This window comes from Gordonia sp. (in: high G+C Gram-positive bacteria) (assembly GCF_047602025.1).
GTDB lineage: Bacteria > Actinomycetota > Actinomycetes > Mycobacteriales > Mycobacteriaceae > Gordonia.
The window spans coordinates 1640785-2096240 of the sequence record NZ_JASGII010000001.1 but is presented as its reverse complement, the minus strand read 5'-3'; the positions used below and the strand labels follow the sequence as shown (position 1 = coordinate 2096240).

The 455456-nt window shown below is 70.5% G+C and carries 452 protein-coding genes, 5 tRNA genes, 1 other RNA gene, 6 pseudogenes and 1 riboswitch (2 of these 465 only partly in view); of the genes and pseudogenes, 306 read left to right on the top strand and 158 right to left on the bottom strand.

What is annotated here, in order from left to right; genetic code table 11:
• Positions 1-210, top strand: partial view of a methylenetetrahydrofolate reductase gene (locus QM728_RS10465; protein WP_415031952.1) — the final stretch only. 699 nt of this gene lie to the left of the window's left edge; the window shows 210 of its 909 coding nt (coding positions 700-909); its start codon lies beyond the left edge, outside the window; it ends in the stop codon at positions 208-210.
• Positions 211-223: 13 nt separating this feature from the next.
• On the opposite strand, the gene QM728_RS10460 is transcribed toward QM728_RS10465, so the two are convergent.
• Positions 224-652, bottom strand: coding sequence for a hypothetical protein (locus QM728_RS10460; protein WP_415031951.1), 429 nt, complete (start codon positions 650-652; stop codon positions 224-226).
• Between the two features lie 92 nt (positions 653-744).
• Here QM728_RS10460 and ychF point away from each other — a divergent pair, with 92 nt between their 5' ends.
• Positions 745-1824, top strand: a complete 1080-nt coding sequence (ychF, locus tag QM728_RS10455; RefSeq protein WP_415031950.1) for a redox-regulated ATPase YchF — start codon at positions 745-747, stop codon at positions 1822-1824.
• 144 nt (positions 1825-1968) lie between these two features.
• Here the strand turns inward: ychF and QM728_RS10450 are convergent.
• From QM728_RS10450 to QM728_RS10440, 3 genes and pseudogenes are all read right to left on the bottom strand, one after another.
• A pseudogene (locus QM728_RS10450) lies at positions 1969-2394 on the bottom strand (GNAT family N-acetyltransferase); the annotation flags it as partial.
• Between the two features lie 116 nt (positions 2395-2510).
• On the bottom strand, positions 2511-3563 hold the full coding sequence (locus QM728_RS10445) for a DUF6670 family protein (protein WP_415032883.1): 1053 nt from the start codon (positions 3561-3563) through the stop codon (positions 2511-2513).
• Positions 3564-3747: 184 nt separating this feature from the next.
• Positions 3748-4320 (bottom strand): GNAT family N-acetyltransferase, encoded by a 573-nt coding sequence (locus QM728_RS10440; RefSeq protein ID WP_415031949.1) that lies wholly within the window; start codon positions 4318-4320, stop codon positions 3748-3750.
• Positions 4321-4401: 81 nt separating this feature from the next.
• Between QM728_RS10440 and QM728_RS10435 the strand changes: the two genes are divergently transcribed.
• Entirely contained in the window at positions 4402-4533 is a 132-nt protein-coding gene (locus QM728_RS10435; protein WP_415031948.1) for a hypothetical protein, read from the top strand.
• A gap of 3 nt (positions 4534-4536) precedes the next feature.
• Here the strand turns inward: QM728_RS10435 and QM728_RS10430 are convergent, their stop codons facing one another.
• Entirely contained in the window at positions 4537-5052 is a 516-nt protein-coding gene (locus QM728_RS10430) for a hypothetical protein (RefSeq protein WP_415031947.1), read from the bottom strand.
• Positions 5053-5139: 87 nt separating this feature from the next.
• Between QM728_RS10430 and QM728_RS10425 the strand changes: the two genes are divergently transcribed.
• From QM728_RS10425 to QM728_RS10415, 3 genes are all read left to right on the top strand, one after another.
• Complete coding sequence (locus QM728_RS10425; protein ID WP_415031946.1) at positions 5140-5367, top strand: ribbon-helix-helix domain-containing protein; 228 nt, start codon at positions 5140-5142, stop codon at positions 5365-5367.
• Positions 5364-5741, top strand: coding sequence for a PIN domain-containing protein (locus QM728_RS10420; protein ID WP_415031945.1), 378 nt, complete (start codon positions 5364-5366; stop codon positions 5739-5741). The genes QM728_RS10425 and QM728_RS10420 overlap by 4 nt, the downstream gene beginning before the upstream one ends.
• A gap of 65 nt (positions 5742-5806) precedes the next feature.
• Complete coding sequence (locus QM728_RS10415) at positions 5807-6211, top strand: VOC family protein (protein WP_415031944.1); 405 nt, start codon at positions 5807-5809, stop codon at positions 6209-6211.
• 27 nt (positions 6212-6238) lie between these two features.
• Here QM728_RS10415 and QM728_RS10410 read toward each other — a convergent pair whose 3' ends face one another.
• Together QM728_RS10410 and QM728_RS10405 are read right to left on the bottom strand one after the other, a co-directional pair.
• A complete protein-coding gene (locus QM728_RS10410; RefSeq protein ID WP_415032882.1) occupies positions 6239-6370 on the bottom strand; it encodes a CstA-like transporter-associated (seleno)protein in 132 nt (43 codons plus the stop codon).
• A gap of 29 nt (positions 6371-6399) precedes the next feature.
• Positions 6400-8652 (bottom strand): carbon starvation CstA family protein, encoded by a 2253-nt coding sequence (locus tag QM728_RS10405; protein ID WP_415031943.1) that lies wholly within the window; start codon positions 8650-8652, stop codon positions 6400-6402.
• A gap of 72 nt (positions 8653-8724) precedes the next feature.
• Here QM728_RS10405 and QM728_RS10400 point away from each other — a divergent pair, with 72 nt between their 5' ends.
• Positions 8725-9078 carry a zinc ribbon domain-containing protein YjdM gene (locus QM728_RS10400; RefSeq protein WP_415031942.1) on the top strand — a complete coding sequence of 118 codons (354 nt, stop codon included), beginning with the start codon at positions 8725-8727 and terminating at the stop codon, positions 9076-9078.
• Between the two features lie 4 nt (positions 9079-9082).
• The gene (locus tag QM728_RS10395) at positions 9083-9925 is read left to right on the top strand and encodes a hypothetical protein (protein ID WP_415031941.1); all 843 of its coding nucleotides are present in this window, start codon (positions 9083-9085) and stop codon (positions 9923-9925) included.
• Between the two features lie 3 nt (positions 9926-9928).
• On the opposite strand, the gene QM728_RS10390 is transcribed toward QM728_RS10395, so the two are convergent.
• Positions 9929-10372 (bottom strand): lipoprotein LpqH, encoded by a 444-nt coding sequence (locus QM728_RS10390; RefSeq protein ID WP_415031940.1) that lies wholly within the window; start codon positions 10370-10372, stop codon positions 9929-9931.
• A gap of 156 nt (positions 10373-10528) precedes the next feature.
• On the opposite strand from QM728_RS10390, the gene QM728_RS10385 reads away from it, so the two are divergent.
• Positions 10529-11389, top strand: coding sequence for a fructosamine kinase family protein (locus tag QM728_RS10385; RefSeq protein ID WP_415031939.1), 861 nt, complete (start codon positions 10529-10531; stop codon positions 11387-11389).
• A gap of 80 nt (positions 11390-11469) precedes the next feature.
• Here the strand turns inward: QM728_RS10385 and QM728_RS10380 are convergent, their stop codons facing one another.
• Complete coding sequence (locus tag QM728_RS10380; protein WP_415031938.1) at positions 11470-12252, bottom strand: alpha/beta fold hydrolase; 783 nt, start codon at positions 12250-12252, stop codon at positions 11470-11472.
• Between the two features lie 109 nt (positions 12253-12361).
• Here QM728_RS10380 and QM728_RS10375 point away from each other — a divergent pair, with 109 nt between their 5' ends.
• On the top strand, positions 12362-14131 hold the full coding sequence (locus QM728_RS10375) for a GNAT family N-acetyltransferase (protein WP_415031937.1): 1770 nt from the start codon (positions 12362-12364) through the stop codon (positions 14129-14131).
• Between the two features lie 12 nt (positions 14132-14143).
• Complete coding sequence (locus QM728_RS10370) at positions 14144-14602, top strand: peroxiredoxin (RefSeq protein ID WP_415031936.1); 459 nt, start codon at positions 14144-14146, stop codon at positions 14600-14602.
• A gap of 7 nt (positions 14603-14609) precedes the next feature.
• On the opposite strand, the gene QM728_RS10365 is transcribed toward QM728_RS10370, so the two are convergent.
• Positions 14610-15317: a cutinase family protein gene (locus tag QM728_RS10365; protein ID WP_415031935.1), complete on the bottom strand. Its 708-nt coding sequence runs from the start codon at positions 15315-15317 to the stop codon at positions 14610-14612.
• A 29-nt stretch (positions 15318-15346) separates the two neighbouring features.
• Between QM728_RS10365 and QM728_RS10360 the strand changes: the two genes are divergently transcribed.
• Entirely contained in the window at positions 15347-15844 is a 498-nt protein-coding gene (locus tag QM728_RS10360) for a GNAT family N-acetyltransferase (RefSeq protein ID WP_415031934.1), read from the top strand.
• Here QM728_RS10360 and QM728_RS10355 read toward each other — a convergent pair.
• The gene (locus QM728_RS10355; protein ID WP_415031933.1) at positions 15841-16122 is read right to left on the bottom strand and encodes a SelT/SelW/SelH family protein; all 282 of its coding nucleotides are present in this window, start codon (positions 16120-16122) and stop codon (positions 15841-15843) included. The genes QM728_RS10360 and QM728_RS10355 overlap by 4 nt on opposite strands.
• 37 nt (positions 16123-16159) lie before the next feature.
• Between QM728_RS10355 and QM728_RS10350 the strand changes: the two genes are divergently transcribed.
• On the top strand, positions 16160-17413 hold the full coding sequence (locus QM728_RS10350; protein ID WP_415031932.1) for a wax ester/triacylglycerol synthase domain-containing protein: 1254 nt from the start codon (positions 16160-16162) through the stop codon (positions 17411-17413).
• 3 nt (positions 17414-17416) lie between these two features.
• Here QM728_RS10350 and QM728_RS10345 read toward each other — a convergent pair whose 3' ends face one another.
• The 4 genes from QM728_RS10345 to QM728_RS10330 all read right to left on the bottom strand — a co-directional run bounded on the left by QM728_RS10345 (position 17417) and on the right by QM728_RS10330 (position 21192).
• The gene (locus QM728_RS10345) at positions 17417-18280 is read right to left on the bottom strand and encodes a hypothetical protein (RefSeq protein ID WP_415031931.1); all 864 of its coding nucleotides are present in this window, start codon (positions 18278-18280) and stop codon (positions 17417-17419) included.
• 51 nt (positions 18281-18331) lie between these two features.
• On the bottom strand, positions 18332-20017 hold the full coding sequence (locus QM728_RS10340; RefSeq protein WP_415032881.1) for an MDR family MFS transporter: 1686 nt from the start codon (positions 20015-20017) through the stop codon (positions 18332-18334).
• A gap of 108 nt (positions 20018-20125) precedes the next feature.
• Complete coding sequence (locus QM728_RS10335) at positions 20126-20608, bottom strand: MarR family winged helix-turn-helix transcriptional regulator (protein WP_415031930.1); 483 nt, start codon at positions 20606-20608, stop codon at positions 20126-20128.
• Entirely contained in the window at positions 20605-21192 is a 588-nt protein-coding gene (locus tag QM728_RS10330) for an HhH-GPD-type base excision DNA repair protein (protein ID WP_415031929.1), read from the bottom strand. Before QM728_RS10330 ends, QM728_RS10335 begins: the two co-directional genes overlap by 4 nt.
• A gap of 32 nt (positions 21193-21224) precedes the next feature.
• Between QM728_RS10330 and QM728_RS10325 the strand changes: the two genes are divergently transcribed.
• Positions 21225-21743 (top strand): hypothetical protein, encoded by a 519-nt coding sequence (locus tag QM728_RS10325; protein WP_415031928.1) that lies wholly within the window; start codon positions 21225-21227, stop codon positions 21741-21743.
• Here the strand turns inward: QM728_RS10325 and QM728_RS10320 are convergent.
• From QM728_RS10320 to QM728_RS10310, 3 genes are all read right to left on the bottom strand, one after another.
• The gene (locus QM728_RS10320; RefSeq protein ID WP_415032880.1) at positions 21740-22390 is read right to left on the bottom strand and encodes a lysoplasmalogenase family protein; all 651 of its coding nucleotides are present in this window, start codon (positions 22388-22390) and stop codon (positions 21740-21742) included. The genes QM728_RS10325 and QM728_RS10320 overlap by 4 nt on opposite strands.
• Positions 22383-23258, bottom strand: a complete 876-nt coding sequence (locus QM728_RS10315; RefSeq protein WP_415031927.1) for a hypothetical protein — start codon at positions 23256-23258, stop codon at positions 22383-22385. The genes QM728_RS10320 and QM728_RS10315 overlap by 8 nt, the downstream gene beginning before the upstream one ends.
• A gap of 159 nt (positions 23259-23417) precedes the next feature.
• Positions 23418-24305, bottom strand: coding sequence for a hypothetical protein (locus QM728_RS10310; RefSeq protein ID WP_415031926.1), 888 nt, complete (start codon positions 24303-24305; stop codon positions 23418-23420).
• 199 nt (positions 24306-24504) lie between these two features.
• Here QM728_RS10310 and QM728_RS10305 point away from each other — a divergent pair, with 199 nt between their 5' ends.
• From QM728_RS10305 to QM728_RS10290, 4 genes are read left to right on the top strand one after another with little or no spacing between them, the layout of a single operon-like run.
• A complete protein-coding gene (locus QM728_RS10305; protein ID WP_415031925.1) occupies positions 24505-25551 on the top strand; it encodes a thiamine ABC transporter substrate-binding protein in 1047 nt (348 codons plus the stop codon).
• Complete coding sequence (locus QM728_RS10300; protein ID WP_415031924.1) at positions 25548-27176, top strand: ABC transporter permease; 1629 nt, start codon at positions 25548-25550, stop codon at positions 27174-27176. The genes QM728_RS10305 and QM728_RS10300 overlap by 4 nt, the downstream gene beginning before the upstream one ends.
• A 17-nt stretch (positions 27177-27193) precedes the next feature.
• On the top strand, positions 27194-28258 hold the full coding sequence (locus QM728_RS10295; RefSeq protein ID WP_415031923.1) for an ABC transporter ATP-binding protein: 1065 nt from the start codon (positions 27194-27196) through the stop codon (positions 28256-28258).
• Positions 28255-28683 carry a (deoxy)nucleoside triphosphate pyrophosphohydrolase gene (locus tag QM728_RS10290; RefSeq protein ID WP_415031922.1) on the top strand — a complete coding sequence of 143 codons (429 nt, stop codon included), beginning with the start codon at positions 28255-28257 and terminating at the stop codon, positions 28681-28683. The genes QM728_RS10295 and QM728_RS10290 overlap by 4 nt, the downstream gene beginning before the upstream one ends.
• Here the strand turns inward: QM728_RS10290 and QM728_RS10285 are convergent.
• Positions 28661-28840 (bottom strand): hypothetical protein, encoded by a 180-nt coding sequence (locus QM728_RS10285; protein WP_415031921.1) that lies wholly within the window; start codon positions 28838-28840, stop codon positions 28661-28663. The two genes, QM728_RS10290 and QM728_RS10285, sit on opposite strands and share 23 nt — an antisense overlap.
• Positions 28841-29032: 192 nt before the next feature.
• Here QM728_RS10285 and typA point away from each other — a divergent pair, with 192 nt between their 5' ends.
• The 7 genes from typA (at position 29033) to dapC (ending at position 38296) form a co-directional block, all read left to right on the top strand.
• On the top strand, positions 29033-30943 hold the full coding sequence (gene typA, locus QM728_RS10280) for a translational GTPase TypA (protein WP_415031920.1): 1911 nt from the start codon (positions 29033-29035) through the stop codon (positions 30941-30943).
• Between the two features lie 75 nt (positions 30944-31018).
• Positions 31019-32839 (top strand): ABC transporter family substrate-binding protein, encoded by a 1821-nt coding sequence (locus QM728_RS10275; protein ID WP_415031919.1) that lies wholly within the window; start codon positions 31019-31021, stop codon positions 32837-32839.
• A 23-nt stretch (positions 32840-32862) separates the two neighbouring features.
• The gene (mshB, locus tag QM728_RS10270; RefSeq protein ID WP_415032879.1) at positions 32863-33717 is read left to right on the top strand and encodes an N-acetyl-1-D-myo-inositol-2-amino-2-deoxy-alpha-D-glucopyranoside deacetylase; all 855 of its coding nucleotides are present in this window, start codon (positions 32863-32865) and stop codon (positions 33715-33717) included.
• Positions 33714-34121 carry a facilitated glucose transporter gene (locus QM728_RS10265; RefSeq protein WP_415031918.1) on the top strand — a complete coding sequence of 136 codons (408 nt, stop codon included), beginning with the start codon at positions 33714-33716 and terminating at the stop codon, positions 34119-34121. The genes mshB and QM728_RS10265 overlap by 4 nt, the downstream gene beginning before the upstream one ends.
• Positions 34054-36720 (top strand): bifunctional FO biosynthesis protein CofGH, encoded by a 2667-nt coding sequence (locus QM728_RS10260; protein WP_415031917.1) that lies wholly within the window; start codon positions 34054-34056, stop codon positions 36718-36720. Before QM728_RS10265 ends, QM728_RS10260 begins: the two co-directional genes overlap by 68 nt.
• 114 nt (positions 36721-36834) lie before the next feature.
• Entirely contained in the window at positions 36835-37158 is a 324-nt protein-coding gene (fdxA, locus tag QM728_RS10255; RefSeq protein ID WP_415031916.1) for a ferredoxin, read from the top strand.
• Positions 37159-37165: 7 nt separating this feature from the next.
• Entirely contained in the window at positions 37166-38296 is a 1131-nt protein-coding gene (dapC, locus tag QM728_RS10250) for a succinyldiaminopimelate transaminase (RefSeq protein ID WP_415031915.1), read from the top strand.
• Here the strand turns inward: dapC and QM728_RS10245 are convergent.
• The 3 genes from QM728_RS10245 to dapD are packed head-to-tail and all read right to left on the bottom strand — an operon-like array spanning position 38293 to position 40547.
• A complete protein-coding gene (locus tag QM728_RS10245) occupies positions 38293-38940 on the bottom strand; it encodes an O-methyltransferase (RefSeq protein WP_415032878.1) in 648 nt (215 codons plus the stop codon). The genes dapC and QM728_RS10245 overlap by 4 nt on opposite strands.
• A gap of 29 nt (positions 38941-38969) precedes the next feature.
• Entirely contained in the window at positions 38970-39590 is a 621-nt protein-coding gene (locus QM728_RS10240) for a maleylpyruvate isomerase N-terminal domain-containing protein (RefSeq protein ID WP_415031914.1), read from the bottom strand.
• A gap of 3 nt (positions 39591-39593) precedes the next feature.
• The gene (dapD, locus tag QM728_RS10235) at positions 39594-40547 is read right to left on the bottom strand and encodes a 2,3,4,5-tetrahydropyridine-2,6-dicarboxylate N-succinyltransferase (RefSeq protein ID WP_415031913.1); all 954 of its coding nucleotides are present in this window, start codon (positions 40545-40547) and stop codon (positions 39594-39596) included.
• Between the two features lie 41 nt (positions 40548-40588).
• Between dapD and dapE the strand changes: the two genes are divergently transcribed.
• From dapE to QM728_RS10180, 11 genes are all read left to right on the top strand, one after another.
• Complete coding sequence (dapE, locus tag QM728_RS10230) at positions 40589-41704, top strand: succinyl-diaminopimelate desuccinylase (protein ID WP_415031912.1); 1116 nt, start codon at positions 40589-40591, stop codon at positions 41702-41704.
• A complete protein-coding gene (locus QM728_RS10225) occupies positions 41701-42468 on the top strand; it encodes a TIGR00730 family Rossman fold protein (RefSeq protein WP_415031911.1) in 768 nt (255 codons plus the stop codon). The genes dapE and QM728_RS10225 overlap by 4 nt, the downstream gene beginning before the upstream one ends.
• Complete coding sequence (locus tag QM728_RS10220) at positions 42465-43001, top strand: TIGR00730 family Rossman fold protein (RefSeq protein WP_415031910.1); 537 nt, start codon at positions 42465-42467, stop codon at positions 42999-43001. The genes QM728_RS10225 and QM728_RS10220 overlap by 4 nt, the downstream gene beginning before the upstream one ends.
• Positions 43002-43035: 34 nt before the next feature.
• A complete protein-coding gene (locus tag QM728_RS10215; protein WP_415031909.1) occupies positions 43036-44817 on the top strand; it encodes a long-chain-acyl-CoA synthetase in 1782 nt (593 codons plus the stop codon).
• A 29-nt stretch (positions 44818-44846) separates the two neighbouring features.
• Entirely contained in the window at positions 44847-45728 is an 882-nt protein-coding gene (folP, locus tag QM728_RS10210; RefSeq protein ID WP_415031908.1) for a dihydropteroate synthase, read from the top strand.
• A complete protein-coding gene (locus tag QM728_RS10205) occupies positions 45725-46663 on the top strand; it encodes a glucosyl-3-phosphoglycerate synthase (protein ID WP_415031907.1) in 939 nt (312 codons plus the stop codon). Before folP ends, QM728_RS10205 begins: the two co-directional genes overlap by 4 nt.
• Positions 46660-46992 (top strand): DivIVA domain-containing protein, encoded by a 333-nt coding sequence (locus QM728_RS10200; RefSeq protein ID WP_415031906.1) that lies wholly within the window; start codon positions 46660-46662, stop codon positions 46990-46992. The genes QM728_RS10205 and QM728_RS10200 overlap by 4 nt, the downstream gene beginning before the upstream one ends.
• 45 nt (positions 46993-47037) lie before the next feature.
• On the top strand, positions 47038-47205 hold the full coding sequence (locus QM728_RS10195; protein WP_415031905.1) for a DUF3117 domain-containing protein: 168 nt from the start codon (positions 47038-47040) through the stop codon (positions 47203-47205).
• 68 nt (positions 47206-47273) lie between these two features.
• Positions 47274-48125, top strand: coding sequence for a methyltransferase domain-containing protein (locus QM728_RS10190; RefSeq protein WP_415031904.1), 852 nt, complete (start codon positions 47274-47276; stop codon positions 48123-48125).
• A 9-nt stretch (positions 48126-48134) separates the two neighbouring features.
• Positions 48135-49352: a glucose-1-phosphate adenylyltransferase gene (gene glgC, locus QM728_RS10185; protein ID WP_415031903.1), complete on the top strand. Its 1218-nt coding sequence runs from the start codon at positions 48135-48137 to the stop codon at positions 49350-49352.
• A 94-nt stretch (positions 49353-49446) separates the two neighbouring features.
• Positions 49447-50316 (top strand): type IV toxin-antitoxin system AbiEi family antitoxin domain-containing protein, encoded by an 870-nt coding sequence (locus QM728_RS10180; protein ID WP_415031902.1) that lies wholly within the window; start codon positions 49447-49449, stop codon positions 50314-50316.
• A 36-nt stretch (positions 50317-50352) separates the two neighbouring features.
• Here QM728_RS10180 and QM728_RS10175 read toward each other — a convergent pair whose 3' ends face one another.
• Genes QM728_RS10175 through cofD form a run of 3 tightly spaced genes read right to left on the bottom strand, consistent with a single transcriptional unit; the run spans position 50353 to position 53296 of the window.
• Positions 50353-50907 carry an NUDIX hydrolase gene (locus tag QM728_RS10175; protein WP_415031901.1) on the bottom strand — a complete coding sequence of 185 codons (555 nt, stop codon included), beginning with the start codon at positions 50905-50907 and terminating at the stop codon, positions 50353-50355.
• On the bottom strand, positions 50904-52265 hold the full coding sequence (locus QM728_RS10170) for a coenzyme F420-0:L-glutamate ligase (protein WP_415031900.1): 1362 nt from the start codon (positions 52263-52265) through the stop codon (positions 50904-50906). Before QM728_RS10170 ends, QM728_RS10175 begins: the two co-directional genes overlap by 4 nt.
• A complete protein-coding gene (cofD, locus tag QM728_RS10165; RefSeq protein ID WP_415031899.1) occupies positions 52262-53296 on the bottom strand; it encodes a 2-phospho-L-lactate transferase in 1035 nt (344 codons plus the stop codon). The genes QM728_RS10170 and cofD overlap by 4 nt, the downstream gene beginning before the upstream one ends.
• A 383-nt stretch (positions 53297-53679) precedes the next feature.
• On the opposite strand from cofD, the gene QM728_RS10160 reads away from it, so the two are divergent.
• Positions 53680-54036 carry a WhiB family transcriptional regulator gene (locus QM728_RS10160; RefSeq protein ID WP_415031898.1) on the top strand — a complete coding sequence of 119 codons (357 nt, stop codon included), beginning with the start codon at positions 53680-53682 and terminating at the stop codon, positions 54034-54036.
• Positions 54037-54060: 24 nt separating this feature from the next.
• Here QM728_RS10160 and QM728_RS10155 read toward each other — a convergent pair whose 3' ends face one another.
• Positions 54061-54531, bottom strand: a complete 471-nt coding sequence (locus QM728_RS10155; RefSeq protein WP_415031897.1) for a metallopeptidase family protein — start codon at positions 54529-54531, stop codon at positions 54061-54063.
• A 98-nt stretch (positions 54532-54629) separates the two neighbouring features.
• Here QM728_RS10155 and QM728_RS10150 point away from each other — a divergent pair, with 98 nt between their 5' ends.
• The 3 genes from QM728_RS10150 to manA are packed head-to-tail and all read left to right on the top strand — an operon-like array spanning position 54630 to position 57424.
• The gene (locus tag QM728_RS10150) at positions 54630-55022 is read left to right on the top strand and encodes a DUF3499 domain-containing protein (RefSeq protein WP_415031896.1); all 393 of its coding nucleotides are present in this window, start codon (positions 54630-54632) and stop codon (positions 55020-55022) included.
• A gap of 57 nt (positions 55023-55079) precedes the next feature.
• Positions 55080-56171 carry a hypothetical protein gene (locus QM728_RS10145; protein ID WP_415031895.1) on the top strand — a complete coding sequence of 364 codons (1092 nt, stop codon included), beginning with the start codon at positions 55080-55082 and terminating at the stop codon, positions 56169-56171.
• A gap of 2 nt (positions 56172-56173) precedes the next feature.
• The gene (manA, locus tag QM728_RS10140; RefSeq protein ID WP_415031894.1) at positions 56174-57424 is read left to right on the top strand and encodes a mannose-6-phosphate isomerase, class I; all 1251 of its coding nucleotides are present in this window, start codon (positions 56174-56176) and stop codon (positions 57422-57424) included.
• On the opposite strand, the gene QM728_RS10135 is transcribed toward manA, so the two are convergent.
• Positions 57411-58904 (bottom strand): type VII secretion protein EccE, encoded by a 1494-nt coding sequence (locus tag QM728_RS10135; protein WP_415031893.1) that lies wholly within the window; start codon positions 58902-58904, stop codon positions 57411-57413. The two genes, manA and QM728_RS10135, sit on opposite strands and share 14 nt — an antisense overlap.
• Before the next feature lie 136 nt (positions 58905-59040).
• On the opposite strand from QM728_RS10135, the gene eccB reads away from it, so the two are divergent.
• Positions 59041-60450 (top strand): type VII secretion protein EccB, encoded by a 1410-nt coding sequence (eccB, locus tag QM728_RS10130; protein WP_415031892.1) that lies wholly within the window; start codon positions 59041-59043, stop codon positions 60448-60450.
• A 1-nt stretch (position 60451) separates the two neighbouring features.
• Here the strand turns inward: eccB and QM728_RS10125 are convergent, their stop codons facing one another.
• Complete coding sequence (locus QM728_RS10125) at positions 60452-61063, bottom strand: TetR/AcrR family transcriptional regulator (protein WP_415032877.1); 612 nt, start codon at positions 61061-61063, stop codon at positions 60452-60454.
• 262 nt (positions 61064-61325) lie between these two features.
• On the opposite strand from QM728_RS10125, the gene nrdH reads away from it, so the two are divergent.
• Genes nrdH through nrdE form a run of 3 tightly spaced genes read left to right on the top strand, consistent with a single transcriptional unit; the run spans position 61326 to position 64268 of the window.
• Positions 61326-61565 (top strand): glutaredoxin-like protein NrdH, encoded by a 240-nt coding sequence (nrdH, locus tag QM728_RS10120; protein WP_415031891.1) that lies wholly within the window; start codon positions 61326-61328, stop codon positions 61563-61565.
• A gap of 17 nt (positions 61566-61582) precedes the next feature.
• A complete protein-coding gene (gene nrdI / locus QM728_RS10115; RefSeq protein WP_415031890.1) occupies positions 61583-62026 on the top strand; it encodes a class Ib ribonucleoside-diphosphate reductase assembly flavoprotein NrdI in 444 nt (147 codons plus the stop codon).
• Positions 62027-62075: 49 nt separating this feature from the next.
• On the top strand, positions 62076-64268 hold the full coding sequence (nrdE, locus tag QM728_RS10110) for a class 1b ribonucleoside-diphosphate reductase subunit alpha (protein WP_415031889.1): 2193 nt from the start codon (positions 62076-62078) through the stop codon (positions 64266-64268).
• Between the two features lie 67 nt (positions 64269-64335).
• Here nrdE and QM728_RS10105 read toward each other — a convergent pair whose 3' ends face one another.
• Positions 64336-64782 carry a hypothetical protein gene (locus QM728_RS10105; RefSeq protein WP_415031888.1) on the bottom strand — a complete coding sequence of 149 codons (447 nt, stop codon included), beginning with the start codon at positions 64780-64782 and terminating at the stop codon, positions 64336-64338.
• 542 nt (positions 64783-65324) lie between these two features.
• On the opposite strand from QM728_RS10105, the gene nrdF reads away from it, so the two are divergent.
• Positions 65325-66326, top strand: coding sequence for a class 1b ribonucleoside-diphosphate reductase subunit beta (gene nrdF / locus QM728_RS10100; protein WP_415031887.1), 1002 nt, complete (start codon positions 65325-65327; stop codon positions 66324-66326).
• Here the strand turns inward: nrdF and QM728_RS10095 are convergent.
• A complete protein-coding gene (locus QM728_RS10095; protein WP_415031886.1) occupies positions 66323-67105 on the bottom strand; it encodes a hypothetical protein in 783 nt (260 codons plus the stop codon). The two genes, nrdF and QM728_RS10095, sit on opposite strands and share 4 nt — an antisense overlap.
• Positions 67105-70041 carry a DEAD/DEAH box helicase gene (locus tag QM728_RS10090; protein ID WP_415031885.1) on the bottom strand — a complete coding sequence of 979 codons (2937 nt, stop codon included), beginning with the start codon at positions 70039-70041 and terminating at the stop codon, positions 67105-67107. The genes QM728_RS10095 and QM728_RS10090 overlap by 1 nt, the downstream gene beginning before the upstream one ends.
• A gap of 85 nt (positions 70042-70126) precedes the next feature.
• Between QM728_RS10090 and QM728_RS10085 the strand changes: the two genes are divergently transcribed.
• Positions 70127-70681 (top strand): DinB family protein, encoded by a 555-nt coding sequence (locus tag QM728_RS10085; RefSeq protein WP_415031884.1) that lies wholly within the window; start codon positions 70127-70129, stop codon positions 70679-70681.
• Here the strand turns inward: QM728_RS10085 and QM728_RS10080 are convergent.
• Positions 70678-71610 carry an ABC transporter substrate-binding protein gene (locus tag QM728_RS10080; RefSeq protein WP_415032876.1) on the bottom strand — a complete coding sequence of 311 codons (933 nt, stop codon included), beginning with the start codon at positions 71608-71610 and terminating at the stop codon, positions 70678-70680. The genes QM728_RS10085 and QM728_RS10080 overlap by 4 nt on opposite strands.
• Before the next feature lie 197 nt (positions 71611-71807).
• Here QM728_RS10080 and ctaD point away from each other — a divergent pair, with 197 nt between their 5' ends.
• The 3 genes from ctaD to QM728_RS10065 are packed head-to-tail and all read left to right on the top strand — an operon-like array spanning position 71808 to position 75523.
• On the top strand, positions 71808-73508 hold the full coding sequence (gene ctaD, locus QM728_RS10075) for a cytochrome c oxidase subunit I (protein WP_415031883.1): 1701 nt from the start codon (positions 71808-71810) through the stop codon (positions 73506-73508).
• 3 nt (positions 73509-73511) lie between these two features.
• Entirely contained in the window at positions 73512-74753 is a 1242-nt protein-coding gene (gene serB / locus QM728_RS10070; protein ID WP_415031882.1) for a phosphoserine phosphatase SerB, read from the top strand.
• A 2-nt stretch (positions 74754-74755) separates the two neighbouring features.
• The gene (locus QM728_RS10065) at positions 74756-75523 is read left to right on the top strand and encodes an aminoacyl-tRNA hydrolase (RefSeq protein ID WP_415031881.1); all 768 of its coding nucleotides are present in this window, start codon (positions 74756-74758) and stop codon (positions 75521-75523) included.
• Here QM728_RS10065 and QM728_RS10060 read toward each other — a convergent pair.
• Together QM728_RS10060 and QM728_RS10055 are read right to left on the bottom strand one after the other, a co-directional pair.
• Complete coding sequence (locus QM728_RS10060; protein ID WP_415031880.1) at positions 75480-76238, bottom strand: DUF1906 domain-containing protein; 759 nt, start codon at positions 76236-76238, stop codon at positions 75480-75482. The two genes, QM728_RS10065 and QM728_RS10060, sit on opposite strands and share 44 nt — an antisense overlap.
• 98 nt (positions 76239-76336) lie before the next feature.
• Positions 76337-77350 carry an LLM class flavin-dependent oxidoreductase gene (locus QM728_RS10055; RefSeq protein WP_415031879.1) on the bottom strand — a complete coding sequence of 338 codons (1014 nt, stop codon included), beginning with the start codon at positions 77348-77350 and terminating at the stop codon, positions 76337-76339.
• 93 nt (positions 77351-77443) lie between these two features.
• On the opposite strand from QM728_RS10055, the gene QM728_RS10050 reads away from it, so the two are divergent.
• Both QM728_RS10050 and QM728_RS10045 read left to right on the top strand, forming a co-directional pair.
• Positions 77444-78256 (top strand): ABC transporter ATP-binding protein, encoded by an 813-nt coding sequence (locus tag QM728_RS10050; protein ID WP_415031878.1) that lies wholly within the window; start codon positions 77444-77446, stop codon positions 78254-78256.
• Positions 78257-78331: 75 nt separating this feature from the next.
• The gene (locus QM728_RS10045; protein ID WP_415031877.1) at positions 78332-79141 is read left to right on the top strand and encodes an NUDIX hydrolase; all 810 of its coding nucleotides are present in this window, start codon (positions 78332-78334) and stop codon (positions 79139-79141) included.
• A gap of 1 nt (position 79142) precedes the next feature.
• On the opposite strand, the gene ligD is transcribed toward QM728_RS10045, so the two are convergent.
• A complete protein-coding gene (gene ligD, locus QM728_RS10040; RefSeq protein WP_415031876.1) occupies positions 79143-80075 on the bottom strand; it encodes a non-homologous end-joining DNA ligase in 933 nt (310 codons plus the stop codon).
• Positions 80076-80101: 26 nt separating this feature from the next.
• On the opposite strand from ligD, the gene QM728_RS10035 reads away from it, so the two are divergent.
• From QM728_RS10035 to QM728_RS10025, 3 genes are read left to right on the top strand one after another with little or no spacing between them, the layout of a single operon-like run.
• Positions 80102-80890, top strand: coding sequence for an enoyl-CoA hydratase/isomerase family protein (locus tag QM728_RS10035; RefSeq protein WP_415031875.1), 789 nt, complete (start codon positions 80102-80104; stop codon positions 80888-80890).
• A gap of 36 nt (positions 80891-80926) precedes the next feature.
• Entirely contained in the window at positions 80927-81901 is a 975-nt protein-coding gene (locus tag QM728_RS10030; RefSeq protein ID WP_415031874.1) for a class I SAM-dependent methyltransferase, read from the top strand.
• A 16-nt stretch (positions 81902-81917) separates the two neighbouring features.
• Positions 81918-83108, top strand: coding sequence for a THUMP-like domain-containing protein (locus QM728_RS10025; RefSeq protein ID WP_415031873.1), 1191 nt, complete (start codon positions 81918-81920; stop codon positions 83106-83108).
• 4 nt (positions 83109-83112) lie between these two features.
• Here the strand turns inward: QM728_RS10025 and QM728_RS10020 are convergent, their stop codons facing one another.
• A complete protein-coding gene (locus QM728_RS10020) occupies positions 83113-84444 on the bottom strand; it encodes a PQQ-binding-like beta-propeller repeat protein (protein ID WP_415031872.1) in 1332 nt (443 codons plus the stop codon).
• A 101-nt stretch (positions 84445-84545) separates the two neighbouring features.
• Here QM728_RS10020 and QM728_RS10015 point away from each other — a divergent pair, with 101 nt between their 5' ends.
• Positions 84546-85283: an acyltransferase gene (locus tag QM728_RS10015; RefSeq protein WP_415031871.1), complete on the top strand. Its 738-nt coding sequence runs from the start codon at positions 84546-84548 to the stop codon at positions 85281-85283.
• Positions 85284-85466: 183 nt separating this feature from the next.
• Entirely contained in the window at positions 85467-85880 is a 414-nt protein-coding gene (locus QM728_RS10010) for a VOC family protein (protein WP_415031870.1), read from the top strand.
• Here the strand turns inward: QM728_RS10010 and QM728_RS10005 are convergent.
• The 3 genes from QM728_RS10005 to QM728_RS09995 are packed head-to-tail and all read right to left on the bottom strand — an operon-like array spanning position 85877 to position 89528.
• Positions 85877-87181, bottom strand: a complete 1305-nt coding sequence (locus QM728_RS10005) for a glycosyltransferase family 4 protein (protein WP_415031869.1) — start codon at positions 87179-87181, stop codon at positions 85877-85879. The genes QM728_RS10010 and QM728_RS10005 overlap by 4 nt on opposite strands.
• The gene (locus QM728_RS10000) at positions 87178-88728 is read right to left on the bottom strand and encodes a 1,4-alpha-glucan branching protein domain-containing protein (RefSeq protein ID WP_415031868.1); all 1551 of its coding nucleotides are present in this window, start codon (positions 88726-88728) and stop codon (positions 87178-87180) included. The genes QM728_RS10005 and QM728_RS10000 overlap by 4 nt, the downstream gene beginning before the upstream one ends.
• An 8-nt stretch (positions 88729-88736) precedes the next feature.
• Positions 88737-89528 carry a class I SAM-dependent methyltransferase gene (locus QM728_RS09995; RefSeq protein WP_415031867.1) on the bottom strand — a complete coding sequence of 264 codons (792 nt, stop codon included), beginning with the start codon at positions 89526-89528 and terminating at the stop codon, positions 88737-88739.
• Positions 89529-89611: 83 nt separating this feature from the next.
• On the opposite strand from QM728_RS09995, the gene QM728_RS09990 reads away from it, so the two are divergent.
• Both QM728_RS09990 and QM728_RS09985 read left to right on the top strand, forming a co-directional pair.
• A complete protein-coding gene (locus tag QM728_RS09990) occupies positions 89612-89995 on the top strand; it encodes a hypothetical protein (RefSeq protein ID WP_415031866.1) in 384 nt (127 codons plus the stop codon).
• Positions 89995-90480 (top strand): SRPBCC family protein, encoded by a 486-nt coding sequence (locus tag QM728_RS09985; protein ID WP_415031865.1) that lies wholly within the window; start codon positions 89995-89997, stop codon positions 90478-90480. The genes QM728_RS09990 and QM728_RS09985 overlap by 1 nt, the downstream gene beginning before the upstream one ends.
• Positions 90481-90488: 8 nt before the next feature.
• Here the strand turns inward: QM728_RS09985 and QM728_RS09980 are convergent, their stop codons facing one another.
• Positions 90489-90836, bottom strand: a complete 348-nt coding sequence (locus tag QM728_RS09980; protein WP_415031864.1) for a VOC family protein — start codon at positions 90834-90836, stop codon at positions 90489-90491.
• A gap of 158 nt (positions 90837-90994) precedes the next feature.
• Between QM728_RS09980 and QM728_RS09975 the strand changes: the two genes are divergently transcribed.
• The 4 genes from QM728_RS09975 to QM728_RS09960 all read left to right on the top strand — a co-directional run bounded on the left by QM728_RS09975 (position 90995) and on the right by QM728_RS09960 (position 94678).
• Positions 90995-91777, top strand: a complete 783-nt coding sequence (locus QM728_RS09975; protein WP_415031863.1) for an electron transfer flavoprotein subunit beta/FixA family protein — start codon at positions 90995-90997, stop codon at positions 91775-91777.
• Between the two features lie 38 nt (positions 91778-91815).
• The gene (locus QM728_RS09970) at positions 91816-92772 is read left to right on the top strand and encodes an electron transfer flavoprotein subunit alpha/FixB family protein (RefSeq protein ID WP_415031862.1); all 957 of its coding nucleotides are present in this window, start codon (positions 91816-91818) and stop codon (positions 92770-92772) included.
• Positions 92773-92913: 141 nt separating this feature from the next.
• A complete protein-coding gene (locus QM728_RS09965) occupies positions 92914-93768 on the top strand; it encodes a GNAT family N-acetyltransferase (protein ID WP_415031861.1) in 855 nt (284 codons plus the stop codon).
• A 1-nt stretch (position 93769) separates the two neighbouring features.
• Positions 93770-94678, top strand: a complete 909-nt coding sequence (locus QM728_RS09960; protein WP_415031860.1) for a lysophospholipid acyltransferase family protein — start codon at positions 93770-93772, stop codon at positions 94676-94678.
• Here QM728_RS09960 and QM728_RS09955 read toward each other — a convergent pair.
• Both QM728_RS09955 and QM728_RS09950 read right to left on the bottom strand, forming a co-directional pair.
• On the bottom strand, positions 94576-95154 hold the full coding sequence (locus QM728_RS09955) for a LemA family protein (RefSeq protein ID WP_415031859.1): 579 nt from the start codon (positions 95152-95154) through the stop codon (positions 94576-94578). The two genes, QM728_RS09960 and QM728_RS09955, sit on opposite strands and share 103 nt — an antisense overlap.
• Positions 95151-95957, bottom strand: coding sequence for a DUF3137 domain-containing protein (locus tag QM728_RS09950; protein WP_415031858.1), 807 nt, complete (start codon positions 95955-95957; stop codon positions 95151-95153). Before QM728_RS09950 ends, QM728_RS09955 begins: the two co-directional genes overlap by 4 nt.
• 102 nt (positions 95958-96059) lie before the next feature.
• On the opposite strand from QM728_RS09950, the gene QM728_RS09945 reads away from it, so the two are divergent.
• The 7 genes from QM728_RS09945 (at position 96060) to QM728_RS09915 (ending at position 106383) form a co-directional block, all read left to right on the top strand.
• On the top strand, positions 96060-96488 hold the full coding sequence (locus QM728_RS09945; RefSeq protein WP_415031857.1) for a hypothetical protein: 429 nt from the start codon (positions 96060-96062) through the stop codon (positions 96486-96488).
• Between the two features lie 87 nt (positions 96489-96575).
• Entirely contained in the window at positions 96576-98048 is a 1473-nt protein-coding gene (locus tag QM728_RS09940; protein WP_415031856.1) for an MFS transporter, read from the top strand.
• An 8-nt stretch (positions 98049-98056) separates the two neighbouring features.
• The gene (locus QM728_RS09935) at positions 98057-101503 is read left to right on the top strand and encodes a BTAD domain-containing putative transcriptional regulator (RefSeq protein WP_415031855.1); all 3447 of its coding nucleotides are present in this window, start codon (positions 98057-98059) and stop codon (positions 101501-101503) included.
• 153 nt (positions 101504-101656) lie between these two features.
• Positions 101657-103030 carry an FAD-binding oxidoreductase gene (locus tag QM728_RS09930; RefSeq protein ID WP_415031854.1) on the top strand — a complete coding sequence of 458 codons (1374 nt, stop codon included), beginning with the start codon at positions 101657-101659 and terminating at the stop codon, positions 103028-103030.
• A gap of 76 nt (positions 103031-103106) precedes the next feature.
• On the top strand, positions 103107-104309 hold the full coding sequence (locus QM728_RS09925) for a cysteine desulfurase family protein (protein ID WP_415031853.1): 1203 nt from the start codon (positions 103107-103109) through the stop codon (positions 104307-104309).
• Positions 104306-105397 carry a tRNA 2-thiouridine(34) synthase MnmA gene (mnmA, locus tag QM728_RS09920; RefSeq protein WP_415031852.1) on the top strand — a complete coding sequence of 364 codons (1092 nt, stop codon included), beginning with the start codon at positions 104306-104308 and terminating at the stop codon, positions 105395-105397. The genes QM728_RS09925 and mnmA overlap by 4 nt, the downstream gene beginning before the upstream one ends.
• Positions 105394-106383, top strand: coding sequence for a vitamin-B12 independent methionine synthase (locus tag QM728_RS09915; RefSeq protein WP_415031851.1), 990 nt, complete (start codon positions 105394-105396; stop codon positions 106381-106383). Before mnmA ends, QM728_RS09915 begins: the two co-directional genes overlap by 4 nt.
• 103 nt (positions 106384-106486) lie before the next feature.
• On the opposite strand, the gene QM728_RS09910 is transcribed toward QM728_RS09915, so the two are convergent.
• Positions 106487-106888, bottom strand: coding sequence for an MmcQ/YjbR family DNA-binding protein (locus tag QM728_RS09910; protein ID WP_415031850.1), 402 nt, complete (start codon positions 106886-106888; stop codon positions 106487-106489).
• 53 nt (positions 106889-106941) lie between these two features.
• Between QM728_RS09910 and ligA the strand changes: the two genes are divergently transcribed.
• On the top strand, positions 106942-108987 hold the full coding sequence (gene ligA / locus QM728_RS09905; protein ID WP_415031849.1) for an NAD-dependent DNA ligase LigA: 2046 nt from the start codon (positions 106942-106944) through the stop codon (positions 108985-108987).
• A 9-nt stretch (positions 108988-108996) separates the two neighbouring features.
• Here the strand turns inward: ligA and QM728_RS09900 are convergent, their stop codons facing one another.
• The gene (locus QM728_RS09900) at positions 108997-109656 is read right to left on the bottom strand and encodes an amino acid-binding protein (RefSeq protein ID WP_415031848.1); all 660 of its coding nucleotides are present in this window, start codon (positions 109654-109656) and stop codon (positions 108997-108999) included.
• Positions 109657-109781: 125 nt separating this feature from the next.
• On the opposite strand from QM728_RS09900, the gene gatC reads away from it, so the two are divergent.
• The 4 genes from gatC to gatB are packed head-to-tail and all read left to right on the top strand — an operon-like array spanning position 109782 to position 114213.
• The gene (gene gatC / locus QM728_RS09895; protein ID WP_415031847.1) at positions 109782-110081 is read left to right on the top strand and encodes an Asp-tRNA(Asn)/Glu-tRNA(Gln) amidotransferase subunit GatC; all 300 of its coding nucleotides are present in this window, start codon (positions 109782-109784) and stop codon (positions 110079-110081) included.
• Positions 110081-111577 carry an Asp-tRNA(Asn)/Glu-tRNA(Gln) amidotransferase subunit GatA gene (gatA, locus tag QM728_RS09890; RefSeq protein ID WP_415031846.1) on the top strand — a complete coding sequence of 499 codons (1497 nt, stop codon included), beginning with the start codon at positions 110081-110083 and terminating at the stop codon, positions 111575-111577. Before gatC ends, gatA begins: the two co-directional genes overlap by 1 nt.
• Positions 111578-111623: 46 nt before the next feature.
• The gene (locus tag QM728_RS09885; RefSeq protein ID WP_415031845.1) at positions 111624-112658 is read left to right on the top strand and encodes an ATP-dependent 6-phosphofructokinase; all 1035 of its coding nucleotides are present in this window, start codon (positions 111624-111626) and stop codon (positions 112656-112658) included.
• 52 nt (positions 112659-112710) lie between these two features.
• Positions 112711-114213, top strand: a complete 1503-nt coding sequence (gene gatB, locus QM728_RS09880) for an Asp-tRNA(Asn)/Glu-tRNA(Gln) amidotransferase subunit GatB (protein ID WP_415031844.1) — start codon at positions 112711-112713, stop codon at positions 114211-114213.
• A 14-nt stretch (positions 114214-114227) separates the two neighbouring features.
• Here gatB and QM728_RS09875 read toward each other — a convergent pair whose 3' ends face one another.
• Positions 114228-115415 (bottom strand): PQQ-dependent sugar dehydrogenase, encoded by a 1188-nt coding sequence (locus QM728_RS09875; RefSeq protein ID WP_415031843.1) that lies wholly within the window; start codon positions 115413-115415, stop codon positions 114228-114230.
• A gap of 145 nt (positions 115416-115560) precedes the next feature.
• Here QM728_RS09875 and QM728_RS09870 point away from each other — a divergent pair, with 145 nt between their 5' ends.
• Complete coding sequence (locus QM728_RS09870) at positions 115561-116796, top strand: DoxX family membrane protein (RefSeq protein ID WP_415031842.1); 1236 nt, start codon at positions 115561-115563, stop codon at positions 116794-116796.
• Positions 116797-116801: 5 nt separating this feature from the next.
• On the opposite strand, the gene QM728_RS09865 is transcribed toward QM728_RS09870, so the two are convergent.
• On the bottom strand, positions 116802-117275 hold the full coding sequence (locus QM728_RS09865; RefSeq protein WP_415032875.1) for a MarR family winged helix-turn-helix transcriptional regulator: 474 nt from the start codon (positions 117273-117275) through the stop codon (positions 116802-116804).
• Positions 117276-117359: 84 nt separating this feature from the next.
• Here QM728_RS09865 and QM728_RS09860 point away from each other — a divergent pair, with 84 nt between their 5' ends.
• Positions 117360-118562, top strand: coding sequence for an FAD-dependent oxidoreductase (locus tag QM728_RS09860; RefSeq protein ID WP_415031841.1), 1203 nt, complete (start codon positions 117360-117362; stop codon positions 118560-118562).
• Between the two features lie 8 nt (positions 118563-118570).
• Here QM728_RS09860 and ilvD read toward each other — a convergent pair whose 3' ends face one another.
• Complete coding sequence (ilvD, locus tag QM728_RS09855; RefSeq protein ID WP_415031840.1) at positions 118571-120415, bottom strand: dihydroxy-acid dehydratase; 1845 nt, start codon at positions 120413-120415, stop codon at positions 118571-118573.
• Positions 120416-120501: 86 nt separating this feature from the next.
• The gene (locus QM728_RS09850) at positions 120502-120939 is read right to left on the bottom strand and encodes a PH domain-containing protein (RefSeq protein WP_415031839.1); all 438 of its coding nucleotides are present in this window, start codon (positions 120937-120939) and stop codon (positions 120502-120504) included.
• A gap of 265 nt (positions 120940-121204) precedes the next feature.
• Here QM728_RS09850 and QM728_RS09845 point away from each other — a divergent pair, with 265 nt between their 5' ends.
• The 3 genes from QM728_RS09845 (at position 121205) to ilvC (ending at position 124740) form a co-directional block, all read left to right on the top strand.
• Positions 121205-123151: an acetolactate synthase large subunit gene (locus tag QM728_RS09845; RefSeq protein WP_415031838.1), complete on the top strand. Its 1947-nt coding sequence runs from the start codon at positions 121205-121207 to the stop codon at positions 123149-123151.
• Complete coding sequence (gene ilvN / locus QM728_RS09840) at positions 123148-123651, top strand: acetolactate synthase small subunit (RefSeq protein WP_415031837.1); 504 nt, start codon at positions 123148-123150, stop codon at positions 123649-123651. The genes QM728_RS09845 and ilvN overlap by 4 nt, the downstream gene beginning before the upstream one ends.
• 75 nt (positions 123652-123726) lie before the next feature.
• Positions 123727-124740: a ketol-acid reductoisomerase gene (gene ilvC, locus QM728_RS09835; protein ID WP_415031836.1), complete on the top strand. Its 1014-nt coding sequence runs from the start codon at positions 123727-123729 to the stop codon at positions 124738-124740.
• 69 nt (positions 124741-124809) lie between these two features.
• On the opposite strand, the gene QM728_RS09830 is transcribed toward ilvC, so the two are convergent.
• The gene (locus QM728_RS09830) at positions 124810-125463 is read right to left on the bottom strand and encodes a serine protease (RefSeq protein ID WP_415031835.1); all 654 of its coding nucleotides are present in this window, start codon (positions 125461-125463) and stop codon (positions 124810-124812) included.
• Positions 125464-125781: 318 nt separating this feature from the next.
• Between QM728_RS09830 and serA the strand changes: the two genes are divergently transcribed.
• Positions 125782-127377 carry a phosphoglycerate dehydrogenase gene (gene serA / locus QM728_RS09825; RefSeq protein WP_415031834.1) on the top strand — a complete coding sequence of 532 codons (1596 nt, stop codon included), beginning with the start codon at positions 125782-125784 and terminating at the stop codon, positions 127375-127377.
• Positions 127374-128384, top strand: a complete 1011-nt coding sequence (locus QM728_RS09820) for a 3-isopropylmalate dehydrogenase (protein WP_415031833.1) — start codon at positions 127374-127376, stop codon at positions 128382-128384. Before serA ends, QM728_RS09820 begins: the two co-directional genes overlap by 4 nt.
• Before the next feature lie 15 nt (positions 128385-128399).
• On the opposite strand, the gene QM728_RS09815 is transcribed toward QM728_RS09820, so the two are convergent.
• Positions 128400-129587, bottom strand: a complete 1188-nt coding sequence (locus tag QM728_RS09815) for an MFS transporter (RefSeq protein ID WP_415031832.1) — start codon at positions 129585-129587, stop codon at positions 128400-128402.
• Positions 129588-129693: 106 nt separating this feature from the next.
• Between QM728_RS09815 and QM728_RS09810 the strand changes: the two genes are divergently transcribed.
• The 5 genes from QM728_RS09810 (at position 129694) to QM728_RS09790 (ending at position 133150) form a co-directional block, all read left to right on the top strand.
• The gene (locus QM728_RS09810) at positions 129694-130479 is read left to right on the top strand and encodes a fumarylacetoacetate hydrolase family protein (protein WP_415031831.1); all 786 of its coding nucleotides are present in this window, start codon (positions 129694-129696) and stop codon (positions 130477-130479) included.
• Positions 130476-131333, top strand: coding sequence for an alpha/beta fold hydrolase (locus QM728_RS09805; protein WP_415031830.1), 858 nt, complete (start codon positions 130476-130478; stop codon positions 131331-131333). Before QM728_RS09810 ends, QM728_RS09805 begins: the two co-directional genes overlap by 4 nt.
• Before the next feature lie 35 nt (positions 131334-131368).
• Positions 131369-132844 carry a glutamate--tRNA ligase gene (gene gltX, locus QM728_RS09800; protein ID WP_415031829.1) on the top strand — a complete coding sequence of 492 codons (1476 nt, stop codon included), beginning with the start codon at positions 131369-131371 and terminating at the stop codon, positions 132842-132844.
• Positions 132845-132942: 98 nt separating this feature from the next.
• Positions 132943-133014: transfer RNA gene (locus QM728_RS09795), tRNA-Gln, on the top strand.
• Between the two features lie 63 nt (positions 133015-133077).
• Positions 133078-133150 (top strand) — tRNA-Glu (locus QM728_RS09790).
• A 59-nt stretch (positions 133151-133209) separates the two neighbouring features.
• Here QM728_RS09790 and QM728_RS09785 read toward each other — a convergent pair.
• On the bottom strand, positions 133210-133713 hold the full coding sequence (locus QM728_RS09785; RefSeq protein WP_415031828.1) for a pyridoxamine 5'-phosphate oxidase family protein: 504 nt from the start codon (positions 133711-133713) through the stop codon (positions 133210-133212).
• Positions 133714-133732: 19 nt separating this feature from the next.
• A complete protein-coding gene (locus QM728_RS09780) occupies positions 133733-134467 on the bottom strand; it encodes an IclR family transcriptional regulator (RefSeq protein ID WP_415031827.1) in 735 nt (244 codons plus the stop codon).
• Positions 134468-134545: 78 nt separating this feature from the next.
• Between QM728_RS09780 and leuC the strand changes: the two genes are divergently transcribed.
• The 3 genes and pseudogenes from leuC to QM728_RS09765 all read left to right on the top strand — a co-directional run.
• Positions 134546-135979, top strand: coding sequence for a 3-isopropylmalate dehydratase large subunit (gene leuC, locus QM728_RS09775; protein ID WP_415031826.1), 1434 nt, complete (start codon positions 134546-134548; stop codon positions 135977-135979).
• Between the two features lie 8 nt (positions 135980-135987).
• The gene (leuD, locus tag QM728_RS09770; RefSeq protein WP_415031825.1) at positions 135988-136575 is read left to right on the top strand and encodes a 3-isopropylmalate dehydratase small subunit; all 588 of its coding nucleotides are present in this window, start codon (positions 135988-135990) and stop codon (positions 136573-136575) included.
• A 109-nt stretch (positions 136576-136684) separates the two neighbouring features.
• A pseudogene (locus QM728_RS09765) lies at positions 136685-137023 on the top strand (HU family DNA-binding protein); the annotation flags it as partial.
• A gap of 10 nt (positions 137024-137033) precedes the next feature.
• Here the strand turns inward: QM728_RS09765 and QM728_RS09760 are convergent.
• The 3 genes and pseudogenes from QM728_RS09760 to cofC all read right to left on the bottom strand — a co-directional run bounded on the left by QM728_RS09760 (position 137034) and on the right by cofC (position 140856).
• Positions 137034-137949, bottom strand: a pseudogene (locus QM728_RS09760) (NUDIX hydrolase).
• Positions 137950-137960: 11 nt separating this feature from the next.
• Complete coding sequence (locus QM728_RS09755; protein ID WP_415031824.1) at positions 137961-140195, bottom strand: RNA degradosome polyphosphate kinase; 2235 nt, start codon at positions 140193-140195, stop codon at positions 137961-137963.
• Positions 140185-140856 carry a 2-phospho-L-lactate guanylyltransferase gene (cofC, locus tag QM728_RS09750; protein WP_415031823.1) on the bottom strand — a complete coding sequence of 224 codons (672 nt, stop codon included), beginning with the start codon at positions 140854-140856 and terminating at the stop codon, positions 140185-140187. Before cofC ends, QM728_RS09755 begins: the two co-directional genes overlap by 11 nt.
• A gap of 43 nt (positions 140857-140899) precedes the next feature.
• On the opposite strand from cofC, the gene QM728_RS09745 reads away from it, so the two are divergent.
• Both QM728_RS09745 and QM728_RS09740 read left to right on the top strand, forming a co-directional pair.
• Positions 140900-141424, top strand: coding sequence for a YdeI/OmpD-associated family protein (locus tag QM728_RS09745; protein ID WP_415031822.1), 525 nt, complete (start codon positions 140900-140902; stop codon positions 141422-141424).
• Positions 141425-141464: 40 nt separating this feature from the next.
• Positions 141465-142466 (top strand): NAD(P)H-dependent glycerol-3-phosphate dehydrogenase, encoded by a 1002-nt coding sequence (locus QM728_RS09740; protein WP_415031821.1) that lies wholly within the window; start codon positions 141465-141467, stop codon positions 142464-142466.
• On the opposite strand, the gene QM728_RS09735 is transcribed toward QM728_RS09740, so the two are convergent.
• The gene (locus tag QM728_RS09735; protein WP_415031820.1) at positions 142467-143027 is read right to left on the bottom strand and encodes a DUF3515 domain-containing protein; all 561 of its coding nucleotides are present in this window, start codon (positions 143025-143027) and stop codon (positions 142467-142469) included. It abuts the gene before it with no gap.
• A 34-nt stretch (positions 143028-143061) separates the two neighbouring features.
• On the opposite strand from QM728_RS09735, the gene thiL reads away from it, so the two are divergent.
• From thiL to QM728_RS09720, 3 genes are read left to right on the top strand one after another with little or no spacing between them, the layout of a single operon-like run.
• Positions 143062-144021: a thiamine-phosphate kinase gene (gene thiL / locus QM728_RS09730; RefSeq protein WP_415031819.1), complete on the top strand. Its 960-nt coding sequence runs from the start codon at positions 143062-143064 to the stop codon at positions 144019-144021.
• Positions 144022-144040: 19 nt separating this feature from the next.
• Positions 144041-144562: a gamma carbonic anhydrase family protein gene (locus QM728_RS09725; protein ID WP_415031818.1), complete on the top strand. Its 522-nt coding sequence runs from the start codon at positions 144041-144043 to the stop codon at positions 144560-144562.
• An 8-nt stretch (positions 144563-144570) separates the two neighbouring features.
• Entirely contained in the window at positions 144571-145248 is a 678-nt protein-coding gene (locus QM728_RS09720; RefSeq protein ID WP_415031817.1) for a uracil-DNA glycosylase, read from the top strand.
• Between the two features lie 72 nt (positions 145249-145320).
• On the opposite strand, the gene QM728_RS09715 is transcribed toward QM728_RS09720, so the two are convergent.
• Together QM728_RS09715 and rpmB are read right to left on the bottom strand one after the other, a co-directional pair.
• Positions 145321-146094 carry an enoyl-CoA hydratase/isomerase family protein gene (locus QM728_RS09715; RefSeq protein ID WP_415031816.1) on the bottom strand — a complete coding sequence of 258 codons (774 nt, stop codon included), beginning with the start codon at positions 146092-146094 and terminating at the stop codon, positions 145321-145323.
• A gap of 78 nt (positions 146095-146172) precedes the next feature.
• On the bottom strand, positions 146173-146361 hold the full coding sequence (gene rpmB, locus QM728_RS09710) for a 50S ribosomal protein L28 (protein WP_415031815.1): 189 nt from the start codon (positions 146359-146361) through the stop codon (positions 146173-146175).
• 150 nt (positions 146362-146511) lie between these two features.
• Between rpmB and QM728_RS09705 the strand changes: the two genes are divergently transcribed.
• The 20 genes and pseudogenes from QM728_RS09705 to holA all read left to right on the top strand — a co-directional run bounded on the left by QM728_RS09705 (position 146512) and on the right by holA (position 166329).
• Entirely contained in the window at positions 146512-148194 is a 1683-nt protein-coding gene (locus QM728_RS09705) for a DAK2 domain-containing protein (RefSeq protein ID WP_415031814.1), read from the top strand.
• Positions 148191-150437: an ATP-dependent DNA helicase RecG gene (gene recG / locus QM728_RS09700; RefSeq protein WP_415031813.1), complete on the top strand. Its 2247-nt coding sequence runs from the start codon at positions 148191-148193 to the stop codon at positions 150435-150437. The genes QM728_RS09705 and recG overlap by 4 nt, the downstream gene beginning before the upstream one ends.
• A gap of 96 nt (positions 150438-150533) precedes the next feature.
• A complete protein-coding gene (locus QM728_RS09695) occupies positions 150534-150899 on the top strand; it encodes a hypothetical protein (protein ID WP_415031812.1) in 366 nt (121 codons plus the stop codon).
• Positions 150900-150953: 54 nt separating this feature from the next.
• The gene (locus tag QM728_RS09690) at positions 150954-151652 is read left to right on the top strand and encodes an HNH endonuclease family protein (RefSeq protein ID WP_415031811.1); all 699 of its coding nucleotides are present in this window, start codon (positions 150954-150956) and stop codon (positions 151650-151652) included.
• 71 nt (positions 151653-151723) lie between these two features.
• Entirely contained in the window at positions 151724-153007 is a 1284-nt protein-coding gene (locus QM728_RS09685; protein ID WP_415031810.1) for a glutamate-5-semialdehyde dehydrogenase, read from the top strand.
• Entirely contained in the window at positions 153007-153942 is a 936-nt protein-coding gene (locus tag QM728_RS09680) for an AAA family ATPase (RefSeq protein WP_415032874.1), read from the top strand. Before QM728_RS09685 ends, QM728_RS09680 begins: the two co-directional genes overlap by 1 nt.
• A 5-nt stretch (positions 153943-153947) precedes the next feature.
• Complete coding sequence (locus QM728_RS09675) at positions 153948-155354, top strand: vWA domain-containing protein (RefSeq protein WP_415031809.1); 1407 nt, start codon at positions 153948-153950, stop codon at positions 155352-155354.
• Positions 155355-155431: 77 nt separating this feature from the next.
• Positions 155432-156094, top strand: a complete 663-nt coding sequence (nadD, locus tag QM728_RS09670; RefSeq protein ID WP_415032873.1) for a nicotinate-nucleotide adenylyltransferase — start codon at positions 155432-155434, stop codon at positions 156092-156094.
• A 32-nt stretch (positions 156095-156126) separates the two neighbouring features.
• Positions 156127-157494: pseudogene (locus QM728_RS09665) on the top strand (amino acid permease); the annotation flags it as partial.
• Between the two features lie 216 nt (positions 157495-157710).
• Positions 157711-157965, top strand: a complete 255-nt coding sequence (locus QM728_RS09660) for a CD225/dispanin family protein (protein WP_415032872.1) — start codon at positions 157711-157713, stop codon at positions 157963-157965.
• Between the two features lie 48 nt (positions 157966-158013).
• A complete protein-coding gene (gene rsfS / locus QM728_RS09655) occupies positions 158014-158406 on the top strand; it encodes a ribosome silencing factor (RefSeq protein ID WP_415031808.1) in 393 nt (130 codons plus the stop codon).
• Positions 158403-159107: a histidine phosphatase family protein gene (locus QM728_RS09650; protein WP_415031807.1), complete on the top strand. Its 705-nt coding sequence runs from the start codon at positions 158403-158405 to the stop codon at positions 159105-159107. The genes rsfS and QM728_RS09650 overlap by 4 nt, the downstream gene beginning before the upstream one ends.
• Positions 159104-159880, top strand: a complete 777-nt coding sequence (gene octT / locus QM728_RS09645) for a diglucosylglycerate octanoyltransferase (RefSeq protein WP_415031806.1) — start codon at positions 159104-159106, stop codon at positions 159878-159880. Before QM728_RS09650 ends, octT begins: the two co-directional genes overlap by 4 nt.
• Before the next feature lie 25 nt (positions 159881-159905).
• On the top strand, positions 159906-160751 hold the full coding sequence (locus tag QM728_RS09640) for a DegV family protein (RefSeq protein ID WP_415031805.1): 846 nt from the start codon (positions 159906-159908) through the stop codon (positions 160749-160751).
• A 113-nt stretch (positions 160752-160864) separates the two neighbouring features.
• On the top strand, positions 160865-161473 hold the full coding sequence (locus QM728_RS09635) for a hypothetical protein (protein WP_415031804.1): 609 nt from the start codon (positions 160865-160867) through the stop codon (positions 161471-161473).
• Complete coding sequence (locus tag QM728_RS09630; RefSeq protein WP_415031803.1) at positions 161473-162219, top strand: esterase/lipase family protein; 747 nt, start codon at positions 161473-161475, stop codon at positions 162217-162219. Before QM728_RS09635 ends, QM728_RS09630 begins: the two co-directional genes overlap by 1 nt.
• Before the next feature lie 90 nt (positions 162220-162309).
• A complete protein-coding gene (locus tag QM728_RS09625) occupies positions 162310-163308 on the top strand; it encodes a helix-hairpin-helix domain-containing protein (RefSeq protein ID WP_415031802.1) in 999 nt (332 codons plus the stop codon).
• A gap of 2 nt (positions 163309-163310) precedes the next feature.
• Complete coding sequence (locus tag QM728_RS09620; protein WP_415031801.1) at positions 163311-164954, top strand: ComEC/Rec2 family competence protein; 1644 nt, start codon at positions 163311-163313, stop codon at positions 164952-164954.
• Positions 164848-165357 carry a hypothetical protein gene (locus tag QM728_RS09615; RefSeq protein WP_415031800.1) on the top strand — a complete coding sequence of 170 codons (510 nt, stop codon included), beginning with the start codon at positions 164848-164850 and terminating at the stop codon, positions 165355-165357. The genes QM728_RS09620 and QM728_RS09615 overlap by 107 nt, the downstream gene beginning before the upstream one ends.
• Before the next feature lie 9 nt (positions 165358-165366).
• A complete protein-coding gene (gene holA / locus QM728_RS09610) occupies positions 165367-166329 on the top strand; it encodes a DNA polymerase III subunit delta (RefSeq protein WP_415031799.1) in 963 nt (320 codons plus the stop codon).
• Positions 166330-166430: 101 nt separating this feature from the next.
• On the opposite strand, the gene rpsT is transcribed toward holA, so the two are convergent.
• Positions 166431-166691 carry a 30S ribosomal protein S20 gene (gene rpsT / locus QM728_RS09605; protein ID WP_415031798.1) on the bottom strand — a complete coding sequence of 87 codons (261 nt, stop codon included), beginning with the start codon at positions 166689-166691 and terminating at the stop codon, positions 166431-166433.
• 108 nt (positions 166692-166799) lie between these two features.
• Here rpsT and QM728_RS09600 point away from each other — a divergent pair, with 108 nt between their 5' ends.
• Positions 166800-167930, top strand: a complete 1131-nt coding sequence (locus QM728_RS09600; RefSeq protein WP_415031797.1) for a sulfotransferase family protein — start codon at positions 166800-166802, stop codon at positions 167928-167930.
• A gap of 7 nt (positions 167931-167937) precedes the next feature.
• On the opposite strand, the gene QM728_RS09595 is transcribed toward QM728_RS09600, so the two are convergent.
• Genes QM728_RS09595 through QM728_RS09585 form a run of 3 tightly spaced genes read right to left on the bottom strand, consistent with a single transcriptional unit; the run spans position 167938 to position 169505 of the window.
• A complete protein-coding gene (locus QM728_RS09595; protein ID WP_415031796.1) occupies positions 167938-168372 on the bottom strand; it encodes a type II toxin-antitoxin system PemK/MazF family toxin in 435 nt (144 codons plus the stop codon).
• Positions 168373-168395: 23 nt separating this feature from the next.
• Positions 168396-168785, bottom strand: a complete 390-nt coding sequence (locus tag QM728_RS09590; protein WP_415031795.1) for a DUF4189 domain-containing protein — start codon at positions 168783-168785, stop codon at positions 168396-168398.
• A 57-nt stretch (positions 168786-168842) separates the two neighbouring features.
• Positions 168843-169505, bottom strand: a complete 663-nt coding sequence (locus QM728_RS09585) for an alpha/beta family hydrolase (RefSeq protein ID WP_415031794.1) — start codon at positions 169503-169505, stop codon at positions 168843-168845.
• A 48-nt stretch (positions 169506-169553) separates the two neighbouring features.
• On the opposite strand from QM728_RS09585, the gene lepA reads away from it, so the two are divergent.
• From lepA to QM728_RS09545, 8 genes are all read left to right on the top strand, one after another.
• Positions 169554-171437, top strand: a complete 1884-nt coding sequence (gene lepA, locus QM728_RS09580; protein WP_415032871.1) for a translation elongation factor 4 — start codon at positions 169554-169556, stop codon at positions 171435-171437.
• Positions 171437-173470, top strand: a complete 2034-nt coding sequence (locus QM728_RS09575) for a M3 family metallopeptidase (protein WP_415031793.1) — start codon at positions 171437-171439, stop codon at positions 173468-173470. Before lepA ends, QM728_RS09575 begins: the two co-directional genes overlap by 1 nt.
• Positions 173471-173545: 75 nt before the next feature.
• Complete coding sequence (locus tag QM728_RS09570) at positions 173546-173842, top strand: hypothetical protein (protein ID WP_415031792.1); 297 nt, start codon at positions 173546-173548, stop codon at positions 173840-173842.
• A gap of 167 nt (positions 173843-174009) precedes the next feature.
• On the top strand, positions 174010-175104 hold the full coding sequence (locus QM728_RS09565) for a sulfate ABC transporter substrate-binding protein (protein WP_415032870.1): 1095 nt from the start codon (positions 174010-174012) through the stop codon (positions 175102-175104).
• Positions 175101-175949: a sulfate ABC transporter permease subunit CysT gene (gene cysT, locus QM728_RS09560; protein ID WP_415031791.1), complete on the top strand. Its 849-nt coding sequence runs from the start codon at positions 175101-175103 to the stop codon at positions 175947-175949. The genes QM728_RS09565 and cysT overlap by 4 nt, the downstream gene beginning before the upstream one ends.
• Positions 175946-176839, top strand: a complete 894-nt coding sequence (cysW, locus tag QM728_RS09555; RefSeq protein WP_415031790.1) for a sulfate ABC transporter permease subunit CysW — start codon at positions 175946-175948, stop codon at positions 176837-176839. The genes cysT and cysW overlap by 4 nt, the downstream gene beginning before the upstream one ends.
• A gap of 1 nt (position 176840) precedes the next feature.
• Entirely contained in the window at positions 176841-177833 is a 993-nt protein-coding gene (locus QM728_RS09550; RefSeq protein ID WP_415031789.1) for a sulfate/molybdate ABC transporter ATP-binding protein, read from the top strand.
• Between the two features lie 29 nt (positions 177834-177862).
• Complete coding sequence (locus tag QM728_RS09545; RefSeq protein WP_415031788.1) at positions 177863-178708, top strand: hypothetical protein; 846 nt, start codon at positions 177863-177865, stop codon at positions 178706-178708.
• Here QM728_RS09545 and QM728_RS09540 read toward each other — a convergent pair.
• The 5 genes from QM728_RS09540 to QM728_RS09520 are packed head-to-tail and all read right to left on the bottom strand — an operon-like array spanning position 178691 to position 184173.
• Complete coding sequence (locus QM728_RS09540; protein ID WP_415031787.1) at positions 178691-179428, bottom strand: sirohydrochlorin chelatase; 738 nt, start codon at positions 179426-179428, stop codon at positions 178691-178693. The genes QM728_RS09545 and QM728_RS09540 overlap by 18 nt on opposite strands.
• Positions 179425-180729, bottom strand: coding sequence for a sulfate adenylyltransferase subunit 1 (locus tag QM728_RS09535; protein ID WP_415031786.1), 1305 nt, complete (start codon positions 180727-180729; stop codon positions 179425-179427). The genes QM728_RS09540 and QM728_RS09535 overlap by 4 nt, the downstream gene beginning before the upstream one ends.
• On the bottom strand, positions 180729-181664 hold the full coding sequence (gene cysD, locus QM728_RS09530) for a sulfate adenylyltransferase subunit CysD (protein ID WP_415031785.1): 936 nt from the start codon (positions 181662-181664) through the stop codon (positions 180729-180731). The genes QM728_RS09535 and cysD overlap by 1 nt, the downstream gene beginning before the upstream one ends.
• Positions 181661-182389 carry a phosphoadenylyl-sulfate reductase gene (locus tag QM728_RS09525; protein ID WP_415031784.1) on the bottom strand — a complete coding sequence of 243 codons (729 nt, stop codon included), beginning with the start codon at positions 182387-182389 and terminating at the stop codon, positions 181661-181663. The genes cysD and QM728_RS09525 overlap by 4 nt, the downstream gene beginning before the upstream one ends.
• A gap of 11 nt (positions 182390-182400) precedes the next feature.
• Positions 182401-184173 (bottom strand): nitrite/sulfite reductase, encoded by a 1773-nt coding sequence (locus QM728_RS09520; RefSeq protein WP_415031783.1) that lies wholly within the window; start codon positions 184171-184173, stop codon positions 182401-182403.
• A 327-nt stretch (positions 184174-184500) separates the two neighbouring features.
• Here QM728_RS09520 and hemW point away from each other — a divergent pair, with 327 nt between their 5' ends.
• Complete coding sequence (hemW, locus tag QM728_RS09515) at positions 184501-185724, top strand: radical SAM family heme chaperone HemW (protein WP_415031782.1); 1224 nt, start codon at positions 184501-184503, stop codon at positions 185722-185724.
• A gap of 58 nt (positions 185725-185782) precedes the next feature.
• On the opposite strand, the gene QM728_RS09510 is transcribed toward hemW, so the two are convergent.
• Complete coding sequence (locus QM728_RS09510) at positions 185783-186316, bottom strand: GNAT family N-acetyltransferase (RefSeq protein WP_415031781.1); 534 nt, start codon at positions 186314-186316, stop codon at positions 185783-185785.
• A gap of 42 nt (positions 186317-186358) precedes the next feature.
• A pseudogene (locus tag QM728_RS09505) lies at positions 186359-186691 on the bottom strand (type II toxin-antitoxin system VapB family antitoxin); the annotation flags it as partial.
• Positions 186692-186765: 74 nt separating this feature from the next.
• Between QM728_RS09505 and hrcA the strand changes: the two are divergent.
• From hrcA to QM728_RS09435, 14 genes are read left to right on the top strand one after another with little or no spacing between them, the layout of a single operon-like run.
• Positions 186766-187800: a heat-inducible transcriptional repressor HrcA gene (gene hrcA / locus QM728_RS09500; protein ID WP_415031780.1), complete on the top strand. Its 1035-nt coding sequence runs from the start codon at positions 186766-186768 to the stop codon at positions 187798-187800.
• A gap of 50 nt (positions 187801-187850) precedes the next feature.
• Complete coding sequence (gene dnaJ, locus QM728_RS09495) at positions 187851-188996, top strand: molecular chaperone DnaJ (RefSeq protein ID WP_415031779.1); 1146 nt, start codon at positions 187851-187853, stop codon at positions 188994-188996.
• A gap of 6 nt (positions 188997-189002) precedes the next feature.
• On the top strand, positions 189003-189776 hold the full coding sequence (locus QM728_RS09490) for a 16S rRNA (uracil(1498)-N(3))-methyltransferase (protein WP_415031778.1): 774 nt from the start codon (positions 189003-189005) through the stop codon (positions 189774-189776).
• A complete protein-coding gene (locus QM728_RS09485; protein WP_415032869.1) occupies positions 189773-190534 on the top strand; it encodes an alpha/beta hydrolase family protein in 762 nt (253 codons plus the stop codon). Before QM728_RS09490 ends, QM728_RS09485 begins: the two co-directional genes overlap by 4 nt.
• Positions 190535-190591: 57 nt before the next feature.
• Positions 190592-191779, top strand: a complete 1188-nt coding sequence (locus QM728_RS09480; RefSeq protein WP_415031777.1) for a PhoH family protein — start codon at positions 190592-190594, stop codon at positions 191777-191779.
• A gap of 43 nt (positions 191780-191822) precedes the next feature.
• Complete coding sequence (locus tag QM728_RS09475) at positions 191823-192692, top strand: PhoH family protein (RefSeq protein ID WP_415031776.1); 870 nt, start codon at positions 191823-191825, stop codon at positions 192690-192692.
• The gene (ybeY, locus tag QM728_RS09470) at positions 192689-193234 is read left to right on the top strand and encodes an rRNA maturation RNase YbeY (RefSeq protein WP_415031775.1); all 546 of its coding nucleotides are present in this window, start codon (positions 192689-192691) and stop codon (positions 193232-193234) included. Before QM728_RS09475 ends, ybeY begins: the two co-directional genes overlap by 4 nt.
• 3 nt (positions 193235-193237) lie before the next feature.
• A complete protein-coding gene (locus QM728_RS09465) occupies positions 193238-194566 on the top strand; it encodes a hemolysin family protein (protein WP_415031774.1) in 1329 nt (442 codons plus the stop codon).
• Positions 194553-194876 (top strand): cytidine deaminase, encoded by a 324-nt coding sequence (locus QM728_RS09460; RefSeq protein WP_415031773.1) that lies wholly within the window; start codon positions 194553-194555, stop codon positions 194874-194876. Before QM728_RS09465 ends, QM728_RS09460 begins: the two co-directional genes overlap by 14 nt.
• Positions 194869-195780, top strand: a complete 912-nt coding sequence (gene era, locus QM728_RS09455; protein WP_415031772.1) for a GTPase Era — start codon at positions 194869-194871, stop codon at positions 195778-195780. Before QM728_RS09460 ends, era begins: the two co-directional genes overlap by 8 nt.
• 23 nt (positions 195781-195803) lie before the next feature.
• A complete protein-coding gene (locus QM728_RS09450) occupies positions 195804-197282 on the top strand; it encodes a YhgE/Pip domain-containing protein (RefSeq protein WP_415031771.1) in 1479 nt (492 codons plus the stop codon).
• A 12-nt stretch (positions 197283-197294) separates the two neighbouring features.
• A complete protein-coding gene (gene recO, locus QM728_RS09445) occupies positions 197295-198047 on the top strand; it encodes a DNA repair protein RecO (RefSeq protein WP_415031770.1) in 753 nt (250 codons plus the stop codon).
• Entirely contained in the window at positions 198044-198808 is a 765-nt protein-coding gene (locus QM728_RS09440; protein WP_415031769.1) for an isoprenyl transferase, read from the top strand. The genes recO and QM728_RS09440 overlap by 4 nt, the downstream gene beginning before the upstream one ends.
• Complete coding sequence (locus tag QM728_RS09435) at positions 198805-199188, top strand: hypothetical protein (RefSeq protein ID WP_415031768.1); 384 nt, start codon at positions 198805-198807, stop codon at positions 199186-199188. The genes QM728_RS09440 and QM728_RS09435 overlap by 4 nt, the downstream gene beginning before the upstream one ends.
• On the opposite strand, the gene QM728_RS09430 is transcribed toward QM728_RS09435, so the two are convergent.
• The 3 genes from QM728_RS09430 to QM728_RS09420 are packed head-to-tail and all read right to left on the bottom strand — an operon-like array spanning position 199185 to position 200829.
• Positions 199185-199595 carry a Fur family transcriptional regulator gene (locus tag QM728_RS09430; RefSeq protein WP_415031767.1) on the bottom strand — a complete coding sequence of 137 codons (411 nt, stop codon included), beginning with the start codon at positions 199593-199595 and terminating at the stop codon, positions 199185-199187. The two genes, QM728_RS09435 and QM728_RS09430, sit on opposite strands and share 4 nt — an antisense overlap.
• Positions 199592-199993, bottom strand: coding sequence for an ArsR/SmtB family transcription factor (locus tag QM728_RS09425; protein ID WP_415031766.1), 402 nt, complete (start codon positions 199991-199993; stop codon positions 199592-199594). Before QM728_RS09425 ends, QM728_RS09430 begins: the two co-directional genes overlap by 4 nt.
• 32 nt (positions 199994-200025) lie before the next feature.
• Positions 200026-200829, bottom strand: a complete 804-nt coding sequence (locus QM728_RS09420; protein ID WP_415031765.1) for a helix-turn-helix domain-containing protein — start codon at positions 200827-200829, stop codon at positions 200026-200028.
• Between the two features lie 85 nt (positions 200830-200914).
• On the opposite strand from QM728_RS09420, the gene QM728_RS09415 reads away from it, so the two are divergent.
• Positions 200915-201418, top strand: coding sequence for a VOC family protein (locus tag QM728_RS09415; protein ID WP_415031764.1), 504 nt, complete (start codon positions 200915-200917; stop codon positions 201416-201418).
• A 92-nt stretch (positions 201419-201510) separates the two neighbouring features.
• Entirely contained in the window at positions 201511-202896 is a 1386-nt protein-coding gene (locus tag QM728_RS09410; protein ID WP_415031763.1) for a glycine--tRNA ligase, read from the top strand.
• 76 nt (positions 202897-202972) lie between these two features.
• Here the strand turns inward: QM728_RS09410 and QM728_RS09405 are convergent, their stop codons facing one another.
• Positions 202973-203392 (bottom strand): VOC family protein, encoded by a 420-nt coding sequence (locus QM728_RS09405; protein ID WP_415031762.1) that lies wholly within the window; start codon positions 203390-203392, stop codon positions 202973-202975.
• A gap of 98 nt (positions 203393-203490) precedes the next feature.
• Here QM728_RS09405 and QM728_RS09400 point away from each other — a divergent pair, with 98 nt between their 5' ends.
• The 6 genes from QM728_RS09400 to QM728_RS09375 are packed head-to-tail and all read left to right on the top strand — an operon-like array spanning position 203491 to position 209726.
• A complete protein-coding gene (locus QM728_RS09400) occupies positions 203491-204000 on the top strand; it encodes a cold-shock protein (protein WP_415031761.1) in 510 nt (169 codons plus the stop codon).
• Positions 203993-205276, top strand: coding sequence for a deoxyguanosinetriphosphate triphosphohydrolase (locus QM728_RS09395; protein ID WP_415031760.1), 1284 nt, complete (start codon positions 203993-203995; stop codon positions 205274-205276). Before QM728_RS09400 ends, QM728_RS09395 begins: the two co-directional genes overlap by 8 nt.
• A 16-nt stretch (positions 205277-205292) precedes the next feature.
• Complete coding sequence (dnaG, locus tag QM728_RS09390; protein ID WP_415031759.1) at positions 205293-207203, top strand: DNA primase; 1911 nt, start codon at positions 205293-205295, stop codon at positions 207201-207203.
• Positions 207204-207243: 40 nt separating this feature from the next.
• Positions 207244-207948: a hypothetical protein gene (locus tag QM728_RS09385; RefSeq protein ID WP_415031758.1), complete on the top strand. Its 705-nt coding sequence runs from the start codon at positions 207244-207246 to the stop codon at positions 207946-207948.
• Positions 207945-208955, top strand: a complete 1011-nt coding sequence (locus tag QM728_RS09380; protein ID WP_415031757.1) for a bile acid:sodium symporter family protein — start codon at positions 207945-207947, stop codon at positions 208953-208955. Before QM728_RS09385 ends, QM728_RS09380 begins: the two co-directional genes overlap by 4 nt.
• A 9-nt stretch (positions 208956-208964) precedes the next feature.
• On the top strand, positions 208965-209726 hold the full coding sequence (locus QM728_RS09375) for an HNH endonuclease family protein (protein WP_415031756.1): 762 nt from the start codon (positions 208965-208967) through the stop codon (positions 209724-209726).
• A gap of 1 nt (position 209727) precedes the next feature.
• Here the strand turns inward: QM728_RS09375 and QM728_RS09370 are convergent, their stop codons facing one another.
• Complete coding sequence (locus tag QM728_RS09370) at positions 209728-210171, bottom strand: hypothetical protein (RefSeq protein ID WP_415031755.1); 444 nt, start codon at positions 210169-210171, stop codon at positions 209728-209730.
• 71 nt (positions 210172-210242) lie between these two features.
• Between QM728_RS09370 and QM728_RS09365 the strand changes: the two genes are divergently transcribed.
• Positions 210243-210812, top strand: coding sequence for a TetR/AcrR family transcriptional regulator (locus QM728_RS09365; protein ID WP_415031754.1), 570 nt, complete (start codon positions 210243-210245; stop codon positions 210810-210812).
• 74 nt (positions 210813-210886) lie between these two features.
• Positions 210887-211588 (top strand): type 1 glutamine amidotransferase domain-containing protein, encoded by a 702-nt coding sequence (locus QM728_RS09360; RefSeq protein ID WP_415031753.1) that lies wholly within the window; start codon positions 210887-210889, stop codon positions 211586-211588.
• Here QM728_RS09360 and QM728_RS09355 read toward each other — a convergent pair.
• The 3 genes from QM728_RS09355 to QM728_RS09345 form a co-directional block, all read right to left on the bottom strand.
• Positions 211575-213221: an amidohydrolase gene (locus QM728_RS09355; RefSeq protein ID WP_415031752.1), complete on the bottom strand. Its 1647-nt coding sequence runs from the start codon at positions 213219-213221 to the stop codon at positions 211575-211577. The genes QM728_RS09360 and QM728_RS09355 overlap by 14 nt on opposite strands.
• 115 nt (positions 213222-213336) lie before the next feature.
• Positions 213337-214218 (bottom strand): sulfurtransferase, encoded by an 882-nt coding sequence (locus QM728_RS09350; RefSeq protein WP_415031751.1) that lies wholly within the window; start codon positions 214216-214218, stop codon positions 213337-213339.
• A 122-nt stretch (positions 214219-214340) separates the two neighbouring features.
• Positions 214341-214414 (bottom strand) — tRNA-Ile (locus tag QM728_RS09345).
• Positions 214415-214541: 127 nt separating this feature from the next.
• Here QM728_RS09345 and QM728_RS09340 point away from each other — a divergent pair.
• Entirely contained in the window at positions 214542-215210 is a 669-nt protein-coding gene (locus QM728_RS09340) for a GAP family protein (protein WP_415031750.1), read from the top strand.
• An 82-nt stretch (positions 215211-215292) separates the two neighbouring features.
• On the opposite strand, the gene QM728_RS09335 is transcribed toward QM728_RS09340, so the two are convergent.
• From QM728_RS09335 to QM728_RS09315, 5 genes are all read right to left on the bottom strand, one after another.
• On the bottom strand, positions 215293-215514 hold the full coding sequence (locus QM728_RS09335; RefSeq protein ID WP_415031749.1) for an excalibur calcium-binding domain-containing protein: 222 nt from the start codon (positions 215512-215514) through the stop codon (positions 215293-215295).
• 97 nt (positions 215515-215611) lie between these two features.
• Positions 215612-216997 (bottom strand): threonine/serine ThrE exporter family protein, encoded by a 1386-nt coding sequence (locus tag QM728_RS09330; protein WP_415031748.1) that lies wholly within the window; start codon positions 216995-216997, stop codon positions 215612-215614.
• A 75-nt stretch (positions 216998-217072) separates the two neighbouring features.
• Positions 217073-217145, bottom strand: a tRNA-Asn gene (locus QM728_RS09325).
• A 67-nt stretch (positions 217146-217212) separates the two neighbouring features.
• Entirely contained in the window at positions 217213-217902 is a 690-nt protein-coding gene (locus QM728_RS09320) for a GntR family transcriptional regulator (protein WP_415031747.1), read from the bottom strand.
• Between the two features lie 3 nt (positions 217903-217905).
• On the bottom strand, positions 217906-219039 hold the full coding sequence (locus QM728_RS09315; RefSeq protein WP_415031746.1) for an acyl-CoA dehydrogenase family protein: 1134 nt from the start codon (positions 219037-219039) through the stop codon (positions 217906-217908).
• Between the two features lie 95 nt (positions 219040-219134).
• Here QM728_RS09315 and QM728_RS09310 point away from each other — a divergent pair, with 95 nt between their 5' ends.
• From QM728_RS09310 to QM728_RS09285, 6 genes are all read left to right on the top strand, one after another.
• Complete coding sequence (locus tag QM728_RS09310) at positions 219135-219833, top strand: hypothetical protein (protein WP_415031745.1); 699 nt, start codon at positions 219135-219137, stop codon at positions 219831-219833.
• 49 nt (positions 219834-219882) lie between these two features.
• Positions 219883-220686, top strand: a complete 804-nt coding sequence (locus QM728_RS09305) for an enoyl-CoA hydratase/isomerase family protein (protein ID WP_415031744.1) — start codon at positions 219883-219885, stop codon at positions 220684-220686.
• 100 nt (positions 220687-220786) lie between these two features.
• Positions 220787-221917 carry an NDMA-dependent alcohol dehydrogenase gene (locus tag QM728_RS09300; RefSeq protein WP_415031743.1) on the top strand — a complete coding sequence of 377 codons (1131 nt, stop codon included), beginning with the start codon at positions 220787-220789 and terminating at the stop codon, positions 221915-221917.
• A 150-nt stretch (positions 221918-222067) separates the two neighbouring features.
• Positions 222068-222985 (top strand): hypothetical protein, encoded by a 918-nt coding sequence (locus tag QM728_RS09295; protein WP_415031742.1) that lies wholly within the window; start codon positions 222068-222070, stop codon positions 222983-222985.
• Positions 222986-223780, top strand: a complete 795-nt coding sequence (locus QM728_RS09290; protein ID WP_415031741.1) for a serine hydrolase domain-containing protein — start codon at positions 222986-222988, stop codon at positions 223778-223780.
• A gap of 163 nt (positions 223781-223943) precedes the next feature.
• Positions 223944-224462 (top strand): DUF3145 domain-containing protein, encoded by a 519-nt coding sequence (locus tag QM728_RS09285; RefSeq protein ID WP_415031740.1) that lies wholly within the window; start codon positions 223944-223946, stop codon positions 224460-224462.
• Between the two features lie 72 nt (positions 224463-224534).
• Here the strand turns inward: QM728_RS09285 and QM728_RS09280 are convergent, their stop codons facing one another.
• The 5 genes from QM728_RS09280 to aceE all read right to left on the bottom strand — a co-directional run bounded on the left by QM728_RS09280 (position 224535) and on the right by aceE (position 231362).
• The gene (locus QM728_RS09280) at positions 224535-225806 is read right to left on the bottom strand and encodes a KasA/KasB family beta-ketoacyl-ACP synthase (RefSeq protein WP_415031739.1); all 1272 of its coding nucleotides are present in this window, start codon (positions 225804-225806) and stop codon (positions 224535-224537) included.
• Positions 225803-226117, bottom strand: a complete 315-nt coding sequence (gene acpM, locus QM728_RS09275; RefSeq protein ID WP_415031738.1) for a meromycolate extension acyl carrier protein AcpM — start codon at positions 226115-226117, stop codon at positions 225803-225805. The genes QM728_RS09280 and acpM overlap by 4 nt, the downstream gene beginning before the upstream one ends.
• Before the next feature lie 99 nt (positions 226118-226216).
• Positions 226217-227125: an ACP S-malonyltransferase gene (locus tag QM728_RS09270; RefSeq protein ID WP_415031737.1), complete on the bottom strand. Its 909-nt coding sequence runs from the start codon at positions 227123-227125 to the stop codon at positions 226217-226219.
• A 186-nt stretch (positions 227126-227311) separates the two neighbouring features.
• On the bottom strand, positions 227312-228559 hold the full coding sequence (locus tag QM728_RS09265; RefSeq protein ID WP_415032868.1) for a PucR family transcriptional regulator: 1248 nt from the start codon (positions 228557-228559) through the stop codon (positions 227312-227314).
• Between the two features lie 40 nt (positions 228560-228599).
• On the bottom strand, positions 228600-231362 hold the full coding sequence (aceE, locus tag QM728_RS09260; RefSeq protein WP_415031736.1) for a pyruvate dehydrogenase (acetyl-transferring), homodimeric type: 2763 nt from the start codon (positions 231360-231362) through the stop codon (positions 228600-228602).
• Positions 231363-231610: 248 nt separating this feature from the next.
• Between aceE and QM728_RS09255 the strand changes: the two genes are divergently transcribed.
• The 5 genes from QM728_RS09255 to QM728_RS09235 all read left to right on the top strand — a co-directional run bounded on the left by QM728_RS09255 (position 231611) and on the right by QM728_RS09235 (position 234046).
• A complete protein-coding gene (locus QM728_RS09255; protein ID WP_415031735.1) occupies positions 231611-232066 on the top strand; it encodes a hypothetical protein in 456 nt (151 codons plus the stop codon).
• Positions 232063-232542, top strand: coding sequence for a hypothetical protein (locus QM728_RS09250; protein ID WP_415031734.1), 480 nt, complete (start codon positions 232063-232065; stop codon positions 232540-232542). The genes QM728_RS09255 and QM728_RS09250 overlap by 4 nt, the downstream gene beginning before the upstream one ends.
• A 113-nt stretch (positions 232543-232655) precedes the next feature.
• The gene (locus QM728_RS09245; protein ID WP_415031733.1) at positions 232656-233069 is read left to right on the top strand and encodes a DUF3052 domain-containing protein; all 414 of its coding nucleotides are present in this window, start codon (positions 232656-232658) and stop codon (positions 233067-233069) included.
• A gap of 2 nt (positions 233070-233071) precedes the next feature.
• On the top strand, positions 233072-233542 hold the full coding sequence (locus tag QM728_RS09240) for a peroxiredoxin (RefSeq protein WP_415031732.1): 471 nt from the start codon (positions 233072-233074) through the stop codon (positions 233540-233542).
• 9 nt (positions 233543-233551) lie between these two features.
• The gene (locus QM728_RS09235; RefSeq protein ID WP_415031731.1) at positions 233552-234046 is read left to right on the top strand and encodes a hypothetical protein; all 495 of its coding nucleotides are present in this window, start codon (positions 233552-233554) and stop codon (positions 234044-234046) included.
• 13 nt (positions 234047-234059) lie between these two features.
• Here the strand turns inward: QM728_RS09235 and map are convergent, their stop codons facing one another.
• Entirely contained in the window at positions 234060-234830 is a 771-nt protein-coding gene (gene map, locus QM728_RS09230) for a type I methionyl aminopeptidase (protein ID WP_415031730.1), read from the bottom strand.
• An 83-nt stretch (positions 234831-234913) separates the two neighbouring features.
• Between map and QM728_RS09225 the strand changes: the two genes are divergently transcribed.
• Positions 234914-235180: a helix-turn-helix transcriptional regulator gene (locus QM728_RS09225; protein ID WP_415031729.1), complete on the top strand. Its 267-nt coding sequence runs from the start codon at positions 234914-234916 to the stop codon at positions 235178-235180.
• Between the two features lie 34 nt (positions 235181-235214).
• Positions 235215-235771: pseudogene (locus QM728_RS09220) on the top strand (VOC family protein).
• A gap of 4 nt (positions 235772-235775) precedes the next feature.
• Here QM728_RS09220 and QM728_RS09215 read toward each other — a convergent pair.
• The 3 genes from QM728_RS09215 to QM728_RS09205 form a co-directional block, all read right to left on the bottom strand.
• Positions 235776-235847 (bottom strand) — tRNA-Val (locus QM728_RS09215).
• A gap of 67 nt (positions 235848-235914) precedes the next feature.
• The gene (locus QM728_RS09210) at positions 235915-236811 is read right to left on the bottom strand and encodes an alpha/beta hydrolase family esterase (RefSeq protein WP_415031728.1); all 897 of its coding nucleotides are present in this window, start codon (positions 236809-236811) and stop codon (positions 235915-235917) included.
• A 172-nt stretch (positions 236812-236983) separates the two neighbouring features.
• Positions 236984-237943, bottom strand: a complete 960-nt coding sequence (locus QM728_RS09205; RefSeq protein ID WP_415031727.1) for an alpha/beta hydrolase family esterase — start codon at positions 237941-237943, stop codon at positions 236984-236986.
• 52 nt (positions 237944-237995) lie between these two features.
• Here QM728_RS09205 and QM728_RS09200 point away from each other — a divergent pair, with 52 nt between their 5' ends.
• Together QM728_RS09200 and QM728_RS09195 are read left to right on the top strand one after the other, a co-directional pair.
• Complete coding sequence (locus QM728_RS09200; RefSeq protein WP_415031726.1) at positions 237996-239336, top strand: family 1 glycosylhydrolase; 1341 nt, start codon at positions 237996-237998, stop codon at positions 239334-239336.
• Positions 239336-240148, top strand: a complete 813-nt coding sequence (locus QM728_RS09195) for a maleylpyruvate isomerase N-terminal domain-containing protein (protein WP_415031725.1) — start codon at positions 239336-239338, stop codon at positions 240146-240148. Before QM728_RS09200 ends, QM728_RS09195 begins: the two co-directional genes overlap by 1 nt.
• A gap of 1 nt (position 240149) precedes the next feature.
• Here QM728_RS09195 and QM728_RS09190 read toward each other — a convergent pair whose 3' ends face one another.
• Genes QM728_RS09190 through QM728_RS09180 form a run of 3 tightly spaced genes read right to left on the bottom strand, consistent with a single transcriptional unit; the run spans position 240150 to position 242378 of the window.
• Positions 240150-240971 carry a spermidine synthase gene (locus tag QM728_RS09190; protein WP_415031724.1) on the bottom strand — a complete coding sequence of 274 codons (822 nt, stop codon included), beginning with the start codon at positions 240969-240971 and terminating at the stop codon, positions 240150-240152.
• A 4-nt stretch (positions 240972-240975) separates the two neighbouring features.
• Positions 240976-241890 (bottom strand): SURF1 family protein, encoded by a 915-nt coding sequence (locus QM728_RS09185; RefSeq protein ID WP_415031723.1) that lies wholly within the window; start codon positions 241888-241890, stop codon positions 240976-240978.
• A gap of 2 nt (positions 241891-241892) precedes the next feature.
• Entirely contained in the window at positions 241893-242378 is a 486-nt protein-coding gene (locus QM728_RS09180; protein ID WP_415031722.1) for a low molecular weight protein-tyrosine-phosphatase, read from the bottom strand.
• Here QM728_RS09180 and QM728_RS09175 point away from each other — a divergent pair.
• From QM728_RS09175 to QM728_RS09150, 6 genes are all read left to right on the top strand, one after another.
• On the top strand, positions 242377-243561 hold the full coding sequence (locus QM728_RS09175; protein ID WP_415031721.1) for a Nif3-like dinuclear metal center hexameric protein: 1185 nt from the start codon (positions 242377-242379) through the stop codon (positions 243559-243561). The genes QM728_RS09180 and QM728_RS09175 overlap by 2 nt on opposite strands.
• An 11-nt stretch (positions 243562-243572) precedes the next feature.
• Positions 243573-244310 carry a zinc ribbon domain-containing protein gene (locus QM728_RS09170; protein WP_415031720.1) on the top strand — a complete coding sequence of 246 codons (738 nt, stop codon included), beginning with the start codon at positions 243573-243575 and terminating at the stop codon, positions 244308-244310.
• Positions 244311-244313: 3 nt separating this feature from the next.
• Positions 244314-244943, top strand: a complete 630-nt coding sequence (locus QM728_RS09165; RefSeq protein WP_415031719.1) for a histidine phosphatase family protein — start codon at positions 244314-244316, stop codon at positions 244941-244943.
• 30 nt (positions 244944-244973) lie between these two features.
• Positions 244974-245373, top strand: an RNA gene (gene rnpB / locus QM728_RS09160) — RNase P RNA component class A.
• A 146-nt stretch (positions 245374-245519) separates the two neighbouring features.
• Positions 245520-246818, top strand: a complete 1299-nt coding sequence (locus tag QM728_RS09155; RefSeq protein ID WP_415031718.1) for a S1 family peptidase — start codon at positions 245520-245522, stop codon at positions 246816-246818.
• A 4-nt stretch (positions 246819-246822) separates the two neighbouring features.
• Complete coding sequence (locus QM728_RS09150) at positions 246823-247419, top strand: hypothetical protein (protein ID WP_415031717.1); 597 nt, start codon at positions 246823-246825, stop codon at positions 247417-247419.
• Here the strand turns inward: QM728_RS09150 and pip are convergent.
• On the bottom strand, positions 247416-248378 hold the full coding sequence (gene pip / locus QM728_RS09145) for a prolyl aminopeptidase (protein ID WP_415031716.1): 963 nt from the start codon (positions 248376-248378) through the stop codon (positions 247416-247418). The two genes, QM728_RS09150 and pip, sit on opposite strands and share 4 nt — an antisense overlap.
• A 26-nt stretch (positions 248379-248404) precedes the next feature.
• On the bottom strand, positions 248405-249241 hold the full coding sequence (panB, locus tag QM728_RS09140) for a 3-methyl-2-oxobutanoate hydroxymethyltransferase (RefSeq protein ID WP_415031715.1): 837 nt from the start codon (positions 249239-249241) through the stop codon (positions 248405-248407).
• A 187-nt stretch (positions 249242-249428) separates the two neighbouring features.
• Between panB and glnA (QM728_RS09135) the strand changes: the two genes are divergently transcribed.
• The 4 genes from glnA (QM728_RS09135) to QM728_RS09120 are packed head-to-tail and all read left to right on the top strand — an operon-like array spanning position 249429 to position 255439.
• Positions 249429-250769, top strand: a complete 1341-nt coding sequence (gene glnA, locus QM728_RS09135) for a type I glutamate--ammonia ligase (RefSeq protein ID WP_415031714.1) — start codon at positions 249429-249431, stop codon at positions 250767-250769.
• 8 nt (positions 250770-250777) lie between these two features.
• The gene (locus QM728_RS09130) at positions 250778-253771 is read left to right on the top strand and encodes a bifunctional [glutamine synthetase] adenylyltransferase/[glutamine synthetase]-adenylyl-L-tyrosine phosphorylase (protein ID WP_415031713.1); all 2994 of its coding nucleotides are present in this window, start codon (positions 250778-250780) and stop codon (positions 253769-253771) included.
• A gap of 27 nt (positions 253772-253798) precedes the next feature.
• Entirely contained in the window at positions 253799-254758 is a 960-nt protein-coding gene (locus tag QM728_RS09125; RefSeq protein WP_415031712.1) for an endonuclease/exonuclease/phosphatase family protein, read from the top strand.
• 60 nt (positions 254759-254818) lie between these two features.
• A complete protein-coding gene (locus QM728_RS09120; RefSeq protein ID WP_415031711.1) occupies positions 254819-255439 on the top strand; it encodes a heme oxygenase (biliverdin-producing) in 621 nt (206 codons plus the stop codon).
• 10 nt (positions 255440-255449) lie between these two features.
• On the opposite strand, the gene QM728_RS09115 is transcribed toward QM728_RS09120, so the two are convergent.
• Positions 255450-256010, bottom strand: a complete 561-nt coding sequence (locus QM728_RS09115; protein ID WP_415031710.1) for an FKBP-type peptidyl-prolyl cis-trans isomerase — start codon at positions 256008-256010, stop codon at positions 255450-255452.
• 38 nt (positions 256011-256048) lie between these two features.
• Positions 256049-256792, bottom strand: a complete 744-nt coding sequence (locus tag QM728_RS09110) for a TetR/AcrR family transcriptional regulator (protein ID WP_415031709.1) — start codon at positions 256790-256792, stop codon at positions 256049-256051.
• A gap of 101 nt (positions 256793-256893) precedes the next feature.
• Here QM728_RS09110 and QM728_RS09105 point away from each other — a divergent pair, with 101 nt between their 5' ends.
• Positions 256894-258423, top strand: a complete 1530-nt coding sequence (locus tag QM728_RS09105; protein WP_415031708.1) for an MFS transporter — start codon at positions 256894-256896, stop codon at positions 258421-258423.
• Here the strand turns inward: QM728_RS09105 and QM728_RS09100 are convergent.
• Both QM728_RS09100 and glnA (QM728_RS09095) read right to left on the bottom strand, forming a co-directional pair.
• Complete coding sequence (locus QM728_RS09100; RefSeq protein WP_415031707.1) at positions 258365-259834, bottom strand: DUF222 domain-containing protein; 1470 nt, start codon at positions 259832-259834, stop codon at positions 258365-258367. The genes QM728_RS09105 and QM728_RS09100 overlap by 59 nt on opposite strands.
• Before the next feature lie 169 nt (positions 259835-260003).
• On the bottom strand, positions 260004-261437 hold the full coding sequence (gene glnA, locus QM728_RS09095; RefSeq protein WP_415031706.1) for a type I glutamate--ammonia ligase: 1434 nt from the start codon (positions 261435-261437) through the stop codon (positions 260004-260006).
• 252 nt (positions 261438-261689) lie between these two features.
• Here glnA (QM728_RS09095) and QM728_RS09090 point away from each other — a divergent pair, with 252 nt between their 5' ends.
• Positions 261690-262205: an RDD family protein gene (locus QM728_RS09090; RefSeq protein WP_415031705.1), complete on the top strand. Its 516-nt coding sequence runs from the start codon at positions 261690-261692 to the stop codon at positions 262203-262205.
• 1 nt (position 262206) lies between these two features.
• Here QM728_RS09090 and eccA read toward each other — a convergent pair whose 3' ends face one another.
• Positions 262207-263979, bottom strand: coding sequence for a type VII secretion AAA-ATPase EccA (eccA, locus tag QM728_RS09085; protein ID WP_415031704.1), 1773 nt, complete (start codon positions 263977-263979; stop codon positions 262207-262209).
• A 58-nt stretch (positions 263980-264037) separates the two neighbouring features.
• Here eccA and QM728_RS09080 point away from each other — a divergent pair, with 58 nt between their 5' ends.
• On the top strand, positions 264038-264508 hold the full coding sequence (locus QM728_RS09080) for an ESX secretion-associated protein EspG (protein WP_415031703.1): 471 nt from the start codon (positions 264038-264040) through the stop codon (positions 264506-264508).
• On the opposite strand, the gene QM728_RS09075 is transcribed toward QM728_RS09080, so the two are convergent.
• The 6 genes from QM728_RS09075 to QM728_RS09050 all read right to left on the bottom strand — a co-directional run bounded on the left by QM728_RS09075 (position 264484) and on the right by QM728_RS09050 (position 271350).
• A complete protein-coding gene (locus tag QM728_RS09075; protein WP_415031702.1) occupies positions 264484-265239 on the bottom strand; it encodes a DUF4191 domain-containing protein in 756 nt (251 codons plus the stop codon). The two genes, QM728_RS09080 and QM728_RS09075, sit on opposite strands and share 25 nt — an antisense overlap.
• Positions 265240-265242: 3 nt before the next feature.
• Positions 265243-266280, bottom strand: a complete 1038-nt coding sequence (lipA, locus tag QM728_RS09070) for a lipoyl synthase (protein WP_415031701.1) — start codon at positions 266278-266280, stop codon at positions 265243-265245.
• A complete protein-coding gene (lipB, locus tag QM728_RS09065) occupies positions 266277-266969 on the bottom strand; it encodes a lipoyl(octanoyl) transferase LipB (protein WP_415031700.1) in 693 nt (230 codons plus the stop codon). Before lipB ends, lipA begins: the two co-directional genes overlap by 4 nt.
• Before the next feature lie 2 nt (positions 266970-266971).
• The gene (locus tag QM728_RS09060) at positions 266972-267850 is read right to left on the bottom strand and encodes a TIGR01777 family oxidoreductase (RefSeq protein ID WP_415031699.1); all 879 of its coding nucleotides are present in this window, start codon (positions 267848-267850) and stop codon (positions 266972-266974) included.
• A gap of 6 nt (positions 267851-267856) precedes the next feature.
• Entirely contained in the window at positions 267857-269659 is a 1803-nt protein-coding gene (sucB, locus tag QM728_RS09055) for a 2-oxoglutarate dehydrogenase, E2 component, dihydrolipoamide succinyltransferase (RefSeq protein WP_415031698.1), read from the bottom strand.
• A 119-nt stretch (positions 269660-269778) separates the two neighbouring features.
• Entirely contained in the window at positions 269779-271350 is a 1572-nt protein-coding gene (locus tag QM728_RS09050; protein ID WP_415031697.1) for a leucyl aminopeptidase, read from the bottom strand.
• 51 nt (positions 271351-271401) lie between these two features.
• Here QM728_RS09050 and gcvT point away from each other — a divergent pair, with 51 nt between their 5' ends.
• Both gcvT and QM728_RS09040 read left to right on the top strand, forming a co-directional pair.
• Complete coding sequence (gene gcvT / locus QM728_RS09045; RefSeq protein ID WP_415031696.1) at positions 271402-272556, top strand: glycine cleavage system aminomethyltransferase GcvT; 1155 nt, start codon at positions 271402-271404, stop codon at positions 272554-272556.
• Between the two features lie 60 nt (positions 272557-272616).
• Positions 272617-273744, top strand: coding sequence for a branched-chain amino acid aminotransferase (locus tag QM728_RS09040; protein WP_415031695.1), 1128 nt, complete (start codon positions 272617-272619; stop codon positions 273742-273744).
• Positions 273745-273750: 6 nt separating this feature from the next.
• On the opposite strand, the gene QM728_RS09035 is transcribed toward QM728_RS09040, so the two are convergent.
• Positions 273751-274608 carry a nicotinate-nucleotide--dimethylbenzimidazole phosphoribosyltransferase gene (locus QM728_RS09035; protein ID WP_415031694.1) on the bottom strand — a complete coding sequence of 286 codons (858 nt, stop codon included), beginning with the start codon at positions 274606-274608 and terminating at the stop codon, positions 273751-273753.
• A gap of 5 nt (positions 274609-274613) precedes the next feature.
• Positions 274614-275276 carry a DUF3043 domain-containing protein gene (locus QM728_RS09030; RefSeq protein ID WP_415031693.1) on the bottom strand — a complete coding sequence of 221 codons (663 nt, stop codon included), beginning with the start codon at positions 275274-275276 and terminating at the stop codon, positions 274614-274616.
• Positions 275277-275339: 63 nt separating this feature from the next.
• On the opposite strand from QM728_RS09030, the gene QM728_RS09025 reads away from it, so the two are divergent.
• From QM728_RS09025 to QM728_RS09015, 3 genes are all read left to right on the top strand, one after another.
• Positions 275340-276395 (top strand): glycerate kinase, encoded by a 1056-nt coding sequence (locus QM728_RS09025; RefSeq protein WP_415031692.1) that lies wholly within the window; start codon positions 275340-275342, stop codon positions 276393-276395.
• Between the two features lie 52 nt (positions 276396-276447).
• Positions 276448-276798, top strand: a complete 351-nt coding sequence (locus QM728_RS09020) for a HesB/IscA family protein (RefSeq protein WP_415031691.1) — start codon at positions 276448-276450, stop codon at positions 276796-276798.
• A gap of 74 nt (positions 276799-276872) precedes the next feature.
• Entirely contained in the window at positions 276873-277850 is a 978-nt protein-coding gene (locus tag QM728_RS09015; protein ID WP_415031690.1) for a carbohydrate kinase family protein, read from the top strand.
• Positions 277851-277879: 29 nt separating this feature from the next.
• Here QM728_RS09015 and asnB read toward each other — a convergent pair whose 3' ends face one another.
• Entirely contained in the window at positions 277880-279805 is a 1926-nt protein-coding gene (gene asnB, locus QM728_RS09010; protein ID WP_415031689.1) for an asparagine synthase (glutamine-hydrolyzing), read from the bottom strand.
• A 244-nt stretch (positions 279806-280049) separates the two neighbouring features.
• Here asnB and QM728_RS09005 point away from each other — a divergent pair, with 244 nt between their 5' ends.
• The 3 genes from QM728_RS09005 to QM728_RS08995 all read left to right on the top strand — a co-directional run bounded on the left by QM728_RS09005 (position 280050) and on the right by QM728_RS08995 (position 282245).
• Positions 280050-281186, top strand: coding sequence for a cytochrome c oxidase subunit II (locus QM728_RS09005; RefSeq protein WP_415031688.1), 1137 nt, complete (start codon positions 280050-280052; stop codon positions 281184-281186).
• Positions 281183-281599, top strand: a complete 417-nt coding sequence (locus QM728_RS09000) for a cytochrome c oxidase subunit 4 (RefSeq protein ID WP_415031687.1) — start codon at positions 281183-281185, stop codon at positions 281597-281599. The genes QM728_RS09005 and QM728_RS09000 overlap by 4 nt, the downstream gene beginning before the upstream one ends.
• A gap of 250 nt (positions 281600-281849) precedes the next feature.
• Positions 281850-282245 carry a tautomerase family protein gene (locus QM728_RS08995; RefSeq protein WP_415031686.1) on the top strand — a complete coding sequence of 132 codons (396 nt, stop codon included), beginning with the start codon at positions 281850-281852 and terminating at the stop codon, positions 282243-282245.
• Between the two features lie 231 nt (positions 282246-282476).
• Here QM728_RS08995 and QM728_RS08990 read toward each other — a convergent pair whose 3' ends face one another.
• The 4 genes from QM728_RS08990 to QM728_RS08975 are packed head-to-tail and all read right to left on the bottom strand — an operon-like array spanning position 282477 to position 286809.
• A complete protein-coding gene (locus QM728_RS08990; RefSeq protein ID WP_415031685.1) occupies positions 282477-284099 on the bottom strand; it encodes a cytochrome b in 1623 nt (540 codons plus the stop codon).
• Positions 284096-285250: a ubiquinol-cytochrome c reductase iron-sulfur subunit gene (locus QM728_RS08985; RefSeq protein ID WP_415031684.1), complete on the bottom strand. Its 1155-nt coding sequence runs from the start codon at positions 285248-285250 to the stop codon at positions 284096-284098. The genes QM728_RS08990 and QM728_RS08985 overlap by 4 nt, the downstream gene beginning before the upstream one ends.
• Entirely contained in the window at positions 285247-286152 is a 906-nt protein-coding gene (locus QM728_RS08980; RefSeq protein ID WP_415031683.1) for a c-type cytochrome, read from the bottom strand. The genes QM728_RS08985 and QM728_RS08980 overlap by 4 nt, the downstream gene beginning before the upstream one ends.
• A 42-nt stretch (positions 286153-286194) precedes the next feature.
• Positions 286195-286809 carry a cytochrome c oxidase subunit 3 gene (locus tag QM728_RS08975; RefSeq protein ID WP_415031682.1) on the bottom strand — a complete coding sequence of 205 codons (615 nt, stop codon included), beginning with the start codon at positions 286807-286809 and terminating at the stop codon, positions 286195-286197.
• 182 nt (positions 286810-286991) lie between these two features.
• Here QM728_RS08975 and trpD point away from each other — a divergent pair, with 182 nt between their 5' ends.
• On the top strand, positions 286992-288083 hold the full coding sequence (gene trpD, locus QM728_RS08970) for an anthranilate phosphoribosyltransferase (protein WP_415031681.1): 1092 nt from the start codon (positions 286992-286994) through the stop codon (positions 288081-288083).
• Positions 288084-288108: 25 nt separating this feature from the next.
• On the opposite strand, the gene QM728_RS08965 is transcribed toward trpD, so the two are convergent.
• Complete coding sequence (locus QM728_RS08965; protein WP_415031680.1) at positions 288109-288384, bottom strand: Lrp/AsnC family transcriptional regulator; 276 nt, start codon at positions 288382-288384, stop codon at positions 288109-288111.
• Between the two features lie 29 nt (positions 288385-288413).
• Positions 288414-290267 carry a DEDD exonuclease domain-containing protein gene (locus QM728_RS08960; RefSeq protein ID WP_415031679.1) on the bottom strand — a complete coding sequence of 618 codons (1854 nt, stop codon included), beginning with the start codon at positions 290265-290267 and terminating at the stop codon, positions 288414-288416.
• 172 nt (positions 290268-290439) lie between these two features.
• Between QM728_RS08960 and QM728_RS08955 the strand changes: the two genes are divergently transcribed.
• The 5 genes from QM728_RS08955 to QM728_RS08935 all read left to right on the top strand — a co-directional run bounded on the left by QM728_RS08955 (position 290440) and on the right by QM728_RS08935 (position 295412).
• Complete coding sequence (locus QM728_RS08955; protein WP_415031678.1) at positions 290440-290715, top strand: hypothetical protein; 276 nt, start codon at positions 290440-290442, stop codon at positions 290713-290715.
• Between the two features lie 119 nt (positions 290716-290834).
• Positions 290835-291005, top strand: a riboswitch (cyclic di-AMP (ydaO/yuaA leader).
• A gap of 11 nt (positions 291006-291016) precedes the next feature.
• Positions 291017-291745, top strand: a complete 729-nt coding sequence (locus tag QM728_RS08950; protein ID WP_415031677.1) for a C40 family peptidase — start codon at positions 291017-291019, stop codon at positions 291743-291745.
• Between the two features lie 97 nt (positions 291746-291842).
• On the top strand, positions 291843-292877 hold the full coding sequence (locus QM728_RS08945) for an NlpC/P60 family protein (RefSeq protein ID WP_415031676.1): 1035 nt from the start codon (positions 291843-291845) through the stop codon (positions 292875-292877).
• Positions 292878-292884: 7 nt separating this feature from the next.
• Positions 292885-294249, top strand: a complete 1365-nt coding sequence (locus QM728_RS08940) for a peptidase MA family metallohydrolase (protein WP_415031675.1) — start codon at positions 292885-292887, stop codon at positions 294247-294249.
• 20 nt (positions 294250-294269) lie between these two features.
• The gene (locus QM728_RS08935) at positions 294270-295412 is read left to right on the top strand and encodes a glycosyltransferase family 4 protein (protein WP_415032867.1); all 1143 of its coding nucleotides are present in this window, start codon (positions 294270-294272) and stop codon (positions 295410-295412) included.
• Positions 295413-295418: 6 nt separating this feature from the next.
• Here QM728_RS08935 and QM728_RS08930 read toward each other — a convergent pair whose 3' ends face one another.
• Positions 295419-297227, bottom strand: a complete 1809-nt coding sequence (locus QM728_RS08930; RefSeq protein WP_415031674.1) for an AMP-dependent synthetase/ligase — start codon at positions 297225-297227, stop codon at positions 295419-295421.
• Between the two features lie 125 nt (positions 297228-297352).
• On the opposite strand from QM728_RS08930, the gene QM728_RS08925 reads away from it, so the two are divergent.
• Genes QM728_RS08925 through QM728_RS08900 form a run of 6 tightly spaced genes read left to right on the top strand, consistent with a single transcriptional unit; the run spans position 297353 to position 301626 of the window.
• Positions 297353-297787, top strand: coding sequence for a hypothetical protein (locus QM728_RS08925; RefSeq protein ID WP_415031673.1), 435 nt, complete (start codon positions 297353-297355; stop codon positions 297785-297787).
• Positions 297780-298217: an SRPBCC family protein gene (locus QM728_RS08920; RefSeq protein WP_415031672.1), complete on the top strand. Its 438-nt coding sequence runs from the start codon at positions 297780-297782 to the stop codon at positions 298215-298217. Before QM728_RS08925 ends, QM728_RS08920 begins: the two co-directional genes overlap by 8 nt.
• A gap of 56 nt (positions 298218-298273) precedes the next feature.
• Complete coding sequence (locus tag QM728_RS08915; RefSeq protein WP_415031671.1) at positions 298274-299425, top strand: ArsA-related P-loop ATPase; 1152 nt, start codon at positions 298274-298276, stop codon at positions 299423-299425.
• 35 nt (positions 299426-299460) lie between these two features.
• Positions 299461-299820, top strand: coding sequence for a hypothetical protein (locus tag QM728_RS08910; RefSeq protein WP_415031670.1), 360 nt, complete (start codon positions 299461-299463; stop codon positions 299818-299820).
• Between the two features lie 13 nt (positions 299821-299833).
• Complete coding sequence (locus QM728_RS08905) at positions 299834-300838, top strand: ROK family protein (protein ID WP_415031669.1); 1005 nt, start codon at positions 299834-299836, stop codon at positions 300836-300838.
• 53 nt (positions 300839-300891) lie between these two features.
• Entirely contained in the window at positions 300892-301626 is a 735-nt protein-coding gene (locus tag QM728_RS08900) for a lysophospholipid acyltransferase family protein (protein WP_415031668.1), read from the top strand.
• Here QM728_RS08900 and QM728_RS08895 read toward each other — a convergent pair whose 3' ends face one another.
• Positions 301627-302850: a glycosyltransferase 87 family protein gene (locus QM728_RS08895; protein WP_415031667.1), complete on the bottom strand. Its 1224-nt coding sequence runs from the start codon at positions 302848-302850 to the stop codon at positions 301627-301629.
• Positions 302851-302907: 57 nt separating this feature from the next.
• On the opposite strand from QM728_RS08895, the gene QM728_RS08890 reads away from it, so the two are divergent.
• Together QM728_RS08890 and QM728_RS08885 are read left to right on the top strand one after the other, a co-directional pair.
• Positions 302908-303396, top strand: a complete 489-nt coding sequence (locus QM728_RS08890; RefSeq protein ID WP_415031666.1) for a polyadenylate-specific 3'-exoribonuclease AS — start codon at positions 302908-302910, stop codon at positions 303394-303396.
• 9 nt (positions 303397-303405) lie between these two features.
• Positions 303406-304800: a class II 3-deoxy-7-phosphoheptulonate synthase gene (locus QM728_RS08885; RefSeq protein WP_415031665.1), complete on the top strand. Its 1395-nt coding sequence runs from the start codon at positions 303406-303408 to the stop codon at positions 304798-304800.
• A gap of 9 nt (positions 304801-304809) precedes the next feature.
• Here the strand turns inward: QM728_RS08885 and QM728_RS08880 are convergent, their stop codons facing one another.
• Positions 304810-306045 carry a protein kinase domain-containing protein gene (locus tag QM728_RS08880; protein WP_415031664.1) on the bottom strand — a complete coding sequence of 412 codons (1236 nt, stop codon included), beginning with the start codon at positions 306043-306045 and terminating at the stop codon, positions 304810-304812.
• 73 nt (positions 306046-306118) lie between these two features.
• Here QM728_RS08880 and QM728_RS08875 point away from each other — a divergent pair, with 73 nt between their 5' ends.
• Positions 306119-306484, top strand: a complete 366-nt coding sequence (locus QM728_RS08875) for an Rv2175c family DNA-binding protein (RefSeq protein ID WP_415031663.1) — start codon at positions 306119-306121, stop codon at positions 306482-306484.
• Here QM728_RS08875 and QM728_RS08870 read toward each other — a convergent pair.
• The 5 genes from QM728_RS08870 to QM728_RS08850 form a co-directional block, all read right to left on the bottom strand.
• On the bottom strand, positions 306481-307887 hold the full coding sequence (locus QM728_RS08870) for a DUF2236 domain-containing protein (RefSeq protein ID WP_415031662.1): 1407 nt from the start codon (positions 307885-307887) through the stop codon (positions 306481-306483). The genes QM728_RS08875 and QM728_RS08870 overlap by 4 nt on opposite strands.
• A gap of 33 nt (positions 307888-307920) precedes the next feature.
• The gene (mptB, locus tag QM728_RS08865; protein WP_415032866.1) at positions 307921-309408 is read right to left on the bottom strand and encodes a polyprenol phosphomannose-dependent alpha 1,6 mannosyltransferase MptB; all 1488 of its coding nucleotides are present in this window, start codon (positions 309406-309408) and stop codon (positions 307921-307923) included.
• Between the two features lie 19 nt (positions 309409-309427).
• Complete coding sequence (locus QM728_RS08860) at positions 309428-310492, bottom strand: polyprenyl synthetase family protein (RefSeq protein ID WP_415031661.1); 1065 nt, start codon at positions 310490-310492, stop codon at positions 309428-309430.
• Complete coding sequence (locus tag QM728_RS08855) at positions 310489-311268, bottom strand: LppM family (lipo)protein (RefSeq protein ID WP_415031660.1); 780 nt, start codon at positions 311266-311268, stop codon at positions 310489-310491. Before QM728_RS08855 ends, QM728_RS08860 begins: the two co-directional genes overlap by 4 nt.
• 72 nt (positions 311269-311340) lie before the next feature.
• The gene (locus QM728_RS08850; protein WP_415031659.1) at positions 311341-312042 is read right to left on the bottom strand and encodes a GNAT family N-acetyltransferase; all 702 of its coding nucleotides are present in this window, start codon (positions 312040-312042) and stop codon (positions 311341-311343) included.
• A 146-nt stretch (positions 312043-312188) separates the two neighbouring features.
• On the opposite strand from QM728_RS08850, the gene QM728_RS08845 reads away from it, so the two are divergent.
• The 22 genes from QM728_RS08845 to QM728_RS08740 all read left to right on the top strand — a co-directional run bounded on the left by QM728_RS08845 (position 312189) and on the right by QM728_RS08740 (position 338432).
• Positions 312189-312668: an SAV_6107 family HEPN domain-containing protein gene (locus tag QM728_RS08845; RefSeq protein WP_415031658.1), complete on the top strand. Its 480-nt coding sequence runs from the start codon at positions 312189-312191 to the stop codon at positions 312666-312668.
• 106 nt (positions 312669-312774) lie between these two features.
• Complete coding sequence (locus QM728_RS08840) at positions 312775-313170, top strand: DUF3040 domain-containing protein (protein ID WP_415031657.1); 396 nt, start codon at positions 312775-312777, stop codon at positions 313168-313170.
• A 399-nt stretch (positions 313171-313569) separates the two neighbouring features.
• Positions 313570-314013: a division/cell wall cluster transcriptional repressor MraZ gene (gene mraZ / locus QM728_RS08835; protein WP_415031656.1), complete on the top strand. Its 444-nt coding sequence runs from the start codon at positions 313570-313572 to the stop codon at positions 314011-314013.
• Between the two features lie 146 nt (positions 314014-314159).
• Positions 314160-315173, top strand: a complete 1014-nt coding sequence (gene rsmH / locus QM728_RS08830) for a 16S rRNA (cytosine(1402)-N(4))-methyltransferase RsmH (protein WP_415031655.1) — start codon at positions 314160-314162, stop codon at positions 315171-315173.
• Positions 315170-316195 carry a hypothetical protein gene (locus QM728_RS08825; RefSeq protein WP_415031654.1) on the top strand — a complete coding sequence of 342 codons (1026 nt, stop codon included), beginning with the start codon at positions 315170-315172 and terminating at the stop codon, positions 316193-316195. The genes rsmH and QM728_RS08825 overlap by 4 nt, the downstream gene beginning before the upstream one ends.
• A gap of 21 nt (positions 316196-316216) precedes the next feature.
• The gene (locus tag QM728_RS08820) at positions 316217-318166 is read left to right on the top strand and encodes a peptidoglycan D,D-transpeptidase FtsI family protein (protein ID WP_415031653.1); all 1950 of its coding nucleotides are present in this window, start codon (positions 316217-316219) and stop codon (positions 318164-318166) included.
• Between the two features lie 29 nt (positions 318167-318195).
• The gene (locus QM728_RS08815) at positions 318196-319752 is read left to right on the top strand and encodes a UDP-N-acetylmuramoyl-L-alanyl-D-glutamate--2,6-diaminopimelate ligase (protein WP_415031652.1); all 1557 of its coding nucleotides are present in this window, start codon (positions 318196-318198) and stop codon (positions 319750-319752) included.
• Positions 319745-320233, top strand: coding sequence for a UDP-N-acetylmuramoyl-tripeptide--D-alanyl-D-alanine ligase (locus QM728_RS08810; protein WP_415031651.1), 489 nt, complete (start codon positions 319745-319747; stop codon positions 320231-320233). Before QM728_RS08815 ends, QM728_RS08810 begins: the two co-directional genes overlap by 8 nt.
• 79 nt (positions 320234-320312) lie before the next feature.
• Positions 320313-321416, top strand: a complete 1104-nt coding sequence (gene mraY / locus QM728_RS08805) for a phospho-N-acetylmuramoyl-pentapeptide-transferase (RefSeq protein WP_415032865.1) — start codon at positions 320313-320315, stop codon at positions 321414-321416.
• Positions 321409-322944, top strand: a complete 1536-nt coding sequence (gene murD, locus QM728_RS08800) for a UDP-N-acetylmuramoyl-L-alanine--D-glutamate ligase (RefSeq protein ID WP_415031650.1) — start codon at positions 321409-321411, stop codon at positions 322942-322944. The genes mraY and murD overlap by 8 nt, the downstream gene beginning before the upstream one ends.
• A complete protein-coding gene (gene ftsW, locus QM728_RS08795; protein ID WP_415031649.1) occupies positions 322941-324494 on the top strand; it encodes a putative lipid II flippase FtsW in 1554 nt (517 codons plus the stop codon). The genes murD and ftsW overlap by 4 nt, the downstream gene beginning before the upstream one ends.
• On the top strand, positions 324491-325624 hold the full coding sequence (murG, locus tag QM728_RS08790; RefSeq protein ID WP_415031648.1) for an undecaprenyldiphospho-muramoylpentapeptide beta-N-acetylglucosaminyltransferase: 1134 nt from the start codon (positions 324491-324493) through the stop codon (positions 325622-325624). Before ftsW ends, murG begins: the two co-directional genes overlap by 4 nt.
• Positions 325625-325672: 48 nt before the next feature.
• Entirely contained in the window at positions 325673-327319 is a 1647-nt protein-coding gene (locus tag QM728_RS08785) for a UDP-N-acetylmuramate--L-alanine ligase (protein WP_415031647.1), read from the top strand.
• Positions 327316-328008 (top strand): cell division protein FtsQ/DivIB, encoded by a 693-nt coding sequence (locus QM728_RS08780; RefSeq protein ID WP_415031646.1) that lies wholly within the window; start codon positions 327316-327318, stop codon positions 328006-328008. Before QM728_RS08785 ends, QM728_RS08780 begins: the two co-directional genes overlap by 4 nt.
• A gap of 208 nt (positions 328009-328216) precedes the next feature.
• On the top strand, positions 328217-329365 hold the full coding sequence (gene ftsZ, locus QM728_RS08775; RefSeq protein WP_415031645.1) for a cell division protein FtsZ: 1149 nt from the start codon (positions 328217-328219) through the stop codon (positions 329363-329365).
• Entirely contained in the window at positions 329365-330093 is a 729-nt protein-coding gene (pgeF, locus tag QM728_RS08770) for a peptidoglycan editing factor PgeF (protein ID WP_415031644.1), read from the top strand. The genes ftsZ and pgeF overlap by 1 nt, the downstream gene beginning before the upstream one ends.
• 175 nt (positions 330094-330268) lie before the next feature.
• Entirely contained in the window at positions 330269-330976 is a 708-nt protein-coding gene (locus QM728_RS08765; protein ID WP_415031643.1) for a cell division protein SepF, read from the top strand.
• Positions 330977-331018: 42 nt separating this feature from the next.
• Positions 331019-331306 carry a YggT family protein gene (locus tag QM728_RS08760; protein ID WP_415031642.1) on the top strand — a complete coding sequence of 96 codons (288 nt, stop codon included), beginning with the start codon at positions 331019-331021 and terminating at the stop codon, positions 331304-331306.
• A 256-nt stretch (positions 331307-331562) separates the two neighbouring features.
• The gene (locus QM728_RS08755) at positions 331563-332360 is read left to right on the top strand and encodes a DivIVA domain-containing protein (protein ID WP_415031641.1); all 798 of its coding nucleotides are present in this window, start codon (positions 331563-331565) and stop codon (positions 332358-332360) included.
• Positions 332361-332412: 52 nt separating this feature from the next.
• Positions 332413-333597 carry a hypothetical protein gene (locus QM728_RS08750; protein WP_415031640.1) on the top strand — a complete coding sequence of 395 codons (1185 nt, stop codon included), beginning with the start codon at positions 332413-332415 and terminating at the stop codon, positions 333595-333597.
• A 225-nt stretch (positions 333598-333822) separates the two neighbouring features.
• Positions 333823-336999, top strand: coding sequence for an isoleucine--tRNA ligase (gene ileS, locus QM728_RS08745; RefSeq protein WP_415031639.1), 3177 nt, complete (start codon positions 333823-333825; stop codon positions 336997-336999).
• Between the two features lie 5 nt (positions 337000-337004).
• Positions 337005-338432, top strand: coding sequence for a DNA polymerase IV (locus tag QM728_RS08740; RefSeq protein ID WP_415031638.1), 1428 nt, complete (start codon positions 337005-337007; stop codon positions 338430-338432).
• 7 nt (positions 338433-338439) lie between these two features.
• On the opposite strand, the gene QM728_RS08735 is transcribed toward QM728_RS08740, so the two are convergent.
• Positions 338440-339402: an asparaginase domain-containing protein gene (locus tag QM728_RS08735; protein ID WP_415031637.1), complete on the bottom strand. Its 963-nt coding sequence runs from the start codon at positions 339400-339402 to the stop codon at positions 338440-338442.
• 151 nt (positions 339403-339553) lie between these two features.
• On the opposite strand from QM728_RS08735, the gene QM728_RS08730 reads away from it, so the two are divergent.
• Positions 339554-340153 (top strand): hypothetical protein, encoded by a 600-nt coding sequence (locus QM728_RS08730; protein WP_415031636.1) that lies wholly within the window; start codon positions 339554-339556, stop codon positions 340151-340153.
• 24 nt (positions 340154-340177) lie between these two features.
• Here QM728_RS08730 and QM728_RS08725 read toward each other — a convergent pair whose 3' ends face one another.
• Positions 340178-341116: a hypothetical protein gene (locus QM728_RS08725; RefSeq protein WP_415031635.1), complete on the bottom strand. Its 939-nt coding sequence runs from the start codon at positions 341114-341116 to the stop codon at positions 340178-340180.
• A gap of 40 nt (positions 341117-341156) precedes the next feature.
• Here QM728_RS08725 and lspA point away from each other — a divergent pair, with 40 nt between their 5' ends.
• From lspA to QM728_RS08660, 13 genes are all read left to right on the top strand, one after another.
• Positions 341157-341699 carry a signal peptidase II gene (gene lspA, locus QM728_RS08720; protein ID WP_415032864.1) on the top strand — a complete coding sequence of 181 codons (543 nt, stop codon included), beginning with the start codon at positions 341157-341159 and terminating at the stop codon, positions 341697-341699.
• Entirely contained in the window at positions 341692-342618 is a 927-nt protein-coding gene (locus tag QM728_RS08715) for an RluA family pseudouridine synthase (protein ID WP_415031634.1), read from the top strand. The genes lspA and QM728_RS08715 overlap by 8 nt, the downstream gene beginning before the upstream one ends.
• Positions 342619-342709: 91 nt before the next feature.
• Positions 342710-346258, top strand: a complete 3549-nt coding sequence (gene dnaE / locus QM728_RS08710) for a DNA polymerase III subunit alpha (protein WP_415031633.1) — start codon at positions 342710-342712, stop codon at positions 346256-346258.
• 13 nt (positions 346259-346271) lie between these two features.
• A complete protein-coding gene (gene ilvA / locus QM728_RS08705; protein WP_415031632.1) occupies positions 346272-347669 on the top strand; it encodes a threonine ammonia-lyase IlvA in 1398 nt (465 codons plus the stop codon).
• 199 nt (positions 347670-347868) lie between these two features.
• Entirely contained in the window at positions 347869-348690 is an 822-nt protein-coding gene (locus tag QM728_RS08700; RefSeq protein ID WP_415031631.1) for an MlaE family ABC transporter permease, read from the top strand.
• Between the two features lies 1 nt (position 348691).
• A complete protein-coding gene (locus QM728_RS08695) occupies positions 348692-349558 on the top strand; it encodes an MlaE family ABC transporter permease (RefSeq protein ID WP_415031630.1) in 867 nt (288 codons plus the stop codon).
• A 4-nt stretch (positions 349559-349562) separates the two neighbouring features.
• On the top strand, positions 349563-350975 hold the full coding sequence (locus tag QM728_RS08690; protein WP_415031629.1) for an MlaD family protein: 1413 nt from the start codon (positions 349563-349565) through the stop codon (positions 350973-350975).
• Complete coding sequence (locus tag QM728_RS08685; RefSeq protein WP_415032863.1) at positions 350957-351991, top strand: MlaD family protein; 1035 nt, start codon at positions 350957-350959, stop codon at positions 351989-351991. The genes QM728_RS08690 and QM728_RS08685 overlap by 19 nt, the downstream gene beginning before the upstream one ends.
• A complete protein-coding gene (locus QM728_RS08680) occupies positions 351982-352998 on the top strand; it encodes an MCE family protein (protein WP_415031628.1) in 1017 nt (338 codons plus the stop codon). The genes QM728_RS08685 and QM728_RS08680 overlap by 10 nt, the downstream gene beginning before the upstream one ends.
• Positions 352992-354119 carry an MCE family protein gene (locus QM728_RS08675; RefSeq protein WP_415031627.1) on the top strand — a complete coding sequence of 376 codons (1128 nt, stop codon included), beginning with the start codon at positions 352992-352994 and terminating at the stop codon, positions 354117-354119. The genes QM728_RS08680 and QM728_RS08675 overlap by 7 nt, the downstream gene beginning before the upstream one ends.
• Positions 354116-355228: an MlaD family protein gene (locus tag QM728_RS08670; RefSeq protein ID WP_415031626.1), complete on the top strand. Its 1113-nt coding sequence runs from the start codon at positions 354116-354118 to the stop codon at positions 355226-355228. Before QM728_RS08675 ends, QM728_RS08670 begins: the two co-directional genes overlap by 4 nt.
• Positions 355216-356391 (top strand): MCE family protein, encoded by a 1176-nt coding sequence (locus tag QM728_RS08665; RefSeq protein ID WP_415031625.1) that lies wholly within the window; start codon positions 355216-355218, stop codon positions 356389-356391. Before QM728_RS08670 ends, QM728_RS08665 begins: the two co-directional genes overlap by 13 nt.
• A gap of 78 nt (positions 356392-356469) precedes the next feature.
• On the top strand, positions 356470-357297 hold the full coding sequence (locus tag QM728_RS08660) for a hypothetical protein (protein ID WP_415031624.1): 828 nt from the start codon (positions 356470-356472) through the stop codon (positions 357295-357297).
• Positions 357298-357311: 14 nt separating this feature from the next.
• On the opposite strand, the gene treY is transcribed toward QM728_RS08660, so the two are convergent.
• The 3 genes from treY to QM728_RS08645 are packed head-to-tail and all read right to left on the bottom strand — an operon-like array spanning position 357312 to position 362595.
• The gene (treY, locus tag QM728_RS08655) at positions 357312-359633 is read right to left on the bottom strand and encodes a malto-oligosyltrehalose synthase (RefSeq protein WP_415031623.1); all 2322 of its coding nucleotides are present in this window, start codon (positions 359631-359633) and stop codon (positions 357312-357314) included.
• A 17-nt stretch (positions 359634-359650) separates the two neighbouring features.
• Positions 359651-361987 (bottom strand): acyltransferase family protein, encoded by a 2337-nt coding sequence (locus QM728_RS08650; RefSeq protein ID WP_415031622.1) that lies wholly within the window; start codon positions 361985-361987, stop codon positions 359651-359653.
• 38 nt (positions 361988-362025) lie between these two features.
• Positions 362026-362595 (bottom strand): TetR/AcrR family transcriptional regulator, encoded by a 570-nt coding sequence (locus tag QM728_RS08645; RefSeq protein WP_415031621.1) that lies wholly within the window; start codon positions 362593-362595, stop codon positions 362026-362028.
• A 115-nt stretch (positions 362596-362710) separates the two neighbouring features.
• Here QM728_RS08645 and QM728_RS08640 point away from each other — a divergent pair, with 115 nt between their 5' ends.
• From QM728_RS08640 to QM728_RS08615, 6 genes are read left to right on the top strand one after another with little or no spacing between them, the layout of a single operon-like run.
• The gene (locus tag QM728_RS08640; protein WP_415031620.1) at positions 362711-363982 is read left to right on the top strand and encodes an adenosylmethionine--8-amino-7-oxononanoate transaminase; all 1272 of its coding nucleotides are present in this window, start codon (positions 362711-362713) and stop codon (positions 363980-363982) included.
• Complete coding sequence (locus QM728_RS08635) at positions 363979-365106, top strand: 8-amino-7-oxononanoate synthase (RefSeq protein ID WP_415031619.1); 1128 nt, start codon at positions 363979-363981, stop codon at positions 365104-365106. The genes QM728_RS08640 and QM728_RS08635 overlap by 4 nt, the downstream gene beginning before the upstream one ends.
• Positions 365103-365843: a dethiobiotin synthase gene (gene bioD, locus QM728_RS08630; protein ID WP_415031618.1), complete on the top strand. Its 741-nt coding sequence runs from the start codon at positions 365103-365105 to the stop codon at positions 365841-365843. Before QM728_RS08635 ends, bioD begins: the two co-directional genes overlap by 4 nt.
• The gene (bioB, locus tag QM728_RS08625) at positions 365840-366877 is read left to right on the top strand and encodes a biotin synthase BioB (RefSeq protein ID WP_415031617.1); all 1038 of its coding nucleotides are present in this window, start codon (positions 365840-365842) and stop codon (positions 366875-366877) included. Before bioD ends, bioB begins: the two co-directional genes overlap by 4 nt.
• Before the next feature lie 2 nt (positions 366878-366879).
• Complete coding sequence (locus tag QM728_RS08620) at positions 366880-367137, top strand: hypothetical protein (RefSeq protein ID WP_415031616.1); 258 nt, start codon at positions 366880-366882, stop codon at positions 367135-367137.
• On the top strand, positions 367134-367802 hold the full coding sequence (locus QM728_RS08615; RefSeq protein ID WP_415031615.1) for a DUF2567 domain-containing protein: 669 nt from the start codon (positions 367134-367136) through the stop codon (positions 367800-367802). Before QM728_RS08620 ends, QM728_RS08615 begins: the two co-directional genes overlap by 4 nt.
• Positions 367803-367861: 59 nt before the next feature.
• Here QM728_RS08615 and QM728_RS08610 read toward each other — a convergent pair whose 3' ends face one another.
• Entirely contained in the window at positions 367862-368536 is a 675-nt protein-coding gene (locus QM728_RS08610; protein ID WP_415031614.1) for an NUDIX hydrolase, read from the bottom strand.
• A 160-nt stretch (positions 368537-368696) separates the two neighbouring features.
• On the opposite strand from QM728_RS08610, the gene nadA reads away from it, so the two are divergent.
• Both nadA and nadC read left to right on the top strand, forming a co-directional pair.
• Positions 368697-369731 (top strand): quinolinate synthase NadA, encoded by a 1035-nt coding sequence (gene nadA / locus QM728_RS08605; RefSeq protein ID WP_415031613.1) that lies wholly within the window; start codon positions 368697-368699, stop codon positions 369729-369731.
• Positions 369728-370588 (top strand): carboxylating nicotinate-nucleotide diphosphorylase, encoded by an 861-nt coding sequence (gene nadC, locus QM728_RS08600; RefSeq protein WP_415031612.1) that lies wholly within the window; start codon positions 369728-369730, stop codon positions 370586-370588. Before nadA ends, nadC begins: the two co-directional genes overlap by 4 nt.
• Before the next feature lie 46 nt (positions 370589-370634).
• On the opposite strand, the gene QM728_RS08595 is transcribed toward nadC, so the two are convergent.
• Positions 370635-371234 carry a hypothetical protein gene (locus QM728_RS08595; RefSeq protein WP_415031611.1) on the bottom strand — a complete coding sequence of 200 codons (600 nt, stop codon included), beginning with the start codon at positions 371232-371234 and terminating at the stop codon, positions 370635-370637.
• A 103-nt stretch (positions 371235-371337) separates the two neighbouring features.
• Here QM728_RS08595 and hisD point away from each other — a divergent pair, with 103 nt between their 5' ends.
• From hisD to pyk, 17 genes are all read left to right on the top strand, one after another.
• Positions 371338-372660 (top strand): histidinol dehydrogenase, encoded by a 1323-nt coding sequence (gene hisD / locus QM728_RS08590; protein WP_415031610.1) that lies wholly within the window; start codon positions 371338-371340, stop codon positions 372658-372660.
• Positions 372657-373781, top strand: coding sequence for a histidinol-phosphate transaminase (locus QM728_RS08585; RefSeq protein WP_415031609.1), 1125 nt, complete (start codon positions 372657-372659; stop codon positions 373779-373781). The genes hisD and QM728_RS08585 overlap by 4 nt, the downstream gene beginning before the upstream one ends.
• Positions 373781-374437: an imidazoleglycerol-phosphate dehydratase HisB gene (hisB, locus tag QM728_RS08580; RefSeq protein WP_415031608.1), complete on the top strand. Its 657-nt coding sequence runs from the start codon at positions 373781-373783 to the stop codon at positions 374435-374437. The genes QM728_RS08585 and hisB overlap by 1 nt, the downstream gene beginning before the upstream one ends.
• Positions 374434-375078 carry an imidazole glycerol phosphate synthase subunit HisH gene (gene hisH / locus QM728_RS08575; RefSeq protein WP_415031607.1) on the top strand — a complete coding sequence of 215 codons (645 nt, stop codon included), beginning with the start codon at positions 374434-374436 and terminating at the stop codon, positions 375076-375078. The genes hisB and hisH overlap by 4 nt, the downstream gene beginning before the upstream one ends.
• A complete protein-coding gene (locus tag QM728_RS08570; RefSeq protein ID WP_415031606.1) occupies positions 375075-375326 on the top strand; it encodes a hypothetical protein in 252 nt (83 codons plus the stop codon). The genes hisH and QM728_RS08570 overlap by 4 nt, the downstream gene beginning before the upstream one ends.
• Before the next feature lie 14 nt (positions 375327-375340).
• Positions 375341-376084 (top strand): bifunctional 1-(5-phosphoribosyl)-5-((5-phosphoribosylamino)methylideneamino)imidazole-4-carboxamide isomerase/phosphoribosylanthranilate isomerase PriA, encoded by a 744-nt coding sequence (gene priA / locus QM728_RS08565; RefSeq protein ID WP_415031605.1) that lies wholly within the window; start codon positions 375341-375343, stop codon positions 376082-376084.
• Positions 376084-376911, top strand: a complete 828-nt coding sequence (locus QM728_RS08560; RefSeq protein ID WP_415031604.1) for an inositol monophosphatase family protein — start codon at positions 376084-376086, stop codon at positions 376909-376911. The genes priA and QM728_RS08560 overlap by 1 nt, the downstream gene beginning before the upstream one ends.
• Complete coding sequence (hisF, locus tag QM728_RS08555) at positions 376908-377705, top strand: imidazole glycerol phosphate synthase subunit HisF (RefSeq protein ID WP_415031603.1); 798 nt, start codon at positions 376908-376910, stop codon at positions 377703-377705. The genes QM728_RS08560 and hisF overlap by 4 nt, the downstream gene beginning before the upstream one ends.
• Positions 377702-378070, top strand: a complete 369-nt coding sequence (gene hisI / locus QM728_RS08550; RefSeq protein WP_415031602.1) for a phosphoribosyl-AMP cyclohydrolase — start codon at positions 377702-377704, stop codon at positions 378068-378070. The genes hisF and hisI overlap by 4 nt, the downstream gene beginning before the upstream one ends.
• 1 nt (position 378071) lies before the next feature.
• Entirely contained in the window at positions 378072-378251 is a 180-nt protein-coding gene (locus tag QM728_RS08545) for a tautomerase family protein (RefSeq protein WP_415031601.1), read from the top strand.
• Positions 378248-379795, top strand: coding sequence for an anthranilate synthase component I (locus QM728_RS08540; protein WP_415031600.1), 1548 nt, complete (start codon positions 378248-378250; stop codon positions 379793-379795). The genes QM728_RS08545 and QM728_RS08540 overlap by 4 nt, the downstream gene beginning before the upstream one ends.
• Positions 379792-380457 carry a TIGR02234 family membrane protein gene (locus QM728_RS08535; protein WP_415031599.1) on the top strand — a complete coding sequence of 222 codons (666 nt, stop codon included), beginning with the start codon at positions 379792-379794 and terminating at the stop codon, positions 380455-380457. Before QM728_RS08540 ends, QM728_RS08535 begins: the two co-directional genes overlap by 4 nt.
• 121 nt (positions 380458-380578) lie before the next feature.
• On the top strand, positions 380579-381397 hold the full coding sequence (gene trpC / locus QM728_RS08530) for an indole-3-glycerol phosphate synthase TrpC (protein WP_415031598.1): 819 nt from the start codon (positions 380579-380581) through the stop codon (positions 381395-381397).
• Positions 381398-382726: a tryptophan synthase subunit beta gene (gene trpB, locus QM728_RS08525; RefSeq protein ID WP_415031597.1), complete on the top strand. Its 1329-nt coding sequence runs from the start codon at positions 381398-381400 to the stop codon at positions 382724-382726.
• Positions 382723-383523: a tryptophan synthase subunit alpha gene (gene trpA, locus QM728_RS08520; protein ID WP_415031596.1), complete on the top strand. Its 801-nt coding sequence runs from the start codon at positions 382723-382725 to the stop codon at positions 383521-383523. Before trpB ends, trpA begins: the two co-directional genes overlap by 4 nt.
• 43 nt (positions 383524-383566) lie before the next feature.
• Positions 383567-385483 (top strand): prolipoprotein diacylglyceryl transferase, encoded by a 1917-nt coding sequence (lgt, locus tag QM728_RS08515; RefSeq protein WP_415031595.1) that lies wholly within the window; start codon positions 383567-383569, stop codon positions 385481-385483.
• 121 nt (positions 385484-385604) lie between these two features.
• Complete coding sequence (gene pyk, locus QM728_RS08510; RefSeq protein WP_415031594.1) at positions 385605-387026, top strand: pyruvate kinase; 1422 nt, start codon at positions 385605-385607, stop codon at positions 387024-387026.
• 7 nt (positions 387027-387033) lie between these two features.
• Here the strand turns inward: pyk and QM728_RS08505 are convergent, their stop codons facing one another.
• The gene (locus tag QM728_RS08505) at positions 387034-387720 is read right to left on the bottom strand and encodes a metal-dependent transcriptional regulator (RefSeq protein ID WP_415031593.1); all 687 of its coding nucleotides are present in this window, start codon (positions 387718-387720) and stop codon (positions 387034-387036) included.
• A gap of 65 nt (positions 387721-387785) precedes the next feature.
• Here QM728_RS08505 and QM728_RS08500 point away from each other — a divergent pair, with 65 nt between their 5' ends.
• A complete protein-coding gene (locus tag QM728_RS08500; RefSeq protein WP_415031592.1) occupies positions 387786-388757 on the top strand; it encodes a bifunctional riboflavin kinase/FAD synthetase in 972 nt (323 codons plus the stop codon).
• On the opposite strand, the gene QM728_RS08495 is transcribed toward QM728_RS08500, so the two are convergent.
• Complete coding sequence (locus QM728_RS08495; RefSeq protein ID WP_415031591.1) at positions 388754-389143, bottom strand: hypothetical protein; 390 nt, start codon at positions 389141-389143, stop codon at positions 388754-388756. The genes QM728_RS08500 and QM728_RS08495 overlap by 4 nt on opposite strands.
• 205 nt (positions 389144-389348) lie before the next feature.
• Here QM728_RS08495 and rpsO point away from each other — a divergent pair, with 205 nt between their 5' ends.
• Positions 389349-389618 carry a 30S ribosomal protein S15 gene (rpsO, locus tag QM728_RS08490; RefSeq protein ID WP_415031590.1) on the top strand — a complete coding sequence of 90 codons (270 nt, stop codon included), beginning with the start codon at positions 389349-389351 and terminating at the stop codon, positions 389616-389618.
• 67 nt (positions 389619-389685) lie between these two features.
• Here rpsO and QM728_RS08485 read toward each other — a convergent pair whose 3' ends face one another.
• The 3 genes from QM728_RS08485 to QM728_RS08475 are packed head-to-tail and all read right to left on the bottom strand — an operon-like array spanning position 389686 to position 392190.
• Complete coding sequence (locus QM728_RS08485) at positions 389686-390357, bottom strand: HAD family hydrolase (protein ID WP_415031589.1); 672 nt, start codon at positions 390355-390357, stop codon at positions 389686-389688.
• A gap of 17 nt (positions 390358-390374) precedes the next feature.
• Entirely contained in the window at positions 390375-391397 is a 1023-nt protein-coding gene (locus QM728_RS08480; protein WP_415031588.1) for an LLM class flavin-dependent oxidoreductase, read from the bottom strand.
• 37 nt (positions 391398-391434) lie between these two features.
• Positions 391435-392190, bottom strand: coding sequence for a sulfite exporter TauE/SafE family protein (locus QM728_RS08475; RefSeq protein WP_415031587.1), 756 nt, complete (start codon positions 392188-392190; stop codon positions 391435-391437).
• Positions 392191-392547: 357 nt separating this feature from the next.
• On the opposite strand from QM728_RS08475, the gene QM728_RS08470 reads away from it, so the two are divergent.
• Positions 392548-394803, top strand: coding sequence for a polyribonucleotide nucleotidyltransferase (locus QM728_RS08470; protein ID WP_415031586.1), 2256 nt, complete (start codon positions 392548-392550; stop codon positions 394801-394803).
• An 84-nt stretch (positions 394804-394887) separates the two neighbouring features.
• On the opposite strand, the gene QM728_RS08465 is transcribed toward QM728_RS08470, so the two are convergent.
• From QM728_RS08465 to QM728_RS08445, 5 genes are all read right to left on the bottom strand, one after another.
• Positions 394888-395619, bottom strand: coding sequence for a ferritin-like domain-containing protein (locus QM728_RS08465; RefSeq protein WP_415031585.1), 732 nt, complete (start codon positions 395617-395619; stop codon positions 394888-394890).
• 56 nt (positions 395620-395675) lie between these two features.
• Positions 395676-395990 (bottom strand): monooxygenase, encoded by a 315-nt coding sequence (locus tag QM728_RS08460; RefSeq protein ID WP_415031584.1) that lies wholly within the window; start codon positions 395988-395990, stop codon positions 395676-395678.
• Positions 395991-396078: 88 nt separating this feature from the next.
• Positions 396079-396687: a hypothetical protein gene (locus QM728_RS08455; RefSeq protein WP_415031583.1), complete on the bottom strand. Its 609-nt coding sequence runs from the start codon at positions 396685-396687 to the stop codon at positions 396079-396081.
• Between the two features lie 85 nt (positions 396688-396772).
• A complete protein-coding gene (locus tag QM728_RS08450) occupies positions 396773-397777 on the bottom strand; it encodes a GNAT family N-acetyltransferase (RefSeq protein ID WP_415031582.1) in 1005 nt (334 codons plus the stop codon).
• 56 nt (positions 397778-397833) lie between these two features.
• Entirely contained in the window at positions 397834-398349 is a 516-nt protein-coding gene (locus QM728_RS08445; protein WP_415031581.1) for a hypothetical protein, read from the bottom strand.
• Positions 398350-398440: 91 nt separating this feature from the next.
• On the opposite strand from QM728_RS08445, the gene dapB reads away from it, so the two are divergent.
• The 11 genes from dapB to QM728_RS08390 all read left to right on the top strand — a co-directional run bounded on the left by dapB (position 398441) and on the right by QM728_RS08390 (position 406888).
• The gene (gene dapB, locus QM728_RS08440) at positions 398441-399196 is read left to right on the top strand and encodes a 4-hydroxy-tetrahydrodipicolinate reductase (RefSeq protein ID WP_415031580.1); all 756 of its coding nucleotides are present in this window, start codon (positions 398441-398443) and stop codon (positions 399194-399196) included.
• A gap of 9 nt (positions 399197-399205) precedes the next feature.
• Entirely contained in the window at positions 399206-399685 is a 480-nt protein-coding gene (locus tag QM728_RS08435; RefSeq protein ID WP_415031579.1) for a hypothetical protein, read from the top strand.
• Positions 399686-399695: 10 nt separating this feature from the next.
• The gene (locus QM728_RS08430) at positions 399696-400151 is read left to right on the top strand and encodes a flavodoxin family protein (protein WP_415031578.1); all 456 of its coding nucleotides are present in this window, start codon (positions 399696-399698) and stop codon (positions 400149-400151) included.
• Positions 400152-400155: 4 nt separating this feature from the next.
• On the top strand, positions 400156-401517 hold the full coding sequence (locus QM728_RS08425; RefSeq protein WP_415031577.1) for an MFS transporter: 1362 nt from the start codon (positions 400156-400158) through the stop codon (positions 401515-401517).
• Positions 401514-402032 carry a hypothetical protein gene (locus QM728_RS08420; RefSeq protein ID WP_415031576.1) on the top strand — a complete coding sequence of 173 codons (519 nt, stop codon included), beginning with the start codon at positions 401514-401516 and terminating at the stop codon, positions 402030-402032. Before QM728_RS08425 ends, QM728_RS08420 begins: the two co-directional genes overlap by 4 nt.
• Positions 402033-402134: 102 nt before the next feature.
• Positions 402135-403229, top strand: a complete 1095-nt coding sequence (locus QM728_RS08415; protein ID WP_415031575.1) for a hypothetical protein — start codon at positions 402135-402137, stop codon at positions 403227-403229.
• Positions 403230-403289: 60 nt separating this feature from the next.
• Positions 403290-404096 carry a thymidylate synthase gene (locus tag QM728_RS08410; RefSeq protein ID WP_415031574.1) on the top strand — a complete coding sequence of 269 codons (807 nt, stop codon included), beginning with the start codon at positions 403290-403292 and terminating at the stop codon, positions 404094-404096.
• Positions 404093-404620 carry a dihydrofolate reductase gene (locus QM728_RS08405; RefSeq protein WP_415031573.1) on the top strand — a complete coding sequence of 176 codons (528 nt, stop codon included), beginning with the start codon at positions 404093-404095 and terminating at the stop codon, positions 404618-404620. The genes QM728_RS08410 and QM728_RS08405 overlap by 4 nt, the downstream gene beginning before the upstream one ends.
• A 13-nt stretch (positions 404621-404633) precedes the next feature.
• Entirely contained in the window at positions 404634-405200 is a 567-nt protein-coding gene (locus QM728_RS08400; RefSeq protein ID WP_415031572.1) for a hypothetical protein, read from the top strand.
• A 52-nt stretch (positions 405201-405252) separates the two neighbouring features.
• Positions 405253-406023 carry an HAD-IIB family hydrolase gene (locus QM728_RS08395; RefSeq protein ID WP_415031571.1) on the top strand — a complete coding sequence of 257 codons (771 nt, stop codon included), beginning with the start codon at positions 405253-405255 and terminating at the stop codon, positions 406021-406023.
• A 79-nt stretch (positions 406024-406102) separates the two neighbouring features.
• A complete protein-coding gene (locus QM728_RS08390; protein WP_415031570.1) occupies positions 406103-406888 on the top strand; it encodes a DNA polymerase beta superfamily protein in 786 nt (261 codons plus the stop codon).
• Positions 406889-406898: 10 nt separating this feature from the next.
• Here QM728_RS08390 and QM728_RS08385 read toward each other — a convergent pair whose 3' ends face one another.
• Both QM728_RS08385 and QM728_RS08380 read right to left on the bottom strand, forming a co-directional pair.
• Positions 406899-407678: a tyrosine-protein phosphatase gene (locus QM728_RS08385; RefSeq protein WP_415031569.1), complete on the bottom strand. Its 780-nt coding sequence runs from the start codon at positions 407676-407678 to the stop codon at positions 406899-406901.
• 59 nt (positions 407679-407737) lie between these two features.
• The gene (locus tag QM728_RS08380; protein ID WP_415031568.1) at positions 407738-408496 is read right to left on the bottom strand and encodes a tyrosine-protein phosphatase; all 759 of its coding nucleotides are present in this window, start codon (positions 408494-408496) and stop codon (positions 407738-407740) included.
• A gap of 53 nt (positions 408497-408549) precedes the next feature.
• On the opposite strand from QM728_RS08380, the gene thyX reads away from it, so the two are divergent.
• The 6 genes from thyX to QM728_RS08350 all read left to right on the top strand — a co-directional run bounded on the left by thyX (position 408550) and on the right by QM728_RS08350 (position 416604).
• Positions 408550-409299, top strand: coding sequence for an FAD-dependent thymidylate synthase (gene thyX / locus QM728_RS08375; RefSeq protein ID WP_415031567.1), 750 nt, complete (start codon positions 408550-408552; stop codon positions 409297-409299).
• Between the two features lie 19 nt (positions 409300-409318).
• Positions 409319-410224, top strand: coding sequence for a 4-hydroxy-tetrahydrodipicolinate synthase (gene dapA / locus QM728_RS08370; RefSeq protein WP_415031566.1), 906 nt, complete (start codon positions 409319-409321; stop codon positions 410222-410224).
• Positions 410221-412185, top strand: a complete 1965-nt coding sequence (locus QM728_RS08365) for a ribonuclease J (protein WP_415031565.1) — start codon at positions 410221-410223, stop codon at positions 412183-412185. Before dapA ends, QM728_RS08365 begins: the two co-directional genes overlap by 4 nt.
• An 85-nt stretch (positions 412186-412270) precedes the next feature.
• The gene (locus tag QM728_RS08360) at positions 412271-415012 is read left to right on the top strand and encodes a DNA translocase FtsK 4TM domain-containing protein (RefSeq protein ID WP_415031564.1); all 2742 of its coding nucleotides are present in this window, start codon (positions 412271-412273) and stop codon (positions 415010-415012) included.
• A gap of 17 nt (positions 415013-415029) precedes the next feature.
• Entirely contained in the window at positions 415030-415443 is a 414-nt protein-coding gene (locus QM728_RS08355) for a hypothetical protein (RefSeq protein WP_415031563.1), read from the top strand.
• Positions 415444-415638: 195 nt separating this feature from the next.
• A complete protein-coding gene (locus tag QM728_RS08350) occupies positions 415639-416604 on the top strand; it encodes a TerC family protein (protein WP_415031562.1) in 966 nt (321 codons plus the stop codon).
• A gap of 12 nt (positions 416605-416616) precedes the next feature.
• Here the strand turns inward: QM728_RS08350 and QM728_RS08345 are convergent, their stop codons facing one another.
• Positions 416617-417174 carry an amino-acid N-acetyltransferase gene (locus QM728_RS08345; protein WP_415031561.1) on the bottom strand — a complete coding sequence of 186 codons (558 nt, stop codon included), beginning with the start codon at positions 417172-417174 and terminating at the stop codon, positions 416617-416619.
• 91 nt (positions 417175-417265) lie between these two features.
• Here QM728_RS08345 and pgsA point away from each other — a divergent pair, with 91 nt between their 5' ends.
• From pgsA to QM728_RS08305, 8 genes are all read left to right on the top strand, one after another.
• A complete protein-coding gene (gene pgsA / locus QM728_RS08340; protein ID WP_415031560.1) occupies positions 417266-417901 on the top strand; it encodes a CDP-diacylglycerol--glycerol-3-phosphate 3-phosphatidyltransferase in 636 nt (211 codons plus the stop codon).
• Between the two features lie 11 nt (positions 417902-417912).
• Positions 417913-418428, top strand: coding sequence for a CinA family protein (locus tag QM728_RS08335; RefSeq protein WP_415032862.1), 516 nt, complete (start codon positions 417913-417915; stop codon positions 418426-418428).
• On the top strand, positions 418428-418739 hold the full coding sequence (locus QM728_RS08330; protein ID WP_415031559.1) for a helix-turn-helix domain-containing protein: 312 nt from the start codon (positions 418428-418430) through the stop codon (positions 418737-418739). Before QM728_RS08335 ends, QM728_RS08330 begins: the two co-directional genes overlap by 1 nt.
• A gap of 83 nt (positions 418740-418822) precedes the next feature.
• On the top strand, positions 418823-419614 hold the full coding sequence (locus QM728_RS08325; protein WP_415031558.1) for a PspA/IM30 family protein: 792 nt from the start codon (positions 418823-418825) through the stop codon (positions 419612-419614).
• A 9-nt stretch (positions 419615-419623) separates the two neighbouring features.
• Positions 419624-420811 (top strand): glycosyltransferase, encoded by a 1188-nt coding sequence (locus tag QM728_RS08320; protein ID WP_415031557.1) that lies wholly within the window; start codon positions 419624-419626, stop codon positions 420809-420811.
• A 10-nt stretch (positions 420812-420821) separates the two neighbouring features.
• A complete protein-coding gene (locus tag QM728_RS08315) occupies positions 420822-421016 on the top strand; it encodes a DUF3046 domain-containing protein (protein WP_415031556.1) in 195 nt (64 codons plus the stop codon).
• Between the two features lie 184 nt (positions 421017-421200).
• Positions 421201-422274, top strand: a complete 1074-nt coding sequence (recA, locus tag QM728_RS08310; RefSeq protein WP_415031555.1) for a recombinase RecA — start codon at positions 421201-421203, stop codon at positions 422272-422274.
• An 8-nt stretch (positions 422275-422282) separates the two neighbouring features.
• Entirely contained in the window at positions 422283-422822 is a 540-nt protein-coding gene (locus QM728_RS08305) for a regulatory protein RecX (RefSeq protein ID WP_415031554.1), read from the top strand.
• Here QM728_RS08305 and QM728_RS08300 read toward each other — a convergent pair whose 3' ends face one another.
• The 4 genes from QM728_RS08300 to QM728_RS08285 are packed head-to-tail and all read right to left on the bottom strand — an operon-like array spanning position 422823 to position 426053.
• A complete protein-coding gene (locus QM728_RS08300; RefSeq protein ID WP_415031553.1) occupies positions 422823-423638 on the bottom strand; it encodes an amino acid ABC transporter permease in 816 nt (271 codons plus the stop codon).
• Positions 423635-424318 (bottom strand): amino acid ABC transporter permease, encoded by a 684-nt coding sequence (locus QM728_RS08295; protein ID WP_415031552.1) that lies wholly within the window; start codon positions 424316-424318, stop codon positions 423635-423637. Before QM728_RS08295 ends, QM728_RS08300 begins: the two co-directional genes overlap by 4 nt.
• Positions 424315-425325 (bottom strand): transporter substrate-binding domain-containing protein, encoded by a 1011-nt coding sequence (locus tag QM728_RS08290; protein WP_415031551.1) that lies wholly within the window; start codon positions 425323-425325, stop codon positions 424315-424317. The genes QM728_RS08295 and QM728_RS08290 overlap by 4 nt, the downstream gene beginning before the upstream one ends.
• Positions 425325-426053 (bottom strand): amino acid ABC transporter ATP-binding protein, encoded by a 729-nt coding sequence (locus QM728_RS08285; protein ID WP_415032861.1) that lies wholly within the window; start codon positions 426051-426053, stop codon positions 425325-425327. The genes QM728_RS08290 and QM728_RS08285 overlap by 1 nt, the downstream gene beginning before the upstream one ends.
• 88 nt (positions 426054-426141) lie before the next feature.
• Here QM728_RS08285 and miaB point away from each other — a divergent pair, with 88 nt between their 5' ends.
• The 3 genes from miaB to QM728_RS08270 are packed head-to-tail and all read left to right on the top strand — an operon-like array spanning position 426142 to position 428706.
• Positions 426142-427683 (top strand): tRNA (N6-isopentenyl adenosine(37)-C2)-methylthiotransferase MiaB, encoded by a 1542-nt coding sequence (miaB, locus tag QM728_RS08280; protein ID WP_415031550.1) that lies wholly within the window; start codon positions 426142-426144, stop codon positions 427681-427683.
• An 11-nt stretch (positions 427684-427694) separates the two neighbouring features.
• Positions 427695-428363, top strand: coding sequence for a hypothetical protein (locus QM728_RS08275; RefSeq protein ID WP_415031549.1), 669 nt, complete (start codon positions 427695-427697; stop codon positions 428361-428363).
• A gap of 13 nt (positions 428364-428376) precedes the next feature.
• Entirely contained in the window at positions 428377-428706 is a 330-nt protein-coding gene (locus QM728_RS08270; RefSeq protein WP_415031548.1) for an antibiotic biosynthesis monooxygenase family protein, read from the top strand.
• Positions 428707-428709: 3 nt separating this feature from the next.
• On the opposite strand, the gene QM728_RS08265 is transcribed toward QM728_RS08270, so the two are convergent.
• Positions 428710-430023 (bottom strand): DUF349 domain-containing protein, encoded by a 1314-nt coding sequence (locus QM728_RS08265; protein ID WP_415031547.1) that lies wholly within the window; start codon positions 430021-430023, stop codon positions 428710-428712.
• A gap of 111 nt (positions 430024-430134) precedes the next feature.
• On the opposite strand from QM728_RS08265, the gene QM728_RS08260 reads away from it, so the two are divergent.
• From QM728_RS08260 to hflX, 5 genes are read left to right on the top strand one after another with little or no spacing between them, the layout of a single operon-like run.
• Positions 430135-430857 carry a hypothetical protein gene (locus QM728_RS08260; RefSeq protein WP_415031546.1) on the top strand — a complete coding sequence of 241 codons (723 nt, stop codon included), beginning with the start codon at positions 430135-430137 and terminating at the stop codon, positions 430855-430857.
• Positions 430854-431771: a tRNA (adenosine(37)-N6)-dimethylallyltransferase MiaA gene (gene miaA / locus QM728_RS08255; RefSeq protein ID WP_415031545.1), complete on the top strand. Its 918-nt coding sequence runs from the start codon at positions 430854-430856 to the stop codon at positions 431769-431771. Before QM728_RS08260 ends, miaA begins: the two co-directional genes overlap by 4 nt.
• Before the next feature lie 9 nt (positions 431772-431780).
• Positions 431781-432683, top strand: a complete 903-nt coding sequence (gene dapF / locus QM728_RS08250) for a diaminopimelate epimerase (protein ID WP_415031544.1) — start codon at positions 431781-431783, stop codon at positions 432681-432683.
• A gap of 25 nt (positions 432684-432708) precedes the next feature.
• Positions 432709-433047, top strand: coding sequence for a YdeI/OmpD-associated family protein (locus QM728_RS08245; protein ID WP_415031543.1), 339 nt, complete (start codon positions 432709-432711; stop codon positions 433045-433047).
• Between the two features lie 40 nt (positions 433048-433087).
• The gene (gene hflX / locus QM728_RS08240) at positions 433088-434503 is read left to right on the top strand and encodes a GTPase HflX (RefSeq protein WP_415031542.1); all 1416 of its coding nucleotides are present in this window, start codon (positions 433088-433090) and stop codon (positions 434501-434503) included.
• Between the two features lie 4 nt (positions 434504-434507).
• Here the strand turns inward: hflX and lexA are convergent, their stop codons facing one another.
• The gene (gene lexA / locus QM728_RS08235; RefSeq protein WP_415031541.1) at positions 434508-435200 is read right to left on the bottom strand and encodes a transcriptional repressor LexA; all 693 of its coding nucleotides are present in this window, start codon (positions 435198-435200) and stop codon (positions 434508-434510) included.
• 150 nt (positions 435201-435350) lie between these two features.
• On the opposite strand from lexA, the gene QM728_RS08230 reads away from it, so the two are divergent.
• Complete coding sequence (locus QM728_RS08230; RefSeq protein ID WP_415031540.1) at positions 435351-435842, top strand: LysM peptidoglycan-binding domain-containing protein; 492 nt, start codon at positions 435351-435353, stop codon at positions 435840-435842.
• 43 nt (positions 435843-435885) lie between these two features.
• Positions 435886-436344, top strand: a complete 459-nt coding sequence (nrdR, locus tag QM728_RS08225; protein ID WP_415031539.1) for a transcriptional regulator NrdR — start codon at positions 435886-435888, stop codon at positions 436342-436344.
• On the opposite strand, the gene hrpA is transcribed toward nrdR, so the two are convergent.
• On the bottom strand, positions 436341-440105 hold the full coding sequence (gene hrpA / locus QM728_RS08220) for an ATP-dependent RNA helicase HrpA (protein WP_415031538.1): 3765 nt from the start codon (positions 440103-440105) through the stop codon (positions 436341-436343). The genes nrdR and hrpA overlap by 4 nt on opposite strands.
• 63 nt (positions 440106-440168) lie before the next feature.
• On the opposite strand from hrpA, the gene QM728_RS08215 reads away from it, so the two are divergent.
• Positions 440169-441404: an aspartate aminotransferase family protein gene (locus tag QM728_RS08215; protein WP_415031537.1), complete on the top strand. Its 1236-nt coding sequence runs from the start codon at positions 440169-440171 to the stop codon at positions 441402-441404.
• Positions 441405-441485: 81 nt separating this feature from the next.
• Here the strand turns inward: QM728_RS08215 and QM728_RS08210 are convergent, their stop codons facing one another.
• Positions 441486-442013, bottom strand: coding sequence for a carboxymuconolactone decarboxylase family protein (locus QM728_RS08210; RefSeq protein ID WP_415031536.1), 528 nt, complete (start codon positions 442011-442013; stop codon positions 441486-441488).
• Between the two features lie 5 nt (positions 442014-442018).
• The gene (locus QM728_RS08205; RefSeq protein ID WP_415031535.1) at positions 442019-442606 is read right to left on the bottom strand and encodes a peroxiredoxin; all 588 of its coding nucleotides are present in this window, start codon (positions 442604-442606) and stop codon (positions 442019-442021) included.
• A gap of 111 nt (positions 442607-442717) precedes the next feature.
• Between QM728_RS08205 and QM728_RS08200 the strand changes: the two genes are divergently transcribed.
• Complete coding sequence (locus tag QM728_RS08200; protein ID WP_415031534.1) at positions 442718-443671, top strand: hydrogen peroxide-inducible genes activator; 954 nt, start codon at positions 442718-442720, stop codon at positions 443669-443671.
• On the opposite strand, the gene QM728_RS08195 is transcribed toward QM728_RS08200, so the two are convergent.
• Positions 443655-444113, bottom strand: coding sequence for a nitroreductase family deazaflavin-dependent oxidoreductase (locus QM728_RS08195; protein WP_415031533.1), 459 nt, complete (start codon positions 444111-444113; stop codon positions 443655-443657). The two genes, QM728_RS08200 and QM728_RS08195, sit on opposite strands and share 17 nt — an antisense overlap.
• Positions 444114-444220: 107 nt before the next feature.
• Here QM728_RS08195 and QM728_RS08190 point away from each other — a divergent pair, with 107 nt between their 5' ends.
• Complete coding sequence (locus QM728_RS08190) at positions 444221-444682, top strand: hypothetical protein (RefSeq protein WP_415031532.1); 462 nt, start codon at positions 444221-444223, stop codon at positions 444680-444682.
• Between the two features lie 18 nt (positions 444683-444700).
• On the opposite strand, the gene QM728_RS08185 is transcribed toward QM728_RS08190, so the two are convergent.
• The gene (locus QM728_RS08185; RefSeq protein ID WP_415031531.1) at positions 444701-446824 is read right to left on the bottom strand and encodes a DEAD/DEAH box helicase; all 2124 of its coding nucleotides are present in this window, start codon (positions 446822-446824) and stop codon (positions 444701-444703) included.
• Positions 446821-447810, bottom strand: coding sequence for a proteasome assembly chaperone family protein (locus QM728_RS08180; protein WP_415031530.1), 990 nt, complete (start codon positions 447808-447810; stop codon positions 446821-446823). The genes QM728_RS08185 and QM728_RS08180 overlap by 4 nt, the downstream gene beginning before the upstream one ends.
• 139 nt (positions 447811-447949) lie before the next feature.
• Between QM728_RS08180 and QM728_RS08175 the strand changes: the two genes are divergently transcribed.
• Both QM728_RS08175 and QM728_RS08170 read left to right on the top strand, forming a co-directional pair.
• A complete protein-coding gene (locus QM728_RS08175; RefSeq protein ID WP_415031529.1) occupies positions 447950-448612 on the top strand; it encodes a hypothetical protein in 663 nt (220 codons plus the stop codon).
• Between the two features lie 54 nt (positions 448613-448666).
• Positions 448667-449788 (top strand): DUF4192 domain-containing protein, encoded by a 1122-nt coding sequence (locus QM728_RS08170; protein WP_415031528.1) that lies wholly within the window; start codon positions 448667-448669, stop codon positions 449786-449788.
• Positions 449789-449794: 6 nt separating this feature from the next.
• Here QM728_RS08170 and QM728_RS08165 read toward each other — a convergent pair whose 3' ends face one another.
• Positions 449795-450478, bottom strand: a complete 684-nt coding sequence (locus QM728_RS08165; RefSeq protein WP_415031527.1) for a metal-dependent transcriptional regulator — start codon at positions 450476-450478, stop codon at positions 449795-449797.
• A gap of 91 nt (positions 450479-450569) precedes the next feature.
• Between QM728_RS08165 and QM728_RS08160 the strand changes: the two genes are divergently transcribed.
• Positions 450570-451826, top strand: a complete 1257-nt coding sequence (locus tag QM728_RS08160; protein ID WP_415031526.1) for an acetoin utilization protein AcuC — start codon at positions 450570-450572, stop codon at positions 451824-451826.
• Positions 451819-454545 (top strand): GNAT family N-acetyltransferase, encoded by a 2727-nt coding sequence (locus tag QM728_RS08155; RefSeq protein ID WP_415031525.1) that lies wholly within the window; start codon positions 451819-451821, stop codon positions 454543-454545. The genes QM728_RS08160 and QM728_RS08155 overlap by 8 nt, the downstream gene beginning before the upstream one ends.
• A gap of 6 nt (positions 454546-454551) precedes the next feature.
• On the opposite strand, the gene QM728_RS08150 is transcribed toward QM728_RS08155, so the two are convergent.
• On the bottom strand, positions 454552-455456 hold the 3' portion of the coding sequence (locus QM728_RS08150) for a sigma-70 family RNA polymerase sigma factor (protein WP_415031524.1). 64 nt of this gene lie beyond the right edge of the window; only the last 905 of its 969 coding nucleotides appear in the window; its start codon lies beyond the right edge, outside the window; its stop codon occupies positions 454552-454554.

The following is a 455456-nucleotide window of genomic DNA, read 5'->3' as shown; positions in this document are numbered from 1 at the left end:
GTCGACGTCCCGCGCTGGATGCGCAACGACCTGGCCCACGCCGACGATCCGTTGACCGTCTCGCTGAATCAGTGTTTGGCCGCGGCCGCCGAACTGGCCGCCTTCGCGCGACGACTGGGCACGCCGCACGGGTTCAACGTCGAAAGCGTGTCCAACCGACGCCGCGAGATCGAGGCGTCGGTTGAACTCGCTTCCACGCTGCGGGGCTAGCCGCCCCGGTTGGTTACTTGTCCTTGTCGGACTTGGTGGACTTCTTCTTGGCGGCCGGCTTCTCGGCCTTCTCCGACTCGGCCGTGGGCCAGTCGTCGAGCGCGTCGATCGGGATGCCGTAGGGCAGGAACCGCACGCGGCGGGTGCCGTCGTTGGTCTGCTGGTTGGCGCGCAGGGCCTCGATCTCGGTGGCGAACACCTGCTCGACCTGGGCCTTCTTGCCGACCTTGCCGATGATCGCCCAGACGCCGTTGCCGGCCTCGGCCGCGGTCTCGGGCTCGGGGTGCGGGCGCTTGCGGGTCTGGGTGAACGGCGCGCCGAACGCGGCGCCCTGGCCACCGAGCATGTCCGAGAACATGTTCCGCAGGTTCTCGCCGGCTTCGCGCGCAAAGCGATCGAAGTCGTCGGAGTTCATGCCGAAGGGGTTGTCATTGAATCCCATGGGGTTCTCCTTTAAGAATCCGGGCTGGTGAACTGCTCAACGTGCGGTCCGCCGAGTTTGTTCCGGGGGTGTGCCCGATAGACTGACGACCCGTGAGTCTCACCCTCGGAATCGTCGGACTGCCCAACGTCGGCAAGTCCACCCTGTTCAACGCGCTGACGCGCAACGACGTGCTCGCCGCGAACTACCCGTTCGCGACGATCGAGCCGAATATCGGCGTGGTCGAGCTGCCCGACAAGCGCCTCGAGCGGCTCGCCGAGATTTTCGGGAGTGAGCGGATCCTCCCCGCCACGGTGTCGTTCGTCGACATCGCCGGCATCGTCAAGGGCGCCTCCGAGGGCGAGGGCATGGGCAACCAGTTCCTCGCCAACATCCGTGAGGCCGACGCCATCTGCCAGGTTGTGCGCGTCTTCGCCGACGATGACGTCGTGCACGTCGACGGCCGCGTCGATCCCAAGTCCGACATCGAGGTCATCGAGACCGAGCTGATTCTCGCCGACCTGCAGACGCTGGAAAAGGCGATCCCGCGGCTGGAGAAGGACGCGCGCAAGAACAAGGACCTCGCCGAGACGCTGGCGGCCGCGCAGAAGGCGCAGGAGCTGTTGAACGACGGCAAGACGCTGTTCTCGGCGAAGGACTCCTTCGACCTGTCGTCGGTGCGCGAGCTGCACCTGCTGACCGCCAAGCCGTTCCTCTACGTGTTCAACTCCGACGAGGGTGTGCTCACCGACGACGCGAAGAAGCAGGAGCTGCGCGACGCCGTCGCTCCGGCGGACTGCATCTTCCTCGACGCCAAGGTCGAGAGCGAGCTGCTCGAGCTCGACGAGGAGGACGCGCAGGAGCTGCTGGACTCGATCGGACAGGACGAGCCCGGGCTGCGGTCGTTGGCGCGCGCCGGCTTCCACACGCTGGGCCTGCAGACCTATCTGACCGCGGGTCCGAAGGAGTCGCGCGCCTGGACGATCCACCAGGGCGACACCGCTCCCAAGGCCGCCGGAGTCATCCACACCGACTTCGAGAAGGGCTTCATCAAGGCCGAGGTCGTCTCCTTCGACGACCTCGACGCCGCCGGGTCGATGGCCGACGCCAAGGCCGCCGGCAAGGTCCGCATGGAGGGCAAGGACTACGTCATGGCTGACGGCGACGTCGTGGAGTTCCGGTTTAACGTGTAGCCAGCGGCTTCCGCCCCCAAAGTGAGGTTCTCGTCGACTTGCTACGGCTTGATCAGGCTGTAGACGTACATGTCTCGGCGTGCCGGACCCACCTGCTGCCAGCTCCGGAGGAGTCCTTCGCGCACGAAGCCGCCTCCACGAGGCTGCGTTGGCAGGTTCGACGTGCAACTCGAGACGTGCGACGTCGGGAAACGTGAGTGCCCAGTCGCTCAAGCACTGCAGGGCCGCGTTCGCGTACCCGTGGCCCCGCGCGCTTTCGACGATCCAGTAGCCGGTGCTGGCGCGACCCCGGTCAATGTTCTGTGTCCACAGACCGATCTGTCCCACGGCACAATCCTCCGCGGCAGTGGCGATACAGAATGAGTATCCGATTCCTTCAGCGCGGCGGTCACGCTGACGCCGCAGGTATGCAAGCGCGTCATCAGTGTCGCCGTGAGCGGTAACGGTCGTGATCAACGGGATCAAGGCATCTCTGCCGGCCTCGACTACGAGCGGTGCATCGGTGTCGCGAAACGCCCGCAGCCGGATCGGAGGGTTCTCTAAGGTAGGGAGGTCAGTGGGCAGAGCCATCTCGCAAGGGTATTCCGTGTCACGCACGTTCTGTTCGCAGAGGTTGTTCCGTGGCGGAACGGCGTCGAGTTCCGGTTCAACGTGTAGCCGCTTGTTCGACGGAACGATTCGGTCGGTCAGCGACACCAGTTCGGACGCGGCTCGTCGCGGGTGTCGATCCACTCGATGTAGCCGCTGCCGTCGACGGTATCGGAGAACACCTCTCCGGTGTACGAGTAGGCACTGACGTAGCCGCGGCCGTGTCCGGACCGCCACGGCGCATCGGGGGTTCCTTCGAGGTTGAGGATCTCCGTGCCGCCGTCGCGGACCAGCCACCGGAAGCGGGTCGGCACGCGCATGGCCCGGCCCTGCGAATCGACCAACGGATCGCCGTAGTCGAGAACCTCGAAGGAGACATCGTCGAAGACGCGGGCCGGTTCGCCAAGGGTCCGGAGATGGACCAGGAGGCACGCGATGCTGTCGCGCGCACCGACGCACGTCAGCAGCAGTTGGCGCTGCTCGTCGAGCTGAATGATCTGGTAGGTGAAAAAGTCACCTGGCAGCTTGAGCGCCGTCGGCATAGGTTGGCGCACCACGCTCTGCGGGGTCATCGCCTGCGCGTACTCGAAGGTGCCCAGTCCGCTGATCTCGGTGGTGCCCCGCTCATCGGTGAGGGTTCCGCGGAACGGTGCGAGCAGACTGAGGTGGTCGTAGACCGGGGTGCGAACAAAGTACGAGACCTCGTCGGTGATGGTCGAGGTGAAATCGACGCTGAATCCCGGATAGCTGCCGACCACGTGCGCAGTGTCCCCGGCGACGTCGATCGTCAGGTCGTCACCCCAGCGCAGATGCGAACCGTCGTCGGCGAACTCGCAGTCGACGGCCGTGTCGTAGGCCTTGAAGAAGTTCTCGCCGTTGTACGCGGTGGACGAGAACACCGTGGTGGTGTTGCGGGCGTCGGCGGCGGCGTTCTCGTCGGTGTCGAACATCTCGACGCCGGGTGCGCCGATCAGGGTCATCGTGTTCAGGTATCGATACGGCTCGGGCAGCAGCGGTAGGAACACTCCGTAGTGCACCATTGACCATCGGCGCTGGCCGTTGTGCGGCACCATCGCCGGCTTTCCCGTGTACGGCGCGACGGAGCCCGTGAGCCGGGAATCGAGCAGCGGGAGCGCTCCGCCGGTGATCATTCTGGCCAGGAGTCGCGACGGTGTCTTGCTCACTCAGTCGTCGGAGTCGTCGGGGAATCCGTCGGCGGCGATCTCGGTGGTGATGTCGTCGGTGGCGTCGGAGTTGTCGACGGCGGGATCGTCACTCGTGTGCTTGCTCTTGTCGGCCATGTGCCCTCCTCTACGTATGGGGAAAGTGTGCCAGCTATTTCAGGGATCGGCGCATCAACAGGCGCGGGAAACCGTTCAGCACCGAATCGGTGACGGCGGTTTCGACGAAGCCTGCGCGCTCGAACATCGCCCGCGTGCCCACATAGGCCATCGTCAGATCGACCCGGGCATCGCCGTTGTCGACGGGATACGACTCGACGGCGGGGGCGCCGCGCTCGGCGGCGAACGCCACCGCTCCCTCGATCAGCGCGTGCGTGATGCCCTGCTTGCGAAAGCCCGGTCGGATGCGCAGACACCACAGCGACCAGACATCCAGCTCGTCGACGTGGGGGATCTTCCGGTTGCCGGCAAAGGACGTGTCGGCGCGCGGGTGGATCGCCGCCCACCCCACCGGGTCGCCGTCGAGGTAGGCGAGCACGCCCGGCGGCGGGTCTTCTCGGCACAGCTCACGGACGCGGTCGGCGCGCGCCGATCCATGCAGCGCCTGGTTCTCGGCGTTGCCGATTCGGTAGGACAGGCAGAAGCAGACGTTCGACGTGGGCTTCTTGGGGCCGACCATTGTCGCGACGTCGTTGAAGTCAGTCGCCGGTCGGACGTCGATACTCACGTCGCGAGTATGCCGGATATCGCTCGGCAAGCGCTTCCGAAGCATCACGAGGCCATCCCCCGAACGCCTACCATCGGCAACATGCGCATCTTCGCCAAGCGTCGCCCGCAGCCGCGTCCCCGCGACCGGTGGGACCACAGCCACTGCCGCAGCCCGCAGAACCCGCGGGGCAAGACCTGTTACTACAGCCCGTTCGGCTTCTGGACCAGCTAGGTATCAGTCGTCGGAAGCGACGATCAGGTGCAGTTGCCCGGCCTGTCGGTCGATGACGACGAATTCGTGGAAGCCGGTGATCCCGACGACCCAACCGCACTCATGTTCGTCCTCGGCGTCGGGATTGCGCAGCTGGTACACGTCGCCGCGTTCGAGCAGATCATGGACGGTGTCCAATCGCGCCATGGCGTCGGCCGGCTGCCGGAAACCAGGATCGGTCCAGTCCGGCTCGTTGGCCCACCGCTGGAGCTCGGCCCACGCGGCTGCCGCCGTCGTCGGCTCATAGCTGTCGACGGTGATCGCTCGAAGATGCCACTTCCCGTGGATTGACTCGGCGGTGATCGGTCTGGGCTCGGCCGGGAGAGGGCCCATGTAGCCGTGGGCGAAAGCTGGTGTCTCGAACAGTGAAGACAGAACCGCGTCGTCGGATGCGGTGTCGTCGATGGCGAAGTGCACGATGTCGACCCACATGCGCCTACCGAGTTGGACGAAGTCGTCGCCGATCATCGCTAGTGCCATGAGTCCACGGTAGGTCACGGGAACCGTCGGATCGGCGGTCTGCGTCTAACGTGCATGAAGCTCAGAACACCAGAGTATGATTACGGTATGACCAAGAAGATCGCCATCAGTCTGCCCGACGCGCAGGTCGCGGCGATCAAGCGCGCGGTAGACGAAGGGCGCGCAACGTCGGTGTCGGGCTACATCAGCGATGCTCTGGCCCGCGTCGAACGCGAGGACAGTCTGGCAAACCTGCTGGCCGACCTCGACGTCGAGTACGGCCCCGTCGGTGCGGAAGCGCTCGAGTGGGCCGACCGACAGTTGGCCGGCGAATGAGCGGATTGACGCTCGATGCCGGCGCTCTAGTGGCTCTGGAACGCGGGGACGAGCAGGTTCGCGCGCTTCTGCGCCGCGCCGGCGAACGGTCCCTCAATGTCAGCGTTCCTGCCGGTGTGGTCGCCCAGGTATGGCGAGGTGGGGCGCGGCAGGCCGCGGTCGCGCGGCTTCTCGCACTGCCGTCGACGGAAGTCGTGCTCCTTGACGAGTTCGGCGCCCGCGCGGTCGGACTGGTGTGTGGCGCCAGCGGGCACGCAGACGTCGTCGACGTTCATGTCGCTCTGGTCGCCCGAGAGCGGGCAGCCGTGGTTGTGACTTCAGATCCCGATGACCTTGCCCGCGTCGACCCGGGTCTAAGGCTGGTTGTGGTCTGACCTTGCGCCAGCGCGGTGGGTTGAAACCACTATGTGGTCCCAAATCACCGCGCTAACGTGGGCCCATGGTCGCCGTCGTACAGGTCAACCTGATCGTCGCGGACATCGATCGGAGCCGCGAGTTCTACGAGCGGATCGGCGTCGCGTTCGTGCCGCGCCACCGCACGGGCGACGGTCCGCCCGAAGCGTGGGTCTCGGTGGACACCGGGATCACCTTCGTCTTGCACTCGACCGGATTCGCATCGTGGTGGGACGAGAGCGCCCCGCGGCCGGTCCCGGGCGGACCGCAGATGGATCTCGAGGTGGCTTCGCCCGCCGAACTCGACCGGATCGTCGGCGAGCTGGTCGCCGCCGGCGCGACGGTCGTCAAGTCGCCGGCCGACATGCCGTTCGGTCCGACGGGCATGCGGTTCGCCATCGTTCTCGACCCCGACGGCTATCGCGTCGGCCTCAAAGCGCCACTCGCGTGACCCACGCGCGTTCCGCGGAACGTCACGTCAGCAACAGCGCGCATCCGCCGACGCGGCTTCGTGCCGCGCGGCCCAGTATTCGCGTTCGGACATCACCGGCTGACCCGGATGTTTGGCCCGCCGATGCGACAGGTACCGCTCGTAGTGGTTGTCGCCCATGAGCGACGCGACATACCAGCGGACGCCCTTCACGGCGTCGGCAACGCGTCCCATTGCTCCTGGACCTTCCGTTCGGCGGGGGTGGCGATCAGCCCGTTCGGCGCGAAGCGGTGGCTCGCCTCGGACTCTTCCTCGGTCAGCGGTCGACTGTCGCCGCGCAGGGTGCGATAGACCTGCCACGCGCCGACGACGACCACCGCGAGCACCAGCACCGCGAACACGATCGACAGCGTGCCCTGGATGAAGGTATTGCGGACGACGGCGTCGATCTCGGCGGGTGTCTTGGCCGAGCCGAACGCCTGCAGCCCCTGCTCGGCGGCCGCCCGGAAGTTGGCGTGCTGCTTCCAATACCCGACGGCGGCGTCGCCGCTGAAGATCTTCTGCCATGACGCGGTCATGGTCACGACCAAGTCCCAGACGAGGGGGATCGCCGGGATCCACGCCCACTTCAGGTACCCCTTCTTGATCACGACGACGGTGACGAGCGTGAGGGCCATCGCCGCGAGCAACTGGTTGGCGATGCCGAACAACGGGAACAGCGTGTTGATGCCGCCGAGCGGATCGGTGACGCCCATAAGCAGGATCGAGCCCCACCCGGCGACGACGAACAGCGACGCCACCCAGGCGCCGACCCGCCAACTCGGATCGCGCAACCTGCGCAGCGGGCCGCCGAGGTTGCTCAACCCGTCGGAGACGAGGAACCGGGCGACGCGGGTGCCGGCGTCGATGGTGGTCATGATGAACAGCGCCTCGAACATGATCGCGAAGTGGTACCAGAACGCCTTCATCGACGAGCCACCGAACACCTGGTGCAGCACCTCCGACATGCCGAATGCGAGGGTGGGCGCACCGCCGGTCCGCGAGACGACGGACTCCTCGCCGACGTCCTTGGCCGCCTGGGCGATCTGATCAGCGGTGACCGGCGCGCCCGAGAGCCCGAGCGAATTGACGTAGGCAGCCGCAGTCTCGGCGGTACCGCCGGTCTGCGCGGCGGGCGCGTTCATCGCGAAGTAGAAGTGCTGGTTGATGATCGACGCGGTGATCAGCGCCATGATCGCGACGAAGGACTCGGTGAGCATGCCGCCGTACCCGATCAGCCGCATCTGCCCTTCCTTCTCGAGCAGTTTGGGCGTCGTCCCCGAGCCGACCAGGGCGTGGAATCCGGAGAGGGCGCCGCACGCGATGGTGATGAACAGGAACGGGAACAGCGAGCCGGCGAACACCGGGCCGTCGCCGCGGGTGGCGAAGTCGGAGACGGCGGGCGCGTGCATCACCGGGCGGGCGATGACGATGCCGACGGCGAGGAGTGCGATAGTGCCGACCTTCATGAACGTCGAGAGGTAGTCGCGCGGGGCCAGCAGCAACCACACCGGCAGCACCGACGCGGCAAAGCCGTAGATGATGATCGCCCAACTGAGCTGCGTCGGCGTCAGCGTGAACAACCTGGCGCCCCAGCCGCTCTCACCGACGTACCGCCCACCGATCACCGCCGCCAACAGCAGCACGCAGCCGAGGGCCGACACCTCCGACACCCGGCCGGGTCGCAGGTAGCGCAGGTACACGCCCATGAACAGGGCGATGGGGATGGTCGCGGCGATGGAGAACACGCCCCACGGGCTGTGGCCGAGGGCCTTGACGACGACCAGGGCGAGCACCGCGATCAGGATCGTCATGATCGCGACGATGGCGATGATCGCGGCGGCCCCGCCGACCGGTCCGAGTTCGTCGCGAATCATCTGGCCCAACGACCGTCCGCGGCGCCGGGTGGCGATCCACAGGACGAGGTAGTCCTGGACGCAACCGGCGAACACGGCGCCGACGATGATCCAGATCGTGCCCGGCAGGTAGCCCATCTGCACGGCCAGCACCGGGCCCACCAGCGGACCGGCGCCGGCGATCGCGGCGAAGTGGTGTCCGAACAGCACACGACGGTCCGTCGGCAGGTAGTCGGTGCCGTTCTCCAGCACCTCGGCCGGCGTGGCGCGCTCGTCGCGCGGGCGCACGATCTTCATCTCGATCAGCCGCGCGTAGAACCGGTAGCCGACGACATAGGTGCACACCGCGGCCAGGACGAACCACACCGCGTTGACCGTCTCACCGCGGCTCGCGGCGATGATCGCCCAGGCGATGGCGCCGATCACCGCGATGACGGCGAAGACGATCTTGTGGCGGGTGGTGATGGGGGAGCGGTCGATGATCGCGACCGGCGGCTGCTCCGGGTCGGTCCGGATGTAGCTGATGTCGCCGTCGGTATCCGTGGTCGACGGTGCGGGTGCGGACACTCGGTTCTCCTGATTCACGGCGTCGGGCCCGTAGAATTCGGGCTCCGCGAGCCTAACCGTAGGGAGATCGACGTGTCGCAGGAACTGCCCCCGTGCCCGGAGTGCGCCGAGGGGTACACGTATGAGAACGGCACCCTGCTGGTGTGCCCGATGTGTGCTCACGAGTGGGCGGTTGCGGCCGACATTGACGTGGCGCCCTCCGGCGGCATCAAAGACTCTGTCGGCAATGTCCTCGCCGACGGCGACACCGTGACGGTCGTCAAGACCGTCAAGGTCAAGGGCGGTGGCGGCGGAACCATCAAGTCCGGCACCAAGGTCAAGGGGATCCGCCTCATCTCCGACGGCGTCGGCGACCACGACATCGATGCGACCGTCCCCGGCTTCGGCCGCATGCAGCTCAAGTCGAGCGTCGTCAAGAAGGTGTAGCGACGTGCTCATCTCGGCGTTGGACCGTCGCCGGCTCGGTGTTCCCACGGACCGGGCGGTGCTGCGGTTCAACGACTTCGAACGCCTCGACGAGGTGGCGCGAACGAACTCACACGAACTTCTCCTGGAGGGGAAGGCGGCCTTCGAGCTGTCGTTCTGGTGCGGCACCTGCCCATTCCTGTTCCGCCGCAAATGGGGCTCCTACAAGACCCTCTCCGACGACGTCGCGACGCTCGCGGAGCTGGAGCAGCCGATCAGCGAGGTCGATGACAAGGTGTTCGACACCTTCGGCCAGCTCATCGCCGAGGGTGAGTACCTGCCGCTGTTGCTGGAGGTGCGGCCGACGCTGGTCACACCCGGCGACGAGCGTGACTACTTCGCGCACGAGCAGGTCGCGACGTGGGGCCTCGACCCGTTCTGGCTCCTGCCGCAGAACCCGCAGAGCTTCTACTACCGGACCTTCGAGACCAAGGTCGACGACGATGCCCACCTCTATGAGTTCGTCGTCCCGATGGTGCCGCCTGCGCTGAATGAACGCGATCGCGTGCAGCACTACGTCGAGTTGATGCGCGACGGCATCACGCCGACTGCGGTGGCGCTGTCGAACCTGGAGGTGCGGGCGCCCGCGACCAGCTGGCCAGACGATGACTCGTACTGGCACTGGTGCCTGACGCACTTCCTGCTCGACGGTCACCACAAACTGGAGGCCGCGGCCACGACGGGCGAGCCGGTCCAGATCCTCGCCTTGGTCAGCGTGGCCGATAGTCGTGGCGAGGCGAGGCGCGACCTCGATCGGCTCCCCGAACTCCTGACTCGACGCCAAGTGGCGCGGCGCCCCGGCGAGTGATGGCTAGGGGCAGGTGACCTTGATCTCGAAGGGCTTCTGCGCGGGCGCCATCGGGTTGGCCGGGTCGACGCCGGTCACGGTGCCGCTGATCGTGTAGTGCTTGTCGTGCTTGCTGACCTTCACGTCGCCGCCGGGCGCACCCTTCGTCCAGCCGAGGGCCTGCCCGTTGGTGATGCCGAGGCCGACGCTTTCAGCCTCGGGGTTGTCGCCGGTGGTGACGGTGGCGCCCACGGCACCGGCGATGCCGCCGGCCTTGTCGCCGATGGCGATCAGCACCTTCCCGGCGGACTCCGTGCAGGCGACGACCTTCGACGTCAGTTCGACGGGCTTGCCGTCGACCGTCACCGAGGCGTCGTCGCCGGTCTTCGAACTGCTGGAACACGCGCCGAGTGCGCCGATGAGGCCGATTGCGCCGGCGCTCGCGATGAGAAATCTGAACTTGCGCATGATTGCTCCTGAGGTGTGTGCCTGTGCAGTCCGGGCGGGCTGCTGACGTCAAGCTAGACCCGTGCGCCGATGCACGGTCGGAGTTCGGATACGGGCGGTGCCCATGGGTCCAGCGGTGCGGGAGAGCGGCTTCTCGGCGCATGGCATCGTGGAGTCATGCCGCGCAGCGACGTGCCCGCCGACCTGATCGACGGTCTCGGTGTGCGCGCCGTCCACCCGGTCTCCGGCGGCGATATCGCGCGCGCCTATCGGTTGGAGACCCGCGACGGCCCGTTGTTCCTCAAGTGGCGGCCCGACTCCACGCCCGATCTCTTCGCGCGCGAAGCCGTCGGACTGCGGGTGTTGCGCGAGCATCGCGGCAACCTAGCCGTCCCAGAGGTGCTGCGCGAGGGCCCGTCGGGCCTGGTGCTCGAATGGATCGAGAGTGGCGCGCCGTCGTCGACGACCGAGGAAGACCTGGGCCGCGGGCTGGCCGAACTGCACCGGACGACCAGCGACCACTTCGGTTCCCTCGACGGCGCGCTCGCCGGCTATCTCGGGTCGGCGCGGGTCGACCTGACTCCCACCGCCGACTGGCCGGAGTTCTTTGTCCAGCGGCGGGTGGTCCCGTTGATCGAGCGCGGTATCGCGCAGGGGGTCGTCGCACCGGAGGCGCGCACGTTGATCGACGAACTGCTGCCGCGGGCCGCCGAACTCTGCGGTCCGCCCGAGCCGCCCGCGCTCGTCCACGGCGACCTGTGGGCCGGCAACCGGATGGTCGGCGCAGGCGGCCAGAACTGGCTCATCGATCCCGCCGCGCACTGGGCGCACCGTGAGATCGACCTGGCCATGATGAACCTCTTCGGCGGCTTTGGCCGCGACTGCTTCGCCGCCTACGACGAGGCGTTCCCGCTCGCCGACGGGTGGCAGGGTCGCATCCGCTGGTATCAGCTCCCGCCACTGCTGGTGCACGCGATCCTGTTCGGCGGCGGTTACGGATCGTCGGCGCTCGGTGTACTGCGGCACTACGCCGGCTAGTCGTGATCTGACATTTTCTGCAGCTGACGAGGCATTCGAGGGGAATATCCCCTCGGGGGGCGTCTTTCGCGCAGAAATTGTCAGCGTGCGACGCGGGCGACGTCCCGTTGGAGCATGCCCGGCCAGCGCCCGACCTCCTCGGCGTCGCGGGCGACGACCAGCGAGGCGTGGGGGAACAGGTTGGCCAGACCCTCGGCGGTCGACAACGGGTGCGACGGGTCGTCGGCCCAGGCGAGGATGCGCGTCGGCGCGGTGATCGTCGTCAGCTGCGACGGCTCGGGCAGGTCGCTGGCCGCGGCGCCGCGGAACACGGCGGGCAGATTCGCCTCGGCGACCTCGGGGAGCGTCTCCGGATGCCCGACGGCGGCGGGCGGTCGGGGGACCTCCCGGTTCGCGGCGAGGAAGGCGCCCTCGCCCTCGGTCTCGATGAGTTCGGCGTTGCGCAGGTACTGCTCGGCTTGCGCGATCCGCGTGCCCCACGCGGTCGGCGGCAGCAGGATCGTGAGTCCGGCGAAGCGGTCGGGTTCGCGGACCGCGGCGTGCATCAGCGTGCCCGACCCCATCGAGGTGCCCACCCCGTAGACGCGCTCACCCGGGAAACGGTGGTCGAGCAGGCGCAGCAGGTCGTCGGCCAGGTTGGTCCAGACGTAGTCCTCGGGGACCGCCCGACCGGTCGACCGCCCGTGTCCGCGGGCGTCGTAGCGGAGCAGCCGCGTCCCCGACAGCCCGCGCCCCAGGTCCAGATCGAGGACCCGGTCACGGGCGCGACTCGACGTCAGGCCGTGCAGCTGCACCACCGGGTATCCGCCCTCGTCGCTGAGCTCGGTCGACAGCGCGGCGCCGGGGACCTCGAAGACCGTCATGGGCAACCTCTCGTCACCCGGCCATCGTACGAAGCCGCGCCCGGCGGCGCCGGGTGACCCGCTGCACACCGGCGCGCGCGGCGCGGGGACGACCAGTAGGGTACGGCGCATGCGGCTCACCAACGTCGCCCATCTGCGGCTCCCCTTCGGCAGGTTGATGGGTTACGACGTCACCGTCTCCGATCCCGGAGCATCGTTGCCGCTGTCCTTCGACCAGCGTCGCCACGTCGGAGAGGGGGAGCGGCCCGGCTCGTGGATGGCGCTCTCGTTCCGCCTGACCGAAGCCGTCGACCGCGACGCCCTCGCCGCGGCCTGGCTCAAGGTGATCGCCCGGCACGGCACGCTGCGCACGGTGTTCCTCCCCGGCGCCGACGGCGAGCCGGCGCTCGCCGAGGTCGAGATCGGCCCGGGGCAGTGGGTCGAGCACCCGGTTGCCGCCGGACAGGCGGTCAACGACGCACTGCAGACCGTGCTGGACCGCACTTGCACGTCGTACTCGCGCCCGGCGCATCGTCTGTGTGTGTTGGAGACCGCCGCCGGACCGACCATCGTGGTCGCCGCCGACCACTCCCACGTCGACATGTGGTCGATGCTGGTCATCCTGCGCGACTTCCTCGCCGAACTCGGCCGCGGCGGCGAGGCGCCGCTCCTGGCCGAGGCCCCCGCCTTCGTCGACCACACCCGCGCGCTGCAGCGGCGTCCCGCGGCGCCCGAGGACGTGCGCCGCCGCTGGGCCGAGATCATCGCCGACAGCGGCGGAGTCATGCCGTGCTTCCCGCTGTCCCTCGGGCCGGCGTCCCCGCAGGCCGAACGGGTCGAGGTCCGCGACGTCTTCGACGTCGACGACAGCGCCGCCTTCTCCGCGCAGGCCCGCGAGGACGGGGTGTCGACGTTGGCGCTCGCCGTCGCGGCGATGACCGCGGTCACCCACGAGCTGGCCGACGCCCCGCTGCGGGCGGTGTTCCCGGTGCACAGCCGCTATGAGGACACCTGGCATGACTCGGTCGGCTGGTTCATCACCAACTCGGTGCTCGAGAACGACATCCCCGAGCCCAAAGCGGCGGCCGCGGCGGTGCGGGAGGCGGTCCGGCTGGGCTCCTGGCCACTCGACGATGTCCTCGCGCCGTGGGGCGGCATGCCCGAGGCGCCCGGCATGTTCGCGATCTCCTGGCTCGACCTGCGCCGACTGCCGGTGCGCGTCGACACCGCCGGCCTCGACGCCCAATACGTCGGCGCCGCGATCCGCACCGACGGCGTGATGCTGTGGTTCATCCTCGACGGCTCCGGCTTGCACCTGCGCTGCCGCTACCCGGACACCCCGGAGGCGCGCCAGAACGTCGGCGGCTGGCTCGACCTGCTGGTCGCCCGACTGCAGGCCGGCGCGCGCTCGTCGGTCGGCGGCGTGCTGCGCCCCGGCGGGCCCGACGGACCCGTCTATCGCATCGACCGGGCGACGCGGGCCGACGTCCCGGCCATCGCCGCCCTGTTGCTCGACGACAAGGTCGGTGCCGCGCGGGAGGTCGAGGAGTTCGCGCCCTACGAGGCCGCCTACGACAAGGTCGCGCGCGACGAGTCGCACTACCTGGCCGTGGTCCGCGACGCCGACGGTCGGATCGTCGGCACCATGCAGCTCACCGTGCTGCCGGGCCTGGCCCGCGGTGGGGCGACGAGGCTGCAGATCGAGGGGCTGCGCGTCGCGCGGTCGGAGCGCTCGCGGGGACTGGGCGCCGCGATGGTGGAGTGGGCCCACGAGCACGGGCGCTCGCACGGCGCCACGCTGTCGCAGGTCACCACCGACGAGGTGCGCGAGCGGGCGCGCGCCTTCTACGGCCGCCAGGGCTACACGGCCAACCACGTGGGCCTCAAGCGCGACCTGTAGCAGACTGGGGGCATGAAACCTGGAGACAAAGCCCCTGACTTCGCCCTGCCGGACCAGACCGGCACCACCCGGAAGCTGAGCGAGCTGCTCGCCGACGGCCCCGTCGCGCTGTTCTTCTACCCGGCGGCCTTCACCCCGGGCTGCACCAAAGAGGCGTGCCACTTCCGCAACCTCGCCGCCGAGTTCGCCGACGCCGGCGTGCAACGCGTCGGGATCAGTCGCGACGCGGTGGAGAAGCAGCAGCGCTGGACCGACGAGCATCAGCTCGACTACCCGCTGCTCGCCGACGTCGACGGCGCGGTGGCGCAGGCATACGGGGTCAAGCGCGGACTGCTCGGCAAGGTCGGCATGCCCACCAAGCGCACGACCTTCGCCATCCGCCCCGACGGCACGATCGCCGAGGTCATCGCCTCGGAGTTCGACATGTCGGTGCACGCCGACAAGGCACTCGCCGCGCTGGGCAAGTCCTAGCGGGGTCTTAGAGGCGGCGCACCACGAAGCTCGCCGCGGCGACGGTCATGCCGTTGAACGGGTACAACCCGTGCTGGATGCTCGGCCCGCCGACCGGTGCCCCGTTGCAGATCGTGTCGCCCGGTGCACAGAAGCTCGCGGTCTTCCCTCGGAACCGGCCGCCAATGGTGATGGGCGGTGCGCCGACGTCGCGGATGAAGCGGGCCGACGGGGCGCCGAAGAAGATCGCCGCCGCGAGGTGACGGGTGACCGACGCCGGCAGCGGGGGAGCGGCCAGGTGGGCGTACTTCTCGTACTGCGGCGGGATGCGCAGCTTGTCCACGAGGGCATAACCGGCCACGACGGCGCCCTGCGAGTAGCCGCCGAGCACGATGCGGGTGCGCGGGCATTGCGCGGCAATCCGCTTCACCTCGTTCTGTGCGACCTTGACGCCGTTGTTCACCGAATGGGCGAAGTAGGCGCGGTCGCGGAACTTGTCGCTCGCTGCGTAACGCACGCCGGTGACGCGCAACGACTTGCCCGGCGTCTGGCCGCGCAGCGCCTCGACGAAGGCCTGCCCGTTGTAGCCCACCGGTGCGCCGGGCTCGGCGGTGCCGCGCGCCCAGACGACGTGGATGTCGGAGCACGGTGCGGCCGACGCGGTCGTCGGCATGAGCGCTACTCCGGTGGCGGCGAACAGGGCGGCGGCGGCAAGGGCTGACCAGCGGCGAATCATGGGTCAATCGTAGCGGCTAGGGTCGGCATATGGCCGCGTCAAACCTGACTCCACCGGGCCGTCGAGACACGTCGTCCATCGTCTTCGCCGAGTTCGCGCCCGATGATGTCGAGGTCGCCGAAGCCGTCGGCGAGTACTTCGCCGAGCTCGGCGAACGGTTTCCGGAAGGGTTCGACGCCAGCGCTCCCGACGACGGCGACGAGTTCCGACGGCCGGCCGGCTGCTTCGTCGTCGCGCTCGCCGATGCGTCCCCGGTCGCGTGCGGCGCGCTGCGGACGATCGGCCCCGGGATCGGTGAGATCAAGCGGATGTGGGTGCACCAGGATTGGCGCGGTGCGGGACTCGGCTCGCGGATGCTGCGCGAGTTGGAGTCGCGCAGCCGGCAGCTGGGGCACCGGTCGGTGCGGCTCGATACCAGTGCGGCGCTGACCGGGGCGGTCGCGATGTACGAGCGTGCGGGGTATCGGCGCGTGCACCGCTACAACGACAACCCGTACGCGGAGCTGTTCTTCGAGAAGACGTTCTAGCCGGCAGAATCGCCGTGGCCGAGGTGCCAATCGGGCAGCGCGGCGTCGCGGACCCGCCGCTTGAGGGTGGCGGCGTCGGGGAAGCCCTCGTCGACGGCCCGGTCCCACACCCGCCGACCGTCGACGTCGACGGTGAACACACCGCCCTCGCCCGGCACGAGGGTGACCGCACCGAGTTCGGCGCCGAACGTCGAGAGCAACTCGCTCGCCATCCAGGACGCGCGCAACAGCCAATTGCACTGCGCGCAGTAGGTGATCGTGACCCGGGGTGCCGCCATTTGGCCCACCCTGCCAGAACGCCACTAGATTCGAGTAATGGCCTCGACCCGCGCAGCCGTGCGCCGACTGCACCCGGTCGACGCCCGGATGCTCTGGGCCGCGCCGCGGGCCCACAGCGATCAGTTCCTGCTGTTCGCGTTTGCTGCCACCGGCGTCGACGCGGCCGCGGTCGAGCGCCAGGTGCTGGCGGCCGCCCGGGGAATCGAGCGGTTCGGCGTGGTGGCGCGCGAGGTCCCCGGCCACCTCGACTACCCGTCGTGGGCACCGCGGCCCCCGACCTCGGAACAGGTTCTCACCCACACCGTCGACGCGGGGACCTGGGCTGGCATGCTGCGGCACCTGGGCGGTCTGATCGCCGACCAACTCGACGCCCACGAGGCGGCCTGGCGGGTGCACCTGTTCCCCGGGATCGCCGACCCGCGTGACGGCTCACCGCTGCGCGTGGCGGTGCTGCAGATCTCGCACGCCCTCGCCGACGGCCGCGGCAGCAGCGCGCTGGCGCGCCGACTCTTCGCCGCTGACCCGCCGGCGCATGCCGCCACACGGGAGCCGGCTCCGCGCGCTTCCGTGGCCGCGGCGCGCGGGGTCGCCCGACTGCCGGTCCAGGTGGCGGGCATGGTCGGCGGCGGGCTGCGCGCCTACCGCCTCTCGCGCGCCGAGGCGGCGGTTCCCGGCCCGGTGCCGCCGTGCCGGGCCAACCGCCCGCCCGGAGTCCGTCGCGAGCTGCGGACGGTCACGGTGGACAAGTCCGCGGTCGGGCCGCCGGTCACACCCTGGGCAATCGGGGCGATCGGTCGGGCGATGAGCGCGGCCGGTCTCGTCGACGCGGCGCCGGTCGTCGAATTGACGGTGGCCCGCGACCCGGAGCCCGGTCTGGCCAACAACTTCTTCATGGCTGGCATCGTCGCCGGGGATGCCGATGCCGTGCACACGCAGGTGGCGGCGGCCCGTCGGCGCGACGCCGATGCCGCCCGGGTGGCGGCGCGCCGCGCGGAGGCGTGCACCCCCGCCGCGCTGATGCACTGGGCGACGACCGGGTTCCCGGCGACCGACCCGCCGGGCGCGGTCACCGGGCACACCGTCGTCTCGTCGGTGAACCGTGGCGCCGCCGATCTGGTGCTGGCGGGCGGGGCGGTCCGGCTGACGGCGGGCTTCCCGGCGCTCTCCACGGCGCACAGCCTGACCCACGGGGTGCACGGAATCGGCGACGCGATCACGCTGTCGGTGCTGGCCGACCCCGACATCATCGATGTGGACGGATACGTCGCGGCGCTGACCGCCGCGCTGTAGGGCCTACGGCTCGATGGCGTTGACCGCGCGACCGCGGGTCAGGCGCTTGGGCAGCCGGTCGGCCAGGCCGCCCAGGGGGGCGACGGAGGCGTTGAGGAGCTCGACCGTCTCCTTCAGATCGGCGACGGCCTCCTTCATCGCCAGGAGGCTCGGAGTCAGCTCGTTCATGGTCTCGGCCAGTTCGGCCACCCGGTCCAGCGGTCCGCCCGGGGCGATGGTGCGCTCGACCGCGCCCTGTTCGCCGAGCAACTGGTCGAGCAGGCCGTCCTCGTCGGCGAGGCGGTCGATGATGCCGCCCGGCTCGGCGACCTTGTCCAGGACGCCGCCCGGCGCGGTCAGCTTGTCGACGATGCCGCCCTCGGAGGTGAGCCGGTCCAACAGGCCCTCGTTCTCGGTGATCTGGTCGACGACGCCGCCGTCGCGGGTCAGCCGGTCGAGCGGGCCGCCCTTGGCGGTCAGCCGCATGAGGATGCCGTTCTCGTCGGTGGCCTGGTCGAGGAAGCCGCCGGTGGCGGTCAGCTTCTCCAGGATTCCGTGGGAGTCGGTGAGCCGGTCGACGACGCCGCCGCGCTGGAGCAACCGGTCCACCGGTCCGCCCGGGGCGAGCGCGCGCCCGATCGGACGGTCGGGGCCGAGCAACTCGGCGACGTGGCTGAGGATCTCCAGCGGCGAGCGCGTGTCGCCGATGAGGTCGTCGTTGACGCCGAGCGCGTGGTTGACCTCGCTCTGCACGCCCTCGGCGGCGACGCGGGCCACCGAGATCGCCGATTCGACCGCGCCGAGGGCGACACCGGTGACGGCGAAGCCCAGGCGGATCGGCAAGCCGACGATCATCTGGGGGCTCAGCTGCGGCGGTTTGTCAGACATGGCCCCAGCATAGGGCACCCCAACCGCCCCACCGGCGCAAATGCGCGAGGACTACTTCCGTCGGCGGGGTGCCGGCTTGTCGCGCTGGTGATCGGCTTCGGCGACGTGCACCGACTCCTCGGGGGCGAGTCCGGCCATCGCCTCGGCCGCCGCCTGCTGCTGCTCCTCGAGCGGGGTCTGGGTCTTGAGCCGGACCTCCTTGATGAAGAGGATGGCGACGAGCGCGACGACGGCCATGACCGCGGCGATCAGGAAGATCGTCGGCACCCCGTCGCCGAAGGCGGCGCGCTGCACGGCCTCGCAGTCGGCGGGCAGGTCGCCGGCGATTCCGGCCTTCAGCTTGGTGCCGCACTGCTCGACCTGCGCCAGTGCGCCGTCCTTGCCGAGCGACGGCATCAGCGTCGCAGCCAGACCGCGCAGCCCGGACAGGGTGAGGTCCTTCACGTGGGTCGCGAGAACGGCGCCGAGGATGGACACGCCCGCCGCGCCACCGAGGGAGCGGAAGAAGGTGATGGTCGACGTCGCCACGCCCAGGTTCGCGGCCGGGACGGCGTTCTGCACCGGCAGGACGAGGTTCTGCATCGTCATGCCCATGCCGGTGCCGAGCAGGAACAGGAAGATCCCGACCAGCCACATGCTGGTGTGTTCCTTGATCGTCGAGAGCAGGTAGAACCCGGCGGTCATCAGGACCGCACCGGTGACCAGGAAGATCTTCCAGCGGCCGAACTTGGTGATCAGGCTGCCCGAGACGGTCGAGAAGATCAGCGAACCGCCGACCATCGGGAGGGTCAGCAGGCCGGACACCGTCGGCGAGTAACCACGGCCGAGCTGGAAGTACTGGCCGAGGAACACCGCCGAGCCGAATAGGGCGACGCCGACCGAGATGCTGGCGATGGTGGCGAGGGTGATCGTGCGGTCGCGGAACAGGCCCAGCGGGATGATCGGGTCCTCGACTTTGAGGAATCGCGGCAAGGCGGGGTTGAGCACCTTGCCCTCGGCCAGGACGGCCAGGATCAGCAGCACGGCGCCCAACGCGGCCAGGGCGTAGGAGCGACCCGATGCCCAGGGGAAGGACTTGCCCGCCAGGGTCACCCAGATGAGGAGGACGACGACGCCGCCGGCGATCAGCAGCGCACCGAGGTAGTCGATGGCCACGCCGGGCTTGCGGATCGTCGGCACGTTCAGCGTCTTCTGGATGACGATGAGGGCGATGACGGCCAGCGGTACGCAGACGTAGAACGTCCAGCGCCAGCCGAGCCAGCTGGTGTCGGTGATCAGGCCGCCCAGCAGCGGGCCGCCGACCGTCGCGATTGACATGACCGCGGCGATCGGCCCCTGGTAGCGGCCGCGCTCGCGCGGCGAGAACATCGACGCGATGACGATGATCACCAGTGCCTGCAGGCCGCCCAGGCCGAGGCCCTGGATGGCGCGGAAGAAGATGAGCATTCCGGCCGACTGGGACAGGCCGGCCAGGATCGAGCCCAACGTGAACACGGTCAGGGCGATCTGCACCAGGAGCTTTTTGCTCATGAGGTCGGCGAACTTGCCCCAGATGGGGGTGGTCGCGGTCGACGCGAGCAAGGTCGCGGTCACGACCCAGGTGTACTGGTCGGTCGTGCCGTGCAGGCTCTTGATGATCTCCGGCAGGGCGATGGAGACGACGGTCGAGGACAGGAACGCGACGAACATGCCCAGGAGGAGGCCGACGAGGGCCTCGATCTTCTCGCGCTGGGTCATCGGCGTGGTGTCGAGCTGGTCAGGTGAAGTCACCGCGCCCACGGTAGACGCCGATCGTTGCGTCTAGCAACTAATAAGCGGTTGCGGCGGCAGTGATCTCCGTCGCTCTCACTCCGCGTCCCCGGACAGGCTCGCGTCCAGCCGCCGCATCAGGTCGATGAGGGTGCGCAGGTCGACGGGGTCCCACTGGGCCAACCGGTCGCGCCAGCGGGGCACCGCCTCGGCGAAAACTGCGGCGATGCGGCGGCGCCCGGTGTCGGTGAGCTCGACGACGCGGGCCCGCGCATCGTCGGGGTCGGGGAGGCGGGTCACCAGGCCGAGGCGCTGCAGCGAGTCCACCTGGCGGGTGACCGTCGACTTGTCCAGACTCAGGTGCTGCACCAGGTCCGACATGGGAGCGCTGCCGCGCCGGGCGACGGCCATCAGCAGCGGGTAGCAGGACGGATCCATCCGCGAATCGAGGGCGTGGGCCCGGTTGCGGCTTCGTTCGCGACCACTGCGCCAGAACTCGGTGAGCTGTTCCTCGAGTTCGGCGATCAGGGCGTCGTCGGCGGGCCCGAGTCCGTGCTCCGCGTCGGCGGGCCGGCTCACCCCTTCGCCTTGGCGGCCGCCTTCGCCGCCTTCTTGAACTCGCGGACCTGCTTCAGCGAGTCGGCGTCGACGACGTCGGCCACCGAGCGATAGCCCTTCTTGGCGTAGTCGCCGGCCGCGCTCGTCCATCCCTTCGGGGCGACGTCGAGCTGCTTGGCCAGCAGGGCGAGGAAGATCTTCGCCTTCTGCTCCCCGAAGCCGGGCAGCGCGCGCAACCGCTTGAGGAGCTCGGCGCCGTTCGGGGCGTCGGCCCAGATGGCGGTGGTGTCGCCGCCGTACTCGTCGACGACCGTCTGTGCGAGTGCCTGCACGCGCCCGGCCATCGAGCGGCCGTAGCGGTGCACGGCCGGCGGGGTGGCACACAGGTCGGCGAACTGCTCGGGGTCGGCGGCCGCGATTGCCGCGGGATCGAGGCTGCCGAAGCGCTGGGCGATCTTCAGCGGTCCGGCGAACGCGCGCTCCATCGGAAACTGCTGGTCGAGCAACATTCCGGTGAGCAGCGCGAAGGGGTCCGACGACAGCAGTTCGTCGGCGGCGGGGTCCTGCGCGATGGTCAGGTGCGCGGATTTCGGCAAGTTGGCCATGACCGAAGTCTATCGACCGTTAGGGTGGTCGCATGCAAAGCGGAGTGAAGACTGCACTCGGCCTGGCGGGGGCCGCGATGATCGCCGGTGGCGCCGTCGCTCCCGCGCAGGCCGCACCCGGCGACGATCCCTACGAGGGTCCGGCCAACCGGAGCTACGTGAAGACGATGCGGTGCCCGGTGCGCGACCCCTGGCCGGGCCCCGACCTGCAGACGCGCGTGGACGTGTTCAACAACATCGCCCACCCCTCCGACGGGCTGCCGGCACCGGCGATCGCACTGATCGCCACCACGGACCGGGTCCCGCTGACGATGACCACGATCGTCGAATACACGATGTGGACGCGCGTCCTGTGGCGCAACGTCGACACCGGCCGCAAGGGAGTGGTCAAGGTCCGCACCCGCGCCGACCGCAACACCTGGCAGGTCGTGCTGCACCCCGGTCGCGGGAACGTGCGCTTCGAGATCCGCCAGTCGGTCGAGGCGATGTTCGTCGTGCCGGGCGTGAACCCGCAGACCGCGTCGTGTCACGGGTCGGCACAGTCCGTCTAGCGGTCCAGCAGCGCGTCGACCAGTAGGTACTGCGCGGCGAAGTAGCTGCCGAGCACCCACGCCTCCGCGCCCGCGCGGACGCCGGGGGAGTGCAGCAGGTGCCGCCGGTTGATGATCGCGATGTCCGACGCCTGGAACAGCAGGCCGCCCACCTTGGCCTTCGGGCCGTCGTCGGCCGCGATGGTGGACATCCCGGCCAACAGCGCTCCGTAGGGTCCGAGGACGGGCAGCGCCGACGGCGCCTTCGCCGTGAGGATGGCGGCCGGTTCGCCCATCGCGGCCATGCGCGGGGCGAACGCCCGCAGGTCGTATCGCGCCCCGCGGCGGGCGAACCCCGCCTGGTAGCAGATCTGGGCGCCCGAGAAGAACGCGGCGCCGCGCCGCAGGTAGGGGTTCTTCGCCGATGATTCGGCGGGCTCGAACTCCTCGCGCAGCATCCAGTAGTCGCCGGCCATGGAGAGGCCGATCGCCCCGAGGGCGAGCGCGCGGTCGACCCGGCCGATCCGACGATCGGCGGCCACGCGAGCGGCCAGCAGCGCCATGGGCAGCGGCTTGGTCAGGGTCGCCCAGCGACGGTTGTGCGCCGCGCCGGCGGCAGTCGCGGCGACCGCGGCCGCTGCGGTGGCGGTGAGCCAGCCCTTACGAATTGACGACTCCGACCGAGGGCAGGAAGAAGCACTCGCGGTTGCCCGCGGCGCCGGCGGTGCCGTAGACGGCGGCCAGGACGGTGCCCTTGCCGGTGTCGACGGGGGTCAGCCGCACGCCGGAGATGCCCGGCAGGATCTTGATCATCGGGTTGTTGTCCGCGAGCGGGGTCAGCTCGTTGACGCCGCCGCGCATGGTCGCGGTGTTGAACCAGGCCACGCGCATGGTGCCGCGCTTGCCCGCGATGGTGGTCTCGGCCGGGATGAAGGCGAAGGCCGTCTGCTTGTCCTTGACGATGTTGGGGTCGGGGACCTCGATCCCGGGCAGCGGGAACGGCAGCTTCATCAGCGGGGTGAGGGGGCTGTCCTTGCGCACCGGCCACGGACCGGGGATCGCCGCGGTGCCGGCGTTGACGATGCCGAGCGGGTTGTCCGGCGTCGGTGCCGCGCAGAACGGTGCGACCGCCGGGCTCAGCGGTTGGACGCCCGCCTGGCGCAGCAGGGTCAGCGGGTCGCTGACCGCGTCGACCATCTTCACGCTGGCGACCTGTGCGCCGGCCGGCTTGGACGGGGCCAGCTGACCGGCCGAGCCGATCAGGGCCTGCACGATCTCGACGAAGAGTCGGTCGCCGCCCACGGACTTGAGGAACTTCACGACCATCGCCAGCTGGCTGTCGTAGGGGACCGGGCCGTTGCCGGCGCCGGGCAGCTGCACGTCGGGGACCGACGGCGAGCCGGGCGCGCCGGGGGCGGCCGGTGCGCGCGGCGGCAGTGGTGCGCCATGGGCGGGCGACAGGCCGGCCGTCAGGGCGGCGGCAGTCGCCAATCCGACGGCAGCAGCGGCTGCCGAGCGCGAGAACTTGCCGAACATCGTGTCACTCCCGTGTTACTTCTGAGGTTTCAGTGACAGAAAAACACGGATGTGACTAGCGGGGCAATCGTCGAGTCCGAGCTGTGATGCGCCCGCAACCGGCCGTAGACATGACTGTTCGACGCGTCCGAGGCGCGTCGAACCGCGGGTGGGGATCGGTCAGGCGTAGGCGATGCCGATGACCGGCACGATCGGGCAGGAGATGACCGGCTTGCGCTTCTTCTTGGTCGTCACGTCACCGGAGATGACGCTCAGGATGCGGCCGTGGCCCGTGCGGGCGATCGCGGTGAAGGTCCCCGGGCCGTTCTTGGCGTTGATCTTCGCGTTGCGGCGCAGGTTGATCGCGCCGGTGCGGCCGTTGTCGAGGTTGAGCCACTGGGCGACGAGCGGGCGGCCGGGGTTGTTCACCGCTGCGCCGGTGCCCATCGAGGTGTAGACGTAGCCGATCTGACCGCGCTTGGGGCCGGGGGCGGGCGCCTTCTGCGGCCCGGCGGTGACCAGGGCGCGGCCGAGCGAGTTGCCGCCGCCGAACGAGCCCATGGGGCCGTTCGCCGCATCGGGCATGCAGCCGACGCCGATGGTCGGGTAGAGGAACTCCTGGATCCGCGGGGCGGCCTGGCCGCGGGGGATCTCCGGGTCGCCGGGCTTGGCCTTCTTCTTGTCCGTGTCCTTGTCGACGTGGAAGCGGCCGCGGTGGGCGGCGAACGTGCGCTTGCCCGGCTCGCCGAGGAAGTCGACGATCTGCTGCCACACCGCGCGGACCTCGGGGGCGAGCGACTTGTTGGTGGCCAGCGTGTTCGCGTCGGCGAAGATCGCCGGATTGACCTTGCCGTCCGGGCCGGGAGTCGCCATCGAGCCGACGATGGCCGGGGCGTACGCGCCCAGCGAGTCGAGGATGCGGCGATCGATCTTGGCCGGCGCGCTCAGGGCGGCGCCCAACTCGTCGGCGGAGTCCGCGGCGGGTGCGGCGACGACGGAGGCGGCCGGGGAGATGAGTCCGGCGGTGAGGGCGATCGTGGCCGCGGTCAGCGGGAGATTCACTCGCACGGGTGGTGTCCTAACGGTCTACTTCGGTCTTCCAATCGCGCGTCAGTCTATGTGCGCGCACGGTGCTGGGTCGAACTCAAGCCTGCGGAGCACCATAACCCCAAGACGCTGTGACCTGTGTGTCTGGTGATGCAATTGTTACTAAGGGTGTTCTCAGTCGGGTCGGCGGCGGTGCCCGATCTGGTGGTTAGATCGACCCATGCGCAGTCGACACACCGCGGGCCCGTCCACCACCGCCCGGATCGCCGGGGCGGTCGTCGCCGCCGTACTGGTCGCCGGAGCGGCGGCCGGGTGCGGGCGCTCGGACGACGGCGAGTCCGTCACCATGCTCACCCACGACTCCTTCGAACTGCCGACGGCGGTCATCGACGGCTTCAAGAAGGCGACCGGGCTGACGCTCAAGATCGCCAAGTCCGGCGACGCCGGCAAGTTGGCGTCCCAGATCTCGCTGACCCCCGGCTCGCCGAAGGGCGACCTCGTCTACGGCGTCGACAACACCTTCGCCGCCCGTCCGGTCGAAGCCGGGGCCCTCGAGCCGTACACCTCGCCGGCCGCGGCCAACGGGGCCGACGAGTACGCGCTGGCCAACGCGCCGGGCCTGCTGACCGCGATCAACCGCGGCGACGTCTGCCTCAACGTCGACTCCGCCTGGTACGACGGCAAGGAGATGCCGCCGCCGACCTCACTCGACGACCTCACCAAGCCCGAGTACAAGGGCCAGGCCGCCCTGCTCGACCCGGCCACGTCGTCGCCGGGCATCTCCTTCCTGCTGACGACGATCGGCCAGAAGCGCAGCGGCTGGGAGGACTACTGGCGCAAGCTCGTCGCCAACGACGCCACGATCGTGTCCGGCTGGGCGGTCGCCTACAACCAGCTGTTCAGCGCGGGCGCCGGACACGGCTCCAAGCCGATCGTCGTCTCCTACGCCTCGTCGCCCGCCGCGACGCCGGGCACCGCGGCCCTGCTCGAGACCTGCTTCCGCCAGGTCGAATACGCGGGCGTGCTCAAGGGCGCGGCGAACGTCGTCGGCGCGCACAAGGCCATCGACTACCTGCTCAGCCCGACCGTGCAGAAGGCGCTGCCGTCCTCCATGTACGTCTACCCGGTCACGCGCGACATCCCGCTGCCCGACGGCTGGGCCACCCGCGCGCCGATCCCGGAGTGGACCGTGAACATGCCGCCGGACTACATCGCCAAGAACCGGGAGACCTGGCTGCAGCAGTGGCGGGACGCCGTCGGACGGTGACCCGCTCCCGCGTGGGCCTGCTGCTCCTCGGGGCGGTGCCGCTGGCCTTTCTCGTCGTCTTCTTCGGCTGGCCGCTCGGCGCGCTGTTCGCCCGGGCCGTCGCGTCGAACGACGGCACCGGCCTGTTCGGCCTCTGGCGGCGCGCCGGCGCCGGTCCGCTGCTGACCTTCACCCTCGCGCAGGCCGCGGCCTCGACGGTCCTGACGCTGCTGGTGGCCGCACCCATCACCTGGCTGGTTGCCCGGGTGCGCTTCACCGGGTCGCGGCTGCTGATGGTCGCCGTCACGCTGCCGTTCGTGCTCCCCAGCGTCGTGGTGGGGATGGCGTTCCGCGCGGTCTTCACCGGCCCGCTGTCCTTCCTGCCCGCCGGCCTCGGCGGCGCCCTCGACGACGCGGGGCCCGCGCTGGTGCCGGTGCTCTGCGCGCACGTCTTCCTCAACACGGCGGTGGTCGTGCGCGTCGTCGGCGCGGCGTGGTCGGGGCTCGATCCGCGCGTGGCGCAGGCGGCCCAGCTGGCCGGCGCCACTCCTGCGCGCGCGTTCGCGACCGTGACGCTGCCGCGCCTCTTCCCGGCCATCGCCGCGGCCGCCGCGCTGGTCTTCCTGTTCTGCACGACCAGCTACGGCGTGATCATGGTGCTCGGCGGCGGGCAGTTGCGGACCGTCGAGACCGCGATCTACGCCGAGGGCGTCGCGAACTTCCGGCTGCCCGAGGCGGCGGCGCTGTCGGTGTTGCAGATCGCCGTCGTCGCGCTGACCCTGGTCGTCGCCCGACTGCTCTCGCGGCGCGCGGTCGCCGACAAGCCCGGCGACGAACTCCCGCCGCGCCCGCGCGGGTGGACGCGGGTCGCGATGGCGTTGACGATCGCCTGGACCGCGGTGTGGCTCGTCTTCCCGCTGGCCGTGTTGGTGCTGTGGTCGGTTCGCCCCGCGGGGCCCGGCAGTTGGACGCTGGCCGGCTACCGCGCGCTCGGGCACGAGGTCAACGGCATCACGCCGCTGTCGTCGTGGGTGCTCTCGCTGGGCACCGCCACCGTCGCCGCGATCCTCGCCTTCCTGATCGGCCTGAACGTCGCCGTCGTGGTCACGCGGCTGCGCGGGCCGGCGCGCGCCGCGGGCGAGCTCATCACCACCATCCCGCTCGGCGTGAGCGCGGTGACCCTCGGGTTCGGCTACACCCTCGCGCTGACGCACTGGCCGCCGCGACTGGCCACCTCGTGGATCGTCATCGCGGTCGTCCAGGCGCTCGTCGTCATGCCGATCGTCATCCGCGTGGCGATACCGGCCCTGGAACAGGTGCCCGCGGGGCTGACCCGCGCGGCGCGATCGCTCGGCGCCGGCCCGCTGCGCGTGTTCGCCACCGTCGAGTTGCCGGTCGTCAGCCGCTCGCTGGGCGCCGCCGCCGGATTCGCGTTCATCCTCAGCCTCGGCGAGTTCGGTGCGACCAGCTTCCTGGTCCGCCCCAGCACGACGACGCTGCCGGTGATGATCGGCACTGCGCTGAGCCTGCCGGGCGAGGCCAACTTCGCGACCGCGATGGCGTGTTCGGTGGTCCTGGTGGTCGCCACCGCCATCGCCGTCGCCGTCGTCGAGGCGGTCCGACCCAATGCGGGGTCCCTGCTATGACGCTGGAATTGCGGAACGTGAGCATCGCCTACAACGGCAAGCGGGTCGTCCACGACGTCACGCTCACCGTCTCGGCGGGGGAGACGTCGGCGGGATCCGGTCCGGTGACCGCCATCCTCGGCCCGTCGGGCTGCGGCAAGTCGACGCTGCTGCGCGCGGTCGCCGGCATCGAGCCGCTCACCGGCGGGACCATCTCCTTCGACGGGCGCGACCTCGCCGGCGTGCCGCCGCACCGCCGCGACTTCGGCATGGTCTTCCAGGACGCCCACCTGTTCCCCGGCCGCACGGTCGCCGCGAACGTCGCCTACGGACTGCGCGCCCGGCGCTGGCCGCGCGCGCAGATCGCCGAGCGCGTCGCCGAGATGCTCGAGCTGGTCCGCCTGCCCGGGCTGGCCGACCGCCGCGTCGACGGCCTCTCGGGCGGGCAGGCCCAGCGCGTCTCCCTGGCGCGCGCGCTCGCCCCACGACCGCGCCTGTTGCTCCTCGACGAGCCGCTCGCCGCGCTCGACGCCAACCTGCGCGGCCGCCTGGCCGACGACATCGTCGAGATCGTCCACGCCACCGCCACCCCGGCCATCGTCGTCACCCACGACCACGACGAGGCGGCCACGATGGGCGACGACGTCGTCGTCATGCGCGAGGGATCGGTCGTCGCCGCAGACACCGCGGCGCGCGTGTGGCGTTATCCCCGGGACGAGTGGGCCGCGCGCTTCCTCGGCTGGGAGCACAGCCTGCCGGCGCGGCACGTCGGAGACGTCGTCCGGACCGAACTCGGCGACCTCCGCGCCGACGAACTCGGCCTCGCCGCCGACGAGCGCGTCGACGCCGTCGCGATCCGCGCCGGCTCGCTGCGTGCGCGCCGGGTCGCGTCCGACGGTTCCACCAGCCTCCCGGTGCTGCGCGTGCGCGAACTGCCCGACCGGACGCACGTGATCCTCGACGGCTCCGCGCTGTCGGCGCCGGTCGCCGAGCTCGGCGCCCTCGTCGACGATGCCGACGGACCCCTGCCGCGGCCGGGGGAGACGATGTCGGTGACCCTGGTCGGCGCCCGCACCGGCATCATCCGGAGCACATTGCCGTGACGGCGCCGCGCGTCGTCGTGGCGGGCGCGGTCATCCGCGCCGACGGGCCCGGTGCCCGCATCCTGCTCGCCCAACGCGCCTACCCGCCGGAGCTGGCCGGACTGTGGGAGTTGCCCGGCGGCAAGGTCGAGCCGGGGGAGACCGACGAGCGGGCGCTCGAGCGCGAACTGCGCGAGGAACTGGGCATCGCGGTGACCATCGGCGCCGCGGTGGGCGCCGACGTGCCGTTGCCGGGCGGTCTGGTGTTGCGCGCCTATGCGGCGCGCTGGGAGTCGGGGGAGCCGGCGGCGCTGGAGCACCGGGCCGTCGCGTGGTTCGACGAGGCACACCTGGCGCGGGCCGCGGCTGCGGGCGAGATCGTGTCCGCCGATACGGGCTGGGTGCCCGACCTGGTGGAGCTGCTCAGGCGACGCGCGCCTTCTTGATGGCCTTCTTGAGCTGTTTGGGCGGCATCGACTCGACGTCGAGCTTGCCCAGGCGGTGCACCACCACCGGGCAGCGCATGCAGCGCACGTCCTTCTGACAGCACTTCTTCTTGGGCTTGAGGGTGCGCAACTTGTCCGCGCTCTTCTTGCTGCCCATGCCTTCAAATTAGCATAGGGATACCTAATTGATGCCCCGCCGCCCATACGTGAGTGATGTCTCACCCCGCCCGTCGATTTCGGGTCGGGGCGGGGTCCGCAGCTAGGATTGCAGGGTTGGCGACGGCGCCGACCGTCCCACACCCTCGCCGCCACGCGATTCCGCCCGGCCCATCTTCAGAAAGTCCTGCTTGTGAGCGCTGCTCGAAACTTCCGCAACGTCGCGATCGTCGCACACGTCGACCACGGGAAGACCACCCTCGTCGACGCGATGCTCCGCCAGTCCGGCGCCTTCGCCGAGCGCGCCGAACTCGTCGACCGCGTCATGGACTCCGGCGACCTCGAACGCGAGAAGGGCATCACCATTCTCGCGAAGAACACCGCGGTCCACCGTCGTCAGCCCGACGGCACCGAAGTCATCATCAACGTCATCGACACCCCCGGTCACGCCGACTTCGGCGGCGAGGTCGAGCGCGGCCTGTCGATGGTCGACGGCGTCGTGCTCCTCGTCGACGCCTCCGAGGGCCCGTTGCCGCAGACCCGCTTCGTCATGCGCAAGGCGCTGGCCGCCGCGCTGCCGGTGATCCTGGTCGTCAACAAGACCGACCGCCCCGACGCCCGCATCGACGAGGTCGTGCACGAGGCGCAGGACCTGCTGCTCGACCTCGCCTCCGACCTGGAGGACGAGGAGGCCAGCCAGGCCGCCGAGCTCGCCCTCGAACTCCCGGTGCTGTACGCGTCGGGCCGCGCCGGCGTCGCGTCGATGAACAAGCCCGCCGACGGCTCGGTGCCCGACGGCGACAACCTCGACCCGTTCTTCGACGTCCTGATGGAGCACGTCCCGGCGCCCAAGGGCGACCCGGACGCGCCTCTGCAGGCGCACGTCACCAACCTCGACGCCTCCGACTTCCTCGGTCGTCTCGCCCTCGTGCGCATCCACAACGGCACGCTGCGCAAGGGCCAGCAGGTGTCGTGGTGCCGCGAGGTCGACGGCGAGCCGGTCGTCGAGAAGGCCAAGATCACCGAGCTGCTGGCCACCGTCGGCGTCGACCGCCAGCCGGCCGACGAAGCGGTCGCCGGTGACATCGTCGCCGTCGCCGGCATGCCCGAGATCATGATCGGCGACACCCTCGCCGACGCGGACGACCCGCAGCCGCTGCCGCGCATCACCGTCGACGAGCCCGCCATCTCGGTCACCATCGGCACCAACTCCTCGCCGCTGGCCGGCAAGGTGTCCGGCCACAAGCTGACCGCGCGCATGGTCAAGTCGCGCCTGGAGTCCGAGCTGATCGGCAACGTGTCGCTGCGCGTCGTCGACATCGGCCGCCCGGACGCCTGGGAGGTGCAGGGCCGCGGCGAGCTGGCGCTGGCCATCCTCGTCGAGCAGATGCGCCGCGAGGGCTTCGAGCTGACCGTCGGCAAGCCGCAGGTCGTCACGCAGCAGATCGACGGCAAGGTGCACGAGCCGTTCGAGCACCTGACCATCGACGTCCCCGAGGAGTACCTCGGCGCCGTGACGCAGCTCCTCGCAGCCCGCAAGGGCCGGATGGACCACATGGCGACCAACGCCCACGGCTGGGTCCGCATGGAGTTCATCGTGCCGAGCCGCGGGCTGATCGGCTTCCGCACCGACTTCCTCACCGAGACCCGCGGCACCGGCATCGCCAACGCCGTCTTCGACGGCTACGCGCCGTGGGCCGGCGAGATCCGCTCGCGCCACAGCGGCTCGCTGGTCAGCGACCGTCAGGGCACGGTCACGCCGTACGCGATGATCCAGCTCGCCGACCGCGGCACCTTCTTCGTCGATCCGGGCGACGACACCTACGAGGGCCACGTCGTGGGCATCAACCCGCGCCAGGAGGACCTCGACATCAACGTCACCCGCGAGAAGAAGCTGACCAACATGCGCCAGTCGTCGGCCGATGTCATGGAGACGCTCGCCAAGCCGATGCAGCTGGACCTCGAGGGTGCGATGGAGTTCTGTGCCGCCGACGAGTGCGTCGAGGTCACCCCGGAGGTCGTGCGGGTGCGTAAGGTGCATCTGGACGCGACGACGCGCGCCCGCGAGCGTTCGCGGGCCAAGGCGCGCGACGCAAACGTGTGACGACGACGGTGTGACGGGGAGGCGCAGGTGCGCAGAGCGGTGCTAGCCCGGCGTTCGGGTCGCACGTGTGCCGTTTTGCTGCCGGCCGTCGTGCTGCTCGTCGGGGGCTGCATGGCGTCGCCGCCGCCACCGGTGCAACCGAGCGCGCCACCGCCGGTCCAGGCGGAGTATCCGACCGAGAAGACCATCTACGTCGCGACCGATGCGATCGGCGCGGGGTTCAACCCGCACCTGGCCGCCGACCAGTCGCCGGTGACCACGGCCGTCGGAACCCTCACCCTGCCGAGCGCGTTCGAGCCCGTCGAGGGCGACGCCGGGCTGGAGTGGCGCCTGTCGGAATCGCTGCTCACCTCCGCCGAGGTGACGTCGACCGCGCCGTTCACCGTCACCTACAAGATCCAGACCAATGCCCAGTGGTCCGACGGCCTGCCGATCACCGGCGACGACTTCATCTACCTGTGGCAGCAGATGTCGCGGCAGCCCAACGCGGTGGCCCCCGCCGGGTACCGCCTGATCGACTCGGTGCAGACCGGCGCCGGCGGCAAGTCGGTCACCGTGGCCTTCGCCCGCGAGTACCCGCAGTGGCGCGAGCTGTTCCGCTCGCTGCTGCCCAGCCACGTGCTGCGCGCGCAGCCCAGCGGCTTCCAGACCGGGATGGACTCGGGCAAGCCCGTGTCCGGCGGTCCGTTCTCCATCGTGCGGATCGACCCGGCCCGCGACGAGTTGCGCCTGGTCCGCAACGACCGCTTCTGGCGCGAACCGGCCAAGCTCGACCAGATCGTGTTCCGCCGCCCGGGCACGCAGTCGCAGACCGTGCAGTCGATCCGCACCGGTGACTCGGCACTGGGCGTCGTCAGCGCCGGGCCCGCCCAGGAGCAGCTCTTCGAGTCGGTGCCGGCGACGGTCGCGCGCCGCAACCTCGTGGCCCGCGTCCTCGACGTCCACGTGAACACCCGCTCGGCCGCGATGCGCCAGCAGCCGGTGCGCGCCGCGATCCTGGCCATGATCAACGGCGACCTGGTGCGGGCCGCCTCCGCGGGCGACGACGACGTCGCACCGTTCTCCAACACCGTGTACTCCCCGTCGGATCCCGGCTACTTCAACCCCGGCCGGTCACGGCCGGGGCCCGGCGCGGTCGACGCGCTGCTCGAGTCGGCCGGCTACCGCCGGGGCGAACCGGTCCCGCCGCCCCCGCCGCCGACGCCGGATCCGCTCCCGACGCCGACGAAGAAGCCGAAGCCGGGCCCGTCGTCGTCCTCGGTTCCGCCGACGCCCGCGACACCGCCGCCGCCGGCTCCCGAGGCCCGCGACCGCCAGATCCCGCCCGGGGTGTCCCCGGTGCTCAAGGGCGACGAGCCGCTGCAGGTGCGCGTCGGCGCGGTGGCCACCGATCCGCGCACGGTCGCCGCGGCGTCGGCGATCACCGACCAGCTGCGCGCGTCGGGCGTCCACGCCTCGGTGGTCAAACTCTCCAACAGCGAGCTGTACGGCACGGCCGTGAACTCCTCGCGCGTCGACCTCGTCGTCGGCTGGTCCGACGGCGGGATCTCGCCGGCCACCTCGCTGGCCTCGCTCGTGGACTGTTCGCAGCCGAAGAAGGAGACCCAGGACGCCGCCCCGACCGGACCGGGCGGCAAACCCGCCGTGCTCGGCGGCAACATCTCCGGCCTGTGCGACGCCCCGCTCATCGACCTGGCCCGCCAGGCGCTCGCCGCGCCCGACCCGAGCGGGCTGTTGGCCCAGGCCGAGGGCATGCTGGCGCAGGCCGCGATCTACCTCCCGATCTACCAGGACTCGGTGCTGGTCGTCGTGACCGACGAGGTCGTCGGCGTCCCGCTGACCGGCCCGGTGCAGACGTCGATCTTCGCGGGCGCCGACCGCTGGGTGCAGCGGTGACCGACTCCCGCGCCGACCGCCGAATGGTGCTGGTCCACGCGCATCCCGACGACGAGTCGCTGATGACCGGCGGCACCATCGCGCACTACCTGGCCCGCGGCGTCGACGTGCGCGTCGTGACGTTCACGCTCGGCGAGGAGGGCGAGGTCATCGGCGAGCGGTGGGCCGGCCTCGTCGCCGACGGCGGCGCCGACCAGCTCGGCGGCTTCCGCATCGGCGAACTGACGGCCGCGCTGGCCGCCCTCACCCCGCCGGGCCGCGAGCCGCTGGCGCCGGTGTTCCTCGGCGGCGCCGGACGCTGGCGGGACTCGGGCATGGCGGGCTCGGCCGCCGCCGAGCACCCACGGGCGCTGGTACGGGGGTCGCTCGACGAGGAGGTCGCGGCGCTGCGCGCCGAGCTGACCGCCGCCGACCCGCAGGTCGTCGTCACCTACGACGCGGCGGGCACCTACGGCCACCCCGACCACCGTCGCGTCCACGAGGTGTGCGCCGCCGCGGTCGCCGCCCACGTCGCCGACACCGGGCGGCCGGTCAAGCTGTACGAGTCGGTGTCCGAGCGCTCGGCGGTCGAGCAGGGTCTGGCCGCCGCCGACGGGCGGGTGCCGGCCGGCTGGCGGATGCCCGCTCCGGGCGAGCTGCCCGGCTACGCCGACGACGAGATCACCGCGCAGGTCGACGTCAGCGCCGTATTCGACCGCAAGGTCGCCGCGCTGGCCGCGCACGCCACCCAGGTCACCGTCGCGCCGTCGGGCACCGAATACGCGCTGTCCAACAACATCCTGCAGCCGATCGGCGCCATCGAGCACTTCCGGCGCGTCGATCCGGGCGTCGACCGCCGAGCGCCGCGGGAGACCGACCTGTTCGGGGGAGTCGCATGAAGACAGACGGTGCGGACGCCGCCCTCCTGGCCCTGCTGTTCGTCGACGGGATCATCGTCGGAATCCTCTCGGTCGCCTTCCTGACGCCGTACGCGGGGACCGTGCCGGTCCCGATCGGCATCCTCATCGCCGCGCTGGGCAACGCCCTGCTCGTCGCGCTGTCCGCCCGGCTGGCGGAGCCGCCATGGAATTGGGCGCCGGTCGCGGGCTGGTTCCTGGTGATCCTCGCGGCCTTCACCGGCGTGCCCGGCGGCAACGTCGCCTTCGTCAACGACTGGCGCACCCCGCTGTTGATCGTGGCGGGTCTGGTCGCACCCCTGGCGGTCACCGGATTCGATGGTTCGCGGCGCCGCATCGAGCAGGCGCGGCAACGGGACATCGAACGCGCCGCCCGGGGGCGCTAGCATCGGGATGGTGACCGATGAACGCCCCACCGACGCTGCGATGCGCCGCGCCCTGCGCCGCGCCCGCGACGGGGCCACCCTCAACGTCGACGAGGCCGCCGTCCTGCTGGCCGCGACCGGCGACGACCTGACCGATCTCACGGCCAGCGCCGCCCGCGTGCGCGACGCCGGACTCGCCGCCGCCGGCCGCGACGGCCAGATCACGTATTCGCGCAAGGTCTTCATCCCGCTGACCCACCTGTGCCGCGACCGCTGCCACTACTGCACCTTCGTCACGGTGCCCGGCAAGCTCGCCGCCCAGGGCAAGGGCATGTTCCTGGAGATCGACGAGGTCCTCGAGATCGCCCGGGCCGGGGCCGCGCTCGGGTGCAAGGAAGCGCTCTTCACCCTCGGCGACCGCCCCGAGGACCGCTGGCCGCAGGCGGCCGAATGGCTCGACGAGCGGGGCTACGACTCGACCCTGCAGTACGTGCGGGCCGCGGCCATCCGCGTGCTCGAGGAGACCGGCCTGCTGCCGCACCTGAACCCCGGCGTCATGTCGTGGGAGGAGATCTCCCGCCTCAAGCCGGTCGCCCCGTCGATGGGCATGATGCTCGAGACCACGTCGCGCCGCCTGTTCGAGGAGAAGGGCCAGGCGCACTACGGCAGCCCGGACAAGGATCCGGCCGTCCGCCTGCAGGTGCTCACCGACGCCGGGCGGCTGTCGGTGCCGTTCACCACCGGGATCCTCGTCGGCATCGGCGAGAACCGCCGCGAACGCGCCGAGTCGATCATGGCGATCCGCCAGAGCCACAAGGCGTTCGGCCACATCCAAGAAGTCATCGTCCAGAACTTCCGGGCCAAGCCGGACACCGCGATGCGCGGGGTGCCCGATGCCGATCTCGCCGAGTACCGGGCCGCCATCGCGGTCACCCGGCTGCTGCTCGGCCCGGCGATGCGGGTGCAGGCGCCGCCGAACCTCGTCGACGCGGCGGAGTGTGCCGACCTGATCGCCGCCGGCATCGACGACTGGGGCGGGGTGTCGCCGCTGACGCCCGACCACGTCAACCCGGAGCGGCCCTGGCCGAACCTGGACACCCTCGCCGACATCACCGCGGCGAGCGGCTTCACCCTCACCGAGCGGCTCACCGCCCAACCCCCGTACGTGCTCGCCGGCTCGCCGTGGATCGACCCGCGCGTCGCGGGCCACGTTCGCGCCCTGGCCGACCCGGCGACCGGGCTGGCCCGCGCGGGTGCGCTGCCGGTCGGCATGCCGTGGCAGGAGCCCGATGAGGAATGGGTCTCCACCGGACGGGTCGACCTGAACACCGAGATCGACGGCGAGGGCCGGCGCACCGAGACCCGCAGCGACCTCGGCTCGGCCTTCGGCGACTGGGAAACCGTGCGCGGTCAGGTCGCGGCGCTCGCCGACGCCGATTCCGGCGCCCCGAGCCGACTGTCGTCGGAGGTGGCGGCCGCGCTGCGGCACGCCGAGAAGGACCCCGCCGGGTGCAGCGACGACGACTACCTGGCGCTGGCCAACGCCGACGGCGACGACCTGGAGGCGCTGGTCTCGCTCGCCGACGCGCTGCGCGCCGACGTCGTCGGGCCCGACGTCACCTACGTCGTCAACCGGAACATCAACTTCACCAACATCTGCTACACCGGCTGTCGGTTCTGCGCCTTCGCGCAGCGCAAGGGCGACGCCGACGCCTTCACGCTGTCGGCCGACGAGGTCGCCGACCGCGCCTGGGAGGCGCACGTCGCCGGGGCGACCGAGGTCTGCATGCAGGGCGGTATCGACCCCGAGCTGCCGGTCACCGGCTACGCCGACCTGGTGCGCACGATCAAGGAGCGCGTGCCGTCGATGCACGTGCACGCCTTCAGCCCGATGGAGATCGTCAACGGCGCCTCCCGCGGCGGGCAGTCGGTGCGCGACTGGCTCGTCGCCCTGCGCGAGGCCGGCCTGGACACCATCCCCGGCACCGCCGCCGAGATCCTCGACGACGAGGTCCGCTGGGTGCTGACGAAGGGCAAGCTGCCGACCGCCACCTGGATCGAGGTCATCACGACCGCGCACCAGGTGGGACTGCGCTCGAGCTCGACGATGATGTACGGCCACGTCGACGCCCCGCGGCACTGGGTCGGCCACCTGAACATCCTGCGGTCCATCCAGGACGAGACCGGTGGCTTCACCGAATTCGTGCCGCTGCCGTTCGTGCACCAGAGCTCGCCGCTCTACCTCGCCGGCGCGGCCCGGCCCGGCCCGACGCAGCGCGACAACCGCGCGGTGCACGCGCTGGCCCGCGTGATGCTGCACGGGCGCATCGACAACATCCAGACGAGCTGGGTCAAGCTGGGCGTCGAGGGCACCCGCGCGATGCTCACCGGCGGCGCCAACGACCTGGGCGGCACGCTGATGGAGGAGACCATCTCACGGATGGCCGGCTCGATGCACGGCTCGGAGAAGACGGTTGCCGAACTGCACGCGATCGCCGACGGCATCGGGCGTCCGGCGCGCCAGCGCACCACCGAGTACGGCCGCGTGGAGAGCGGAAAGGGTGATCCCCGCCATGCTGGCGGCGCCCCGATTTCGCTGGCCAGCGCCCATGACCGATAATCGGTGGTTGAAGACTTCAGCTTTCCCCGGCGCCGCGGTTCAGCCCGTAAACCGCGCCGCCCGGCGCCGATGATTTTTCCGGCGTCGTGACCCGCCAGCGTTAAGGAGACCGTGGTGACCTACATCATCGCCGAGCCCTGTGTGGACGTCATGGACCGTGCCTGCGTCGAGGAGTGTCCGGTCGACTGCATCTACGAGGGTGGTCGCCTGCTCTACATCCAGCCCGACGAGTGCGTCGACTGCGGTGCCTGCGAGCCGGTGTGCCCGGTGGAGGCCATCTTCTACGAGGACGACGTGCCCGACGAGTGGGAGCCCTACGTGGCGGCCAACGTCGACTTCTTCGACGACCTCGGCTCGCCCGGCGGCGCGAGCAAGACCGGCAAGGTCGACTATGACCCGCCGTTCATCAAGAACCTCCCGCCCATGGGCGAGGACTGACCGACACATGGCTGGCGCAGCAGATGGCGGTCGACGGCGCGTGAGCGCCGCCCTCCCGGATTTTCCCTGGGACACCATCGCCGGCGCCCGCGCGACCGCCGCCGCCCACCCCGGCGGCCTGGTCGACCTGTCGGTAGGCACCCCGGTCGACCCCGTCGACCCGCTGATCCGGGACGCGCTCGCGGCCGCCGCGGAGTTCCCCGGGTACCCGACGACCGTCGGCACCCCGGAGTTGCGGACGGCGGCCGCGCAGGCGCTGACCCGCCGCTACGGGAGCGTCGAGTTGGGCGCCGACCAGATCCTGCCGGTGATCGGCACCAAGGAGGCGATCGCCGGGATCTGCACGACCCTGGGCCTGGGCGCCGACTCGACCGTCGTCATCCCCGAGGTGGCCTACCCGACCTACGAGGTGAGTGCGCTGCTCGCCGGTGCCCGCGCGGTGCGCGCCGACACCACCGGTACGGCACCGGGCGGCGACGCCGCGCTGGTGTTCCTCAACTCGCCGTCGAATCCGACCGGCGCGGTCATGGGCGTCGACGAGCTGCGCGCCGCGGTGGCCTGGGCGCGCGAGCGGGGCGCGGTCATCGTCTCCGACGAGTGCTACCTGGGCCTGGCCTGGGACGCGCAGCCGGTGTCGATCCTCGACCCGCGCGTCTGCGACGGCGACGTCAGCGGCCTGCTCGCCGTGCACTCGCTGTCCAAGATCTCCAACCTAGCGTCCTACCGGGCGGGCTTCTTCGCCGGTGACGCCGACCTGGTCGGCGAACTCCTCGCGGTGCGCAAGCACTCGGGGCTGATGGTGCCGTTCCCCATCCAGGGGGCGATGACCGCCGCCCTGGCCGACGACCGCCACGTCGACGAGCAGGCGGCGCGCTACCGCGCGAGGCGCGAGGTCCTCAAACCGGCCGTGATCGAGGCGGGCCTGCGCGTCGACCACTCGGAGGCCGGCCTGTACCTGTGGGCCACGCGCGACGAGGACGCCCGCGTCACCCACCACTGGCTGGCCGAGCGGGGCATCCTCGCGGCGCCGGGCGATTTCTACGGGCCGTCGGGTGCGACGCACGTCCGGATCGCGCTGACCGCGACGGACGCGCAGATCGCCGAGGCGGCGCGGCGGTTGCGCTCGCCGGGCGCCTAGCGGGCGCGCCGGACGGCGACGGCGAAGCCGTCCCAGCCCTTGACCCCGACGGTCTGGATCGCGGTCGCGTCCAGCCGCGGATCGCTGCCGAGCAGCTCCAGCGCCCGGCGCGTGCCGTCGCCGTCGGGTCCGTCCTCGGTGATCCGGCGCACGACGTTGTCGACCACGATCACCGCACCCGGCTCGGTCAGCTCCAGCGCCCATTCGAGGTAGTCGGGGTTGTGTGCCTTGTCGGCATCGAGGAAGACCAGGTCGAACGGCCCGGTCACCTTCGGCAGCGTCTCCAGGGCCGGTCCGACCCGGATCTCGACGCGGTCGTCGAGCCCGGCCTTCGCCAGACTCGCGGCGGCGACGTCGGCGTGCTTTTGCTCGGACTCCAGGCTCACGACGAGGCCGTCGGCTCCGACGGCCCGCGCCAACCACGCCGTGCTGTAGCCGCCGAGGGTGCCGACCTCCAGCACGCGGCGGGCGCCGGCCATGCTCGCCATCAGGTAGAGCAGCTTGCCCTCGTTGGGGGAGACCGCGATGTCGGGCAGCCCGCCCTGCGCCTGTGCCGCGCGGATCATCTCGAGGCCCGCCGCGTCACGGGCGACGGTCGTCGTCAGGTACTCGTCGGTCTGCGTCCAGCGCTGGGCGTCGTCCATGGTGCTCACGGTACGCCCGCTCCCGGCGGCTAGGGCAGGACCGAGAAGCCCCGCGGCAGGCCGCCCCGCCCGGTCAGCGCGAGCAGGATCTCGCCGCCCGATCCGGCGCGCGTCCCGAGCTCGACGGCCAGGTCCAACGCGCGCCGGCTCACCTCGGCGGGTGCGGACGGCGGGCGGCCCGTCGCAGCGGCGATGTCGAGGCCGTGCACGGCCAACTCGAAGGTGCGGGTGGGCAGGTAGTCGTGCAGGCGCATGCCGCCGACGATCGTTGTCACGATGCCGTCGGGGGCACTGCGCAGCAGTGTCGTCACGCGCCGGGCAATCGCCGCGAACTCGCCGGCCGGATCGTCGCCGAGAGCGGCTCCCGCGTCTACGCCGCGCTGCAGCACGGCGGCGGCATCGGTGGCCGGACCCGCCCCGGTCTGCTCGTAGTAGGCCGCCGCGCTGTCGACGTCGACTTGCGCGGCCGGCTTGGCGAGATACTGCTCGACGGTCAACAGCGCCCGGCTGGTGTGCCCGACGAGCGCGCGCAGATTCCAATCGCCCAAGCCGGGGCCCGACCACGCGCCGGTGGGGATCTTGGCGACGAGGCCGCCGGCCCAGTCGGCCGCCGCGGTGAACACCGCGATTTCCGACTGCAGGCCGCCCATGACTCAGTCGTTCTGGTGCAGGGCCGCGTTGAGGGCGATGCCGTCGCCCTTCCACGGCACGACCTCGACGGCGCCGGTGGTGCTGTTGCGGCGGAACAGGATGTTGGACTGGCCGGCCAGGTCGCGGGCCTTCACCTCGGTGCCGTCCGGGCCGACGACCTTGGTGCCGGCGGTGACGTACAGGCCCGCCTCGATGACACAGTCGTCGCCGAGCGGGATGCCGCAGCCGGAGTTCGCGCCGAGCAGGCAGCGCTTGCCCAGCGAGATGATCTCCTTGCCGCCGCCGGAGAGCGTGCCCATCGTCGACGCGCCGCCGCCGATGTCCGAACCGTCGCCGACGACGACACCGGCCGAGATGCGTCCCTCGACCATCGAGGTGCCCAGCGTGCCGGCGTTGAAGTTCACGAAGCCCTCGTGCATGACCGTGGTGCCGTCGGCCAGGTGGGCGCCCAGGCGCACCCGGCTGGCGTCGCCGATGCGGACGCCCGAGGGGATCACGTAGTCGACCATGCGCGGGAACTTGTCGATCGAGTTGACCGTAACGTTGCCGCGGGCGCGCAGCTTGGCGCGGACCTGCTCGAAGCCCTCGACCGGGCAGGGGCCGAAGTTGGTCCAGACGACGTTGGCGAGCAGCCCGAACTGGCCGTCGAGGTTGACGCTGTGCGGCTCGACCAGGCGGTGCGAGAGCAGGTGCAGGCGCAGGTACACGTCGTGGGCGTCCGTCGGGGCCGACGACAGGTCGACGATCGTGGTGCGCACGGCCACCGTTTTCACGCCGCGATCGGCGTCGGCGCCGACCAGCGCGGCGAGCTCGGCCGGGACGTCGTCGCCGCTCAGTTCCTTGGTGCCCGACGACGACACGACGCCCAGTTCGGGCTCGGGGAACCAGGTGTCCAGGACGGTGCCGCCGTCCGTGATGGTGGCGATGCCGGCTGCGAATGCTCCTTGAGTGCTCACGGTCGGCAATCCTACCGGGGCGCCCCGGTACGGTTAGCACCATGGCTTTGCACAAGGCGGCGCTGGATCTGCGCGCCGACCCGGCGGTGTTGACCGCCGCACTGATCGACATCCCGAGCGAGTCGCGCGACGAGTCGGCGATCGCCGACGCCGTCGAATCCGCCCTGCGCGAGCAGACGTCGGGTTTCGAGATCATCCGCGACGGCAACCGGGTGCTCGCCCGCACCGACCTGGGCCGCGACCGCCGCGTGCTGCTGGCCGGGCACCTGGACACGGTGCCGATCGCCGACAACGTCCCGCACCGCTGGGAGAAGCGGCCGGCCGGAGACATCATCCACGGCTGCGGCAGCGTCGACATGAAGTCCGGCGACGCCGTGTTCCTGCACCTCGCCGCCACCCTGGACAACCCGCGCCACGACCTCACCCTGGTCTTCTACGACTGCGAGGAGATCGCCGCCGAGTTCAACGGGCTCGGCACGATCGAGGAGCGGTTGCCGCAGTGGCTCGACGCCGACGTCGCGATCCTGGGCGAGCCCACCGGCGGGCTCATCGAAGCCGGCTGCCAGGGGACGCTGCGCGTCCGGGTCACCACCACCGGCACGCGCGCCCACACGGCGCGCGCCTGGATGGGGGAGAACGCCATCCACCGCCTCGGCGGACTGCTCGAGACGCTGAGCGCCTACGAGCCGCGCCGCGTCGACATCGACGGCTGCGAGTACCGCGAGGGCCTGCAGGCGGTCGCGCTGGGCGGCGGAGTCGCCGGCAACGTCGTGCCCGACGCGGCCAGCGTCGACATCAACTTCCGGTTCGCCCCCGACCGCACCCCCGAACAGGCCCTCGCACATGTCCGCGAGGTCATCGCGGACGCTCCCGGGGGAGCAGGCTTGGCAGTCGAGCTCACCGACTGCGCCGCGGGCGCGCTGCCCGGGCTGTCGAACCCGGCGGCCGCCGAACTCGTCGCCGCCGCCGACGGCAAGTTCCGGGCCAAGTACGGCTGGACGGACGTATCCCGGCTCGCCGCGCGGGGGGTGCCGGCGGTCAACTTCGGCCCCGGCGACCCCAGTATCGCCCACATGCGCGACGAGCACGTCCTCGTCGAGCAGATCCACGACGTGCACCGCGTCCTGCGCGACTACCTCACCGGAGACCGGTCGTGACCGGCGCCGACCCGGGCCGCTACGTCGGGCCCACGTGGCTCAGTGGCGCCGCCGGCGACCCGGCGGTCACCTCCGATCGGCGCCTGCTCAACCGGCGTCCGCCACGCTCGGTCGACGAGCTCAACCAGCTCAAGATCGACGACTCGTGGCGGGTGCTGCGCATCCAATCCGAGTTCGTCGCCGGGTTCGACGCCCTGCTGCACCTGGAGGACACGGTCGCGGTCTTCGGGTCGGCGCGCACCAAGCTGGGCAGCCCCGAATACGACCTCGGCATCGACTTGGGCCGGGCGATCGGGGAGGCCGGCTACGCGGTCATCACCGGCGGCGGCCCGGGCAGCATGGAGTCGGTCAACCGGGGTGCGAAGCAGGCCGGCGCGCTGTCGGTCGGCCTCGGCATCGAGCTGCCGCACGAGCAGGGGCTCAACCCGTTCCTCGACATCGGCGTCAACTTCCGCTACTTCTTCGCCCGCAAGATGATGTTCGTCAAGTACAGCCAGGCCTTCGTCTGCCTGCCGGGCGGTTTCGGCACGCTCGACGAACTCTTCGAGGCGATGACCCTGGTGCAGACGGAGAAGATCACGCTGTTCCCGATCGTGCTCGTCGGCCGGGAGTTCTGGGCGGGGCTGGTCGACTGGATCCGCCTGCGCCTGGTCGACGAGGGGATGATCGACCCGACCGACGGCCAGCTGATCACCGTCGTCGACACCCCCGCCGAGGTCGTCGATGTCCTCGAGGCCGCCCGCGCGGCGCGGGAGGAACAGTGACGGCGATCTGCGTCTACTGCGCCTCGGGCCCGGTGCCGCAGCACTACCTCGACCTGGCCGCCGACCTCGGCACCGCGCTCGGGGAAGCGGGCCACACGCTGGTCAGCGGCGGCGGCAACGTCTCCATGATGGGTGCGGTCGCGGCGGCGACCCGAGCCGCCGGCGGCAAGACCGTCGGCATCATCCCGGGCCACCTGGTCGACCGGGAGGCGGCCGACCGCGACAGCGACGAACTCGTCGTCACCGAGACCATGCGCGAGCGCAAGCGCCTGATGGAGGAGCGCGCCGACGGCTTCATCACCCTGCCGGGCGGGATCGGGACGCTCGAGGAGCTGTTCGAGACCTGGACCGGGGGGTTCCTCGGCGAACACGACAAGCCGGTAGTCGTGCTCGACGCCGATGGCTTCTACCAGCCGCTGCTGCGCTGGCTGACCGATCTGCAGGGTGCGGGATTCGTCGCCGCGGAGGCGCTCGAGCGCCTGCAGATCGCCCAATCGGTGGCGGATGCCATGGCGCTGGTTACCCGGAAGTAGGATGGTCGGCGACTCAGCGACGAGGGGACGGTCAATGGCAAGCACGGCGTCGACGAAGAAGGTTCGGATCACCGACCTGGCCAAGGGCGTGGTGGACATGATCCCCACCGCACCGCTCATGGTGCGGCACGCACCCGGGCTGATCCACAACCCCGCGACGGCACAGAAGACCATCGGCGCGGTCTTCGCCCGGCACGCCGCCAAGCACCCGTCCCGGCCGTTCGTCCGGTTCGAGGGCGAGTCGACGAGCTACGGCGAGGCCAACGCGATCGTCAACCGCTATGCCGCGCAGCTCGCCGCCGACGGAGTCAAGACCGGGGACGTCGTCGCACTGCTCGGCAAGAACTCGCCGACCTTCCTGTACCTCGCGCTCGCGGCGGTGAAACTCGGCGCCACCGCCGGGATGATGAACTACAACCAGCACGGCGCCGTCGCCGACCACTCCATGAAGCTGATCGAGCCGTCGGTGCTGGTGTACGACCCCGATTGTGCCGACGCGGCGAAGTCGATCTCCGCCGACTGCCTGCCCGAGCACGTCTACGACTACACCGCCTTCGACAAAGCGGCCGCCGGCCGTCCCGCCACCAATCCGGCGGTGACGGCGACGCTGCCGGCCTCGACCAGCGCCTTCTACATCTTCACCTCCGGCACCACCGGGCTGCCGAAGGCCAGCGTCATGAGCCATCAGCGGTGGCTGGCGAACATGGCCGGAATCGGCGGCATGGCCGTGCGGCTGCGCAGCAGCGACACCCTGTACGTGCCGCTGCCGCTCTACCACAACAACGCGCTGTCGGTCTCGCTCGGCGCCGTCCTCGCCGCGGGTGCGACCATCGCCATCGGCAAGCAGTTCTCCGCGTCGCGGTTCTGGGACGAGATCACCCTCAACCGCGCCACCGCGTTCTGCTACATCGGCGAGCTGTGCCGCTACCTGCTGGCCCAGCCGCCCAAGCCCACCGACCGCAGCCACGGCGTGCGCCTGGCCGTCGGCAACGGCATGCGCCCGGAGATCTGGGACGATTTTGCGCAGCGGTTCGGCATCAAGCGGATCGTCGAGTTCTACAGCGCCAGCGAGCTCAACCTCGCCTTCGTCAACGTGTTCGGCGTCGCCAAGACCGCCGGGTTCTGCCCGCTCCCGTTCAAGGTCGTCGCGTACGACAACGAGACCGGCGAGCCCAAGCGCGACGCGAAGGGGCGGCTGACGGCGGTCCGCAAGGGCGAGCCCGGACTCCTCATCGCCGGGATCAGCGACCGCGTGCCGCTCGACGGCTACACCGATTCGGCCGCCACGGAGAAGAAAATCATCCGCGACGGCTTCGCCGACGGGGATTCGTGGTTCAACTCCGGCGACCTCGTCCGCGAGGTCGGTTGGGGCCACATCGCCTTCGTCGACCGCCTCGGCGACACGTTCCGGTGGAAGGGCGAGAACGTCGCGACCACCGAGGTCGAGGGCGCCTTCGAGGGGCTCGACGGCGTCGAGCAGGCCGTCGTCTACGGCGTCGAGGTCCCCGGCTGCGACGGCAAGGCCGGCATGGCCGCCGTCCAGCTCAAGGACGGCGCGACGCTGGACGTGCCGGGCCTGGCCGAGCACCTCTACGAAGCGCTGCCGAACTATGCGGTGCCGCTGTTCATCCGCATCATCGGCGAGGTCGAGGCCACATCCACCTTCAAGAACCGCAAGGTCGAGCTGCGCGACGAGGGTTTCACCGAGGTCGGCGGCGACCCGCTGTACGTGCTGCGCGGCCGGGCCGACGGCTACGTCGCGGCCTACGACGAGTACGCCGCCGACGTCGCCGCGGCCCGCGCACCGCGCGGCTGACCGCGGCGCGCCCCGGTAGCGTGGATGCGGTGACCACGACCACGACGCTGTGCGGCCGGCCGGTGGCCGCCGACCGCGCCCTGGTCATGGCGATCATCAACCGCACCCCGGACTCCTTCTACGACCGCGGGGCCAGCTTCGACGACGACGCCGCGCGCCGGCGCATCGAGCAGGTGGTGGTCGAGGGTGCCGACATCGTCGACATCGGCGGCGTGAAGGCCGGCCCCGGCGAGTCCGTCGACGCCGCTGCCGAGGCCGACCGGGTCGTCGGCTTCATCGCCTGGGTGCGCACCAACTTCCCCGACGTCGTCATCAGCGTCGACACCTGGCGGGCCTCGGTCGCCGAGCTGGCCTGCGACGCCGGTGCCGACCTGATCAACGACACGTGGGCCGGCGCCGATCCCGGTCTGGTCGAGGTGGCCGCGCGCCGCGGGGCCGGATTGGTGTGTTCGCACACCGGGGGCGCGGTGCCGCGCACCCGCCCGCACCGCGTGCGCTACGGCGACACTTCGACCGGCATCGTCGACGCCGTCGTCGCCGAACTCGGCGCCGCCGCCGCGCGGGCGCTCGCCGCAGGTGTGCCCGCAGACGGGATCGTCATCGATCCGACCCACGACTTCGGCAAGAACACCCATCACGGGCTGGCCCTGCTCCGCCATACCGACCGACTCGTCGCGACCGGCTACCCGGTCCTGATGGCGCTGAGCAACAAGGACTTCGTCGGCGAAACCCTCGGCGTCGAGTTGGAGGAGCGGGTGGCCGGCACCCTGGCCGCGACCGCACTGGCGGCCGAGCACGGCGCGCGGATCTTCCGGGCGCACGAGGTGGCTCCGACCCGTCGGGTCGTCGAGATGGCCGCGGCGATCACCGGTCGGCGCGCCCCGGTGCGCGCGGTCCGGGGGCTGGCATGAGCGGCGTGCCGGCGGTGCCCGGCGCGACGATTGCCACGTGGGACCGGCCGACCTGGACCGTCGACGAACTCGTCGCCGCCAAGGGCGGGCGGACCATCGCGGTCGTGCTGCCCGCGCTCAACGAGGCCGACACCGTTGCCGGCGTCGTCGATTCGATCAAGCCGCTGCTCGGCTCCCTCGTCGACGACCTCGTCGTCCTCGACTCCGGGTCCACCGACGCCACCGCCGCCCAGGCGCGCGCCGCCGGGGCGCGCGTGGTGAGCCGCGAGGAGGCGCTGCCACAGGTGCCCCCGGTCGACGGCAAGGGCGAGGTGCTGTGGCGGTCCATCGCCGCGACCACCGCCGACATCTTGGTGTTCATCGACTCCGACCTGGTGGCACCGGACCCGATGTTCGTGCCGAAACTGGTCGGTCCGATCCTCACCAAACCGGCCATCGAACTGGTCAAGGGCTACTACCGACGGCCGTGGCGCACGGCGGCCCAGCACGTCGAGGACGGCGGCGGCCGCGTCACCGAGCTCGTCGCCCGCCCGTTGCTGGCCGCGCTGCGCCCCGAGCTGTCGCACGTCGTGCAGCCGCTCGGGGGTGAGTACGCGGGAACCCGCGAGCTGTTGTCGTCGTTGCCCTTCGCGCCCGGCTACGGCGTCGAGATCGGCTTGCTCATCGACACGCTGGAGGCCCGCGGTCCACAGGCGATCGGCCAGGTGAACCTCGGCGTGCGCATGCACCGGCACCGGCCGCTCACCGAGCTGGGCGTGATGAGCCGCCAGATCGTGGGCACTCTGCTGCGCCGGTGCGGCATCGACGACTCGCAGGCCCCGCTGGTGCAGTTCGCCGCGGCCGCCGACGGCTCGTTTGCGACCCAGGTGACCGAGACGGTCCTCACCGACCGTCCGCCGATGAACTCCGTCCAGCCGAAGGGTGACCGCCGATGACCATGATCCTGGGCTATGCGCTGAGCATCCTCCTGGTGGCCGGGCTGTTGTTCGCCGTCGTGTGGTTCGTCTTCGGCCGCGGCGAGGAACTGGCCCCGCTCGACGACGATCTGACCGTCACCGAGCTGCCGCGCGCCGGGATCACCGGCGCCGACGTCCGGGCCGTGCGGTTCGGCCTCGTCTTCCGCGGCTATCGCCCGTCCGAGGTCGATTGGACGCTGGAGAAGCTGGCCCGCGAGATCGACGAATTGCGCGCCGTCACCGACGCGCTGCGCGAGCGCGCGGAGCCCCCCGCCGGGGGAGGGTCCGTCGGCGGCCCGGTCTCATGACCAGCTACAATTGACTGAATTGGAAACTCGGAGGGAGTTACAACGATGGCGGCGTTGAAGCCACGCACCGGAGACGGCCCGATGGAAGCAGCCAAGGAGGGCCGCGGGATCGTCGTGCGCATTCCTGTCGACGGTGGCGGTCGCATCGTGTTCGAGCTGACGGCCGACGAGGCCGCCGCGCTCGCGAAGGAACTCCAGGGAGTCGCCGGCTGACGCCGGTCCCCGCTGACCACCCGCCGGGTTTCGCGCTGGCGTCGGTTCTCGACGCCCTGCGCTGTCCCGTGTGCCACGACCGCCTGACGGTCGTCGGCGATTCACCGCGCCCGGCCACGATCGGGTGCGTGAATGGCCACCGCTTCGACGTGGCCCGACAGGGCTACGTCGCCCTGCTCGCCGGCCGCAGTGCCGGACTCTCCTCGGACACCGCGGACATGGTTGCCGCGCGCCGCGTCGCGCTCGACTCCGGGCCGTACCGGGTACTGCGTTCAACCCTGGCCGGGATTGTCGTCGAGCACCTGCCCGCCGACCCGCCGCTCATCGTCGACGCCGGCTGCGGCACCGGGCAATACCTCGCCTCGTGTCTCGACGCGCTGCCCGCCGCGCGCGGGCTCGGCCTGGACCTGTCCAAGTTCGCGGCTCGCGCGGCCGCCCGGTGCCATCCGCGCGCCGCGGCCGTGGTCGCCGACCTGTGGCAGCCCTGGCCGGTCGGCGACGACAGCGCGGCCGCAGTGCTGGCGGTGTTCGCCCCGCGCGGCTTCGCCGAGGCGCGTCGCGTCCTGGTCGACGACGGCGTCTTGGTCGTGGTGACCCCGTGCCCCGACCACCTCGCCGAACTGCGCGGTCCACTGGGCATGCTCGACGTCGAGGCCGACAAACACGACAAGCTCGTCGCGGCGCTGGCCGAAGCCGGATTCACGACGCCGACCGCCACGGCGGTGACGACCGTCGACGAGTGGTCGGCCGCCGACATCGCCGCAGCGGTGGCGATGGGCCCCAGCGGATTCCACACGACCCCCGCGGAGACGAACGAGCGCGCCCGGCGGCTCGTCGGCGACGGGGGTACCGTCCCGGTCACCCTGTCGGTCGACGTGACCGTCGCCCGGCGCACAGCGGCACCACCGGCGCTGGGTTAGGTTGGAGGCGTGAGAGCAGCACCGCACGTCCTGGGAATCGTCCTTGCCGGCGGTGAGGGCAAGCGCCTGTACCCGCTGACCGCCGACCGCGCCAAGCCCGCCGTCCCCTTCGGCGGCACCTACCGCCTCATCGACTTCGTGTTGTCGAACCTGGTCAACGGCGGCTATGAGCGCATTTGCGTCCTGACGCAGTACAAGTCGCACTCGCTGGACCGCCACATCGCACAGACCTGGTGGTCGAGCGGTTTCCACGGCGAATACATCACCTCCGTCCCCGCGCAGCAGCGCCTGGGCAAGCGCTGGTTCACCGGTTCGGCCGATGCGATCCTGCAGTCGCTCAACCTCGTCTACGACGAGAACCCCGAGTACCTCGTCGTGTTCGGCGCCGACCACGTGTACCGGATGGACCCGTCGCAAATGGTCGCCGCTCACATCGAATCCGGTGCCGCCGCGACCGTCGCCGGCATCCGGGTGCCCCGTGCGGAGGCGACCGCCCTCGGCTGCATCGACGCCGACGACTCCGGCCGCATCACCCGCTTCGTCGAGAAGCCCGCCGACCCGCCCGCGACGCCGGACGACCCGAACACGACGCTCGCGTCGATGGGCAACTACGTGTTCACCACCGAGGCGCTCATCGAGGCGCTGCGCGAGGACTCGGAGAACGAGGACTCCGGCCACGACATGGGCGGCGACATCATCCCGCTGTTCGTCGGCAAGGGCGAGGCCGCCGTGTACGACTTTCGCGACAACGAGGTGCCCGGCGCCACCGAGCGCGATCGCGGCTATTGGCGCGACGTCGGAACCATCGACGCCTTCTACGACGCGCAGATGGACCTGGTGCTGCCGAACCCCGCCTTCACCCTCTACAACCGGCGCTGGCCGATCCGCGGCGAGACCACCAACCTGCCGCCCGCCAAGTTCATCCTCGGTGGTTCGGTGCAGGACTCGGTGGTCGGCGCCGGCTCGATCGTCAAGGCCACCGCGGTGTCCGGCTCGGTCATCTCGACCGACGTCGTCATCGAGGCGGGCGCCGTCGTGCAGAACTGTGTTGTCATGCCGGGCGCCCGGATCAACTCAGGCGCCGTCGTCCGCAACGCGATCCTCGACAAGAACGTCGTAATCTCCCCGGAGGCCCAGCTCGGCGTCGACCTCGAGCGCGACCGCGAGCGGTATTCGGTCAGCGAGGGCGGCGTCGTGACCATCGGCAAGGGCGTCGTCGTCGACTAGGCCATCGACCCGGCGTTGTCCTCGGAAAGCGAGAACAACACCGGGTTGATCCGGCGGATGGAACCAGTGCTGGCGTCGTGCGCGTCTAACCAGCATGGATCTCGATGAGTTGATCATCCGTCACGACGGCGTGCTCACCCGTGCGCAGGCCCTGGACAGCGGCATGAGCCCGGCCGCCATCCAGCGGCGCATCGACTCGGGGCGGTGGCGTCGGATCGCGCGCGGCGTCTACCTGGTCGCCACCCATGCGCGATCGGAGCGCGCCCAGGCGCGTTTGGCGGTCCACTCGGTCGGGGCGCGTGCCGTCCTCGGTGGTACCGCCGCCGCATGGTGGCTCGGGCTGTGGGTCGACCCGCCGCGCAAGCACCTGGTGTACACCGCCGTGTCCGGCCGCCATCCCCGGCGAACGTCGACGACTGTCGTTCGTGAGCGCGCGATCGCCGTTGAAGACGTCGCGGTTCATCGCGGCCTGCGCACGACGGCGCCGGCGCTCACAGCGCTCGACGCGTCGATCGAGTCGGGGATCGCCATCCTCGACTCCATGTTGTTGCGCAGGGTCGTCACCCTGGATGCGCTGCGCGCCGCGCATGAGCGGTATCCGAAGCGGCACGGCGTCGGCGTTGTGTCCGGCTATCTGGTGCTACTCGGTTCCGGCGCGCGTTCAGAGGCCGAACGCCTGGCCGTCAGGGTTTTTCGCCGGGCCGGAATCCAGGGTTGGTGCGCCAACTATCCGTCCTGCGGCTACATTCTCGATTTCGCCTTCCCCGCACGGCGGCTGGCGATCGAGATCGACGGGCTCGCCTTCCACCGTGATGCGCGGGCCTTCCAGCACGACCGGACGCGGCGCAACGCCTTGATCGCGGCAGGTTGGGAGGTGCTGAACTTCACCTGGGCCGACCTCGTCGACCGGCCAGACGAGTTGGTCCGCCGCGTGCGACAAGTGCTAGCCAATCGAGCGGCCTGATCAACCCGGCGTTGTGCTCGGAAACCGGCGAAAACGTCAGGCTGATCGCACTGATCGCCGGGCGGCGTCGACCAGCGGCTCCAATTCGTCATTGGGGATGTCGTCGAGCGGCCACCAGCGCAGGTCCAGCGACTCGTCGCTGCGCACGATCTCGGGCAGTGCGCCGTCGGCTGTCGCCGGCGCGATCGCCACGTAGCGAACGTCGAGGTGGCGCGTCGGCACGCCGAGCGAGCAGGTGATCGGGTGGGTGTGCAGGTGCGCCGGGCCCGGCAGCAGCGTGAGCCCCGCAATGCCCGACTCCTCGGTCGCCTCGCGCAGCGCGGCCGCCTCGATGCCCGCATCCTCCGGTTCGCAGTGCCCGCCCAGCTGCACCCACTTGCCGATCCGCGGGTGCAGCGTCAGCAGCGCGTGCGTGCCGTCGGCGTCGACGACGAGCGCCGAGGCCGTGATGTGCCCCGGCTCGTTGGCGCGCAGGCAGCCCCGCGGCGAGGCGTCGAGGAAGGCCAGGTAGGTGTGCCGCAGCGTGTCCTGGGCCGCGTCGTCGGTGTGCCACGACGACAGCGCGGCGCGGGCCGACGCGTGCAGGCTCACAGTTCGACCACCAACCCGGTGGGATCGGCGGCCGGCCGGGTCGGGACGTTGGATCCGTCGTCGGGCCGCTCGGGCAGGTAGCCGATCGCCACGGCGCCCAGCGGCTGCCACCGCTCGTCGAGACCGAGCTGCTCGCGCACGATCTCGGGGGCGAAGATCGTCGAACCGATCCAGCAGCTGCCGATCTCGCGCGCCGAGAGCGCCACCAGCAGCATGCCGACCGCGGCGCCGGTGGCGACGGTGAACATCGTGTGCTCGGCGGCGTTGCGACGCTCGTCCGGGTAGGTGTGTGCCCCGTCGGGGACGAGGAAGGGGATGACGACTTCGGGGGCGTCGTAGAGGATCTGGCCGCGCCGCACGCGCTTGGTGATCGACTCGGGGGTCTTCTCATCGCCGCGCAGGTCGGCGCGCCAGGCCTCGCCCATCGCGTCGAGCAGTGCCGTGCGGCGCTGTCGGTCGCGCAGCCAGACGAAGCGCACCGGGTGCGTGTGGTGCGGGGCGGGGGCGGTGAGGGCCTCGGCCAGGGCGGCCCGCATCTCGTCGGCGTCGACCGGCCCGGGGGCGAAGGAGCGCACCGAGCGTCGCGTCAGCACCGCCTCGCGCCGACCCTGCGCGATGGCGAAATCGGTGCCGAGGCGGAACAGGTCCTCCTCGCCGGCGCGGACGAGCTTGCTCGCGCTGCTGCCGTCGTCCACGACGGGCAGGCCGCGCACGATCGCCGCGGCGACGCCGTCGAGCTTGCCCTTCGCCAGATCCGCGGCGGCGGCGATCTCGTCGGCGACGGCGATCTCGGTGACGACGAGCTCGTTGCCGTGGCTGTCCCGACTGCCCTCGTAGCTGTGGCTGACGGCCAGGCCCGCGGCACCGATCGCGACGTCGGTCTGGCCGATCCGCCAGGCGCGGCCCATCGTGTCGGTGATGACGACCGCGACGTCGACGCCCGCGTCGGCAAAGGCCGCCCGGGCCGCCGCCGCACTGGCGTCGGGATCGACGGGCAAGAGCGCCAACTGGTCCGATGCGACGTTGGACCCGTCGACGCCGGCGGCCGCCTGGATCAGGCCGTAGGAGTTCTCGGTGATCAGCGTGCGGTTCTTCTGCGCGACGATGCGCACCGACTCGTCGTCGACGAGGCGGCGGCGCAGGGCGTCGCGCTCCTCGGGGTCGGCCGGCGCGTCGACCATCCGCCCCTCGGTCTTGGAGAAGACCTTGGAGGTGATGACGACGATGTCGCCGTCGCGCAGGTCGGCGGCGTCGAGGATGGCCGCCGCGACGTCCATGCCCGGGGCGAACTCGGGGAGCCCCGGAACGGGGATGATCTCGATCGGCCCGGGGGAGCGGTGGTCGCCCGCGCGGCTCATGCGCCCTCCGCGGGGGTATCCACGCCGACGAGCGCGCACGCGGCCCGGATCATCGCCGCTGTCGCCGACGGGTCGGTCATGAGTAGCGGTGCGGTGCCGATCGCGATGCCGTCGACCTCGGCGGTGTCGCCGTCGGCGATCAGCCAGCCGTCGAGCAGTCCGGCCTTTGAACGGGCGCCGTAGTGCGCGGCGATCGCCTCGGCGGTCGTCGCGACACCGATGACGGTCAGGCACTCGTCGGCCATTCCGCGCAGCGGCTTGTTGTCGATCACCGGACTGATCCCGACGATCGGTGCCGACGCCGTCCGCAGCGCCGCGCGCACGCCGCCCACCGAGAGGATCGCGCCGACGCTGACCACGGGGTTGCTGGGCGCGAAGATGATCACGTCGGCCTCGGCGATCGCCGCCGCGGCCTCGGGGGTGAGCTGTGCCGGTTCCCCGCGACCGGAGCTACCGCCGCCGACCTGGGCGAAGCCGGTGGTCGGCACCTGGGCGCGATAGCGCACCCACCACTCCTGGAAATGGATCGCGCGCTGGGCCCCGTCGGGGGATTCGGGCGGCGTGATCACAACGTGCGTCTCGTGCCGCTCATCGGTGACCGGCAGCAGGCGCACGCCCGGATCCCAGCGGCGGCACAGCGCGGCGGTGACGTCGGTCAGCCGATAGCCCGCTTCGAGCATCTGGGTGCGGATCAGATGCGTGGCCAGATCGCGGTCGCCGAGGCCGAACCAGTCCGGATCGGCACCGTAGGCGGCGAGTTCCTCCTTGGCGTGCCAGGTCTCGTCGCGACGTCCCCACGCGCGCTCCTCGTCGATCCCGCCGCCGAGCGTGTACATGCAGGTGTCCAGGTCGGGGGTGATGCGGACCCCGTGCATCCAGGCATCGTCACCGACGTTCACGATCGCGGTGACGGTGTGCGCGCCACCGGGGTGGTCGCCGGAATCGGGGAACGGGGTCCGGCCGAAGAGTTCGCGGGCGCCGAGCAGCAGGCGCGCGCCGCCGACGCCGCCGACGAGTACAGTGACCTTCACGAGGCTCCACTGTAGTGGGCGCCCGAATCGGCGGGCATCGGCCAGAATCCCTCCAGTACGTGTCGAGACAACGGATTCGGCGTTGTCGGTGGTATACGCGAATTTTCTGGTTCCGCTTGACCTGGGCAAGGGCAGGCGTGTCTAATCACATGAGTGTCATTTGCGGTTTTGAATTGCGGCTGACCGAATGCGAATTGCCTTGGGGCACAGCGCATTCGACCGTATGTTCGAATCCGTCGGATGGTTCGCCACACCGGGGTGTTCGAGTGGCGGCGGCCGACCGGGACACGAACGGCAAGCACATTTCGGGGCGCAGCGGCCGGCGGCGTGGTGCCGCCCGACCGACGACGCTGACAGACAGACCACCTGAAGGAGACGCTGAGATGGGATTTGATACCCCGCTGGGCGACGACTCGTCTGCGTACGGCAACCCGACGCCGATTGCCGGGCCCGCGCCCTTGGGCGCCCGACCGCACCTGTCCGTGGTGCCCGACGACTTCGACGCGCTGTTCGACGACGTCGAGGAGACGTGGCAGGACCGGGCGCTGTGCGCCCAAACCGACCCGGAGGCGTTCTTCCCCGAGAAGGGCGGCTCCACCCGCGAGGCCAAGCGCATCTGCTCGGGCTGCGAGGTCAAGGCCGAGTGCCTCGACTACGCCCTGCAGAAGGATGAGCGCTTCGGCATCTGGGGCGGACTCTCCGAGCGGGAGCGCCGTCGCCTCAAGCGCGGGATCATCTAACCTCCCGCGACTTCCGCGGCCCGACTACGCCGGGCCGTTCTCGACCGTGTCCTCGTCGATGCCGAGATAGGTCGCCACCTGCTCGACGAGCACCTCCCGCACCAGCTCGGCCAGGTCGTCGCGTCCCTTGGCGCGGACCTCGAGCGGCCGCCGGAACACCACGATCTGGGCCGGTGTCGCATTGCCCGCGGTGTCGATGCCCGCCGGGATGAGCCGGGCCAGCGGGATGGCCCGGTCGGCGGACACCTCCGCCGGCCACTGCACCGAGGCCGGATCGTGCGGCAACATCCGCGGCACGTCGTCGACGGCGATGTTCAACTCCAGGAGTTGGTCGTGCCAGCGGCGATCGATCTCCGCCAAGACCTCGATCACGACCGTGTCGAACTCGTCCGACCGCGACGTCCAGGCCGGCACCGTCTGCGGCAGCAGCGGCGAGCGCAAACCGCGGGCCCGCCGGTCGCGGGCCCGACGGGTGCGCATGGTCTGCCGTCGCATGGCACCGAGTCTAGGTCCGGTCGCGGCGACGGTGCTCCGCGCCCACCCGTCGGTGTGTCTGCCGGGGTCGGCCGCCGCGGCGGGCTAACCTTTCAGTCGTGACCGATCCTCGTCAGTGCTCCCGTCCGGGGTGTTCCCGCCCGGCCGTCGCGACGCTGACCTACGACTACGCCAGCTCGACGGCCGTGGTCGGCCTTCTCGCCGCGCTGTCCGAGCCGCACTCGTGGGATCTGTGCGCCGCGCACGCCGATTCGATCACCGTGCCGCGCGGCTGGGAGATCATGCGCACTTCGAGCGGGTTCGCCCCGCCCACCGAGGAGCAGGAGTTGACCGCGCTGGCCGAGGCCGTCCGCGAGTCGGTCGCCGTCGGCTCCGAACCGCTCGACGGCTTCGACGACCTGCCCGCGCGACCCTCGGCGGGCGAGGCCGCCCCCGCGCGTCCGCGCCCGGGTCGGCGCGGCCATCTCCGGGTGCTGCCCGACGTCGATTAGGGCGTTCTCGGCCGACACCGGGCGCCACGACGCGCCGCGGATGGATAGTGTGGAGGCATGCGCACCACAGGGGTCGATCTCGACGATCCGAGCAGCTTGATCGACGCCGACGTCGACGGTCTGCTGCACGCGTCGGCGCGCGCCGGGGCCCAGGTGCGCGCGGTGGCCGAAGCGGTCCGCGAAGGCGTCATCGAGCCGCTCGCAACACTCCGGCCGCGCAGCGTCGTCATCGTCACCGGCGCCTCGGTCGCCGCCGCCCAGTCAGCGCGCTTCGTCATCGCCCACACCGCGGCGCGGCTGGACGTGCCGCTCGTCTCGGCGCCCGCGCTGCCGGGCTGGATCGGCCCGCTCGACGTCGTGGTCCTCGTCGGCGACGACGCCGGCGACCTCGCGCTCGCCGACGCGGCGTCGCGCGCGGCGCGCCGCCACGCCGAGTTCGTCGTGGTCGCGCCGATGGAGGGCCCGCTCGCCAGTGCGGTCGGCGGTCGCGGCATGGACCTGTCGCCGCGAATCGTCGTACCCGAACAATTCCGCTTCGTCGGCCACGTCGCGGCTCTCATCGCGGTCTGCCAGGGCCTGAAAGAGGTGCGCTACGTCGGCGGCGACCTCGACCTCGACCAGCTGGCCGAGGCGCTCGACGCCGAGGCGGCCCGCAACCACCCGGCGCAGGACGCCTACGGTGCGCCCGCGAAGACTCTCGCCGACCGCTTTCGGGCGGCCCCGCCGGTCTTGAGCGGCGACAGCCCGGCATCGGATGCGCTGGCCGCTCGGTCGGCGAGCACCCTGTTCGCCGTGGGCGGCGTCTCCGCGACGGCCGTCGACCTGACCGCGGCGATGACCCGGCTGCTGCGCGGCGGTACCGCCGGCGTCGACTCGATCTTCCACGACCCGGAGCTCGACGGTCCGGTGCCGACGCGCCCCCGCCTGTTCGTGCTCAGCACCCCGGCGGGGCAATGGCAGGCCCGGCGCCGCGTCGCCGCGCTGCCCGACGCCGAAGTGCTCGTCGGCGCCGAGCCGGACGATTCCGCCGCCCCCGCCGAACCGACCCCGGGCGGCGCCGAGGATGCCGGCGGATTGGTCGAACACCTGGTGCTGGCGGCGCGGTTGGAGATGGCCGCCGTCTACGCCGAACTGTTGGGAGCGCGGTAGCGGTGCGACTGCTCGAGGGGGTCGTGCGCCCCTACGCCTGGGGCTCGCGCACGGCGATCGCCAAGATTCGCGGCCTGCCCGTGCCGTCCGCGCACCCGGAGGCCGAGCTGTGGTTCGGCGCGCATCCCGGTGGTCCGGCCGAGTGCCTCGACGACAAGGGGAAGCCGGACCGCACCCTGCTCGCCGAGATCGAGGCCGACCCCGTCGCCACTCTCGGGCAGCCCGTGATCGACGAGTTCGGCGTCCGGCTGCCGTACCTGTTGAAGGTCTTGGCCGCCGAGGAGCCGTTGTCGCTGCAGGCGCACCCGACCGCGCAGCAGGCGGCCGAGGGCTTCGCCCGGGAGAATGCGGCCGGGATCCCCATCGACGCGCCGGAGCGCAATTACCGCGACCCGTGGCACAAGCCCGAGGTGATCCTGGCGATGACGCCGTTCGACGCGCTCGCCGGGTTCCGCAACCCGGCGCGGACCGTCGACCTGCTGCGCGAGCTGTCGCTCCCGGAACTCGATCCGTATCTCGGGATGATCGCCGGCCAGCCCGACCGGGACGGCCTGCGGGCGCTGTTCACCACCTGGATCACGCTCCCCGAGACGGTGCTGGCCGACCTCGTCCCCGCGGTCATCGACGCCGCCGTCGCCGTGCTCGCCGGCGGCAAGACCGAGTTCGACGCCGAGCTGCGCACCCTGCTGGAGTTGGGCGAGGCCTACCCGCGCGACCCCGGCGTCCTCGCGTCGCTGCTGCTCAACCGAATCCACCTCGAACCCGGCGAGGCGCTGTACCTCGCCGCGGGCAACCTGCACGCCTACCTGCACGGCACCGGCATCGAGGTGATGGCGAACTCGGACAACGTCCTGCGCGGCGGCCTGACCCCCAAGCACATTGACGTCCCCGAGCTCCTGCGCGTGCTGGACTTCGACCCGGCCGACCCGGCCGACCTCTCGCCTGCGGTCTCCACCCTCGGGGCCGAGCGGATCTACACGACGCCGGCGCCGGAGTTCCGCCTGTCGAAAGTCGAACTCGACGGCACCGGGCTCCGCCAGCCCTCGACCATCTCCTTCGACATGCCCGGCCCGCAGATCATCGCGGTGACCGCCGGCCGGATCGAGGTGCGCGGCGGCGGCCACACCATCACTGCCAAGTCCGGTCAGGCGGTCTGGCTGGCCGACGCCGACCCCGACGTCACCGTGGCGGCGGTGACGTCGAAGGCCGTTTGCTACCGCGCCCGCGTGCCGCTCGGGGTCACCGCGAAGTAGGTCCCGCCGGGATGCCCGCCACGAGTCGACACTCGTCGGGCCCGGCGACGTTCTGCAGATCGAGGGCCACGCCGTCGACCACGGCCCGCAACCGCCCGTCGGCCCGCCCGCGGATGTCGGCCCACGGCGCGGCGGACGTCCCAGTGCCCGCGGCGCGGGATATCCGCAGCACCCACTCGTCGCCGTCCGACTCGTCGACGAGGTCGACGTCGGCGAGCACCGTCGACGCCCCCGGAGCCGTGGCGCCCAGCGCGAGGACGCCGGCGTCGCCGACGTGCTCGAGCAGCGGTCCCCAGCGCGCCGCCGCGGCGGTGTGCACGCTGATCGCCGCGCCCGAGGCGATACAGCGGCCCAGCAGCAGTCCGACGAGTCGGGTGTCGCCGCGCACGACGGCCGGGCGGTGCGCCGCGAACAGGGGCAGGGTCACCGCGCGACCGTCGGCCAGTGCGCCGATCAGCGGTCCGTCGTCGCCGACGGGGAACGACCAGCGGTGCAGCGCCGCGGCGTCGGCGGGCAGTGGCGGCCGGTTGGCCCGGGTCGGCCCCGGCGCGGGCAGCCAGTCGAGCAGGGCGGCGGGGGAGGCGGTGCCCGCCGTGGCGGCCGCCGGAATCGCGTGGACCCGGCGCCCGGCGCCGGGGATCTCGACGACGCCGACCAGGCCGTGTAGCTCCGGCGCCGACGGCGGGCCGGACAGCTGCAGCACGGTCGTCGTCGCCACCGGCTGGTCGGCCAACAGGGCGCGCGCCGTCCCCGGGCCGGCGTCGGGCCCCAGATCGAGCGTGCGCCAACGGATCGCGCCGCCGTGGACCCCCTCCTCATCGGCGTGCACCTCGAGCCCGGCGGGGGTCTCGACCGCGTCGGGCGGAACGAGGCCGGCGCCCAGCACGTGATCGGTCTGTTCGCGCAGCCCCGCAGCCGAGAGCGGCGCGGCTCGCAGGCCCGCAGCGGACAGGTGGGCCGCCAGGCGCCGGGTGACCACCGCGGCGGTGCGCAGGGCCGCCGCGGTGGCGTCCCGTCCGGGCGCGTGGCACAGATCGGTGCCGCGGATGCGGAGTACGACGACCGTGCGCCGCGACGCCGCGATCGGCAACGGGCCCAACGTCGCGCGATAGGCGGTGGCCAGCGGGCCGGCGCCGCAGTAGCGGTACTCGGTCACCAGCAGGTCCAGGCTCACGGGCACCCGGCACGACTGCCGGAAGCGGTGGAGCTGGGCCAGACTCACGACCGAGGAGTGGGCGCCGATGGCCGTCGCGGCGCTGTTCGTGTGGACCCGCGGCACCGGTCGACACGGCTCGATCCGGACCGCGGTGACCAGCGTGTCGCCACCCCATCGGACGCCGACCGGCGATGTCGCCCCGCTCGTCGCAGCCGCGCCGGCCAGGTTCTGGTCCGACTGCGGCGGGATGTCGAAGGCGGGCGCCACGGTGAGGTCGGACCGCGCGGCACCGCCTCGGCGATGGATGACAGTCGGCAGCAGCACCACGATTCCCCCGATTCGTCGCGTTTGCCCCACGAGCCCCCCGGCTGCGTGCAACAGTGTCAGCACGCTAGCGCAATCAACGGCCGATCCGGGGGGATTTGGGCCGGGCCGGCGTAATCGGAGTTGGGGGACACCGATGGTTCGACAGTTGACCACGCGCGCCCAGGTGAGCGGCTACCGCTTTCTCCTGCAACGCGCGGAACACGCTCTGGTGCGCCGCGACGCGCGCATGCTGCACGACCCGATGCGGGCGCAGCGCCAATCCATCACCGTGGGCATCGTGCTCGCGGTACTCGTCACCGCCGGGAGCGGCGTCTACGGGCTCATCCGACCGGTCGGCTCGGTGGCGGACTCGCCGATCGTGCTCAACCGGGCCGACGGCGGGCTGTACGTCGTCGTCGACAAGACCGCGCACCCGGTGCTCAACCTGGCGTCGGCGCGGTTGATCGCGCAGTCGGCGGCGGCGCCGAAGACCGTGAGTCCCGCCGCGCTGCGGGATCTGCCCCGCGGCCCGACCCTCGGCATCGTCGGTGCGCCGAACGCCCTCGGCTCCGGCGCGGCGACGTCGTGGAGCGTGTGTGATGCGGCGGAGCGGGCGGGCGGGTCGCCGCGCACGGCCGTCGTCATCGGCCCCGCCGGCGCCGATGGGCTCCGCGGCGATCCGGCGGCCGGGCTGCTGGCCGCCGTCGACGGCGATCACCACCTCGTCTACCGCCTCGGGGAGGGCCTGTCCGCGCGAACGGTGCGCGCCCGGGTGGACACCCGCTCCGCCGCGATCCGCCGGGCGCTGCGCCTGGACGGCGCCGCGCCGCGTTCGCTCTCGGCCGGGATGTTCGACGCCCTCGAGGAGGTGCCGCCGTTGCGCGTGCCCGCGATCCCCGGCGCGGGCCGTCGGGGCGTCCTGGGACTGCCGGTCGGCACCGTGTTCGCGGTGACCGGCGTCGACGGCGGGGCCGAGCACTTCGTCGCCTTCGCCGACGGGGTGCAGCCGGTGCCGGCGACCGTCGCCGAGCTGCTGCGCGCGGCCGACGACTCCGCCGGGACCAAGGTGGTATCGGTGCCGCCGGGCAAAGTCGCGGCGGTGCCGGTGGTGCGCCGCCTCGCGGTCGACCATTTCCCGCGCCGCGTCCCGCGGCTGCTCGTCGCGGCCGATGCACCGGTGGTCTGTCAGCGGTGGGTGCGCGAGCCCGGCGCCCCGGCGGCGACGACCTCGCTGCGCGCCGGACACGCGGTGCCGGGACCGGCGGCAGTCGTGCCGGTGGGGGCCGACGGGGCCGGTCCCCGCGTCGACGAGATCCGCGTCGCGCCCGGCTCGACGCACGATGTGCGGTTGACCGGCATGGATCCGCAGAGCACACGGCGGACCGGGCGGGTCGTCATCGGGGACACCGGGATGCGCCACGGCGTGCCCGACGATGCGACGGCCCAGGTGCTCGGGCTGGGCGAACCGGGGCTAGCGCCGTGGCCGGTCGTGCGGCTGCTGCCGGCCGGACCGGAGTTGTCGCGCGCCCAAGCGATGGTCGCGCGGGGCGGATTCGACCAGTAGGTCAGCCGGCGATGGAGATGGCCAGTTGCTCCCACTGCTGGACGATCTCCGCGGTGGACAGCCCCTCGACGTCGGAGAGGAACGCCGCCGCGTCCGCGTGGAGCGGGGCCTCGAGGGCGAGGGCGGCGACTTCGGGGCGGGCGACGCCGAGTTCGATCAGCAGCATGCGGACGTGCGTGGTGGACGCCATGACGACGGGCATCGTGTAGCGCTGCATGCCGCCGGCCTCGAGCGCCTGGTTGAGGATGTCGCGGTGGGCGAGGGTGTGCTCGAGGCGGGCACGGCCGTAGGCGAGCAGGCGCTCGAGCGGCGGGGCGCCGGGGCCCAGCGGGGGAGGGCCGAACAAGAAGCCGTGCTGGAGTTTGCGCTCGTCGTGGTCGATGAGTGCGCGCATCAGGCCGGTGCGGCTGCCGAAGCGGCGGAAGACGGTGCCCTTGCCGACGCCGGCCGCCGCCGCGACCTCGTCCATGGTGACGTCGGCGGCGCCGCGCTCGGCCACCAGTCGGGCCGCGGCGTCGAGGAGGCGGGCCCGGTTTTGCGCGGCATCGGCCCGCTCGTCGCGCTGCGCCAGCAGGTCGTCGCCCACCAGGGGCGTCCCGCCGCTCTCGCCGATATCCACGTCATGCAGGGTAGCCGCCCCGGGCGATCGGCACGTTCGGGTGACCGATGGCGGTGGTGCGGGAGTGTCTGGTGGGACGGCGCCGCGCGACACGCCGGACACGCCGAGACACGCCGGGAAAATGTGGACGAGCGAGCCCCCGACCTGCGAGTTTCATAATTGTAATTCACAACTTCTAGTGTTCATCGCCAATGTCAGACACAAGGTGTAGTGTTCTGGGTACTTCAAACGACATCGATGGAATTCGGAGCTGATGATGGCAATCACCGTCTACACCAAGCCGGCGTGCGTGCAGTGCAACGCCACCTACAAGGCGCTGGACAAGGCCGGTGTCGAGTACCAGGTCATCGATATCTCCGAGGATGCCGAGGCCCGTGACTACGTCATGGCGCTGGGCTACCTGCAGGCCCCCGTCGTCGTCGCCGGGGACGAGCACTGGTCGGGCTTCCGCCCCGACCGCATCAAGGCGGTCGTCGCCGCCACCGCCTCCGCGTAGCGAACGGGCCTCCGGTCATGTCGCTGTCGGTCGTCTACTTCTCGTCGGTGTCGGAGAACACGCACCGATTCGTCGAGAAGCTGGGCCTGGCGGCGATCCGCATCCCCGTTCACGACCGCGACGAGGCACCGCTGCTCGTTGACGAGCCGTACGTGCTGATCACGCCGACCTACGGCGGCGGGCGCAGCGCGACGACCACGGCCGGCGGCGGCTACGTGCCCAAGCAGGTCATCCGCTTCCTGAACAACCCGCACAACCGTTCGTTGATCCGCGGCGTCATCGCCGCGGGCAACACCAACTTCGGGCCGGAGTACTGCCGGGCCGGCGAGATCATCGCCGCCAAGTGCCAGGTCCCGTACCTGTACCGATTCGAACTCATGGGCACCACCGACGACGTCGAGCGCGTCCGCGAGGGTCTCGGCGAGTTCGCGACCACCAGCGGCGAACTGCTCGCCACCTAGTCCCCGTCAGTCCCGATCCAGCAAGATCCCTTCCCACCAGGAGTCCATCGTGTCGTCGCCCACCTCCACTTCCGACACCGCCTCGGCCAGCCAGTCCGGCGTCCACCCGAGCCCGTCGGGGCATGAGCCGGGGGAGCTCGACTACCACGCGCTCAACGCGATGCTCAACCTGTACGACGCGGACGGGAAGATCCAGTTCGACAAGGACAAGCAGGCGGCGCGCCAGTACTTCCTGCAGCACGTCAACCAGAACACGGTCTTCTTCCACAACCTGGACGAGAAGCTCGACTACCTGGTCAAGGAGAACTACTACGAGCCCGAGGTCCTCGAGCGCTACAGCCGTGACTTCGTCACCGAGCTCTTCGACCACGCGTATGCCAAGAAGTTCCGCTTCCCGACGTTCCTCGGCGCGTTCAAGTACTACACGAGCTACACGCTCAAGACGTTCGACGGCAAGCGCTACCTGGAGCGCTTCGAGGACCGCGTCTGCATGGTCGCGCTGACCCTGGCCGACGGCGACGAGGTGCTCGCCCGAGAGCTCGTCGACGAGATCATCTCCGGCCGTTTCCAGCCGGCGACGCCGACCTTCCTCAACTCGGGCAAGAAGCAGCGCGGCGAGCCCGTCTCCTGCTTCCTGCTCCGCATCGAGGACAACATGGAGTCGATCGGCCGCTCGATCAACTCGGCGCTGCAGCTGTCCAAGCGCGGCGGCGGCGTGGCCCTGCTGCTGAGCAACATCCGCGAGCACGGCGCTCCGATCAAGAAGATCGAGAACCAGAGCTCGGGCGTCATCCCGATCATGAAGCTGCTGGAGGACTCGTTCTCCTACGCCAACCAGCTCGGTGCCCGCCAGGGCGCCGGCGCGGTGTACCTGCACGCGCACCACCCGGACATCTACCGCTTCCTGGACACCAAGCGCGAGAACGCCGACGAGAAGATCCGCATCAAGACGCTGTCGCTGGGCGTCGTCATCCCGGACATCACGTTCGAGCTGGCCAAGCGCAACGACGACATGTACCTGTTCAGCCCGTACGACGTCGAGCGCGTGTACGGCAAGCCGTTCGCCGACATCAACGTCTCGGAGAACTATCACGACATGGTCGAGGACAAGCGCATCCGCAAGACCAAGATCAAGGCGCGCGAGTTCTTCCAGACGCTGGCCGAGCTGCAGTTCGAGTCGGGTTACCCGTACATCATGTTCGAGGACACGGTGAACCGGTCGAACCCGGTCGACGGCAAGATCACCCACTCCAACCTTTGCTCGGAGATCCTGCAGGTGTCGACGCCGTCGACCTTCAACGACGACCTGTCCTACTCGCACATCGGCAAGGACATCTCCTGCAACCTGGGGTCGATGAACATCGCCAAGGCGATGGATTCGCCGGACCTCGGGCAAACCATCGAGGTTGCGATCCGCGGCTTGACCGCCGTTGCCGATCAGACGTCCATCGACTCGGTGCCGTCGATCAAGCTCGCCAACGACCGCGGCCACGCGATCGGCCTCGGCCAGATGAACCTGCACGGCTACCTGGCCCGCGAGCGCATCTTCTACGGCAGCGAAGAGGGCGTCGACTTCACGAACATCTACTTCTACACCGTCCTCTACCACGCGCTGCGGGCGTCGAACCGCATCGCGAAGGAGCGCGGTTCGGCATTCGAGGGCTTCGAGCGCAGCAAGTATGCGAGCGGCGAGTTCTTCGACAAGTACACCAATCAGGTGTGGGAGCCGCAGACGCAGAAGGTGCGCGACCTGTTCGGCGAGGCCGGCATCCACATCCCGAACCAGCAGGACTGGCGGGAGCTGAAGGAGGCCGTTCAGCGCGACGGCATCTACAACCAGAACCTGCAGGCGGTGCCGCCGACCGGTTCGATCAGCTACATCAACCACTCGACGAGCTCGATCCACCCGGTCGCGGCGAAGATCGAGATCCGCAAGGAAGGCAAGATCGGCCGCGTCTACTACCCGGCGCCGTACCTGACGAACGACAACCTGGAGTACTACCAGGATGCGTACGAGATCGGCTACGAGAAGATCATCGACACCTACGCGGCCGCGACCCAGCACGTCGACCAGGGCCTGAGCCTGACGCTGTTCTTCAAGGACACCGCCACCACCCGCGATGTGAACCGCGCGCAGATCTACGCGTGGCGCAAGGGCATCAAGACGCTGTACTACATCCGCCTGCGCCAGATGGCGCTCGAGGGGACCGAAGTCGAGGGCTGCGTCAGCTGCATGCTCTGACCTGCTGAAACGCCAACGTTGGGCCCGATCTTCGGATCGGGCCCAAGGTGGTTTCAGTCCTGTTGGCTCAGTACAGGTAGACGACCGAGTTCGAGCCGCCGCGGCAGACGACGAGCTTGCCGCGAGGGGCGCAGTTCATCGGGATGCGCACCTTCTGCTGGGGGGCCCAGCCGTTGGCGACGCGCTTGCCGCCCATCGGCCCGCCCTTCAGGTAGGCGGTGCGCACGCTGATCGCGAACCGGCAGCTGGCCAAGTGGCCGGCCGGTACCGCGACACCGGTGACCCCGGGGCAGCGCTTGGCGCCGGCGGGCAGCTTCGGCGGCGCCGGCGGTGCGACGACCGACGGGGGCGGCGCGGGCGTCGAACTTTCCGCGGCCTTGGTGTCGGACCCGTTCGATTTCACCGCAGCGACGACGCCCCCGGCGCCCAGGCCGACGAAGATCGCCGCGAGCAGTACGACCAGGCCGCGCCGACGCTTCGGTGCTGGGGCGTTGTCGGCATCGTCTGCGACCATCGCCTCGGTGTCGTTGACGTCGTCGTACTCTGGCTCGGCAGGCGGTCCGGGTTGCCAGGCCGGGGGGCCCGACTGCGGTGCCGGCCCGGGTTGCCATGGCGGCGGCCCGGACCGGGGCGGCGGGCCTGGGCGCGAAGGCGGCGGCGGACCCGGTTGTCCCGTCGGCGCCGGGCCGGGGTGACTCATCGGTGCCGGTCCCGGCTGCCACGGCGGCGGACCGCTTTGCGGCGGAGCGGACGGCGGCGGACCCGGCCGCGGCGGGGACCCGGGCGTGGGTGGGAACGGCCCGGGAGCCGGCGGACCGTCGTCCGGCGGTCCGGCGGGCCCTCGGTTCGGATCGAAGTCAGTCATTGATGCGTCCCCTCGTATGCGCGTATATATGTGATCTTAAGGCGCGAACCGCCCCGACACGCTGATTGCGACACGCCCAAAAGGGACAAGACACACCATCTTGTGGTCCTGCTTGACGCCAGGCGCAACGGGTAGTGTTGGTCGCACTCCCTCCGGGGTCTGAAAATCGTCTGCGAAACAACCGAGGTGTCATGTCTGCGACCGCCCACAGCCCCGCCGATGGCGCGCCGATCAAGCTGGTCAGCCGGGTCTCTGCCATCAACTGGAACCGCGTCCCCGATGAGAAGGACGCGGAGGTTTGGGATCGCCTGACCGGCAACTTCTGGCTGCCGGAGAAGGTGCCGGTGTCCAACGACATCCCGTCGTGGAACACCCTCACCGAGTACGAGAAGCAGCTCACCATGCGGGTCTTCACCGGCCTGACCCTGCTCGACACCATCCAGGGCACCGTTGGCGCCGTGTCACTCATCCCGGACGCCACCACCCCGCACGAAGAGGCGGTGCTGACCAACGTCGCCTTCATGGAGTCGGTCCACGCCAAGAGCTACAGCTCTATCTTCTCGACGCTGTGCTCGACGAAGGAGATCGACGAGGCGTTCCGCTGGTCGGAGGAGAACGAGAACCTCCAGCGCAAGGCGAACATCGTCATGGACTACTACCGCGGCGACGACCCGCTCAAGCGCAAGGTCGCCTCGACGCTGCTGGAGTCGTTCCTCTTCTACTCGGGCTTCTACCTCCCGATGTACTGGTCGTCGCGCGCCAAGCTGACGAACACCGCCGACCTGATCCGCCTGATCATCCGCGACGAGGCCGTGCACGGCTACTACATCGGCTACAAGTACCAGCGCGGGTTGGAGACGCAGACGCCGGAGCGCCGCCAGGAGCTCAAGGACTACACGTTTGAGCTGCTCTTCGACCTCTACGACAACGAGTCCGACTACACCGAGACCCTCTACGACGAGGTCGGTCTCACCGAGGACGTCAAGAAGTTCCTGCGCTACAACGCGAACAAGGCGCTGATGAACCTCGGCTACGAGGCGATGTTCCCCCGCGACGAGACCGACGTGAACCCGGCGATCCTCTCGGCGCTGTCGCCGAACGCCGACGAGAACCACGACTTCTTCTCGGGTTCGGGCAGTTCGTACGTCATCGGCAAGGCCGTCAACACCGAAGACGAGGACTGGGACTTCTAGGTCCCGACGCCTCGGCTCCGACCGCCGAGGTGCTCGTACATCGCGGCCAACTCGTCGGCGGCCTCCGCGACGTCCAATGCAGCGATGCCCGTCGCCCGCAGCGCTTGGCGCAGCAGCGGCGCCTCGAATTCGGTGAACGCGTGGAAGTCGGTCAACGTCGGCGCGTCGGGCAGGGCGGCCCGGTCGCCGTAGAAGTCGTCGTCGACGACCCGGCCGGCGTCGACGACGTGCCCACGATCCGGCGCGTCTGGTTCCGGTGTCCCATTGGCCAGTGCGAGCAGCTCGGCCAACGGCGCGCCCATCACCGCCAACAGCACCGAGGGATCGTGGTCGATCTGTGCCGCGACTTCGTACGCGGTGGCCAGGACGTGGATGCACCGGTCGTCGATCGGGCACGTGCAACCGGCGACGGCGTCGGCCGCCTCGGTCGGCGCGACGAACTCGAGCAGCCCGACCGGTTGGCCCCCGCGCGCCACGTCGGTGAGATCGCCCAGGCGTCCCGCCGCACGCAGCAGGCCGACGACGGTGGGCGCATCGACGGTCCGCAGTTCGATGGTGACCTCGAACGGGTCGAGCTGGCTGCCACTGACCGATGAGGTGATCCGCCCGCCGTCGACGGTTAGCCCGTGGACGTGTCGGTCGCGAAAGTAGCTGCGCGCCTTACTCATTCGGCGCGAATCGGCAGCGGCGAAGGCGCGCAGGAACGCCGCGCCCCACGGCGTGACCCCGTAGGAGCGCGACGGCGCGCGCCGACTCCGACCGCTACTCGCGCGCGCCACTACTCGCTCACCGCCTCGTCGCGCAGGGCCAGCAGATCGAAGACCTCGTCGTCGGCCAGGTCGGCGAGCCAGCTCTCGCCGGCCGAGACAGTGAGCGCCGACAGCTCGCGTTTGGCGGTGATCATCTCGTCGATCCGCTCCTCGAGCGTGCCGACGCAGACGAACTTGCGGACCTGGACGTGTTGCTCCTGGCCGATCCGGTAGGCGCGGTCGGTGGCCTGGTCCTCGACGGCCGGGTTCCACCATCGGTCCGCGTGCACCACCTGGTTGGCGGCGGTGAGATTGAGGCCGGTGCCACCGGCCTTCAACGTGGCGAGCAGCAGCGGCGGGCCGGCCTCGGATTGGAATTCGGCGACCAGCCGGTCCCGCTCGGTGCGCGCCAGGCCGCCGTGCAAGACGGGGATGTCCGCGTTGAGCACGTCGGACAGCCATGGCGCGAGCAGGTGTGCGAATTCGGCGAACTGGGTGAACACCAGCATGCGGTCGCCCTCGTCGACGGCGGTGGCGGCGAGGTCGGCGATCAACTCGACCTTGCCGGAGCGGTGCTCGCCGCCGCGATTCATCGTCGACCCGTCGGCGAGGTAGTGCGCGGGGTGGTTGCAGACCTGCTTGAGGCGGGTCAGCGCCGCGAGGACCGTGCGCCGCCGCAACGCACGCTGCCGCTTGTCGGTCAGCGCGGCCATGAGTTCGTCGACGACGGCCCGGTACAGGGCGGCCTGCTCGACGGTGAGGTTGGCGCGCACGGTCAACTCGGTCTTCGCGGGCAGGTCGGGCGCGATCTCCGGATCGGTCTTGGTCCGGCGCAGCAGGAACGGCCGGGTGATCGCGCGCAGTCGTGCCGCGGCGGCGGCGTCGCGCTCGCGCTCGATGGGTTCGGCGAAGCGGGCCTTGAAGGTCGACGCCGAGCCGAGCAGGCCCGGATTGACCAGGTCGACGACGGCTCGCAGGTCTTCCAGGCGGTTCTCGACGGGCGTACCGGTGAGCGCGACGCGGTGCCGCGCGCGAATGGTGCGCAGGGCCTTGGCGGCCGCGGTGGCGACGTTCTTGACGTGCTGTGCCTCGTCGACGACGAGGCGCTGCCACGGGCGGCCGTCGGCGGCGGGGGAGGCGAGCAGGTCGCCGTCGCGGGTCGCGATGGCGAACGTGGTCACCACGACGTCGGCGTCGACCACCGCCCGCCGGAAGGCCTCGCCGCGCAGGCGGTCGGGCCCGTGGTGGACCGTCACGCGCAGGTCCGGGGCGAAGCGCTCCAGTTCGCGCGCCCAGTTGCCGACCAACGACATCGGACACACGATCAGCGTCGGACCGGACTCGCGCACCGACGCTCGCTCGAGACACAGCAGGGCGATGACCTGGATCGTCTTGCCCAGACCCATGTCGTCGGCGAGCACGCCGCCGATCCCTTGGCCGGACAGGTGCGCCAACCAGTCGAGCCCGCGACGCTGATACGGGCGCAGTTGCGCGTGCAGCTCCGGCGGCGGCTCCACCGGTTCCGGGTGGGGCGGGCGACCGGCGGCGACGTCGTCGAGCCAGCCGAGGCCCGGCGCGGCGACGATCGGGACGGGCGCCCGCGTCTCGGCGACCCCGGTGATCAGGGCCAACAACTCGCGCGCGGTCGTGGCGGGATCGGCCGCGGCCGCCGCGCGCTGCTCGGTGATGAACCGTGCGGCCCGGGTCAGCGCCGCGTCCTCGGCCAGGACCCAGACGCCGCGGATGCGCACGAGGTCGCCCTTCTGACGGGCCAATTCGTCGATCTCGGCCTGCGACAGCTCGCGCGCGCCCGGGCCGTCGCCGAGGGCGAGGCGCCATTCGAAGTCGGCGAGGTCGTCGAGCCCGACGATCGCGGCCCGCCCGGTATTGGTGGCGACCGGGTCGGCTCGCGCGCGCAATCCCGGGCGGACCGTCGCGATGCTGCGGGGCAGGAGCACGGTGAACCCGGCCTCGCGCAGCGCTGCCGCCCCGGCGCCCAGGAACTCGTCGGCGCCCTCGGTGCCCAACAGGAAGTCGAGCGACTGCGGATCGGTGTCGGCATCGCGAAGGATCGGGCAGGCGGCGAGGACGTCCGCCAGCGCCGAGGTGATGTCCTCCAACTCGGGGCCCGACACCCGGTGCGGGGCGACGGCGACGATCGCGCCCGTCGCATCGCGGCGACACACCTCCACCCGCCACAACGGGGGCAGATCGCGATCGGTTTCGCCCGGCCCCGGCTCCGCCGGCAGGTGCAGGCGCAGCACCACCGCCGGTTCGTCGGCGCCGGCACTGGACGACCAGCGGCCCCACGCGGTGAGCGCGGTCGGACCGCGGTCGCCGGGCAACGGCCGTGGGGCGTCGACCAGGTCGTCGAGCAGGGTGGGCCGCGGCGTCGCCGCGCGCAGCCGCTCACGACAGAGCGCATCGGTCATCTCCGCGACGAAATCGGCGACCGCATCCCGACGGCTGCCGGCGTGCGGGTCGTTGCGGGTCAGGGCGTCGGGACAGCGGTCGAGCATCGCCGCCAACCACGACCGCCAGCGCGGGGTGTCGACGAGCTGCCAGCGCAGCAGGTGTTCGCCGTCGACGACGCAGACGGCGGGTGCGACGGCCCCCGCGTCGACCGCTGCGCGCACTCCGTCGAGCAGGCGCCGGTAGTAGCGGAGGTCGCCACCGGCGGCGGCGTCGGCGGGGTCGAGGTTGGCCAGTGCGGCCAGCGCGGTGGTCCGGCCGAGGACGACGCAGGGCCGCATGGTCCGCGTCCCGTCGGCGCCGACCAGGTCGAGTGTGCGGCGGGGAGCCCGGTCGACCAGGTGCTCGGCCAGTGCCGCGGGCACCTCGCCGACGGCGAGCGGTTCGTCGTCGCGGCCGGGTCCGGTCCGCCACAGCGCCAGACCCAGGCCGGGGCGCCACAGCGCGCGGAGCGCCGGACCCGTCGGCGGTGCGACGGGGGCGGCGGCTGGCATGGACGCCACTGTATCGAGCGACCCGGACAGGCGGTCCGGTCGCGCGCGGCGCCGGCACGCCGACATGCGCCACTAAGCTGGTCCCATGGCCACCGACACCAAGGACTGGAGCGTGTTCGCGGCGCAGCGCTGCGACGAGTGCGGCTTCGACGCATCCACGCTCGACCGGGACGAGCTAGCGCCGGCCGTGGTGAGCGCGACCGCGGACTGGGCGGACTATCTGCGCGACGTGGACGAGGAAACCGCGCGGCAGCGTCCCGCGCCGCAGGTCTGGTCCCCGCTGGAATACGGCGCCCACGTGCGCGACGTCGTCCGGCTGTTCACCGATCGCGTCGGCCAGATCCTCACGACCGACTCGCCCGCGTTCGCGGGATGGGACCAGGACGCCGCGGCGGTGGCCGCCCGCTACAACGACCAGGACCCCGCGATCGTCGCCGAGGAGATCTCCGCCGACGGGGAGCGGCTGGCCCGCCTCGTCGTCGGCATCGACGACGACGGATGGGAGCGCGCCGGAACGCGCGACGGGCAGGAGTTCACCGCCGAATACCTGCTGCGCTACCTGGTGCACGACGTCGTGCACCACCGCGACGACGTCGACCGGCCCACTACCGGCGCGGCAGCCGGCGACACCGGCGACTAGTACTCGGCCGAGTTCCCGGCGAGCGACTTCTTCAGGTCGGCGAGCACGAGCGTCGCCGCGGCCAGGCCCGATGCCCGGTACCAGACCTCGTCGTCGACGCCGAGGACGCGCTTCCACGTCGGGGCGCCCATGTCGAGCCAGCGGTCCGACAGCAGCACCTTCTTGCCGTGCTCAAGCCCGTCGGGTTCGAAGCTGACGTAGATCAGGTCGCCGTCGGCGACGGTGAAGTTGTCGTCGGTGACCTTCAGCGGCTCGGCTCCGCGCTGGCCCGCCGGGCGCTGCACGCCGACGAGCGAGAGGATCTGGCCGGCGAAGCTGCCGGTGCCGGCGATGGTCTCCGAGTCGGGGCCGAAGCGCACCAGCGAGACCTGCGTGTGCGGGGCGTCGCGGAGCTTGCCGACGGCGTCGGCCTCGGCGCGGAACTCGCGCAGCCGACGGTCGGCGGCGGCGGGACGGCCGAGCGCGGCGGCGACGGCCTTGAACGACTCCTCCCACCCGGCGGCATCGATGCCGACCGAGCGGACCCCCTTGAACGCCGCGCCGGCGCCGGCGGTCTTGGTCGTGGTCAGCACCAGGTCGGGCTTCGCCGCGGCGACGTCGCCGCTGTTCGGCGCGGTCCCGATCGCCGGCACGGCCGTCAGCTGCGGGCCAAGGTAGGCGGGCACCGAGCCCGGCGCGGCGGTGACCGCAACGACCTTGCCGCCCAGCCCGAGCGCGCACACGGCGTCGAGCAGGGCGGGGTCGGTCACGACGACGCGCGCGGGGTCGCGCCCCTCGGCCGGAGCGGGGGAGGAACAGGTCTTCGAGTAGTCCCGCGCCGGGTGGACGAGGTTAACCTCGGCGATGCGCGTGGTGGAGGTCGAGATGGGCTTGCCGTCGGGGGTGCGCAGGATGTCGTCGCCGTTGCCGCAGGCGGCGAGCAGGGACATCCCGGTGACCGCGGCGAGGACGGCCGCACCGGTGTGGCGAAGGATTCGAGGCACGGTCAAACGCTAGCACTGGCGGCCCGCCACCTGCGGCGACGGCGCAGCCGGAAATCAAATACGACACTTCGTAGGACCTCCGGTCCCAATACGAGTGCCCAGGGTCTAGGATTGGCCGTAACACTCGCCCTCGAGGAGGAATAGTGACCGCGGTCGACCAGCCCAGCACCCAGCAACTGGCCCCAGTGCGCCCGTACCCGGAGCGCCACCAGCCCAAGGGCTCGTTCCTCTACAAGGTGCTGACCACCACCGATCACAAGCTGATCGGGATGATGTACATCACCGTGTGTGTCGCCTTCTTCATGATCGGCGGCCTGATGGCCCTGCTGATGCGCGCCGAGCTGACCCACCCGGGCCTGCAGTTCCTCTCGAACGAGCAGTTCAACCAGCTGTTCACCATGCACGGCACGGTCATGCTGCTGATGTACGCGACGCCAATCGTCATCGGCTTCGCCAACTTCATCCTGCCGCTGCAGATCGGTGCGCCCGACGTCGCGTTCCCGCGCCTCAACGCCTTCGGTTTCTGGCTCTTCCTCTTCGGCTCGACCGTCGCGCTCGGCGGCTTCCTCACCCCGGGCGGCGCCGCTGACTTCGGCTGGACCGCCTACGTGCCGCTGACCAACGACATCCACTCGCCCGGCGTCGGTGCCGACCTGTGGATCATGGGCCTGGGCGTCGGTGGTCTCGGCACCATTCTGGGTGCGGTCAACATGGTGACCACCGTGGTGTGTCTGCGCGCCCCCGGCATGACGATGTTCCGGATGCCGATCTTCACCTGGAACGTCCTCGTCGCGAGCCTGCTCATCCTGCTGATCTTCCCGCTGCTGACCGCCGCGCTGCTGGGTGTCGAGGTGGACCGTGCCTTCGGGGCCCATCTGTTCGACCCGGCCAACGGCGGCGTGATCCTGTGGCAACACCTGTTCTGGTTCTTCGGCCATCCCGAGGTGTACGTCCTGGCGTTGCCGTTCTTCGGCATCGTGTCGGAGGTGTTCCCGGTCTTCGCGCGCAAGCCGCTGTTCGGCTACACCGGCCTGGTCTACGCGACCCTGTCGATCGCCGCCCTGTCGGTCGCGGTCTGGGCGCACCACATGTTCGTCACCGGCTCGGTGCTGCTGCCGTTCTTCTCCTTCATGACCTTCCTCATCGCGGTCCCGACGGGCCTGAAGTTCTTCAACTGGATCGGCACCATGTGGAAGGGGAAGATGACCTTCGAGACACCGATGCTGTGGGCGATGGGCTTTATCGTCACCTTCCTCTTCGGCGGCCTCACCGGCGTGCTGCTGGCCAGCCCGCCGATCGACTTCCACATCTCGGACACCTACTTCGTGGTGGCGCACTTCCACTACGTGCTGTTCGGCACGATCGTGTTCGCGACCTTCTCGGGCATCTACTTCTGGTTCCCGAAGATGACCGGCCGCATGCTCGACGAGCGCCTCGGCAAGATTCACTTCTGGCTGACCTTCATCGGCTTCCACCTGACCTTCCTGGTGCAGCACTGGCTGGGCAACCAGGGCATGCCGCGCCGCTACGCCGACTACCTGCCGTCGGACGGCTTCACGACGCTGAACATGATCTCGACCACCGGCGCCCTGGTCCTCGGCCTCTCGGCGCTGCCGTTCCTGTGGAACGTCTTCCGCAGCTACCGCTACGGCGAGGTCGTGACCGTCGACGACCCGTGGGGCTTCGGCAACTCGCTCGAGTGGGCGACGTCCTGCCCGCCGCCGCGGCACAACTTCACCGAGCTGCCCCGGATCCGTTCGGAGCGCCCGGCGTTCGAGCTGCACTATCCGCACATGATCGAGCGCATGCGCGACGAGGCCCACGCGGGCTCCGGCGGCCACTGACAGGTGGGGCAGCCGGGTACGCCCTCCGTCCTCATCACGGTCAGCGGGCCTGACCGTCCCGGAGTCACCTCCGTCCTGATGGGCGTGCTGGCCCAGGCCGGCGTCGAGCTGCTCGACGTCGAGCAGGTCGTGATCCGCGGGCGCCTCACCCTCGGGGTGCTGGTCTCCGCGGTCACCGATGTCGAGGACCTCACCGACCGGGTCGACGAGGCCATCGCCGCCGCCGGGTTGATCGCCGAGGGCTTTGCGGTCCACGTCGAGTCGGGGAACAACGCCGTTGCGCAGCCGCCGTCCACCCATGCGGTCGTCGTGCTGGGCAGCCCCGTCACGGCGCGCGCCTTCCGCTCTTTGGCCGCCGCCCTGGCCGCCAAGGACGTCAACATCGACTCGATCCGCGGCGTCGCGGATTACCCGGTCACCGGGCTCGAGCTCATGGTGAGCGTCCCCGCCGACACCGAACTCGCCGACTCCGCACTGCGCGAGACCCTCGTCGAGGTCGCCGGCGCGCACGAGATCGACATCGCCGTCGAGCGCGCCGGGTTGGCCCGGCGGGCCAAGCGGCTCATCGTCTTCGACGTCGACTCCACGCTGATCCAGGGCGAGGTCATCGAGATGCTCGCGGCCAAGGCCGGGCGGGAATCGGAGGTCGCCGCCGTGACCGCCGCGGCGATGGCCGGCGAGATCGACTTCGAGGAGTCGCTGCACCGCCGGGTCGCCGCTCTGGCGGGCCTGGACGCCGGCGTCGTCGACGAGGTGGCGGCCACGCTGGAGCTGACCCCCGGCGCGCGGACGACCATCCGCACGCTGCGCCGCCTCGGCTACCGCTGCGGCGTCGTGTCCGGCGGATTCGAGCAGGTCATCAAACCGCTCGCGAAGGAGTTGAACCTCGACTTCATGCGCGCCAACACCCTGGAGATCATGGGCGGCAAGCTGACCGGCAGGGTCGTCGGGGAGGTCGTCGACCGGCCGGGGAAGGCACGCGCACTGCGCGCCTTCGCCGACGAGGCCGGGGTGCCGCTGGAGCAGACCGTCGCGGTCGGCGACGGGGCCAACGACATCGACATGCTGGGCGCCGCCGGATTGGGCATCGCGTTCAACGCCAAACCCGCGCTGCGCGACGTCGCCGACACCGCGCTGAGCCACCCGTTCCTCGACGCGGTGTTGTTCGTCCTCGGAGTGACCCGCGACGAGATCGAGGCCGCCGACGCGGTCGACGGCACGTTGCGCCGCGTCCCCCTGGATTAACCGTGCCCTCCCGGGAAGCCGTCGCCGCGAACCACGCGCGCTTGGCCCGCTATCTCGACGCACCCGATCACGGCGACCCCGACGATCCGGCGCAGATCTGGGCCATGCAGCTGGCGCTGCGGGTGGAGAAGGCCGATCCGCCCGAGCGCCACGGACTCCTCGTCGCCGCGGCGCGCGCCGTCGCCGCGCTCTGCCTCGACGAGCGCAGCGCGCCGGGCGGACCGTGGGCGGAGCCGATGGACGCTTGGTGCGACGCGCGGATACGCAAGATCGCGCGGCGCGCCCGCGGGGCACAGTGGACCGCGGCGCAGCAGGTGTGGGGCCTGACCGTCGACGACGGGGAGTCGGCGCGCGCCTTCGTCCCGACGCGGGTCGGCGAGGTCGACCAACGGATCCGCAAACTGCAGATCGAGGGCACCGACGTTCCGGGGGACCTGCCGGGCGAGCCCGACGACGATGCCGGCGGGCTGGTGCTGTGGGTCAACCCGGGGCTGGCCATGACCGTCGGCAAGACCGCGGCGCAGGTCGGGCACGCGGCGATGCTGGGGGTGTCGCTGCTGACCGTCGACGAGACGTATCAGTGGTTGCTCGACCGCTGCCCGCTGTCGGTGTGCGAGCCGTCGCCGCGGCGGTGGGCCGAGCTGCTCGCCGAGGAGGCGCGGGGGAGTGCGGTCGCCGTGCGCGATGCCGGGTTCACCGAGATCGCGCCGGGTTCGGTGACGGTGATCAGCTCCCGGCCACCGTCGACCACTGGCCGTAGTTCGGCTTGAGGATGGTGTTGACGTCCACCTCGCAGCCGCCGACGTACTTCTGGCCGGGGATCTGGTGGATGTGTGCGGAGGGGTGCAGGTAGCCCTTCGGCGTGCCCCAGTCGTGCTGCCAGAACCAACTCGCCAGTCCGGCGTTGACCGCCCACTGGATCGTCGGCGCGTTGGCGTAGATGCCGGTGCGGGCGTGCCCGATGACCGACTCCCACCCCTTGATGTACGGGGCGATCTTGCTGGTGAACTGGCTCTGCGACGGGTTGTCGTCGATGGAGGCGTAGATCGGCGCATCAGCGGGACCGCCGGCCGCGTTGTGGATCTCCAGCCCGCGCTTGGCGTGCTTCACGCCGGCGTCGTAGCCGCCGAGCCAGTCGGCGGTCTTGGCCTTGCCGAACTGGTAGTTGGAGACGACGGTCAGTCCGGCGGCGCGCATCGACACCGCTTCGGGGGCGGTGAGCGGCTTGGCCTTCATGAATTCGGCGCCCGGGCGGCGATCGGAGACGTAGCGGACGACGCCCAGGTGGCCGGCGGATTTGATGGCCAGCGGTGACGGAACCGCCTTCGAGTAGTCCAGCAGCGTGCCGTGGCTGGTGCCCCTGGCCAGCGAGGCGGGCAGGCTCGGGGCGGCGACGACGAGGCCGGAGTTCAGCACGGTGACGGCGGTGGCGCCGGCGGCTCCCGTCGCGGCGGCGGCGAGGAACTGTCTGCGATTGATTGGCATTCCTCAAACGTAACGTCGGCCCCACCCGTCACACCAGGGTTGTTGGCGGTCGGTGATCCGATCTCTACCTGGGCTTAATCAGGGGCGACCCCGGTTGCTCAGCGTCCGGGCGCCAGATTCACGACGGTGTCGAACCACGCTTGGCGGTCCGGGGCCAGCGAAGCGACGATCAACTCGTCGGCGTCGGCGTGCTTGGCGAAGTCGCGCAGCTTGTCCTGCACGTCGGCCGGGGTGCCGACGGCGGCGTAGCGCATCATGCCCGCGACCTGCTGTCCGACGGGCGAGTCGATCAATTGCTCGGCCTCGTCGTCGGTGATCTTCCGGTGGTGGGCGACGAGGTGTTTGATGCGCTGCAGCACGGCTTGGTGGAGCTGCTCGGCGGCGAACTCGGCGTCGTCGATGGCGACCGCGGTCGCTCCGGCGATCACGTAGGGCTCGCTCTGGCCACCGCCCGGCAGCGGGGCCGGCTGGAAGTCGCGACGGTAGAGCGCCACGGCCTCGGTGAGGGCCTGCGGCGCGAAGTGCGAGGCGAAGGCGTACGGCAGCCCGAGTGCGGCGGCGAGCTGGGCGCCGAACAACGACGACCCCAGGATGTAGAGGTCGACGTTGGTGCCGGCGCCGGGGGTGGCGCGCACTCCGGCGACGCGGGACTCGTCACGCAGGTAGCCCTGGAGCTCGAGGACGTCGCGCGGGAACTGCTCAGCGGCGGCATGGGTGCGCCGCAGCGCGGCGAAGGTCGCCTGGTCCCCGCCGGGCGCGCGGCCCAGGCCGAGGTCGATGCGCCCCGGGTACAGCTCGGCGAGGGTGCCGTACTGCTCGGCGATGGTGAGGGGCGAGTGGTTGGGCAGCATGACCCCGCCGGCGCCGAGGCGGATGTTCTCGGTGTGGGCCGCCATGTGGGCGATCAGCACGGCCGGCGCCGCCGACGCGATGGCCGACATGTTGTGGTGCTCGGCGTACCAGAGGCGCCGGTAGCCGGTGGTGTCGGCGAACTTCGCCAGGCGCGTCGAATGGGCCAGGGATTCGCGGACCGTTTCGCCGGGCCCGACTTGGGCCAGATCGAGGATGGATAGCGGTACGCCGACCGGCGAGGAAGAAGGTGCAGAAGCCACGTCAGAGTCAGCGACCGGGCGCGACCCGGTATTCCCGCGCGACGCGCGGCATCCGGTACGGCGCCCCGGCCGGTGATCCGGCACGATAGGGGTGTGACCACCGAACTGCCCGATCCCGATCTGCTCCTCGACTTCCGCGACGTCTCGTTGGTGCGCGGCGGCAACACGCTCGTCGGGCCGGTCAACTGGCAGGTGGAGCTCGACGAGCGGTGGGTCATCCTCGGCCCGAACGGTGCCGGCAAGACGTCGCTGCTGTCGATCGCGGCGGCCCGGGCGCACCCGACGAGCGGCATCGCCTTCGTGCTGGGCGAGCGCGTCGGCCGGGTGGATCTGCGCGAACTGACCACCCGGGTCGGCGTGACGGGCGGCAAGGAGGTCGAGCGAATCCCGCCGGACGAGATCGTCGAGGACCTGGTGATCTCCGCCGGATACGCGGTCCTCGGCCGCTGGCGCGAGAACTACGACGACATGGACCGCGGCCAGGCGTTCGCCACGCTCGAATCACTCGGGGCCGACCACCTGGCCAAACGCACCTACGGCACGTTGTCGGAGGGGGAGCGCAAGCGCGTGCAGATCGCCCGCGCGCTGATGACCGACCCCGAGCTCCTACTCCTGGACGAACCGGCCGCCGGCCTGGACCTGGGCGGCCGCGAGGAACTGGTGGACCGGTTGGCGCAGCTCGCCGCCGACCCCGATGCCCCGGCGCTCGTGCTCATCACGCACCATCCGGAGGAAATACCGCCGGGGTTCACCCATGGCATGCTGCTGTCCGAGGGCGGGGTTGTCGCCCAGGGACTGCTGGGCGACGTGTTGACGGCGCAGAACCTGTCGACCGCCTTCGGCCAGCAGATCGCGCTCGACGTCATCGACGGCCGCTACTTCGCCCGCCGCGCGCGGGGCCATTGACCGCACCTTCCGCTACAACGGCACGACTGGTGAGGGTGGCTACACGCCCAACTGATCACCGGTAACGTACGCGGCATGACTGAAACCGCAGCCCCGTTGCGCGATGCGTCGACGGTGGTCTTGGTCCGCGACGGTGCCGACGGGATCGAGGCGTTTCTCCAGCGCCGCGTCCAGGCGATGGCCTTCGCCGGCGGGATGACGGTCTTCCCGGGCGGCGGCGTCGATGAGCGCGACGCCGAAGCCGACCTCGCGTGGATCGGCCCCGAGGTCACCTGGTGGGCCGAACAGTTCTCGACGTCCCCGACGTCCGCCCAGGAGCTGGTGTGCGCGGCGGTGCGCGAGACCTTCGAGGAGTGCGGCGTCCTGCTGGTGACGCACGCCGACGGTTCCGCGCCCGACGTGGCGGCGTTGATGCCGGCGCGCGCCGCCCTGGAGAGCCGTGAGTTGTCGTTCGCCCAGTTCCTCCGCGAGCACGACCTCGCCCTGCGGGCCGACCTGCTGCGCCCGCTGGCGCACTGGATCACGCCGAAAATCGAGAAGCGCCGCTACGACACCCGCTTCTTCCTCGCCGAACTTCCCGCCGGGCAGGACGCCGACGCGGAGACCTCCGAGGTGGAGGAGGCCCAGTGGTACCCGGCGGCGCGGGCGCTCGACGACTGGACCGCGGGGAAACACTTCCTGCTGCCGCCCACCTGGACCCAGCTGCGCGAGTTGGCGGCCCACGACTCGGTGGCCGACCTCTTCGCGGCCAAGCGGGAGATCAAGCCCATCGAGCCGGGCACGCCCAACGACGATTTCGAGGGCCTGCGCTTCACCCATGCTGACGAGTACTTCGCGTCGATGAACCCCCGGGCCCGCGAATTGTTCTTCAACCGCAAGCCCTGACTCAGTCCAACCCGTCCCGATCCGCCCACTCGACCAGCGTGTCGATCGCAAACGCGACATCGTCGATCTCGGCGTGCAGGTCGCCGATCTCGGCGAAGCGCGGCGGCACCGTCGCGATCGTGAAGTCGTCGGGCACGACGTCGTCGATCTCGGCCCACGTCACCGGCGTCGACACCGTGGCCCGCGGATTGCCGCGCACCGAGTAGGCGGCGGCCATCGTGTGATCGCGCGTGTTCTGGTTGAAGTCGAGGAACACCGCGCTCGGGTCCCGGTCTTTGCGCCACCACGTCGTCGTCGCATCGTCGGGCAGCCGACGTTCCACCTCGCGGGCAAACGCGAGGGCGGCGCGACGGACGTCGGCGAACCCCCACTGCGGCGCGATCCGCACGTAGACGTGCAGGCCGTGCCCGCCGGAGGTCTTCGGAAAGCCACGGATGCCGAGTTCGTCGAGCACCTCGTGGACGCCGGCGGCAACGCGCCGCACGCGGTCGAAGGGGCAGTCGGGCATCGGGTCCAGGTCGATCCGCCACTCGTCGGGCCGTTCGACGTCGAAGCGCCGCGAGTTCCACGGGTGGAACTCGACGGTCGACATCTGCACCGCCCAGATCACGTCGGCCGCGCTCGTCACGCACAGCTCGTCGGCGGTGCGCCCGTAGCGCGGGAAGTAGATCTCGGTGGTCTCGATCCAGGCGGGCGCGCCGGCGGGCAGCCGCTTCTGGTGGACCTTCGGGCCGTCGACGCCCTTGGGGAAGCGGTGCAGCATCGTCGGGCGGTCGCGCAGCGCGCGGACGATGCCGTCGGCGACACTCAGGTAATAGCGGGCGAGATCGAGTTTCGTCTCCCCCCGCTCGGGGAAGTAGACGCGGTCGGGACTGGAGAGTTCCACGACTCGACCATCGGCCTCGATGGGTATCCGGTCGCCGCGATCAGCCACATCGCCCAGCGTATAGGCTGATGCCCATGGCTGAGTTCGTCACTTTGGAAACCTCGAAAGACCACCCCGGCGTCGGCACCATCCTGCTGAACCGACCGCCGATGAACGCGCTGAACCGCCAGGTCCAGACCGAGCTCGCGGCGGCGGCCGAAGAGGCGAGCACGCGCGACGACATCAAGGCCGTCGTCGTCTACGGCGGGCCGAAGGTGCTGGCCGCCGGCGCCGACATCAAAGAGATGAACGACATGACCTTCGCCGAGATGAACAAGGTCGCCGGCAAGCTGCAGGACGGGCTGGGCGCCATCGCGCGGATCCCGAAGCCCACCGTGGCCGCCATCACCGGCTACGCCCTCGGCGGCGGCCTGGAGGTCGCCCTCGGCGCCGACCGCCGCATCGCCGGCGACAACGCCAAGCTCGGCGTGCCCGAAGTCCTGCTGGGCGTCATCCCCGGCGGCGGCGGCACGCAGCGCCTCGCCCGGTTGATCGGTCCGGCCAAGGCCAAGGACATGATCTTCACCGGCCGCTTCGTCGAGGCCGAGGAGGCCCTCGCCATCGGACTGGTCGACCAGGTCGTCGCACCCGACGAGGTCTACAACGCCGCGCTCGCGTGGGCCGATCAGTTCGCGAACGCCGCGTCGATCGCACTGGCCGCCGGCAAGGCCGCCGTCGACCGCGGTCTGGACTCGGATCTGTCCACCGGGCTGGCCATCGAGGCGCAGCTGTTCGCCGCGCTGTTCGCCACCGAGGACCGCACGATCGGCATGGAATCCTTCGTCGAGAACGGCCCTGGTAAGGCTAAGTTCACCGGCCGATAGGATGGTCGCGAACCATCCACCCGCCAGGGAGCAGTAATGAGTACCAACACGCCGGAATCCGATCCTGCGCCGAACCCGCACGCCACCGAGGAGCAGGTGCGGGCCGCGATGCAGGACACCAAGCTCGCGCAGGTGCTCTACCACGACTGGGAGGCGGAGACCTACGACGAGAAGTGGTCGATCTCCTTCGACCAGCGCATCATCGACTTCGCCAAGGAGCGCTTCGACAAGATCGTCCCGAACGCGCCCCTGCCGTATGAGCGGGCCATGGAGCTGGGCTGCGGCACCGGCTTCTTCCTGCTCAACCTGATGCAGGCCGGTGTCGCGAAGAAGGGGTCGGTCACCGACCTCTCGCCGGGCATGGTCAAGGTTGCCCTCCGCAACGCGGAGAACCTGGGTCTGGACGTCGACGGCCGCGTCGCCGACGCCGAGAAGATCCCCTACGACGACAACACCTTCGACCTGGTCGTCGGCCACGCCGTGCTGCACCACATCCCCGACGTCGAGCAGTCGCTGCGCGAGGTGCTGCGCGTCCTCAAGCCGGGCGGCCGCTTCGTGTTCGCCGGCGAGCCGTCGACGATCGGCGACTTCTACGCCCGCCGCATGAGCCGGGCGACCTGGTGGGCGACCACCAACATCACCCGCTTCGGCAAGCTCAAGGAGTGGCGCCGCCCGCAGGAGGAGCTCGACGAGTCCTCGCGCGCCGCCGCCCTCGAGGCCGTCGTCGACATCCACACCTTCTCACCGGCCGACCTGGAGAAGCTGGCCGCCTCGGCCGGTGCGGACAACGTCGAGACCGCCAGTGAGGAACTGGCCGCGGCCATGCTCGGCTGGCCGGTCCGCACCTTCGAGGCCGCCGTGCCGAAGGAGAAGCTGGGCTGGGGCTGGGCCGGGTTCGCCTATGGCGGGTACAAGCGCATGACGTGGCTGGACGAGAAGGTCCTGAAGAGGTTCGTGCCGCCGCAGTTCTTCTACAACGTGCTGGTCACCGGCACCAAGCCGACCGCCTGATTCCCCCTCGCCCGACTTGATCACCACCGACGACGTCGCGTTCCTGCGGTCGCGGCACGGTCTCAAAGCGCTCGAGAACACCGACCAGCTGGCCCTGACGCCGACGACGCTGATCGCCGACGTCGCCGAACTGCGCGCCCGCTACGGCGAGCGCGCGCCCGCCCTCGCCGAAACGGTGCGCTGCCGCCGGCGAGCGGTCGGCAAACTGCGCGACCCCCAGCGCTGGCTCCTCACCGAGGAGGCGCTGCAACAGGCGACCCCCGGCGTCGTCGCCGCCCACCGGGCCGCCGAGATCGCCGCGCGCTTCCCGGGGGTACTCGTCCACGACGTCACCTGTTCGGTCGGCGCCGAACTCGTCGAACTCACGGCCTCCGGCGGGGTCGGCGGCGTCCTCGGCTCCGACCTGGACCCGGTCCGGCTGGCGATGGCCGCGCACAACGTCGACGGGGCCACCCTGCTGCGCGCCGACGCGCTGACCCCCACCTCGACCGCCGACGTCGTCATCGCAGACCCCGCACGGCGCCGCGGCGGCACGCGCACCTTCCGCATCGAGGAGACCTCGCCGCCGCTGCTCGACGTCCTCACCCTGTACGCCGGCCGGCCGCTGGTCGTGAAGTGCGCGCCGGGCGTCGACTACGGCACGCTGCGCGCCCGCTTCGGGTTCGACGGCCAGGTGCAGCTCGTCTCGCTCGACGGCGGCGTGCGGGAGGCGTGCCTGTGGACCGAGCTCGACGACAGCGCGCAGCAGCGCGCAACGGTCCTGCGCACCGTCGACGGCGAGGTGCGGTGCGAGGAGATCACCGACCTCGATCCCGACGACGCCGGTGCCGGAGCGCCCGGGCAGTGGATCGTCGACCCCGACGGTGCGATCGTGCGCGCCGGGCTGGTGCGGCACTGGGCGGCCCGCCACGGACTGTGGCAGCTCGACCCGAAGATCGCCTATCTGACCGGTGATTCGATCCCGCCCGGCGAGCGCGGTTTCGAGATCCTCGAGCAGGCCCCAATGAAGGAGAAACCGCTGCGCAAGGCCCTCGCCGACCGTGATTGCGGGAGCCTGGAGATCCTCGTGCGCGGCGTCGACGTTGACCCGGACCAGCTGCGCAAGCGCCTGAAGCTCAAGGGGTCGGCGCCGCTCGCACTGGTCATCACCCGCATCGGCTCGCGCGGGGTGGCCTTCGTGTGCGCCCCCGGCGTCCGCCGGCCGTGACGGGCTAGCGGCCGATCTCCGCCTTGGAGTCGAAGAAGTAGACCTGGCCGATGTGGGTCGCCACGGCGAGCTGGCCGTTGGGGGAGACCGACACGCCGGTCGCGAACCCCTTGGCGTCGGGCAGGGGCAGCGAGCGCAGCGTCTTGCCGTCCTCGGCGGACACCTCGGTCAGGACCAGGGCGTCGCCGTTGCCGCGAACGACGGTCCAGGCGGTGCCGGAGTTGGTGAGCGTGGACAGGCTCGCCGTCTTCAGGTCGGTGCGCGACCACACCTGCTCGGCCTTGTCGCCGCGGTCGGCGAACATGCGCAGCGGGCCGCCGAGCGGGCCGGTGGGGATGATCTTGCCGTCGGGGGTGGCGGTCAGCGTGGCGAAGCCCGGGTCGCCGTAGTCGAAGGTCCACTTCGGCTTGCCGTCGGCGGCGTGCAGGGCGACCAGTTTGCCCAGGCGGCTGAACGCGTAGACCGTCTTGCCGTCGGCGGAGACCGCCGTCGGTCCGACGATGCCGCCGGGGACGTCGGCGTGCCACGCTTCGCGCACCTCGCGCTTGCCGTCGACCTCGCGGTAGTCGAGGGCGCGGACCTGCGAGGCGATGGCGCCCTGCGGCCAGAAGTTCAGGTAGGCCCGCTGACCGTCGAAGTCGACGGCGGCGGGGGCCGGGATGCCGCAGCGCGGCCCGCTGACGACACAGTCGCCGAACCCCTGCATCGCGTTGTCCGGGTTGGCGTCGGCGCGCAGCCGCACCTCGGGCGCGGCGAAGGTCGCGTCCTGGGTGTTCAGCAACAGGATCTGGCCCTGGGTGGTGGCCATGAGGGCCACCGAGGGCGCGACGAACTTCGCGGATACCGGGACGCCGATGACCGGCATCCGCCAGCGGATGGCGCCGCCGGCGGTCCACCCGAGGAACATCGTCTCCTCGCCGACGTAGGGCTGGTCGAACTGGTCGATGAGCGGGGACTGCACCTCGATGCCCGGGCGCATCCGCTTGCAGTAGTTCATCCGCCCGGCGCGCGGGTCCAGGACCATCCAGTTGCAGCCGTCGGGCGTGTTCGCCGTGACGCTCACGTTCGACTGGTTGGAGACCGTCAGCGGGGAGTTGATCGGGCCGCCGGTGGGGCGCGTCCAGCTCAGGGCGAGGTCGTCGGGCACCCGCGGATAGGCGAAGTTCGTGTTGCCGGCGTTGCCGCCGAAGCTCGACCACCCGGGGCTGGCGAGCGACTTCACCTGGACCTGGCCGTCGGAGCAGGCGGCGAGTGCCACGGTCGTCACCGCGGTCGCCACGATCGCTGCCGCGCGGGCGAGGCGGCGGATCGGGGTGGGCCGGGGGGCTCGCGACATCGGGGGTGCTCCTTCGCCGGGTCGGGTGTGCGGCCCGGGCGGGTCCGGGTTGCCCAGTGAGCCTATCGTGTCCGATTTCGCGCTCCACTAAGGTTTCACCCATGACCACGATGTGGAACGCCTCCTACCGGGACCGGTGGCGGGCCGGGCGCAAGCGCGACCCCGACCAGGCGCGCTTCCTGACCATGGCCTCGCTGCGCTGGGTGCTGGCCAACCGCGCGTACACGCCCTGGTACCTGGTGCGCTACCTGCGGCTGGCCCGGTTCCGCCTGGCCAACCCGCACGTCGTGCTGCGCGGGATGGTGTTCCTCGGCAAGGGCGTCGAGATCCATGCGACGCCCGAGCTGTCGCGGATGGAGATCGGCCGCTGGGTGCACATCGGCGACGGCAACTCGATCCGCGCGCACGAGGGCAGCCTGCGGATCGGCGACAAGGTCGTCTTCGGCTGCAACAACGTCGTCAACTCCTACCTCGACATGGAGATCGGCGCGTCGACGCTCATCGCCGACTGGTGCTACATCTGCGACTTCGACCACAAGATGGACAGCCTCGAGCTGCCGATCAAGGACCAGGGCATCGTCAAGGGGCCGGTCCGCATCGGTGCGGACACCTGGGTCGCGGCCAAGGTGTCGGTCCTGCGGAACACGATCGTCGGCCGCGGCTGCGTCCTGGGTTCGCACGCGGTCGTCAAGGGCGTCATCCCCGACTACGGCATCGCCGTCGGCGCGCCCGCCCGCGTTGTGCGCAACCGCAAGGACGACTGGGAGGCGAACGCCGCCAAGCGGGCCGAGCACGAGGCCGCCCTCGCCGACATCGAGCGCAAGAAGAAGGCCGTCTAACCGCCGAGTGGGCGGTCAAACACCGCCGAGTGGGCGGTCAAACACCGCCGAGTGGGCGGTCAAACACCGCCGAGTGGGCGGTCAAACACCGCCGAGTGGGCGGTCAAACACCGCCGAGTGTGCACCCGGGGGGTTCCGCGCGCCCAGGGGGTGAGCGCACACTCGAACCCGGAGGTGGTTCGGATGGCGTTTCACGCCTACGTCTTCTACAGCGGCAACTGCGCCGAGGCCTTCGGCTTCTATCAGCAGGTCTTCGGCGGTGAGCTGTCCATGATGCGCAACGGCGACGCCCCGCCCGATGCGCGCATGCCCGACACCGACGATGCGGTGGTGATGCACGCATCGCTCAAAGTCGGCGACGGGCTGCTGATGGGGTCGGACGACCCATCCGGCGACGACGGCCGCAAGGTGGGCTTCACGGTGTCCTACACCGCGCCCGACGCGGCGACGGCGAGGTCGGTGTTCGAGGCCCTGTCGGCCGGCGGCGAGGTGACGATGCCGATCGCCGAGACCTTCTGGGCCCCGGTGTTCGGCATGGTCACCGACAGGTTCGGCGTGCCCTGGATGGTCGACACCGAGCCGGCGTCGGCGGCTTAGGCCAGCGGCTGGTTCGGGTCGCGCTCGGGCAGCGGGCGCTCGACGATGTTCGGCCGCCCGATGGGGTGCCGGACGCGACGCTTGGCGGCCAGATAGACGCCCGCGGTCCGCTCGGCGACGGTCCGCCAGGAGAACTCCTCGGTGAGCCGGTCGTAGGCGCGCTGGGCGCGTACCTCGGCGGCGGCCGGATCGTCGAGGGTGGCCCGCACCGCGGCGGCCAGCGCCGTGACGTCAGCCGGCGGGAAGGTCATGCCGGTGACGGAGTCGGTGACGGCCTCGCCGAGGCCGCCCGCCGTCGACACGACCAGCGGGATGCCGGTGGCGGCGGCCTCGAGGGCGACGATGCCGAACGGCTCGTAGCGGCTGGGCAGCACGATGGCCGCGCAGCGGTGCATCAGCTCGATGAGCTCGTTCCGGTCGACGGCGCCGAGGAAGTCCACGGCCCCGACCACGCGGTGCTTGCGCGCCAACTCCTGCAGCCACTCCAACTGGGTGCCCGACCCGGCGATGGTGAGACGCGTGCCGGGATGGGTGCGACGGATCCGGGGCAGCGCGGCGAGGAGGTCCTGCACGCCCTTCTCGTACTCCAGGCGCCCGGCGAACAGGAGCTCGGCCGCTCCCTCCTGGGGAATGCGCGGCTCCGACGATTCGGCCCGCTCGCGCAGCTCCCGGCGCCGGCGCGGCCATTCGTCGACGGCGATGCCGTTGTGGATCACCTGGATCTCGGCGAGCTCTGGGCCGAACAAACGGCTCACCTCGTCGCGCATCGACGTCGAGCAGGTGATGAGCGCGTCGGCCTCGCGGGCCAGCCACCACTCGACGGAGTGGACCTGCCGGTTGGTCTTGGCCGCGACCCAACCGCTGTGGCGGCCGGCCTCGGTGGCGTGGATGGTCGCGACGAGCGGCACGTCGTAGAACTCGGCCAGCGCGATCGCCGGGTGCGCGACAAGCCAGTCGTGGGCGTGCACGACGTCGGGCACCCACGCCGCGCCGGTGCCGTCGTCGCGCAGCAGGCGCAGCCCGGCGCGGATCATTGTGTGCCCCATGGCGAGCGTCCACGGCATCATGTCGGTGCCGAAGTCGAATTCGGGCGGGTCCTCGGCGGCGGCGATGATGCGCACGCCCTCGGCGGTGGTGACGGTCGTGGGGTGGGTGGTCGCGTCGGAGCCGGTCGGCCGGCGCGTCAACACGACGACGTCGTGCCCGATGGCGGCCAGCTCGACGGCGAGGTTGTGCACGTGGCGGCCGAGTCCGCCGACGACGACGGGCGGGTACTCCCAGGAGACCAGCAGCAGCTTCATCGGCCGGCTCCCTTCGTGTACGCCTCTGGACCGGGCAGGCGCCGCGCGTCCAGGTCGGCGAACAGGTTGTCCGCCGCGAACCAGCCGTCGGCCAGCGCGCCCGCCGACGATTCGCGGCCGCGGGCCGCGGCGTCGGCGATCTCGCGGGTCGCGTGCGCGTGCTTGTGGGCCCGATCGGTGGCGTAGCCGCCGGCCGTGTCCTTGGACACCATAAAAGGCCAATCCGACGCGACGGTCATCAGGGTCTCGCGCAGAATCTGGTCACTCACCCGGTCCCGCACCGCGGTGTCCTCGGTGCGCTTGTCGACGGCCGCCAGCGCGGTGTCGACGACCTCGGCGTTGAGGTCGACGAAGTGCTGCACCTGCGGGCCGGCCCACACACGCCAGTCCTTGCCCGAACCCCACGACGACGGCGGCAGGTCGACGGGCTCGCCGACGAAGCCGCTGCTCCGGGCGGTGGCCAACGACCCGACGGTGACGCCCGCCTCGGGGAGTCGGCGCAGCACCCGGTCGAGCCACTGCGGGCCCTCGTGCCACCAGTGGCCGAACAGTTCGGTGTCGAAGGCGGCGACGACGAGCGCCGGGCGGCCGATGCGCGCGGACTCGCCGATCAGCCGCTCGCGGACCGTCTCGATGAAGTCGTCGACGTGCTTGTCGATGACCGCATCGACGCGCGCCGGGTCGTAGGGCGCCTTGTCCGGTCCGTCGACGGTTCGCCCGGTGACGCGGGAGAGCTTGAGGCCGGACTCGTGGTCGTAGGTGTGGAAGTCGCGGTAGGCGCCGTGCCCGGGGTACCCGGACTTCGGCGACCACACCCGGTAGCTGACGGTGAGGTCGCGGCCGAAGGCGACGACGTCGGTGTCGCCGACGGGGCGGCCGAGCGCGGTGTCGCCGTGCAGCGTCGGGCCGTCGACCATGAAGTGGTCGACGGCCGCCTCGGCGTATTCGACCTCCATCCCGGGGTCGAAGGCGCACTCGGGCGCCCAGATGCCGGTGGGGGTGTAGCCCCAGCGCCGGTGGGCGTCGGCGAGGCCCTCGGCGAGGGAGAACTGTCGCATCCGCGCGTCGAGGAGCGGTGCGAACGGGTGGGCGAGCGGCCCGCCGAGCAGCTCGATGATCCCCGACGACAGCAGCGCCCGGATCGTCGGCGAGGCGCCGTGACGCCAATGCTGTTCGAAGTCGGCGAGGGCGGCGGAGGCCGCGCGGAAGTGGTCGGTCCCGGCTTGTGCGCGCACCGGGTCGCGGTCGGTCGCCAACTCCATCGCCCGCAACTGCCAATTGGCCAACCACTCGTACATCGACGACGTGCAGTGCGGATCGTCGAGCTGGGCCGCCAGCACCGGGGTGATGCCGAGCGACATCACATCGGTGAAGCCGTCGTCGGCGAGGCCGCGCAGCACCGCGAACACCGGCTGATAGCTGGCCGCCCACGACTGGTAGAGCCATTCCTCGCCGACCGGCCACCGGCCGTGGTCGGCCAGCCACGGCAGGTGCGAGTGCAGGACCAGGGTGAACTGGCCCGGCACGGCGGTGGCGGAGGGAGTCACGGCGGTCGCTACTTGCGGACGGCGATCGCGAACAGATCGAGGCTGGCGTCGACGTCGCCCGGGCGGATGTCGAAGTCGGCGGTCGTGACGCCGGCGACGTCGGCGGCCAGGGCGGCCGGCCACGGCTCGTCGGCGAGGGCGCGCTGGATCTGGGCGTCGATGATCGACCCGTCCCACTTGGCGTCGAGCTCGAGCAACCGCGGGCCGTGGTGCACGCCGAGCATCTGCTCGACGGTGAACGCGCGGCCCGACCCGTCGCCGTCGACGAGCAACTCGGTCAGCTCCATCGCGTTCAGCTCGCGGGTATGGAACGGGTTGACCGGGGTGTCGCTGCCCGGGGTGAAGGTGATGCGGTTGGGCGTCGACATCAGCAGTCGCCCGCCCGGGCGCAGTACGCGGTGGCACTCGGCGACGAAGGCCGGCTGGTCCCACAGGTGCTCGATGACCTGGAAGTTGACGATGACGTCGACCGACTCGTCGGCGATGGGCAGGTCGATCAGGTTGCCCTGGTGGACGACCAGCTGCGGGTAGCGGGCGCGGGTGTGCTCGACGGCGGACTGGTCGTAGTCGACGCAGACCACGCTGCGGGCCCGCCGGGACAACAGGTCCGCGCCGTAGCCCTCGCCGGATCCGGCCTCCAGCACGTCCTTGCCGTCGACGAGGTCGGCGATGTACTCGTAGGCGACCTCGTGGCGGCGGAACCAGTAGTTCTCCTCCGGGATGCCGGGCACGGTCCGCTCGCCGGTCAGCGCCAGCGTGGCGGCCGGGTCGGCGGCGTCTGCGTTCGGTGATTCGCTCATCACCTGATGAGGGTAGTCGCCCCCGGCGACCCGGGTAGTTGTCCCCATGGGCACGACGACCGCGACGCGGCAAGATGATCATCATGACCACCACACCGGGACTCAGTCCCGCCAACGACAGTCCCCCTCGGGTCGGCGACATCGTCGCCACCGTGTTGCTGAGCCTGCTCGCCGTCGCCGCCGGTCTGGTCGCGGCCTTCTTCACGGCCTTTTTCGTGATGGCCAGCGACGGCTGTTCCCCGTCGGCGGGCAACTGCCGCTACGGCCTCCTCGACGGGGCCTACGTGGTGTCCTGGGGCGGTACCGCCCTTGGCGGTGTGGTGCTGCTGATCGGCCTGATCGTGGCCGTGGCCTCGAAACGCCGACCGCTGTTCGTCTGGCCGCTGCTGGCGCTCGGCATCATCGTCGCGACCTTCCTGATCGGCGCGGCCATGGTCGAGGCCGGCACCGGGGTCGGGATGTTCTGATGCCGACCGTCGAGGCCAGCGTTCACGTCGACGTGCCGCCCGATGTCGCGTTTGCGGTGTCGCAGACCACCGGTGCGGCGCGACGGCGCTGGGACGGGTTCATCCGCAACCAGCATTTCCTCGACGGCGCCACGACGCCCGACAAGGGCGTGCGCACCTTCACCCGCCAGCGTTTCGGCCCGTCGATGGTCAGCCGCTACGTCTCGTACGCCCCGCCGAACAACGTGGGGATGACGATGGAGCGCGGGCCCTGGTTCTTCGCGAAGATGGGCGGCGGCTGGCGGTTCACCGCCGACGGCGACGGCACCCTCGCGGTGTGGAAGTACAACTTCACCTGCAAGCCGGCCTGGCTCGCACCCATCGCCGAGCGAATCGGCGTCTTCCTGTTGGGGCACGAAATCCGCCGCCGCATCGCCGGATTCGCCCGCGGCTGCGCCGACCCCGTCGTATTGGCCGCGGCGCGGCGGTCACTCGAGCAGCACTGAGCCGCGGCTCAGTGTGCGGCGACGCAGAACTGGTTGCCGTCCGGGTCGGCGAGCGTCACCCACTCGAGTCCGGGCATCTCGCGCCGGGCGACCAGCGTCGCGCCGCCGGCCAAGAGTCGCTGCACCTCGGCCTCACGGTCCTCGGTGATCAGATCGAGGTGCACGCGGTTCTTGCCCGGCGTGGGGTCGTCGACCTTCTGGAACGCGAGCATCGGCTTGCCCTCCCCGGTGGCGACCGTGACGAACCAGCCCTCGTTCTCCTCGACGATGGTGCCGCCGGTCTGGTCGGCCCACCACCGCGCGAGCGGCAACGGATCGAGGGTGTCGAAGGTGATCATGCCCACGGAGATCGTCATGGGTGGATCGTAATCGGGCCACCGGACACAATCCCGCCGATTTTGTGAGGTACGCCGCGTTCGCCGGTCGGTGTCGACACGTTAGAGTGTTGGGCGACCCTAACGGCCTTACCGGTTGGTAAGTAGCCTCACCCGATGCAGGAGGTCGACGTAGACCCATGACAAACATTGTCGTACTCATCAAGCAGGTGCCCGACTCTGGCTCCGAGCGCAAGCTCAACGACAGCGATTTCACCCTCGACCGTGAGATCGACCCGGTGATCGATGAGATCAACGAGAAGGCTGTCGAGGCCGCGCTGCAGATCCAGGAGGCCAACGGCGGCGAGGTGACGATCCTGTCGGCCGGCCCGGAGAAGGCCACCGAGGCGATCCGCAAGGCGCTGTCCATGGGCGCCGACAAGGCCATCCACATCCAGGACGACGCGCTGCACGGCTCCGACGCCGTCCAGACCGCCTACGTCCTGGCCCGTGCGCTGGGCACCGTCGAGGGCGTCGAGTTGGTCATCGCCGGCAACCAGGCCACCGACGGCGGCGTGGGTGCCGTCCCGGCCATGATCGCCGAGTACCTCGAGCTGCCGCACCTGACGTCGCTGCGCGAGTTGACCGTCGACGGCGAGAGCCTCAAGGGCGAGCGCGAGACCGACGAGGGCATCGTCTCGGTCGAGGGTGCGCTGCCCGCGATCGTCAGCGTCAACGAGAAGATCAACGAGCCGCGCTTCCCGTCCTTCAAGGGCATCATGGCCGCCAAGAAGAAGGAGATCGCCGTGGTCGGTCTCGGCGACATCGGTGTCGAGGCGGGCGAGGTCGGCCTCGCGAACGCGCCGACGGCGGTCACCGCGGTCACCCCGAAGCCGGCCAAGCAGGCCGGCGAGCGCGTCACCGACGAAGGCGACGGCGGCACCAAGATCGCCGAGTTCCTCGTCGCGCAGAAGATCGTCTAACCCACCCCCATCGACACTGAAATCTCAGGAGAAACAACATGGCTGAAGTACTCGTTCTCGTGGAGCGGGACACCGAGGGTGGGCTGAAGAAGGTCACCTCGGAGCTGATCACCGCCGCGCGTGCGCTCGGCGCCCCGTCGGCCGTCGTCGTCGGAGCCCCCGGCAAGGCCGACGCGGTCCTCGGCGACCTGGCCGCGGCCGGCGCCGAGAAGATCTACGTCGCCGAGTCCGACGAGGCCGCCAGCGTGCTCGTCTCGCCGATCGTCGACGTGCTGTCGACCGTCGCCGAGCAGGCGTCGCCGGCCGCGATCATCGTGGCCGCCAACACCGACGGCAAGGAAGTCGCCGGTCGTCTGGCGGTCCGCCTCGGTTCGGGCGTCCTCGCCGACGTCATCGAGGTCAAGGAGGGCGGCAACGCCGTGCACTCGATCTTCGGTGGCTCGTTCACCGTCGACGCCCAGGCCAAGGGTGCCGTGCCGATCTTCTCGGTGCGCCCCGGCGCCATCGAGGCGGCCCCGTCCGCGGGTGCCGGCGAGCGCGTCGACATCGCGGTTCCGGCGCAGGCCGAGAACGCGGTGAAGATCACCAAGGTTGAGCCGAACGTCGGCGGCGACCGCCCCGAGCTCACCGAGGCGTCGATCGTCGTGTCCGGTGGTCGCGGCGTCGGCAGCGCCGAGAAGTTCTCGGTCGTCGAGGAGCTGGCCGACTCGCTCGGTGCCGCCGTCGGTGCCTCGCGCGCCGCGGTCGACTCCGGCTACTACCCGGGCCAGTTCCAGGTTGGTCAGACCGGTAAGACGGTCTCGCCGCAGTTGTACATCGCGCTGGGCATCTCCGGTGCGATCCAGCACCGCGCCGGCATGCAGACGTCGAAGACCATCGTCGCCGTGAACAAGGACGAGGAGGCGCCGATCTTCGAGATCAGCGACTACGGCGTCGTCGGCGACCTCTTCAACGTCGCCCCGCAGCTGACCGAGGAGATCAAGAAGCGCAAGTAGGCTTCGCGTAACCCGCACAGCCCCCGGCCGACCCCTGTGGTTGGCCGGGGGTTCGTGTTTGGTCGGCAATTCACCCGGTGGACTCCGACGCGTCACGCGGCGTAGGCCATGTCGTCGCCCGTTCCGAATTCCATGGGCGCCATGACAGTGATAACCGAATCCGCCGTCACGCCGGTGCCGCCCAGCCCCGCGGTCGCCCCGTCCACGTCCAGCCGTCGCCTCTTTGCAGGCGGCGGCTTTGTTGTATCCCTCTCGACCGATCCGATCGACATCGTCGACGCCCAGCGCCTGCGCTACCAGGTGTTCACCGCCGAACCCGGCTTCTCCTCGGCACTCGGGGACCCCATCACGCGCCTCGACGTCGACCGCTTCGACGAGTTCTGCGAGCACCTGCTGGTGCGCGATGAGCGCAGCGGCGAACTGGTCGGCTGCGCGCGGCTCCTGTCGCCGATCCGGGCGATCGCCGCCGGCGGCTGGTACAGCGCGACCGAGTTCGACCTCGCCGAACTCGCACCGATCGCCTCCCGGACGGTCGAGATGGGACGGGCGGCCGTCGCCGTCGGCCAGCGCCACGGCTCGGTCACGGCCCTGATGTGGGCCGCCGTGCTCGCGTACGTCGAGGAGACGGGGAACTCGCACCTCATGGGCTGCGTCTCGGTGCCCCTCGGCACCCCGGGCGCGGAACGCGGAAGTGCACTGCGCGGCATCCGCGACGAACTGCGCAACCGGCACCGCGCGCCCTGGCAGGCCTTCCCGCACGGCGGCTCGATCGTCGACGGGACGCGCCTCGATGACATCGAACCGCCCGCCCGCCTGATCGTCCCGCCGCTGCTGCGCGGCTACCTGCGCCTGGGTGCGCGCGTCTGCGGCGAACCGGCCATCGACCCGGTTTTCGACTGCGGTGACTTCCTCACCGTGTTGAGCTACGACGACGCGGACAACCGCTATCGGCGGCGACTCACCGACACGGTGCGCCGACTCAGTGGGCAGGCCTGACATGGACCGGCACGCCTGGTACCCGACGGGGGAGTGCGGCGGCGGCTGCATCCACCCGCCGCGCGGGCGGGCCGGTGCCATTCGCCAGGCGGTCCGCGTGGCCCGTTTGCTGAGCGTCGTCCTGGTGCTGGCACTCGTCGCCCCGGTGGCCTGGCGCGTGGCGCCACGGCGTCGCCACCGACTCGCGTCGTGGTCGTCGCGCCGCGTGCTGCGCGCCCTCGGTGCGACGGTGGTGGTCGACGACCGCAGACTCGTCGACGCCGATCCCCGCGTCCCGGTCGGCGGCCTCATCGTCGCCAACCACGTCTCGTTCCTGGACATCCTCGCGATCGCGACGATCACCCCGGCCCGCTTCGTCGCGAAGGCCGAAGTGCTGGCGATGCCCGGCATCGGCGTCCTGGCCCGCCGAGTCGGGGTGATCGGCATCCGCCGTGAATCGCTGCGCCAGCTTCCGGCGACGGTCGACCGGGTGGCCGACGCGCTCCGGGCCGGCGGCGCGGTCGCGGTATTCCCCGAGGGGACGACCTGGTGCGGCGCGGCGGCGGGCCGCTTCCGTCCCGCCTTCTTCCGCGCCGCCCATGCGGCCGGATCGCCGATCATGCCGATGACGGTGGCGTTCCGCGAGGACGATGGCCACCACTGCTCGGCCGGTGCCTTCATCGGCGACGACGGCCCCCTGGACACGCTGCGGCGGATCCTGGCGGTCCGCGACCTGGTCATCACCGTGACGGCCCACCCCGTCCAGTTGCCGACGCCGGATCGGCGCGCCGATGCCCGTGCCGCCGAGGCCGCGGTGTGGGGCGGGGCTCAATCGGCCCGATCGTCGGACAACTCGAAGTACTCGGCGGGTGCGAAGCCTGCGCGTCGCGCGATGGTCGACGTCGGGAAAGCGCGCAGTCGCGCGTTGTAGCGCGACACGTTGCCGTTGTACAGCCGTCGGGCCGCGGCGATCCGGTCCTCCGTGTCGGTCAGGGCGGCACGCACCTTCGCGTAGTGCTTGGAGGCTTGAAGTTTGGGCGTGCCCTCGGCGACGACCTGCAGTCGGCCGAGGGCACGGGCCAACTCCGCATCCTGCTCGGCCGCCGTCTCCACGACATCGCGATCGTGGAGTGCGCGGAACGCGGAATCGGGATCGTCGGGCAGGGTGGTGGCGCTGCGCTGCTCGGCCAGCGCCAGCAGGGTGTGCGCCTCGTGCCTGGCGTACGCGCGTGCGACGTCGGCGAGACGCGGAATGAGATCCCAGCGGCGCACCAGTTCGATGTCGATGCCCCGCCACGACTCGACGACCACGGTCTGCATGCGCACCAGTGCGTTGTGTGCGCGAACCGGCCACGTCACGACATAGGCCGCCGCCACGACGAAGCCGACGATCAGCAGCCACTTCATCGGCCGTACTCCTCCCAGACGTAGCGCGGAATGCCGTCGGCAATCACCTGCAAGGTGCGGTAGAGCCGGGTGATGTCGTCCCCGCGCGACCCGCCGATGCTGATGGCGAGGAGCTGACGACCCACGATGGCGATGCGGGTGTTGGCGGTGACCGGCAGGTCCATCGACAGGAGCCCGTCGAGCGTCGTCGGGGGCAACGCGGCTTTGGCGAAGCGTTGATCGGGGCAGAGCACGGCCCATTGCTCGTTGAACGTGATCGATTCGAACTCGACGACATCGCCCGCGCGGGTGCTGATGGTGGGGCCGATGCTGAGCGCCGGCAGCGCCTTGGGAAGGGTGAGCGAGAAGACGTTGCGGTAGTGCGAGGTGAACTGGATCCGATTGTTGTTCCACCACGTGTAGTACAGATAGCCCGCGGGGTAGCGGCCGACCTTCCCCGACATGACTGCGCGGACCCGCTTGCGGCGGGCGCGAGCGATGGTGAACGGCTCGATGTCGAGTTGTGGGACCGGCACCGTCGGATGTTCGTCGAGCGTGAACCCGTGGGCGTGGGCCCAGCTGCGCAGCTCGGTGCGGCGCAACGACTTCACGATGATCCCGGCGGGGAAGAAGGCGAGGGCGGGCGTCACGATCGCGAGCAGCACGCTGGAGCGGGTGCTGAACAACAGCGGCCAGCGGGTGACCTCGAGGACGACGAGCACGATGAAGGTGGCCAGTGAGATGAGAGTCAGTGCACGGGCCGACGGGACCACCGAGCGCATGGGCGCCGGATGGTCGAAGGTGGGGCGGTCGGCGGCGGGCACCGGTCCACCGTAATACCTGGCGTCACGCGCCATCTGTCGGCAGACCGACCCGCTGCCGCCGCTGACGGGATAGCGTGGGCGAATCACTCGAGGAGGCTTTCGATGAAGCGCGGAATCGGCGTCATGTTCTTGAGCGCGATGCTGGCGACGACCGGTGCGGGGGTGGCCCAGGCACGGTTTGCGCCGCCGCTCGGCGACTTCGGCAGCCAGGCCCCGCCGCCGGGAAAGCTCGCCCCCAAGGGAAACGTCACCAAGGTGGTCGCCGGGGTGCGCAGCATGGGCGGCAGCGGCGGCTATGCGCCCCTCGTGAGCTGGTCGGCGCGGAACCAGCGCGGTGCGGCGGTCACCGGGGACCGGTGCCGGATCGAAATCACCTTCCCCGGCCAACGCTGGCCGATGTACAAGTCCACCGCCTGCCAGGGTTCGAGGGGCTTCCCGAATCGCCGCTACACGGAGGCCGCGCGGTATCCGATCACCGTGCTCGAGCGCACGTCGGGTGCGTACGCCACCGTGACCTTCGACGTCGTCTGACCGCGCCAAGCCGTCGCCAAGGGTGCTCCAAGCGGCGGTGGTGACTCTGATCGTCGTAAGGACTGTCTACGACGAGGAGTCACCCCCATGTCCGCACCCGTTGCCCGGTTCAGCCGGGGACAAACCACCACCCTCGTGGTCGCCTGCGCCGCGACCGCGATGCTCATGCTCGACATCGCGGTGGTCAACACCGCGCTCCCGACGATCGCCCGCGAGCTGGACGCGGGCCTGACGGCCCTCAAGTGGGTCGTCGACGGCTACACCCTGGCGCTGGCGACAGTCGTCCTCACCGCCGGCGCCTGGGCCGACCGCGTCGGCCGCCGCTTCGTGTTCCAACTCGGCACGCTCGTGTTCACGCTCGCGTCGACGGCCTGCGCGCTGGCGCCGACGATGCTGTCGCTCAACGGCGCGCGCGTCATCCAGGGCCTCGGTGCGGCACTGTTGTTCGCGACGTCGCTGGCGCTGCTCGCCGACGCGTTTCCAGGCGCCGTGGAGCGCAGCAAGTCGCTGGCCGTCTACGGCGCGACTATCGGCGCCTCCTTCGCCGCCGGGCCGCTGCTGGGCGGCCTGCTCACCGATTTGATCGGCTGGCGGGCCATCTTCCTGGCCAACGTCCCCATCGGCGTCGCCCTCTGGGTCGGTACCCGCAAGGTTCGCGAGTCCCGCAGCGCCGCCCCGCGCCGTGGCGACTGGGCCGGTCAGGCCGCGGTCATGGTGGGCCTGGCCGCGCTGACCTTCGGCTTGATCGAGGCCGGCTCGAGCGGCTGGACCGATCGGCTGACGGTTGGCTCCCTCGCCGTGTCCGCCGTCGCGCTGGGGCTGTTCGTCGCGATCGAGAAGCGCGTGGCCGACCCGATGATGCCGGTGGCGATGTTCGCCAATCGCGGCTTCGCCGGCGCACAGATCGCCACCTTCGCCATCTCCGCGTCGCTCTTCGCCGTGTTCGTCTACTTCACGCTCTACCTGCAGGGCGTGCTCGGACTGTCCGCCATCGAGGCGGGCCTGGTCCCGATGCCCGGCACCGTCATGATGCTGGTCGCGGCGGGCGTCACCGACAAGTTGCTCGGCCGCGTCGCGCCGTGGGTGTTGATCGCGGCCGGCCTGCTGGCGGTCACCGCGGGCATGGCCTGGCTGACGGTCGGCGGAACCAACAGCAGCCCCTGGGACGTCGTGGGCGGCTTCCTGCTCGCCGCGATCGGCGCCGGCGTGTTCAACCCGGTGGTCAGCGGTGTCGTGTTGGCCGAGAGCGACCACGACGACGCCGGGCTAGCCACCGGTATCAACGACACGTTCCGGCAGGCGGGCATCGCGATCGGCGTCGCCGGTCTGGGCGTTTTCTTCCCGGTGCGGTCCGTGCTGCAGGGCGGTTCTCCCCAGGCCTACGTCGACGGGCTGCACGCCGCCCTGTGGTGCAGCGCGGCGATCGCGCTGGCCGGCGCCGCCGTGGTCGCCTGGCTGATGCGCGACGCCCGCGCGACGACGGCCGATCTCGGCGTCGACTCGGATGAGGAGCGTGAGATCCTCGCCCCCGAATACACTCTGACCGTCGAGGCAGAGTGAGGGGCGCGGTGGCGCGAGAGTATCTGGTCCTGGGGCCGTTGGAGGTCCGTCGGGACGGCGACCGAGTCGAACTCGGCCCACCCAAGCAGCGCGTCGTGCTCGGCGCGCTGCTGGTGGCGCGCGGCGCGGTGGTCTCGGTGGACCGCCTGGTCGACACGGTCTGGCCCGACGATCCGCCGGAGGCGGCGACGACGAGTCTGCAGGCCTACATCTCGAACCTCCGCCGGTTGTTGCGCGGGGACGCCGGCGAGCCGTCGCCGATCGAACGGGTGGCCGGCGGATACCGGCTCGACCCGGGACAGGGTCGGCTCGACCTGGCGGAGTTCCTGGACCTCGCCCGCGAGGCCCAACGCGCGCGGGAAGACGGTCGTTGGGAGGACGCGCTGACGGCGTCGGCGGACGCGACCGGCCTGTGGCGCGGCGATCTCCTGGGTGCCGAGGCCGACGGGGCCGAATGGCTCGCCGCCGAGTCGCTGTCGCTGCGGGAGACGCTCGCCGCAGTCGGGGAGACCCAAGTCAGCGCGCTGCTGGCGGCCGGCGACACCGGTTCGGCCCTGGCCGAGATCGTCGCCGCGCGCGCCACCGACCCCTTCCGCGAGCGGGCCGTGTGGCTGCACATGGTCGCCCTCTACCGTGCGGGTCGGGCCGCCGAGGCACTCGACGCCTACACCGACTACCAGCGCCGACTCGACGAGGAGCTCGGACTGGACCCGGGCGTCGAACTGGTCGACCTGCACGGCGCGATCCTGCGGCAAGACCCGTCCCTCGCGGCCTGGCCGCGACCGCCGCACTGGTCGGGGGCCGCCGTCGTCGAGTCGCCCGTCGATGCTGGGCCGATGATGCCCGCCGAGACGGACCGGGTAGGGGCCGCCCTGCCGCTGGTGGGCCGCGGCGAGCAGGTCGCGGGGCTCGCTGAGACGGTCGCGGCGCCCGGCGCGCACTGGGCCCTGCTGACCGGGCCCGCCGGCATCGGCAAGACGCGACTGGCGCAGGAGGCCGCGAGCCTGGCGTCTGCCGCCGGGCGCGAGGTGCTGTGGGTGCGCTGTCCCGACACCGAGGGAACCCCGGCGTGGTGGCCGCTGCGGCAGTTGTGCCGCGAACTCGGGGCCGACCCGGACGATGTGTTGGCGGTGCCCGACGGTGCCAGCGCCGACACGGCGCGGTTCGCGGTCTACGAGCGCGTGCAACACCTGCTCGACGTCAATGCGGCGGCGCGCCCGCTCACGATCATCGTCGACGACGTGCAGTGGGCGGACGCGATGACGCTGGGCCTGCTGTCGTTCCTGGTGACGGCTCTGCGCGACACCCCGATCACCTTCGTCGGCACGATCCGGGACGGCGAGGGAGGGGCGGAGGTCGAGCGCTTCCGCGAAGCGGTGTCGCGTGCGGGCGGCACGACCATGGTCGTGCCGCGTCTGGAGCCGGCGGAGGTGGCGGTCCTGGTGCAGGAGGTCGCCGACGTCGAGCCGGACGAGGAGTCGTTGGCCGCCCTCGTGCGCCGCACCGACGGCAACCCGCTGTTCGTGTCCGAGTTCGCGCGCCTGCCCGTCGAGCAGCAGCGCGCCGACATGGTGCCCGACGCGGTGCGCTCGGTGCTCGACCGCCGTCTCGGCTCGCTGGACCCCGCCGTCCTCGAGGTCATCGCGCATGCGGCCGTGCTCGGTGAAGACGTGGACGTGGCACTGCTGTCGGCGGTGTGCGGGCGCGACCTCGACGATGTCGCGGACTGCCTCGACGAGGCGGTCGACGAGCGGATCCTCGTGACCGATCAGTCCGGCGGTCGCGCCCGATTCGCCCACGCGCTGCTGCGCGAGCAGGCGCTCTCGTCGATTCGTCCATTGCGGCGCTGCCGCATCCACCTCCGCGTGGCCGAGGCCCTGGTCGATTCGCCCGCCGCCGACGCGAAGGCGTCTCGCGCGGCACACCTGCTCGACGCGCTGCCGGTGGCCGACGCGTCCGACGCCGTCGCCGCGTGTCGCGCGGCCGCGGAGGACGCGTTGCGGCACTGGGACTCCGAGAGCGCCGCGCGCTGGCTCGCCGCCGCGCTGCGCACCCGTGAGGAGGCCGACCCGCAGGCCGCCGACGTCGACGATCTGTTGATCGACCTGCTCAACGCCCAGGCCCGTGCCGGACACCTGCAGGAGGTCATCGCGACCGTCGAGGAGCGGTTGAACCTGGCCATCCGGGCGGGGCGGACGACGACGGCCGGCCGCGTGGCCGGCGTGCTGATCCGGGCCGCCGGAGCGTGGCCGTGGATCGGCCCCCACGTGGAAGCGGAGAGTCTGCGCGCGGTGCTCGCCGAGACCGCGGGATTCGTGGCCGACGACCCCGCCAGCCTCGCCCGAGTCCTCGCCGCCAGTGCCCTCGGCGAGAGTTACGCGCGCGACGCGGCGGTGCCCGCCGCGCTGCTCGAGCGCGCCGATGCGGCGGCTGCGTCCGCCGGCGGCGACGCCGCGTCGGCCGATGTCACGCTGGCGAAGCTGATCACCTACTCGTGCGTCGCCCCGTTCGCCGAGGCCTCGTTCGAGTGGGCCGAACAACTACGTCGGTCGAACCACCCGGACCGCGACGTCGACAACGTCATCGTCGACACCGTGATGACCACGGCGGCCATGCTGCTCGGCGACGTCGGCGGCGCCGAGGATCTGACCCGGCGCGCCATCGCGGCGAGCGAACGGCTTTGTCTGCCCATCGTGCGCGCCCAGTTGCGCTGGATGCAGGCGTCCCTGGCCGTCTGGCACGGGCGGTTCGACCTGGCCAAGGATCATTTCCGCACCGCGATCGCCGTGCACGAGGACACCCAGCTGTACGTCGCCGGCAGTGGCGCACTCGCGATGATGGCGCTGGCGACCGAGCAGGGGGTGCTGGGGGAGTTCATCGACACCGGCGGGATGCTGCCGGTCGACTGGGCGAAACTCATCGTCGATCAGTTCACCGACAACCAGGTGATGGTGATGCTGGCCGCCGGTGTCGCGGCGATCGCGGGCGCCGAGGGCGATCGGGAACTCGCCGAGAAGATGGTGCGCTCCTGGCTCGCCGACGACCGGGCCATGGTGTGGACGTCGCTGGGCAACGCGGTCCTGCTGGCCGGCGTCGTGGCGGACTTGGGTCTGGTCGAGTACGCGCCCGCGCTGCGCGACTACCTCGCCGACTACAGCAAGTGCATCGCGGTGACCGGCCACGTCGGCTGCGTCGGCCCGGTGGCGCTGTACCTCGCCGAGCTGGCCTTCCTGCTCGGCGATACCGCGGCGGCCGACGAACTGGTCGCCACGGCGTGGGGGATCGCCCGGCGCGGCGACGGCAAGCCGTCGATCCTGCGCTGCCGGCTGCTCATGGCGCGGATGCATCCCGATCAACCGGGCCGTCGCGCCGAACTCGCCGACATCGAGGCCCGGGCCGGTGCCCTCGGCACCGAGTCGGTGGCCGCCGCGGCGCGGGCCCTGCTGGCCGACTGATCGGTTCTGCGCAGGTCAGCGGCCTCGATCCGGCACTCCAAGTCGGCGCCAAGTGCATAACAAGCGTCGCGGGCGACGGTAGATGCGAGCCCGAACAACCGGGCTCCCCGACCCGGCGGATTTCCGTCGCGGCCACATCTATCGGAGAGAGCCATGAGCAATGCCCACACGCCCCCCAACCTCGCTGACCTGCGCGGCCGCGTACGCGGTGCGGTGCACGGTCCCACAGACCCGGGTTATCCCGCTGTCGGCTTCAACGTCGCAGTCGATCGTCGGCCGGCGGCCGTCGTTGACGTCGCCGATGCGGCCGATGTCGCCGCCAGCGTCGCCTTTGCCGCGACGCACGGCCTGACGGTCGCCGTCTTCGCGACCGGCCACGGCGGCACCCCGGTCGGCCCCACCACGATCCTGCTGCGCACCACGGACCTGGACTCGTGCGTCGTCGACGCCGAGTCCCGAACCGCGCGCGTCGGCGCCGGCGTGCGGTGGCAGACCGTGATCGATGCGGCCGCCCCGCACGGGCTGGCGGCCCTCTGCGGCTCGGCCCCGAGCGTCGGCGTCGCCGGCTACATCTCCGGCGGCGGCATCGGCCCGTTGGTGCGCACGGTCGGATCGTCGGCCGACCACGTCCGCGAGATCACCGTCGTCACCGGCGATGCGGCGGTGCGCACCGTGTCGGCCACGGAGAACCCCGAACTGTTCTGGGGCCTGCGCGGCGGAAAGGCGACGCTCGGCATCATCACCGAGGTGGTCCTCGACCTGCCCGAGATCGCCGAGTTCTTCGGCGGCGCGGTCTACTTCGACGGCGGCGACGCGGCCGCGGTTCTGCGGGCGTGGCGGGAATGGTCTGCGGGCCTGCCCGACGAGGCGTCGACCTCGGTGGCGCTGTTGAACCTGCCGCCGCTGCCGGACGTGCCGCCGATGCTGGCCGGCAAGCTGACCGTCGCGGTGCGCTACGCCTGCCTCGCCGATCCAGAATCGGCCGCCGAGTGGTTCGCGCCGATGCGCGCGGCCGCGTCGCCGCTCCTGGACGCCGTCGGTCCCATGCCGTACGCGGCGATCGGCGCCGTCCACGCCGACCCGCCGGGTCCGATGCCGGCGACCGAGCACGGCGGCCTCCTCGCCGCGCTGCCGGACGAGGCGATCGACATCCTGCACGGCCTGGCGACCTCACCGGCCGCGCCGCTGTTGCCGGTCGTCGAGGTGCGCCAACTCGGCGGTGCGTTCGCGCGGGAGCCGGAGGTGCGCTCGGCGCTCTGCCACCGCGACGCCGCGTTCAACCTCAACATGGTCGGCATCCTCGCCGACGAGGAGGCGGCCGGCGCGGTCCTGGGCGCGATCGGATCCTCCTACGAGGCGCTGGGTCCGTGGCTGACCGGCGGCGTGCTGCCCAACTTCGTCGCCACCGACGACCGGGCACGGATCCGCGACTGCTACGACGACGACACCGCCGCCTGGCTGTCGGCGCTGGCCGACCAACTCGACCCGAAGGGCGTCTACCGGGTGGGCCAGGTGATGCGCGGCTGACCGGGGACGCGCCGCCGACCCCGAGCCCGGCTGCGAATTGGAGGGCTCCGGCGGCGCGTCTATCCTGGTGAGCACTATGTCCGCCGCATCCGAGGGGTCTGTCTACCTCGACAATGCCGCCTCCACGGCCGTGCGCCCGGAGGCGGTGTCGGCGATGCTGCCGATCCTCGCCCAGCCGGGCAACCCGTCGTCGCTGCACGCCGCCGGCCGCGCCGCCCGCCGCCACCTGGAGGAGGCGCGCGAATCGATCGCGGGCAACCTCGGCGCGCGCCCCAGCGAGGTCGTCTTCACCTCCGGCGGCACCGAGTCGGACAACTTGGCGCTCAAGGGGATCGTCGCCGCCCGCCGCGGCGCCGATCCGCGGCGCCGCCGCGTCGTCATCTCCGCCGTCGAGCACCACGCGATCCTCGATCCGGCCGAGGCGATCACGACGGGCGACGACCTCGAGCTCGTCGTCATCGGCGTCGACGACGGGGGCTTCCTCGACGTCGACGCGCTGGCCGCCGAGGTCGCCGGGCACGCCGACGAGATCGCGGCGATTTCGGTCATGTGGGCGAACAACGAGGTCGGCACGATCCAGCCGATCGAGCAGATCGCCGCGGTCGGACGCGAGCACGGCATCCCGGTGCACTCGGATGCGATCCAGGCCGTCGGCCACATCCCGGTCGACTTCGCCGCCAGCGGCTTGTCCGCCATCTCGGTGGCCGCCCACAAGTTCGGCGGGCCACAGGGCATCGGTGCGCTCATTCTCGGCCGCGACGTCGCGCTGGCGGCGCTCACCCAGGGCGGCGGGCACGAGCGCGACCTGCGCCCGGGCACCCAGAACGTCGCCGGTGCGGTCGGCATGGCAGCGGCGCTAGCCGAGGCGACCGGCAACCTCGCCGCCGAGGCGAAGGCCGTCGCCGCGCGCCGCGACCGACTTTTCGACCACCTACTCGGCGTCGAGGGCACGCGCGTCAACGGCCCGCGCGGCGACCTGCGCCTGCCGGGCAACGCCCACGTGTCCTTCGACGGCTGCGAGGGAGACTCGCTGCTGATGCTCCTCGACGCCCAGGGCATCGAGTGCTCGACGGGGTCGGCGTGCACGGCCGGCGTCGCGCAGGCGAGCCACGTGCTGCTGGCCATGGGCCTGCCGATGGACGTCGCCCGCGGCTCGCTGCGGTTCAGCCTCTCGCACACCACCACCGACGCCGACATCGACCGCGTGGGCGCGGTGATCGGCGATGTCGTCGCCCGGGCCCGCGCCGCCGGGCTCGTCGCGTCCGGCGGGCGATCATGAGGGTGCTCGCCGCCATGAGCGGCGGCGTCGACTCGGCGGTCGCCGCCGCCCGTGCCGTCGACGCCGGACACGACGTCGTCGGCGTGCACCTGGCGCTGTCCGAGACGCCGGATGCGCTGCGAAGCGGATCGCGCGGCTGCTGCTCGCGCGAGGACGCCGACGACGCGCGCCGCGTCGCCGACATCCTCGGCATCCCGTTCTACGTGTGGGACTTCGCCGAGCGGTTCCGCGAGGACGTCATCGACGACTTCGTCGCCGCCTACGCCGCCGGCGAGACCCCCAACCCGTGCCTGTCGTGCAACGAGAAGATCAAGTTCGCCGCGCTCGCCGAGAAGGCCCACGCCCTCGGCTTCGACGCGCTCGCCACGGGCCACTACGCGCGCCTGGTCGACGGTGAGCTGCGTCGGGCCGTCGACAACGACAAGGACCAGTCGTACGTGCTCGCCGTCCTGACCGCCGACCAGCTCGCCCGCGCGATGTTCCCGGTCGGGGACACCCCCAAGCCGCGGATCCGCGAGGAGGCCGCCAGCCGCGGCCTGCTCGTCGCCGACAAGCCCGACTCGCACGACATCTGCTTCATCCCCACCGGGGACACCCAGGCCTTCCTCGGCGCGAAGATCGGCGTGCGACCCGGCGCCGTCGTCGACGCCGAGACCGGGGAGCGGCTGGCCGAGCACGACGGCGTCCACGGCTTCACGATCGGCCAGCGCAAGGGCCTCGGCATCGACGCCCCCGCGCCCGACGGCCAGCCGCGCTACGTCACCGGGATCGACGCGCAAACGGCAACCGTCACCGTCGGGCCCGCGTCGGCACTGGGCGTCAGCCGAATCACCGCGCGGCACGCGATCTGGACGTCGGGCACGACTCCCGGCGGAGCTGTCGAGTGCACCGTGCAGGTGCGCGCCCACGGCGGCCTCGCACCGGCCGTGGCCACCCCGGTCGAGGTCGACGGCGAGCCGGGCATCGAGATCGAGCTGCGCGAGCCGCTGACCGGAGTCGCCACCGGCCAGGCCGCGGTGCTCTATGTGCCCGACGCCGAGCGCGGGGACCTCGTGATCGGCTCCGGCCGCATCGCCGCCACCGCATGACCCGCCTGCTCGGCGGCCGGGGCACCGGTGTCGGACCCATGCCCGGAGTGGACCCGCTCGCCGCTGCTCGCACGGTTTTCGACGAGGTGGCGCTGCCCTATGTCCCCGAACTGCCCGCGCGCGGCCTCGGCGCCGATCCGATCGGCCGGGCGGCCGCGCTGCTCGTCGACATCCCCGTCGACGTCGTCGGCGGCGACTTCCGCCTCGGTGGCGGGCGCACGCGGCTGATGAGTCGCGCCGAGGGCTTCCTGCGGTCGGACCTCGACGCCGTCGAGGAGGTCATCGAGCGCAGCGGGTCGTCGGCACCGGTGAAGCTGTCGGTACTCGGCCCGTTCAGCTTCGCCGCCCTCGTCGAGCTGCCCGGCGGCCACAAGCTCGTCCACGACCCGGGGGCCTGGCGCGACGTCGTCGCGTCACTGGGGGAGGGCCTCGCGCAGTGCGGCGACGAACTCGCCCGCCGATTCGGCTCGGAGATCGTCGTCCAACTCGACGAGCCGCTCGTCGGACGGGTTGTCGACGGTCAGATCGCGCCGCTGACCCGGCTCGACGTCAACCCGCCCATCCCGGTCGCGGACGTGGCCGCCGCACTGTCTGGTCTGGTCCGGCGCGTCGGTCGGCCGATGGTGCTGCACACCGGCGACCAGCGGCGGTGGGATCTGGTCGCGGCACTGCCCGGCTGGGCGGCGTCGTTCGACCTCACCGGCGTCGGCGTCGACGAGTACGACGCGCTGGGTGCCTTCCTCGACGTCGGTGGGGAACTGGTCGCGGGGATCGTGCCGATCGAAGAGCCGTCGTCACCGGTGTCCGCCGACGAGTTGGCGACCCGGGTGGTCGACCTCGTCGACCGGATCGGGCTGCCGCGCACCGTGCTGGTGAAGCAGGTCGCCGTTGCGCCAGCGGGTGGGCTGGCCGGGGCGGGGGACTGGGCGGGCCGTTCGCTGGCGTTGGCGACCCGTGTCGCCGAACAGCTGGGCCACGCCGACTAATCCGCCGAGTGGGCGGTCAAACCGTGCCGAGTGGGCGGTCAAACCTTGCCGAGTGGGCGGTCAAACCTTGCCGAGTGGGCGGTCAAACCCTGCCGAGTGGGCGCTACTCGGCGTCGAGTTCGGCGATGGCGCGCTTGGGCGCCACCTCGCGGAACGACGCGTCGAGGAGTTCGCCGACCTCCGCCCAGTCGGTGTCGTCGTCGAGGATCAGACCGACCCAGCCGTAGGCGCCCATGTAGGCGGGCAGGAAGAAGCGATCGTCGGCGAGCAGCGCCTCCCGTTCGGCGGGATCGGCGACGACCAGCAGCGCCTGGTCGAAGCGTCGACCCGCGGTGCCGTCGTCGCGGCGCTTCTCACCGCCGCCGTACATGCCGAACATCTTCGGGCAGCGGAACGTGGGACGGCCGTGCGCGACCTTCTCGGTCGCGGTGGGGAAGGCGAGCGCGAGCTCGCGGACGCGCGCCAGGACCGGGTCGTCGTCGGAGAACATGATCGGGTGCGGCACGCACCCCATTCTGCGCCGCCGACGGGTCGGACCCCTGCATTACGCTGCATACCGTGGACAACGGCGATGTGCAGCGCGAGTGGAACGACCTGGCCGAACAGGTCCGCGACCACCAGTTCCGCTACTACGTGCGGGATTCGCCCATCGTGTCCGACGCCGAGTTCGACGAGCTCTTCCGCAAGCTTCAGGCGCTCGAAGAGGCCTACCCCGAACTGGCCGTGCCCGACTCCCCGACGAAGCTGGTCGGCGGCGGTTTCGCGACCGAGTTCGGCGCCGTCGACCACCTCGAGCGGATGCTCTCGCTCGACAACGTCTTCAACGACGACGAGATGCGCGCCTGGGTCGAGCGCACCGACGCCGCGGCCGGCGCGAAGGTCCCGTTCCTCTGCGAGCTCAAGATCGACGGCGTCGCCCTCAACCTCGTCTACGAGAACGGCAAGCTCGTGCGGGCGGCCACCCGCGGCGACGGCCGCACCGGTGAGGACGTCACCCTCAACGCGCGCACGATCGAGGACATCCCCGACGAGCTGGCGCCGTCGGCGAAGTACCCGGTGCCCGAGGTGCTGGAGGTGCGCGGCGAGGTCTTCTTCCGCCTGGCCGACTTCGAGGCACTCAACGCCAGCCTCGTCGAAGCGGGCAAGGCGCCCTTCGCGAATCCGCGCAACAGCGCCGCCGGATCACTGCGGCAGAAGAACCCGGCGATCACCGCCCAACGCCGCCTCGGCATGTACTGCCACGGCGTCGGCTTCACACGGGGCTGGCGACCGGAGAGCCTGCACGACGCCTACCTGGCGCTCGGGGAGTGGGGGCTGCCGGTGTCGAGTCACACGACCCGGGTCGACGACTCGCAGCAGGTGCTCGAGCGGATCGCCTACTGGGGCGAGCACCGCCACGACGTCGAGCACGAGATCGACGGCATCGTCGTCAAGGTCGACGACTTCGCGGTCCAGCGCCGCCTGGGCAACACCTCGCGGGCGCCGCGCTGGGCGATCGCCTACAAGTACCCGCCCGAGGAGGTCACCACCAAGCTCCTCGACATCCGCGTCGGCGTCGGCCGCACCGGCCGCGTCACGCCGTACGCGTTCATGGAACCCGTCTTGGTCGCCGGCTCGACCGTCGCCCGCGCGACGCTGCACAACGAGTCCGAGGTCCGCCGCAAGGGCGTGCTGATCGGGGACACCGTGACCATCCGCAAGGCCGGCGACGTCATCCCCGAAGTCCTCGGGCCGGTCGTCGACCTGCGCGACGGCAGCGAACGCGCCTTCGTCATGCCGACGTCGTGCCCCGAGTGCGGAGCTTCGCTGCGGCCCGAGAAGGACTCCGACGTCGACATCCGCTGCCCCAACGCGCAGACGTGCCCGGCGCAGCTGCGCGAGCGCCTGTTCCACCTGGCTTCGCGCGGCTCTTTCGACATCGAGGCGCTCGGCTACGAGGCCGCGACGGCGCTGCTGACGTCGAAGATCATCGTCAACGAGGGCGACCTGTTCGCCCTCACCGCCGACGACCTCGCCAGGGCAGACCTCTTCGTCACCAAGGCGGGCGCGCTCTCGGCGAACGGCAAACGACTGCTGGACAACCTCGCCAAGGCCAAGCAGGTGCCGCTGTGGCGCGTGCTCGTCGGGCTGTCCATCCGCCACGTCGGCCCGACCGCGGCCCGCTCGCTGGCCACCGAGTTCGGCTCCCTCGACGCGATCGAGGCCGCCGACGAGGACCAACTGGCCGCGACCGACGGCGTCGGCGGGATCCTGGCCGCCTCGATCCGGGATTGGTTCTCCGTCGACTGGCACCGCGAGATCGTCGACAAGTGGCGCGCCGCCGGGGTCTCCATGGTCGACGAGCGCGACGAGTCCATCGCCCGCACGCTCGAGGGCAAGACGATCGTCGTCACCGGTTCGCTGGTCGACTTCTCCCGCGACGGCGCGAAAGAGGCGATCATCGCGCGGGGCGGCAAGGCGTCGGGGTCGGTGTCGAAGAAGACCGACTACGTCGTCGTCGGCGAATCGCCGGGATCCAAGGCGGAGAAGGCCGAGCAACTCGGGGTGCCGATCCTCGACGAGGACGGCTTCAAGCGGTTGCTGGAGACCGGCGCCGCGGAGTAGCAGGACCGGTCAGGTGGCCGACCGCCCGATGCTCCCGATGATCCCGATCAGGTAGCCGAGCCGGGCCACCTCGGCCGGCCGGAAGTCGGGGCCGCCGACGCGGCCGAGGAGCAGGGCGCGCGGACCGCCCTCCAGCGGTGCGGCGACGAGCCGGGTGTCCGAGTCGCGCCAGGTCTGCGGCACGCCGGGGTCGTGCGGGTCGATCGTCGCCGCCGTCGAGAGCGGCAGCCAGGAGGCGGCCGCCAAGGGAGTCTCCGGTGCCCCCGAGCTGCCGCACACGGTGACCGTCGCACCCGCGTCGGTCTTGGCGACGACGGTGGCCCAGGACGCGCGCAGGACCTCGGGGGCGTCATCGACCAGCTTCTGCAGGCGGTCGGATCCGGCGGTCGCGACGTGGTCGACGAGCTCGAGTTCGCGGTGGGTGTCCAGCACGCCGGCATAGGGGCGGACCGAGTCGACGTGGGCGCCGGCCGTGCTCGCCGCGGTGATCAGGGTGTCCGGCAACGAGCCGAAGGGCAGATCCACGACGATGTCGTCCACGGCGTATCCGTCGCCGCGCTCGATGACCTCCAGCGAGATGATGTCGGCGGCCACCCCGCCGAGCGCCACCGCGAGTTGGCCGAGGCTACCGGGGCGGTCATCGATGGTCACGCGCAACAGATACGACACCCGCCCATTGTTCCACCCGCGGCGTCCGGCGGCGCGGCGAAGGCGGCCGGGCCGCCCGGCGCTGAAGCCGACGGCGCCGCCCAATAAGCTGGAGGGTGAAGCCCCCGGCTGGAAGGACGAGGAACTTGGCTGCCATCTCGCGCGACGAGGTCGCCCACCTGGCGCGGCTGTCGCGGCTCGCGCTGACCGACGACGAGCTCGACCACTACGCGACCCAGCTCGATGCGATCCTGGGCCACGTCGCCTCCATCTCCGAGGTGGCCGCCGACGATGTGCCGCCGACCGCCCACCCCGCCCAGCTCGACAACGTGCTGCGGGCCGACCGGGTGACCCCCGGCCTCACCCGCGAGCAGGCGCTCTCCGGCGCACCCGCCGTCGAACAGGACCGCTTCGCCGTCCCGCAGATCCTGGGGGAGGAGCAGTAGTGGCCGCCGCGAAGACCAGCTACACCGGCGTCGACGACCCGATCCTGGGCGCGACCGCCGCCGAGCTCGGCGAGAAGATCGCCAACCGCGAACTCTCCTCGGTCGAGGTCACCCGCGCCCACCTGGACCGCATCGCCGAGATCGACGAGACCATCGGCGCCTTCCTGCACGTCGGCGCCGACGAGGCGCTGGCCGCCGCCGAAGAGGCGGACAAGGCTGTCGCCTCCGGCGCGGCGACGTCGCCGCTGACCGGCGTGCCGATCGCCCTCAAGGACGTGTTCACCACCGTCGACGCCCCGACCACGTGCGGCTCCAAGATCCTCGAGGGGTGGGTGCCGCCCTACGACGCGGCCGTCACCGAGCGGCTGCGCGCCGCGGGGCTGCCCATCCTGGGCAAGACCAACATGGACGAGTTCGCCATGGGCAGCTCGACGGAGAACTCCGCCTACCAGGTCACGCGCAACCCGTGGGACATCGAACGGATCCCCGGCGGCTCCGGCGGCGGCAGCGCCGCGGCGCTGGCGTCGTACTCGGCGCCCCTGGCCATCGGCACCGACACCGGCGGCTCGATCCGCCAGCCGGCCGCGGTGACCGCGACCGTCGGCGTCAAGCCCACCTACGGCACGGTGTCGCGCTACGGCCTCGTCGCGTGTGCGTCGTCGCTGGACCAGGGCGGACCGTGCGGCCGCACGGTGCTGGACACCGCGCTGCTGCACGAGGTCATCGGCGGGCACGACCCGCGCGACTCGACCTCCATCGACGCGCCGATCGGCGACCTGGTCGCCGCCGCCAAGAAGGGCGCCGACGGCGACCTGTCGGGCGTGCGCGTCGGTGTCGTCAAAGAACTCGCCGGCGAGGGCTACCAGGAGGGTGTGCTCGCGTCCTTCAACGCCGCGGTGAAGACCCTCACCGACCGCGGCGCCGAGGTCGTCGAGGTCAGCTGCCCGCACTTCACCTACGCACTCGGCTCCTACTACCTGATCCTGCCGTCGGAGGTGTCGAGCAACCTCGCGCGCTTCGACGCCATGCGCTACGGCCTGCGCGTCGGCGACGACGGCAGCCACAGCGCCGACGAGGTGATGTCCCTCACCCGGGAGGCGGGCTTCGGCGCCGAGGTCAAGCGCCGCATCATGATCGGGACGTACGCCCTGTCGGCCGGTTACTACGACGCCTACTACGGGCAGGCCCAGAAGGTGCGCACGCTCATCGCGCGCGACTTCGCCGCCGCCTACGAGACCGTCGACGTGCTGGTCGCCCCGGTCACCCCGACCACGGCGTTCAAGCTGGGGGAGAAGGTCGACGACCCGCTGGCGATGTACCGCTTCGACCTGTGCACCCTGCCCGTGAACCTGGCCGGCGTCGCCGCGATGTCGGTGCCGTCGGGGCTGTCCGACGGTCTGCCGGTCGGTCTGCAGATCATGGCGCCGGCGATGGCCGACGACCGGCTCTACCGGGTCGGCGCCGCCTACGAGGCGGCGCGCGGCCCCATCGCGTAGCCGTTAGATTTGGCCCACGACCACCCAGCGACGACGAGGAGCACGCATGCCCCGCTTCGGGATCCTGACCTCCGGCGGTGACTGTCCGGGTCTCAACGCCGTCATCCGCGCCATCGTCATCGACGCCGACTCCGTGCACAACGACTACGAGTACGTGGGGTTCAAAGACGGCTTCTGGGGACTGGTGTACGGCGAGACCATCCCCCTCGACCGCAACACCGTCCGCGGCATCTCCAAAGAGGGCGGCACCATCCTGGGGACGAGTCGGTTCGGGCCGTACACCGAGCCCGACGGCGGTCCGGAGAACATCAAGAAGGCGCTGAAGCGCATCGGCGTCGACGGCGTCATCTCCATCGGCGGCGACGGCACGATGGCGGCCTCGGCGCGGCTGTTCGAAGACGGCATCCCCACCGTCGGCGTCCCCAAGACCATCGACAACGACCTCGCCGCCACCGACTACACGTTCGGCTTCAACACCGCCGTGGAGATCTCCACCGAGGCCGTCGACCGCCTGCGCACCACCGGCAACTCGCACAAGCGCTGCATGGTGCTCGAAGTGATGGGACGGCACGCCGGCTGGATCGCGCTCTACTCGGGATTGGCCGGCGGCGCGCACGCCATCCTGATCCCCGAGGCGCCCGAATCGTTGGAGCAGGTGTGCGAGTGGGTCTCCAGCGTCCGCGATCGCGGACGTTCCCCGATGGTCGTCGTCGCCGAGGGCTTCACCCTCCCGGAGATGAGCGAGGCTCATTCGCACAAGGGGCTCGACGGTTTCAACCGTCCCCGGCTGGGCGGCATCGGCGAGATCCTCGCCCCGCTCATCGAGGAGAAGACCGGTATCGAGACCCGCGCGACCGTCCTGGGCCACATCCAGCGCGGCGGCGTCCCCAGCGCGTGGGACCGCGTCCTGGGCACCCGGTTCGGCTTCGCGGTGCCCGAGCTGATCGCCGACGGCGGCTGGGGCCAGATGCTCGCGCTGAACGGCACCAAGATCGTGCGCGTGCCCTTCACCGAGGCTGTCGGCCACACCAAGAACGTGCCGCTCGACCTGTACAACGAGGCCCGCGCCGCCTTCGGCTGACCCCGCCCGACCAGCGACAACACCGGGACTGCCCGGGGATAGGATGAGACGCATGACTGCGCCTGCGACCGAGCTCATGGAGTTCGACGACGTCCTCGCCGCCTACGATCCCGTCCTGGGCATGGAGGTGCACGTCGAGTTGGGCACCGAGACGAAGATGTTCTGCGGCTGCCCGACGGCCTTCGGCGCCGAGCCGAACACCCAGGTGTGCCCGGTCTGCATCGGCTTGCCCGGTTCGCTGCCCGTCGCCAACGCCGCCGCCATCGAGTCGGCCATCCGCATCGGACTGGCGCTGAACTGCTCGATCCGCCCGTCCAGCGTGTTCGCGCGGAAGAACTACTTCTACCCGGACCAGCCGAAGAACTACCAGATCAGCCAGTACGACGAGCCGATCGCCTACGACGGCCACCTCGAGGTGGTCCTGGCCGACGGGACTCCGTGGCGGGTCGAGATCGAGCGCGCCCACATGGAGGAGGACACCGGCAAGTCCCTGCACATCGGCGGCACCGGGCGCATTCACGGCGCCAGCCATTCGCTGCTCGACTACAACCGCGCCGGCGTGCCCCTCGTCGAGATCGTCACCCGGCCGATCGAGGGCGCCGGCGAGCGCGCGCCCGAGGTGGCCCGCGCCTACGTCACCGCGCTGCGCGACCTGCTCAAATCGCTGAACGTGTCCGACGTCCGCATGGACCAGGGGTCGCTGCGCTGCGACGCCAACGTCTCCCTCATGCCCAAGGGTGCCCAGGAGTTCGGCACGCGCACCGAGACCAAGAACGTCAACTCGCTCAAGAGCGTCGAGACAGCGGTCCGCTACGAGATGTGCCGCCAGGGCGCCGTGCTCGCCGGTGGCGGCGAGGTCGTGCAGGAGACCCGCCACTTCCAGGAGGGGGACGGCACCACGTCGGCGGGCCGCCGCAAGGAGACCGCCGAGGACTACCGCTACTTCCCCGAGCCGGATCTGCCGCCGGTCAGCCCGGACGCCGCGTGGATCGAGGAGCTGCGCGGCACCCTGCCCGAGCTGCCGTGGGTGCGCCGCGCGCGCATCCAGGAGGAGTGGGGCGTGTCCGACGAGGTCATGCGCGACCTGGTCAACGTCGGCGCCGTCGACCTCATCATCGCCACCGCCGACGCCGGCGCCTCGCCGGAGGCTGCCCGCAGTTGGTGGGTGTCCTTCCTCGCGCAGCAGGCCAACAGCCGCGACGTCGAGCTCGCCGACCTCCCGATCACCCCGGCACAGGTCGCCCGCGTCATCGCCCTCGTCGACGAGGGCAAGCTGACCAACAAGCTGGCCCAGCAGGTCGTCGTCGGCGTGCTCGACGGCGAAGGGGAGCCTGACGAGGTCGTCGCCGCGCGCGGGCTCGAGGTCGTGCGCGACGACTCGGCGCTGCAGAAGGCCGTCGACGAGGCGCTCGCCGCCAACCCGGACATCGTGGAGAAGATCCGCGGCGGCAAGGTGCAGGCGGCCGGCAAGATCGTCGGCGACGTCATGAAGGCCACGCGCGGCCAGGCCGACCCCGCGCGGGTCAAGGAACTCGTCCTCGCCGCCTGCGGTTAGGCGGCGAAGCCGGGCTACATCCGGCTTTCCTCGCTGCCCCCGCCGGCCGGGACGAGGAAGCGCACGACGCGGTCGTCCTGCGAGACGACCTTCGGCCCGTACTGCTTGTTGACCGTCGCGAACTGGATCAGCCCGTTGCCGACCGGTCGCATCCGGCCGATGGCGCCGTACTGCTTGTCCAGCGCGACAGTCGGCTTGTCGACGTTCGGCTTGTCCGGGGTCGGCGCCGTGATGACCTCGATGTGTTGGGTGCGGATCGTGCCCACCGCGATCACGCCCTCGGTGACCGCACAGCCGCCCAGCCCCGGCTTGTCCGGCCATGCCCACACCGTGCGCAGACCGCTCTTGGTGACGCGGGAGAGCCGGTCGGCGTTGTCCGCGCCGTCGGCGAGGAAGATCGCGTCGCTCGACGGGCACAGCGCCGGGTTGGACCCGACGCCCGACGCGAGCACCTTCGGCGGGGCGTTGCGGCCGGAGGTGAATTCGGTGACGAGCAGGACCTTGCCGGCGAGGGAGGCCGGGTTGTTGGCGGCCGCGGGGTTGCCGGCGTCGCCGGTGGCCACCACCAGCTCGTTCTGCGAACGGAAGAACATCGAGCCGAGGTTGCCGGTGGCCCCCTTGGGGATGCCGGTGAGGATCGGCTTGGGCACATCGCCCTTGGCGATGCGGACGATCCGGTTGTCGGTCGGCGTCGTGATGTAGGCGTAGATCAGCCGGTCCTGGCGGTAGGTCGGCGAGAGGGCGAAGTCGATGAGGCCGCCGTCGCCGGAGCCGTCGACGCCGGGCACGTCCCACAGCACCTTGTGCTCGGAAAAGCGCTTGGCCTGGATGATGCGGCCGGTGGTGCGCTCGGCCACGACCGTCACATCGCCGCGCTCGTCGCCCGGGGTGACGGCGGCCGTCGACGCCAGGCACGTGGTGATGACGTTCGGATCGGGGTCGACGCACGGTCCGGGGGGAGGGGTCGGCAGTCCCTGCGGCGGTGGCGGCGGCGTCTTCGGCGGCTTCTTCACCTCGAAGGACTCGTTGTACCGCGAGAACGGCCCCGCCTTGCGCTCGTTGTCCTGCTTGCTGAAGTCCGCGCAGCCGCTCAGGCCCGCGGTGGCCAGCACGGCGGCAGCGGCACCCAGGGCGAGAGCGGTGCGGAATCGGCGCGTGCGGCGCGGCGTCCGCGCGGCGTCGACGTCGGGAACGGCGGGCATGGCTACAGCCTAGCGATTCGGTGCCCCGCGCCGCCGGTGACACCGCCGCGACGTCCGCCGATCGGGCGACCGGTGTGAGCAAGCCCGCGCCCGACCGTTCTGCGTCGGTGGCGAAATCGATGACGATTCGCGATAGCGTGGAGCAATGGGTTCCCACCGCCGTGACGGATCGAAAGACGACGCCGAGGCGCAGGAGAAGCGCCGGGTCGAGCAGACGCGGATCCCCGCGCCCCCGAGCGGTTTCGCCCGGGTCGACAGCCTCGACGACCTCGACGAGCACTCCAGCCCGGGCACGGGCGGTCAGCCGAGCGCGGCGGCCGACGACACGGTTCCGGTGCCGGTGACCGAGGGGGCCGAGCCCGAGTTCGCCTTCGACCCGGCCCCGGCCGAGCACCCGGCGCCCGAGCCGGACCCGCCGAAGGAGCGCCGGGGGCCCCGCTGGGGTCGCAAGAAGGCCGAGGACACGGCCGAAGTGCCCGTGAGCGGGGAGGTCCCGGCGGTACCCGAGCCCGCCGAACCGCCCAAGCCGACCGAGTCGTCCGTGCCCGCCGTCGTCGACGAGGAAGAGGCTCCGTTGCCCGAGACCGTGCCCACCGAGGCCGTGCACACCGTCGGCGACGATCAGCCCACCGATCTGTTGCCGGTCGCCGAGCCGGAGATCCCGACGCTGCCGGATCCCGCCACTGAGGCGGTCGCGACCCCGACCGCCAAGGTGCGCACCGGTGAGCCGTACGAGGAGCACGACGAGGCGATGCGCAGTCGGCGCATCACCGACCTGGAGGACCAGATCGCCGACCTGCGCCGCCTCGGTCGGCGCGGCACGACCGACCTCGGCCTGCTGCTGTTGCGCCTCGCCGTCGGCGCGTACCTGGCCGTCGACGGCTGTCGCAAACTGTTCGGCTGGATGGGCGGACCGTCGCTCAACGGCTTCGAGACCGACCTGCTCAACACCCCGAAGCCCGAGCTCGGCTTCAGCAAGTCGTCGGCCGGGATCATCGCGGTCGGCTGGTCGGTCACCGAGCTGGTGGTCGGCGTCGTCCTGATCGCCGGGTTCATCACCCCGATCATCGCCGCCTTCGGCCTCGCGCTCGCCTCGCTCGACCTGGCCTACGGCGTGACCAAGGCCGGCGGCGTCCACGTCTTCGCCGACCAGGCGGACCAGGGCGGCGTTGCCTTCCAGCTCGCGCTGTGGATCATGCTCGCCGTGATCATCCTGGCCGGACCCGGGCGCTACTCGATCGACGGCAGTCGCGGCTGGGCCCGACGGCCGGGCGTCGGCTCACTGCTGTTGCTGATCAGCGGGATCGCCCTGGCGGTGCTGATCTGGATCGCCTTCAACGGGGCCAACCCGCTCGTCTCGACGGGCAACCGCGTCGGCTGACCGGCTCAGGCGTCCTCGGCCGTCAATTCGCCGACCGCGGCGATCTGTTCGGCTGCTGATCGTCGTAGAAAGTCGGCGATTGTGCGCAGCTCGGCGTCCGAGTAGGACGCGTAGAGCGCATGCAGCCGTTCGGTGAACGGCTCGAAGAGTTGTCCGGTGTCGGCGAGGATCTGCTGCTCGTCAGCCGCGATGATCACGCGGCGACCGTCATCGGTGTCGCGCTGTCTGCGGACATAGCCGCGAGCCTCCAGGCGGTCGATGACATCGGAAATCGTTGGTCGTGCCATCCCGGTCGCTTCGGCGAGTTGGGAGTGGGTGAGCGGTCCCGATCGCAACACGACGTCCAGCGACTTTTGGTCGGTAACCGAAAGACCCATCAGGCGGGCGATGGTGGTGTGGAACATCACCGTGGACGTGCTCACCTCGCGCCCGGCCATATCGACCTCGTCGATCAGTGCGGCCCTCGCATCACCTGCCATGGCCGCCACGCTAGCAGCCGACTTGACAGGGACGCGCGCCAACGAGAATAGTTCGTTCGGACAAACAAACTAATTGGAGTTGGCATGAAGGTTCTCGTCATCGGTGCCGGTATCGCGGGTTGCGCGGCCGCGGTCGCGCTGCGCAAAGCTGGACACGACCCCGTCGTCTTCGAAAGCCACGATCAAACAGCAGATGGAGTCGGGGCATGGCTAACCCTGGCCGCCAACGGCATCGACGCGCTGGCTGCCATCGACATCGATGAACCTGCGCTTGGCGGGGGCTTTCCGACACCACGCTTCGAATTGTTCGCCCACGACGGGCGGTCGCTCGCGACGTTTCTCACCGGCCCGACCGACACCTATCGGACGACTACAACCATCCGGCGCGCCGATCTGTACCGGATTCTGCGCGATGCCGTCGCGGCGCGCGGCATCACGATTCACTACGGCCGAGCGCTGACAGGTGTCGAAACCACGTCGTCGGGCGGTGTCCGGGCTGCCTTCGAGGACGGCTCCATCGCCGACGGCGACCTCCTTGTCGGCGCGGATGGCCTTCACTCCGCGGTGCGCCGGATCATCGACCCGCAGTGCCCACCGCCGCGGTACACCGGTCTGCTGAACACCGGCGGGTTTGCCTCCGGTGCCGGCCTACGTCTCGACGGCACCATGGAACAGGGCACGATGGAGTTCCGGTTCGGCCGTCGCTGCTTTCTCGGCCAGACTCTCGCGCCCAATGGCGATGTGTGGTGGTTTGCCAACCCGTTCAGCGACCGGGAACTCGGTGCCGACGAGTTGCGCGCACTCGATGGGCCGCGCTGGCGGGAGGATCTCGCGGACCTGTTTACCGGGGACGACATTCCCGCTCGTGCCCTGATTGACGCCACCGACCACGTGTACGCCGGGTGGAACACATACGACCTGCCTCGCGTGCCGATATGGCACCGCGACCGAGTCGTCATCATTGGCGACGCGGCGCACGCAATCTCTCCCACTTCGGGGCAGGGCGCCTCGCTGGCCATTGAAGACGCCGTCCAGCTGGCCCGGGCGCTCCGGGACCTGCCCTACGAGAAGGCGCTTCCGGCGTACGAGGCGATGCGCCGCAACCGCGTCGAACGCGCCGTTGCCGAAGGCGCGCGCACAGGCAGCAGCAAGTCCGCGGGGCCGTTCGGCCGCTTCGTGCGGAACCGTGTGGTGATGCCGATCATTGCGCGTAAGGCCCGTCGCCAAGACCCGACGGCCGATTGGCTCACCGGATCTCGGATCGACTGGGATCAACCGGTGTCTTGACGCCGGTCTCAGTCGACGATGCGGACCGCGCCCTTGTCGGCCGACGACGCCATCTTCGCGTAGGCGCGCAGCGCCTTGGAGACCGTGCGCTGCCGGTCCTTGGGCTGCCACGGGTGCTCGGACGCCTCCATCTTGGCGCGTCGCTCAGCGAGGGTCTCGTCGTCGACCAGCACCTTCAGGGTGCGGTTGTGGACGTCGATGAGGATCTCGTCGCCATCTTCGACCAGGCCGATGTCGCCGCCGGCCGCGGCCTCCGGTGAGGCGTGGCCGATGACCAGTCCGGACGAGCCGCCGGAGAAGCGCCCGTCGGTGACCAGGCCGCAGAACTTGCCCATCCCGGTGCCCTTCATGAAGGCGGTCGGGTGCAGCATCTCCTGCATGCCGGGGCCGCCGGCCGGACCCTCGTAGCGGATCACGAGGACCTCGCCCTTCTGCAGCTCCTTGGACAGGATCGCGTGGACCGCGTCCTCCTGGCTCTCGACGACGCGCGCCGGTCCCTGGAAGTGCCACAGCGACTCGTCGACGCCGGCGGTTTTGAGGATCGCGCCGTTCTCGGCGATGTTGCCGTGCAGCACGCACAGGCCGCCCTCGACGGTGTAGGCGTGTTCCTTGTCGCGGATGCAGCCGTTCGCCGCGTCGGTGTCGAGGGAGTCCCACCGGTTGGTGGTCGAGAACGGCTCGGTGGTGCGGACGCCGCCGGGTGCGGCGTGGAAGAGCTCGATCGCCTCGGTGGTCGCCGTGCCGCTGCGGATGTCCCAGTCGGCGAGGTACTCGTCGAGCGAGGGGGAGTGGACCGGGTGGACGTTCTTGTTCAGCAGTCCGGCGCGGTTCAGCTCGCCGAGGATCGCGGGGATGCCGCCGGCCCGGTGGACGTGCTCCATGTAGTAGTCGGGCGAGTTGGGGGCGACCTTGGCCAGGCACGGCACGTTCCGCGAGATGCGGTCGATGTCGTGCAGGTCGAAGTCGACCTCACCCTCCTGCGCCGCGGCGAGGATGTGCAGGACCGTGTTGGTCGAGCCGCCCATCGCGACGTCGAGGGCCATCGCGTTCTCGAAGGCCTCCCGGGTCGCGACGTTGCGCGGCAGGACCGACTCGTCGTCGTCGGCGTAGTAGCGCTTGGCGATCTCGACGACGAGCTTGCCCGCCTTCAGGAACAGCTGGCGGCGGGCCTCCTGGGTGGCCAGCGTCGAGCCGTTGCCGGGCAGTGAGAGGCCCAGGGCCTCGGTCAGACAGTTCATCGAGTTGGCGGTGAACATGCCCGAGCACGAACCGCACGTCGGGCATGCCGACCGCTCGACCTCGAGCAGTTCTTTGTCGTCGACGTTGTCGTCGGCCGAGGCGGAGATGGCGTCGATCAGGTCGGTGCCGGGGTGCACGACGCCGTTGATGACGACCGAGGTGCCGGCCTCCATCGGCCCGCCGGAGACGAACACGGTGGGGATGTTCAGGCGCATGGCCGCGTTGAGCATGCCCGGGGTGATCTTGTCGCAGTTGGAGATGCAGACCAGGGCGTCGGCGGTGTGCGCGTTGACCATGTACTCGACCGAGTCGGCGATGATCTCGCGCGAGGGCAGCGAGTACAGCATGCCGCCGTGGCCCATCGCGATGCCGTCGTCGACGGCGATGGTGTTGAACTCGCGCGGCACGCCGCCGGCGGCCGTGACCGCCTCGGCGACGATGTCGCCGACGTTCTTCAGGTGCACGTGGCCGGGCACGAACTGGGTGAAGGAGTTCGCGATCGCGACGATCGGCTTGCCGAAGTCGTCGTCGGTCATGCCGGTGGCGCGCCACAGGGAGCGCGCACCGGCCGCCTCTCGTCCGACGGTGGTGGTGCGAGACCGCAGGGCTGGCATGGTGTCCTCGCTGGTTGCAGTGGTGGACCGGGGTAAGTCCGTTACCAGTCCAGTTTACGCGCCGCGGCGAGCGCTTTTAGCACTGCTCAGTCGTCGGTGCGCGCTTCGCGCTCGGCGGCGAACGGATCGGGCAGGCGCCCGCCGCTGCGCTCGGCGATCGCGGGCACATCCTGGAAGCCGACGGCCGGCAGTGGGATGCGGTCCCCGCGCGAGGTCACCGCCCGGGTCGCCGACCACTTCGGGAACTGCAGGCCGGCGAGATCGTCCCAGGCGACGCGGTCGGTGCGGATGGTGCGCACCGCGGTCAGCCCTTCGTCGTCGACGACGGTCCGCAACCGGTGGATCCACAGGCCGACGAGGATCGGGGCGGGCAGCATCCACCAGAAGTAGGCGAAGGCGTTGCCCGCGAAGATCATCACGATCACGATCACCGCGATGATCGACAGATAGGCCACGCCCGACAGTCGGATCACCAACGGCGCGTCGTCGGTGTCGGGGGATGCGGGGGAGTCGGTGTCGGCCACGGCCCCATTGTGGCACTTGCGGCCGCACCGGCGGCGAATCGGTGCCAGTGGTCTGCGCCACCGAGTTTGACTCGGCGCGCCGCGCGGTCCTAGTGTTGTCGACGTGATGAACAACGGGATTCTCGTAGTACTCGGTCGGCGCGTCGCCTGACCGGTCACTTCGTAGACCCTCGTCAACACCGACGCGCCCCTCGCACAGCACTGCTGTCGAGGGTTTTTTAATGCCTCAGACCCACCCCGAGCCAGTAAAGAAGGAACCACGCTCGTGAGCGCTCCGAAAGCAGACGCACCCGGCACCGACGCCGCGCAGACGTTCGAGACCCTGCGCACCAAGTCGCCGGCCGGCGGCACGCTGCGCACCTCCCATTCGCGAACGGTGGCCCCCGAGCGGGTCAGCGGCGCCCAGTCGGTCGTCCGCGCCCTCGAGGAACTCAACGTCGACGTCGTCTTCGGCATCCCCGGCGGCGCGATCCTGCCCGCGTACGACCCGCTGCTGGACTCGCAGAAGGTCCGCCACGTCCTGGTCCGCCACGAGCAGGGCGCGGGTCACGCCGCCACCGGCTACGCGCAGATCGCCGGCAAGGCCGGCGTCATGATGGCGACGTCGGGCCCGGGCGCCACCAACCTGGTCACCCCGCTGGCCGACGCGCAGATGGACTCGGTTCCGGTCGTCGCGATCACCGGCCAGGTCGGTCGCGGCCTGATCGGCACCGACGCCTTCCAAGAGGCCGACATCTCCGGCATCACCATGCCGATCACCAAGCACAACTTCCTGGTCAGCAATGCCGCGGACATCCCGCGCGTCATGGCCGAGGCCTTCTACCTCGCCGAGAGCGGCCGCCCCGGCGCGGTCCTCGTCGACATCCCGAAGGACATCCTGCAGGCGCAGACCACGTTCTCGTGGCCGCCGCAGATGGACCTGCCCGGGTACCGCCCGGTCACCAAGCCGCACGGCAAGCAGGTCCGCGAGGCGGCGCGCATGATCCTGGCGGCCAAGTCTCCGGTCCTCTACGTCGGCGGCGGCGTCATCAAGGCCAACGCGGCACCGCAGCTCAAGGAGCTGGCCGAGCTGACCGGCATCCCCGTCGTCACGACCCTGATGGCGCGCGGCGCGTTCCCCGACAGCCACGAGCTGCACATCGGCATGCCCGGCATGCACGGCAAGGTCTCGGCGGTTGCCGGCCTGCAGCGCAGCGACCTGCTGATCACCCTGGGCGCCCGGTTCGACGACCGCGTCACCGGCCAGCTGGACTCCTTCGCCCCCGAGGCCAAGGTCATCCACGCCGACATCGATCCCGCCGAGATCGGCAAGAACCGCCACGCCGACGTCCCGATCGTCGGCGACTGCCAGGCGGTGATCATCGAGCTGATCGAGGCGCTGCGCGCCGAGCTGGCCAGCGGCGGCGAACTGCCCGACATGCGCGCGTGGTGGCGCTACCTGGACGGGCTGCGCGAGACCTTCCCGCTCAGCTACGACAAGCAGTCCGACGGTTCGCTGTCGCCGGAGTACGTCATCGAGGCGCTGGGCAAGGCCGCCGGGCCCGACGCCGCATACGTCGCCGGCGTCGGCCAGCACCAGATGTGGGCCGCGCAGTTCATCACCTACGACAACCCGCGCACGTGGTTGAACTCGGGCGGCCTGGGCACGATGGGCTACTCGATCCCCGCCGCGATGGGCGCCAAGATGGCCGACCCCGAGCTCGAGGTCTGGGCCATCGACGGCGACGGCTGCTTCCAGATGACCAATCAGGAACTGGCCACCTGTGCGATCGAGGGCGTGCCCATCAAGGTCGCGCTGATCAACAACGGCAACCTGGGCATGGTCCGCCAGTGGCAGACCCTGTTCTACGAGGAGCGCTATTCCAACACGGACCTGGCGACCCACTCGCGCCGCATCCCCGACTTCGTCAAGCTGGCCGAGGCGCTCGGTTGCGTCGCGTTCCGCGTCGAGAAGGAAGAGGATGTCGCGCCGACGATCGCCAAGGCGCGCGAGATCAACGACCGCCCGGTCCTGATCGACTTCATCGTCGGCGCCGACGCCCAGGTGTGGCCGATGGTCGCCGCGGGCACCGGCAACGACGAGATCATGGCCGCCCGCGACATCCGGCCGCTCTTCGACGACGACGAGGCCGCATCCGAGCCCGCCGTCATCCACGAGGCGATGGCCCAGGAAGAGGCCGCCGGCGAGCGCGAGATGGAGGAGACCAAGTGACCACGACGCACACGCTGTCCGTCCTCGTCGAGGACCGCCCGGGTGTTCTCGCCCGCGTCTCGGCGCTGTTCTCCCGCCGCGGGTACAACATCGCCTCGTTGGCGGTGGGCCCGACCGAGATCAAGGGCATGTCCCGGATGACGATCATGGTCGAGGTGGAGGACTTCCCCCTCGAGCAGGTCACCAAGCAGCTCAACAAGCTGATCAACGTGATCAAGATCGTCGAGCAGGACCCCGACCACTCGGTCAGCCGCGAACTCGTGATGATCAAGGTCCGCGCCGACGCCGCCCAGCGCGGCGAGGTGCTCGAGATCGTCAACCTGTTCCGTGCGCACATCATCGACGTGGCGCAGGAATCGCTCACCGTCGAGGCCACCGGCACCGGGGAGAAGCTCGAGGCGCTGCTGCGCATGCTCGACCCGTACGGCATCCGCGAGATTGCGCAATCGGGCGCCGTCACGCTGGGTCGCGGACCGCGGAGCATGTCCACCAACAGGTAGTGCTTCGGCACCTGAGACAATCGAACACAACCAACCGGTCGGCGCCGCCGACCAGCACATTGAAGGGAACCAACTGTGGCAGTCGAGAAGTTCTACGACGACGATGCCGATCTGTCGATCATCCAGGGCAAGAAGGTTGCCGTGATCGGCTACGGCAGCCAGGGCCACGCGCACTCGCTGTCGCTGCGCGACTCCGGCGTGGACGTCGTGATCGGCCTGCGCGAGGACTCGAAGTCGCGCGCGAAGGCGGAGGAGCAGGGCCTGAAGGTCATGACCCCGGCCAAGGCCGCCGAGTGGGCCGACCTCATCATGCTGTTGGCCCCGGACACCAGCCAGGCGAAGATCTTCACCGAGGACATCGAGCCGAACCTGAACGCCGGTGACGCCCTGTTCTTCGGCCACGGCCTGAACATCCACTTCGGTCTGATCAAGCCGCCGGCCAACGTCACCGTCGGCATGGTCGCCCCGAAGGGCCCGGGCCACCTGGTCCGCCGCCAGTTCGTCGACGGCAAGGGCGTTCCGGCGCTCATCGCGGTCCACCAGGACCCGACCGGCGACGGCCAGGCGCTCGCGCTGAGCTACGCCAAGGCCATCGGCGGCACCCGCGCCGGCGTGCTGAAGACGGACTTCAAGGAAGAGACCGAGACCGACCTCTTCGGCGAGCAGGCCGTGCTGTGCGGCGGCACCGAGGAACTGGTCAAGACCGGTTTCGAGGTGCTGGTCGAGGCCGGCTACGAGCCGGAGATGGCCTACTTCGAGTGCCTGCACGAGCTGAAGCTGATCGTCGACCTCATGTACGAGGGCGGCATCGCGCGCATGAATTACTCGGTGTCCGACACCGCGGAGTTCGGCGGCTACCTCTCGGGTCCGCGCGTCATCGACGCCGACACCAAGAAGCGCATGAAGGAGATCCTGTCCGACATCCAGGACGGCACCTTCGTCAAGCAGCTCGTCGCGAACGTCGAGGGCGGCAACAAGCAGCTCGAGGCACTGCGCAAGGAGAACGCCGAGCACCCGATCGAGGTCACCGGCCAGAAGCTGCGCGATCTGATGAGCTGGGTCGACCGGCCGATCACCGAGACCGCCTAGGTCATAGCCGCAAGCAAAAGGAACCCCCGGTGCCGTACGGCACCGGGGGTTCCTTTTATCTGTCGTGCCTTAGATGACGCGGAACCCGCCGTAGGAGGTCGAGCGCACACGGTTGAGGATCGGGCCGATGTTGGTGCCGGTCTCCGGTCCCACGCAGGCGAAGAAGTAGTAGGCGTTCACCATGCCGACGAGACGGTTGCCGACGGTGACCGGGGCACCCGAGTCACCCTCGATGACGCACATCTGGGAGAAGTGGGTCTTGCGGTCCGAGGCCCACACGATGCCGCAGGTGTGACCGGTGGTGCGGCCCTGCTTGCACATGACGGTCGGGAAGCTCAGCGGACGGGTGTTGACCCCGGTGATGGTGGTGCCGCGAACCGTGCGGACCGGGCGCACCGAGCCGTTGAGCTCGATGATGGCCATGTCCAGGTCCGTCGCCGAGTAGGTGATGGTGCCGATCTGGCCGCGGTTCTGGTACTTCTCCGAGAAGACGCGCTGGCCCGGGGTGCCGCAGTGGCCGGCGGTGAGCGCGATCAGCCGCCCGTTGGCCGCCCGGCCGACGGAGTTGATCGTGCACGCAGCAGCAGAGTTCCCGCCCTTGAGCACCAGGATCGGCGTACCGCCGCCGACCGGGAGGGGAGCGGCGTTCGCGGTGGCCGCGCCGGCTCCGCCCAGGGTGAGCGCGGCGAGCACCGCGAGGGGGGCGGTCAGCTTCCGGGACATGTAAAACTCCACTTCGTTGGTTCCGTGACGGGCATCCGGCCGCGGACAGATGCTTGCCGATCCGGGCGCGAACACACATACAGTACCCAGGATTACTGATAAGTAGCTGGATCCGTGCGCGATCCGGTGAGAATCCGCCGCGTTCGCCGCGATTTCGGCCTATTCAGATGAGCGCGCGGGTGTGCGCGTCCTCACATCCTATCGGTGCGGGGCCGGGCGCCTGCAACCCGCACTTCGGCGGCCACTAAACTCGGGGCCAGTACCGGCGCGACCTGCCGGTTTCCCACCCGAACACCCGCGAATCACCAGGAGACACCCGTGACCGCAACTGGCCGTCCAGTCGTCCTCATCGCCGACAAGCTCGCGCCGTCCACCGTCGAAGCCCTCGGGGACGACGTCGAGGTGCGGTGGGTCGACGGCCCGGACCGCCCGAAGTTGCTCGAAGCGGTTGCCGATGCCGACGCCCTCCTGGTGCGCTCGGCCACCACCGTCGACGCCGACGTGCTCGCCGCTGCCCCCAAGCTGAAGATCGTCGCCCGCGCCGGCGTCGGCCTCGACAACGTCGACGTTCCGGCCGCCACCGAGCGCGGCGTCATGGTGGTCAACGCGCCGACGTCGAACATCCACTCGGCCGCCGAACACGCGATCGCCCTGCTGATGTCGACCGCGCGCCAGGTCCCCGTCGCCGACGCCACCCTCAAGGACCACACCTGGAAGCGCTCGTCGTTCTCCGGCGTCGAGCTGTTCGACAAGACCGTCGGCGTCGTCGGACTGGGCCGCATCGGCCAGCTGGTCGCGGCCCGCCTGGGCGCCTTCGAGACCAAGATCATCGCGTACGACCCCTACGTGTCGGCGGCGAAGGCCGCGCAGCTCGGCATCGAGCTCGTCACCCTCGACGAACTCCTCGAGCGCGCCGACTTCATCACCATCCACCTCCCGAAGACGCCGGAGACCGCCGGCCTCATCGGCAAGGAGCAGCTGGCCAAGGTCCGTGACGGCGTCATCATCGTCAACGCCGCCCGCGGCGGCCTGATCGATGAGCAGGCGCTTGCCGACGCCATCACGGCCGGCAAGGTCCGCGGTGCCGGCCTCGACGTGTTCGACAGCGAGCCGTGCACCGACTCGCCGCTGTTCGACCTGGACCAGGTCGTCGTCACGCCGCACCTGGGCGCGTCGACCGCCGAGGCGCAGGACCGCGCCGGCACCGACGTCGCCAAGAGTGTGCGTCTCGCGCTGGCCGGCCACTTCGTGCCCGATGCGGTCAACATCACCGGCGGCGCCGTCGACGAAGAGGTCGCGCCCTGGCTGGAGCTGGCGCGCAAGCTCGGCGTCATGGTCGGGGCGATCAGCGCCGACGTGCCGGCCTCGGTGACCGTCGACGTGCGCGGCGAGATCGCCGCCAACAACGTCGACGTGCTCGGCCTGTCCGCCCTGCGCGGCATCTTCTCGGCCACCACAGACGAGCCGGTCACCTTCGTCAACGCCCCCAGCGTCGCGGAGGCGCGCGGCGTGGCCAGCGAGGTCACCCGGGCCACCGAAAGCCCCAACCACCGCAGCGTCGTCGACGTGAAGGCAGTCTTCGCCGACGGGTCGTCGCACAACGTCGCCGGCACGCTGTCGGGACCGCGCCAGGTGGAGAAGATCGTCAACATCAACGGCCGCAACTTCGATCTGCGGGCCGAGGGTCAGAACCTGCTGCTGAGCTACGGCGACAAGCCGGGCTCGCTGGGCAAGATCGCCACCGCGCTCGGCGCCGAGGGGATCGACATCCAGGCGGCCGGCCTGTCGCAGGATGCCGAGGGCCACGGCGCGACCGTGCTGCTGCGCGTCGACAAGCCGCTCGACGACAAGCTGATCGCCAAGATCGGCAAGGCCGTCGACGCCAGCCTGGTCAAGCAGGTGGACCTGTCGTGAAGCTCGCCGTCATCCCCGGGGACGGGATCGGTCCCGAGGTCGTCGCGCAGGCGCTGCGCGTGTTGGAGAAGCTCGACCCCGAGCTGACGACCACCGAATACGACTTCGGCGCGCGTCGCTACCACGCGACCGGCGAGCTGCTCACCGACGAGGACCTGGCGTCGCTGCGCGAGCACGACGCGATCCTGCTCGGTGCGATCGGTGACCCGAGCGTGCCGTCGGGCGTGCTCGAGCGGGGCTTCCTGCTCAAGCTGCGCTTCGCGATGGACCACCACGTCAACCTGCGCCCGTCCCTGCTGATGAAGGGCGTGTCGTCGCCGCTGGCCGGCGACCCGAAGATCGACTTCCTCGTCGTCCGCGAGGGCACCGAGGGGCCGTACACCGGCAACGGCGGCGCCATCCGCGTCGGCACGCCGCACGAGGTGGCCACCGAGGTCAGCGTCAACACGCGCTACGGCATCGAGCGCGTCGTCCGCGACGCCTTCGCTCGCGCGCAGCAGCGTCGCAAGAAGCTGACGCTGGTGCACAAGAACAACGTGCTCACCTTCGCCGGTTCGATGTGGCAGCGCACCGTCGACGAGGTGGCGACCGAGTTCCCCGACGTCGCCACCGACTACTGCCACGTCGACGCCGCGATGATCTACCTGGTCACCGACCCCGAGCGCTTCGACGTCATCGTCACCGACAACCTGTTCGGCGACATCGTCACCGACCTCGCCGCCGCCGTCTCCGGCGGAATCGGCCTGGCCGCGTCGGGCAATATCGACGCGGGCGGCACCAACCCGTCCATGTTCGAGCCGGTGCACGGCAGCGCGCCCGACATCGCCGGGCAGAGCAAGGCCGATCCGACCGCCGCGATCCTGTCGGCCGCACTGTTGCTGCGCCACCTCGGCCGCGACGAGGACGCCACTCGCATCGAGAAGGCGGTCGCCGCCGACGTCGCCGACCGCGGTGACGGCCCGATCAACACCGTCGAGGTCGGCGACCGGATCCTCGCCCGCGTCTGAGAACTCCCGCCGGGACTACCTCGGATCGCGGGGCACCAGGCCCAGTGCGAGCAGCGGCGGGATCGCGCACAGGGCGTAGGCCCAGGCGTAGCCGTGCCGCTCGATCGCCCCGGCGACCACGGGCACGGCGGCAGCGCTGATCAGGTACTGGCTGGTGTTCTGGATCGCCAGACCGCGACCGCTCCACCGCGGGCCGGAGTACTCGGCGATGGCGGTGTACGCCAGGCCGTTGTCGGCGACCACGACGATGGACGCGCCGACCATGCACAGCACCGCGACCGGGCTGCCGATCGCGTCGGTCGCCGCCAGAACGGCCATCAGCAGCGCCGCGGCGGCGGCGATGATGCGGATGGGGCGCATCCGGGAACCCCACGCGTCGGACCAGCGGCCCGCGACGATCCGGCCGAGCGCCGAGAGGACCTGGGTGATGGTCACGACGACCCCCGCGTGGAACGGTTCCCAGTGGCGGGCGATCATCAGCCAGGCCGGCACGAAGGTCCACAGCGCCATCTGGGGGATGACCAGCGCCATGCTGACCAGGTGCACGCGCACCAGGAAGCGGCTGCGCCGGTATGGGTTCTCATCGTCGGGAGCGCCCGTGGCGGCGGGCGGGCGCGGCGGGTCGACGATCCAGATCGCCGTCGCGGCCAGCGCGACCACGGCGACGACGGCGAACACCGCGAACCCGGCCACCGCGCCGTACCGCTGCGCGAGCACCGGCACCGTGAGACCGCTGACGCCGACGCCCAGCGGCTGGGCCATCTGCCGGACGCCCATGGCGGTGCCGCGCTGCTGGGCCGGGAACCAGCCGACGACGATCCGCCCGCCGGCCCCGTTGGTCGCCGCGGCCACCCCGCCGCCGACGAGCAGCCCGAGCCAGACGACCCACGCCGGTGCGGCCGCCGCGACGGCCGCCGTCGTGGCGATGGTGGCCACCACGGTCAGGGACAGCGACAACAGCAGAATCTGGCGCTCGCCGACGCGGTCCAACGCCCAACCCCACAGCACCGTGGTCGCGACCATGCCGACCATGGGCGCGGCGGCCAAGAACGATGCGGCCTGCAGGCTCATGCCGTCGCTGATCAGGCGCGGGATGACGAAGGCGACGCCGCTCACGAGGCAGGCGGTCGCCATGGCGGCCAGGAGCGAGCAGGCCAGGATCAGCCAGCGCTGTGCGGTCGAGCGCTCCGGTGCCGTCTCCACCCCGATTTCCCCTGTCCCAATCAATGAGATGAACTGTTTCATATTCTAGAACGCGCGCCGGTGGCCGGAGAATCGCCCTCCCGCCCGTTGGGATAGGCTGGCGACCATGCGTTTAGGACGAGTCGCCACCCGCGACGGGGTGGCTTTCGCGGCCATCGAGGGAGACGCCGGCAACGAGACCGCGCGTGAGATCGCCGAGCACCCCTTCGGCACCCCGACCTTCACCGGGCGGAGCTGGCCGCTCGCCGACGTCCGGATCCTCGCGCCGATCCTGGCCACGAAGGTGATCTGCATCGGCAAGAATTACGCGGCGCACGCCGCCGAGATGGGTGGTGAAGCTCCCGCGGACCCGGTGATCTTCCTCAAGCCGAACACCTCGATCATCGGCCCCGAGGTCCCGATCGCGCGCCCGCCGTCGTCGGACCGCGTCGACTACGAGGGTGAGCTGGCCGTCGTCATCGGGCGCCCGTGCAAGGACGTCAAGGCGGCGCAGGCGCGCGACGCCATCCTGGGTTACACGATCGCCAACGACGTCACCGCGCGCGACCAGCAGAAGGTCGACGGTCAGTGGACCCGAGCCAAGGGGTACGACACCTTCTGTCCGCTCGGCCCGTGGATCGACACCGACTTCGACCCCGCCGACGTCGAGATCCGCACCGAGGTGACCGCCGCCGACGGGAAGACCGCGGTCAAGCAGCAGTCGCGCACGTCGCTGATGCTGCACGGCGTCGGCGAGATCGTCGAATGGATCTCGCGCGTGATGACGCTGCTGCCCGGCGACGTGATCTTGACCGGCACCCCCGAGGGCGTCGGCCCGCTGGTCGCCGGTGACCGCGTGTCGGTGACCGTCGAGGGGCTGGGCACGCTCACCAACCCCGTCGTCGACAAATGACCTCGCACATCCGCCGTACCGCACCGGCACCGACCACCGCCGAGGTCAACGGCATCACCCTGTCCTATGAGGACTCGGGCACCGCCGGCGAGCCCGTCGTCATGATCATGGGCACCGGCAGCCCGGGTCGGGTGTGGAAGGCCAATCAGACCCCGGCGCTGATCCGGGCCGGCTACCGCGTCATCACTTTCGACAACCGCGGAATCGCTCCGTCGTCGGAGTGCGCCGAGGGCTTCACCGTCGACGACATGGTCGCCGACACCGCCGGCCTCATCGAGCACCTCGGCCTCGGCAGGGCACACGTCATCGGCACGTCGCTCGGCGCGCGCGTGACGCAGGAACTCGCGCTCGCGCGGCCCGACGTGGTGCGCTCGGCCACCATGCTGGCCACCTACGGCCGGTCGACGCCGCTCGTCACCGCCTTCGGGGCGGGGGAGCGGGCGCTGCACGACCAGGGCATCACCCTGCCGCCCGAGTACGCCGCCGCGGTCACCGCGCACCTGAACCTCTCGCCGCACACCCTGGCCGACGACCGCTCGGCGCGCGACTGGCTCGACATCATCAAGTTCTCGCCGCAGACCACCACTCCGGGCGTCCGCGCCCAGATGGGCGTGCACGAGCGGGAGATCAACCGTCTCGACGCCTACCGCGCCATCGCCGTGCCGACCCTCGTCGTCGGGTTCGCCGACGACCGCACGCTGCCGGAGTTCCTCGCCCGCGAGGTCGCCGACGCCATTCCCGGCGCCGAGTACGCGGTCGTGGAGAAGGCGGGGCATTTCGGGTACCTCGAGCGGCCGGACGAGGTCAACGAACTCCTGGTCGCCTTCCTCGCCAAGAACCGCGCGACTGCCTGATCGCCGCGCCGCGGGCGTTCGCTACGGTTGACGCCATGACCAGCAACGTCCGCGTCCGATTCTGTCCGTCGCCCACCGGCACCCCGCACGTCGGGCTCGTGCGCACCGCGCTGTTCAACTACGCCCACGCCCGCCACAACGACGGCGATTTCGTCTTCCGCATCGAGGACACCGACGCCGCCCGCGACAGTGAGGACAGCTACGCGGCGATCCTGGACTCGCTGCGCTGGCTGGGGCTCGACTGGGACGAGGGCCCGGAGAAGGGCGGCCCCTACGGCCCCTACCGGCAGTCCGAGCGCCGCGAGATCCACCGCGACGTCGTCGCCAAGCTCCTCGAGTCCGGGGAGGCCTACGAGGCGTTCTCGACCCCCGACGAAGTCGAGGCGCGGCACAAGGCGGCCGGGCGCGACCCGAAGCTCGGCTACGACAATTTCGACCGCGACCTCACCGACGAGCAGAAGGCCGCCTACCGCGCCGAGGGACGCAATCCGGTGGTGCGCCTGCGGATGCCCGACGAGGACATCACCTGGACCGACCTGGTGCGCGGCGAGACCACCATCAAGGCCGGCACCGTGCCCGACTTCGCCCTCACCCGCGCCAGCGGAGACCCGCTCTACACCCTCGTCAACCCGGTCGACGACGCAATGATGAAGATCACCCACGTCCTGCGCGGCGAGGATCTGCTGTCGTCGACGCCGCGCCAGATCGCGCTTTACCGCGCGCTCGAACGGATCGGCGTCGCCGACGGGGTGCCGGAGTTCGGCCACCTGCCGTTCGTCATGGGCGAGGGCAACCGCAAGCTCTCCAAGCGTGATCCGCAGTCGAGCCTGCTGCACCACCGCGACCGCGGCTTCCTGCCGGAGGGCCTGCTCAACTACCTGGCGCTGCTGGGCTGGGGATACAGCGGCGACACCGACGTCTTCACCCTCGAGCAGATGATCGAGGCCTTCGACGTCAAGGACGTGAACTCCAATCCGGCGCGCTTCGACGAGAAGAAGGCCGAGGCCATCAACGCCGAGCACATCCGCATGCTGGCCCCGGCGGACTTCGCCCGGCGGTTGGGCGACTACCTGGTGTCCCAGGGCCACCTCGATGCGTCGCCCGCCGGGCAGTCGGACTTCGACGGGCTCGCCGAGCTGGTCCAGACCCGCATCCAGGTGCTCGGCGACGCGTGGGATCTGATCAAGTTCTACTACGTCGACGACGCCGACTTCGTGATCGACGAGAAGTCGGCCGCCAAGAACCTCGGCCCCGATTCCGGACCGGTGCTCGATGCCGCCATCACGGCCCTCGACGGGTTGGCGACCTGGGACACCCCGTCCATCGAGGACGCGCTCAAGACCGCGCTGGTCGACGGTCTCGAACTCAAACCGCGCAAGGCCTTCGGCCCGGTCCGCGTCGCGGTCACCGGCGCCGCGGTCAGCCCGCCGCTGTACGAGTCGATGGAGCTGCTCGGCCGGGACAAGTCGCTCGCGCGGCTGCGCGAGGCACGCGCCAAGTACGCGGAATAGGACCACTGGCCAGCGCGTTTATGCTATCGGCCGACGTCCTGCTAACCTACTTGTCGGTCCTTTCGCCGGGCGGTGACGCGCGGGGAGAGGGAACCCATTGGGGTATGGTGTAATTGGCAACACAGCGGTTTCTGGTACCGCCATTCTAGGTTCGAGTCCTGGTACCCCAGCGGACTTCACGGTCTGAAACGATCAGCCTGATGATCGACTCGAACCGTCGAAGATCTGTTCAGGCCCCCTTCGTCTAGCGGCCTAGGACGCCGCCCTCTCAAGGCGGTAACGCGGGTTCAAATCCCGTAGGGGGTACAACGCGAGGAGCGCCGCCACCGATTCGGTGGGGGCGCTCCTTTGCTTTGGTCGAGTGGTCAGTCGTCGGAGACGGGCGCGGTGGTTCCACCCAGCGGCATCGCCGGCAACCCCAGTTTGCGGTGGTCCCAGCTGCGGGTGCGGTCGGCCTTGATCCGGATGGCGACGCGCTTGTTCATCATCTGGTCGACGAACGGTCGCATCTCCTCGGTGTACGGCCCGTTGTAGCGCTCCCAGACGCTGATCCCGCAGGCGAGGATGTTCGCCTCGTCGTCGAAGATCTCCGCGGTGCCCTCGATGGCGACGCCGCGCAGCTGGTCGTAGGTGAGGCCGTCCTCGATCATCAGCGAGCAGCGCGGGTTGCGCCCCAGGTTGACGGCCTTCTGCGACTTGAGCTTGGTCTCGATCCACAGGTCGCCGTCGATGACGCCGTACCACATGGCGACCAGGTGGATGGTGCCGTCGGGGCCGTGCGTGGCGAGCGTGGCGGTGCGCTGCTCGTTGATGAACCGGCTGATCTCCTCGTCGGACATGAGGATCTGATTGCGTTGGTTGACGCCCATGGTCCGACCCTAGCGGAGATCAATCGGCGGTATGGCCGAGGCGGTCCTGCAGGGCGGCGGCCGCGGCGAGGAGATCGGCGGCCCACCGGGCGCCGGGGCGTCGGCCGATGCGCTCGACCGGACCGGAGACGGAGATCGCGGCGATCACCTCGCCGTCGGTGTCGCGGACCGGCGCCGACACGCTGGCGACGCCGGTGGCGCGCTCGGCCACGCTCTGGGCCCAGCCCTTTTTGCGGACGTCGGCGAGGGTGCGCTCGGCGAAGACGCTGTCGTCGAGCAGGGCCGCGCGCACGGCGTCGGGTGCCCATGCCAGCAGCACCTTGGCCGCCGAGCCGGCGGTCATCGGCAGCCGACTGCCGACCGGGACGGTGTCGCGCAGCCCGCTCGGCGGTTCCAGAGCCGCGACACAGAGTCGCTCGGCGCCGTCGCGCCGGTAGACCTGCACCGACTCGCCGGTGATCTCGCGGAGCTTCGGGAGGATGGTCAGCGCGGCATCGGGGATGCGGTCGACGTGCGACCCGGACAGCTCGCGCAGGGCGGGGCCGGGAATCCAGCGGCCCGTGGTGTCGCGCGTGATGAGCCGGTGGGCCTCGAGGCCGACGGCCAATCGGTGTGCGGTGGCGCGGGGGAGCGCGGTCGCCTCGCACAGCTCGGCGAGATTGCACGGGCGCGCCGCGACCGCGGTCAACACCGTCACCGACTTGTCCAGGACGCCGATTCCGCTGACCGCTTCCGATGCGGTACCATTTCCCATAGATCGATACTATCTGTCCAGATAGTGAGATTCCAACAATTGCAGCCCGATTGTTGTCGCGAACACCAGCGAGGAGCCATGAGCAACAGCCCGGCCAAGCCCCGCACCCTTGCCGAGAAGGTGTGGGACGACCACGTCGTCGTGCCCGGCACCGCCGACGAGTCGGGGCAGCGGAATCCCGACCTCATCTACATCGACCTGCACCTGGTGCACGAGGTGACCTCGCCGCAGGCCTTCGACGGCCTGCGCCTGGCGGGCCGCCCGGTGCGGCGCACCGACCTCACCATCGCCACCGAGGACCACAACGTCCCCACGGTCGACATCGACAAGCCGATCGCCGATCCCGTGTCGCGCACCCAGGTCGAGACGCTGCGCCGCAACTGCGCGGAGTTCGGCGTCCGGCTCTACCCGATGGGCGACGCCGAGCAGGGCATCGTGCACGTCGTCGGACCGCAGCTGGGACTGACCCAGCCCGGCATGACGGTCGTCTGCGGCGACAGCCACACCTCCACGCACGGCGCGTTCGGCGCGCTGGCCATGGGCATCGGCACCTCCGAGGTCGAGCACGTGCTGGCCACCCAGACGCTGTCGCTGCGGCCGTTCAAGACCATGGCCATCACCGTCGACGGCGAGCTGCCCCCGGGCGTCACCAGCAAGGACCTGATCCTGGCGGTCATCGCCAAGATCGGCACCGGCGGCGGACAGGGCTACGTGCTCGAATACCGCGGGCCGGCGATCGAGAAGCTGTCGATGGAGGCGCGCATGACCATGTGCAACATGTCCATCGAGGCCGGTGCCCGCGCGGGCATGATCGCACCGGACCAGATCACCTACGACTTCCTCAAGGGCCGCCCGCACGCGCCGACCGGAGCGGAGTGGGACGCCGCCGTCGAGTACTGGGACAGCCTGCGGACCGACGAGGGCGCCGAGTTCGACGCCGAGGTCCACATCGACGCCGCGGAGCTGACGCCGTTCGTCACCTGGGGCACCAACCCCGGTCAGGGAGCGCCGCTCGGCTCCGCCGTGCCCGACCCCGAGGACTTCGGGAACGACAACGACAAGCAGGCCGCGGCGCGCGCACTGGAGTACATGGGCCTGACGGCGGGCACGCCGCTGCGCGAGGTGCCGGTCGACGCCGTGTTCGTCGGCTCCTGCACCAACGGCCGGATCGAGGACCTGCGGGCCGTCGCCGAGGTGCTGCGGGGCCGCAGTGTGGCCGACGGGGTGCGGATGCTCATCGTGCCCGGCTCGATGAAGGTGCGCGCCCAGGCCGAGCAGGAGGGCCTCGGCGAGATCTTCACCGCCGCCGGTGCCGACTGGCGCCAGGCGGGCTGCTCGATGTGCCTGGGCATGAATCCCGACCAACTGGCCCCCGGCGAGCGCTGCGCATCGACGTCCAACCGCAACTTCGAGGGCCGTCAGGGCAAGGGTGGGCGCACCCACCTGGTGTCCCCGGCCGTCGCCGCCGCGACCGCGGTGCGCGGCACCCTGAGCTCACCGGCCGACCTGTAGGAGACACGATGGAACCGCTCATCAGCCACACCGGCATCGGTGTCCCGCTGCGCCGCAGCAACGTCGACACCGACCAGATCATCCCGGCCGTCTACCTCAAGCGGGTCACCCGCACCGGTTTCGAGGACGGACTGTTCTCGTCGTGGCGCACCGACCCGGACTTCATCCTGAACACCGAGCCGTACAGTCGCGGCTCGGTGCTCGTCGCCGGCCCCGACTTCGGCACCGGGTCGTCGCGCGAGCACGCGGTGTGGGCGCTCATGGACTACGGCTTCCGCGTCGTCCTGAGTTCGCGATTCGCCGACATCTTCCGCGGCAACTCCGGCAAGGCCGGTCTGCTGGCCGCGCAGGTCGACCAGGGCGACATCGAGCTGCTGTGGAAGCGGTTGGAGAACGAGCCCGGCCTCGAGCTGACCGTCGACCTGGAGGCAAAGACCGTCACCGCCGGGGACCTGGTCGTGCCCTTCCAGATCGACGACTACACGCGCTGGCGCCTGCTCGAAGGCCTCGACGACATCGGGCTGACCCTGCGCGAGGTCGAGGCGATCGACGCCTTCGAGCGCGCCCGCCCGGCCTTCAAGCCGACGACGCTGTAGCCCGACGCGCGGGCGGATCCCGCGCGATGGACGTTTCCCACGCCGCCGTTTACGGTGAGGTGAGCTGCATCACAGCAGGTGGTGCACCGCGGGAAGGTCCGGAGGTCGAATGAACAAGGCCGAGCTCATCGACGAGGTGGCCAAACGCCTCGACTCGGACCGGCAGACCGCCACCGATGCCGTCGAGCAGGTCATCGACACCATCGTGCGGGCGGTCGACCGCGGCGAGAAGGTCACCATCACCGGTTTCGGGGTGTTCGAGAAGCGCAAGCGGGCGCCGCGCGTGGCGCGTAATCCGCGCACCGGGGAGACCGTCAAGGTGGAGGCGGTGGCGGTGCCCTCGTTCCGGCCGGGCGCGCAGTTCAAGGAAGTCGTCGCGGGTCGGGTCAAGCTGCCCAGCGGGTTCCCGGCGATCAAACGCGGTGCCGTCGAGCCCGTGAAGAAGAAGGCGTAGACCGCTACCGGTAGTCGGGGAGCGGGTCGTCGATGTGGTCGGCGGCCACGACGCGCCCGTCGGCGTCGATGGACAGGACCCAGACGCTGCCCTTCCGGTTGCGGTTCGGGGGCAGTTCGAAGTCGTCGCGCCCCGCCCACCAGGCCATCAGGGGGGCGATGGCCTTGCCCTGGCTGCACACGATGTGGACGGCGTCGCGGTCGGCCGCCAACTCCCGCATCCGCTTGTGCGCGGCCTTGGGCTCCTGCGCGTACGCCTCCTCGGTCATCGTCTTCTCGAGGTGGATCTTCTTGTCGCCGAGGACCTTCGCCAGCGGCTTCGAGCGTCTCGACGCAGCGGCGCCGGTCGGCGGCGTGGAGCTTCTTGGCGCCGAATAGCGGCAGGAGTTCGGCCAGGGCCTGCGCCTGGGCGCGACCGCCGCGCTCAAGGGGGCGCTCGTCGTCCGGCCCCGCGTACCGGGACCGCCGCCCGGCTTTCGCGTGCCGGACCACCAGCATCGTGTGCAGATCGGCCGGCATGGTCTCGAACTCTTCGACGACCAGCTTGTCGAGGGTGTAGGTCAGGATCTCCCGTGCCGCCGTGGGGGTGGTCCACACCAACTCGTCGACCTCTTTGTTGGCGGCGAACTCGCCCCCGGTCATCCGGGCCGACCAGTAGCGGACGTGCTTGCGCTTGGACTCGCCGACCGCATAGGTGACGTGGCGCAGGTGCCTGCCCAGGACCACCGAATACCCGGTCTCCTCCCGGATCTCGCGCACCGCCGACGCGTAGACGGTCTCGCCGGGGTCGGTCTTGCCCTTCGGGAGCGTCCAGTCGTCGTACCGGGGTCGGTGGATCAGGGCGATCTGCGGTTCGCCCCACTCGTCGCTGCCGGGGCGCCAGAGGACTCCGCCGCCCGCCCAGACCGTGCGTATCGCCATCCGCCCGGCGCCTACGCCGATCCGGCCGCCGCGCGGCGGTAGTGGGCCATGAGCTCGGTCTGGTGGTCGCGGACCTCGACGCCGGCACCCGGCGACGCGGTCCAGTGGCCGTCCTCGCCGAGCACCCAGCACCGGGTGTGCGGGTCGAGGGCGGAGTCGAGGATGTCGCCGAGCTGGCGGGTCAGCCGCTCGTCCTCGACGTGCGCCAACACCTCCACGCGGCGGTCCAGGTTGCGATGCATCATGTCGGCGCTGCCGATCCAGAACTCGTCCTGCGCGCCGAAGTGGAACATGCGCGAGTGCTCCAAGAAGCGGCCGAGGATCGAGCGCACCGCGATGTTGTCGCTGACCCCGGGGATGCCCGGCCGCAGCGCACAGATGCCGCGCACCACGATGTCGACGGGAACCCCCGCCTGCGACGCGCGGTACAGGGCGTCGATGATCTGCTCGTCGACCAGGGCGTTGGCCTTGAGGCGGATGCGGGCCGAACCGTCGCCGGCGCGGTGGCGCTCGATTTCGCCCTGGATCCGTTCGACGATGCCCGAACGGATGCCGTCGGGCGCCACGAGCAGGTTGCGGTAGGTGTGCTTGCGCGAGTACCCGGTCAGCGTGTTGAACAGGTCGGTGAGGTCGGCGCCGATCTCGGGCGCCGCGGTGAACAGGCCCACGTCCTCGTAGAGGCGGGCCGTCTTCGGGTTGTAGTTGCCGGTGCCGATGTGGCAATACCGGCGGATCGTCGACCCTTCGCGGCGCACGACGAGGCACGTCTTGCAGTGCGTCTTGAGTCCGACCAGGCCGTACACGACGTGCACGCCGGCCTGCTCGAGCTTGCGCGCCCACTTGATGTTCGCCTGCTCGTCGAAGCGGGCCTTGATCTCGACCAGCGCCACGACCTGCTTGCCGGCCTCGGCGGCGTCGATCAGAGCGTCGACGATCGGCGAATCGCCCGACGTGCGGTAGAGCGTCTGCTTGATCGCCAACACCTGCGGGTCGGCCGCGGCCTGCTCGATGAAGCGCTGCACGCTCGTGGAGAACGACTCGTACGGGTGGTGCACCAGCACCGCGCCCTCGCGGAGCGTGGAGAACACGCTCTTGGGGGTCTCGCGCTCGCCGAACGCCGGGTTGGTCACCGGCACGAAGGGCGGATCCTTGAGCGCCGGGCGGTCGACGTCGTAGATCTGGAACAGCGCCGAGAGGTCGAGCATGCCGGGGACGGCGATGACGTCAGCCGGATCGACGTCGAGCTCGCGCAGGAGCAGTTCGAGCATGTGCTCGCTCATGTCCTCTTCGATCTCCAGGCGCACCGGCGAGCCGAACCGGCGGCGCGCCAGCTCGCGCTCGAGGGCCTGCAGCAGATCTTCGTCGCGGTCCTCGTCGACCTCGAAATCGGCGTTGCGGGTGATGCGGAAGGCGTGGTGCTCGACGATGTCCATGCCGGGGAACAGCTCGCCCAGGTTCGCCGAGATCAATTCCTCGAGCGGCAGGAACAGCATCGGGGCGGGCCCGCTCTTGGCCGGGGCGTCGACCAGCTGGTCCACGCGCAGGAATCGGGCGACGTTGTCCGGGACCTTGACGCGGGCGAAGTGCTCGGCGCCGTCAGAGCTGTCGCGGACGGTCACGGCCAGGTTCAGGCTCAGACCGCTGATGTAGGGGAACGGGTGGGCCGGGTCGACGGCCAGCGGGGTCAGGACCGGGAACACCTGCTCGGTGAAGTAGGCGACGAGGTTCTTGCGCTGGGTCTTGTTGAGCTCGGCCCAGGTGACGATGCGAATCCCCTCGGCGTCGAGTGCGGGCTTCACCGATTCGTTGAAGACGCGGGCGTGCCGGGTCGCGATCGACTGGGTGCGCTTGGCGATGCGCTGCAGCTGCTCGCGCGGGGACAGCCCGTCCGCCGAGCGCACCGACAACCCGGTCTCGTCGCGGCGTTTGAGGCCGGCGACGCGGACCATGAAGAACTCGTCGAGATTCGAGGTGAAGATCGCGAGGAACTTGGCGCGCTCGAGCAGCGGCAGCGAGGTGTCCTCGGCCAGCGCCAACACGCGGCCGTTGAAGTCGAGCCAGGACAGCTCGCGGTTCAGGTACCGGTCGGCGGGCAGATCGGCGGACTCGTCGGGATGGGCGGTGGCCGCCGGCGGTGCGCCGGGGCCGGAATCGGCGGGATTCGGATCGGCCACCGACGACTCGGCGGGGCCGGTCGCCGTCGACTTCGCGGGGGCATCGGCGCTCACCGCCTCATCATGCACCATGGCCGCCGGAGCCGCAGCCGGTGGCCGGTTGCTCCCGGGCGGCCAACCAGGCCGCCGTGGCCGGACCGACGCCGACCCGGGCGGCACGGGCCAGGTCGGCCAGGGTGTCCACGTCCGTGCGCAGTCCGGCCCACTGGTCGGCGGCGCCGATCTCCACCACGTCGGCAGCGCGGTGGCGGGCCGCCGAATCGGGGCCGAACAGCGGCGGGGCATCGACGTCGACGGGCCGCAGCAGCGCGGCCGTCCCGCCGCCGGAGTGGTCGGCGACGAAGGACTGCGGGTGGTCGTGCCCGGTGGCGTGGTCGTGGGCCGCGATGGCCGCGCGCAGGTCTGTCGCGGTGACGGCGGGCAGGTCGGCCTGCAGGAACATCACCGACCGGGGCGCGGGGGCCCGGGCGGCGAACTCGCGCTGGCCGTGGGCGAAGGCGGCGTTGAGGCCGCCGCCGGGTTCGTCGGCGGTGAGCGCGCCGGAGGCCCGCGCGGCGGCGGCGATCCGCGGATCAGGAGTCACGACGACGGTGGTCATCTCGGCCGCCGCAGTAGCGGCGAGCACGTCGGCGAGCATGGCCAGCACGAGTGCCGACCGGTCGTCGGCCGCGCCGTCGAGCCGCGACTTCGCCTCCGGCAGCGGCTTGACCGCCAGCACCGCACCCCACCTCACGGCTCCATCATGGCAGGGCGCGCCGCGGACTACCCTGGCGAGCATGGCAACGGCGACATCCACCATCGAGTTCACCGGTCGGGTGAGCGGCATCGGCGACCGCCTGGTGATCCGATTCCCGGCCGACGCGAGCGCGGCGCTGCCCTCGCGCGGCCAGGTCGCGGCGGCGGTCACGGTCAACGACGCGACGCGCGAGACGGTCGTCGAACCGGACGGCCGGCGCGGTCATTGGCTGCCGGCCGACGACCTGGGCCTGGCGGCGGGCGACGCGGCCGCGGTGCGCATCGCGCCGACCAGGGACTGGCCCGAACCGGCCAAGCCGGACGACTTCGCGTCGGCCTTGGCCGCCGCACCCGACACCGCCGACCTGTGGGATGAGATCACCCCGATGGCCCGCTGGGAGTGGGTGCGCTGGATCGGCGCCACCAAGAACCCGCAGACCCGCGAGCGCCGCATCGAGGTGGCCATCGACAAGCTGCGCAAGGGAAAGCGACGGCCGTGCTGCTTCGACCTGTCGTCGTGCACCGATCCCGAGGTCGCCAAGAGTGGCAAGCTGATCGAGGACTGACCGCTAGGCTGGGCAAAAGGGATCAACGGGAGGGGTTTGCGTGCAGGCCGTGGTGATGGGGGCCGGATCGTGGGGGACGACGGTGGCCAAGGTGCTCGTGGACGCCGGGACCCCGACGCGGATCTGGGCGCGCCGACCGGAGTTGGCCGACGCGATCAACAGCACCCACCAGAACCCCGACTACCTCCCGGGGATCGAGTTGCCCGCGGCGCTGACCGCGGTGAGCGACGTGCCCGCCGCCCTCGATGGTGCCGACGTGGTCGTGCTCGGCGTCCCGTCGCAGTCGCTGCGGGGAAACCTCGAGCAGTGGCAGTCACACATCGCCGACGACGTGGTCTTCGTGTCGCTGGCCAAGGGCGTGGAAACGTCCACCATGATGCGCATGTCGGAGGTGATCGCCGATGTCACCGGCGCCGCCCCCGAGCGCATCGCCGTGCTGACCGGGCCCAACCTGGCCAAGGAGGTCGCCGCGGGGCAACCGGCGGCCACCGTGATCGGATGCGTCGACGAGGAACGGGCCGTCGTCCTGCAGGAGGCCTTCTCCACCAACTACTTCCGGCCGTACACGAACACCGACGTCGTCGGCTGCGAGCTCGGCGGCGCCGTGAAGAACGTGATCGCGCTGGCCTGCGGCATGGCCGCCGGCGTCGGTTTCGGCCAGAACACGCTGGCCACGATCATCACCCGTGGCCTCGCCGAGACGATCCGCCTCGGCGTCGCCGCCGGCGCCGACGTGCGGACGCTCGCCGGTCTCGCCGGAATCGGCGACCTGGTCGCCACCTGCTCGTCGCCGCTCTCGCGCAACCGCACCTTCGGCTATGCGCTCGGTCAGGGCAAGACACTCGAAGAGGCCCAGGCCGAGACCAACGGCCAGGTGGCCGAGGGTGTGAAGTCGTGCGCGTCGGTCCGCGAACTGGCCCGCATCCACGGCGTCGACGTGCCGCTCACCGACGCCGTCGACGACGTCTGCCACCGCGGGCTCACCGTTCCGGACGCGATCGCGATGCTCCTCGGCCGTCCCCGCAAGCCGGAGATCCGCTAGTCAGCGCAGTTCCAGCGGTGCCCGCGCCAGGGTCTTATCGATCAGCGCGGTCGTCTCGCTGATCGGCGCCGGGCCCGAATCCCGGGGCAGCCACAGCGCGACGTACGGCCGGTGGTCGACGGCGACGTACGCGACGCCGGTCTGCTGCTCGTCGGTGATGAACCATTGCGCGGCGTCCACGACCTGCAGTCGGGACGAGGGCTCCAGGCCGGCCGGGCGGGCCACGCCGCAGCGCAGGACCACCGAATCGCCGTTGTCGGAGCGCCAGCGCGCCGTGGTGCCAGACACGGACCTGTGGCCGTAATCGCCCAGCTTGGCCGGCAGCGCGGCCATCAGCGGGGCGCACGCCCGCGCCGCGTCGGGGGCGGCGGGCATGGCGTCGAGCGGGGTCGTCGGATCCGGGCGCAGCAGGGCGAAGGTGATGAACCCGGCCAGGATCATCGCCGGGACGGCGATCAGCGTCGCCGCGAAGGCGGGGGACAGGCGTCCGTCCTCGTCGCGGATCGTGCGGCGCGCATGGTCGTCGCGCGGCGCGCGCTCGTCGTTGCTGTCGGCAGGCACGCCACCAGCCTAGTGCCGCCTAGACTGGTCGATCGTGACGAGGCAGCCGACGGTCGGCGAGGTGGGCGAGCGGGCGATGCTCGCGCGCTTCGCCCGTGCCGCGGCCGCCGCACCGCCCGCGGTGGTCGGGCCGGGCGACGACGCCGCGGTCGTCGAACCGGGCGCGACCGTGCTCGGCGTCGACACCGCCGTGCAGGATCGGCACTTCCGCCTGGAGTGGTCCGATCCGCGGCAGATCGGGGCGCGCGCCGTCGTGGCGGCCGCCGCCGACGTCGCCGCGATGGGGGCGCGGACCACGGGGATCCTGATCGCGTTGGCCGCCCCGCCGTCGACGCCGGCCGACCTCGTCGAGGCGATCAACGCCGGGGCCGTCGCGCAGGCGGTCGGGTTGGGTGCGTCGGTGCTCGGCGGCGACCTCGTCGAGGCCGGTGAGATCGCCGTGTCGATCACCGCCGTCGGCGTGCTCGACGGCGTCGCACCGGTCCTCCTGTCCGGCGCGCGCGTCGGAGACGTGTTGGCGGTCAGCGGGCCGCTGGGGGCCTCGGCCGCCGGATTCGCGGTCCTCAGCGGGTCGGGCGAGCGCGGCGGAGCGGCCGACGCGGTCGTCGCCGCCTTCTGCTGTCCGGCGCCGGATCTCGCGCAGGGGCCGATCGCCGCGCGGGCCGGGGCGCACGCCCTCACCGACGTCTCCGACGGGCTAGTCGCGGAGTTGGGGTTGATGTGCGCGGCCGCCGGTGTCGCCGTGGCGGTCGACTCCGCCGCGCTGCCCGTCACCGACGCGGTGCGGGACGTGGCGGCCGACCTCGGCCACGATCCGGTCGAGTGGGCCCTCGGTGGCGGCGAGGACCACGAGCTTCTCGGTGCGTTCGCCGCCGTCGGCGACGTCCCCGCCGGGTGGACCGTAATCGGGCGGGTCACCGACGCCGGTCCGGCGTCGCCGCCGGTCCTCGTCGACGGGCGGCCGACGCGGGTCCAGGGGTGGCGCAGCGTCTGAAGGCGCTAGATTCACTGTCGTGGCCATCTACGCACTCGGCGACCGCGAGCCCACGCTCGGCGTCGACACCTACGTCCATCCCGACGCCGTCGTCATCGGCGGCGTCACCCTCGGCGACGAGGTGTCGGTGTGGCCCGGCGCGGTGCTGCGCGGCGACTACGGCACCATCACCGTCGGCGCGCGGACGAATATCCAGGACGGCACCGTCGTGCACTGCACGGCGACCCACCCGACGGTGATCGGCGCGCGCTGCGTCGTCGGCCACAACGCGCACATCGAGGGTGCGACCATCGGCGACGACGTGCTCATCGCGTCGGCGTCGACAGTGCTCAACGGCTCGACCGTCGGTAGCGGGGCCATCGTCGGCGCCGGTGCCGTCGTGCCGTTCGACGCCGAAGTCCCGTCGCGACGGATGGCGCTGGGCATCCCGGCCAGGATCCGCGAGGGCTACGAGGTGCCCGAGGGCCACCTCGACCTGAACACCGCGCTCTACTTCGAGAACTCGAAGTACTACCGCACCGCGCTGCGTCGACTGGACTGAGCCGCCTGATGCCCGCCAAACCGCTGTCCGAACTCGTCGCCCCCGACTGGGCCGAGGCACTCGAACCCGTGGCGCCCGTCATCGCCGAGCTGGGCGAGTTCCTGCGCGCCGAGATCGCCGCCGGTCGCCACTACCTGCCCGCAGGGCGGCACGTCCTGCGCGCGTTCACCCGGCCGATGGCCGACGTGCGCGTGCTGATCGTCGGGCAGGACCCCTACCCGACGCCCGGGCACGCCGTCGGGCTCAGTTTCTCCGTCGCCCCGGACGTCCAGCCCATCCCGCGATCGCTGGCGAACATCTACACCGAGTACTGCGAGGACCTGGGCTATCCGCGGCCGACGACCGGTGACCTGACGCCGTGGGCCGACCACGGCGTGCTCCTGCTGAACCGGGTGCTGACCGTCGGGGCGGGGGAGACCGGGTCGCACCGCGGCAAGGGGTGGGAGCAGGTCACCGAGTGTGCGATCAAGGCGCTGGTGGCCCGCGACGATCCGCTCGTGGCCATTCTGTGGGGTCGCGACGCGCAGAACCTGGCGCAGTGGCTGCCCGATGTCCCGACGATCGCGTCCGCGCACCCGTCGCCGCTGTCGGCGTCCCGTGGCTTCTTCGGCTCGCGCCCGTTCAGCCGCGCCAACAGCGAGCTGGAAGACCTCGGCGCGGAGCCGGTCGACTGGCGCTTGCCCTAGGTGCCCACTCGGCGTTGTTTGACTGCCCACTCGGCGAGTTGTAACCGCCCAGTGGGCGGAACGCGCGGGCGGTTAGGGCCAGACGGGCTTGCGCTTCGCCACGAAGGCGTCGACGCCCTCGATGCCGTCGGGGTCGCCGCCGAGGCGGGCGATCGAGGCGGATTCGGCCGCCATCTGGTCCACCAGGGTCGTGTCGGCGCTGCCGCGCAGCAGCGCCGCCGTCGCCTCCAGCGTCGCGGCCGGACCGGCCGCCAACTCGACGGCGAGTTCGCGGGCGCGGGTGTCGACCTGCTCGTCGTCGACGATCTCCGACAGTAGTCCCAGTGCCAACGCCTCGTCGGCGCCGATGACCTTGTCGGTGAGGATGATCGCCCGGGCGCGGGCCGGGCCGACGGCGCGCGGCAGCGTCCAGGTGAGGCCGCCGTCGGGGCTCAGTCCGATGCCGCGGTAGGCGGGGCGCATCTTCGTCGACGGCCCACCGACGACGACGTCGCCGTGCAGGGTGAGGCTCATGCCCGCACCGGCGGCCCAGCCCTTGGCGGCGACGACGACCGGGCGGCCGCACGAGTCGAGCAGGCCGATCATCCGGTGCAACTGGTCGGCGAGCTGCGCGAGGAACGCCGGTCGGTCCGGCGCGCTCGCGAAGGAGCCGACGTTGCCGCCGGCGCAGAAGTTCTTGCCGGTGCCCCGCAGGAGGATCACCCGCTCGTCGCGCTTGCCCGCGGCGAGGTCGGTCAGGGCCAGCACGGCCTCGTCGACGGCGTCGTCGTCGAGGGCGGTGCCATTGTTCGGGGTGGAGACCGAGACGGTCAGCACGCCGTCGGCGGAGGTGACGAGATCACTCATGCGGCTCACCCTATCGGGCCGCCGACAGCAGCGACCCCCGACGGGCGATGCCCATCGGGGGTCGCTGCGGTGAAGCTCTTACGCGCTGGTCTTGCCAGCCTTCAGGCACGAGGTGCAGACGTTCTTGCGCGTGCGGTTGCCCGGGGCGACCTCGACTCGCACGGACTGGATGTTCGGGTTCCAGCGGCGGCTGTGGCGCCGGTGCGAGTGCGAAACCGACTTGCCGAAGCCGGGGCCCTTGCCGCAGATGTCGCAGACGGCAGCCATATCGAACACTCCCTTGATCGTCGAGAAATTGTAGGTCTGTATGCGGGATCAGCCGCAGGCGAGGGTTCGCCGCGCTGATCGCAACCTGTCAAGGATAGCCGTAGCGCGGGGCGGCCTCCAAATCAGGCGGCTGGGCTAATCTCGATTCCGATGTCCGATCCTGTTCCCACCCCTGCACAGCGCGGTGACCGCCGTCCCCGGGTCAACCCGCAGCTGCTGCGCGACTGGGCCCGGGCGGCCGCCGACGGCCTGGCCGCGGGCCGTTCGGAGATCAACGAGCTGAACGTCTTCCCGATCCCCGATTCGGACACCGGATCCAACATGGCGTTCACCATGAACGCCGCGGCCGACGCCGCCGAAGCGGTCGACGCCGACGCCGATGTGGCCACCGTGACCCGGGCCATGGCCGACGCCGCCGTCGCCCACGCCCGCGGCAACTCCGGGATCATCCTGTCCCAGGTCCTGGTCGGCGTGGCCGACGCCGCCTCGATCGCCGCCACCGAAGGGGACCACACTTTCGCCCGCCTCTTCGCGGGCGGTCTGCAGCTCGCCTCACTGGCGGCCGTGCGCGCGGTCAGCGAGCCGCGCGAGGGGACGGTGCTCACCGTGCTGCGCGAGGCGGCCGTCGCCGCCGGCGAGGACATGTCGGCCTCGCCGGCCGATCTGGCGCGGACCGCGGCCGAGGCCGCCGCCGACGCCCTGGAGCGCACGCCCGAGCAACTGGCCGAATTGGCCTACGCCGGCGTCGTCGACGCGGGCGGCCGCGGCCTGCTGGTCCTGCTCGACGCGATGGTGCTGGTGCTCACCGGCGTCGCGAACAAGCGCCGCAACTACCGCGGGCTGCTCGTCGAGGGCGCACTGCCCGTGCAACGGGCCGACGAGGCCTGCGACGGCAGCTCCGACATGGACTTCGAGGTCATGTACCTGCTCGACGCCCCGCCCGAGGACCGCATCGGCCGACTGCGCGACTACCTCGCCGAGATCGGCGACGCCGTCGTCATCGTCGGCGACAGCAGCGAACAGGGCGAGCGGTTCTCCGTGCACGTGCACACCAACGAACCGGGCAAGGCCGTCGAGGCCGGCGCGGTGGTCGGGGCGATCAGCGACGTGCGCATCTCCTGCTTCGCGCTCGACGCCCTGCGCGCGGCCAGCACCGACGACGAGCCGTTGCCCAAACACAAGCGGGCAGTCGTCGTCATCGCCAAGGGGAGCGGCGCGCAAGAGCTGTTCGCCGAGGCCGGTGCCGCCGTGGTGAGCGCCGACGACGGGCTGACCGCCGAAGCGGTCGCCGAGGCGATCCGGGCCACCGACGCCGCACACGTGGTCGTCATGGCCAACGGCGAATTGGCGTCGCAGGAACTGGTGTCCGTCGCCGCCGGTGCGCGGTCGACGCACCGCAGCGTCGTCTTCATCCCGACTTTGTCGATGGTCCAGTGCCTGTCGGCGCTGGCCGTGCACGATCCCGCCGAATCCCCCGACGTCGACGCCTACGCGATGGCCGAGGCCGCGGCGGGCACGCGCTGGGGCTCGGTCCGCCGGTCCGACGGCCCGATGATGACGCTGGCCGGCACCAGCGAGGCGGGCGACATGCTCGGCTACATCGGCTCGGACGCCCTGGTGATCGGCGACGACCCGTTCACCGCGACGACAGCGCTGCTCGACCTCATGCTCGCGACCGGCGGCGAGCTGATCACCGTCCTGGCCGGGTCGCTGCTGGACGAGGAGGTCATCACCCGGCTCGAGGACCACGTCAAGCGCGTGTTCCCCGGCGTCGAGCTGACCGTGTACCCGTGCGGCCAGGCCGATTCGGTGCTGCAGGTCGGGGTCGAGTGAGCGCGACCCCGTCGACGCCATTGGCCGACGTGCTCGACGGCCCGATCGCCGAGAAACTGGCCGGGCTCGGCCTGGAGACCGTCGGGCAGCTGCTGTTCTACACGCCGCGGCGGTACGCGCAGGCCGGTGTCGTCGCCTCCGACGAACTCCCCGAGGAAGGGGAGTGGATCACCATCGTCGGGCGCATCACCAAGGCAGATCTGATCAGCATGCGCCGCCGCCACGGCCAATTCCTCAAAGTCCTCGTCGACGACGACAACCGGGTGTACGAGGCGAGCTTCTTCAACCCGCGCTACATCAAGAACAAGCTCCGCCCCGGCGCCCGGGTGATGATGGCCGGCAAGGTCAAGCTCTACCAGGGGCGGGTCCAGCTCTCGCATCCCGAATGGGCGGTGCTGCCCGACGGCTCCGATCCGGACGTCGCGGTGGTCGGGAACTCGATGATGCAGCAGTTGTACGCCGTCGAGCAGGAGGCCCGCGAGGCGGAGACCGGTGACGACGTCGGCCTCGACGAGGCCTTCGAGCGGGCGATCCTGCCGATCTACCCGGCGACCAAGGACGTGCAGACCTGGGACATCTGGGCTGCCGTCCGCGCGGTGCTGGCCCAACTGGACACCGTGCCCGACGCGCTCACCGAACAGCAGCGCGCGGAGCGCGGACTGATCGGCACCGACGAGGCGTGGCGGCGGATCCACCTGCCCGATCAGCTCGCCGACGTCGAGGCGGCGCGCGACCGCCTCCGCTTCGACGAGGCCTACGCCATGCAGCTGATCCTCGCCGAGCGCGCCCGACTCGGCCGCGCGGAAACCGCCCGGGCGTGCCCGCATGTGCCGGGCGGCCTGGAGGACGCGCTGCGGGGGCGGCTGCCGTTCACCCTCACCGACGGGCAGGAGGCGGTGCTCGCCGAGATCGACGCCGAACTCGACGCCGCCGTCCCGATGAGCCGCCTGCTGCAGGGCGAGGTCGGCTCCGGCAAGACCCTCGTCGCACTCCTGGCGATGCTGCGGGTCGTCGACAACGGGCAGCAGTGCGCGCTGCTGGCGCCCACCGAAGTCCTCGCCGCCCAGCACTACCGCACGATCCGGACCATGCTCGGCGACCTCGGCATCGGGGGCGAGCTCGGCGCCGCGGATGACGCGACGTCGGTCGCGCTGGTCACCGGGTCGCTGCGGACCGCCGACAAGAAGCAGGCGCTGCTCGACGTCATGACCGGCACGTCGGGGATCGTCATCGGCACCCATGCGCTGCTCCAGGAGAACGTCGAGTTCTTCGACCTAGGCCTGGTCGTCGTCGACGAGCAGCACCGCTTCGGCGTCGAACAGCGCGACGTCCTGCGCGCCAAGGCGGCGGGCGATCGCGTGCCGCACCACCTGGTGATGACGGCGACGCCCATCCCGCGCACCGTCGCGATGACCGTCTTCGGCGATCTGGAGACCTCGGTGCTCACCGAACTGCCCAAGGGGCGTCAGGAGATCAGCTCCTCGGTCGTGCCGATGGGCAAGCCGACCTGGATGAACCGGGTGTGGGAGCGCGCCGAGGAGGAGATCGAGCAGGGCCGCCAGGTGTACGTGGTGTGCTCCCGGATCGGCGACGACACGAGCGACAAGAAGGCTGCGGCGAAACAGTCCAGCGGGCCCGAACCGGTCTCGCTGCTGGATCTGTACGACGAGGTCGGCGCGCGGCTGCCGCAGCGGCGCATCGAGATGCTGCACGGGCGGATGCCGGCCGACGAGAAGGCCGCGGTGATGGATGCGTTCACCCGCGGCGAGGTCGACGTGCTGGTGTCCACGACGGTCATCGAGGTCGGTGTCGACGTGCCGAACGCCACGGTGATGATCATCGTGGACGCCGATCGCTTCGGCGTCTCGCAGTTGCACCAGCTGCGCGGTCGCGTGGGCCGTGGCGGCCTGCCCGGCCTGTGCCTGCTGATCACCGGGATGCCGGAGGCGTCGGCCGCCTTCCGGCGATTGACCGCCGTCGCCGCCACCGTCGACGGGTTCGAATTGGCGCGCCTCGACCTCGCCGAGCGCCGCGAGGGCGACGTGCTGGGGGAGTTGCAGTCCGGCGGATCGTCGTCGCTGCGGTTCCTGTCGCTGCTCGACGACGCCGACGTCATCGCCGATGCGCGCGCGCTCGCCCAGGAGGTCGTCGGCGACGGCTTCGACCTCGCGCGACACCCTGGCGCCGGCGTCATCATCGACGCGGTCGTCGGATCCCGCGCGGACTTCCTCGACAAGTCCTGACGCGCCGGCCCGAGGTGTTCGTTCACCTTCCGTTCACCCGGTGTATGGTTGTCGTAAAGCTTTACCAAGCCTTTACGAATCATCGGAGGATCAGCGATGCGGGCCCCCATCACCCTTGCCGCCGCGGCGATCGTCGCGGCCGGCGCCATGACCGGCACCGCTGCGCCGAGCGACGCGGCCGGCGAAGCGATCTGGTACACCGTCAGCGCCGCGACCGACACCGTCACGGTCACCTACGGCGGCGTCACGCAGAAGATGTCGCTCGGGTACGCCGGCCCGGACGACGGGTACACCACCAGCTTCCCGCGGCCGACGAGCGGGCCGCGTAAGCCCCAGTTCCTCAGCGTCACCGGCTCGACTAGCCAGACGTGCGAGATCTCCAAGGCCAACCGCGACCTGTTCAACGACGCGGAGGTCCTGGCCAAGGTCACCTCCTCGTCAACGGCGACCTGTCGGGCCTGAGCGGCCCGGCCGCCGCGCGGAACCACTCGTAGGCGCTGCTGCGTCTAACCCCCTGTGAGGGGAATACGAATCGTCCTGCCGCGCACGGCGTGGCTCGCGCTCATCGTCGCCGTCGCGCTGGCGGTGTTCGCCGCCGGCTCGCTGGTCGTCGACCGCTGGCGGGCGCCGTCCCCGTCGGCGGCGGGATGGCTCGCCGAACTGGAGCGGATCCCGCGGGTGGCGGCGCGACTGCCGCACCGCTCGGACTACCTGCGGTCGGCCTTCGGCGCCGCCTGGGCCGACGCCACCGACGCGGCGGGCGGCAACAACGCCTGCGACACCCGCAACGACATCCTGCGCCGCGACCTCGGCGAGATGGTCACGACGACCGGTCCCAAGTGCGCGGCCACCGTCACCGCGGGCCGGCTGCGCAGCCCGTACACCGGCCGGGTGCTCGTCTTCCGGCGCAGCCGTGCGACGGCCGTCCAGATCGACCACATCGTGCCGCTGTCCTACGCGTGGGACATGGGCGCCCACGGGTGGTCGTCGACGGTTCGCCTGCGCTTCGCGAACGATCCGGCGAATCTCGTGGCCGTCGACGAGCGGTCGAATCAGGACAAGAAGGACCTCGAACCGGCCCGCTGGATGCCCCCGGCGCGGGGATTCCACTGCCAGTACGCCAAGCAGTTCGTCGCCGTCCTGGTCGCCTACCCGATGCTTCTCGACGAGCCGTCGGCGCGCACCCTGCGCCGCGCCCTGCGCGGGTGCGGGTGAGGCGGTGGAAGCCCCGGCGCCACCGCGGCGTTAACCTGGATCGAGCAGTTCTCCTCGAGCAAAGGAACCCGATGAGCGCACCGACCCTGGATTCCGGCGCCACCGCGGCCGGTGATCCGGTGACCGCCCAGGTGCACGCGCTGGCCAGCGCGGCCAAGACCGCATCGCGCCGCCTGATCGGGCTCTCGACCGCCGCCAAGAACGACGTGCTGACCGCTGCCGCCGCGGCGATCGAGGCGGCGCAGGAGGAGATCCTCGCGGCCAACGCCACCGACATCGCCCGCGCGGAGGCCGACGGCATCGAGGCCAGCCTCCTGGACCGCCTGCGGCTCACGCCCGAGCGGGTCACCGGGATCGCGAACGGACTGCGCCAGGTCGCCGGGCTGCCCGACCCGATCGGCGAGGTCGTCGCCGGCAAGACCTTGCCCAACGGCATGACCCTGCGCCAGGTGCGGGTGCCGCTGGGGGTCGTCGGCATCGTCTACGAGGCCCGCCCGAACGTCACCGTCGACGCCTTCGGCATCGCCTTCAAATCCGGCAACGCCGTGCTGCTGCGCGGCTCGAGCTCGGCCGCCGACTCCAATGCCGCGCTGGTGGCCGTGTTGCGCGAGGTGCTCGCCGCCCACGACATCGACCCGAACGCCGTCGCCCTATTGCCCGCCCATGACCGCTCCAGCGTCACCGCGCTGATCCAGGCGCGCGGGCTGGTCGACGTCGTCATCCCGCGCGGCGGGGCCGGACTGATCAACGCGGTCGTGGCCAACGCCACCGTCCCGACGATCGAGACCGGCACCGGCAACTGCCACGTCTACGTCCACTCGGCCGCCGACCTCGACATGGCCGAGAAAGTCGTCATCAACGCCAAGACCCGCCGCCCCAGCGTCTGCAACACCGCCGAGACGGTGCTCATCGACGCCGACATTGCCGACGTCGCACTGCCCCGGATCGTCGCCGCGCTGCAGGCCGAGGGCGTGACGATCCACGGCGACGAGGACGGCATGGAACCGGCCGACGAGCAGGACTGGAGCGAGGAGTACCTGTCCCTCGACATCGCCGTGCGCCGCGTCGACGACCTCGACGACGCCATCGAGCACATCGGCCGCTACGGCACCGGGCACACCGAGGCGATCATCACGTCCGACCTGGCGGCGGCCAACGAGTTCACCAAGCGGGTCGACGCCGCCGCGGTCATCGTCAACGCCTCCACCGCCTTCACCGACGGCGAGCAGTTCGGCTTCGGCGCCGAGATCGGCATCTCCACCCAGAAGCTGCACGCCCGAGGCCCGATGGGCCTGCCCGAGCTGACCTCCACAAAGTGGGTCGTGTGGGGCGACGGCCAGATCCGGCCCGTCTGATGGCGGGCAAGAAGGCCGCGCCGGCCGCCGCCGAGATCGTGCCGTCCTTCGCGTCGGTCGACGACGTCGCAGCGCGGCTGAGCGAGACCGGCTACCTGCCCGACGCCGCGACGACCACCGCCACCTACCTGGCCGACCGCCTCGGCAAGCCGCTGCTCGTCGAAGGCCCGGCCGGCGTCGGCAAGACCGAGCTGGCAAAGGCCATCGCGTCGGCGATCGGCGCCGAGCTGGTCCGCCTGCAGTGCTACGAGGGCCTCGACGAGGCCCGCGCGCTCTACGAGTGGAACCACGCCAAGCAGATCCTGCACATCCAGTCCGCGGGCTCGCGCGATTGGGACGCGACGAAGGCCGACATCTTCTCCGACGAGTTCCTGTTGCCCCGGCCGCTGCTCAAGGCGATCTCCCGGTCGGAGCCGACGGTGCTGCTCATCGACGAGGTCGACAAGGCCGACGTCGACATGGAGGGCCTGCTGCTGGAGGTGCTGTCGGACTTCGCGGTCTCGATCCCGGAGATGGGCACGGTGCGCGCCGTGCGCCGCCCGATCGTCATCCTCACGTCGAATGCCGCCCGCGAGCTGTCCGAGGCGCTCAAGCGCCGCTGCCTGTACCTGCACATCGACTTCCCCGACGCCGCCCGGGAGAAGGAGATCCTGGCCAGCCGGGTGCCCGAGCTGCCCGACGCGCTGGCCGCCGAGGTCGTCCGGATCATCGGGGCGCTGCGCGGCCTGGACATCCGCAAGAAGCCGTCGGTGTCGGAGACCATCGACTGGGGCAACACGCTGCTCGCCCTGGCCGGCGGCGCCGCGCCCGGCACCCCCGAGGCCAAGCTGACCAAGGGGCGGATCGACGACTCGCTCATCTCGCGCACCCTCGGCGTCGTCCTCAAGCACCGGCCGGACCTGGCGACCGCGCGCAAAGACCTCAAGCTGGACTGACCACCGTGTCGGCGCCGTTCATCGATCACCTCGTCGAGTTCGTCGACGAACTGCGCGAGCGCGGCATCGAAATCGGCCCGGCCGCGCTCCTCGACGCCGGGCAGGCGGTCGAGGTGTTGGACCTGCTCGACCGCGAATCACTGCGCGAGGGGCTGGCCGCCACGCTGCTGTCGACGCACATGCACCGGGACGTGTTCAAACGGGCCTTCGACCTGTGGTTCCCGCTGGGCGCCGGCGCCCGCACCACCGACGTCGAGGTGCCGCGCGATGCGACCGGCGAGATCGACGTCGATGCCTTCCGCGAGATGGTCGCCGAGGTGATGGCCGACGACACCGCGGCCGCCGACGGCCGACAGGGGCAGTTGGTCGCGATGATCGTGCAGGAGTTCGGCCGGTACGAGGGGGCCCGCGGAGAGGCGTTCTCCGCGTATCAGGCGACGTCGACGATCAACCCGCAGACCCTGATCGCCGCGATCGCCGCGGCCATGGCGCGCGGGGCCGTCGACGACGAGTCGGGTGCCCGGCCGGGAACCCAGCCGCGCTACCGCCGGGCGGCGGGGGATCGTGCCGCCGAATTGCGCGCCGCGATCGAGGCGGAGACGCAGCGACGGATGGCCGGCCAGCACGGTCGCGACCAGGTGGCCGAGTATGCGGTGCCCAAGCTGCCCGAGCAGATGAGCTTTCTGCACTCGAGCGCGAAGGACCTCGCCCAGATCCGCCGCACCATCGAGCCGCTGGCGAGGCTGTTGGCGTCGCGGTTGGAGATCCGTCGGCGGCGGGCTCGGCACGGCCCGGTCGACGTCCGCCGCACCCTGCGCGCGTCGATGTCGACTGGCGGCGTCCCGATCAAACTGACGCACCGCCGCCCGCGTCCGGGACGGCCCGAGTTGGTGATCATCTGCGACGTGTCCGGCTCCGTGTCCGGGTTCTCCCAGTTCACGCTGCAACTGGTCTTCGCGCTGCGCCAGCAGTTCTCCAAGGTGCGCGTCTTCGCCTTCGTCGACACCGTCGACGAGGTGACCGAGTTCTTCGAGCGCGGCCAGTCCGACGACTCCTTCGGCGAGGTCATGCACCAGATGATCACGACGGCCAAGATCGCCACCCGCGACGGCCACTCCGACTACGGGCACATGATCAAGGGCTTCGCCCGCGACTACCTCGACTCGCTGACCCACCGCGGCGCGCTGCTCATCCTCGGCGACGCCCGCAACAACTACCACTGGACCGAATCGGAATCGCTGGCCGCGCTCACCGAGCGGGTGCGGCACTCGTATTGGCTGAACCCGGAGCGGCGTGAGGACTGGGGGACCGGGGATTCCGACGCCGACAAATACGCCGAGATCATCGAGATGCACGAGTGCCGCAACGCCGAGCAGCTCGCCAAGGTGATTGGTGACCTGCTGCCGGTGTGAGCGTAAGCTTTGGCCGCATGTCAGCAGATGCGTCGGGCGGCACTCCCGCGCCGGGCACCCGCCGCCGGGTCGGCGTCATGGGCGGCACCTTCGATCCGATCCACAACGGCCACCTCGTCGCGGCCAGCGAGGTCGCCCACCGGTTCCGCCTGGACGAGGTCATCTTCGTGCCGACCGGGCGGCCGTGGCAGAAGACCGGCACCGGCGGGGGAGAGCCCGGACAGGCGGTGTCCCCGCGCGACGTCAGCCCCGCCGAGGACCGCTACCTGATGACCGTCATCGCCACCGCCTCAAATCCGCGGTTCGCCGTCAGCCGCGTCGACATCGAACGCGCGGGCAACACCTACACCGTCGACACCCTGCGCGACCTGCGCCGCCTGCTGCCCGAGGCGGAGCTGTTCTTCATCACCGGTGCCGACGCCCTCGAGTCGATCCTGTCCTGGCAGGAGTTCGACGAGCTGTTCGCACTGGCCCACTTCATCGGTGTGAGCCGGCCCGGCTACGAGTTGTCGGCGACGCACCTCGCCAAGCAGTTGGCGACGCTGCCGCCGGACACGCTGCAGATGCTGGAGATCCCGGCACTGGCCATCTCGTCGACCGAATGTCGCGCGCGCGCCGCGGCCGGCCAACCGGTCTGGTACCTGGTTCCCGACGGCGTGGTGCAATACATCGCGAAGCGCGGGCTCTACCGCCGCTGGCCGAACTCGGGCCCGAGCGTCACCGCTCCGGCGCAGGACTGAAGGAGCAGTAGGACGTGACGACGACCGACCCGGTGCCCGCCGGGCCACACGAGGTGACGGTGGACACCGACGCCGGCTACGAGCGCGGCCTGACCCAACGCACCGTCCAGATGATCGCCCTCGGCGGCGCTATCGGCATCGGCCTCTTCTACGGCTCGGGCGGCGCCATCGAGAAGGCCGGTCCGGCCCTGATCCTGGCCTACCTCGTCGCCGGAGCAGCGGTGTTCATCGTGATGCGCGCCCTCGGCGAACTCTTGATGTACCGACCGGTGGCCGGCGGCATCTCCGAGTACGCCGACGAGTTCCTCGGCCGCTTCGCCGGCTTCAGCCAGGGCTGGACGTACTGGGCGGTGTGGGTCAGCACCTGCATGGCCGAGATCACCGTCGCCGGCAAGTACATCCAGTACTGGTGGCCGCAGATCCCGGTGTGGGTGACCGCGCTCGTCTGTCTCGGCGCGCTGTTCGTCGGCAACCTGATCTCGGTGGGCGTCTTCGGACGCGCCGAGTTCTGGTTCGCCAGCATCAAGATCTTCACGATCATCGGCATGATGGTCATCGGCATCCTCGTGCTGCTGCCGATCAGCGGCTTCGGGCCCGAGCACGGCCCGTCGGTGGCCAACCTGTGGAACGACGGCGGGTTCTTTCCGACCGGCTACTGGAGCGTCCTGCTCATCCTGCAGATCGTTGTGTTCGCGTATGTCGGGGTCGAGCTGGTCGGCGTCACCGCCGGCGAGGCGCAGGACCCCAAGGTCACCCTGCGCAAGGCGATCAACGCGGTGCCGTTCCGCATCGCCATCTTCTACGTCGGCGCGCTCCTGGTGATCCTCACCGTCAAGGGGTGGCGCGACTATCACGACGGCACGAGCCCCTTCGTCCAGGTCTTCGAACACGTCGGGATCCCCGGGGCAGCCGCGATCATCAACTTCGTCGTGCTCACCGCGGCGCTGTCGTCGTGCAACGCCGGCATCTTCTCCACCGGCCGCATGCTGCGCTCGCTGGCGATGCGCGGCGACGCTCCGCGCCAGCTGTCGGGACTGTCGTCGCGGCACGTGCCGCTGCCGGGCATCGTGCTGTCGGCCGCGATCATGCTGTTCGGCGTCCTGATCAACTACTTCGACGAGAAGCGCGCCTTCGCGTGGATCACTTCGGTGTCCACCGTCGGCATCCTCGTGGTGTGGGCGACGATCATCGCCGCGCACCTCGGGTACCGCCGCCGCGTCAAGAAGGGCCTGCTGCCGGAATCGGAGTACGCGGTCCCCGGCGCGCCGATCACGTCGTACGCGGCGCTGGCGTTCTTCGCCGGCGTCCTGATCCTGCTGCTGTTCACCGCGACCGGCCGGACGGCGCTGATCGTCGGCGCGGTCTGGTTCGCGCTGGTCGGCATCGCGTACCTGTTCTGGCGCAACTTCCAGCAGCACCGGACCCACGAGTGGGCCGATGACGACGACGAGTCCGACGCCGTGACCGCCGCCGTCGCCACGACCGCTGCCGCCGGTGCCGCGGCAACGGTGCGCGCGCTCGACGACGAGACGCCGAACGTGACCCCGAATGTCACCCGGTCCAAGTCGGCGCCGGTCGTCGAACCCGAGCCGGAACCCGAGCCCGAAGCGCCGAAGATGACGCTGGAGGAGGCGGGCCCGGAGCCGGCCGACTTCTTCCGGTGGGCGGTCGCGTCGTGCGCCCTGTTCCTCCCGCTGGGCCTGGTCTCGGTCATCAAGGCCGCGTCGGTGCACCCGCAGTGGGAGGCCGGCGAGTACGCGATGGCGCTGCGCTCGGCACGCACGGCGCGCATCGCGGCGATCGCCGCCGCCGTCATCGGTGCGGCGGTGATCGTCGGCGCGCTGGTCTGGGTGCTGTTCGGCAACGGCTAGCGAGCCCGGTCGCGCTTTGAGCGCGCGGGCCGTGCCATCCTGTATCCCATGACCGCAGCACCCGAATCGGTGGAGATCGCGCGCATCGCCGGTGCCGCCGCAGCCGACAAACTGGCCGTCGACGTCGTCGCGATCGACGTGTCCGAGCAGCTCGTGATCACCGACGTGTTCCTCATCGCGTCGGCGGACAACGAGCGGCAGGTGAACTCGATCGTCGACGAGGTCGAGGAGAAGCTGCGCGAGGCGGGGCACAAGCCCGCGCGGCGCGAGGGTGCGCGCGAGGGTCGTTGGGCGCTGTTGGACTACACCGACGTCGTGGTCCACGTCCTCCATTCTGACGAGCGCGAGTTCTACGCCCTCGAGCGGTTGTGGAAGGACTGCCCGCTGATCGACCTGGGCCTGCCCGGGGGATCGACCGATCCGGGGACGCAGACGTCGTGAGGGCGGGTCCCGACACTCATGACACCAGTGTCGAGCGGCTCACCCCGGTCGTGCGCCGGTTGCTGCTGTGGCGCCACGGCGAGACCGACTACAACGCGGCCAGCCGGATGCAGGGCCAGCTCGACACGGACCTGTCCGAGCGCGGTCGGCGACAGGCGGCGGCCGCGGCGGCCGCGCTCGCCGAGCGCGACCCGTTGCTGATCCGCTCCTCCGACCTGCGGCGGGCGGCGGAGACCGCCGACCGGCTCGCGGAGCTGACCGACCTCGACGTCGCCCGCGACCCCCGGCTGCGGGAGACCAACCTCGGTCAGTGGCAGGGGCTGACGCACACCGAGGTCGACGCGATCGCGCCCGGCGCGCGCCGGGTGTGGCGCGATGACGCGACATGGGCACCGCCCGAGGGCGAATCACGCGTCGACGTCGCCGCTCGGATCACGCCGGTCGTGCACGACCTGCTCGCCGAGCTGCCCGAGTGGGGCACCGGGGAGCGCCCCGAGGCGCCCGTCGTCTTGGTCGCCCATGGCGGCTGCATCGCCGCGCTGACGGCGTCGCTGCTCGGGCTGCCCGTGCCCAACTGGCCGGCGCTGGGTGGGCTGGCCAACTGCGGCTGGGTCCAGCTGTCGGGCCACCAGATCGAACTCGACGGCGAGGACGTGCTGCGCTGGCGGCTGGACGTGTGGAACAGCGGGGTCGAGGAATGACGGTCGAGCGCAGCGAGGGGGATGTGACCCGTGAGCGCACCGTCGTCGTGCTGTCGGACTCGCTGGCCTACTACGGACCGGTCGGCGGCCTGCCCGCCGACGACGACCGCATCTGGCCGAACCTGGTCGGACAGCGCCTCGGGCGCCGGGTCGAGCTCTTCGGCCGCATCGGCTGGACGAGTCGCGACATCTGGTGGGCCATCACCCAGGACCCCAACATCTGGGCCGCGCTGCCGCACGCCGATGTCGTCGTCCTCGCCTACGGCGGCATGGACAGTTTGCCGTCGCCGCTGCCGACCGCGCTGCGCGAGCAGATCCGCTACCTCCGGCCGGGTCGGCTGCGCCAGGTGGTCCGGGACGGCTACTCCTGGCTGCAGCCGCGCGCGTCGCGCCTGGGCTGGCCGATGGCACTGCCGCCGCGGGTCACCGTCGAGTATCTCGAAAAAGTGCGCGACGCCATCGCACAGCTGCGCCCCGAGCTGCCCATCGTCGTCTGCCTGCCGCCCACCCACGCCAGCCCGTACTACGGGAACGTCCACACCGGGCGCATCCCCACGACCACGGCCATGCGGACCTGGGCCGACGAGCACGGACTGCCGACCGTCGACTTCTATCCGATCACCCGCGACGCCTTCACCGATCACCCCGACGAGATGAACCCCGACGGCATCCACTGGGGCTTTGCCTGCCACGCCGAAATCGCGGCGATCACCGCCCCGGTGGTGCAGTCGGCGCTCGTCGGCGATGGGGACGACGGGGCCGCCGCGCGGTGAGCGGGCGACCGGCTAACGTAGAGCCGTGCCCGTCGTCGTCGTCACCGATTCGTCGTGTTGCCTGCCGCCCGAGATCGCCGAGGCCTACGGGATCCGGCAGGTGCCGCTACACGTCGTGCACGACGGCCAGGACTACCGCGAGAACATCGATGAGATCCCCGACAGGCTGATCGCCACGCCCGGCGTGACCACGTCCGGGGCCACCCCCGCCGACCTGGAGAAGGCGTTCGCGAAGGCGGTCAAGGACGCCAAGGGAGATGGCGTCGTCGCGGTCCACATGTCCCGCAAGCTGTCGAGCACCTGGAGTGCGGCCCGCGTGGCCGCCGACAAGTACGACGGCGCGGTCCGTGTCGTCGACTCCCGCTCGGTCGGCCTGGCGGTCGGCTTCACCGCGCTCGTCGCGGCACAGGCCGCCGCGCGCGGTGAGGAGCGCGACCGCGTCTACGAGGCGGCGGTGCGCGAGGCGGCGACCATCGAGTCGATGATCTGCGTGTCCGACCTGGACCACTTGCGCGCGAGCGGCCGGATCAGCGCGGCCGGGCGCATGCTGGGCTCGGCGCTGTCGATCAAGCCGATCCTGCACACCGTCGACGGCTCGCTCACGCTGAAGGAGCGGCAGCGGACCTTCTCGAAAGCGCTCGCCAAGATGGTCGACTCCGCCTGTGAGATCGCCGGTTCGCGGCCGGTCTCGGTGGGGGTGCAGCACTGCGGGGCGCAGGACGTCGCCGACGAGGTGATGGCCGAACTGCGCAGCCGCATCCCCGACGTCGTCGTCTCGCTCACGGCGCCGCTCGGGCCGGTGCTGAGCGTCCACGTCGGCGAAGGCGCCGTCGGAGTCACGATCGGCTCGACGCTCACCCCGCTGGACTGATCGTGCGAGAGTCGGCCACCACCGAGCGAAACGGCGCACTGACCAGGTTCTCGGCCGCAGTCTCGCGAATACTCGCCCCGCGCGCACCGCGGGGTATCGCCCTACCCGATCCGGTGGTCCAATTCGAGCTGTCGTCGACGGCGCCGGGCTCCACGACCGGTCTGCGCGCCGCATTCGAGTTCCCGACCGCTGCCAACGGGCGCCCCTATTCGATCCGCGAGATCGGCGTCGAGTTCCCCGACGGTTTCAGCGTCGACTTCTCCGCCGTGCCCCTGGTCGGAGCGTCGCGCTGGCGCATGTTCGTGAGTCGCAAGGCGTACCGCGCGCCGGGCCTGGTCGGCTCCGGCACCGCCCGCGTGGACTTCGGCATCCCGGGCATGGACAAGGTCGGCAGTCCGTTGCACGAAATCGTCCTCAGCGACGGGTGCTTCTTCGCATACGAGCACAACAAAGTCCTCGGCGTCACCGTATTCCCGCTGCTGTTCAAGACGCCGCTGGATGATTCCGGCTTCCTCTGGGAGATCGGCGAGGCGCCCAGCTTCCGCGGTCCCGACGGATTGGACGCCCTGATGACGGTGTCGGTCGACTTCATCGACCGCGGCGTGTTCCGGCTGCCCGCACAGGCCCCCGAATCCGGTGCGTGGGAGTTTGTGCTGAATCTGCGGTACTACAACGAATCACGCACCCGGATGGTCGTACCGATACCCGTGGAGCGGGGTTGATGGGCATCACAGGCACCGCGTTGGCCGCCGCACGCGGCGTGGGATCGGCCGCTGTCGGCGCAGTGCGGGGGCGCCGTTGGCCCGCCGGGGTCAACGCATGGGGACAGCCCTCCCGCGGCGGCGAGTTGCCCGTGGTCCTGGTGCCGGGGTCGTTCGTGCCCGGCGAATTCTATTGGTACCGGCTGGCGCCGGGGCTGATCGCCGACGGGCATCCGGTCTTCGCCTGCAACCTGCCCGGCCTGGGCACGCGGGAACCGGCACGCCAGGTCGCCGCGCTGACCGAGTTCGTCAGTCGAGTCCGCACGGCGACCGGGAGCAGCCGCGTGATCCTGGTCGGACAGTCCTTCGGCGGCGTGATCATCCGCGACCTGTTGCGTTCCGACGACGACGTGGCCGGGGCGGTCCTGGTCAGCGCGCAGAACCACGGCTTCCGGCCGGGGTGGTCGCGGTTCTTCGGTGCGCCCATCGCACGGACGGTCGTCGGCCTGGTGTGCCCGATGGCCCTGCGGCTCATTCCCGGCAGCGCCTACCTCGCCGACCTCGACGCGGCCGAACCCGGCGCCCCGATCACAACCGTCACCAGCACGCGCGACGCCTTCGCGGCACCCGAGTCGGTCGCCGTCGCGGGAGCCGACAACATCGTGCTGCAGGACCTCGTCCCGCAGATCCGCAGCGGTCACATGCTGATCGGCTACGACCCGGTGGCCGTGGATCTGATCCGCGGTGCCGTCGCGTCGGCGAGCTGAGTCGTCCACAGTCTGACGTCGTCCACAGGTGGACGGCGTTCAACCTTCGGTGCCAGCGGCCGCAGCGGCCGTCGGCCCTATCGTCGGGTCATGCAACGGGGGCGCTCGGGGGAGCCGGACATCGTGCGGCAGCGGCTGGCCAGACTGGCGCGCCCGGCCCCGGCGTCCGGGCCCGAACCGATCGTGGCGCCGCCGGAACCGGTGTCTGCTCCAGAAGAGGTGCCGGAGCCGGTTCTGGCGGGTGCGGCGGCCGGCCGCCAGCAGTGGGGGATCGGGGCCCCGACTCCCGCCGCCACACCGCGGTGGCTGGATCCGACTTCCTGGGATGTCGAGCCCGACGCCGATGACTTCGCGCTGACCGACCTCGGTGACGAGTGGGATGACGACGGCCAGCACGACGAGCCGGGACACCGGTGGCAGACCTTGCCGCCGGCTGCGATCGCGCTGGTCGGCGTCGGGGTCGTCGCCGCGCTGATCGCCGCCTACCTGGCGCTGCGCGCTCCGGCCAACCCCGTCCCCGTCGTGGATTTTCCCGCCTCCGCCGGTCCCACCGCGTCCCGGTCACCCCGGGAACCGGCGAAACCGCCGGTGGCGGCCGACCCGATCGTGGTGAGCGTCGTGGGGCTGGTCCACCGTCCCGGATTGGTCCGCATGCCGCCGCAGTCGCGGGTCGCCGACGCCATCCGCCGGGCGGGCGGACACCTGGCCGGTGCCGACCTCCTCTCGCTGAACCTGGCCCGACCACTTCGCGACGGCGATCAAGTCATTGTCGGGCTCGCCCGCGGACCCGGGCGGCCCGGACTGCGCAGCGCGGTGATCGGAGTCGACGGCGCCCCGTCCGCCCCCGGTGCGCCGGCTGATGCCGGACCGGGGACCGCGGCGCCCAGCGGCGGCAAGATCGACCTCAACACCGCCACCGAGCAGCAACTCGACGGCCTGCCCGGCGTGGGACCGGTGACCGCGAAGGCGATCGTCGACTGGCGCACCGCGCACGGCCGGTTCACGTCCGTGGACCAACTCACCGAGGTCGACGGGATCGGCCCCGCCCGCTTGCAGCGGTTGCGCGATCTGGTCACCGTCGGGTCCTGAGCATGCCGCGCCTCGACCTGCGGTTGGCGATTCCCGCTATCGGGTGCTGGTCCATCACCTGGTTGGGCATCAGCTCCGCGCGCGGCGTGCTGGTCGTCGCGATCCTGCTGTCGCTCGGCTGCGTCGGCGGTGGCGCGGCCGCTCTGGCCGGGTGCACTCGGTGCGAAAGCGGACACGGTCGGCGGGAAAGTGGGCACGGTCGGGGGATGGCGGGGGCTGCGACGATCGTGCTCGCGACCGCGGGACTGACCGGAGGAGCGGGTATCGCCCTGCTGATCCGGGCCGACCGCGTCGACGCCCACCCGCTGCGGCAACTCGCGGGTGCCGCGGTCACGGCCGTGGTCAGTCCGATCGAGGATCCGAAAGTCGGATCGCGCAGCCCAGAGCTCGTCTGGGCGCGCGTGCGGCTGCACGCGGTCGACGGTCGCTCGGTGCCCGCCGCGACGGCGGTGCTGTTCGCGTCGAACCGTCCGGGCGCGCCGTCGGGCCGGTGGCTCGACCTGCGTGTGGGTCAGCGCGCCCGCGGGGTGGTGACCGTCCGCATCCCGGAGGGGCGGGGGCTGGTCGTGGCGCAGCTGACGGCCCGCGGGCCGCCCACCGTCGTCGCCGAGGCACCCGGTTACCTGCGGCTCGCCGAAGCAGTCCGCGGGCGATTTCGGGCGGTGTGCGCCGATGCGGTCGGCCATCGCGCGGCCGGGTTGTTGCCCGGGCTGGTCGTCGGCGACACCAGCATGGGGGAGGCCGAGGTGGAGGATCAGTTCCGGCGGGCCGGACTCACCCATTTATCCGCTGTTTCCGGAGCCAACTTCGCGCTGATCGTCGGGGCGGCGGTGCTGGTCTTCGCCGTCGTCGGCGGATCGCTCCGCACGACCGCGATCGCCGGACTCGCCGCGACGATCGCCTTCGCGGTGCTCACCCAACTGTCCCCGAGCGTGATCCGCGCGGCGATCATGGGCGGCATCGGCCTGCTGGCGATGGCGGGCTCGCGCAGCCGCGACGCGATGCCCGCGCTGGCTGCCGCGGTGGCGCTGGCCCTGCTGGTGTGGCCCGAGCTGGCCGTCGACGCGGGCTTCGCGATGTCGGTCGCGGCGACCGCGGCGCTCATCGCGTGGTCGCCGGTGCTGCGCGACCGGCTGGTCGGGCACCGTTGGCCGCGCGGCGCGGCAGACGCCGTCGCGATGGCGACCGTCGCCTTCGTCGTCACCGCGCCGCTGGTTGCGCTGATCTCGGGGCGGGTCAGCCTGACCGCGGTGCTCGCCAACATCGCGGTCGCACCGGTCATCCCGGTGGTCACCGTCCTGGGGGCGCTCGCCCTGGTGTTGGCGGCAATCGACGTGGGAGCGGCCACGGCCATGGCACGACTGCTCGTGGTCGCCTGCGAGCCGGGGCTCTGGTGGATCCTCCGAGTGGCGCGATTCCTCGGTGGCCGCTGGGCGGCGGTTCCCGCGGGACCGTTGTGGGTCCTGTTGGTCATCGTCGCGGCGATCGTCGGCCGGTCGGTGCTGCGTCGGCGGTCGGGGGACAAGTACAGTCCGTTTGATGGGCGGTTGGTTCTGGTTCGGATTCCTCGGTGGCTGGCTGCTGTTCGCCGGCCCGATCTACCAGGCCGCGATCGAACTTCGCGACCCCGGAATCACCCGCGATGAAGCCGAGGAGATGCGGGAACGGGTGGGCTCGATACCCGCGCCGAAGCCGGTGAGCCGCTGGTGGTGGCTGCTGCCGCCGGTGGCCTATGTGCTGAGCATGCGGCGTCGGCGCCAGTGGCGGACCGCCGCCCTCGGCGCGATGAACATGGACGACTGGCGCTTGATGCAGTCGTACAAGAACAAGGCGACCGGATGGCTCATCGTCGCCCTCGGTGCGCTGTGCATCGCCTACAAGGAGACCGGCGAACTCGTCGAGCACCAGGGCTGGAACGGTTGGACCATGGCGGCGCTGATCGTGGTGCCGTTCATCCTGAGCGTCGGCTACACCGTCAGCAGTCTCGGGCGCGAGCACCAACTCGAGGCCACCGTCGCCGCGAGCCACGGCGTCGGAGACGCGCCGTAGGATGAGTTCGTGAGCGAACCCCTGTACCTGCTGCTCGGCGACAACGACTTCCTCCTCGAACGCGGGGTGCACCAGGTCGTCGCCGCGGTGGGCAAGGGGTCGTCGGAACCGGTGCCGGTCACCCGGGTGCGCGCCGGCGACGTCACCGGCACCGAACTCGCCGAACTGCTCAGCCCGTCGCTGTTCGGCGACGCGCGGGTCATCGTCGTCGAGGCGGCCGCGGAGGCGGGCAAGGAGCCGGCAGCCGTCATCACCTCGACTCTCGGCGACATCCCCGACGGGATCACCCTCGCCATCGCCCACACCGGGGGCGGGCGCACCAAGGCGATGGTCGGCGCACTGCAGCAGGCGGGCGCCACGGTCATCGACTGTGCCACGCCGCGCTGGCCGTCCGACCGCGCCGACTTCGTGCGCCGCGAATTCCAGAACCTGGGCGTGCGGGTGCCGCGCGAGGTCGTCGACCTGATGCTCGCGAACGTCGGCTCGGACCTGCGCGAGCTCGCCGCCGCCGCCAGCCAATTGGTCGCCGACACCGGCGGCAAGATCACCGAGCAGGCCGTCGAGACCTACTACGCCGGCCGCGCCGAGGTGAAGGGCTTCGAGATTGCCGACAAGGCGGTCACCGGCGACGAGGGCGGGGCCCTGGAGGCGCTCGCGTGGGCGGTGCACCACGGCACGCCGCGGGTCATCCTGGCCGATGCGCTCGCCGAAGCCGTCCACGGCATAGCCCGCGTCAAGGGTCTGGGCAACGCGAACCCGCAGTCGGCGGCGGCCGACCTCGGGATGCCGCCGAGTCGGGTGAAGAAGCTGCAGGCGCAGGCCGCCGCGTGGGACGCCACCTCGATCGGCCGGGCTGCCGTCGTCGTCGCCAAGCTCAACGGTGATGTGAAGGGGCAGGCCGCCGACGCCGACTACAGCCTGGTGAGCGCCGTTTCGGCCGTCGCGGGCCTGCGACCGCGCCGCGGCCGCTGACCGGTCGCCCGCCCCCCGCAAACGCGAATCACCCCGGCGACCGCGTGGTCGTCACCGGGGTGATTGCAGAACAGGTGCCGCGGAGCGGCGTCAGGCCAAGCTCAGAGCTTGTTGACGGCGATGGCCATCGCCGACTTCTTGTTGGCGGCCTGGTTGGCGTGGATGACGCCCTTGCTGGCCGCCTTGTCGAGCTGGCGGCTGGTCGCGGCGAGCAGCTCGCCGGCCTTCTTCTTGTCGCCGGATTCGACGGCCTCGCGGAAGGTGCGGATCGACGTGCGAAGGGCGGAGCGAACCGACTGGTTGCGTCGACGCGCCTTCTCATTGGTCTTGATGCGCTTGACCTGCGATTTGATGTTTGCCACGCGAGTTTGTCCTCTAACTAGATCTGGGATGACAACGACCGTCGACTTTACCAGTCGGCTCCGTGGCCGCCCAAATCGTCGGGTGCGGTGCTCGCTAGGGTGAGCGGTATGTCCGTCGTGTACGTCCACATCGGTCTGCCGAAGACCGGGACCACCCATTTGCAGGACCGGTTGTGGCGCAACCGCGACCTCGCTCTCAAGGCGGGGCTGCTGTACCCGGGCGATGCCATCGACGATCACTTCCACGCCGCGGCCCACCTGCAGCCGAAGCGCTACCTCGACTGGGTCGACCCGGAGCGCAAGCGCGCCTGGCCGACGATGGTCGCGCAGATGCGCGCCTGGCCCGGCACGAGCCTGGTGTCGCACGAATTGTTGGCGACCGCGAACCGCGAGCAGATCGCCGAATTCGTGGGCGCGCTCGACTTCGCCGACGAGGTCCACGTCATCGCCACCGTCCGTGACCTCGCCCGCCAGTTGCCGTCGGCGTGGCAGGAGAACGTGAAGAACCAGCGTCGCGGCACCTTCGACGAGTTCGTCGACGCGGTGGCCGGCCGTGCGGACTCGACCGACCTGGGCCACGGCGAGGAGGGGCCGTTCTGGGAGTTCCAGGACTATGTCCGCATCCTCGACGACTGGTCGTCGGCGGTGCCCGACGAGCGGATCCACGTCGTCACCGTGCCGGCCGGGGGCGGCCTGTGGGAGCGCTTCCTCGGCGTGCTGGGCGTCGATCCGGCTGCGTTGTCGGCCCAGGTGGAGAGCTCCAATTCATCCCTGTCGGCCGCACAGGCCGAGTTCCTGCGCCAGCTCAACGACCGGCTGCAGCCCACCGACGTCGAGTGGTCTCGGTACGAGCGGATCGTCAAGGGCGAGGTCATCGGGCAGGTCATGTTCGCCGAGGAGGAGCGCGGCGCGCCTCAGGGACTCTCGACCGAGCAGCGCCGCTGGGCGGCCGGGCAGGCGCAACGGATGACCGCGGCGATCGCGGCGCGCGGCTACGACGTCGTCGGCTCGCTCGACGACCTGGCGGTCGACGCGGCGGCGGGATCCGATGCGTTGCCGCCGTCGCAGCAGGAAGTGCTCGACGCGGCGTTGGACGCCCTGGCCGGCTGGGTGAAGATCGCCCCGGTGCCGGCGACGCCGCCGCGGTGGGAGTCGGCCGCCCGCAACACGGTGCGCAAGGCCCGTCGACGAGCCGCCGGCGTGCGCAACCGGGTGCGCCAGCGGCGCGCGGCGCGCTGAGGGCGGACTACCGCCAGCCGTAGTCGCGGCGCAGCTCGTCGGCGACGGCGTCGAACCGTTCCCGGTCGAGGGCGGCGCCCTCCCGACGGATCCGATCGGCTGGGATGTCCAGCACCCGGTCCAACCGCACGTAGCTGGGCCGGCGCTCCTCGTCCCAGACGCCGGCGCCGATCGGGCGCCAGTTCGGCTCGTCCGCGTGATACGGCTTGCTGGAGAGCATCAGGCCCAGCACCTGGTCGGGCTCGGGGTCGTGGGGGTCGCGGCCGACGACGAGCACGGGCCGGTCCTTGCCCTGGGCGGGGTCTTCCTCGAAGGGCACCCAGGTCCACACGACTTCACCCGGATCGGCGTCGCCGTCGAGGTTCGGGCGGTACTCGACGGCCCGCGCCAGCTGCTCGGTGGGGGATGCGTGTGGGGCCGCGCCGGGTGAGCGCGGCCCCACACGATCAGGCTCTGGTCGCGGTGTCACCGCGCGGTGCACGCCCAGCCGCGGACGTGGGAACCGGGGCCGGCCTTGCGGCGGGCCGCGGCGGAGGCGGCGGCGCGGGTCGGGAAGCCGCGGGCCGTGCCGACCCGGGTGCGGCCGGCCATGAACTTGTACGCGACGGCGCCACACGAGTTGTAGAAGGCGATGTAGCCGCAGGTGGAACCGCAGCGGCCCTTCGCGGCGCGGATCGCCGCGCCCTGCGTCGGATAGTTGACGCCGTAGCCGGTGGCGCCGCTGTAAGTCCAGGCGATGGCGCCCCAGTTGACGCGGGCCTGTGCCTCCGGTGCGTTGGCGGGCGGGACGAGTGCGGCGCCAGTTGCGATTGCCGCGGCGATTCCGAGGGTGGCGATGTGTTTGCGTGCGCTCATGCGGGCAAACCTAACGCAGCTCGGCCGACCGTGGTTGCGCGTCGTCGCACATGCGAATTACGCGGGGTCGACGATCACGTCCATCACGGCATCGGCGGCCAGTCGGGCGACGTCGGTCTTCGCCGGGTTCAGCGCATGGGGCGCCGCCACGGTGACGATGCGCGTCGGGGCGTCGATCAGTGCAACCGCTGCGGCCAATTCGTCGGCGGAGGCGAACGGGTCGGTGCGGCCGTGGACGACGACCGTCGGCACGGTGATCTGGGGCAGGTGCTCGGTGCGCAACCGCTCGGGCTTGCCGGGTGGGTGCAGCGGGTAGGAGCTGAGGAACAGGCCGTCGGTCAGTCGGCCGCCATCCTCGGCGACGACCATCGACGCCTGGCGACCGCCGTAGGAGTGGCCGCCGACGATGAGCGGGATGCCGCCGGCCAGGTCGCGCACCTGCGCCATCGCCCGCCGGATCCCGGCGCGGTCCACGGCCGCCCGCGACGGTGACGGCGGCCCCTTCGGCCGCTGTTGCCGGTAGGGGAGGTCGATGCGGGCGACGAGGAGTCCGCGGGCGCAGAACTCGTCGGCATAGGCGCGCAGGATCGCCGCGTTCCGGTCGCCGCCGGCGCCATGCGCCAGCACGACCGCGGCCAGCGGCGATGAGTCGGGTTCGTGCAGGTCGGCGACGACCGCGGGCAGTTCGTCGCCGGCAGCGGGAATGGTGAGTGATCGCACGCCTCCCACCGTAGGCCCGGCCGCGCTGGGCGGCACCGGCATGACAGACTGGAGGGCAGACCTTCGCGACGAGGAGCGCCTCTCATTTCCAGCTTTGCCGACAAGACGTTCACCGACCCCGAACGCATCCGCAACTTCTGCATCATCGCCCACATCGACCACGGGAAGTCGACCCTGGCCGACCGGATGCTGCAGCTCACGGGCGTCGTCGAGGAACGGCAGATGCGCGCGCAATACCTCGACCGGATGGACATCGAGCGCGAGCGCGGCATCACCATCAAGGCGCAGAACGTGCGCCTGCCGTGGCAGGTCGGCGACACCGACTACGTGCTGCACCTCATCGACACCCCCGGCCACGTCGACTTCACCTACGAGGTCAGCCGAGCCCTGGAGGCGTGTGAGGGCGCGGTGCTGCTCGTCGACGCCGCACAGGGCATCGAGGCGCAGACCCTCGCCAACCTCTACCTGGCGATGGAGAACGACCTGGAGATCATCCCGGTCCTCAACAAGATCGACCTCCCCGCCGCCGACCCGGATCGCTACGCCGCCGAGCTCGCGCACATCGTCGGCTGCGAGCCCGACGACGTCCTGCGCGTCTCCGGCAAGACCGGCGAGGGCGTGCCCGCACTGCTCGACCGCATCATCGAGCGGGTGCCGCACCCGGTCGGCGACGCCGACGCCCCGGCCCGCGCGATGATCTTCGACTCCGTCTACGACACCTACCGCGGCGTCGTCACCTACGTCCGCGTGGTCGACGGCAGGATCGTGCCGCGCGAGAAGATCGCCATGATGTCGACCGGCGCCACCCACGAACTCCTCGAGGTCGGCATCGTCTCGCCCGAGCCCAAGCCCACCGGCGGCCTCGGCGTCGGCGAGGTCGGCTACCTCATCACCGGCGTGAAGGACGTGCGCCAATCGAAGGTCGGTGACACCGTCACGACCGCTCGGGGTGGGGCGACCGAAGCGCTCACCGGCTACCGGGAGCCGGTCCCGATGGTCTACTCCGGCCTGTACCCGGTTGACGGCTCGGACTACCCGGTGCTGCGCGAGGCGCTGGAGAAGCTGCAGCTCAACGACGCCGCGCTCACCTTCGAGCCGGAGACGTCGGTGGCGCTCGGCTTCGGCTTCCGCTGTGGGTTCTTGGGCCTGCTGCACATGGAGATCACCCGCGAGCGCCTGGAGCGCGAGTTCGACCTCAACCTCATCTCCACCGCCCCCAACGTCGTCTACCGCGTCGTCATGGACGACGGCTCCGAGCACGTCGTCACCAACCCGTCGGACTGGCCGTCGGGCAAGACGAAGGAGATCTGGGAGCCGATCACCAAGACCACGATCATCGCGCCCAGCGAGTACATCGGGGCGATCATGGAACTGTGCCAGTCCCGCCGCGGCGAGATGGGCGGCATGGACTACTTGTCCGAGGAGCGCGTGGAGATCCGCTACACGCTGCCGATGGCCGAGATCATCTTCGACTTCTTCGATTCGCTGAAGTCGCGCACCCGCGGCTACGCCAGCCTCGACTACGAAGAGGCCGGCGAGGCGCAGGCCGACCTGGTGAAGGTCGACATCCTGCTGCAGGGCGAGGCCGTCGACGCGTTCAGCGCGATCGTGCACCGCGACGCCGCCTACGCCTATGGCAACAAGATGGCCCTCAAGCTCAAGGAGCTGATCCCGCGCCAGCAGTTCGAGGTGCCGATCCAGGCGGCCATCGGGTCGAAGATCATCGCCCGCGAGAACATCCGCGCCATCCGCAAGGACGTGCTCGCCAAGTGCTACGGCGGCGACATCAGCCGCAAGCGCAAGCTGCTCGAGAAGCAGAAGGAGGGCAAGAAGCGGATGAAGACGATCGGCCGCGTCGACGTCCCGCAGGAGGCCTTCGTCGCCGCGCTGTCCTCCGACGCGGTCGGCGACAAGCCGAAGGGCGCCAAGTAGTGGCGCTCGCCGTCGGCTCGTTGCCCTACGGGCTGCCCGACTTCGCCGCAATCGCCGACGCCGACATCGAACCCGCGGTCGACGAGGCACTGACCGCCCACCGCGCCGAGATCGACGCGATCACCGCCGATCCCGCCGAGCCGACCTTCGCCAACACGATCCTGGCGGTGGAGAACTCCGGTCAGGACCTCGCGCGGGTGCTGCGGATCTTCTACGGCATCCTCGGTCCCGACGCCACGCCCGAGCGCACCGACATCGCCGCCCGGCTGGCCCCGCGGCTCGCCGACCACACCAGCGCGATCCGCAGCGACCCCGCGCTGTTCACGCGGATCGCCGCCGTGTGGGATCGGCGCGAGGCTCTCGGCCTCGCCGAGGACGAATCCCGCCTGCTGGGCCAGCAGTACCGCGACGGCGTGCGCGCGGGCGCGAAGCTCGACGACGCCGGTCGCGAAGAGATGCGCCAGATCACCGCGCGGCTGGCCGACCTCACCACCGAGTTCGGCCGCCTCGTGCTCGAGGAGGCCAACGCGTCGGCCGTGCACTTCGCCGACGAATCGCGGCTCGACGGGCTCTCGCCGGGGGAGAAGTCGGCTGCCCGCGAGCGCGCGGCCCAGGCCGGTCGCGACGGCTACCTCGTCGCACTGGAGCTGCCCACCAGCCAGAGCAGCGTCGCCGACCTCACCGATCCGGTCGCCCGTCGCGCCGTCTTCGACGCTTCACTGGCCCGCGGCTCGCGCGGCAACGAGTTCGACACCACGGGCATCGTCGCCGAAGTGGTCCAGTTGCGTGCCCGCCGCGCCGAGCTCCTCGGCTACCCCGACCACGCCGCCTACGTCATCGACGAGGAGACCGCCCCCGACGTCGACGCCGTCGAAGCGCTGCTCGCCCAGGTCGCCGCGGCGGTCCGCCCGGCCGCGGCGGCCGAGGCGACGGCCCTGCGCGAACTCGCCGGTGGGGACGTCGCCCCGTCGGACTACACGTTCTGGCTCGCCCGCCATCAGCGCGCGCGGGCCGAGGCCGACATCGACGGCTTCGCGCACTACTGCGAACTCGACCGCGTATTGCGCGACGGCGTCTTCTTCGCCGCCGGCAAGCTGTACGGGCTGACCTTCACCGAGCGCGCCGACCTGGCGGGCTATCACCCCGACGTCCGGGTCTTCGAAGTCTTCGACGAGCACGGCCACGGGGTCGGGCTCTACCTGGGTGACTACTACGCGCGGCCCACCAAGCGCGGCGGGGCCTGGATGACCTCCTTCGTCGACCAGTCCCGCGAACAGGGCACCAAACCGGTCGTCGTCAACGTGCTCAACGTGCCCAAGCCCGCCGACGGCGAGCCGACGCTGCTCAGCATCGACCAGCTGACGACCCTGTTCCACGAGTTCGGGCACGCGCTGCACGGGCTGCTGTCGGACGTGCGGTTCGTCTCGCAGTCGGGGACGTCGGTGCCGCGCGACTTCGTCGAGTTCCCGTCGCAGGTCAACGAGCACTGGGCGCTGCACCCCGACGTCCTCGCCAGCTATGCGCGCCACGTCGAGACCGGTGAGCCGGCGCCCGCCGAGCTGATCGAGCAGGTGCGCGCGACGTCGAGCACCGAACCGGCACACGCGACCGTCGAATACCTCGGCGCGGCCATCGTCGACCTGGGTTGGCACCGGCTGACCGGCGCGCGGCTCGCCGAACTCCGCGTCGCGGAGGACCCGGGCGTGTGGCCGGCGGTCGAGGCCGCCTCGCTCGAGCGGGCCGGTGCGGCGAACGACCTCATCCCGCCGCGCTACCGCAGTCCGTACTTCAACCACATCTTCGCCGGCGGCTACTCGTCGGCGTACTACGCGTACATCTGGTCCGAGGTGCTCGACGCCGCGACCCGCGAATGGTTCGACGCGGGCGGCGGCCTGAGTCGGGAACTGGGCCGCCGCTTCGTCCAGACGACCCTGTCGAAGGGCGACAGCGTCGACCCGCTCGCCGCGCACCGGGAGTTGATCGGCGGGGCGGCCGAGGTCGCGCCGCTGCTCCGGCGGCGCGGGCTCGCCTGAGCCGCGCGACTATGCTGGACGGCGCGCGGCTGGCCGCGGGTTTTTAATCAGGCTGATTGCAAGAAGGGTGCGCCGGTGTCCGGGTTCCTCTCCTGGTGGGACGGCGTAGAAGCGTGGCTGATCCGGCTCCCGTTCGTGCCGCAACTCATCGTGTTCCTGCTCGCCGTCGTGCCCCTGGCGATCGGCCTGGCGATCCTGCTGTCGCGCGCGATCGAGGTCGGCGCCGGCGTCGCCGCGCGGGTGCGGGCACGGATCACCGCCGTCTGGAACCTGCAGGTGAAGGATGGGATCGGCGCGCTGCGCCACGACATCGCGACAACCTCAGCGCGGATCCGCGCGCAGCGCCGCGGGAAGGACAAGACTCGACCATGAAGCGCTCGCCGGTGACCTGGGCCCTGCTCGGCCTGCTCCTGCTCGTCGTCGTGGCGTGGCTGATCATCGGCTAACACGCCGCAACCGACCGCGCACCGGGGCGCCGCTGTGCGGCGGCGACGGGCGCCCGGCCTTGCTAGTTTGACCCGGTGACCTCGACGATCCCCCTGCGCCGCGCGCTGACCGCCCTGATCGCGGTCACCGCGGTCGCCCTGGGCACCGCCGCGTGCGGCGGTGGATCGACCGACGAGCCCGGCGGACAGGACATCTCCTCGGGCAGCCGACACCTCAAGCTGGTCGCCTACGCGGTCCCCAAGCCCGGGTACGACGCGATCATCCCGGCGTTCCGCGCCACCGCGGACGGTCGGGGCGTCGGCTTCGCACAGAGCTACGGCGCCTCCGGCGACCAATCGCGCAAGGTCGCGCGCCGCGTGCCGGCCGACGTTGTCAACTTTTCCGTCGAGCCCGACATCGCGCGCCTGGTGAAGGAGGGCGTCGTCGCCGAGGACTGGAAGTCGCAGGCGCTGAACAGCAGCACGCCGTTCGGCTCGGTGGTGGCACTCGTGGTGCGCAAGGGCAACCCCAAGAACATCCACGACTGGGACGACCTGCTCAAGCCGGGCGTCCAGGTCATCACGCCGAACCCGGGCAGCTCCGGGTCGGCCAAGTGGAACCTGTTGGCGCCCTTCGCCGCGAAGAGCGACGGCGGGCGCAACCGGCAGGCCGGTCTCGACTACATCGGCGAGCTCGTCCGCGACCACGTCCGCGTGCAGCCGAAGTCGGGCCGCGAGGCGACCACCGCCTTCGAGCAGGGCCAGGGCGACGTCCTGATCAGCTACGAGAACGAGGCGATCATGCTCGACCGGGCCAACGCGACCGCGCCGCGCGGCCAGCAGGTCGAGTACGTCATTCCGCCGCAGACCTTCAAGATCGAGAACCCGGTCGCGGTGACCACCACGAGCGAGGACCCGCGGGCCGCGCGCTCCTTCGTCGACTTCCTCTTCACGCCGACGGCCCAGCGGCTGTGGGCCCGCGCCGGCTTCCGCCCGGTCGACGACGCCGTGGCCGCCGAGACCGCCGACCTGTTCCCGGGCCGGATCACCCGGTTGTGGACGATCAGCGACCTCGGCAAGGTCCTCGGCCGCGACACCGCCGCCGCGGGCGACGGCAAGGACCTGACCGGGTGGAAGGCCGTCGACGCCGCGCTGTTCGGCGCGGACGGCGCGGTCACCGAGATCTATACCGCCGGGGGTCGAAAATGACCGCGGCGGCCGACACGCAGGCGCCGGCCGGATTCCTCGGCCGGCCGCAGACCTTCCGGGGCGTCTCCCCGCTGGGCGTCGGCGTGGCCTGGCTCTGGCTGAGCGTCATCGTGCTGCTGCCGCTCGCGGCCATCGCCGTGCAGTCCTTCGGCAACGGGTGGAGCGGCTTCTGGTCGGCGATCACCGAGCGCAGCGCGATCGACGCCCTCGCGATCACCGTCGGCGTCTCGATCGTCGTCGCGCTGATCAACGTCGTGTTCGGCACCCTCATCGCGTGGGTGCTCGTCCGCGACGACTTCCCCGGCAAGAGCTTCGTCAACGCGATCATCGACCTGCCGTTCGCGCTCCCGACGATCGTCGCCAGCCTGGTCCTGCTGTCGCTGTACGGTCCCAACTCGCCCGTCGACATCCAGCTCAACGCGACGCGGCCGGCACTGGTGATCGCGCTGACCTTCGTCACGCTGCCGTTCGTCGTGCGCCAGGTGCAGCCGGTGCTGCTCGAGTCGGACACCGACGTCGAGGAGGCCGCGGCCGTCCTCGGCGCGAGCAACCGGGTGACGTTCACCAAGGTGGTCCTGCCGGCCCTGCTGCCCGCGATCCTGACCGGTGCGGGCCTGGCCTTCACCCGCGCGATCGGCGAGTTCGGGTCCGTCGTCCTGATCGGCGGCAACATCCCCGGCAAGACGCAGGTCGCCTCCCAGTACATCCAGCAACAGATCGAGATCGACGAGCCGGTGAACGCCGCCGCGATCTCGGTCGTCCTGCTGCTCATCGCGTTCCTGGTGCTCCTCGTCCTGCGCATCGTCGGCCGACGGCAGTCGGTGCGGGAGGAGGAGGACCGGTGAAGGTTTCCCCGCTGACCCGGTACGCGCTGCGGACGATCGCGCTGGTGTATCTGTTCGTGCTCCTCGTGGTGCCGGTCGCACTCATCTTCTGGCGCTCCTTCGAGCACGGCTTCGGGCAGTTCTGGGAGTGGATCACCACGCCGGCGGCCATCTCGGCCCTGCAGTTGAGCCTGCTGATCGTCGCGATCGTCGTACCGCTGAACATCGTTTTCGGCGTCGCGACGGCACTCGCATTGACGAGGGGTAGCTTCCCGGGCAAGGGCCTGCTCCAATCGGTCGTCGACCTGCCGTTCGCGGTGTCGCCGGTCGTGGCGGGCGTCGCCCTGATCCTGCTGTGGGGTCACGGCGGCTGGTTCGGCGGCGTCGAGAGCCTCGGGTTCAAGGTCATCTTCGGTTTCCCCGGCCTGGTCCTGGCGACGCTGTTCGTGACGCTCCCGTTCGTCGTGCGCGAGGTCGAGCCGGTGCTGCGCGAGATCGGCACCGAGCAAGAGCAGGCGGCGGCGACGCTCGGCGCCAACGGGTGGCAGACGTTCAGCCGGATCACCCTGCCGGCCATCCGCTGGGGACTGACCTACGGCGTCGTGCTGACCATCGCGCGCTCGCTCGGCGAGTACGGCGCGGTGACCATGGTGTCGTCGAACTACCCGGGCATCTCGCAGACCCTCACCCTGCTCGTCCACTCCCGGTACACCGACGATTACAACGAGTTCGGCGCGTACGCGGCGGCGACACTCCTGATGCTCGTCGCGATCCTCGTCCTCGTCGCCATGACCGTCGTCGAGCGCCGCGTGCAGGGCCGGTACGCGGGAGCGTCCGAAGAGGCGCTCGCCGTGCCCGACGGCCCCGCGTCGACCGACCCCCGACTCGCCCAGCAGAAAGAAGGCGTCTGACATGTCCATCTCGGTGATCGGGGCGAACAAGCACTACGGCGACTTCGCCGCCCTCGACGACGTCACCCTCGACATCCCGCAGGGGTCGCTGACCTCGCTGCTCGGCCCGTCGGGCTCGGGCAAGTCGACGCTGCTGCGCGCCATCGCCGGGCTCGACAGCCTCGACTCGGGGACGGTGCTCATCAACGGCACCGACGTCACCGACCAGTCGCCGCAGAAGCGCGACATCGGCTTCGTCTTCCAGCACTACGCCGCGTTCAAACACCTCAACGTGCGCGACAACATCGCGTTCGGCCTCAAGATCCGCAAGCGCCCGCAGGCCGAGATCGACCGCAAGGTCGACGAGTTGCTCGAGATCGTCGGCCTCGAGTTCGTGCAGAAGCGCTTCCCGTCGCAGCTCTCCGGCGGCCAGCGCCAGCGCATGGCCCTGGCCCGCTCGCTCGCCGTCGACCCGAAGGTGCTGCTGCTCGACGAGCCGTTCGGCGCCCTCGACGCCAAGGTCCGCGAGGACCTGCGCAAGTGGCTGCGCCGCCTCCACGACGAGGTGCACGTGACCACGGTGCTGGTGACCCACGACCAGGCCGAGGCGCTCGACGTCTCCGATCGCATCGCCCTGCTGAACCAGGGGCGCATCGAGCAGGTCGGGTCGCCCGACGACCTCTATGACCGGCCGGCCAACCCGTTCGTCGCCTCGTTCCTCGGTTCGACGGTCCGCCTCAACGGCGAACTCGTCCGCCCGCACGACATCCGCATCAGCCGCAGCCCCGAGGTCGCGCTGCCCGGCGGCGACACCGACCTGGACACCGGCACGGTCAAGGCGACCGTGCAGCGCGTGGTCAACCTGGGGTTCGAGACCCGCGTGGAATTGGTCTCGGCCGCCAACGGCGAGGAGTTCTCCGCGCAGATCACCCGCGGCGACCAGAACGCCCTGCACCTGCAGCCGGGCGAGACGGTTTACGCGCGTGCGACCAAGGTCGCCGGGTTCGACGCGTAGGCGGCAGTTGGTCCCGCTAGGCTCGGCGGATGCGCCACGCGTACCGGTCGGACCCTGTGCGGACGGCTCGTCGAATAGCGCGCTACGACGACTACACGTCGCAGTCCATTCTGGCCGCCGGCGGGGAGTTCGTGTGTGCCCACGGCCCGGACTGTCTGTCCGCAGCGCGGGCGAACGATGCGGATTGCGCGTTCTACGAGGGCCAGCTCGGTTACATCGGAGACAACTACGACCTCACGATTGACGGCCATCCGTGGCGGATGGCCGTGGTCGGCATGGAACTCGGCGGCAAGCCACCGCTGCAGGCCCACGTGCGGCGGGCGGAGCGGACCGCGCATCACAATCTCGTCATCGACCCGGCGTCGCCGACGCGGAACCCGCACATGCGTGGAACGCGCCTCGCGTTGAACTACTGCTTCGGACTGCCGCTGCAAGCAGAGGAGATTGATCTCGAAGGTCGGCCGGAATCGGTTTTCACCGCCTACTCGCTGCTGAACGCACGACTGTGTTCCGCGACGACCAAGCCGAACAGCATGGACAGTGCCGGTGTCTCGACGATGACCCACAACTGCTTCGACCACCTGAGCGAGATCCTGCGCATCCTCCAGCCCACACTGGTGCTGATCCAAGGGGTCGGCGTGTGGCGAGAGCTCGCGGACCAGATCATGGTCGATGGCGAGCGGGTCGGCGAGAACCTCGTCGTCTCACCGGCGTTCGGCGACCCGCCGACGATGATCGCCCACTTCACGCACCCGTCGGCGCGTGGGGCGTGGGGATGGTCGCGGGCCGACGCGCCCTACTTCGTCGAAACCGTCGTTCCTACGCTGCGGGCGGCCGTCGAGCGCAGCTGGACTGCGTCAGTTCGCGACGATTAGTCGGCTCAGCGGCACCCGGTTGTCCGCCACGGCGGCGACCGCGTCGACGACCGCCGGGTGCGCGCCCAGCGGGCCGGCGACGGCGCAGCCCGGCGCCAGGAAGCGCAGCAGGCCTTCGACGCGTTCGGTGAGCAGGCCCGCGGACAGGAAATAGGGGAGGCCGACGATGCGCGTGGCCCCCGCCGCGCGCAGCCGCGCCAGTGCGCCGCGCAGCTCGCGGGCCCGTGGCCCGAGCTTCGTCGCGAAGACGACCTCGACGGGCAGGCCGGTCAGCCGCGCCACCTCGGCGCCGCGGCGGCGCGCGGCCTCGTCGGAACCCTCATCGGAGGAACCGACGGCGTACATCAGCACCCCGTCACCGCTGTGCGCGCCGGCCTCGTGCAGGCGGTCGACCAGCGCGGTCGCCAGGCTGATCGAGCCGAGGACCGGCGTCTGATCGATGACCGCGCCCGGGTGGCGGCGGCGCGACTCGTCGAGCAGCACCGGCAGGTCGAACCGGCTGTGATAGCCGTCGCCCAGTAGCAGCGGCACGACCGTCACCCGGCCGCCGGCGCCCGCCAGCGCGTCCAACGCGGTGCCGACCAGCGGATCGGTCAGGTCGAGATAGGCCAGCTCGACGCGGCGGTCGGGCGTCGCGGCCCCCACCGCGTCGCGCACGCCGCGCAACGTCGTGGCGAACCGGGGATCCCGGCTGCCGTGCGCGACGAGTAGCAGACTCACGCCGGCGCCGGATCGAGGTGCAACTGCTCGAGGGCGTCGCCGACCAGGCCGGCGGCCAGCGTGTTGCCGCCCGCGGGATCGATCAGCAGGAAGCTGCCGGACTCGCGGCTGTGGCTGTAGTCGTCGGCGACGATCGGCTCGGCGGTCTGCACCGCGATGCGCCCGATCTGGTTGAGCTCCAGCGACTCGGGCGAGGCGACGAGCGCCAACTCCTGCTCGTCGAACACCACGTCCAGCGACCCGACGATCGCCTGCGTCGTGCGCGTGCCGTGCTTGAGCAGCAGCCGTGCGCCCGGGCGCAGCGGCTTGTCGCCGAGCCAGCACACCGTCGCGGTGAACTGCTGGATCGGCTCCGGCGCTGCTGCGGCCGCGGCGATGACGTCACCCCTCGAGACGTCGACGTCGTCGGCCAGCAGCAGCGTGACGCTGTGCCCGGCGGTGGCGGAGGCGAGTTGGCCGTCGGCGGTGTCGATGGCCGCGATCGTGGTGCGGGTGCCCGACGGCAGGATGACGACCTCGTCGCCCTGCGACACCGTGCCGGCCGCGACCTGCCCCGCGTAGCCGCGGTAGTCGGGGAACTCGGCGGTGCGCGGACGGATCACGTACTGCACCGGGAAGCGCAGGCCGACCGGTTCGCCGGAGCGCTCGTGGATGTTCGGCACGGTCTCCAGGTGCTCGATGAGCGTCGGGCCGTCGTAGTACGGCGTGGCGTCCGACCGCGACGCGACGTTGTCGCCGTGCAGCGCCGACACCGGGATCGCGAGCACCTGCTCGTCGGTCCAGCCCAGCGACCGGGTCAACTCGGCGAAGTCAGCGGTGATCTGGTCGAACACCTCGGCACCGTTGTCTACGAGGTCGATCTTGTTGACCGCCAGCACCAGCTGCGGCACGCCCAGCAGCGCCATCACGGCCGCGTGGCGGCGGGTCTGCGCGACGACGCCGTTGCGGGCGTCGACCAGCAGGATCACCAGCTGTGCGGTGGACGCGCCGGAGACCGTGTTGCGGGTGTACTGCACGTGGCCGGGGGTGTCGGCGAGCACGAAGGAGCGCTCGCCGGTGGCGAAGTACCGGTAGGCGACGTCGATGGTGATGCCCTGCTCGCGCTCGGCGCGCAGGCCGTCGACGAGCAGCGACAGGTCCGGGCCGTCGAGTCCGCGGGCCTCCGACGCCCGGTTCACGGCGTCGATCTGGTCGGCGAGCACCGACTTCGTGTCGTAGAGCAGGCGGCCGACGAGGGTGGACTTGCCGTCGTCGACGCTGCCCGCGGTTGCGATGCGCAGCAGGTCGGGGGAGTGTTTCATCAGAAGTATCCTTCGCGCTTGCGGTCTTCCATCGCAGCCTCGGACACGCGGTCGTCGCCGCGGGTGGCGCCGCGCTCGGTCAGGCGGGAGGTGGCGACCTCGGCCAGGACCGCCTCGTTGTCGGCGGCGTCGGACAGGACGGCGCCGGTGGTCGAACCGTCGCCGACGGTGCGGTAGCGCACCGACCGGGTCTCGACGGTCTCGCCGTCGCGCGGGCCGCCCCACGGTCCGGCGGTCATCCACATGCCGTCGCGCTGGAACACCTCGCGCTCGTGCGCGTAGTACAGCGGTGCCAGCAACACCTGCTCGCGCGCGATGTAGCGCCACACGTCGAGCTCGGTCCAGTTGCTCAGCGGGAACACGCGCACGTGCTCGCCGGGGGCGTGGCGGCCGTTGTAGAGGTTCCACAGCTCTGGGCGCTGGCGCTTCGGATCCCACTGGCCGAAGGCGTTGCGCAGCGAGAAGACGCGCTCCTTGGCGCGGGCCCGCTCCTCGTCGCGGCGGGCGCCGCCGAAGACCGCGTCGAACCGGTTCTCGGTGATGGCGTCGAGCAGCGGGATGGTCTGCAGCGGGTTGCGGATCCCGTCGGGGCGCTCGCTGAGGCGGCCGTCGGCCAGGTAGTCCTCGACGCTGGCGACGTGCAGCCGCAGGTTGTGCCGCTCGACGATCTCGTCGCGGAACCTGATGATCTCCGGCAGGTTGTGGCCGGTGTCGACGTGCAGCAGCGAGAACGGCAGCGGCGCGGGCCAGAAGGCCTTGAGCGCCAGGTGCAGCAGCAGCGTCGAGTCCTTGCCGCCGGAGAACAGGATCACCGGTCGCTCGAACTCGCCGGCCACCTCGCGGAAGATGTGGATCGACTCGGACTCGAGCGCGTCGAGGGTGTCGAACTCCCGGTCGTCGCGCACCAGGGGCGTGCTCTGGGTATCGATGCTCATGAGACGTGCAACCCACATTCTGTCTTGGCGCGCCCGGCCCAACGGCCACTGCGCGGATCGGCTCCGGCGGCTGGTTTCGCGGTGCACGGCTCGCACCCGATCGAGGGGTAGCCCTCGTCGACCAGCGGATTCACCAAGACCCCGTGGGTCTCGATGTAGGTCTGGAACTCCTCGTCGGACCAGGCGGCGAGCGGGTTGATCTTGACCAGCCCGAAGCCCTCGTCGAAGGAGATCAGCGGCGCGTTCGCCCGGGTGGGCGCCTCGACGCGGCGGATGCCGGTGACCCACGCGGAGAAGCCGGCGAGCGACGCCTTGAGCGGCTCGACCTTGCGCAGCCGGCAGCACTCGCCGGGTTCGCGGGCGAACAGGTTCTTGCCCAGCAGCTCGTCCTGTTGCTCGACGGTGTGCTCGGGCGTGACGTTGATCAGGTCGAGGTTGTAGACCTGGGTCACCGCGTCGCGGGTGCCGATCGTCTCGGCGAAGTGGTAGCCGGTGTCGAGGAACAACACCTTGAGGCGGGCATCGCCGCGCAAGTCGGCGTCGATGGCCTTGTCGGCGACGTCGATGAGCACCGCGTCCTGCATGTTGGCGGCGATCACGAAGTCGGTGCCGAAGGTCTCGGCGGTCCAGCGCAGCAACTCGTCGGCGGTGGCGTCGGGGCCGAGGTCGGCGGCGCCGCGCTCGGCGATGGTGCGCAGGGTGTCGGTGTCGATCGTGGCAGTCATCGGTCCCTCCCTCACTGCAGCTCGGCGTCGTCGGCGCGGGCGGCCCACTCGGCGAAGCGCTCGCCCTCGTGGCGCCCGGCGATGAAGTTGCGGACCACGCGCTCGATGTAGGTGGTCGCCTCGTCGGCGTAGATCTTGTGCTGGCGCAGCTTGCGGCCGAAGCCGCTGTCGAAGCCCAGGGCGCCGCCCAGGTGGACCTGGAAGCCCTCGACGGGGGTGCCGTTGCCGTCGTCGATCAACTGGCCCTTGAGGCCGATGTCGGCCACCTGCACGCGGGCGCAGGAGTTCGGGCAGCCGTTGAAGTTGATGGTGATCGGCACGTCGAGCTGCTCGTTCAACTCGGCCAGCCGCGTCTCCATCTCCGGGACGAGCGCCTGGCTGCGGCTGCGGGTCTCGGTGAACGACAGCTTGCAGTACTCCAGGCCGGTGCAGGCGATGAGGTTGCGGCGCCAGCGCGACGGGCGGGACGTGAGGCCGACCGCCTCGAGCGCGGTGTCGAGACCGGCGATCTTGTCGTCGGGCACGTTCACGATGACCAGCTTCTGGTACGGGGTGAGGCGCACCGAGTCCGAGCCGGCCGCCTGCGCCGCATCCGCGATCGCGTCGAGCACGTCGGCCGACAGCCGCCCGGACACCGCCGAGTAGCCGACGGCGTTGAGGCCGTTGGTCAGCTTGGTGACGCCGACGTGGTCGATCGGGTGTTTGGGCTGCTCCGGCGCGGGGCCGTCGATCAGCTTGCGCTTCAGGTACTCGTCCTCGAGGACCTGGCGGAACTTCTCCACGCCCCAGTCCTTGAGGAGGAACTTCAGCCGCGCCTTCGAGCGCAGGCGGCGGTAGCCGTAGTCGCGGAAGATCGAGACGACGCCCTCCCAGACGTCGGCCACCTCGTCCAGCGGCACCCACGCGCCCAGGCGCTGGGCGAGCATCGGATTGGTCGACAGGCCGCCGCCGACCCAGAGGTCGAAGCCGGGGCCGTGCTCTGGGTGCTCGACGCCGACGAAGCTCACGTCGTTGATCTCGTGGACGACGTCCTGCTGCCCGGAGACGGCGGTCTTGAACTTGCGCGGCAGGTTCGAGAAGGAGCGGTCGCCGATGTAGCGGCGCTTGATCTCCTCGATGGCCGGCGTGCCGTCGATGACCTCGTCGGCCGAGAGCCCGGCGAGCGGGGAGCCGAGCATGCCGCGCGGGCAGTCGCCGCAGGCCTCGGTGGTCTCCAGGCCGACTTCCTCGAGGCGGCGCCAGATCTCCGGGACGTTCTCGATTTCGATCCAGTGGTACTGGATGTTCTGGCGGTCGCTGATGTCGGCCGTGCCGCGCGCGAAGTCGCGGGAGATGCCGGCCAGCGTGCGGACCTGGGCGAGGTCGAGCTTCCCGCCGTCGGTGCGCACCCGCATCATGAAGTACGGGGCTTCGAGGTAGTCGATGTTGTCGTCGTGGGTGTGCGTGCCGTCGTAGCCCTCGGCGCGCTGGGTGTAGAGGCCCCACCAGCGGAACCGGCCGCGCAGGTCGGCCTTGTCGATGCCGTCGAAGCCGACCTTCGAGTAGATGTTCTCGATGCGGTCGCGGACGTTGAGCGGGTTGTCGTCCTTCTTGGACTGCTCATTCGGGTTCAGCGGCTCGCGGTAGCCCAGGGCCCACTGGCCCTCGGCGCGCGTCTTCTTCGGCCGCGGCCGGCGGGCCGGAGCCTCGCCGCCGGCGGCGCGTGCGGGCCGCTCCGGCCGCTCGCGGCGGGCGGGAGTCTTGCCGACGTCGTCGCCGACGGACTCGGGGGTGGTGAGCGTCATGGATTCTCCTCGCGCGGGCATTGCTGCGCGCAGCGTTCATGGGGCTGGCATGAATGGTGAACTCGGATTCGGCATCCGGGGTCGGTGCGCTGCGCCGCGCGACCGAGAAGGGGGACTACTCGCTGGCCGAATCCGGCTAGCGCATACAGGATGCGCTGTCGCAGCGCATGAGGTCGATGTGGCGCCGCTGGATCAGGCGCAGTCCTCGTGTAGTCACGAGACCCATAGTGCCATGTCTGCCCACACCGCGTCTACTTGGGCAGACTTTCAATCATCGTGAGATAAAACACCGGGGACGGTGCGCTGCCCGATGGGCGCGCGCGGCCGATGGGGGATGATGGAACGGTGACCAGCCCGTCCGCCGTTTCCTGGCGCAACCTGCCCGACGCCGTGGGTCGGCGGCTCGCGTCGGCCGGTTCCGGTGCGGGGCTCGGGCTGTATTTGCACGTGCCGTTCTGTGCGACGCGGTGCGGCTACTGCGACTTCAACACGTACACCGCCGGCGAGCTGGGGTCCTCGTCGTCACCGCAGTCGTGGCTGGCGGCGGTACAGCGGGAACTCGACGGAGCCGCGCGGCTGCTCGGCCCGCGCCCGGTGACGACGGTGTTCGTCGGCGGGGGCACCCCGTCGCTGTTGGGCGGCGACGGCCTGGCCGACCTGCTGGGAGCGGTCCGCACCAGCTTCGACCTCGCGCCGGGCGCCGAGGTGACGACCGAGTCGAATCCGGAGTCGACGTCGCCGGAGTTCTTCGCGACGATCCGCGACGCGGGGTACACCCGGGTGTCGCTGGGCATGCAGTCGGCGGCGGCCCACGTGCTGGCGATTCTGGAACGCACGCACACCCCCGGGCGGGCGCTGGCGGCGGCGCGGGAGGCCTCGGCCGCCGGGTTCGAGCACGTGAACCTCGACGTCATCTACGGCACGCCGGGGGAGACCGACGCCGACCTCGATGCGACGCTCGACGCGGTGCTGTCGGCCCCGGTCGACCACGTCTCGGCGTACGCGCTCATCGTCGAGGACGGGACCGCGTTTGCCCGCAAGGTGCGCCGCGGAGAGATTCCCGCTCCCGACGACGACGTGCTGGCGTCGCGGTACGAGCGGATCGACGCCCGGCTGTCCGACGCGGGCTTCGACTGGTACGAGGTGTCGAACTGGGCGCGCGGCGCCGACGGCGCGTGTCGGCACAACGAGGCCTATTGGCGCAGCGACGACTGGTGGGGCATCGGCCCCGGTGCCCACTCGCACGTCGCGGGCGCCCGCTGGTGGAACCGCATACACCCGGCGACCTATGCGACGGCGCTCGACGAGGGCGAGTGGCCCGGCGACGGCTTCGAGGTCGTCGACGCCGGGGACGCGCACACCGAGGCGGTCATGCTGCGGTTGCGGATGCGCACGGGGCTGCCGGTTTCCGAGCTCGACGACGGGGAGCGGGCGCGCGCCGACACCGCCGTCGCCGACGGGCTGTTGCGGGTAGTCGATGACGCCTACGTGCTCACCGATGCCGGCCGCCTCCTGGCCGACGGGGTCGTGCGCCAGATCCTCGTCGACTGATCTCCCGCGAGCGGATTGTCGTCGCGCGGGCGCAATCGTCAACGCGCGACGACAACGGCTACGCGCGAGTGGAGATCCAGTACCTGCGCTTGCCGTCGCGCACGTCCTCGAGGACCCCGCCGCACTTCTCGATCGCCCGCCGCGAGGCGGTGTTGTCGTCGTCGCACGTCACCAGGACCTCGGCGATGCCCAGCGCGGCCGCTTCGGCCAGGCCCAGCCGGAGTGCCCGCGTCGCATGCCCCCGCCGGCGGGCCGACGGGCGCACCGCATAGCCGATATGGCCGCCCTCGGCGAGCAGGAAGTCGTTGAGTTCGTGGCGCAGGTGCAGGAATCCGACCAGCTCGTCGTCGGTGGCGCCGTCGTCGGCGGCGATCCAGAAATACGTCGACGGCACGCGGGTGCCCGCGGGATCGGCGGGCGAGCAGCGCTCGGTCATGGTGACGAACGCGGCGCAGCCGTCGCGACCGGGGACCGGCGGGCCGGACAGGTTCCACTCGCCGGAACCGTGCATCTCGCCGGGGCCGTCGAAGTCGCTGATCATCGCCGACCACGACTGCCAGCGCCCCGCGTCGGGGGCCACCAGGGCGGTCATCGGCTACGGCGCGCGGTGCCGGGCGACGGAGGGCCGTACCGCCTGCTCCTGCAGCGGCGCGGCACCGGGGGAGAGGTCGACGGCGTCGAGGTCGAGCAGGCGCGCGTGGATGATCGGGCGGTTCCGCAGGGCGCTGCGGACCGCGCGGTGCAGGCCGTCCTCGAGGTAGATCTCGCCGCGCCACTTCACGACGTGCGAGAACAGGTCGCCGTAGAAGGTCGAATCCTCGGACAGGAGCTTGTCGAGGGCCAGCACGCTGGTGACCGTCGTCAGCTGGTCGAGGCGGAACTGCCGCGGCGGAATCTTCGCCCAGTCGCGGGGAGCGAGGTTGTGCTCGGGATACGGCTTCCCGTCCAGCACCGCCTTGAAGATCATCGCCCCGCCGTTCGCGCCTAATATGGTTGTCAACCACCATATTGCACGCTCGATTGCCGGGAGGGGACTTGCCGATGACGTCGACCGACGACCGCCGGTTCGAGGTGTTGCGCGCCATCGTCACCGACTACGTCTCGTCGCAGGAGCCGATCGGGTCGAAGGCCCTGGTGGAGAAGCACAAGTTGGGCGTGTCCAGCGCGACGGTCCGCAACGACATGGCCGTCCTGGAGGCCGAGGGCTACATCGCCCAGCCGCACACCAGCTCCGGGCGCGTCCCCACCGACAAGGGCTACCGCCTCTTCGTCGACCGCATCAGTGAGATCAAACCGCTCTCCCAGGCCGAGCGTCGGGCGATCATGTCGGTCCTCGACTCCAGCGTCGACCTCGACGACGTGCTGCGCCGGTCGGTCAAACTCCTCGCCGAGCTGACCCGCCAGGTCGCCGTCATCCAATACCCGGTGCTCTCGGCCGCGACGGTCCGCCACCTGGAGATCGTCGCGCTGACGCCGGCGCGCCTGCTGCTGGTCGTGATCACCGACAGCGGCCGCGTCGAGCAGCGGATGGTCGCGCTCAGCCGCGATATCTCCGACGAGGAGGTCGCCGGTCTGCGTGACGCCTTCTCCGCCGCCCTCGACGGCAAGCGCCTCGCGGAGGCCTCCGCTGCGGTCGCCGACGTCGCCAACTCCGCGCCCCGCGAGATGTCGGACCTGGTGATCGCGGTCGCCGCGGTACTGGTCGAGACACTCGTCGAACGGGAGGAGGACCGGCTGGTGCTCGGCGGGACGTCGAACCTGGCGCGCGCGGCGTCCGACTTCTCCGCCGACCTCGGTGGCATGGACTCGGTCCTCGAGGCGCTGGAGGAACAGGTCGTCGTGCTCAAGTTGCTGGCCCGCACCCAGGGCACCGGACAGGTGACCGTGCAGATCGGTCAGGAGACCGAGACCGACAACCTCCGCGGAGCGTCGGTGGTGTCGACGGCCTACGGCGCCAGCGGCACGGTGTTCGGCAGCGTCGGCGTGCTCGGCCCCACCCGGATGGACTACCCGAACTCCATTGCATCGGTGGCCGCGGTGGCCAAGTACGTTGGAGAGGTGCTGGCCGAACGCTGAGCCCACCGCTCGCGGCGCCGCACGACGAATCGAACGAGGAATAGACGACAGTGGCTGACTACTACGGAATCCTGGGCGTCTCGCCGGGGGCGAGCGATCAGGAGATCAAGCGCGCCTACCGGCGGCTGGCCCGTGAACTGCACCCCGATCTGAACCCGGACGAGGAGGACCGCTTCAAGGAGGTCACCACCGCCTACGAGGTGCTCAGCGACCCGGAGAAGCGGCGCATCGTCGACGCCGGCGGCGACCCGCTCGGCGGTCCCGGCGGCGGCGGTTTCGCCGGTGGCGGACTGGGCGACATCTTCGAGCAGTTCTTCGGCGGCGGCAGCTTCGGCGGTGGCGGCGGCTTCGGCGGGCGCGGACCGCGCAGCCGCGTCCAGCCCGGCGAGCCCGCGCTGGTCCACACGACCCTCGACCTGGCCGAATGTGCCTCCGGGGTCAACAAGGAAATCACCGTCGACACCGCGATCCTGTGCGACGGGTGCTCGGGGGCGGGCACCAACGGCGACTCGAAGCCGGTCGCCTGCGAGACCTGCCACGGCGCCGGCGAGATCCAGGCGGTGCAGCGCTCCTTCCTCGGCCAGGTGATGACCGTCCGCCAGTGCCCGACCTGCGGTGGTACCGGTGAGGTCATCCCGGATCCCTGCCACAAGTGCGGCGGCGACGGACGCGTGCGCACGCGCCGGACGGTCACCGTCAAGATCCCGGCCGGCGTCGAGGCCGGCATGCGGGTGCGCCTGTCCGGCCAGGGCGAGGTCGGTCCCGGCGGCGGCGCGGCCGGCGACCTGTACGTCGAGATCAAGGAGAAGCGCCACGAGACCTTCGTGCGCGACAAGGACGACCTGCACGTGACCGTGAACGTGCCCTTCGCCGATGCCGCGCTCGGCGGCGCCCTCACCGTCGACGGCATCCTCGACGGCGAGCGCATCGATATCACGATCCCCGCCGGCACCCAGCCCGGCCAGATCGCCACGATCCGCGGCCACGGCATGCCGCGCGTCAACAGCGGCGCCCGCGGCGACCTGCACGCCCACCTCGAGGTCAGCGTCCCGCAACGCCTCGACGCGCGCACGACGGAACTGCTCAAGGAGTACAAAGAGCACTCCGGCGAGACCATCGAGCTCGCGTCGGCGAACTCCACCGGCACCAGCAGCGGGCTGTTCTCCCGGCTGCGCAGCGCCTTCGCCGGGCGCTAGGCACCCATGAGCCCGCCGCTGTTCTGGGTCGACGAGGTGCCGGTCGCCGGGTCGGAGGCCGAACTCTCCGGGCCCGAGGGCCGTCACGCGGTGACCGTCACCCGGATCGGCGTTGGCGAGACCATCCTGCTCGGCGACGGGGCCGGCGCCACGGCGACGTGCGAGGTGCTCGCCACCAGGGGCAAGGACACGCTGCGCGCCCGTGCGCTCGAGTACCGCTTCGTCGACCGCCCGCGCCCGATCGTCACGCTCGTCCAGGCGCTGCCGAAGTCCGAGCGGTCCGAGTTGGTCGTCGAGCTGGCCACCGAGGCCGGGGTCGACGTGATCGTGCCCTGGCAGTCCTCCCGCAGCGTCGCCCGCTGGGTCGGGTCGAAGGCCGACAAGGGCGTCGCCAAGTGGCGCACCGCGGCCGCCGCGGCGGCCAAACAGAGCCGGCGCGCCTGGATCCCCGAGGTCGCCGACCTCGCCTCGATGACCGATGTCCGGGCCCGCTGCGCGGCCGTCCTCGACGAGGGCGGGATCGTCGTCGCACTGCACGAGAGCGGCACCCGGGCTTTCGCCGAGCACGACTTCCGGGCGGCGCCGCAGGTCCTGCTCGTCGTCGGTCCCGAGGGCGGGTTGTCCGACGAGGAGCTCGCCGACCTGTCGGCCCTCGGTGCGCACACGTGCGTCCTCGGCCCGCAGGTGCTGCGGACATCGACTGCCGCCGCCGTCGCACTGGGTGCGCTGGGCGTGCTGACCGACCGCTGGGACGCCGACGCCGAGCGGGGCCCGAACTGAAGCGCCACAAGGTCGCCTACGGCCGCCACGAGTCCCAGTTCGGGCACCTCTACGAGCCGGCGAATCCGGGCGACCGCGTGCCGCTGGTCGTGCTGATCCACGGCGGGTTCTTCTCCACCCGGTTCACCCTCACCATCGAGACCGCCATCGCCCGACTGCTTGCCGAGCGCGGCGCCGCCGTGTGGAACGTCGAGTACCGCCGCGTCGAGGAACAGGGCGGCGGCTGGCCGGGTACCGGTGACGACGCGTTGGCGGCGCTGCGCGCCCTCGACGACCTCGTCCCCGCGGCACTGCCGGTTGATCTTGCGGCACGCCTGGAAGTCGACGACGTCGCCGTCGTCGGGCACTCCGCCGGCGGACTGCTCGCCGTGTGGGGGACCGCGACGCTGGGCGCCCGCACCGCCACCGCGCGCATCACCCGCGTCGTCGCGCAGTCCGCGGTCTTGGACCTGACGCACGAACTGGCGCGGCACCGGCCGACCCCGCGCAACCTGATGGGACGGCGCTACGACGAGATCCCGGAGCGCTACGCGCAGGCCTCGCCCATCCTCGCGCCGGTGTGCGACGCGCACATCATCGCGATCCATGCCGGCGACGACGCCGCGGTGCCGGTCGAGTCCAGCCGCCGCTACGTCGAGGCCGTCACCGAGCGCGGGCAGTCGGCCGAACTCGTCGTCGTGCCCGGCGAGGGACACGACGCCTTCGTCGACCCGCGCAGCGCGTGTACGCGGCAGACGCTGCGCCTGCTGGGTATTTGACTGGCGAGTTGACCGCCGGACGCGGATACACTGGTCCCAGCGCCAACAAGAGGAGTGATGTCGCACGTGACGCAAGCCGATCAACCGCACGCCGAAACGGTGGTGGAGGTCGCACCTGAGCGGATCATCGGTTTGCTCGGCACCGGCGATGTGAACCTGCGGGTCCTCGAAGAACTGCTCGACGCCGACATCCATGCGCGCGGCAACCGCATCACCCTGTCCGGCAGTCCCGCCGACGTGGCGACCGCCGACCGCGTCGTCGCCGAGCTGCTCGACGTCGTCGGCCGCGGCACCCCGCTCACCCCCGACGCCGTGCGCCGCTCGGTGGCGATGCTCGCCGACCCGTCGGCCGAGTCGCCGGCGCAGGTCCTGAGCCTGGACATCATCTCCCGGCGCGGCAAGACCATCCGGCCCAAGACGCTCAACCAGAAGCGCTACGTCGACGCGATCGACGAGAACACCATCGTGTTCGGGCTCGGCCCGGCTGGTACCGGCAAGACCTACCTGGCTATGGCCAAGGCCGTCGCCGCGCTGCAGGCCAAGGAGGTCACCCGCATCATCTTGACCCGCCCGGCCGTCGAGGCCGGCGAGCGCCTCGGCTTCCTGCCGGGCACGCTCAGCGAGAAGATCGACCCGTATCTGCGCCCGCTCTACGACGCGCTGCACGACATGATGGATCCCGAGGCGATTCCGAAGCTGATGGCCGCGGGTGTCATCGAGGTCGCTCCGCTGGCGTACATGCGGGGCCGAGCACAGCCGCTCTCGACGCGCGTCCTGACACCGACTGGATTCAAACCGATCGGCGAGCTTTGCATAGGCGACGAGGTAATCGGCTCCGATGGAAAGCCGACCGAAGTGCTGGGGGTCTACCCGCAGGGGTTCAAGAGCATCGTTCGATTGACGACTCAGGATGGCGCAACCACACTCTGCTCGGATGACCACCTTTGGTCTGTTTACACGCGCGACGATCGTCGGCGTGGCAGAGGTCCGCGAGTGCTCGCTGCGAAAGAGATGGTCGGAAACCTCCGCGCCGCGCACTACCACCGGTACGAGGTTCCGCTGCTTGCCAGCCCGGTCGAGTTCCCAGCCATCCCCGTTCCTTTTGACGCCTACGCACTCGGTTTGTTGCTCGGCGACGGCTGTATCGCAGGAGTCGCTACGCCCTCCTTCGCAACGAAGGACCCGGAGTTGGCGGAGGCGCTCGAAGTCAGTGATCCCCGGGGTTGTCGTCCGGCAGAAGACTGAGGTCGATTACATCCTCAATCGGGTGCGACTACCAGGTGAGGCAGTGAACCTGGAGAATCCCGTCACGGGCGCGATGCGCCGACTGGGCTTGTGGGGCACCAAGTCCGATACGAAGTTCATTCCAAGGGAGTACCTCCACAATTCCGCTGAGGTGCGACTCGCGGTGCTGCAGGGCCTTTTGGACACAGATGGTGGTCCGGTCCGGCAAGCCGGGCGTACCAGCCGTATTCAGTACACGACCGTGTCGGATCAGCTCCGCGACGATGTGGTGTTCCTGGTCCAGTCCCTGGGCGGCGTCGCCTACTGCCGCACGCGTGCAGCCGAAGGCCGAAAGCCGGGGAACGCTCGCGGGCGGGAAGTGCCATATCGGCATGATGCGCACGTCGTCGATATCCGGCTGCCCGAGGGCTTGGCACCGTTCCGACTCGCGCGAAAGGCTGAGCGCTATCTCGAAGGCGGCGTCAAGGCGCCGAAACGCTACGTCGAGAGCATTGAGACCGTCGGCACTGAAGAAGCGGTTTGCATCCGGGTTGCCGCCGAGGACTCGCTTTACGTCACCGAGGATTTTCTGCTGACCCACAACACCCTGAATGATTCGTTCATCATCCTCGACGAGGCGCAGAACACCACGGGCGAACAGATGAAGATGTTCCTCACCCGCCTCGGCTTCGGCTCGAAGGTCGTCGTCACCGGCGACGTCACCCAGGTCGACCTGCCCGGCGGCGCGGAGAGCGGGCTCAACGCCGCCACGCGCATCCTCGAGGGCATCGACGACATCCACTTCGCCCGGCTCACCAGCGCCGACGTCGTGCGGCACCGGCTCGTCGCCAATATCGTCGACGCCTACGACCGTGACGAGAACGGCGGCGGCAACCGGTCCGAGCGCCGCGCCGGACGGGAGCGCCGTCGGTGAGCATCGAGCTGGCCAACGAGTCCGGCGTCGACGTCCCCACCGACCTGGTCCTCGACGCGGCGAAGTTCGCGATCGCCCGGATGGACGTCCACCCCGGCGCCGAGCTGTCGGTGATCTTCGTCGACCTCGACACCATGGCCGACCTGCACATGAAGTGGATGGACCTGCCCGGCCCCACCGACGTGATGAGCTTCCCGATGGATGAGCTCACCCCCGGCGCCGGTCGCCCCGATGCGGCCGAGCCCGGTCCGGCCACCCTCGGCGACATCGTGCTGTGCCCCGAGTTCGCCCAGGCGCAGGCCAAGGAGGCGCGCCACTCCTTCGACCACGAACTCGCGGTCCTCACCGTCCACGGCGTGCTGCACCTGCTCGGCTACGACCACGCCGACGCCGAGGAGGAGCGCGAGATGTTCGGCCTGCAGAACGCGATCCTCGGCGAGTGGTACGACGACCGCCGCAACCGCGACCGTGCCGCACACCAGTCGAAGCGCGACGAGGATCTGCTCCGCAAGATCGGCTTCGCCGATGTCGACGAGGACTGAGCCGTGTCCTCGGAAACCGTCTTCCTCCTCGTCGCGGCGGCGCTCACCCCGGTCGGCGGCGTCTTTGCCGCCCTCGACGCGGCGCTGAGCACGGCCTCGCCGGCCCGCGTCGCGGACCTGGTCAGCCAGGGCCGGCCCGGCGCCAAACGATTGCAGGCCGTCCTCGAGCAGCGCTCGACCTACGTCGCCCTCGTCGTCTTTCTGCGCGTGATCTGTGAAACCGCGGCCACCGCGTTCGCCGCACTCGCCCTGGTGCGGCTGTGGGGAACCGCGTGGGGGCTGCTCGCGGCCATCGCCATCATGACCGTCGTGTCCTTCGTCGTCGTCGGCGTCGGCCCGCGCACCCTGGGGCGCCAACACGCCTACACCTTCGGCATCATCGCCGCGCCCGTGTTGCAGGCCGTCGGCACGCTGCTCACCCCGCTGACCCGACTGCTGATCCTCATCGGTAACGCCGTGACCCCCGGCAAGGGCTTCCGCAACGGGCCGTTCTCCACCGAGATCGAGCTGCGCGAGGTCGTCGACATGGCGACCGAGCGCGGCGTCGTGGAGGACGAGGAGCGCCGGATGATCCAGTCGGTCATCGACCTCGCCGACACCCACGTGCGCGAGATCATGGTGCCGCGCACCGAGATGATCTGGATCGAGCAGGACAAGAACGCCGCACAGGCCGCCAGCCTGGCGATCCGCTCGGGCCACTCGCGGCTGCCGGTCATCGGGGAGAACCCCGACGACATCCGCGGCGTCGTCTACCTCAAGGACGTGACGAGCCGCGCGATCGCCGGGCTCGCCGCATCGGTCCAGATCGCCGAGGTGATGCGCCCGGCCGAGTTCATCCCCGACTCGAAGACCCTCGACAAGGTCCTGGCCGACATGCAGCGCAGCCGCAACCACATGGCGATGCTCGTCGACGAGTACGGCGGCATCGCCGGCCTGGTCACCATCGAGGACGTGCTCGAGGAGATCGTCGGCGAGATCGCCGACGAGTACGACCGCGGCGAGGTCGCGCCGGTCACCGAGCTGGCCGACGGCAAGTACCGCGTGTCTTCGCGGCTGCCCGTCGAAGACCTCGGCGAGCTGTTCGGCCTCGACATCGACGAGGACGACGTCGAGACCGTCGGCGGCCTGGTCGCGCTGGTCCTGGGCCGCGTCCCGCTGCCCGGTGCCGAAGTCGTCTACAACGGGCTGCGGCTCGTCGCCGAGGGCGGTCCGAACCGTCGCGGCCGCCAGCGCATCACGTCGGTGCTGGTCGACCGCGTCGAACCCGTGGCCGACGAGGAGTCCGGCGCGGACGAGTCGGCGCGGCGGGAGGCCGACCATGGCGCCGCTTGAGCCCGACGACGCGAAGCTCGTGACGCTGGCGCGCGGGGCGATGGCCCGCGCGCAGGCCGCCTCGGGAGCCGCCGTGCGCGACGTCGACGGCCGCACCTACGCCGGCGCGGCGGTCTCGCTCGCCGCCCTCGAGCTGTCGGCGCTGCAGGTGGCGGTCGCGACCGCCGTCGCCAGCGGAGCCACCGGATTCGAGGCGGCGGTCCTCGTCGCCGGCGTCGACGACGACCCCGGCCTGGCCGCCCTGCGCGAGCTGAGCCCGACGGCCGCCGTCATCCGCACCGACCGCAAGGGAGAACCGATCGATGACTGACGCACCGGAGTTCCGGTCCGGATTCGTCTGCTTCGTCGGGCGCCCCAACACCGGCAAGTCGACGCTGACCAACGCGCTGGTGGGGGAGAAGATCGCGATCACCTCGAACCGGCCGCAGACGACGCGCCACACCATTCGCGGCATCGTCAACCGGCCCGACGCGCAGCTGATCCTCGTCGACACCCCCGGCCTGCACAAACCGCGGACGCTGCTCGGCCAACGGCTCAACGACCTGGTGCGTGACACCTACTCCGAGGTCGACGTCGTCTGCATCTGCATCCCCGCCGACGAGGCGATCGGCCCGGGCGACCGCTGGATCATCGAGCAGGTGCGCACGATGGCCCCGAAGACGACGATTCTGGGCATCGTCACCAAGATCGACCGCGTGACCCCGGACAAGGTCGCCGAGCAGCTCATCGCGCTGTCGCGGCTGCTCGGGGATGACAGCGAGGTCATCCCGGTGTCGGCGAAGACCGGCAAACAGCTCGACGTGCTGGTCGACCTGCTGGTCTCCCTGATGGAGCCCGGTCCCGCGTTCTACCCCGACGGGGAGCTGACCGACGAGCCCGAGCAGGTCCTGATGGCCGAGTTCATCCGCGAGGCGGCCCTGGAGGGCGTGCGCGACGAGCTGCCGCACTCGCTGGCCGTCGTCATCGACGAGGTGATCCCCCGCGAAGGGTCGGACCCGCCGATGGTGGACGTCCACGCGATCGTCTACGTCGAGCGCGACAGCCAGAAGGGCATCATCATCGGCCACCGCGGCTCCCGGTTGCGCGACGTCGGCACGCAGGCCCGCGCGCAGATCGAACGGCTCCTCGGGTGCAAGGTCTTCCTCGACCTGCGCGTCAAGGTCGCCAAGGATTGGCAGCGCGACCCGAAGCAGTTGCGCCGGATGGGTTTCTAGCCCACTAGTGCAAGAATGACCGCATGAGTCCGGGGATCGAATCCGATGTGCGGCACGACGAGCAGGAGCGCGCGGCGGTCCGCGACGTCGTCGGGCACCCGCGGTTCTGGATCGCCCCGGTCGCAATCGTCATCGCGTTGATGAGCCTGATGGCCGCCGCCTACCTGGGTGCGGTCGTCAATACCCGGGCCAACCTCCACGACTTCCACGTCGCGCTGGTCAACGAGGACACCGGCGGCCGGGTGGCCCCCGACGAGCCGGAGATGAACGTCGGCAAGCAGATCGTCGAGCAGCTGGTCCCGACGACGGCCAAGCAGGGGATTGTCCTGCAGCAGATGAGCCGGTCGGACGCGATGGACAAGCTCTATGCCGGCAAGGTCTACGGCGTCATCGCGATCGACGCGAACTTCACCAACCTCATGCTCGGCCTCGCGCGAGCGTCGGTGTTGCAGAACAAGCCGGTGCAACCGCGGATCGACGTGCTGATCCACCGCGGCTCGGGGACGTTCGCGTCGTCGATCACCACGATCCTGGCCGACGAGATGCGCGTGCAGGTCAACGAGCAGGCCGGTGCGCAGCTACTCGACAACGTGCGCTCCCAGGTGGGCAAGGACTTCAAGCTGGCCGGGGCGTCGCAATTGGCCCTGTCCAAACCGATCAACGTCGTCGTCTCCGAGCCCGAACCCCTGCCCGACGGTGCCGCCAACGGGCTCAGCGCGTTCTACTTCACGCTGTTGCTGATCCTGGCCGGGTTCACCGGCGCGATGATGGTCCACATCCTCGTCGACGCCCAGCTGGGCCAGATGCCGATCGAGTTCGGCCCGCTTTTCCTGCTGCGCAAACGCCTCCCGGTAGCGCGGTTCGGGACGCTGGTGTCCAAGTGGGTGATCATGCTGATCATCGCCGTGGTGCAGTCGGGGCTGTTCCTGCTGGTCTGTCATCTGGTGGGGACATCCCTGCCCAATGCGTTCGTGCTGTGGGCGTATTCGGTGTTGACGATCACCGCGGTCGGTGTGACGTCGAGTGCGATGATGGCCGCTTTCGGCAACACCGGCCTGTTGCTGAACCTGATCTACTTCGTCATCCTCGGGCTGCCGTCGTCGGGCGGAACCGTGCCGTTGGAGGCGAGCCCGCGGATCTTCAGCGCCATCGCGGCCGTCGAACCGATGCACATCGTCTACTACGGGGTGCGCTCGATCCTGTACTTTGACGCCGACCCCGGCTCGGGCATCATGCGGGCGGTGCTCAAGACCACCGTGCTGCTCGTCGTCGGCCTGGTGCTGGGTCTGATCAGCACCAAGTACTACGACCGCAAGGGCTGGTTCCGCCGGCCCAACGCGCTGTCGGTGCCGCCGCGGTTGGCCAAGCTGGTCGACGCCGACGTCGCCGACTCGGTCACCGTCAACGAGGCCCCCATCCAGGACACGATCGCGCCGGGCCCGGGTCGCCACGAGGCCGTCGAGGAGCCCGTGTCACAACCGAACGTCGTCCGACATCGGTGACAGAATGACGCGGTGAGGTTCTACCGCGACGAGGCCGTCGTCCTGCGCCAGCACAAGCTGGGCGAGGCCGACCGCATCATCACCCTGCTGACCAGTCAGCACGGGCTCGTCCGCGCGGTCGCCAAGGGCGTCCGGCGCACTCGGTCGAAGTTCGGCGCGCGCCTGGAACCCTTCGCCCACGTCGACATCTGCCTCTACCCGGGCCGCAACCTCGACACCATCACGCAGGTGCAGAGCATCGACGCCCTCGCCGACGCCATCGTCGCCGACTATGCCCGCTACACGACCGCCTGCGCGGTGCTGGAGACCGCCGAGCGCCTCGCCGGTGAGGAGCGGGCACCCGCCCCCGATCTGCATCGGCTGACCGTCGGAGCGCTGCGCGCACTGGCGTCGCAGACGCGGGAGAACCAGCTGATCCTCGACGCCTTTCTGCTGCGCGCGATGCACTGCGCGGGGTGGATGCCGGCGCTGGACGTGTGCGCCCGCTGCGCCACCCCGGGGCCGCACCGCGCCTTCCACGTCGCGGCCGGCGGCGCGGTGTGCGTGCACTGCCGTCCGGCCGGTGCGGCGATGCCGTCGCCGGGGGTGCTGGACCTGATGGACGCGATGTTCCGCGGCCAGTGGGCGGTCACGGAGGAGGCGTCGGAGTCGTTGCAGCGCCAGGCCAGCGGACTGATCGCCGCGCACCTGCAGTGGCACCTGGAACGACAGCTGCGCACCCTTCCGCTCATCGAGCGCGGCGATCCCCATAGGGTTGCGATGTGAGCACCGTCCGACCGCCCGACCCGCACCCGTCCGGCGCGCGGCCGCCGGCGATCCCGGCCGAGTTCGTGCCGAACCACGTCGCCCTGGTGATGGACGGCAACGGCCGCTGGGCCACCGACCGCGGCCTCCCGCGCACCGAGGGCCACAAGCGCGGCGAAGCGGTCCTGATGGACACCGTGTGCGGCTGCATCGAAATCGGCGTGAAGTGGTTGTCGGCGTACGCGTTCTCCACCGAGAACTGGGCGCGCAGCCCCGAAGAGGTGAAGTTCCTGATGGGCTTCAACCGCGACGTCATCCGCCGCCGTCGCGACGAGATGAACGAGATGGGCGTGCGCGTGCGCTGGGCCGGTCGTCGACCGCGGCTGTGGCGCAGCGTGATCCGCGAGCTCGAGGTCGCCGAAGAGCTCACGAAGAACAACTCCGTCATGACGCTGACCATGTGCGTCAACTACGGCGGCCGCTACGAGATCGCCGACGCCGCGCGGGAGATCGCGATGCGCGTCGCGCGCGGCGAGATCGATCCCAAGCGGATCAACGAGAAGACCTTCGCCAAGTACCTCGACGAACCGGACATGCCCGACGTCGACCTGTTCCTGCGGCCGTCGGGGGAGCAGCGGCTGTCGAACTTCCTGCTGTGGCAGTCGGCCTACGCCGAGTTCGTCTTCCAGGAGAAGTTGTTCCCCGACTTCGACCGTCGCGACCTGTGGGCGGCCTGCCTCGAGTACGCCGAGCGCGACCGGCGGTTCGGCGGCGTCAAGTGAGCGAGCTGAAGCGACTCTCCGGCCTGTTGGCCGAGCTCGGCACGGTCGAGGAGGCCGACGACGAGTCGGTGCTGGTGCACGTCGGCACCACGCGCGCCTCGGTCCGCGTGCTGCAGTTGGCCGAGGGGCTGCAGGTCGTGTCGGTGACGCAGCTGGTCGGGCGCAAGGTCACCAATGACGACCGCCTGCGCGACCTGCTGGAGGATCGCGGCGCGAACATCAGTTTCGGCACGCTGCGCCGCGCGCAGCCGGCCGAACGGCACACCGACGTGTTGCTGTCCTACGCGTTCCCGCTCGGCGAGATCGACGACATCCCGCTGCTCACCGTCCTGCACCTGGTGCTCTCGGGCGGGTCGGCGCTGGCCGACGATCTGGACTAGCGCTGGCAGTCCGCGCAGGTGCCGAAGATCTCGACGGTGTGACTGATGTCGGCGAAGTCGTGCGCGGCCGCGACCTTCTTCGCCCACGCCTCGACCTCGTCGGCGTGGATCTCGACGGTCGTCCCGCACGCGCGGCACACCAGGTGATGGTGGTGCGACGACGAACAGTGTCGGTAGCGGGTCTCGCCCGAGCCGTCCCACAGTGCGTCGATGATGCCGGAGGCGGCCAGCGCCTGGAGGTTGCGGTAGACCGTCGTCAGGCCGATCGATTCGCCGCGGTCGACCAGTTCGTCGTGGATCTGCTGGGCCGAGCGGAAGTCGCCCGACGTCGACAACACGTCGGCGATGGCCGCGCGCTGGCGGGTGTTCCGCTGCCCGGTGACCGGGGGAGTGCCGTGGTCGCTCACCGGTGTGCCGTCGGAACCGGTCGGGGACGCGGACGCTGAGCGGGAGCGGGTACCGGGGTGCGCTCGCACGTCTCGTCGATGCGCTCGCATGCGTGGACGATGGCGTCGGTGACGATGTGCGCGACGTGGTCGTCGACGAGGGCGTACTCGACCTCGCGGCCGCGGCGACGGCCCTCGACGAGTTCGAGGTCGCGCAGGACGCGCAGGTGCTGGCTGACCTGCGGCTGGTTCAGTTTGAGCTCGTCGACGAGCTGATGGACGCAGCGCGGCGCATCGGCCAGGAGCATCACGATGGCGATGCGGGCCGGCGCGGCGAGTGCGCGCAGCAGGTCACTGGCGGCGTCGAGCGCGGCGTTGTCCGTGCGGACGTTGGCGCGGTCGTGGGGCTGGCTGCTCATGCTGGTCTCCTCCGGAGTGCAACAAAACAATCTTATCGGAAGCTGTTTTCATTTGGCCGGACCGTGGCGCGATACACACTGGGTGTGAACGCGAGCACCGCCGCGAAATCCTTGGTCAGGTGCGCGTGATCGCTGTAGCCGAGGTCGGCGGCAATGGCGGACAGATCGGCGTGCGGGTAGTCGCGAATGAGCTGCGCCGCCTCCTGCAGTCGCCGTCGCCGGATCATCGCCGCCGGGGAGAGGCCGACATAGCGGCGCGCGAGCCGTTGCAGTGTTCGCTGAGAGACACACAGGGCGGCGGCGGCATCGGCCAGGCGCACCACCGACGAGTCGGTCATCAGCAGCTCGGCCATCGCACCCGCCAGACGGGCGTCGGGAGTTGGCTCGCCGACCCGCTCGACGAGCCAGTCGCTGAAGACTTCGACGGCTGTCGCGTGCCGCGCGGAGGCTGCGGAGCCGACCATCGCCGCGCACACGGCGGCGTGCAGGTCGGGGGCGTCAACCGGCGTGTACGAATCACGGTGCGCTCCGGGATCGTCGGTGAGGGCGGCGACGGCGGCCGGTCGCAACAGGGTGCCAACCGCCCACCCGGTGCCGCTCAGGTCGCGGTGAGAGATGCGCGTCGTCGGTCCGGACAGCACGACACCGTCGGGCTCGACGACGAGGTTCGACGCCGGGAATGACACGACTTCTTGCCGCGAGGACCGCCCGGGCGCGATGTCCCACTCGGGGATCCAGAACCAAACTACGAGCTCGGCGGCGCGCGGCGGCGGCCCGAGGCGGGTGAACGTCGGCAACCGGGCCGGATAGAGGACGCCGCGCGAGGGATCGACCACGGGTCCAGGATAGGCGCTTGAACGTGGCCGAAGCTGTCGCGAATCTACAAGCGGCAGCAGGCGTCGGGTTCCTAGCGTTGGTCCCATGAACGAATCGATTTCGGCAGCAAATGGTCGCCACACCACCGACGGCACCCCGCACGGGTTCACGACCCTGACCCCGTTCCTGGCGATCCGCAACGCGAAGGGCGCCATCGACTTCTACCGCGACGTCTTCGGCGCGACGGTGCTCGGCGTGACCGAGTCCGACGGGGTCGTCCACCACGCGGAACTGGACTTCGGCAACGGGCACCTGCAACTGGGCGAACCGGTGGCCGACTACCACCTTGTTCCACAGCCCGAGGGGGAGGACGACTGCTACTCGATCGGCTTCTATTGCCCCGATGCCGACGCCCTCACCGCCCGCGCCGTGGCGGCCGGCGCGACGATTCGTGAAGCCCCGTCGACCTTCGTCTCGGGTGATCGGTTCGCCAGCATCCGGGACCCGTTCGGCGTCCGCTGGTCGATCATGACGCGCGTCGAGGACCTCTCGCCGGAGGAGAGTGACGCACGAGTCGCCGAGTGGGCGGCCGGCCTCGGCGGCGCATAGCGGGGGCGCGGTGGGTACCGCGGCGGCTACGACTAGGCTGAGAGGCCAGTCCAGACCCGCTATTCCCCAGCTGACCAGGAGAAGTGCTACCCGTGGCCGAGCAGTCCAACGTTGAAGCCGTCGTCAACCTCGCCAAGCGGCGCGGCCTGGTGTTCCCCTGCGGCGAGATCTACGGCGGCACGCGCTCGGCGTGGGATTACGGCCCGCTCGGCGTCGAGCTGAAGAACAACATCAAGGACCAGTGGTGGCGCTCGATGGTCACCAGCCGCGATGACGTCGTCGGCCTGGACTCGTCAGTCATCCTGCCCCGCCAGGTGTGGGAGGCCTCGGGCCACGTCGAGGTCTTCAGCGACCCGCTCGTCGAGTCACTCCACACGCACAAGCGGTACCGCGCCGACCACCTGATCGAGGCCTACGAACTCAAGCACGGCCACCCGCCGGCCAATGGCCTCGCCGACATCAAGGACCCGGAGACCGGCCAGCCCGGCAAGTGGACCGAGCCGCGCGAGTTCTCCGGGCTGATGAAAACCTTCCTCGGCCCGGTCGCCGACGAGGAGGGGCTGCACTACCTGCGCCCGGAGACCGCGCAGGGCATCTTCATCAACTTCAAGAACGTGATGACCACCGCGCGCAAGAAGCCGCCGTTCGGCATCGCCCAGATCGGCAAGAGCTTCCGCAACGAGATCACGCCGGGCAACTTCATCTTCCGCACCCGCGAGTTCGAGCAGATGGAGATGGAGTTCTTCGTCAAGCCGGGCGACGACGAGAAGTGGCACGAGTACTGGATCAACGCGCGCCACGACTGGTACGTCGATCTCGGCATCAACCCGGACAACCTGCGGCTGTTCGTGCACCCCCTGGAAAAGCTGTCGCACTACTCCAAGGGCACCACCGACGTCGAGTACAAGTTCGGCTTCGCCGGCAACCCGTGGGGCGAGCTCGAGGGCATCGCCAACCGCACCGACTACGACCTGTCGACGCACTCGAAGCACTCGGGCGAGGAACTCGTCTACTTCGACCAGGCCAGCGGCGAGAAGTACACGCCGTACGTGATCGAGCCGGCAGCCGGCCTCGGCCGTTCGATGATGGCCTTCCTGTGCGACGCCTACGTCGAGGAAGAGGTGCCCAACGCCAAGGGCGGCACCGACTCGCGCACCGTCCTCAAACTCGACCGCCGCCTCGCGCCGGTCAAGGCCGCGGTGCTGCCGCTGTCGAAGAAGGAAGAGCTCGCACCGACCGCGCGCGACCTCGCCGACGAGCTGCGCAAGCACTGGACCATTGAGTACGACGACACCCAGAGCATCGGCAAGCGCTACCGCCGCCAGGACGAGATCGGCACGCCGTTCTGCATCACCGTCGACTTCGACACCCTCGACGACAAGGCCGTCACCATCCGCGAGCGCGACTCCATGACCCAGGAGCGCGTCGCCCTCGACAAGGTCGCCGAATACCTCGGCGGCAAGCTCCTCGGCGCCTGACGCTCGATCAGCCTGTCGTTTTCCTCGGATACCGGTGGAAACGCCGGGTTGATTGTCGGCGGTTGCGACGGTGCGCTCAGTCGGGGAGCACCAGCTCGCCCGTCGGCCCGGGGTTCACGGCGATCTCCCAGCGGTAGCCGTCGGGATCGCCGAAGTACCCGGTGTATCCGCCCCAATCGCGCTTGATCGCCTCGCCGACCGGGTCGGCGCCGATGCGGCGCGCCAGCGAGAGGATTTCGTCGACCTGCGCCTCGGTGCGCACGTTGTGGGCGAGGGTCACCGGCACCAGGCCGTCACCGCGTCGGATCGGCCCGACCTCGCTTTCGAATCCGCGCTCATCCCACAGCGAGAGCATCAAGTGCTCGCCCGCGCGGATCATCAGGACTTCGCCGGGAACAAACAGTTCCTCCCGCCAGCCGAGCCCGTCGATGTAGAAGCGCCGAGACCGTTCGACGTCGGCGACGGCGAGCGTGATGAAACTGATGCGCTGGTCCATCACCCCAGCCAAGCACGATCTGCGAGGATAGAGGGGTCGCGGCGCCGATCCGGCCCCGACGTTCGTGTGTTTGTGAGTGTGTGGAAGTGGGTAGGGCCGTGGCTGTCAGCGGGAAGATTGTGCATTTCGATCCCAACAAGGGATTCGGGTTCGTCGCGCCGGAAGAGGGTGGCGCCGATGTGTTCATCCACATCAACGACCTCGACATCGACGAGTCGAAACTGCGGGCGGGTGCCGTCGTCGAGTTCGACGTCGAAGACACCGACCGCGGGGCGAAGGCCACCAACGTCGTGCTGACCCAGGAGGCCCCGCCGGGCGGCGACGCCGACGCCCGCGCCGAGCGCCGCTCCGACTTCCGCCGCGATGATCGCCGTGACGACCACCGCCGGGACGACCGTCGTCGCGACGACCGCCGGGATGACCGCCATGAGCGTCGTGAGCGCCGCCCGCGCAGCACCGGCCACGGTTCGATGGATGCGGCCAGCTTCAACGAGGAGATCACCGAGATCCTGCTGGACACGTCCGGCTCGCTGACCGCGGCGCAGATCGTGCTGATCCGTCAGCGCGTCACCGACTTCGCCGTCGACCGGGGCTGGGTGCTTGACTGACCCGAGTTTCGGCGCCGCCTACCGTGCGGCCGACGTGGAGCGGCGCGTCCCCGAGGGGGACAAGCAGGCCGGCCTGCCCGGCAGCAGCATCGAGCACCGCACCGACTTCTCGCGCGACCGTGCGCGGGTGCTGCACTGCGCGGCGCTGCGCCGGCTCGCCGACAAGACCCAGGTCGTCGGACCGCGCGAGGGCGACACCCCGCGCACCCGCTTGACCCACTCGTTGGAGGTCGGTCAGATCGGACGGGGCATCGCCGTCGGCGTCGGATGCGACCCCGACCTGGTCGAACTGGCGGGCCTCGCCCACGACATCGGGCACCCGCCCTACGGGCACAACGGCGAGCGCGCGCTCGACGAGGTGGCCGCCGACATCGGCGGCTTCGAGGGCAATGCACAGAATTTGCGCATCCTCACCCGTCTCGAGCCCAAGATCCTCGACGCCGACGGCAACAGCGCCGGGCTGAACCTGACGCGGGCCTCGCTGGACGCCACCCTCAAGTACCCGTGGACGCGGGGCGAGCCGGGCAGCAAATTCGGCGCGTACGACGACGACGCCGACGCGCTCGCGTGGGTCCGGGAGGGTGCGCCCGAGCGTCGGCAGTCGCTCGAGTCGCAGGTGATGGACTGGTCCGACGACATCGCCTACTCCGTGCACGACGTCGAGGACGGGGTCATCTCCGACCGCCTCGACCTACGGTCGCTGGCCGACCCGGCCGAGCGGCAGATCCTCGCGCAGCTGGCCGTCACCCACTTCAAGGGGCTCGACGAGAACGAGCTCATCGAGGCCGCCGAGCGACTCTCGGAGATGGATGTCGTGCGCGCCGTCGGCGCCTACGACGGCACCCTGACCAGTGCGGTCGCCCTCAAGCGGATGACCTCGGAGTTGATCGGCCGGTTCGCGACCGCCGCCGTCATGGCCACCCGCGAGCACCTCGGCGACCGTCCGGCCGTGCGCTACGAGACCGACCTGCAGGTCCCGCCGCTCGTCGCCGCCGAGGTCGCCGTCCTCAAGACGATGGCGCTGCAGTTCATCTTCTCCGACCAGCGCCACCTGGCCGTGCAGGACCGCCAGCGCGAGCGCATCCACCGCGTCGCCACCTGGATGAGCGAGGCCGGCGCCGGCGGCCTCGATCCGCTGTTCGTCCCGGCGTGGGAGGCGGCCGACGACGACGGTGCGCGCCTGCGCGTTGTCGTCGACCAGATCGCGTCGATGACCGAAGGGCGTCTGGAGCGGACGGACAAGAGTAATTCCGGCATCCAGGCCCACCTCGGATAAGCACTAGACTGAACCCGTGGCAGGCCGAATCCCCGATCGAGACATCACGGCGATCCGTGAGCAAGTCCGGATCGAGGACGTCATCGGCGACTATGTCGCCCTCAAGCGCGCCGGCGCGGACCGCCTCACCGGCCTGTGCCCGTTCCACGACGAGAAGACCCCGTCGTTCCACGTCCGACCCAATCATGGCCACTTCCACTGTTTCGGCTGCGGCGAGGGCGGCGACGTCTACTCCTTCCTGCAGAAGCAGGAACACATCAGCTTCGTCGAGGCCGTGGAGCAGATGGCCGACAAGGTCGGCTACCGCATCAACTACGAGGGCGGCGGCACCAGCGTCCAGCGCGACCGCGGCACCCGGGCGCGCCTCGTCGCGGCCAACGCCGCCGCGCAGAAGTTCTACGCCGAGCAGTTGCGCACCCCGGATGCGCAGACCGCCCGCGACTATCTGACCGAGCGCGACTTCGACGGCCAGGCGGCCCTGCAGTTCGGTTGCGGGTACGCGCCCGCCGGGTGGGACACCATGACGAAGGCACTGCTGTCGCAGGGCTTCGAGTTCAAGGAGCTCGAGGCGGCCGGGCTTTCCAAGATGGGGCGCCAGGGGCCGATCGACCGCTTCCACCGCCGACTGTTGTGGCCGATCAAGAACCTCGGCGGCGACATCATCGGCTTTGGCGCGCGCAAGCTCTACGACGACGACAACATGGGCAAGTACATGAACACGCCCGAGACGATGCTCTACAAGAAGTCGCAGGTGCTCTTCGGGCTCGACCACGCGAAGAAGAACATCGCGAAGGGACACCAGGTCGTCATCGTCGAGGGCTACACCGACGTCATGGCCATGCACCTGTCCGGCGTCACCACTGCCGTCGCCAGCTGTGGCACCGCCTTCGGCGACGACCACCTCGCGCTCATCCGCCGCCTGATGATGGACGACTCCTACTACCGCGGCGAGGTGATCTACACCTTCGACGGCGACGCCGCCGGCCAGGCCGCCGCGATGAAGGCCTTCGAGGGCGAGCAGGCCATCGCCGGACAGACCTTCGTCGCCATCGCCCCCGACGGCATGGACCCGTGCGAACTACGCCAGCAGCAGGGCGAGGCCGCCGTCCGCGACCTGGTCGCCCGGCGCATCCCGATGTTCGAGTTCGCGGTGAAGACCCTGCTGAAGAACCACGACCTCGACACCGCCGAGGGGCGCGTGCACGCGCTGCGCGAGACGGTGCCCGTCGTCGCGCGCATCAAGGACGTCGCCCTGCGCGACGAGTACGCCCGCCAGCTCGCCGGGTGGGTCGGCTGGGAGGACGTGTCGCAGGTGCTGCGGCGCGTGCGCGAGGAGTCCAAGAAGAACAGTCGGCGCCGCGGACCCGCGACGCGCCGGCTGGAACCGCCGCGCACCCGCCCGGAGGCCGAGTCGACGCCGCCGCCGACCGCCAAGCCGCTGCCCGGCGACCCGCGGCTGTGGCCGCAGCGCGAGGCGCTCAAGGCCGCGCTGCAGTACCCGGCGATCGCCGGCACCGTCTTCGACTCCCTGCCCCTCGAGTGCTTCACCGAACCGGCCTACACGACGATCCGCGCCGCCATGCGCTCGCTCGGCGACACCGCGTCGGGCCTGGGCGGGGCGCAATGGGTCGACGCCGTGCACAACGCCGTCGACGACCAGTCGATCGCACCGCTGGTCACCGAGCTCGCCGTCGAACCGATGCGCGTCGACGACGACGCGGTGCCGCGGTACGTCGGATCGGTGCTCGCCCGGCTTCAGGAGGTGTGGGTCGGTCAGCAGATCGCCGACATCAAGTCGCGCCTGCGCCGCATGTCGCCGACCGACGACGCGGACTACAACGGGGTGTTCGGCGACCTCGTCGCGCTCGAGGCCTACCGGCGCAGTCTGCTGGAGCAGGCCGTGGACCCGACCGGCGACCCGGTGTAGCGCGCTGCCGCAAACCTGGTCATGTGATCCAATAGTCGCCATGGAGTCCACCCCGCAGCGCAGCGCCACGGGCCGGCGCTGGCTGTTCCTCGTCATCGCGGTCCTCGTCGCCGGACTCGTCGCGGCCTTCGTGTACCACCGGGTGACCAGCCGCGCGGGCGATTCGCCGCGCTCGCAGATCGTCGTGAACTCCGGCGCGGAGAGCTATCCGAGCCTGCAGCAGTGGATCCGCGACATCAACGCCGGCGAGGTCGACGAGGTGACCCGCAAGTGCTGGACGATGCCGCCGGAGTACATCAAGGAGCGCTACTTCGACGCGAAGACGAAGATCGCGGACGCGCTCGCCGAGGAACCGGTGCAGGGGCAGGCGGGCACCACCTGGCGCAGCCCGGCGGGGGCCTCGCTGCTGTTGACCTGGGATGAGGACAAGTCGCCCTACGCGTGCCCGAAGGTGTCGCTGAAGAAGGATGACGACGCCCCTGACTACTACGTCGCCTACCGCGTGAAGCGCTTCATCCTGCGCGAGCAGGGCAAGCCCATCAACAAGGGCGACACCGAGCAGTCGTATTGGCTGCAGTGCCAGCTGCCGGTCAACGAGGGCACCGTCGAGCACGTCAAGAAGGCCGACCCGAAGGACATCCAGGTGACGTCGACGGGCCACTTCACGTGGACGGCGAGCGCGGGCTCGGTGACCTTCGACCTGGCCTACGAGCCGGCCGAGCCGTGCATCCGTAGCGCCAAGTGAGTGCGCCGGAGCCGGCCACCGAGGAGCGACTGGCCCGGACGGCGGTGACGGTCTTCCCGCTGTTGGTCCTGGCGGCCGGGATCGCCGGCTACCTCGCCCCGGGGGCATTCACCCCGCTGGGCCACCAGGTGCCGTACCTGCTCGGCGTGATCATGTTCTGCATGGGGTTGACGCTGACCCCGCCCGACTTCGCCGCCGTCGCGCGCCGCCCGTGGGCCGTGGTGCTCGGCATCGTCGCGCACTACGTGATCATGCCGGGCGCGGGCTGGCTGATCGCCCACGGACTGCACCTGGCCCCCGAGCTGGCCGTCGGCGTCATCCTCGTTGGATGCGCACCGTCGGGGACGGCGTCGAACGTCATGGCCTTCCTCGCCAAGGGCGACGTCGCGCTGTCGGTCGCCGTCGCGTCGGTTTCGACGCTGCTCGCGCCGGTGCTGACGCCGCTGCTCGTCTGGTGGTTGGCCGGCTCCTACCTGAAGATCGACGCAGGCGGGATGGTCGTCGACATTCTCAAGACGGTGCTGATTCCGGTCGTGGTGGGCCTGCTGGTCCGCCTGGTCGCTAAGCGCTGGGTGGCCAGGGTCCTGCCCGCGCTGCCCTGGGTGTCGGCTGTCGTCATCGCCCTGATCGTCGCGATCGTCGTGGCCGGCAGTGCGGCGAAGATCGCGACCGCCGGTGCGATCGTGTTCCTCGCGGTCGTGCTGCACAACGGCTTCGGCTTCGCGCTCGGCTATCTCGCCGGTCGGCTGGGCGGCTCGATGAGAAGGCGCGCCGTGCACTCGTCTTCGAGGTCGGCATGCAGAACTCGGGCCTTGCCGCGACGTTGGCGACCGCGCACTTCTCGCCGCTGGCCGCGCTCCCGTCGGCGGTGTTCTCCGTATGGCACAACATCTCCGGGGCCGTCGTCGCGGCGTGGTTTGCCCGGCGTCCCCTCCGGGGCTGACCCCGCGTCTCGCGTGGCGGCGGGGGAGTGTCGACCGGCCGCGATGTCGGTCGGGTGGGGTTGACTTGAGGCCATGACCCCGACGACCACCTGGCGCGCCGGTCTCGGTGCCGTGCTGATCTGGTCGGCGCTCACCGGGTGCTCGGTGGCGCCCGCGCCCACCGAGTCGGGTCCCGCGTACGGCGGTGAGCCGACGGTCAGCGCCCGGCCGGACGAAGCGGGTGAGGTGCTGTCGAGCCTGGTGCCGTCGCCGTCGTCGGCCGCGGCGCCATTCGCCCGAGCCCGCGCACTGCTCGACGGTTTGCCGGTCAAGGGCAAGGCCCCGCGCACGGGCTACCGCCGGTCGGTGTTCGGCCGCGCGTGGTCCGACGACGTGTCGGTGCCGTCAGGCCGCAACGGCTGCCGCACGCGCGAGGACGTGTTGCAACGCGACCTCACTGACGTCGTGCTGCAGGGCCGGTGCAAGGTGATGAGCGGCTGGCTCGACGATCCCTACACGGGCGAGCGACTGCACTTCGAGCGCGGCGTCGACGTCAAGGCCATCCAGATCGACCACGTCGTCGCGTTGGCCGACGCCTGGCGCACCGGCGCGCAGGAGTGGACGCCGCAACGGCGACTCGAATTCGCCAACGATCCGCGCAACCTGCAGACCACGGCCGGGTGGGCCAATCGGCGCAAGGGGTCGTCGAACGCGGCGTCGTGGCTACCGCCCAACAAGTCGTTTCGGTGCACCTACGTCGGCCGACAGATCGAGGTCAAGCAGCGCTACGGCCTGTGGGTCGTCGCGGCCGAGCGCGACGCCATGCGGCGCGTGCTCGCCAAGTGCGGGGCGTAGGTCAGATCGTGTAGCAGCCCGAGCCGTTCACCCAGCCGAACTTCACGGGGTAAATCAGCCGGGTGACCTTGACGACCCCGTTCTGCTTGGCCGCGAGGCGGTAGTTGCCGGGCTGCCGGGGGACCCAGTAGCCGATGACGACGCGCTTGGTGTCGTTGCGGATCTCGTTCCAGGGACGCAGACGCTGCACTACGCGGCGGCCGCTGAGGTCGCGCACGGTCAGGCTCACCGGGGCCTTCGGGTCGGTCACCAGCGCCGACACCTGGTAGCGGCAGCCGACGACCCACGTCGGGGAGCTGCCGGTCTGCATCGCCTTCGTGACGCGCGGCGAGAAGGCCGGCTCCGCGGACGCCGGCGTGGCGACTCCCGCGGCGAGGGTCGCAGAGGCGGCGACGGCGGCCGCGGCGGCAAGGATCTGGTGTCGTCGTTGACGTGAAGCACTCATGGCTATGAGGATGGCAGAGGCGGCCGATCGGCGTGCCGTTAACCCTGCAGGATTGGGAAAATCACAGCGCGATGACAGATTCTTCGACCCGCTACCACCACGGCGACCTGCCGACCGCCCTGGTGGCGTCGGCGATGGCGCTGCTGGCGGAAGACCCGACGGCAGACCTCTCGTTGCGCGCCGTCGCCCGTCAGGCGGGGGTGTCCGCGGCGGCGCCCTATCGACACTTCGAGGACCGCACCGCGCTGGCGTCGGCCGTCGCAGCGGTCGGCTATCGGCAGTTGGCGCAGCAAATGGTTGCCACGTGTCCCGAACCGGCGTCGGTCGCGGACATCGCCGAGCTGACGGTGGGCTACGTGCGGTTCGCCCTCGACCGTCCCGGACTGTTCCGCGTCATGTTCACCGAGGGCTGCGACGTGGGAAACCCCGACCGAGTGGACGCCGTCGCGGCAATCCACGAGTACCTGCGGTCGGTGGTGCAAAAGGCGCTGCCGGCCGCCGATTCCGAGGCGACGGCCCTCGCCCTCTGGTCGCTCGCGCACGGCCTGGCGTTCCTCCACCTCGACGGCAAGCTCGACGCCTCGTCGGCTGCCGTCGTGGATGCTCATGTGCGCTCGGCGGTCGGCGCGATCCTGGCCTGATCAGAACGTTGACAACGCCAACACGCACCAATACTTTGATGTAAACACCGTACACATCTGCTGAGGGGGAATCGGTGACCAAGCGCATCCTCAACGTCGTCACGAACGTCGCCCACTACGACGACGCCTCGCATCCGACGGGGCTGTGGTTGTCGGAGTTGACGCACGCGTGGCACGTCTTCGACGAGGCGGGTTTCGAGCAGGCGCTCGTCAGCCCGACCGGGGGAGCGGTGCCGCTCGAGCCGCGCTCGCTGAAATTCCCCAACTACGACAAGACGGCCAAGGCATGGCGTGCCGATCCGGTGAAGATGGCACTGCTGGAGAACACGGCGAGCCCCGACCAGATCGACGCGAGCGGCTACGACGCCATCTACTTCACCGGCGGCCACGCGGTCATGTACGACTTCACCGACAGCGACGGTCTGCAGCGCATCAGCCGTGAGATCTTCGAGGCCGGCGGCATTGTGTCGTCGGTGTGCCACGGCTACTGCGGCCTGCTCAACACCAAGCTCTCCGACGGGGCGTACCTGATCGCCGGGCGCAAGATGACCGGCTTCTCCTGGCGCGAGGAGGAGCTCGCCCGCGTCGACAAGCTCGTGCCGTACAACGCCGAGCAGGTCGCCAAGGACCGCGGCGCCCGCTACGAGAAGGCGCTGCTCCCGTTCGTCTCCAACGTCGTCGTCGACGGTCGGCTGATCACCGGGCAGAACCCGGGATCGGCCAAGGCGACGGCGAAGAAGGTCGTCGCTGCGCTGGAGCCGGCTACGTCGGCGTGACCACGCCCGCGTGGGCGGTGGCCAGCACGTTCGCGGTTGCCAGGTCTTCCGGTTTCGCCTTGCGCGGGTCGACCGAGATGACGGTCAGGTCGGCGTAGTTGCCCTCCTTGAGGATGCCGATCTCGTTCTCGCCCTTGAGCTGCCACGCCGCGTTGGCGGTGTGCCCGCGCAGCGAGACGTCGCGGGTGACGCCCTTGCCGCCGGAGAGCTTGCGTCCCTGACGGGTGGTGCGCGTCTCGGCGACGGCCATGTTGCGCAGCGGCTCGCACGGGGTGACGGTGCCGTCGTTGTGGAAGGTGACGGCGATGCCCGCGTCGGTGGCCGTGCCGGCGTCGGCCCACGCCCCGCCGCGCTCCTTGCCGAACAGGTCGTCCTCAAGCACCTCGCCCCAGTAGGTGATGTGGTCGACGAACAGCGATGTCGTGATGCCGAGCGAGTGCGCCCGCTTGAACTGCTCGGGCGTCATCAGGCCGCAGTGCTCCAGGCGGAAGCGGTGGTCCTTCAGCTTGTGCTTCTTGATGACCTGCTCGTAGGTGTCGATGGTGAGGTCGACGGCGACGTCGCCGTGCGAGTGGGTGGCCAGTTGCCAACCGTCGCCCGCGTACTGCTCGGCGAGGGCGAGCATCTGCTCCTTGGTGTAGTTCGCCTTGCCGATGTGGTGCGGCTCCAGGCCGATGGCCTTGGTCGCGGCGTTGGTCAGGTAGGGGAACGACGTGGCGATGTTGCCGACCCACGGCGAGCCGTCGGAGATGATCTTGATGCCGATCTGCTTGAACCAGTCGTCGCCGTTGGCGAGCGGCAGGCTCGGCTTGGCGCCGGGATTCGATAGTTCGTAGGCGCGCAGGCGCACGGGCAGCACGCCGCCGCCGGCCTTCTGCAGGCCCTGCGCGAGCGGGTTGAACTGGGCCGTCCAGCCCAGATCGGCGATCGTGGTGATGCCCTTCTTCTGCAGCCCCTGCAGGTGGGCCATGAAGATCTGCGGCATCTTGTCGGCCAGGCTCGACAGGAACGGCTGTGCGATCGAGAGCACGGCGCCGGCCTCGTAGCCGATGCCGTTCAGCTCGCCGTTGGCGTCGCGGCCGTACTTGGCTCCGGGCGGGTCGGGGGTGTCCTTGGTGATCTTGCAGTACTCGGCGCACGCGGTGTTGAAGTAGATCGAGTGGCCCGAGTTGTGCGCGATCAGCAGCGGGACGTCGGGGGAGATCTTGTCCAGCTCCTGGATGTTCGGCTCGGTGAGGCCCTTCTGCAGCAGCGGGTCCCAACCGTTGGCGAACACCCAGCGGTCGGTGGCCTTCGGGTCGCTCTTGGCGGCCACCTGCTTCTTGATCGCGGCCCACACGTCGTCGGCGGTGAACAGGGTGACCGGGCGGATGTCGATCACGTTGTACGACAGCTGGAACGCCGCGGCGCTCGGGTGGCTGTGCGGCTCGATGAGACCGGGCAGGACCCAGCCGTCGGGAATGTCGACGGCCTGCGCGCCCGCCGGCTTGGCGACGTCGGCCTTGCTGCCGATCGCGGTGATCTTGCCGTCCTCGACGATCATCGCCTCGGCCGCGGCGTTCGGGTCGTCGCCGTCGAGGTCGGTGCGGACGATCCGACCGGTGATGTAGGTGGGCGCGCTCTTGTCGGTCACGAGGCCTCATTCAGTCAGGGGTTGGTACCTGCCTGAAATCTATACCTCCGCGGGCATGGGAACGCGCTGAACACGGCAAGGCACAGCGCTTTCACAGACCGGTGCTGTGCCGGTCTCAGCGTGGCGAGGGACCGGTCACGAGCGGCAGGTCCGGATCGGCCGTCCATGCGGTGAGGGAGCCGTCGTACACACCGACGTCGTTGACGCCGGCCTGGGCGAGCGCCCAAGCGACTCCCGTCGCCGCGATGCCGCCACCGCAGTAGGTCACAACCTTGCGGTTCGGATCGAGCAGGCCGGCCTCCTCGAACTCCGATCGCAGCTCGGCGAGCGGGCGCAGCGTGCCGGTGTCGGGGTCAATCAGCTGGGCGACGGGGAAGTTGACGCTCCCGGGGATGTGTCCTGGGCGCGGATACGTCGTGGTTTCACCGCGGTAGTCCTCCTCGCCGAGCACGTTGACCAGCAACGTGCCCGGATCGTCGAGTGCGGCGGCCACGTCGTCCGTCGACCGGATCAACTCGGGGCGACGCACGCCGGTGAACTCGCGCGGGGTGGCGGTTGCGGGTTCCGAAGTCACCGCGCCGCCGCTCGCCTTCCACGCGGGCAGGCCGCCGTCGAGGACGGCAACGTCGTCGAAACCCTCGAAGCGGAGTTGCCACCACAGCCGCGTCGCCCAGAACGGGGCGTGCTGGCTGTACACGACCACCTTGGCGCCGTCACCGATGCCCAGCGCGCCGGCCGCCGCGGCGAAGCGGTCGTGATCGGCCGCGGTCCACGGCTCGGCGTTTTCCGGGTCGGCGAACTCGGCCAGCAAGTCGGCGAACAGGGCGCCCGGGATGTGCTCGTCGAGATAGGTCTGCGCGCCGGACTCGATCGTGTAGGGCCCGTCCTCGGGCACCTCCAGGTGCGAGGTCGAGTCGATCAGGACGAGATCGGTGTCTTGGAGGTGGTCGGCGAGCCAGGCGACATCGACGACCTCGGGCAGCGACTGAACGGTCACGGGGTTCCTTCCATCGGGGTTGCTGCCGAACCTACGGAAGGACGGGACGCGCGTCATGCCGTCGCGCAGCGTGAACCGAATCGTTGACAGCGGCGTCACCAACGTCTCTGCGCCCGACGCAGTGGGGCGACCGGGGCTCGAACCCGGGACCTACGGATTATGAGTCCGCGGCTCTAACCAACTGAGCTATCGCCCCTTCCGGGCGTCTCCGCCCGGGGTCAGCGTACCGGCCGGCCGCGGCGATCCCGCGCCGCCGTTTGGTACTTTGAGTGCCCCTGCGGCCGACCGGCCGTCGAATGTGCCGCCTGATGGGAGATCGACCGATGACCGGCGCCGTTGCCGAGCTCTTGCCCTTCGCGCTGGGCGTCGCGATCTCGCCCGAGGTCATCTTCGCCGCGCTGCTGTTCCTGATGACGACGCGGGCGAAGCAGAACGGCGTCGCCTTCTTCCTCGGCTGGACCACCGCGATCGCGCTCACCATCACCATCGTGGCCGCGCTCGGCCGACGCCTGCCCGAGCAGCACCAGTCCGGCGGGAGCGGCTGGGGCGCGATCGTCGTCCCGCTAATCATCGGCACGGTCTTCGGCGCGCTCGCCATCATCCTGTGGCGCACCCACCGCCGCGGCGGCGAGATGAAGCACCCCGCGTGGATGCAGAAGATCGAGTCGGTCGGACCGGGCAAGACCGCGGCGATCGCGTTCCTGCTCGGCGTCATCAACCTCAAGACGGTGATGTTGGGCGTCCACGCCGGCTATACCCTCGCGGGCGCCGCCGTGGCCACGAAGATCGTCGGCATCGCCGTCTACACCCTGGTCGGCGTTTCGACCGTCGCCCTACCGGTGCTCGCGGTCCTGTTCGGCGGCGAGCGCTTCACCGGGATGCTGCACCGGGTCCGCGGATTCCTGGAGAAGAACTGGGCGCTGATCGTGGCGATCGTGAGCGCGATCCTCGCGCTGCACTCTTTCATCCACCTCGCGACGACGGCCTTCTAGCAAAGCTCCAACACCGCGGCACACCCTCCAACACCCGGCGGTGCGGGAAAGTGCTGTGCGGTGTCGGAGCTACGCGCGAGCCCTACTCGCAGGCGATGCCGTCACCATCGCGGTCGAGGTGGTCGCCGTAGCCGTCCTGGCCCTTCTGGATCGGGGCGGCGCCATCCTCGCGCGCGGCCGTGCAGTTCTCGTAGTACTTCACCGACGTCGGTGCGGCGTGTGCGCTCGCGGCGACCGCGACCGGTGCGGCCGCGGCGGCGACGATGAAGGCGGCAGCGGCGGCCTTGCTGATGGCGATGTACATGGGGACTCCGTTTCGATTCACCGACCCCGAACCCGTCGAACGCTAGTCACATCCGTGCCGGTGCAGACCCCGGACCGCGGAATTGGATCCAAACCAATCAACGGCGCACGGGGAACACCCGGGGGAAGCGCGGCCGGCGCAGAGAGCGCGCGATGAACTCGCCCAGCGTGACGCCGGTGGCCAGACCGACGCCGATCCCCAGGGCGGTGACGATGGCCCACGAGCCGCCGGTGCCGGTCATCACGCCGTACATGCCGCGGTAGATTGCCTGCCCGGGCTGCAGCGGAGTGATGCCCGCGATCGCGACGACCAGGGGCGGGGTCAGCGACCGGCGTGCGGCGATGCCGCCGACCAGGCCGATGATGATCGCCGCGGCGGCGTAGCTGAAGATCGGGCCGAGATCGGTCAGGAACAGTGCGGCGGTGACGCCCGAGCCGATCGCCCCGGCGACGAAGGCGGCCGGGAGCGCGCGGCGCTCGGCGTAGCTGGCGAGGGCGAACGCGAAGGCGGCGATCGAACCGCCGATCACGCGCGCCGGAACGTCGGCGGCGCCGAAGGGCGGAGCGGTGGTCAACGCGGGCAGATGCACGTCGAACAGCCCGACGAAACGGATCGACAGCGCCACGCCGATCATGATTCCGCCGGTCATCACCAACACCTCCGTGAAGCGCGCGACGGCGGTGATCGGCGCCCCGGTGATCGCGTCCTGCACCGAGCCGACGAGGGTCAGTCCGGACAGGAGCACGATGATCCCGGTGGCGATGATCTGTGCGGGGCTGAACCCCAGTCCGCTGTGCTGCAGCAGGGGATAGAGGAGGGCGGCCGGTAGGACGGCGAGGAAGCCGCCGGCCATCTGCTGGAAGAACGGCGGGGTGCCGATGTGGTGCAGCCGCCGGTTGAACTCGATGATCACGACCGTCGTGACGAAGGCGGTGAGCCAGACGATCCACGTGCCGCCGAGGAAGACGCCGATGCCCAGCGCCATCAGGCCCCACGCCGCCGTCGCCACCCAGCGCGGGTAGGGGTGGGGCGCCTCGACGATCTCGTCGACGACGCGGTGGGCGGTTTCCGGCGTGATCGACAACCGCTGGATCTTGCGGACCAGGCGGTCGATCTGCGCGAGCCGGGTGAAGTCGAGGGAGCGGTAGTAGACCGTGCGCGACGCGGTGATCGGCGGCAGGGTGCTGCCGCGCCGCGCGCAGATGAGGATCGTGTTGTAGGTGACGTCGACGTCGACGTTGTCGAGGCCGTAGATGCCGGCGACGAACTCGACCTGGTGACGGGTGTCGATCGCGCCCGTGCCGGCGTCGAGGAGGGCGGCACCGATCCGCAGCGCGAGGTCGAGGACCTCGGTGATCGACGCCTCGTCGTGCAGGTCGATGGGCTGGCGCGGGGCGACGACGATGCTGCCCGGCTCGATCGTGTCGATGGTGGCCTGCCGCGGGACGAGGCGGTCCAGGGCGCGGGTCACGATGTTGTCCACGGGGCACACCTCCTCGCGCTGGCGACTTGCGCTGCAAATACAAAGACCGCCTGTCGCACAGGCGGTCTTCGCTTGCTCCCCCAACTGGACTCGAACCAGTAACCGTCCGATTAACAGTCGAATGCTCTGCCAATTGAGCTATGGGGGAATGGCGTCGGCTCGGTGAGCCGGATTCCGACTTTAGCGCATGCTTTTGGCCAGGGCAAAACACCTTTTCAGCGAGGTGCGTCACCCTCCCAGATGCCCGCGTCGGCCAGGCGTTTGGTCAGTCGCTGGGCGCCGTCGTCGAACTGTCGCTGCACCTGTTCCGCGATGGCCGGACGGTCGCCGGTGCGGTAAGCCTCGACGAGCCTGGTGTGGCTGTCGACGGCGACCGCGCCCCACTCGGGGTCGGCCGCGTACAGCCGGTGCGGCGTGTAGTGAGTGGCGTTGAGCAGGAACCACGCGAGCTTGCCGCTACTGGAGATCCGGTTGTGGGTGCGGTGGAAGTCGAACTCCGCGTCGACGATCTCGTCGACATCACCGGCGTCGACGGCCCGGCGCAGCCGATCGGTGCACGCGGTCAGCGCGTCGAGGTCGGCGGGGGTGATCGCGTCCGCGGTGCGCAATGCGATCTTCACCGCGATCTGGCTCTGCAACCAGAAGATGTCCTCGACGTCGGTGGGGGACAGGTCCGCGACGACGTACCCCCGGTGCGGGGCGAGGTTCACCATCCCCTCGCCCCGCAGCGTGAGCAATGCTTCGCGCACGGGCGTGACGCTGACGCCGAGTTCGGCGGCCGTCTCGTCCATCCGGATGAAGTCGCCCGGCCGGAAGTCGCCGGTCATGATCCGGTGCCGGATCGCGGCGGCGACCTCCTCGGACAGCTGCGGTCGGCGCCGCAGCGCACCGCGCGCTGCACTCATCGACTAGAGCCCGTAGGTCTTGCCGATGATGTCGCGCTGGATCTCGTTGGTGCCGCCGTAGACGGTCGAGATGATCGCGCTGCGCATGAGCGCCTCGGCATCGAACTCCTTGGTGTAGCCGTAGCCGCCCATCATCTGCATGCCGTCGATGGTCATCGCCTTGGAGACCTCGGTGGCCTTCAGCTTCACCATCGACGCCTCGCGCGGGAACATCTGCTTCGGGTTGGCGTCGGCCTTCTCGGCCAAGTCGTAGACGAGCAGCTTGGTGCACGCGATCTCGGTGGCGTGGTCGGCCATGCGGTGGCGCAGCGCCTGGAAGGTGCCGACCGGCTTGCCGAACTGCTTGCGCTCGGTGATGAACTTCAGCGTGTCGTCGAAAGAACGCTCGGCCAGGCCCAGCTGCATGGCGCCCAGGATCAGGCGCTCGGTGTTCAGGCCCGCCATCAACTGCCACCAGCCCTGGTTCACCTGGCCGACGACGTACTCGTCGGGGATGAAGCAGTCGGTGAAGTAGAGGTCGTTCTGCTCGCGGCCGCCGAGGGTCTCGATCGGCACGATCTCCAGGCCCTTGGTGCCGGCCGGGATGTGGAACTGGGTGATGCCCTCGTGCTTCTTGTCGGTGCGCTCGGTGCGGGCGATCAGCAGGATCGACGACGCGATCGCGGCGTTGGAGATCCAGGTCTTCTGCCCGTTGATCTTCCAGCCGCCGTCGACCTTCTCGGCCTTGCAGGAAAGGTTGGCGACGTCCGAGCCGGCCTCGGGCTCGCTCATCGCGATCGACAGCGAATCGCCCTTCACGACGTTGGCGAGGACTTCCTTCTTCAACTCCTCGCTGGCGAACTTCTCGTAGGCCGCCGCGGTGATGAAGGTCGGGCCGATGCCGCCGACGGGGGCCATGCCACGGAGGGCCTCCTCGAGGAAGATGCACAGCTCGACGTTGCCGGCCCCGGCGCCGCCGTACTCCTCGCCGACGATGATGCCGGCCCAGCCGAGGTCGGCCATCTTGCGGTACAGCTCCTCGCTGTGCGGACCGTCCTGGGTGTACTTGGCACGCTGCTCGCGGGTACCGACCTCGCGGGCGCAGAAGTCGCGCACGGCTTGCGCGAAGGACTCCTGCTCGGGGGTGAACTCAACCATGGGGTGGTGGCCTCTCATCTCGGAATGTCCCACTATTCCTATCACATATATTTGATAGTTAGGACACTTGCGGTCGTCGCCTACCCTGTTGAGCCATGGGATCCAAGAAGTCCGACGACCAGCACGTGTCCCCGCTGGAGGGTGAGGCGTTCCTCAAGGCCAACCGGCGCAAGCGCGACGAGGCCAAGGCCGAAGCCGCCAAGGAGGCCGCCAAGGCGGCCGACCGCAAGCCCGGCAAGATCGAGAACCCGTCCGACGGCTTCGTCGCCGCGCTGCTGGCCCGCCCCGACGCCGAGAAACTGGTCGCCGGCCTGCTCGCCGCCTGTGCGGTGCTGGCGGTCTTGGTCCTCGGCCTGGGCATTTGGGGCTTCCGCGCCTCGCACCTCGCCGCGCAGACCGACCCGCAGTCGTCGCACGGGCAGAGCGCGATGGCGGCGGCCCGCAACGCCGCCGCCACGCTGACCACCTATGAGTCCAAGGACTACGGCGACCTGGACCGTCGGATCCGCGAACTCGCGACCAGCGACTTCGCCGACAAGTACATCAAGTCGTTGCCCGACGCGCGCAAGGCGACCGAGGCCGTCGGCGCATCGTCGAAGGGCGAGGCGAAGACCTCGGGCGTCTCGAAGCTGTCCAAGGACAAGGCCGAGGTCCTGGTGGCGCTCGACCAGACGCTCAAGTCGCCCGACATCCTGACCGTGGAGCCGAACGGCCACCTGTACCAATCGCGGGTGAAGGTTTCCCTCGTCCGCGACGGCAACCGCTGGCTGGTCAACGACTTCGCCGTTCTCTGACCGCGGGCAAACACATCCCGCGCCCGGCGCACCGTGTTAGAACGAGAGCGTGACGGAATCGGATGAACTGCTCGCGACGATCGACGACGCCGGGGTCGGGCGGCTGACCATCAACCGGCCGGATCGGATGAACGCCCTGAGCGGCCCGGTGTCGCTGCGCATCCGCGCCGCCCTCGACGACTGGGCCCGGCGCGACGATCTGCGCGTCGTCGTGCTCGCCGGCTCGGGCGGCAGCTTCTCGGCCGGCGCCGACATCACCGACATGGCCGCTGCGAACGCCGGCGAGGGCGCCGCCGCCATCGATGAGGAGAGTGCCCGAGCGATCATCGCCAACGGCTCGGAACTGGCGCGCTCGGTACGACGGATCCCGGTGCCGGTCATCGCGGCGGTCGACGGCCCCGCGGTCGGCATCGGCGCGTCCTTCGCGCTCGGCGCGGACCTGGTCTACGCCACCGCGCGCTCCTACTTCCTGTTCCCCTTCGTCAGCATCGGCCTGATGCCCGACGGCGGGGCCAGCATGCTGGTCGCCGCCTCCATCGGGCGGGCCCGCGCCAACGCGCTGCTCATGCTGGGGGAGAAGTTCCGCGCCGCGGCCGCGTTCGACGCCGGCCTGGTCACCGAGGTCGTCGACGACGAGCCGGCGCTGCGGGCCCGCGTCGACGAGGTGGTCGGCAAGCTGGCGGTGAAGTCGTCGGCCGCGCTGCGGACCACCAAGGCCGCGTCCGACGCCATCACCATGGCTCCCTTCGAGACGGCGATCGGCGAGGAGATGGCGGGCCAGGTGCGGCTGCTGCAGTCGGCCGAATTCCAGCAGACGCTGGCCGCGTTCACCCGCCACGACGGCGGAAGTTAGAAACACAGAACTGGAACGTGTTCCAATTTTGCGTTTCGGTGACTACGCTCACAATCAACGCGGGTGAAACCCGCAACAATGTCGCAAGTGAGGATGGATCGTGAAGACTAAAGGCGCACTGCTCCGGGAACTGAATTCGCCGTGGAAGATCGAGGAGATCGACATCGGCGACCCGAAGCCCCATGAGGTCAAGATCAAGATGCAGGCCGCGGGCATGTGCCACTCCGACCACCACCTGATGACCGGCGGCATCCCGATGGGCGGCTTCCCGATTCTGGGCGGCCACGAGGGCGCGGGCATCGTCGAGTCGGTCGGGGAGGGCGTCACCGACGTCGAGCCGGGCGACCACGTCGTGCTGTCGTTCATCCCGTCGTGTGGCAAGTGTCCGTCGTGCCAGGCCGGCCAGGCGAACCTGTGCGACTTCGGCATGTACCTGCTGCAGGGCGAGGCCGTCTCCGACCACACCTTCCGCATCCACACCGCCGACGGCGAGAACGTCTACCCGATGACCCTGCTGGGCACCTTCAGCCCCTACATGGTCGTGCACGAGGCGTCGGTGGTGAAGATTGACAAGGACATCCCGTTCGAGGTCGCCGCCCTCTGCGGCTGCGGCATCCCCACCGGCTTCGGCTCCTCGACCCGCAGCGGCGACGTCCGACCCGGTGAAGACGTCGCCATCGTCGGCGTCGGCGGCGTCGGCACCGCGGCCCTGCAGGGCGCCGTGCTGGCCGGTGCGCGCAACATCTTCGCCATCGACCCGGTCGAGTGGAAGCGCGAGCAGGCGCTCAAGTTCGGCGCCACCAAGGCCTATGCGACCGTCGACGAGGCGATGGGCGACATCGCCGGCATCACCGCCGGCGGCATGTGCAAGAAGGTCATCGTCACCGTCGGCGAGGTCTTCGGCAAGGACATCGACAGCTGGATGAACCTGACCTCCAAGGGCGGCACCTGCGTGCTGACCGGCATGGGCAGCATGCTCGACACCGAGGTCACGCTCAACTTCTCGATGCTGACGCTGATGCAGAAGAACCTGCAGGGCTCGATCTTCGGCGGCGCCAACCCGAAGCTCGACATCCCGAACCTGCTGTCGCTGTTCAAGGCCGGCAAGCTCAACATCACCGACATGATCACCCGCGAGTACCGCCTCGACCAGATCAACGAGGGGTACGCGGACATGCTCGAGGGCCGCAACATCCGCGGCGTCATCCGCTACACCGAGGAAGACTGGTGAGCGCCTGACCTGCGCACCCAACACCGGCGCCGGCGGCCGGGTCCACGACACGTGGACCCGGCCGCTGCGCTTTCACGGGCGGATTTGCACTAAAGTCTGTGGTAATCGCGATCACCGTCGCGAGACACCACTTTTGAAGGGCAGTTAGTAATGGCAACCGACAAGCAGAAGGCTGCACGCGCGGCTGAGCGCGAGCGCGCCGCGTCCATCGCCGAGGGCAACTGGGTTCCCTCGCCGGAGAACAAGTCGAAGGCGACCTGGTTCCGCGTGGCCGCGATCCTCCTGTGGATCGCCGCGATCGCGGTGGAGATCTACTTGATCTTCAAGATCATCGTTCCGGGCGAGCTCGGCAACAAGTTCACCCTCGCCATCATCCTCCTGGTGGTCATGGCGGCCGGCGCCCTCGTCGGCAACCTTCTCTGGAAGAAGGCCAACCACCTCGACCCGGCGTCGGAGAAGAACAAGTTCCGCTTCTTCGTGCAGAACCAGCTCGGCGCGATCATCACGATCCTCGCCTTCCTGCCGCTGATCGTCCTGATCTTCATGGACAAGAACATCGACGGCAAGCAGAAGGGCATCCTGGGCGGCCTGGCCGTCATCCTGGGTGCGGCCGTCGCCGTTTCCGGCATGGACTTCAACGCCATCTCGTCCGAGCAGATCGCGCGTGAGCGCAACGTCGTGCAGGCGCTGACCGGCCAGGACAACGTCTGGTACTCGAAGAAGGGCAGCAAGTTCCACGTCTGTGAGAAGGCCGCCCTGATCACCGGTCGGGTTCAGCAGGCCAACCTCACCCACGGCACGGTCGAGCAGGCGCACGCCGACGGCGTGTCCGAGCTGACCAAGCTCTGGGTGTCCGAAGCCCGCAACCACTGCAACGTCCCCGAGGACCGCATCCAGTACGTCCTCAGCGGCGCCGGTGGCACGCTGACCTCCGATGATCTCGACAAGACCGTCGACGACAAGGACAAGGGTCAGATCAAGGCTCCGGCGAGCCTGCCGAAGAAGGCCCCGGTTCAGGTGCCGAGCATCCCGGTGCCCGCACCGAACACTCAGCGCCCCGCTGCCTGAGTGCTGCAAGATCTGGCGCAGTGGCCGGTCGACAATGTCGCCGGCGCGCTAATCGGCCCGGGTGGTGTCACCGAGACCTACGGTGACACCACCCGGGCTTTTGCGTTGGCGTCGGTGACCAAACCGCTGGTCGCCTCCGCCGTCCTCGTCGCCGTCGAGGAGGGGGCCGTCGAACTCGACACCCCGGCCGGTCCGCCCGGTGCGACGGTGGCCCACCTCCTCGCCCACGCCTCTGGGCTCGCCTTCGACAGCCGCGAGCAGATCGCCGCCGTCGGGACCCAGCGGATCTACTCGTCGGCCGGATTCGAAGTCCTCGCCGAGACGGTCGAACAGGCGACGGGCATCGGTTTCCCCGAATACCTGGCCGAAGCCGTGACCGAGCCGCTCGGCATGGCCACCACGACCCTCGACGGTCCGGCCGGCCACGGCGCCACCTCCTGCGTCGACGACCTCGCCCGCTACGGCGCCGACCTGCTCGCACCGCGCACGGTGGCGCCGGAGACGGCCCGCAGCGCCCGCTCGGTCTGGTTTCCCGGCCTCGACGGCTTCGTGCCCGGCTACGGGCGCCACCGGCCCTGCGATTGGGGCCTGGGATTCGAGATCCGCGGCCACAAGTCGCCGCACTGGACCGCGCCGTCGGCGTCGCCGGAGACCTTCGGCCACTTCGGGCAGTCGGGGACCTTCCTGTGGGTCGATCCGGTGCGCGAGCTGGCCTGCGTCGTGCTGACCGACCGCGCCTTCGGTCCGTGGGCCAAGCCGCTGTGGAGCGATTTCAACGAGGGCTTCTACGCCTAATCTGTCACTCAAACTGCACTGCGTATCAGCAGTATCAAACTAGAACTAGCGCAACACACGCCTCATAAGGCACACTAGATACCAGCGATGTGATAGATGGTCGCCGCCCGTCGACGAGGTGTGCTTGGGGAAGACGTTCCTCGTCGAACCGGAGGTGATCACAGTGCGCAATCTGCCTCAGACTGCGGACTTCGCAACGGGCGTGGTGTACATCCACGCCGCTCCCGTCGCGCTCTGCCCACATGTCGAGTGGGCGCTGTCGTCGACCCTGAATGTGCGCGCACAGCTCAAGTGGTCGCCGCAGGACGCCGAACCCGGCATGCAGCGGGCCACCGCCGACTGGGTCGGCCCGGTGGGCACCGGTGCGCGCCTGGTGACGGCGCTGCGCGAGTGGTCGTCGCTGCGCTTCGAAGTCACCGAGGACCCCAGCGACGGGATCGACGGCACCCGCTTCAGCTACGTCCCGGGCCTCGGCCTGTGGCACGGCTCGACCGCGGCCAACGGCGACGTGATCGTCGGGGAGATGCAGCTGCGGGCCCTGATGGACGCGCAGCCCGACGGTCGCGGCCTGTCCGGCGAGATCCATGCGGCGCTGGGCACCGCGTGGGACAACGAGCTGGAGAACTACCGGCTCGGGTCGGTGGGCGCCGAGGCGACCTGGCTTGCCCAGCGGGTGGGGTAGTACACGCAGCCGCTGGATGACAAAAACGAACCCCGCACCAATCGGCGCGGGGTTCGTTTTGTTCTAGGACTTCTAGTACTTGCCGATCGCGATGGCCACGTTGTGACCGCCGAAACCGAACGAGTTGTTGAGCGCGTACTCGAAGTTGCCCTTGCGCGGCTTGCCGTGCACGACGTCGATGTCGCCGCACTCGGGATCCAGGTTCTCCAGGTTGAGGGTCGGCGGGATGACGCCTTCCTCAACAGCCTTCATGGTCAGCACCGACTCGAGGGCGCCGACGGCGCCGATCGAGTGACCCAGCGCCGACTTGGGCGCGTAGATCGCGGCGTGGTTGCCCACGGCCGCCTGGATGCCGATCGCCTCCGCAGTGTCGCCGACCGGGGTCGACGTCGCGTGGGCGTTCACGTGGCTGATGTCCTTCGGAGTCAGCCCGGCGGTCTGGATCGCGCGCGCCATGGCACGCGAGTTGCCCTGACCGCTGGGGTCCGGGGCGACCAGGTGGAACCCGTCGGAGGTGATACCCGCACCCAGGACGCGGGCGTGGATGTGCGCACCGCGGGCCTTGGCGTGGTCCTCGCGCTCGAGGATCAGCATCGCGGCGGCCTCACCGAAGACGAAGCCGTCACGATCCTTGTCGAACGGGCGCGAAGCGGCCGCGGGGTCGTCGTTGCGGGTGCTCATCGCGCGCATCATGGTGAATGCGGCGATCGGAATCGCATCGATGTAGCCTTCGACGCCACCACAGACGACCATGTCGGCGTCGCCCAGGACGATGTGCCGCCACGCGTGGGCGATGGCCTCGGCGCCCGACGAACACGCCGAGACCGGGGTGATCACACCGGCGCGCGCACCGACGTTGAGGCCGGCGACGCCGGCCGGGCCGTTGGGCATCGCCATCTGGACGGCGAGGGGCGACACCTTGCGGTAGTTGCCCGACTCCTCCATGGCCTGCCAGTTGTGGATCATGGCGTCGCCGCCACCCTGACCGGTGCCCAGCACGACGGCCAGACGGTCCGGATCCACCTCGGGCTCACCGGCGTGCGCCCAGAGGCGCTTGCTCATGACGTGGGCGACACGCTCGACGTACGCCATGCGGCGCGCCTCGACGCGGGTCACCTCGTCGGCCGGATCCTCGAGCAACTTGCCACCGATTCGGCAGGGGAGCTCGCCGTACTTGGTGACGAAGTCACCGGTCAACTCCTTGATGCCGGACTCGCCCTTGAGCAGCCGGTCCCAAGTGGAATCAAGATCGACGCCCAGCGAGGTGGTGGCGACCATAGACGTCACCACCACGCTGGGAAAGTTACCTCCCAGCGTGGAGTACTCGCGAAGCGACGTCGTCACGCGTTCTTTTCCTTCTTCTCCTCGGCGATCTGCGCGGCGATGGCGGCAGCGGCCTCGGGGTTTTCCTTCTCGAGCTTCTGGATGTAGGAGACGGCGTCACCGACGGTCTTCAGGCCGGCGAGGTCCTCGTCCGGCACCTTCAGGCCGTACTTGTCCTCGATCTGGACGGCGATCTCGACCATCGACAGCGAGTCGATGTCCAGGTCGTCGACGAAGGACTTGTCCATGGTCACCTCGGACGGCTCGATGCCGGTGACTTCCTCGATGATCTCGGCAATACCGGCGATCAGGTCTTCCTGACTAACAGCCACGGTGTGGCTCCCTTCTATCTTCTTTCACCAGTCGGTGATCGGTTCGTGTGCCGGGCAACCCGGGTGGGCTGCTTGGACGCTCGCGGTGAGCTCCGGCCCTTATCCAAGTTCCTTGACGTCGGCGATGCTCTCCGGCGTCTTCAACGCCAGGGTGGGGGTGCCCTTGAGCTCGCGCTTCGCGATGCCGACGAGGGTGCCGGCCGGGGGGAGTTCGACGATGGCGGTGGTGCCCGAGTCGCGCATGGTGACCGAGCACAGGTCCCAGCGGACCGGTCGGGTCACCTGGGCGACCAGCTTCTCGAGCGCCTCGGCGCCGGTGGTGACCGCCTTGCCGTCCGAGTTCGACAGCAGCGTGAACTTCGGGTCGGCGGGGGTGATCTTCGCGGCGGCCGCGGCGACGGCCTCCTGGGCGGGGGCCATGAAGGCCGTGTGGAAGGCACCGGCGACCGCGAGCTTGCGGGTGCGCGCCTTCTCCGGCGGGTTCGCGACGAGCTCGTCGATCGCGTCGACCTTGCCCGCGGCCACGATCTGGCCGACGGCGTTGCGGTTCGCGGGGATGAGCTCGAGTTCGTCGAGGCGGGCGAGGACCTCGTCCTCGTCGCCGCCGAGCACGGCGGCCATGGTCGTCGGCTCCAGCGCGCAGGCGCGGGCCATCTCGGCGCCGCGCACGGCGGCGAGGGTCACGGCCTCGTCGGGGGTGATGACACCGGCGATGGCGGCGGCGGCCAGTTCGCCGACCGAGTGGCCGGCCACGATGGTGTCAGCGGCCAGCGGCGACTGCTTGGCGAGCTCGTCGTAGGCGAGCAGCGCCGACGCGACGACCAGCGGCTGGGTGACGGCGGTGTCGGTGATCTCCTCGGCGGTCGCGGTCGTTCCGAGCCGCTCGAGGTCCAGGCCGGCGAGCTTGGACCACGTCGCGAGTTGATCGCGGGCACCGGGCAGCTCGAGCCAATCGGCGAGCATGCCGGGCGTCTGTGAGCCCTGTCCGGGCGCAAGCAACGTAAGCACGATGTAACTGAACACCTTGCAGCTAGGGAATGACGGTGTGGAGGAGCATGAACCTTTCTACCCGCTTTTGTGGGAATCCTACAAAAGCCACCGACACGCCTTAGGGACCGAAGTCCCGCCGTTTACCGTTACCAAAATGAGTCCAAACCGGCTCAACCTGGGACAACGATAAGAAGGCCGTGTTACTTATGTGACGGAAGTTACTGAAGTAGACGGTTTGTTTTGTGTTTGAGTCAAACGACCAACGGTGGTCGCCACCCGCAGAACATAGGCATCGCGGGGGTTAGTTGCGTCACGTCCGGTGATCTCGGCGATCCGTTTTAGTCGATATCGGACAGTATTCGGGTGCACGAACAGCGTCCGTGCACAGGATTCCACCGAGCCGCCGGCGTCCAAGTACGCCTCCAGCGTGTCGGTCAGGTTGGCGCCGGCGGCGCTCAGCGGCTTGGTCAACGTGCGCGTCAGGGTGTCGGCGGCGGTGGGATCACCGGCCAGGGCCCGCTCGGGCAGCAGTTCGAGGCTGTGGACCGGCCGCGGCGCGCTCGGCCAGCCGACGACGGCCTCCATCCCCGCCATCGCCTCGACCGCGCTGGCGTGGGCGCCGACCAGGTCGGGCATCGTGGGTCCGATGACCACCGGGCCGTCGGCGAACTGGGCGAGCAGCTCGGCGACGAAGGGCTCGCTGGGGGTGATCGGCCCGCTGACGATCGTGACCAGGGAGCTGCCCTGGACGACCGACAGCGCGGCGCGGTCATAGGCGACGGCGGTGTTGTGGATGGTCAGCGGGACCGACACGTTCTGTTCCGGCGGGGGATTGCCGACGATGACCGTCGCCGGAGCGTCGGAGGCCCAGTTGAGGGCCGCCGCGCGCGACATCAACTCGGGCCCGGTGTCGCCGCGGACGACGGCGTCGACGACGAGTGCCTCCAGGCGCGAGTCCCACGCACCGCGCGACTCGGCGGCCGAGGCGTAGATCGACGCGGCCGCGAAACCGATCTCCCGGCCGTAGCGGAGCACGGACTCGGTCAGCGCCCGCAATTGGTCCTCGTTGCGGGCCAGCAGGGGCAACCGCTTCTCGAAGAACTCCATTGCCACCCGGACCATCTCGACGGTCTGCAGCAGCGAGATGCGGCGGGCCAGGTCGGTGGGCACGCCCTGGAAGGCCGCCGCCGTGAACTTCACGTTGCCCTCGGGGTCTTCGATCCAATCGACGAAGTTGACGACCGCGGTCTGGACGAGCAGCTGCACCGACGCGCGCTGGGCGGCGTCGAGCTCGGTGAAGTACGGCAGGTGCTCGGACATCGAGTGCACCGCCTCGGTCGCCAAGCGCCCGCTGTACTGCTTCACCCGGCGCAGCAGGGTGTCCGGCAAGGCCGCCCGGACGCCGTCCGACGTCGGGACGTGCGCACCATGTTCCCCGAAGACATCGTCCATCGGGGGGCGTTGCTGCGCGGTCACCCTCTCAGGGTAGTCACTAGGCCACGCCGGGGTCGCTGGTCTGCTCGGGAGCGGCGTTCACATCGTCGATCCGGTACTTCTTGGCGGCCTCGGCGGCGACGGCGCGGTCGACCTTGCCGTCGCGCGAGGCGGCCAGCAGGACCGCGACGACGATCGACTCGGCGTCGACGTTGAAGACGCGCCGCGCGGCCGGACGGGTGTCGGAGAAGCCGAAGCCGTCGGTGCCGAGCGTCAGGTAGGTGCCCGGCACGTACGCGCGGATCTGCTCCTGCACGGCGCGCTGGTAGTCGCTCACCGCCACCGTCGGGCTGCCGTCGAGCACCGAGGTGATGAACGGGGTGGCCCGCCCGGCGTCCGGGTACAGCAGCTCGGCGCGGTCGGCCTTGATGCCCTCGCGGGCCAGTTCCGACCACGACGTCACCGAGTACACCGACGCCGCGATGTTCCACTCGTCGGCGAGCAGCTGCTGGGCGCGCAGGGCGTCGGGCATCGTGACGCCGGAGGCGAGGATGTTCACCGTCGGCGCCGCGGCCGCCGAGACCTCGGGCGCGGCGGAGTATTTGTAGATGCCGCGCAGCAGGGCGTTGACGTCCAGGTTCGCCGGGACGGCCGGCTGGTGGAACGGCTCGTTGTAGACCGTGATGTAGAAGTAGACGTCCTCCTGCGCCTCGCCGTACATGCGGCGCAGACCGTCGTCGATGATGTAGGCCAACTCATAGGCGAAGGCCGGGTCGTAGATGACCGCGCCCGGGTTGCTGGAGGCGAGTAGCGGGGAGTGCCCGTCGGCGTGCTGCAGGCCCTCGCCGGTCAGCGTCGTGCGCCCGGCGGTGGCGCCGATGACGAAGCCGCGGGCCATCTGGTCCGCCGCGGCCCACAGGCTGTCGCCGGTGCGCTGGAAGCCGAACATCGAGTAGAAGATGTAGAGGGGGATCATCGGCGTCTGGTGCGTCGAATACGACGACCCGACCGCGGTGAAGCTTGCCGTCGACCCCGCCTCGTTGATGCCCTCGTGCAGGATCTGGCCGACCTGGCTCTCCTTGTAGGCGAGCATCAGGTCCGCGTCGACCGACGTGTAGAGCTGGCCGTGGGTGTTGTAAATCTTCAGCGACGGGAACCACGAGTCCATCCCGAAGGTGCGCGCCTCGTCCGGGATGATCGGGACAATCCGATTGCCGATCTCCTTGTCGCGCAGCAACTCCTTGAAGATGCGGACCAGGGCCATCGTGGTGGCGACCTGTTGCTTGCCTGACCCCTTCGCCACGGCCTCGATGGCCGCCGAGGTGTCCGGCCGCAACGGCTCGGCGCTGCGCCGGCGGTTCGGCAGGAATCCGCCGAGGCTCTTGCGGCGCTCGAGCAGGTACTGGATCTCCGGCGAGTCCGGCCCCGGGTGGTAGTACGGCGGCAGGTACGGGTCGGCCTCGAGCTGTTCGTCGGTGATCGGCACCCGCGTGGTGTCGCGGAAGGCCTTGAGGTCGTCGAGCGCCATCTTCTTCATCTGGTGCGTGGCGTTGCGGCCCTCGAAGTGCGTGCCGAGGGTGTAGCCCTTGATCGTCTTGGCGAGGATCACCGTCGGCTGGCCCTTGTGGGCCATCGCCGCGGCGTAGGCGGCGTAGATCTTGCGGTAGTCGTGACCGCCGCGCTTGAGGTTCCAGATCTCCTGGTCGGAGAGATCCTTGACCAGTTCTTTCGTGCGCGGGTCGCGGTCGAAGAAGTGCTCGCGGATGAAGGCGCCGTCGTTGGCGCGGTAGGTCTGGTAGTCGCCGTCGGGCGTGGAGTTCATCAGGTTGACCAGGGCGCCGTCGCGATCGGCGTGCAACAGTGCGTCCCACTCGCGGCCCCACACGACCTTGATGACGTTCCAGCCGGCGCCGCGGAAGAAGGACTCGAGTTCCTGGATGATCTTGCCGTTGCCGCGGACCGGGCCGTCGAGGCGCTGCAGGTTGCAGTTGACGACGAAGGTCAGGTTGTCCAGGCTCTCGGTCGCCGCGACCTGCAGCAGGCCGCGCGACTCCGGCTCGTCCATCTCGCCGTCGCCGAGGAAGGCCCACACGTGCTGATCGCTGGTGTCCTTGATGCCGCGGTCGTGGAGATAGTGGTTGAAGCGGGCCTGGTAGATGGCGTTCATCGGCCCGAGGCCCATCGACACGGTCGGGAACTGCCAGAAGTCGGGCATCAGGCGCGGGTGCGGGTACGACGGCAGGCCGCCGCCGAATCCGGCGTGGCTGTGCTCCTGGCGGAACCCGTCGAGCTGGTCCTCGGTGAGTCGGCCCTCGAGGAAGGCGCGGGCGTAGATGCCCGGCGAGGCGTGGCCCTGGATGAAGATCTGGTCGCCGCCGCCGGGGTGGTCCTGGCCGCGGAAGAAGTGGTTGAAGCCGACTTCGTACAGCGATGCCGACGACGCGTAGGTGGAGATGTGACCGCCGACGCCGATGCCGGGGCGCTGTGCCCGGTGCACCATGATCGCGGCGTTCCATCGGATCATCCGACGGAAGTTGCGCTCGACCTGCTCGTCGCCGGGGAACCACGGCTCGTTCTCGGTCGGAATCGTGTTGACGTAGTCGGTCGACGTCAGCGCGGGGATGGAGACGTGTCGCTCGCCGGCCCGCTCCAGCAGGCGCAGCATCAGGTAGCGCGCCCGTGCCGGACCGGCGGACTCGATCAGCCCGTCCAGGGAGTTGACCCATTCGGAGGTTTCCTCCGGGTCGATGTCGGGCAGGTAGGACGCCACGCCTTCACGGATGACCCGGACGCGGTTGGGGGTGGTCGACTCGTCAGACACAGTGATCGGTTCCTCTAATTCTGTTGTCACCGCACGCTTGTGGTGTGCGGCGTCGATGTGGCCGTCGGCGCCGTGGGTGGGGCGCCTGACATCTCCACCCTAAACGTGCGCCACATTCGGCGGGCACTGTGCCCGCGGTCACTTGACCGCCAACCGAATGGTCGCCCGTGGACAGCGTTACGATTGCCGATATTCTCAAGGGGGTCTCGGCGCATCCGTGCCGGGAGTCCGATACCCAGGGGGGACTGATGACCGCGCCGTTGCCGCAGGATCCTGGCTCGCTTCCGCCTGGCGGGTACCCGCCGCCGGCCGCTCAGCCGCAGCACCCGGGCTATCCGCAGCAACCCGGCCATCCCGCGCCGGCGGGTTACCCGCAGCAGCCGCAGGGCTACGCGCAGCCCGGTCAGCCGTACCCACCGCAGCCGCCCGGCGAGCAGCACCCGTACGCGCAGGGCCCCGGCGTCTACACCGCGGTGTTCAAGTCCCACACCGGTCTGCTGATCATGGCGCTGACCACCCCCAACCAGGTCACCGGATCCCTGGCCGACGTGCGTCGGGCGTTCTGGCGCGCACAACTGCACTGCCTGTTCCTCGGCTGGTTCGGCATCCTGTCGATGCTTGCCTACAACTGGATCGCCATCTTCGGCAACATCGGAGAGTGGAACCGGGTCAAAACCCTCGCCAAACAGTACGGAGAGTCATGACGCACAAGATCGCCCCCAGCCGACGTCGACAGGTTGCCGCGGCCCTGGTCGCAGTGGCGGCCGCCGCCGGGCTGACCGGGTGCACGGTGAGCGGCAAGGCCAAGGCGCCGAACCCGCAGATCGTCACCCAGTACGTGCAGAAGCACAACGCCGAGACGCAGTGCGCGCAGCTCTCGGACTGGTTGTCGTCGGTCAACTACAACCGCATGATCGACCACTACAACGCCAACCAGAACTTCGGCGGCCTCGACAAGCAGATCATCGCCGAGCTGGACAAGACCATCGTGTCGTTGCGCGCGGCCGCGGCCAAGGACATGCCGGCGGACCTCAAGACGCAGTTCGGCAAGGTGGCCGACGTCTACAAGACCCAGCGCGACGCACTGGCCGGCGGGAACATCGACCAGATCAACGCGAGCGCCCGCGAGCGCAACGAGGCCGCTCAGCAGCTGCGCAGCCTCTGCCGCACCTACTACTGAGCACGCGGCCCCGGATTCCGCATCACGGGTTGCACTCTCGGCCGTAAGCGGGTGGGATAGCAGCACAGGCGTCGGGACTCACTCGGCTCCGACCGCGTATAGGGAGGTCGCTCGTGGTTGCCGCCGATGGTGCCGGTGCGCAGAAGCTCGGGTTGAGCAAGGGTCAGGTCGTCCAGGAGCTCGGCTGGGACGACGACACCGATGACGACCTGCGCGCGGACATCGAAGACATCATCGACGGAGAGCTGCTCGACGAGGACGCCGACGACGTCATCGACGTGGCGATCCTGTGGTGGCGCGACTACGACGGCGACCTGACCGACGCCCTGATGGACGCCATCGGACCGCTGGCCGACGACGGCTACCTGTGGGTCCTGTCGCCCAAGACCGGCAAGGACGGCTACGTGGAGCCGAGCGAGATCAGCGAGGCGGCCGCGACGACCGGCCTGACGCAGACCGGCGTCACCAACGTCGGCGACTGGACCGCGACCCGCCTGGGTCAGCCGAAGTCGCGCGGCACGCGCTGACGATGCGCGAACTGATCGCCAGTGGGCAGCGGGCGCCCGACTTCACGCTGCCCGACCAGAACAATCAACGGGTGAACCTCTCGACGGTCACCGCCGACCGTCGCGCACTGCTCGTCTTCTTCCCGCTGGCCTTCACCGGCAATTGCGAGGGGGAGCTCGGCCTGATCCGCGACCGCCTGCCCGAGTTCGACAACGACTCGTTGGCCACCATCGCGATCTCCGTCGGCCCGCCGCCCACCCACAAGGTGTGGGCCGGGGCGCAGGGCTTCCTGTTCCCGATCCTGTCCGACTTCTGGCCGCACGGCGCCGTCGCCGCCCAGTACGGGGTGTTCGACGAGCAGCGCGGCTATCCGGTGCGCGGCACGATCGTCGTCGACAAGGACCGCACCGTCCTGTTCTCCGACGCCGCCGACCCCGGCGGGCCGCGCGACGACTCCGTCTGGGAGCGCGCGCTGAAGGCCGCCGCGGGCTAGCCGATGGGCGTGCGCGCGGCACTGGCCGTGATCGCGGTCCTCGTCCTCGGCGCGTGCACCGCCGCCGACGATTCGGTGCCGACTCAGCCATTGCCGCAGCGTCGGGACGCCGGGGTCGTCGAGCAGTACGCGATCAGCGACATCCGCGTCGGCACGCACACCGGTTTCGACCGGGTGGTCTTCGAGTTCACCGGGGGATCCGGCCCACTCGGCTACCTGGTGCGCGTCGACGACGACCCGCGCGACGACGGCAGCGGCCTCCCGGTTCGGGTCGCCGGCAGAACGGTCGTCGCCGTCGTGATCACCGGGGTCAGCAACGAGCAGACCCGCGGGTATGGGGCCAGGAAGGTGATCGCGGGTACCGGCGGGATCGCCGAGGTGAGCTATCGCGGCGTGTTCGAGGGGCAGGCGGGCGTCTTCGTCGGCGTCGATGCGGTCGACCCGGCGGTTCGCGTCGAACAGCTCGCCGGTCCGACGCGGCTGGTCGTCGACGTCGCGCGCTGATCTGTGGGTTCGTTCAGTTGTCGACGACGGTGAGGACGCGCGGCCCTTCGTTTGTGACGGCCACGGTGTGCTCCGAGTGGGCGGCAGGGAGGCCGTCGGCCATGCGCAGCGTCCAGCCATCGGGATCCTTGACCAGTTCGTCGGTGCCCAGGCCCCACCACGGTTCGACCGCGAGCACCAGACCGGGCCGAAGCGTCACGCCCTTTCCCGGGCGCCCGCGATTCGGCAGGTGCGGGTCCTCGTGCATGGTGCGGCCGATGCCGTGGCCGCCGTAATCGGTGCTCACGCGATACCCGCCGTCGCGCGCGACGGCTCCGATCGCCGACGAGAGGTCGCCGAGGCGGTTGCCGGGGACGGCGGCGGCTATCCCGGCCGTACGGGCCCGGACCGTGGAGTCGATCAACGCGGTGACGTCGGCCGTCTGCTCGCCGACCTGCACGGTGACCGAGGCGTCCGCTGCCCACCCGTCGATCGTCACGGCGAAGTCGCACGTCAGCACGTCCCCGCTGCGCAGGCGGTAGTCGTGCGGCAGGCCGTGCAGCACCGCATCGTTCACCGACAGGCAGATGACGTTGCGGAACGGGCCGCTGCCGAAGGACGGTGCGTAGTCCCAGTAGCAGGACACGGCCCCGCGCTCGCTGATCATCGTCCGCGCGCGCTGCTCCAAGTCCAGCAGGTTCACGCCCGGTTCGGCCCGTCCGGAGACGTCCTGCAACACCGAGGCGACAAAGCGACCCGTCACCGCCATTTTGTCGATCTCGGCTGGCGTCTTCAGTTCGATCATCGGGCCCGCAACTCCTTCTCGGTATTCTAATACCGAAAAGGTATCACGATTGCCTGGTACAGAAATACCGGTACGCTGAGCGCATGGTTCGCGTGCCCCTCACCCCCGAGCAGATCGCCGCCGGCCGCCGCCTGGGCTCCTTCGTGCGGCAGGCGCGCGCCGGGCGCGACCTTGAATCCGTGGCCGCCGCGGCGGGGATTTCGCCCGAGACGCTGCGGAAAATCGAGGCGGGCCGGATCTCCACCCCGAGCTTCGGCACCGTGGTGGCGATCTGCGCGGCGTTGGAGCTGCCGGTCGCCGACGTCGCCGAAGTGTGGACTGCGCAGTCGGGCGAGTCCATCGCGATGTGACGTGCCGTCGGGCTGAGACGGGGATGGAGTAACCATGCGCTGGCGAGGGGTCAATCACGTCGAGTTCGCGGTCCTCGACTACGAGGACTCGTTGGTGTTCTACGACGCCATGTTCGGATGGCTCGGCTACAGCAGCTTTTCCTCGCTCAACATGGAGTACGAGTCGACGTACTACATGACCAGGACCACATCAGTCCACACAGCTACATCGGCATCCAGCCGGCAGCTTCGGGTGATCGGCTCACCCATGGCGAGCAAGCCGTGGGCATCAACCACATCGCGCTGTGGGCACGCAATCGGCGTGAGGTCGATCGGTTTCATCACGAGTTCCTGCTCGACCGCGGGGTCACCGTCACCGACGAACCCACGGCGTACCCGCAGTACTGGCCCGGCTACTACGCCGTGTTCTTCGACGATCCAATCAACGGGATTCACTGGGAGCTGGCGTGGATTCCGAGGGTTCCGTCACCTCGTCAAGCATGGGCGTCCTATCGGGCGCTCGACGGTTACGTGAAGTCGCGGGACGATCTGGCGGACTCTGTCCCCGCGCTGGGCATGCAGGCGCGCCGGGCACTGCCTCGGCGGCGATAGTGAGTGCGCGCACTAGGGATCGAACCTAGGACCGCTGGTGTGTAAAACCAGTGCTCTACCGCTGAGCTATACGCGCGCGCACCGCCAATCGAGGCGATGACCTCGCAAATCTAGCGGTTCACCCCGAGCGGGTTCAAACGGTCTCAGCTGCTGAACGGGCCGAGGCCGCGGGTCTGGAAAAAGTTCCAGATCAGTCCGGTGGTGCTGACCGGTTGACCGGGCTCCACCATCGATCCGGTAGTCGGGCCGGGCCAGCCGTGGCCGCCGCCGTCGTAGCGGACGTGCGAGATCATCGTGCCCGGCTGGCGGCAGAGCAGCCAGTCGATGCGGGTGGCGTTGCGGCGGACCTTGCGGCTCATCGGCTTCTGGCAGCCGGCGCGTCGCGCAGCCTGGTTCACATAAGCGGGGACCGGCAGCAGGTGGTTGCCGAACTTGGTACCGCCGTTGTACGGCACGATCGGGTCGGCGGTGCCATGCAGCACGAGCTTGGAGACGTTGTTGCCGCCCGCGCAGAGCGACTGCGGGTAGAAGGCGCTGGAGATCAGCGCGATACCGGCGAACTGGCCGGGCATGCGGCACGTCAGCAGGTTGGCGAGGCCGCCGCCGTTGGAGCGGCCGATCGCGAAGACGCGGCCGTGGTTGACCGAGGCCTCGGCGTTGATCTGGTGGATGATCGCACGGGTGAAGGCGACGTCGTCGGCGCGCGGGTTGGCGTAGGGGGCGCCCTGCCACGACTGCGGCCCGGCGGCGCTGCGCAGACCGTCGGGGAAGACGGTGATCGCCGGCAGTCGGGTCAGGCCGGTCGCGTGCTCGAACTCGACGGCGGACTGGCTCCGGGCGTGGAAGGCCAGCACCAGGGCCGTCGGGACGCCGCGCGAGTAGCCGACGGGCATGTGGACGCGGTAGCTGCGCTGCACGCCGTTGATCATCACGGTCCGCACCGAGGTGTGCCCGGCGACGAGCTTTCCGGCCGCGGGGGACACGCCGCCCGGAGCGGCCAGGGCGAACTGGGCAGAAGCGGTACCGACGAGCCCGGCCATCGAAAGGACACAGGCTGGTAACGCGAGACGTCGAGAAATCACGACGATCAGAATAGGGTCAATCGGCGCGATGGCCTGCATTGATCGCCCCGGCAGGTCACCGCCGCAGAGAGCATCTCCGCATGCAGCGTGATGTTTTCGTGATCTTCGGTGTGACGAGGATCACGGTCCGTCAGCCCGGCGGGGCGAGCCCGGGGCCCTGCAGTTGGAAGAACTGCCAGATGAGTGCGGCGGCGTTGATGTGATTCGACGGCCGCCACATGGCCTCGGTCGACCCGGGCCACCGGTGGGTGCCGCCGTCGATGCGGATGTGGCTGAGCATCGCGCCAGCCGGTTGGCACGCCCAGTCGATGCGCAGGGTGTTGGGTGCGATGCCGCGCTGCACGGGCGGAGCGCACGCGGCCTTGCGAGCCTGCCCCTCGAGCCACAGCGGGATGGGCGGGAGGACCGAGCCGTTCTTCATCTCGCCGTCGTACGGGACCGTCCAGTCCGCGGTGCCGTGGAACTCGATCCGCGACACCCATGGCGCGTGCTCGCACCCGACGTCGGCCTCCGGGTAGAACGCGCCGGACACCATCGCCACCGAGGCGAATCGGCCGGGCAGCTGACAGGCCAGCATGTTGACCAAGCCGGCGCCGTTGGAGCGGCCGACGGCGTAGATCCGCTTGCTGTCGACGCACGCCTCGGTGGTGAGCTTGTCGAGCACGGCCCTGGTGAACGCGACGTCGTCGGCCTGCGGCGGTGCGTACGGCGCGCCCTGCCAGGCGCTCTCGCCATCGGTGCCGCGCAGCCCCTCGGGGAAGACGGTGATCGCCGGGAGGCGCGACAGCTGCGTGTAGTGCTTGAACCACTTGGCCATCTCGCCGTGCCCGTGGAACGCGAGGATCAGGGGCGTGCGCGTGGCCCGGTCGTAGTCGCCGGGAATCTGGACGTGGTAGACCCGCTCGACGCCGTTGATGTTGACCGTGCGGCGCACCGACGCCTTCGCCTTGAGGTCGACCGCGGTTCCGCAGGCCGGTGCGGCCGAATCCACCACCCGGGGGTCGGCGAGGACGCGCTGGGTGACGCTGCCGCCGACGAGGACCAGCACCGCCAAGACGATGGCGCCTAGCGCAAGTCGACGAGAAAGCACGAGGAACAGAATAGGGTGACGGCGAGACAACCGCCGAGCAGGGAGTGGGATCGTGGGTTTTCATCAGGCGACCGGACTGCGGTCGGTCCGCATCGGCATCGCGGTCCTGAGCGCCGCCGCCATCGCCACCGTCGCACCGACCGGAACCGTCCATGCCGCACCGGCGCTCCCGGCGAATTTCCTCTGGGGCGTCGCCTCGTCGGGCTTCCAGTCGGAGGGGTCGCCCGGCGGCCGTCCGGCGAGCAACTGGACCGTGCCGAAGAAGGACGTGACGCCGATCGGGCGCTCCATCGACTTCCGCCACCGCTACCGCTCCGACATCGCCCTCGCCCAGGGGCTGGGCGCCAAGGTCTACCGCGTCGGCGTCGAATGGGCGCGCGTGCAGCCCTCGCCCACCCGGTTCGACGAGGGGGAGTGGGCCTACTACGAGGACATGGTGGGCGCGATCGTCGCCGCCGGCATGCGCCCGATGGTCACCATCGACCACTGGGTGTACCCGCTGTGGATGATGCGGAAGGGCGGCTGGGCCAATCCGAACTCGGCACGGTTGTGGATGAACTACGCGCGCCGCGTCGTCGACCGCCTCAGCAAGTTCAACCCGCTGTGGGTGACGTTCAACGAGCCGGTGATGAACACGCTGCAGCAGGTACAGCGCGGGGAGATCTCGCCGGCCGCGCTGCCACTCATGCGCGACCGGATGGTCGACGTGCACGCCCGGATCTACCGTTACATCCACCGCGTGCAGCCGGGTGCGAAGGTCACGTCGAACTCTGCGTACCTGCCCGCCGCCGAACCGCTGATCGACGCGGAGCTGACCGACCAGTTTATGCGGCACGCCGACTTCGTCGGTGTCGACAACTACTACAGCTTCTCCCTCGGCCAGACCCGTGGCGCGCTGGCCGGCGCACAGCGCCTGCTCAGCGGCAGTCTGCAGGAGGCGATGCCCGAGCTGCCGATCGACGCCGACGGAATTTACTACGTGCTGCGCTACAACGCGCGCCGCTACCCGGGCAAGCCGATCTACATCGTTGAAACGGGCATGCCCACCCGCGACGGCAAGCCGCGCACCGACGGGTATCGACGGGGCGACCACCTCGCCGACGTCGTGTACTGGGTCCAGCGCGCCCGCGCCGACGGGATACCGGTGTTCGGCCTCAACTACTGGTCGCTGACCGACAACTACGAGTGGGGCAGCTATACGCCGCGGTTCGGGCTCTACACGGTCAACGCGCTGCGCGACGGCAGCCTGCGCCGCATCCCCACTGACGCGGTGCCCGTCTACCGCCGGATCATCGCCCGGGGCGGCGTCGGACCGACGTACCGGCCGACCCGGCCCGCGGTGAGCTGCTCGGTCGTCGACCCGCTGGCCAGCTGCATCCAGCCGGTGCGCTGATGGCCGTCTCCGACGTCGATTCCGCGGCGGTCATCGAGGCGCTCACCGAGGAGTGGGCGGCGCTGCGCGAGTTGTTCGGCAGCCTCACCGCCGAGCAGATGGCAGCAGCGTCGGTATTGCCGGGCTGGTCCAACGCCGACATCCTGGCGCACATCATCGGCACCGAGTCTCTGCTGGCCGGCCGCAAGGTGCCCGAGCACGACGTCAGCGGGCGCGCGCACGTCAAGAACCCGATCGGCGAACTCAACGAGAAGTGGCTCGAGGAGTTGCGCCCCGCGAGTCCGGCCGAGTTGCTCGCGCTGTTCGACGAGATCACCGCGGAGCGGACCGCCGCGCTCGGCGCGATGTCGCCCGCGGAACTCGCCGCCGAGACGATGACCCCGGCGGGCCCGGACAGCTATGCGCGGTTCATGCGCATCCGCGACTTCGACTGCTGGATCCACGAGCTCGACGTCCGCGACGGCCTGGGCCTGACCCCGCCGCTCACCGCACGTCCGGCCGCCGTCGCCGTCGACGAGGCGGCGGCGTCGCTGCCCTATGTGCTGGCCAAGCGCGTCGGCGTGCCGAAGGGCAACACCGTTGCCATCGCGCTGACCGGGCTGGTGGACCGCGTGCTCGTCATCGAGGTCGCCGACCGGGCTCGGCTCGTGCCCCCGGGCGGAGCGGCCCCCGACGTCGCGCTCGACGTCGACACCTGCGACTTCTTCCGCCTCATCGGCGGGCGACGCGACGCCGACCCGGCGACGGTGCGCATCATCGGCGACAAGGCGCTCGGCGAACAGATCGCCAGCAATCTGGCCTACACGATCTGAGTCAGCCCGCCTCGGGCGCGATCGGGTCCCGCAGCACCTCGGCGCGACCGGCGAACGCGCGGGCACGGGAGTTGTCGAGGATTTGTGCCGGCTGCGGATCGGACAGCAGGGCGCGGGTGAGTGCGGGGGTCACCTCGATCGGCGCGTTGCTGGCCGCGATGACGATGTTGCCGGTGCGACGACCCTTGAGCATGGCCGCGTCGGACACGACGGCGAGGTGCCCGAACACCGCGCCGATGGTCGCGATCTCGGCGCGCGCCAACCGCAGCTGCCGGTCGTCGGCGCAGTTCACCAGGTACAGGCCGCCGTCGTCGAGGAGTTCGGCGACCGCCGCGGTGAACTCCAGGGTGGTCAGGTGCGCGGGCGCGCGCTCGCCGGCAAAAGCATCGCGGACGACGAGGTCGCGGGTGCCGGGCGTCAGCGACTCGACGACGGTGCGCGCATCGTCGACGCGGATCCGCAGCGCGGGCGAGCGGGGGAGGTCGAACCACTCCCGCGCATATGCCGCCAGGGCCGCATCGATCTCGACGGCCACCTGACGGGCGTCGGGATGGCGGGCGGCGAAGTAGCGGGGGAGCGCGCACGCCGCGCCGCCCAGGTGCAGGATGCGCGGTCGTGCGCCGACCGGCCAGCGCCCCTCGGCCACGTGCGCCATCTGCCGCATGTACTCGAACTCGAGACGCTGCGGGTCCTCGGGATCGATGTGACTGCTCTCGGCGCCGTTGATCGTCACCAACCAGCCGTCCGCGGCGAGGGAGAGCACCGCGGTGCCCGTGTCGATCGGATAGGCGCCCGGCTCCGGTCCGGACCGCTGCGGCGGCACCGCGCTACTTCCGGCCGTAGCGGTCGGCCAACTTGCGCTTGACCTCGTCGTCGGCGCCAGTGACCTCGGGCGCCGCGCCAATCGTCTGGCGCTGCTTCGCCCCGGTCGCGAAGCCCGCCGCGCGCAGCTTGTCGCGCGCGCTGTCGTCCTCGGGCGGCGGATCGCCGTCGGCGGGTTCGGCGGCAGCCGTGCGGCGCGCTTTGACCTCGGAGTAGAGGAAGTAGGCGACGCCCAGCGGCGCCATGATGCCGAAGGCCAGCCATTGCAATCCGTAGGACAGGTACGGCCCGGCCTCGAGCTGGGGCAGCTCGATCGTCGCCAGCGACCCCGGCTGCTTCGCCGACAGCTGCAGGTAGAACGGCGCCAGCGTGAGCTGTTCGGCCCGCCCGACGTCGACGGGGTCGATCGTGTACGCCGTCATCGCCCCGTCGACGGGAGCGACGCCGCGTCCCGCCGAGGTGCCCTCGCCGCGTCGGATCCGGGCGGTGATGGTCACCGGCTCGGCCGGCGGCGGGCCCACCTGCGGGATGGCGGCGGCCTTTTCCGGCCGCACGTAGCCGCGGTTGACGAGGAACGTCGTGCCGTTCGACTCGAAGGGGGCCAGCACCTCGACCGCGGGCTGTTCGTCGACGTGGCGCAGCCGGACGAGCACCTGGTGGTCGGTCAGGTAGCGGCCGGTGAGCGTCACCTCGCGCCACTCGACGTCGGGGTCGAGCCGGCGCGGATCGGGCACGACGTCGGCGATCGGGACCGGCGCCGTCTTGGCCGCCGACCGGATCAGCTCGTTGCGGTGCGAGGTCGTCGTGTTCTTGCCGAGCTGCCACGGCGCCAACACGGAGAAGCAGAGCGCCGCGAAGGCGACGACGCCCAGCCCCAGCGCGATCCAGCCGGGTCGGAACACGGAGCGCAGCACGGACATCCTCACCCCGCGGCGGAGTCGGCCAACTGCTCGCGGACCCACGCGAGGATCCCGGGGACGGCCGCCTCGATGAGCTCGCGGGTTTCGCCGAAGTCGCCCTGGGTGCCGTAGTACGGGTCGGGCACGTCGTCGTCCGGGTCGGAGGCGGGGTCGAAGCTGCGCAGCAGGCGGACGCGATCGCCCAGTCGCTTGCGCTGCAACGACCGCACATGATCGCCGTCCATCGCGAGGATCAGATCGGCATCGAAGTGTGTGGGCCCGAGCTGGGCCGCCACGTGGTCGTCGGGGTAGCCGTGCGCGAGCAGCTCGGTGCGGGCGCGGTTGTCGGCGGGTTGGCCGACGTGCCAGCCGCTGGTGCCCGCACTGATCACCTCGACGCGATCGGCCAGCTCGGCCTGCTCCAGCGCGGCGCGCAGGATGTTCTGCCCCATGGGGGACCGGCAGATGTTGCCGGTGCACACCACACAGATGACAAGTTTCTCGCTCATGACGCCTCCCAGCCTACGGGGGTCGTGTGGAAAGGTGGGTCGCGTGGCACAACAGGTGGCGCTCGCGAGCATCGTCGACCGGCTGGACCAGGCGTTTCCGCCGCGGCTGGCTGAGGACTGGGATTCGGTGGGGCTGGTCTGCGGGGATCCCGCCGAACCGGTGGGCCGCGTCCTCGTCTGCGTCGACGTCACCCCGGCGGTGGTCGACGAGGCCGTCGCCGGTGACTACGACCTGGTCGTCGCCCACCATCCGTTGCTGCTGCGCGGGGTGGACACCGTCGCCGCGTCGACGCCCAAAGGGGCCCTGGTCCACCGGCTCATCCGCGCCGGCTGCGGCCTCTACACCGCGCACACCAACGCCGACAGCGCCCGACCCGGCGTCTCCGACGCGCTCGCCGACCTCCTCGGTTTGAGCGGCACCGCGCCCCTGCAGCCGGTCGGTGCCGCCGAACTCGACAAGTGGATCGTGATGGTCCCGGTCGACGACGCCCCCGGGGTGCGCGCGGCACTGTTCGCGGCCGGTGCCGGTGAGATCGGCGACTACCGGCACTGCGCCTGGACGGTCGTCGGCACCGGGCAGTTCGAACCGCTGGCGGCGGCGAACCCGACGATCGGTCGGGCCGGCGGCGGCGTCGAAGAGGTCGCCGAGGCCCGCGTCGAGGTGGTCGCGCCGCGCTCGGCCCGCGGCGGAGTCCTGTCCGCGCTGCGCGCCACCCATCCGTATGAAGAGCCCGCCTTCGATGTACTGGAGTTGGCGCCGGTGCCCGATCGCTCCGGCCTGGGTCTCGGCCGCGTCGGCGAGCTCGCCGACGAGATGTCGCTGCGCGAGTTCGTCGAGTACGCCGCCGGGCGGCTTCCCGTCGCGGCCTGGGGCATCCGAGCGGCGGGCGACCCCGAGCGCCGCGTTCGACGCGTCGCGGTCTGCGGCGGCGCGGGTGATTCGTTGATCGGCGCGGCCGCCCGGGCCGGGGCCGACGTGTACCTGACCGGCGATTTGCGCCATCACGTCGTCGACGAGGCGCTGCGGTGCGGCGGCCCGGCACTCGTCGACGCCGGGCACTGGACGACCGAGTTCCCGTGGTGCGCCCCGACCGCGCGGTTGATCGGCGGATTCGGCGTTGAAGCGACCGTGTTCGCCGAACCGACCGATCCGTTCGTGCTGGCCGCACCGGCGCGCGACTAGACTCGCCGACCATGAAGGTTCCGGCGGCAGACCAGCGCGTGATGCTCGAGGTGGCCGAGGTCGACGCCGACCTGGCCAAGGTGCGCCACCAGCGCGCCCACCTGCCCGAGGAGCAGGAGATCGCCGACCTGGAGCGCAAACTCGCCGACGCCCGGGACGACGCCGTGCGAGCCGACATCGCGGCGGAGGACCTCGACCGTGAATACAAGCGGCTCGACACCGAGATCACCGGCATGCGCACCCGCGAGGAACACGACAGCGAGCTGCTGGGCCAAACCGGAATGGCGGCCAAGGCGCTGTCGGAGCTGCAGCACGAGGTCGCGGGGCTCGCGCGCCGCCGCTCCGTCGCCGAGGACGAACTCCTCGAACTGATGGAGCGGCAGGAGGCCACCGCGGAGGAGAAGTCGCGGGCCGAGACCGCGGTCGCCGACCTGACCGCCGACGTCGAGCGGGTCACCGCGCGCCGCGACGCAGCGGCCGCCGAGCTCGACGCGAAGCTGGCCGACCTCGACCAGCGCCGCGCGGCGGTGGTCGCGGAGGCGCCCGCGGAGTTGCTGACGATCTACACCCGCTTGACCGACCACGGAAAGGTCGGCGCCGGCCTGCTGCGCCAGCGCCGCTGCGGCGCCTGCAGCATGGAACTCGACCGCGGCACTGTCGCCCAGATCGCGGCCGCCGACGATGACGAGGTCATCCGCTGCGAGGAATGTGGCGCGCTGCTCATCCGCACCCACGAATCCGGGCTGTAGTCGATGCCCGAGCCGACTCGGATCGTCCTGCTCCGGCACGGGCAGACGCCGCTGTCGATCGATCGCCGCTACTCCGGGCGGGCCGACGTCGCCCTCACCGAGACGGGCCGTGAACAGGCGGCCCGGGCGGCCGCGCGGCTCGCCAATTGGCCGGTGTCGGCCATCATCAGCTCGCCGTTGCAGCGCACCCGGGCGACCGCCGAGCCGCTGGCCGCGGCCACGGGTCTGCCGGTCACCGTCGACGAGCGGCTCATCGAGACCGACTTCGGCGAGTGGGAGGGGCTGACCTTCGCCGAAGCGGCGCGGCGCGACCCCGAACTGCACCGCGCGTGGGTGGGCGACGCGGGTGCGGTCCCGCCGGGCGGGGAGAGCTTCGCCGCGACCGCCGAGCGGGTCACCGACGCCCGGGCGAGCATCGTCGCCGAGCACCCGGGGCAGACCGTCGTCGTCGTTAGCCACGTGACGCCGATCAAGTCGATGCTGCGCGACGCCATGCGCGTGGGCCCCGAGCTGCTCTACGGGCTGCACCTCGACCTGGCGTCGGTGTCGCTGGTCGAGTACTTCGGCGCTGATCGGTCCGTCGGCCGGTTGGTCAACGACACGTCTCACCTGCGCAGTTACCCGCTGGACTAGCCGCCGCCCGGTGTACCCTGAACGGGCGAACGAGTCGGCCAGGCGGCCGCGTCGCGCGGAACGGCCAGGCACCTGGTGCGCCGCGCGCCGAGGAAAGTCCGGACTCCACAGAGCAGGGTGGTTGTTAACGGCAACCCGAGGTGACTCGCGGGACAGTGCCACAGAAAACAAACCGCCGGCGCGAGCCGGTAAGGGTGAAACGGTGCGGTAAGAGCGCACCAGCGGCGCGGGTGACCGCGTCGGCTTGGTAAACCCCACCCGGAGCAAGGTCGAAGCCCGCACCCGCGAGGGTGCGGGTGCGCGGGTGTTCGAGGGCGGCTCGCCCGAGCCCGCGGGTGGACTGCTCGAGGTACCCGGCGACGGTGTGCCCAGATGGATGGTCGCCCCCGCTTCGGCGGGACAGGATCCGGCTTATCGGCCGACTCGTTCGCCCATTCGGCCGACCCCGCCCGGTGGCGTACGTTGATCGCCCGACGACGTCGATGCCGCGCCACGGCCGTCGACTACTGTGAGCGGCACGACACGATCGCAGCCGGCCCCAGGGCGCGGCTCCCCAGGTGAACAGGGAAGTACGACATGAAGAAGTCCCTCAAGCTCGCCGCCCTGACGGCGGTGGCGAGTATTGGAATGTCGCTCGGCGCCGCGCCGGCGATGGCCGACAAGGCCGTCACCGATCGCGCCTACAAGGCCACGGTGTTCCTGATGCAGGAGATGACCGGATCCGTGAAGATCCCGTTCACCTCGGGTGCGCGCTGGTCGAAGCAGATCACCTTCCAGTCGACCTGCACCGGCTACGTCGTCGACACGACCGGCTTCATCGCCACCGCCGGCCACTGCGTCGACACCGGCGATTCGCAGACCAAGAACATGTTCCGCCAGGAGGCTGTGCGCGGCGTCCTCGGCGACAACGCGGAGGCACAGCAGATCATGTCCCAGGCGGTCCGCGACGGCTGGGACGTGCGCGGTGCCAACGGCGACGGCGACAAGCCGTCGGTGACCATCAAGGTCAAGCAGCCCAGCGGTGAGCACCAGATCATCACCGACTGGACCCCCGCGCAGGTCGTCGCGTTCCAGACCTTCAAGGAGGGCGACAACGCGATCCTGCGGATCAACGCGGTGCCCTCCGGGCTGGTCGCCCTTCCGGTTGCGGCGGATGCGCCGAGTATCGGCGAGGACGTGACGAGCATCGGCTTCCCCGGCCAGGTTCGGCGCACCGTCGACACCTCGTCGCTGCCGCAGCCGTCGTTCAAGGACGGCAAGGTGTCGTCGCGCCAGCACAGCGAGTCCGGCGCCGCGCAGACCGAGGTCTCCTCGATCGTCGGCAAGGGCATGTCGGGCGGCCCGACGATCAACACCAAGGGCGAGGTCATCGGCACCAACTCGTGGGGCACTCGCGACGCCAGCGGCCAGGAGACCCAGTCGTTCAACTTCATCACCGACAACGTCGCGCTGCGCGCATACCTGAAGAACAACGGCGTGAACCTGGCCGCCGCGTCCGGCGGCGGTGGATTCCCGACGATGGTGCTGCTCATGGTGGGTATCGGCATCATCGTGCTCGGCGCGATCGCGGCCTTGGTCGTCGCCGCCAAGCGCCGGTCGTCGAAGCAGCCGGCGTTCGCCGGCGGTGCCGGCTACGGGGCGCCGGGCCCGCAGGTCCAGTACGGCCAGGTGGGTCACGGCCCGGTGCAGCACCCGCCGCAGCCGCAACAGCAGTTCCCGCCGCAGCAGGCTCCCCAGCGGCCCATGCCGCCGCAGGGTCCGCCCCCGCGGCCGATGCCGCCGCAGGGGCCGCCGCCACAGAACATGCGCCCGCCGCAGGGGCCGCCGCCGCAGGGTCCGCCGCCCGGGCCGGGTGGCCCGTTCGGACCCCGCTGATCGGATGGCGAAGCCGACCGGCACCGTCGACGACGCCGTCGCGCGGCTGACCGCCGACTGCGGACCGAGCGGTATCACCGTCACCCGGATTTCCGCGAACGAAGTCGTCCTGACCCATGCGGGCGAGACCGCCGTCGTGACCTTCGACCCCGACAAGGGCATGGTCGCGATCGCCGGCCCCGAGGTCCTGGCGAAGCGCGACATCAACCCGGGGGATAAGACCACCGCCTTCAACTACCACGGCCCGCACGACCGCCAGGACTTCTATCCGATGACCCTCCTGGCGGGCAAGGGCGTCGAGTTCAGCGGCACGTCCGTGCGGGAACCGGCCACCGGGCGGTTCGAGCCGATGCCGGCGTCCCTGCTCGGCCGCTATATCTACGACCGGACCGTGTTGTACGGCTGGAAGCAGCAGCGCACGCTCAAGAACTCATGGGTCATTGGCCTCGGCCTCGGGATGGCCGCGTTCTGGATCCTGGTCCTGTTGGGCGTCACCATCGCGCTGGTATGGACCGGCCACTACCTCATCCTCGGCCTGGTCGTGGCCGGTCTGCTGTGGGGCGGATTCCAGTTCTACCGGGGCCAGATACGGGGACGTTAACCCGTCGTGGCCGCGAACCGATCGGTCGCGGTGACCAACGCGTCGACAATGCCGGGCTCAAACGATGCGTGCCCGGCGTCGTCGACTATTTTCAGCTCTGCCGCCGGCCAGGCGCGGTGCAGGTCCCAGGCGCTGCGCATCGGACAGACGACGTCGTAGCGCCCCTGGACGATGACCGCGGGGATGTCGGCGATCGCGGCGACGTTGTCGAGCAGTTGCCCCTCGCGCAGGAATCCGTGGTTGACGAAGTAGTGGTTCTCGATGGTCGCGAACGCGAGGTCGAATCGCGCCTCGTCGTCGGAGTCCTCGCCGGGGCGGGGGAGCAGGTAACTCGTCGACGACTCCCAGCGCGTCCACGCCAGCGCCGCCTCCTGGGCGCGCAGCCGATCGGTGCCGGTCAACAGTCGGTGGTAGGCGGCGACAAGGTCGCCGTCGCGCTCATCGGCCGGAATCGGCTCCAGGTACTCCTCCCAGCGGTCGGGGTAGATGTGCGACGCCCCGCCGTTGTAGTACCAGTCGATCTCGCTGCGCCGCAGCAGGAAGATCCCACGCAGCACCAACTCGGTCACCCGCCGCGGGTGTGCCTGCGCATACGCCAGCCCGAGGGTGGAGCCCCACGACCCGCCGAACACCTGCCAGCGCTCGATGCCGAGGTGGGCGCGCAGGGCCTCCATGTCGGCGATCAGGTGATCGGTCGTGTTGACCGACAGATCGGCGCCGTCGGCGATGTGCGGGCGCGACTGCCCGCAACCACGCTGGTCGAACAGGACGATCCGGTAGGCCGTCGGGTCGAAGAAGCACCGCTGCTTGCCCGAGGTGCCGCCACCGGGTCCGCCGTGCACGAAGACCACCGGCTTCCCGTCGGGGTTGCCGGAGACCTCCCAATAGACCTCTTGGCCGTCGCCGACCGCTAGGAAGCCCTGTTCGTACGGCTCGATGTCCGGGTACAGCTCGCGCATGCACCCAGCCTAGAGACCGGTCGGGCTCAGTAGCTGTGCTCGGGGCCCGGGAAGGTGCCGCGCGCGACCTCGTCGGCGTAGGCCGCCGCCGCATCGCGCAGCTCGTCGCCGATGTTGGCGAAGCGCTTGACGAACTTGGCGGTCTTGCCGCTGGTGAGGCCGGCCATGTCCTGCCAGACGAGGACCTGGGCGTCGGTCTCGTTGCCCGCGCCGATGCCGACGGTCGGAATGGTGAGCTTGCGGGTGATCTGCGCCGCGAGCTCGGCCGGGACCATCTCCATCACGACGGCGAAGGCACCCGCCTCCTGCACCGCGATGGCGTCGGCGATGAGCTGGTCGGCCCCGTCGCCGCGACCCTGCACGCGGTAGCCGCCGAGGCCGTTGACGCTCTGCGGGGTGAAGCCGATGTGCGCCATGACCGGGATGCCGGCGGCCGACAGCGTGGCGATCTGGTCGACGACGCGCTCGCCGCCCTCCAGCTTCACCGCGTGGGCGCCGGTCTCCTTGAAGTACCGCACCGACGACTCGAGGGCCTGCTGGGCGCCGGCCTCATAGGTGCCGAACGGCAGGTCGGCGACGACCAGCGCGTGCGGCGCGCCGCGGACGACGGCGCGCACCAGCGGAATCATCTCGTCGAGGGTGACCGGGATGGTGGTGTCGTAGCCGTAGACGGTGTTGGCACCCGAATCGCCGACGAGCAGCACCGGGATGCCGGCCTCGTCGAATCGGGCGGCGGTGGAGTAGTCGTAGCAAGTCAGCATCGACCACTTCTGGCCGTCGGCCTTCATCTGGGCGAGGTGCTGGATGCGGGTGGCGCGGCGGGGCTGATCGCCGGTGGCGCCGTACACGGGTGCATCGGACATGATGTGTCTCTTTTCTGCCTCGAGTCCCTTGACGGGTACCCGGGTTTGATGTGGACGTCTTTGATTCTCCCACCGCCGCGCCCGCTGGCCAATGGGAGGCCGCGTGCGGTTGGTCACACCCTCGCGGGGCCGCCAAAAGCCCAAGAAGTAACACGCCCGTAACAGGTTGCTTCTAGGCTCGGCGGATATGGACCGCCAAAAAGAGTTCGTGCTCCGAACGCTCGAAGAGCGTGACATCCGATTCGTCCGCCTGTGGTTCACCGACGTGCTCGGTTACCTGAAGTCCGTGGCGATCGCGCCGGCCGAACTCGAGGGCGCTTTCGAAGAGGGAATCGGCTTCGACGGCTCGGCGATCGAGGGCTTCTCGCGCGTCTCGGAGGCCGACACCGTGGCCCGCCCCGACCCGTCGACGTTCCAGGTCCTGCCGTGGACCACCTCCGACGGCCGGCACCACTCGGCGCGCATGTTCTGCGACGTCGTGATGCCCGACGGCACGCCGTCGTGGGCCGATTCACGCCAGGTGTTGCGGCGCCAGATGAACAAGGCCGCCGAGAAGGGCTTCTCCTGCTACGTGCACCCGGAGATCGAGTTCTTCCTGCTGAAGGACGCGCCCACCGACGGCACCGAGCCGGTGCCGGCCGACCAGGGCGGCTACTTCGACCAGACCGTGCACAACGCCGCGCCGAACTTCCGCCGCCACGCGATCGACGCCCTGGAGTCCATGGGCATCTCGGTCGAGTTCTCCCACCACGAGGGTGCACCGGGGCAGCAGGAGATCGACCTGCGCTTCGCCGATGCGCTGTCGATGGCCGACAACGTGATGACCTTCCGCTACCTCATCAAGGAGGTGGCGATCAACGAGGGCGTGTCGGCGACCTTCATGCCGAAGCCGTTCAGCGAGTACGCGGGCTCGGCGATGCACACCCACATGAGCCTGTTCGAGGGCGAGGAGAACGCCTTCCACGACCCCGACGACGAGCTGCAGCTGTCGCCGATCGGCAAGCAGTTCATCGCCGGGATCCTGCACCACGCCGGCGAGTTCAGCGCGGTCACCAACCAGTGGGTGAACAGCTACAAGCGCCTCATCCACGGCGGCGAGGCGCCGACGGCGGCAACCTGGGGTCGCGCGAACCGCTCGGCCCTGGTCCGCCTGCCGCTCTACACGCCGAACAAGTCGTCGTCGCGCCGCATCGAGGTGCGCAGCCCCGACTCGGCGTGCAACCCGTACCTGACCTTCGCGGTGCTGATGGCGGCCGGCCTCAAGGGCATCGAAGAGGGCTATGAACTGCCCGAGGAGGCCGAGGACGACGTCTGGGCCCTCACCCCCGGCGAGCGCCGCGCGATGGGGTACCGGGAGCTGCCGGGCAGCCTTGCCGACGCGCTCAACGAGATGGAGAAGTCCGAACTCGTCGCCGAGGCGCTGGGCGAGCACGTCTTCGACTACTTCCTGCGCAACAAGTGGACCGAGTGGACCGAGTACCGCAGCTACGTGACGCCGTTCGAGCTGCGCAACTACCTGCCCCTGTAGGCGACCGCATGCGTCGCGGATCGGTGCCGAGTCCGGGCCGACTGGGATTGCTGGACCAGTCGGCCGGTGCCGACCTGTCCCAGCTCGGCTGGAACACCGAGGAACGCGCCGACGTCGCGTGGGCGCTGTCCCGGGCCCCCGACGCCGACCTCGCGCTCAAGGCGATGGTGCGGCTGCAGGCCGCCGTCGGCGATGGCTGGCCGGAACTCGACGGGCTGATCGCCTCGGACACGGGCTTTCGCGGCCGCCTGTTGGCCGTGCTCGGCGCCTCCGACGCCCTGGGCGACCACCTGGTGGCCGAACCGAAGTCGTGGCGCCTGCTCCTGCCGGGCGGGCTGCCCGACGCCGAGACGATGCGCACCGCGATGCTCGCCTCGGTCGATGCCAAACCCGATCCGTCGGCCAAGCCCGGCGACCTGCTCTACCGTGCCGCGGTGACCGGTCCCGAAGCGGTGATCGCGCTGCGCCTGGCCTACCGTGACCAGGTGCTGGTGATCGCCGCGCACGACCTCGCCGCGACCGTGCAGGACGAGCCGGTCGTGCCGATGCCGGAGATCGGTGCCCTGCTGGCCGACCTCGCCGATGCTGCCCTGACCGCGGCCCTGGCCGTCGCGATCGCCCAGGTGTGCGGCGACGACCCGCTGGAGACGCGCCTGGCGGTCATCGCGATGGGCAAGTGCGGCGCCCGTGAGCTCAACTACGTCTCCGACGTCGACGTCATCTTCGTCGCCGAACCCGCCGACTCGACGTCGGCGCGCATCGCCGGTGAATTCATGCGGATCGGGTCGGCGGCCTTCTTCGAGGTGGATGCGGCGCTGCGCCCGGAGGGCAAGGCCGGCGCCCTCACCCGCACGGTCGAGAGTCACCTGACCTACTACCAGCGCTGGGCGAAGACCTGGGAGTTCCAGGCGCTGCTCAAGGCGCGCGCCATGTGCGGCGACATGGAGTTGGCGCAGGAGTACATGGACGCGGTCACCCCGCTGGTGTGGACGGCCGCCGAGCGCGACGACTTCGTCGTCGACGTGCAGGCCATGCGTCGTCGAGTCGAGTCGCTGGTGCCGACCGAGCTGCGCGAGCGCAACCTGAAGCTGGGCAGCGGCAGCCTGCGCGACGTCGAGTTCGCCGTCCAACTGCTGCAGATGGTGCACGGGCGCGTCGACGAATCGCTGCGGGTTTACTCGACGGTCGACGCACTCGAGGCGTTGACCGACGGCGGCTACGTCGGTCGCGACGACGGGGCGAACCTCTCGGCGTCGTACCAGTTCATGCGCTCGCTCGAGCACCGGCTGCAGCTGCAGCGGATGTCGCGCACCCACGTGCTGCCCGAGCCCGACGACGACACCGCGATGCGCTGGCTGGCCCGCGCCGCGCACATCCGGCCGACCGGCGACCTCGACGCCGCCGGTGTGCTGCGCGTCGACCTGCGCAAGCAGCGGACGCGCATCCGGCAGCTGCACGAGAAGCTGTTCTACCGCCCGCTGCTGGAGTCGGTGACGCGATTCGAGGCCGACGAACTCACCCTGTCCGACGAATCGGCCGAGCGCCGCCTCGCCGCCCTCGGGTACGCCCAGCCGGACCGGGCCCTCGGACACATCCGGGCGCTGGCGTCGTCGCCGGGGCGCCGCGGGCAGATCCAACTGCTGATCCTGCCGTCGCTGCTGGAGTCGCTCAGCCGCACGCCCGACCCGGACGCCGGGCTGCTCAACTACCGCAAGCTCTGCGAGGAGCTCGTCGACGCCGAGTGGTTCCTGCGGCTGCTGCGCGACGACGGCGCGGTGGCCCAGCGGCTGATGCATGTGCTCGGCACGTCGGCCTACGTCGCCGATCTGCTGATGCGGGCGCCGGAGGTCATCAAGCTCTACACCGACGGGGCCGACGGGCCGAAACTGATCGGCGTCGAGCCGGCCGACGTGGCCAAGGGACTGATCGCGTCGACCGTCCGGCGGACCGACCTCAAGCAGGCGGTCGCGATCGCCCGCGGGCACCGCCGCGCCGAGCTCGCACGCATCGCGTCGGCCGACGTCCTCGGCATGCTCGACGTGCCGCAGGTCTGCGCCGCACTGTCCTCGGTGTGGGCCGCGGTGCTCGACGCGTCGCTGCAGGTCGTCATCGCGAAGTCGCTGGCGCCGGGGGAGGAGCCGCCGGCGCGCCTCGCCGTCATCGGCATGGGCCGCCTCGGCGGCGGCGAACTCGGCTACGGCTCCGACGCCGACGTCATCTTCGTCTGCGACCCGCTGCCCGGGGCCGATGAGACCGTCGCGATCAAGTGGGCGTCGACGGTCGCCGAGAACGTCCGCACCATGCTCGGCACCCCGAGTGCGGACCCGCCGCTCGAGGTCGACATCGACCTGCGGCCCGAGGGGCGCAAGGGGCCGGTCGTGCGCACCCTGGCGTCGTACCGGGCCTACTACGACCAGTGGGCGCAGCCGTGGGAGATCCAGGCGCTGCTGCGCGCGCACCAGGTGGCCGGCGACCAGGACCTGGGCATCGAGTTCCTGCACATGGCCGACAAGATTCGGTACCCCGAGGGCGGGGTGTCGCCGGAGGCCGTGCGCGAGATCCGGCGGATCAAGGCCCGCGTCGACGCCGAGCGGCTGCCGCGCGGAGCCGATCCCGCGCTGCACACCAAGCTCGGCCGCGGTGGACTCGCCGACATCGAATGGACGGTGCAATTGGTGCAGCTGCGCCACGCCCATGACCACCCGAACCTGCACAACACCTCGACGCTGCAGTCGTTGGACGCCATCGCCGCCGACGGACTGCTGCCCGAAGACCAGGTCGACAAACTGCGCGACGCGTGGCTGACCGCGACGAAGGCGCGCAACGCGCTGGTCCTGGTGCGTGGCAAACCGGTCGACGAGCTGCCCGGGCCGGGTGCGTCGCTGCGGGCGGTCGCCTTCGCCGCCGGCTGGCCGGCGGACGAGGCGGGCGAGTTCCTGGAGAACTACCTGCGCGTCACGCGACGCGCCAAGGCGGTCGTCACCGAGGTGTTCGGGGCCTGACCCGACCATCCCGATAGGGTGATCGGCATGATGGGCAAGGCGTTCCGCATCGGCGGATTGGTGATCGGCCTGCTGCTGCTCGCGGCCGGAATCGCGGCGGTCGTGCTGCACTTCGTCCCGCAGCGCGGGAACCTCACGATCTATCCGACCAGCGCCGTCCCGTTGGCGGTGTTGACCACCCTGGCCGCTGTCCTCGTCTTCGCGAGTCTGCGCAGCTGGATCCTGGTGGCGCTGGCGGCCGTCGTCGTCGGGGCCCTGCTGGTCACCCAGATCCCGCTGTGGCGGTCTGCGCCGGCGCCGGCGGCCGAAGCACCGAGGATCACCGTGCTGTCGGCGAACTTGACGGTGGGGGCCGCCGACGTCCCGGCGCTCGCGGCGATCGTCGGCGACGTGAAGCCCGACGTCGTCAGCCTGCAGGAGGTCACACCCGAGGCCCTGGCCCGCGTCCAGGCCTCGTCCATCACCGCGGCCCTGCCGAACGTGTACGCGATCCCCGGCAACGGCGCCGCCGGGACGGTGCTGCTCACCCGTGCGCCGCAGCGCGACCAGCGCCGCCTCGACGGGATGATCCTGAACAACCTCGCGGCGGTCACCGACCTGCCCGGCGCCCGAGACACTCGCGTGCTCGCCGTCCACTCGGGTGCGCCGATCCCCGGCCGCGGGTACGGCGAGATCGCCGTCAAAGACATGTCGGTGCTGCGCGGGCACGTCGAGCAGCTCCCGTCCGGCCGCATGATCGCCATCGGTGACTTCAACGCCACCTGGGACCACAAGCACTACCGCGATCTGCTGCGGGGCGGCATCGTCGACGCCACCGATCAGGCCGGCGGGGGCTGGAAGCCCACCTACCCGACTGATCGGGTGCTGGGCCCGGTCGTCGGCATCGACCACGTCATCAGCCGTGGCTTCGTCGCGACCGACGTCGCCACGCGCACCCTGCCCGGGTCCGATCACCGGGTGCTCGTGGTCAAACTCGCTGCGAACTGAACCCCGTGGCTTGTGCCACAAGTTAGGCAGCCCTCACTCGCGGGTGGGTAGACTCCAACCATGGCAATTGCGACCACTCGCACCTCCGAGGTGCTCCGCGAAGCGACCGCGCAGGCCCACGAGAACGCCGAGCGCTCGGCCTTCGTTGAAGACCTGATGGGCGGCAAACTCGGTGTCGACGCGTACGCCGCGCTGGCCGGCCAGCTGCTGTTCGTCTACCGCGCGCTCGAGGCCGTCGGCCGTGGTTTGGCCGGCGACCCGATCGCTGCCGCCGTGTTGGACGACAAACTCGACCGGGAGGCCGCGCTGACGTCGGACCTGCGGGCGCTCGGCGTCGACGTCGACGCGCTGACGCCGTTGCCGGTGACCGCCGACTATGTCGCGGCCATCACGGCCAGCGCCGCCGACTCGGCACGCTTCATCGCCCACCACTACACGCGGTACCTGGGCGACCTGTCCGGCGGCCAGATCATCGCCAGCCGGATGCGCAACCACTACGGCATGTCCGACGACGCGCTGAGCTTCTACCGCTTCGACGGGATCGACAAGCTCAAGCGCTACAAGGACGCCTACCGCGATCGTCTCGACGCCCTCGGCCTCGACGACGGTGCCGTCGGTCGACTGACGGCCGAGGCGGTTCGCGCCTTCGAGTTCAACCAGGGGCTGTTCGCCGCCCTGTAATGCCGGACCGCTACGCGGTCTGCACGTCCTTGATCTGCAGCACGAAGATCAGCGTCTGGCCCGGCTTGATCGAGCCGTCGGGGGTGCCGTTCGGGTAGCCGTCCGCGGGGCTGACAGCGACGGCGACCTTCGCACCCTTCTTCTGGCCGACGATCGCCTTCTGGAAACCGGGGACGACGCCGTTGAGCGGGAAGTCGGTGGGCTCGCCGCGCTGGTAGGCGCTGTCGAACACGCTGCCGTCGGCGCCGTTGACGCCGTGGTAGCAGACCGAGACGGTGTCCTCGAGCTTGATCTTGTCGCCGGTGCCCTCGGCGAGGGTGTGCGGCGTGGTGTCGGCGACGGTGAACGGGCCGGCGACCGTGACGCCGGGGGCGTGCTCCTCGGTCGGGGCGACGACCTTGATCTCGCCGGTGGCGCCCTTGAAGGTCCAGTCGGCCTTGGCGTCGGTGGGCGCGGTGGCGGTCGCGCACTTGGGGGGGTCGCCGATGTCGTCCTTCTTGGAATCACAGCCGGCGAGCAGCACGGCGGTGGCGGACAGGGCGGCGAACGAGATCAGGGTGGCTTTGCGCATGCGCCCAAGGTAACAGAGCGCGGCCGGCCGGACGGGGCTCAGCGGTGCGCGGCGATCCGCGTCGCGATGCCGTCCAGGATCAGGTCGAGGCCGTACCGCAGCTCGTCGTCGTAGAAGTCCTCCCCGTCGTCGTCGAGATACTCGGCGGCGACGGCGCGGCGCAGGTTCGGATAGTTCTCGGCGTCGATCACATCGGCGAGCACGACCCCGTAGTGGTCCGCACTCGACGGCCGATCCGGGTCGAAGGCGCCCAATTCCGCCGACATCCGCACGTGGTTGCGGAGGAAGCCGGAGATGAGCAGCAGCGTCGAGAGACGCTGGCCGTCGGGAAAGGCCGTGCCGTTGAAGGCGGCGATACCCGCATCGGTCCACCGCAGCGTCTTCGGGCCGGCCGGCGGGCGGAGCATGGGCAGCTCGGTCAACCACGGGTGCGCGCGGAGCCGCCCGGCCACGCCCATCGACCATGCGGCGATTCGGGTGCGCCACTCGTCGGCGTCGTCGAACAGGCCGGCGGGGGGCAGGCCGTAGCCCTCGTCGACCATCAGCTCGTATACGTCGTCCTTGGATTCGACGTAGCGGTAGAGCGACATGGAGGTGACGCCGAGCCGGTCGGCGACGGCCTTCATGGACACGGCGGCGAGGCCGTCGGCGTCGGCGATGGCGGCCGCGGCGGCGCCGATGTCGCCGACGGTCAGCTTCGGTTTGGGGCCGCGCCGGGTGCCCACGTCGATACCCCACATGAGTTGGAGGTATCGGGGGAGCGATTCGCGCGGTGTCGCCATGTCGTCATGCTATCCCGACTACTGCTTGCGTCATACGCAGAACAGGCTTAGCATTAGCGTTCGTTATAAACAGTATGCGCTATATACATATAGGAGTGATGATGTCTTCTCCGCGTTCGCCGTGGGCGGGCATGGTGGCGCTGTGCCTGCCGATGCTGATCGTCTCCATGGACGTATCCGTCTTGTTCTTCGCCGCACCGTACATCGCCGACGACCTCCACGCGACTGCCGAACAGCAACTGTGGATCTTCGACGTGTACGGCTTCGTCCTCGCCGGACTGCTGCTCACGATGGGGTCGGTGGCCGACCGGATCGGGCACCGGCGCCTGCTGATGATCGGCGCGGTCGCCTTCAGCGTCGCGTCGGTCGCCGCCGCGCTCGCCGTGTCCCCGGCGATGCTGATCGGAGCTCGCGCCCTGCTGGCCGTGGGTGGTGCGACGCTGATGCCGTCGACGCTTGCGCTGGTGCGCCATCTGTTCGACGATCCCGCGCAGCGCGCCAAGGCGGTGGCGACCTGGAGCGCGGTGTTCACCGGCGGTGTGGCCGTCGGACCGATCATCAGCGGGATCCTGCTCGAGCACTTCTGGTGGGGTTCGGTCTTCCTCATCAACGTACCGGTCATGGTGGCCCTGCTCGTCGTCGCGCCGATCCTGCTGCCCGCGGATACCGGTGAGCCGACGCGCCGCGTCGATGTGGTTAGTGCCGTCCTCGCGCTGGGTGCGATCCTGCCGCTGATCGAGGGCATCAAGAAGCTGGGCGCCGAGGGCTGGTCGTTCACCTGGTTGCTGCTGATCTTGGTCGGTGTCGCCGTCGGCGGGCTGTTCGTGTGGCGGCAGCGGAGCCTTGCCCAGCCGTTGGTCGACCTGACGATGTTCGCCGACCGCCGGTTCTCGGTCTCCATCTGGATCAACGTCATCGGTGCGTTCGCGATCCTGGGCAACGCGATCATGATGACCCAGTACCTGCAGTCGGTCCTCGGGTATTCGCCGCTGTCCGCGGCGCTGTGGAGTGTGCTGCCGTCGGTGTTCATCGCGGCTGCGGCGCCGGCTGCGGCCGCCGGGTCGGTGCGCTTCGGTCGACCGCCGGTGGTCATCACCGGGCTACTCGTCGCCGCGGCGGGCTTCGCGGTCATCGCGGCGTTGACGACGACGCACTCGCTGGCGGTCGTCCTCGTCGGCGCCACACTGCTGGCGTCCGGCGCGGTGGCGGTGTCGGCCGTCATCGCCGACTACATCGTCGGCGTCGCGCCCGCCGACCGGGCCGGCGCCACCTCCAGCCTGCTGGAGACGTCGGGCGAGTTCGGCGGCGCGCTCGGCATCGCGGTCCTCGGCAGTGTGCTCAACGCCGTGTACCGCCTGTCCTTCGACGACGCGGACTTCGCGGGCACGGCCGCCGGGCGGAGCCTGGCCGGAGCGCTGGCGACGGCGCACGACGTCGTGGGGGAGCGCGGTCACCAGTTGGTCGCTCAGGCGCGCACCGCCTTCGTCGACGGCCTGACGACGGCGGCGTGGGTCGGAACCGGCGTCTTGGTCGCCACTGCGCTCGTGGCCGCGTGGGCGCTGCGAGGCGAGGCTAAGCCGGGAGAGGCGGACCGGTCCCGGGAGGACTTGAGTTCCTCGTCTCGCGCATAGGGTCGTGCAGTGGGTTAGTGCGGTAGTGGCCGCCACTGCCGGCCAGGCGCCATCCGGTGCGGCCGGTGTCGGATCCGTGGGTGAGGGGCGTGGTTTCCCATTGGCCGGGGTTGGTGCCGACGTTGCGGTTGTCGGGCCCGCACGCGAGGGTGAGGTCGCCGATGTTGGTCAGGCCGCCGTCAGCCCAATCCTTGGTGGCGTGGTGGGCCTGGCATTGGGAGGCCGGGCGCGGGCACATCGGGCGGGTGCAGCCACGATCACGTCCGAACAACGCCAGCCGCTGTGCCTTCGAGGCGATCCGTGCCCCGCGGTACAGGTCCAGCACCTGCCGCGTCCCCTGCTTGAACACTTCGAGCCACGGGGTCGCCTCAGCGGCCAGGTCGATCAACTCGCTCACCGGCAGCAGCGTGCCGGTCGCGGTCGTGGCGACCCCGGCGCGTCGGGCCAGGTCGGCTTCGTCGATGGTGATGACCAGCTCGGCCGGGATTCGGGCCGGTGGGCCCAGGGCGCCGTGGCCGAGGATCCAGTGGGCGGCGGTGACAAAAGCGTCATGGTTGCGCTGGGCGGGGGTGCGACGGTCGCGGGCCGCGGCGTTGGCGAGGGCGTCACGATCCTCAGCACCCAGTTCGGCGGCAGAGCCGTCGATCGAGTTCTCATCGTCCGGGTTGTTCATGCCCGGCTTGGCCCAGTTCTCGAGCCACACCTCCAGCAACGCCCGCGCGGCCGGAGTCAGATACCCCGACAGCTTGCTCATGCCTTGGGTGTCCTGACGCCCCAAACTCAGGCCGCGTTGACGCTGCCGGTCTTCGTCGTCGGTCAAGGTGCCGTCGGGGTCGAGATGCGCCAGAATCCGCTGGCCGAGCTTGCCCATGTCCTCGGGTGGAAGTTCTATCGCCGCCGCTGACAGGGTGGCCTCGGCCTGCTCGACGTCCTCGACTGGCACCGCTGCGGGGATGGCGCCCATCGCCTTCTCCACCTCGCGCACGTGATGACCAGAGGCCTGCCCGGCGGCTACGAGTTCGGCCAACAGCTCACGCCTGGGCGGCAGCTTCTCCCCGGTCATCGACGACAACCGGCCGATCGAGGCGGCCACATCCTCACGCCGACGCGCCTCAGCCGCGCCCAGCCGCAAATACTGGGCGTAGAAGTCACGGGGCTTCTTGCTTCCCGTCCGCAGGAACACCTGCCGATCAGACACCTCCACGTAGAACGCCGCATCGACGCCGTCCATGCGTCGGCGCGTCGTCTCCAACGACTCCACCGTCGCCTGCACCTGCCCATCGGTCAGCAAACCGAGCTTGGCGTCGGCGAGCTTGACCGTCGCGGCATCGATCAACGCGGCCAACTCGACAGGTGAATCCGGCAGACCGTCAGCCAACACGTTGTGCTCCCGCACCGCTGCTGTTGTCATCGGATTCGCCCCCTGCGAACTGCCGCCATGAACGTTGATTCGAACTAATGTTCATACTACCCGGCGCCAGTGACATACGCCACTATTTAGCTGTGAAGCAGCTGTGAAGCGGGCGAACACGAAAGCCCCCGGGGCACAGGGCCGGCCGGGGGCTTTCGCGGGTTGGAGATCAGCAGTCGTAGTAGAGCTGGAACTCGTAGGGGTGCGGACGGATCTGCGTCGGCAGGATCTCGTTCTCGCGCTTCAGGGCGATCCAGGTCTCGATGAGGTCCTCGGTGAACACGCCACCCGCGGTGAGGTACTCGTGGTCCTCTTCGAGCTTGTCGATGACCTCGGCCAGCGACGTCGGCGCCTGCGGGATCGACTTGGCCTCTTCCGGCGGAAGCTCGTAGAGGTCCTTGTCGACCGGCTCGTGCGGCTCGATCTTGTTCTTGATGCCGTCCAGGCCGGCCATCATCATCGCGGCGAACGCCAGGTACGGGTTGCCCGAGCTGTCCGGGCAACGGAACTCGAGGCGCTTGGCCTTCGGGTTGTTGCCGGTGATCGGGATACGCACACAGGCGCTGCGGTTGCGCTGGCTGTAGACCAGGTTGATCGGGGCCTCGTAGCCGGGCACCAGGCGCTTGTACGAGTTGATCGTCGGGTTGGTGAACGCCAGCAGCGACGGGGCGTGGTGCAGGATGCCGCCGATGTAGTAGCGCGCCAGGTCCGACAGGCCGGCGTAGCCGGACTCGTCGTGGAACAGCGGCTTGCCGTCCTTCCACAGCGACTGGTGGGCGTGCATGCCCGAGCCGTTGTCACCGAAGAGGGGCTTCGGCATGAAGGTGACCGACTTGCCGTTCTGCCAGCCGGTGTTCTTGATGATGTACTTGAACAGCTGGACGTCGTCGGCCGCGTGCAGCAGCGTATTGAACTTGTAGTTGATCTCGGCCTGGCCGGCGGTGCCAACCTCGTGGTGGCCACGCTCGAGCTCGAAGCCCGAGTTGATCAGGTTCGTCGACATCTCGTCGCGCAGGTCGACGTAGTGGTCGTACGGGGCGACGGGGAAGTAACCGCCCTTGGGGCGGACCTTGTAGCCGAGGTTCGGGCTGCCGTCGGGGTCGTTGGGCTGCGAGGCGTTCCACCAGCCGGACTCGGACTCGACCTTGTAGAAGGTGCCGTTCATCTCCGAGCCGTAGGACACCGAGTCGAAGATGTAGAACTCGGCCTCGGCGCCGAAGAAGCAGGTGTCGGCGATACCGGTCGAGGCCAGGTAGTCCTCCGCCTTGCGGGCGACGTTGCGCGGGTCGCGGCTGTAGGCCTCACGCGTGAAGGGGTCGTGGACGAAGAAGCTCAGGTTCATCGTCTTGGCCTTGCGGAACGGATCGATGCGCGCCGTCGCGGGGTCGGGCAGCAGCATCATGTCGGACTCGTCGATCGACTGGAAGCCGCGGACCGACGAACCGTCGAAGGCGAGGCCGTCCTCGAACACCGACTCGTCGAACGCCGACGCCGGGATCGAGAAGTGCTGCATCACACCGGGCAGGTCGCAGAAGCGGATGTCGACGTACTCGACCTTCTCCTTCTTGATGCCCTCGAGAAGTTCTTCTTTGCTCTTATACACCGTCCGGTGACTCCTTCACTTGTGTGTAGCCGGTGGGGGAACGAGTGGCTACTGCGCCAGGTGTCTGGCAGTGACGATGACGTTAGGGAGGGCAAGTTGCCCTCCGGTCAAAGTCATGTTTCTCCCGTGTTAACCAACGCACGACGCTGTGCCGGGCCGAGAGAGGACCGCTAACCACTATGGCAAACAAGGGGTCGTGCACTGGCGGGAACCGCCGAATGGGGGTCGACGTCGGCCCCCTAGGATGAGGGCATGGGATCCGATCCGAAGCGCCGCGCGGCCGGCGGGTGGCTGTCCGGGCCGCGCGTCGACGACACCGCTGCCAAGGACAATGAATACCCAGGTCAGGACCTCGGGCTGCCGGCCGCGGGACCGGGCAGCCTGCCGTCGGGCGCCCGCCGTGTCGGCGGTCTGTTCCTCGACTGGATCATGGCTTATGCGGCGGCTTTCCTGTTCGTCGGCAACGCGGCGACGGTGGAGGAGCGCCTGGCCGCGGTAACGTTCCCGCAGCTGGCCATTTGGTTCGTGATCGGTGTGGGAACAGTCACACTGTTCGGTTTCACGCCCGGGCAATTCGCCGTCGGCCTGCGCGTCATCCGCGTCGACCTGGGCGATGCGAACACCGAGATGCGCGCCGCGGTCGGCGTTTTCCGGGCCGTCGTGCGGCAGGTCTTGATCGTCCTGATCGTGCCCGCGCTGATCAACGACAACAACGGCCGAGCTCTCCACGATCGGGTCACCCAGACCGCGGTCGTCCGCAGCCGCTGACTCAGGGGCTGCGCAGCGCGAGGACCTTGCCCAGCGCGGCGTCGACGTCGGCGGCCTCGATTCGCATGAGCGCGTCGCGGTCCAGGTCGGCCGGATCGGCCACCGTGCTCAGCCGGAACTCGCGCTCCTCCTCGGCCGCCTCGACGACGTTGCGGATGAATCGGCCGTTGCCGGCGAGATCGATCTCGCGCTGTGGCCGACCACTGCGGCCGGCCACCAGTCCCTCGCACAGCGGTGCGCACCGCTGCCGGAGGAGATCGACGGCGCCCGGCGCCAGCACCGAGTCGCGTCCGGCGGCAATTGCCTCGCCGATCCGGGCGAGCTCGTCGGGGGAGTAGGACTCGAAGGCGATGCGCCGGGTGAACCGCGACGCTAGTCCCTCGTTGGCCGCGAGGAAACGGTCGATCTCGCCGTCGTAGCCGGCGATGATCACGACGAGCCGATCGCGGTCGTTCTCTATCCGGGCCAGCAGAGTGTCGACGGCCTCGCGGCCGAAAACGTCGCCGCCGTGCAGGCCGCTCTCGATCAGGGTGTACGCCTCGTCGATGAACAACACGCCGTCCAGGGCGCGGTCGATCAGGGCGTCGGTCTTGATCGCGGTGGCACCCAGGTGCTCGCCGACGAAGTCGCGCCGCGACGCCTCGACGACCGTATCGGTGGCGAGGATGCCCAGACCGTGGAAGAGCTTGGCGACGATGCGCGCGATCGTCGTCTTGCCGGTGCCGGGCGGACCGGTGAAGACCAGGTGCTGGGTGCGGGACTCGCTCGCCAGCCCCTTGGCGGCACGGACTGCCGCCAAAGCCGCCGATGCCCGCAGTCGGGCGACCTGCTCCTTCACCCCGGCCAGGCCGATCTGCCGGTCGAGTTCGGCGGCGGCCTCGGCGACCAGTGCGTCATCGGCCGACGGGCCGTCGTCGACGGGCACGGATTCGGGATCCCACCGGTCGCTCCGTGCGGCGATCTGCTCGGCGGTGGTGACGACGAGGCGATACCCGGGGTTGCGCAGGGCCGCGGCGGCGTCGGTGAACTCGGGCGACGCGGCGTAGACCTGCTCGAACAGGGCTTTGGCTTCCTCCGGCCGGCCCAACTCGCGCAGGCACATGCCGCGGGTGAAGCGGGCGGCCAGCGCGGCGCCGGGCACCGGGCCGTCCTCGGCGTCGTCGAACCGGCGCATCGCCTCGTCGAACAGGCCGAGCTGGGCGCAGGACGTGCCCGCCATCAGTGCCGCGACCGCCCGCAGGTGGTCGTCGTCGGACCTGAGCGCGGACTCGACGTGGATGAGCACGTCGGGCCAGCGGGAGGTGCGGAAGTGCAGCAGGGCGCGCACGAAGGCGGTGGCCGGTCCGCCCGCGGCCGTCGTGAGCGCCGCGTCGGCACCGTCGTAGTCGCCGTCGCCGATCGCGGCACACGCGAAGGCGAGCGCCGCCTCGGTCGCGTCGGTCAGCGGATAGTCCAGGTACAGACCGGTGGGGAAGCGGGCGTGCAGCGAGCGCGGCGGCAACCCGATGCGCCGCTGTTCGTCGCCGATGGATCCGCCGGCCCGGTGCAGGGCGAGCAGTGTGGCGCGGTCGTCGTCGCCGGCCGCCACGCGCCCGAGCCAGGCGTCGCCCATGTCGGGCGCGAGCTCGGTGGCGCGCCGAAGCGCGCGCAGCGCGTAGGCACGGTCGACGGCGGCGTGTTGGCCGTCGAAACTGAAGCCGAGGGCCTCCAGGCCCGCGGCGAAGAGCGTGCGCGCGGTGGTGACCGCGCCGTCGATACAGATGTCCCCCGACATGTAGTCCTCCCCCCGAAGTGACTGCGGCCCACCCTACTCAGTGGGTACGGTCCGGGACGTGGAATCGGTCGAGTTCACCGCGCGCATCGTGACGCCGGGGGAACAGCTGCGCACCGTCGACGCCGGCGACCCGACAACGCTCGCCGCGCTGCTGCCGTTGACCGCACCCGCGGACTGTCAGTCGATACGCGTGCGCGAGCAGGACCTGATCCCGCGGCTGACGGGGAAGTTCGACGCCGCCGACATCCTCTCGGCGCTGCGCGCGGCGGGGGCAGATTCGCGGCACGCGCAGACCATCGCGACCGTCCTGGGGTCGGCGACCTGCGCCGCGGAGATCACCGCCGTCGACGCCGAGCGGCAGCCCCTGCACGGCGCGGTCGCCGTGTTCTGCTCAGCGCGGGGCGATGTGGTGTCGGTGCCGGCGACGGCCGCCGACGGCGGCGCGTGGCTGACCATCGCACCGGCGACGGCTCGGCGCGTGGCGCTGGGGTGTGCGGATCTGGCTCAGCGGCGGCGCGCGGTGCGCTGAATGTTGCGCACCTTGGCGCCCTGCGGCAGCGGGCCCTTGGGCAGCGCGGCGCCGCCCTTGCGGGTGCCCAGGGCCGCCAGGCGCGCCTCGAGGGCGTCGACCTGCTTGTTGTTGATGTTCTTGGGCAGCTTGTTCAGGTGCTTCTCGAGCTTGCCGAGTTCGACCTGGCCCTCGTCGTTGCCCACCATCACGACGTAGATCGGGGTGTCGCCGACGACGCGCGCGATCTTCTTCTTCTCCTGGCTCAGCAGGCCCTTGACCCGGTTCGGGTTGCCCTCGCCGACGAGCATGACGCCCGGCTTGCCGATGACGCGGTGCACGGCGTCGAGGTGGGTGGTGCCGACGACGGCCTGCTCGATGCGCCAGGTGCCGCGCATGTTGCTCAGCGCCCAGCCCGCGGCACCGGGCTGGCCCTCGGCCTTCGTGAAGACCGTCTTCTGCACGCGGCGGCCGAACAGCACGAACGCGGCCAGCAGGCCGAACATGATGCCGATCGGGATCATCAGGTACGGCTGACCGATCAGGTAGCCGATGCCGACGGCGATCGCCACGACGAGCAGGAACACCCCGACGAGGTACGGGATGAGCTTGTTGTCTTCCTTGCGCTGCAGCTGGAACGCCTGCCAGAGCTGCTGGCGACGCTCCTTGGAGGCCTGCTTGCGCGCCTGCTTGGCGGCGGCTTTCGCCTCTTTGGTCGCCGCCTGCTTGTCTGCTGCCGAGTTCTTGGCCATGGGTTACACCTTACTGTCGAGCCGCGCGAGCAGGCTCGACGCCTCTTGGTGGGCCGACGAGTCGTCGGCCAGGTGCGCCATTGCGGGCGCGAGCGGACGGCCGTGGCGGGCCATCGCCTGCGCGTACAGGCGACCGGCGCGGTAGGAGGAGCGGACCAGCGGCCCGGCCATGACGCCGGCGAAGCCGAGTTCGGTGGCGTACTCGGAGAGCTCCACGAACTCTTCGGGCTTGACCCACCGCTCGACCGGGTGGTGGCGCGGCGAGGGTCGCAGGTACTGCGTGATGGTGACGATGTCGCACCCGGCCTCGTGCAGGTCGACCAGCGCGGATCGCACCTCCTCGATCGTCTCGCCCATGCCCAGGATCAGATTCGACTTCGTGACCAGGCCGAAGTCGCGGGCCTGGGTGAGGACGTCGAGGGAGCGCTCGTAGCGGAAGGCCGGGCGGATGCGTTTGAAGATCCGGGGCACGGTCTCCAGGTTGTGGGCGAGCACCTCCGGGCGCGAGGAGAAGACCTCTGCCAGCAGGTCGGGCTTGGCGTGGAAGTCGGGGATGAGGTTCTCCACGCCGGTGCCCGGGTTGAGCTCGTGGATCTTGCGGACGGTCTCCGCGTACAGCCAGGCACCCTCGTCGGGCAGGTCGTCGCGGGCGACGCCGGTGATGGTCGAGTAGCGCAGCCCCATCGCGGCGACGCTCTCGGCGACGCGCCGCGGCTCGTCGCGGTCCAGTTCGGCGGGCTTGCCGGTGTCGATCTGGCAGAAGTCGCAGCGGCGGGTGCACTGCTCGCCGCCGATCAGGAAGGTGGCCTCGCGGTCCTCCCAACATTCGTAGATGTTCGGGCAGCCCGCTTCCTCGCACACCGTGTGCAGGCCCTCGCGCTTGACGAGGCTCTTGAGGTCGGTGAACTCCGGGCCCATCGTCGCCCGGGTCTTGATCCACTTGGGCTTGCGCTCGATCGGCGTCTGCGCGTTGCGCACCTCCAACCGCAGCAGTTTGCGGCCGTCGGGGGCCTGGTTCGGGGAGTCGTCGGGGGTGGTCACAGTGATCCTTGGGCAGCGGGTTGGGCGGAGGGCGCCGGCAGCGGTGTGTCGAGCCAATGGGCGATGGCGTCGGCGACGGCGCCGCGGACGTCGTCGACGGTGATGGGTCGGCCGGTCTCCCGGGCGAGGGAGGTCACGCCGGCGTCGGCGATGCCGCACGGCACGATGGCGTCGAAGGCACTCAGGTCCGGGTCGACGTTGAGGGCGAAGCCGTGCAGGGCGACGCCCTTGGCGACGCGGATGCCGATCTGCGCGATCTTGCGCCGCCCCTGGTCCAGCCACACGCCCGACCGGCCGTCGACACGGCCGCTGTCGACGCCGAGGTCGGCGCAGACGCCGATGAGCGCCTCCTCGATCCGGCGGACGTATTCGACGACGTCGAGGGGCTCGGCGAGCGCGACGATCGGGTAGCCGACCAACTGTCCGGGGCCGTGCCACGTGATGCGGCCGCCGCGGTCGACGGTGATCACCGCCGAGCCGTCGGTCGGCAGGTCGGATGCCTCGGTGCGCTTGCCGGCAGTGTAGGTCGACGGGTGCTCGAGGAGGAGCAGGACGTCGTGGTCGAGCTCGCCGGCGGCGCGGGCCTCGGCGAGCTCGTGCTGCTGGTCGTACGCGGTGGCGTAGTCGACGGTGCCGAGCCACCGCACCTCCAGGGGTGCGGGGTCGCGGCGCAGGGAGTCGTTACGCATCGTCACCGCGTCCAGGTGAGGGCGTCGAGGAGCGTTCCGTCGGTGAACGAGAACCCGGCCTTGGTCAACACATCGGGTACAACGCGCGCGGACCCCAGAATCATTTCCCGGGCCATGTCGCCGCCGACGAGGCGCAGCGCGGCGGCGGGCACCGGCAGTCGCGTCGGGCGGTGCAGCACCGTGCCGTAGGTGGCGATGAACTCGCCGAAGCGCACGGGGATCGGGGCGGTGAGGTTGACCGGTCCGTCGACGTCGTGGGTCAGCAGGAACTCAATCGCGGCGACCTCGTCGCGCAGCGAGATCCACGGCAGGAACTGGCGGCCGTCACCCATCCGCCCGCCCAGCCCGGCTTTGACGACGGGCCGCAGCTTGGCGAGGAGTCCGCCGCGCGGGGCGAGGACGGGACCGGTCCGCAGGAGTGCGACGCGGGCGGACGCGGCGGCGGGTTCGGCGGCGGCCTCCCAGTCGACGGTGAGATCGGGCAGGAAACCGCTGCCCGGACCGTCGGCCTCGGTGACCTCGCGGTCGCCGGTGTCCCCGTAGTAGCCGGTGGCGCTGGCGGACAGGAACACGGGCACCTTCGCCGCGGCGATCGCCTCGGCCAGCACCTGGGTGGGGGTGATGCGCGAGTCCCGCAGCTGCTGGCGGAAATGTCCGCTCCACCGTCGGTCGCCGACGCCGATGCCCCCGAGGGACACCACGGCGTCGACGCCGTCGAGGGCCTCGTCGGGCACGCCGAAGCCCTCGGGATCCCAGCTGAACTCGTCGGGCAGGCGGGCTTCGCGGCGGACCAGTCGGACGACGTCGGTGCCGGAGCCGCGCAGCGCGGCCACCAGGGCCGTGCCGATCAGCCCCGACGAGCCGGCGACCAGGACGCGCATCGGGCGCTAGATCCCGAGGTCGGCGGCGAACTCTCCGGCCTCGAGCCGCTTGCGGACCGTGGTGACGAAGCGGCCGGCGTCGGCGCCGTCGATCAGGCGGTGGTCGTAGGTCAGCGGCAGGTAGGCCATCGACCGGACGGCGAGCGACTCGGTGCCGTCGTCGTCGGAGAGCACGACGGGGCGCTTGACGATTGCACCCGTGCCCAGCATCGCCGCCTGCGGCGGGACCAGGATCGGGGTGTCGAACAGCGCGCCCTGGCTGCCGATGTTGGTGATGGTGAACGTGCCGCCGGCGAGCTCGTCGGGCTTGAGCCCGCCCGAGCGCGCGCGCTCGGCGATGTCGGCGATCGCGCGGGCCAGCCCGGCCAGCGACAGGTCGTCGGCGTTGTGGATGACCGGGGAGAGCAGGCCCTGCGGGGTGTCCACGGCGATGCCGAGGTGAACCGCGCCGTGGTAGCTGATCTCCTTGGTCTGGTCGTTGTAGCTGGCGTTGATGTTCGGGTGGACCTTCAACGCCTCGACGACCGCGCGGGCGAAGAACGGCAGGTACGTGAGGTTCACGCCCTCCTTCGCCTTGAACGATTCCTTGGCCTCGGCGCGCAGCGCGGCCACCTTGGTCATGTCGACCTCGTGGACCTGCGTCAGCTGGGCGCTGGTCTGCAGCGACTCGAGCGTCTTCGCCGCGGTGATCTCGCGGATCCGGTTGACCTTCGCGGTGGTGCCGCGCAGCGCGGCGAGTTCCGGACGGACCTCCGGCGCGGCGGCGGCGGGCGCAGCCTTGGCGCCGGCGCCGCCCTCGGCCGCGGCCAGGACGTCCTGCTTGCGGATGCGGCCGCCGACACCGGTGCCGGTGATCTGCGACAGGTCGACGTTGTTCTCGGCGGCCAGCTTGCGGACCAGCGGGGTCACGTAGACGCCGCCGCTGCTGTCGGCCGACGCCGGTGCCTCGGTGGCCGGGGCCGCCGGGGTCGGTGCGGGCGCGGGAGTCGGTGCGGGAGCCGGGGTCGGAGCGGCCGCGGGGGCCGGAGCCGGAGCGGCAGGCGCGGGCGGCGGCGTCGCGGCCACGGGCTCGGGCGCCGGGGTGGGCTCCGGAGCCGGTGCCGGGGCCGCGGGGGCGGGAGCCGGTGCTGCCGGAGCGGGGGCGGCGGCGGGCGCGCCGCTGCCGATGACGCCCAGCTTGCCGCCGACCTCGACGACGTCGTCGGTGTTCGCGGTGATCTCCAGCAGCGTGCCGGCCACCGGGGACGGGATCTCGGTGTCGACCTTGTCGGTCGAGACCTCCAGGAGCGGCTCGTCGACGCCGACGGTGTCGCCGACGGCCTTGAGCCAGTTCGTCACGGTGCCCTCGGTGACCGATTCGCCGAGTGCGGGCATGACGATGTCGGTGCCCTCGGCGCCGCCCGCGGGAGCGGCGGACGGGGTGACGGCGGGAGTCGCGGCAGCCGGTTCGGGGGCCGCCGGTGCAGCGGGTTCGGGGGCCGCCGGTGCAGCGGGTTCGGGAGTGGGCTCGGGGGCCGGAGCCGGGGCCGCGGGCTCGGCGGCGGGCGCAGGTGCCGCCGGGGCGGCCTCGCCGGCCTCGCCGATCACGGCGAGTTCACCGCCCACCTCGACCACGTCGTCCTCGGCGGCGACGATCTTGACGAGCACGCCGGCGGCCGGGGACGGGATCTCGGTGTCGACCTTGTCGGTGGAGACTTCCAGCAGCGGCTCGTCGACCGCGACGGTGTCTCCCTCCGCCTTGAGCCACCGGGTGACGGTTCCTTCGGTGACACTTTCACCCAACGCGGGCATCTGGACGGAGAAGGCCATTGCTTTTTGACTCCTCGAACTAGTTCGGTTTTGGCAGGTGAAGCGCGAATTGGTGGTGCGCCGGTCGCCTGGTGCGGACGGGGATGGTCGCCGCTTGTTCCAACCCTACAGGCGAAGGCTCAGCCGTTCTCGGCGATGTCCTCGATCACCGCGATCAGCGTCCGGACCGGTACGCCGGTGCCGCCCTTCGGGTTGTAGCCCCAGGTGCCGCCGGAGTTGAACGCCGGACCGGCGATGTCGATGTGCGCCCACGCCTGCCCGGCCGGGACGAACTCCTTGAGGTAGGTGGCCGCGGCCAGCATGCCGCCGAACCGGTGCGTGGTCACGTTGGCCATGTCGGCCACGCGGGAGGTCAGGTCGGCGCGCAATTCGGCGGGGATCGGCATCGCCCAGCCGTTCTCGCCGACGCGGCGGGAGAGCTCGGCGACGCGGTCGCGGAAGTCGCGGCTGCCCATCACGCCGGGGGTGCGGGTCCCCAGCGCCACCATCTGCGCGCCGGTCAGCGTCGCGGTGTCGATCAGGTAGTCCGGATCGTCCTCGAGGGCGCGCACGATCGCATCGGCCAGGATCAAGCGGCCCTCGGCGTCGGTGTTGAGGACCTCGATGGTCTTGCCGCCGTACTGCGTGAGGACGTCGCCGGGCCGCTGCGCGGTGCTCGACGGCATGTTTTCGGCCATCGGGACGGTCGCGGTGACCGCGGCGTCGGTGCCGAGGCGCGCCGCGGCGATGACCGAGGCGATCACGGCGGCCGCGCCGCCCATGTCGGAGGTCATGTGGTCCATGTTGGCGGCGGGCTTGATGGAGATGCCGCCGGTGTCGAAGGTGATGCCCTTGCCGACGAGGGCGACCGACTTGCCGCCCTTCTTCCCGCCGTGGGTCAGCCGGACCAGGCGCGGCTTGCGCGAGCTGCCCTTGCCGACGCCGATGATGCCGCCGTAGCCGGCGCGCTCGAGCTTGGCGTCGTCGAGGATCTCGACGGTCAGCCCGTACTTCTTGCCGAGGGCGGCCGCGCGCTTGGCGAACTCCTCCGGGTACAGGTGGCTGGGCGGGGTGTTGACGAAGTCGCGGGCGATGGCGACCGAGTCGGCGATCGTCACCGCGCGGGCGAGTTCCTTCTTCGCCTCGGTGCTCTTCGCCGTGACGAGCAGGTGGAACTTCGCCGGAACGACGGTCTTGTCCGCGCCCTTCTTGGCCTTGGCGCCGTCGTCGGAGCGGAACAGCTCGAAGCGGTAGGCCCCCAGGAACAGTCCCTCGACGACCGGTTCGATGGCCAGCGCGGAGAGCGTCGTCGCGACGGTGGCGTGGCCGGACAGCTCGCGGGCCGCGATGCCGGCCGCCTGGCGCAGCGACTCGGCGGCCGCGCTCGCCGCGTCGGTCTCGCCGCCCTCGGCGTCGTCGTCCAGCACGCCGAGGCCGACGGCGACCACCACGTCGACGTCGAGGCCGGCCGGTGCGGGCACCCGGGTGATCTCACCGTGCTTGCCGGTGGCCCCGAGGGCGGTGAGCCCGGTCTCCAGGGCCTCGGCGGCGGCGTCGTCGACGAGGCCGTCCCCGATGATGAGGACGGGCGCGTCGCCGTCGTCGGCGGGCTGCGCGAGGCCGATCAGCAGGGCGCTGTCGGCGCGGGCGATCGAGGTGGCGAGGTCGAATTCCGGGCCGCGGACCCGGTCGGCGGTGTCAGAGTTGCTCACGACTCCAACTCTGCCACAGAAGGGCCGTTGCCCTCGGGCTAGTCTTTGCCCATGGCCGAAGCGAACGAACTCCTCGACGGACCCTTGACCGAGCAGCACCGCGAACTCGGTGCCACCTTCGCCGCCTTCGGCGGTTGGAACATGCCGGTGTCGTACTCGGGCACGGTTCCCGAGCACAACGCGGTGCGGGGCGCGGTCGGCGTCTTCGACGTCAGCCACCTCGGCAAGGCCCTGGTCCGCGGACCGGGCGCCGCGGCGTTCTGCAACGCCACGCTGACCAACGACCTGGGCAAGATCGCCCCGGGCAAGGCGCAGTACACGATGTGCTGCGACGCCAGCGGCGGCGTCGTCGACGACCTGATCGCCTACCTCGTGTCCGACGACGAGGTGTTCCTGGTGCCCAACGCCGCCAACACCGCGGCCGTCGTCGCCGCCCTGCGGGCCGTCGCGCCCGAGGGCATCGAGATCACCGACCAGCACCGCGACTACGGCGTGCTCGCCGTGCAGGGCCCGCGCTCGACGGAGGTGCTCGAGGGGCTGGGCCTGCCGACCGAGATGGAGTACATGGCCTACGCCGACGCGGCAGTCGACGTCGACGGCACGTCGTACCCGGTCCGCGTGTGCCGCACCGGCTACACCGGCGAGCACGGCTACGAGGTGCTGCCGAAGTGGGACGACACCCCGGCGGTCTTCGGCGCGATCCTGCGCGAGGTCACCGCGCGCGACGGTCTCCCGGCCGGTCTCGGCGCCCGCGACACCCTGCGCACCGAGATGGGCTACGCGCTCCACGGGCACGAACTCGGCCTCGACATCACCCCGAACCAGGCGCGCACCGGCTGGGCCGTCGGCTGGGACAAGCCGGAATTCTTCGGCCGCGACGCGCTGGTGGCCGAGAAGGAGCAGGGCCCGGCGCGACGCCTGTACGGCCTGCGCGCCACGGGCCGCGGCATCCCGCGCGAGGGGTGCGCCGTGCTGAAGCCCGGCGCCGGGAGCGAAGCGAGCGGGCCGAGTGGCACCGACGGCGGCGAGCAGATCGGCGTGTGCACGTCCGGCACGTTCTCACCGACGGCACAGGTCGGCATCGCGCTGGCCCTCATCGACACCGCGTCGGGCGTGAAGAAGGGCGACGAGGTCGTCGTCGACGTCCGCGGTCGCGCACTGCCCTGCGAGGTCGTGCTGCCGCCGTTCGTCGAGTCGCACGTCTAGGCCTCGCGCCCGCCGCGAGCCGGGAAAACGCGCTTGCGGCTGCCGAGTACGCTTTGACCCATGACCTTGGACTTCACCCGCACGCTGCACCCGCATGCCGTGCCGGACTCCCACCGCGCGGAAATCCTCGCCGACCCCGGCTTCGGTAAGCACTTCACCGACCACATGGTCGTGGCGGACTTCGATCGCGAGCGCGGCTGGCACAACGCGCAGGTCAAGCCCTACGGCCCGATCGCGCTGGATCCGTCGGCGATGGTCCTGCACTACGGCCAGGAGATCTTCGAGGGACTCAAGGCCTACCGCCAGCCGGACGGCTCGATCGCGGCGTTCCGCCCCGAGGCCAACGCCGAGCGCATGCAGCGCTCGGCCGAGCGCCTGGCGATGCCGCCGCTGCCGACCGACGACTTCATCAACTCGCTGCGCGAACTGTTGGCCGTCGACCACGGCTGGGTCCCCGAGGCCGGGGGAGAGGCCGCCCTGTACCTGCGGCCCTACATGTTCGCCTCACAGGCCGGGTTGGGCGTGAACTCGCCGTCGAACGAGTACCGCTACGCGGTCATCGCCGCACCCGCCGGACCGTACTTCTCCGGGGGCATCAAGCCGGTCAGCGTCTGGCTCTCCCGCGAGTACGTCCGCGCCGCCCCCGGCGGCACCGGGGCGGCCAAGTGCGGCGGCAACTATGCGGCGGCCTTCGTCGCCCAGGCGCAGGCCACCGAGCACGGCTGCGACCAGGTCGTCTGGCTCGACGCCATCGAGCGCCGCTACATCGAGGAGATGGGCGGGATGAACCTGTTCTTCGTCTTCGGCACCGGCGCCGACGCCCGCCTGATCACGCCCGAGCTCACCGGCTCGCTGCTGCCGGGCATCACCCGCGACTCGCTGCTGCAGCTGGCGCTCGACGCCGGGTTCGCGGTCGAGGAGCGGCGCATCTCGATCGACGAGCTGCAGACCGGCGTCGCCGACGGGGCGATCACCGAGGTCTTCGCGTGCGGCACCGCCGCGGTCATCACCCCGGTCGGCCGCGTCCGCGGCGAGTCCGAGGACTACGAGATCGGCGGCGGCAAGCCCGGCGAGGTCACCATGGCGCTGCGCGACACCCTGACCGGGATCCAGCGCGGCACCTTCGCCGACACCCACGGCTGGATGACCGAACTGCATCCCGCGCCGGCGGCCGTCACCTCCGCCTGACGGGAACTAGCCGCCGGTCGCGAGGATCTCGGTCGCCGCGGCGACCAGCGGCACGGCGGCCAGCGCGCCGCCCGAGGCCATCCCGAGGTCCAGCAGCGGCGTCAACCCGAGCCGCGTCAGGGCGATCGCGTGGGCGGGATCGGCACCGACGTGTCCGGCCAGCCACCATTCACCCGCGCCCGGCGCCAGGCCGTCGGCGACCAGGGCGGCAGCGGTCGCGCCGGTGCCGTCGAGGACCACCGGGGTGCGCCGCACCGCGGCCTGTGCGAGGAAGCCCGCGGTGGCGGCGAGGCCGGCGCTGTCGGCAACGGCCAACAGTTCCAGCCCGGTCGATCCGCGCGCCCGCCACATCCCGTCGCGCACCGCCGTGGTGCGGGCGATCCACTCGGCCGCGTCGACGCCGCCGGTGCCGACGACCTCAACCGGTTCCTTGACCGCGATGGTGCCGATGACCACGGCGGCGGCCGGGTCGTCGGGGACCGGGTCACCCGCGATCAGCAGGTCGGCGCCGCCGTCGACGAGGGAGTCGGCCACCGTGCGTCCGTAGGCGACCGAGGCGCGGGCGCGCTCCACGGGGCCGTCGTCGGGGGAGGCGGCGGGGTTCTCGGTGCGGATGGCCGCGGCGGCCCGCGCGGCGAGGGCCGTCGTCGACGGGGCGAGGTCGTCGGCACCGAAGACGACCAGTGTCGGATCGGTGATCGGGCGCGGGGGACAGGAGCCCTGGCACGCGGCGACCCAGACGGCGACCTCCGCGAGGCGGCCGAGGGCGTCCGGCGATGCGAGTCGTTCCCGGGCGTCCTCGGTGGCGGTCGGGTCCGGCGCCGTGATCTCGGGGAAGTTCTCGGCGCCGACCGGGGTGCCCATCGGCGTCAGACTTCCTCGCCGTAGGAGACCTGGGCCTTCGGCACGCGCAAGCGGCGCATCTGCAGGGCGCGCGACGCGCCGTACCAACCGAGCTTGAAGCCACCCTCCTCGGTGTCGGGGTAGCGCTCGCGCACCAGCTTGTTGACCTTGCGGCCGACCAGGACCAAGTCGATGACCACGGCGAGCACGAAGACCAGTAGCAGCAGGGTGACGATGCCCGCATACGCCGGCAGGCCGTAGATCAACACGATGAACACCAGCGCCAGGGGCGTGAACAGACCGGCGAAGTTGCGCCGCGAGTCGACGATGTTGCGCGCGTAGCGGCGCGCCGGGCCCTTGTCCTTCGGGAGCAGGTACTCCTCGTCGCCGGCCATGCGGCGGTCGCGGACCTCGTTGCGGAGTTCGCGCTGCTTGGCCTTCAGGTCGGCGCGCTCCTCCTTGGTCATCGTGGTGCGCTGCTCCTTGCGGCGGGCGCGGGCCTCGGCGCGCGTCATCGGCGGCGGGGCGACCGGGCCGCGCTTCTTCGTCGCGTCGCGTCGCTTGGGCGTCGGGCGGCCCTTGCCTTCGGTCTGCTTGGCCTTGCGGTCGGCCGCCCGGGTCGCCTCGTCGTCGACGACGGCCTCGGTCGCGTCGGCCTCTTCTACACTGCGCTGCCACGGCATTTTCACCCTTGCGAGCCTAGGCGATCGATCCGGCGGCGGCGGTCGTAGGGCTGCCGATACGCTTCGGCCATGCCGCTCCGCGTCGTGGTCGCCCCGGATGGATTCGGTGCCACCCTCACCGCCGCGCAGGCCGCCGCGGCGATCGCCCGCGGGTGGACGTCGGCACGACCGCGCGACGAGGTGCTCGTGGTGCCGCAGTCGGACGGCGGCCCGGGATTCCTCGATTGCCTCGCCGACGGCGGCGACATGCGCACGACCACGGTCCACTCGCCGCTGGGCGCCGAGGTGGCCGCGCGGTGGCTCGTCGCCGGGCCGGTGGCGTACCTGGAATGTGCACAGGCGTGCGGCCTGCACCTGGTGCCCGAACCCACGCCCGAGACCGCTCTCGCGGCCGACAGTCGCGGGCTGGGCGAGTTGATGGCCGCGGCGCTGCGCGAGCCGGGCGTCGAACGCATCGTGATCGGGCTCGGCGGATCGGTCACCACCGACGGCGGCCGGGGACTGCTCGACGCGCTCGGCGGACCGGCCGCCGCGGCCGAGGCGGTGCGCGACGTCGCCCTGGTCGCCGCGACCGACGTCGACAACCCGCTCCTCGGGCCGCGCGGCGCGGCAGCGGTCTTCGCGCCGCAGAAGGGAGCCGACGCGGCTGCCGTCGCACTGCTCGAGGCCCGGCTCGCCGAGTACGGGGAGCTGCTCGACGGGCTGGCCGGACGGGTCGTGGTCGACGACCCGGGCGCGGGCGCGGCCGGCGGCATCGGCGCGGCTCTGCTGGCGCTCGGCGCCGGGCGAGCCAGTGGCGCCGACCTCGTCGCCGGGGCCACCGGTCTGCCCGCCGCGCTGACGGGGGCCGACGTCGTCATCACCGGGGAGGGACGGCTGGACGGGCAGACGGCCCGCGGCAAGGTCGTCGCGCGGGTGGCCGACGCCGCCCGACGCGCGGGATCGGGATCGGTGATCGCCATCGTCGGCGAGTGCGCGCTCGACGACCCGGCGGTGCTGGGCCTGGACGCGGTGTCCTCGCTGGTCTCCCGCGCCGGGCGGACGCGGGCCCTGACGGAGGCGGGGGACGTCGTCGCCGAGGTTGCCGCCGAGGTGGCCGCGCGGTGGCGCGCCCCGCGGGAATAGTCATCGATGGAGTACCGTTGTTAGGAGCGACCTGACGACAAGGGAGTTACCCATGACCGTTTCCAATGAGAGCGACACCACCGCCGCCATCCTGACGGACTCGGCGGCAGCCAAGGCGAAGGCGCTGCTCGACCAGGAAGGCCGCGACGACCTGGCGCTGCGCATCGCCGTGCAGCCGGGCGGTTGCGCCGGCCTGCGCTACCAGCTGTTCTTCGACGACCGCTCGCTCGACGGCGACGTCGTCAGCGACTTCGGCGGCGTCAAGCTGGCCGTCGACCGCATGAGCGCCCCGTACGTGCAGGGCGCGAAGATCGACTTCGTCGATTCGATCGAGAAGCAGGGGTTCACCATCGACAACCCCAACGCCACCGGCAGCTGCGCCTGCGGCGACTCGTTCAACTGATCTGACCCGAGAGGGGCGGTGGGCGGCATCAGCCGCCTGCCGCCCTTTTCTGTGCGCCCGGTAGCGTGGCCCGCGTGTCTATTGCCGTATGCGGGTCCCTCGCGACCGACCACCTGATGAAATTCCCGGGCAAGTTCGCCGATCAGCTGCTCGCCGACCAGCTCGAGAACCTGTCGCTCAGCTTCCTCGTCGAGGATCTCGTCGTCCGCCGCGGCGGCGTCGGCGGCAACATCGCCTACGCGCTGGGCGAGCTCGGCGGCTCGCCCAAGTTGGTGGCCGCCGCCGGCTCGGACTTCGCCGACTACCGCGCCTGGCTGACCGATCACGGCGTGGACTGCGCCGGGGTGCGCGTCTTCGACACCGCGCACACCGCGCGGTTCATGTGCACCACCGACGAGACCATGGCCCAGTTGGCCAGCTTCTACGCCGGCGCCATGTCGCGGGCGAGCGAGATCGACCTGGCGGCGGTGTTCGCCGAGATCGGGCGGCCCGACCTGGTGCTGATCGGCGCCGACGACCCGGGCGCGATGGTCAACCACACCAAGGCCTGCCGCGACGGCGGCATCGACTTCGCCGCCGACCCGTCGCAGCAGCTGGCCCGCCTCGACGGCGACACCGCGCGCGAGCTGATCACCGGTGCCAAGTACCTGTTCACGAACGAATACGAGTGGGGCCTGCTGCAGCAGAAGACCGGCTTGTCCGCCGCGGACGTCGCGGGTCTCGTGCAGGTGCGGATCACCACGCTCAGCGAGAAGGGCGTGGACATCGTGCCCTCCGACGGCAGTCCGGCGATCCACGTCGACGTCGTGCCGGTGCGCGACGCGATCGACCCGACGGGCGTCGGCGACGGCTTCCGCGCCGGGTTCCTGTCGGCGCTTGAGGGCGGGCTGTCGTTCGAGCGCGCCGCGCAGCTCGGCTCGATGGTCGCCGTGCTGGTGCTCGAGAGCGACTCCACGCAGGGCTGGTCGTGGGACCTCGGCGAGGCGACCGAGCGCCTGTCGGACGCCTACGGCGCCGAGGCCGCGAGCGAGATCGCCGCGCACTTCGCCTGATCGTCGAGCGTGCCCGGATTGGGCATGCCCTAGAGGCGCACCGGGTACTGGTGGTCCTCGATGTTCGGCACGATGGACTTCTCGACGAAGATGCCGTGCCAGACCATGAAGATCAGCACGTTCCAGATGCGCCGGCTGTTGTCGACGACCCCGGCGCGGTGCTCGTCGAGCATCTGCAGCACGAACTGCTTGTTGATCAGCTGATCGGTCTGTGAGTTCTCGATGATCTGGTGCGCCCAGTCGTACATCTCGGTCTCGGCCAGCCAGAGGCGGATCGGAACGGGGAAGCCGAGCTTGCGGCGGTGCAGCACGTGCGGCGGGATGATCTCCTCGATCGCCTTGCGCAGCGCGTACTTGGTGGTGCCGTGGGCGATCTTCTCGTCGGCCGGCAGCGCGGACGCGACGCGCCACACCTCGTTGTCGAGGAAGGGCACGCGCAACTCGAGCGAGTTGGCCATCGTCATCTTGTCGGCCTTGACCAGGATGTCGCCGCGCAGCCACGTGAACAGGTCGAGGTGCTGCATGCGGGCCACCGGGTCCCACCCGACGGATTCGGCGTAGATCGGGCCGGTGACGTCGGTGTGCGTCCACTCCGGGCGGTAGTCGCGCAGCACCTGCTGCAGGCGGGCGTCGTCGAAGCTGCGGGCGTTGCCGTAGTAGCGGTCCTCGAGGGTCATCGAGCCGCGGTGCAGCAGGCTCTTGCCGCGGGTGCCCTCGGGGATGCGGTCGCTGACCTTGCCGGCGGCGCGGCGGGCGAACCCGGGCAGCTTGTCGAACGCGGCGAGCGACAGAGGCTCCTTGTAGATCGTGTAGCCGCCGAACAGCTCGTCGGCGCCCTCGCCCGACAGCACGACCTTCACGTGCTTGCGCGCCTCTTTGGCCAGGAAGTAGAGCGGGACGAGCGCGGGATCGGCGACCGGGTCGTCGAGGTACCAGACGATCTCCGGGATGGCCTCGATGAACTCCCGCGGGCTCACGACCTTGATCTCGTGGCGCACTCCGATCGCCTCGGCGGTCTCGGCGGCGACGTCGATCTCCGAGTAGCCGTCGCGCTCGAAGCCGGTGGTGATCGTGATCAAGTCCGGGTTGTGCTGGCGGGCCAGTGCCGCGACGAGCGTCGAGTCGATGCCGCCGGACAGGAAGGACCCGACGGTGACGTCGGCGCGCATGTGCTTGGCCACCGAGTCCTTGAGGACCTCGGTGATCTCGTCGTAGCGCGACTGCCGGGTGTCGGCGGTGAACGGGCGCACGTCGAAGCGCGGGTTGAAGTAGCGGGTGACGCTCGGCGCCTGGCCGGGGGACAGGGTGGCGTAGCAGCCCGACTCGAGTCGGCCGATGTCGGCGTGCAGCGACTCCGGCTCGGGGACGTACTGCAGCTCGATGTAGTGCTCGAGCGCACGGTGGTCGAGCGAGTCGTCGAGCCCGAGGCGGTCGATGAGTTCGAGCAGGCTCTTCTTCTCACTGCCGAAGGCCGTGCCCTTGGGACCCGTCGCCAGGAACAGCGGCTTGATGCCGAACGGGTCGCGGGCCAGGAACAGCCGCTTCGTCTCGGTGTCCCAGATCGCGAATGCGAACATGCCGCGCAGTCGGCGGACCGCTTCCTCGCCCCAGTAGTGGAAGGCCGCGACGATGGTCTCCGAGTCACCCTCGGTGTGCATCGGGGCGTCGAACTCGGCGATCAGCTGTTCGCGGAGCTCGACGTAGTTGTAGATCTCACCGTTGAAGACGAGGGCGTAGCGGTCCGGATTGTCGGCCGGGCCCCAGCGCAGCGGCTGGTGCGAGTGCTCGATGTCGATGATCGAGAGGCGGTTGAACCCGACGACCAGATCGTCGTCGTGCCAGGTGCCCGCCTCGTCGGGACCGCGGTGCCGCATGCAGTGCGACGCGGCCGCCACCAGGTCGACGGCGCCCTCGGCCGTCCCGTCGGAGGTCAGCAGACCCAGCAGTCCACACACGGTTTCCTCGCCCCACTTTCTCCGGCGCCTCGGGTGCGCCGGGAGATCAAACGTCGAGTCGAGTATGCCGTAGCGGAGCCGCGGACTCCGACTCGCCCAGATCACCGGCCCCAAACGCAACCATTTGGTCGGGTTGGTCTACGCTGCGTAGTACTAGGTGCAAGAATTGTCTTGCAGTCATGTTGCGTCGAATTTGGGCGCGCTCGAGCGGATGTTCGCGGCGCGACCGGGTGAGCAGGAAGGCATGAAATTGACACACGATGAACGGTCCACGGCGCGCGGCGCCACGGCCGCATCGCGCAAGGTCAAGCGGGTCGCGCTCGTCGCCGCGCTGGGCCTGTCCACGCTGGTCATGTCCGGTTGCGGGCCCCGCGAAGCGCTCCGCTTCGGCTGGCCGACCGGTGTGACGCCCGAGGCCGAGGCCATGGGCCACCTGTGGACGTGGGCCGTGATCGCCTCGCTGATCGTCGGTTTCATGGTCTGGATCGTGATCTTCTACGCGATCACCTTCTGGCGCCACCGCGACGGCGACGACTCCTTCCCGCGCCAGACCGCGTACAACATGCCGGTCGAATTGGTGCTGGTCACGCTGCCGTTCCTGGCCATCGCCGTGCTGTTCTACTTCACCGTCGTCGTCGAGAACAAGGTCGAGGGCAAGGCCCCGAACCCCGACGTCGTCGTCGACGTGACCGCCTACCAGTGGAACTGGAAGTTCGGCTACGACCAGATCCGCCAGCCCGACGGTTCGATGAAGTCGTACGCCACCGACGGCGGACCCTTTAAGCTGCAGCAGGAGCGCGAGGCGCTCGGCCACGGCCACGAGGGGCACGCCGCCCCGCTGCCCGCCGGAGGCCGCGACGACAAGATCCGCGACTACCTGAAGTACTCGAGCATCGAGACCCTCGGCACGCCGTCGGAGATCCCGATCCTGGTCCTGCCGGTCGGCAAGCGCATCGAGTTCAACCTCGCCGCCGCCGACGTCGTGCACTCGTTCTGGGTGCCCGAATTCCTCTACAAGCGCGACGTCGTGCCGTTCCCGAAGCAGAACCACCAGGACCCGCGCTTCCAGATCGAGAAGATCACCCGCCCGGGCGCCTTCGTCGGCCGTTGTGCCGAGATGTGCGGCACCTACCACGCGATGATGAACTTCGAGGTCCGCGCGGTGAGCGCCGAGGACTTCGACCGCTACATCGCGCTGCGCGCCGGCGGCATGAGCACCGCGCAGGCCTTGGAGGCCATCTGCCAGGTGCCCGTCTCGGTGACCACCGTTCCGTTCGAGACGCGTCGCAAGACCCACGGCGACACGCCGAAGGACATCGGCAACAAGTTCGACACCAAGCAGCCCAACTGCACGCCGCGAACCACGGGAGCCTCTGAATGAAAATCGAAGCCCGTCTCTTCGAGCTGCTGACCGCGTTCTTCATCATCGGCGCGGTCGTCTACACGGTGCTCACCGGGATGTCCTCCAAGGGCGTCGAGTGGGCCGGGGCAACGGCGTTCTTCTTCTCCGGCGGCCTGACGCTCATCATCGGCACGTACTTCCGGTTCGTGGCGCGCCGCGTCGAGATCCGCCCGGAGGACTACGACGAGGCCGAGATCGAGGACGGCGCCGGTGAGCTGGGCTTCTTCAGCCCGCACAGCTGGTGGCCGATTCTGGTCGCCGCCGGCGCCGCGCTCTTCGCGATCGGTTTCGCGACCCGGAACTTCTGGTTCTCGATCTTCGCCGCAGTCGTCATCATCGTGACCGCCGCCGGCCTGGTCTTCGAGTACCACTGGGGCCCGGAGAAGCACTGAGCGTTTTCGACGAACCGCCGCATCCGTGAGGGTGCGGCGGTTTTCGTTTGCCCGCACTTCCGCCGAGTTGGCGGTCCAATCACGCCGAGTGGGCGGTCGAACCACGCCGAGTGGGCGGTCGAACCACGCCGAGTGGGCGGTCCAATCACGCCGAGTGGGCGGTCCAATCACGCCGAGTGGGCGGTCCAATCACGCCGAGTGGGCGGTAAACCAGTCGCTGGTCAGTCGTCGCTGGTTGTAGTTTCGTGCCATGCCACACGCTCAGATCGAAGTACGACGGTCCTGGACGGCCGACGAAGAGATCGCCATCATCGACGCCGTCCACGAGGCCCTGGTGGCCGCGTTCCGGATTCCGGTCGGGGATAAGCACATCCGCTTCATCGAGCACCAGCCGCATCGATTCGCGGCGCCGCCGTCGCTGTCACAGCCGGACTACCTGACGATGGTCCACATCGACTGCTTCGCCGGACGATCCGTCGAGGCAAAGCGGCGGCTCTACCGGGAGATCGTCGAACGGCTGGAGGTGCTGGGGATTCCGCGTGATCACGTGTCCGTCGCGGTTCGCGACGTTCCCGTCGAGAACTGGGGTATTCGCGGCGGCCAGGCGGCGTGCGACGTCGACCTGGGCTTCGACGTCGGCGTCTAGACAGCCCACTCGGCGTCGTTGGACCGCCCACTCGGCGGATTCTGGTGCCCACTCGACGGATCCTGGTGCCCACTCGACGGGATTTTGGTGCCCACTCGACGGGATATTGGTGCCCACTCGACGGGAGTCTGGTGCCCACTCGGCGGTGGTCTGGTGCCCCGGGAAGGGGTGTAGGAGCACGAGAAAGGCCGCCAGGAGCGATCCTGGCGGCCTTTCTGCGGCGTTGTGCGCCTAGTCGAGCGGGTTGCCGTTCTGAGCCTGCAGCTCGCGGAGAACCTTGTTCTCGGCGACGTGCTGCTCGTGCTCCTGCTCGGCGTTGAGCTTCTGCTCGTCCTCCGGGTCGGCGAACAGCAGCCCACCGGTACCGGGGGAGCCGGCGGCGCCCAGCTTGTTCATCTTCTTCGGGATCGCCGCGCCCTCGTAGGGGAGCGGGATCGGGTGACCGTGGTCGTCGACCGGGCCGAGCGGCTGGTGCACCTCGATGTACTCACCCTGCGGCAGGCGCTTGATGATGCCCGTCTCGATGCCGTGCTCGAGGACCGCGCGGTCGCTGCGCTGGAGCCCCAGGGCCCAGCGGTAGGCGATGAAGTACGCGATCGGCGGCACGATCAGCAGACCGATGCGGCCCATCCACGTCGTCGCGTTCAGCGAGATGTGGAACTTGTAGGCGGCGATGTCGTTCATGCACGAGATCGTCAGGATCGCGTAGAACGCGACGGCCATCGCCCCGATGCCGGTGCGGACCGGGACATCGCGCGGCCGCTGCAGCAGGTTGTGGTGGGCGTCGTCGCCGGTCAGGCGCTTCTCAATCCACGGGTAGGCGAACATCAGGGTGAACATCGCGCCGATGGCGACGACGACCCAGAAGATCGCGGGGATCGTGTGGTTGCCGATGTAGAGCTCCCACGGCGGCATCAGACGGGCGAAGCCGTCCGTCCACATCATGTAGATGTCCGGCTGCGAACCGGCCGACACCTGCGCCGGGTTGTACGGGCCGATCTGCCAGACCGGGTTGATCTGGAAGATACCGGCCATCAGCGACAACAGGCCGAAGGTGATCGCGAAGAACGCGCCCGCCTTGGCGGCGAACACCGGCAGGATGCGGACGCCGACGACGTTGCGCTCGGTGCGGCCCGGGCCGGGGAACTGCGTGTGCTTCTGGTACCAGACCAGCGCCAGGTGGGCGCCGATCAGGGCCAGCAGGATCGCCGGGAACAGCAACACGTGCAGCACGTACATGCGCGGGATGATGATGTCGCCCGGGAAGTCGCCGCCGAACAGCGCCCACTGCAGCCAGGTGCCGATCAGCGGGATGCCCAGCACGATGCCGCTCATCGCGGCGCGGACGCCGGTGCCCGAGAGCAGGTCGTCGGGGAGCGAGTAGCCGAAGAAGCCCTCGAACATCGCCAGGATCAGGATCAGGCAGCCGATGATCCAGTTCGCCTCGCGCGGGCGGCGGAACGCACCGGTGAAGAAGATGCGCGCCATGTGGATGATGATCGACGCCGCGAACAGCAGGGCCGCCCAGTGGTGGACCTGCCGGACGAACAGACCGCCGCGCACCTCGAAGGAGATGTTCAGCGTCGTCTCGTAGGCGCGGCTCATGGTCACGCCGTTGAGGGGCTGGTAGTCGCCGTGGTAGGTCACGTGCGCCATCGACGGGTCGAAGAACAGCGTCAGGTACACGCCCGACAGCAGCAGGATGATGAACGAGTAGAGCGCGACCTCGCCCAGCAGGAACGACCAGTGGGTGGGGAACACCTTGTTGATCTGCCGGCGCATGCCCGCGGCAAGGTGGTAGCGCGAATCGACTTCTTCGGCCTGGGCGCCCAGGCGATCAGCAATGGTTGTCATGACTTCCGCTCCCAGAAGGCCGGTCCGACGGGCTCGATGAAGTCGCCGGCGGCGACCAAATAGCCCTGGTTGTTCACCGTGATAGGCAGCTGTGCCAGCGCGCGCGCCGCCGGGCCGAAGATCGGCTTGGCGTACTCCAGCGCATCGAACTGCGACTGGTGGCACGGGCACAGGATGCGGTTGGTCTGCTGCTCGTACAGCGACGTCGGGCAACCGAGGTGGCTGCAGACCTTCGTGTACGCGTAGTAGTCGCCGTAGTTGAAGTTCTCCTGGCCTTTGCGCTTGACCACCTTGGCCGAGTCATCGGGGCGCAGGCGGATCAGCATGACCGGGTTGCGCACGGCGCGCAGGCCCTCGAGCAGCTTGTGGCGCGACTCCTCGGTCTCGCCGTGGCCGTCCGACGGGCGCCACGGGAACACCGTCTCCATAGCGCCGGCGTCGAGGTCCTCCGGCCGCACCAGGGCGACCTGGTAGGGGTTGCCGGTGTCGCGGCGCAGGAAGATCGTCTCGTTCGGCTGCTCCGGCGGGTTGTAGATCGGGGACCAGCCCGAGTGCCACAGCGGCGCCTTGTCGCGCAGCGCCCACGGGTTCTTGATGATGCCGCCCAGCGCCGCGACCAGGCCGGTCAGCGCGAAGGCACCGAGGCCGAAGGCCGCCGAGCCGAGGATCATCTTGCGGCGGGGTAGCGTCGACGTCTCGAGTGCGTCGCCCAGCAGGGCCGCCGTCGTCTTCTTGTCGACCTCCGACGAACCGCCGTCGTGGCGGTCCTGCACCGAGATCTCCGCGGGGATGAACCGCTTGGTGATCTGGACGACGCCGATGCCGATCGAGAGGATCGACAGGCCGAAGGTGATGCCCAACAGCGGCGTGTTGAACGAGTACAGCCAGTAGTCCGGCTGGTCGGGCATGACGAACTTCCAGTGGTTGAACAGGAAGATCACCAGGCAGGCCAGCGCCGACAGGCCGGCGAGGGTGAACCAGAAGGCCACCGTGCGGGCGGCGCGCTTCTCGGCGCGGGTGCCCGGGACCGGGAAGCGGGGCTCGCGGTGCAGGATCTCGACGCCGTCGAGGTTGGTGCCGAGTTTGACGAGTTCGTCGCGGTCCATGCCGGCGAGCTCTGCCTTGCTGGGGGTGTTCTCGTTTGCGCTCATGACCGCGATCCCATCCACATTGCGAAGCCGACGATCGCACCGATGCCGACGGCCCACATCACCATGCCCTCGCTCGCCGGGCCGAAGCCGCCGAGGCCGAGGCCGCCGGGCTGTGCCGTCTCCGACGAGTACTTGATGAACCCGATGATGTCCTTCTTCTCCTGCAGGGAGAGCTGGCGGTTGCTGAACTTGGGCATGTTCTGCGGCCCGGTCAGCATCGCCGCGTAGATCTCCTGCTCGCTCGCCGGATCCAGGTTGGGGGCGAACTTGCCCGACGACAGTGCGCCGCCGCGGCCGGTGAAGTTGTGGCACGAGGCGCAGTTCAGGCGGAACAGCTCGCTGCCGCGGCCGATGTTCTTGCCGCGCAGCGACTCCTGGGCGACGACCGGGATGCCCTTGTCGTCGGTCTTGACGGTGCCGTCCGCGTTGCGCTCGTAGTACACCTGCGGACCGCCGGACACCGACTGGACGAACTTGCCCAGCTGGGTGATCTGGGCCTCGGTGAACTTGGCCGGCTTGCGCGTGACCTGCGCGTCGTTGCGGGCGGCGGGCATGCGGCCCGAGGCCACCTGGAAGTAGACGGCCGCGTCGCCGACGCCGATGAGCGACGGACCGCGGTCCTCGACGCCCTGCAGGTTGCTGCCGTGGCAGCTGATGCACGACGTGTCGTACAACTGCTTGCCCGCGTCGATCATCGCCTGCGACTGTGAGGCGGGATCGGCAACCGCGACCTGCGCCTTCGGGGTGAGCAGGGCGGTGATGACGCCGGCCGAGAGCAGGCCGGCGAGCAGCAGAACCGCGCCCGAGGCACGGCGACGCAGCTTGCGACGGGCCTTCGCGGCGCGGGCCGGGGCGGGATCGCCAGTGGCGGGATCCGACGGTCGCGGTGGAGATGTACTCATTTGTGACTCTCTACTAAGCGGACTGACCGGGGGCTGGAAGTCTTAACGGATGAAGTAGATGGTGACGAACAGCGCGATCCACACGATGTCGACGAAGTGCCAGTAGTACGACACGACGATCGCCGCCGTCGCCTGCGCCGGCGTGAACTTCGAAAGCCACGTGCGGGTCAGCAGGAAGATGAAGGCGACGAGACCGCCGATGACGTGCAGGCCGTGGAAGCCGGTGGCCATGTAGAACACCGAGCCGTAGGCCGTCGACGACAGCGTGGTGCCGTGCGACCACAGGTGGACGTACTCGTAGGCCTGGCCGCCGACGAAGAACGCGCCCATGAGGAAGGTCAGGATGTACCAGCGGCGGAGGCCGAACACGTCGCCGCGCTCGGCGGCGAACACGCCCATCTGGCAGGTCACCGACGAGAGGATCAGGACGGTGGTCACCGGAACCGCGAGCCAGAGGTTGAGCTCGGTGGGCGGCATCGGCCATTCACCGGTCGCGTTGTTCGCCCGCGCGACGAAGTACATCGCGAACAGACCGGCGAAGAACATGAGCTCACTGGAAAGCCACACGATTGTGCCGACGCTGACCATGTTGGGACGGTTCAGCGAGTGCACCCGAGCCGTGATGGCCGTTGACGGGGTACCTGCAGCGCTAGTCACATCAAGAAGTATGACGGTTCGTAGTAAAGCGTGACCACCGGGGTAGCCAAATTGGTCCAACATTTTGTGGCGCCGCAGGTGGGACGAGGTCGAGCGGGGTCCGTTCGGCGTGTCAGACCCGGTGTTTTCGGGGTCGTCCGGCCCCCGAAACGGTGATCCGGCTCTCGTTTAGGGTGGACGACGTGAGCAGCGAACAGCCGGAGCCGACCTGGCCTTTCATCCTCGGCGAGGTCTCGGAGAACCGCGACCTCACCGCCGAGCAGGCGCGGTGGGCGATGAACGAGATCATGGCCGACGCTGCGACGAGCGCCCAGATCGCCGCTTTCGGCCTCGCCGTCAAGATGAAGGGCGCCACTCCGGTGGAGTTGAACGGCCTCGCCGAGGCGATGCTGGACCGGGCCACGCGCGTGCAGATCGACCGCGATGCCGTGGACATCGTCGGCACCGGCGGCGACCGCTCGCACACCGTCAACATCTCGACGATGACGTCCATCGTCGTCGCCGCCGCCGGAGTGCCGGTGGTCAAGCACGGCAACCGGGCCTCCTCCTCCAAGAGTGGTGGCGCCGACGTCCTCGAGGCGCTCGGCGTGGCGATCTCCCTCGGCCCCGACGAGGTGGCGCGCTGCGTCGACGAGGTCGGCATCGGATTCTGCTTCGCCCCGGTGTTCCATCCGGCGTTCCGGTTCACCGGCCCGCCGCGCAAGGAATTGGGCGTGCCGACCGTGTTCAACGTCCTGGGCCCGCTGACCAACCCGGCCCAGCCGCGCGCCGGGCTGATCGGCTGCGCCTTCGTCGACCTGGCACCGGTCCTCGCGCAGGCCTTCGCCGACCGCGGCGCCTCGGTCCTCGTGGTTCGCGGCGACGACGGCCTCGATGAATTGACGACGACGAGCACCTCGACGGTGTGGCAGGTCGTCGGCGGCACGGTGACCAAGCACCACCTCGACCCCCAGGGCGACCTCGGCCTCGCGCGCGTCGAACTGTCGGCGCTGCAGGGCGGCGACGCCGAGGCGAACGCGGCCGTCGCCCGTGAGCTGTTCGCCGGCAAGGCCGGCCCGGTCCGCGACGCCGTGCTGCTGAACGCCGGCGCGGCATTGGTCGCCGCGACGCAGGAAGCACCGATGTCGCGCACCGAGCTCGTGCAGGCGCTGACCGCGGCCGTCGGCCGCGCGGCCGAGGCGATCGATTCGGGCGCTGCCGCCGACGTGCTGGCCCGTTGGGCCGAGTTCAGCAAGTCGCTGGAAAGCGCTGACGCGCCCACGGCGCTCAGCTGACTATTCGCCTACGGCGCTCAGCCGACTATTCGCCTACGGCGAAGCCGGCCTCGGTCTCCTTGCTCGCGTAACTGCGGAAGGCGATGTGGGTCATCGTGTGCGTGACGCCCTCGAGCCGGTTGATCCGATTGGTGACCACCTCGGCGATGGCGTCGTGATCGCGGACGCGGACCTTCGCGATGAGGTCGACGTCCCCAGCACACGAATAGACCTCGGTGACCCCGTCCAGGTCGGCGACGGCCTGGGCCGTCTCGGGGATCGCGTGGACGTCGGCGTTGATCAACACGAAGGCGGTGAGCATGGCTCCAGGGTATCGCCGCGCCGGCGCGCTCACGCGCGGCGCCGTGCCGTCCGTGCCGCTTGCGCCCACGACTCCCAGCCGCCGCCGCCCAGCCGAGGCAGCGCCAGGCCGCTGGACGCCTCGACGATGCGCGCGTCGGGCTCGGCGAGCCAGCGGAAGACCAGCGCGGCCTCCTCGGGCGGGGCACCGCGCAGCGGACCGTCGTCGGGGACGATCGTCTGCGCCGCGGCCACGACGGCCTCCACCACGGGCATCGGCGGCGTGCCGCGCGGCGCGGTGCCCGCGCCCGCCAACCGCCCGTGCCGCACGACGACCAGCCGCCACCCGCCCGATCCGTCCGGCCGGGCGACGACGAGGTGCTCGACCGCGCACAGTGCCCGCAGCCGTTGCGTGCGGGCCAGCGCGGCGATGACGACGACGAGCTGGTCGCGTCGGCGCGCGGCGGTCTCGAAGTGCTCGGCGGCGGCCGCCGACGTAACCGCGTCCGCCAGTGCGCGGAGCGCGGCGTCATCGTCGCCTGCGACGACCGCGAGCGCGTCGCGGACCCGGGGGAGGTAGTCGGCCACGGTCTCGGGCCGTTCACTGGCCGCCGCGCAATCGCCGATTCCGGCTGCCGGGCGGCACCAGTGGTGGTCGACGCGCGCGCCGATCCGCGCGGTGCACGACCGCAGGCCGGTGGCGCGGGTCAGGGCATCGGCGACCGACTGGGCGTCGGCACGGCGGGGGAGCGGGCCGATCGACACGGCTGCGCCCGCGTCGCCGAGGGGTTCGGCGCGCGGCGTGCGGCGGACCGTGAAGCGGGGGAAGCGCTCCTCGGTCAGCGTGACCCACCAGCCGCGCCGGGGTTGCGTCGAACGGCGGTTGTACGCGGGGTTGTGCGCGGCGAGGAGGCGGAGTTCGCGCACCTCGGCCTCGAGGTCGTGCGCGCACACGACGTGGTCGACGCGCTCGGCCAGCGCGACCATCTCGGCGATGCGCGGCCGGGAATCGCCGGAGAAGTAGGAGCGCACCCGGCGGCGCAGGTCCACGGCCGTGCCCACGTAGAGCACCTCGTCGGCGGGGCCGCGGAACAGGTAGACGCCCGGCTTGGCGGGGATCCGGTCGGCCAGGCGGCGCTTGGCGCGCTGCGCGGGGGTGGCGCGGGGGAGGAAGTCGAGCAGGTCGGCGAAGGTGCCCACCCCGCGGTTGCCGATCCTGCCGAGCAGCCCGTGCAGCACGTCCACGGTGGCACGGGCGTCGTCGAGGGCGCGGTGCGTCGGCGTCGTGGTCGCCGCGAACAGGGCGGCGAGGTCGGACAGGCGCACCGACGGCGCCTCGTCGCGTGAGAGCACGCGGCGGGCCAGGGCGACGGTGCACAGCGTCGCCGGGAAGTGCCAGTCGACGCCCAGTCGGTCCGCGGCGGCGGACAGGAACCCGAGGTCGAACCGGGAGTTGTGCGCGACGAGCACGCTGCCGCGCGCGAATTCGATGAACGAGAGCAGGACCTCCTCGATCCGGGGCGCGGCCGACACCATCGCCTCGGAGATGCCCGTCAGCGTCACGATCTCCCGCGGAATCGGCCGGCCGGGGTCCACCAGGGTGGCGAATTCGCCGACGACCTCGCCGCCGCACACCTTGACCGCGCCGATCTCGGTGATCGCGTCCCGGTCGGCACTGCCCCCGGTGGTCTCGAGGTCGACGACGACGAACGGCGTCGTCGCCAGGGACTGGGTGACCCCGCCCCGCACGCACGACGACATCTCGGCGAGCTCGGCGGCGGTCGGGACCCGCCGGTGGGCGCCGTGGCGCGGGTTCGCGGGTCGGCCGCGCGGCAGTCCGACGTCGGGCAGGCCGGAGTCGGCGAAGGTGAGCTGACCGGTGCCCGCCTCGTCCGTCTGAGTCATGGTGCGAACGCTAGTTCGACCCTCTGACACCGATTCGTTACCGCGCGGGGGCGGTCGTCGACGGCCCGGGCCTTGTCGGGGGTCGGCGTTAGCGTCGTGCCCAATCGGTCGATCAGCCCCCGGGTGAACACCCGGAGAACTCGCCCGAAGGACCAGATGAGATGGAGATCACATGAAGATTGACTGCGACAACTGCCCGGGCCGCCCGGTCGCGTGCGACGGATGCATGATGAATGTGCTGGTCGGGGCGCCCGCAAGCGCATATCCAGGAGAAATGCAGGATATTCCCAGCATCGGGGAGCAACGCGCCGACATCCTGGTGGCCATCGCGACTCTCCGCGAGGCGATGTTGGTCACCCCGGCCGAGGCGCGCGCCGCCGCAGGTCGCATCGGTGCACGTCAGGGCGGATTCGGCGATCGGTTTTTGACCATCGTCCGGGCAGGGTAAGCTGTGACGCTGGCTCGCCGACTCGACGAGTTTTGCGTGAACGTTGGACAATTGGCCGTCGTTTTCGTAACCTTTTCGAGACATTTGCGGAACGTCACGCTTCAACAGAAGTGGTCCGCGAGAGTCAATCGCTGAGTCGCCCCACACCAGGGGCGAGCCGGGGACCCACCGGAGCCGCAAGGTTCCACCTGGGGTGAATCGCAGCGTCTGATGCAGCTCGTCAGGCAACGCGTAGGACATCTTCCAGTCCGAACCCGACAGCTAACCCGGTAAGCGCAGGGAGACGAAGGAGAACTTTCTCGTGGCCAAACACCGTTTGGATCAGCCCAGCCGCGGCGCCGCCGCCGCCAAAGGCGCGGTAATCACCGGCGCCATCGCCATGGGCTCTATCGCTGCCGGCCAGGCCGCAGCGGCCCCGGTCGCCGTGCCGCACCTGGGGAACATCGAGCTGGGCGCCCTCGGCGACCACCTCGACAACCAGAAGCACGACGCCAAGAAGAAGTCCCACAAGGGCAAGACCCTCAAGGTCCGTAAGGCGCACAAGGGCAAGGCGAAGGCCAAGCCGGCGCCGCAGGCCAAGGTCCAGGTTCCGGGTGCCGGCACGTTCGCCATCCCCGGCATCAACCAGAACCAGGTGCCCAAGCAGTACCAGCCCAAGGGCAAGGACGGCGCTCCGCAGGTGCGCCAGACCGTCGGCGAGCGCGCCGTCATGAACGCGAAGAGCAAGATCGGTTCGCCGTACTCCTACGGTTCGGCCGGCCCCAACGCGTTCGACTGCTCGGGCCTCGTCTACTGGTCCTACAAGAACGCCGGCAAGACCATCCCGCGTGACAGCTACGGCCAGCTCAACGGCGGCCGTGCGGTGGCGTACAAGGATGCCAAGCCGGGCGACGTCCTGATCTTCAACGGTGGCAGCCACGCCGGCATCTACGTCGGCCACGGCCGGTTCATCCACTCCCAGACCTACGGCGTTCCCGTGCACGAGGAGAACGTCAAGACCTGGGCCCTGACCGGCGTCCGCCGCTACTGAGGCTCGTACAGCTGTTGAGGTGGGCGGATGCCGGCGGAGAAATCCGCCGCGTCCGCCCACACTCGTTTTCTTTGGAGTCGGACGAAGTATGAGAACCGTGAACCCCGCGAACAGCCGCGGCGCCGCTGCCGCGGCAACCGCCGCGCTGCTCTCCTCGGTGGCCCTGTCGGCAATCCCGACCGCCTCGGCGGTGCCGGCGCGCAACGCCAACCAGCTGGTCGCCGATTACAAGAAGCTCAGCGTCGAGGCCGAGCGCTCCTCGGAGGCGATGAACAACGCCACGATGGAGTACAACAAGCAGAAGGCGATCGTCGACCGGTCCCGCAAGGCGGCCGCGGCGGCGCAGAAGAAGCTCGACACGACCAACGCGCTGCAGGCGTCGCTGCAGGCCCGCGTCGACGGCGTGCTGAAGGCCAGCTACCGCGGTGCCCGCGTGAACCGCCTCTATGCGCTGCTCGTGAGCGACTCGCCCCAGCAGATGCTCGACCAGATGTCGGCGCTCGACGTCATCTCCCGCGAGGCGACGGGCAACCTGAAGAATCTGACGCGCGTCCGCGCCGCGGCCGTGCAGACGAAGAAGGACTCGGCCACCGCGACCGCGACCGCGAACGCGGAGATCGCGAAGGTCGAGAAGGTGCGCGCCGACTTGCAGGCCAAGCGCGCCAACCTGGCGCTGCAGGCCGTGCAGATCCGCGCGGTCTACCAGTCGATGACCGGACGCCAGCTCGCCGAGCTCCGCGGCCCCAAGTTCGACTTCAACCCGAACCTCGTCCCCAAGGGTGCCGCTCCCGCGCTCGTGGCCGTCCAGGCTGCGCTCTCGCGGGTGGGCGATCCCTACGTGTGGGGCGCGACCGGCCCGAACCAGTTCGACTGCTCGGGCCTCATGGTGTGGTCCTACCGCCAGGCCGGCAAGTCCCTGCCGCGCTCCAGCCAGGCCCAGATGGGCGCCGGTGTCCCGGTGAGCCGCGGCGACCTCAAGCCCGGCGACCTGATCCTCTACTACTCGGATGCCCACCACGTCGGCATGTATGTCGGTGACGGCTACGTCATCCACGCCTCGACCTTCGGCGTCCCGGTCAAGGTCGTCCCCGTCGACGGAGCCGGTCCCTACCTCGCCGCTCGGCGCGTCTAGTCCGCCCGTGCGCGCGCGCCGGCTGTGCGCCGTGGCCGTGGTGCTGCTCGGCGCATCCGTGCCGGTCGCGTGCGGCGGCCAGTCGGCCCCGACGGCGACCTCATCAGCGGTGACAACCGCCGACGTCTTCGAGCAGCAGCGCACCGACGGCGTCGACGCGCTCCTCGGAAAACTCGACAAAGCCCTGCTCAAGGGCGGTCCGCGCGACCTGACTCCACTCCTGGACGCCTCCGCATCGCCGGAATTCCGACGACGCCTGCAGGTGATGCAAGCCAACCTGAGTTCCGGGGTTCCGGCAGCACCCGGCACCGGCAAGCGACTGCGGTACCGGGCCTTCGAGCACTTCCTGGGCGCGGCCGAGGCGGAGGAACTGGTGCCCGACGCGGTCGCCGCGCGCCTGGCGGAGCAGGGGAGCAGCGACAACTGGGTGTCCCCGGTCCGGTTGCGGTTCGCCCTCGGCGGCGCCGGAGTGCCCGGACTGGACGAGCCGGACGTCGAGATCGAGGTCCCGCTCGTCGTCGCGCGCTATGACGACGACTGGAAGCTCGTCGGCGACCTGACCCTGTTGCGGCGTCCGGCGGGCGGGATCGGGCTGTGGAGCTTCCCGGGCGTCCGGGTCGTCGAAGCCGGCACCGCGGGGGGTTCGTCGGTCGTCGCGTCCTACCCGGGATCGGAGGACACCGCCGGGCGGGTCGCCGCGCAGCTGCCCGCCGCCGTGCGCGCGGTCACCGACTTCTGGGGCCCGCGCTGGCCGCAGAAGGCCCTCGTCGTCGCCACCGCGGCGACGCCCCAGTTCGCCGGGCTGGCCGCCAGCGGAGGGGCCGACGTCTCGGCGGCGGCCGCGGCGACCGCCTACACGACGCTCGACGTCCCGAACCACACCGTCACCGGCCAACGCGTCGTGCTCACCCCGGCGGCCCACGACCTGTCCGACCCGCTGCTCGGCGTCGTCCTGCGGCACGAGCTGAGCCACGTGGCCGTCCGGCTGGCCACCCGGGTCGACACCCCGCTGTGGCTCGCCGAGGGCGTCTGCGAGTACGTCGGCCGCAAGGGCACCTACACGGGCTTCGCCGACGTGGCCCCCGACCTCGCCGCGGCGACGCGCACCGGCACCGTGCCCGCGTGGCCCACCGACGACGACTTCACCGTTGATTCGCAGCGCGCCGCGCTGGCCTACCAGAGCGCCTGGTCGATCGCGGCCTTCGTCGCCGAGCGCTTCTCCGAGCAGGCGTTGCGCAAGCTCTACCTGGGCATTGCGGGCGCCGTCGACGACGCCGCGGTCAACGCGGCCTACCCCGCCGCGGTCGGCATACCCCGGAAGGAACTCGAGCGGCAGTGGCGGGCCTGGGTGCAGAAGCAGTCCGGCGGATGACGCGACCGGAGACCGCGCCGATCGGGCGCACCCTGCTGATCACCAACGACTTTCCGCCGCGCCCCGGCGGGATCCAGTCCTACCTGGAGAACCTCGTCGACCTCCTGCCCCCGGAGCGGGTCGTGGTCTATGCGCCGCGCTGGCGCGGCCGGTCCCACCTCGACTATGACGCAGCGGCGCCCTACACGGTCGTCCGCCACCGCACGACGCTGATGCTGCCGACGCCGCTGGTCGCGCGCCGCGCCGCGCGCCTGGTCCGCGAGCACGACATCGAGAACGTCTGGTTCGGCGCGGCGGCACCGCTGGCCCTGCTCGCGCCCGCCGTTCGGCGCGCGGGGGCCCGTCGCATCCTCGCGTCGACGCACGGCCACGAGGTGGGGTGGTCGATGCTGCCGGGCGCCCGCCAGGTGCTGCGGGTGATCGGCGACCACACCGACACGGTGACCTTCGTGAGCAAGTACACCCGCGGGCGCTTCGCCTCGGCCTTCGGGCCGAACGCGGCGCTCGAATACCTGCCGCCCGGCGTCGATATCGGCCGGTTCGCGCCGGACGAGCAGGCGCGCCGGCGGATCCGCGAGCGGCACGGGCTCGGCGACCGCCGCGTCATCGTCTGCCTGTCGCGACTGGTGCCGCGCAAGGGGCAGGACATGTTGATCCGGGCGCTGCCCGACATCCGTCGACAGGTGCCCGACGCCGCGCTGCTCATCGTCGGCGGAGGCCCGTACGCCGAGACGCTGCACGAGTTGGCCGCGGCGACCGGGGTCGACGACGACGTCGTGTTCACCGGCTCGGTGCCCGGCGACGAGCTCGCCGACTACCACAACGCGGCCGACGTCTTCGCGATGCCGTCGCGCACCCGGGGCGGCGGCCTCGACGTCGAAGGGCTCGGCATCGTCTACCTGGAGGCCTCGGCCTGCGGGGTGCCCGTCATCGCCGGTGACTCCGGGGGCGCCCCCGAAACCGTGATCGAGGGCAAGACCGGATTGGTGGTCAACGGCAAGTCGGTGCCGCAGATCGTCGACGCGGTGGTGTCGGTGCTCGCCGACCCGGCGCGGGCCCGCGCGATGGGCGCCGCCGGCCGCGACTTCGTCGAGCAGCAGTGGCAGTGGTCCCAGATCGGCGCGCGGCTGGTCCGCCTGCTCACCGAGGAATCACAGCATTAGCGCAGGTCAGCGAGTATAAATATCGGCGATCTCGCGGGCGTACTTCTCGGTCACGACGTTCCGCTTGACCTTGAGCGTCGGCGTCATCTCGCCGGTCTCCTCGCTGAAGTCGACCGGCAGGATGCGGAACTCCTTGATCGCCTCGGCATGCGACACGGTCTTGTTCGCGTCGTCGATCGCCGTCTGGATCTCGGCGCGCAGCGCCTTGTCGTCGACGAGGTCGGCGAGCGGGGTGCCGGCCGGGATCGAGTTGCGCGCCTGCCAGGCGGCGAAGGCCTCGGGGTCGAGGGTGACCAGCGCGGCGATGAACGGTTTGCCGTCGCCGACGACGAGGGCCTGCGACACCAGCGCGTTGCCGCGGATGACGTCCTCCAGGCCGGCGGGGGAGACGTTCTTGCCGCCCGCGGTCACCAGGATCTCCTTCTTGCGGCCGGTGATCGACAGGAAGCCGTCACGGTCGATCTTGCCGATGTCGCCGGTGTGGAACCAGCCGTCGGTGATCGCCTCGTCGGTGGCCTTCTTGTTCTTCCAATAGCCGGTGAACACGACGCCGCCGGACAGCAGGATCTCGCCGTCCTCGGCGATCCGCACGGCGTTACCGGCCACCGGTCGGCCCACGGTGCCGACCTTGACCGCGCCCGGCGTGTTCACCGAGAACGCGGCCGACGTCTCGGTGAGGCCGTAGCCCTCGTAGACGGGGATGCCGACGCCGGAGAAGAAGTGGCCGAGGCGGGCCCCCAGCGGAGCGCCGCCGGAGATGGCCAGCTCGCACTCGCCGCCGAGGGCCGCGCGCAGCTTCGCGTAGACGAGTCGGTCGAAGACCGCGTGGCGGGCGCGCAGCGCGACGGGGATCTTGCCGGCCTCCTTGGCCGCGTTGTAGTCGATCGCGGTCTTCGCGGCGGCGTCGAAGATCTTGCCCTTGCCGCCGTCGTGGGCGTTCTGGCGCGCGGTGTTGTAGACCTTCTCGAACACGCGCGGCACCGACAGGATGAGGCTGGGGCGGAACACCGCGAACTCGGGGACCAGGTTGGGGATGTCGTTGAAGAATCCGACTGCCATGCCGCCGCGCACGGCGACGAGGGTGACCGCGTGCGCGAGCACGTGCGCCATGGGCAGGAACATCAGCAGGCGGCGACCCGGGGTCAGCAGGGTCTTGAGCCCGCCGCTGAGCAAACCGTCGATCTCGCTCAACAGGTTCGAGTGCGTCAGCATGACGCCCTTGGGGCGCCCGGTGGTGCCCGAGGTGTAGATCAGGATGGCCGGATCGTCGGAGCGCAGCGCGGCGCGGCGCTGTGCCACCTCCTCGTCGGAAACGTTCTTGCCCGCGGCGATGAGCTCGTCGACGACGCCGGGCGCGCCGTCGAGGGCGTCGATCGTCCACTGGTGCGCGAGCTTGCCGGCCGTCTTCGTGCCCGCGATGGTCTTGCGGTGCTCGGCGCCCTCCGCGACGAGCCCGACCGCCTCGGAGTCGCTGCAGATCCAGTCGATCTGATCGCCCGACGACGTCTCGTAGATCGGCACGGTCACCGCGCCGGCGGTCCAGATGGCGAAGTCGATGAGCAACCACTCGGTGCGCGTCGCACTGAGCAGGCCGACGCGGTCGCCGGGCTTGATGCCTTGCGCGATGAACCCCTTGGCGATCGCGGTGACCCGTGCGGCGACGTCGCGGGCGGTGATCGGCTGCCAGGCGCCACCGGTCTTGTCGAGGATCACCGGCTGCTCCGGGGACTTCGCGGCGATGTCGAAGAGGATGTCGGTGCAGTCGTCGGTGTCGCCGATGGTGAAGGACGCGGGCACGGAGAACTCGGTGGGCACGGAGGGGCCTTTCGCTGGCGGTGCGAGGGATGCGGGATCGGTCCGGCGTCCATCGTATCCGCGCCGGGGGTGCCCGGGATGGGCGGGCGGGCGCCGCCGCGCGGGCATATGTGAAGCTAGAGGGCGTGACGAGTATTCAGGTGGCCGACCAGACGTTTGTGGCCGCGGCACCCGAATTGGCGGGCGAGGCGCTGGGCGACAAGGCGCAGTGGGCGCGGTGGTGGCCCGACCTGCGGCTGACCGTCGTCGAGGACCGCGGCGACGCCGGGATCCGTTGGACGGTCGCGGGGCCGGTGGACGGCACCATGGAGATCTGGTGTGAGCCGGTGATGGACGGCTTCGTCCTGCACTACTTCCTGCACGGCGAGCCCACCGGACAGCTGCCGCGGCGGCCGCGCGCGCTCTACGATGAGTTGGCCGAATTGAATCGGGCCCGTCGGGTGGCGGGCAAGGAGATGGCCTTCGAGATCAAGCGACGGCTCGAGCAGCACCGGGCCGCCGGCGATCCGGCCGTCCCGGCCGACCGGCCGGGGACGCAGACAGGAGGAGTGCGTGGCTGACCACACTGCGCAATCCATCGTGATCAACGCCGACCCCGACGCGATCATGGCGGTCATCGCCGACTTCCCCAACTATCCGGAGTGGGTGTCGGCCGCGCGCGAAGTGACAGTCGTCGAGACCGGTCCCGACGGCAAGGCCCGCCAGGTGCGCTTCGACCTCGACGCGGGGGTCCTCAAGGACACCTACGTGCTGGAGTACGACTGGGCCGAGGACGGCCTCGCGGTCAGCTGGGAGCTGGTCAGCAGCAACCTGCAGCGCGCCCAGCGCGGTCGCTACAGCCTGGTCGCCCAGGCCGTCGGCTCGACCAAGGTCTCCTACGAGCTGATGGTCGATCTGCTGGTCCCGATCATCGGTCAACTCAAACGCCGCGCCGAAAAGGCGATCATCAGCACCGCCCTCGGCGAACTCAAGAAGCGGGTCGAAGGCTGATCGACCTCACGCCCATCCAGCTCGTCCTCGGTCCGGGCGGGGCCGGGGTCTCCGCCGTGGCCGCCGCCGGTGCGGTCGGCAAACGGCGCCGGGCGACGAATTCGACGGGCCTGCTCGGCGGCGGGCAGCGGGGGACCCTGCTGGTCACCCTCGACCGCGACTCCCCGGTGCCGGAGATGGTGGGCGTCTATCCGACGCGCGGGCGGCCGGTGCCGATCAGTTCCGACGCCAGCCTCCTGTCCCTCGACCCGCTGAGCGTCCTGGAGCCGGCGTGGTCGAACTTCACCGAGGCGATCGGCGCCTCGGGCGGCCCGACGCTGCCGGTGGTGTCAGTCCTGGGCTCGGTCGCGCCCGGCGAGTTGACGTCCCTGCCCGGCTTCGAGGAACTCCTGCTGCTGCGCCGGATCCGCGACGAGGCGACCAGCGGGCGCTGGACGACCGTCGTGGTCGACTGCTCCGGCCTTGGGGACCCGTTCGCGCTGCTGCGCGCGCCGGCCGCGCTCAGCCAGACCATCGACCGCCTGTGGCCCCGGCACCGTCGACTCGCGGCCGCCTCCGAGCGGCCCGTGCTCGCCCGGGTCAGCGCTGCCGTCGACGAGGTCGACCGCGACTGCCGCGACGTGATCGACCTGCTGAGCGATCCGCACACCACGGCCGCGCACCTCGTCGTCGACTCCGGTCCCCGCGGGGAGCGCCAACTGCCGCGCCTGGCGGCCCTGGCCGCGCTCACCGCCCTGCCGGTGCGCCAGGTGTCGGGCAACGACGGCACCGCGGCGGTCGTCTCCGCGGGTTTCGAGGCCGTGGCCGCGGCGGCCGCCGCCGGACTCGGCGCCGTCACGACGCGGATTCCCGCCGTCGACGGCCCCCTCGACCGGGTGGCCCGGCTGCGGCGCCTGGGAATCCTGGTGGAACCGCCGTCCGGTGCGCCGGTGGGCACCGCCGCGGCCGTCGTCGACCGCGTCGAGGGGAGCGGGCTGCAGGCGGTCTACGAGATGCGCTGGCACCAGCCGCTTCCGGATCCCTCGGCGCTCGGGCTGGGCCGCGCCGGCGACGACTTGCTCGTCACCATCAGCGGATTCCGTTTCCCGGTGCGGCTCCCGTCGGTGCTGCGCCGCTGCTCGGTGACCGGCGCGACCTGGGACGACGATGAACTGTGCGTGCGCTTCGCGCCCGATCCGGCGGTCTGGCCGACCCGGCCGACTGCATAGCATCGGCCCGGTGGGGTCGGGTACCGTTTCACCCCATGGGAACTCCGAATGATGCCGGGTCCACCGGCAGCGACGCGGGGTCGACCGACGCAATCATCGAGGCGGCCCGCGAACTGCTCGCCGGCCTGACCACGCAGATCGACAGCCTGGCCGGCGTCTTCGCCCCCGGCGGTGCCGCGGGCACCGTCGCCGAGGGCCTCGTGGGGGAGCTGCCCGGCGAGGTCTCCACGCTGCTGCACGAGGTCGGCGAACTGCTGGCCCGACTCCTCTCCACCGTCATCGCCATCCTGGAAGCGCTGGTCAAAGCGCTGCGGTCGGCACCCGGCGACGGGGTGCCCGCCGCGGCGGCGGCCTACCAGGAGATCGCCGTGGCCATCGGCCGGGAGGCGAAGTGACGGCCGACCGGCGATGAGCGACCTGACGATCGGCATCGATATCGGCGGCACGAGCGTTCGCGCCGCGGTCATCGACGCCGACGGTCAGATGCTCGACACCTTGCGCGCGGTCACCCCGGCGACGGCGGACGCGCTCGAGCACTGCCTGGACCGGCTGGTCGCCGAATTGCACGCACGCTGGTCGGTATCGGCCGTCGGCCTGGCCATCGCCGGCTTCCTCACCCGCGATCGGTCGACGGTGCGCTTCGCGCCGCACCTGCCGTGGCGGGAGGCGCGCGTGGCCGAGGAGATGTCGGCGCGGATCGGGTTGCCGGTCTTCGCCGAGCACGACGCCAATGCCGCCGCGGTCGCCGAATGGCGCTTCGGTGCGGCCGGACGCGGCCAGAACTCGCTGGTGCTCGCCATCGGCACCGGCATCGGCGCCGGGTTGGTCCAGGATGGTCGGCTCTACCGCGGCAGCCACGGCGTCGCACCGGAGCTGGGCCACCTCGTGATCGTTCCCGGCGGCCGCCCGTGCGGCTGCGGCAAGCGGGGCTGCTGGGAGCGGTACTGCAGCGGCACCGCGCTCGTCGACACCGTCGTCGAGCTGCTGGCCGACGGCGAATGGGGGCGGTCGGCGCTGGCCGCGGAACTGTCCGCCGACCCGGGCTCGGTCACCGGCCGCCGGATCGCCGCCGCAGCCCACGAGGGGGATCCGCTCGCCCTGTCGGCGTTCGCGTCCTTCGCGACGTCCCTGGCCCACGGATTGGCGATGATCGCCGACGTCTTCGATCCCGACCTCATCGTCATCGCCGGCGGCGTCGGACGCGCATCGGGGCTGTACCTCGACGACGCCCGCGAGCAGTACGCGTCGCTCGTGACCGGTGCCGGCCACCGCACCCTGGCCCGCATCCGCGGCACCCAGCTGGGCGAATCGGCCGGCATGATCGGCGCCGCGGAGGTGGCGCGCACCGAGTTGCGCCGCCGCACCGAGCCCGCCGACGAGGCTCCGGCGACACCGGCCGCCATCGGGGACTGACGGCGCCTCGCATCCGGCTGATCGGTCCGGCGCGCTCGGGGTACGCTCACCGCATGTGGTTTTGGATCTTCAAGTACATCCTGATGGGTCCGTTCCTGCGCCTGATCGGGCGCCCCAAGGTCTACGGCCTGGAGAACCTCCCCACGTCGGGGCCGGCGATCCTCGCCAGCAATCACCTGGCCGTCGTCGACAGCTTCTACCTGCCGCTGGTGATCCCGCGACGGGTGTACTTCCTGGCCAAGTCCGAGTACTTCACCGGCACCGGCCTCAAGGGGGCGTTCCAGCGCTGGTTCTTCGGCTCGACCGGCCAGATCCCCATCGACCGCTCCGGCGCCTCCGCCGCGGCCGGCGCCCTCGACGCGGCGCGGCGCAAGCTGGCCGAGGGCGAGCTGATGGGGATGTACCCCGAGGGCACCCGCTCCCCGGACGGCCGCCTCTACAAGGGCAAGACCGGCCTGGCCCGACTGGCGCTGGAGACCGGCGTGCCGGTCATCCCGGTGGCCATGAAGGGCACCGAGGACCTCAACCCGCCCGGCACCGTCATCCCGCGCTTCGCCCGCATCGAGGTGCACCTGGGTGAGCCGCTGGACTTCTCGCGGTTCGAGGGCATGGGCGGCAACCGGTTCATCGAGCGCGCGGTCACCGACGAGATCATGTACGACCTCATGCGGCTGTCCGGCCAGCAATACGTCGACCTGTACGCCGCAGACCTGAAGAACAGTGGCTCGACGCCGGAAGACGCGTTGCGGGAAGCGGCCGAGACGGCGCAGGAGCCCCCGGCGGCCTGATCAGGCCGCGGTGGCGGGCGCGACGTCGTCGGCCCCGGTCGGCGACGGCTCGTCGGTCGACCCGGTCAGCGCCAGCCAACCGAGGGTGATGAGCGCGAGCAGCGGCCACACCGCGCCGCCGACGACGTCGACCGCGTGCGGCAACGACACCGAGTGGACCTCGGCCTGGCGCAACAGCCACGGCACGCCGAGGATCCCGACCGCAGCCCAGATGATCGCCAGGGCGCGCCCGCCGCGGCGCCGTGCCCCGCTGCCGTACCAGAGCCAGATCGCCAGCGGCACCAACCACACCCAGTGGTGGACCCACGAGATGGGCGACACCAGCAGGCCCAGGAGCTGGACGATCAGCAGCGTCGCCAACCAGTCGTCACCGGTCGTGGCGGGGCGGGGGATGGCGCGCCAGGCCGCCACGGCGACGACGACGGCCACCGCGACGGCGGTCATCCAGAGCGCACCGGTGCCGACGTCCGACCCGACGACGCGGGACAGGGCGCCGCGCAGACTCTGGTTCATGACGCGCTCGGGTTCCCCGATCCGATCCGCGTCCCCGATGAGCTCGCCGAAGTACTTGTGGGTGATGTCCGGGAAGAACAGCAGGCAGCCCAGCAGCGTCGTGCCGAACGACAGCGCCGCGGCGAGCGCACCGAGCGGTTTGCGCACCGCCAGGTACCAGACCGCGCTGATGGCCGGGGTCAGCTTGATGGCCGCCATCAGGCCGATCAGCGCCCCGCCGGCGGCCTCGCCGGCCCGGGAGCCGGCCCAGCGGATCGCGGCGAGCGTGCCGAGCATCAGGAAGACGTTGATCTGTCCGTAGTCGAGGGTCTCGCGCACCGGCTCGCACCAGATCGCCACCGCGGTCCACGCCGCGGCGACCGGGTAGCCGCCATTCGTCCGCCCGCACAGCCGCAGGGCCAACACGATCGAGCCGTACAGGGCGGCGATGGTGGCCGCCTGCCACGCCCACGCGACGACGTCCCACGGCAACAGCGACAACGGGTACAGCACGACCGCCGCGAACGGGGGATAGGTGAAGGGGAGCGGGGTGGCCACGCCCAGCCCGTTGTACTCGAAGTTGTAGACCTGGTCGGGGAGTCCGGCGGCTCCGCCGCGGTAGACGCGCAGGTCGACGAAGTTGGCACCGTTGGTGCTCAGCGTGATCCACAGGATCCGTCCGAGGACTGACGCCGCCAGCAACGCGGTCGCCCACATTGACCTGTAGCGCACGGGGCAAAGAGTACACCGGGCGCCGCCGCCCGGGGGCGCGCGCGGATACTGGTCGGCATGCGGTTCTTCTACGACACGGAGTTCATCGAAGACGGTCGGACCATCGACCTCGTGTCGATCGGGGTCGTTGCCGAGGACGGGCGCGAGTACTACGCGGTGTCCACCGAGTTCGACCCGGACCGCGCCGGGGACTGGGTGCGCGCCAATGTGCTGCCCAAGCTGCCGTCGCCGGCGTCCAAGCTGTGGCGGTCGCGACGGCAGATCCGCGACGAGCTGCTGGAGTTCTTCACCGCCGACGGCGGTACCGTCGAGCTGTGGGCGTGGACCGGCGCCTACGACCACGTCGTGCTCTGCCAGCTGTGGGGGTCGATGGTCGACCTGCCGCGCACCCTGCCGCGCTACACCCGGGAACTGCGCCAGGCGTGGGAGGAGGCGGGCCGGCCGACGTTGCCCGACCTGCCCGGCGACGCGCACGACGCGCTCGCCGACGCCCGGCACAATCTGGCCAAGTGGGAGCGGATCGTCGCTGCGAAAACGGTCGATTAGGCTGGTGCCGTGGTGAATTGGACTGTCGACGTACCGATTGACGAGCTGCCCGAGCTGCCCCCGCTGCCCGGGGGCCTGCAACAGCGGTTCGAGGACGCGATCTCCCGTCCGGCGGTGCAGCAGCCGAGCTGGCCGGCCGACGAGGCGGCCCGGATGCGGACCGTCCTGGAGAGCGTGCCCCCGATCTGCATGCCCGCCGAGGTGGAGACGCTGTCCGACCGCTTGGCGCAGGTTGCCAACGGCGAGGCGTTCCTGCTGCAGGGCGGCGACTGCGCCGAGACCTTCGCCGACAACACCGAGGCCCACATCAAGGGCAACATCCGCACCCTGCTGCAGATGGCGGTGGTGCTGACCTACGGCGCGAGCATGCCCGTCGTGAAGGTGGCGCGGATCGCGGGCCAGTACGCCAAGCCGCGGTCGTCGGACACCGACTCGCTGGGGCTGCCGTCCTACCGCGGCGACATGGTCAACGGCTTCCCGCCCGATGCCGCCGTCCGCGCCCACGACCCGTCGCGCCTGGTGCGCGCCTACGCCAACGCGGCCGCCGCGATGAACCTGGTGCGCGCCCTGACCGGCTCCGAGGCGCGCCTGCACAAGGTGCACGACTGGAACCGGGAATTCGTCCGGACCTCGCCCGCCGGCGCCCGCTACGAAGCGTTGGCCGCCGAGATCGACCGCGGGCTGAACTTCATGGACGCCTGCGGCGTGCACGACGCCAGCCTGGAGTCGGCGGAGATCTTCGCCTCGCACGAGGCGCTGGTGCTCGACTACGAGCGGGCCATGCTCCGCCTGGCCAACGCCCCCGAGGGGGGCGCGGAGAAGGTGCTCTACGACCTGTCCGCGCACTTCCTCTGGATCGGGGAGCGCACCCGACAGCTCGACGGCGCGCACATCGCCTTCGTCGAGCTGATCAACAACCCGATCGGCGTGAAGATCGGCCCGACGACCACGCCTGAGCAGGCCGTCGAATACGTCGAGCGCCTCGACCCGACCAACAAGCCGGGCCGGTTGACCCTGGTCGCCCGCATGGGCAACGGCAAGGTCCGCGACGTCCTCCCGCCGATCGTGCAGGCCGTCGAGAAGACCGGGCACAAGGTCATCTGGCAGTGCGACCCGATGCACGGCAACACCCACGAGGCGTCCACCGGCTACAAGACCCGCCACTTCGACCGCATAGTCGACGAGGTGCAGGGCTTCTTCGAGGTCCACCGCGCCCTGGGCAGTCACCCGGGCGGCGTGCACATCGAGCTCACCGGCGAGAACGTGACCGAGTGCCTCGGCGGCGCGCAGGAGATCTCCGACGACGACCTCGCCGGCCGCTACGAAACGGCCTGCGACCCGCGCCTCAACACCCAGCAGTCGCTGGAGCTGGCCTTCCTCGTCGCGGAGATGCTGCGCGGCTGACCGGGCCGGCTAGAGCCCCATCAAGACGTGGGCGCCCAGCCACCAGCCGCCGGCGGCGATGCCGCCGAACACCAGGGCCAGCAGCGCCAACCAGACCGCGACGGCGACCGGGCTCGATCCGGTGTCGGCCGGTCGCGCGTCGTCCTCGTCGTGGTCCCGTCCGTCGTCGTCGACGTCGAGGATGCTGAACCGGTGGCCGCTCTCGTCGTCGACTGACCCTGGCGCGCCCTCGTCCAGCAGGGCGGTGCCCGCGGGTCCGGGCGGGCCCGCCGGGGCGGCGGCGTCGAATCGCGCCGCGGCGGCCTGCTGGCGCCGCAGGCGGGCCGCCGTCGCGCGCTCGGCCGAGCGCTGGGGCGCCGGCACGGTGAACTTGGGCAGGTTGAGCTCCTCGGCCGCGTCGGCCAGCGCGCGGGCCATCGCGAATCCGTCCGCGTACCGGTCCTCCGGGTTGCGCTCGGTGGCCCGCAGCACGACCTCGTCGATCTGCGACGGCACGCCGTCGACGACGTCGCCGGGCGCCGGCACGTCGTAGGACAGCCGGGCATAGGCGAGGCCGAGCGGGGTGTCGCCGTGGAACGGGGTGCGGCCGGTGAGCAGCTCGAACATGACGATGCCGGCGGAGTACACGTCCGAGCGGGCATCGGCGCTCGTCGACTCCACCTGCTCGGGGGACAGGTAGGCGGCGGTGCCCAGGATGACGCTGGCCGACGTGATGCCGGCCTCGGCGACCGCGCGCACCAGCCCGAAGTCGGCGATCTTCACGTCGCCGTCGTCGGAGATCAGGATGTTCTCCGGTTTGACGTCGCGGTGCACCAGCCCGGCCCGGTGCGCGGTGCCGAGGCCGCCCAGGACCGGCTGCATGACGGCCGAGACCGCGTGCGGGGGCATCGGGCCGCGCTCGCGCAGCAGTTCGCGCAGGCTGCCGCCCTCGACCAGCTCCATCACCAGGAACACGACCGGCTCGTCGATGCCCTGGTCGTACACGGCGACCAGTCCGGGGTGTTTGAGGCCGGCGACCGCGCGCGCCTCGAACTCGAAGCGCGACAGGAACACCGGGTCGTCGCGGTAGGCGGCCGCCATGACCTTGACGGCGACGGGCCGGTGCAGGCGCTCGTCGCGCCCGAGGTACACCGCGCTCATGCCGCCGCGCGCGATGAGTGCGTCGATGCGGTAGCGCCGGTCGACCAGCGCGCCGATCAGCTGGTCGCCGGAGGTGTCCGCCGCGCGGGGTGGGCCGGGATTCACGCCTGCGAATCTACCGGGCCGATGCGCCGGGATCCGGGAGGCGCAGCCGGGGCCCGCTCGGTACGCTTGAGCCGTGAGCTCGCTGCCGCTGTCCGACGATTGCCTGCCCGACGACGCCGAGGTGCTGCCCCTCGAGGAGGTCGGCGCCCGACTCGGGGTCTCGTCCAACCGGGTCCGCACCCTGATCCGCGACCACCACCTGCTCGCACTGTCCCGCGACGGCCGGCCGTACGTGCCCGCGCTCTTCCTCGACGACGAGGGCATCGCCAAACACTTCAACGGCCTCGTCGAGGTCCTGCTCGACGGCGGCTACGGCCGGGACGAGGTCATGCAGTGGCTGTTCACCGAGATCGATGACCTCGGGATGTACCCGGCGGCGGCGCTGCACACCCATTCGGCGCGCGAGGTCATCCGACGGGCACAGGCAGCGGCGTTCTAGCCGACCATGCGGGGTTCGGCGAAACCCTTGCCGGCGGTGGACCCGTCGTGGTGGGTATAGGCCATCGCGATGTCGTGGTAGCGCTTGGCGAATGCCGCCATCCCGTCGACGAGTCGGTCGATGCCCGGCGGTCCGTTGCGATAGATGACCCGCCGCGCCGCAGCAGCGCCCGGCAGGCGATCGCGAATGCCTGCGGTTCGGGCATTGAGCTGTCCGACGCGCTTGTAGATCTCGCCGTGCAATCGGTAGGGGACGTGGAACTCTCGGGCGCCGTCGACGAACTCGTGGACCTCGTCGAGCCCGAACACCGGGACGAGCGGTGCGATTGCCGTCGCGGCGAACCCCTGGCAGCCGGCAAAGACCAGCGCGGACCGGGCGGGTCCCGGCCACCACGACAGGTAGGTGTCGGTGAACGCATCCACCGGCTGGCGCACGGTGTGCATCAGTTCTTCGCGCCACCCGGACGGATTCCCGCCGCGGGAGAAGATGTAGTCGAGTGACCGGATCATCTCCTGGCCGTCGCGGGCGCGCAGGCGGTCCGGTGCGCCCATGAGGTGGCCGAACCAGCCCGCATACATCGCGATGTCGTCGAGGTCGCGGGCCGACAGGCGCCGTCCGAGCCGGTGGTCGACGAGCCGGGTGAGCAGCGGTCCGTTGCCGAAGGCGAGGAGGGAGGTGGCGGCGATGGGTTCGCCGTACTGCAGGTAGTGCTCGTCCCCCCACGCCTTGCGCAGGCCGCGACTGGCGAGCGCGTGCATCAGCCGGACCCGCGTGATCGTCTGGAACACTTCGGTCGTGGGGTCGTAAATGTCCGGTTTCATGGCCAGCGCAAACATCCGGAAGGTCTCGACGTAGCGGCGCACCGAGTCCTGTTTGAAGCGGCCGGTGGCACCGGTGGCGGCGGAGATGTCCGCCGTCATCGCCGTCTCGAACAGTGCCCAGCCGAGGACGAGCCGAGAGGCGGACAGCGACGCCGAGGAGATCAGGATGCGGCCGCGCTCGGCGGCCTTGCGGTCCAGCCAGTCGGGTCGGGCGGTGATGTGTCGAAAGAACTCGACGAGCTCGGCGGGGGCTTCGGGAACGGAGTCGACGCCCTGGGTGAGGGCACGCTCGAACAGGGGGCGCATGGTGGCCGAGCCCTCGCGTTCGAAGAGGTCGACGACGGGAAGCACGTGTTCGTCGGCCTGCCAGAACATGTCGTCGCGCACCCGCGTGAACTCGGATGGCACGACGGTCTGCCGGACATCGAGCCACGGGCCGAACACGTACTCGCGGCTGGGCAGCCAGCGCTCGGCGAAGTCGTCCCGGCCCGGGGGGATCGGCCGCAGCGGCCGGTCGGGATGGTCGCGTCGGTTGAACTCGACGTCCGCCAGGGTGAGCGCGTGCGCAGCGGGTGTGACCATGGTCACATCATGGCACAAATATGAAGATCCTTCTCATGGGCTCGTCGGGGCGCGCGTCGCGCCTACCAGGGCGCGCAGCCGCAGCGGGTCGGGCCTGACCAGCGACACCGCGGCCAGCGCGCCGAGCACCAGGGCCAACGTCAGCCCGAGTGGCTGGTAGAGGACGATCGAGTCGTCGGGCTGGAAGACGATGAGTTGGATCGTCGAGGCGGCCACGACGACCGCCCGCAGCCACGGCGGCAGGGTGAACGCGACCGCCAGGCACAGGACCCACGTGTAGTACCAGGGCAGCGTCGACGGTTCGAGGAGCAGCACGGCGAGCATCGCCAGCACCATCCCGGCCATGGCGCGGCGCTCGGACTGTCGGAAACGGAGCCACAGCACGACCAGGATCACGGCCAGCGCCGCCGCGCCGGCGGCGCGGGTGTAGACCAGCACGGCCTGCAGGTTCCAGGCCCGCCACGGCGCGGCCAGCCAGGTGATCAGGTGTCCGACCAGGGTCGGCACCGACAGCCAGTTGATGATGCGGCCGGCCCAGCCCAATCCGGTCAACCAGCCCAGGCCCAGGCCGCTGGCGACGGTGATGGCGCCGAAGACCGCCGCCGGGATGCCCGCGGTCGCGGCAAACACTTCGACGACCCGCCGACGGTCGGGGAGCCGGCCCGCCGCGCGCAGGTGGGCCAACCACATCCAGACGACGAAGGGGATCGCGATCGCGGCGGTGATCTTGATCGTCGCCGCCACGCCGAGGACGGCCAGACCCCATGCGTGCCGACCGGTGGCCACCAGGGTGACGCCGCTGACGAGCACCCCCATCAGCAGCATCTCGACGTGCGCCCCGGCGACGAGGTGGATGAGGATCAACGGGTTGAGCAGGGCCAACCAGACGCCCTGCTGCGGCGAGGCGCCGAAATGCCGGGCCAGGCGCGGGATCGCCCACAGGCTCAGCAGCAGGCCGGGGATCAGCACCGCGCGCATGAGCTGGACACCGAGGATGACGTTGCCGTCGGCCAGGCCGGCGACCGCGCGGCCCAGCCACAGGAACGTCGGGCCGTAGGGCGCGGTGGTGGCGGCCCACACCTGGGCCATCGAATCGAGCATCGGGCCGGGGACGTGCACCGGACCGTCGGAATAGGGGTTGAAGCCGGCGCGGTACACCTGTGCCTGCGCGAGGTAGGCGTACACGTCGCGGCTGTAGACCGGCACGGTCATGGTCAGCGGTGCCGCCCACGCGAGCACGGTGGCGCGCACCTGCCACAACGGGATGGTCGAGTCCGGTGATCCGACCAGCCGGCCGATGCGGACCCAGCAGAGCACGAGAAGTGCGACACCGAGCCAGAACACGATCCCGGACAGCGTCTTGCCGTGTCCGTAGGAGAGCCAGGCGAGGCCGGCGTCGGCGGCGACGGTGTTCGGTCGCGGCACGTCGGCCACGCCGAAGGCGCCGAGTGCGACGAGGACGGCGCCGAGCAGGCCGACGGGGAACTCCCGCTGCCGCCACCACGATCGCGCGTGCACCATCACGCTGCGATCGTAGGTCCTAGGCGGCCCGGTGGGCGATCCGGTCGGCGAGCGCGGCGAGCCGGTCGCGGGCGCGCTCCGAAGTCGGCAGCGCGGCTATCCCCGCCAGTGCGGTCGTCAATTCCCGATCGATGCGCTCCTCGACGGCCGCCTGCGCGCCCGACTCGGTCAGGATCGCGCGGGCGCGGGACACGCCCTGCTCGTCGAGGTCGCCGCCCAGCAGGACGCGCAGCGCATCGGCGTCGGCGGCGCCGGCCCGGGACATGCCCTCGGCGATCAGCACCGTGCGCTTGCCGGTGATGAGGTCGTCGCCGGAGGGCTTGCCGGTCACCGCCGGGTCGCCGTAGACGCCGAGGAGGTCGTCGCGCAGTTGGAAGGCGGTGCCGAGCCCCAGCCCGATGGTTCGCAGGGCGGCGATCAGGGCGTCGTCGGCGCCGCCGAGGACCGCGCCGAGTTCGAGCGGCCGCGCGATCGTGTATCCGGCGGTCTTGTAGGCGATGACCCGCTCGGCGGCGGCCGGCGACTCGTCGCGGCCGGCCTCGTTGACGATGTCGAGGAGTTGGCCGGCGAGAACCTCGGTGCGCATGGTCCGCCACACCGGCGCGATGCGCGCGGGCAGGGGGGCGGCGAGGTCGTCGGCCCACGCCAGGGCCAGGTCGCCGATGAGGATCGCCACGGACTCGCCGAATCGCCCGGGGTCGCCGTGCCAGTCGCCGTCCCGGTGGCGGCCCGAGTAGGCGACGTGCACGGTCGGCTTCCCGCGACGGGTGTCGGAGGCGTCGATGATGTCGTCGTGGACGAGGGCGCAGGCCTGGACGAGCTCGAGGGCCGCACCCAGGTCGACCAGGGCGGCGTCGGTGTCGTCTGCGGGAGGGCTGGTGCGTGGGGACCCGTGTGCGGCGGTCCGCCCGGCGTCAGCGAACAGCGGCCGGATCCGCTTGCCGCCGCCGAGAACGAAGTCGGCGAGGGCGTCGGTGGCGTCGGCGACCGCGGGGCCGATCGTCGCGGTGTGGGTGCGCTCCGTCGCGAAGAAGTCGGTCAGGCGCTGTTCGACGCGACCGGCGAAGTCGGAGTCGTCGCTCACTTGGCCGGCGCGCCGGGGCGCGGCGTCTCGTCGGCCAGGTGCTCGCGGCGGGCGTACCAGTAGACGGCGCCGGCGGCGAGCGCGCACAGCAGGGCGACGACGAACGACCAGCTCGGCAGGGCGGCACTGGCGGGGTCGGCGTAGCGCGCATCGGCGCTCAGGTCGGTGGACTTGCCGGCCGGGAGCACCCAAGAGACCGACTTGTCCCCGTGCTCGGCGCCGTTGGTGCCGGTGACGTCGCCGGCGAACGTCACCGAGAAGTAGACGACGTCGCGACCGTTGACCAGGTCGTTAAGGTCGGCGGCGCCGGTGAGGCGGACGGCGTCGCCGGTGCGCTTGGTGGAGATCGTGATGGCCGCGCCCGATCCGGTGAAGGCCGCCGCGACGATGTCGCCCAGCTGGCCGAATTGTCCGGCCGTGAGGTTGGCGTACACGGCGCGGGTGCCGACCTTGGTCGGCCCCTTCTGCGGCTGGTTCGGGTTCGCGCCCTTGCCATCCTTGTCCTGCATCGTCACGGTGCCGTCGTTGCCGATCGTCCCGGTGAAGTCCGACAGCGAGATCTGCGAGGTCATCGACTGCGGGATGTCGAGCTTGGGCGGACCGTGCGGGTTGTCCTGCGACGTCGCGACGATGATCTCGCCGGCGAACCGGTCGCCGACGGTGACCGAGCGGGTCAGGCAGCCGGACAGCAGGGGGACCAGCACCAGCACGGCGCCGAGGACGGCGGCGATGCGGCCGCGGGTGCGCGCGGGTTTGTGGATCGGGGTGTTCGACACGCGTTCATCGTGCCAGATCCGCGGCCCGAGCCGGGGCGGACGCGCCCAGCGCCACCCGTGCGCCCTCGGGCGCTAGGGGGCGGGCGCGGCGAACGGGAGGTCGCGGCCGAGGAAGGCGAAGGGGCGCGGGTCGCCGGCGAAGGTGAAGTTGCGCAGCACGTCGCCGAAGCCGAAGCGGCGGTACAACGACCAGGCGCGGTTGTTCTCGCCCGCCACCTCCGGGGTCGACAGCAGCACCCGGGATTCGGGCCGGTCGGCGAGCAGATTGGCCAGCAGCGCCTGGCCGACGCCGTGCCCCTGGGCGTCGGGGTGCACGTGCAGCTCGGTCAACTCGAAGTAGTCGGCGAGCAGGTGGGCGGCCCGGTCGGCGGGGTAGCCGGCTTGCCGGAGGCCGATGCGCAACTGCTGGTTCCACCACTGGTCGGGGGCGCCGCGGTAGCCGTAGGCGATGCCGACGAGGACGTCGGCGCGGTCGGCCGAGTCCAGATGGTGGCCGAGGTGGCGCTGGCGCAGGGAGTGCGCCGCCGCCGAGCGGCGGAGCCGACCGCCGTGCAGGCTGTCGCCGTCGACGGCGACGACCGCCCCGAAGGCGCTCCAGCCGGGGCGGGCGATGTGATCGCGCCACAGCGCGCGGCGCTGGGCCTCGATCCCGCGGGGGTAGTCCATGGCGGTGAGGTAGACGTCGAGGGCGGGATCGAGCCAGCGGTGCGAGTCGCCCCCGGCGAGTCGGACGACGCGCACGTCGACGGGGGCGCCGATCGACTCCGTCGCCATGGTCCCAACCTCGCTTCTCGCGTTTGTCGCACGATCACGCTAGCACTGGTATCATCGAACACAGTTTCGAATAGTGGTTGGAATGTCCGGCCCCGTCGCTACGTTCTCCTCAGTGAGAGCGTGCGCACGGCGAAAGGAGGCGGCACATGGCCCCGACGACCAAGAACGGCCCCGCGCCGGTCGAGCCGCGGGTGGTGCTCGACGCCCACCGGCTGCTGGACCAGGCGAGCCTGCTGGCCGACGACGGAGACGTCGTCGGCAACAGCGCCGAGCGGCTCCGGGTCTACTACCTGGCGGCGCTGCGCACGGCCGGAGCGGCGCTGACCGTGTTGGAGTCGCGCCGCCGCGGTCCGCGCGGCGAGCGCAACGCCTGGACCCGGCTCGGCGCGCAGGCGTCGGCCGCCCGCGACGACCGCGGGCTCGCGGAGCTGGCGCGCTTCTTCACCGGCCACTCGGTGCTGCGCCAGCGGATCGAGACCGGGCTCGTCGACGCGGTGGAGCAGGACGTCGTGGCCCGCATGCGGGTCCGGCTGGCCGAGTTCATCGCGGTGACGGAGGGCGTGCTCGAGGACTACGAGCAGGGCCGTGAGCTGCTCGCCGCCGCGCCGGCGCCCCGCAGCGCATGACCGACTGGTCGGCGCACCCGAATCGTCGCGAGGCGAATTGTGGTCGATCCGGCGATCACCTCGTATCATGAGACGTCTAGAGCACGATTGAGGAGAAGGAGGGGCGGTGCCACTATCCGAACATGAGCAGCGCATGCTCGACCAGATCGAGAACGCGCTGTACGCGGATGACCCCAAGTTCGCCTCGACCGTGCAAAAAACGGCCGGCCTGGGGTCCGGTCGGCGACGCCTGCAGGCGATCGCCCTCTTCCTCGTCGGCCTGGCGCTGCTGGTCGGCGGCATCGTCGCCGGCGTCACGATCAGCGGATTCCCCATCCTGAGCCTGATCGGCTTCCTGGTGATGTTCGGCGCCGGACTCCTCGCGCTGCGGGGCGGGTCGGGCAAGCCGTCGCTGACCGTCGTCGACGGCGGCAAGGGCGGCAAGGCCAAGGTCGCGCCGTCGCCGCGCTCCTTCGCCGAGCGGATGGAGGAGCGGTACAACCGCCGCTTCACCGAGGAGTAACCCCCGGCCGTCGTTCATTCGACCCACAGACCGCGCATCGACAGCGATGCGCGGTCTTTTTTGTGCCCGCCTGCGCGGGTCCACGGATCATCCGCGCTCCCCACATCGCCCCACCGAGTCGCGCGGTAGGCCCCCACGAGGCATCGCCGGGAATGAGTCAAGGCGCTGACCTGCGGATTTAACGCACGGAGGTCGGCTCCGGCTGCACGTCGTCTGAGTCCGTGCCCGTGTTGCGCGCGAATCCTCCCCACCGAATTTATGGGTGTTGACCTGCGCTTACCGGGTCACAGTTCGGTCATGAGGCCAGATTGGGGTGGAAAGTGGTGGAAAGTGGGGTAGTGTGTGGGAACTGGGTGAGACGAACCGGACGTCGAACCGAGTGGGGAATGGAGGTGTCACATGTCGGGTCAGCGGCTCGTCGGCACCTACACGCCCAAGTTGGACGACAAGGGGCGGCTCACACTGCCCGCGAAGTTTCGAGACGCACTGGCAGGAGGGGTGATGGTCACGCGCAACCAAGACAAGAGCCTCGCCGTGTACCGCCTCCAGGACTTCGACGCCATCGCCGAGAAGACGAAGGCGGCGTCGCGCAACGACCCGCAGGCCCGCGCCTACCAGCGCTACTTCTTCGCCACCGCGGACGAGCAGCGGCCCGACGGGCAGGGGCGGATCAACCTCTCGCCCGACCACCGGCGGTACGCGGGACTGACCAAGGACTGTGTCGTCATCGGCAGCCTCGACCACCTCGAGATCTGGGATGCGCAGACCTGGGAGGACTACCAGGCCGAGTACGAGGACGACTTCTCGGCAGCGGGCTCGGAAGCCTTCGAGAAGCTGCTGTAACAGCCATGACCCTCGCAACCGCGACGGTGGGTGAGACGAGGCCCACGTCCGATCCGACCCTGACGCACTTCCCCAGCGCCAGGTTCGCGATCGGGCGGGGACCCCGGTTCATCCACCCGACGAGAACGACAGAAGGGCCCACGACGATGAGCGGCGCGGACCACGGGCACGTCCCGGTGATGGCTGATCGGATCGTCGAGCTCCTGACCCCCGCGCTCACCCGCACCAGCCCGACCGGGGCCGGTGCGATCGTCGTCGACGCCACCCTCGGCGCCGGCGGCCACGCCGAGCTCCTGCTGCAGACCTTTGCCGACCTGACGGTCATCGGGATCGACCGCGACGGTGCCGCCCGGGCCGAGGCCGCGCAGCGGCTCGCCCCCTTCGGCGCGCGCGTCTCGATCAACGCGGGCCGGTACGACGAACTGGGCCGCGTGCTCGCCGAGCCGGTCGGCCTGGGCCGCGCGCGCGATCGCGTCGACGGCGTCCTGTTCGACCTGGGCGTCTCCTCGATGCAGCTCGACCAGCGCAATCGCGGTTTCGCGTACGCGGTCGACGCTCCGCTGGACATGCGGATGAACGCCGACGACCCCCTGACCGCCGCCGACGTGCTGAACACCTACAGCCACGGCGACCTGGCCCGCGTGCTGTCCGACTACGGCGAAGAGCGCTTCGCCGGCCGGATCGCCTCCGCGGTGATCGACGCCCGTCGCACCGAGCCGTTCACGTCGAGTGCGCGCCTGGTCGAACTGCTGTACGCAACCATCCCCGCGGCCACCCGGCGCACCGGCGGGCACCCCGCGAAGCGCACCTTCCAGGCCCTTCGCATCGAGGTCAACGGCGAGCTGGACTCGCTGCGCGCCGCGCTGCCGGCCGCGCTCGACGCCCTCGCCGTCGGCGGCCGCACCGTGGTGATGAGCTACCAGTCCCTGGAGGACCGGATCGTCAAGCGGGAGTTCGCCGAGCGCTGCCGGTCGAGTTCGCCGGCCGGACTGCCCGTCGAGCTGCCGGGCACCGCGCCGCGGTTCCAGCTGGTCACGCGCGGCGCCGAGCAGGCCACCGATCAGGAGATCGACGACAATCCGCGCTCGGCCCCGGCCCGGGTCCGAGCCATCGAACGCATCGCCGCCGACGCCGCGGCCACGGACGGGGGTGCGCGATGAGGCGCAGGCCAGACGAGACCGGCGAGATCGATCCGATCCCGACCGGCGAGCTGTCGGTCATCGACCGACCGGGCGCGCGGAAGCGCCGACCCGGTGCCGGTGCGCCCAAGCGCGCCAATCGTTCACGAGCCGCGCAGCGCGCCGTCAGCCGTCGGGCCGCGCGCCTGGCCCGCGAGGAGCAGTCGGCGCAGCAGGGCACCCCGAAGGGGCGTGGCGCCCGCGCGGCAACGCCCGCGCGCCCGAGCCTGGTCGAGCGGGTTCGCGCCCTGCCGTTCGCCGTTCCGGTGATCGCCCTCGTCGCACTGGGGCTCGTCGGCACGCTGTGGCTGTCCACGCGCGCCGCGCAGGACTCCTACGAACTCACCGTCGCCAAGGTGGCCAACCAGACGCTCGTCGACAAGCGCGACGCGCTCAAGCGGACGTACGAATCGGCGGACTCCTCGCCTGAACTCGCCGACAAGGCGGCGCGCCTGGGCCTGGTCCCGGTGCGCAACGCACCGCGCCTCGTCGTGGGGGAGAACGGCCGCGTCACCGTCCGCGGCACCCCGGCGCCGGTCCGGGGCCGGGCACCGCAGTCGATCAACCCGCGGCCGGCCACCGACAACCTGCCGCACGTGGACCCGGCCAAGGTCGAGGACTCGACCGGCCTGCCCGGTGGGGACACCGCGCCGTCGGACACCGGCCAGCCGGCACCGGAGCAGAACGCGCCGGCACCCACCGCGACCGCCCCGGGGCAGGCACAAACCCCTGGTCAGGCCCCTGCGCCCGGTCAGCAGCCGCCCGCGCCGGGTCAGCCGACACCGCCGCCCGCGCCCGCTCCCGCGCCCGCGGCGCCCAACGTGCTGCCCGCTCCGGTCGCCCAGCAGCAGGTGCGCCAGCCGACGAGCAAGCCCCGTCGGCCGGCGACGAAGCCCCGTCCGCGCGCCGCCAAGCCGCGCGCCCGGTCGCACGGCGCCCCGCCGCGGGCCCAGCGCCCCGTCAACCGCGGCGCGCCGAGGGCAAATCCCCGGCCCCGACCGTAACGGCGGGAATGATTGACCATCATGACGCGAGCCGCCGATAACGTCCGAGCTCCCCGCCCGGGGCGGCTCGGCCGACTGCGCGCCGGTGCCCCCGGCGGGAAGCCGGCCGCACAGACGTCGGCGAAGAAGACCAAGCGGGAACCGGGCAAGCGGTCGACGACCGCGCGGCGGCGTCCGGACCGCTTCACCCTGCGCACCCGGTGGGCGGTGGTCGGCGTCGCCCTCGCCGTCGTTGCCATCACCGCGCGCCTGGCACTCGTGCACACCGTGGAGGCCGGTTCACTGGCCGAGCAGGCCGCGGCCCAACGCGAGTACACCCAGGTCTTGACCGCCAAGCGCGGCTCCATCCTCGACCGCAACGGCCGACCGCTGGCGTACACCGACGAGGCGCGGGCGCTGACCTTCCGCCCCAAGGTCGTGCGGGCGGCGGTCGACGCCGCACACAAGCGCGACGACAAGCTGCCCGACGCGGACAAGCGTTTCGACCAGATCGCCAAGGGGATCTCGGCCGCACTCGGCGGATCCATCTCCGACACCGATCTGCTGACCAAGCTGAAGAGCTCGGAGGACTTCGTCTACCTGGCCCGATCCGTCGCCACCGACGTGGCCGCCAAGATCGTCGCCGACTATCCGGAGGTCGGTGCCGATCCGGAGACCCTGCGCCTCTACCCGGGCGGCTCCCTGGCGGCGAACGTCGTCGGCGACGTCAGCTTCGACGGCAACGGCCTGATCGGCCTCGAGTCGTCGATGGAATCGGTCCTCGGCGGCACCAACGGGTCCAAGACCTTCGACCGCGGCTCCGACGGCGCGATCATCCCGGGCAGCGCCCGGAACGTGCATCCGGCCATCAACGGCGCCACGATCCGACTCACCCTCGACTCGGACGTCCAGTGGTTCGTGCAGAGCCAGGTGAACGCCGCCAAGACCGCGTCGGGCGCCAAGCGGGTCGCCGCCGTCGTCCTCGACGCCAAGACCGGCGAGGTCCTCGCGATGGCCAACGACTCGACGTTCAACGCGTCCCGGCCGCTGTCGGAGCAGAAGGACGCCAATCTCGACAATCCGGCGGTGACCACGCCGTTCGAGCCCGGATCGGTGAACAAGGTCGTCACCGCCGCGGCCGCCCTGCAGTACGGCGTGACGACCCCCGACGCGATGCACCTGGTTCCAGGCTCCATCCGGATGTCCGGCGTCACCGTCAAGGACGCCTGGTCGCACGGCACCGAGCGGCTGACCACGACCGGCATCTTCAGCAAGTCGTCCAACGTCGGCACCCTGATGCTGGCCCGCCAGGTGGGGGAGAAGCGGTTCGCCGACCTGGTCACCGCCTTCGGACTGGGCCAGCGCACCGGCGTCAGCCTGCCCGGTGAGAGTCCCGGCCAGGTGCCGGCGCTGTCCCAGTGGTCCGGCGGCTCTTTCGCGAACCTGCCGATCGGCCAGGGCCTGTCGATGACGCTGCTGCAGATGGCGTCGGTGTACCAGACCATCGCCAACGACGGCATGCGCATCCCGCCCCGCATCATCACGTCGGAGAAGCGCGACGGCCACCAGGATTCGCCGCTGCCGACGCCCGAGGGCGTCCAGGTCGTGTCGCCGGAGACCGCTGCGGCGGTGCGCGACATGTTCCGCGGCGTCGTGCAGAACGACCCGACCGGCCTGCAGCGCGGTTCCGGTTTCCAGGCGGCGGTGCCGGGCTACCAGATTTCGGGCAAGACCGGAACGGCACAGCAGGTCGATCCGCGCTGCAACTGCTACTCGAACTCGCGGTACAACATCACGTTCGCCGGGATCGCCCCGGCCAACAACCCGCGGTACGTGATCGGACTCGTGCTCGACAACCCGCAGCGCAGCGCCGACGGCACCGGCGGCCAGTCCGCCGGACCGCTGTTCAGCTCCATCGCCGGGTGGTTGCTGCAGCACTCGCGCGTGCCCTTCTCGCCGCCCGCGCCGCGCCTGGTCCTCGAAGCGGGCTGACCGGCCGCGGGCCGGTAGATTAACACCCCATGGGAACCGACTCCTTCCGTCCGGCACACGTCGCGCCGACGCCGCTCGCCGAGCTGGCGACGTTGAGCGGTGCCGCGTCGGACGGCGCCGACACCGCGGTCACCGGCGTCACGCTGCGCGCGCAGCACGCCCATCCGGGCGACCTCTTCGCCGCGCTGCCCGGTGCCCGCGCGCACGGCGCCGAGTTCGTCGCCCAGGCGGTCGAGCGCGGTGCCGTCGCCGTCCTGACCGACCCGCGGGGAGCCGAACTGGTTGCCACCGCGCTGCCGGCCGATCGTCGCCCGCCGATCCTGGTGCACGACGACCCGCGCGCCGTCCTCGGGGCGGTGAGCTCGGCGGTCTACGGCCACCCCAGCCGGGCGTTGACCGTCATCGGCATCACCGGCACCTCGGGCAAGACCACGACCGCGTTCATGGTCGAGGGCGCGCTGCTGTCCGCCGGGCGGTCGGTCGGGCTGATCGGCACCGTCGCGACCCGGATCAACGGCGAGACGGAGCCGTCCTCGCTGACGACGCCGGAGGCCCCCGACCTGCAGGCATTGCTGGCCACGATGGTCGAGCGCGGGGTCGACACGGTGGTCATGGAGGTCTCCAGCCACGCGCTGTCGCTCGGCCGCGTCGCCGGCACCTCGTTCGCCGTTGGCGGCTTCACCAACCTCTCGCAGGACCACCTCGACTTCCACCCGACGATGGACGACTACTTCGACGCCAAGGCGGCGCTGTTCGACCCGCAGTCGCCGGTCGCCGCGGCGGCCGCGGTGATCTGCGTCGACGACGAGTGGGGCCGGCGGATGACCGGGCGCGCCACCGATCCCGTCACGGTCGCCACCGCCGATGCCCGGCCGACGGCCGGTGAGCCACGCCGGTGGACCGCGGTCGTGCCGGCGGCGCCCGGCGCGGCCGAGCTGATCGACCCCGACGGCGGCGAGCACGCCCTCGCGGTACCGCTGCCCGGCCGCTACAACGTGACGAACGCGGCTCTCGCGGTGGCGCTGTGCGCCGCCGCCGGAGCACCGGTCGACCAGGTGTGTGCGGGGATCGCCGACGTCGTCGTGCCCGGGCGGTTGGAACCCGTCCGGGCTGGTCAGGGGTTCCTCGCCCTCGTCGACTACGCGCACAAGCCGGCCGCGGTGGAAGCGGTGCTGGCGACGCTGGCCGCCGACTGCCGCGGGCGCATCGGGATCGTGCTGGGCGCCGGCGGCGACCGCGATGCGGGCAAGCGCCCGCAGATGGGTGCGGCGGCCGCGCGCGGGGCCGACCTGGTGATCGTCACCGACGACAACCCGCGCACCGAGGACCCCGCGACCATCCGCGCCGCGGTCAGCGCCGGGGCCCGCGAGGTCACCGACGGCCGTGCGACCGACATCCGGGAGATCGGGGACCGGGCCGCGGCCATCGCGGCCGTCGTCGCCTGGGCCGCACCCGACGACGTCGTGCTGATCGCGGGCAAGGGCCACGAGGTGGGGCAGGAGATCAACGGCGTCAAGCACGAGTTCGACGACCGCGTCGTCCTGGCCCGCGCCCTCGTCGAGGCCGCCGGGAGCGGCGATGAGTGATCGCCCGGTGACGGTGCTGACACTGCCCGACGTGGGCATCGCCGACGGCAGGTCGGCGCTGCGCCGCCTCGTCGAGGTCGCCGCCGACCGTGGTGCCGGGAGCGCACATCGCGGCGACGACGGTTCCGCGCGGACCTGGCTGGTGCTCGGCGAACTCGACGCCGCCGACGGCGACGTCCAGCAGTCCGTCGTCGACCACGATCTGCTGGGCCGGGCCGCGGTCCGGCTGGCGATCGACAAAGTCGTGTGCGTCGGCCAGTCGCGCGCCGTGCGCGCCGCGCACCAGGGCGCCGTCATGGAGGGTTCCTGGGGCGACGAGGCGCTTCTGGTCGACGACACGACGGCGCTGGTACAGCGCTGGGGCGGCGCGACCGGGGACGTGCCCGGCGCCGGTGACGTCATCGCCGTTCTCGGCGCGGTCGACACCGACCGCCTGCTCGCCGCGCTCGGCGAGCGGGACCTGGTGGTCAGTCCGATTTGAGGACCGGGTTGGATGATGGGAAGGTTCCGGTGGAGCGAACGGCGCCGGTAGAACGGATGGAGCAGACGTGCCGCACGAGGTGACGCAGATTCTGGTGGCAGGGGCGGTGTCCCTGTTCGTCTCGATCGGCCTGACGCCGGTACTGATCCGGGTGTTCTCCAAGCAGGGCTTCGGCCAGGAGATCCGCGTCGAGGGCCCGGAGAGCCACCAGACCAAGCGGGGCACCCCGTCGATGGGCGGCGTGGCCATCGTGATCGCGCTGGTCGCCGGCTACTTCGCCGCGCACCTCGTCGGCTTCTTCATCAAGGGGACCGGTCCGACCGCCTCGGGCATGCTGGTCCTCGGCCTGGCCGTCATGCTCGCCATCGTCGGCTTCCTCGACGACATCATTAAGGTGCGCAAGCAGCGCAACCTCGGCCTGAACAAGACCGCCAAGTCCGTCGGACAGGCCATCGCCGCCATCCTCTTCGGCATCCTCGTCCTGCAGTTCCGCAACAGCGACGGATACACCCCGGCCAGCGAGCGCCTCTCCTACGCCCGCGACCTCAACGCGATCTCCCTCGCCGGCCTCGGCGGCGTCGTGTTCGTCCTGTTCGTGTGGTTCGTCGTGGCCGCCTGGTCCAACGCCGTCAACTTCACCGACGGCCTCGACGGCCTGGCCGCCGGCTCCATGGCCATGGTCATGGGCGCCTATGTCCTCATCACCTTCTGGCAGTACCGCAACGCGTGTGTCGGCGGGCCCGGCGGCCGACACGACGGCGCCTGCTACCAGGTCCGCGACCCGCTCGACCTGGCCATCCTCGCCGTCGCCGGCGGCGCAGCATGCCTCGGCTTCCTCTGGTGGAACGCCGCGCCGGCCAAGATCTTCATGGGCGACACCGGCTCCCTCGCCCTGGGCGGTCTGCTGGCGGGCCTGTCGATCGTCAGCCACACCGAACTGATCGCCGTCGTCCTCGGCGCGCTCTTCGTCGCCGAGATGGTGTCGGTCGTCCTGCAGATCCTGGTATTCCGCACCTCGGGCCGCCGCCTGTTCCGCATGGCGCCCTTCCACCACCACTTCGAACTGAGTGGGTGGGCCGAGACCACCGTGATCATCCGGTTCTGGCTGTTGACGGCGCTGTCCGTCGGCCTCGGCCTCTCGCTCTTCTACAGCGAGTTCCTGAGCCGCGCCGGCCGTGGCTGACCGAGCCGCCGCCCACCGCGCCACCGAGCTCGTCCGCGGGCTGCGCGGCGCGGAGGTCGTCGTCGCCGGATTCGGCACCGCCGGGCGCTCGGCGGCCCGGTTCCTCCAGGACCAGGGTGCCGAGGTCACCATCCTCGACGCCGCGTTCGGCGACCCGGAGACCGTCGACGGGGCCGTTCGGACCGGCGTGGACGAAGCGCTGGCCGACCCGGGCTTGTGGCAGCGCGCCCGCCTGCTCGTCGTCTCGCCGGGCTTTCCACCGGATCACCCGCTGGTGGCCGCCGCACAGGCCGCCGCTGTGCCCGTGTGGGGCGAGGTCGAGCTGGCCTGGTGGGTCGATCAGAGCGGCGTCACCGGAGCACCGCGCACCTGGCTGGTGATCACCGGCACCAACGGCAAGACCACGACCACGGCCATGGTCGAGTCGATCGTCGCCGCGGCCGGCACCGCCGTCGCCGCCTGCGGCAACTTCGGGACGCCGGTGCTCGACATCCTCACCCGAGCGCCGCGCGTCGAGGTGCTCTGCGTCGAGGCGTCCTCGTTCCAACTGCACTGGGCGCCGTCGCCGACACCGGCGGCCGGGGTCGTGCTCAACGTCGCCGAGGACCACCTCGACTGGCACGGCGGCATGGACGGCTACCGCGACGCGAAGGCACGGGCCCTGCGCGGCGCCGTGGCCGTCGTCGGGGGCGACGACGCGATTGCAGCGCACCTGCCCGTTGGGGAGGGGGCCCGCCGGGTGGCGTTCACCCTGGGCGAGCCGGCCGACGGCGAGCTCGGCGTCGTGGGCGGGGTCTTGGTCGACCGGGCCTTCGGCGACGGCGTCGAGTTGATCGGTGCCGACCGGATCCAGCCCGCCGGGCCGTCCGGTCGGGCGGACGCCCTCGCCGCGGCGGCACTGGCGCTGGCCATCGGCGTTCCCGCCGCCGCCGTGACCGCCGGCCTGGACGGATTCACCCCCGCCGGCCATCGCGGGGAGCGGGTGGCCCGCGTGTCCCGCGCGGCCGCCGGGTCGGTCGATTTCATCGACGATTCGAAGGCGACCAACCCGCACGCGGCCGCCGCGGCCATCGCCGGGCGGAGCCGGGTGGTGCTGATCGCGGGCGGCCTGCTCAAGGGCGCCTCGGTCGACGAACTGATCGAGGGCGCGCGCGAGAGCCTGGGCGGCGTGGTCGCGATCGGCCGCGATCGGGGCGAGATTGTCGACGCGATTGCGCGACACGCCCCAGAAGTCCCAACTGTCACAGTATTCACAGGGGACGATGGTCGGGTGATGGCGACCACGCATGTCTTCGACAACGGCGCCGCTGCGCCGATCGGCCCCGCGGCGGGCGACGACCGCGGCGCCGCCGCAGCGGTGATGACCGAGGCGGTGCGACGCGCCTGGGGGCTCGCCGAGGCCGACGCGGACGTCGACGCGGTGCTGCTCGCGCCCGCGGCGGCCTCGCTCGACATGTTCGACAGCTATGCCGCCCGGGGCGACGCCTTCGCCGCTGCCGCCGGCGAGCTGCCGGGAGCGCAGCGATGACCACGGCGGCGCGCCCGGCCAAGGACACACCGGCCAAGGACGAGTCGGGTTCGCCCGCCCCGACCGCCGGCGCTCCGGCCGCGGAGCGCGGCAACCGTGAGCACGAATCCCTCCTCGCCTGGCCGAAGGTGATCGGCGAGGCGTTCGGCAACCTGCTGGCCCGCCCGACCGCGTCGTTCCACCTCGTCCTCGGCATGGCGCTCGTGCTGACCGTCCTGGGCCTGGTGATGGTCCTCTCGGCGTCGTCGGTGGCCAAGGACGGATCGGCCTACGGCCTGTTCACCACGCAGCTGATCTTCGCGGTGTTGGGCCTGCTGGTCTTCTACATCACCGTGCGGCTGCCGGTGCGGCTGCTGCGCCGCGCGGCCGGGCCCATGATCGTGGTGACGACGATCCTGCTGGCGCTGGTGCTCGTACCGGGCATCGGCACGCTCAGCCAGGGCGCGCGCCGTTGGTTCATCGTCTACGGGCTCTCGATCCAGCCCTCCGAGCTGGTCAAGGTCGCGCTCTGCGTGTGGGGTGCCCACCTGCTGGCCTCCCGCAATCGCGAGGGGGCGACCCTCACCGAACTGCTCGTGCCGTTGATCCCGGTCGCGGCCCTCATCAGCCTCCTGATCCTGCTCGAGCCGAACCTGTCCACGATGATCACGATCGCCATCATCGTGGCGGCGCTGCTCTGGTTCGCCGGGTTGCCGCTGCGGGTCTTCGGCAGCTTCGTCGTCAGCGGCGCGGTGATCGCCGTCGTGCTGGCCCTCATCGAGGGCTATCGCTCCGAGCGCGTCTTCAGCTTCCTCGGCGCGATCGACGACCCGCAGGGCGCCGGCTTCCAGGCGCGGCAGGCGCTGTACGCGCTCGCCAACGGCGGCATCTTCGGCGTCGGGCTCGGCCAGAGCAAGGCGAAGTGGCACTACCTGCCCAACGCCCACAACGACTTCATCTTCGCCATCGTCGGCGAGGAACTCGGCCTGGTGGGCGCCCTCATCCTGATCGGCCTGTTCCTCGGGCTGATGCTCATCGGCATGCGGATCGCCCTCCGCTCACAGGACCCGTTCCTCAAGCTGATGTCGTCGACGATCACCGTGCTCATCACCGCCCAGGCGTTCATCAACATCGGCTATGTCGTCGGCCTGCTCCCGGTCACGGGCATCCAGCTGCCCCTCGTCTCCGCGGGCGGCACCTCGACGCTCACGATGCTGGCGATGCTGGGCCTGCTCGCCAACGCGGCCCGTCACGAACCCGAGTCGGTGGCCGCCCTCAAACACGTCAAGCCGGTCGGCTGGCGCGCGAAGCTGCTGCACCTGCCCGCCCCGGTCGCCTATCGGGCGCCGCGCGACGCGAAGGGGAGCGGGCGCCCGCGCCGCTCGGAGCCGGTGTCGCGCCGTCGCGGCTCGACGCGGCGCCCCATCGCCTCGGGCGGCCGCGCCACGCGCCCCCGTACCGTCGAAACGGGTGCGATCCCGACGATCGAACAGTCGCGGCGACGCACCCCGCGCGCACCCGAGCGCCGGGTGCGCGGCGGGGAACCGCCCCGCCGAGGAGGGCGGCGATGACCGCGAAATCCGGTCCGCTGTCGGTCGTGGTCGCCGGCGGCGGCACGGCCGGACACATCGAACCGGCCCTGGCCGTCGCCGACGCGGTGAAGGCGCTCGACCCCGCGGCCCGGATCACCGCGCTGGGCACCGAGAAGGGCCTGGAGACGACGATCGTCCCCGAGCGCGGCTACGACCTGCGACTGATCCCGCCGGCACCGCTGCCGCGCAAGCCGAACGCCGACCTGGCGCGCACCCCGGCGCGGCTCACCAGGTCGATCGCCGCCGCGCGGAAGGTGCTGGCCGACGTCGACGCCGACGTGGTCGTCGGCTTCGGCGGCTACGTGGCACTGCCGGCCTACTTCGCCGCCCGCGGTCGCGCACGCAAATCGTCGCGGATCCCGCTGGTGATCCACGAGGCCAACGCCAGCGCCGGCATCGCGAACAAGGTGGGTGCCCGCTGGGCCGACCGCGTCATGTCCGCCGTCGCCGGATGCGGTCTGCCCGGTGCGGAGGTCGTCGGGATCCCGGTGCGCGGGAGTCTCGCGGCGCTGGACCGGACGGCGATGCGCGCGCAGGCGCGCCACTACTTCGGCCTCGACGAGTCGGCGCCGACTCTGCTGGTGTTCGGCGGCTCGCAGGGCGCGCTCCGGCTCAACAACGCGGTCGTCGGGGCATCCGCGGCCCTGGGGAACGCCGGTATCGGCGTCCTGCACGCCTACGGCCCCAAGAACACCATCGATCCCGAGCACCCCGCCGGGGCACCGCCCTACATCGGCGTCGGCTACCTCAAGCGGATGGACCTCGCCTACGCGGCGGCAGACCTGGTGATCTGCCGTTCCGGGGCGATGACGGTCGCCGAGGTGTCGGCCACCGGCCTGCCCGCCGTGTATGTGCCGCTGCCGCACGGCAACGGCGAGCAGGCGCTGAACGCGCTGCCCGTCGTCGAAGCCGGTGGTGGCCTGCTGGTGCCCGACGACGAGATGACCCCCGAATGGGTCGCCCGTGAGGTCCCCGCCCTCCTCGGCGATCCCGACCGACTGGCGCAGATGGCGGCCAACGCGGCCATCGGCGGGCACCGGGACGCGGCGAACCGGGTCGCGACCGCGGCCCTGGAACTCGCCGCCGCCCACCACGGTGCAAACTTGTAGGCAAGCGCTTCACGCCCGTGCGCGCACGAGAGGACGACGACAGAGACGATGGCCGATAGCGAATCGACCCCCTTGCCGGAGCACCTGAGCCGGGTCCACATGGTGGGCATCGGCGGTGCGGGCATGTCGGGCCTGGCGCGGATCCTGCTCGCGCGCGGCGGCCAGGTGTCCGGCTCCGACGCCAAGGACAGCCGCGGCGTGCTGGCCCTGCGCACGCGCGGCGCCACCGTCACCATCGGCCACGACCCTAAGGCGCTCGACGCGCTGCCGGGCGGCCCGACCGTCGTGGTCACCACCCACGCGGCCATTCCGAAGACGAATCCCGAGCTGGTCGAGGCGAAGAAGCGCGGCATCGACGTGATCCTGCGCCCGGCGGTTCTGGCGACGCTGATGGACGGCTACACGACGCTGCTGGTGGCGGGCACGCACGGCAAGACCTCGACCACCTCGATGGCGGTCGCCGCGCTCCAGCACTCCGGCGCGGACCCGTCCTTCGCGATCGGCGGCGAGCTCAACGAATCGGGCACCAACGCGCACCACGGCAGCGGGGACGTGTTCGTCGCCGAGGCCGACGAGAGCGACGGATCGTTGCTGGAGTACCCGGCCTCGGTGGTCGTCGTGACCAACATCGAGGCCGATCACCTGGACTTCTTCGGCAGCGTCGAGGCCTACGTCGAGGTTTTCGACAAGTTCCTGGCGGGTGTGCAGAAGGGCGGCGCGGTCGTCGCCTGCCTCGACGACCCGGGTGTGCGCGCCCTGCTGGAGCGGTCGGCCGACGTGCTGCGCAAGAACAAGGTGACCGTGCTCGGCTACGGCCACCACGTCCCCGGGGGGCGGCGGCCCCAGCACCTGGTCGCCGAACTCTTCGAATACACCGTCACCGCCGAGGGCGGCAGCAGCCGCATCCGCGTGCACCCCCCGTTGGTCGCGAAGACGACCGAGGTCACGCTGAACACCCCGATGCCGGGCGTGCACATGGCCCTCAATGCTCTGGCCGCGCTGCTCGCCAGCCACGCCGTCCTGGAGCGCTCGAGCGCCGCCACCAAGCCCGCCGGTGCCAAGCCCGGTGCCAAGAAGGCGGCCGCGAAGAAGACGGCCGCAACGAAGGCCGGGTCCACCACGGCCGGCGCGAAGGACGCGGCCAAGGCCGACGAGAAGGCCGCGGGGAAGTCGGACGGCAAGGCCGACGGCGATCCCAAGAAGGCGTCGCTGGACGATCTGGCCGAGGGGATCGCCGAGTTCTCCGGTGTGCGCCGCCGCTTCGAGTACCGCGGCAGCGAGGGCGGCGTCCGCGTCTACGACGACTACGCCCACCATCCGACGGAGGTGCGCGCGGTGCTGTCGGCGGCGCGCGTCGCGGCCGGTGACGGCCATGTGATCGCCGTCTTCCAGCCGCACCTGTACTCGCGGACCCAGGAGTTCGCCCGCGACTTCGCGAAGGCGCTCGATCTGGCCGACGAGGTCGTCGTCACCGAGGTGTACGGCGCCCGCGAAGAACCGATGCCCGGCGTGAGCGGGCGGCTGATCGCCGAACGGGTCGCCCGGCCCGCGCAGTTCGTGCCGGACCTGTCCGAACTGGTGCCCACCGTGGTCGACCTCGCCGAGTCGGGCGACGTCGTGCTGACCCTGGGGGCCGGCGACATCACCATGCAGGGTCCCGAGATCCTCGCGGCCCTAGGGGAGCGGGACACGTGAGCCGAGGGAGGCGCTGGCTCGTCTCCATCGCGGTCGTCGCCGTCGTCGCGGGCCTGGTCGCGGTCGCCTACTTCACCCCGGTGATGTCGGTGCGCACGGTCGCCGTGTCCGGGGTGACGCCGCAGTCCGGTCTCACCGTCGACGATGTGCGCGCCAAGGCCAAGATTCCCGCGGGACGACCGCTGCTGCAGGTCAACACCGCCGACGCGGCGAAGCGGGTCGCCGCTATCAGCGCGGTGGAGAGCGCCCGGGTGCGGCGCCAGTACCCGTCGACGATCGAGGTGATGGTCATCGAGCGCAAACCCGTCATCCGGGTGGCGACCGAACGGGCGATCGGCGTGCTCGACCGACAGGGCGTCCAGTACCGGAACTTCGACCGCGGCCAGAAGCTGCCCGCCGACGTGCGCGGCCTGCCGCTGCTGAACACCCCGAACGCCGGGCCGTCGGATCCGGCGACCAAGGCGGCGCTGCGCATCGTCACCGAGCTGCCGCCGGACGTGCTGCGGGCCGTGTCGACGGTCGCGGCCGATTCGCCGGTCGACATCAAACTGCTCATGAAGAACGGCACGACCGTGGTGTGGGGCGACGCGTCGCGCACCGCGGACAAGGCCGTTGCCTGGCGGGCGATCACCACGCGCCGGGGAACCCTCTACAACGTGTCGAGCCCGGACATGCCGTCGTACCGCTGAGCGGGCAGCGGCCCGCGCCGGCGAAACCGGCCGTCACCAGGCACGTCGGGCATCATCGGCGGTGATCAGCGAGAACTTTGGCGACACGCCGCGCTGAAGCTGGCCCGACCTGCGCGGCGCGCCTAGCGTTGCCCCTTGAAAGTTCCGTACTTGACATAACTCTAAACCTATGGTTGAGGTTTAGGGTTTCTGGAGGAGGGCGAGCCCTGTGGCGCCACCGCACAACTACCTGGCCGTGATCAAGGTCGTCGGCATCGGCGGCGGTGGCGTCAACGCCGTCAACCGGATGATCGAGCAGGGCCTCAAGGGCGTCGAGTTCATCGCCATCAACACCGACGCGCAGGCGCTGCTGATGAGCGACGCCGACGTCAAGCTCGACGTCGGTCGCGACTCGACCCGCGGCCTGGGTGCGGGCGCCGACCCGGAGGTCGGCCGCCGTGCCACCGAGGACAACCGCGACGACATCGAAGAGCTGCTCAAGGGCGCCGACATGGTCTTCGTGACCGCGGGCGAGGGCGGCGGCACCGGCACCGGCGGTGCACCGGTGGTCGCCTCGATCGCGCGCAAGCTCGGCGCGTTGACCGTCGGCGTCGTGACCCGGCCGTTCGCTTTCGAGGGCAAGCGCCGCAGCGGGCAGGCGGACGCCGGCATCGCCGCGCTGCGCGAGTCCTGCGACACCCTCATCGTCATCCCTAATGACCGGCTGCTGCAGCTCGGCGACGCCAACGTGAGCCTGATGGACGCCTTCCGCAGCGCCGACGAGGTCCTGTTGAACGGCGTGCAGGGCATCACCGACCTGATCACCACGCCCGGCCTGATCAACGTCGACTTCGCCGACGTCAAGGGCGTGATGAGCGACGCGGGCTCGGCGCTGATGGGCATCGGCTCCGCGCGCGGCGAGGACCGCGCCAAGAAGGCGGCCGAACTGGCGATCAACTCGCCGCTGCTGGAGGCGTCGATGGAGGGCGCCAAGGGCGTGCTGATCTCGATCGCCGGCGGCAGCGATCTGGGACTGTTTGAGATCCACAACGCGGCCACCCAGGTCCAGGAGGCGGCCCACGAGGACGCCAACATTATCTTCGGCACGGTGATCGACGACAACCTCGGCGACGAGGTCCGCGTGACGGTCATCGCCGCCGGCTTCGAAGGCGGTGCGCCCCGCAAGCGCACCGATGTCCCGCGGGTGGGCCACACCGACGTCCAGCCCGGCAAGGCCGGCGAGGTGAACCGTCCCAAGGGTGCGTCGATCTTCGACACCATGGACGAGGAACCGGCGGTGACGCGTGCCGACGAGCCCGCGCCCAACCGGGTCCGGCTCGACGACGACGACGTCGACATCCCCGACTTCATGAAGTGATGGCGGCCGCCGCGACACCGGGGGCGGCCATCCGCCGGGTGGTCACCACCCGCGACGGCGGCGTCTCGCGGGCCCCCTACGACTCGTTCAACCTGGGCGATCACGTCGGCGACGACCCTCGGGCGGTCGCCGCCAACCGCGCCCGCCTCGCCGAGCACCTCGGGCTGCCCGGCGACCGGGTGATCTGGATGCAGCAGACGCACAGCACGAACATCGCCGTCGTCGACGGTCCGCGCACCGAGGCCATTCCCGACACCGACGGAATCGTGACGGCGCAGCCGGGGCTGGCGCTGGCCGTGCTCACCGCCGACTGTGTGCCGGTGCTGCTCGCCGACGACGAGGCGGGGGTGATCGCCGCGGTCCACGCCGGCCGGGTGGGGGCCCGCGACGGGATCATCGGCGAGGTGCTGCGCGCGATGGTCGACCAGGGGGCGCGGCCCGAGCGCACCAGTGCGCTCCTCGGCCCGGCGGCGTCGGGGAACTTCTACGAGGTGCCCGCCGAGATGGCCGACGACGTCGAGCGGCACCTGCCGGGGAGTAGGTGCCAGACCGAGGCCGGCACCCCCGGGTTGGACCTGCGCGCCGGCATCACCCGCCAGCTGCAGGACGCGGGCGTCACCGCGATCGTCGTCGACCCGCGGTGCACGATCGCCGACGAGAAGCTCTTCAGCCACCGCCGGACGGCGCCGACCGGTCGGCTGGCGTCGGTGATCTGGCGGGAGGCCTGATGGGCAATTGTTCGGACCATCGGTTTTTCGTGCGTGTCGCGCCGCCGCAGCGCCGACTGTGCGGGCTACGGTAGGCAGCGATGGCAATCACATTGGTCACACAAACATCAACCGCCACACGGCGGGCGGCGTCGGTGGCCAGCAGAACCGCCGAGCAACAGTAGAGGGGCCCACGATGACCACGATGCAGAAGTTCAAGGCTTACTTCGGCATGGTGCCGCCGAGCGACTACGACGACGATTACCTCGAGGACGAGGCGACCGGCGCCGTCCGCCGCGTGCGCGGTCGCAGTGGCTACGACTACGAGGACGACTACTACGGCGAGGCCGGCTACGACACCGGTTACCCGGATCCCTTCGGCGGCGACGGCCACCTGGACGCCTACGGCATGGAGCCCCGCCGCGAGCGCGTGCGCGCCGGCAGTCGCTACGACGAGGACGAGCAGGAGTACGCGGCCGTCGCGGGCGGCGGCTACGTGTACACCGGTGCGTCGCGCCCGCCGCGCGCCGCCCGCCTCGAGCCGCTGCAGCGCTCGGCCAGTGCCACCCTGCGCGCCGTCGGCGCCACCCCGGCGCCCGAGGAGGCCGGCTCGGTCTTCGGCGACGGCCAGAAGATCACCACCCTGCGCCCGTCGAGCTACAGCGAGGCCCGCACGATCGGGGAGCGCTTCCGCGGCGGAAACCCGGTGATCATGGATCTCGTCGACATGAGCAACGCCGACGCCAAGCGCCTCGTCGACTTCGCCGCCGGCCTGGCGTTCGCGCTTCGCGGCAGCTTCGACAAGGTCGCCACCAAGGTGTTCCTGCTGGCCCCGGCCGATATCGACGTCTCCCCGGAGGATCGTCGCCGCATCGCCGAGACCGGCTTCTACAGCCATTCCTGACCCGGATGTGCCGCGTCCGCCGTTTTCCGGCACAGTGGTGACGTGACCGTTTTCCTGAACATCGTCGACCTCCTGCTGGGGATCTACTGGCTGCTGCTGTTGGCCCGCCTGGTTCTCGAGCTGGTGCAGTCGTTTGCCCGTGATTGGCGCCCGAAGGGGATCGTGGTCATCATCGTGGAGTCGATCTTCACGTTGACCGATCCGCCGATCAAGCTGCTGCGCCGGATCATCCCCCCGCTCAACCTCGGCGCCGTCCGCCTCGACCTCTCGCTGATGATCGTGCTGATCCTCGTCGTCATCGCCCGCCAGGTGGTCCACGGCCTCGCCTGACCGACCCCCTGCGCCGCTGGTGGGCGCCCGGAAAGTGACTACTCTGGGTAGTAACACAAGGTCATCGTCGTGCGACAGTTGTGTTGCGAGACCATCTCGGGCAGATGCGACTGACGGGATGGTTGTGACAGGATAGTGCGCTAGTGGCAGAACTGTCTGCATGTGAACAGTGCGACTGCGCAGCATTTGCTCGACGGCGGTCACGGATAGTCGAAGGCGAGATTCGCCTGCGATGCGTAGGTAAGGGGAATGGGCCATGCGGCTGACACCGGCTGATGTGCATAACGTCGCGTTCAGCAAACCGCCTATTGGCAAGCGCGGGTACAACGAGGACGAGGTCGACCAGTTCCTCGACTTCGTCGAGGCCGAGCTCGCCCGCCTCATCAACGAGAACAACGACCTGACCGCCCGTGTCGACGAGCTCGAGGCCGAGCTCGCCCATGCCCGTGCCGCCGGACCCGCCCCGCAGGCGCCGCCGGCACCCGCGTACGTGCCGCCGCCCGCCGAGCCCGCCTACGCCCCGCAGCCGCCCGCAGCTAATTTGCGTGCCGAGGAAGAGGCGAACGCCCGTGCCGCGCGCGTGCTCGCACTCGCGCAGGACACCGCCGACCGGGTCGCCGCCACCGCGCGCAGCGAGTCCGAGGCCACCCTCGCCGATGCGCGCAACCGCGCGGATGCGATCGTCGGCGAGGCGCACGTCAAGGCCGACGGCATCCTCGTCGACGCACGTCAGCGCGCCGAAGCCATCCTCGCTGAAGCGCAGACGCGCGCCGAGGCGCAACTGCGCCAGTCCGACGAGCGCGCCAAGGCCCTGGAGGCCGACGCCGAGCGGACCCACCGCGAGGTGACGGCGACGATCATGCAGCAGCGCAGCGTGCTCGAGGGCCGGATCGAACAGCTCAAGACCTATGAGCGGGAGTACCGCACCCGTCTCAAGACGTATCTCGAAGCGCAGCTCGAAGAGCTGGCGCAGCGGGGCAGTGCTGCCCCGGTCGACGGCGGTCGCGAGGCGATCGCCGACTCGGGCGGCTATCCGGGCCCCGGCCCGGGCTAATCAATAGTCAGGTGGTGTGACCCATATGTTGGTTGCCGCGATTATCGCCGCAGTGGCGGCTTTCGGACTGCTCGTCGCCGGTTTGGTGACGGGCGGATTGTGGTTGGCGATTGCGTGCGTCGTGGCGTCGGTGATCGGTCTGGTCCTGCTCGTCGTCGACATTCGGCGCTCCAGCAAGGCCAATGCCGTGGAAGACGCGCCGACGACCGGGGCCTTCCTCGGCGAGGACGTCGACGCCTACGTCGCCCAGCGCGAGGCGCGCCGCGAGACCGGTGCGTTCGCCGCCGTCGCGGGCACCGGTGCGCTGTCGCGGGTCGGTGGCACCGGCTCGCTGCCGCCGGTGTCGGCCTACCCGGAGGACGGCGGTTGGCGGGAACAGCCGCGGCCGGCCGACGACCACCCCGAATACCCGGGTCCCCCCGAACTGCCGGACTACCCGCCGGTCGACGAGTACCCGGGCGGCTACGCCGATCCGGCGCCGCGTCCGTACGCCGACAGCGCCGCCGGTTGGCGCGACGCGCGCCCGGCGGCCCCGCTGCCCGACTTCGACGAGATCGAGCCCGCGGTGCCGGTGTACCCGCCCGATCCCACCCGCCCGGTGCCGGACTACCCGCCGTTCCCCGGCGCGTCCTACCGCGACAGCGAGCCCGCCGACGACGCGTCGGCGGCCGAGCCCGCGGCACCGAGCGAGTCGCCCGCGCCGGTGCCCGAGCCGGGCTCGACCGTGTCCGGTCCCGCCTTCCCGATGCCCACGGTGACGACGCCGAGCGCGTCCGAACCGGCACCCGGTCCGTGGCCGACGGAGGCGCCCCCCGCGTGGACGCCGCCCGAGCCCCCGGCCGATCCGGCACCGTGGCCCGCCCCGGCCGCTCCTTCGGCGAGTACCCCGCCGTCGTCGCCCGCACCGGCTCCGCGCAGCGGCCCGGTGGGTGACCTGCGCGACTATGTGACCTCCACCGGTTCCATCCCGCGGATCGAGAACACCGGATCCATCCCGACCGTCGTCGGCGACACCCCGCCGCCGTCGCCGGAGCCGGCACCCGCGCAGGGCCCGACCGTGCGCTGGGAGGCCTCGATCCCGCCCACGCCCGGCTTGGTGACCGACGAGTCCCGGGAGGAGATCGCGCACGTCAACGACCTGCCGCCGACTCCGCCGCGCCGTCGTCGTCCGCCGACCGACCCGCGCGGCACCGGTGGCGACCCGCTGAATCCGAATTGGCGTCCGCCGGCGGACTGATTAAGCTGGACGTGCGTTGATCCGGCCATCACCGGGGAGCACTCGGAAGAACAGGGCCGTCGGCCCCCAGTAGAACCGAGCGGGTCCGGGCCCGTCACAGCCCGATCGAGTTGAGTGGCCGTCGCCGCCGGATTCCCGGTGTGTGGCGGCAAGCGGGGTGGTACCGCGACGACCGGCCGATGGCCGGCGCCGTCCCCGTGCCAGTGCGAGCACGGAGGTACCCACGTGGCGGCCAGCGACCAGAACCGGCCCTATCCCGTCGTCGATCTGACCGGCGGCACCCCGCGCGCGCCCAAGTTCCCCGACATCGAGCAGACGGTGCTCGACTACTGGGACGCCGACGGCACGTTCGCCGCGTCGGTGCAGGCCCGCGACGGCGCCCCCGAGTTCGTCTTCTACGACGGCCCGCCGTTCGCCAACGGTCTGCCGCACTACGGCCACCTGTTGACCGGGTACGTCAAGGACGTGATCCCGCGCTTCCAGACGATGCTCGGCAAGAAGGTCGAGCGACGCTTCGGCTGGGACACCCACGGCCTGCCCGCCGAACTCGAGGCGGAGCGCCAGCTCGACATCACCGACAAGTCGCAGATCGAGCAGATGGGCGTCGACAAGTTCAACGAGTACTGCCGCGACTCGGTGCTGCGCTACACCGGCGAATGGCGCACCTACGTGCACCGCCAGGCCCGCTGGGTCGACTTCGACAACGACTACAAGACGCTCGACCTGGACTTCATGGAGTCGGTCATGTGGGCGTTCAAGGAGCTCTACGACAAGGGCCTGGTCTACCAGGGCTACCGCGTGCTGCCGTACAGCTGGTACGAGCAGACCCCGCTGTCCAACCAGGAGTCCAAGCTCGACGACGCGTACCGGATGCGCCAGGACCCGGCGCTCACGGTCACCATGCCGCTGTCGGCCGACGGCGACCTCGCGGCCCTGGACGGAGTCAACGCGCTGATCTGGACGACGACGCCGTGGACGCTGCCGTCGAACCTGGCGATCGCGGTGCACCCCGACGTCGAGTACAGCCACGTCCGCACCGCCGACGGCACCGACTACCTGCTGGCCACGCCGCTGCTGGGCGGCTACGGCGCCGAGCTGGGCGAGTTCGAGACCGTCGGCACCTATACCGGGAAACAGTTGGCGGGGCTGTCGTACACGCCGCCGTTCGACTTCTTCACCGGGCACCCCAATTCGCACGTGGTCCTGCTGGCCGATTACGTCACCACCGACTCGGGCACCGGCATCGTCCACCTCGCGCCAGCCTTCGGTGAGGAGGACATGGACGTCGCGACGGCGAACGGCATCGAGGTCGTGCGCCCGCTCGACGAGGGTGCGCGCTTCACCGCCGAGGTCCCGCCGTACGAGGGCCAGATGGTCTTCGACGCCAATCCGGCGATCATCAAGGACCTCAAGTCCGCAGGCCGGGTCCTGCGGCACGAGACGATCGAGCACTCCTACCCGCACTCCTGGCGGTCGGGCCAGCCGCTGATCTACATGGCGGTGCCGAGCTGGTTCGTGGCGGTCACCAAGATCCGCGATCGGATGGTCGAGCTCAACCAGGAGATCAACTGGTCGCCGTCGCACATCCGCGACGGGCAGTTCGGCAAGTGGCTCGAGGGCGCCCGCGACTGGAACATCAGTCGCAACCGCTACTGGGGCGCGCCGATCCCGGTGTGGATCTCCGACGATCCGGCGCACCCGCGCATCGACGTCTACGGCTCGCTCGACGAACTCGAACGCGACTTCGGGGTGCGCCCGGACAACCTGCACCGGCCGCACATCGACGAGCTCACGCGGCCCAACCCGGACGACCCGACCGGGAAGTCGACCATGCGCCGCGTCCCGGAAGTCCTCGACTGCTGGTTCGAGTCGGGCTCGATGCCGTACGCCCAGGTGCACTACCCGTTCGAGAACCGCGACTGGTTCGACGGCAACGCGAAGACCGGTGAGATCGCGCACAACCCGGGCGACTTCATCGTCGAGTACAACGGCCAGACCCGCGGCTGGTTCTACAACCTGCACGTGCTGGCCACCGCGCTCTTCGACCGCCCCGCGTTCCGCAACGTCGCCGCCCACGGCATCGTGCTGGGCGACGACGGCCAGAAGATGAGCAAGTCCAAGCGCAACTACCCGGACGTCAACGAGGTCTTCGACCGGGACGGCTCGGATGCGATGCGCTGGTTCCTGATGGCCAGCCCGATCCTGCGCGGCGGCAACCTCGTCGTCACCGAGCAGGGGATCCGCGAGGGCGTGCGGCAGGCGCTGCTGCCGCTGTGGAATGCCTACAGCTTCCTGCAGCTCTACGCTGAGCGGCCGGCGACGTGGCGCACCGATTCCGACCACGTCCTCGACCGGTACATCCTGGCGAAACTGGCGCACACGCGCGACGAGATCACCACGGCGCTGGAGACCTTCGACATCGCCGGGGCCTGCGAGTCCTTCCGCGAGTTCTGCGAGTCGCTCACCAACTGGTACGTGCGCCGCTCGCGGGCCCGCTTCTGGGCCGGGCAGGACGCCGAGCCGGCGGCCTTCGACACGCTCTACACCGTGCTGGAGGTGGCCAGCCGCCTCGCCGCGCCGCTGCTCCCGCTCGCCACCGAGGCAATCTGGCGCGGCCTGACCGGTGAGCGGTCGGTGCACCTGACCGACTGGCCGGCCGCCGACCTGCTGCCGCGCGACGAGGAGCTCGTCGCCGCGATGGACGACGTGCGCGCCGTCTGTTCGGTGACGTCGAGTGTGCGCAAGGCGAACAAGCTGCGCGTGCGTCTGCCGCTGCTGCAGTTGACGATCGCCGCGCCCACCGCCGAGCGGCTCGCGCCCTACACCGATCTGATCGCGGACGAGATGAACGTGAAATCCGTTGTGCTGCGCGATGATCCGTCGGAATTCGGCCGCAGCGAGGTCGTCGTCAACGCCCGCGCCGCCGGGCCGCGCCTGGGCAAGGATGTCCAGCGGGTGATCAAGGCGGTCAAGTCCGGCGATTGGTCGGTGGCCACCGGCGCCGACGGCACCGAGGTCATCGTGGCCGACGGCATCGAGCTGCGGGAGGGGGAGTACTCGCGCAAGCTGGTCGCCACCGCGCCGGAGTCGACCGCCGAATTGCCCGGCGGCACCGGACTGGTCGTGCTCGACACGACCGTCACCCCCGAACTCGAGGCCGAGGGGTGGGCCAAGGACCGCGTCCGCGAGCTGCAGGAGGCCCGCCGCGACCTCGACCTGGACATCTCCGACCGAATCACGGTCCGCCTCGCGGTGCCGGCCGACCGCGCCGAGACCGCCCGCCGACACGCGGGCCTGATCGCCGACGAGGTGTTGGCGACCGGCTTCGACGTCGACGCGGGCGGCGCGCCCGGCGCCATCGAACTGGGCGACGGCGTCACCGCGGACATCGCCAAGGCGTAGGCCCGATGGGACCGGGCGGTGCCGGCGGCGGGGAGGTCTCCGCCCGCTGGGTGCTGCACCTGGACATGGACGCGTTCTTCGCGTCGGTGGAGCAATTGACCCGGCCGACGCTGCGCGGCCGACCGGTCCTGGTCGGCGGTCGCGGCGGTCGCGGCGTCGTCGCCGGCGCCAGCTACGAGGCCCGCGCGTTCGGCGCCCGCTCGGCGATGCCGATGCACCAGGCGCGCCGTCTGGTCGGCGCCGGGGGAGTCGTGGTGCCGCCGCGCGGCGCGGTGTACCGGGTGGCGAGCAAGCGGGTGTTCGACGTCGTGCGCGCGCGCATCCCGGTCATCGAGATGCTCTCCTTCGACGAGGCCTTCGGCGAACCGGCCGAGCTGGCCGGGGCGGGGGTCGACGACGCCGTCGCCTTCGCCGAGGACCTGCGCGCGGCCATCCGCGAGCGCACCGGCCTCACCGCATCGGTCGGCCTCGGTAGCGGCAAACAGATCGCGAAGATCGCCTCCGGCGGCGCCAAGCCGGACGGGGTGCTGGCCGTCGAGCCGTCGCGCGAGCTGAACTACCTGCACGCGCTGCCGGTCCGCAAGCTGTGGGGCATCGGCCCGGTGTCCGGCGACAAGCTGGCCCGCCTGGGGATCGAGACCATCGGCGACTTCGCGGACCTCGCGCCCAGCGAGGCGGCCTCGGTGCTCGGCCCGAAGATCGGCCACGCGCTGCACGAGTTGGCCCGCGGCATCGACGAGCGGCCCGTCCACGAGCGCGCCGAGGCGAAACAGATCAGCTCGGAGACGACGCTGGCCGTCGACATCGTCGCGCTGGAGGCCTTGCGCGCCGAGATCGCTCGCGCGGCGGCCGACGCGCACCGCCGCCTGCTCGCCGACGGTCGCATGGCGCGCACGGTGGTCCTCAAGCTCAGGCGGGCGGACATGTCGGTGCTGACCCGGTCGGTCACGCTGCCGGCGGGCACGACCGACCTCGACGAATTGACTGCGGCCGCGACCCGCCAGGTGCTCGACCCGCTGGAGATCGGGCCCATCCGACTCGTCGGCGTCGGATACTCGGGCCTCACCGGGGCCGAACAGTTCACCCTGTTCGACAACCCCGACGGCGGGCCGCCCGGGCCCGACCCCGCCGAAGAGGACTTCGACAGCGCCTTCGACGGGGCGGGGGTGCTCGTGCGGGCGGGCGAGCCGACGGCCGATCCGGCCGCCACCGCGGTGCCGGCCGACGACGGGGAGCCGGAGTTCGCCACCGGCTCGGACGTCCACCACGAGGAGTTCGGCCACGGCTGGGTGCAGGGGACCGGGCACGGCGTCGTCACCGTGCGCTTCGAGACCCGGGTGACCGGTCCCGGGATCGCCCGGACCTTCCCCCTGCCCGAGCCCGCGTTGCGCGCGGCCGACCCGCTCGTCAGCCTGGCGTGGGACGAGGACTGACCGGGATCTAGACCGGGCCGGAGCGGGTGAAGAAGTCGGCGACCTCGGCGCGGTCGGCGCCGGCGGTCAGCAGCGCGATCAGCGCCATCCGCGCCTGCGGTGCGCGCAGCCACTCGGAGACGATCGCGCCGGCCGCGGCGAGGTCCACGGCCCCGCCGCCACCGCCGTAGCGCGCCTCGACGCGCCCGTACGGAACGCGCGTCGACACGACCACCGTGACGCCCTGCTGCGTGGCCAGCGACACCTGCGCGGTGATGTCCGGGTGACTGTTCCCCGATCCGGTCGCCGACAGGACGATCCCGGCGGCGTGCTGGGCCACCGACGCCGCGATGGTGCCCGGGCTGACCCCGGGGTACAGGGCGAGGGTGTCGACGCGGGCGGTGCGCCCGGCGGGCACCGGCAGGTCGAGCAGCGGCCGCCCGAGCGAGGGGTCGACGACGTCGAAGGCCCGCAGCGCCTCGGTGCTCACCTTGAACAGGCCGCGCACCGGCTGGGGCTCGCCGCCGAGCAGCACCCGGACGCCGCCCGTCGCCGCCTCGTCGGCCGCGGCGGCGATGGCGGCGGCGATGTTGGCCGGACCGTCGGCGTCGGGATCGTCGCTGGGCAGTTGGGCCCCGGTGAACACGATGGGGCGCCGGTCGTGGGCGTAGAGGTCGACCAGGAAGGCAGTTTCCTCCATCGTGTCCGTGCCGTGCGTCACAACGACGCCGTCGACGGAGCTGTCCGCCAGGGCGCCGAGCACGGTTGTCGCAATGATGAACTGGTCGGCGGTGCGCAGGGCCGAGGAGTCCCGCGTCATCAGGTCGACGGTGGTGACCTCCGGCGGCTCACCGTCGTTGACCTGCGCATACGACGCTTCAACGAGGGTCATCAGGTCGCCCGAGTGCAGGACCGGGACGGCGCCGCCCGCGGTTTGGTGGGCGGCGACCGTCCCGCCGGTGGTGATGAGCACGACGCGTCTGCGACCCATGGGTCCAGCCTGTGGGAACCATTCGGCGCGGTCAAGCGTTGACGGCGTGTTGCGATCCGACGTCGGCTTTTCGCGTCGGGTGGACTAGCCTCAGTGCGGGCTTTGGCAAGTGGTGCCCGGCAGGTGCGCCGTCAGAGAAGGAATAGGAACTGTGAAACTTTCGAAGATGATCGCCGGTGTGATGATCACCGGCATGGCGCTGACCGTGGCCGCCTGTGGTGGCAACGACTCGGACGACCTGCCGCCGCTGGAGCCGGTGAGCAGCTCCGTCGAGACGTCGGCCCCGGCCGCCGCGACCGGCAAGTACGACCTCACCGGGGTGACCAACCCCAAGAAGCCGCCGCGCATCGCCGTGCTCAACAACATGCTGGAGATGGCGCTCGACCCGGCCGTGCCGAACTCGGAGAAGACCAAGCTGGTCGAGGGCTCCGAGATGGACCCGGGCGTCTTCGACAAGCTGGTCCAGGCGCGCAAGGAGAACCCGGACGCGACCTACAAGATCTTCCCGCCGGTGATTCCGGCCGGCCCGCGCAAGGCCACGGTGAAGGTCCAGGTCAAGATTGGCGACAACCCGCCCGCCAAGGCCGAGGCCGGCATCGTCTTCGTCGGCGGCCGCTGGAAGCTCGCGAAGAACACCGTGTGCCCGCTGGTCACCGGCAACAACGTCAAGACGGCGATGTGCCCGACGCCCCCGGGACCGCGCTCGAAGCCGCGTCCGCGGCCGCGGCCCCACCCGGTTCCCGCCGGCTAGAACACCGACGACCGAGCGAACCCGCTACCTGCTCCACTCGAGCTGGTAGCGGGTTTGCTGTACCAGGGGGCGCGTCGCGTCGCCGCCGACGAGTTCGCGGGCGCCGCGCACGTCGATCGATCCGCCCACCGGCAGCGCCCGGCGCAGGTCGATGGTGGCGGTGCCGCGGCCCAGGGCGGTGTAGCGCGCGATCTGCAGCTTCTTCCCCGTGCCCGGCACCGTGTACTCCGACCCGGTGGGGGCCTCGTCGACACTCAGGTCCACTTCGACGGTGTCGGCCGTGCGGGACCGCAGCGTCGCCGTGACGGTCTGCGTCAACGTGGTCGCGCCCAGCAGGGTGCGGGTGGTGCGCCAGGAGGCGCCGGTGCCCACCGGCTCGGCGGGCAGCGCGACCATGTTCTGCAGCGCGGTGACGAAGGTGTTCTCGACGATGCTCCGCGCGGTATCGGGCGCGTCGGTGGCCGGCCACAGCCGCAGCGACACCGGCGCCCGGTTCGCATCGAGCGTGAGCCCGCCGCGCGACCCGGCGTCCTTGCCGATGTCGCCGGACAGGCTGGCGTCGGCGGCCGACGCCTTCTCCAGGGTGAGGGCCACATCCTTCTCGTCGGTGCAGTGGTAGCGGGCGGCCAACGTCAGCGTGACGCTCTGATCCTCGCGGGTCGGCGCGGCGTCGGCGCGCTCGGCCATGCGCGACAGCACCGTGGTCGTAGCGGTCAGCCGGGTGTGCTGGGCATCGGTGCGGTTCGGCGCGGCGCGCAGCGGCTGCAGCGGGGCCGTGCCGGCGGAGACGAGCTCGACGGTCGGCTCGGCCAGCGAGATCGGCCGCACCGCAGGGTCGGCGGTGGTGGCGACGGTGGCGCAGGGGCCGTCGTCGGCGTTGCCGCCGCCGCACGCGGCCAGGCCCAGGGAGAGTGCCCCGACGAAGGGGAGCACGGCGGCACGGGACAGTCGGAGGTCGGGCACGCCGCCCAGCGTACTGGGCCCGCGGCGGCGTCCCAGTACGCTGGTCGCCGTGCACAAGCGAAACGTGACGCTGGCCGTCGTGGCGGTCGCCGTCGCCGTCTGGGTCATCGATGTCCTCACCAAGATGTGGGCGGTCGAGAAGCTCGAGGGCCGCGACCCGGTCTACCTGTTGGGCACCGACTGGTTGTCGCTGTCCTTCCTGCGCAACAGCGGGGCGGCCTTCTCCATGGCGACCGGTTACACCTGGGTCCTGACGATCGTCGCGCTGCTCGTGGTCGTCGTGATCATCCGGCTGTCCGGCAAGCTGCGCTCGTCGTGGTGGATCCTCGGCCTGGCCCTGATCCTGGGCGGCGCGCTGGGCAATCTCACCGACCGCCTGCTCCGCTCGCCGGGGCCGCTGCGCGGCGAGGTGGTGGACTTCATCCGGGTCGGCTGGTGGCCGGTGTTCAACGTCGCCGATTCGGCGGTCGTCGGGGGCGCGGCCCTGCTGGTGGTGCTGACTATGCTCGGCTACGACTACGACGGCGGCCGCAGCGGGTGGGCCGCCCGCCGCGCCGGGATCGACGAGTCCGACCGTGCGTGAGTCGCGGACCCTGCCGATCCCGGACGGGGTCGCGCAGATGCGCGTCGACGCGGGCGTGGCGCGCATCCTGGGCATCTCCCGCACGACCGCGGCCGAGCTCGCCGCCGCCGGCGACATCACCGTCGACGGGGCGGTCGTCGGCAAGTCCGACAAGCTGCCCGCCGGCGCCCTGCTCGACGTGCTGCTCCCCGAACCGGACCAGCCGCTGCGCGTGGAGCCGACCCCGGTCGAGGACCTGGGGGTCGTCTACCACGACTCGGACATCATCGTCGTCGACAAACCGGTCGGCGTCGCCGCGCACCCGTCGCAGGGGTGGAGCGGTCCGACCGTCGTGGGGGCCCTGGAGGCGGCTGGCTTCCGCATCTCCACCTCCGGCGCCGCCGAGCGGCAGGGGATCGTGCAGCGCCTCGACGTGGGGACGTCGGGCCTGATGGTCGTGGCGGTCTCCGAACACGCCTATTCGGCGCTTAAGCAGGCCTTCCGGGACCGCACCGTCGAGAAGCGCTACCACGCACTGGTGCAGGGCCACCTGGACCCGCCGTCGGGCACCATCGACGCCCCGATCGGCCGTCATCCCGGCAGTGACTGGCGGTTCGCGGTGACGGCGGGCGGCAAGCCGTCGATCACGCACTACGACACCCTCGAGATGTTCGCCGCCGCCTCGTTGCTCGACGTCCACCTGGAGACCGGGCGCACCCATCAGATCCGCGTGCACTTCTCGGCGCTGCACCACCCGTGCTGCGGCGACCCGACCTACGGCGGCGACCCGGTGCTGGCCAAGCGCCTCGGGCTGGACCGGCAGTGGCTGCACGCGCGCGAACTGGCCTTCGCGCATCCGGCCGACGGTCGCGAGGTCCGCTTCACTAGCGAGTACCCGGCCGATCTCCAGCACGCGCTCGACGTCCTGCGCGACGGCTGAGACGGCCCGCCTCGACGCCACATCCGTCCCACTGATCACGGCCGGGCGTGGCGCGCTGCCGCTGTCAGAGGGGGGACCTAAAGTGGACGCCGTGACCGACTCCGACTCCTTCGTCCACCTGCACAACCACACCGAGTATTCGATGCTCGACGGTGCGGCGAAGGTCGGCCCGCTCTTCGCCGAGGCGAAGCGGCTCGGGATGAGCGCGATCGGCATGACCGACCACGGCAACATGTTCGGCGCCAGCGAGTTCTACAACGTCGCCGTCAAGAACGACATCAAGCCGATCATCGGCATCGAGGCCTACATCGCGCCGGAATCGCGGTTCAGCACCAAGCGCGTCCAGTGGGGCACCCGTGACCAGCGCTCCGACGACGTCGCGGGCAGCGGTTCGTACACACACATGACGATGGTGGCCGAGAACGTCACCGGGCTGCGGAACCTGTTCAAGTTGTCGTCGCTGGCCTCGATCGAGGGCCAGCTCGGCAAGTGGGCGCGCATGGACGCAGAGCTCATCGCCGAATACTCGTCGGGGATCATCGCGACCACCGGCTGCCCGTCCGGCGAGGTGCAGACCCGCCTGCGCCTGGGGCAGGAGCGCGAAGCGCTCGAGGCCGCCGCCAAGTGGCGCGACATCTTCGGCCCGGAGAACTTCTACCTCGAGCTGATGGAGCACGGCATCGAGATCGAGAGCCGCGTCCGCGACGGCCTGCTCGACATCGGCCGCCAACTCGGCATCAAGCCGCTGGCCACCAACGACTGCCACTACGTCACCCAGTCCGACGCCGGCGCGCACGAGGCGCTGCTGTGCGTGCAGACCGGCAAGACGCTGTCGGATCCGACCCGGTTCAAGTTCGACGGCGACGGCTACTACCTGAAGTCGGCCAAGGACATGCGCGACCTGTGGGACGCGCAGGTGCCGGGCGCCTGCGATTCCACGCTCGAGATCGCCGAGCGGGTGCAGTCGTACGCCGACGTCTTCACCCACCGGGACCGGATGCCGGTCTTCCCGGTTCCGGAGGGGGAGAGCGAGGCGACCTTCCTGCGCAAGGAGGTCATGGCCGGGCTCAAGGAGCGCCGCTTCCCCGACGGCGACGTGCCCGAGGAATACCTCACCCGCGCCAACCACGAGCTCGACGTCATCATCCAGATGGGCTTCCCGGCCTACTTCCTCGTCGTCGGCGACCTGATCGCCCACGCGCACGAGGTGGGCATCCGCGTCGGCCCGGGCCGCGGTTCGGCCGCGGGCTCGATCGTCGCCTGGGCGCTGGGCATCACCAACATCGACCCGCTGCCGTACGGGCTGCTGTTCGAGCGGTTCCTCAACCCCGAGCGCGTGTCGATGCCCGATATCGATATCGACTTCGACGACCGTCGCCGCGGCGAGATGGTGCGGTACGCGACCGAGAAGTGGGGCGAGGACAAGGTCGCCCAGGTCATCACCTTCGGCACGATCAAGACCAAGGCCGCGCTGAAGGACTCCGCGCGCGTCCAGTTCGGCCAGCCGGGCTACAGCATGGCCGACCGCATCACCAAGGTGCTGCCGCCGCCGATCATGGCCAAGGACATCTCGGTCTCCGGCATCACCGACCCCGACGACGAGCGCTACGGCGAGGCCTCCGAGGTGCGCGCGCTGATCGAGTCCGATCCGGATGTCAAGAAGATCTACGACACCGCGCTCGGCCTCGAGGGCCTGATCCGCAACGCGGGCGTCCACGCCTGCGCGGTCATCATGTCCAAGGACCCGCTGACCGACGCGATCCCGGTGTGGAAGCGCGCCCAGGACGGCGCCATCATCACCGGCTGGGACTACCCGTCGTGCGAGGCCATCGGCCTGCTGAAGATGGACTTCCTCGGCCTGCGCAACCTCACCGTCATCAACGACGCGCTGGAGAACATCAAGCTCAACCGGGGCATCGACCTCGATATGGACTCGCTCCCGCTCGACGACCCGGCCACCTTCGACCTGCTCGCCCGCGGCCAGACCCTCGGCGTCTTCCAGCTCGACGGCGGGCCGATGCGCGACCTGCTGCGCCGCCTGCGCCCGACCGCCTTCGAAGACATCATCGCCGTCGGCGCGCTGTACCGCCCCGGGCCGATGGGCATGAACGCCCACAACGACTACGTGGACCGCAAGAACGGGCGGCAAGAGGTCAAGCCGATCCATCCCGAACTCGAAGAGCCGCTGCGCGAGATCCTCGCCGAGACCTTCGGCCTGATCGTCTACCAAGAGCAGATCATGCAGATCGCGCAGAAGGTCGCCGGGTACAACATGGGACAGGCGGACAACCTGCGCCGCGCCATGGGCAAGAAGAAGAAGGAAGTCCTCGACGAGGCCTACGAGGGTTTCGCGAAGGGCATGACCGAGAACGGCTTCTCCCAGGGCGCGATCAAGGCGCTGTGGGACACGGTGCTCCCATTCGCCGGCTACGCGTTCAACAAGTCGCACGCCGCCGCCTACGGCCTCGTCTCGTACTGGACCGCCTACCTCAAGGCGAACTATCCGGCCGAGTACATGGCCGGCCTGTTGACGTCGGTGGGCGACGACAAGGACAAGTCGGCGATTTACCTCGCCGACTGCCGCAAGATGGGCATCACGGTGCTGCCGCCGGACGTCAACGAGTCGCAGCCGAACTTCGCGGCCGTCGGCACCGACATCCGCTTCGGCCTCGCCGCGATCCGGAACGTCGGCAGCGGCGTGGTCGATTCGATCATCGCCTCGCGCTCGGCGAAGGGGAAGTTCACCAGCTTCTCGGACTACCTCGCCAAGATCGACGTCGGCGCCTGCAACAAGAAGGTGACCGAGTCGCTGGTCAAGGCCGGCGCCTTCGACTCCCTGGACCACCCGCGGAAGGGCCTGTTCCTGGTCCACGCCGACGCCGTCGACTCGGTGCTGGGCACCAAGAAGGCCGAGGCGATGGGCCAATTCGACCTCTTCGGCGACATGGGCGGCGGCGAGGAGGCCGCCGATGTGTTCGCGGTGCGCGTGCCCGACGAGGAGTGGGAGTCGCGGCACAAGCTCGCACTGGAGCGGGAGATGCTCGGCCTCTACGTCTCCGGCCACCCCCTCGCGGGTGTCGAGCACGCGATCGCCGCCCAGACCGACACCGCGATCAGCACGCTGCTCGAGGGCGAGGTTCCCGACGGGGCGCAGATCACCATCGGCGGCATCATCTCCAGCGTGAACCGCCGTGTGACCAAGAAGGGCGAGTCCTTCGCCGCGGTCACCATCGAGGACCTCGTCGGTGGCGTCGAGGTCTACTTCTTCCCGCGCGCGTACGCGGCGTACGCGATGGACATCGCCCAGGACAACATCGTCCTGGTGCGCGCCCAGGTCCGCCAGCGCGACGACGGCCTGATGATCGCGGCCAACGACCTCGCGGTGCCCGACCTGAAGGCCGCCGGTGCGGCGCGGCCGGTCGCGCTGACCATCAGTGCCCGGCTCTGCACCCCGGACCGGGTCAACGACCTCAAGCAGGTGCTGTCCCGCCACCCCGGGCCGTCCGACGTGCACGTGACCCTGGTGAGCGAGCAGCGCCAGACGGTGCTGCGCCTGACCGAGGACCTGCGCGTGACGCCGTCGTCGGCGCTGATGGGCGACCTCAAGGCACTCCTGGGCCCCTCGTGCCTGGGGGCGTGAGACGATTGCCGTCGTGACCGACGCGCCCACGCAGCAGCCCGCATCCGCGGACCAGCCCGCCCTGCCGACCGTCGCCGACATCGGTGCCGCCGCCGGGCGGATCGAGGGTGCCGCCATCGTGTCGCCGCTCGAGTACTGCCCGCGGTTGTCGAACCGCTACGGCGTCGACGTGTACCTCAAGCGCGAGGACCTGCAGCCGGTGCGCTCGTACAAGATCCGCGGCGCGTACAACGTGATGGCGCAGCTGAGCGCCGCCGAGCGGGCGTGCGGCGTGGTCGCGGCCAGTGCCGGCAACCACGCCCAGGGCGTCGCCTTCGCGTGCAAGACGATGGGCGTCCGGGGGCGGATCTACGTGCCGACCACGACGCCCAAGCAGAAGTGCGACCGGATCCTCTGGCACGGCGGCGACTTCGTCGAACTCGTGAAGGTCGGTGACACCTACGACGCGGCGCAGGCCGCCGCGCTCGACGACGTCGCCAAGTCCGGCGCCGCCTGGATCCACCCGTTCGACGACCCGCGCACGGCGGCCGGGCAGGGCACCATCGCCCGCGAGATCGTCGAGCAGCTCGGCACCGTGCCGGACCTCACCGTCGTCCCGGTCGGCGGCGGCGGGTGCCTCACCGGCATCCTCACCTACCTGCGCGCCACCGACCCGGGGGCGCGCATCCTCGGCGTCGAGCCCGCGGGTGCCCCGTCCCTCGCGGCGGCACTGCGCGCGGGTGGCCCGGTGACGCTCGACGACATCGACTCCTTCGTCGACGGCGCGGCGGTGCGCCGCATCGGTGCACTGGCCCACGTAGCGGTGGCCGACGCCGGTCCGACGGTCGTCGAGCACGGCGGCCGGTCGTCGGGTCCGAGCAAGGATCCGCGGGTGCGGGTCGTGCCGCCGTCCGCGCCGCTGGCCGACGGCGAGTTGCGGGTCACCGAGGTCGACGAGGGCGCCATCTGCTCGACGATGCTCGAGCTCTACCAGAACGAGGGGCTCATCGCCGAGCCCGCCGGCGCCCTGGCGGCCACGGCACTCGACGACGTCGACCTCGCCGGATCGGGCCTGCGCGAGGGCGCCTCGGTCGTCGTCCTCGTCTCGGGTGGCAACAACGACGTCTCCCGCTACGGGGAGATCATCGAGCGGTCGTTGGTGCACCGGGGCATCAAGCACTACTTCCTCGTCGACTTCCCGCAGGAGCCGGGGGCATTGCGGCGCTTCCTCGATGACGTTCTCGGGCCCGAGGACGACATCACGCTCTTTGAGTACGTCAAGCGCAACAATCGCGAGACGGGGGCGGCGCTGGTGGGCGTCGAACTCGGCTCGCCCGACGGTCTGGGGCCGCTCATCGAGCGGATGGACGAGTCCCGTCTGCGCTGTCAGCGCCTCGACCCCGACTCGCCGGAGTACCGCTATTTGACGTGATGACGGGCGCCGCGACCTGAACATGTGACCCAAATCGCAATGGGATCGGTCGGGCACGGTATATTACTCACGGGTCGGATTCCGCTCGGCCGACTTTTCGGCTGGGCGGGTCACCGCACAGGGAGCCGCAGGGGGCGGCCAACCGAGGACTAGTGAAGGCAGGGGAGTGGTCACAAGTACTCCGGATACGGAAACGCCGGTGAAGTCTGCTCGGGCTTCAGCGGTGCGGAAGTGGTGGGACGGACACATCGTCGAGTCCTTCAACACCTTCGGACGCCAGCTCGGCATGTTCGTCGAGGTGTTCCGCACCCTGTTCACCGACATCGCCAAGCGCCAGTTCCCATTCGGCGAATTCGTCCGCCAGTGCGCGTTCATGGCCAGCACGTCGGTCTTCCCGACGCTGTTGGTGGCCATCCCGATCGGTGTCATCGTCTCCATCCAGGTGTCCAACATCGCCGGACAGATCGGTGCAAACGCCTTCGCCGGCGCCGCGACCGGCCTCGGTGTCATCCGCCAGGGCGCGCCCCTGGTCACCGCGCTGATCATGGCCGGCGCGATCGGCTCGGCCATCGCCGCCGACCTCGGTTCCCGCACGATCCGCGACGAGATCGACGCGATGAAGGTCATGGGCGTCAACCCGGTGCAACGCCTCATCTCGCCGCGCCTGCTCGCGACGATGGTCGTCAGCTTCCTGCTCTGCGGTTTCGTCTGCTTCGTCGGCTTCATCACCGGCTACGTCTTCAACGTCTACATGCAGGGCGGCACGCCCGGTTCCTACACGGGGTCCTTCGCGTCCTTCGCCGGACCGGCGGACCTCTGGTTCGCCCTGATCAAGGCCGTGATCTTCGGCGCGATCGTGGCGATCGTGGCCTGCGACCGCGGCCTGACCACCAGCGGCGGCCCGGCCGGTGTGGCGAACTCGGTGAACGCCGCGGTCGTCAACTCGGTCATCCTCCTGTTCACCGTCAACGTGGCTCTTACGCAGATCTTCGCGTTGATCGTTCCGGCAAAGGTGGTGTGACGTGACCGCATCCCGGTATACGCCGCCCGTCCTGCGGCCAGTCGAGATCGCCAAGGGCGCCTATCGCGGTCCGCGCGACGCCCTCGCGCGGATGGGCCACCAGCTCACCTTCCTGCTGAAGTCGCTCGGCGCCATCCCGATGACGTTCCGGCACTACGCGAAGGAGGTCTGGCGCCTGCTCGCCGACATCGCGTGGGGCAACGGTGCGATCGTGGTCGGCGGCGGCACCGTCGGCGTCATGATCATCCTGGGCATCATGGGTGGTGCCACGGTCGGCATCGAGGGGTACACCGCGCTGCACCTGCTGGGCATGGACCCGGTGGTCGGCGCGATCTCGTCCTTCGCCACCACCCGTGAGATCGCCCCGCTGCTCGCGGCCACGGCGTTCACCGCACAGGCCGGTTGTCGATTCACGGCCCAGCTGGGGTCGATGCGCATCAGCGAGGAGATCGACGCCCTCGAATCGATCGCCATCCACCCGATGCCCTACCTGGTCACGACGCGCATGATGGCCGCGGTGCTGTCCATCGTGCCGCTGTACGCGGTCGCCCTCGCGGCCAACTACCTGGCCGCGCAGTTCATGTTCCAGATCCAGAGCGGGCAGGGCGACGGCACGTATCTGTACTACTTCCACCAGTTCCTCCTCTCCGGCGACATGGTGAAGTCCTTCATCAAGGTCGTCGTGTTCGTGCTGTTGACGACGTTCATCCAGTGCTACTACGGCTATTTCGCCAGCGGTGGTCCGGAGGGCGTCGGCGTGGCCGCCGGCCACGCGATCCGCTTGGCGATCATCGTGATCGTGTTCGCCAACCTGATCATGACCCTGGTCTTCTGGGGCACGTCGGCCGGAATCAGGATTTCGGGGTAATCGCATGCCATTCATCGACACTTCGGGGCGCAACCCGTCGCTCACCAGCTACGTCATCCGCGGGGCGATCTTCCTCGCCGTGCTCGCGCTGATCTTCACGCTGCTGGGCATGCGCTACCAGGGCAAATTCGACAAGGTCGTACCGGTTACGGCGGAGCTGAAGGACGTCGGCGACGGCCTGGTGAGTGCTGCGGACGTGCGCTACAACGGCTTCATCGTCGGTGAGGTCAAGGGTGTGGACGCCGTGAACGGCGACTCCGGCGAAGAGATGCGCCTGGTCAAGATCAACCTCAACCCGAAGCAGGCCGCCGGCATCCCGGGCACCGTCACCGCGCGCACCGTCCCGTCCAACCTGTTCGGCGTGAACTCGGTCGAGCTGGTGCCGCCGTCGGACACCCAGACCGTCCAGGCGATCAAGGCCGACACCAAGATCGAGGCCGACACGTCCAAGGAGACGCTGGCCCTGCAGGACGCCCAGAACCAACTGCGCGACATCATGCGCTCGGTCCCGCCGGAGCAGTTGGCCGGCGTGCTCGGCTCGATCGCCGACGCCATGCGCGGCGGCGGCACGACCTTCTCGATGTTCTCCGAGACGCTGCGCGAGTACTTCGACGACCTCAACGCGCTGTTCCCGGCGGGTGCGCCCCCCGGGTTCGACGACTTCAACAAGACCGTCGCGGGCCTCTCCAAGTCGGCGCCCCAATTGCTCGACGCGCTCGGCAAGAGCGTTGTGCCCGCCGCGACGATCGCGGAGAACCAGAACAACATCACCGCCATGCTTTCGGCCGCACAACGGGTGACCGATGAGACGCAAGCCATGTTCGCCGCCAACGGCGACGTCGGCAAGGCGCTGGTCGGCGACCTGAACCAGGTCGTCGGTGCCGCGGTGCTCGAACCGCGCGCGCTGCCCGACGCCGTGGTCGCCCTCAACCGGCTCGCCGCCCGGGTGCAGACGGTGTTCACCGCCGTTAACGGTCACGCCCGGCTCAACCTGGGCATCAGCTTCAGCGCCTTCATGCGGTACACGCGGCAGAACTGCCCCGTCTACAACGGTGGCAAGTATGGCCAGCTGCGCGGGCCGGGCTGTGTCGGCCCGGGCACCGGCACCGGTCCGACGAGCTCGGGTCCGCTGGCGATCTTCCCGCCGAGCATGCGCCGCATGGCCGCGGGCTCGGTCACCACGGGCACCGACGTCGGCACCCTGCGCGCCATGTTGGGCCGTGAGCCGACGCCCGCGGAGATCCTGATGCTGGGCCCGCTGGTCGACTCGGTCGGCCCGAAGCGCAAGCCGAGCGTCAAGCCCCAGCTGCCCGGCGTGCCGCGCACCGCTCCGTCGCGCGGCTCCGCCAACCCGAAGAAGCCGGCCGCGCGCAAGCCCGGTCAGCCCGCTCCCCGACGATCGGAAGGAGGACGATGAGCATCCGCAAGCCGCTGATCGGCTTCTCCCTGTTCGCGGTGTTCGCACTGCTGTTGACCTACACGATCTGGTCGACGCTGATGCGGTCCGGTCCGACGACGACCAACAGCTACACCGCCAAATTCCACGACGCCTCTGGCCTCGCCGACGGCGACGACGTCCGCATGGCGGGCGTGCGCGTCGGCCGCATCGGGAAGATCAAGCTCGACGACGGCATGGCCCGCGTCGATTTCACCGTCGATCGCAAGCAGCCTGTCTTCGAGGCCACCAAGGCGTCCATCCGCTACCAGAACCTGATCGGGCAGCGCTACATCCAGCTGAGCCTGGTCGACGGCGCGCCCCGCACGGAACTGCCGTCGGGCTCAGAGCTGAAGCAGGAGTCGGAGGACTCCTTCGATGTGACGCGCCTGCTGGCCGGCTTCCAGCCGCTGTTCGAGACGCTGACCCCCGAGCAGATCAACAACCTGTCCAACGGCCTCATCCAGGTGTTCCAGGGCGACAAGGTCTCGCTGGTCACCACCACACGGCAGATCTCAGACCTGGCCAACGACATGGCCAACCGCGACGAGGTGATCGGCTCGATCGTCACCCACCTGTCCGGCGTCATGGGAGACCTGTCCAAGCAGGGTGCGCAGGTCTCCGACCTGACCAAGGGCCTGGGCGACCTGGTGTCGAGCCTGAACTCGAACTCGGCCACCTTCGGCAAGGCGGTCAACGACATCGGCCGGACCGCAGCCGGCTTCGGCGACATCCTCGCCAAGACGCAGGGCGACCTCGCCTCGGCGGGTTCCAACGCCACCACCGCCACCAACCGGCTGATCGGGATCGGCGCCAAGCTGGACCAGGCGGCGATCGACCTGCCGGTGTTCCTCGGCCACTTTCCGCTGGTTATGGGGCAGGGCGCGCACCTGAACATCTACGCCTGTGACCTCGACATCACCTTTGGCGATATCCTGCTGCCGCCGGGGATCATGAACAAGATCGGCGGCACGGCACACTCGGAGGCATGCCGATGACCCTCACGTCCAAGTACCGCGAGCGGCCACAGCTGTGGACCGGTGTCATCGGGGCCCTGGCCATGGTGGCGCTGCTGGTCGGCGTCTTCATCGTCGCCGGCGCCCACATCGGCAAGAAGAGCGTCACCGGCGATTTCCTGCAGGCCGGCGGCATCCGTCCCGGCGACAAGGTCCGCGTCGCCGGCATCGACGTCGGCGAGGTCACCGGTACCTCCCTGCAGCAGAAGACCAACGACCTGGGCGCCCATGTCAAAATCGACATGAAGGTCGACAAGGACGTGGACATCCGGTCCAACGGCGCCGCCCAGATCAAGATGTCGACGCTGCTCGGACAGCGCTACGTCGACATCTCACTCGGCGACGACAAGGACAAGTTGAAGGACAACAGGTTCACCCTCAACGCGACGACCGTGCCCTACGACCTGAACCAGACGATCGAGGCGGGCACACCGATCCTCGCCGGGGTCGACCCCGACGACCTGTCGTCGAGCCTGAAGGACCTGAACAAGCAGTTGGACGGGACTCCCGCGCTGGCGCGGCCGACAATCGACGGGCTCGCCCGCATGTCCGAGGTCATCACCAGCCGCAAGGAGCAGATCAACCAGCTGATCAAGGACACCAAAACGGTGACCTCGGTCGTCGACGACAACCAGGTCCAGTTGGCCACGATCATCGGCCAGGGGCAGCAGTTGGCGGGCAAGATCGTGGCCCGCGAGGCCATGGTCACCAAGCTCCTCGACGGCCTGGCGACGCTGACCCGCAACGCGCAGGAGATCGGCGCGGACAACGCCGGCCAGCTGGGCCCGCTGCTCGCGAACATCCAGACCGTCTCGCAGGGCCTGGAGAAGAACCGCAACAACCTTCGCAAGATGCTGGAGATCCTGCCGATCACCGCGCGCGCGACGGTCAACATCACCGGCGACGGCCCCTACGCAAACGGCTACCTGCCGTGGGGCCTGTTCCCGGACAACTGGCTGTGCACGGCCCGGGTGGTGGACGGATGCTGACGACGACCAAGACCAAGAACGGCGGCGGCGCCACGTGGCGCCGGTCGACCGCGGGGGCGGCGCTGCTCCTCGCCGCGGCACTGGGCACCAGCTCGTGCTCGATGGTTCCGCAAGGGCTGCAGTCGAAGCTGGGCCAGTCCAATGAGATCACCGCCTACTTCGACAGCGTCGCCGGCCTGTACCACGGCAACGACGTCGCCGTGCTCGGCATGCCGGTCGGCCGCATCACCAAGATCGAGCCGCAGGGCAAGCGCGTCAAGGTGAATTTCACCGTCAAGAAGGCCATCGACGTCCCTAAGGACGTGACCGCCGCGATCGTCAACACGTCGATCGTGACGACTCGCCACATCGAGTTGAGCCCCGCCTACTCGGGCGGCGACAAGCTCAAGGACGGCGACACGATCCAGGAGACGAAGGCGCCGGTCGAGATCGCGCAGCTCTTCGACTCCGTCGACAAGCTGATGGACGCCTTCGGCGGCAACGACAAGGGCACCGGACCGCTGTCGGAGTTCCTCGATCTGGCGGACGGGATCACCGCCGACAACGGCCAGCGCTTCGCCGATGCCGTCACGCAGATGAGCAAGGCCGGCAAGCTGGCGTCGGACAACAGTGACGCGCTGGTGTCGTTGATCAAGATGATCAACGACCTGTCGACCAAGTTGGTGTCGAACTACCCGAAGATGCGGAAGTTCTCCTCGTCGGTGACCGATGTCGCCGCGACACTCGACCGCCAGTCCCCGGGCCTGGTGGCCGCGCTGGGCGACCTCAACGCGATGCTCCGCAACACGACCGAGATGCTGTCCCACAACTCGGGCAACATCGCCGTCTCGACGGCGAAGCTCGCGGCGCTGGCGGAGAACCTGGGCGACTACTCGCGCCAGGTTGTGGAGACCATCGACCTCGGTCCGCTGCTCTTCCAGAACCTGTCGAACTCGATCTCCGAGGAGCAGGGCGCCTGGCGCGCCCAGGTGTTCCTGGACAAGTCGCTGGCCGACAATCAGATGCTGTCGCGGTTCTGCGAGACGATCAACCTGCACAAGAACGGCTGCCGGACGGGTCAGTTGAAGGACTTCGGCCCCGACATGGGCATCTTCTCGGCGATCTTGGAGGCCCTCAAATGACGCGTCGAAAAACCGTGCGCGCCGCGGCTGTTCTCGGTGTGAGCGCGACGCTCGTGCTGTCGGGCTGCAGCAAGCTGCCCGGCCTGACGGTCGAGCAGATCCCGCTCCCGGTGCCCGGGGGCATCGGGCCGTCGATCAAGGTGAAGACCACCTTTGACAACGCGCTGAACCTCCCGGCCCGCGCCAAGGTCCGCCTCTACGGCACCGATGTCGGCATGGTGACCAACATCGAGGCCAAGGACTACCACGCCATCGTCACCATGGCGGTCAGCAAGGACGCGAAGCTGCCGGCGAACACCGGCGCCGAGTTGCGCCAGGCGACGCCGTTGGGCGACGTGTTCATCGCGCTGCAGCCGCCGACCGGCAACGCCGACAGCCAAGTCGCCGATGGTGGTGAGCTGACCGGCAAGACGAGTGCGGCGGCGACGGTCGAGGACCTGCTGGTGACCGCGGCGGCCACCGTCGACGGCGGTTCGCTCGGTTCGCTGCAGACGATCATCAACGAGATGGCGGCCGCCATCGGCACCACGCCGCAGGACCACGACGATCTGGCCGGTGTGATCAGCGGGTTCACCACGTCGATTAACCGCCTCAACGCCAACGCCGCCCAGGTGGACAAGTCGATGCGGCTGACCCAGGGGCTGACCGCGCAGATCTCCGACGGCCGCCCGCAGATTCAGGCCGCCATCGCGAAGCTGCCCGCGGCGGTCAACGCCGTCAACTCGCAGATGTCGCTGATCCTCTCGACGGTGGAGAAGAGCAACCGGCTCACCGCCGCGACCAACGACTTCCTGAACACCCGTTCGCAGGACACCATCGATTTGGTCAGCTCGCTGGCGACGGCGGTCGCCGGGCTGAACGAGGCGTCGAACACCGTCGGCCCGCTGATGGACAACCTTCACCTGCTGCTGCCCAAGTGGGCGAAGTCGACCAAGACGTCGGCCGCCTCAGTCGGCACCCGTGTCTACTACCTGACGCCGGGCACCGGCTTCGATGCCGCGTCGCGCTTCCCCGAGCTCAAGGACCTCGACGAGGGCACGCATGCGCTCCAGCAGACGCTGCTGCGCATCCTCGCCCAGCTGGGCGCCGCGAAGGGATGCTGCGGATGATTACCTGGGTCAAGAAGCACACGTCGCTCGCCGGCAACCTCGCACTCGTGCTGGTGATGCTGCTCGGACTGGCGTACCTGTCGTTCGGCGCGATGCGCTGGCGTCCGCTGACCAACAACTACGACATGCTCGTCCACTTCCCGACCTCGGGTGGAATCCAGAAGACCTCGGGCGTCTACCTGCGCGGTGCGCGAATCGGCAGCATCGAGGACATCCAGGTCAAGCAGGACGGCGTCGACGTCAAGGTCAAGGTCAACGGTGGCGTGAAGATCAACCACAACGCCGTGGTCCGGGCGAGTGGGCTGTCGGCCGCCGGCGAGCAGTTCATCGACTTCCTGCCGCAGACCGCTGATGGCCCGTACTTCAAGAACGGCGACGAGATCGCCGTCGGCCAAACCTCGGTCGCGACCCCGTTCCCGAAGATGCTGGAGACGACGCTGGGCGTCGTCGACCAGATCGACCCGCAGAAGCTGGCGTCGACGTTCGACCAGCTCGACGTCGCACTGTCCGGCCAGGACCGCAGCAACAACGACCTGCGCGTACTCCTCGACTCGGCCGGCACGATCTTCACCGACCTCTACAAGGTGCTGCCGCAGACGCAGAACCTCATCGACAACGCCGGTGCGATCCTGAACACCACGAGCGGGATCCAACCGGACCTGCAGAGCCTGGTGAGCGGCGGCAGCTCGGTGATCAACGCGGCCATGGCGGCCGACAAGGAGCTGCGCACGCTGCTCGGCGACGGCCCGGCCCAGGTCAGCAGCCTGACCGGTTCGCTCAGCGAGATTCGCGACCCGGTCACCGACGTCCTCAAACAGGTGCGCGAGGTGGCCCGTCAGGGCGCGATCCGCGCACCGGCGATCGCCGCGCTGCTGCCCGCGGTCCGCGACGGTTCGGCCAAGTCGATGGCCATGTTCCACCACGGGGCGTGGTGGGCGATGGCGTCGTTGTACCCGCGCCCGTCGTGCACCTACCCGGTGACGCCGACCCGGCCGACCCAGCTGTTGGAACTGACGGTTCCGTACAACCTGTACTGCGTCACGGAGGATCCGAACCAGCAGATCCGCGGCGCGGCCAACGCACCGCGACCGCCGGGGGACGACACGGCCGGCCCGCCGCCGAATTTCGATCCCAACGCACGCACGGTCCCGCTCGACCGGTAGCGTGTCCCGAGCCGAGGACCCGTCCGCACCTGCGGGCGGGGACCGGCACGACGACCATCGAGACCCGAAGAAGGATGCATGGCGAAGCCTGCGAAGAATGTTGATTCTGACGGCGTCGACGACGCCGCCGAGGACCTGACCGGTGTGAAGCGCAAGTCGCGGGCCGGCTCTTCGTCGACGCCGGCCAAGAAGGCCGCGCCGAAGAAGACCGCTGCCAAGTCGGCCGCCACCGAGTCGGCGGATGCGGATGGCAAGGCCGACAAGGCCGAGGCCGTCGCGGCCGGGGACGATGCTTCTGAGAAGAAGTCCCGCCAGGTCTCGCTGACCCTCGACATGCGTCAACTGCTGTTGGCCGGCGCCGCCGTGCTGGCGGCCGCCGCGCTCATCTTCTGCATGCTCAACTGGTTCAGCGCGCGCCAGCAGGTGCGGGCCTTCAACGACATCCAGGCGACGGCCAGCAAGTTTGTGACCTCGATGGTGACCGTCAGCAACGCCGAGGAGGCCGCCAAGGCCAAGGAAGTCCTCGGGCCGATGTCGACCGGCAAGCTGCGCGAGACGCTCAGCCAGCAGCGCGACGAGCACACCAAGCAGACCAAGCAGCTCAACGTGAAGGCGACGTCGGAGATCCAGGCCGCCGCGGTGGAGAGTATTCGCGGCGACAACAGCTCCGCGCTGGTGATCGCCAAGATCGAGTCCAGCGGCTCGATGGCTCCGACGAAGACGGCGAACCGCGTCGTGATGCGCGTCGATCTGACGCGCGAGCGCCACGGTTTCTGGGCGGCGCGCAAGTGGTACGTCAACAAGGCCGAGTTGATCGGTTCGACGGTGCTGCAGGACGGCGGTCCGAAACGCCAGCAGACGCCGCTGCCGCCGGGCATGCCCGGCAGCGGATCGTCGGGCAACTGACGCCCCGCAGGCTCCTACTTGCGCTCGAGCACGACCACGGGGTGATCGGCCCCCAACAGGTCGGCGATGACCACCTCGCCGCTGAAGCGGCGACCGCCGGCCTTGTCGTGCCAGGTTCCGCGCGGCAGCGGTAGGAACGTCGATTCTTTCGGTTCGCGGGCGAAGCTGTAGGTGTGTCGCGCGCACGCGACGATGACGCACGGCTGATCGCCGTCGGGTTCACCGCGCCCGAACGCCAGGATGCGATCGGCGGCTTCGCCGGTGGCCCGGATCGCCGTGTAGGTGCCGCCCGGCCCGAACGCCGCCGCGTTGCGCCGCCGCACCGCCAGGGCGTTGATGATGGCCCGCGACTTCGGGTGCTCGAGGCTGCGGCGGTAGTCGACCGGCCGTCGGTTGTCCGGGTCGACCAGGGCATCGGTCCACCACTGGGAGCCCTGGTAGATGTCGCCGACGCCGGGGCACAGCAGGCTCACGACCTTGCGTGCGGTGGCATCGGCCCACCACGCCTCGAACGTCTGCGAGACCAGGTCGACCAACGGGCTGTTGACCGGTGCGGCGGTGACCGCGTCGACCCACGCGAGTAGCCGGGCCTCGTAGTCGTGGTCGGGATGGTTCCACGAAGAGTGCAGTCCCGCCTCGCGCACCGCCTTGACGGCATAGGCGCGCATCCGCTCGTGCCACTCGTCGTCGGGCTCGACCGGCCCCTCCTCGTCGACGGGCCACGCGCCGAAGAAGTTCTCCAGCAGGAACATGCCGGTGGCACGGTCGGGGGGATCGGCGGCGCGACAGATCTGGCTGAAGACCAGCGACCACCGTTGCGGGACCTGGGACAGCAGGCTGATGCGCGTACGGACGTCTTCGCTGCGCTTGGTGTCGTGCGAACTCATCGTGGTGAGCGCCAGCGGGTGGCGCTGCGCGCGCACGGTGTTCTCGTCGTGGAACCGGGCCATCTCGGGCAGTCCGAGCCAGGCCTGGCAGCCGAGTTCGTTGAGGGAGACCAGGCGCGGGTTCCGGTAGAACAGGATGTTCTCCACCGCGCTGGTGTAGACCGAAGCACAGAGTTGGCCCAGTTGGGCGGCCGCCGCCGGGGTGCCCTCCAACGCCGACACGACGGTCGGCACCCAGGCGCGCAGCTCCGGGTGACCGGCGGCCACGAGGTCGCCGATCTCCCGGATCAGACCGGTGCCGTCCTGCTGGTCGGGGCGGGTGACCGGCATCAGGACGATCATCTCGGCGGTCAGGGCGCACAGCTGCGCGATCGTCGGTTCCTGTCCGCCGATGGCGCGGGCCAGGGTCACGGCCAAGCGCGCGTGCTCGGCCGCGTACCGCTCGGCGAGGACCTCGTGGCGCAGCTTCTGCTGCTCGAGCAGCGTCCACGTCGCGTCCCCGGAGATGCCGGTCGAGAACTCGCACAGCTCGGTCAACTCGCGCAAGCCCGCGGCCGAGGTGAACGGCGAGCCCACGACGGCCAGCTGGTCGTAGCCGGTGGTGCCCTCGACCGGGTATTCCATCGGCAGCTGCTCGAGCGGTGACAGCATCTTCTCGACGTAGATCAGCCGCTTCTGCCCGACATCCGCCCGGAGCCGGCGCAGATAGCCGAGCGGGTCGGTGAAACCGTCGAGGTGGTCGACGCGGACCCCGTCGACAAGGTCGTCGGCGATCAGCTCGCGCAACCACCCGTGCGTGGCCTCGTAAACCTCGGGCAGTTCGACGCGCAGCGCCGCGAGGTCGCTGACATCGGTGAAGCGGCGATAGCCGTAGCGGCCGCTGGAGTGCGGGACGAGTCGGTAGTGCTGGCGGCCGGCGACGGTCGCCGCGTCGTCGCCGGGGGCCACCGTGCCGGGGGCGGTGGGGAAGACCCGGTCGTGGTAGACCAGGCGCCCCCGGTTGTCGAGGGTGACGGCCTCGAGCCCGTCGTCGCCGAGCACCGGGAGCTCGATAAGCCCGTCGGGTGTGGGCAGCAGGTCGAACCACGTCGCGTAGTCCGATGCCGGCCCGTGGGTGAGGACGTCGGACCACCAGGGGTTGGCCGAGGGGTCGGCGACGCCGACGTGCTGCGGAACGATGTCGACGATGAGTCCGAGCTTGCGCTTGCGGGCGGCCTCGCGCAGGGCGACGAAACCCTCGATGCCGCCGAGCTCGGGGCTGATCACCGCCGGGGGGCACCAGTCATAGCCGTGGGTCGAGCCGGGCATGGCCGCCAGGATCGGCGAGAGGTACAGGTGGCTGACGCCGAGCGCGGCAATGGGCTTCAGTGCCTTGCCCAGCTCGGAGAATCCGAAGTCAGGGGTGAGTTGGACACGATAAGTCGCAACGGGCGCACCGGTTTTCGCCACGGTCGCAACCTTACCGGTCAGGGACGCCCGATCCAGTCGATCTGGGCGCGAAGTTGGCGGCCGAGTTCGTCGGTCAGGCTGCGCACGTAGGTCGCCGACAGGTGGTGGTAGTCCTTGTAGACCACGATGTTCCCGATGATGGCCGGACAGAAGTCGGCGGTGCAGACCCCGGCGGTCATGTCGATGCGGTGGAAGAGCCCCTCGTGTTCCTTGGCAAACGGAATCGCGGGGTCGGTCGGGGACAGCGCCGACGCTCGTTCGGTGCCGCAGCTCTCCGCGTCACCCCCGTCGGCGAGGCACTCGGGGGTGAGGAAGCCCTGGCCTCGCTTGTCGCGCGGCCACGGGGTGTCTCGGATGCCGATCACGGGCAGGCCCGCATCCATGAAGTCTTCGAAGATCGGCTTGTAGTCGGTGGGCATCCAGTCGCCGGGGGCCTTGCGGCGCGGATGGGTCGTGTTGGTCATGACCGCGTCGACCCGGCCGGCCTCGTGTTCGGCGAGGATCTTCTTGACGACGCGCTGGCTCCAGTCGTAACACTCGGGATACGGGTTGTCGGTGCCGGACTTGAGGGGAACCCGATCGGTGGTCAGCGGGCAACCCATCTTGAGGTAGGTCGTGACCCGGAAGTGGTAGCGCTTGCCGAGGATGTTCATGGCGGTGATCCACATCTCCGCGTGCGAGCCGCCGGCGAGGGCGATGGTGCGCTTCGCCTGCTTGTCGCCGTAGACGCCGACGTGGATGTCGTTGTCCAGGAAGTCGGACATCACCCCGTCGGTACTGGTCTCCGGGAAATCGAACTCGGCGACGTTCGGGGCCGGCCGCGGCGGCTTGTCCGGCACGGGGGCGTGGTTGAGCAGCGCCCGCGCACCGGGGTAGTCCTGGATGCTGAGTGTGGTGGTGTCGACCCGCTGGTTCATCACATACCAGGTCCAGGTGCGGCTGCCGATGCCGATGACGACCATGGCCCCCAGGATGGCCGTCATGACCAGGGCGCTGTAGGTCAGCAGGTGCCGCCGCAGCCAACCCTGGTGGCGCACCACGTTCGGGGTGGGGCGGGCCTCGCCGAAGAGCGGCGCGGGACGTCGGGAGTAGCGGACGGGGTCCTCGATGTAGCGCTTGCACAGCCACGCGAGGCCGATCGAGAGCAGCAGGATCACGCTGCCCTCGACGATGCTGGCGTGTTCCTTCTTGGTCTGCGCGAGGAAGAAGATCAGCAGCGGCCAGTGGATCAGGTACAGCGAGTAGGCGATGTTGCCTAGCCAGATCATGGACGGGTGGGCCAACAGTCGGTTGACGTCGACCCGGTTCACGAGGTCGGTCGGCGACCCGGTCCCGTCGGCCGACCCCGCGCGCTTGGCCGCGGCGGATCCGGTCCAGATCAGGGCCACCGTCGCACCGACGGGGACCAGGGCCAGTGGGCCCGGGTACTCCTCGACGCCCTTGATCCAGAGACCGGAGCTGAGGATCAGGCCGAGCGCCACCAGCCCGATGACGACGCGCAGCCAGTTCGGCAGGCGCACGCGCGGCATCCAGATCGCGAGCAGGCCGCCGGCGAGCGGCTCCCACGTGCGGGCGAAGGTGTCGTAGTAGTTGAACGGCTGGTCGACGCCGTGCCGCATGTTGGCCCAGTAGATCGACATGCTGAACAGACCGAGCACCAGGATTCCGACGATGTACGTCACGCTGCGCTTGGTACCGAAGCGGGTGCGCGCCAGGAAGGGCGCCGCCAGCTTGAGCAGCATCGACGCCGCCATCGCGAGCAGCAGCACGGCGAGGAAGAACTGGCCCTGCACCGACATCGACCAGATGTGCTGCATGGGGCTGTTGCTGGCGCCGGCCGCCAGGTAGTCGCGGGAGTTCGCCGCCAACCACCAGTTCTGGTAGTAGAAGGCCGACGCGAAGACCTGCTTTCCCATGTCGATCCAGCGGCTCTGCGCGATGATGACGACCGTGAGGAGCGCGATCCCGATGAGGACGGTGTAGAGCGCGGGAATGAGCCGCTTGAGCAGGCGCTGGAACCGGGGCCAGGGATTGCCGGCGTCGCGGTAGCTCATCTGCGGCGACTGCGATGCGATCGCGTGGCGCAGGAGCGAGCCGATGAAGAAGTAGCCGGAGAGCGCGAGGAAGACGTCGACGCCGCCGGAGACCTTGCCCGCCCAGATGTGGAAGCAGGCCACCAGCAGGATCGCGACGCCGCGCAGGCCGTCCAGGTCGGAGCGGTAGCTCGACGACGCCGCGGCACCGTCCGCGCCGGCCGCCTTGGGACCGGTTCTGGCGCTGCTGAGGGTGCCGCGGGGCTTGCTCCGCGGCTTGCTCCCAGGCTTGTTGCCGGGCCGGTTTCGAGGGGCTGTCATCGGTGAGCGAACTTACCACGGCCCACCTGAGAGAACGCTCAGGCCAGGGCGTTTGCGGCGGCGGCCGCGCGGGCCCCGGCGAGCACGATGGCGAGCGCGTCATCGAACTCCGCGTCGAAGTCGCGGCCGTCGGGCTCGATCACGCCGAGCCGCTCCATCTGGCGCCGGGTCTGCTCCTCCATCGTGAGGCCGATGACGAGCTGGGCCAGTGCCGTGACCAGCCCCCGTCGGGCGGGCCCGGGCAGGTCTGCCGCCGCGGCGGCGGCGGTCAGGTGCGACAGGGATGTCATCGACGACAACCCGCTCGACCAGCTCGACGAGACCACCTCGGCGCTGTCGGGCACCGCGCACAGACGGGCCCGCATCGCGCGGACGAGGGCCTCCAGGCGCTCGTCCCAGGGCAGCTCGTCCGAGGGGACCGAGACGTCGGCGAGGATGTCGTCGCCGAGTGCGGCCAACAGCGTCTGCTTGTCCGGGTAGTGCCAGTAGAGCGCGTTGGGGGACACCCCGAGCTCGGTGGCGAGGCGGCGCATCGACAGGTCGGCCAGGCTGTGCCGGCACAGGATGTCGCGCGCTGCGTCCAGCACGTCGCCGCGGGTGATTGCCACGACTCCACGGTAGCGGGCGGGGATCGACCGCGTACACCGGCCCTGTACGGTGTACAGGAGCCCCGACCAGCAGTCGGGCCGCTGTCAGACCCGCCGCCGAGGTTGAGGAGGAGCCATGCCGCCGTCGCTGCAGGCCGCCCTCGCGCAGCTCGACGAGCAGCACGTCTGGCACCCCTACGGAGCGTTGCCGCCGGCCGTGCCGGCGCTCATGGTCCATTCCGCCGACGGCGTGCACCTCGAGACCGAGGCGGGCCGGCTGGTCGACGCGATGAGTTCGTGGTGGGCGGCGATCCACGGCTACCGCCACCCCGTCCTCGATGCCGCCGCCGCCGACCAATTGGGCGCGATGAGTCACGTGATGTTCGGCGGTCTCACGCACCGGCCGGCGATCGAGTTGGCCGCGCGCCTGGTGGAGATCACCCCCGACGGCCTGGACCGGGTCTTCTTCAGCGACTCCGGATCGGTGTCGGTGGAGGTCGCGGTGAAGATGGCGCTGCAGTATTGGCGATCGGTCGGCAAACCGGCCAAGACCCGGTTGCTGACCTGGCGCGGCGGGTATCACGGCGACACGTTCACGCCGATGAGCGTGTGCGACCCCGAGGGCGGCATGCACTCGCTGTGGACCGACGTCCTCGCCGAGCAGGTATTCGTCGACGCCCCGCCCGCGGCCTTCGACGACGGTTACGCTCAGCGGTTGCGCGACGCGATCGCCGCGCACGCCGACGAGCTGGCCGCGGTGATCGTCGAGCCGGTCGTGCAGGGCGCCGGCGGGATGCGTTTCCACGACGCCGCGTACCTGCGGGTGCTGCGCGAGGTCTGCGACGAGGCGGGCGTGCTGCTGGTCTTCGACGAGATCGCCACCGGCTTTGGCCGCACCGGGGAACTCTTCGCCGCCGACCACGCCGGCGTCGCCCCGGACATCATGTGCGTCGGCAAGGCGCTCACCGGCGGCTACCTCACGCTGGCGGCGACGCTGTGCACCGGCCACATCGCGGCGGCCATCAGCGCCGGCGAGGCGGGCGGGCTCGCGCACGGCCCGACGTTCATGGCGAACCCCCTCGCCTGCGCGATCGCCCTCGCCTCGACGGACCTGTTGCTGTCGGGTCCGTGGCGCGAGCGCGTCGCCGCCATCAACGACGGCCTGCGCGCGGGACTCGCACCGCTGGCGGATGCGCCGGGAGTCCGCGATGTCCGGGTGCTCGGCGCCATCGGCGTCGTCCAACTCGACGAGCCCGTCGATCTCGCTCGCGCCACCGCTGCCGCCGTCGGCGCCGGAGTCTGGCTGCGCCCGTTCCGCGACCTCGTCTACACGATGCCGCCGTACATCAGCACCCCCGACGACGTCGCGGCGATCTGCGCTGGAATCGAGGCGGTGGTGCGGTCGTGAGCGGCGCACTGGACTGGCTCGCCGACGCGGCGGCCGAACGCGCGGCCGCCGGACTGCACCGCGACCCGGTGGTGCGCTCAGGCGGCCTGCTCAACCTCGCCTCCAACGACTACCTCGGGCTCGCCGCCGATCCGCGCGTCATCGCCGGGGCCCGCGAGGCACTCGCCGAGTTCGGCGCCGGTGCGACGGCCTCGCGCCTGGTCGCCGGCACGACGTCGGCCCACCTCGCGCTGGAAGCGGAACTGGCCGACTTCACCGGCTTCGCCGCCGGTCTGTGCTTCTCGTCGGGGTACCTGGCCAACGTCGGTGCGATCACCGCGCTGGTCGGGCGCGGCGATCTCATCGTCAGCGATGCCGGAGCGCACGCGTCGCTCATCGACGGGTGCCGACTCTCGCGCGCCGAGGTCGTCGTCGTCGGCCGCGGCGACGTGGCCGCCGTCGAGGCCGCCCTGGCCGGCGGCGAGTGGCGCCGGGCGCTGGTGGTCACCGATTCGGTGTGCAGCATCGACGGGGCCGTCGCACCCGTCGCCGAGCTGTACCGCGTCGCGCGCGCGGCCGGAGCGGCGCTGCTCGTCGACGAGGCGCACGCGCTCGGCGTCCGCGGACCGGGCGGGCGCGGCGTGATCGCCGAGGCCGGGCTGTCGGGCGCGCCGGACCTGGTGATGACCGCGGTGTTGTCCAAGTCGCTGGGCGCACAGGGCGGCATGGTCCTGGGTCCGGCGGCCCTGCGCGCCCACCTCGTCGACACCGCGCGGCCGTTCATCTTCGACACCGCGCTCGCACCCGCCGCCGTCGGCGCGGCACGGGCGGCACTGGGGGTGCTGCGGGAGAATCCGGCGCTGCCGCTGCGCGTGCGCGCGAACGCCGCGGCGATCGCGCGGGCGGTCGGTGCCGACGAGCCGTCGGCGGCGGTCGTGTCGCTGATCATCGGCGACCCGCACCGCGCCGTGGAATTGGCCGCCCGCTGCCGCGACGACGGCGTGCTGGTCGGCTGCTTCCGGCCGCCGTCGGTGCCCGCCGGGACCTCGCGGCTGCGCATCACCGCGCGCGCCGACCTCGATGCGGCGGCCATCGAGCGGGTGGCCGCGGTCGTCAACCGGCACCGCGAGGCGGTGACCGCATGATCCTCGTCGTCACGGGCACCTCGACCGGTGTCGGCAAGACCGTCGCGACCGCGGCCCTTGCGGCGCGGGCCCGTTCGCGCGGCGCGCGGCGGATCGCCGTCGTCAAACCCGTGCAGACCGGGGTCGACGAGGCCACCCCGGCCGACCTGGCCGACGTGCAGCGCCTGGCCGGCCCGGTGACCGCCGTCGAATGTGCGCGGTTCACCGACCCGCTGGCCCCCGATGTGGCGGCGCGGCGGGCGGGTCTGCCGCAACCGCGCCGAAACGACATCGCCGCGGCGATCGCCGACACGGCCGCGGCACACGACGTGACGATCGTGGAGGGGGCCGGGGGAGTACTGGTCCGCCTGGCCGAGTCCGGCGGCGACGCGGGACCGCTCACCATCCTCGACGTCGCGGCCGACGCCGGCGCCCCGGTCGTCGTCGTCGCGTCGCCCGCGCTGGGCACCCTCAACCACACCGAACTGACCGTCGCCGCGATCCGTGCGCGCGGGCTGACGCCGGCCGGAATCGTCGTCGGCTGGTGGCCGGCCGACCCCGACCTGGCGATGCGATGCAATGCCGACGACCTGGCGCGCGTGACCGGAGTCCCGGTCATCGGTACGCTGCCCGAAGGCGTCGGCGGCATGGCGCGCGAGGAATTCCTCGCCGCGGCACCGAATTGGTTCGACCCCGACTGGGTGCCCCCGAAGACCACGACCACCGACCGCCGACCAGACGAAGGAGTCCGATCGTGACCTCAGCTTCCACCACCGCGACCCAGGGCGCGGCCGACGCCGCCGACATCCTGGCCGTCGCCCGCGAGCAGGTGCTCGAGCGCGGCGAGGGCCTGTCCCGCGACCAGGTGCTGACCGTGCTGCAGCTGCCCGACGAGCGCCTCGAAGAGCTGCTCGCCCTGGCCCACGACGTGCGCATGCGCTGGTGCGGCCCGGAGGTCGAGGTCGAGGGCATCATTTCGCTCAAGACCGGCGGCTGCCCGGAGGACTGCCATTTCTGCTCGCAGTCGGGCCTATTCGCCTCGCCGGTGCGCAGCGCGTGGATCGACATCCCCTCGCTCGTCGAGGCCGCCAAGCAGACCGCCAAGACGGGCGCGACCGAGTTCTGCATCGTCGCCGCCGTCCGCGGCCCCGACAAGCGGCTGATGAGCCAGGTGGCCGCCGGCATCGAGGCCATCCGCAACGAGGTCGACATCCAGATCGCGTGCAGCCTCGGCATGCTGTCCCAGGAGCAGGTCGACGAGCTCGCCGCGATGGGCGTGCACCGGTACAACCACAACCTGGAGACCGCGAAGTCGCACTTCCCGAACGTCGTCACCACCCACACGTGGGAGGAGCGCTGGGACACGCTCAAGATGGTGCGCGAGGCCGGCATGGAGGTGTGCTGCGGCGGCATCCTGGGGATGGGCGAGACCCTCGAGCAGCGCGCCGAGTTCGCCGCCGACCTGGCCGAGCTGGAGCCCGACGAGGTGCCGCTGAACTTCCTGAACCCGCGTCCGGGCACCCCGTTCGGGGACCTCGAGGTGCTGCCCGCGGCCGAAGCGCTCAAGGCGGTCGCCGCCTTCCGCCTCGCGCTCCCGCGGACCATCCTGCGCTTCGCCGGCGGTCGCGAGATCACCCTGGGCGATCTGGGTGCCGAGCAGGGCATCCTGGGCGGCATCAACGCGGTCATCGTCGGCAACTACCTGACGACGCTGGGCCGCCCCGCCGAGCAGGACCTCGACCTGCTGGACAACCTGTCCATGCCCATCAAGGCGCTCAACGACACGATCTAGTGATGCCCGCCGACACCGCCCCGCCGGCCGCGTCCGCCGGACCGCTCACCACACCCCACCGCTACGGGGTGTACACCGGCATCGAGACCGAGCTGCAGGCCGCCGACGCGATCCCGACGACGGCCCGGCTGGGGCTGGAACCGCCGCGCTACTGCGGGCAGTGCGGTCGGCGGATGGTCGTGCAGGTGCGCCCCGACGGCTGGTGGGCGCGCTGCTCGCGGCACGGTGAGGTGGACTCGACCGAATTGGAGCGACGATGAGCGAACCGGTGATCCTCGCCCCCGGGCAGTCGTCCTTCGAGCAACCCGTGCCGTCGGCGACGGGGCTGCGCGCCAACCGGCTGGTGTCCCGTGAGTTGATCCGTGTCGTGCTCGGCATCGCCGCCCTGGCGGCGCTGGCCGCCGTCGTCTGGTCGCTGCTGACGCCGATGCCGACGGCCGAGATCGTCCGGCCGGGGGTGGCCGCGGTTCCGTCGGAGTCGCTCGGCGAGTACTTCGACGGCATCGGCTGGTTCTGCGTGGCCATGATGGGCGTCGGCGTGGTGGCCGGCTCGGTGTTCTGGTGGTACGCGCGCTCGTGGCGCGGCCCGCTCGGCGCCGTGCTGCTGGCCGTGACCACCGTCGTGTCCTCCGGCCTGGCCATCGAGGTCGGCCTCGCGGCACTGGCTGCCCGCCTGCCCGACGCCGCCAAGCTGGAGGTCGGCGCCACGTTCCTGCGGGCCCCGAAGCTCTGGATGGGCTCGCCCGCCGAGGGCGCGGTCGGTGCTCCGGGGATCCTGCTCATCGTCATGCCGACGATGGCGCTGCTGACCTACCTGTTCCACGTCCTGTTGGCCGATCGCGCCGACCTCGCCGCCGACAGCCCGGAACCGGTCGACCCGGTCGACGCACCGTGGCCACCGGCGCAGCCCGGCGACTCCCTCTAACCGGCCGAGTGGGCGGTGAAACTCTGCCGAGTGGGCGGTGAATCGTTGCCGAGTGGGCGCTACAACGGCGGTCGCAGCGTCGCGAACTCGTCGGTGACGCGCAGCGATGAGTCGGTGAACCGGTAGAGCGCGGGCGGTCGACCGCCGCCGCGGGTGCGGCGCACACCGCCGGTCGCGGTGATCACCGCGCGTCGCGACAGGATGCGCAGCAGGTTCGTCGTGTCGACCGGGTAGCCGAGTGCCGCGCCGTAGATCTCGGACAGCTCGGACATGGGGAACTCCGCGGGCGCCAGCGCGAACGCGATGTTCGTGTACGACAGCTTGCCGGCCAACCGGTGGCGTGCGGTGGTGACGATCTCGGCATGATCGGCGACGAGATCGGGCAGCGCGTCGATCGCGTGCCAGGCCGCGCCGTCGGCGGGCGCGTCCGGCCGGACCAACCCCAGATAGGTCGACGCCACGGTGCGACCGCCGGGAATCCGTCGCGGAGCGGAGAACACCTCCAACTGCTCCAGATGGGCCACCTCGCCGGCGCCGGCCTGGTCGCGCAGGCAAGTCAGCGCGGTGTCGGCGAGTTCGGCGTCCCCCTCGATGGGGCCGCCGGGCAACTCCCAGCGGTCCTCGACGCCCGTCGGCACCAGCAGTACCTGGAGTTGCGGGTCGGGCAGCCCGGCCGGCGCCCCGATGCGAAACACGGCGCACCGGACTTCCAGGCGCACGGGGTTCGGGGTCACGAGCCGATCATAGGGCGGCACGACCGGAGTGGGGCCCGGTGGCGCGCGGCATCGATCGGGGGAATGCTCGACGGTGACCGGGTGTTACCATGAACGAGGTTTTCGACCGACAGTCGAAAACACCTGAATCGCCCAGCCCAACGGCGAGGGAGGAACGCAGATGAGCATCAGCACAGACTTCAGCAGCAGCCTGTCCTGGACCGAGGGCCCCGAGGGGTACACCGGGGTCGAGGCCACGCAGGAGTGGGCCGACGAGGTGCACCGGCTCGCCAAGGCGCGCAACGCCACGATCCTGGCGCACAACTACCAATTGCCCGCGATCCAGGACATCGCCGACCACACCGGCGACTCGCTGGCGCTCTCGCGCATCGCCGCGGAGGCCGACGAGGACGAGATCATCTTCTGCGGCGTCCACTTCATGGCCGAGACCGCGAAGATCCTCAGCCCGGACAAGCGCGTCATGATCCCCGACGCCCGGGCGGGTTGTTCGCTGGCCGATTCGATCACCGCCGCCGACCTGCGCGCGTGGAAGGAAGAGTTCCCCGACGCCGTGGTCGTGTCCTACGTGAACACGACCGCCGAGGTGAAGGGCCTGACCGACATCTGCTGCACGTCGAGCAACGCGGTCGACGTCGTGGCGTCGATCGACCCCGACCGCGACGTGCTGTTCCTGCCCGACCAGTTCCTCGGCGCGCACGTCAAGCGCGAGACGGAACGCGACAACATCCACATCTGGGCCGGGGAGTGCCATGTGCACGCCGGCATCAACGGCGACGAGCTGGCCGACCAGGCCGAGTCGCACCCCGACGCGGATCTGTTCATCCACCCCGAGTGCGGCTGTGCGACGTCGGCCCTGTACCTGGCCGGCGAGGGCGCCGTCCCGGAGGAGAAGGTGAAGATCCTCTCCACCGGCGGCATGCTCGACGCGGCCCGGGAGACCAGTGCCAAGCAGGTCCTGGTGGCCACCGAGATCGGCATGCTGCACCAGCTGCGCAAGGCGGCGCCCGACGTCGACTTCCAGCCGGTCAACGGTCGTGCGTCCTGCCCGTACATGAAGATGATCACCCCGGCGGCGCTGCTGCGGTGCCTGGTGACCGGGCAGGACGAGGTCGACGTCGCCCCCGACGTCGCCGAGCGGGCCCGCGCCAGCGTCGAGAAGATGATCTCGATCGGCAACCCCGGCTCCGGCGAATGAGTGCGGCCGACCAGGCGGTGCCCGACGAGGTGCGGGCGCTGATCCGCACTGCACTCGACGAGGATCTGCGCTACGGGCCCGACATCACCTCCGTCGCGACCGTGCCCGCGGACGCGGTCGCCGACGCGGTGATCGCCAGCCGGGCCGACGGCGTCGTCGCCGGTATTCCCGCCGCGCTCGCCGTCTTCGACGAGGTGATCGGGAAGGGCGGGTACGAGGTCACCGAGCAGCTCGCCGACGGCGACCGGGTCGCCCCCGGCGACACCGTCCTCGCGCTGCGCGCACCGACGCGTGAACTGTTGACCGCCGAGCGCACCGCGCTGAACCTGCTGTGCCACCTCTCCGGCATCGCGACCGCGACGGCCCACTGGGTGGCCGCCGTCGAGGGGACCGGCGCCAAGATCCGCGACTCGCGCAAAACGCTGCCCGGGATGCGCTTCCTGCAGAAGGCGGCCGTCCGCGCCGGCGGCGGCGTCAACCACCGGATGGGGCTCGGCGACGAGGCGCTGATCAAGGACAACCACGTCGTCGCCGCGGGGTCGGTGTCCGCCGCGTTGCGGGCTGTGCGCGAGGTCGCCCCCGACATCCCGGTCGAGGTGGAAGTCGACTCGCTCGAGCAGCTCGACGAGGTCCTCGCGCTCAAGCCGACGCTGGTGCTGCTCGACAACTTCGAGTTGTGGGCGACGCAGATGGCCGTCAGCCGACGCGACGCGCAGTCCCCGGAGACCAAGCTGGAGAGTTCGGGCGGGCTGACCCTCGACGTCGCCGCCGACTACGCCAACACCGGCGTCGACTACCTCGCCGTCGGGGCGCTGACCCATTCGGTCACCGTCCTCGACCTCGGTCTGGATATGTGATCGAAGTTGCCGTTTGGTTCGGAAAGCGGATCAAACTGCAACATCGTCACTGCGCGACCGGGATCCGTCCGACGATCTCGAGCACCGCGCGGGTGTCGGGCGCCCGCAGCGTAGCGGTCGCGACCGTGTCGCCGGCGAGCCGGATCGCAGAGGCGGTCTGAAACGGCCCGATCGGGATGTGCGGGCCGTCGGTCAGCCACAACCACGCGGCGCGATCGCCCTCACGGAACTGGCCGGACAGGTGCCGGTCACGGGTGGTCAGCAGATCAGTGACGATGCGGTCGAAGGCGGCACGCGCATCGACCGACGAACCGTATCGGATCACCGCCTGCGCCACCCCGGCGTTGTTCGGCCCGGTCGAGTGGTAGACCTCGGTGTAGCGGTGGTACCCGCGGGGGAAGGCCGCCTCCGTCGGCAGGAACAGCGGTCGGCAGTAGTAGACGGTTGGCGCGCAGGCGGTCGGGGTGTGCGACACCCGGGCGAAGGCGTCGGAATGACTCGTCCGGATATCGGATTGGGCGAGAATCGCATCCAACTCGGCCTGATTCAGCAGCTGGGCGGCGGGTGCGACACGGTGGTGCGCAGACGCACCGCAGCCGGTTGCGAGAACGGCGACGGCGGCCAGCGCGGGGAACAAACGGGTCATCCCAGACCACGCTACGACGCACCACGGGCAGGCGACCGGAAAACCTCTTGGCCCGACCGCATATCCTGGTAAAAGACCCGTCCCGACAACACCAGGAGTCACGATGCTCTCGCGCACCGACCTCCGCGGCACGACGCCGTCCGCAGCCCAGCTGCGGCGTGCGCTGCCCCGCGGGGGTACCGACGTCAACGCCGTGCTGCCCACGGTCACGCCGGTCGTCGAGGACATCAAGGCCCATGGGGCGACTGCGGCGCTCGACTACGGCGAGAAGTTCGACAAGGTGCGCCCGACCTCGGTGCGGGTGCCCGCCGACGTGATCGCCGGGGCCGTCGCCGGGCTGGACCCCGCCGTGGCCGCCGCGCTGCGCGAGGCCATCGACCGTGCCCGGGCCGTGCACTCCGACCAGCGCCGCACCACCGTCACGACCGAGGTCGCCCCGGGCGGCACCGTCGCCGAGAAGTGGATCCCGGTCCGCCGCGTGGGCCTCTACGTGCCGGGCGGCAACGCCGTCTACCCGTCGAGCGTCGTGATGAACGTCGTGCCCGCACAGGAGGCGGGTGTGCCGTCGCTCGTCGTCGCCTCGCCGCCCCAGGCAGACTTCGGCGGTTGGCCGCACCCGACGATCCTCGCCGCCTGCTCGATGCTCGGCGTCGACGAGGTGTGGGCCGTCGGCGGCGCCCAGGCCGTCGCCCTGCTCGCCTACGGCGGGGACGACGTGGACGGCACCGAACTCGACCCCGTCGACCTCATCACCGGCCCCGGCAACCTGTATGTCACCGCCGCCAAACGGCTGGTGCGCGGCGTCGTCGGCATCGACTCGGAGGCGGGTCCCACCGAGATCGCCATCCTCGCCGACGACTCGGCCGATCCGGCGCACATCGCCGCCGACCTGATCAGCCAGGCCGAGCACGACGTGCTCGCCGCGTCGGTGCTGGTCACCGACAGCGAGACGTTCGCCGACGCGGTCGACGCGGCCGTGGCCGCGCAGGCGGCGACGACCAAGCACGGCGAACGCGTCGTCGCCGCGCTGTCGGGCCCGCAGTCGGGGATCGTCCTGGTCGACGACGTCGAGGCCGGCCTGCGCGTCGTCGACGAGTACGCGGCCGAGCACTTGGAGATCCAGACCCGCGACGCCCGGGGCGTGGCCGACCGCGTGCGCAACGCCGGTGCCATCTTCGTCGGCCCGTACGCCCCGGTGAGCCTCGGCGACTACTGCGCCGGGTCCAACCACGTGCTGCCCACCTCGGGCTCGGCGCGCTTCGCGTCGGGGCTGTCGGTGCAGACCTTCCTCAAGGGCGTCCACGTCATCGACTACGACGAGAGCGCCCTGCGGGAGGTCGCCGACAAGGTGATCACCCTCGCGAACGCCGAGGACCTGCCGGCGCACGGCGACGCCGTCAAGCAGCGCTTGCGGGGCGACTCGTGACGCCCGTGCCGGGGGAGCGGACGACGCTCGCCGACCTGCCGCTGCGGGACAACCTGCGCGGCAAGAGCCCGTACGGCGCGCCGCAGCTCGACGTGCCGGTGCAGCTCAACACGAACGAGAACCCGCACCCGCCGTCGCAGGCCCTCATCGACGACGTCGCCGAGGCCGTCCGCACCGCTGCGGCCCAGCTGCACCGGTACCCGGACCGCGACGCGCTCGACCTGCGCGCCGACCTGGCGGCCTACCTGTCGGCGGCGACCGGCGTCGAGCTCGACACCCGCAACGTGTGGGCGGCCAACGGGTCGAACGAGATCCTGCAGCAGCTGCTGCAGGCGTTCGGCGGCCCGGGGCGCACCGCGCTCGGCTTCGTCCCGTCGTACTCGATGCACCCGATCATCTCCGACGGAACGGACACGACGTGGCTCGAGGCGAAGCGGTCGGCCGACTTCTCGCTCGACGTCGACTACGCCGTCGCCGAGATCGAGGCCCGCCGGCCGGACGTCGTCTTCGTGACGTCGCCGAACAACCCGACCGGCGCGGCGATCCCTAACGCGGACCTCGAGGCGATCGTGGCCGCGGCGCCCGGGATCGTCATCGTCGACGAGGCGTACGCCGAGTTCAGCGACCAGCCCAGTGCCGTCGCGCTGATCGAGAAGTACCCGGCGAAGGTCGTCGTGTCCCGCACGATGAGCAAGGCTTTCGCCTTCGCCGGCGGACGGCTCGGTTATCTGGCGGCGGCGCCGGCGATCGTCGACGCGCTGTTGCTCGTGCGATTGCCGTACCACCTGTCGGTGCAGACGCAGGCGGCGGCGCGTGCGGCGCTGCGCCACCGCGACGAGACGCTGGCCGGGGTGGCCAGCATCGTCGCCGAGCGCGAGCGGGTGGTGGCGCGGTTGCGCGAACTGGGCTTCGACGTCGCACCGTCGGACGCCAACTTCGTCCTGTTCGGCGAGTTCGCCGACCCGGCCGCCAGTTGGCAGCGCTACCTCGACGACGGCGTGTTGATCCGCGATCCCGGTATACCGGGCCGCCTGCGTGTCACCATCGGGTTGGACACCGAGAACGATGCATTCCTGCGGGCCAGCGAGGCGCTGGCCCCGACCGACCTAGTGAGGGTCTGATGAGTAAGAGCGGTAAGCGCACCGCGAAGATCGAGCGGACCACCCGCGAGTCGTCGATCGTCGTCGAACTCGACATCGACGGCACCGGGAAGACCTCCATCGACACCGGGGTGCCCTTCTACGACCACATGCTGACCGCCTTCGGCCAGCACGGCAGCTTCGACCTGACCGTCACCGCGACCGGCGACATCGACGTCGAGGCGCACCACACGGTCGAGGACACCGCGATCGTGCTCGGGCAGGCGTTCGCCGAGGCACTGGGCGACAAGAAGGGCATCCGCCGCTTCGGCGACGCCTGGATCCCGATGGACGAGACCCTCGCCCAGGCCGTCGTCGACGTCTCCGGTCGGCCATACTTCGTGCACGTCGGGGAGCCCGAGCACCTGCTCACGGCCATCATTCCCGGCGTCGAGGAGCGCACCGAGCCCGGCGGCGAGGTCACGCGCGGCGCCCCGTACTCGACGGTCATCAACCGGCACATGTTCGAGTCGCTGGCACTCAACGCCAAGATCGCGCTGCACGTGCGGGTCGAGTACGGCCGCGACCAGCACCACATCACCGAGGCGGAGTACAAGGCCGTCGCGCGCGCACTGCGCGCCGCGTGCGAGCCCGATCCGCGGGTGACCGGTGTCCCGTCGACGAAGGGCAGTCTGTGAGTCGACCGGCGGTGACGATCCTCGACTATGGATCGGGCAACCTGCGGTCGGCCCAGTGCGCCCTCGAACACGTCGGCGCGCGGGTCACCGTCACGTCCGACCGGGCGGCGGCCATCGACTGCGACGGGCTGCTCGTGCCCGGCGTCGGCGCCTACGAGGCGTGCATGGCGGGCTTCACCGAGGTGGGCGGGCCGCAGATCGTGGGTCGCCGGCTGGCCGGCGGGCGCCCGGTGCTGGGCATCTGCGTCGGCATGCAGATCATGTTCGACAGCGGCGTCGAGTTCGGCACGCAGACGCAGGGCTGCGGCGAATGGCCCGGCGAAGTCACCCGGCTCGACGCCCCCGTCCTGCCGCACATGGGATGGAACACGGTGGATGTCGCACCCGGCTCGCTGCTGTTCGACGGCATCGGGCCCGACGACCGCTTCTACTTCGTCCACTCGTACGCCGCGCAGAGCTGGGACCTCGACGAGGATCCGGCGTCGCCGATCGCGCAGGCGAGGCTCACGTGGGCGACGCACGGCTCGCGCTTCCTCGCCGCGGTGGAGAACGGGGCGCTCTCGGCGACCCAGTTCCACCCGGAGAAGTCGGGGGACGTGGGCCTGCACCTGCTCGCCAACTGGTGTCGGGGGCTGATGTGAGCGATCCGCGCGAGTTCTCCTTCATCAAGCTGGCACTGCTGTCGTTGTCGGCGGGCTTCGCGGTGCTCGTGATCTCGCTGCCGCTGATCTGGCTGGCGGCGAAGGTCGCCGCGTGGCTGGGCCTGATCGTCGCCCTCGCCGCGCTCGTCGGTATCGTCGCCGCGATCGGCGTCGTCTCGGGCCGCATGGTCGACAGGACCGCCGCCGCGCTCACCCAGCAGCGCGACAACACCACTCCGGATCGATAGGAACACCGCACCGCATGGCCACGCTCGAACTGTTGCCCGCCGTCGACGTCGTCGACGGCCAGGCCGTCCGCCTCTTGCGCGGAGCGGCCGGGACCGAGACCGCGTACGGGACCCCGCGCGATGCCGCCCTCGCGTGGCAGCGCGACGGCGCGCAGTGGGTGCACATGGTCGACCTGGACGCGGCGTTCGGCCGCGGTGACAACCGCGCGCTGCTCGCCGACGTGATCGCCGAGCTCGACGTCGCCGTCGAGCTGTCCGGCGGCATCCGCGACGACGCCGCGCTCGAAGCGGCGCTGGCCACCGGCTGCCGGCGGGTCAACCTGGGCACGGCGGCCATCGAGAACCCGCAGTGGTGTGCCGCGGCCATCGCCGAGCACGGCGACAAGATCGCCGTCGGACTCGACGTGACCCCGGACGGCGACTCGTGGAAGCTGCGCGGGCGCGGCTGGGTGACCGAGGGCGGCGACCTGTGGGAGACGCTCGAGCGCCTCGACGGCGACGGGTGCGCGCGCTACGTCGTCACCGACGTCTCCAAGGACGGCACCCTCGCCGGTCCCAACCTCGAGCTGCTGGCCCAGGTCGCGGCGCGCACCGACGCCCCGATCGTGGCCTCCGGCGGCATCTCCGAGCTCGCCGACCTCACCGCGATTGCGGGGCTGTGCGACCGGGGCGTCGAAGGCGCCATCATCGGCAAGGCCCTGTACGCCGGGCGGTTCACGCTGCCCGAGGCGCTGGCGGCGGTGCGCGAGGCCCCCTGATGTCGCCCGAATCCACGACCACCGACGTCGCCCGCCTCGCCGAGGCGGCAGCGGCGGTGCTCGTCGACGCCGAGCCGGCCTTCCGGGCCGGTGTCGGCGCACCGGGCGTCGTGACCAAGGGGAGCAGCGACTTCGCCACCCAGGTCGACCTCGACCTGGAGCGGTTCCTCACCGCCGAACTGACCGCGCGGACCGGTGTGCCCTGCCACGGCGAGGAGTTCGGCGGGGCGCCCGTCGACGACGGCCTGGTCTGGATCATCGACCCGATCGACGGCACCTTCAACTACTCGACCGGCAACCCGCTGACCGGGATCCTCGTCGGCCTGTGCGGCGACGGCGAGCCGCTGGCGGGCCTGATCTCGCTGCCGCTGCTGGACCAGCGCTACACCGGCGTCGTCGGGTCCGGGGTGACCTGCAACGGCGAGCCGTGTCAGCCATTGGCCCCGGTGTCGCTCGCGGACGCGACCATCGGCTTCGGTTCGTTCAACGCACGGTCGAAAGGGCGCTACCCGGGCGCCAAGCGCGTCGACGTGCTCGCCGCGCTCAGCGGCCGCGTCGCCAAGATCCGGATGTCCGGCAGCATCGGCGTCGACCTCGCCTTCACCGCGGCCGGCACCTACTCCGGCGCCATCACCTTCGGTCACCACGCGTGGGACAACGCTGCCGGCGCGGCCCTGGTGCGTGCGGCCGGCGGCGTGGTCACCGACCTCGCCGGGGAGCCGTGGACCGTCGCGTCGCCGTCGCTCGTCGGTGCCGCACCCGGGCTGCACGAAGAATTGATCGAGCTGGTCGACGACGTCACCGGCCAGGATTGGGAGGTGTCATGACCGTCGCCGTGCGCGTCATCCCGTGCCTGGACGTCGACGACGGCCGGGTGGTCAAGGGCGTCAACTTCGAGAACCTGCGCGATGCGGGCGATCCGGTCGAACTCGCCGCCCGGTACAACGCCGAGGGGGCCGACGAGCTGACCTTCCTCGACGTCACGGCGTCGAGTTCGGGTCGCGCGACCATGATCGACGTGGTCAAGCGGACCGCGGACGAGATCTTCATCCCGCTCACCGTCGGCGGCGGCATCCGCGAGGTGTCCGACGTCGACGCCATGTTGCGCGCGGGCGCGGACAAGGTCAGCGTCAACACCGCCGCCATCGCCCGCCCCGAGGTGCTCAGCGAGATGAGCCGACGGTTCGGTGCGCAGTGCATCGTCCTGTCCGTCGACGCGCGCACCGTCCCCGACGGCGACCGTCCGACCCCGTCCGGGTGGGAGGTCACCACCCACGGCGGCCGGCGCGGCACCGGCATCGACGCGCTGGAGTGGGCCGCCCGCGGCCAAGAGCTCGGCGTCGGGGAGATCCTGCTCAACTCGATGGACGCCGACGGCACGAAAGCCGGCTTCGACATCGCCATGCTCACCGCGGTGCGGGCCGTCGTCGACGTGCCGGTCATCGCCAGCGGCGGCGCCGGGAAGGTCGGCGACTTCGCCCCCGCGGTGCGCGCCGGGGCCGACGCCGTGCTCGCGGCATCGGTGTTCCACTTCGGCGAGCTGACCATCGGGGCGGTGAAGTCCGCCCTGGCCGACGACGGCATCACGGTGCGGACCACCGGGATCGGAGACGCGCGATGAGCCGACCCGACGACACCCTCGACCCCGCGATCGCGGCGCGCCTCAAGCGCAACGCCGACGGCTTGATCGCGGCTGTCGCACAGGAGGAGGGCACCGGTATCGTCCTCATGCAGGCGTGGATGGACGATGTCGCGCTGGCCCGCACCCTCGCCACCGGCAAGGGCACCTACTACTCGCGCTCGCGCCAGCAGTACTGGGTCAAGGGCGAGACGAGCGGGCACACGCAGCGAGTGAAGTCGGTGCGGCTCGACTGCGACGGAGACACCGTGCTGCTCCTCGTCGAGCAGACCGGACCGGCCTGCCACACCGGCAACCACAGCTGCTTCGACACCGACGAACTGCTGCCACCGAAGGAGCGAGACTGACATGCCGCTGATCCAGATCTCCCAGACGCCGGGCCTGTCCGACGCCGTCAAGCGCGAGACGATCGCCGCGGTCACCGAGGCCTACGCGCGGGCCACCGGCAAGAACCCCGACGCCGTGTGGGTGACCATCACCGAGGTGCCGCGCAGCCAGTGGGGCGTCGGGGGCGAGCCGCTCGGATGACCAGCCGCGCCCACCTGACCACCACGACGCTCGAGCAGTTCCGCGACCTCGCCGTCGACCACCGGGTCGTCCCGGTGACCCGGCGCGTCCTCGCCGACGGCGAGACGCCGCTGTCGGCCTACGCGAAGCTCGCCGGCGACCGCCCGGGCACCTTCCTGCTCGAATCGGCCGAGAACGGCCGGTCCTGGTCGCGCTGGTCCTTCATCGGCGCCGGTTCGCCGGCGGCGCTGACCGTCGTCGACGGGGAGGCCAGCTGGTGGGGGAACACGCCGGCCGGTGCGCCCACCGGCGGTGATCCGCTGGCGGCCCTCGCGGCTTCGCTGCGGTTGTTGGCGACCGACCCGCTGCCGGACATGCCCCCGCTCACCGGCGGGTTCGTCGGCTTCCTGGCCTACGACATGGTGCGCCGCCTGGAACGGCTGCCGGAGACGACCGTCGACGACCTCGGCCTGCCCGACCTGTTCCTCCTGCTCGCCACCGATCTGGCCGCCGTCGACCACCACGAGGGCACCATCACGCTCATCGCCAACGCGGTGAACTGGAACGGCAGCGACGACAACGTCGACGAGGCCTATGCCGACGCCCTGGCCCGCCTGGACCGGATGACCGAGGCGCTGGCCGCGCCCGCGCCGTCGACGGTGGGCGTCTTCGACCGGCCGACGCCCGACTACACCGCCCAGCGCACCCTCGACGAGTACCGCGAGATCGTCGAGACCCTCGTCGGCGACATCGAGGCCGGCGAGGCATTCCAGGTCGTGCCGTCGATGCGGTTCGAGATGGACACCGACGCCGACCCGCTCGACGTTTACCGCGTGCTGCGCGCCTCCAACCCGAGTCCGTACATGTACCTGTTGCGCATGCCCGACACCGTCGGCGCCGGCGACAAACCGGTGACCATCGTCGGCAGCTCGCCCGAGGCGCTCGTCACCGTCACCGACGGCGTCGCCACCACACATCCGATCGCCGGAACGCGCTGGCGCGGCGACACCGAGGAGGAGGACCTGCTCCTGGGCAAGGACCTGATGGCCGACGAGAAGGAGAACGCCGAGCACCTCATGCTCGTCGACCTCGGCCGCAACGACCTCGGCCGCGTCTGCGAGCCCGGCACCGTCAAGGTCAGCGACTACCGCCGCCTGGAGCGCTACAGCCACGTCATGCACCTCGTCTCCACGGTGTCCGGCCGCTTGCGCGAGGACAAGACCGCGCTCGACGCGGTCACCGCCTGCTTCCCGGCCGGCACGCTCACCGGTGCGCCGAAGGTGCGGGCCATGGAGTTGATCGAGGAGCACGAGATCACCCGGCGCGGTCTCTACGGCGGCGTGGTCGGCTACCTCGACTTCGCCGGCGACGCCGACACCGCCATCGCGATCCGCACCGCGCTGCTCACCGACGGCAAGGCCTACGTGCAGGCCGGCGGCGGCGTCGTCGCCGACAGCCGGGCCGACTACGAGTACAACGAGGCCCGCAACAAGGCCACCGCCGTCCTCAACGCCATCGCCGCGGCGGGGACGATGACGAAGCTCGCCGACGGGGGAGCGCCGTGACCCGCCGCGCCGTCGTCGGCAAGGTTGCCGCCTCGGTCCTGCTGTTCCTCGGCGCCGTGGGCCTGTGGGTCGCCTCGCGCGTGGTCTGGGCCCGGATCGAGGCCGCCGACGGCCTGTCGCCGATGCGCCGCTTCGAGGTCACCGGCGGCGAGTGGAGCCCGTGGCTCACGCCCGTTGCGTTGTTGCTGCTGGCGGCGATCGCCCTTGTTTGGGCGCTGCGCGGCTGGGCGCTGCGGCTGCTTGCCATCCTGCTCGCCGTCTGCGCCGTCGTGACGGCGATTCCGGCGGTCTCGTTGATGACCAGTCCGCTGGGCAGCGACTACGCCGCACGCGCCATCGACCTGCCGCAGCGCTATCGGGTGCTGGTCACCGTCCCGACGACGTGGGCGCCGTGGATCGTGCTGGCGGCGTCGCTGTGCATCGCGGCGGCGGCCGTGTTCGCGTTGCGCGCGGCCCGCGGGGCCGGCATGTCGTCGAAGTACCAGTCACCCGCCGCCCGGCGCGAGGAGCTCGAGCGCCGGGTCTTCGCTGAGCACGACCGCCGTCGGCGCGATGAGGCCCGCGCGGCCGAAACGGGCGGCGCGAAGGAGTCGACGGACACCGACGGCGGCGAGCGGATCCTGTGGGACAGCCTCGACACCGGCGTCGACCCCACGGAGTAGGCCGAGCGGCCCGATCGCGGGCCACCCGGGCGAGCCGCCCCATTCGGGCGCGGCTACCCTTGTGACTCATCCAGTAGTCGCCCTGAAACGCGGGGCACCGACGGCGGGAGGTGAGACGCCGATGAGCGAGCAGACCGTACTCGAATCGATCATCGAGGGCGTCAAAGCCGACGTCGCGACCCGTGAAGCGGCCATCGACTACCCCGCGATCAAGAAGGCCTCCGAGCAGGCCCCGCCGCCGCGCGACGCGATCGCCGCCCTGCGCCAGCCGGGCATCGGCGTCATCGCCGAGGTGAAGCGCGCGAGCCCGTCGAAGGGCGAACTCGCCACCATTCCCGACCCCGCCGAGCTGGCCAAGGTCTACGAGGACGGGGGAGCGCGCATCATCAGCGTGCTGACCGAGGAACGCCGATTCCGCGGGTCGCTGGCCGACCTGGACGCGGTGCGCGCCGCCGTCGACCTGCCGGTGTTGCGCAAGGACTTCATCGTCGGTCCGTACCAGATTCACGAGGCCAGGGCGCACGGCGCCGACGTCATCCTGCTGATCGTCGCCGCGCTGGAGCAGAACGTCCTCGAATCGCTCCTGGACCGCACCGAGTCGCTCGGCATGACCGCCCTCGTCGAGGCCCACACCGAGGAAGAGGCCGACCGGGCCCTGCAGGCCGGGGCCAAGGTCGTCGGCATCAACGCCCGCAACCTCAAGACCCTCGAGGTCGACCGCGACTCGTTCGCCCGGATCGCACCCGGCCTGCCCACCGAGGTCATCAAGGTCGCCGAGTCCGGCGTCCGCGGCACCGCCGACCTGCTCGCGTACGCGGGGGCCGGGGCCGATGCCGTGCTCGTCGGCGAGGGCCTGGTCACCAGCGGCGACCCGCGCGCCGCCGTCGCCGAACTGGTCACCGCCGGCACGCACCCGTCGTGCCCCAAGCCCGTTCGTTAAATGGCCGCCGCCACCCCTGAGAACGCCTATCCGCCGGCGAGCGCCGGCGTGGCCAGCCGCACCTCCGTCGAGCCCGACGCCGGCGGCCACTGGGGCGACTACGGCGGGCGCCACGTTCCCGAGGCGCTGATGGCGGTCATCGACGAGGTCACCGCGACCTACGAGAAGATGCGCACCGACGACGCGTACCTGACCGAGTTGGACCGCCTGCAGCGCGACTACACCGGCCGTCCGTCACCCCTGTACGAGGCGACGCGGCTGAGCGGGGACGCGGGCGGCGCCCGCCTGTTCCTCAAGCGCGAGGACCTCAACCACACCGGTTCGCACAAGATCAACAACGTCCTCGGCCAGGCGCTGCTCGCCCAGCGGATGGGCAAGACCCGCGTCATCGCCGAGACCGGCGCCGGCCAGCACGGCGTCGCCACGGCCACCGCGTGCGCGCTGCTGGGCCTGGAGTGCCTGATCTACATGGGCCGCGTCGACACCGAGCGCCAGGCCCTCAACGTCGCCCGGATGCGCCTGCTCGGCGCCGAGGTCGTGGCCGTCGAGACCGGGTCGGCCACGCTCAAGGACGCCATCAACGAGGCACTGCGCGACTGGGTGACCAACGCGCACAACACCTACTACTGCTTCGGCACCGCCGCAGGGCCGCACCCGTTCCCGATGATGGTGCGCGACCTACAGCGGGTCGTCGGCCTGGAGGCCCGCGCCCAGATCCTCGAGCAGACCGGGCGCCTGCCCGCGGCCGTCACCGCCTGCGTCGGCGGCGGCTCCAACGCCATCGGGATCTTCCACCCCTTCCTCGACGACGCCGACGTCCGCCTGGTCGGCTTCGAAGCAGCGGGTGACGGCGTCGAGACTGGCCGGCACGCCGCGACGTTCACGGGCGGTTCGCCCGGGGCGTTCCAGGGCGCCTACTCGTACCTGCTGCAGGACGAGGACGGCCAGACCATCGAGTCGCACTCGATCTCCGCGGGCCTGGACTACCCGGGCGTCGGGCCCGAGCACGCCTACCTCAAGGACATCGGCCGCGCCGAATACCGCCCGGTCACCGACGTCGAGGCGATGGACGCGCTGCGCCTGCTGTCCCGGCGCGAGGGCATCATCCCGGCGATCGAATCGGCCCACGCCGTCGCCGGTGCGCTCACGCTCGGCCGCGAGCTCGGCAAGGACGCGATCATCGTCGTGAACCTGTCCGGTCGCGGCGACAAGGACGTCGACACCGCCGCCCGCTGGTTCGGCCTGTTCGACAAGCCGCCGTCGGAGACCGAGTACGCCGCCCGCCTCGCCGAGCAGCAGCGGGCCGCGCAGAAGCCGGAGGGCGAATGAGCACGACCGTGCCCGCATCCCGACTCGGCGACACCTTCGCCGCCTGCCGCGCCGACAACCGTGCCGCCCTGATCGGGTACTTCCCGGTCGGCTATCCGACGGTCGCCGACTCGCTGGAGTCGATGCGACTGATGGTCGAATCCGGCTGCGACATCGTCGAGATCGGCATCCCGTACTCCGACCCGGTCATGGACGGGCCGACCATCGCGAAGGCCACCCAGCTCGCCCTGGCCAATGGCAGCCGGGTGCGCGACGTCTTCGCCGCGACCGAGACGGTCGCCGCCGCCGGCGCGAAGCCGGTCGTCATGGTCTATTGGAACCTCGTGCTCAAGTACGGCGTCGACGCGTTCGCTCGCGATCTCGCGGCTGCCGGTGGGTTGGGCATCATCACCCCGAACCTCATCCCCGACGAGGGCGCCGAGTGGGAGGCCGCCTCCGACGCACACAGGCTCGACCGGATCTACCTGGTCGCGCCGTCGTCGACGCCCGAGCGCCTCGCGATGACCCTCGACCACTGTCGGGGCTTCGTCTACGCCTCGTCGACGATGGGTGTGACCGGGGCCCGCGACGCGGTCTCCGACCTCGCCCCCGAGTTGTGCGCCCGCATCCGCGCGGAGTCCGACATCCCCATCGGCGTCGGCCTGGGCGTCCGCAGCGGCCGGCAGGCCGCCGAGATCGCGTCGTATGCCGACGGTGTGATCGTCGGGTCGGCACTGGTCTCCGCTGCGGAGCAGGGGCCCGACGAATTGTCCGGACTGGTCGCCGAGCTGGCCGAGGGCGTGCGCGGCGAGTTCTGAGCGGTCGCGCTGAGCCGCCGCGTCGTCCGATACTGTGGGCCACGTGAATTCCGCTCAGGTGCTCGCCTACATCCCCAGTCCCAAGCAGGGCGTGTGGCCCATCGGCCCGATCAACCTCTTCGGCCATGAGTTCACGCTGCCCCTGCGCGCCTACGCGCTGTGCATCGTCGTGGGCATCCTGGTGGCGCTGTGGTGGGGTGCCAGGCGGTGGGCGGCCCGTGGCGGCGAGCGTGGCGAGGTCCTCGACGTGGCGATTTTCACCATCCCGTTCGGCCTGATCGGCGGTCGCGCCTACCACGTGCTGACCGACTGGCCGAAGTATTTCGGTCCCGAGGCGAAGAAGCCGTGGACCGAGGTGTTCAACATCCCCTCCGGCGGCCTGGGCATCTGGGGTGCCGTGGCGCTGGGCGCGGTCGGCGCCTGGATCGGCTGCCGCATCTACGGCATCAAGCTGCCCGCCTTCGCCGATGCGATCGCCCCGCCGCTGCTTCTTGCGCAGGGCATCGGCCGGCTCGGCAACTACTTCAACCAGGAGCTCGAGGGCCGGCCCACCACGCTGCCGTGGGGCTGGGAGCTCTACCACCGCGTGCCCGACCAGAACGGGATCCTCGTGTCCAACGGCACCGTGGAGAGCATCGTCCACCCGACGTTCCTCTACGAGATGCTGTGGAACTTCTTCTTCGTCATCGTGCTGTTGGTCGCCGACCGCTACCTGCGGCTCGGCCACGGCCGGCTGTTCGCGTTGTACGTGATGGGGTACTGCTTCGGCCGGTTCTTCGTCGAGCTGCTGCGCGACGACACCGCGTCCCACCCGTTCGGCATGGGCATCCGCGTCAACTCGATCGTCGCGATCGTCGTCTTCGGCTGCGCGCTGGCCTACTTCCTGGCCGCGCCGAAGGGGCGCGAGCTGGGGCTGTCGATGTACTGGCCGAAGAAGGCCAAGGAACTCGAGGCCGAGGGCCGCGTCGGCTACATCGATCCGTGGGCCCGCGACGAGCCCACCGACGAGGCGGCGAAGGCCGATGCGCCGAGTGAGCCCGAAACCGCGACGAGTGAGCCCGATGAGGATGAGGCGGCCGAGCCCGCGGCCGACGTCGTGGACGCAGACGACGAGGCCGAGGCAACACCCGAGCCGGAGCAAGAAGCCGAGCCGGAGCAAGAAGCCGAGCCGGAGCCGGAGCCGGAACCCGCCGTCACCGCGGCGCCCGTCGTCGCACCGGTCGCCGCGGAACCGGAGCCCGAGCAGCTGGCCTTCGTCCTCGACGACGATGTCCGCATCATCAGCGTCGCGCGGGAGATCGCGGCCCCGGCCGAGGCCATCTTCGCGGTGGTGTCCGATCCGGCAATGCACCCGGCGATCGACGGCCGCGGCACCGAAGTCGCAGCCGACGAGGGGCAGCAGGTCGGTGCCGTCGGCGATGTGTTCCGCGTGACCAACGCCAAGGGCAATCCACACGACAACAAGGTTGTCGAGTTCGAGCAGGACCGCCGCCTGGCGTGGCTGCCGTCGCGCGTCGGCGAGGAGCCGGCCGGCCACATCTGGCGCTGGACGCTCGAGCCCATCGACGCCGGCCGGACCACCGTCACGCACACCTACGACTGGACCGCCCTCGCTGACAGCGAGACCAAGCGCATCGAGTTGGCCAAGGCCACGACGCCGGACAACCTGCTGGAGACGCTGAACAAACTCGCGGAGGTCGTCGAACACGGCGGCACGCCGAAGAAGGCCGCCGCGGTGACGAAGTCTGCGAAGGCCCCCGCCAAGAAGGCTGCCGCCAAGAAGACGCCGGCCAAGAAGACCGCGGCGGTGAAGAAGACGGCCGTGAAGAAGGCAGCCGTGAAGAAGGCGGCCGTGAAGAAGTCGACGGCGACGAAGGCCGCGGTGAAGAAGGCCGCGCCGAAGAAGAGTGCGGACAGCCCCAACATCGTGCGCCGGTCCGAGGCTGAGTCGGAGGACTGACCGCCGGGATGAGAGCCCCGTCGCAGGCGGAGGTTTCACCGCGGTGAATCGTGTGTGACAGATGGTCGTCGCACCCGGGCGCGGCGCGGCGCGGGTCATCGGCGGGTCTACTCTGGCCGGTGTGAACGTCCGAACGAAGATCGTCTGCACCATGGGTCCGGCGACCGCATCCGTCGAGAACATCCGCGCCCTCGTCGACGCGGGCATGGACGTCGCCCGGCTGAACTTCAGCCACGGCACCCACGACGATCACGCGACGATGTACTCCCACGTGGAGCAGATCCGCGCGGAGACCGGGAAGTCCGTCGGCGTGCTCGCGGACCTGCAGGGCCCCAAGATCCGGCTCGGCGAGTTCGGCGGCGACGGCAAGACGGTGTGGAACACCGGTGAGACGGTGCGCATCACCGTCGACGACGTCATCGGCGACCACGACCGTGTCGGCACCACCTACAAGCAGCTCGCCCGCGACGCGCAGGTGGGCGACCGCCTGCTCGTCGACGACGGGAAGGTCGGCCTGACCGTCACCGACATCGACGGCCACGACGTGGTCTGCACGGTCACCGAGGGTGGTCCGGTCAGCAACCACAAGGGCCTGTCACTGCCGGGGATGGACGTGTCGGTGCCCGCGCTGTCGGAGAAGGACATCGCCGACCTGGAATTCGCGCTGCGGCTCGGCGTCGACCTCGTCGCGCTGTCCTTCGTGCGCAACCCGTCCGACGTCGAGCTCGTGCACGACGTGATGGACCGGGTCGGCCGGCGCGTGCCGGTGATCGCCAAGTTAGAGAAGCCGGAGGCGGTGGAGAACCTGGAGGCGATCGTGCTCGCCTTCGACGCGATCATGGTCGCGCGCGGCGACCTCGGCGTCGAGTTGCCGCTCGAAGAGGTGCCCCTGGTGCAGAAGCGGGCGATCCAGATGGCGCGCGAGAACGCCAAGCCGGTGATCGTCGCGACGCAGATGCTCGAGTCGATGATCGAGAACTCGCGGCCCACCCGCGCCGAGGCCTCCGATGTGGCCAACGCCGTCCTCGACGGCGCCGACGCCGTGATGTTGTCGGGGGAGACCTCGATCGGCAAGTACCCGGTGCAGGCCGTCGCCACGATGACCCGCATCTGCCGCGCGGTGGAGACCGGTCCGCGAACCGTGCCGCCGCTCGACCACTTGCCGCGCACCCGGCGCGGCGTGATCTCCTACGCGGCCCGCGACATCGGCGAGCGCCTGTCGGCCAAGGCCTTGGTCGCCTTCACCCAATCCGGCGACACGGTGCGCCGCCTGGCGCGACTGCACTCGCCGCTGCCACTGTTGGCGTTCACGCCGATCCCCGAGATCCGCAACCAGTTGGCGCTGAGCTGGGGGACCGAGACGTTCATCGTGAATCGCGTCGGCAACACCGACGAGATGATCGACGATGTCGACGAGGTCCTCCTCGGCACCGGACGCATGGAGCCGGGCGACACGGTCGTCATCGTCGCCGGGGCGCCGCCCGCGACCGTCGGGTCGACCAACATGATCCACGTCCACCGCATCGGCGAACAGGACCACTGAGTCCGGGTCAGGTCGTGGCGACGTAGATGGCGCGCGTCGCGACGTCGCCCAGGGTGATGCCCGGCTCGGCACCGTCGACGGTGACCGTCGTCGTTCCGGCGAACGGGCGCTTGTCGGCCACCCGCACCGAGCGGTCCAGCGCGATGCCGACCTCGTTGAAGTAGCGCAGCATGGCCGGATCGGTGTCGGAGATGCGCGCGATCACGCCCGACTCGCCGTCGGCGAGGTCGGCCAGCAGGCACACGTCGGGGCTGGCGATCTCGCCGCCGGGGGACGGGATCGGGTCGCCGTGCGGGTCGCGGCTCGGGTGGCCCAGTTTCGCGTCGATGCGCTCCATGAGGCGGTCGCTGACGGCGTGCTCGAGGACCTCGGCCTCGTCGTGGACCTCGTCCCACCCGTAGCCGAGCTCGGAGACGAGGTAGGTCTCCAGCAGCCGGTGGCGGCGGACCATGCCGACGGCGGCGCGGCGACCCTTGTCGGTGAGGGTGACGGCGCCGTACTTCTCGTGTTCGAGCAGGCCCTGCTCGGCCAGCTTGCGGATGCCCTCGGAGGCGGTCGACGGGGAGACCTCGAGCTTCTCGGCGATCATCGAGGTGGTGACCTTGACCTCGTCCCACTCGCGCGCCGTCCAGATCACCTTGAGGTAGTCCTCGGCGACGGCGGTCAGCTCGGAGCGTTCGTTCCCGCGTGGCATGGCGTTCAGTCTAGTGATGCCGCGGCGCCGATTCCCGTCGAGCAGCGGCGAGTAAGGTGATCGGCGTGTTGCGATGGCGAGGTCTCGATGACGTGCCACCCGATTGGGGGCGCTGTGTGGTCACCGTCGGCGTGTTCGACGGGGTGCACCGCGGGCACGCCCAGTTGATCAAGGCGGCGACCACCGCCGCGGCGGAGCGCGGGCTGCCGTCGGTCCTGATGACCTTCGACCCGCACCCGGCCGAGGTGGTCCGCCCGGGCACCCATCCGCCGCAGCTGTCGACGCTGACCCGGCGCGCCGAGCTGGCCGAGGAGATGGGCATCGACGTCTTCTGCGTCATGCCGTTCACGCCGGCGCTCGCCGCGCGCTCGCCCAAGGACTTCGTGCACGGCGTGCTGGTGGAGACGCTGCACGCCGCCGACGTCGTCGTCGGCGACAACTTCACCTTCGGCCACAAGGCGGCCGGCAACGTGGAGAAGCTCCGCGAGTTCGGGGAGCGCTTCGGCTTCGAGGTGCAGGCCGTCTCGCTGTTCGGCGAGCACGCGGTCACCTTCTCGTCGACCTACATCCGCTCCTGCGTCGCCGCCGGCGACGTGAGTTCGGCGGCCGAGGCGCTCGGCCGCCCGCACCGCGTCGAGGGCGTCGTCGTGCGCGGCGACGGCCGCGGCCGGGAACTGGGCTTCCCGACGGCCAACGTCGCCCCGCCGATGCACGCGGCCATCCCGGCCGACGGCGTGTACGCCTGCTGGTTCACCGTGATCGGCAAGGGCACGACCGTCGGCGAGGTCAAGCACGGCAAGCGGTATCCCGCTGCGGTGTCCGTCGGCACCAACCCCACGTTCTCCGGGCGCGCGCGCACCGTCGAGGCCTTCGTGCTGGACACGACGGCGGACCTCTACGGCCAGCACGTCGCCGTCGACTTCGTCGAGCGGATCCGCCCGATGGAGCGCTTCGACTCGATCGACGACCTGGTCAAGGCCATCGCCGAGGACGTCGACAAGACCCGCGTCATCCTCGTGCGCGACGAGGCGGGCTAGCCGGCCGACGGCGGTCCGGGCGGGGGCTGGTACCCGGCGGGCGGCGGCGGGTAGCCGGGCTGTCCGGGCTGCGGATATCCGGTGAACGGCGGTTGGGCCGTCGGCTCGCGGCGGCGCGTGCCGAGGAAGACCTGGATGGCACACCCGACGGCCAGCAGGCCGCCGACACCCATCATGACGTAGCTCCCGGTGGGGTCTTCGGCCTTCTTCTTCATGGCGGCGTAGTCGTATTCGGTGGACTTGCTGCCCTTGGTGCTCACACAGGTGTCCGTCGGGCTCATCGGCTTTCCGCCGCAGTTGACGTCGGTGTCGTCGAGCGTCGCGATGCCGCCGATGAACAGGGCGATCCCGGCGGCGACGCCGATCAGGAATTTCAGTGTCCGCATGGATGGCGATGCTACCGAGCGCGCGCCGACGCGAGTCTGACGATTGGATGAGGCCGGCCGGTGGTTTCCGGGGAGCGCACGATTTGGGCCCCGACCTGCGGCGCTGGTAGATTCATCGCTCGGTGCTGCTGCAGTCCGTGGCGGCGCACCTTCCCGCCGGTGGCGGGGATCTGGACACGGTACTGAAACACGAAGGAGCGCAGCCATGTCGCTGACCGCCGAAGAAAAGAAGGCCATCCTCTCCGAGTACGGCCTGCACGAGACCGACACCGGTTCCCCCGAGGCCCAGGTCGCCCTGCTGACCAAGCGGATCGAGGACCTCACCGAGCACCTCAAGCAGCACAAGCACGACCACCACAGCCGTCGTGGCCTCCTGCTGCTCGTCGGCCGACGCCGTCGCCTGCTCAAGTACGTCGCCAAGGTCGACGTCGAGCGCTACCGCGCGCTGATCGAGCGCCTCGGCCTGCGCCGCTAACCGCGCCAAGACCGATCCGGCCCGCACCACATCCGTGGTGCGGGTCGGATTCGTTTTCGGTCGGCGACTACTTCATGAGGTCCGGCGGCACCAGGCGGCCGGGCAACTCGTCGAGCGAGTCGATGATCGTGGCCCGCGCGGCCTCGGGGCGCAGCGCGTGCAGGTGGCCCCACGGCCCGCGACGGATGAGGATTGGGCACATGTGGGCGTCGGCTGCCGGCAGGACGTCGTTGTCGGTGCGATCGCCGACGTACGCGATCTCGTGCGGGGGCAGGCCGGCGAGATCAGCCACCGCCGTGAAGAAACCGGGGTGTGGCTTCTCGACGCCGAGCTCGGCGGAGTTGCGGATCTCGTCGACGGGCAGCTCCATCGCGCGCAGGGCGGCCAGCGCCTCGGGTGGCTGGTTGCCGGCGACGATGACGCGCAACCCGAGTTCGCGCAGCGCCGACAGGGCGCGCCGGACGTCGGGATAGAGGTCGTCGGCGTCGAAGGTGTTGCGCAGGCCGGTCGGATCCTCCTCGGCCCAGGCGGCCTCCTCGGCGGCCACGTCGAAACCCGGACGGATCGTCTCGAAAGCGCGGGCCACCGGCTGGTCATCGGCGGCGCAGGCGCCGACCAGGCCCAGCATCGTGAGCGGGGTGACGCCGAGGCGGTGCGCCCAGCGAGTCCAGATCCGCGATTCGTCGATCAGGGTCTCGCCGACGTCGAACACGACCGCGCGGATGGTGGGTGGCAGCATGCACGCGACCCTACGCTTCAGCGCCAGCCGAGCTCGGGCGCCACGTGCGTCAGGATCGACTCGATCACGTGGGCGTTGTACTCGACGCCCAGCTGGTTGGGCACGGTCAGCAGGAGCGTGTCGGCCGCGGCGATGGCCTCGTCCGCGCGCAGCTGCTCGATCAGCTCGTCCGGCTCGGCCGCGTACGACCGTCCGAAGCGGGCGGTGACGTTGTCGATGACGCCGACCTGGTCTTGGTCCTCGCGGCCGCGCATCCCGAAGAAGGCGCGGTCCTGATCGGTCACCAGCGCGAAGATGCTGCGGCTCACCGATACGCGCGGCTCGCGCTCGTGGCCGGCCTCGGTCCAGGCATCGCGGAACCGCTGGATCTGCTCGGCCTGCAGCTGGTGGAACGGAACCCCGGTGTCCTCGGTCAGCAGCGTCGAGCTCATCAGGTTCATGCCCTGCTGTGCCGTCCACTCGGCGGTGTCGCGGGTGCCCGCACCCCACCAGACGCGGTCGCGCAGGCCTGGGGACTGGGGCTCGATGCCGAGCGGTCCGGGCGGATTGGGGAACATCGGCCGGGGATTTGGCTGGGCGAAGCGGGCGCCGTCGACGGCCTGCAGGAAGACCGCCGTGTGCTCGCGCGCCATGTCGGCGTCGGTCGAGTCCTCGGCGGGGACGTAGCCGAAGTACTTGTAGCCGTCGATCACCTGCTCGGGCGATCCCCGGCTGATGCCCAGCTGCAGGCGCCCGCCGGCCAGCAGGTCCGCCGCGCCGGCGTCCTCGGCCATATACAACGGGTTCTCGTAGCGCATATCGACGACGCCCGTGCCGATCTCGATCGTCGACGTCCGGGCACCGATCGCGGCGAGCAGCGGGAACGGGGAGGCGAGTTGACGGGCGAAATGGTGGACGCGGAAGTACGCACCGTCCGCGCCGAGCTCCTCGGCCGCGACGGCCAACTCGACCGACTGCAGCAGGGCGTCGGAGGCCGATCGCACCTGGGAACCGGCGCCGGCCGACCAGTGGCCGAAGGACAGGAATCCGATCTTCTTCATATCACCACTAACCGGACCGTAGTCCGAATAATTCCACTTAGAACCCGACGTCGGCGATCAAGAGCACCGCGGACACGAACATCAGCGCGACCATCGTGTGAACGATGAATCGATCGCCCTTAACCTCGGCCATCCGTCCACCGGTGTAGCTGCCGACCAACGTCGCCGGGAGCATGACGAGGAGAACCTGCCATGCGATGAGCCCGGAGAACAGCAGAGTTGCGGTGATTGTGGTGTTCAGGACGATCTGCGACCAGCGCTTGGTGACGCTTGCCTCGGCAGCGGTCATGCCGAGCAGACCCATGAGTACCAGGTTCACCAGGGTGCCGACGCCGCCGCTGAAGATCCCCTGCAGCAGGAGTGCCGCGGTAAGCAGAGCCGTACCGACGACCTTTTGTCGCGTATCCGGGGTAAACGACTCCAGTCCGACGTGGTTGACGAGGGTGACCGGAATCATGGCGAGCAGCACAACGCCCAGCGCGATTCGGTAGTGCGAGCTGTCGAAGGCCTTGATGGCTACGGGAGCGACGAGCCCGACGGCGAGTGCCAGCGCTACGACGGGCAGCACTCGCCGCATCGACAAGCGTTCCCGTACCGACTTCATCGCGCGCAGGGAGCCGGTTGCCAGTGCCAATCCGTTGATTTTGCCGGTCGCGACCGCCTGCGCGGGCGTCAGCCCGAACACGATCAGCATTGGGGTCAACACGAATCCGCCGCCGCCGCCCGCAATGCCGCTGAATATCGACATCACCAGTGCAGCGCCGGCCAGCAGACACATCTGCCACCAATGCACCGATTCAGTCTAGGGACGCGGCGGCCCGGTAAAACGGGTGTTCGACCGTCTGGGTGATAAGCTACAACGCGGAACATCGCAGTATGCCGATGTCACCGCAAACCGCTGGACGAGATGAATCAGATCGGTCCTCGGTAGTGGCCGCCGGAGTCGCGGACGCAGGTCCCACCATTCCGGCTGCTTCGATCGAAGGCCGTCTGTCCGCACACCCGATGTGTGCCCCGCCCAGTATTCGCGGCGATCAGACGCAATTGCCTTGACTCCCGACACCGACGAGGTGCGCGTACGCGTGCGCCGGAGCGGTGTCGTCACGCATATCAACCGGCGCACATTCGGCGCGCCCACCGAAGGGACACCATGTCTGACAACCACGACGTCTACGAAGACGACGTCACCGAAGCCACCGCCATCATCGACAACGGCGACTTCGGCACCCGCACCATCCGCTTCGAGACCGGCCGCCTCGCGCTGCAGGCCTCGGGCTCGGTCGTCGCCTACCTCGACGACGACACCATGATCCTGTCGACCACCTCGGCCTCCAAGGCGCCGAAGGACCAGTTCGACTTCTTCCCGCTGACCGTCGACGTCGAAGAGCGCATGTACGCCGCGGGTCGCATCCCCGGATCGTTCTTCCGCCGCGAGGGCCGCCCGTCGACCGATGCGATCCTCACCTGTCGCCTGATCGACCGCCCGCTGCGCCCGACCTTCGTCGACGGCCTGCGCAACGAGATCCAGGTCATCGAGACGATCCTGTCGCTCGACCCGAACGAGTACTACGACGTCGTCGCGATCAACGCTGCCTCCGCGTCGACCCAGATCGCCGGCCTGCCGTTCTCCGGCCCCGTCGGCGGCGTGCGCGTCGCGCTCATCCCGACCGAGGCGAACAAGGCCGGCCAGTGGGTCGCCTTCCCGACCGTCGAGCAGCTGAAGGGCGCCGTGTTCAACATGGTCGTCGCCGGCCGCATCACCGAGGGCTCGGGTGACAACGCCGACGTCGCGATCATGATGGTCGAGGCCGAGGCCACCGACAACGTGCTCGAGCTCATCGAGGGCGGCGCGCAGGCGCCGACCGAGGAGATCGTCGCCGAGGGCCTGGAGGCCGCCAAGCCGTTCATCGCCCGCCTGTGCGAGGCGCAGAAGAGCCTGGCCGAGGCGGCTGCCAAGCCGACCGGCGAGTTCCCGCTGTTCCCGCCCTACGAGGACGACGTCTTCGAGGCCGTCGAGTCCGCCGCATCGACCAAGCTCGCCAAGATCCTCACGATCGCCGGCAAGCAGGAGCGCGACGAGAAGACCGACGAGCTCAAGGCGGAGCTGCTCGAGCAGCTGGGTCCGAAGTTCGAGGGTCGCGAGAAGGAGATCGGCGCGGCCTACCGCTCGCTGACCAAGAAGCTGGTCCGCCAGCGCATCCTCACCGACCACTTCCGCATCGACGGCCGTGGCATCACCGACATCCGGTCGCTCTCGGCCGAGGTCTCGGTCATCCCGCGCGCCCACGGCAGTGCGCTGTTCGAGCGCGGCGAGACCCAGATCATGGGTGTCACCACGCTGGACATGATGAAGATGGCCCAGCAGATCGACTCGCTCGGCCCGGAGACGTCCAAGCGCTACATGCACCACTACAACTTCCCGCCGTACTCGACCGGTGAGACCGGCCGCGTGGGCTCGCCCAAGCGCCGCGAGATCGGTCACGGCGCGCTCGCCGAGCGTGCGCTCGTGCCGGTGCTGCCGAGCGTCGAGGAGTTCCCGTACTCGATCCGCCAGGTGTCCGAGGCCCTCGGCTCGAACGGTTCGACCTCGATGGGCTCGGTGTGTGCCTCGACGCTGTCGATGCTGAACGCCGGTGTGCCGCTCAAGGCCCCCGTCGCCGGCATCGCCATGGGCCTCGTGTCCGACGAGGTGACCGTCGACGGCAAGTCCGAGACCCGCTACGTCGCCCTCACCGACATCCTCGGTGCCGAGGACGCGTTCGGCGACATGGACTTCAAGGTCGCCGGCACCAAGGACTTCGTGACGGCGCTGCAGCTCGACACCAAGCTCGACGGCATCCCGTCGAAGGTCCTGGCCGGTGCGCTGAGCCAGGCGCGCGACGCCCGTCTCACCATCCTGGACGTCATGGCCGAGGCCATCGACGAGCCGGACGAGATGAGCCCGTTCGCCCCGCGCATCACCACCGTCAAGATCCCGATGGACAAGATCGGCGAGCTGATCGGCCCCAAGGGCAAGACGATCAACGGCATCACCGAGGAGACCGGCGCCAACATCTCCATCGAGGACGACGGCACCGTGTTCGTCGGCGCGACCGACGGCCCGTCGGCGCAGGCCGCGATCGACAAGATCAACGCCATCGCCAACCCGCAGCTGCCCAAGGTGGGCGAGCGCTTCCTGGGCACGGTCGTCAAGACCACCGCCTTCGGCGCCTTCGTCTCGCTGCTCCCGGGTCGCGACGGCCTGGTGCACATCTCCAAGCTGGGCCAGGGCAAGCGCATCGACAAGGTCGAGGACGTGGTCAACGTCGGCTCGAAGCTGCGCGTGGAGATCGCCGACATCGACGAGCGCGGCAAGATCAGCCTCGTCCCCGTCGCCGACGACGCGCCGGAGCCCGCCGACGCCTGATCGGCGGCCCTGGCAAGCGGCATTGACAACCAGTGCGGTGGTTTGCGACCAGATACCGGTCGCAAACCACCGCACTGTTGTCGTTCAGGGGTGGCGGAAGGCCTGGTCGGCGAAACTTCGGAACAGTGCGGCGCAGTCGGCGATGAACCGACCGCGTCCGACCCCGCAGTCGGCGAGCGCGGGACCGTGGTCGCTCGCGACGACGGCCGCGACGGCAAGGGCGAAGACGTACCACCCCGCGCCGATCGCGCGCCGGAGCACGCGCGGTGTCCGGGAGAACCCGGTGCGCAGCCGCCAGCCTTGAAACGCCACGTGGCGGAACTCGTCGTCGAGGATGCGCCGCGACATCTCGGTCAGCAGTCGGTCCCGTCCGCCGTCGGCGAGTGCGCGGTAGTAGCGCAGCGCGATGACTTCGGCGACGGCCAGCACCATCACCTCGGTGCGCAGCCCCAGCAGCCGTCGGACGTGGACGAAGACGGCATCGCTCCAGTGGGCGGCGATGGTGCGGTGGCCGCCGGCCGCCAACAGCTCGGCGATCATCCGCGCGTGGTTCTGCTCCTCGGCGACGAAGAGCCGGATCGCGGCGGCGTATTCGGCGTCACCGCTCGCGTCGGCGGCACCGATCAGCGTCGCCCCGTCTCCGCTCTCGCCGACCTGGAAGCGCTGCAGGCTGGCGGCGATCGCCGGCGTCAACCGCGCGCCGACGAACCAGTCGGGGTCGGCGGTGCGCGCCCGTACGTCGGCCGCCGTCTGGAAGTCGTCGAGCCAGTAGGCGGAGCCGTGCGCGGCGGTCGTCGTGGCGGGGGAGGTGGTCACCCGGCCGATTCTGGCAGCCGCGGCGGGCCGGGTAGTCCGATCGGGTGACGGAGCCGTCAGGCTCGGGATGCGAGCACCGCGTGCGTCACCGACGACAAACCGTCATTCACGTCGTGGCGCGCGGTGGTGATGTCGGTGATGCCGAAGGAGCCGAGCCGTTCGGTGTGCTTGGCGATATACCGGTCGGCGACGTCGCGGTCGGTGAACAGGTAAACCCCGCCGGCGGTGTTCGCGGCGGCGTCCTCGGTCCAGACTTTCCACACCAAGCCGTCTTCGGCGGCGATGTCGCGGGCCAGCCCGTCGTAGGCGGCCGCGGCCTCGGCTCCGAACGGGCCCGTCGACGGGAAATCGAAGATGACCAGGTGTGCCATGTGTGCTCCTCGGTGAACGGCGTTGTCGTCGACGTTAGGCCGAGTCGGCGGGGAGCCACATGGTCACACCCGGGCAGATTTCAACCGGCTATTGGTCGGTGCCGGTGAAGTAGGCCTTCGCCACCTCGACGACCTGCGGGGCGGGCACTCGCGGATCCGGATTGGCGGCGATCGGCCCGACCTTGACGGTCCACTTGGCCTTCGACTTGTCGATCACGGGTGCGTTGTCCATCTGCAGGACGGCCAGGTCGCCGGAGAGGCAGCCGTAGACCGGGGTCGAGTTGTCCGGTCCGCCGCCCCAGCCGCCACCGCGGCGCAGCTGACACTTGGTGCCGTCGCCCAGTTCCAGGCCCCACGGCTGGGCGTCGGCGGGCTTGGCGACCGGCTGGAGGGGGCCGCCGGCGTTGGCGCGCCGCAACTGCTTCTCCCACGGCGACTCGGCGCACAGCAGCGTGCCCGGGTCCTTTGCCGGCCAGCACACGTCGGCGTGCAGGGCGACCGGATCACACGAGCGCATCCCGTCGGTTCGCGACGACGGGCTCGCCTGACCGGCACTGCAGTCGACGTCGATGGGCGCGTCGGGGGAGACGGTCCAGCCGTCGCGGGGGGTGCCGTCCTTGGCGACGGCGACCACGGTGACCTCATCGGTCTTGTTGTTGCCGGAGCAACCCGCGATGGCCAGGGGGAGGATCAACAAGGGGAGTAGAGCCTTCGACGCGCGCACGGTGGCTGCCTTCCTGCTGGGAATGAGTCCGGTCAGGCTAACCGATCCGGCGGCGCGACTACGGGAGCAACGCCCGGAACAGGGAGTTCTCCTCGACGGCGCGGAAGCCGAGCGCGTCGTTGATGGCCACCATCGGCCCGTTCGACGTGGCGTTGTTGGTCGTCAGCACGGCCGGCCGGACCAACCGGGCCTGCAGGGCCCGCAGGTTCGCGACCTTCACCGCGGTGCCCAGTCGTCGCCCACGATGCGCCGGCAGCACCAGCGTTCCGCGTTGGCGCGCCAGCGTCCCCTCGCCCGGCAGCGCGGCCTCGGAGTACGCGACGACTCGCCCGGAGCCGCGCTCGACGGCGACGCTGATCACCCGGGGGTATCCCCGGCGTTCGGCGGCAGCGCACTGCTCGCGGTATTCCTCCGGGGTCACCACGACCGGCTCGAACGCCACGTCGCCGGTCGGCGCCTCGGTGTCCAACAGGCTGATCAGCGCGCAGAGCGACTCGTGCAATTCCTCGGGGGCCGAGCCGAAGTGGCTGGTCACCTCGTAGTCGCCGGCCCAGCGCGGGCGCGCGTCGGCCGCGAGCCGGTCGAGGAGGCCGTCGTCCACCGGCAGGTCCAGGTGCCGGACCAGTGAGGTGCTGGCGAGGACGAAGCCGTGCTTCTCGACAAAGCGGCGATAGGGATGGTCGGTGGCACCCGCGGGAACGACCGGCTCGGCGATGAGCAGGGACCGACCGAGTGCGCGGGAGCGTGTACGGAGGTGTTCTTGGAGTCGCGTGCCGACACCGCGGTTTCGGTGCGCGGGGTCGACCTTCACGTCGACGAAGGCAACGTCGAGGTTGTCGCGAATCGGCGCCTCGAGGGTGGCGACGCCGACGACGGTGTTGTCTTCGACGGCGAGCCACAGTTCGACGCGCATGTCCGGCGGCGGGTGTCGCCACTGGTCGAGCGCCGCGTCGAAGGACGGCGGCGAGTTCCAGGGCCGGGCGTGATCGCCGCAGGCGACGAGGACGGCGTAGGCGCCCCGACACGATGGCGCGTCGTCGACGTTCAGGGTGGTGATTCGCATCGCGACAGAGCGTAGGCCGCCCGCGACCGCCGGGCCACCCGATTTCGGACCGGTGCTCAGCCGGCGGCGGTGCGATCGCGTCCGTCGGGGGTGACGACGGTCGGGGACAGCGTGAACCCGTTGGCCCCCAGGTGACAGGTGACGGTGTCGACGGCGGCAACCGCGCACCTGCCGCCGCCGATCGCGATGACGTCGCCGACCTCGGTGCGCGGATAGGACGCCGTGTCGTCGAGGAACGGGCTCTGGCTCGCACACAGCCCGGTCGTGACCCAGTCCGGCCCCAGCGACGCCGCACCGCCGAACCGGCCCATCCCCATCGAGCAGCCCGCGATCGAGGGTTTGGGCAGGCTCGATAGATTTCGGTAGCAGCCGATGCGCGGTTGCTCGGGGACCCCGCCCCAGAGGGCGCCGCCGAGGTGGCCCGAGCAGATGGTCTCGTTGTCGGGGGTGACGAACCCGACCAGGGTCTTCGTCGGCGTCGGCGGTCGCGGATCCGCGCACCCGCCGATGAGCGCCGCGGCGGGGATCGACACGGCGAGGGCGGCGACAGTCCACCGGTGCGGGTTCCTCATGGCCGAAGTGTATTTGTCGCGGGCGCGCCAGTAGGGTTGCGCTGCGGGGGATTCCCCCGTTTGGGCGAATCAATCGAGGAGACGCGGGGTCATGGCGGACAGCATCAAGGTCGGGGTGCTCGGCAGCAACGGCAAGGTCGGGCAGGCGATCGTCGCCGGCGTGCGGGAAGCGCCGGACACCGAGTTCACCGTCGGCGTCGACAAGGACGACGCGCTGTCCGCCTTCACCGACTCGGGCACCCAGGTCGTCGTCGACTTCACCCACCCCGACGTCGTCATGGACAACCTGAAGTTCCTCATTGAGAACGGCATCCACGCCGTCGTCGGCACCACCGGATTCACCGCCGAGCGCCTCGACCAGGTCGAGCGGTGGACCAAGGCCAACCCCGGCGTCGGCGTCCTAATCGCCCCGAACTTCGCGATCGGCGCGATTCTGTCGATGCACTTCGCCGAGCAGGCGGCGCGCTTCTTCACCTCCGCCGAGGTCGTCGAGCTGCACCACCCGCAGAAGGCCGACGCGCCGTCGGGCACCGCGGGCCGCACGGCCGAGCTCATCGCTGCGGCCCGGGCGAAGGCAGGCCTGGCGCCGATGCCCGATGCGACGTCGACCGGGCTCGACGGCGCCCGCGGCGCCGTCGTCGGCGACGTCCACGTCCACTCGGTGCGCCTTGCCGGACTTGTCGCGCACCAGGAGGTGCTGTTCGGCACTCAGGGCGAGACGCTGACCATCCGGCACGACTCCATCGACCGCACCTCGTTCGTGCCCGGCGTGCTGCTCGGCTGCCGCGAGATCGGTGGGCACCCGGGGTTGACCGTCGGCCTCGACAAGTTCATGAACCTCGCCTAGGCGGCCACCATGAGTGCAGATCCCGTCAAACGGTCCTGGCCGACGCTCGCGATGATCGCGTTCATCGTCGTCGGCGCGCTCGTTTACATGTATGTGCTCGCGAAGGTGGGCGTCGGACTCGTCGCGACCGGCAAGCCCACCGCCATCGGCCTGGGCCTGGGTGTGCTCATCCTGCCCGCGCTGGGGCTGTGGATGCTCTACCGCACGCTCGCCGCCGGTGTCTGGCACCAGCGCCTCGCCGCCGCGGCGGTGGAGAAGGGGCGCGACCTCGACGTCTCCGAACTCCCGCGCCGGGCCTCCGGCCGCATCGAGCGCGACGCCGCCGACGGCCTGTTCGAGCAGGTCCGCCGCGAGTGGGAGGCCGATCCCGACGACTGGTGCAACACCTACCGCATCGCCCGCGCGTACGACTACGCCGGCGACCGCACCCGCGCCCGCCAGATGATGAAGACCGCCGTCGCCCAGTACCGCGCGACCCCCGAGGACTGAGCCGCGAATCATGGCCCGCCTGCTGATCGTGCACCACACGCCGTCCCCGCACTGCCAGGAGATGTTCGAGGCCGTCGTCGCCGGTGCCACCGCTCCCGACATCGAGGGCGTCGAGGTCATCCGGCGCCCGGCGCTGCACGTCTCACCCGCCGAGTTCCTCGACGCCGACGGCTATCTGCTCGGCACACCGGCCAACCTCGGCTACATCAGCGGTGCACTCAAGCACGCCTTCGACTCGGCGTACTACCAGATCCTCGACGCGACGCAGGGCCGTCCGTTCGGCGCCTACCTGCATGGGAACCAGGGCACCGAGGGGGCGGAGAAGGCGCTCTCCACGATCACCACCGGCCTCGGCTGGACCAAGGCCGCCGACTACGTCGTCGTGTCGGGCGCGCCGACGAAGGACGACCGGCAGGCCTGTTGGGAGTTGGGCGCCTCGGTGGCGGCGCAACTCATGGGGGACTGACCCGATGACGGGGGCCGGTCGCGCGGCGCCGCCCAAGTCCTCGGTGGCGCAAACCCGGCGGGCGGTGTGGAACACGCTGCGCGGGTCCAGCGGCAACCTCGTCGAGTGGTACGACGTCTACGTCTACACCGTCTTCGTCACCTACTTCGAGCAGCAGTTCTTCGACCCGGCCGACAAGAACTCGACCGTCTACGTCTACGCGATCTTCGCCGTGACCTTCGTGATGCGCCCGGTGGGATCGTGGTTCTTCGGCCGTCTTGCCGACCGTCGGGGCCGGCGCGCGGCGTTGACGGCGAGCGTGACGCTGATGGCGGGCTGCTCGTTCGTCATCGCCCTGGTGCCCGGCCGCGAGTCGATCGGCGTGGCCGCCGCGGTCATCCTCGTCCTGTGCCGCCTCGTCCAGGGGTTCGCCACCGGCGGGGAGTACGGCACCTCGGCCACATACATGTCCGAGGCGGCCACCCGCGAGCGCCGCGGCTTCTTCTCGTCGTTCCAGTACGTGACGCTGGTCGGCGGCCACGTGCTCGCCCAGCTGACGCTACTGATCCTCCAGTGGCTCCTGACGCCCGCACAGCTCCACGACTTCGGCTGGCGCATCGCGTTTGCCATCGGCGGAGTGGCGGCGATCGTCGTGTTCTGGCTGCGGCGGTCGATGGACGAATCACTCTCGGCCGAGCAACTGGCGGCGGTTCGGAACGGGCAGGACACGTCGTCGGGTTCGATGGCCGAGCTCTTCGGCAGCTTCTGGCGGCCGTTGGTGCTGTGCTTCCTGATCACCATGGGCGGCACGATCGCCTTCTACGTCTACAGCGTGAACGCCCCGGCGATGGTGAAGTCCGCATACGCGGGCCACGGCATGACGGCGACCTGGATCAACCTCGCCGGCCTGGTGTTCCTGATGATGATCCAACCGATCGGCGGTCTCATCAGCGACCGCGTCGGCCGCAAGCCGATGCTGGTCTTCTTCGGCGTCGGCGGGGTGTTCTACACCTATTTCCTCATCACCTTCCTGCCGACGATCGGCACCGCGCTGGGATCGCTCGCAATGGTCTGCGCCGGCTACGTGATCATTACCGGCTACACGTCCATCAACGCGCTGGTGAAGTCGGAGCTGTTCCCGTCGCACGTGCGCGCCCTGGGGGTCGGCTTCGGCTATGCGATGGCCAATTCGATCTTTGGTGGAACCGCGCCGATGCTCTACGAGGCGGCCAAGGAGGCGCACCGGGTGCCCTGGTTCATCGCCTACGTGACGGCGGTGATCGGAACGTCGTTGATCGTCTACGTCTGCTGCCTGCGGAACAAGGCGCCGACCTTCCTGGACCGTGAGCAGGGCGCAGCATTCGACGAATCAAAGGGGACGGAATGAGTGACGAGGTCAAGCTGCTCGCGGGGTGGGACACCGTCCTCGCGGACGGGCGATCGGCCCAGCTGGCCATCATCGGTGACCGCGACGGCGAGCGCATCGGGATGGTCGCGGCGCTGGGCGACGACGCCGCCGAGCTACTCGGCAACTTCTACGACGAGCAGTCCGCCCTGCGGGCGGGATCGTTGATCTCCCAGATAATCCGGATGCCCGAACACGCGCGGATCGGCGGCGACGGCGTCCTCACCGGCGCCGATACGGACCACCCCGGCGTTGAGTGGGCAGTGCCCGGCGAGGTCAGCGACGACCCCGATCCGCAGCAGCGCCTCAGTGCCGGCGGGTTGCGGCGACTGTGGGTGGTGCCCAGCACCGACGGCGAGGTCCTCGGCCTGCTCGCGCCGAACACCGAGCCGCGCGACCTCGGCGAGTTCGTCACCGCTGACGCCGCGGACACGTTCATCGCGTTGATCGACAGGCTCATCGAGGATCCGCGCTATCGCGTGCGGGCGCCGGAGTAATGCCGTCGCCGTCAGATGACTGACGCCGCGGGCCGGTCTGGTTAGAGTGATCGGCGTCCGCGGCGCATCGCGTCGGCCACGAGCGATGACCAGGAGCCACCGATGACCTTCCCTCCGCCGCAGAACCAGCCGCAGACCCCGTCCGGCTGGGGCCAGAACCCGCCGCCCGGCGGCGCTGTCCCGCCCGGCCCCGGCGCTCCGGGCGTCTACGCCGCCCCCGGTGCGCCAGGCGTCCCGGGGCCGCCGCCGGCGCCGAAGAACAACTCCACGAAGTGGATCGTCGGTGGACTGGCGACGTTCCTGGTGGTCTCGCTGGTGGCGATCGGCGGGATCTTCCTGCTGACCAACAAGAAGTCGGCCCCGGCCGGCGACACCGTCAAGGCCTACCTCCAGGCGCTGGCCGCCGGCGACGCGAACAAGGCGCTGTCCTTCGGCGCCGGCGAGCCCGGTTCCAAGGAGCTCCTCACCAACGAGGTGCTCAAGAAGCAGATCGCGAAGGCACCGATCACCGACATCCGGATCCTCGAGGACCAGACCACCAAGTCCAGCATCAGCTTCGGCAGCGTCCACGTCAGCGTCAAGTTCGGCAGCAAGACCTCCGACGAGACCCTCTACATGAAGAAGAAGGACGGCAAGTGGAAGCTGGACAACGCGGCCGTCAAACTCAAAGTCTCCTCCGTCGGCGGCCGCACCCAGGCCTACACCGTGATGGGCAAGCAGCTCACCGACAACGACACCACGCTGTACCTGTTCCCGGGGTGGGCCGGCATCGCTCCGCTCAACCCGAACTTCAGCGTGAACACCGACGTGATCTTCGGCCTCAAGGATCTGAGCTACGCCAACCTGTCGTCGAGCGATGTGAAGCCGAACGTCTCGCCGGCCGGAATCGCCGCCGCCGAGAAGGCCATCCGCGACCGCATCGCGGAGTGCGTGCAGTCCAAGGAAGCCGCCCCGGCCAACTGCCCAAACAAGTTGCGGGGCTCGAACGCCGCCTCGGTGAGCTGGAAGATGCCGGCACTCACGCCGACGACGTTCAAGGACTACACGTTCTACGAGTACAAGCTGTCGCTGACGTACTACAGCGTGGACCTCGTCTTCCCGTACACGGCCGGCCCCGAGGCCGGCGAGTCGAAGGCCTACTCGATTATCGAGGCGGACCTGACCAAGAGCCCGCCGGCGATCAGCTTCGACCGCTAGGGAGCGACTCGCCGCCGCCGTCTCCTCGGCGGCGGCGCGGGCGCGGATAGAGTGGACGGCATGAGCGCGCCGATCCCCACGCCGTACGAGGACCTGCTGCGCCACGTGCTGGAGAACGGGACGCCCAAGGCCGACCGCACCGGCACCGGCACCAAGTCGGTCTTCGGGCACCAGCTGCGCTACGACCTGAGCGAGGGCTTCCCGCTCATCACCACCAAGAAGGTGCACCTCAAGTCCATCGTCTACGAGTTGCTCTGGTTCTTGCGCGGCGATTCCAACGTCCGCTGGTTGCAGGAGCACGGCGTCACCATCTGGGATGAGTGGGCCGACGCGAACGGCGACCTCGGACCCGTCTACGGCGTGCAGTGGCGCGCGTGGCCGACGCCGTCGGGCGAGCACGTCGACCAGATCGCGGGCGCAATCGAGATGCTCAAATCGAACCCGGACTCGCGGCGCAACATCGTGTCCGCCTGGAACGTCGGGGAGATCCCGCAGATGGCGCTGCCGCCGTGCCACGCGTTCTTCCAGTTCTACGTCGCCGACGGGAAACTGTCGTGCCAGTTGTACCAGCGCAGCGCCGACCTGTTCCTGGGCGTCCCGTTCAACATCGCCTCCTACGCGCTGCTGACGCACATGATGGCCCAGCAGGCCGGGCTCGACGTCGGCGACTTCATCTGGACCGGCGGTGACTGCCACATCTACGACAACCACGTCGAGCAGGTGACCACGCAACTCGCGCGCGAGCCGTATCCCTATCCGACGCTGCGCCTGCGCCAGCGCGATTCGATCGACGCCTACGAGTACGAGGACGTCGAAATCCTCGACTACCGGTGCCACCCGGGTATCAAGGCGCCGGTGGCGGTGTGACCGACGACTTCGCCTGGGTCCCGCTGCCCACGCGCGTCACCCTGGTGTGGGCCCAGGCCCGCGACCGGGCGATCGGTCGCGCCGGCACCATCCCGTGGCGCGTTCCCGAGGACATGGCCCGCTTCAAAGAGCTGACGATCGGCTACCCCGTCATCATGGGCCGCAAGACGTGGGACTCGCTCCCGCCGAAGTTTCGGCCGCTGCCGGATCGGCGCAACATCGTCGTCACCCGCGATCCGGACTGGTCGGCCGACGGCGCCATCCCGGCACGGACCGTCGACGAGGCGCTCGTGCTCGCCGAGGGTGAACCCGTCGCGGTTATCGGCGGCGCCGAGATCTACCGCGCGACAATGCGCCGGGCCACCGAGCTGAAGACCACCGAGATCGACCTCGACGTGCCCGGCGCCGACGCTTTCGCCCCGGAGATCGGCGACGACTGGGAGCCGTACTTCACCGGCGACTGGCTCGAATCGAGTTCCGGCGCGCGCTACCGCTTCGTCAACTACCGTCCCAGGAACCATTAGCCGAGGAGCGGACATGACCGTCGTGCGGAGCTTTGCCCCGTGGATCACCTATGCGATCGTCGCGTCGTTCAGCGACACGTCGTGGCGCTGGGGCGCGGTCGCCGCAGTCGTGGTGGGCCTGGCACTGATCCTGCAGGACCGGCGCAGCGGCGTGACGCCCGATTCGCAGATCCTTGAGATCAGCGCCGTGATCTTCTTCGTGGTCGTTGCGGTGATCGGCTTCGTCGCCCAGCACTCGGATTTCCACCGGTACGACAGCGTCTGCTCCTTCGCCTGGCTGGCGGTGACCGCGTGGGGCTCGCTGGCGATCGGCAAGCCGTTCACCGAGGGGATCGCCAAGCGCGAAGTGCCCCGCGAGTACTGGGGGAGCGAGAAGTTCAAGCGCATCAACCGGGTCATCACCGGGGCGTGGGCGTTGGCCTTCACCGCGGCGGCGCTCGCGCTGTGGCTCATCTTCGCCAAGGACTACGGCAACGTGGCCGACGGCGTCGTGCAGGTGGCCGCTTTCGTCCTGCCCATGTGGTTCACCGACTGGTACAAGGGGCGGGGAGCCGCCGCCGACGCGGAGATGACAGAGTAGATCCGGTTTCGACGGGAGGTCCGTCGACGAGATCGATACAGGGGTTTGTGCAGTGGCGGTGACGACGGACGGCAAGTCCTACGATCTGGTCATGTTCGACCTCGACGACACGCTGGCGGCGTCGAAGAGCCCGCTGACCGACGAGATGGTCGACCTCATGCGCCGACTGCTCGGCGAGGCGTCAGTGTGCATCATCTCCGGGGGCAACGAGAAGCAGTTCCGCAACCAGGTGTTGAACCGGATCGGCGACTTCGACGGCCTCGCGAACCTGCACCTCATGCCGACCTGCGGAACCCACTACCTGCGGTTCACCGACGGCGACTGGGAGACGGTCTACAAGGAGGACCTGACCGACGACCAGAAGGAGCGCGCCCTCGCCGTCGTCGAGGAGGGGGCCCGCGAACTCGGTCTCTGGGAGTCGAAGACCTGGGGGCCCATCCTCGAGGACCGCGGCAGCCAGATCACCTTCAGTGCCCTCGGCCAGCGGGCACCGGTCGACGCCAAGGCCGCCTGGGACCCGGACGGCCGCAAGAAGGAGTCGCTGCGCGCGTACGCCGCCGAGCGGCTGCCCGACCTGGAGGTCCGCAGCGGCGGCTCCACGTCCGTCGACATCACCCGCAAGGGCATCGACAAGGCCTACGGCGCCCGTCGCCTCATGGAGATGCTCGACCTGGGCACCGGCGACATCCTGTTCTACGGCGACCGCCTCGACGAGGGCGGCAATGACCGCCCGGTCAAGGATCTGGGGATCGACTCGATTGCCGTGCACGGCCACGAGGACACCGCCGAGCGCCTCATCGAACTGCTGTCGTCGGACGACTGACCGAAAACCACTCGTCTCCGGCGGTGCCCCGGCGCTAGGTTCAGACTTCCCCGATCCACGACCGCGGAAGGAGCCCCGGATGAACGCGAACGTCGAATACGGCGACCCCGACGTCGCCCTGCCCAACGAGATCCTGCGCTCCGTCGTCGGCAGCGGGGTCCACGGGATCGCCATCGCCGGCACCGACGACCACGACGAGATGGGTGTCTACGTCGAGCCGCCCGAATACCGCCTGGGCGTGCGCGATCGTCGCGACGACTACATCTGGCGCACACAGCCCGAGGGCGTCCGCAGCGGGCACGGCGACACCGACCTGGTCCTGTATTCGCTGCGCAAGTACCTGCGCCTGGCGATCAAGGGCAATCCGACGGTGATGCTGCCGCTGTTCGCCCCGCCGGAGTCTGTCGTTCTGACGACGCCGCTGGGCGACGAGCTGCGCGACATGCGGATGGCGTTCCTGTCGCAGGCGGCCGTCGAACGGTTCCTCGGCTACATGCACTCACAGCACGAGCGGATGCTCGGCCAGTCCAAGCGCAACGTGCCGAACCGGCCGGAGTTGATCGCCAAGTACGGCTGGGACGTCAAGTACGGCAGCCATGCGCTGCGCCTGGCCTACCAGGGGCACGAGATCGCCCGTGACGGGCGACTCACCCTGCCGCTGCCCGACGCGCAGCGCGAGCGCGTGCTGGCCGTCAAGCGCGGCGAGATTCCGCGCGCCGAGGTCTCCGCCGAGATCGCCGCCATCGAGGCCGAAGTCCGCGAACTCCTCGACACCGGGGCCACGCCGCTGCCGGAGCGCGTCGACCTCGATGTCATCAACGCGTGGTCCGTCGACGCCCACCGGCGACACTGGGGGTGGGTCTGATCCCCCGGGGTCAGGCCGCCCGCAGGCGGTGGCGCAGCGTGGCGACTTCGTGGGCGGTCAGACCCAGGCCGCGTCGCACGTAGCCGTCGATGCTGCCGTAACGGGAATTCGCCTCGCCGATCGACTCCCGCAGCCAGCGCAGGGTGACACCCTCGGAGCTGCCGTCGCGGGCCTGGCGGAACTTGTTCGACGCGAGATAGTCGCGCTCGACCGTCGCGCGGTCCACCCCGGCGATGGTCAACAGCAGTGCCGCCGTCCAGCCGGTGCGGTCCTTGCCCGACGTGCAGTGGAACAGGGCGGCCCGGTCGCGGCCGAGGGTCGAGGAGATCAGACGCAGGGCGCGGGCGAACCCGGCGCGGGCGCCGGCGTCGGTGACGAAGAACTTGTAGGCCGAATCGAGGTCGATGTTCTCCAAGACTTCGGCGCCGAAGATGTCCACGACGTGCTCGCGGGCGCGCACCGGACCGCGGTCGGGCTGAAGGGCGCGCTCGGGCAGCGTGCGCAGGTCGACGACGGTGGCCAGCCCGCGGGCGGCGAGCTTGCGCCGGTCCCGATCGGTCAGGTGGGCCAGGGTGTCGCTGCGCATGACGCGCGGGGTGATCGACGCGCCGTCGACGGTCCGGTAGGTCGCGAACGTGCGGGTGTTCTTGGTTCCGGTGAGCGCGACCAGGCGCGGGTCGTTCTTCATGGCCGGGGCCGGCACGGCCATCGCGGCCGGGGCCACCAGGCCGGTGAAGGTGAGGGAAGCGGCGAGGAGAGGGGCGCCCAGGCGCCGGGGGAGGGTGCGCATGGTCCGACAATAACCGGCGCTGCCCGGTTTCGCGCTATCGGGCGTTTGCGCCGCGACGGTCAGCGCAGCAGCGCGGCCCGCAGCGCGTGCACGTCCTGCGGCGTCAACCGCAAACCGACCCGCACATAGTTGTCCCAGTTGCCGTACAGGGCGTTCGCGTGCTGGAAGGCACCGCGCATCCAGGCCACGTCGACGCCGTCGTGCTGCGCCTGGAAATCAGCCTCGATGGTCTCCATCGGAGCATCGAGCAGGCGCAGGATCAGTGCCATCGCCCACCCGGAACGATCGCGGCCGGCGGTGCAGTTGATCACCGTCGTGCCGCCCGCCCGTGCGGTCTGCGTCAGCTTCAGCACCATGGCGCGCCACGCGACGAGAGCGCCGGGGTTGTCGACGAAGGTCTGGTACATCCCCGGGAAGTTCGAGTAGCCGGAGAACGGGGCCAGGCGCATCACGTCGGCGACGAAGAGCGGGGCGAAGGGCACCGCCACGTCGGGGCGCATGGCGCGCTCGGGGTCCGAGCGCAGGTCGATGATGCTGCGCACGCCCAACTGGGCGAGTTGCTGCTGTCCGACCGGGGTCACCTGGCTCAGGTCGCTGCTGCGAAACACCTTGCCGGAGATGCCGCGACCGCCGTTGGTGGTGTAGGTGGCCAGGCCGCGGGTGTTGAACGCGCCGTCGACCTTCACCCGGTAGGGCGCCGGGGCGGCGTCGGCCGGCGCGGCGGTGAGCGCCGTGGTCGCCGGGGTCAGCACCAGCGCGATCGCGGCGGCGGCGGACAGCAGGCGGCGTCGGCGCGCCGGTCGGACGGTCGTGAGCATGGGACTAATCTAGTGAATCAACCTGCAAGAGTCCTAAGAGAGGCCTGGAAACGGTGTCCGAGTTCGCCCCGCTGAAGGTGCAGTTGGTCGCGTCGACCCAGTTCACCGCACCCGACGTGCCGTGGAGCACCGACGCCGACGGAGGCGAGGCGCTCATCGAGTTCGCCGGTCGCGCCTGCTACGAGAGTTGGGACAAGCCGAACCCGCGCACCGCGTCGAACACCGGCTACCTGCGGCACGTGCTCGAAGTCGGGCACACGTCGTTGTTCGAGCACGCCACCGCCACTTTCTACATCACCGGGATCTCGCGGTCCTGCAGCCACGAATTGATCCGCCACCGGCACTTTTCGTACTCGCAACTGTCGCAACGATTCGTGCCGGAGCACGATTCGAGCGTCGTCGCACCGCCGGCGATCCGCGGCGACGCCGAACTCGAGGCGATGTTCCTCGCGGCGACCGAGGAGAGTCGGGCCGCCTACGTCGAACTCCTGGCGAAGCTGGAGGCCAAGTTCGCCGACGTGCCCAACGCGATCCTCCGGCGCAAGCAGGCACGACAGGCGGCGCGCGCCGTGCTGCCCAACGCGACTGAGACCAAGATCGTCGTCACCGGCAACTACCGGGCGTGGCGCCACTTCATCGGCATGCGGGCTACCGAGCACGCGGACGTCGAGATCCGCGAGCTCGCCGTGGCGTGTCTGCGACAGCTGACCGAGCTCGCGCCCACGGTGTTCGGCGACTTCGAGATTTCGCCGCTTCCGGACGGCACCGAAGTGGCCACCTCGCCATTCGTTCTCGAGGGGTGAGCGGGTAGCCTTGGCCACTATGAGCGCAGGTGAGACCCCGACATCCGAGCGTGCCTTCGGCACGATCGGCGTCGCCATGGTGACCCCGTTTTCCGCCGACGGCCGGTTGGACCTCGACAAGGCCGCCGAGTTGGCCGTGCACCTCGCCGACAAGGGCGTCGACAGCCTCGTCCTGGCCGGCACCACGGGTGAGTCGCCGACCACCCAGCCCGAGGAGAAGCTCGAGGTCATGGCCGCGGTTCGCGACGCCATCGGTGGCCGCGTGAAGATCATCGCCGGCGTCGGCACCTACGACACCGCCGAGAGCGTCGTGTTCGCCCAGAACGCGGCGAAGGCCGGCGCGGACGGTCTGCTCGTCGTCACCCCGTACTACTCGAAGCCGCCGCAGGCCGGCCTGCTCGCGCATTTCACCGCCGTCGCCGACGGCACCGACTTGCCGGTGATGGTCTACGACATCCCGCCGCGCTCGGTCGTGCCCGTCGCCGACGACACCATGCGCAAGCTCGCCGAGCACCCGAACATCGTCGCGGTGAAGGACGCCAAGGGTGATCTGACCGCCGGTGCGGAGATGATCGAGGCGACCGGGCTCGACTACTACTCCGGCGACGACGGACTGAACCTGCCGTGGTTCTCCGTCGGCGCCGTCGGTTGTGTCAGCGTCATCGGCCACCTGGTCGCCGACCGGTTGCGCGACCTACACATCGCGGTCGGCAACGGCGACCTGGCCAAGGCCCGCGAGCTCAACTTGTCGATGGCCCCGCTCTACCGGGCCATGTCGCGCCTGGGCGGCGTCACCCTGGTGAAGGCCGCGCTGCGCATCCAGGGCCTCGACGTCGGCGACCCGCGTCTGCCGCAGGTGCCCGCGACCGGCCCCCAGATCGAAGAACTCATCGTCGACCTGCGTGACGCGGGCGTCCTGGCATGACCGACGAGCCGGTCCGCCGCCGACGGCGCAGCGCCAGCCGGCAGGCCGGTCCGCCCGCCGAGCCGGCGCCCGCCCCTGAACCGGACGTGCCCGCCGGCGAGGTGCCGGTGGAGACGCTGGCCGTCGAGCAGTCCCACGCCCAGCCGTCGGGCAGCGCCGGCAACGGTGGTGGGGCGACGGCCGACGGTGGCGGGCAGTCGCGCAAGGGCAAGAACCGCAAGAACAAGCGCAAGAAGTCCGGGGGCGGCGGGGGAGCGGCGGCCGCCGGCGCACTGCCCGTCGACCGGCTCGGCCTGCCGCCGAAGCTGCCGACCGGCGGCCTGCGCGTGGTGGCCCTCGGCGGCATCGGCGAGATCGGCCGCAACATGACGGTCTTCGAGTTCGACGGCCAGCTGCTCATCGTCGACTGCGGCGTGCTGTTCCCCGAGGACGCCCAGCCCGGCGTCGACCTGATCCTGCCGGACTTCCACTACATCGAGGACCGGATGGACGACGTCGCCGCCATCATCCTCACCCACGGGCACGAGGACCACATCGGCGCCGTGCCGTTCCTGCTGCGCCTGCGCGGCGACATCCCCGTCGTCGGCTCCCGGTTCACCCTGGCGCTCGTCGCGGCCAAGTGCCGCGAGCACCGGCAGCGCCCCAAGCTGGTCGAGGTCGCCGAGGGCCAGCGCACCCAGCACGGCCCGTTCGACTGCGAGTACTTCGCCGTCAACCACTCGATTCCCGACGCGATCGCCGTCGCGATCCGCACGCCGGCCGGACTGGCGCTGCACACCGGCGACATCAAGCTCGACCAACTGCCGCTCGACGGCCGGCTCACCGATCTGGCGGGCTTCAGCCGGCTCGGCGACGACGGCGTCGACCTGTTCCTCGTCGACTCGACGAACGCCGAGGTGCCCGGGTTCGTCACCCCCGAGCGGGAGATCGGCGTCGTCCTCGATCAGGTGATCGGGCAGGCGCGCCAGCGCGTCATCGTCGCGTCCTTCGCCAGCCACGTGCACCGCATCCAGCAGATCGTCGACGTCGCCGACCGACACAACCGCCGCGTCGCCTTCGTCGGCCGGTCGATGGTCCGCAACATGCAGATCGCCCAGGACCTCGGCTACCTCTCGGTGCCCGACGGCGTCATCGTCGACCTGGACACCGCGGCGTCGCTGCCCGACGACCGCCTCGTCCTCATCTCGACCGGTTCGCAGGGCGAGCCGCTCTCGGCGCTGTCCCGGATGGCCCGCGGCGAACACCGGCAGATCAACATTCGTGCCAACGACCTGGTGGTGCTGGCGTCCTCGCTCATCCCGGGCAACGAGAACTCGGTGTTCGCGGTCGTCAACGGCCTCGTGCGCCGCGGTGCCAAGGTCATCACCCAGCAGAGCGCGAAGGTGCACGTCTCCGGCCACGCGTCGGCCGGCGAGCTGCTCTACCTCTACAACGCCGTGCGGCCCACGAACGCGATGCCGGTGCACGGCGAGTGGCGCCACCTGCGCGCCAACGCGGCGCTGGCCGAGGCGACCGGCGTCGACCCGGACCGCATCGTGCTGGCCGAGGACGGCGTCGTGGTCGACCTGGTCGACGGCCTCGCCGAGATCGTCGGCCGGGTCCCGGTCGGGCACGTCTACGTCGACGGGCTGTCGGTCGGCGACGTCGGCGAGTCGACCCTGTCCGAGCGCCTGGTCCTGGGCGAGGGCGGATTCATCGCGATCACCGTCGCCGTCGACGCGGCCACCGGCAAGCCGGTCTCCACGCCCGAGGTGTCCGGCCGCGGCTTCTCCGACAGCCCCGACGCGCTCAAGGAGGCCGCCGAGGTGGTCAACAACGCGCTCGACGTGCTCTCCAGCGAGGGCATCACCGATGCTCATGCCGTCGCGCAGGCCATCCGCCGTGCGGTGGGCCGCTGGGTCGCCGAGACCTACCGGCGTCGGCCGATGATCGTCCCAACGGTCCTCGAAGTGAACCAGTAGCCCGCACATCACAAATCCGACACGACGCGCTGGTACCGGTGTTGCGTGAGTGATTGTTGTGACTGGCGGTACTAAGCTTCGCCCCATGGCTTCGAAGGCACCGACTCGGTCTTCCGCGCGCTCGACCGCTACCCGCGGCACGACCGGAAAGACCAAGGCAACCAAGTCCGGCACCACCCGGACCAAGAACACCCGCACGACCACCGCCCGCACCGGCTCGGCGCGCAAGAGCGCGCCCGCCAAGGGCAACAGCCGCGGCGGCACCGGCCGGTCGCGCGCCGCGTCGAACGCGTCGGTCGACCTGCACCGCCCGAAGGCGAGTGCGGCGGTCGGGCACGGCATCGCCACGGCGTGGGGCCTCGCGGCCCGCGGCGTCGGATCGGTGGCCCGGATCGGCAGCTCGTTCGAGACGCCCGTCGACGACCCGGACGTGTACGGCGAGCAGCCGGCCGTCGAGCCGGACGGTCGCCGCGACTCGATCGCGCTGATCCTGCTGGTCCTCGGCAGCGCCCTTGCCGCCGCGGTCTGGTTCCGCGTCGCGGATCCGGTCGGGCCGATGTTCGACGGCCTGATCCGGGCCGCCGTCGGCGTGGGCGCCTACGCGGTGCCGGTCTTTCTGCTGGCCGCCGCGCTGGTCCTGATGCGCCACCCCGCCAATCCGCCGCGCCGGCCCCGCCTGTTCGTCGGGTTCGCGCTGGTCGCGATGTCGATTCTCGGTCTGGTCCACCTGATCCTCGGCCAGCCGGTCGACGTCGACGGCCGCAGCGGCGCGGGCGGCTTCCTCGGTTACGCCGCCGGCACCCCGCTGAGCAGCGGGATCACCGTGTGGCTGGCCGTGCCGCTACTGGTGCTGATCGGCCTGGGCGGCGGCGTGCTGATGAGCCGCCACTCGTTCCGCGACCTGTTCGACGCGGCCCGCGGCTACCTGGGGATCGGCACCGGTGTCGGCAGTTACGGCGTGGTCGGCGCGGATGATTTCGCCGACGGCGAGTACGAGGACTACGACGAGTACGACGAATACGAGGACTACGACGAGTACGACGACGGCTATGCCGACACCGTCGGCTACGACGCGGAGTCCCCGGTCGGGGTTCCGGCCGCCTGGGACGACGAGGCCGTCGACGACGGTTATGACGCCGGGTACGCACCCGCACCGCGGCGCGCCCCGACGCCGCACGACAACTACCCGCCGGACGGCGCGGCCGCGCGGATGCCGGCTCCCGTCGACCCGCTCGACGACCCAGACTTCGCCAACCAGGCGACGATGGCGATCGGCGACGAGGTCACCGAGCCGATCGGTACCGTGGCGCCCGCCGCCAAGAAGCCGCGCAAGCGCGCCTACCGCCTCCCGCCGGCCAAGCTGCTGATCGACGGGGATCCGCCCAAGCGCGGCGGCCGTGCCAACGACGAGATGATCGACCGGATCACCGGGGTTCTCGACCAGTTCAAGATCGATGCGGCGGTGACCGGCTACACCCGCGGTCCGACCGTCACCCGCTACGAGGTCGAGCTCGGTCCGGCGGTCAAGGTGGAGAAGATCACCGCGCTCCAGCGCAACATCGCCTACGCCGCAGCGACCGACAACGTGCGCCTGCTCGCACCGATCCCGGGCAAGTCCGCCGTGGGCATCGAGGTGCCGAACGCCGACCGTGAGATGGTCCGCCTGGCCGACGTGCTCAAGGCGCCCAAGACCCGCAAGGACAAGCACCCGCTGGTCATCGGTCTCGGCAAGGACATCGAGGGCGACTTCATCACCGCGGATCTGACGAAGATGCCGCACCTGCTCGTCGCCGGTTCGACCGGCTCCGGCAAGTCGAGCTTCGTCAACTCCATGCTGGTGTCGATCCTGGCCCGGGCCACCCCGGAGCAGGTCCGCCTGATCCTCATCGACCCGAAGGTCGTCGAGCTCACGCCGTATGAGGGCATCCCGCACCTGATCACTCCGATCATCACCAAGCCCAAGAAGGCCGCGGCGGCCCTCGCCTGGCTGGTGGAGGAGATGGAACAGCGCTACCAGGACATGAAGGCGGGTCGAGTGCGCCACATCGACGACTTCAACGCCAAGGTCCGTTCGGGTGAGATCAGCGCACCGCTGGGCAGTGAGCGCGTCTACGAGCCGTATCCGTACATCCTGGCGATCGTCGACGAGCTCGCCGACCTGATGATGACCGCGCCCAAGGACGTCGAGGATGCGATCGTCCGCATCACGCAGAAGGCGCGCGCCGCCGGTATCCACCTGGTGTTGGCCACCCAGCGCCCGTCGGTGGACGTCGTCACCGGCCTGATCAAGACCAACGTGCCGTCGCGGCTGGCATTCTCCACCCAGTCGGTCACCGACTCTCGTGTCATCCTCGACCAGCCGGGTGCGGAGAAGCTCATCGGCATGGGCGACGGATTGTTCCTGCCGATGGGCGCCAGCAAGCCCATCCGCCTGCAGGGCGCCTACATCAGCGACGAGGAGATCAACGCCGTCGTCGAGTTCACCAAGGAACAGGCGCAGCCCGAGTTCGTCGACGGGGTCACCGAGGCCAAGGCGGGCGAGAAGAAGGACATCGACGCCGACATCGGGGGCGACCTCGACGATCTGCTCCAGGCGATCGAGCTCGTCGTCAGCAGCCAGCTCGGCTCCACGTCGATGCTGCAGCGCAAGCTGCGCGTCGGTTTCGCCAAGGCGGGCCGCCTGATGGACCTGATGGAGACCCGCGGCATCGTCGGGCCGTCGGAGGGGTCCAAGGCCCGCGAGGTCCTCGTGAAGCCCGAGGATCTGGCCGGCACGATCGCGCTGATCACCGGCGGTGCCGACGCCAACGGCGCCGACGCGTTCTGATCCCTATACTCGGCACCGTGAACACACGGATGACACGCAAGGGCGCCGGCGCCGCGGCATTGGCCGTGGCCCTGGCCGTCGTCGGCTGCGGCGCGCAGGACGACTCGGCACATGCGACGCCGCCGCTGATCGGCGGACCGGGCGTGATCGCCCCCGTCACGCTGTCGATCGGGGACCTGCCCGGCCGCACGGTCGACCTGCGGGCGCGCCAGGTGCTCAACATCAACGTCCCCGACGCCGACGTTACCGCCTACCGCGGTCGCGTCGCCGACCGGCGCATCGCCTCGTTCACGCCTGGCCGCGCCCTCCCGGCCGCCCAGGGCGGCGCGCGATTCAACCCCGGCGTCAAGGCGCTGGCACGCGGCCGGACCGCGGTGACGCTCACCAAACCGGGGCGCGCCCCGGTGCGCTTCGTCGTCCGCGTGCACTAGCGCCGACTCGGGTAGACTCGGGAGCACGATCAGGAGGGGAGTATCCCCTCGCACGGCGCTCTCGTCAGTACGGCGCCTGTGATCACCGGGCGCCGATCGCCCGCGATCACAGAGCCCGGGACGCCGGTCCGCGGCCGCGGATGGGAGAGACCTCCAGCATCGCATCCGTTTGTGTTGCGCGCTGGAGGAGATTCGTTGCACATCTCAGCACTCACCTGGGGCATCACCTGCGCGGTGGTCCTCGGCTTATTCGTCTTCGACTATTTCGCCCACGTCCGCGTCCCACACGAGCCGACGCTGCGCGAATCGGGCTTCTGGACCGCGGTCTACATCTCCATCGCCGTCGTCTTCGGGCTGTTCGTGTGGTGGCAGTGGGGCGGCCACTACGCCGGCGAGTACTTTGCCGGCTATGTCACCGAGAAGGCGCTCTCGGTGGACAACCTGTTCGTCTTCGTCGTCATCATGGCCAAATTCGCCGTGCCGCGGATCTACCAGCAGAAGGTGCTGCTGCTCGGCATCCTGATGGCGCTGGGCATGCGCGCGGTGTTCATCGCCGCCGGTGCCGCGGCGATTGCCCGCTACAGCTGGGTGTTCTACCTGTTCGGGCTGATCCTCATCCTCACCGCGATCAACATGCTGCGCGACGACGACGGCCCCGCCGAGAGTCGCATCGAGCGGTTCGCCAAGCGATACCTGCGCACCGCGGAGAACTACGACGGCGACCGCCTGTTCACCCGAATCGACGGCAAGCGACTGGCGACGCCGCTGCTGCTGGTCCTGGTCGTCATCGGCGTCACCGACCTGCTGTTCGCCTTCGACTCGATCCCGGCGATCTACGGGCTCACCCAACAGCCCTACCTGGTCTTCACCGCCAACGCCTTCGCCTTGATGGGTCTGCGGCAGTTGTTCTTCCTGATCGGCGGCATGCTCGACCGGCTCGTGTTCCTGTCGTACGGACTCGCGTTCATCCTCGGCTTCATCGGCGTGAAACTGATCCTGCACGCGCTGCACGAGAACAGCCTGGGCTTCCTCAACGGCGGACGGCCGATCCCGGTGCCGGAGGTGTCGACCGGGCTGTCGCTGGCAGTCATCGGGCTGACGCTGGTGATCACGACGGTCGGGAGCCTGGCGTATTCGCGCCGGCATGACCGCGCGCCCTGAACCCGCGCCGGCCTAGTCGGCGTCGGGCAGGTCGTGGGCCTCGTCCAAGACCGCCAGCATGCGGGTGTTGCCCAGGGTGTTCGGCTTCACGTACGAGAGGTCGAGGAACTCGGCGACACCGGTGTCGTAGGACCGGCACATCTCCTCGAACACCTCGCGGGTCACCGGGGTCCCCTCGATCTCCGTGAAGCCGTGGCGGGCGAAGAACTCGGTCTCGAAGGTCAGGACGAAGACGCGGTGCAGATCGAGGTCGCGGGCCTCGGCCATCAGGCGGGCGACGATGCGGTGGCCGATGCCCCGGCCGGAGTGGGCCGGATCGATGGCGACCGTGCGGACCTCGCCGAGATCGGACCACAGGACGTGCAGGGCGCCGCAGCCGACGACCCGCGGCCCACCCGGCCCCGGCACCTCGGCGACCCAGAACTCCTGGACCGACTCATAGAGGGTCACCAGGTTCTTGGCCAGCAGGATCTTGCCCGCGTAGACGTCGATCAACTCCTTGATCCGCGGCACATCCGAGGTGCGGGCGCGCCGGACCGCGGCGGGGCCGGGGTCGGAGGGAGCCGTCATGGATGAACAGCGTAGTCGGGCATCGACGACACCCGCGTGTTTGGCCCGACCGCAGCGGCCCGTCGGCCGACGGCCCCGCTAGGCTGACACCGTGGAGATTCGCGAGGGCGCCGACGCTGCGCGTGCGGCAAGCACGCCGCCGTCCGGCGACACCGAAGCCGCGGCCGCTCCCTCGGTGTGGAACATCGCGAACTACCTCACGGTGCTGCGGCTGGCCCTGGTCCCCGTCTTCGTCGTCGTGCTCTTCATCGACGACGGAAAGTCGACGCCGTGGCGCCTGGCGGCCTTCGCGATCTTCGTGTTCGCGGCCATCACCGACCAGGTCGACGGTCGTCTCGCCCGCAAGTACGGGTTGGTCACCGACTTCGGCAAGATCGCCGACCCGATCGCCGACAAGGCGCTGATCGGGGCCGCGCTGGTCGGCCTGTCGGTGTTGGGCATCCTGCCCTGGTGGGTCACCGTCGTCATCATCACCCGCGAGATCGGCGTGACGCTCCTGCGCTTCTGGGTGCTGCGCCACGGCGTGATCCCCGCCAGCCGGGGCGGCAAGCTGAAGACGATGCTCCAGTCGATCGCGATCGGCCTGTACCTGTTGCCGCTGCCGGACCCGTGGCCGTGGGCGGCGCACGTCGTGATGGCGGCCGCGCTGATCGTCACGGTCGTGACGGGGATCGAATACGTGTATCAGGCGCTGTCGTTGCGCCGCGGCGCCGAGAGGACGGAATGACCCAGCAGCCGATGACCGACCCGCTCGCCCGCGGGACGGTGGCAGAGCAACTGGTCGCCGCCCTGTACCAGCGCGGACAGACCGTCGCGACGTCCGAGTCGTTGACCGCCGGACTGATGTCGGCGACGATCGCCGGGGTCCCCGGCGCCAGCGCGGTCCTGCGCGGCGGCCTCGTCGTGTACGCGACCGACGCCAAAGCCGCCGTCGGCGGGGTCGATCCCGCGGTGCTGGCCGTCGACGGGCCGGTTGCCGCGAGCACCGCACGGCAACTGGCGGTGCAGGCGGCACGGAATTTCGACGCGGACTGGGGCGTTTCACTGACCGGTGTGGCCGGCCCCAGCGACCAGGACGGCCATGAACCGGGAACCGTCTTCTGTGCGATCGCCCGACACCGGGCCCTGTCCGACGAGGTGTTCCCGGCCCACCACTGGCAGCTCGGCGGCGACCGCTGGGAAATTCGACTAACCTCGGTCGCATACGCGCTACAGGAGTTGCTGACGATGGTGCGCGAGACCAAGGAGGCTTGATGGCCGAGCAGAACGTGCTGCTGCGAGAGGTGCTGGGCGCCGGGTTGCGCCACGCGCGGACCGAGCAGCACCGCACCCTGCGGGAGATCTCCAGCGCCGCGCGGGTGTCGCTGGGCTACCTGTCCGAGGTCGAGCGCGGACAGAAGGAAGCATCGAGCGAACTACTCGCCGCGATTTGCGATGCGCTCGACGTCGAACTCGCCGATCTGCTGATCGACGCGGGGACGTCGCTCCGTGCCGAGGAGACCGTCTCGCCGGTTGTCGTCGCCGCTGCGCGCTCGGGCCATTCTGGTCGGCTCGCCGCCGCCTGACCCGGCGGCGCGATAGATTTGAGTCATCGGCGCACGTGGGTGACACCGCGCGCCGCCGCACCGAAACGAGAGAGTGAAGACAGATGGCCAACCCGTTGGTGAAGGCGTGGAACTACCTGAGGGCGTGGGGCAACGCCACGATCGATGACAAGGCGGATCCCAAGATCCAGATCCAGCAGGCGATCGAGGACGCACAGCGCCAGCATCAGGCGCTCTCGCAGCAGGCGGCGGCGGTCATCGGCAACCAGCGCCAGCTGGAGATGAAGCTGAACCGTCAGCTCGAGGACGTCGAGCGCCTCCAGGCGAACACCCGCCAGGCGTTGACCCTCGCCGATCAGGCGGCAGCGGCGGGTGACACGAAGAAGGCGACCGAGTACACGAATGCCGCGGAGGCCTTCGCCGCGCAGCTGGTCACCGCCGAGCAGTCGGTCGAGGACCTCAAGACCCTGCACGACCAGTCGCTGCAGGCGGCCGCGGAGGCCAAGACCGCGGTCGAGCGCAACGCGATGATGCTGCAGCAGAAGCTGGCCGAGCGGTCCAAGCTGCTCACCCAGCTCGAGCAGGCGAAGATGCAGGAGCAGGTCAGCGCCTCGCTGCAGCAGATGAGCGAATTGAGCGTGCCGGGCAACACCCCGAGCCTGGACCAGGTTCGCGCGAAGATCGAGCAGCGCTACGCCAATGCCCTCGGCTCGGCCGAGCTCGCCCGCAACTCGGTGTCGGGCCGGATGGCCGAGGTCGAGGCGTCGAGCACGAAGCTCGCCGGCCATGCCCGCCTGGAGCAGATCCGCGAGAGCATGAAGGAACTGCCCGAGGGGCAGGCCGGCAAGAAGAGCCCTTCGCTGGAGAAGAAGGCCGCCGACCCCGAGAAGGGCTGACCCCGCGCCGTGCGCGCAGCCCTCGTGGCCGGTGATGAGGCCGGTCACGCGTTTCCCGCATTCGCCCTCGCGCAGCGGCTGACCGCCGCCGGCCACTCCGCCGTCGTCTTCACCGGTCGACGCTGGTCGGGCGTCGACCTCGGCGCGGCGGAGGTCGCCGAGCTGCCCGGTCTCGCGGCCGCCGATGACGACGACGACGCGGACGCCGGCGCGAAACTCAGCACCCGGGCCGCGCGCATGGCCACGGCCCTCGCCCCGGAATTGGCCGGCAGATTCGACGTCGTGATCGGCGACGTCATCACCAAGGCCGGCGGCTGGGGCGCCGAACTGGCCGGAATCGGGTGGGTCGAGCTCTCCCCGCATCCCCTCTACGAACAGTCGCGCGGCCTGCCGCCCATCGGGATGGGGCTGGCGGCCGGAACGACCGCGGGCGGACGACTGCGCGACCGCCTGCTGCGCGCCCTGAGTGCGCGCGCCGTCGCCGCCGGTGACCGGCAGCGCCGGTCCGCGCGCGAATCGGTCGGCCTGCCCGCCGACGAGCGGCCCGCCGCCCGCCTGATCGCCACGCTGCCGGCGCTCGAGGTCCGCCGCCCGGACTGGCCGGCCGACGCGCACCTGGTGGGCCCCCTCCTGTGGGAGCCGACCGACGTCTTTTTCGACGTCCCGCAGTCGCCGGGGCCGCTCGTCGTCGTTGCCCCGTCCACCGCGGCGACCGGTCGGGGCGATCTCGCCGACACCGCACTGCGCGGGCTCGCCACCGATGTGCTGGGGCGGCCGGCCCGGGTGGTGCTGTCCGGCCTGGGCGTGGCCTCGGCCGCCGACCTGCGCGACGGCGCGGGGGCGGGGGTGGCCGCGCTCGTCGCCGGCACCGGTCGTCAGGACGAGGTGCTGACGAAGGCGGCCGTCGCCGTGTGCGGCGCCGGCCACGGGATGCTGGCCAAAGCGCTGGGAGCCGGCGTGCCGGTGGTGATGGTCCCCGGCGGCGGTGATCAGCGGGAGTTGAGCGCCCGCGTGGCGCGCCTCGGCGCCGGCGTGGTGGTGGCCGACCCCGATCCCGAACAGATCGCGGACGCGGTGCGACGTGTACTCGACGACCCCGGATTCTCGGTCGCGGCGCAGCGGATCGCCGCCTCTGGCACGTCGACGGTGGACCCGGTGCGGGTCGTCGAGCGGGCCGCGGCCGCCGGTCTGTCGTAGGCTCGCCGGTATGCGACTCACCGACTTCCACGAGCTCATGGCCGAGGAGTTCGGGGAGCAGGCTGCCGCATCGATGCTGGTCGACCACGTGTTGACCGACCTCGGCGGACGCACCGGGGCGCAGGCGATCGACGACGGCGTCGACCCGCGCGACGTGTGGCGCGCGCTTTGCCGCGATTTCGACGTCCCCCGCCCCAAGTGGTGAGACACGCCGCGGCGTGTCGGTGACGAACAGACGTTCGAACCCTGTGTAATCTCGGCGGTGGAACCGAACAACGACCGCAGCGCGTCAAAGATCTCAAGGGGTCTGTCAGACCCCGCCGATACCGTGGCGCACGCAGATCAACCGAGTACGCAGACCACGCGCACCGCCAGGACAAGGAGACATCATGGCCGCCGCTTCGCAGGATCGTGAGAAGGCATTGGATCTGGCGCTCGCCCAGATCGACAAGAACTACGGCAAGGGCTCGGTCATGCGACTGGGCGAGGAGACCAAGCAGCCGATCGAGATCATTCCGACCGGCTCGGTGGCCCTGGACATCGCCCTGGGCATCGGCGGCCTGCCGCGCGGCCGCGTCGTCGAGATCTACGGCCCGGAGTCGTCGGGCAAGACGACCGTCGCACTGCACGCGGTCGCCAACGCGCAGGCGCAGGGCGGCATCGCCGCGTTCATCGACGCCGAGCACGCCCTCGACCCGGACTACGCCGCCAGGCTCGGTGTGGACACCGACGCCCTGTTGGTCTCGCAGCCCGACACCGGTGAGCAGGCCCTGGAGATCGCGGACATGCTGATCCGCTCGGGCGCGCTGGACATCCTCGTCATCGACTCGGTGGCCGCACTGGTGCCGCGCGCGGAGATCGAGGGCGAGATGGGCGACAGCCACGTCGGCCTGCAGGCCCGCCTGATGAGCCAGGCGCTGCGCAAGATGACCTCGGCGCTGAGTAACTCGAACACCACCGCCATCTTCATCAACCAGTTGCGCGAGAAGATCGGCGTCATGTTCGGCTCGCCGGAGACCACCACCGGCGGCAAGGCGCTCAAGTTCTACTCGTCGGTGCGCCTGGACGTGCGCCGCATCGAGACGCTCAAGGACGGGACCGACGCCGTCGGCAACCGGACCCGCGTGAAGGTTGTGAAGAACAAGGTCGCCCCGCCGTTCAAGCAGGCCGAGTTCGACATCCTCTACGGCGAGGGCATCTCCCGCGAGGGCTCGCTGATCGACCTGGGGGTGAACGAGGGCTTCATCCGCAAGTCGGGCTCGTGGTTCACCTACGAGGGCGACCAGCTGGGACAGGGCAAGGAGAACGCCCGCACCTTCCTCAAGGAGAACCCGGACATCGCCGACGAGATCGAGAAGAAGATCAAGGACAAGCTCGGCGTCGGCACCGGCGGACCCGTCCCGGCCGCTGCCGAGGACGAGCTCGATCCGGACGCCCTGGCGCCGGCCCCCGTCGAGTTCTAGGCCCCGCCGTGCCCGAGGACGCCGGCACGGAAACGGCGCCCGTCGACCCCGACGGGCGCCGCAAGGTCTCCGCGTGGGATGCCGCGCTGCGGTTGTTGGGCGTACGGGCCCGCAGTCGCAGCGAGATCCGCGAGCGCCTGGTCAAGCGCGGCTTCACCGCCGACGAGATTGATGCCTGCCTGGCCCGGCTGGATAAGCACCACCTGCTCGACGACGAGGAGTTCGCGCGCGAGTGGGTGCGCTCCCGCGGCGAGTATTCGCGGCGGGGGAGCGTCGGCCTCCGGCACGAGCTGCGCGCCAAGGGCGTCGACGAGACAGTCGTGGCCGCCGCCCTGGCGGAGGTGGACCCGGACGACGAACGCCGTCGGGCCACGGAGCTGGTGGAGCGCAAGCTGTCGTCGACGAAGGCCGACCTCGGCGAGCGCGAGGTGCGCGACTCGATGACCCGACGGCTCACCGGCATGCTGTTGCGCCGCGGCTTCCCGCAGGGCGTCGCCATCGATGTGGTGCGCGAGCAGGTGCGCCGCTATTCGGAATCGGCTGCCTGATCAGGACGCGCTGCGCAGCCGCCGCTCGAGCCGGGTGGCGAAGGCGGTGAGCGAGAAGTTGATCGCGATCATCACCAGCGCAACCACGATCAGCGCCGGCAGGTAGTTGCCGTAGAACGAGGCCGACATGATGCCCGACCGGACCACTTCCACGTATCCGATCATGTAGCCGAGCGCGCTGTCCTTGAGTGCGATCACCATCTGCGAGACCAGTGCCGGCAGCATCGCGGTGACGGCCTGGGGGAGCAGGATCAGCCGCATCTGCTGCGACTTGCGCAGGCCGAGCGCCGTTGCGGCCTCCCCCTGGCCGGCGGGCAGCGAATTGATGCCCGAGCGCAGGATCTCGGCGATGACCGTGCCGTTGTAGAGGGTGAGGCCGGTGACGACGGAGGCGAACGCGAGCTGTGAGGGCGGGACCAGGCCGTACTGCGCGTACAGGTAATAGGTGAACAGGATCAGCAGCAGTACCGGGATCGCCCGGAACCCCTCGGTGAAGGCGCCGCAGAACCAGCGCACCGCCCGGTGGTCGGAGAGCCGCCCGATGCCGAGCAGCGCGCCGAGGACCAGTGCCGCGACAATCGAGACCGCGGCCGCCTCGATGGTGCCCCACAGCCCCGGGAGGATGTAGACCGTCCACGTCGAGGCGGTGATGAACGGCCGCCACATGTCTGCGTCGAGTTGGCCGCGGTCGGCCAGGCGGGTGATCACCCAGGCGGCCATCGCCGCCAGGACCAGCAGGAACACCGCGGCGACGATCGCGTTGCGGATGCGCGCCCGGCGCCCGGGCGCGTCGTAGAGAACGGTGGCCTGGCTCATCGTCGCACCGCATAGCGCTTGGCCAACCAGCCGAAGACGAGGCCCTCGGTGAGGGTGATCAGCATGAAGCCGACCGCGATGATGGCGAAGATCGCCAGCACCAGGTTGGCGTGGTTCTCGATCTGCGTCTTCATGAGCAGGGCGGCCTCGCCGACGCCGATGACCGACGCGATGGTGGTGTTCTTGGTGAGCGCGATCAACACGCTGCCCATGGGCGCGATGACGGCGCGCAGCGCCTGCGGCAGCACGATGATGCCGAACACCTTGGTGAAGCCGAGGCCCAGGGAGCGGGCGGCTTCGGCCTGTCCGATCGGGACCGTGTTGAACCCGGCGCGCAGCGTCTCGCACACAAAGGTCGCCGTGTAGAGGACGAAGGCGAGCACGGCGAGCCAGAAGTTGTTGTTCGCCACGAAGTGCGGGCCGTCGGGCGCCAGCGCTATGCCGAGGTTGGTGTAGAGGCCCAGGGAGCAGAACAGCACGATCAGCGTCAGCGGGGTGTTGCGGACGACGTTGACGTAGCCGGTGCCGAAGGCCCGCATCACGGGAACGGGGGAGACGCGCATGCCGGCGAGCACCACGCCCCACACGAGAGCGCCCACCGCGGACAGGGCCGTCAGTTTCAGCGTGGTGGCGAAGGCCGGCCAGATCGCCGGCGCCATGTCGGACCAGAGCGCGTTCATCGGGCGGCACCCGTCGGACAGGGCTGCGTTGGAGCGTCGACGAACCCGAGGTCGCCGGGCACCGGCAGGAAGCCGAAGCGGGACCCGGGGGCGTCGGCGCGCCGGATCATCGCGTCGACGGTGCCGTCGCCGATCGATGAGCGCAACGCCTTCTCCCAGGCGGAGGGCCCGCCCGGCACCGGCGCGAGCATGGCGCGCAGCGCTTCGTTGACCGCCGCGACGGACTCCGGTTGGCCCTTGGCCAGGCCGATGCCGTAGTGCTCGGTGGCGAACGGCCGACCCGCGGGGACGAAGCGGCCCTTGCCGTCGCAGGTGTCGCGCGGATACGTCATCGAGAGCACCTTCAGGCCGTAGTCGGGGAAGAAGTGCGCGTAGCCCGCGAGGATCACCTCGTCGGTGGTCAACGCGTCGACCTTGGCGTTGCGCAGCGCCTCGACGCACGACGAGTACGAGTCGAACTCCTGGAGCTGGACCGCGGGCAGCTGTCGCTTCACGTTCTGCGCGGGAGTCGAGCCGGATACCGAGCACAGCCGACGCTCCGGGTTGTCTAGGTCGGTGAGCGTCGACACCGCCGACCCCTCGCCGCGGACCAGCAGGCCCTGGTAGTTCACCAGGTAGGGGCCGGCGAAGTCGACCTTCGCAAGGCGGGCGGCGTTGATCGAGTAGGTGGCCGCGATCATGTCGACCTCGCCGTAGCTGATGAGCGCCTCCCGTTGGGCCGACGGGGTCTCGCGCCACTTGATCTGCGGATGGGGCACGCCGAGGCGGTCGGCGATGTGATTGACCACGAAGGTCGAGACCGCGGGGTCGAAGCCGACGATCTCCCGCCGCACCGGGTCGCGGAGGCCGAGGCCGGGCTGGTCGAACTTGGCGCCGAGAATCACGTGGCCGGACCGGATCGAGGCGAGCAGGTCGCGGGGGCTGCTGCCGCACCCCGCGAGCAGCGTGGTCGCGAGCGACCCGGCCACGACGGCGGCCATCAGGCGGGCGGCGGTGCGAACGCGCATCAGTGGTCCAGGATCTTCGAGAGGAAGTCGCGGGCGCGGTCGGTGGCCGGTTTGGTGAAGAAGGTCTCCGGATCGGCGTCCTCGAGGATCGTGCCGTCGGCCATGAAGACCACCCGGTCGGCGGCTTTGCGGGCGAAGCCCATCTCGTGGGTGACGACGACCATGGTCATGCCCTCCTTGGCGAGCGAGACCATCACGTCGAGCACCTCGTTGACCATTTCCGGATCGAGGGCCGATGTCGGCTCGTCGAACAGCATGACCCGCGGTTCCATCGCCAGCGAGCGGGCGATGGCGACGCGTTGCTGCTGGCCGCCGGACAGCTGCGCGGGGTGCTTGTCCCGTTGGGCCGCGACGCCGACGCGTTCGAGCAACTCCATCGCCTTGGCCTCGGCCTGCGCCTTCGGCTGCTTGCGCACCTTGATCGGGGCGAGGGTGACGTTTTCGAGGATCGTCTTGTGGGCGAACAGGTTGAACGACTGGAACACCATGCCGACTTCGGCGCGCAGCGCGGCCAGGGCGCGCCCCTCGTCGGGCAACAGGGTGCCGTCGAGGTAGATCTCGCCGCTGTCGATGGGCTCGAGCCGGTTGATCGTGCGGCACAACGTCGACTTGCCGGATCCGGACGGGCCCAGCAGCACGACCACCTGTCCGGCCGGGATGTCGAGCGTGATGTCCCGGAGCACGTGCAGATCGCCGTAGTGCTTGTCGACGTGTCGCAACGAAACCATCGGGACACCTGATGTCATAACCGATCACCCTAGTACCCGCGCGGGGGACACGGCAGGGCAAGCGGCCGCGCCCGATATCCTGGACGGCGTGAGTATCGACAGCCCCGATCCGCAGACGCGCCGCTACGAGGTGCGCACGTTCGGCTGTCAGATGAACGTGCACGACTCCGAACGGATCTCCGGGCTGCTGGAAGAAGCGGGCTACGTGGCCGCCGACGAGGGGGACGAGCCCGACCTGGTCGTGTTCAACACCTGTGCGGTGCGGGAGAACGCCGACAACAAGCTGTACGGCAACCTGTCGCACCTGGCGCCGGTGAAGCGCCGCAAACCGGGCATGCAGATCGCCGTCGGCGGGTGTTTGGCGCAGAAGGACAAGTCGACCGTTCTGGACCGGGCCCCGTGGGTCGATGTCGTCTTCGGCACCCACAACATCGGGTCGCTGCCCGCGCTGCTCGACCGGGCGCGGCACAACGACGAGGCGCAGGTCGAAATCCTCGACTCCCTCGAGACCTTCCCGTCGACGCTGCCGGCGCGCCGCGACTCCGCGTACTCGGGCTGGGTGTCGGTGTCGGTGGGCTGCAACAACACCTGCACGTTCTGCATCGTGCCGTCGCTGCGCGGCAAGGAGACCGACCGCCGACCGGGCGACATCCTCGCCGAGGTGCAGGCGCTCGTCGACCAGGGCGTGCTGGAGGTGACGCTGCTCGGCCAGAACGTCAACGCCTACGGGATGTCTTTCGCCGACCCCGACCAGCCGCGCAACCGGGGCGCGTTTGCCGACCTGCTGCGCTCCTGCGGGTCGATCGACGGCCTGGAGCGGGTCCGCTTCACCTCGCCGCACCCGGCGGAGTTCACCGACGACGTGATCGATGCGATGGCCACCACGCCCAACGTCTGCCCGCAGCTGCACATGCCGCTGCAGTCGGGGTCGGACCGGGTGCTCAAGGCGATGCGCCGCTCGTATCGGCAGACGAAGTTCCTCGGCATCCTCGACCGCGTGCGCGCCGCGATGCCCCATGCCGCGATCACCACCGACATCATCGTCGGTTTCCCGGGGGAGACCGAGGAGGATTTCCAGGCAACCCTCGACGTCGTCGAGGCCGCGCGGTTCAGCTCGGCCTTCACGTTCCAGTACTCGCCGCGGCCGGGCACGCCCGCGGCGACCATGCCCGACCAGGTTCCGCCGGACGTCGTGACCGAGCGCTACCAGCGGCTGATCGAGTTGCAGGAACGCGTCTGCCTGGCGGAGAACGAGACCCTCGTCGGGACCGACGTCGAGCTGCTGGTCACCGCCGATGCCAGCCGTAAGAGTGCCGAGCACCACCGGCTCACCGGTCGGGCCCGCGACGGGCGCCTCGTGCACTACGCGCCCGGCCCGGTGGGCGAGGCGCCCGGGGCGAAGATCCGACCGGGTGACATCGTCACGACGTCGATCACGGCTGCGGCGCCGCACCACCTGATGGCCGACGGCGGCGTGGTCACCATCCGCAACACGCGCGCCGGCGACGCCCACGAGGCCGATCAGCGACCGGTAACGGCGCCGAGCGGCGTCGGTCTGGGCCTGCCGACGATCGGCGCCCGGCCGGCCGATCCGGTGGCGACCGGGTGCTCGACCGGCGGCTGCGGCTAGACCTTCAACCGATGGGACACGATGTGAGCAAGGATCCGATCGACCCGACCAGCGGGTTCGCACAGTTCGAGGACGACCTCCGCAGGGCGGAGCGCAAGGTAGCCGGGGAGATCGACCCCGGAGCCCGCGCCGTCGTCGTCGCGGCGGCCGTCCTGGTGGCCGGTGTGTCGTTGGCCCTGCCGCACGTCGCGAACGAGTTCTTCAGTTTCCGGGGAGCGGTCAGCGGCTTCGACGTCCTGAGCTTCGACGAGAAGGCACAGGCCGCCAAGATCACCATCACCTCGCGCGTCTTCGTCTACCTGCTGCTGATCTTCGGCGTGCTGTTCTCGGCGCTGGCACTGATCACCCGTCGCTGGGTGCTGTCGTGGATCGCGCTGTGCGGCTCGATGGTCTCGGTGGTCGCGGGCACGTTGGCGTGGTGGACCCGGAACACGCCCGGCCTCGATGCCCAGATCGGTTCCGACGGCAAACCCCTACCGCCCGTGCAGGGCGTCGGCATCGGCCTCGTCCTCGGTTTGATCGCGGTGATCGTCCTGTCCTTCCACTGGGCGCGCGTCGTGTGGGCGCGCAACGCCCTGCAGTTGTCGTTGGAGGCGCAGCGTCGCGACGCCGCCTTGGCCGAAGAGGAGCGGATGCGCCGCCTGGCCGATCCGGTCCAGCACGACGAACCCGAGGACTAGCGGCGAGCCCGACGTGGACGACCGGATAGCCCAGACCCCGGCACCGCCGTACGTGACGGTGGTCTTCACCTCGGTGCGGACCGGGCGCGACGATGCGGGCTATGACGCGATGGCTCTCGAAATGGACCGGCTCGCCGCGCGGCAGCCCGGCTACCTGGGGGTGGAGTCGGCGCGTGATGCCGAGGGTTTCGGGATCACGGCGTCGTATTGGACCGACGAGGCCGCCGCGAAGGCCTGGAAGGGTGTCGCCGAGCATGCCGGCGCCCAGCGATTGGGCCGCGAGCGGTGGTACGCCGCCTACCGGGTGCGCGTCGCGACGGTGACCCGCGAGTACGGGCCGTAGGCACTAGCGCTCAGAGACGGCCGATTGGGCCGCCTGGGCCCACTCGCGCCACTGGTCGGCCTGCTCGCGGAGCTTCTTCGCATCCGACGACTTGCCGCGCTCCTCGGCCTTGCGGGCCTGTTCTTCGAGGGCCTCCACCTTTTCGGCGAACTGGGCGGCGCGGGCGACGACCTCGGGGTCTTCGCGACGCCAGTTCTCGTTTTCGGCGTCGCGCACCTTGCGCTCGATGGCGCGGTAGCGGCCGTCCAGTTTCGCCATCTGGTTGCGCGGCACCTTGCCGATCGCATCCCACCGCTCCTGGAACTGGCGGAACGCTTTGCGCGCCGCCGTCAGATCGGCCTGCGGATCGATGGTCTTCTCCGCCTCGTCGAGCAGCTTGGCCTTGGCCTCGCCGTTCACCGCGAACTCCTCGTCGCGCTGGGACGCCTCGGCGTTGCGGGCGCCGAAGAACACGTCCTGCGCGGCCTTGAAGCGCTGCCAGAGGGCGTCGTCGACGTCGCGGGGTGCACGGCCGGCGGCCTTCCACTCGGTCATCAGTTCGCGGAAGCGCGCCGACGTGGGGCCCCACTCGGTCGACGAGGACAACTCCTCGGCCTGCGCGATGAGTTCCTCCTTGCGGTCCTTCGCGGCCGTCCGGTCGCGGTCCATCTCCGCGAAGTGCGCCCCGCGGCGCCGGTTGAACTTGTCGCGGGCCTTTGAGTAGCGCTTCCACAGCGCGTCATCGGTCTTGCGGTCGATGCCCTTGATGCCGCGCCACTCGTCGAGGATCGCCCGGATGCGGTCGCCGGCCGACTTCCACTGGGTCGACTCCTCGGCCAATTGCTCCGCTTCCTCGGCCAGCGCGGTCTTGCGCGCGACCGCCGCCTCGCGGTCCTTGGCGCGCTGGGCCTTGACCTCCTCGGCGACGTCGTCGGCGGCACCGGTGATCGCCTGCAGGCGCGCCTCGAGGGCGGCGACATCACCGATCACGTGGGCGTTCGGCAGCGCGTCGAGCAGGCCCTGCGCCGCCGCGCGGGTCTTGCGCGGCTCGCCGGAGCGGGCGGCGAGGCGTTCTTCGAGGATCTCGATCTCGGTCGCGAGGTCCTCGAACCGCCGCGCGTAGTGCGCGAGTCCCTCCTCCGGACTTCCCGCCTGCCACTGGCCGACCTCGCGCTCCCCGTCGGCGGTCTTCAACCACACGACGCCCTTCTCGTCGACGCGGCCGAACTCGTGCGGGTCACCGGCATGGGTCGGCTGATGGGTGATCGGGGCGCTGGTCACCGCGGGGGCGCCGGGACGGGGTCCGGGCCGGGGGCCGGGCTTGGGGGAGTCGGTCATGGCGGTGTCCTCACCGGGGTCGTGCCGCGCGTCACGGCTGCCGTCGTTCTGCGCCCGGGGGAACCCGGGCCGCTGGGCTCCATTCAAGCAGGTCGACTAGCGTCGTGGGTTGTGTTGATTTCGGCGGTTTTCGTCCCGGGCGCGCCCGCGTTGGTGCCCGAGGTGTCCGGGGTCGGCTCAGTCGAGCTCGACCCCGTGCGGTCGGCCGTCGCCGACGCGGTCGCCGCGCAGGCCGATCTGAGTAACGCGTGGTGGGCGGTGGGCCCCGACGACGGCGACGCATCCGGCGGTCAAGCGATGACGGCGGCGGGCTCCTTCGGGGGCTTCGGCGTGGACCGGGAGGTGTCGCTGACCCCGGACCCGGCGGCCAGCGGTCGGCTGCCGACCTCGATGCTCGTGGCCGGCTGGATGCGCGAGCTCACACCGGCGGCGGCGCGCGTCGTCATCACGCCGCAGACCGTTCCCGCCGATGCCGGCGCCGAGCGGTGCCGCGCTCTCGGGGAGCGGCTTGCGGAGTCGGCGGCCGGACCCGTGCCGACGGCCCTGCTCATCGTCGGCGACGGCGCGATCCACCTGGGCGAGCGCGCCCCGGGCGGCGGCCTCGACCCGGATGCGGCGGCACTGCAACGCGAGATCGATGCCGCGCTGGCCGGCGGCGACCCCGCCTCCCTACGGGCGCTCGATTGGGCGCGCTGCGAGCGTTGGGGCGTCGACGGCCGCGGTGCGTGGGAGGTCGCGGCCGCGGCGCTGCCCGGGCCGATGACGGCGACGGTGCACTACTCGGGAGCTCCGCTGGGCGTCGGCTACAACGTCGTCGGCTGGCGGTCGGCGTGAGCCCGCGGCCGATCGCCGTCGTGGGGCCCACCGCCAGCGGCAAGTCCGACCTGGCGCTCGACCTCGCCGAGCGGTTCGACGGCGAGGTCGTCAACGCCGACGCCATGCAGCAGTACCGCGGCATGGACATCGGGACGGCCAAGCTGCCCGTCACCGGCCGCCGCGGTATCGCCCACCACCAGCTCGACGTGCTCGACGTGACCGAGACGGCGACGGTCGCGCGCTATCAGCGGGCGGCGATCGCCGACGTCGAGGACATCGCGGCCCGGGGCCGGACGCCCGTCATCGTCGGCGGGTCGATGATGTACCTGCAGGCCCTGCTCGACGAGTGGGCGCTACCGCCCACCGACCCGGCCGTCCGCTCCCGCTACGAGGCAGAGCTGGAAGCGGTCGGGACCATCGAGATGCACCGGCGGTTGGCGGCCGTCGACCCGGCCGCCGCGGCGACGATCCTGGACACCGACGGTCGTCGCATCGTGCGCGCCCTCGAGGTCGTCGAGCTGACCGGAGCGCCGTTCGCGGCATCCCAGCCGCAGATCGGCGACCCCCGCTGGAACACGGTGATCGTCGGCGTCGACCGGGAGACCGAACTCCTCGACGAGCGGATCGCCGCGCGCACCGACGCCATGTTTGCGGCGGGGTTCGTCGACGAGGTCCGCGGGCTCGTCGATCGGGGGCTCCGTGAGGGTCAGACGGCGGTCCGGGCCATCGGCTACGCACAGGTGCTCGCCCATCTCGACGGCGACGGCGACGAGGTCCGGGCGCGCGAGCTGACCTTCATCGGCACGCGGCGCTACGTGCGACGGCAACGGTCGTGGTTCCGCCGCGACCCCCGCGTGGTGTGGTTCGACGGGGGTGCGACCGACCTCGCCGACCGGGCCGCGCAGCACTACCGGCGGACCGTCGATCGGTAGACTGGGCCGGTGACCAGCGCCGCCGCGCATCCCACCGCCTTCTGGAAGGGCCACGGGACGCAGAACGACTTCATCATCCTCGAGGACCTGGGGGCCGAAACGCCCCTGGAGGCGTCGACGGTGGCCGCGCTGTGCGACCGACAGCGCGGGATCGGCGCCGACGGATTGCTGCGGGTTGCCCGGGCCGGCGCACTGGTAGAGGCCGGGGTACTCGACACCCTGGGCGCGGGGATCGCCGATGGCGACCTGTTCATGGACTACCGCAACGGCGACGGCTCCATCGCCGAGATGTGCGGGAACGGCGTGCGGGTGTTCGCCCACTACTGCCGCGTGCGCGGGCTGACCGACGCCGACGAGTTCGTCGTCGGATCACGGGCCGGCGCCCGACCGGTGCAGATCCACTCGGTGACCCCGACCGAGGCCGATGTCAGCGTGTCGATGGGGCCCGCCCGTCGCGGCGCCGCATCGACGGCCGTCATCGGCGGCACCGAGTACCACGGTGTCGCGGTGGACGTCGGAAATCCACACCTGGCGTGCGTGCTTCCCGGCCTCGACGGCGGTGGGCTCGCCGAACTCGACCTGGCCGGCGCGGTGGCGCTGGAGGGCGACGTCTTCCCGGCGGGCGCCAACGTCGAGCTCCTGACCGAACCGACCGAGGACGGCGACGTGCTGGTGTCGTCGATGCGCGTCGTCGAGCGCGGCGTGGGGGAGACGCGCAGCTGCGGCACCGGCCTGGTCGCCGCCGCCACCGCACTGTTGGCGGAGCGGGGGCGCGACAGCGGGAAGCTGCGCATCACCGTTCCCGGCGGGGTGGTCGAGGTGACGATCGCCGACGGCGGCGCGTCGTCGACGTTGCGCGGCCCGTCGCGCCTGGTCGCGCGCGGCGAGATCTTCGACGGTGCGCTGGTCTGACGGGCCTCGGGGCGAGCATCAGGACATGCCGGACCAACTGGAACGACGATCCTTCGCGACCGTCGACGAGCTGTGGGACTGGTTGGCGACACACCACGAGTCGCACCCCGGTCTGTGGGTCGTGCTGGAGAAGGTGACGAGTACGAAGCAGTCGATCGGCTTCCACGACCTCTTGGAGGCGGGCATAGCGTTCGGATGGAGCGAAAGCACCCGTCGGGCGAACAACGAGACGTCCTATCTGCAGAAGTTCACCCCGCGCAAGACGAGGGGAACCGCCTCGGCCCGCAACACGGCCATTGCCGACAGGCTGGAGGCGGCGGGGCGGATGACGGCCGCGGGCCGGGCCGCGCTGGGACGCAAATGAGAGTGCGCGCCACGGGCCGACGGTGCCATCATGGACGTATATGACTGAATCTGATCTGTTCGACGCGCACGCGCCGACCACCGGCGAACTCCAACTCGACGACCGCGCCTCGCTCCAACGCGTGGCGGGCCTCTCAACCGAGCTCACCGACGTCACCGAGGTCGAGTACCGCCAGCTGCGCCTGGAACGAGTGGTGCTCGTCGGGGTCTGGACGTCGGGCACCCAGGCGCAGGCCCGTGCCAACATGGCCGAACTCGCCGCCCTCGCCGAGACCGCCGGTTCACAAGTCCTGGAGGCGGTCATCCAGCGACGCTCCAGTCCCGATGCCGCCACCTACATCGGGTCGGGCAAGGCGGGCGAGCTGCGCGACATCGTCGTCGCGACCGGGGCCGACACCGTGATCGCCGACGGTGAGCTGACGCCCGCACAGCTCAACGCGCTCGAGAAGATCGTCAAGGTCAAGGTCATCGACCGGACCGCGCTGATCCTCGACATCTTCGCCCAGCACGCGACGAGCCGGGAGGGCAAGGCACAGGTCTCCCTCGCGCAGATGGAGTACATGCTCCCGCGGCTGCGCGGTTGGGGCGAGTCGATGTCTCGGCAGGCCGGCGGTCGCGCCGGCAGCAACGGCGGCGTCGGTCTGCGCGGTCCGGGTGAGACGAAGATCGAGACCGACCGCCGGCGCATCCGCGAGCGGATGGCCAAGCTGCGCCGCGAGATCCGGGCGATGAAGACCGCGCGGACGGTGAAGCGACTCGACCGGCACCGCAGCGGGGTGCCCGCGATCACGGTGGTGGGCTACACCAACGCCGGGAAGTCGAGCCTGGTCAACGCGATGACTGGCTCGGGCGTGTTGGTCCAGGACGCGTTGTTCGCGACGCTGGATCCGACGACCCGGCGGGCGCGTCTCGACGACGGTCGCGAGGTGGTCTTCACCGACACGGTCGGGTTCGTCCGACATCTGCCGACGCAACTCGTCGAGGCCTTCCGGTCGACGTTGGAAGAAGTGGCCGATGCGGATCTGTTGATCCACGTCGTCGACGGGTCGGAGGCCTTCCCGCTGGATCAGGTCGCCGCGGTGCGCACCGTGCTCGGCGAGGTCATGGACGAGGCGGGCGGCGGGGCGCCGCCACCGCCCGAGCTGCTCGTGGTGAACAAGGTCGACGCGATGGACGGACTGAGCCGCACCGAGTTGGCCGCCGCCCTTCCCGGGGCGATCTTCGTGTCCGCCCACACCGGTGAGGGACTCGGCGAACTGTTCGACCGGATCCGCGCCGAAGTCGGCCGCCACGACGTCGAGCTGTTCGTCGACGTGCCCTTCGACCGGGGCGACCTGGTCTCGCGCATCCACGCCGACGGTGAGGTGCGCTCGACCGAGCACCACGAGACCGGCACCAAGATGCGGGTGCGGGTCCCGGCGGCCCTGGCCGGCGAGTTGGAGCCGTTCAGCTCCTGACCGGTCAGAGTCGGCGCATCACCGACACGACCTTGCCGAGGATCGTCGCGCGGTCGCCCGGGATCGGGTCGAACAGCGGGTTGTGCGGCATCAGCCACACGTGGCCGTCCTCGCGCTTGAACGTCTTCACCGTCGCCTCGCCGTCGATCATGGCGGCCACGATGTCGCCGTTGTCGGCGACGTTCTGCTGGCGCACCACGACGTAGTCGCCGTCACAGATGGCCGCGTCGATCATCGACTCGCCGACGACGCGCAGCGAGAAGAGGGTGCCGTCGCCGACCAGCTCCTTGGGCAGCGGGAACACCTCCTCGACGGCCTCTTCGGCCAGGATCGGGCCGCCGGCGGCGATCTGACCGAGGACCGGGACGTACTTCGCCGACGGCATGTCGTCGCTGCCGACGGCGGAACCGCCGGGCGGCGGCTGGTTCTTGTCCGACGGGATGTTCACCGCACGGGGGCGGTGCGGGTCGCGCTTGAGTAGGCCCTTGGTCTCCAGGGTGCGCAGCTGGTAGGCGACCGACGAGGTGGACACGAGGCCCACCGCGTCGCCGATCTCACGGATGCTCGGCGGGTAGCCCCGGTCGCGCACCGACTTGCGGATGACCTCGAGGACATCGCGCTGGCGCTGGGTCAGCCTCGCCTCCACGGCGGCCGGGGAATCGGGCGATCCGTCGGACGGATTGTTCTTCTTGGCCATGGCGGCCTCCTCTTCTCGATGTCTGGAACATTAGCGAATATTTTCGAATGTCTCAAACATTTGTTCGACGTGTCGCGGGACTTTGTCAGACCGGCGTGGTAGAACTTCGAACATAAGTTCATCGAACATACGAACGAGGAGATCGAACAGATGAGCGCTCCAGTGATGCACCGCCCGACCGTCCGCCCCGTGCGGCCGCAGCCCCGCCACGTTCCCGCGTCGGCACCCCGCCCGCCCGAGACGCGGCGCCGGCCGGTCGACACCCGGCTGCCCGCGCCGACCCCGGTGGCGAGCCGGTGCGCGGGCCCGGCCCGCCCCGTCCGAGCCGCCGTCCCCGCCCCGTCGAAGCGCACGTTAGCTCGACGTCGTGCGGTCGCCGGCATCCTCGCCGGTGCCGCACTGGCCGGCCTGGTGTGGTTCTTCGCCGTCGTCGGGGGCAACTTCGCGGCAGCCACCGCGCCCGAGCCGGTGTCGACGTCGGTGGTCCATGTCCGCGGCGGTGAGACGCTGAACTCGGTCGCCGAGCGCGTCGCCCCCGGGGTGTCGCGCCAGGCCGTCATCAACCAGCTCCGGGCGCTGAACGGCATGGCGAGTGCCGAGCTCGCCGCGGGACAGGCGCTCGTCGCACCGGTCTACGGCTGAGCGGCGAGAAGACCGTGAGCGGCGCGCCGGTATTGTTGCGGGCATGTACTGCCCCTTCTGCAAGCACGAGGACACCAAGGTCGTGGACTCTCGCGTCGCCGATGAGGGCCAGGCCATCCGCCGACGGCGGAGCTGCCCGGAGTGCGGGCGCCGGTTCACCACCGTGGAGAGTGCCGTGCTCGCCGTCGTGAAGCGCAACGGCGTCACCGAGCCGTTCAGCCGGGAAAAGGTCATGCGGGGCGTGCGCCGGGCCTGCCAGGGGCGGCAGGTCGACGAAGACGCCCTCGCCCAACTCGCCCAGCAGGTCGAAGACGCGGTCCGCTCCTCCGGATCCGCCGAAGTCCCCAGCAACGAGGTCGGACTGGCCATCCTCGGCCCGCTCCGCGACCTCGATGAAGTGGCCTACCTGCGCTTCGCCTCGGTGTACCGGTCTTTCGATTCGCTCGACGACTTCCAGCGCGAGATCGATCTCCTCAAGACCGGTCACGGGGCCAGGTCCTAGACGAAGGCGTCGAACGCCTTCACCGCGCGCTTCTCCGAGACGGGGTGCGCGGTGCGCAGTCGTTGGGCGTAGAGCCCGACCCGCAACTCCTCGACCATCCAGTGGGCGTAGTCGTTGAACGCGTCCCGCCGCGCTTCGGGCAGCTGCGCCAGCCGCTGATTCCAGTGCTCGATCACCCGGTCGATCGCCGCCGTGGCATCGCGATCGCGGGCCGGGTTCGACGCGACCGCTGCCAACCGGGCGACGGCGCCGTCGAGATACCGCGGGATGTCGGCCAGCCGGGCCGCCGGCGTGACGCACACAAAACCGTCGAACACCAGGTTGTCGACCTGCTCGGCCACATCGTCGGCGGCGAGGGTGCCGGTGTGGGCCTCGACGGCCCCGTGGACTGCCGGGAGGCGCTCGAGGATGTCGAGGACCGTGAAGAACAGCTCCGGCGCCTGCTGGGCGGCGCGTGGCGCCGTGTGTTGCCGCAGGTCGGCGAAGTCTGCCGGTGAGCGGAGTCGGGCCGTCTGCTCGGCGGTCACCGCGCCGCGGATGGCGCACCGCGTGCAATCGGCGAGCAGGGCGTCCAGCGACGGATAGGGCGACTGGCTCAGTGCGAGCTTCTGCGCGGCGGTCAGGCCGGTCGTGATCTTGCGCTGCAGTGGCGGCAGCGCGGCGTCGAGCAGGCTCAGTGCCGCGCCGTGCAGCGCGGTGTCGCGAGCGGCGGCCGAGGGGAACATCGTCGAGACGACGGCGGTGCCGTCCACGGTCAGCCCCGGGAACCGGGTGACGCGCTGCCCGGCGATCTCGGCGGTCACGGATTCGGCGAGGTCTCCGAAGGTGTCGTCGGTCCACGTCGTGGCCCGCACGGCGTCGGTTCGCTCGGGGGCGCCCCGCTGACCGCGCGCCCCACCGGCCTGCTGGAGATCGGCCAACGACCGACTGGACGCGACCGTACGGCCGCCGGCGTCGACGACGGCGAAATTCATCCTCAGGTGGTCATCGACCCGCGCGACGTCGAAGTCGCCCGGCGTGATCGTGGCGCCCGTCATCGCCGATAGTTCGCGGGCCAGGCCCGTGACCAGGGGTTCGCTGCGCGGCGTCAGGCGGGCGAGTGCCGCTTGCGCGCGTTGCGGGGCGGGCGAGACGAGCTTGCGCAGCTGTTTGGGCAACGTCCTGATCAGCGCGGTGACCAGATCCTCGCGCATGCCCGGCACGGACCAGTCGAAGCCGGCCGGCCGCACGTGGGCGAGCAGTTCTCGCGGAATCTCGACGGTGACGCCGTCCTCGGGGTCGCCCGGCGCGAACTTGTACCGCAGGGCCAGACGCAACTCGCCCTGGGCCCAGGTCCCGGGGTAGTCGGCCTCGGCGACGCCGCCCGTGTCGATCACGTCTTCCCGGCGCAGGTCCAACAGGTCGGGATTGGCCCGCCGCTCGTCCTTCCACCAGCTGTCGAAGTGGCGGGCGGAGACCACGGAGGCGGGGATGCGGGCGTCGTAGAACGCGTACAGCTGGTCGGCGCTGATCACCAGGTCGCGGCGGCGGGCCCGGTTCTCCACGTCGGCGGCGTCGTCGAGGAGGGCCCGGTTGCGGGCGAAGAAGTCGTGTCGGGTGCGCCAGTCGCCGTCGACCAGTCCGTGCCGCAGGAACATCTCCCGACACAGCGTGGGGTCGATCGAGGTGTAGGTGACCTGGCGGGAGGCCACCAGCGTGACGCCGAAGAGCGTGACCTTCTCATGCGCCATGGTGGCGCCGCGCTTCGACGACCAGTGCGGCTCGCTGTAGGAGCGTTTGCAGAGGTCGCCGGCCAGGCGCTCGGCCCACGCCGGGTCGATGCGCGCAACCGTGCTCGCGTAGGTCCGCGAGGTCTCGATGACCTCGGCCGCCATCAGGAACGCCGGCGGCTTCTTCGCCAGGGACGAGGACGGGAAGATCATCAGGGTCGTGTTGCGCGCGCCCTGGTACTCCTTGGAGTCGGGTTTGCGGGCGGCGATGTTCGACAACAGCCCCGCCAGCACCGCCTGGTGGATGGCGTCGGCGTCCCGCTCGCCGCCACGCTTGACCGACCAGCCCAGTCCCTCGGCGATCCGCCGCAGTTGCCGGTGCAGGTCGCGCCACTCGCGGATCCGTGTCCAATGCAGGTACTCGCGCTCGCAGCGGCGGCGGAACTGGTTGCCCGACAGTTCCCCGCGGATCTCCTCGAGGTAGTCCCACAGGTTCAGCAGCGCGAGAAAGTCGGATCCCGGTGCGTCGAAACGCCGGTGCATCTCGTCGGCGGCCTCGCGCTTGTCGGCGGGCCGCAAGCGGACGTCGGGGACCGACAGGGCGGCGGCGATCACCAGCACATCGGCCACCACGCCGGCTTCATCGGCGGCGACGAGCATGCGGGCGGGACGCGGGTCGACGGGGATCCGGGCCAGTGCGCGGCCGACGGGGGTGAGTTTGGGCGCCCGGTCCGGGGCCGTGGTGATGGCGCCGAGTTCGCCGAGCTCGGCGAGTCCGTCGGCGATGGCCCGTGGCGACGGCGGTGAGACGAAGCCGAAGTCGGCGATGTCGCCCAGGCGCAACGACACCATCGACAGGATCACCCCGGCGAGGTTCGCGCGCAGGATCTCCGGATCGGTGTACTGCGGACGGGCGTCGAAGTCGTCCTCGTCGTAGAGCCGGATGCAGACGCCGGCGGCGACACGGCCGCAGCGGCCGGCGCGTTGGCGGGCGCTGGCCTGGGAGATCGGCTCGATGGGCAGGCGGGTGACCTTGGTGCGGGTGGAGTACCGCGAGATTCGGGCGGTGCCGGTGTCGACGACGTAGCGGATGCCCGGCACGGTGAGCGATGTCTCGGCGACGTTGGTCGCCAGCACGATGCGCCGGCCGTTCGACGGGGTGAACACCCGGCGCTGCTCGCCGATGGACAGCCGCGCGTACAGCGGCACGATCTCGCCGCCGCCGGCGGTCCGGTGGGCCAGCGCTTTGGCGGTGTCGCGGATGTCGCGCTCGGTGGGCAGAAACACCAGGATGTCGCCCGTCGCGCCGGACCACAGCTCGGTGACCGCGGCGTCGATCTGGGCGGCCAGCTCGGTCTCCGGTTCGGGCGGCCGGTAGCGGATCTCGACCGGGTACGTGCGGCCGGACACCTCGATGATCGGCACGCTGTCGTCGGCGGTCGCGAAGTGCCGTGCGAACCGCTCGGGCTCGATGGTGGCCGAGGTGATGATCACCTTGAGGTCGGGGCGCCGGGGCAGCAGGCGCCGCAGGAAGCCGAGGATGAAGTCGATGTTGAGGCTGCGCTCGTGCGCCTCGTCGATGATCAGGGTGTCGTAGGCGCGCAGCATCGGGTCGGCCGCGATCTCGCGCAGCAGGATGCCGTCGGTCATCACCTTGACCAGGGTCTCGTCGGAGACCCGGTCGGAGAAGCGCACGCAGTAGCCGACGGCCTCGCCGATCTGTGTCCCCGTCTCGTCGGCGATCCGCTCCGCCACCGAGGTTGCCGCGATCCGCCGCGGCTGCGTGTGCCCGATGGTGCCGTTGACGCCGCGTCCGGCGGCCAGGCAGATCTTGGGCAGCTGGGTGGTCTTGCCGGACCCGGTTTCCCCGGCGACGACGATGACCTGGTGGGCGAGCAGCGCCGCGGTGATCTCGTCGCGGCAGGCGCTGACCGGAAGCTCCGCCGGAAAGATCAGCTCGGGGACGCGCGCGCGGCGCGCGGCGACCACTTCGGGGGACGGCCCCACCGGCGGTTTTGCCGAGCGGGATCGACGCTTGGGCGACGGCGACATGATTCTTCCAGCCTACGTCCGGCCGGTTGCGGGGCCGTGGGCGACGTCCTTCATGATGGAGGCATGAGTTACTCGCTGTGGCATGGGTTCGCCGACATGGGCGCGGTCACCTCCTCGGGTCCGTTCGTCATCACCAGGGGCGAGGGGGTGACGGTCTACGACGACGCGGGCAAGGAGTACCTCGACGCGACGGCCGGCCTGTGGTTCACCAACGTCGGCCACGGTCGCACGGAGATCGCCGAGGCGGTCGCCAAGCAGTTGTCGACCATCGCGCACTACTCGAACTTCGGCGACTTCGCGTCGGACACGACCATCGAACTCGCCGAGCGCCTCGCGGCCAAGGCGCCGGTGCCCGGCTCCAAGGTCATGTTCACCTCGGGCGGCAGCGACGCGGTGGAGACCGCGGTGAAGCTCGCGCGGCGCTACTGGGTCGAGCAGGGGCGACCGTCGAAGCGCATCGTTGTCGGACGCAGCAAGGCGTATCACGGCATGCACGTGGCCGGCACGTCGCTGGCCGGCATCCTCCCGAACAAGGAGGGCTACGGGGATCCGCTGATGCCCGACACCGAGACCGTCGAGTGGGACGACGCGAAGAGCCTGCTCGGCCTGATCGAACGCGTCGGCGCCGACAACATCGCGGCCTTCTTCGCCGAGCCGATCATCGGCGCGGGCGGGGTCTACCTGCCGCCGGACGGCTACCTGCGCGAGGTGCGCGAGATCTGCCGTGACCATGACGTGCTGTTCGTCGCCGACGAGGTGGTGACCGGGTACGGCCGGATCGGCGGCGACTGGTTCGCGTCGGGCCGCTTCGGCCTCGAACCGGACATGATCACGTCGGCCAAGGGCCTGACCAGCGGCTACGTGCCGATGGGGGCGATGATCGCCGCCCCGCACGTCGCCGAGCCGTTCTTCGCCGGTGGCGTGTGGTGGCGCCACGGGTACACCTACGGCGGCCACGCCGGAGCCGCGGCGGCCGCGCTGGCCAACTTCGACATCCTCGAGCGGGAGAACCTGATCGACGAGGCCAAGCGCCTCGAGGGAGACCTGGCGGCCGCCTTCGCGCCGTTGGGCGACCTCGACGCCGTGTCGGAGGTCCGCACGGGCCTCGGCGCGGTGACGGCCGTCCAACTGGCCGACCCGGCACAGGCGCCGACTGCCGTCGCCGCACTCCGCGCAGCCGGGGTCGTGACGCGCGCGGCCGGCCAGGGCGCCCTGCAGGTGTCCCCCTCGTTCGTCATGACGAGCGAGCAGGTGCGGGACCTGGCCCGCCGCTTCGCCGGGGCGCTCGAGCAACTCTGACCCGGACACCGACACCCCGGATACAACGCTGCCCCGGATCCGCGGGTTGCGCGGACCGGGGCAGTGTCGGTTCCGGTGTGCCTAGCTCAGCGCGCTCTTGGCGGTGAGAGCCGCGGCGACACCATTGACGGTCGCGGCGACCTTGACGGCCTCCCAGACCTGCTCTTTGGTGAGGCCGGCCTTGCGCACCACGTCGGCGTGCGCCGCGGTGCAGTCATGGCAGCCGTTGATGGTCGAGACGGCCAGGCTCCAGAGCTCGAAGTCGACCTTCTCGACGCCGGGGTTGCCGATGATGTTCATCCGCAGACCCATGCGCACCTCGCCGTACTCGGGGCCGAGGAAGCTCTTGGCCCGGTAGGCGACGTTGTTCATGCCCATGATCGACGCGGCGCCGAGCGCGGCGTTGAACGCCTCGCCCGACAGGTTGTCGGCGGCCTCGGCGCTGATCTCGGCGAGAACGGTGGCGTTGCCGGTCGCCACGGCACTGGCCAGGAGCGCGCCCCACAGCTGCTGCTCGGTGAGCTCGGTGGTGCGGCTCAGGGTGCCCAGGTTGAGCTTGAGGTCCTTCGCGTACTCGGGAAGGGCTTCCTTGAGGTTGTCGATGCTCATCTGGGTCAGACGCTCGCGCTCATCAGCTCGCCGGCGGCGATGGTCGGGTCGCCCTTCTTCCAGTTGCAGGCGCACAGCTCGTCGGACTGCAGGGCGTCGAGGACGCGCAGGACCTCGTCGACGTTGCGGCCGACGCTGCCGGCGGTCACCGACACGAACTGGATCTCGTTGTTCGGGTCGACGATGAAGGTGGCGCGGTCCGCGACACCGTCGGCGTTCAGCACGCCGGTGGCCTCGACCAGCTCGCGCTTGATGTCCGAGAGCATCGGGAAGGGGAGGGTCTTCAGGTCGTCGTGCTGCGCGCGCCACTGGAAGTGGACGAACTCGTTGTCGGTCGAGGCGCCGAGGACCTGGGTGTCGCGGTCGGCGAACTCGTCGTTCAGCTTGCCGAAGGCGGCGATCTCGGTGGGGCAGACGAAGGTGAAGTCCTTCGGCCAGAAGAAGACCACGCGCCACTTGCCGGCGTAGTCGTCGCTGGAAACGGTGGTGAAGTAGTCGTCGGGCTGCTGGGCGTCGACCTTGGACAGGTCACCGCCGATCACCGCGGTCAGGTTGTAGGCGGGGAACTGGTCGCCGATCGTCAGAAGTGCCATCTGGGATTCCTCCTGGAATGTGTTGGTAGCGGGACTACTGGAGTGCTGCCATCAATTCTCACGAAACACCCGCGAAAAGTCTACGTGATGATTAGCACTATATTGATAGCCATGACCGATCAAAGTTATCAGCCGTCGATCGCGGGCCTGCGCGCCTTCGTGACGGTGGCGAGAAAACTCCACTTCGGAAGTGCCGCAACGGAATTGGGGATCAGTCAGCCGGCGCTCTCGCAGGCGCTGGCGGCGCTGGAGACCGGCTTGGGCATGCGTTTGGTGGAACGGACGACTCGGCGTGTCTTCTTGACATCGCAGGGCGATGCGCTCCTGCCCAGAGCGGTCGCGGTCGTGCGCGCCGTGGACGAGTTGCTGCTGGCCTCGCGGGGCGCCGAGGACCCGCTGCGCGGCGGCGTGCGCCTGGGCCTCATCCCGACGGTGGCGCCCTACGTGCTGCCCGCGATCCTCGCCGGCATCCCCGCCGAACTGCCCGAGCTGACCCTGCAGGTGGTCGAGGATCAAACCGCGCGACTGCTGGACCAGTTGCGCGACGGCGCGATCGATCTCGCGATGCTGGCGCTGCCCGCCGAGGGCGCGGGGCTCGCCGAGGTGCCGATGTACGACGAGGACTTCGTCCTCGCGCTTCCGGTCGGCCACCGGATGGCCGGGCGCAAACGCGTCGATCCGGCCGACATGGCGGAGTTGCCGCTGCTGCTCCTGGACGAGGGCCACTGCCTGCGCGACCAGGCGCTGGAGGTGTGCCAGTTGGCGGGATTCCGACCCGATCTGGGGCAGACGCGCGCCGCCTCGCTCGCCACCGCGGTCCAGTGCGTGGAGGGCGGCCTCGGAGTGACCCTGATCCCGGCCACCGCCGTCGACGCCGAAACGGCGGGCGGCCGGCTGGCGACGGCGACGTTCGCCGCGCCGAAGCCGGGTCGACGCATCGGCCTGGCCTTCCGCGAGTCCGCGGGGCGGACCGACGCCTATCGGCGTTTCGCGCAGCTGCTCACCGGGATGATCGCGGCGGCAGCGCCGCAGACGGGCATCCGACCGGTCAGCGCGCCGGCGTGAGGACGAACAGCGGGATGAGCCGGTCGGTCTTCTCCGCGTAGTCGGCGTACGGCGGGTACGCCGCGACCGCCCGCTCCCACCACGCGGCCCGCTCGTCGGGATCGGTGATCTCCCGCGCGGTGTAGTCGCCCACCGCGGTCTCGTCGCGCACGCTGACCCGCGGATCCGCGACGATGTTGTGGAACCACTGCGGGTTCTCCGGGGCGCCGCCCTTGGATGCGACGGCCAGGTACTCGCCGTTGTGCTCGACGCGCATCAGTGGGACCTTGCGGAGCTTGCCCGACTTGGCGCCGCGCATCGTCACGATGACAACCGGCATCCCGGTGTCGAGCAGCGTGGTCCCGGCAACGCCGCCCGAACCCTCATACGCCTCGACCTGCTCACGCACCCAGTCGGAGGTGCTCGGCGCGTAGTCGTCAGGAGATTCCCAGTTTTGACTCATGCCCAGGTCAACGGTGTGGCGGAGGCAGGTATTCCGCCGCTCTCGGCGAGCCGTGGTCGGTGATCGGGCGCCGGTTGCCTAGAGTGGTCACGAACACAACCCGACCTGTGAGGACGACAATGCAGAACCTGGGCAAGGCCGCGCTGGCCACCGTGACCGCCGCTGCCGCCGCGGCGGCGACCCTGACCGTCGCGGCCGGTGCCGCGGAGGCCGCACCGCGTTACACGCAGTACGCGCCGACCCTGATCTCCGGCACCAGCTCCACCGGTGCCTGGTGGCAGGGCTTCCTGTTGAACCGCGCCCAGACGCGCAAGTTCCACAACGAGGGCACCTGGACCCTGAACCCGTTCTGGGACCCGGCCGCCTACAACACCGAGATGGCCAAGGCGTTCAACCCCAAGCGCGGCGGCACCGGTTGCATCGTGGCGCTGACGCTGGTGCGCCCGCGCGGCGGGGCCACCGCCCCGGCGACCGGCCCGAACTTCATCCGGGACGCCGGCTATGCGGCGCGCAAGCCGGATCAGCCGAACGCCATGTACTGGAGCACCGCGAACTTCCGCTGCGTCTAGTCCGGCAACGGCCGGGGATCACGCCTCGGCCAGTTCCGACCACTCGTCCAGAAGGCTGGAGTCGGTCTCCCGGATCATCGCACCGAGCCGCTCGGTGATGTCCGCGAGCGCGGGCTCGTCCAGCAGCGTCTGGGGCAGGCCGCTGCGCAGCGCGCGGTAGCAGTCCGACAGATACCGCAGGACAACGCCCTCGCTGCGGGCCAGGCCGTGTTTGGCGATCAATTCGTTGAACGTCATGTCCGCCTCGAGCATCTCGCGCAGCACCGACTTGGGCGACGGGGGAGTCGACGACACCCACGGGTGGCCGCGCCGGTAGATCGCGAAGGACTCGTCGATCAATTCTTTGAGCGGCTGGGGCCAGGTCACCTCGTCGAGCCGGGCCATGCGCTCCTCGTATTCGAGGCCGGCCGCCTTGAATTCGGCCATCGCCGCGTCGCGGGCGGCTTTCCGCTGTGCCTGCAGGACCGGTCGCGGATCGTCGAGGGTGGCCTCGATGAGGGAGACGACGTCCAGCGCGAAGGTGGGCGAATCACCGTCGAGCAGGTCGAATCCGGCCAGGGCATAGGCCGACAGGGGGTTGGTGAGCGCGAAGTTCTCGGGCACGTCGACGGCCAGCGCGATGGCCTTGCCGTCGGCCGCCGGCGCGTCGAGCCGGGTGACGATGCCGGTGTCGAGCAGGTCGCGGTACAGCGCGATCGTGTGCCGGATGTGGCCGAGTTGGCGGGTGCGCGGCTCGTGGTTGTCCTCCAGCAGGTGGCGCACCGCGGCGAAGCAATCACCCGGCCGAGAGAGCACCTCCATCAGCATGGCCGTCGTCATCCGGAAGTGAGAGCGCAGCGGTTCGTCGGGAGATTCGGCGAGGGCCGTGAACGTCTTCTCGCCCCAGGAGACGAATCCCTCCGGCGGCCGCTTGCGGACGATCTTGCGCTGCTTCTTGGGGTCATCGCCGGCCTTGGCGAGAGCGCGGGCGTTCTCGACGTCGTGGTCGGGCGCCTGCGCGACGACATAGCCGACCGTGTCGAATCCAGCCCGGCCGGCGCGTCCGGCGATCTGGTGGAACTCGCGGGACCGCAGCCGCCGCACCCGACGGCCGTCGTATTTGCTGAGCGAGGCGAACAGCACGGTCCGGATCGGCACGTTGATGCCGACGCCGAGGGTGTCGGTGCCCGCGACGACGCGCAGCAGACCCTGTTGGGCGAGGCGTTCGACGAGGCGGCGGTAGCGGGGGAGCATGCCCGCGTGGTGGACGCCGATGCCCGAGCGCAGCAGTTTCGACAGCGTCTTGCCGAAGCCCGTGCCGAAGTGGAAGTCGCCGATCGCGTCGACGATCGCCGCCTTGGTCTCCTGGTCGGCGACCTTCGCGCTGAGCAGCGCCTGGGCCCGCTCGACGGCGGCGGCCTGGGTGAAGTGGACGACGTACACCGGCGCGCGCCCGGCTTCGACGAGGTTCTCAATGGTCTCGTGGATCGGGGTGAGGGTGTACTCGAACTCCAGGGGGACCGGGCGCACCGCATCGGTGATGGCGGCGACGTCACGCCCGGTGCGGCGGAGGTCGTCGACGAAGAAGTCGACGTCGCCGAGCGTCGCCGACATCAGCAGGAACTGGGTGTCGGGGAGTTCGATCAGCGGCACCTGCCAGGCCCACCCGCGGTCGGGATCCCCGTAATAGTGGAACTCGTCGGCGACGAGCAGGCCGATGTCGGAATCGGGCCCGTGGCGCAGCGCCATGTTGGCCACGACCTCGGCGGTCGCGCAGATGATCGGCGCGCCCGGGTTGACCGTCGCGTCGCCGGTCGCCAGGCCGACCTCGTCGGCGCCGAAGACCTCGCACAGGGCGAAGAACTTCTCACTGACCAGCGCCTTGATCGGGGCGGTGTAGCAGGCGCGCTCGCCGCGCGCGCGGGCGAAGGCGATGGCGCCGGTCGCGACGAGCGATTTTCCCGAGCCGGTCGGGGTCGCCAGGATGACGTGGCTGCCGGACACCGCCTCGAGCAGCGCCTCGGCCTGGTGGGGATAGAGCTCCAGCCCGCCCCGCCCGGCCCACTCCTCGAACTCGTCATAGGCCGACGACGGATCGGCACCGACCCGCAGGGGGCCGGTGCCGATCGTGTCGTCAGGGTGGGACTCGGGGGCGTCGGTCACGCGGTCTCGTCGGACCCCGACTCGGTGCCGTCGGGGTCGTTGCCCGACTCGCGTGCCTGCTCGGCCAGGTACCGCTGGAACTCGTCGCCGAGTTCATCGGCGCTGGGCAGCGGCTCGTCCGCGGCGAGCAGGGAGGCCTGCTGGTCGGCGGCCTCGGTGTAGGCGTCGTACTGCGATTCCAGGGCCTCGACGACCGAGGAGACCTCGCTGTTGCCCTCCAGCTCCTTGTCGATCTGGACGCGCAGGGTGTCCGCGGCACTCTCCAGCGCCTTCGTGGGCAGATCGAGGCCGGTCAGCGAGCCGACCGTGGCCAGGAGTCGCGCCGAGGCGGCCGGATACCCGGACTGGGCGAGGTAGTGGGGGACGTGGACGGAGATGCCCGACGTCCGGTAGCCGTGCTCGCCGAGTCGGAGTTCGAGCATCATCGACGCGCTGGCGGGCAGCTTCATCGGCGAGCCCCACCGCGGCAGGTCGCCGAGGAAGTCGACGTCGCTGCCGTGGGCGGTGATCGTCGACGGTCGCGTGTGCGGAACGGCCATCGGGATGGCGTTGAGCCCGACGACGTCGCTGACGCCGAAGCGGTCGGACAGGCCGCGGACCGCCGCGGTGAAACCCTCCCAGCGCAGGTCGGGCTCGGAACCCGACAGCAGCAGGAACGGCTTGCCCGCGTTGTCCCGGATGGCGTGCACGGTCAGCGAGGGCATCTCGATGCCGGTGAACGCCTGGCCGGAGAAGTCCATCACCGGTCGGCGCGAGCGGTAGTCGATGAGTTCGTCGGTGTGGAAGGTGGCGACGAGCTCGGCGTCGAGGCTGTCGCGCAGGTGTTGGGCGGCCAGGGCGACCGCGTTGCCGGCATCGGCGAATCCGTCGAGAGCATGGATCAACACCGGGCCGCCGCTCTCCTGGGAGACCTGGGGCTCGGGGAACTCGAGCTCGTACAGCGAGCTGTTCTCGGGCTGATCGTGCTCGGCGGGTTCGAAGACCATTCGATCCTCCTTTTCGGGGATGGGCTGATTGTCCCAGACGGGGCCGGGGACGTGCTACGTGAATACCTGTGGATAACAACGTCGACCGGAGCACTGGTATTCCGGGCCGGCAGGTGGCACAGTGAATGATGTGATTGGAGTGACCAAAGTGACTCGGAACGTCGGTGCAACGGCAGTGCTGCTGGCCGTCGTTGTGACGGCCTCGGCGTGTTCGGGCGACGGCGATCCGGTGGGCTCGCTGGCCGACCGCAGCGTCGCCCCCGCGGCCTTCCCGGTCCATCCGAGCGCGGTGACCCGGGTGCCGCCGGCGCAGCTGCCGGCCATCGTCGGGGACATCTCGGGCAACCCGGTGGGGGCCGAGTTCGACCCGGCGGACTGCGCGCCGCAGCCGATATCGCCGACGCCGGCCCGGACCGTGGTGCAGACGGCGTTCGGCAGCGCCACCACTCCCGACGGCCTGCCCCCGGCGTACACGACCGTCATCACCCGCATGGGCGACTCCCTCGACGATCTCGGCGAACTCGTCCGGCGCTGCGGCGACTACCGCCGAGGCGAGGTGCGGATCGTCCAGCGCATCCTCGACGGCGTGCCGTCGGTATCGGGTGCGAAGACCCTCGGCTACACGCGCACCGAGACGGCCGCCGCCGGCGATCCGGTGACGACGGTCCTGCTGGTGGCCCAGCGCCGCAAGATCCGCGTGTACGCGACCGAGCGGATCACCGGCAAGGCGGCGACGGGTGATCGGCCGACCGCCGAGCTCGTCAAGCTGCTGCAGGCGGTGGCCGCGGAGGGGTTGCGCTGACGCGGATTTCTTTCGCCGCGGAACCGTTCGGCCGCGGGCTGCGTCTCAGTCTGTATGACGAATAGCCTGCCGACCTTCTCGCTCGACACCACGACCCTGCTCACCTCGATCCCCGGGCTGCTCGGCTTCCTGCCCGAGCGGTCACTGGTGGTGTTGGCCTTCGACGCGAGTGCGTCGATCGCGGTCACCGCCCGGCACGACCTGCTGTTGGACGGTGAGGGCCGACCCACCGACCAGATGCGCGCGACGCTCATGAGCATCGCCTCGGTGTGTGCGCGGGAGGGGATCGTCGCCACGGCCGTCGCGATCGTCGACGATCGTTACGACCTGCCGTCGCGGGTGTACCGCACCATGCTGGAACTGACCGATGCGGCGCTCACCGAGGCCGGTGTGCCCGGCGGCGTGCGGGCGGGCTTCGTCGTCGAACGATTCGAGTCGGGCCGACCCTGGTACACCGCGTGGTGGGGGCTCGACGGCGCCGGCCCGGCCGACCGCGACCCCGAGGTGCCCGACGCGATGGGCCTCGATGACGCCGGCTTCGGCTGTGGTCTCCTGGGCGATCCGCAGTCCTCACCCGTCGCGCTGGAGCGCTCGTTGCACACCGGGCGGGTGGTGATGGCGAGCCGGGCGGAGATGACCGACTCACTCGGACCGGTCGAACACTGCACCGACGCCGCCTGCGGCGGGCGCCCGCGCGCCATGCGGGAGAGCCGATCACCGGCCGGCGATGCCAAGCTGCTGCGCGCCGCGCTCAAAGTGGTGACGGCCCCGCAGGCACCCGCGATGACCTGCACGACGGTGCACACGCTCAGTCGTGCGGTGAGCAATCTCCGGGTGCGCGACGCGCTGCTCGTGGTCGGCGCCGGCGAGCACCGCCTCGTCGCCGAGGCCGTGTGGCGCGACCTCACGCGGCGCACGCGGGGGACGGTGCGGGCGAGTGCCGCGACGATGCTGGCGCACCTGTACTACCTGGGCGGGGAAGGCGCGTGTGCGGGCGTGGCCCTCGACGTCGCCCTGGACGCGTGCGATTCGTGGAAGTTGGCGACACTGCTCAACTCCGCGCTGTGCCACGGGGTGCACCCGTCGATGATGCGGGAGATCCTCAGCGAGTCCTACGCGGTCGCCGCGGGTCTCGGGGTGGCGCTGCCGCCGTTGGGCCGGCCGCGTCCGGTGTGACGGCGGTCAGGCCTTCTCGACGAAGATCGAGTGGGCCATCTCCTCGGACAGCTCCAACCCGTCGTGCCCGGGGGTGGTCACGACGAAGCCTCGACCCTTGCCGGTCACGGTGACGCGCGCGTTCGGAACGATCCCGACCTCGCGGAGGGTGACGATCAAGTCCTGGTCGGACTGGGCGTGCTCGGACAGCCGGCGGATGACGACGGCCTGCGGCTCGGTACCGGTCAGCTCGGCCATGCGCACGGCGTGATCGTCCACCGGCCGCGCGTTGGCGCCCAGGAGTTCCAGGCCCGGGATCGGGTTGCCGTATGGCGACGTGGTGGGGTTGTCGAGCACGGCGAGGATGCGGCGCTCGACGTTCTCGCTCATCACGTGCTCCCAGCGGCAGGCCTCGTCGTGGACCTCGTCCCACGGCAGCCCGATGATGTCGACCAGCAGGCGCTCGGCCAGGCGGTGCTTGCGCATGACGGCGACGGCGAGATCGCGGCCCTTGTCGGTCAACTCCAGGTGCCGGTCGCCGGCGACGCGCACCAGGCCGTCGCGCTCCATGCGGGCAACGGTCTGCGAAACGGTGGGACCGCTTTGCTCCAACCGCTCGGCAATACGAGCCCGCAGCGGCACGATCCCCTCTTCTTCGAGGTCGTAGATCGTGCGCAGATACATCTCGGTGGTGTCGACCAGATCGTTCACGTGATTCCCCTGCGCCCTTTCGTCCTGGCTAACCCTACCCCTAAAGGACATCGCGTCCGGGACGTGACGCGCACGGACTAGCCTGATCAGTGTGCCGGAGACGACAACGGGAGCGGTGATCTGGAGCGACGGCTTCGAGGCGTACCGGTGGGCGCGCACCCACCCGATGAATCCGGTGCGGCTGGCGCTCACCATGAGTCTGGCCTCATCGCTCGGCGTGCTCGACGGCGTCGACCCCGTTCCACCGCTCGACATCGACGACCAGATGCTGCGGGTCGTGCACACCCAGCACTACATCGACGCGGTCCGCGCCGCCGGTGCGGAGGGCGGCAGTCCGAACGCGGCCCTGTACGAGCAGCTCTACGGTCTAGGCGACATGGACAACCCGGTGTTTCCGGGGATGCACGAGGCGGCCCGCATGCTCGTCGGCGGGTCGGTGGCGGCGGCCAAGGCCATCGCCGACGGCCGCGTCCGCCGCGCCGTCAACATCGGCGGCGGCATGCACCACGCGATGGCGTCGCGGGCGGCCGGCTTCTGCATCTACAACGACGCGGCGATCGCCATCGACTGGCTGCTCGAGCACGGCTACGACCGGATCGCGTACCTCGACGTCGACGCCCACCACGGCGACGGCGTCGAGCGCGCCTTCGCCGATGATCCGCGCGTTCTCACCGTGTCGCTGCACCAGCACCCCGCGACACTGTGGCCCGGCACCGGCTGGCCGACCGAGATCGGCGGCGACGGAGCCCCGGGTTCGGCGGCGAACGTCGCGCTGATGCCCGGGATCGTGGACTCGATGTGGCTGCGCGCCTTCCACGCGGTCGTGCCGTCGCTGATCGCCGAGTTCGCCCCGCAGATCATCGTGAGCCAGTGCGGCGCCGACAGCCACGGCGCCGATCCGCTCACCGACCTCGGCCTGTCCGTCGAGGGGCAGCGCGCGGCGATCCTGGCCATGCGCGATTTGGCCGACAAGTATTGCGAGGGCCGGTGGCTGGCCGTCGGCGGCGGCGGCTACGGCGTCGTCAACGTCGTCCCGCGGATCTGGACGCACCTGATCGCCGCGGCCCTCGGGCGCGACATCGACCCGTCGACCAGGATCGGCGACGACTGGCTGACGTCGGCCCGGGACCTGATGGCCGACGTCGACCCCGCATACGCGGCCGCGCCCGTCGGCACGATGGGGGACGGCGGCACGGCCGAGTACACGCCCTGGGAGGGTGACGCCGGCCTCGACCCGCCGCCGGGCGTCGACGAGCGCATGTTCCGCCAGACGGACCGAACCATTCTCGCCACCCGCAAAGCGGTGTTCCCGCTGCACGGCCTGGACCCGGAGGACCCGCGTGACTGAACCGAGCGACGCCGAACCGACCGACGTCGAACCGACCGCCGCGGTCGGGTCCGGCCGCGTGCGCTGGGAGTACCCGCGCGAGTGGGCCGCCGATGTCTTGGCCTCCGACGGCGGCGTGGTCCACCTGCGCCCGATCGTGCCCGACGACGCCGACGACGTGGTCGAGTTCCACTCCCAGCTGTCCGAACGGACCCGCTACATGCGCTACTTCGGCCCGACGCCGAAGCTGCCGCCGCGCGAGGTCGCGCGGATGACCACCGTCGACTACGTCGACCGGGTCGCGCTGGTCGCCCTGCTAGGCGGAAAGATCATCGCCATCGGCGTCTACGAGGGGCTGGCCGGTTCCGGGCGGCCGGAGTCGGCCGAGGTCGCCTTCACCGTCTCCGACGCCCACCAGGGGCGCGGCCTGGGCCCGATCCTGCTCGAGCACCTCGCCGGCGCGGCCGCCGAGAACGGCTTCACCCGCTTCGAGGCCGAGGTGCTCGCCGAGAACACCAACATGGTCACGGTGTTCCGCGACGCCGGATACCAGCTGAGCCGCAGCTTCGACGGATCGAATGTCCACGTCGAGTTCCTCATCGATCCGACCGAGGCGCTGATGTCGGTGCGCAACGCGCGCGAGCGGGCCTCCGAGGCGCGGAGCGTCGCGAACCTGCTGCGCCCGGAGTCGGTGGCGGTGATCGGGGCATCGTCGGATCGGCGCAAGGTCGGCAACGTCCTGCTCGCCAACATCATCCGGGGCCGGTTCACCGGTCCCGTGTACCCGGTCAACGGACCGGGGGCGGCCGAGCGCGACGAGGAGTCCGGCGCCACCGGTACGCCGTCGGTGCTCGGGATCCGCGCGTATCCCACCGTGCGGGACATCCCCGACCCGGTCGACCTCGCGGTCGTGGCCGTGCCGGCGGCGATCGTCGACGAGGTCCTCGACGACTGTCTGGCCAAGGGGGTGAAGACGCTCGTCGTCGTGTCGGCCGGTTTTGCCGAGTCCGGCGCGGCGGGGCAGGAGAACCAGCGGCGCCTGGTGGCGGCCGTGCGCGAGCACGGTATGCGCCTGGTCGGGCCGAGCGCGCTCGGCGTCGCGAACAACGATCCGACGGTCTCGCTCAACGCGACGCTCGCCCCGCGCATCCCCGAACCGGGGCGGGTCGGCTTCTTCTGCCAGTCCGGCACCCTGGGGATCGCGATCCTCGACACCGCGGCACGGCGTCAGCTCGGACTGTCGACGTTCGTCTCCGCGGGCAACCGCGCCGACGTCTCCGGCAACGACGTCCTGCAGTACTGGGACACCGACGACGCCACTGAGGTCGTGCTGCTGTACCTGGAGAGCTTCGGCAACCCGCGCAAGTTCTCCCGCATCGCCCGGCGCGTGTCGCGCGCGAAGCCGATCGTCGCGGTGAAGACGCCGGCCAGCGGCGACGAGGACCGGATCGCCCAGATGGTGCTGGAGCAGGCCGGGGTGATCCAGGTGGACACGATCTCCGAGCTCTTCGATGCGGCCGCGCTGCTCGCGCACCAGCCGCTGCCCGCCGGCCCGCGCACCGCGGTGGTGGGCAACTCGTCGGCGCTGGGGGCGCTGGCCGCCACGGTCGGCGCCGGCTTGGGGCTGGACGTGGTGCACAGCGTCGATGTGGGTCCGGCGGCGTCGGCCGCAGAGTTCAGCGCTGCGGTGGCCGAGGTGGCCGCGGGGGACGCCTGCGACGCGATCATCGCGGTGTTCGTCCCGCCGGTGGCGGTGCAGGCCGACGCCTATGCCGCCGCCCTGCTGGCCGCGACCGCCGACAGCGACAAGCCCGTCGTGTCGACCTTCCTCGGCGACGAGGGGGTGCTGTCGGCGCTATCCGTCGACGGTGCGGGCGGCTCCCCGGCGCGGGGCTCGATCCCCAGCTATCGCAGTCCCGAACGCGCCGCGGCCGCCCTCGCCCACGCGTGGCGCTACCACGCGTGGCGCCAGCGACCGGAGTCGCCGTCGTCGCGCCCGGCGGGGACCGACCCGGAGTCGGTGCGCACGCGGGTGCGCGAGTTGCTCGCCGACCACGACGGCGAGGGCATCGTGCTCAATCCGACGCAGACCCGGGAACTGCTCGCCGAGTACGGGATCGACGTCATCCCGTTCATCGAGGTGAGCAGCATCCACGAGGCGTCGGCCGCCGCGCGCGAACTGGGCTTCCCGGTCGCGGTCAAGGCGAGCTCGGGACAGTGGCGCGGCCGGCCCGACCGGGAGGGTTCGCGCCTGGACCTGCCCGACGCCACCTCGGTGGTCACGGCCTTCGCCGAGCTGTCTGAGCTGACCGGGGACGACGTGCTGCACGTGCAGCGGATGGCGCCGAAGGGCGTCGCGACGATGATCCGCGCCTTCACGCACCCTAGCTTCGGCGCGGTCGTCGCCTTCGGCATGGCCGGCCACACCTTCGAGCTGCTCGAGGACGCCGCCTACCGCGCGCTGCCGCTCAGCGACCTCGACGCCCGGGAACTCGTGGCGGCACCGCGCTCGGCGGCCCTGCTGACCGGCTACCACGGTCAAGAGCCGGTCGACACCGATGCGCTCGCCGACCTGCTGATGCGGGTGTCGTTCCTCGTCGAGGACATCCCCGAGGTGCGCGAGGTCGTGTGCGACCAGATCCTGGCGGCCACCGACGGCGCGTCGGTGCTCAACGCCCAGATGACGATCGGCCCGGTGCCCAAGCGAATGGACACCGGACCGCGTCGACTGGGCGACTAGCGCCGGTCAGCCGGCGTAGGCGCGCAACCGGTCGGCCCGGTCGCCCGCGCGCAGCTTGACCATGACCTCGCGCTCGATCTGGCGGACCCGCTCGCGGGAGAGCCCGAAGGCGCGGCCGATCTGGTCGAGCGTGCGCGGCTGGCCGTCGTCGAGGCCGTAGCGCAGTCGGATGACCTGCTGCTCGCGGTCGTCGAGGGTGGCGAGCACGCTGCGGATGTCCGAGTGCAGCAGGCCGGCGATGACGACGTTCTCGGCCGACGTCGCCTCGGAGTCCTCGATGAAATCGCCCAGCGGCGCTTCCTCGTCCGAGCCGACCGGCATGTCCAGGCTCACCGGGTCGCGGCTGTGGTCCAGCAGGTCGGCGATCTTCTCCGCCGGGATGCCCGACTCGGCCGACAGCTCGTCGTCGGTGGCCTCCCGGCCCAGCTGTTGGTGCAGCTCGCGCTTGATGCGGGCAAGCTTGTTGACCTGCTCGACGAGGTGCACGGGCAGGCGGATCGTGCGGCTCTGGTCCGCCATGCCGCGAGTGATCGCCTGGCGGATCCACCAGGTGGCGTAGGTCGAGAACTTGAAGCCCTTGGCGTAGTCGAACTTCTCCATCGCGCGGATCAGGCCCAGGTTGCCCTCCTGGATCAGGTCCAGCAGCGGCATGCCGCGCCCGGTGTAGCGCTTGGCCAGCGAGACGACCAGCCGCAGGTTCGCCTCGAGGAGGTGGGCGCGGGCCTGCTCGCCCTCGCGCACGATCGTGTTGAGGTCGCGCTTGCGGGCGGGGCTCAGCCGCTTGCGGGTCGCGAGCACGTGCTTGGCGTAGAGGCCGGCCTCGATCTGCTTGGCCAACTCGACTTCCTGCTCGGCGTTGAGCAGGGCGGTGCGCCCGATGCCGTTGAGGTACACCCGGACCAGGTCGGCGG

Bases quoted from the DNA above. Each gene is read 5' to 3' on its own strand.
- QM728_RS10460 (WP_415031951.1), bottom strand. From the start codon at position 652: ATGGGATTCAATGACAACCCCTTCGGCATGAACTCCGACGACTTCGAT.
- QM728_RS10445 (WP_415032883.1), bottom strand. From the start codon at position 3,563: ATGATCACCGGCGGAGCGCTCCCGCTGCTCGATTCCCGGCTCACGGGC.
- QM728_RS10435 (WP_415031948.1), top strand. From the start codon at position 4,402: ATGCGCATCTTCGCCAAGCGTCGCCCGCAGCCGCGTCCCCGCGACCGG.
- QM728_RS10430 (WP_415031947.1), bottom strand. From the start codon at position 5,052: ATGGCACTAGCGATGATCGGCGACGACTTCGTCCAACTCGGTAGGCGC.
- QM728_RS10425 (WP_415031946.1), top strand. From the start codon at position 5,140: ATGACCAAGAAGATCGCCATCAGTCTGCCCGACGCGCAGGTCGCGGCG.
- QM728_RS10420 (WP_415031945.1), top strand. From the start codon at position 5,364: ATGAGCGGATTGACGCTCGATGCCGGCGCTCTAGTGGCTCTGGAACGC.
- QM728_RS10415 (WP_415031944.1), top strand. From the start codon at position 5,807: ATGGTCGCCGTCGTACAGGTCAACCTGATCGTCGCGGACATCGATCGG.
- QM728_RS10410 (WP_415032882.1), bottom strand. From the start codon at position 6,370: ATGGGCGACAACCACTACGAGCGGTACCTGTCGCATCGGCGGGCCAAA.
- QM728_RS10390 (WP_415031940.1), bottom strand. From the start codon at position 10,372: ATGCGCAAGTTCAGATTTCTCATCGCGAGCGCCGGCGCAATCGGCCTC.
- QM728_RS10385 (WP_415031939.1), top strand. From the start codon at position 10,529: ATGCCGCGCAGCGACGTGCCCGCCGACCTGATCGACGGTCTCGGTGTG.
- QM728_RS10380 (WP_415031938.1), bottom strand. From the start codon at position 12,252: ATGACGGTCTTCGAGGTCCCCGGCGCCGCGCTGTCGACCGAGCTCAGC.
- QM728_RS10375 (WP_415031937.1), top strand. From the start codon at position 12,362: ATGCGGCTCACCAACGTCGCCCATCTGCGGCTCCCCTTCGGCAGGTTG.
- QM728_RS10370 (WP_415031936.1), top strand. From the start codon at position 14,144: ATGAAACCTGGAGACAAAGCCCCTGACTTCGCCCTGCCGGACCAGACC.
- QM728_RS10365 (WP_415031935.1), bottom strand. From the start codon at position 15,317: ATGATTCGCCGCTGGTCAGCCCTTGCCGCCGCCGCCCTGTTCGCCGCC.
- QM728_RS10360 (WP_415031934.1), top strand. From the start codon at position 15,347: ATGGCCGCGTCAAACCTGACTCCACCGGGCCGTCGAGACACGTCGTCC.
- QM728_RS10355 (WP_415031933.1), bottom strand. From the start codon at position 16,122: ATGGCGGCACCCCGGGTCACGATCACCTACTGCGCGCAGTGCAATTGG.
- QM728_RS10350 (WP_415031932.1), top strand. From the start codon at position 16,160: ATGGCCTCGACCCGCGCAGCCGTGCGCCGACTGCACCCGGTCGACGCC.
- QM728_RS10345 (WP_415031931.1), bottom strand. From the start codon at position 18,280: ATGTCTGACAAACCGCCGCAGCTGAGCCCCCAGATGATCGTCGGCTTG.
- QM728_RS10340 (WP_415032881.1), bottom strand. From the start codon at position 20,017: ATGACCCAGCGCGAGAAGATCGAGGCCCTCGTCGGCCTCCTCCTGGGC.
- QM728_RS10330 (WP_415031929.1), bottom strand. From the start codon at position 21,192: ATGGCCAACTTGCCGAAATCCGCGCACCTGACCATCGCGCAGGACCCC.
- QM728_RS10325 (WP_415031928.1), top strand. From the start codon at position 21,225: ATGCAAAGCGGAGTGAAGACTGCACTCGGCCTGGCGGGGGCCGCGATG.
- QM728_RS10315 (WP_415031927.1), bottom strand. From the start codon at position 23,258: ATGTTCGGCAAGTTCTCGCGCTCGGCAGCCGCTGCTGCCGTCGGATTG.
- QM728_RS10305 (WP_415031925.1), top strand. From the start codon at position 24,505: ATGCGCAGTCGACACACCGCGGGCCCGTCCACCACCGCCCGGATCGCC.
- QM728_RS10285 (WP_415031921.1), bottom strand. From the start codon at position 28,840: ATGGGCAGCAAGAAGAGCGCGGACAAGTTGCGCACCCTCAAGCCCAAG.
- mshB (WP_415032879.1), top strand. From the start codon at position 32,863: ATGGTGCTGGTCCACGCGCATCCCGACGACGAGTCGCTGATGACCGGC.
- QM728_RS10265 (WP_415031918.1), top strand. From the start codon at position 33,714: ATGAAGACAGACGGTGCGGACGCCGCCCTCCTGGCCCTGCTGTTCGTC.
- QM728_RS10260 (WP_415031917.1), top strand. From the start codon at position 34,054: ATGGTTCGCGGCGCCGCATCGAGCAGGCGCGGCAACGGGACATCGAAC.
- dapC (WP_415031915.1), top strand. From the start codon at position 37,166: ATGGCTGGCGCAGCAGATGGCGGTCGACGGCGCGTGAGCGCCGCCCTC.
- QM728_RS10245 (WP_415032878.1), bottom strand. From the start codon at position 38,940: ATGGACGACGCCCAGCGCTGGACGCAGACCGACGAGTACCTGACGACG.
- QM728_RS10240 (WP_415031914.1), bottom strand. From the start codon at position 39,590: ATGGGCGGCCTGCAGTCGGAAATCGCGGTGTTCACCGCGGCGGCCGAC.
- dapE (WP_415031912.1), top strand. From the start codon at position 40,589: ATGGCTTTGCACAAGGCGGCGCTGGATCTGCGCGCCGACCCGGCGGTG.
- QM728_RS10215 (WP_415031909.1), top strand. From the start codon at position 43,036: ATGGCAAGCACGGCGTCGACGAAGAAGGTTCGGATCACCGACCTGGCC.
- QM728_RS10205 (WP_415031907.1), top strand. From the start codon at position 45,725: ATGAGCGGCGTGCCGGCGGTGCCCGGCGCGACGATTGCCACGTGGGAC.
- QM728_RS10200 (WP_415031906.1), top strand. From the start codon at position 46,660: ATGACCATGATCCTGGGCTATGCGCTGAGCATCCTCCTGGTGGCCGGG.
- QM728_RS10195 (WP_415031905.1), top strand. From the start codon at position 47,038: ATGGCGGCGTTGAAGCCACGCACCGGAGACGGCCCGATGGAAGCAGCC.
- QM728_RS10180 (WP_415031902.1), top strand. From the start codon at position 49,447: ATGGATCTCGATGAGTTGATCATCCGTCACGACGGCGTGCTCACCCGT.
- QM728_RS10170 (WP_415031900.1), bottom strand. From the start codon at position 52,265: ATGAGCCGCGCGGGCGACCACCGCTCCCCCGGGCCGATCGAGATCATC.
- QM728_RS10160 (WP_415031898.1), top strand. From the start codon at position 53,680: ATGGGATTTGATACCCCGCTGGGCGACGACTCGTCTGCGTACGGCAAC.
- QM728_RS10155 (WP_415031897.1), bottom strand. From the start codon at position 54,531: ATGCGACGGCAGACCATGCGCACCCGTCGGGCCCGCGACCGGCGGGCC.
- QM728_RS10145 (WP_415031895.1), top strand. From the start codon at position 55,080: ATGCGCACCACAGGGGTCGATCTCGACGATCCGAGCAGCTTGATCGAC.
- eccB (WP_415031892.1), top strand. From the start codon at position 59,041: ATGGTTCGACAGTTGACCACGCGCGCCCAGGTGAGCGGCTACCGCTTT.
- nrdH (WP_415031891.1), top strand. From the start codon at position 61,326: ATGGCAATCACCGTCTACACCAAGCCGGCGTGCGTGCAGTGCAACGCC.
- nrdI (WP_415031890.1), top strand. From the start codon at position 61,583: ATGTCGCTGTCGGTCGTCTACTTCTCGTCGGTGTCGGAGAACACGCAC.
- QM728_RS10105 (WP_415031888.1), bottom strand. From the start codon at position 64,782: ATGGTCGCAGACGATGCCGACAACGCCCCAGCACCGAAGCGTCGGCGC.
- nrdF (WP_415031887.1), top strand. From the start codon at position 65,325: ATGTCTGCGACCGCCCACAGCCCCGCCGATGGCGCGCCGATCAAGCTG.
- QM728_RS10090 (WP_415031885.1), bottom strand. From the start codon at position 70,041: ATGCCAGCCGCCGCCCCCGTCGCACCGCCGACGGGTCCGGCGCTCCGC.
- QM728_RS10085 (WP_415031884.1), top strand. From the start codon at position 70,127: ATGGCCACCGACACCAAGGACTGGAGCGTGTTCGCGGCGCAGCGCTGC.
- QM728_RS10080 (WP_415032876.1), bottom strand. From the start codon at position 71,610: ATGTCCCTGCTCGCCGCCTGCGGCAACGGCGACGACATCCTGCGCACC.
- QM728_RS10060 (WP_415031880.1), bottom strand. From the start codon at position 76,238: ATGCCAATCAATCGCAGACAGTTCCTCGCCGCCGCCGCGACGGGAGCC.
- QM728_RS10045 (WP_415031877.1), top strand. From the start codon at position 78,332: ATGACTGAAACCGCAGCCCCGTTGCGCGATGCGTCGACGGTGGTCTTG.
- QM728_RS10035 (WP_415031875.1), top strand. From the start codon at position 80,102: ATGGCTGAGTTCGTCACTTTGGAAACCTCGAAAGACCACCCCGGCGTC.
- QM728_RS10030 (WP_415031874.1), top strand. From the start codon at position 80,927: ATGAGTACCAACACGCCGGAATCCGATCCTGCGCCGAACCCGCACGCC.
- QM728_RS10020 (WP_415031872.1), bottom strand. From the start codon at position 84,444: ATGTCGCGAGCCCCCCGGCCCACCCCGATCCGCCGCCTCGCCCGCGCG.
- QM728_RS10015 (WP_415031871.1), top strand. From the start codon at position 84,546: ATGACCACGATGTGGAACGCCTCCTACCGGGACCGGTGGCGGGCCGGG.
- QM728_RS10010 (WP_415031870.1), top strand. From the start codon at position 85,467: ATGGCGTTTCACGCCTACGTCTTCTACAGCGGCAACTGCGCCGAGGCC.
- QM728_RS10005 (WP_415031869.1), bottom strand. From the start codon at position 87,181: ATGAAGCTGCTGCTGGTCTCCTGGGAGTACCCGCCCGTCGTCGTCGGC.
- QM728_RS09995 (WP_415031867.1), bottom strand. From the start codon at position 89,528: ATGAGCGAATCACCGAACGCAGACGCCGCCGACCCGGCCGCCACGCTG.
- QM728_RS09990 (WP_415031866.1), top strand. From the start codon at position 89,612: ATGACCACCACACCGGGACTCAGTCCCGCCAACGACAGTCCCCCTCGG.
- QM728_RS09985 (WP_415031865.1), top strand. From the start codon at position 89,995: ATGCCGACCGTCGAGGCCAGCGTTCACGTCGACGTGCCGCCCGATGTC.
- QM728_RS09980 (WP_415031864.1), bottom strand. From the start codon at position 90,836: ATGACGATCTCCGTGGGCATGATCACCTTCGACACCCTCGATCCGTTG.
- QM728_RS09975 (WP_415031863.1), top strand. From the start codon at position 90,995: ATGACAAACATTGTCGTACTCATCAAGCAGGTGCCCGACTCTGGCTCC.
- QM728_RS09970 (WP_415031862.1), top strand. From the start codon at position 91,816: ATGGCTGAAGTACTCGTTCTCGTGGAGCGGGACACCGAGGGTGGGCTG.
- QM728_RS09965 (WP_415031861.1), top strand. From the start codon at position 92,914: ATGACAGTGATAACCGAATCCGCCGTCACGCCGGTGCCGCCCAGCCCC.
- QM728_RS09960 (WP_415031860.1), top strand. From the start codon at position 93,770: ATGGACCGGCACGCCTGGTACCCGACGGGGGAGTGCGGCGGCGGCTGC.
- QM728_RS09955 (WP_415031859.1), bottom strand. From the start codon at position 95,154: ATGAAGTGGCTGCTGATCGTCGGCTTCGTCGTGGCGGCGGCCTATGTC.
- QM728_RS09945 (WP_415031857.1), top strand. From the start codon at position 96,060: ATGAAGCGCGGAATCGGCGTCATGTTCTTGAGCGCGATGCTGGCGACG.
- QM728_RS09940 (WP_415031856.1), top strand. From the start codon at position 96,576: ATGTCCGCACCCGTTGCCCGGTTCAGCCGGGGACAAACCACCACCCTC.
- QM728_RS09930 (WP_415031854.1), top strand. From the start codon at position 101,657: ATGAGCAATGCCCACACGCCCCCCAACCTCGCTGACCTGCGCGGCCGC.
- QM728_RS09925 (WP_415031853.1), top strand. From the start codon at position 103,107: ATGTCCGCCGCATCCGAGGGGTCTGTCTACCTCGACAATGCCGCCTCC.
- mnmA (WP_415031852.1), top strand. From the start codon at position 104,306: ATGAGGGTGCTCGCCGCCATGAGCGGCGGCGTCGACTCGGCGGTCGCC.
- QM728_RS09915 (WP_415031851.1), top strand. From the start codon at position 105,394: ATGACCCGCCTGCTCGGCGGCCGGGGCACCGGTGTCGGACCCATGCCC.
- QM728_RS09885 (WP_415031845.1), top strand. From the start codon at position 111,624: ATGCCCCGCTTCGGGATCCTGACCTCCGGCGGTGACTGTCCGGGTCTC.
- gatB (WP_415031844.1), top strand. From the start codon at position 112,711: ATGACTGCGCCTGCGACCGAGCTCATGGAGTTCGACGACGTCCTCGCC.
- QM728_RS09875 (WP_415031843.1), bottom strand. From the start codon at position 115,415: ATGCCCGCCGTTCCCGACGTCGACGCCGCGCGGACGCCGCGCCGCACG.
- QM728_RS09870 (WP_415031842.1), top strand. From the start codon at position 115,561: ATGGGTTCCCACCGCCGTGACGGATCGAAAGACGACGCCGAGGCGCAG.
- QM728_RS09865 (WP_415032875.1), bottom strand. From the start codon at position 117,275: ATGGCAGGTGATGCGAGGGCCGCACTGATCGACGAGGTCGATATGGCC.
- QM728_RS09860 (WP_415031841.1), top strand. From the start codon at position 117,360: ATGAAGGTTCTCGTCATCGGTGCCGGTATCGCGGGTTGCGCGGCCGCG.
- ilvD (WP_415031840.1), bottom strand. From the start codon at position 120,415: ATGCCAGCCCTGCGGTCTCGCACCACCACCGTCGGACGAGAGGCGGCC.
- QM728_RS09830 (WP_415031835.1), bottom strand. From the start codon at position 125,463: ATGTCCCGGAAGCTGACCGCCCCCCTCGCGGTGCTCGCCGCGCTCACC.
- QM728_RS09810 (WP_415031831.1), top strand. From the start codon at position 129,694: ATGCGTTTAGGACGAGTCGCCACCCGCGACGGGGTGGCTTTCGCGGCC.
- QM728_RS09805 (WP_415031830.1), top strand. From the start codon at position 130,476: ATGACCTCGCACATCCGCCGTACCGCACCGGCACCGACCACCGCCGAG.
- gltX (WP_415031829.1), top strand. From the start codon at position 131,369: ATGACCAGCAACGTCCGCGTCCGATTCTGTCCGTCGCCCACCGGCACC.
- QM728_RS09785 (WP_415031828.1), bottom strand. From the start codon at position 133,713: ATGGGCGTCAACCAACGCAATCAGATCCTCATGTCCGACGAGGAGATC.
- QM728_RS09780 (WP_415031827.1), bottom strand. From the start codon at position 134,467: ATGGGAAATGGTACCGCATCGGAAGCGGTCAGCGGAATCGGCGTCCTG.
- leuC (WP_415031826.1), top strand. From the start codon at position 134,546: ATGAGCAACAGCCCGGCCAAGCCCCGCACCCTTGCCGAGAAGGTGTGG.
- leuD (WP_415031825.1), top strand. From the start codon at position 135,988: ATGGAACCGCTCATCAGCCACACCGGCATCGGTGTCCCGCTGCGCCGC.
- QM728_RS09755 (WP_415031824.1), bottom strand. From the start codon at position 140,195: ATGGTGCATGATGAGGCGGTGAGCGCCGATGCCCCCGCGAAGTCGACG.
- QM728_RS09745 (WP_415031822.1), top strand. From the start codon at position 140,900: ATGGCAACGGCGACATCCACCATCGAGTTCACCGGTCGGGTGAGCGGC.
- QM728_RS09720 (WP_415031817.1), top strand. From the start codon at position 144,571: ATGCCCGCCAAACCGCTGTCCGAACTCGTCGCCCCCGACTGGGCCGAG.
- QM728_RS09715 (WP_415031816.1), bottom strand. From the start codon at position 146,094: ATGAGTGATCTCGTCACCTCCGCCGACGGCGTGCTGACCGTCTCGGTC.
- rpmB (WP_415031815.1), bottom strand. From the start codon at position 146,361: ATGGCTGCCGTCTGCGACATCTGCGGCAAGGGCCCCGGCTTCGGCAAG.
- QM728_RS09705 (WP_415031814.1), top strand. From the start codon at position 146,512: ATGTCCGATCCTGTTCCCACCCCTGCACAGCGCGGTGACCGCCGTCCC.
- QM728_RS09695 (WP_415031812.1), top strand. From the start codon at position 150,534: ATGCGGGCCCCCATCACCCTTGCCGCCGCGGCGATCGTCGCGGCCGGC.
- QM728_RS09685 (WP_415031810.1), top strand. From the start codon at position 151,724: ATGAGCGCACCGACCCTGGATTCCGGCGCCACCGCGGCCGGTGATCCG.
- QM728_RS09680 (WP_415032874.1), top strand. From the start codon at position 153,007: ATGGCGGGCAAGAAGGCCGCGCCGGCCGCCGCCGAGATCGTGCCGTCC.
- nadD (WP_415032873.1), top strand. From the start codon at position 155,432: ATGGGCGGCACCTTCGATCCGATCCACAACGGCCACCTCGTCGCGGCC.
- QM728_RS09660 (WP_415032872.1), top strand. From the start codon at position 157,711: ATGACGCTGGAGGAGGCGGGCCCGGAGCCGGCCGACTTCTTCCGGTGG.
- rsfS (WP_415031808.1), top strand. From the start codon at position 158,014: ATGACCGCAGCACCCGAATCGGTGGAGATCGCGCGCATCGCCGGTGCC.
- octT (WP_415031806.1), top strand. From the start codon at position 159,104: ATGACGGTCGAGCGCAGCGAGGGGGATGTGACCCGTGAGCGCACCGTC.
- QM728_RS09630 (WP_415031803.1), top strand. From the start codon at position 161,473: ATGGGCATCACAGGCACCGCGTTGGCCGCCGCACGCGGCGTGGGATCG.
- QM728_RS09625 (WP_415031802.1), top strand. From the start codon at position 162,310: ATGCAACGGGGGCGCTCGGGGGAGCCGGACATCGTGCGGCAGCGGCTG.
- QM728_RS09620 (WP_415031801.1), top strand. From the start codon at position 163,311: ATGCCGCGCCTCGACCTGCGGTTGGCGATTCCCGCTATCGGGTGCTGG.
- QM728_RS09615 (WP_415031800.1), top strand. From the start codon at position 164,848: ATGGGCGGTTGGTTCTGGTTCGGATTCCTCGGTGGCTGGCTGCTGTTC.
- QM728_RS09600 (WP_415031797.1), top strand. From the start codon at position 166,800: ATGTCCGTCGTGTACGTCCACATCGGTCTGCCGAAGACCGGGACCACC.
- QM728_RS09590 (WP_415031795.1), bottom strand. From the start codon at position 168,785: ATGAGCGCACGCAAACACATCGCCACCCTCGGAATCGCCGCGGCAATC.
- cysT (WP_415031791.1), top strand. From the start codon at position 175,101: ATGACCGCGGCGGCCGACACGCAGGCGCCGGCCGGATTCCTCGGCCGG.
- QM728_RS09550 (WP_415031789.1), top strand. From the start codon at position 176,841: ATGTCCATCTCGGTGATCGGGGCGAACAAGCACTACGGCGACTTCGCC.
- QM728_RS09545 (WP_415031788.1), top strand. From the start codon at position 177,863: ATGCGCCACGCGTACCGGTCGGACCCTGTGCGGACGGCTCGTCGAATA.
- QM728_RS09535 (WP_415031786.1), bottom strand. From the start codon at position 180,729: ATGAAACACTCCCCCGACCTGCTGCGCATCGCAACCGCGGGCAGCGTC.
- cysD (WP_415031785.1), bottom strand. From the start codon at position 181,664: ATGAGCATCGATACCCAGAGCACGCCCCTGGTGCGCGACGACCGGGAG.
- QM728_RS09525 (WP_415031784.1), bottom strand. From the start codon at position 182,389: ATGACTGCCACGATCGACACCGACACCCTGCGCACCATCGCCGAGCGC.
- QM728_RS09520 (WP_415031783.1), bottom strand. From the start codon at position 184,173: ATGACGCTCACCACCCCCGAGTCCGTCGGCGACGACGTCGGCAAGACT.
- hemW (WP_415031782.1), top strand. From the start codon at position 184,501: ATGGGGGATGATGGAACGGTGACCAGCCCGTCCGCCGTTTCCTGGCGC.
- QM728_RS09510 (WP_415031781.1), bottom strand. From the start codon at position 186,316: ATGACCGCCCTGGTGGCCCCCGACGCGGGGCGCTGGCAGTCGTGGTCG.
- hrcA (WP_415031780.1), top strand. From the start codon at position 186,766: ATGACGTCGACCGACGACCGCCGGTTCGAGGTGTTGCGCGCCATCGTC.
- QM728_RS09490 (WP_415031778.1), top strand. From the start codon at position 189,003: ATGAGCCCGCCGCTGTTCTGGGTCGACGAGGTGCCGGTCGCCGGGTCG.
- QM728_RS09480 (WP_415031777.1), top strand. From the start codon at position 190,592: ATGTCGCACGTGACGCAAGCCGATCAACCGCACGCCGAAACGGTGGTG.
- QM728_RS09460 (WP_415031773.1), top strand. From the start codon at position 194,553: ATGGCGCCGCTTGAGCCCGACGACGCGAAGCTCGTGACGCTGGCGCGC.
- era (WP_415031772.1), top strand. From the start codon at position 194,869: ATGACTGACGCACCGGAGTTCCGGTCCGGATTCGTCTGCTTCGTCGGG.
- QM728_RS09450 (WP_415031771.1), top strand. From the start codon at position 195,804: ATGAGTCCGGGGATCGAATCCGATGTGCGGCACGACGAGCAGGAGCGC.
- QM728_RS09425 (WP_415031766.1), bottom strand. From the start codon at position 199,993: ATGAGCAGCCAGCCCCACGACCGCGCCAACGTCCGCACGGACAACGCC.
- QM728_RS09415 (WP_415031764.1), top strand. From the start codon at position 200,915: ATGAACGAATCGATTTCGGCAGCAAATGGTCGCCACACCACCGACGGC.
- QM728_RS09405 (WP_415031762.1), bottom strand. From the start codon at position 203,392: ATGGACCAGCGCATCAGTTTCATCACGCTCGCCGTCGCCGACGTCGAA.
- QM728_RS09385 (WP_415031758.1), top strand. From the start codon at position 207,244: ATGGAGTCCACCCCGCAGCGCAGCGCCACGGGCCGGCGCTGGCTGTTC.
- QM728_RS09375 (WP_415031756.1), top strand. From the start codon at position 208,965: ATGACCCCGACGACCACCTGGCGCGCCGGTCTCGGTGCCGTGCTGATC.
- QM728_RS09370 (WP_415031755.1), bottom strand. From the start codon at position 210,171: ATGAGTGCTTCACGTCAACGACGACACCAGATCCTTGCCGCCGCGGCC.
- QM728_RS09365 (WP_415031754.1), top strand. From the start codon at position 210,243: ATGACAGATTCTTCGACCCGCTACCACCACGGCGACCTGCCGACCGCC.
- QM728_RS09340 (WP_415031750.1), top strand. From the start codon at position 214,542: ATGACCGGCGCCGTTGCCGAGCTCTTGCCCTTCGCGCTGGGCGTCGCG.
- QM728_RS09335 (WP_415031749.1), bottom strand. From the start codon at position 215,514: ATGTACATCGCCATCAGCAAGGCCGCCGCTGCCGCCTTCATCGTCGCC.
- QM728_RS09320 (WP_415031747.1), bottom strand. From the start codon at position 217,902: ATGAGTGCAGCGCGCGGTGCGCTGCGGCGCCGACCGCAGCTGTCCGAG.
- QM728_RS09315 (WP_415031746.1), bottom strand. From the start codon at position 219,039: ATGGTTGAGTTCACCCCCGAGCAGGAGTCCTTCGCGCAAGCCGTGCGC.
- QM728_RS09310 (WP_415031745.1), top strand. From the start codon at position 219,135: ATGGGATCCAAGAAGTCCGACGACCAGCACGTGTCCCCGCTGGAGGGT.
- QM728_RS09295 (WP_415031742.1), top strand. From the start codon at position 222,068: ATGGCAACCGACAAGCAGAAGGCTGCACGCGCGGCTGAGCGCGAGCGC.
- QM728_RS09265 (WP_415032868.1), bottom strand. From the start codon at position 228,559: ATGGACGATGTCTTCGGGGAACATGGTGCGCACGTCCCGACGTCGGAC.
- QM728_RS09255 (WP_415031735.1), top strand. From the start codon at position 231,611: ATGACCGCGCCGTTGCCGCAGGATCCTGGCTCGCTTCCGCCTGGCGGG.
- QM728_RS09250 (WP_415031734.1), top strand. From the start codon at position 232,063: ATGACGCACAAGATCGCCCCCAGCCGACGTCGACAGGTTGCCGCGGCC.
- QM728_RS09240 (WP_415031732.1), top strand. From the start codon at position 233,072: ATGCGCGAACTGATCGCCAGTGGGCAGCGGGCGCCCGACTTCACGCTG.
- map (WP_415031730.1), bottom strand. From the start codon at position 234,830: ATGATCGAACTGAAGACGCCAGCCGAGATCGACAAAATGGCGGTGACG.
- QM728_RS09225 (WP_415031729.1), top strand. From the start codon at position 234,914: ATGGTTCGCGTGCCCCTCACCCCCGAGCAGATCGCCGCCGGCCGCCGC.
- QM728_RS09210 (WP_415031728.1), bottom strand. From the start codon at position 236,811: ATGGCCGGGCTCGTCGGTACCGCTTCTGCCCAGTTCGCCCTGGCCGCT.
- QM728_RS09195 (WP_415031725.1), top strand. From the start codon at position 239,336: ATGGCCGTCTCCGACGTCGATTCCGCGGCGGTCATCGAGGCGCTCACC.
- QM728_RS09185 (WP_415031723.1), bottom strand. From the start codon at position 241,890: ATGTCCGTGCTGCGCTCCGTGTTCCGACCCGGCTGGATCGCGCTGGGG.
- QM728_RS09175 (WP_415031721.1), top strand. From the start codon at position 242,377: ATGACGCCTCCCAGCCTACGGGGGTCGTGTGGAAAGGTGGGTCGCGTG.
- QM728_RS09180 (WP_415031722.1), bottom strand. From the start codon at position 242,378: ATGAGCGAGAAACTTGTCATCTGTGTGGTGTGCACCGGCAACATCTGC.
- QM728_RS09170 (WP_415031720.1), top strand. From the start codon at position 243,573: ATGAAGGTTCCGGCGGCAGACCAGCGCGTGATGCTCGAGGTGGCCGAG.
- QM728_RS09165 (WP_415031719.1), top strand. From the start codon at position 244,314: ATGCCCGAGCCGACTCGGATCGTCCTGCTCCGGCACGGGCAGACGCCG.
- QM728_RS09155 (WP_415031718.1), top strand. From the start codon at position 245,520: ATGAAGAAGTCCCTCAAGCTCGCCGCCCTGACGGCGGTGGCGAGTATT.
- QM728_RS09150 (WP_415031717.1), top strand. From the start codon at position 246,823: ATGGCGAAGCCGACCGGCACCGTCGACGACGCCGTCGCGCGGCTGACC.
- pip (WP_415031716.1), bottom strand. From the start codon at position 248,378: ATGCGCGAGCTGTACCCGGACATCGAGCCGTACGAACAGGGCTTCCTA.
- panB (WP_415031715.1), bottom strand. From the start codon at position 249,241: ATGTCCGATGCACCCGTGTACGGCGCCACCGGCGATCAGCCCCGCCGC.
- glnA (WP_415031714.1), top strand. From the start codon at position 249,429: ATGGACCGCCAAAAAGAGTTCGTGCTCCGAACGCTCGAAGAGCGTGAC.
- QM728_RS09130 (WP_415031713.1), top strand. From the start codon at position 250,778: ATGCGTCGCGGATCGGTGCCGAGTCCGGGCCGACTGGGATTGCTGGAC.
- QM728_RS09125 (WP_415031712.1), top strand. From the start codon at position 253,799: ATGATGGGCAAGGCGTTCCGCATCGGCGGATTGGTGATCGGCCTGCTG.
- QM728_RS09120 (WP_415031711.1), top strand. From the start codon at position 254,819: ATGGCAATTGCGACCACTCGCACCTCCGAGGTGCTCCGCGAAGCGACC.
- QM728_RS09115 (WP_415031710.1), bottom strand. From the start codon at position 256,010: ATGCGCAAAGCCACCCTGATCTCGTTCGCCGCCCTGTCCGCCACCGCC.
- QM728_RS09110 (WP_415031709.1), bottom strand. From the start codon at position 256,792: ATGGCGACACCGCGCGAATCGCTCCCCCGATACCTCCAACTCATGTGG.
- QM728_RS09105 (WP_415031708.1), top strand. From the start codon at position 256,894: ATGTCTTCTCCGCGTTCGCCGTGGGCGGGCATGGTGGCGCTGTGCCTG.
- QM728_RS09100 (WP_415031707.1), bottom strand. From the start codon at position 259,834: ATGACAACAGCAGCGGTGCGGGAGCACAACGTGTTGGCTGACGGTCTG.
- QM728_RS09090 (WP_415031705.1), top strand. From the start codon at position 261,690: ATGGGATCCGATCCGAAGCGCCGCGCGGCCGGCGGGTGGCTGTCCGGG.
- eccA (WP_415031704.1), bottom strand. From the start codon at position 263,979: ATGTCGGGGGACATCTGTATCGACGGCGCGGTCACCACCGCGCGCACG.
- QM728_RS09075 (WP_415031702.1), bottom strand. From the start codon at position 265,239: ATGGCCAAGAACTCGGCAGCAGACAAGCAGGCGGCGACCAAAGAGGCG.
- lipB (WP_415031700.1), bottom strand. From the start codon at position 266,969: ATGCGTAACGACTCCCTGCGCCGCGACCCCGCACCCCTGGAGGTGCGG.
- QM728_RS09060 (WP_415031699.1), bottom strand. From the start codon at position 267,850: ATGCGCGTCCTGGTCGCCGGCTCGTCGGGGCTGATCGGCACGGCCCTG.
- sucB (WP_415031698.1), bottom strand. From the start codon at position 269,659: ATGGCCTTCTCCGTCCAGATGCCCGCGTTGGGTGAAAGTGTCACCGAA.
- gcvT (WP_415031696.1), top strand. From the start codon at position 271,402: ATGGCCGAAGCGAACGAACTCCTCGACGGACCCTTGACCGAGCAGCAC.
- QM728_RS09040 (WP_415031695.1), top strand. From the start codon at position 272,617: ATGACCTTGGACTTCACCCGCACGCTGCACCCGCATGCCGTGCCGGAC.
- QM728_RS09035 (WP_415031694.1), bottom strand. From the start codon at position 274,608: ATGGGCACCCCGGTCGGCGCCGAGAACTTCCCCGAGATCACGGCGCCG.
- QM728_RS09025 (WP_415031692.1), top strand. From the start codon at position 275,340: ATGCCGCTCCGCGTCGTGGTCGCCCCGGATGGATTCGGTGCCACCCTC.
- QM728_RS09020 (WP_415031691.1), top strand. From the start codon at position 276,448: ATGACCGTTTCCAATGAGAGCGACACCACCGCCGCCATCCTGACGGAC.
- QM728_RS09005 (WP_415031688.1), top strand. From the start codon at position 280,050: ATGAAATTGACACACGATGAACGGTCCACGGCGCGCGGCGCCACGGCC.
- QM728_RS09000 (WP_415031687.1), top strand. From the start codon at position 281,183: ATGAAAATCGAAGCCCGTCTCTTCGAGCTGCTGACCGCGTTCTTCATC.
- QM728_RS08995 (WP_415031686.1), top strand. From the start codon at position 281,850: ATGCCACACGCTCAGATCGAAGTACGACGGTCCTGGACGGCCGACGAA.
- QM728_RS08990 (WP_415031685.1), bottom strand. From the start codon at position 284,099: ATGACAACCATTGCTGATCGCCTGGGCGCCCAGGCCGAAGAAGTCGAT.
- QM728_RS08985 (WP_415031684.1), bottom strand. From the start codon at position 285,250: ATGAGCGCAAACGAGAACACCCCCAGCAAGGCAGAGCTCGCCGGCATG.
- QM728_RS08980 (WP_415031683.1), bottom strand. From the start codon at position 286,152: ATGAGTACATCTCCACCGCGACCGTCGGATCCCGCCACTGGCGATCCC.
- QM728_RS08965 (WP_415031680.1), bottom strand. From the start codon at position 288,384: ATGCTCACCGCCTTCGTGTTGATCAACGCCGACGTCCACGCGATCCCC.
- QM728_RS08960 (WP_415031679.1), bottom strand. From the start codon at position 290,267: ATGACTCAGACGGACGAGGCGGGCACCGGTCAGCTCACCTTCGCCGAC.
- QM728_RS08955 (WP_415031678.1), top strand. From the start codon at position 290,440: ATGAAGATTGACTGCGACAACTGCCCGGGCCGCCCGGTCGCGTGCGAC.
- QM728_RS08910 (WP_415031670.1), top strand. From the start codon at position 299,461: ATGGGAACTCCGAATGATGCCGGGTCCACCGGCAGCGACGCGGGGTCG.
- QM728_RS08905 (WP_415031669.1), top strand. From the start codon at position 299,834: ATGAGCGACCTGACGATCGGCATCGATATCGGCGGCACGAGCGTTCGC.
- QM728_RS08900 (WP_415031668.1), top strand. From the start codon at position 300,892: ATGTGGTTTTGGATCTTCAAGTACATCCTGATGGGTCCGTTCCTGCGC.
- QM728_RS08890 (WP_415031666.1), top strand. From the start codon at position 302,908: ATGCGGTTCTTCTACGACACGGAGTTCATCGAAGACGGTCGGACCATC.
- QM728_RS08870 (WP_415031662.1), bottom strand. From the start codon at position 307,887: ATGGTCACACCCGCTGCGCACGCGCTCACCCTGGCGGACGTCGAGTTC.
- mptB (WP_415032866.1), bottom strand. From the start codon at position 309,408: ATGGTGCACGCGCGATCGTGGTGGCGGCAGCGGGAGTTCCCCGTCGGC.
- QM728_RS08850 (WP_415031659.1), bottom strand. From the start codon at position 312,042: ATGGCGACGGAGTCGATCGGCGCCCCCGTCGACGTGCGCGTCGTCCGA.
- QM728_RS08845 (WP_415031658.1), top strand. From the start codon at position 312,189: ATGGCCCCGACGACCAAGAACGGCCCCGCGCCGGTCGAGCCGCGGGTG.
- mraZ (WP_415031656.1), top strand. From the start codon at position 313,570: ATGTCGGGTCAGCGGCTCGTCGGCACCTACACGCCCAAGTTGGACGAC.
- rsmH (WP_415031655.1), top strand. From the start codon at position 314,160: ATGAGCGGCGCGGACCACGGGCACGTCCCGGTGATGGCTGATCGGATC.
- QM728_RS08825 (WP_415031654.1), top strand. From the start codon at position 315,170: ATGAGGCGCAGGCCAGACGAGACCGGCGAGATCGATCCGATCCCGACC.
- QM728_RS08820 (WP_415031653.1), top strand. From the start codon at position 316,217: ATGACGCGAGCCGCCGATAACGTCCGAGCTCCCCGCCCGGGGCGGCTC.
- QM728_RS08815 (WP_415031652.1), top strand. From the start codon at position 318,196: ATGGGAACCGACTCCTTCCGTCCGGCACACGTCGCGCCGACGCCGCTC.
- QM728_RS08810 (WP_415031651.1), top strand. From the start codon at position 319,745: ATGAGTGATCGCCCGGTGACGGTGCTGACACTGCCCGACGTGGGCATC.
- ftsW (WP_415031649.1), top strand. From the start codon at position 322,941: ATGACCACGGCGGCGCGCCCGGCCAAGGACACACCGGCCAAGGACGAG.
- murG (WP_415031648.1), top strand. From the start codon at position 324,491: ATGACCGCGAAATCCGGTCCGCTGTCGGTCGTGGTCGCCGGCGGCGGC.
- QM728_RS08785 (WP_415031647.1), top strand. From the start codon at position 325,673: ATGGCCGATAGCGAATCGACCCCCTTGCCGGAGCACCTGAGCCGGGTC.
- pgeF (WP_415031644.1), top strand. From the start codon at position 329,365: ATGGCGGCCGCCGCGACACCGGGGGCGGCCATCCGCCGGGTGGTCACC.
- QM728_RS08765 (WP_415031643.1), top strand. From the start codon at position 330,269: ATGACCACGATGCAGAAGTTCAAGGCTTACTTCGGCATGGTGCCGCCG.
- QM728_RS08755 (WP_415031641.1), top strand. From the start codon at position 331,563: ATGCGGCTGACACCGGCTGATGTGCATAACGTCGCGTTCAGCAAACCG.
- QM728_RS08740 (WP_415031638.1), top strand. From the start codon at position 337,005: ATGGGACCGGGCGGTGCCGGCGGCGGGGAGGTCTCCGCCCGCTGGGTG.
- QM728_RS08735 (WP_415031637.1), bottom strand. From the start codon at position 339,402: ATGGGTCGCAGACGCGTCGTGCTCATCACCACCGGCGGGACGGTCGCC.
- QM728_RS08690 (WP_415031629.1), top strand. From the start codon at position 349,563: ATGCCATTCATCGACACTTCGGGGCGCAACCCGTCGCTCACCAGCTAC.
- QM728_RS08680 (WP_415031628.1), top strand. From the start codon at position 351,982: ATGCCGATGACCCTCACGTCCAAGTACCGCGAGCGGCCACAGCTGTGG.
- QM728_RS08675 (WP_415031627.1), top strand. From the start codon at position 352,992: ATGCTGACGACGACCAAGACCAAGAACGGCGGCGGCGCCACGTGGCGC.
- QM728_RS08670 (WP_415031626.1), top strand. From the start codon at position 354,116: ATGACGCGTCGAAAAACCGTGCGCGCCGCGGCTGTTCTCGGTGTGAGC.
- QM728_RS08665 (WP_415031625.1), top strand. From the start codon at position 355,216: ATGCTGCGGATGATTACCTGGGTCAAGAAGCACACGTCGCTCGCCGGC.
- QM728_RS08660 (WP_415031624.1), top strand. From the start codon at position 356,470: ATGGCGAAGCCTGCGAAGAATGTTGATTCTGACGGCGTCGACGACGCC.
- QM728_RS08650 (WP_415031622.1), bottom strand. From the start codon at position 361,987: ATGACAGCCCCTCGAAACCGGCCCGGCAACAAGCCTGGGAGCAAGCCG.
- QM728_RS08640 (WP_415031620.1), top strand. From the start codon at position 362,711: ATGCCGCCGTCGCTGCAGGCCGCCCTCGCGCAGCTCGACGAGCAGCAC.
- bioD (WP_415031618.1), top strand. From the start codon at position 365,103: ATGATCCTCGTCGTCACGGGCACCTCGACCGGTGTCGGCAAGACCGTC.
- QM728_RS08620 (WP_415031616.1), top strand. From the start codon at position 366,880: ATGCCCGCCGACACCGCCCCGCCGGCCGCGTCCGCCGGACCGCTCACC.
- QM728_RS08615 (WP_415031615.1), top strand. From the start codon at position 367,134: ATGAGCGAACCGGTGATCCTCGCCCCCGGGCAGTCGTCCTTCGAGCAA.
- nadA (WP_415031613.1), top strand. From the start codon at position 368,697: ATGAGCATCAGCACAGACTTCAGCAGCAGCCTGTCCTGGACCGAGGGC.
- nadC (WP_415031612.1), top strand. From the start codon at position 369,728: ATGAGTGCGGCCGACCAGGCGGTGCCCGACGAGGTGCGGGCGCTGATC.
- QM728_RS08595 (WP_415031611.1), bottom strand. From the start codon at position 371,234: ATGACCCGTTTGTTCCCCGCGCTGGCCGCCGTCGCCGTTCTCGCAACC.
- hisD (WP_415031610.1), top strand. From the start codon at position 371,338: ATGCTCTCGCGCACCGACCTCCGCGGCACGACGCCGTCCGCAGCCCAG.
- hisB (WP_415031608.1), top strand. From the start codon at position 373,781: ATGAGTAAGAGCGGTAAGCGCACCGCGAAGATCGAGCGGACCACCCGC.
- priA (WP_415031605.1), top strand. From the start codon at position 375,341: ATGGCCACGCTCGAACTGTTGCCCGCCGTCGACGTCGTCGACGGCCAG.
- QM728_RS08560 (WP_415031604.1), top strand. From the start codon at position 376,084: ATGTCGCCCGAATCCACGACCACCGACGTCGCCCGCCTCGCCGAGGCG.
- hisF (WP_415031603.1), top strand. From the start codon at position 376,908: ATGACCGTCGCCGTGCGCGTCATCCCGTGCCTGGACGTCGACGACGGC.
- hisI (WP_415031602.1), top strand. From the start codon at position 377,702: ATGAGCCGACCCGACGACACCCTCGACCCCGCGATCGCGGCGCGCCTC.
- QM728_RS08545 (WP_415031601.1), top strand. From the start codon at position 378,072: ATGCCGCTGATCCAGATCTCCCAGACGCCGGGCCTGTCCGACGCCGTC.
- QM728_RS08540 (WP_415031600.1), top strand. From the start codon at position 378,248: ATGACCAGCCGCGCCCACCTGACCACCACGACGCTCGAGCAGTTCCGC.
- trpC (WP_415031598.1), top strand. From the start codon at position 380,579: ATGAGCGAGCAGACCGTACTCGAATCGATCATCGAGGGCGTCAAAGCC.
- trpB (WP_415031597.1), top strand. From the start codon at position 381,398: ATGGCCGCCGCCACCCCTGAGAACGCCTATCCGCCGGCGAGCGCCGGC.
- trpA (WP_415031596.1), top strand. From the start codon at position 382,723: ATGAGCACGACCGTGCCCGCATCCCGACTCGGCGACACCTTCGCCGCC.
- QM728_RS08505 (WP_415031593.1), bottom strand. From the start codon at position 387,720: ATGCCACGCGGGAACGAACGCTCCGAGCTGACCGCCGTCGCCGAGGAC.
- QM728_RS08495 (WP_415031591.1), bottom strand. From the start codon at position 389,143: ATGCGGACACTGAAATTCCTGATCGGCGTCGCCGCCGGGATCGCCCTG.
- rpsO (WP_415031590.1), top strand. From the start codon at position 389,349: ATGTCGCTGACCGCCGAAGAAAAGAAGGCCATCCTCTCCGAGTACGGC.
- QM728_RS08485 (WP_415031589.1), bottom strand. From the start codon at position 390,357: ATGCTGCCACCCACCATCCGCGCGGTCGTGTTCGACGTCGGCGAGACC.
- QM728_RS08480 (WP_415031588.1), bottom strand. From the start codon at position 391,397: ATGAAGAAGATCGGATTCCTGTCCTTCGGCCACTGGTCGGCCGGCGCC.
- QM728_RS08470 (WP_415031586.1), top strand. From the start codon at position 392,548: ATGTCTGACAACCACGACGTCTACGAAGACGACGTCACCGAAGCCACC.
- QM728_RS08460 (WP_415031584.1), bottom strand. From the start codon at position 395,990: ATGGCACACCTGGTCATCTTCGATTTCCCGTCGACGGGCCCGTTCGGA.
- QM728_RS08450 (WP_415031582.1), bottom strand. From the start codon at position 397,777: ATGCGAATCACCACCCTGAACGTCGACGACGCGCCATCGTGTCGGGGC.
- QM728_RS08445 (WP_415031581.1), bottom strand. From the start codon at position 398,349: ATGAGGAACCCGCACCGGTGGACTGTCGCCGCCCTCGCCGTGTCGATC.
- dapB (WP_415031580.1), top strand. From the start codon at position 398,441: ATGGCGGACAGCATCAAGGTCGGGGTGCTCGGCAGCAACGGCAAGGTC.
- QM728_RS08435 (WP_415031579.1), top strand. From the start codon at position 399,206: ATGAGTGCAGATCCCGTCAAACGGTCCTGGCCGACGCTCGCGATGATC.
- QM728_RS08430 (WP_415031578.1), top strand. From the start codon at position 399,696: ATGGCCCGCCTGCTGATCGTGCACCACACGCCGTCCCCGCACTGCCAG.
- QM728_RS08425 (WP_415031577.1), top strand. From the start codon at position 400,156: ATGACGGGGGCCGGTCGCGCGGCGCCGCCCAAGTCCTCGGTGGCGCAA.
- QM728_RS08420 (WP_415031576.1), top strand. From the start codon at position 401,514: ATGAGTGACGAGGTCAAGCTGCTCGCGGGGTGGGACACCGTCCTCGCG.
- QM728_RS08415 (WP_415031575.1), top strand. From the start codon at position 402,135: ATGACCTTCCCTCCGCCGCAGAACCAGCCGCAGACCCCGTCCGGCTGG.
- QM728_RS08410 (WP_415031574.1), top strand. From the start codon at position 403,290: ATGAGCGCGCCGATCCCCACGCCGTACGAGGACCTGCTGCGCCACGTG.
- QM728_RS08400 (WP_415031572.1), top strand. From the start codon at position 404,634: ATGACCGTCGTGCGGAGCTTTGCCCCGTGGATCACCTATGCGATCGTC.
- QM728_RS08390 (WP_415031570.1), top strand. From the start codon at position 406,103: ATGAACGCGAACGTCGAATACGGCGACCCCGACGTCGCCCTGCCCAAC.
- QM728_RS08385 (WP_415031569.1), bottom strand. From the start codon at position 407,678: ATGCGCACCCTCCCCCGGCGCCTGGGCGCCCCTCTCCTCGCCGCTTCC.
- QM728_RS08380 (WP_415031568.1), bottom strand. From the start codon at position 408,496: ATGCTCACGACCGTCCGACCGGCGCGCCGACGCCGCCTGCTGTCCGCC.
- dapA (WP_415031566.1), top strand. From the start codon at position 409,319: ATGAGCGCAGGTGAGACCCCGACATCCGAGCGTGCCTTCGGCACGATC.
- QM728_RS08365 (WP_415031565.1), top strand. From the start codon at position 410,221: ATGACCGACGAGCCGGTCCGCCGCCGACGGCGCAGCGCCAGCCGGCAG.
- QM728_RS08360 (WP_415031564.1), top strand. From the start codon at position 412,271: ATGGCTTCGAAGGCACCGACTCGGTCTTCCGCGCGCTCGACCGCTACC.
- QM728_RS08345 (WP_415031561.1), bottom strand. From the start codon at position 417,174: ATGACGGCTCCCTCCGACCCCGGCCCCGCCGCGGTCCGGCGCGCCCGC.
- QM728_RS08335 (WP_415032862.1), top strand. From the start codon at position 417,913: ATGACCGACCCGCTCGCCCGCGGGACGGTGGCAGAGCAACTGGTCGCC.
- QM728_RS08330 (WP_415031559.1), top strand. From the start codon at position 418,428: ATGGCCGAGCAGAACGTGCTGCTGCGAGAGGTGCTGGGCGCCGGGTTG.
- QM728_RS08325 (WP_415031558.1), top strand. From the start codon at position 418,823: ATGGCCAACCCGTTGGTGAAGGCGTGGAACTACCTGAGGGCGTGGGGC.
- QM728_RS08315 (WP_415031556.1), top strand. From the start codon at position 420,822: ATGCGACTCACCGACTTCCACGAGCTCATGGCCGAGGAGTTCGGGGAG.
- recA (WP_415031555.1), top strand. From the start codon at position 421,201: ATGGCCGCCGCTTCGCAGGATCGTGAGAAGGCATTGGATCTGGCGCTC.
- QM728_RS08300 (WP_415031553.1), bottom strand. From the start codon at position 423,638: ATGAGCCAGGCCACCGTTCTCTACGACGCGCCCGGGCGCCGGGCGCGC.
- QM728_RS08295 (WP_415031552.1), bottom strand. From the start codon at position 424,318: ATGAACGCGCTCTGGTCCGACATGGCGCCGGCGATCTGGCCGGCCTTC.
- QM728_RS08290 (WP_415031551.1), bottom strand. From the start codon at position 425,325: ATGCGCGTTCGCACCGCCGCCCGCCTGATGGCCGCCGTCGTGGCCGGG.
- QM728_RS08285 (WP_415032861.1), bottom strand. From the start codon at position 426,053: ATGGTTTCGTTGCGACACGTCGACAAGCACTACGGCGATCTGCACGTG.
- QM728_RS08275 (WP_415031549.1), top strand. From the start codon at position 427,695: ATGGGACACGATGTGAGCAAGGATCCGATCGACCCGACCAGCGGGTTC.
- QM728_RS08265 (WP_415031547.1), bottom strand. From the start codon at position 430,023: ATGACCGACTCCCCCAAGCCCGGCCCCCGGCCCGGACCCCGTCCCGGC.
- QM728_RS08245 (WP_415031543.1), top strand. From the start codon at position 432,709: ATGCCGGACCAACTGGAACGACGATCCTTCGCGACCGTCGACGAGCTG.
- hflX (WP_415031542.1), top strand. From the start codon at position 433,088: ATGACTGAATCTGATCTGTTCGACGCGCACGCGCCGACCACCGGCGAA.
- lexA (WP_415031541.1), bottom strand. From the start codon at position 435,200: ATGGCCAAGAAGAACAATCCGTCCGACGGATCGCCCGATTCCCCGGCC.
- QM728_RS08230 (WP_415031540.1), top strand. From the start codon at position 435,351: ATGAGCGCTCCAGTGATGCACCGCCCGACCGTCCGCCCCGTGCGGCCG.
- nrdR (WP_415031539.1), top strand. From the start codon at position 435,886: ATGTACTGCCCCTTCTGCAAGCACGAGGACACCAAGGTCGTGGACTCT.
- hrpA (WP_415031538.1), bottom strand. From the start codon at position 440,105: ATGTCGCCGTCGCCCAAGCGTCGATCCCGCTCGGCAAAACCGCCGGTG.
- QM728_RS08215 (WP_415031537.1), top strand. From the start codon at position 440,169: ATGAGTTACTCGCTGTGGCATGGGTTCGCCGACATGGGCGCGGTCACC.
- QM728_RS08210 (WP_415031536.1), bottom strand. From the start codon at position 442,013: ATGAGCATCGACAACCTCAAGGAAGCCCTTCCCGAGTACGCGAAGGAC.
- QM728_RS08205 (WP_415031535.1), bottom strand. From the start codon at position 442,606: ATGGCACTTCTGACGATCGGCGACCAGTTCCCCGCCTACAACCTGACC.
- QM728_RS08200 (WP_415031534.1), top strand. From the start codon at position 442,718: ATGACCGATCAAAGTTATCAGCCGTCGATCGCGGGCCTGCGCGCCTTC.
- QM728_RS08195 (WP_415031533.1), bottom strand. From the start codon at position 444,113: ATGAGTCAAAACTGGGAATCTCCTGACGACTACGCGCCGAGCACCTCC.
- QM728_RS08180 (WP_415031530.1), bottom strand. From the start codon at position 447,810: ATGGTCTTCGAACCCGCCGAGCACGATCAGCCCGAGAACAGCTCGCTG.
- QM728_RS08170 (WP_415031528.1), top strand. From the start codon at position 448,667: ATGACGAATAGCCTGCCGACCTTCTCGCTCGACACCACGACCCTGCTC.